Source organism: Amycolatopsis sp. NPDC051045, from assembly GCF_040682955.1.
Lineage (GTDB): Bacteria > Actinomycetota > Actinomycetes > Mycobacteriales > Pseudonocardiaceae > Amycolatopsis.
In genome coordinates this window covers 56,871-502,773 of the sequence record NZ_JBFBCC010000002.1, presented here as the reverse complement: position 1 = coordinate 502,773, position 445,903 = coordinate 56,871, and the positions used below count along the sequence as shown (strand labels likewise).

Annotated in this window: 440 protein-coding genes, 2 tRNA genes, 3 pseudogenes and 1 riboswitch (2 of these 446 only partly in view); of the genes and pseudogenes, 189 read left to right on the top strand and 256 right to left on the bottom strand. The window is 71.2% G+C overall.

Going from position 1 to position 445,903, the window contains the following annotated elements:
• From AB0M80_RS06600 to AB0M80_RS06590, 3 genes are all read right to left on the bottom strand, one after another.
• A protein-coding gene (locus tag AB0M80_RS06600) for a CHAT domain-containing protein (protein WP_364560367.1) crosses the window boundary here: on the bottom strand, positions 1-2,119 show its 5' portion. 491 nt of this gene lie to the left of the window's left edge; the window shows 2,119 of its 2,610 coding nt (coding positions 1-2,119); its start codon is at positions 2,117-2,119; its stop codon lies beyond the left edge, outside the window.
• Between the two features lie 93 nt (positions 2,120-2,212).
• Positions 2,213-2,374 (bottom strand): hypothetical protein, encoded by a 162-nt coding sequence (locus AB0M80_RS06595; RefSeq protein WP_364559812.1) that lies wholly within the window; start codon positions 2,372-2,374, stop codon positions 2,213-2,215.
• A 339-nt stretch (positions 2,375-2,713) separates the two neighbouring features.
• The gene (locus AB0M80_RS06590) at positions 2,714-2,869 is read right to left on the bottom strand and encodes a hypothetical protein (RefSeq protein WP_364559810.1); all 156 of its coding nucleotides are present in this window, start codon (positions 2,867-2,869) and stop codon (positions 2,714-2,716) included.
• Between the two features lie 207 nt (positions 2,870-3,076).
• Between AB0M80_RS06590 and AB0M80_RS06585 the strand changes: the two genes are divergently transcribed.
• The 4 genes from AB0M80_RS06585 (at position 3,077) to AB0M80_RS06570 (ending at position 6,052) form a co-directional block, all read left to right on the top strand.
• Positions 3,077-3,493, top strand: coding sequence for a hypothetical protein (locus tag AB0M80_RS06585; protein ID WP_364559808.1), 417 nt, complete (start codon positions 3,077-3,079; stop codon positions 3,491-3,493).
• A 29-nt stretch (positions 3,494-3,522) separates the two neighbouring features.
• On the top strand, positions 3,523-3,888 hold the full coding sequence (locus AB0M80_RS06580; RefSeq protein ID WP_364559805.1) for a VOC family protein: 366 nt from the start codon (positions 3,523-3,525) through the stop codon (positions 3,886-3,888).
• 76 nt (positions 3,889-3,964) lie between these two features.
• The gene (locus AB0M80_RS06575; protein ID WP_364559802.1) at positions 3,965-5,635 is read left to right on the top strand and encodes a hypothetical protein; all 1,671 of its coding nucleotides are present in this window, start codon (positions 3,965-3,967) and stop codon (positions 5,633-5,635) included.
• A gap of 15 nt (positions 5,636-5,650) precedes the next feature.
• Complete coding sequence (locus tag AB0M80_RS06570) at positions 5,651-6,052, top strand: NUDIX hydrolase (protein ID WP_364559799.1); 402 nt, start codon at positions 5,651-5,653, stop codon at positions 6,050-6,052.
• A 210-nt stretch (positions 6,053-6,262) separates the two neighbouring features.
• On the opposite strand, the gene AB0M80_RS06565 is transcribed toward AB0M80_RS06570, so the two are convergent.
• Entirely contained in the window at positions 6,263-7,000 is a 738-nt protein-coding gene (locus AB0M80_RS06565) for a dihydrofolate reductase family protein (protein ID WP_364560364.1), read from the bottom strand.
• Positions 6,997-7,602, bottom strand: coding sequence for a dihydropteroate synthase (locus tag AB0M80_RS06560; RefSeq protein WP_364559797.1), 606 nt, complete (start codon positions 7,600-7,602; stop codon positions 6,997-6,999). The genes AB0M80_RS06565 and AB0M80_RS06560 overlap by 4 nt, the downstream gene beginning before the upstream one ends.
• 194 nt (positions 7,603-7,796) lie before the next feature.
• Between AB0M80_RS06560 and AB0M80_RS06555 the strand changes: the two genes are divergently transcribed.
• The 5 genes from AB0M80_RS06555 to AB0M80_RS06535 are packed head-to-tail and all read left to right on the top strand — an operon-like array spanning position 7,797 to position 12,472.
• Entirely contained in the window at positions 7,797-8,705 is a 909-nt protein-coding gene (locus tag AB0M80_RS06555; RefSeq protein ID WP_364559794.1) for a hypothetical protein, read from the top strand.
• 21 nt (positions 8,706-8,726) lie between these two features.
• A complete protein-coding gene (locus AB0M80_RS06550) occupies positions 8,727-9,920 on the top strand; it encodes a histidinol-phosphate transaminase (RefSeq protein WP_364559792.1) in 1,194 nt (397 codons plus the stop codon).
• 11 nt (positions 9,921-9,931) lie between these two features.
• Positions 9,932-10,858 carry a phosphotransferase gene (locus tag AB0M80_RS06545; RefSeq protein ID WP_364559789.1) on the top strand — a complete coding sequence of 309 codons (927 nt, stop codon included), beginning with the start codon at positions 9,932-9,934 and terminating at the stop codon, positions 10,856-10,858.
• A 43-nt stretch (positions 10,859-10,901) separates the two neighbouring features.
• Positions 10,902-11,591: a TetR/AcrR family transcriptional regulator gene (locus tag AB0M80_RS06540; protein WP_364559786.1), complete on the top strand. Its 690-nt coding sequence runs from the start codon at positions 10,902-10,904 to the stop codon at positions 11,589-11,591.
• Between the two features lie 32 nt (positions 11,592-11,623).
• On the top strand, positions 11,624-12,472 hold the full coding sequence (locus AB0M80_RS06535; RefSeq protein WP_364559783.1) for an LLM class F420-dependent oxidoreductase: 849 nt from the start codon (positions 11,624-11,626) through the stop codon (positions 12,470-12,472).
• Here AB0M80_RS06535 and AB0M80_RS06530 read toward each other — a convergent pair whose 3' ends face one another.
• Both AB0M80_RS06530 and AB0M80_RS06525 read right to left on the bottom strand, forming a co-directional pair.
• On the bottom strand, positions 12,473-13,201 hold the full coding sequence (locus tag AB0M80_RS06530) for a nitroreductase/quinone reductase family protein (protein WP_364559780.1): 729 nt from the start codon (positions 13,199-13,201) through the stop codon (positions 12,473-12,475).
• 212 nt (positions 13,202-13,413) lie between these two features.
• The gene (locus tag AB0M80_RS06525) at positions 13,414-14,241 is read right to left on the bottom strand and encodes a hypothetical protein (RefSeq protein ID WP_364560361.1); all 828 of its coding nucleotides are present in this window, start codon (positions 14,239-14,241) and stop codon (positions 13,414-13,416) included.
• Positions 14,242-14,301: 60 nt separating this feature from the next.
• Between AB0M80_RS06525 and AB0M80_RS06520 the strand changes: the two genes are divergently transcribed.
• Positions 14,302-15,825 carry an AMP-binding protein gene (locus AB0M80_RS06520; protein ID WP_364559777.1) on the top strand — a complete coding sequence of 508 codons (1,524 nt, stop codon included), beginning with the start codon at positions 14,302-14,304 and terminating at the stop codon, positions 15,823-15,825.
• On the opposite strand, the gene AB0M80_RS06515 is transcribed toward AB0M80_RS06520, so the two are convergent.
• From AB0M80_RS06515 to AB0M80_RS06480, 8 genes are all read right to left on the bottom strand, one after another.
• A complete protein-coding gene (locus AB0M80_RS06515) occupies positions 15,822-16,928 on the bottom strand; it encodes an epoxide hydrolase family protein (protein WP_364559774.1) in 1,107 nt (368 codons plus the stop codon). The genes AB0M80_RS06520 and AB0M80_RS06515 overlap by 4 nt on opposite strands.
• Positions 16,925-17,470 (bottom strand): dihydrofolate reductase family protein, encoded by a 546-nt coding sequence (locus AB0M80_RS06510; RefSeq protein ID WP_364559771.1) that lies wholly within the window; start codon positions 17,468-17,470, stop codon positions 16,925-16,927. The genes AB0M80_RS06515 and AB0M80_RS06510 overlap by 4 nt, the downstream gene beginning before the upstream one ends.
• A 43-nt stretch (positions 17,471-17,513) precedes the next feature.
• Positions 17,514-19,826, bottom strand: coding sequence for a molybdopterin-dependent oxidoreductase (locus AB0M80_RS06505; RefSeq protein WP_364559768.1), 2,313 nt, complete (start codon positions 19,824-19,826; stop codon positions 17,514-17,516).
• Positions 19,827-19,836: 10 nt separating this feature from the next.
• Positions 19,837-20,862: an LLM class flavin-dependent oxidoreductase gene (locus AB0M80_RS06500; protein WP_364559765.1), complete on the bottom strand. Its 1,026-nt coding sequence runs from the start codon at positions 20,860-20,862 to the stop codon at positions 19,837-19,839.
• Positions 20,859-21,350: an SRPBCC family protein gene (locus AB0M80_RS06495; RefSeq protein ID WP_364559763.1), complete on the bottom strand. Its 492-nt coding sequence runs from the start codon at positions 21,348-21,350 to the stop codon at positions 20,859-20,861. The genes AB0M80_RS06500 and AB0M80_RS06495 overlap by 4 nt, the downstream gene beginning before the upstream one ends.
• Before the next feature lie 69 nt (positions 21,351-21,419).
• Positions 21,420-21,923, bottom strand: a complete 504-nt coding sequence (locus AB0M80_RS06490; RefSeq protein WP_364559760.1) for a helix-turn-helix domain-containing protein — start codon at positions 21,921-21,923, stop codon at positions 21,420-21,422.
• A 32-nt stretch (positions 21,924-21,955) separates the two neighbouring features.
• Positions 21,956-22,531, bottom strand: a complete 576-nt coding sequence (locus AB0M80_RS06485) for a GNAT family N-acetyltransferase (RefSeq protein ID WP_364559758.1) — start codon at positions 22,529-22,531, stop codon at positions 21,956-21,958.
• 10 nt (positions 22,532-22,541) lie between these two features.
• Positions 22,542-22,931 (bottom strand): cupin domain-containing protein, encoded by a 390-nt coding sequence (locus AB0M80_RS06480; protein WP_364559756.1) that lies wholly within the window; start codon positions 22,929-22,931, stop codon positions 22,542-22,544.
• A gap of 43 nt (positions 22,932-22,974) precedes the next feature.
• Between AB0M80_RS06480 and AB0M80_RS06475 the strand changes: the two genes are divergently transcribed.
• Positions 22,975-23,940, top strand: a complete 966-nt coding sequence (locus AB0M80_RS06475; RefSeq protein WP_364559753.1) for a helix-turn-helix domain-containing protein — start codon at positions 22,975-22,977, stop codon at positions 23,938-23,940.
• On the opposite strand, the gene AB0M80_RS06470 is transcribed toward AB0M80_RS06475, so the two are convergent.
• Together AB0M80_RS06470 and AB0M80_RS06465 are read right to left on the bottom strand one after the other, a co-directional pair.
• On the bottom strand, positions 23,897-29,137 hold the full coding sequence (locus tag AB0M80_RS06470; protein ID WP_364559751.1) for a hypothetical protein: 5,241 nt from the start codon (positions 29,135-29,137) through the stop codon (positions 23,897-23,899). The genes AB0M80_RS06475 and AB0M80_RS06470 overlap by 44 nt on opposite strands.
• A 35-nt stretch (positions 29,138-29,172) precedes the next feature.
• Positions 29,173-29,784: a TetR/AcrR family transcriptional regulator gene (locus AB0M80_RS06465; RefSeq protein WP_364559748.1), complete on the bottom strand. Its 612-nt coding sequence runs from the start codon at positions 29,782-29,784 to the stop codon at positions 29,173-29,175.
• Positions 29,785-29,854: 70 nt separating this feature from the next.
• Here AB0M80_RS06465 and AB0M80_RS06460 point away from each other — a divergent pair, with 70 nt between their 5' ends.
• A complete protein-coding gene (locus tag AB0M80_RS06460; RefSeq protein WP_364559746.1) occupies positions 29,855-30,319 on the top strand; it encodes a GNAT family N-acetyltransferase in 465 nt (154 codons plus the stop codon).
• 7 nt (positions 30,320-30,326) lie between these two features.
• On the opposite strand, the gene AB0M80_RS06455 is transcribed toward AB0M80_RS06460, so the two are convergent.
• Positions 30,327-31,421 carry a hypothetical protein gene (locus AB0M80_RS06455; RefSeq protein WP_364559743.1) on the bottom strand — a complete coding sequence of 365 codons (1,095 nt, stop codon included), beginning with the start codon at positions 31,419-31,421 and terminating at the stop codon, positions 30,327-30,329.
• Positions 31,422-31,645: 224 nt separating this feature from the next.
• Between AB0M80_RS06455 and AB0M80_RS06450 the strand changes: the two genes are divergently transcribed.
• Entirely contained in the window at positions 31,646-32,542 is an 897-nt protein-coding gene (locus tag AB0M80_RS06450) for a hypothetical protein (RefSeq protein WP_364559741.1), read from the top strand.
• Positions 32,543-32,775: 233 nt separating this feature from the next.
• Positions 32,776-33,105: a hypothetical protein gene (locus AB0M80_RS06445; RefSeq protein ID WP_364559738.1), complete on the top strand. Its 330-nt coding sequence runs from the start codon at positions 32,776-32,778 to the stop codon at positions 33,103-33,105.
• Here AB0M80_RS06445 and AB0M80_RS06440 read toward each other — a convergent pair.
• Positions 33,094-33,930, bottom strand: coding sequence for a DMT family transporter (locus tag AB0M80_RS06440; RefSeq protein ID WP_364559736.1), 837 nt, complete (start codon positions 33,928-33,930; stop codon positions 33,094-33,096). The two genes, AB0M80_RS06445 and AB0M80_RS06440, sit on opposite strands and share 12 nt — an antisense overlap.
• Positions 33,930-34,448 (bottom strand): MarR family transcriptional regulator, encoded by a 519-nt coding sequence (locus AB0M80_RS06435; RefSeq protein ID WP_364559733.1) that lies wholly within the window; start codon positions 34,446-34,448, stop codon positions 33,930-33,932. The genes AB0M80_RS06440 and AB0M80_RS06435 overlap by 1 nt, the downstream gene beginning before the upstream one ends.
• Positions 34,449-34,523: 75 nt before the next feature.
• Here AB0M80_RS06435 and AB0M80_RS06430 point away from each other — a divergent pair, with 75 nt between their 5' ends.
• The 3 genes from AB0M80_RS06430 to AB0M80_RS06420 all read left to right on the top strand — a co-directional run bounded on the left by AB0M80_RS06430 (position 34,524) and on the right by AB0M80_RS06420 (position 38,427).
• A complete protein-coding gene (locus AB0M80_RS06430; RefSeq protein WP_364559730.1) occupies positions 34,524-35,918 on the top strand; it encodes a DHA2 family efflux MFS transporter permease subunit in 1,395 nt (464 codons plus the stop codon).
• A gap of 122 nt (positions 35,919-36,040) precedes the next feature.
• Positions 36,041-37,498 (top strand): alpha/beta hydrolase, encoded by a 1,458-nt coding sequence (locus AB0M80_RS06425; RefSeq protein ID WP_364559727.1) that lies wholly within the window; start codon positions 36,041-36,043, stop codon positions 37,496-37,498.
• 71 nt (positions 37,499-37,569) lie between these two features.
• Positions 37,570-38,427 carry an SGNH/GDSL hydrolase family protein gene (locus AB0M80_RS06420; protein ID WP_364559724.1) on the top strand — a complete coding sequence of 286 codons (858 nt, stop codon included), beginning with the start codon at positions 37,570-37,572 and terminating at the stop codon, positions 38,425-38,427.
• 1 nt (position 38,428) lies between these two features.
• On the opposite strand, the gene AB0M80_RS06415 is transcribed toward AB0M80_RS06420, so the two are convergent.
• Entirely contained in the window at positions 38,429-38,611 is a 183-nt protein-coding gene (locus AB0M80_RS06415) for a hypothetical protein (RefSeq protein ID WP_364559721.1), read from the bottom strand.
• Positions 38,612-38,770: 159 nt separating this feature from the next.
• On the opposite strand from AB0M80_RS06415, the gene AB0M80_RS06410 reads away from it, so the two are divergent.
• Positions 38,771-39,211, top strand: a complete 441-nt coding sequence (locus tag AB0M80_RS06410) for a GNAT family N-acetyltransferase (protein WP_364559718.1) — start codon at positions 38,771-38,773, stop codon at positions 39,209-39,211.
• Positions 39,212-39,213: 2 nt separating this feature from the next.
• Here the strand turns inward: AB0M80_RS06410 and AB0M80_RS06405 are convergent, their stop codons facing one another.
• A complete protein-coding gene (locus AB0M80_RS06405; RefSeq protein ID WP_364559716.1) occupies positions 39,214-39,900 on the bottom strand; it encodes a hypothetical protein in 687 nt (228 codons plus the stop codon).
• A 403-nt stretch (positions 39,901-40,303) separates the two neighbouring features.
• Here AB0M80_RS06405 and AB0M80_RS06400 point away from each other — a divergent pair, with 403 nt between their 5' ends.
• Both AB0M80_RS06400 and AB0M80_RS06395 read left to right on the top strand, forming a co-directional pair.
• Complete coding sequence (locus AB0M80_RS06400; protein ID WP_364559713.1) at positions 40,304-41,467, top strand: lytic murein transglycosylase; 1,164 nt, start codon at positions 40,304-40,306, stop codon at positions 41,465-41,467.
• Complete coding sequence (locus AB0M80_RS06395) at positions 41,464-41,724, top strand: hypothetical protein (protein ID WP_364559710.1); 261 nt, start codon at positions 41,464-41,466, stop codon at positions 41,722-41,724. Before AB0M80_RS06400 ends, AB0M80_RS06395 begins: the two co-directional genes overlap by 4 nt.
• On the opposite strand, the gene AB0M80_RS06390 is transcribed toward AB0M80_RS06395, so the two are convergent.
• Positions 41,721-42,491, bottom strand: coding sequence for a TetR/AcrR family transcriptional regulator (locus AB0M80_RS06390; RefSeq protein ID WP_364559708.1), 771 nt, complete (start codon positions 42,489-42,491; stop codon positions 41,721-41,723). The genes AB0M80_RS06395 and AB0M80_RS06390 overlap by 4 nt on opposite strands.
• 60 nt (positions 42,492-42,551) lie before the next feature.
• Between AB0M80_RS06390 and AB0M80_RS06385 the strand changes: the two genes are divergently transcribed.
• Positions 42,552-42,965, top strand: coding sequence for a DUF1992 domain-containing protein (locus tag AB0M80_RS06385; RefSeq protein ID WP_364559705.1), 414 nt, complete (start codon positions 42,552-42,554; stop codon positions 42,963-42,965).
• Here the strand turns inward: AB0M80_RS06385 and yidC are convergent.
• Together yidC and AB0M80_RS06375 are read right to left on the bottom strand one after the other, a co-directional pair.
• Positions 42,948-43,601, bottom strand: coding sequence for a membrane protein insertase YidC (gene yidC, locus AB0M80_RS06380; RefSeq protein ID WP_364559703.1), 654 nt, complete (start codon positions 43,599-43,601; stop codon positions 42,948-42,950). The genes AB0M80_RS06385 and yidC overlap by 18 nt on opposite strands.
• Positions 43,602-43,655: 54 nt before the next feature.
• The gene (locus AB0M80_RS06375) at positions 43,656-43,928 is read right to left on the bottom strand and encodes a DUF6412 domain-containing protein (RefSeq protein WP_364559700.1); all 273 of its coding nucleotides are present in this window, start codon (positions 43,926-43,928) and stop codon (positions 43,656-43,658) included.
• A gap of 94 nt (positions 43,929-44,022) precedes the next feature.
• Between AB0M80_RS06375 and AB0M80_RS06370 the strand changes: the two genes are divergently transcribed.
• The 3 genes from AB0M80_RS06370 (at position 44,023) to AB0M80_RS06360 (ending at position 46,789) form a co-directional block, all read left to right on the top strand.
• Positions 44,023-45,144: a metallophosphoesterase gene (locus tag AB0M80_RS06370; RefSeq protein ID WP_364559697.1), complete on the top strand. Its 1,122-nt coding sequence runs from the start codon at positions 44,023-44,025 to the stop codon at positions 45,142-45,144.
• Between the two features lie 112 nt (positions 45,145-45,256).
• Positions 45,257-46,051, top strand: coding sequence for an alpha/beta hydrolase (locus AB0M80_RS06365; protein WP_364559695.1), 795 nt, complete (start codon positions 45,257-45,259; stop codon positions 46,049-46,051).
• Positions 46,052-46,141: 90 nt separating this feature from the next.
• Positions 46,142-46,789 (top strand): HAD family hydrolase, encoded by a 648-nt coding sequence (locus tag AB0M80_RS06360; RefSeq protein ID WP_364559693.1) that lies wholly within the window; start codon positions 46,142-46,144, stop codon positions 46,787-46,789.
• On the opposite strand, the gene AB0M80_RS06355 is transcribed toward AB0M80_RS06360, so the two are convergent.
• Positions 46,779-47,246, bottom strand: a complete 468-nt coding sequence (locus AB0M80_RS06355; RefSeq protein ID WP_364559690.1) for an NUDIX domain-containing protein — start codon at positions 47,244-47,246, stop codon at positions 46,779-46,781. The genes AB0M80_RS06360 and AB0M80_RS06355 overlap by 11 nt on opposite strands.
• 113 nt (positions 47,247-47,359) lie before the next feature.
• Here AB0M80_RS06355 and AB0M80_RS06350 point away from each other — a divergent pair, with 113 nt between their 5' ends.
• Positions 47,360-47,797, top strand: a complete 438-nt coding sequence (locus AB0M80_RS06350; RefSeq protein ID WP_364559688.1) for a DoxX family protein — start codon at positions 47,360-47,362, stop codon at positions 47,795-47,797.
• 24 nt (positions 47,798-47,821) lie between these two features.
• Here AB0M80_RS06350 and AB0M80_RS06345 read toward each other — a convergent pair whose 3' ends face one another.
• From AB0M80_RS06345 to AB0M80_RS06325, 5 genes are all read right to left on the bottom strand, one after another.
• Entirely contained in the window at positions 47,822-48,424 is a 603-nt protein-coding gene (locus AB0M80_RS06345; RefSeq protein ID WP_004561734.1) for an ATP/GTP-binding protein, read from the bottom strand.
• Entirely contained in the window at positions 48,405-48,776 is a 372-nt protein-coding gene (locus tag AB0M80_RS06340) for a DUF742 domain-containing protein (RefSeq protein ID WP_020640886.1), read from the bottom strand. Before AB0M80_RS06340 ends, AB0M80_RS06345 begins: the two co-directional genes overlap by 20 nt.
• Positions 48,773-49,192: a roadblock/LC7 domain-containing protein gene (locus tag AB0M80_RS06335; RefSeq protein WP_013229428.1), complete on the bottom strand. Its 420-nt coding sequence runs from the start codon at positions 49,190-49,192 to the stop codon at positions 48,773-48,775. The genes AB0M80_RS06340 and AB0M80_RS06335 overlap by 4 nt, the downstream gene beginning before the upstream one ends.
• A complete protein-coding gene (locus AB0M80_RS06330; RefSeq protein WP_364559685.1) occupies positions 49,192-51,762 on the bottom strand; it encodes a nitrate- and nitrite sensing domain-containing protein in 2,571 nt (856 codons plus the stop codon). Before AB0M80_RS06330 ends, AB0M80_RS06335 begins: the two co-directional genes overlap by 1 nt.
• A 545-nt stretch (positions 51,763-52,307) precedes the next feature.
• A complete protein-coding gene (locus tag AB0M80_RS06325; RefSeq protein ID WP_364559682.1) occupies positions 52,308-52,964 on the bottom strand; it encodes a transcriptional regulator in 657 nt (218 codons plus the stop codon).
• 204 nt (positions 52,965-53,168) lie between these two features.
• On the opposite strand from AB0M80_RS06325, the gene AB0M80_RS06320 reads away from it, so the two are divergent.
• Positions 53,169-55,034: an AMP-dependent synthetase/ligase gene (locus tag AB0M80_RS06320; protein WP_364559680.1), complete on the top strand. Its 1,866-nt coding sequence runs from the start codon at positions 53,169-53,171 to the stop codon at positions 55,032-55,034.
• 49 nt (positions 55,035-55,083) lie between these two features.
• Here AB0M80_RS06320 and AB0M80_RS06315 read toward each other — a convergent pair whose 3' ends face one another.
• On the bottom strand, positions 55,084-55,983 hold the full coding sequence (locus tag AB0M80_RS06315; RefSeq protein ID WP_364559677.1) for an SDR family oxidoreductase: 900 nt from the start codon (positions 55,981-55,983) through the stop codon (positions 55,084-55,086).
• Positions 55,984-56,287: 304 nt separating this feature from the next.
• On the opposite strand from AB0M80_RS06315, the gene AB0M80_RS06310 reads away from it, so the two are divergent.
• The 5 genes from AB0M80_RS06310 to AB0M80_RS06290 all read left to right on the top strand — a co-directional run bounded on the left by AB0M80_RS06310 (position 56,288) and on the right by AB0M80_RS06290 (position 64,025).
• Complete coding sequence (locus AB0M80_RS06310; RefSeq protein ID WP_364559675.1) at positions 56,288-57,535, top strand: MFS transporter; 1,248 nt, start codon at positions 56,288-56,290, stop codon at positions 57,533-57,535.
• A gap of 284 nt (positions 57,536-57,819) precedes the next feature.
• Positions 57,820-59,247 carry a GGDEF domain-containing protein gene (locus AB0M80_RS06305; RefSeq protein WP_364559673.1) on the top strand — a complete coding sequence of 476 codons (1,428 nt, stop codon included), beginning with the start codon at positions 57,820-57,822 and terminating at the stop codon, positions 59,245-59,247.
• 151 nt (positions 59,248-59,398) lie between these two features.
• On the top strand, positions 59,399-61,552 hold the full coding sequence (locus tag AB0M80_RS06300; RefSeq protein WP_364559670.1) for a phospholipase A2: 2,154 nt from the start codon (positions 59,399-59,401) through the stop codon (positions 61,550-61,552).
• Between the two features lie 145 nt (positions 61,553-61,697).
• On the top strand, positions 61,698-63,374 hold the full coding sequence (locus AB0M80_RS06295; RefSeq protein ID WP_364559667.1) for an LCP family protein: 1,677 nt from the start codon (positions 61,698-61,700) through the stop codon (positions 63,372-63,374).
• 180 nt (positions 63,375-63,554) lie between these two features.
• Entirely contained in the window at positions 63,555-64,025 is a 471-nt protein-coding gene (locus AB0M80_RS06290) for a helix-turn-helix domain-containing protein (protein ID WP_364559665.1), read from the top strand.
• Positions 64,026-64,075: 50 nt separating this feature from the next.
• On the opposite strand, the gene AB0M80_RS06285 is transcribed toward AB0M80_RS06290, so the two are convergent.
• On the bottom strand, positions 64,076-65,533 hold the full coding sequence (locus tag AB0M80_RS06285) for an NAD(P)/FAD-dependent oxidoreductase (RefSeq protein WP_364559662.1): 1,458 nt from the start codon (positions 65,531-65,533) through the stop codon (positions 64,076-64,078).
• A gap of 114 nt (positions 65,534-65,647) precedes the next feature.
• On the opposite strand from AB0M80_RS06285, the gene AB0M80_RS06280 reads away from it, so the two are divergent.
• Positions 65,648-66,205 carry a helix-turn-helix domain-containing protein gene (locus AB0M80_RS06280; RefSeq protein ID WP_364560359.1) on the top strand — a complete coding sequence of 186 codons (558 nt, stop codon included), beginning with the start codon at positions 65,648-65,650 and terminating at the stop codon, positions 66,203-66,205.
• A gap of 205 nt (positions 66,206-66,410) precedes the next feature.
• Positions 66,411-66,830, top strand: coding sequence for a hypothetical protein (locus AB0M80_RS06275; protein WP_364560356.1), 420 nt, complete (start codon positions 66,411-66,413; stop codon positions 66,828-66,830).
• A gap of 3 nt (positions 66,831-66,833) precedes the next feature.
• Here AB0M80_RS06275 and AB0M80_RS06270 read toward each other — a convergent pair whose 3' ends face one another.
• Positions 66,834-67,055, bottom strand: coding sequence for a DUF3618 domain-containing protein (locus AB0M80_RS06270; RefSeq protein ID WP_004559246.1), 222 nt, complete (start codon positions 67,053-67,055; stop codon positions 66,834-66,836).
• A gap of 98 nt (positions 67,056-67,153) precedes the next feature.
• Here AB0M80_RS06270 and AB0M80_RS06265 point away from each other — a divergent pair.
• Positions 67,154-67,227: transfer RNA gene (locus AB0M80_RS06265), tRNA-Leu, on the top strand.
• 92 nt (positions 67,228-67,319) lie between these two features.
• Here AB0M80_RS06265 and AB0M80_RS06260 read toward each other — a convergent pair.
• Positions 67,320-68,270, bottom strand: a complete 951-nt coding sequence (locus AB0M80_RS06260; RefSeq protein ID WP_364559660.1) for a saccharopine dehydrogenase NADP-binding domain-containing protein — start codon at positions 68,268-68,270, stop codon at positions 67,320-67,322.
• Positions 68,271-68,340: 70 nt separating this feature from the next.
• On the opposite strand from AB0M80_RS06260, the gene AB0M80_RS06255 reads away from it, so the two are divergent.
• On the top strand, positions 68,341-69,261 hold the full coding sequence (locus tag AB0M80_RS06255; protein WP_364559657.1) for a helix-turn-helix domain-containing protein: 921 nt from the start codon (positions 68,341-68,343) through the stop codon (positions 69,259-69,261).
• Here the strand turns inward: AB0M80_RS06255 and AB0M80_RS06250 are convergent.
• Positions 69,255-70,337: an aldo/keto reductase gene (locus tag AB0M80_RS06250; protein ID WP_364559654.1), complete on the bottom strand. Its 1,083-nt coding sequence runs from the start codon at positions 70,335-70,337 to the stop codon at positions 69,255-69,257. The two genes, AB0M80_RS06255 and AB0M80_RS06250, sit on opposite strands and share 7 nt — an antisense overlap.
• A gap of 117 nt (positions 70,338-70,454) precedes the next feature.
• Here AB0M80_RS06250 and AB0M80_RS06245 point away from each other — a divergent pair, with 117 nt between their 5' ends.
• The 5 genes from AB0M80_RS06245 to bcp all read left to right on the top strand — a co-directional run bounded on the left by AB0M80_RS06245 (position 70,455) and on the right by bcp (position 73,835).
• Positions 70,455-71,348 carry an AraC family transcriptional regulator gene (locus tag AB0M80_RS06245; protein WP_364559651.1) on the top strand — a complete coding sequence of 298 codons (894 nt, stop codon included), beginning with the start codon at positions 70,455-70,457 and terminating at the stop codon, positions 71,346-71,348.
• Between the two features lie 50 nt (positions 71,349-71,398).
• A complete protein-coding gene (locus tag AB0M80_RS06240; protein ID WP_364559648.1) occupies positions 71,399-72,286 on the top strand; it encodes a hypothetical protein in 888 nt (295 codons plus the stop codon).
• Positions 72,287-72,415: 129 nt separating this feature from the next.
• A complete protein-coding gene (locus AB0M80_RS06235; protein WP_364278317.1) occupies positions 72,416-72,598 on the top strand; it encodes a hypothetical protein in 183 nt (60 codons plus the stop codon).
• Between the two features lie 193 nt (positions 72,599-72,791).
• Positions 72,792-73,337: a hypothetical protein gene (locus AB0M80_RS06230; RefSeq protein WP_364559645.1), complete on the top strand. Its 546-nt coding sequence runs from the start codon at positions 72,792-72,794 to the stop codon at positions 73,335-73,337.
• Between the two features lie 24 nt (positions 73,338-73,361).
• The gene (gene bcp / locus AB0M80_RS06225) at positions 73,362-73,835 is read left to right on the top strand and encodes a thioredoxin-dependent thiol peroxidase (protein ID WP_364559642.1); all 474 of its coding nucleotides are present in this window, start codon (positions 73,362-73,364) and stop codon (positions 73,833-73,835) included.
• Positions 73,836-73,913: 78 nt separating this feature from the next.
• On the opposite strand, the gene rdgB is transcribed toward bcp, so the two are convergent.
• From rdgB to AB0M80_RS06200, 5 genes are read right to left on the bottom strand one after another with little or no spacing between them, the layout of a single operon-like run.
• A complete protein-coding gene (gene rdgB, locus AB0M80_RS06220; RefSeq protein ID WP_364559640.1) occupies positions 73,914-74,516 on the bottom strand; it encodes an RdgB/HAM1 family non-canonical purine NTP pyrophosphatase in 603 nt (200 codons plus the stop codon).
• Positions 74,513-75,289, bottom strand: a complete 777-nt coding sequence (gene rph, locus AB0M80_RS06215; RefSeq protein WP_093948149.1) for a ribonuclease PH — start codon at positions 75,287-75,289, stop codon at positions 74,513-74,515. The genes rdgB and rph overlap by 4 nt, the downstream gene beginning before the upstream one ends.
• A gap of 23 nt (positions 75,290-75,312) precedes the next feature.
• Positions 75,313-76,080, bottom strand: a complete 768-nt coding sequence (locus AB0M80_RS06210; RefSeq protein WP_364559638.1) for an MBL fold metallo-hydrolase — start codon at positions 76,078-76,080, stop codon at positions 75,313-75,315.
• Positions 76,081-76,109: 29 nt separating this feature from the next.
• Entirely contained in the window at positions 76,110-76,916 is an 807-nt protein-coding gene (gene murI, locus AB0M80_RS06205; protein WP_364559636.1) for a glutamate racemase, read from the bottom strand.
• Positions 76,913-77,551: a rhomboid family intramembrane serine protease gene (locus AB0M80_RS06200; protein ID WP_364559633.1), complete on the bottom strand. Its 639-nt coding sequence runs from the start codon at positions 77,549-77,551 to the stop codon at positions 76,913-76,915. The genes murI and AB0M80_RS06200 overlap by 4 nt, the downstream gene beginning before the upstream one ends.
• A gap of 93 nt (positions 77,552-77,644) precedes the next feature.
• Here AB0M80_RS06200 and AB0M80_RS06195 point away from each other — a divergent pair, with 93 nt between their 5' ends.
• Positions 77,645-78,496 (top strand): arylamine N-acetyltransferase, encoded by an 852-nt coding sequence (locus AB0M80_RS06195; protein ID WP_364559630.1) that lies wholly within the window; start codon positions 77,645-77,647, stop codon positions 78,494-78,496.
• 1 nt (position 78,497) lies between these two features.
• On the opposite strand, the gene AB0M80_RS06190 is transcribed toward AB0M80_RS06195, so the two are convergent.
• The 4 genes from AB0M80_RS06190 to AB0M80_RS06175 form a co-directional block, all read right to left on the bottom strand.
• Positions 78,498-79,214: an aspartate/glutamate racemase family protein gene (locus tag AB0M80_RS06190; protein ID WP_364559627.1), complete on the bottom strand. Its 717-nt coding sequence runs from the start codon at positions 79,212-79,214 to the stop codon at positions 78,498-78,500.
• A gap of 65 nt (positions 79,215-79,279) precedes the next feature.
• Positions 79,280-80,230 carry a cysteine synthase gene (locus AB0M80_RS06185; protein WP_364559624.1) on the bottom strand — a complete coding sequence of 317 codons (951 nt, stop codon included), beginning with the start codon at positions 80,228-80,230 and terminating at the stop codon, positions 79,280-79,282.
• A 3-nt stretch (positions 80,231-80,233) separates the two neighbouring features.
• Positions 80,234-80,506 (bottom strand): MoaD/ThiS family protein, encoded by a 273-nt coding sequence (locus AB0M80_RS06180; protein WP_364559622.1) that lies wholly within the window; start codon positions 80,504-80,506, stop codon positions 80,234-80,236.
• 65 nt (positions 80,507-80,571) lie between these two features.
• A complete protein-coding gene (locus AB0M80_RS06175; protein ID WP_176175259.1) occupies positions 80,572-80,979 on the bottom strand; it encodes a M67 family metallopeptidase in 408 nt (135 codons plus the stop codon).
• Between the two features lie 81 nt (positions 80,980-81,060).
• Between AB0M80_RS06175 and AB0M80_RS06170 the strand changes: the two genes are divergently transcribed.
• Positions 81,061-81,441 (top strand): hypothetical protein, encoded by a 381-nt coding sequence (locus AB0M80_RS06170; RefSeq protein WP_364559620.1) that lies wholly within the window; start codon positions 81,061-81,063, stop codon positions 81,439-81,441.
• 3 nt (positions 81,442-81,444) lie between these two features.
• Here AB0M80_RS06170 and AB0M80_RS06165 read toward each other — a convergent pair whose 3' ends face one another.
• From AB0M80_RS06165 to clpS, 5 genes are read right to left on the bottom strand one after another with little or no spacing between them, the layout of a single operon-like run.
• Positions 81,445-81,939 carry a hypothetical protein gene (locus AB0M80_RS06165; RefSeq protein WP_364559618.1) on the bottom strand — a complete coding sequence of 165 codons (495 nt, stop codon included), beginning with the start codon at positions 81,937-81,939 and terminating at the stop codon, positions 81,445-81,447.
• The gene (locus tag AB0M80_RS06160; protein ID WP_364559615.1) at positions 81,936-82,178 is read right to left on the bottom strand and encodes an ATP-dependent Clp protease adaptor ClpS; all 243 of its coding nucleotides are present in this window, start codon (positions 82,176-82,178) and stop codon (positions 81,936-81,938) included. Before AB0M80_RS06160 ends, AB0M80_RS06165 begins: the two co-directional genes overlap by 4 nt.
• A 31-nt stretch (positions 82,179-82,209) precedes the next feature.
• Positions 82,210-83,193 carry a P1 family peptidase gene (locus tag AB0M80_RS06155; protein ID WP_364559613.1) on the bottom strand — a complete coding sequence of 328 codons (984 nt, stop codon included), beginning with the start codon at positions 83,191-83,193 and terminating at the stop codon, positions 82,210-82,212.
• Positions 83,190-83,747, bottom strand: coding sequence for a DUF2017 domain-containing protein (locus AB0M80_RS06150; RefSeq protein ID WP_364559610.1), 558 nt, complete (start codon positions 83,745-83,747; stop codon positions 83,190-83,192). Before AB0M80_RS06150 ends, AB0M80_RS06155 begins: the two co-directional genes overlap by 4 nt.
• A complete protein-coding gene (gene clpS, locus AB0M80_RS06145; RefSeq protein ID WP_013229464.1) occupies positions 83,744-84,043 on the bottom strand; it encodes an ATP-dependent Clp protease adapter ClpS in 300 nt (99 codons plus the stop codon). The genes AB0M80_RS06150 and clpS overlap by 4 nt, the downstream gene beginning before the upstream one ends.
• 74 nt (positions 84,044-84,117) lie before the next feature.
• On the opposite strand from clpS, the gene AB0M80_RS06140 reads away from it, so the two are divergent.
• The 3 genes from AB0M80_RS06140 to AB0M80_RS06130 are packed head-to-tail and all read left to right on the top strand — an operon-like array spanning position 84,118 to position 86,684.
• Entirely contained in the window at positions 84,118-85,419 is a 1,302-nt protein-coding gene (locus tag AB0M80_RS06140; RefSeq protein ID WP_364559608.1) for a nicotinate phosphoribosyltransferase, read from the top strand.
• A gap of 45 nt (positions 85,420-85,464) precedes the next feature.
• Positions 85,465-86,043, top strand: coding sequence for an isochorismatase family protein (locus AB0M80_RS06135; protein WP_364559606.1), 579 nt, complete (start codon positions 85,465-85,467; stop codon positions 86,041-86,043).
• Positions 86,040-86,684 carry a bifunctional 4-hydroxy-2-oxoglutarate aldolase/2-dehydro-3-deoxy-phosphogluconate aldolase gene (locus AB0M80_RS06130; protein ID WP_364559603.1) on the top strand — a complete coding sequence of 215 codons (645 nt, stop codon included), beginning with the start codon at positions 86,040-86,042 and terminating at the stop codon, positions 86,682-86,684. Before AB0M80_RS06135 ends, AB0M80_RS06130 begins: the two co-directional genes overlap by 4 nt.
• Here the strand turns inward: AB0M80_RS06130 and AB0M80_RS06125 are convergent, their stop codons facing one another.
• Positions 86,685-87,302, bottom strand: a complete 618-nt coding sequence (locus AB0M80_RS06125; RefSeq protein ID WP_364560353.1) for a choice-of-anchor P family protein — start codon at positions 87,300-87,302, stop codon at positions 86,685-86,687.
• A gap of 212 nt (positions 87,303-87,514) precedes the next feature.
• On the opposite strand from AB0M80_RS06125, the gene AB0M80_RS06120 reads away from it, so the two are divergent.
• From AB0M80_RS06120 to AB0M80_RS06110, 3 genes are all read left to right on the top strand, one after another.
• The gene (locus AB0M80_RS06120) at positions 87,515-88,102 is read left to right on the top strand and encodes a biotin transporter BioY (RefSeq protein WP_364559600.1); all 588 of its coding nucleotides are present in this window, start codon (positions 87,515-87,517) and stop codon (positions 88,100-88,102) included.
• Positions 88,103-88,207: 105 nt separating this feature from the next.
• Positions 88,208-90,256, top strand: a complete 2,049-nt coding sequence (locus AB0M80_RS06115) for an ATP-dependent DNA helicase (protein ID WP_364559597.1) — start codon at positions 88,208-88,210, stop codon at positions 90,254-90,256.
• A 58-nt stretch (positions 90,257-90,314) separates the two neighbouring features.
• Positions 90,315-90,656: a hypothetical protein gene (locus AB0M80_RS06110; protein WP_364559595.1), complete on the top strand. Its 342-nt coding sequence runs from the start codon at positions 90,315-90,317 to the stop codon at positions 90,654-90,656.
• On the opposite strand, the gene AB0M80_RS06105 is transcribed toward AB0M80_RS06110, so the two are convergent.
• The 4 genes from AB0M80_RS06105 to ctaD form a co-directional block, all read right to left on the bottom strand.
• Positions 90,647-91,054 (bottom strand): OsmC family protein, encoded by a 408-nt coding sequence (locus tag AB0M80_RS06105; protein ID WP_364559592.1) that lies wholly within the window; start codon positions 91,052-91,054, stop codon positions 90,647-90,649. The genes AB0M80_RS06110 and AB0M80_RS06105 overlap by 10 nt on opposite strands.
• A 16-nt stretch (positions 91,055-91,070) precedes the next feature.
• The gene (locus AB0M80_RS06100; protein WP_364559589.1) at positions 91,071-91,850 is read right to left on the bottom strand and encodes a peptidyl-tRNA hydrolase; all 780 of its coding nucleotides are present in this window, start codon (positions 91,848-91,850) and stop codon (positions 91,071-91,073) included.
• Positions 91,847-93,076, bottom strand: a complete 1,230-nt coding sequence (gene serB / locus AB0M80_RS06095; protein WP_364559586.1) for a phosphoserine phosphatase SerB — start codon at positions 93,074-93,076, stop codon at positions 91,847-91,849. Before serB ends, AB0M80_RS06100 begins: the two co-directional genes overlap by 4 nt.
• 116 nt (positions 93,077-93,192) lie before the next feature.
• Positions 93,193-94,980, bottom strand: a complete 1,788-nt coding sequence (ctaD, locus tag AB0M80_RS06090; protein WP_364559583.1) for a cytochrome c oxidase subunit I — start codon at positions 94,978-94,980, stop codon at positions 93,193-93,195.
• Positions 94,981-95,115: 135 nt separating this feature from the next.
• Between ctaD and AB0M80_RS06085 the strand changes: the two genes are divergently transcribed.
• Positions 95,116-95,940 (top strand): aminoglycoside phosphotransferase family protein, encoded by an 825-nt coding sequence (locus AB0M80_RS06085; RefSeq protein WP_364559580.1) that lies wholly within the window; start codon positions 95,116-95,118, stop codon positions 95,938-95,940.
• Here AB0M80_RS06085 and AB0M80_RS06080 read toward each other — a convergent pair.
• Positions 95,928-96,701, bottom strand: a complete 774-nt coding sequence (locus AB0M80_RS06080; protein WP_364559577.1) for an alpha/beta hydrolase — start codon at positions 96,699-96,701, stop codon at positions 95,928-95,930. The two genes, AB0M80_RS06085 and AB0M80_RS06080, sit on opposite strands and share 13 nt — an antisense overlap.
• Between AB0M80_RS06080 and AB0M80_RS06075 the strand changes: the two genes are divergently transcribed.
• Positions 96,700-97,239 (top strand): GNAT family N-acetyltransferase, encoded by a 540-nt coding sequence (locus tag AB0M80_RS06075; RefSeq protein WP_364559574.1) that lies wholly within the window; start codon positions 96,700-96,702, stop codon positions 97,237-97,239. The two genes, AB0M80_RS06080 and AB0M80_RS06075, sit on opposite strands and share 2 nt — an antisense overlap.
• A gap of 31 nt (positions 97,240-97,270) precedes the next feature.
• Here the strand turns inward: AB0M80_RS06075 and AB0M80_RS06070 are convergent, their stop codons facing one another.
• The 3 genes from AB0M80_RS06070 to AB0M80_RS06060 form a co-directional block, all read right to left on the bottom strand.
• Positions 97,271-97,576: a hypothetical protein gene (locus tag AB0M80_RS06070; protein WP_364559572.1), complete on the bottom strand. Its 306-nt coding sequence runs from the start codon at positions 97,574-97,576 to the stop codon at positions 97,271-97,273.
• 176 nt (positions 97,577-97,752) lie between these two features.
• On the bottom strand, positions 97,753-98,853 hold the full coding sequence (locus tag AB0M80_RS06065; RefSeq protein WP_364559569.1) for an NAD/NADP octopine/nopaline dehydrogenase family protein: 1,101 nt from the start codon (positions 98,851-98,853) through the stop codon (positions 97,753-97,755).
• A 119-nt stretch (positions 98,854-98,972) separates the two neighbouring features.
• Positions 98,973-100,097, bottom strand: a complete 1,125-nt coding sequence (locus AB0M80_RS06060; protein ID WP_364559567.1) for a nucleotide pyrophosphatase/phosphodiesterase family protein — start codon at positions 100,095-100,097, stop codon at positions 98,973-98,975.
• Between the two features lie 87 nt (positions 100,098-100,184).
• On the opposite strand from AB0M80_RS06060, the gene AB0M80_RS06055 reads away from it, so the two are divergent.
• Positions 100,185-100,394 (top strand): zinc ribbon domain-containing protein, encoded by a 210-nt coding sequence (locus AB0M80_RS06055; RefSeq protein WP_364559565.1) that lies wholly within the window; start codon positions 100,185-100,187, stop codon positions 100,392-100,394.
• Here the strand turns inward: AB0M80_RS06055 and AB0M80_RS06050 are convergent.
• Positions 100,391-101,509, bottom strand: a complete 1,119-nt coding sequence (locus AB0M80_RS06050; RefSeq protein WP_364559562.1) for a PLP-dependent transferase — start codon at positions 101,507-101,509, stop codon at positions 100,391-100,393. The genes AB0M80_RS06055 and AB0M80_RS06050 overlap by 4 nt on opposite strands.
• Positions 101,510-101,567: 58 nt before the next feature.
• Here AB0M80_RS06050 and AB0M80_RS06045 point away from each other — a divergent pair, with 58 nt between their 5' ends.
• Positions 101,568-102,044, top strand: a complete 477-nt coding sequence (locus AB0M80_RS06045) for an Lrp/AsnC family transcriptional regulator (protein WP_364559560.1) — start codon at positions 101,568-101,570, stop codon at positions 102,042-102,044.
• 2 nt (positions 102,045-102,046) lie between these two features.
• Here AB0M80_RS06045 and AB0M80_RS06040 read toward each other — a convergent pair whose 3' ends face one another.
• Together AB0M80_RS06040 and AB0M80_RS06035 are read right to left on the bottom strand one after the other, a co-directional pair.
• Positions 102,047-102,571 (bottom strand): adenylate kinase, encoded by a 525-nt coding sequence (locus AB0M80_RS06040; protein WP_364559557.1) that lies wholly within the window; start codon positions 102,569-102,571, stop codon positions 102,047-102,049.
• Positions 102,555-103,019, bottom strand: a complete 465-nt coding sequence (locus tag AB0M80_RS06035; RefSeq protein ID WP_364559555.1) for an Lrp/AsnC family transcriptional regulator — start codon at positions 103,017-103,019, stop codon at positions 102,555-102,557. The genes AB0M80_RS06040 and AB0M80_RS06035 overlap by 17 nt, the downstream gene beginning before the upstream one ends.
• A gap of 93 nt (positions 103,020-103,112) precedes the next feature.
• On the opposite strand from AB0M80_RS06035, the gene AB0M80_RS06030 reads away from it, so the two are divergent.
• The 3 genes from AB0M80_RS06030 to tsaA are packed head-to-tail and all read left to right on the top strand — an operon-like array spanning position 103,113 to position 104,784.
• Positions 103,113-103,952, top strand: a complete 840-nt coding sequence (locus AB0M80_RS06030) for an LLM class flavin-dependent oxidoreductase (protein ID WP_364559552.1) — start codon at positions 103,113-103,115, stop codon at positions 103,950-103,952.
• The gene (locus tag AB0M80_RS06025; RefSeq protein WP_364559550.1) at positions 103,949-104,377 is read left to right on the top strand and encodes a nucleoside deaminase; all 429 of its coding nucleotides are present in this window, start codon (positions 103,949-103,951) and stop codon (positions 104,375-104,377) included. Before AB0M80_RS06030 ends, AB0M80_RS06025 begins: the two co-directional genes overlap by 4 nt.
• A complete protein-coding gene (gene tsaA / locus AB0M80_RS06020; protein ID WP_364559547.1) occupies positions 104,374-104,784 on the top strand; it encodes a tRNA (N6-threonylcarbamoyladenosine(37)-N6)-methyltransferase TrmO in 411 nt (136 codons plus the stop codon). The genes AB0M80_RS06025 and tsaA overlap by 4 nt, the downstream gene beginning before the upstream one ends.
• Here tsaA and AB0M80_RS06015 read toward each other — a convergent pair whose 3' ends face one another.
• The 10 genes from AB0M80_RS06015 to nucS all read right to left on the bottom strand — a co-directional run bounded on the left by AB0M80_RS06015 (position 104,785) and on the right by nucS (position 114,303).
• Positions 104,785-106,554: a 3-hydroxybutyryl-CoA dehydrogenase gene (locus AB0M80_RS06015; RefSeq protein ID WP_364559544.1), complete on the bottom strand. Its 1,770-nt coding sequence runs from the start codon at positions 106,552-106,554 to the stop codon at positions 104,785-104,787.
• Between the two features lie 117 nt (positions 106,555-106,671).
• A complete protein-coding gene (gene dhaM, locus AB0M80_RS06010) occupies positions 106,672-107,343 on the bottom strand; it encodes a dihydroxyacetone kinase phosphoryl donor subunit DhaM (protein ID WP_364559541.1) in 672 nt (223 codons plus the stop codon).
• A complete protein-coding gene (dhaL, locus tag AB0M80_RS06005; RefSeq protein ID WP_364559538.1) occupies positions 107,340-107,969 on the bottom strand; it encodes a dihydroxyacetone kinase subunit DhaL in 630 nt (209 codons plus the stop codon). The genes dhaM and dhaL overlap by 4 nt, the downstream gene beginning before the upstream one ends.
• The gene (dhaK, locus tag AB0M80_RS06000) at positions 107,969-108,970 is read right to left on the bottom strand and encodes a dihydroxyacetone kinase subunit DhaK (protein WP_364559536.1); all 1,002 of its coding nucleotides are present in this window, start codon (positions 108,968-108,970) and stop codon (positions 107,969-107,971) included. Before dhaK ends, dhaL begins: the two co-directional genes overlap by 1 nt.
• Positions 108,971-109,034: 64 nt before the next feature.
• On the bottom strand, positions 109,035-110,030 hold the full coding sequence (locus tag AB0M80_RS05995) for a DUF3558 domain-containing protein (RefSeq protein ID WP_364559533.1): 996 nt from the start codon (positions 110,028-110,030) through the stop codon (positions 109,035-109,037).
• A 47-nt stretch (positions 110,031-110,077) separates the two neighbouring features.
• Positions 110,078-110,368, bottom strand: coding sequence for a hypothetical protein (locus tag AB0M80_RS05990; protein ID WP_364559531.1), 291 nt, complete (start codon positions 110,366-110,368; stop codon positions 110,078-110,080).
• A gap of 9 nt (positions 110,369-110,377) precedes the next feature.
• Positions 110,378-112,075 carry a sodium:solute symporter family protein gene (locus AB0M80_RS05985; protein ID WP_364559529.1) on the bottom strand — a complete coding sequence of 566 codons (1,698 nt, stop codon included), beginning with the start codon at positions 112,073-112,075 and terminating at the stop codon, positions 110,378-110,380.
• Between the two features lie 197 nt (positions 112,076-112,272).
• Positions 112,273-113,049, bottom strand: coding sequence for a hypothetical protein (locus AB0M80_RS05980; protein WP_364559526.1), 777 nt, complete (start codon positions 113,047-113,049; stop codon positions 112,273-112,275).
• Positions 113,050-113,435: 386 nt separating this feature from the next.
• Positions 113,436-113,642: a DUF1653 domain-containing protein gene (locus AB0M80_RS05975; protein WP_364559524.1), complete on the bottom strand. Its 207-nt coding sequence runs from the start codon at positions 113,640-113,642 to the stop codon at positions 113,436-113,438.
• Between the two features lies 1 nt (position 113,643).
• Positions 113,644-114,303 carry an endonuclease NucS gene (gene nucS, locus AB0M80_RS05970; protein ID WP_364559521.1) on the bottom strand — a complete coding sequence of 220 codons (660 nt, stop codon included), beginning with the start codon at positions 114,301-114,303 and terminating at the stop codon, positions 113,644-113,646.
• 37 nt (positions 114,304-114,340) lie between these two features.
• Here nucS and AB0M80_RS05965 point away from each other — a divergent pair, with 37 nt between their 5' ends.
• A complete protein-coding gene (locus AB0M80_RS05965) occupies positions 114,341-114,886 on the top strand; it encodes an NUDIX hydrolase (protein ID WP_364559518.1) in 546 nt (181 codons plus the stop codon).
• Here the strand turns inward: AB0M80_RS05965 and AB0M80_RS05960 are convergent.
• From AB0M80_RS05960 to AB0M80_RS05945, 4 genes are all read right to left on the bottom strand, one after another.
• On the bottom strand, positions 114,858-115,322 hold the full coding sequence (locus AB0M80_RS05960) for a DUF2867 domain-containing protein (RefSeq protein WP_364559515.1): 465 nt from the start codon (positions 115,320-115,322) through the stop codon (positions 114,858-114,860). The two genes, AB0M80_RS05965 and AB0M80_RS05960, sit on opposite strands and share 29 nt — an antisense overlap.
• Positions 115,319-115,819, bottom strand: coding sequence for a helix-turn-helix domain-containing protein (locus AB0M80_RS05955; protein WP_364559513.1), 501 nt, complete (start codon positions 115,817-115,819; stop codon positions 115,319-115,321). Before AB0M80_RS05955 ends, AB0M80_RS05960 begins: the two co-directional genes overlap by 4 nt.
• 67 nt (positions 115,820-115,886) lie before the next feature.
• A complete protein-coding gene (locus AB0M80_RS05950; RefSeq protein WP_364559510.1) occupies positions 115,887-116,654 on the bottom strand; it encodes an enoyl-CoA hydratase-related protein in 768 nt (255 codons plus the stop codon).
• Positions 116,633-117,619, bottom strand: a complete 987-nt coding sequence (locus AB0M80_RS05945; RefSeq protein ID WP_364559508.1) for a helix-turn-helix domain-containing protein — start codon at positions 117,617-117,619, stop codon at positions 116,633-116,635. Before AB0M80_RS05945 ends, AB0M80_RS05950 begins: the two co-directional genes overlap by 22 nt.
• A gap of 71 nt (positions 117,620-117,690) precedes the next feature.
• On the opposite strand from AB0M80_RS05945, the gene AB0M80_RS05940 reads away from it, so the two are divergent.
• Positions 117,691-118,248, top strand: coding sequence for a cysteine hydrolase family protein (locus tag AB0M80_RS05940; protein ID WP_364559505.1), 558 nt, complete (start codon positions 117,691-117,693; stop codon positions 118,246-118,248).
• Here the strand turns inward: AB0M80_RS05940 and AB0M80_RS05935 are convergent.
• Positions 118,241-120,259 (bottom strand): protein meaA, encoded by a 2,019-nt coding sequence (locus tag AB0M80_RS05935; protein ID WP_364559502.1) that lies wholly within the window; start codon positions 120,257-120,259, stop codon positions 118,241-118,243. The genes AB0M80_RS05940 and AB0M80_RS05935 overlap by 8 nt on opposite strands.
• Positions 120,260-120,369: 110 nt before the next feature.
• The gene (locus AB0M80_RS05930) at positions 120,370-120,891 is read right to left on the bottom strand and encodes a PH domain-containing protein (RefSeq protein WP_364559499.1); all 522 of its coding nucleotides are present in this window, start codon (positions 120,889-120,891) and stop codon (positions 120,370-120,372) included.
• A gap of 117 nt (positions 120,892-121,008) precedes the next feature.
• Between AB0M80_RS05930 and AB0M80_RS05925 the strand changes: the two genes are divergently transcribed.
• Both AB0M80_RS05925 and AB0M80_RS05920 read left to right on the top strand, forming a co-directional pair.
• On the top strand, positions 121,009-121,635 hold the full coding sequence (locus AB0M80_RS05925; RefSeq protein WP_364559496.1) for a LysE family translocator: 627 nt from the start codon (positions 121,009-121,011) through the stop codon (positions 121,633-121,635).
• Positions 121,635-122,261 carry a LysE family translocator gene (locus AB0M80_RS05920; protein ID WP_364559493.1) on the top strand — a complete coding sequence of 209 codons (627 nt, stop codon included), beginning with the start codon at positions 121,635-121,637 and terminating at the stop codon, positions 122,259-122,261. Before AB0M80_RS05925 ends, AB0M80_RS05920 begins: the two co-directional genes overlap by 1 nt.
• Before the next feature lie 6 nt (positions 122,262-122,267).
• Here the strand turns inward: AB0M80_RS05920 and AB0M80_RS05915 are convergent, their stop codons facing one another.
• Positions 122,268-123,092 carry an NAD(P)H-binding protein gene (locus AB0M80_RS05915; RefSeq protein WP_364559491.1) on the bottom strand — a complete coding sequence of 275 codons (825 nt, stop codon included), beginning with the start codon at positions 123,090-123,092 and terminating at the stop codon, positions 122,268-122,270.
• Positions 123,085-123,522 (bottom strand): nuclear transport factor 2 family protein, encoded by a 438-nt coding sequence (locus tag AB0M80_RS05910; protein ID WP_364559488.1) that lies wholly within the window; start codon positions 123,520-123,522, stop codon positions 123,085-123,087. The genes AB0M80_RS05915 and AB0M80_RS05910 overlap by 8 nt, the downstream gene beginning before the upstream one ends.
• 93 nt (positions 123,523-123,615) lie before the next feature.
• On the opposite strand from AB0M80_RS05910, the gene AB0M80_RS05905 reads away from it, so the two are divergent.
• A complete protein-coding gene (locus AB0M80_RS05905) occupies positions 123,616-124,197 on the top strand; it encodes a TetR/AcrR family transcriptional regulator (protein WP_364559484.1) in 582 nt (193 codons plus the stop codon).
• A 64-nt stretch (positions 124,198-124,261) separates the two neighbouring features.
• Here AB0M80_RS05905 and murA read toward each other — a convergent pair whose 3' ends face one another.
• On the bottom strand, positions 124,262-125,536 hold the full coding sequence (gene murA, locus AB0M80_RS05900) for a UDP-N-acetylglucosamine 1-carboxyvinyltransferase (RefSeq protein ID WP_364559481.1): 1,275 nt from the start codon (positions 125,534-125,536) through the stop codon (positions 124,262-124,264).
• A gap of 61 nt (positions 125,537-125,597) precedes the next feature.
• Here murA and AB0M80_RS05895 point away from each other — a divergent pair, with 61 nt between their 5' ends.
• A complete protein-coding gene (locus tag AB0M80_RS05895) occupies positions 125,598-126,170 on the top strand; it encodes a cob(I)yrinic acid a,c-diamide adenosyltransferase (protein WP_364559478.1) in 573 nt (190 codons plus the stop codon).
• Here AB0M80_RS05895 and aroA read toward each other — a convergent pair.
• The 13 genes from aroA to AB0M80_RS05830 all read right to left on the bottom strand — a co-directional run bounded on the left by aroA (position 126,167) and on the right by AB0M80_RS05830 (position 137,965).
• On the bottom strand, positions 126,167-127,405 hold the full coding sequence (gene aroA / locus AB0M80_RS05890; RefSeq protein ID WP_364559475.1) for a 3-phosphoshikimate 1-carboxyvinyltransferase: 1,239 nt from the start codon (positions 127,403-127,405) through the stop codon (positions 126,167-126,169). The genes AB0M80_RS05895 and aroA overlap by 4 nt on opposite strands.
• A 105-nt stretch (positions 127,406-127,510) precedes the next feature.
• Positions 127,511-127,945: a DUF2550 domain-containing protein gene (locus tag AB0M80_RS05885; protein WP_364559473.1), complete on the bottom strand. Its 435-nt coding sequence runs from the start codon at positions 127,943-127,945 to the stop codon at positions 127,511-127,513.
• Positions 127,946-127,970: 25 nt separating this feature from the next.
• Complete coding sequence (locus AB0M80_RS05880; protein WP_364559471.1) at positions 127,971-128,336, bottom strand: F0F1 ATP synthase subunit epsilon; 366 nt, start codon at positions 128,334-128,336, stop codon at positions 127,971-127,973.
• Between the two features lie 113 nt (positions 128,337-128,449).
• A complete protein-coding gene (gene atpD / locus AB0M80_RS05875; RefSeq protein ID WP_308672702.1) occupies positions 128,450-129,877 on the bottom strand; it encodes a F0F1 ATP synthase subunit beta in 1,428 nt (475 codons plus the stop codon).
• Positions 129,877-130,821 carry a F0F1 ATP synthase subunit gamma gene (locus tag AB0M80_RS05870; RefSeq protein WP_364559468.1) on the bottom strand — a complete coding sequence of 315 codons (945 nt, stop codon included), beginning with the start codon at positions 130,819-130,821 and terminating at the stop codon, positions 129,877-129,879. The genes atpD and AB0M80_RS05870 overlap by 1 nt, the downstream gene beginning before the upstream one ends.
• Before the next feature lie 11 nt (positions 130,822-130,832).
• Entirely contained in the window at positions 130,833-132,473 is a 1,641-nt protein-coding gene (gene atpA / locus AB0M80_RS05865) for a F0F1 ATP synthase subunit alpha (RefSeq protein WP_364559465.1), read from the bottom strand.
• A gap of 57 nt (positions 132,474-132,530) precedes the next feature.
• Positions 132,531-133,358: a F0F1 ATP synthase subunit delta gene (locus tag AB0M80_RS05860; protein WP_364559462.1), complete on the bottom strand. Its 828-nt coding sequence runs from the start codon at positions 133,356-133,358 to the stop codon at positions 132,531-132,533.
• A gap of 6 nt (positions 133,359-133,364) precedes the next feature.
• Positions 133,365-133,934, bottom strand: coding sequence for a F0F1 ATP synthase subunit B (locus AB0M80_RS05855; protein ID WP_364559459.1), 570 nt, complete (start codon positions 133,932-133,934; stop codon positions 133,365-133,367).
• Between the two features lie 28 nt (positions 133,935-133,962).
• Entirely contained in the window at positions 133,963-134,220 is a 258-nt protein-coding gene (locus AB0M80_RS05850) for an ATP F0F1 synthase subunit C (protein ID WP_364559456.1), read from the bottom strand.
• A gap of 55 nt (positions 134,221-134,275) precedes the next feature.
• A complete protein-coding gene (atpB, locus tag AB0M80_RS05845) occupies positions 134,276-135,061 on the bottom strand; it encodes a F0F1 ATP synthase subunit A (RefSeq protein ID WP_364559454.1) in 786 nt (261 codons plus the stop codon).
• A gap of 531 nt (positions 135,062-135,592) precedes the next feature.
• Positions 135,593-136,036: a hypothetical protein gene (locus tag AB0M80_RS05840; RefSeq protein ID WP_364559451.1), complete on the bottom strand. Its 444-nt coding sequence runs from the start codon at positions 136,034-136,036 to the stop codon at positions 135,593-135,595.
• 46 nt (positions 136,037-136,082) lie between these two features.
• Entirely contained in the window at positions 136,083-137,240 is a 1,158-nt protein-coding gene (locus tag AB0M80_RS05835) for an MraY family glycosyltransferase (protein WP_364559448.1), read from the bottom strand.
• A gap of 74 nt (positions 137,241-137,314) precedes the next feature.
• A complete protein-coding gene (locus tag AB0M80_RS05830) occupies positions 137,315-137,965 on the bottom strand; it encodes an L-threonylcarbamoyladenylate synthase (protein ID WP_364559446.1) in 651 nt (216 codons plus the stop codon).
• A 202-nt stretch (positions 137,966-138,167) separates the two neighbouring features.
• On the opposite strand from AB0M80_RS05830, the gene AB0M80_RS05825 reads away from it, so the two are divergent.
• Positions 138,168-140,141, top strand: coding sequence for a M6 family metalloprotease domain-containing protein (locus tag AB0M80_RS05825; RefSeq protein ID WP_364559443.1), 1,974 nt, complete (start codon positions 138,168-138,170; stop codon positions 140,139-140,141).
• A 157-nt stretch (positions 140,142-140,298) separates the two neighbouring features.
• Here the strand turns inward: AB0M80_RS05825 and prmC are convergent, their stop codons facing one another.
• Entirely contained in the window at positions 140,299-141,165 is an 867-nt protein-coding gene (gene prmC / locus AB0M80_RS05820) for a peptide chain release factor N(5)-glutamine methyltransferase (protein ID WP_191316922.1), read from the bottom strand.
• Between the two features lie 253 nt (positions 141,166-141,418).
• On the opposite strand from prmC, the gene AB0M80_RS05815 reads away from it, so the two are divergent.
• The 4 genes from AB0M80_RS05815 to AB0M80_RS05800 are packed head-to-tail and all read left to right on the top strand — an operon-like array spanning position 141,419 to position 144,522.
• Positions 141,419-142,423, top strand: a complete 1,005-nt coding sequence (locus AB0M80_RS05815; protein ID WP_364559440.1) for a glycosyltransferase family 2 protein — start codon at positions 141,419-141,421, stop codon at positions 142,421-142,423.
• Complete coding sequence (locus AB0M80_RS05810) at positions 142,420-142,851, top strand: GtrA family protein (protein ID WP_364559438.1); 432 nt, start codon at positions 142,420-142,422, stop codon at positions 142,849-142,851. Before AB0M80_RS05815 ends, AB0M80_RS05810 begins: the two co-directional genes overlap by 4 nt.
• Positions 142,844-144,112 (top strand): hypothetical protein, encoded by a 1,269-nt coding sequence (locus tag AB0M80_RS05805; protein ID WP_364559435.1) that lies wholly within the window; start codon positions 142,844-142,846, stop codon positions 144,110-144,112. The genes AB0M80_RS05810 and AB0M80_RS05805 overlap by 8 nt, the downstream gene beginning before the upstream one ends.
• A gap of 11 nt (positions 144,113-144,123) precedes the next feature.
• Positions 144,124-144,522 carry a VOC family protein gene (locus AB0M80_RS05800; RefSeq protein ID WP_364559432.1) on the top strand — a complete coding sequence of 133 codons (399 nt, stop codon included), beginning with the start codon at positions 144,124-144,126 and terminating at the stop codon, positions 144,520-144,522.
• A 55-nt stretch (positions 144,523-144,577) separates the two neighbouring features.
• Here the strand turns inward: AB0M80_RS05800 and prfA are convergent, their stop codons facing one another.
• The 8 genes from prfA to argS form a co-directional block, all read right to left on the bottom strand.
• Entirely contained in the window at positions 144,578-145,645 is a 1,068-nt protein-coding gene (prfA, locus tag AB0M80_RS05795; RefSeq protein ID WP_364559429.1) for a peptide chain release factor 1, read from the bottom strand.
• 98 nt (positions 145,646-145,743) lie between these two features.
• The gene (rpmE, locus tag AB0M80_RS05790; RefSeq protein ID WP_364559427.1) at positions 145,744-145,974 is read right to left on the bottom strand and encodes a 50S ribosomal protein L31; all 231 of its coding nucleotides are present in this window, start codon (positions 145,972-145,974) and stop codon (positions 145,744-145,746) included.
• A 181-nt stretch (positions 145,975-146,155) separates the two neighbouring features.
• On the bottom strand, positions 146,156-148,213 hold the full coding sequence (rho, locus tag AB0M80_RS05785) for a transcription termination factor Rho (protein ID WP_364559424.1): 2,058 nt from the start codon (positions 148,211-148,213) through the stop codon (positions 146,156-146,158).
• Between the two features lie 410 nt (positions 148,214-148,623).
• Positions 148,624-149,508, bottom strand: coding sequence for a homoserine kinase (thrB, locus tag AB0M80_RS05780; protein ID WP_364559421.1), 885 nt, complete (start codon positions 149,506-149,508; stop codon positions 148,624-148,626).
• Positions 149,505-150,566 carry a threonine synthase gene (thrC, locus tag AB0M80_RS05775; protein ID WP_364559418.1) on the bottom strand — a complete coding sequence of 354 codons (1,062 nt, stop codon included), beginning with the start codon at positions 150,564-150,566 and terminating at the stop codon, positions 149,505-149,507. The genes thrB and thrC overlap by 4 nt, the downstream gene beginning before the upstream one ends.
• A 76-nt stretch (positions 150,567-150,642) precedes the next feature.
• Positions 150,643-151,944: a homoserine dehydrogenase gene (locus AB0M80_RS05770; RefSeq protein ID WP_364559416.1), complete on the bottom strand. Its 1,302-nt coding sequence runs from the start codon at positions 151,942-151,944 to the stop codon at positions 150,643-150,645.
• A 29-nt stretch (positions 151,945-151,973) separates the two neighbouring features.
• The gene (lysA, locus tag AB0M80_RS05765; protein ID WP_364559413.1) at positions 151,974-153,404 is read right to left on the bottom strand and encodes a diaminopimelate decarboxylase; all 1,431 of its coding nucleotides are present in this window, start codon (positions 153,402-153,404) and stop codon (positions 151,974-151,976) included.
• 3 nt (positions 153,405-153,407) lie between these two features.
• On the bottom strand, positions 153,408-155,072 hold the full coding sequence (gene argS / locus AB0M80_RS05760) for an arginine--tRNA ligase (protein WP_364559410.1): 1,665 nt from the start codon (positions 155,070-155,072) through the stop codon (positions 153,408-153,410).
• A gap of 196 nt (positions 155,073-155,268) precedes the next feature.
• Between argS and AB0M80_RS05755 the strand changes: the two genes are divergently transcribed.
• The gene (locus AB0M80_RS05755; protein ID WP_364559407.1) at positions 155,269-156,096 is read left to right on the top strand and encodes a DUF3105 domain-containing protein; all 828 of its coding nucleotides are present in this window, start codon (positions 155,269-155,271) and stop codon (positions 156,094-156,096) included.
• A complete protein-coding gene (locus AB0M80_RS05750; RefSeq protein WP_364559405.1) occupies positions 156,093-156,809 on the top strand; it encodes a DUF305 domain-containing protein in 717 nt (238 codons plus the stop codon). The genes AB0M80_RS05755 and AB0M80_RS05750 overlap by 4 nt, the downstream gene beginning before the upstream one ends.
• Positions 156,810-156,854: 45 nt before the next feature.
• Here the strand turns inward: AB0M80_RS05750 and AB0M80_RS05745 are convergent, their stop codons facing one another.
• The 3 genes from AB0M80_RS05745 to AB0M80_RS05735 all read right to left on the bottom strand — a co-directional run bounded on the left by AB0M80_RS05745 (position 156,855) and on the right by AB0M80_RS05735 (position 160,130).
• Positions 156,855-157,658, bottom strand: coding sequence for an NYN domain-containing protein (locus AB0M80_RS05745; RefSeq protein WP_364559402.1), 804 nt, complete (start codon positions 157,656-157,658; stop codon positions 156,855-156,857).
• A gap of 127 nt (positions 157,659-157,785) precedes the next feature.
• Positions 157,786-158,706 (bottom strand): cation diffusion facilitator family transporter, encoded by a 921-nt coding sequence (locus AB0M80_RS05740; protein WP_364559399.1) that lies wholly within the window; start codon positions 158,704-158,706, stop codon positions 157,786-157,788.
• Between the two features lie 323 nt (positions 158,707-159,029).
• Positions 159,030-160,130 carry an epoxide hydrolase family protein gene (locus AB0M80_RS05735; protein ID WP_364559397.1) on the bottom strand — a complete coding sequence of 367 codons (1,101 nt, stop codon included), beginning with the start codon at positions 160,128-160,130 and terminating at the stop codon, positions 159,030-159,032.
• Between the two features lie 150 nt (positions 160,131-160,280).
• On the opposite strand from AB0M80_RS05735, the gene AB0M80_RS05730 reads away from it, so the two are divergent.
• A tRNA-Arg gene (locus tag AB0M80_RS05730) sits at positions 160,281-160,353 on the top strand.
• Positions 160,354-160,504: 151 nt separating this feature from the next.
• Here AB0M80_RS05730 and AB0M80_RS05725 read toward each other — a convergent pair.
• The 17 genes from AB0M80_RS05725 to AB0M80_RS05645 all read right to left on the bottom strand — a co-directional run bounded on the left by AB0M80_RS05725 (position 160,505) and on the right by AB0M80_RS05645 (position 175,262).
• A complete protein-coding gene (locus AB0M80_RS05725) occupies positions 160,505-161,938 on the bottom strand; it encodes a hypothetical protein (RefSeq protein WP_364559394.1) in 1,434 nt (477 codons plus the stop codon).
• On the bottom strand, positions 161,935-162,141 hold the full coding sequence (locus AB0M80_RS05720) for a helix-turn-helix domain-containing protein (protein WP_364559392.1): 207 nt from the start codon (positions 162,139-162,141) through the stop codon (positions 161,935-161,937). The genes AB0M80_RS05725 and AB0M80_RS05720 overlap by 4 nt, the downstream gene beginning before the upstream one ends.
• A gap of 392 nt (positions 162,142-162,533) precedes the next feature.
• A complete protein-coding gene (locus AB0M80_RS05715; RefSeq protein WP_364559389.1) occupies positions 162,534-164,123 on the bottom strand; it encodes a hypothetical protein in 1,590 nt (529 codons plus the stop codon).
• A 37-nt stretch (positions 164,124-164,160) separates the two neighbouring features.
• Positions 164,161-165,753: a DNA cytosine methyltransferase gene (locus AB0M80_RS05710; RefSeq protein WP_364559387.1), complete on the bottom strand. Its 1,593-nt coding sequence runs from the start codon at positions 165,751-165,753 to the stop codon at positions 164,161-164,163.
• 18 nt (positions 165,754-165,771) lie between these two features.
• Entirely contained in the window at positions 165,772-167,016 is a 1,245-nt protein-coding gene (locus tag AB0M80_RS05705; protein WP_364559384.1) for a hypothetical protein, read from the bottom strand.
• A gap of 193 nt (positions 167,017-167,209) precedes the next feature.
• Positions 167,210-167,503, bottom strand: coding sequence for a hypothetical protein (locus tag AB0M80_RS05700; protein WP_364559381.1), 294 nt, complete (start codon positions 167,501-167,503; stop codon positions 167,210-167,212).
• 19 nt (positions 167,504-167,522) lie between these two features.
• Positions 167,523-168,413 (bottom strand): bifunctional DNA primase/polymerase, encoded by an 891-nt coding sequence (locus AB0M80_RS05695; protein ID WP_364559378.1) that lies wholly within the window; start codon positions 168,411-168,413, stop codon positions 167,523-167,525.
• Positions 168,414-168,457: 44 nt separating this feature from the next.
• Complete coding sequence (locus AB0M80_RS05690) at positions 168,458-168,757, bottom strand: hypothetical protein (RefSeq protein WP_364559377.1); 300 nt, start codon at positions 168,755-168,757, stop codon at positions 168,458-168,460.
• Positions 168,758-168,764: 7 nt separating this feature from the next.
• The gene (locus AB0M80_RS05685) at positions 168,765-168,914 is read right to left on the bottom strand and encodes a hypothetical protein (RefSeq protein ID WP_364559374.1); all 150 of its coding nucleotides are present in this window, start codon (positions 168,912-168,914) and stop codon (positions 168,765-168,767) included.
• Positions 168,911-169,315 carry a hypothetical protein gene (locus AB0M80_RS05680; protein ID WP_364559372.1) on the bottom strand — a complete coding sequence of 135 codons (405 nt, stop codon included), beginning with the start codon at positions 169,313-169,315 and terminating at the stop codon, positions 168,911-168,913. Before AB0M80_RS05680 ends, AB0M80_RS05685 begins: the two co-directional genes overlap by 4 nt.
• A gap of 141 nt (positions 169,316-169,456) precedes the next feature.
• Complete coding sequence (locus AB0M80_RS05675) at positions 169,457-169,945, bottom strand: hypothetical protein (RefSeq protein ID WP_364559370.1); 489 nt, start codon at positions 169,943-169,945, stop codon at positions 169,457-169,459.
• 249 nt (positions 169,946-170,194) lie between these two features.
• On the bottom strand, positions 170,195-172,531 hold the full coding sequence (locus AB0M80_RS05670) for an ATP-binding protein (protein ID WP_364559367.1): 2,337 nt from the start codon (positions 172,529-172,531) through the stop codon (positions 170,195-170,197).
• Positions 172,532-172,648: 117 nt separating this feature from the next.
• Complete coding sequence (locus AB0M80_RS05665; protein WP_364559365.1) at positions 172,649-173,950, bottom strand: hypothetical protein; 1,302 nt, start codon at positions 173,948-173,950, stop codon at positions 172,649-172,651.
• A complete protein-coding gene (locus AB0M80_RS05660) occupies positions 173,947-174,321 on the bottom strand; it encodes a conjugal transfer protein TraH (RefSeq protein ID WP_364559363.1) in 375 nt (124 codons plus the stop codon). The genes AB0M80_RS05665 and AB0M80_RS05660 overlap by 4 nt, the downstream gene beginning before the upstream one ends.
• A 2-nt stretch (positions 174,322-174,323) precedes the next feature.
• The gene (locus AB0M80_RS05655; RefSeq protein WP_364559360.1) at positions 174,324-174,683 is read right to left on the bottom strand and encodes a hypothetical protein; all 360 of its coding nucleotides are present in this window, start codon (positions 174,681-174,683) and stop codon (positions 174,324-174,326) included.
• Positions 174,676-175,050, bottom strand: a complete 375-nt coding sequence (locus tag AB0M80_RS05650; protein ID WP_364559357.1) for a hypothetical protein — start codon at positions 175,048-175,050, stop codon at positions 174,676-174,678. Before AB0M80_RS05650 ends, AB0M80_RS05655 begins: the two co-directional genes overlap by 8 nt.
• Positions 175,050-175,262, bottom strand: coding sequence for a hypothetical protein (locus AB0M80_RS05645; protein WP_364559354.1), 213 nt, complete (start codon positions 175,260-175,262; stop codon positions 175,050-175,052). The genes AB0M80_RS05650 and AB0M80_RS05645 overlap by 1 nt, the downstream gene beginning before the upstream one ends.
• Positions 175,263-175,307: 45 nt before the next feature.
• Here AB0M80_RS05645 and AB0M80_RS05640 point away from each other — a divergent pair, with 45 nt between their 5' ends.
• On the top strand, positions 175,308-175,445 hold the full coding sequence (locus tag AB0M80_RS05640) for a hypothetical protein (protein ID WP_364559352.1): 138 nt from the start codon (positions 175,308-175,310) through the stop codon (positions 175,443-175,445).
• Positions 175,446-175,762: 317 nt separating this feature from the next.
• Here the strand turns inward: AB0M80_RS05640 and AB0M80_RS05635 are convergent, their stop codons facing one another.
• From AB0M80_RS05635 to AB0M80_RS05600, 8 genes are all read right to left on the bottom strand, one after another.
• Positions 175,763-176,761: a hypothetical protein gene (locus AB0M80_RS05635; RefSeq protein ID WP_364559349.1), complete on the bottom strand. Its 999-nt coding sequence runs from the start codon at positions 176,759-176,761 to the stop codon at positions 175,763-175,765.
• A 16-nt stretch (positions 176,762-176,777) separates the two neighbouring features.
• Complete coding sequence (locus AB0M80_RS05630; protein WP_364559346.1) at positions 176,778-177,416, bottom strand: hypothetical protein; 639 nt, start codon at positions 177,414-177,416, stop codon at positions 176,778-176,780.
• A gap of 137 nt (positions 177,417-177,553) precedes the next feature.
• A complete protein-coding gene (locus tag AB0M80_RS05625; protein ID WP_364559343.1) occupies positions 177,554-177,934 on the bottom strand; it encodes an SsgA family sporulation/cell division regulator in 381 nt (126 codons plus the stop codon).
• Positions 177,925-178,446 carry an NUDIX hydrolase gene (locus tag AB0M80_RS05620; protein WP_364559340.1) on the bottom strand — a complete coding sequence of 174 codons (522 nt, stop codon included), beginning with the start codon at positions 178,444-178,446 and terminating at the stop codon, positions 177,925-177,927. The genes AB0M80_RS05625 and AB0M80_RS05620 overlap by 10 nt, the downstream gene beginning before the upstream one ends.
• 41 nt (positions 178,447-178,487) lie before the next feature.
• Complete coding sequence (locus AB0M80_RS05615; RefSeq protein WP_364559337.1) at positions 178,488-179,171, bottom strand: hypothetical protein; 684 nt, start codon at positions 179,169-179,171, stop codon at positions 178,488-178,490.
• A gap of 107 nt (positions 179,172-179,278) precedes the next feature.
• Positions 179,279-179,515: a hypothetical protein gene (locus AB0M80_RS05610; protein ID WP_364559335.1), complete on the bottom strand. Its 237-nt coding sequence runs from the start codon at positions 179,513-179,515 to the stop codon at positions 179,279-179,281.
• A complete protein-coding gene (locus tag AB0M80_RS05605; protein WP_364559332.1) occupies positions 179,512-180,009 on the bottom strand; it encodes a hypothetical protein in 498 nt (165 codons plus the stop codon). Before AB0M80_RS05605 ends, AB0M80_RS05610 begins: the two co-directional genes overlap by 4 nt.
• A 1-nt stretch (position 180,010) precedes the next feature.
• The gene (locus tag AB0M80_RS05600) at positions 180,011-180,265 is read right to left on the bottom strand and encodes a hypothetical protein (RefSeq protein ID WP_364559330.1); all 255 of its coding nucleotides are present in this window, start codon (positions 180,263-180,265) and stop codon (positions 180,011-180,013) included.
• A gap of 116 nt (positions 180,266-180,381) precedes the next feature.
• On the opposite strand from AB0M80_RS05600, the gene AB0M80_RS05595 reads away from it, so the two are divergent.
• On the top strand, positions 180,382-180,729 hold the full coding sequence (locus AB0M80_RS05595; RefSeq protein WP_364559327.1) for a GntR family transcriptional regulator: 348 nt from the start codon (positions 180,382-180,384) through the stop codon (positions 180,727-180,729).
• Here the strand turns inward: AB0M80_RS05595 and AB0M80_RS05590 are convergent.
• Positions 180,726-180,926: a hypothetical protein gene (locus AB0M80_RS05590; protein ID WP_364559324.1), complete on the bottom strand. Its 201-nt coding sequence runs from the start codon at positions 180,924-180,926 to the stop codon at positions 180,726-180,728. The genes AB0M80_RS05595 and AB0M80_RS05590 overlap by 4 nt on opposite strands.
• A 137-nt stretch (positions 180,927-181,063) precedes the next feature.
• Between AB0M80_RS05590 and AB0M80_RS05585 the strand changes: the two genes are divergently transcribed.
• Positions 181,064-182,479, top strand: a complete 1,416-nt coding sequence (locus AB0M80_RS05585) for an XRE family transcriptional regulator (protein WP_364559320.1) — start codon at positions 181,064-181,066, stop codon at positions 182,477-182,479.
• Here the strand turns inward: AB0M80_RS05585 and AB0M80_RS05580 are convergent.
• On the bottom strand, positions 182,439-183,329 hold the full coding sequence (locus AB0M80_RS05580) for an aminoglycoside phosphotransferase family protein (RefSeq protein ID WP_364559318.1): 891 nt from the start codon (positions 183,327-183,329) through the stop codon (positions 182,439-182,441). The genes AB0M80_RS05585 and AB0M80_RS05580 overlap by 41 nt on opposite strands.
• Positions 183,330-183,418: 89 nt before the next feature.
• A complete protein-coding gene (locus AB0M80_RS05575) occupies positions 183,419-184,051 on the bottom strand; it encodes a GNAT family N-acetyltransferase (RefSeq protein ID WP_364559316.1) in 633 nt (210 codons plus the stop codon).
• Between the two features lie 1,130 nt (positions 184,052-185,181).
• On the opposite strand from AB0M80_RS05575, the gene AB0M80_RS05570 reads away from it, so the two are divergent.
• Entirely contained in the window at positions 185,182-186,348 is a 1,167-nt protein-coding gene (locus AB0M80_RS05570; protein WP_364559313.1) for a right-handed parallel beta-helix repeat-containing protein, read from the top strand.
• Between the two features lie 182 nt (positions 186,349-186,530).
• On the top strand, positions 186,531-186,806 hold the full coding sequence (locus AB0M80_RS05565; RefSeq protein WP_364559310.1) for a YggT family protein: 276 nt from the start codon (positions 186,531-186,533) through the stop codon (positions 186,804-186,806).
• Here the strand turns inward: AB0M80_RS05565 and AB0M80_RS05560 are convergent.
• Positions 186,803-187,462, bottom strand: a complete 660-nt coding sequence (locus tag AB0M80_RS05560; protein ID WP_364559307.1) for a TetR/AcrR family transcriptional regulator — start codon at positions 187,460-187,462, stop codon at positions 186,803-186,805. The two genes, AB0M80_RS05565 and AB0M80_RS05560, sit on opposite strands and share 4 nt — an antisense overlap.
• Before the next feature lie 217 nt (positions 187,463-187,679).
• On the opposite strand from AB0M80_RS05560, the gene AB0M80_RS05555 reads away from it, so the two are divergent.
• Positions 187,680-188,870, top strand: a complete 1,191-nt coding sequence (locus tag AB0M80_RS05555; protein ID WP_364559304.1) for an FAD-dependent monooxygenase — start codon at positions 187,680-187,682, stop codon at positions 188,868-188,870.
• Positions 188,871-188,940: 70 nt separating this feature from the next.
• Positions 188,941-189,927 (top strand): MCE family protein, encoded by a 987-nt coding sequence (locus AB0M80_RS05550; RefSeq protein ID WP_364559302.1) that lies wholly within the window; start codon positions 188,941-188,943, stop codon positions 189,925-189,927.
• Positions 189,928-190,075: 148 nt separating this feature from the next.
• On the opposite strand, the gene AB0M80_RS05545 is transcribed toward AB0M80_RS05550, so the two are convergent.
• Together AB0M80_RS05545 and AB0M80_RS05540 are read right to left on the bottom strand one after the other, a co-directional pair.
• Complete coding sequence (locus tag AB0M80_RS05545; RefSeq protein WP_364559299.1) at positions 190,076-190,807, bottom strand: class I SAM-dependent methyltransferase; 732 nt, start codon at positions 190,805-190,807, stop codon at positions 190,076-190,078.
• Positions 190,807-191,724, bottom strand: a complete 918-nt coding sequence (locus AB0M80_RS05540) for a PAC2 family protein (RefSeq protein ID WP_364559296.1) — start codon at positions 191,722-191,724, stop codon at positions 190,807-190,809. The genes AB0M80_RS05545 and AB0M80_RS05540 overlap by 1 nt, the downstream gene beginning before the upstream one ends.
• Positions 191,725-191,897: 173 nt before the next feature.
• Between AB0M80_RS05540 and AB0M80_RS05535 the strand changes: the two genes are divergently transcribed.
• The 7 genes from AB0M80_RS05535 (at position 191,898) to AB0M80_RS05505 (ending at position 196,947) form a co-directional block, all read left to right on the top strand.
• On the top strand, positions 191,898-192,407 hold the full coding sequence (locus tag AB0M80_RS05535) for a PH domain-containing protein (RefSeq protein WP_364559293.1): 510 nt from the start codon (positions 191,898-191,900) through the stop codon (positions 192,405-192,407).
• A gap of 101 nt (positions 192,408-192,508) precedes the next feature.
• Positions 192,509-193,969 carry a PH domain-containing protein gene (locus AB0M80_RS05530; protein WP_364560351.1) on the top strand — a complete coding sequence of 487 codons (1,461 nt, stop codon included), beginning with the start codon at positions 192,509-192,511 and terminating at the stop codon, positions 193,967-193,969.
• A gap of 82 nt (positions 193,970-194,051) precedes the next feature.
• A complete protein-coding gene (locus AB0M80_RS05525) occupies positions 194,052-194,747 on the top strand; it encodes a family 16 glycoside hydrolase (protein ID WP_364559291.1) in 696 nt (231 codons plus the stop codon).
• A 132-nt stretch (positions 194,748-194,879) separates the two neighbouring features.
• Entirely contained in the window at positions 194,880-195,665 is a 786-nt protein-coding gene (locus tag AB0M80_RS05520) for an IclR family transcriptional regulator C-terminal domain-containing protein (RefSeq protein ID WP_364560349.1), read from the top strand.
• 31 nt (positions 195,666-195,696) lie between these two features.
• Positions 195,697-196,200, top strand: a complete 504-nt coding sequence (locus AB0M80_RS05515) for a GNAT family N-acetyltransferase (protein WP_364559288.1) — start codon at positions 195,697-195,699, stop codon at positions 196,198-196,200.
• Positions 196,201-196,333: 133 nt separating this feature from the next.
• Positions 196,334-196,531, top strand: coding sequence for a hypothetical protein (locus AB0M80_RS05510; protein ID WP_004561810.1), 198 nt, complete (start codon positions 196,334-196,336; stop codon positions 196,529-196,531).
• Entirely contained in the window at positions 196,531-196,947 is a 417-nt protein-coding gene (locus AB0M80_RS05505) for a VOC family protein (protein WP_364560347.1), read from the top strand. Before AB0M80_RS05510 ends, AB0M80_RS05505 begins: the two co-directional genes overlap by 1 nt.
• 320 nt (positions 196,948-197,267) lie before the next feature.
• On the opposite strand, the gene AB0M80_RS05500 is transcribed toward AB0M80_RS05505, so the two are convergent.
• From AB0M80_RS05500 to AB0M80_RS05490, 3 genes are all read right to left on the bottom strand, one after another.
• Entirely contained in the window at positions 197,268-198,536 is a 1,269-nt protein-coding gene (locus AB0M80_RS05500) for an aspartate aminotransferase family protein (RefSeq protein ID WP_364559286.1), read from the bottom strand.
• A gap of 93 nt (positions 198,537-198,629) precedes the next feature.
• Entirely contained in the window at positions 198,630-199,826 is a 1,197-nt protein-coding gene (locus AB0M80_RS05495; protein WP_364559283.1) for a CoA transferase, read from the bottom strand.
• Between the two features lie 39 nt (positions 199,827-199,865).
• A complete protein-coding gene (locus AB0M80_RS05490) occupies positions 199,866-200,852 on the bottom strand; it encodes a helix-turn-helix domain-containing protein (RefSeq protein WP_364559280.1) in 987 nt (328 codons plus the stop codon).
• An 85-nt stretch (positions 200,853-200,937) separates the two neighbouring features.
• On the opposite strand from AB0M80_RS05490, the gene AB0M80_RS05485 reads away from it, so the two are divergent.
• A complete protein-coding gene (locus AB0M80_RS05485) occupies positions 200,938-201,189 on the top strand; it encodes a hypothetical protein (protein ID WP_364559277.1) in 252 nt (83 codons plus the stop codon).
• On the opposite strand, the gene AB0M80_RS05480 is transcribed toward AB0M80_RS05485, so the two are convergent.
• Genes AB0M80_RS05480 through AB0M80_RS05460 form a run of 5 tightly spaced genes read right to left on the bottom strand, consistent with a single transcriptional unit; the run spans position 201,144 to position 207,950 of the window.
• The gene (locus AB0M80_RS05480) at positions 201,144-201,821 is read right to left on the bottom strand and encodes a GntR family transcriptional regulator (RefSeq protein WP_364559274.1); all 678 of its coding nucleotides are present in this window, start codon (positions 201,819-201,821) and stop codon (positions 201,144-201,146) included. The genes AB0M80_RS05485 and AB0M80_RS05480 overlap by 46 nt on opposite strands.
• A 4-nt stretch (positions 201,822-201,825) precedes the next feature.
• The gene (locus tag AB0M80_RS05475; protein ID WP_364559271.1) at positions 201,826-202,611 is read right to left on the bottom strand and encodes an SDR family oxidoreductase; all 786 of its coding nucleotides are present in this window, start codon (positions 202,609-202,611) and stop codon (positions 201,826-201,828) included.
• A 1-nt stretch (position 202,612) separates the two neighbouring features.
• On the bottom strand, positions 202,613-204,313 hold the full coding sequence (locus AB0M80_RS05470; protein ID WP_364559268.1) for a hydantoinase B/oxoprolinase family protein: 1,701 nt from the start codon (positions 204,311-204,313) through the stop codon (positions 202,613-202,615).
• Positions 204,310-206,331, bottom strand: coding sequence for a hydantoinase/oxoprolinase family protein (locus AB0M80_RS05465; RefSeq protein WP_364559265.1), 2,022 nt, complete (start codon positions 206,329-206,331; stop codon positions 204,310-204,312). The genes AB0M80_RS05470 and AB0M80_RS05465 overlap by 4 nt, the downstream gene beginning before the upstream one ends.
• Positions 206,328-207,950, bottom strand: coding sequence for a thiamine pyrophosphate-binding protein (locus AB0M80_RS05460; protein WP_364559262.1), 1,623 nt, complete (start codon positions 207,948-207,950; stop codon positions 206,328-206,330). Before AB0M80_RS05460 ends, AB0M80_RS05465 begins: the two co-directional genes overlap by 4 nt.
• A 241-nt stretch (positions 207,951-208,191) precedes the next feature.
• Between AB0M80_RS05460 and AB0M80_RS05455 the strand changes: the two genes are divergently transcribed.
• From AB0M80_RS05455 to pqqB, 6 genes are all read left to right on the top strand, one after another.
• Positions 208,192-209,556: a wax ester/triacylglycerol synthase family O-acyltransferase gene (locus tag AB0M80_RS05455; RefSeq protein WP_364559259.1), complete on the top strand. Its 1,365-nt coding sequence runs from the start codon at positions 208,192-208,194 to the stop codon at positions 209,554-209,556.
• A 118-nt stretch (positions 209,557-209,674) separates the two neighbouring features.
• Positions 209,675-209,761 carry a pyrroloquinoline quinone precursor peptide PqqA gene (gene pqqA / locus AB0M80_RS05450; protein WP_043776987.1) on the top strand — a complete coding sequence of 29 codons (87 nt, stop codon included), beginning with the start codon at positions 209,675-209,677 and terminating at the stop codon, positions 209,759-209,761.
• A 3-nt stretch (positions 209,762-209,764) separates the two neighbouring features.
• Complete coding sequence (gene pqqC / locus AB0M80_RS05445; protein WP_364559256.1) at positions 209,765-210,454, top strand: pyrroloquinoline-quinone synthase PqqC; 690 nt, start codon at positions 209,765-209,767, stop codon at positions 210,452-210,454.
• Positions 210,451-210,717: a pyrroloquinoline quinone biosynthesis peptide chaperone PqqD gene (gene pqqD, locus AB0M80_RS05440; protein WP_364559253.1), complete on the top strand. Its 267-nt coding sequence runs from the start codon at positions 210,451-210,453 to the stop codon at positions 210,715-210,717. Before pqqC ends, pqqD begins: the two co-directional genes overlap by 4 nt.
• Positions 210,708-211,772 (top strand): pyrroloquinoline quinone biosynthesis protein PqqE, encoded by a 1,065-nt coding sequence (gene pqqE / locus AB0M80_RS05435; protein WP_364559250.1) that lies wholly within the window; start codon positions 210,708-210,710, stop codon positions 211,770-211,772. Before pqqD ends, pqqE begins: the two co-directional genes overlap by 10 nt.
• Entirely contained in the window at positions 211,769-212,596 is an 828-nt protein-coding gene (gene pqqB, locus AB0M80_RS05430; protein ID WP_364559247.1) for a pyrroloquinoline quinone biosynthesis protein PqqB, read from the top strand. The genes pqqE and pqqB overlap by 4 nt, the downstream gene beginning before the upstream one ends.
• Before the next feature lie 181 nt (positions 212,597-212,777).
• On the opposite strand, the gene AB0M80_RS05425 is transcribed toward pqqB, so the two are convergent.
• Complete coding sequence (locus tag AB0M80_RS05425; protein ID WP_364559244.1) at positions 212,778-214,160, bottom strand: amidase; 1,383 nt, start codon at positions 214,158-214,160, stop codon at positions 212,778-212,780.
• Entirely contained in the window at positions 214,157-215,155 is a 999-nt protein-coding gene (locus AB0M80_RS05420) for a D-2-hydroxyacid dehydrogenase (protein ID WP_364559241.1), read from the bottom strand. The genes AB0M80_RS05425 and AB0M80_RS05420 overlap by 4 nt, the downstream gene beginning before the upstream one ends.
• Positions 215,156-215,256: 101 nt before the next feature.
• Here AB0M80_RS05420 and AB0M80_RS05415 point away from each other — a divergent pair, with 101 nt between their 5' ends.
• The 3 genes from AB0M80_RS05415 to AB0M80_RS05405 are packed head-to-tail and all read left to right on the top strand — an operon-like array spanning position 215,257 to position 217,525.
• Positions 215,257-215,997: an Asp/Glu/hydantoin racemase gene (locus AB0M80_RS05415; protein ID WP_364559239.1), complete on the top strand. Its 741-nt coding sequence runs from the start codon at positions 215,257-215,259 to the stop codon at positions 215,995-215,997.
• Positions 215,998-216,057: 60 nt separating this feature from the next.
• A complete protein-coding gene (locus tag AB0M80_RS05410; RefSeq protein WP_364559237.1) occupies positions 216,058-216,804 on the top strand; it encodes a maleate cis-trans isomerase in 747 nt (248 codons plus the stop codon).
• A 1-nt stretch (position 216,805) separates the two neighbouring features.
• The gene (locus AB0M80_RS05405) at positions 216,806-217,525 is read left to right on the top strand and encodes a GntR family transcriptional regulator (protein ID WP_364559234.1); all 720 of its coding nucleotides are present in this window, start codon (positions 216,806-216,808) and stop codon (positions 217,523-217,525) included.
• A 136-nt stretch (positions 217,526-217,661) separates the two neighbouring features.
• Here the strand turns inward: AB0M80_RS05405 and AB0M80_RS05400 are convergent, their stop codons facing one another.
• Genes AB0M80_RS05400 through AB0M80_RS05390 form a run of 3 tightly spaced genes read right to left on the bottom strand, consistent with a single transcriptional unit; the run spans position 217,662 to position 220,705 of the window.
• Positions 217,662-218,126, bottom strand: a complete 465-nt coding sequence (locus AB0M80_RS05400) for a DUF4262 domain-containing protein (protein ID WP_364559232.1) — start codon at positions 218,124-218,126, stop codon at positions 217,662-217,664.
• A 60-nt stretch (positions 218,127-218,186) separates the two neighbouring features.
• Positions 218,187-219,245: a tartrate dehydrogenase gene (locus AB0M80_RS05395; protein ID WP_364559229.1), complete on the bottom strand. Its 1,059-nt coding sequence runs from the start codon at positions 219,243-219,245 to the stop codon at positions 218,187-218,189.
• The gene (locus AB0M80_RS05390) at positions 219,242-220,705 is read right to left on the bottom strand and encodes an NAD-dependent succinate-semialdehyde dehydrogenase (RefSeq protein ID WP_364559227.1); all 1,464 of its coding nucleotides are present in this window, start codon (positions 220,703-220,705) and stop codon (positions 219,242-219,244) included. Before AB0M80_RS05390 ends, AB0M80_RS05395 begins: the two co-directional genes overlap by 4 nt.
• A gap of 90 nt (positions 220,706-220,795) precedes the next feature.
• On the opposite strand from AB0M80_RS05390, the gene AB0M80_RS05385 reads away from it, so the two are divergent.
• On the top strand, positions 220,796-222,052 hold the full coding sequence (locus tag AB0M80_RS05385) for an aminotransferase class III-fold pyridoxal phosphate-dependent enzyme (RefSeq protein ID WP_364559225.1): 1,257 nt from the start codon (positions 220,796-220,798) through the stop codon (positions 222,050-222,052).
• 2 nt (positions 222,053-222,054) lie between these two features.
• Positions 222,055-222,552, top strand: a complete 498-nt coding sequence (locus AB0M80_RS05380) for a DUF3830 family protein (protein WP_364559222.1) — start codon at positions 222,055-222,057, stop codon at positions 222,550-222,552.
• Positions 222,553-222,592: 40 nt separating this feature from the next.
• Here the strand turns inward: AB0M80_RS05380 and AB0M80_RS05375 are convergent, their stop codons facing one another.
• Positions 222,593-223,414: an aldo/keto reductase gene (locus AB0M80_RS05375; RefSeq protein ID WP_364559219.1), complete on the bottom strand. Its 822-nt coding sequence runs from the start codon at positions 223,412-223,414 to the stop codon at positions 222,593-222,595.
• A gap of 222 nt (positions 223,415-223,636) precedes the next feature.
• Between AB0M80_RS05375 and AB0M80_RS05370 the strand changes: the two genes are divergently transcribed.
• From AB0M80_RS05370 to AB0M80_RS05345, 6 genes are all read left to right on the top strand, one after another.
• Complete coding sequence (locus AB0M80_RS05370; RefSeq protein ID WP_364559217.1) at positions 223,637-224,008, top strand: hypothetical protein; 372 nt, start codon at positions 223,637-223,639, stop codon at positions 224,006-224,008.
• A 122-nt stretch (positions 224,009-224,130) separates the two neighbouring features.
• The gene (locus tag AB0M80_RS05365) at positions 224,131-224,499 is read left to right on the top strand and encodes a roadblock/LC7 domain-containing protein (protein WP_364559214.1); all 369 of its coding nucleotides are present in this window, start codon (positions 224,131-224,133) and stop codon (positions 224,497-224,499) included.
• Between the two features lie 107 nt (positions 224,500-224,606).
• A complete protein-coding gene (locus AB0M80_RS05360; protein WP_364559211.1) occupies positions 224,607-225,992 on the top strand; it encodes an FAD-binding oxidoreductase in 1,386 nt (461 codons plus the stop codon).
• A gap of 73 nt (positions 225,993-226,065) precedes the next feature.
• Positions 226,066-227,628, top strand: coding sequence for an acetolactate synthase large subunit (locus AB0M80_RS05355; RefSeq protein ID WP_364559208.1), 1,563 nt, complete (start codon positions 226,066-226,068; stop codon positions 227,626-227,628).
• 19 nt (positions 227,629-227,647) lie between these two features.
• Positions 227,648-228,451, top strand: coding sequence for an SAM-dependent methyltransferase (locus AB0M80_RS05350; protein WP_364559205.1), 804 nt, complete (start codon positions 227,648-227,650; stop codon positions 228,449-228,451).
• A 52-nt stretch (positions 228,452-228,503) separates the two neighbouring features.
• Positions 228,504-229,310, top strand: coding sequence for an SAM-dependent methyltransferase (locus AB0M80_RS05345; RefSeq protein ID WP_364559202.1), 807 nt, complete (start codon positions 228,504-228,506; stop codon positions 229,308-229,310).
• On the opposite strand, the gene AB0M80_RS05340 is transcribed toward AB0M80_RS05345, so the two are convergent.
• Positions 229,307-230,719, bottom strand: coding sequence for an MFS transporter (locus AB0M80_RS05340; protein ID WP_364559199.1), 1,413 nt, complete (start codon positions 230,717-230,719; stop codon positions 229,307-229,309). The genes AB0M80_RS05345 and AB0M80_RS05340 overlap by 4 nt on opposite strands.
• A 169-nt stretch (positions 230,720-230,888) precedes the next feature.
• Between AB0M80_RS05340 and AB0M80_RS05335 the strand changes: the two genes are divergently transcribed.
• The 4 genes from AB0M80_RS05335 (at position 230,889) to AB0M80_RS05320 (ending at position 235,485) form a co-directional block, all read left to right on the top strand.
• The gene (locus tag AB0M80_RS05335; RefSeq protein WP_364559196.1) at positions 230,889-231,578 is read left to right on the top strand and encodes an MBL fold metallo-hydrolase; all 690 of its coding nucleotides are present in this window, start codon (positions 230,889-230,891) and stop codon (positions 231,576-231,578) included.
• A gap of 9 nt (positions 231,579-231,587) precedes the next feature.
• Positions 231,588-232,646, top strand: coding sequence for a sensor histidine kinase (locus AB0M80_RS05330; RefSeq protein WP_364559193.1), 1,059 nt, complete (start codon positions 231,588-231,590; stop codon positions 232,644-232,646).
• A gap of 7 nt (positions 232,647-232,653) precedes the next feature.
• Complete coding sequence (locus AB0M80_RS05325) at positions 232,654-233,319, top strand: response regulator transcription factor (protein ID WP_364559190.1); 666 nt, start codon at positions 232,654-232,656, stop codon at positions 233,317-233,319.
• A 114-nt stretch (positions 233,320-233,433) separates the two neighbouring features.
• On the top strand, positions 233,434-235,485 hold the full coding sequence (locus AB0M80_RS05320; RefSeq protein WP_364559187.1) for an MMPL family transporter: 2,052 nt from the start codon (positions 233,434-233,436) through the stop codon (positions 235,483-235,485).
• A gap of 89 nt (positions 235,486-235,574) precedes the next feature.
• Here the strand turns inward: AB0M80_RS05320 and AB0M80_RS05315 are convergent, their stop codons facing one another.
• Both AB0M80_RS05315 and AB0M80_RS05310 read right to left on the bottom strand, forming a co-directional pair.
• On the bottom strand, positions 235,575-237,746 hold the full coding sequence (locus AB0M80_RS05315) for a 3-hydroxyacyl-CoA dehydrogenase NAD-binding domain-containing protein (protein ID WP_364559184.1): 2,172 nt from the start codon (positions 237,744-237,746) through the stop codon (positions 235,575-235,577).
• Positions 237,747-237,754: 8 nt separating this feature from the next.
• Positions 237,755-238,966, bottom strand: coding sequence for an acetyl-CoA C-acetyltransferase (locus AB0M80_RS05310; RefSeq protein WP_364559181.1), 1,212 nt, complete (start codon positions 238,964-238,966; stop codon positions 237,755-237,757).
• 150 nt (positions 238,967-239,116) lie between these two features.
• On the opposite strand from AB0M80_RS05310, the gene AB0M80_RS05305 reads away from it, so the two are divergent.
• The 3 genes from AB0M80_RS05305 (at position 239,117) to AB0M80_RS05295 (ending at position 242,458) form a co-directional block, all read left to right on the top strand.
• Entirely contained in the window at positions 239,117-240,328 is a 1,212-nt protein-coding gene (locus tag AB0M80_RS05305; RefSeq protein WP_364559179.1) for a TetR/AcrR family transcriptional regulator, read from the top strand.
• 92 nt (positions 240,329-240,420) lie between these two features.
• On the top strand, positions 240,421-240,609 hold the full coding sequence (locus AB0M80_RS05300) for a hypothetical protein (protein ID WP_364559176.1): 189 nt from the start codon (positions 240,421-240,423) through the stop codon (positions 240,607-240,609).
• Positions 240,610-240,775: 166 nt separating this feature from the next.
• Complete coding sequence (locus AB0M80_RS05295; protein ID WP_364559174.1) at positions 240,776-242,458, top strand: HEXXH motif-containing putative peptide modification protein; 1,683 nt, start codon at positions 240,776-240,778, stop codon at positions 242,456-242,458.
• Between the two features lie 3 nt (positions 242,459-242,461).
• On the opposite strand, the gene fxsT is transcribed toward AB0M80_RS05295, so the two are convergent.
• From fxsT to AB0M80_RS05275, 4 genes are all read right to left on the bottom strand, one after another.
• Positions 242,462-246,661 (bottom strand): FxSxx-COOH system tetratricopeptide repeat protein, encoded by a 4,200-nt coding sequence (fxsT, locus tag AB0M80_RS05290; protein ID WP_364559172.1) that lies wholly within the window; start codon positions 246,659-246,661, stop codon positions 242,462-242,464.
• A 99-nt stretch (positions 246,662-246,760) separates the two neighbouring features.
• Positions 246,761-247,861: a MoxR family ATPase gene (locus tag AB0M80_RS05285; RefSeq protein ID WP_364559169.1), complete on the bottom strand. Its 1,101-nt coding sequence runs from the start codon at positions 247,859-247,861 to the stop codon at positions 246,761-246,763.
• A complete protein-coding gene (locus AB0M80_RS05280) occupies positions 247,845-249,338 on the bottom strand; it encodes a hypothetical protein (RefSeq protein WP_364559166.1) in 1,494 nt (497 codons plus the stop codon). Before AB0M80_RS05280 ends, AB0M80_RS05285 begins: the two co-directional genes overlap by 17 nt.
• A gap of 77 nt (positions 249,339-249,415) precedes the next feature.
• Positions 249,416-250,342: a hypothetical protein gene (locus tag AB0M80_RS05275; protein ID WP_364559163.1), complete on the bottom strand. Its 927-nt coding sequence runs from the start codon at positions 250,340-250,342 to the stop codon at positions 249,416-249,418.
• A 160-nt stretch (positions 250,343-250,502) separates the two neighbouring features.
• Here AB0M80_RS05275 and AB0M80_RS05270 point away from each other — a divergent pair, with 160 nt between their 5' ends.
• From AB0M80_RS05270 to AB0M80_RS05260, 3 genes are all read left to right on the top strand, one after another.
• Complete coding sequence (locus AB0M80_RS05270; protein WP_364559160.1) at positions 250,503-251,723, top strand: low temperature requirement protein A; 1,221 nt, start codon at positions 250,503-250,505, stop codon at positions 251,721-251,723.
• A 100-nt stretch (positions 251,724-251,823) separates the two neighbouring features.
• Positions 251,824-253,119, top strand: coding sequence for an acyl-CoA dehydrogenase family protein (locus AB0M80_RS05265; protein WP_364560344.1), 1,296 nt, complete (start codon positions 251,824-251,826; stop codon positions 253,117-253,119).
• Between the two features lie 21 nt (positions 253,120-253,140).
• Positions 253,141-254,346 (top strand): acyl-CoA dehydrogenase family protein, encoded by a 1,206-nt coding sequence (locus tag AB0M80_RS05260; RefSeq protein WP_364559157.1) that lies wholly within the window; start codon positions 253,141-253,143, stop codon positions 254,344-254,346.
• A gap of 34 nt (positions 254,347-254,380) precedes the next feature.
• On the opposite strand, the gene AB0M80_RS05255 is transcribed toward AB0M80_RS05260, so the two are convergent.
• From AB0M80_RS05255 to AB0M80_RS05220, 8 genes are all read right to left on the bottom strand, one after another.
• Complete coding sequence (locus AB0M80_RS05255) at positions 254,381-255,445, bottom strand: alpha/beta fold hydrolase (protein WP_364559154.1); 1,065 nt, start codon at positions 255,443-255,445, stop codon at positions 254,381-254,383.
• A gap of 112 nt (positions 255,446-255,557) precedes the next feature.
• Positions 255,558-256,406 (bottom strand): SDR family oxidoreductase, encoded by an 849-nt coding sequence (locus AB0M80_RS05250; protein WP_364559151.1) that lies wholly within the window; start codon positions 256,404-256,406, stop codon positions 255,558-255,560.
• A gap of 59 nt (positions 256,407-256,465) precedes the next feature.
• A complete protein-coding gene (locus tag AB0M80_RS05245) occupies positions 256,466-256,978 on the bottom strand; it encodes a GNAT family N-acetyltransferase (protein WP_364559148.1) in 513 nt (170 codons plus the stop codon).
• A gap of 9 nt (positions 256,979-256,987) precedes the next feature.
• Positions 256,988-257,752 carry a type I methionyl aminopeptidase gene (map, locus tag AB0M80_RS05240; RefSeq protein ID WP_364559146.1) on the bottom strand — a complete coding sequence of 255 codons (765 nt, stop codon included), beginning with the start codon at positions 257,750-257,752 and terminating at the stop codon, positions 256,988-256,990.
• 53 nt (positions 257,753-257,805) lie between these two features.
• Positions 257,806-258,960, bottom strand: coding sequence for an acyl-CoA dehydrogenase family protein (locus AB0M80_RS05235; RefSeq protein ID WP_364559143.1), 1,155 nt, complete (start codon positions 258,958-258,960; stop codon positions 257,806-257,808).
• A complete protein-coding gene (locus AB0M80_RS05230) occupies positions 258,957-260,942 on the bottom strand; it encodes a biotin carboxylase N-terminal domain-containing protein (protein ID WP_364559140.1) in 1,986 nt (661 codons plus the stop codon). Before AB0M80_RS05230 ends, AB0M80_RS05235 begins: the two co-directional genes overlap by 4 nt.
• Before the next feature lie 5 nt (positions 260,943-260,947).
• A complete protein-coding gene (locus AB0M80_RS05225) occupies positions 260,948-262,561 on the bottom strand; it encodes a carboxyl transferase domain-containing protein (protein ID WP_364559138.1) in 1,614 nt (537 codons plus the stop codon).
• Between the two features lie 126 nt (positions 262,562-262,687).
• Positions 262,688-263,458 (bottom strand): SGNH/GDSL hydrolase family protein, encoded by a 771-nt coding sequence (locus AB0M80_RS05220; protein WP_364559136.1) that lies wholly within the window; start codon positions 263,456-263,458, stop codon positions 262,688-262,690.
• Between the two features lie 250 nt (positions 263,459-263,708).
• Here AB0M80_RS05220 and AB0M80_RS05215 point away from each other — a divergent pair, with 250 nt between their 5' ends.
• Positions 263,709-264,299, top strand: coding sequence for a TetR/AcrR family transcriptional regulator (locus AB0M80_RS05215; RefSeq protein WP_364559134.1), 591 nt, complete (start codon positions 263,709-263,711; stop codon positions 264,297-264,299).
• Between the two features lie 47 nt (positions 264,300-264,346).
• The gene (locus tag AB0M80_RS05210) at positions 264,347-264,853 is read left to right on the top strand and encodes a hypothetical protein (protein ID WP_364559131.1); all 507 of its coding nucleotides are present in this window, start codon (positions 264,347-264,349) and stop codon (positions 264,851-264,853) included.
• A gap of 4 nt (positions 264,854-264,857) precedes the next feature.
• On the opposite strand, the gene AB0M80_RS05205 is transcribed toward AB0M80_RS05210, so the two are convergent.
• Together AB0M80_RS05205 and AB0M80_RS05200 are read right to left on the bottom strand one after the other, a co-directional pair.
• On the bottom strand, positions 264,858-265,976 hold the full coding sequence (locus AB0M80_RS05205; protein WP_364559128.1) for a homoserine O-acetyltransferase: 1,119 nt from the start codon (positions 265,974-265,976) through the stop codon (positions 264,858-264,860).
• Positions 265,973-267,283 (bottom strand): bifunctional o-acetylhomoserine/o-acetylserine sulfhydrylase, encoded by a 1,311-nt coding sequence (locus AB0M80_RS05200; RefSeq protein WP_364559126.1) that lies wholly within the window; start codon positions 267,281-267,283, stop codon positions 265,973-265,975. The genes AB0M80_RS05205 and AB0M80_RS05200 overlap by 4 nt, the downstream gene beginning before the upstream one ends.
• A gap of 172 nt (positions 267,284-267,455) precedes the next feature.
• Between AB0M80_RS05200 and rdmE the strand changes: the two genes are divergently transcribed.
• Positions 267,456-269,006 carry an aklavinone 12-hydroxylase RdmE gene (rdmE, locus tag AB0M80_RS05195; protein ID WP_364559123.1) on the top strand — a complete coding sequence of 517 codons (1,551 nt, stop codon included), beginning with the start codon at positions 267,456-267,458 and terminating at the stop codon, positions 269,004-269,006.
• Positions 269,007-269,032: 26 nt separating this feature from the next.
• Here rdmE and AB0M80_RS05190 read toward each other — a convergent pair whose 3' ends face one another.
• Positions 269,033-269,311, bottom strand: a complete 279-nt coding sequence (locus tag AB0M80_RS05190) for a hypothetical protein (protein ID WP_364559120.1) — start codon at positions 269,309-269,311, stop codon at positions 269,033-269,035.
• A gap of 97 nt (positions 269,312-269,408) precedes the next feature.
• A pseudogene (locus AB0M80_RS05185) lies at positions 269,409-269,468 on the bottom strand (hypothetical protein); the annotation flags it as partial.
• A gap of 233 nt (positions 269,469-269,701) precedes the next feature.
• On the opposite strand from AB0M80_RS05185, the gene AB0M80_RS05180 reads away from it, so the two are divergent.
• A complete protein-coding gene (locus AB0M80_RS05180; RefSeq protein WP_364559119.1) occupies positions 269,702-271,258 on the top strand; it encodes a helix-turn-helix domain-containing protein in 1,557 nt (518 codons plus the stop codon).
• A 164-nt stretch (positions 271,259-271,422) separates the two neighbouring features.
• A complete protein-coding gene (locus AB0M80_RS05175) occupies positions 271,423-272,340 on the top strand; it encodes a zinc metalloprotease (RefSeq protein ID WP_364559116.1) in 918 nt (305 codons plus the stop codon).
• Positions 272,341-272,413: 73 nt separating this feature from the next.
• Here AB0M80_RS05175 and AB0M80_RS05170 read toward each other — a convergent pair whose 3' ends face one another.
• Positions 272,414-272,833, bottom strand: coding sequence for a pyridoxamine 5'-phosphate oxidase family protein (locus AB0M80_RS05170; protein WP_364559113.1), 420 nt, complete (start codon positions 272,831-272,833; stop codon positions 272,414-272,416).
• A gap of 232 nt (positions 272,834-273,065) precedes the next feature.
• Here AB0M80_RS05170 and ald point away from each other — a divergent pair, with 232 nt between their 5' ends.
• A complete protein-coding gene (gene ald, locus AB0M80_RS05165; RefSeq protein ID WP_364559110.1) occupies positions 273,066-274,181 on the top strand; it encodes an alanine dehydrogenase in 1,116 nt (371 codons plus the stop codon).
• A 2-nt stretch (positions 274,182-274,183) separates the two neighbouring features.
• Here ald and AB0M80_RS05160 read toward each other — a convergent pair whose 3' ends face one another.
• From AB0M80_RS05160 to AB0M80_RS05150, 3 genes are read right to left on the bottom strand one after another with little or no spacing between them, the layout of a single operon-like run.
• Entirely contained in the window at positions 274,184-275,299 is a 1,116-nt protein-coding gene (locus AB0M80_RS05160; RefSeq protein ID WP_364559108.1) for an acyltransferase, read from the bottom strand.
• Between the two features lie 45 nt (positions 275,300-275,344).
• Positions 275,345-276,703: an ATP-binding protein gene (locus AB0M80_RS05155; RefSeq protein WP_364559105.1), complete on the bottom strand. Its 1,359-nt coding sequence runs from the start codon at positions 276,701-276,703 to the stop codon at positions 275,345-275,347.
• Entirely contained in the window at positions 276,696-277,373 is a 678-nt protein-coding gene (locus tag AB0M80_RS05150; RefSeq protein ID WP_364559103.1) for a response regulator transcription factor, read from the bottom strand. The genes AB0M80_RS05155 and AB0M80_RS05150 overlap by 8 nt, the downstream gene beginning before the upstream one ends.
• A gap of 479 nt (positions 277,374-277,852) precedes the next feature.
• On the opposite strand from AB0M80_RS05150, the gene AB0M80_RS05145 reads away from it, so the two are divergent.
• The 5 genes from AB0M80_RS05145 to AB0M80_RS05125 all read left to right on the top strand — a co-directional run bounded on the left by AB0M80_RS05145 (position 277,853) and on the right by AB0M80_RS05125 (position 288,294).
• A complete protein-coding gene (locus tag AB0M80_RS05145; protein ID WP_364559100.1) occupies positions 277,853-278,905 on the top strand; it encodes an ABC transporter ATP-binding protein in 1,053 nt (350 codons plus the stop codon).
• Complete coding sequence (locus AB0M80_RS05140) at positions 278,905-279,792, top strand: ABC transporter permease subunit (protein WP_364559097.1); 888 nt, start codon at positions 278,905-278,907, stop codon at positions 279,790-279,792. Before AB0M80_RS05145 ends, AB0M80_RS05140 begins: the two co-directional genes overlap by 1 nt.
• Before the next feature lie 68 nt (positions 279,793-279,860).
• On the top strand, positions 279,861-283,607 hold the full coding sequence (locus AB0M80_RS05135; RefSeq protein WP_364559094.1) for an ABC transporter ATP-binding protein: 3,747 nt from the start codon (positions 279,861-279,863) through the stop codon (positions 283,605-283,607).
• 184 nt (positions 283,608-283,791) lie between these two features.
• Positions 283,792-284,337 (top strand): DUF4291 family protein, encoded by a 546-nt coding sequence (locus AB0M80_RS05130; RefSeq protein ID WP_364559091.1) that lies wholly within the window; start codon positions 283,792-283,794, stop codon positions 284,335-284,337.
• A gap of 222 nt (positions 284,338-284,559) precedes the next feature.
• Positions 284,560-288,294 (top strand): multifunctional oxoglutarate decarboxylase/oxoglutarate dehydrogenase thiamine pyrophosphate-binding subunit/dihydrolipoyllysine-residue succinyltransferase subunit, encoded by a 3,735-nt coding sequence (locus tag AB0M80_RS05125; protein ID WP_364559089.1) that lies wholly within the window; start codon positions 284,560-284,562, stop codon positions 288,292-288,294.
• A gap of 61 nt (positions 288,295-288,355) precedes the next feature.
• Here the strand turns inward: AB0M80_RS05125 and AB0M80_RS05120 are convergent, their stop codons facing one another.
• Positions 288,356-289,051: a hypothetical protein gene (locus AB0M80_RS05120; protein ID WP_364559086.1), complete on the bottom strand. Its 696-nt coding sequence runs from the start codon at positions 289,049-289,051 to the stop codon at positions 288,356-288,358.
• Positions 289,052-289,143: 92 nt separating this feature from the next.
• Here AB0M80_RS05120 and AB0M80_RS05115 point away from each other — a divergent pair, with 92 nt between their 5' ends.
• From AB0M80_RS05115 to AB0M80_RS05105, 3 genes are read left to right on the top strand one after another with little or no spacing between them, the layout of a single operon-like run.
• Positions 289,144-289,662, top strand: a complete 519-nt coding sequence (locus AB0M80_RS05115) for an N-acetyltransferase (protein ID WP_364559083.1) — start codon at positions 289,144-289,146, stop codon at positions 289,660-289,662.
• A gap of 15 nt (positions 289,663-289,677) precedes the next feature.
• Positions 289,678-290,658, top strand: a complete 981-nt coding sequence (locus AB0M80_RS05110) for an LLM class flavin-dependent oxidoreductase (protein WP_364559081.1) — start codon at positions 289,678-289,680, stop codon at positions 290,656-290,658.
• A 58-nt stretch (positions 290,659-290,716) separates the two neighbouring features.
• Positions 290,717-291,343, top strand: a complete 627-nt coding sequence (locus AB0M80_RS05105) for a LysE family translocator (protein ID WP_364559078.1) — start codon at positions 290,717-290,719, stop codon at positions 291,341-291,343.
• Here the strand turns inward: AB0M80_RS05105 and AB0M80_RS05100 are convergent.
• The 4 genes and pseudogenes from AB0M80_RS05100 to AB0M80_RS05085 form a co-directional block, all read right to left on the bottom strand.
• A complete protein-coding gene (locus tag AB0M80_RS05100) occupies positions 291,340-292,212 on the bottom strand; it encodes an ABC transporter substrate-binding protein (RefSeq protein ID WP_364559076.1) in 873 nt (290 codons plus the stop codon). The genes AB0M80_RS05105 and AB0M80_RS05100 overlap by 4 nt on opposite strands.
• Positions 292,209-292,640 (bottom strand): annotated as a pseudogene (locus AB0M80_RS05095) (ABC transporter permease subunit); the annotation flags it as partial. The gene AB0M80_RS05100 and the pseudogene AB0M80_RS05095, both read right to left, overlap by 4 nt.
• Positions 292,641-292,718: 78 nt before the next feature.
• Positions 292,719-293,377, bottom strand: a pseudogene (locus tag AB0M80_RS05090) (ABC transporter permease subunit).
• Between the two features lie 73 nt (positions 293,378-293,450).
• Positions 293,451-294,536 carry an ATP-binding cassette domain-containing protein gene (locus AB0M80_RS05085; protein WP_364559073.1) on the bottom strand — a complete coding sequence of 362 codons (1,086 nt, stop codon included), beginning with the start codon at positions 294,534-294,536 and terminating at the stop codon, positions 293,451-293,453.
• A gap of 91 nt (positions 294,537-294,627) precedes the next feature.
• Between AB0M80_RS05085 and AB0M80_RS05080 the strand changes: the two genes are divergently transcribed.
• A complete protein-coding gene (locus AB0M80_RS05080; RefSeq protein WP_364559071.1) occupies positions 294,628-296,034 on the top strand; it encodes a bis-aminopropyl spermidine synthase family protein in 1,407 nt (468 codons plus the stop codon).
• 53 nt (positions 296,035-296,087) lie between these two features.
• On the opposite strand, the gene AB0M80_RS05075 is transcribed toward AB0M80_RS05080, so the two are convergent.
• Entirely contained in the window at positions 296,088-297,269 is a 1,182-nt protein-coding gene (locus AB0M80_RS05075) for an NADP-dependent malic enzyme (protein WP_364559068.1), read from the bottom strand.
• Positions 297,270-297,628: 359 nt separating this feature from the next.
• Here AB0M80_RS05075 and rfbC point away from each other — a divergent pair, with 359 nt between their 5' ends.
• The 4 genes from rfbC (at position 297,629) to AB0M80_RS05055 (ending at position 299,943) form a co-directional block, all read left to right on the top strand.
• The gene (gene rfbC, locus AB0M80_RS05070) at positions 297,629-298,234 is read left to right on the top strand and encodes a dTDP-4-dehydrorhamnose 3,5-epimerase (protein WP_364559066.1); all 606 of its coding nucleotides are present in this window, start codon (positions 297,629-297,631) and stop codon (positions 298,232-298,234) included.
• Between the two features lie 59 nt (positions 298,235-298,293).
• Positions 298,294-298,767 (top strand): SRPBCC family protein, encoded by a 474-nt coding sequence (locus tag AB0M80_RS05065; protein ID WP_364559063.1) that lies wholly within the window; start codon positions 298,294-298,296, stop codon positions 298,765-298,767.
• Positions 298,764-299,198 carry a MarR family transcriptional regulator gene (locus AB0M80_RS05060; RefSeq protein ID WP_364559060.1) on the top strand — a complete coding sequence of 145 codons (435 nt, stop codon included), beginning with the start codon at positions 298,764-298,766 and terminating at the stop codon, positions 299,196-299,198. Before AB0M80_RS05065 ends, AB0M80_RS05060 begins: the two co-directional genes overlap by 4 nt.
• Before the next feature lie 70 nt (positions 299,199-299,268).
• Positions 299,269-299,943, top strand: coding sequence for a hypothetical protein (locus AB0M80_RS05055; RefSeq protein WP_364559057.1), 675 nt, complete (start codon positions 299,269-299,271; stop codon positions 299,941-299,943).
• On the opposite strand, the gene AB0M80_RS05050 is transcribed toward AB0M80_RS05055, so the two are convergent.
• The gene (locus tag AB0M80_RS05050; protein WP_364559054.1) at positions 299,940-300,413 is read right to left on the bottom strand and encodes a hotdog fold domain-containing protein; all 474 of its coding nucleotides are present in this window, start codon (positions 300,411-300,413) and stop codon (positions 299,940-299,942) included. The two genes, AB0M80_RS05055 and AB0M80_RS05050, sit on opposite strands and share 4 nt — an antisense overlap.
• 82 nt (positions 300,414-300,495) lie before the next feature.
• Between AB0M80_RS05050 and AB0M80_RS05045 the strand changes: the two genes are divergently transcribed.
• Together AB0M80_RS05045 and AB0M80_RS05040 are read left to right on the top strand one after the other, a co-directional pair.
• Positions 300,496-301,083 carry an acid phosphatase gene (locus AB0M80_RS05045; protein WP_364559052.1) on the top strand — a complete coding sequence of 196 codons (588 nt, stop codon included), beginning with the start codon at positions 300,496-300,498 and terminating at the stop codon, positions 301,081-301,083.
• 1 nt (position 301,084) lies between these two features.
• Complete coding sequence (locus tag AB0M80_RS05040) at positions 301,085-301,567, top strand: GNAT family N-acetyltransferase (protein WP_364559049.1); 483 nt, start codon at positions 301,085-301,087, stop codon at positions 301,565-301,567.
• Between the two features lies 1 nt (position 301,568).
• On the opposite strand, the gene AB0M80_RS05035 is transcribed toward AB0M80_RS05040, so the two are convergent.
• On the bottom strand, positions 301,569-302,039 hold the full coding sequence (locus AB0M80_RS05035) for a hypothetical protein (protein ID WP_364559046.1): 471 nt from the start codon (positions 302,037-302,039) through the stop codon (positions 301,569-301,571).
• Between the two features lie 364 nt (positions 302,040-302,403).
• Here AB0M80_RS05035 and AB0M80_RS05030 point away from each other — a divergent pair, with 364 nt between their 5' ends.
• Entirely contained in the window at positions 302,404-303,330 is a 927-nt protein-coding gene (locus AB0M80_RS05030; protein WP_364559044.1) for a diacylglycerol kinase family protein, read from the top strand.
• 274 nt (positions 303,331-303,604) lie between these two features.
• Positions 303,605-303,859 (top strand): WhiB family transcriptional regulator, encoded by a 255-nt coding sequence (locus AB0M80_RS05025; protein WP_003059797.1) that lies wholly within the window; start codon positions 303,605-303,607, stop codon positions 303,857-303,859.
• A gap of 283 nt (positions 303,860-304,142) precedes the next feature.
• On the opposite strand, the gene AB0M80_RS05020 is transcribed toward AB0M80_RS05025, so the two are convergent.
• From AB0M80_RS05020 to AB0M80_RS05010, 3 genes are all read right to left on the bottom strand, one after another.
• On the bottom strand, positions 304,143-305,663 hold the full coding sequence (locus AB0M80_RS05020) for a histidine kinase N-terminal domain-containing protein (RefSeq protein WP_364559042.1): 1,521 nt from the start codon (positions 305,661-305,663) through the stop codon (positions 304,143-304,145).
• A gap of 322 nt (positions 305,664-305,985) precedes the next feature.
• Positions 305,986-306,306, bottom strand: a complete 321-nt coding sequence (rsrA, locus tag AB0M80_RS05015) for a mycothiol system anti-sigma-R factor (protein WP_364559039.1) — start codon at positions 306,304-306,306, stop codon at positions 305,986-305,988.
• Positions 306,303-306,926, bottom strand: coding sequence for a sigma-70 family RNA polymerase sigma factor (locus tag AB0M80_RS05010; protein WP_364559037.1), 624 nt, complete (start codon positions 306,924-306,926; stop codon positions 306,303-306,305). The genes rsrA and AB0M80_RS05010 overlap by 4 nt, the downstream gene beginning before the upstream one ends.
• 195 nt (positions 306,927-307,121) lie before the next feature.
• Between AB0M80_RS05010 and ybaK the strand changes: the two genes are divergently transcribed.
• Entirely contained in the window at positions 307,122-307,598 is a 477-nt protein-coding gene (gene ybaK, locus AB0M80_RS05005; protein WP_364559034.1) for a Cys-tRNA(Pro) deacylase, read from the top strand.
• 139 nt (positions 307,599-307,737) lie between these two features.
• On the opposite strand, the gene AB0M80_RS05000 is transcribed toward ybaK, so the two are convergent.
• Positions 307,738-308,346, bottom strand: a complete 609-nt coding sequence (locus AB0M80_RS05000) for an alpha/beta family hydrolase (protein ID WP_364559031.1) — start codon at positions 308,344-308,346, stop codon at positions 307,738-307,740.
• Positions 308,343-309,101: an SOS response-associated peptidase gene (locus tag AB0M80_RS04995; RefSeq protein ID WP_364559028.1), complete on the bottom strand. Its 759-nt coding sequence runs from the start codon at positions 309,099-309,101 to the stop codon at positions 308,343-308,345. The genes AB0M80_RS05000 and AB0M80_RS04995 overlap by 4 nt, the downstream gene beginning before the upstream one ends.
• A gap of 116 nt (positions 309,102-309,217) precedes the next feature.
• On the opposite strand from AB0M80_RS04995, the gene rsgA reads away from it, so the two are divergent.
• The 3 genes from rsgA to AB0M80_RS04980 all read left to right on the top strand — a co-directional run bounded on the left by rsgA (position 309,218) and on the right by AB0M80_RS04980 (position 312,053).
• Positions 309,218-310,240, top strand: a complete 1,023-nt coding sequence (rsgA, locus tag AB0M80_RS04990) for a ribosome small subunit-dependent GTPase A (RefSeq protein ID WP_364560341.1) — start codon at positions 309,218-309,220, stop codon at positions 310,238-310,240.
• Between the two features lie 102 nt (positions 310,241-310,342).
• Entirely contained in the window at positions 310,343-311,233 is an 891-nt protein-coding gene (locus AB0M80_RS04985) for a hypothetical protein (protein ID WP_364559025.1), read from the top strand.
• Positions 311,234-311,303: 70 nt separating this feature from the next.
• Positions 311,304-312,053 (top strand): hypothetical protein, encoded by a 750-nt coding sequence (locus AB0M80_RS04980; RefSeq protein WP_364559022.1) that lies wholly within the window; start codon positions 311,304-311,306, stop codon positions 312,051-312,053.
• Between the two features lie 158 nt (positions 312,054-312,211).
• Here the strand turns inward: AB0M80_RS04980 and AB0M80_RS04975 are convergent, their stop codons facing one another.
• Entirely contained in the window at positions 312,212-312,703 is a 492-nt protein-coding gene (locus AB0M80_RS04975) for a hypothetical protein (RefSeq protein ID WP_364559019.1), read from the bottom strand.
• A complete protein-coding gene (locus AB0M80_RS04970) occupies positions 312,700-314,106 on the bottom strand; it encodes a wax ester/triacylglycerol synthase family O-acyltransferase (RefSeq protein ID WP_364559016.1) in 1,407 nt (468 codons plus the stop codon). The genes AB0M80_RS04975 and AB0M80_RS04970 overlap by 4 nt, the downstream gene beginning before the upstream one ends.
• A 124-nt stretch (positions 314,107-314,230) precedes the next feature.
• Here AB0M80_RS04970 and AB0M80_RS04965 point away from each other — a divergent pair, with 124 nt between their 5' ends.
• Positions 314,231-314,992, top strand: a complete 762-nt coding sequence (locus AB0M80_RS04965; RefSeq protein WP_364559013.1) for an RNA methyltransferase — start codon at positions 314,231-314,233, stop codon at positions 314,990-314,992.
• Positions 314,993-314,995: 3 nt separating this feature from the next.
• Here AB0M80_RS04965 and AB0M80_RS04960 read toward each other — a convergent pair whose 3' ends face one another.
• Positions 314,996-315,370: an HAD-IA family hydrolase gene (locus tag AB0M80_RS04960; RefSeq protein ID WP_364560338.1), complete on the bottom strand. Its 375-nt coding sequence runs from the start codon at positions 315,368-315,370 to the stop codon at positions 314,996-314,998.
• A gap of 218 nt (positions 315,371-315,588) precedes the next feature.
• Between AB0M80_RS04960 and AB0M80_RS04955 the strand changes: the two genes are divergently transcribed.
• The gene (locus tag AB0M80_RS04955) at positions 315,589-316,047 is read left to right on the top strand and encodes an Rv3235 family protein (RefSeq protein WP_364559010.1); all 459 of its coding nucleotides are present in this window, start codon (positions 315,589-315,591) and stop codon (positions 316,045-316,047) included.
• Between the two features lie 175 nt (positions 316,048-316,222).
• Here AB0M80_RS04955 and AB0M80_RS04950 read toward each other — a convergent pair whose 3' ends face one another.
• The 8 genes from AB0M80_RS04950 to AB0M80_RS04915 all read right to left on the bottom strand — a co-directional run bounded on the left by AB0M80_RS04950 (position 316,223) and on the right by AB0M80_RS04915 (position 327,367).
• The gene (locus AB0M80_RS04950) at positions 316,223-317,431 is read right to left on the bottom strand and encodes a cytochrome P450 (RefSeq protein WP_364559007.1); all 1,209 of its coding nucleotides are present in this window, start codon (positions 317,429-317,431) and stop codon (positions 316,223-316,225) included.
• A 63-nt stretch (positions 317,432-317,494) separates the two neighbouring features.
• On the bottom strand, positions 317,495-320,383 hold the full coding sequence (gene secA / locus AB0M80_RS04945) for a preprotein translocase subunit SecA (RefSeq protein WP_364559004.1): 2,889 nt from the start codon (positions 320,381-320,383) through the stop codon (positions 317,495-317,497).
• A 204-nt stretch (positions 320,384-320,587) separates the two neighbouring features.
• Positions 320,588-321,274 (bottom strand): ribosome-associated translation inhibitor RaiA, encoded by a 687-nt coding sequence (gene raiA, locus AB0M80_RS04940; protein WP_364559001.1) that lies wholly within the window; start codon positions 321,272-321,274, stop codon positions 320,588-320,590.
• 728 nt (positions 321,275-322,002) lie between these two features.
• Positions 322,003-322,719, bottom strand: a complete 717-nt coding sequence (locus AB0M80_RS04935) for a ComF family protein (RefSeq protein WP_364558999.1) — start codon at positions 322,717-322,719, stop codon at positions 322,003-322,005.
• Between the two features lie 12 nt (positions 322,720-322,731).
• Positions 322,732-324,468: an LpqB family beta-propeller domain-containing protein gene (locus AB0M80_RS04930; protein ID WP_364558996.1), complete on the bottom strand. Its 1,737-nt coding sequence runs from the start codon at positions 324,466-324,468 to the stop codon at positions 322,732-322,734.
• Positions 324,465-326,189, bottom strand: a complete 1,725-nt coding sequence (gene mtrB, locus AB0M80_RS04925) for an MtrAB system histidine kinase MtrB (RefSeq protein ID WP_364558993.1) — start codon at positions 326,187-326,189, stop codon at positions 324,465-324,467. The genes AB0M80_RS04930 and mtrB overlap by 4 nt, the downstream gene beginning before the upstream one ends.
• A gap of 7 nt (positions 326,190-326,196) precedes the next feature.
• Positions 326,197-326,874, bottom strand: coding sequence for an MtrAB system response regulator MtrA (gene mtrA / locus AB0M80_RS04920; protein ID WP_005150760.1), 678 nt, complete (start codon positions 326,872-326,874; stop codon positions 326,197-326,199).
• A 178-nt stretch (positions 326,875-327,052) separates the two neighbouring features.
• The gene (locus AB0M80_RS04915; RefSeq protein ID WP_364558990.1) at positions 327,053-327,367 is read right to left on the bottom strand and encodes a bifunctional 3-phenylpropionate/cinnamic acid dioxygenase ferredoxin subunit; all 315 of its coding nucleotides are present in this window, start codon (positions 327,365-327,367) and stop codon (positions 327,053-327,055) included.
• Positions 327,368-327,531: 164 nt separating this feature from the next.
• Here AB0M80_RS04915 and AB0M80_RS04910 point away from each other — a divergent pair, with 164 nt between their 5' ends.
• Positions 327,532-328,317 (top strand): IclR family transcriptional regulator, encoded by a 786-nt coding sequence (locus AB0M80_RS04910; protein ID WP_364558987.1) that lies wholly within the window; start codon positions 327,532-327,534, stop codon positions 328,315-328,317.
• Here AB0M80_RS04910 and AB0M80_RS04905 read toward each other — a convergent pair.
• Positions 328,314-329,282: a WYL domain-containing protein gene (locus AB0M80_RS04905; RefSeq protein ID WP_364558984.1), complete on the bottom strand. Its 969-nt coding sequence runs from the start codon at positions 329,280-329,282 to the stop codon at positions 328,314-328,316. The two genes, AB0M80_RS04910 and AB0M80_RS04905, sit on opposite strands and share 4 nt — an antisense overlap.
• A 64-nt stretch (positions 329,283-329,346) precedes the next feature.
• On the opposite strand from AB0M80_RS04905, the gene AB0M80_RS04900 reads away from it, so the two are divergent.
• The 3 genes from AB0M80_RS04900 (at position 329,347) to solA (ending at position 333,071) form a co-directional block, all read left to right on the top strand.
• Positions 329,347-329,796 (top strand): hypothetical protein, encoded by a 450-nt coding sequence (locus tag AB0M80_RS04900; protein ID WP_364558981.1) that lies wholly within the window; start codon positions 329,347-329,349, stop codon positions 329,794-329,796.
• A gap of 87 nt (positions 329,797-329,883) precedes the next feature.
• A complete protein-coding gene (locus AB0M80_RS04895) occupies positions 329,884-331,944 on the top strand; it encodes an FAD-dependent oxidoreductase (protein WP_364558978.1) in 2,061 nt (686 codons plus the stop codon).
• Positions 331,941-333,071, top strand: coding sequence for an N-methyl-L-tryptophan oxidase (solA, locus tag AB0M80_RS04890; RefSeq protein WP_364558975.1), 1,131 nt, complete (start codon positions 331,941-331,943; stop codon positions 333,069-333,071). Before AB0M80_RS04895 ends, solA begins: the two co-directional genes overlap by 4 nt.
• On the opposite strand, the gene AB0M80_RS04885 is transcribed toward solA, so the two are convergent.
• From AB0M80_RS04885 to AB0M80_RS04875, 3 genes are all read right to left on the bottom strand, one after another.
• Complete coding sequence (locus AB0M80_RS04885) at positions 333,060-333,692, bottom strand: dTMP kinase (RefSeq protein WP_364560335.1); 633 nt, start codon at positions 333,690-333,692, stop codon at positions 333,060-333,062. The genes solA and AB0M80_RS04885 overlap by 12 nt on opposite strands.
• Before the next feature lie 184 nt (positions 333,693-333,876).
• On the bottom strand, positions 333,877-334,632 hold the full coding sequence (locus AB0M80_RS04880) for a hypothetical protein (protein ID WP_364558973.1): 756 nt from the start codon (positions 334,630-334,632) through the stop codon (positions 333,877-333,879).
• Complete coding sequence (locus AB0M80_RS04875; RefSeq protein WP_364558970.1) at positions 334,629-335,207, bottom strand: papain-like cysteine protease family protein; 579 nt, start codon at positions 335,205-335,207, stop codon at positions 334,629-334,631. Before AB0M80_RS04875 ends, AB0M80_RS04880 begins: the two co-directional genes overlap by 4 nt.
• A gap of 247 nt (positions 335,208-335,454) precedes the next feature.
• Here AB0M80_RS04875 and AB0M80_RS04870 point away from each other — a divergent pair, with 247 nt between their 5' ends.
• Positions 335,455-336,453 carry a hypothetical protein gene (locus AB0M80_RS04870; protein WP_003085563.1) on the top strand — a complete coding sequence of 333 codons (999 nt, stop codon included), beginning with the start codon at positions 335,455-335,457 and terminating at the stop codon, positions 336,451-336,453.
• Between the two features lie 66 nt (positions 336,454-336,519).
• Here the strand turns inward: AB0M80_RS04870 and AB0M80_RS04865 are convergent, their stop codons facing one another.
• From AB0M80_RS04865 to ahcY, 4 genes are all read right to left on the bottom strand, one after another.
• The gene (locus AB0M80_RS04865) at positions 336,520-336,918 is read right to left on the bottom strand and encodes a YjdF family protein (RefSeq protein ID WP_364558968.1); all 399 of its coding nucleotides are present in this window, start codon (positions 336,916-336,918) and stop codon (positions 336,520-336,522) included.
• Between the two features lie 176 nt (positions 336,919-337,094).
• Positions 337,095-337,538, bottom strand: coding sequence for a type II toxin-antitoxin system VapC family toxin (locus AB0M80_RS04860; RefSeq protein WP_364558965.1), 444 nt, complete (start codon positions 337,536-337,538; stop codon positions 337,095-337,097).
• Positions 337,532-337,819 carry a toxin-antitoxin system HicB family antitoxin gene (locus AB0M80_RS04855; RefSeq protein WP_364558962.1) on the bottom strand — a complete coding sequence of 96 codons (288 nt, stop codon included), beginning with the start codon at positions 337,817-337,819 and terminating at the stop codon, positions 337,532-337,534. Before AB0M80_RS04855 ends, AB0M80_RS04860 begins: the two co-directional genes overlap by 7 nt.
• A gap of 110 nt (positions 337,820-337,929) precedes the next feature.
• Complete coding sequence (ahcY, locus tag AB0M80_RS04850) at positions 337,930-339,411, bottom strand: adenosylhomocysteinase (protein ID WP_364558959.1); 1,482 nt, start codon at positions 339,409-339,411, stop codon at positions 337,930-337,932.
• 92 nt (positions 339,412-339,503) lie between these two features.
• Here ahcY and AB0M80_RS04845 point away from each other — a divergent pair, with 92 nt between their 5' ends.
• Positions 339,504-341,762, top strand: a complete 2,259-nt coding sequence (locus AB0M80_RS04845) for a hypothetical protein (protein ID WP_364558956.1) — start codon at positions 339,504-339,506, stop codon at positions 341,760-341,762.
• A 54-nt stretch (positions 341,763-341,816) separates the two neighbouring features.
• Here the strand turns inward: AB0M80_RS04845 and AB0M80_RS04840 are convergent, their stop codons facing one another.
• From AB0M80_RS04840 to AB0M80_RS04830, 3 genes are all read right to left on the bottom strand, one after another.
• Positions 341,817-342,518 carry an LPXTG cell wall anchor domain-containing protein gene (locus AB0M80_RS04840; RefSeq protein ID WP_364558953.1) on the bottom strand — a complete coding sequence of 234 codons (702 nt, stop codon included), beginning with the start codon at positions 342,516-342,518 and terminating at the stop codon, positions 341,817-341,819.
• A 270-nt stretch (positions 342,519-342,788) separates the two neighbouring features.
• Positions 342,789-344,306: an amino acid permease gene (locus tag AB0M80_RS04835; RefSeq protein ID WP_364558951.1), complete on the bottom strand. Its 1,518-nt coding sequence runs from the start codon at positions 344,304-344,306 to the stop codon at positions 342,789-342,791.
• Positions 344,307-344,404: 98 nt separating this feature from the next.
• Positions 344,405-345,322 carry a cation diffusion facilitator family transporter gene (locus tag AB0M80_RS04830; protein ID WP_364558948.1) on the bottom strand — a complete coding sequence of 306 codons (918 nt, stop codon included), beginning with the start codon at positions 345,320-345,322 and terminating at the stop codon, positions 344,405-344,407.
• A 152-nt stretch (positions 345,323-345,474) separates the two neighbouring features.
• Here AB0M80_RS04830 and AB0M80_RS04825 point away from each other — a divergent pair, with 152 nt between their 5' ends.
• Complete coding sequence (locus AB0M80_RS04825) at positions 345,475-348,426, top strand: BTAD domain-containing putative transcriptional regulator (RefSeq protein ID WP_364558945.1); 2,952 nt, start codon at positions 345,475-345,477, stop codon at positions 348,424-348,426.
• A 332-nt stretch (positions 348,427-348,758) separates the two neighbouring features.
• Here the strand turns inward: AB0M80_RS04825 and manA are convergent, their stop codons facing one another.
• The 5 genes from manA to AB0M80_RS04800 form a co-directional block, all read right to left on the bottom strand.
• The gene (manA, locus tag AB0M80_RS04820) at positions 348,759-349,988 is read right to left on the bottom strand and encodes a mannose-6-phosphate isomerase, class I (protein WP_364560332.1); all 1,230 of its coding nucleotides are present in this window, start codon (positions 349,986-349,988) and stop codon (positions 348,759-348,761) included.
• A 54-nt stretch (positions 349,989-350,042) separates the two neighbouring features.
• Entirely contained in the window at positions 350,043-351,137 is a 1,095-nt protein-coding gene (locus AB0M80_RS04815) for a hypothetical protein (RefSeq protein WP_364558943.1), read from the bottom strand.
• Positions 351,121-351,342: a Trm112 family protein gene (locus tag AB0M80_RS04810; protein WP_364558940.1), complete on the bottom strand. Its 222-nt coding sequence runs from the start codon at positions 351,340-351,342 to the stop codon at positions 351,121-351,123. The genes AB0M80_RS04815 and AB0M80_RS04810 overlap by 17 nt, the downstream gene beginning before the upstream one ends.
• Before the next feature lie 87 nt (positions 351,343-351,429).
• Positions 351,430-352,785: a phosphomannomutase/phosphoglucomutase gene (locus AB0M80_RS04805; RefSeq protein ID WP_364558938.1), complete on the bottom strand. Its 1,356-nt coding sequence runs from the start codon at positions 352,783-352,785 to the stop codon at positions 351,430-351,432.
• Positions 352,786-352,865: 80 nt separating this feature from the next.
• Positions 352,866-353,222, bottom strand: coding sequence for a DUF3499 domain-containing protein (locus tag AB0M80_RS04800; protein WP_285986112.1), 357 nt, complete (start codon positions 353,220-353,222; stop codon positions 352,866-352,868).
• An 81-nt stretch (positions 353,223-353,303) separates the two neighbouring features.
• Between AB0M80_RS04800 and AB0M80_RS04795 the strand changes: the two genes are divergently transcribed.
• Positions 353,304-353,768 (top strand): metallopeptidase family protein, encoded by a 465-nt coding sequence (locus AB0M80_RS04795; protein WP_364558935.1) that lies wholly within the window; start codon positions 353,304-353,306, stop codon positions 353,766-353,768.
• A gap of 15 nt (positions 353,769-353,783) precedes the next feature.
• Here the strand turns inward: AB0M80_RS04795 and AB0M80_RS04790 are convergent, their stop codons facing one another.
• From AB0M80_RS04790 to AB0M80_RS04780, 3 genes are all read right to left on the bottom strand, one after another.
• Positions 353,784-354,251, bottom strand: a complete 468-nt coding sequence (locus AB0M80_RS04790) for a hypothetical protein (RefSeq protein WP_364558933.1) — start codon at positions 354,249-354,251, stop codon at positions 353,784-353,786.
• On the bottom strand, positions 354,248-357,517 hold the full coding sequence (locus AB0M80_RS04785) for a glycosyltransferase family 2 protein (protein ID WP_364558930.1): 3,270 nt from the start codon (positions 357,515-357,517) through the stop codon (positions 354,248-354,250). The genes AB0M80_RS04790 and AB0M80_RS04785 overlap by 4 nt, the downstream gene beginning before the upstream one ends.
• A gap of 273 nt (positions 357,518-357,790) precedes the next feature.
• A complete protein-coding gene (locus AB0M80_RS04780) occupies positions 357,791-358,078 on the bottom strand; it encodes a WhiB family transcriptional regulator (RefSeq protein ID WP_364560329.1) in 288 nt (95 codons plus the stop codon).
• A gap of 264 nt (positions 358,079-358,342) precedes the next feature.
• Between AB0M80_RS04780 and AB0M80_RS04775 the strand changes: the two genes are divergently transcribed.
• Positions 358,343-359,104 carry a site-2 protease family protein gene (locus AB0M80_RS04775; RefSeq protein ID WP_364560326.1) on the top strand — a complete coding sequence of 254 codons (762 nt, stop codon included), beginning with the start codon at positions 358,343-358,345 and terminating at the stop codon, positions 359,102-359,104.
• Positions 359,105-359,245: 141 nt separating this feature from the next.
• Here the strand turns inward: AB0M80_RS04775 and AB0M80_RS04770 are convergent, their stop codons facing one another.
• From AB0M80_RS04770 to mshB, 3 genes are read right to left on the bottom strand one after another with little or no spacing between them, the layout of a single operon-like run.
• Positions 359,246-360,025, bottom strand: coding sequence for a hypothetical protein (locus AB0M80_RS04770; RefSeq protein WP_364558928.1), 780 nt, complete (start codon positions 360,023-360,025; stop codon positions 359,246-359,248).
• Positions 360,018-360,410, bottom strand: a complete 393-nt coding sequence (locus tag AB0M80_RS04765) for a hypothetical protein (protein WP_364558925.1) — start codon at positions 360,408-360,410, stop codon at positions 360,018-360,020. Before AB0M80_RS04765 ends, AB0M80_RS04770 begins: the two co-directional genes overlap by 8 nt.
• Entirely contained in the window at positions 360,407-361,252 is an 846-nt protein-coding gene (mshB, locus tag AB0M80_RS04760) for an N-acetyl-1-D-myo-inositol-2-amino-2-deoxy-alpha-D-glucopyranoside deacetylase (RefSeq protein WP_364558922.1), read from the bottom strand. The genes AB0M80_RS04765 and mshB overlap by 4 nt, the downstream gene beginning before the upstream one ends.
• Positions 361,253-361,365: 113 nt before the next feature.
• Between mshB and AB0M80_RS04755 the strand changes: the two genes are divergently transcribed.
• Entirely contained in the window at positions 361,366-363,147 is a 1,782-nt protein-coding gene (locus tag AB0M80_RS04755; protein WP_364558919.1) for an ABC transporter ATP-binding protein, read from the top strand.
• A 79-nt stretch (positions 363,148-363,226) separates the two neighbouring features.
• Here the strand turns inward: AB0M80_RS04755 and AB0M80_RS04750 are convergent, their stop codons facing one another.
• The 6 genes from AB0M80_RS04750 to typA all read right to left on the bottom strand — a co-directional run bounded on the left by AB0M80_RS04750 (position 363,227) and on the right by typA (position 372,598).
• On the bottom strand, positions 363,227-364,243 hold the full coding sequence (locus tag AB0M80_RS04750; RefSeq protein ID WP_364558916.1) for an ABC transporter permease: 1,017 nt from the start codon (positions 364,241-364,243) through the stop codon (positions 363,227-363,229).
• 80 nt (positions 364,244-364,323) lie between these two features.
• A complete protein-coding gene (locus tag AB0M80_RS04745) occupies positions 364,324-365,253 on the bottom strand; it encodes an ABC transporter permease (RefSeq protein ID WP_364558913.1) in 930 nt (309 codons plus the stop codon).
• Positions 365,246-366,262 (bottom strand): ABC transporter permease, encoded by a 1,017-nt coding sequence (locus tag AB0M80_RS04740; RefSeq protein WP_364558910.1) that lies wholly within the window; start codon positions 366,260-366,262, stop codon positions 365,246-365,248. The genes AB0M80_RS04745 and AB0M80_RS04740 overlap by 8 nt, the downstream gene beginning before the upstream one ends.
• Before the next feature lie 187 nt (positions 366,263-366,449).
• Positions 366,450-368,261, bottom strand: a complete 1,812-nt coding sequence (locus AB0M80_RS04735) for an ABC transporter family substrate-binding protein (RefSeq protein ID WP_364558908.1) — start codon at positions 368,259-368,261, stop codon at positions 366,450-366,452.
• A 290-nt stretch (positions 368,262-368,551) separates the two neighbouring features.
• The gene (locus AB0M80_RS04730) at positions 368,552-370,288 is read right to left on the bottom strand and encodes an ABC transporter family substrate-binding protein (RefSeq protein WP_364560323.1); all 1,737 of its coding nucleotides are present in this window, start codon (positions 370,286-370,288) and stop codon (positions 368,552-368,554) included.
• A 384-nt stretch (positions 370,289-370,672) separates the two neighbouring features.
• Positions 370,673-372,598: a translational GTPase TypA gene (gene typA, locus AB0M80_RS04725; protein WP_364558905.1), complete on the bottom strand. Its 1,926-nt coding sequence runs from the start codon at positions 372,596-372,598 to the stop codon at positions 370,673-370,675.
• A 193-nt stretch (positions 372,599-372,791) separates the two neighbouring features.
• Between typA and AB0M80_RS04720 the strand changes: the two genes are divergently transcribed.
• Positions 372,792-372,941, top strand: coding sequence for a hypothetical protein (locus AB0M80_RS04720; protein WP_364558902.1), 150 nt, complete (start codon positions 372,792-372,794; stop codon positions 372,939-372,941).
• Here AB0M80_RS04720 and AB0M80_RS04715 read toward each other — a convergent pair.
• A complete protein-coding gene (locus AB0M80_RS04715) occupies positions 372,938-373,237 on the bottom strand; it encodes a YciI family protein (RefSeq protein WP_364558900.1) in 300 nt (99 codons plus the stop codon). The two genes, AB0M80_RS04720 and AB0M80_RS04715, sit on opposite strands and share 4 nt — an antisense overlap.
• Positions 373,238-373,423: 186 nt before the next feature.
• On the opposite strand from AB0M80_RS04715, the gene trpS reads away from it, so the two are divergent.
• Positions 373,424-374,389 carry a tryptophan--tRNA ligase gene (trpS, locus tag AB0M80_RS04710; RefSeq protein ID WP_364558897.1) on the top strand — a complete coding sequence of 322 codons (966 nt, stop codon included), beginning with the start codon at positions 373,424-373,426 and terminating at the stop codon, positions 374,387-374,389.
• On the opposite strand, the gene AB0M80_RS04705 is transcribed toward trpS, so the two are convergent.
• From AB0M80_RS04705 to AB0M80_RS04695, 3 genes are read right to left on the bottom strand one after another with little or no spacing between them, the layout of a single operon-like run.
• Positions 374,382-374,771, bottom strand: a complete 390-nt coding sequence (locus AB0M80_RS04705) for an NUDIX domain-containing protein (RefSeq protein WP_364558895.1) — start codon at positions 374,769-374,771, stop codon at positions 374,382-374,384. The two genes, trpS and AB0M80_RS04705, sit on opposite strands and share 8 nt — an antisense overlap.
• Positions 374,772-374,782: 11 nt before the next feature.
• Positions 374,783-376,105, bottom strand: a complete 1,323-nt coding sequence (locus tag AB0M80_RS04700; RefSeq protein WP_364558892.1) for a HAMP domain-containing sensor histidine kinase — start codon at positions 376,103-376,105, stop codon at positions 374,783-374,785.
• Positions 376,102-376,818: a response regulator transcription factor gene (locus AB0M80_RS04695; RefSeq protein ID WP_364558889.1), complete on the bottom strand. Its 717-nt coding sequence runs from the start codon at positions 376,816-376,818 to the stop codon at positions 376,102-376,104. Before AB0M80_RS04695 ends, AB0M80_RS04700 begins: the two co-directional genes overlap by 4 nt.
• A 148-nt stretch (positions 376,819-376,966) precedes the next feature.
• Between AB0M80_RS04695 and AB0M80_RS04690 the strand changes: the two genes are divergently transcribed.
• The 3 genes from AB0M80_RS04690 to AB0M80_RS04680 are packed head-to-tail and all read left to right on the top strand — an operon-like array spanning position 376,967 to position 379,907.
• Entirely contained in the window at positions 376,967-378,061 is a 1,095-nt protein-coding gene (locus AB0M80_RS04690) for a sigma-E factor regulatory protein RseB domain-containing protein (RefSeq protein ID WP_364558886.1), read from the top strand.
• Complete coding sequence (locus AB0M80_RS04685) at positions 378,058-379,032, top strand: ABC transporter ATP-binding protein (protein WP_364558883.1); 975 nt, start codon at positions 378,058-378,060, stop codon at positions 379,030-379,032. The genes AB0M80_RS04690 and AB0M80_RS04685 overlap by 4 nt, the downstream gene beginning before the upstream one ends.
• Complete coding sequence (locus tag AB0M80_RS04680) at positions 379,029-379,907, top strand: ABC transporter permease subunit (protein ID WP_364558880.1); 879 nt, start codon at positions 379,029-379,031, stop codon at positions 379,905-379,907. Before AB0M80_RS04685 ends, AB0M80_RS04680 begins: the two co-directional genes overlap by 4 nt.
• Positions 379,908-379,925: 18 nt before the next feature.
• Here AB0M80_RS04680 and AB0M80_RS04675 read toward each other — a convergent pair whose 3' ends face one another.
• The 3 genes from AB0M80_RS04675 to AB0M80_RS04665 form a co-directional block, all read right to left on the bottom strand.
• Entirely contained in the window at positions 379,926-380,933 is a 1,008-nt protein-coding gene (locus tag AB0M80_RS04675; RefSeq protein WP_364558878.1) for an ABC transporter ATP-binding protein, read from the bottom strand.
• Entirely contained in the window at positions 380,933-382,495 is a 1,563-nt protein-coding gene (locus AB0M80_RS04670) for an iron ABC transporter permease (protein WP_364560320.1), read from the bottom strand. The genes AB0M80_RS04675 and AB0M80_RS04670 overlap by 1 nt, the downstream gene beginning before the upstream one ends.
• A 161-nt stretch (positions 382,496-382,656) precedes the next feature.
• On the bottom strand, positions 382,657-383,706 hold the full coding sequence (locus tag AB0M80_RS04665; protein ID WP_364558876.1) for a thiamine ABC transporter substrate-binding protein: 1,050 nt from the start codon (positions 383,704-383,706) through the stop codon (positions 382,657-382,659).
• Positions 383,707-383,727: 21 nt separating this feature from the next.
• A riboswitch (TPP riboswitch) is annotated at positions 383,728-383,834 on the bottom strand.
• Between the two features lie 32 nt (positions 383,835-383,866).
• Here AB0M80_RS04665 and AB0M80_RS04660 point away from each other — a divergent pair.
• Positions 383,867-384,151, top strand: a complete 285-nt coding sequence (locus tag AB0M80_RS04660; protein ID WP_364558873.1) for a 4a-hydroxytetrahydrobiopterin dehydratase — start codon at positions 383,867-383,869, stop codon at positions 384,149-384,151.
• A gap of 444 nt (positions 384,152-384,595) precedes the next feature.
• On the opposite strand, the gene ychF is transcribed toward AB0M80_RS04660, so the two are convergent.
• On the bottom strand, positions 384,596-385,678 hold the full coding sequence (gene ychF, locus AB0M80_RS04655; protein ID WP_364558870.1) for a redox-regulated ATPase YchF: 1,083 nt from the start codon (positions 385,676-385,678) through the stop codon (positions 384,596-384,598).
• A 102-nt stretch (positions 385,679-385,780) separates the two neighbouring features.
• Here ychF and AB0M80_RS04650 point away from each other — a divergent pair, with 102 nt between their 5' ends.
• On the top strand, positions 385,781-387,178 hold the full coding sequence (locus AB0M80_RS04650) for an AlkA N-terminal domain-containing protein (protein WP_364558867.1): 1,398 nt from the start codon (positions 385,781-385,783) through the stop codon (positions 387,176-387,178).
• Here the strand turns inward: AB0M80_RS04650 and AB0M80_RS04645 are convergent.
• From AB0M80_RS04645 to AB0M80_RS04635, 3 genes are read right to left on the bottom strand one after another with little or no spacing between them, the layout of a single operon-like run.
• Positions 387,175-387,366, bottom strand: coding sequence for a DUF1737 domain-containing protein (locus AB0M80_RS04645; RefSeq protein ID WP_364558864.1), 192 nt, complete (start codon positions 387,364-387,366; stop codon positions 387,175-387,177). The genes AB0M80_RS04650 and AB0M80_RS04645 overlap by 4 nt on opposite strands.
• Before the next feature lie 21 nt (positions 387,367-387,387).
• Entirely contained in the window at positions 387,388-390,339 is a 2,952-nt protein-coding gene (locus tag AB0M80_RS04640; RefSeq protein ID WP_364558862.1) for an SMC family ATPase, read from the bottom strand.
• Positions 390,336-391,487, bottom strand: coding sequence for an exonuclease SbcCD subunit D (locus tag AB0M80_RS04635; RefSeq protein ID WP_364558859.1), 1,152 nt, complete (start codon positions 391,485-391,487; stop codon positions 390,336-390,338). Before AB0M80_RS04635 ends, AB0M80_RS04640 begins: the two co-directional genes overlap by 4 nt.
• A gap of 222 nt (positions 391,488-391,709) precedes the next feature.
• Here AB0M80_RS04635 and rmuC point away from each other — a divergent pair, with 222 nt between their 5' ends.
• The gene (gene rmuC, locus AB0M80_RS04630; RefSeq protein WP_364558856.1) at positions 391,710-392,624 is read left to right on the top strand and encodes a DNA recombination protein RmuC; all 915 of its coding nucleotides are present in this window, start codon (positions 391,710-391,712) and stop codon (positions 392,622-392,624) included.
• A gap of 857 nt (positions 392,625-393,481) precedes the next feature.
• Positions 393,482-394,411, top strand: coding sequence for a DUF6542 domain-containing protein (locus AB0M80_RS04625; RefSeq protein WP_364558854.1), 930 nt, complete (start codon positions 393,482-393,484; stop codon positions 394,409-394,411).
• 127 nt (positions 394,412-394,538) lie between these two features.
• Here AB0M80_RS04625 and AB0M80_RS04620 read toward each other — a convergent pair whose 3' ends face one another.
• The gene (locus AB0M80_RS04620; RefSeq protein WP_364558851.1) at positions 394,539-395,534 is read right to left on the bottom strand and encodes a 4-hydroxy-3-methylbut-2-enyl diphosphate reductase; all 996 of its coding nucleotides are present in this window, start codon (positions 395,532-395,534) and stop codon (positions 394,539-394,541) included.
• A 151-nt stretch (positions 395,535-395,685) separates the two neighbouring features.
• Between AB0M80_RS04620 and AB0M80_RS04615 the strand changes: the two genes are divergently transcribed.
• The 6 genes from AB0M80_RS04615 to AB0M80_RS04590 all read left to right on the top strand — a co-directional run bounded on the left by AB0M80_RS04615 (position 395,686) and on the right by AB0M80_RS04590 (position 400,183).
• On the top strand, positions 395,686-396,420 hold the full coding sequence (locus AB0M80_RS04615; RefSeq protein ID WP_364558848.1) for a lipid droplet-associated protein: 735 nt from the start codon (positions 395,686-395,688) through the stop codon (positions 396,418-396,420).
• Complete coding sequence (gene xseA, locus AB0M80_RS04610) at positions 396,417-397,664, top strand: exodeoxyribonuclease VII large subunit (RefSeq protein WP_364558845.1); 1,248 nt, start codon at positions 396,417-396,419, stop codon at positions 397,662-397,664. Before AB0M80_RS04615 ends, xseA begins: the two co-directional genes overlap by 4 nt.
• On the top strand, positions 397,661-398,065 hold the full coding sequence (locus tag AB0M80_RS04605; RefSeq protein ID WP_364558842.1) for a hypothetical protein: 405 nt from the start codon (positions 397,661-397,663) through the stop codon (positions 398,063-398,065). The genes xseA and AB0M80_RS04605 overlap by 4 nt, the downstream gene beginning before the upstream one ends.
• Complete coding sequence (locus AB0M80_RS04600) at positions 398,062-398,292, top strand: exodeoxyribonuclease VII small subunit (protein WP_364558839.1); 231 nt, start codon at positions 398,062-398,064, stop codon at positions 398,290-398,292. Before AB0M80_RS04605 ends, AB0M80_RS04600 begins: the two co-directional genes overlap by 4 nt.
• 83 nt (positions 398,293-398,375) lie before the next feature.
• On the top strand, positions 398,376-399,425 hold the full coding sequence (gene glpX / locus AB0M80_RS04595; RefSeq protein WP_364558834.1) for a class II fructose-bisphosphatase: 1,050 nt from the start codon (positions 398,376-398,378) through the stop codon (positions 399,423-399,425).
• A gap of 8 nt (positions 399,426-399,433) precedes the next feature.
• Positions 399,434-400,183, top strand: a complete 750-nt coding sequence (locus tag AB0M80_RS04590) for a serine protease (protein ID WP_364558831.1) — start codon at positions 399,434-399,436, stop codon at positions 400,181-400,183.
• 1 nt (position 400,184) lies between these two features.
• Here AB0M80_RS04590 and AB0M80_RS04585 read toward each other — a convergent pair whose 3' ends face one another.
• Entirely contained in the window at positions 400,185-401,174 is a 990-nt protein-coding gene (locus tag AB0M80_RS04585; RefSeq protein ID WP_364558829.1) for an NAD(P)/FAD-dependent oxidoreductase, read from the bottom strand.
• 122 nt (positions 401,175-401,296) lie between these two features.
• Here AB0M80_RS04585 and AB0M80_RS04580 point away from each other — a divergent pair, with 122 nt between their 5' ends.
• From AB0M80_RS04580 to AB0M80_RS04555, 6 genes are all read left to right on the top strand, one after another.
• Complete coding sequence (locus AB0M80_RS04580) at positions 401,297-402,694, top strand: class II fumarate hydratase (protein ID WP_364558826.1); 1,398 nt, start codon at positions 401,297-401,299, stop codon at positions 402,692-402,694.
• Between the two features lie 10 nt (positions 402,695-402,704).
• Positions 402,705-403,571 (top strand): helix-turn-helix transcriptional regulator, encoded by an 867-nt coding sequence (locus tag AB0M80_RS04575; protein WP_364558823.1) that lies wholly within the window; start codon positions 402,705-402,707, stop codon positions 403,569-403,571.
• A 58-nt stretch (positions 403,572-403,629) separates the two neighbouring features.
• A complete protein-coding gene (locus tag AB0M80_RS04570; protein WP_364558820.1) occupies positions 403,630-405,162 on the top strand; it encodes an ATP-dependent DNA ligase in 1,533 nt (510 codons plus the stop codon).
• 182 nt (positions 405,163-405,344) lie between these two features.
• Positions 405,345-405,785, top strand: a complete 441-nt coding sequence (locus AB0M80_RS04565; protein WP_364558817.1) for a hypothetical protein — start codon at positions 405,345-405,347, stop codon at positions 405,783-405,785.
• A gap of 99 nt (positions 405,786-405,884) precedes the next feature.
• Complete coding sequence (locus AB0M80_RS04560) at positions 405,885-406,523, top strand: Pr6Pr family membrane protein (protein ID WP_364558814.1); 639 nt, start codon at positions 405,885-405,887, stop codon at positions 406,521-406,523.
• Positions 406,520-407,143 carry an MBL fold metallo-hydrolase gene (locus tag AB0M80_RS04555; RefSeq protein ID WP_364558811.1) on the top strand — a complete coding sequence of 208 codons (624 nt, stop codon included), beginning with the start codon at positions 406,520-406,522 and terminating at the stop codon, positions 407,141-407,143. Before AB0M80_RS04560 ends, AB0M80_RS04555 begins: the two co-directional genes overlap by 4 nt.
• Here the strand turns inward: AB0M80_RS04555 and AB0M80_RS04550 are convergent.
• A complete protein-coding gene (locus AB0M80_RS04550; RefSeq protein ID WP_364558809.1) occupies positions 407,140-407,655 on the bottom strand; it encodes a hypothetical protein in 516 nt (171 codons plus the stop codon). The genes AB0M80_RS04555 and AB0M80_RS04550 overlap by 4 nt on opposite strands.
• On the bottom strand, positions 407,649-408,116 hold the full coding sequence (locus AB0M80_RS04545) for a DUF309 domain-containing protein (RefSeq protein ID WP_364558807.1): 468 nt from the start codon (positions 408,114-408,116) through the stop codon (positions 407,649-407,651). Before AB0M80_RS04545 ends, AB0M80_RS04550 begins: the two co-directional genes overlap by 7 nt.
• A 43-nt stretch (positions 408,117-408,159) precedes the next feature.
• Here AB0M80_RS04545 and AB0M80_RS04540 point away from each other — a divergent pair, with 43 nt between their 5' ends.
• Positions 408,160-409,599 (top strand): GuaB1 family IMP dehydrogenase-related protein, encoded by a 1,440-nt coding sequence (locus tag AB0M80_RS04540; RefSeq protein WP_364558804.1) that lies wholly within the window; start codon positions 408,160-408,162, stop codon positions 409,597-409,599.
• Positions 409,600-409,661: 62 nt separating this feature from the next.
• Here the strand turns inward: AB0M80_RS04540 and AB0M80_RS04535 are convergent, their stop codons facing one another.
• Both AB0M80_RS04535 and AB0M80_RS04530 read right to left on the bottom strand, forming a co-directional pair.
• Positions 409,662-411,056 (bottom strand): PhoH family protein, encoded by a 1,395-nt coding sequence (locus tag AB0M80_RS04535; protein WP_364558802.1) that lies wholly within the window; start codon positions 411,054-411,056, stop codon positions 409,662-409,664.
• Positions 411,057-411,399: 343 nt separating this feature from the next.
• Positions 411,400-412,176 (bottom strand): isoprenyl transferase, encoded by a 777-nt coding sequence (locus AB0M80_RS04530; protein WP_364558799.1) that lies wholly within the window; start codon positions 412,174-412,176, stop codon positions 411,400-411,402.
• A gap of 111 nt (positions 412,177-412,287) precedes the next feature.
• On the opposite strand from AB0M80_RS04530, the gene AB0M80_RS04525 reads away from it, so the two are divergent.
• Positions 412,288-412,929: a hemolysin III family protein gene (locus tag AB0M80_RS04525; protein WP_364560317.1), complete on the top strand. Its 642-nt coding sequence runs from the start codon at positions 412,288-412,290 to the stop codon at positions 412,927-412,929.
• 153 nt (positions 412,930-413,082) lie between these two features.
• On the opposite strand, the gene AB0M80_RS04520 is transcribed toward AB0M80_RS04525, so the two are convergent.
• Positions 413,083-413,556, bottom strand: a complete 474-nt coding sequence (locus tag AB0M80_RS04520; RefSeq protein ID WP_364558796.1) for a carboxymuconolactone decarboxylase family protein — start codon at positions 413,554-413,556, stop codon at positions 413,083-413,085.
• 306 nt (positions 413,557-413,862) lie between these two features.
• Here AB0M80_RS04520 and AB0M80_RS04515 point away from each other — a divergent pair, with 306 nt between their 5' ends.
• Positions 413,863-414,609 (top strand): PRC and DUF2382 domain-containing protein, encoded by a 747-nt coding sequence (locus AB0M80_RS04515; protein ID WP_364558793.1) that lies wholly within the window; start codon positions 413,863-413,865, stop codon positions 414,607-414,609.
• Between the two features lie 67 nt (positions 414,610-414,676).
• Here AB0M80_RS04515 and AB0M80_RS04510 read toward each other — a convergent pair whose 3' ends face one another.
• Positions 414,677-416,566, bottom strand: a complete 1,890-nt coding sequence (locus AB0M80_RS04510) for an acyl-CoA dehydrogenase (RefSeq protein WP_364558791.1) — start codon at positions 416,564-416,566, stop codon at positions 414,677-414,679.
• 80 nt (positions 416,567-416,646) lie between these two features.
• A complete protein-coding gene (locus tag AB0M80_RS04505) occupies positions 416,647-418,020 on the bottom strand; it encodes a glycosyl hydrolase family 28 protein (RefSeq protein WP_364558788.1) in 1,374 nt (457 codons plus the stop codon).
• A gap of 171 nt (positions 418,021-418,191) precedes the next feature.
• Between AB0M80_RS04505 and AB0M80_RS04500 the strand changes: the two genes are divergently transcribed.
• Entirely contained in the window at positions 418,192-419,166 is a 975-nt protein-coding gene (locus tag AB0M80_RS04500) for a DUF6745 domain-containing protein (RefSeq protein ID WP_364558785.1), read from the top strand.
• A gap of 19 nt (positions 419,167-419,185) precedes the next feature.
• On the top strand, positions 419,186-419,614 hold the full coding sequence (locus AB0M80_RS04495; protein ID WP_364558782.1) for a hypothetical protein: 429 nt from the start codon (positions 419,186-419,188) through the stop codon (positions 419,612-419,614).
• Between the two features lie 102 nt (positions 419,615-419,716).
• On the opposite strand, the gene AB0M80_RS04490 is transcribed toward AB0M80_RS04495, so the two are convergent.
• Together AB0M80_RS04490 and AB0M80_RS04485 are read right to left on the bottom strand one after the other, a co-directional pair.
• Positions 419,717-420,274: a hypothetical protein gene (locus AB0M80_RS04490; RefSeq protein WP_364558779.1), complete on the bottom strand. Its 558-nt coding sequence runs from the start codon at positions 420,272-420,274 to the stop codon at positions 419,717-419,719.
• Between the two features lie 85 nt (positions 420,275-420,359).
• Positions 420,360-422,336 carry a thioredoxin domain-containing protein gene (locus tag AB0M80_RS04485; protein WP_364558778.1) on the bottom strand — a complete coding sequence of 659 codons (1,977 nt, stop codon included), beginning with the start codon at positions 422,334-422,336 and terminating at the stop codon, positions 420,360-420,362.
• Positions 422,337-422,401: 65 nt separating this feature from the next.
• Here AB0M80_RS04485 and AB0M80_RS04480 point away from each other — a divergent pair, with 65 nt between their 5' ends.
• Together AB0M80_RS04480 and AB0M80_RS04475 are read left to right on the top strand one after the other, a co-directional pair.
• On the top strand, positions 422,402-423,769 hold the full coding sequence (locus AB0M80_RS04480; protein ID WP_364558775.1) for a 3' terminal RNA ribose 2'-O-methyltransferase Hen1: 1,368 nt from the start codon (positions 422,402-422,404) through the stop codon (positions 423,767-423,769).
• The gene (locus AB0M80_RS04475; protein WP_364558772.1) at positions 423,766-426,258 is read left to right on the top strand and encodes a polynucleotide kinase-phosphatase; all 2,493 of its coding nucleotides are present in this window, start codon (positions 423,766-423,768) and stop codon (positions 426,256-426,258) included. The genes AB0M80_RS04480 and AB0M80_RS04475 overlap by 4 nt, the downstream gene beginning before the upstream one ends.
• Here the strand turns inward: AB0M80_RS04475 and AB0M80_RS04470 are convergent, their stop codons facing one another.
• Together AB0M80_RS04470 and mca are read right to left on the bottom strand one after the other, a co-directional pair.
• Positions 426,259-426,582: a hypothetical protein gene (locus tag AB0M80_RS04470; protein ID WP_364558769.1), complete on the bottom strand. Its 324-nt coding sequence runs from the start codon at positions 426,580-426,582 to the stop codon at positions 426,259-426,261.
• Positions 426,579-427,490 carry a mycothiol conjugate amidase Mca gene (gene mca, locus AB0M80_RS04465; protein ID WP_364558766.1) on the bottom strand — a complete coding sequence of 304 codons (912 nt, stop codon included), beginning with the start codon at positions 427,488-427,490 and terminating at the stop codon, positions 426,579-426,581. Before mca ends, AB0M80_RS04470 begins: the two co-directional genes overlap by 4 nt.
• Before the next feature lie 135 nt (positions 427,491-427,625).
• Between mca and AB0M80_RS04460 the strand changes: the two genes are divergently transcribed.
• From AB0M80_RS04460 to AB0M80_RS04450, 3 genes are all read left to right on the top strand, one after another.
• Positions 427,626-428,081: a DUF4307 domain-containing protein gene (locus AB0M80_RS04460; protein ID WP_364558763.1), complete on the top strand. Its 456-nt coding sequence runs from the start codon at positions 427,626-427,628 to the stop codon at positions 428,079-428,081.
• 195 nt (positions 428,082-428,276) lie between these two features.
• The gene (gene greA, locus AB0M80_RS04455) at positions 428,277-428,780 is read left to right on the top strand and encodes a transcription elongation factor GreA (protein WP_364558760.1); all 504 of its coding nucleotides are present in this window, start codon (positions 428,277-428,279) and stop codon (positions 428,778-428,780) included.
• A gap of 48 nt (positions 428,781-428,828) precedes the next feature.
• A complete protein-coding gene (locus tag AB0M80_RS04450; protein WP_364558757.1) occupies positions 428,829-429,641 on the top strand; it encodes an MBL fold metallo-hydrolase in 813 nt (270 codons plus the stop codon).
• 3 nt (positions 429,642-429,644) lie between these two features.
• Here the strand turns inward: AB0M80_RS04450 and AB0M80_RS04445 are convergent, their stop codons facing one another.
• The gene (locus AB0M80_RS04445) at positions 429,645-430,118 is read right to left on the bottom strand and encodes an Lrp/AsnC family transcriptional regulator (RefSeq protein WP_285993949.1); all 474 of its coding nucleotides are present in this window, start codon (positions 430,116-430,118) and stop codon (positions 429,645-429,647) included.
• A 121-nt stretch (positions 430,119-430,239) separates the two neighbouring features.
• On the opposite strand from AB0M80_RS04445, the gene hppD reads away from it, so the two are divergent.
• The 6 genes from hppD to AB0M80_RS04415 all read left to right on the top strand — a co-directional run bounded on the left by hppD (position 430,240) and on the right by AB0M80_RS04415 (position 439,533).
• The gene (gene hppD / locus AB0M80_RS04440; RefSeq protein ID WP_364558755.1) at positions 430,240-431,439 is read left to right on the top strand and encodes a 4-hydroxyphenylpyruvate dioxygenase; all 1,200 of its coding nucleotides are present in this window, start codon (positions 430,240-430,242) and stop codon (positions 431,437-431,439) included.
• A 163-nt stretch (positions 431,440-431,602) separates the two neighbouring features.
• Positions 431,603-432,154 (top strand): YbaB/EbfC family nucleoid-associated protein, encoded by a 552-nt coding sequence (locus tag AB0M80_RS04435; RefSeq protein ID WP_364558752.1) that lies wholly within the window; start codon positions 431,603-431,605, stop codon positions 432,152-432,154.
• A gap of 10 nt (positions 432,155-432,164) precedes the next feature.
• Entirely contained in the window at positions 432,165-432,473 is a 309-nt protein-coding gene (locus AB0M80_RS04430) for a type VII secretion target (protein WP_364558750.1), read from the top strand.
• The gene (locus AB0M80_RS04425) at positions 432,473-437,065 is read left to right on the top strand and encodes a DNA/RNA non-specific endonuclease (protein WP_364558747.1); all 4,593 of its coding nucleotides are present in this window, start codon (positions 432,473-432,475) and stop codon (positions 437,063-437,065) included. The genes AB0M80_RS04430 and AB0M80_RS04425 overlap by 1 nt, the downstream gene beginning before the upstream one ends.
• A 36-nt stretch (positions 437,066-437,101) precedes the next feature.
• Positions 437,102-438,682 (top strand): TNT domain-containing protein, encoded by a 1,581-nt coding sequence (locus AB0M80_RS04420; protein ID WP_364558744.1) that lies wholly within the window; start codon positions 437,102-437,104, stop codon positions 438,680-438,682.
• A complete protein-coding gene (locus tag AB0M80_RS04415; protein WP_364558742.1) occupies positions 438,679-439,533 on the top strand; it encodes a ferredoxin in 855 nt (284 codons plus the stop codon). The genes AB0M80_RS04420 and AB0M80_RS04415 overlap by 4 nt, the downstream gene beginning before the upstream one ends.
• Positions 439,534-439,589: 56 nt before the next feature.
• Here the strand turns inward: AB0M80_RS04415 and ilvA are convergent, their stop codons facing one another.
• Positions 439,590-440,792 carry a threonine ammonia-lyase gene (ilvA, locus tag AB0M80_RS04410; protein ID WP_364558740.1) on the bottom strand — a complete coding sequence of 401 codons (1,203 nt, stop codon included), beginning with the start codon at positions 440,790-440,792 and terminating at the stop codon, positions 439,590-439,592.
• Between the two features lie 95 nt (positions 440,793-440,887).
• On the opposite strand from ilvA, the gene AB0M80_RS04405 reads away from it, so the two are divergent.
• Together AB0M80_RS04405 and AB0M80_RS04400 are read left to right on the top strand one after the other, a co-directional pair.
• A complete protein-coding gene (locus AB0M80_RS04405; protein ID WP_364558738.1) occupies positions 440,888-441,160 on the top strand; it encodes a hypothetical protein in 273 nt (90 codons plus the stop codon).
• A gap of 81 nt (positions 441,161-441,241) precedes the next feature.
• Positions 441,242-441,718 (top strand): TIGR03618 family F420-dependent PPOX class oxidoreductase, encoded by a 477-nt coding sequence (locus AB0M80_RS04400; protein ID WP_364558735.1) that lies wholly within the window; start codon positions 441,242-441,244, stop codon positions 441,716-441,718.
• A gap of 3 nt (positions 441,719-441,721) precedes the next feature.
• On the opposite strand, the gene AB0M80_RS04395 is transcribed toward AB0M80_RS04400, so the two are convergent.
• The 4 genes from AB0M80_RS04395 to AB0M80_RS04380 form a co-directional block, all read right to left on the bottom strand.
• Positions 441,722-442,879: a cystathionine gamma-synthase gene (locus AB0M80_RS04395; protein ID WP_364558732.1), complete on the bottom strand. Its 1,158-nt coding sequence runs from the start codon at positions 442,877-442,879 to the stop codon at positions 441,722-441,724.
• Between the two features lie 126 nt (positions 442,880-443,005).
• The gene (locus tag AB0M80_RS04390; protein WP_364558730.1) at positions 443,006-443,458 is read right to left on the bottom strand and encodes a hypothetical protein; all 453 of its coding nucleotides are present in this window, start codon (positions 443,456-443,458) and stop codon (positions 443,006-443,008) included.
• 346 nt (positions 443,459-443,804) lie between these two features.
• The gene (locus AB0M80_RS04385; RefSeq protein WP_364558728.1) at positions 443,805-445,364 is read right to left on the bottom strand and encodes a hypothetical protein; all 1,560 of its coding nucleotides are present in this window, start codon (positions 445,362-445,364) and stop codon (positions 443,805-443,807) included.
• Between the two features lie 127 nt (positions 445,365-445,491).
• A protein-coding gene (locus AB0M80_RS04380; protein WP_364558725.1) for a cystathionine beta-synthase crosses the window boundary here: on the bottom strand, positions 445,492-445,903 show its 3' portion. It continues 959 nt past the right edge of the window; the window shows 412 of its 1,371 coding nt (coding positions 960-1,371); its start codon lies off the right edge, out of view; its stop codon occupies positions 445,492-445,494.

The following is a 445,903-nucleotide window of genomic DNA, read 5'->3' as shown; positions in this document are numbered from 1 at the left end:
CGCCGGCCAGCCCGGGCCCGCGGACCAGCAAGATCCTGCGTCCGCGCGACGACTTCGTCAGCTCGGCGGCGAGCCAGGCGGTCGCCGACGGCGCGACGACGGTCGGCCGGCCCCGCAGACCCGGCAGCACGCCCCACGGCACGGCGTAGAGCGGGCCCGTCGGGACGACGACCAGCTCGCGGTCGCCGAGCAGCTCGGCCAGCGGGCGGATCAGCTGGGTGTCGAGTTTGTCGGCCTGCTTGCGCGCCGAAGTCATGACGACCTCGACGAGCCGCTCGGGCAGGTTGTCCGGCGCCAGGGCGTCGAGGTCGACGTTCAGCACGCGCGCCGACTCGGCCGCGGCGCCGGCGGACCCGAGCCGCACGAGCCGGCACTCACCCCCGGCGACGACGACGGCGACGAGCTCGTCCCCGGAAGCGGCGAAGCTGACCATGGCGCGCTCACCGAGCCGCGCAACGACCTCGCTGAGCCCGGCGACGGGCCGCGGCCGGCCCCACCGCCCGGTGTGCCAGCCGAGCCGCTGGGCTTCACGGAGGCGTTCGTTGTACTTCGCCCGCAGGCCGGCGATGGGGTGCCCGTCGTGCTGGGCCTCCTTGATGGCCTGGCCGAGACCCCGCACCTCGGCCACGCGCGCGGCGAGTTCCGGATCGGTCCCGGCGGAGAGGGGTTCGTAGCGGTAGGTCTGGGCGCGGGTCCGTTCGAGCCAGACGAAGAGGCGCCGCGCGTCGTTGCGGTCGAGCACGAGCTTGACGGCGAGGTCGGCGAGCTCCTGACCGTGCAGAGCGGTCCCGGACACGAGATCGAGCCCACCCATCCGGTCCCGGACGGCGTCCAGTTCGGTGAGCCCGGACCGGATCTCGGCGAGCGCCTTGGCCCGGTCCCCTTGGGCCACGGCCAGTTCGGCCCGGCAGAGCCGGCGGAGCATCCGGTAGTCGATGGGGGTGAGCTGGCCGGGGCGGGGAACCTGGTCGAGGGTCTCGACGGCCCGCTTGAGGTTCCCCCGCCGGATGTCCAGCCGCACGGCGAGCATCCGCGCGGTGGCGGCCTGCTCGGTCAGGCGGGGAAGCTGCATCTTCTCGGCCGCTCGCAAGGCCCGCACGGGCAGTGCCGAGGGCGGCGTCCCGCCCGCCACCGCCTCGCGCACGTCGGCCTGCAGACCCAGGACGGTCGCATTGGCCACGCAGGTCCGGCAGCCCACCCGCAGCAGGAGCCGCCGGGCGGAGGCGGCCGTCTGCCGGGCGAATTCGATGTCGTCGTTCAGCAGGGCCGCCGAAGCGCGCAGCAGTTCCGCGGCGCCGAGGTGACTGGCGATGCTGGGTTCAGCGGTCATCCGGGCGATCAGGTCGTCGAGGTGACTCCCCGCCTCGTCGGCCAGCCCGGCGGTCAGCAGGGCCTGCGCCTGTTCCATCGACAGCAGGGCCGGTGCCTCGAGATCGAGCGCGCGATACGCCCGCTCGCTCTCCTGGTACAGCCGCAGGGCCTCCGGCACGTCCCCGGTCCGCAGCGACAACGTCCCCAGAATGCGCCGGACATCGGCGGCTTCGCCCCGCAGTTCGTACTTTTCGGAGAGCTCCAAAGCCCGGTTCAGGTCCGCGCGGGCCTGGCCCACGTTGCCGAGCTTGGTGTGCACCCAGCCGCGCGAGTAGAGCGTGATGACGAACGCGCGCATCTGCGGTGTGGGATCGCTGCTCTGGGCGAGCAGGAACTCCTTGTGCTCGAGAGAGGCGTCGAAGGAGACGAGGCTTTCCTCGTTGCGCCCGACCGTCATGAGGCGCATCGCGTAGTTGTGGTTCAGGCTGCCGTTGAGCTCGGCCCGCAGAGCCGGGTCGGCAACGGCGCTGATGAGCAGCCGCACGTCGTCCAGGCCGGCCAGCCCGGCGGCGACGTCTCCGGTGATCTCCGACGACATCCCGGCCAGGGTGCTGGCCACCTTGATCCGCGTGACCAGCCAGTCGGTGCGGTGCTCGTCGGCCACCGGGTGGATCGAATCCAGCAGGCTCATGCCCCGCCGCAGGTGCTTGACCCCCTGGTGGAAACGCCCCAGACACGACGCATCAGCGGCGGCTTGCTGCAGGGCGCGGACCGACTCGATGACTTCCGGGGGGTCCAGGTTCGTCACAGGCACCCTCTAATGACAACACAGCCGATGACAGAAAGAAGCCCGCCTACCGGTCAAAGATCAGCAGGCGGGCGCCGTACACGCGGGTTGCTCTCAGGCCGTGACCTTCTGGTAGCAGCCCCCCACGCACTCGGTCTGCACCGGGTGCTCGGTGTGGAGCTTGCCGTCCGAGTCGATCCACTGGACCGTCGTCTGACCCGGCTCCTCGATCGGCTCCGGAGCTTCCTCGGGCTTGGTGTCCGTAGGCGTCGACATGGTCGATCTCCTCTCCCCTGGGGATCTTCATGGGAACGCAGCCGTGACGGTGAGTCCCCCCGTCGCGAGGCCCTCTCCCCGCGAACGGCCCAATAGTTTCACATCGGAGCAGTGATCGGGAGAGTTTTAGCTACGGAAAGTCAGTCCGCACCGCGTGAGCAGGCTTGATGTCCTCGCCGGAACGTCCTAACGAGTGAAGTCTGTAACGACGTCCACTCCGGACGTGCATTCACGCAGCGGGGGAACGTTCGCCGGACCACCTGCGGGCACGTGTCGCTCCGGGCACGGAACGTGACCGCGAGGCCCGGCGGTCCGGACCAGTGGGTCCCTTGTGGACGGTCAAGCGGTCGCCACCGCATGGACCGCGCGGACGTTCGCCGGGGCGACTCCGCCCGGGAAGGCGAACCGGCGGCGGTTGTAGCCGTCAGCGAGGCCGCTGCGCGGGTCGGCGAAGGCCTGGGGCCCTGCCGCGCCGCTGATCACCGCCGCGTACATGCCGGCCAGCCCCCGCGCCGACGCGACGCCACCCCACCGAAGCCGGGTTCTCCCGGACGGACTCCCACCCGTCGGCAACGGTCCCCTGGACGTGCTCGGACGACGTGGCAGCTCGCTCGGTGATCGCGACGCCTGCGCCAGGGTGCAACCTCCGCACTGCCGAGGCGTTCCGGTAACGCGCGGCCGCTCGGAGGGGATGTTCCCGGCTTGGGGGAACCGGCATCCGAAGGAAGGGAAACCACCCGGCCCGGTCGCGGCCTGGCGATCGCGTCGCTCGCGATCGGCGCGTCCGGCCTCACGCTGGCGCTCGCGACCTGGGCGGCCTGGCTGATCATCCGGCCGGCGCTCTTGTCCGCATGGGTTTTCTCCTGGGTCGTGCAGGCGTTCGTGCTGGTGCTCGGTGCGCTGTGGTTCGCGTTGCTGCCGATCAGCGTGCTGGCACTGGTCTTCGGCGTCTGCGCGGGCGCGCGCACCCAGCCGGGTTTCGGCCGGATCGGCACGACGCTGGCCGTCATCACCGCACTGCTCGCGTTGTCGGGTGCCGCGGTGTTCGCGACGACGTCGTGGCGGCAGGTCGGCCCACCGGGCGCCTATTTCGACACGAAAACCCGCGCACCCCGGTAGGAATCCCGCCGCCGGGGTACCAGTCGATCATGAAGCTGACCTCCACCGTGCTCGGCACGCCCGAACCCCGTGCGCTCGCCGAGTTCTACTCGAAACTGCTCGGCTGGCCCATCCGCACCGACGAACCGGAGTGGGTGACGCTGCGCCCGGACGACGGCAGCGCGGGACTGTCGTTCCAGCTGGAGACCGGGCACGTCCCGCCGGTGTGGCCGCCGGCCGATGGTGCCCAGCAGATGCAGCTGCACCTCGACATCGAGGTCGACGACCTCCAGGAAGCGACGGCGGTGGCGACCGCGGCGGGCGCGGTGGTGGCCGACTTCCAGCCTCAGGACGACGTCCGCGTCTGCCTCGACCCGGCCGGGCACCCGTTCTGCCTCTGGACCCGGACGGGGTGACGCCCCGCGTTCGAACGGTCACAGGATCCGCTATGTTCGGCGGAAGTCCTGTTCCCGGCGAACGGAGTTGAGTCCTGTGGGGGTGCACCGGATCTGGCACCACGGACTGGTCCCCACCGAGGGAAAACGCCCCCTGGACGCGTTGCGCAGCAGGCTGATCAGCCGTCAGCGGCAGCACGACGACTACACGGTCGCCGATCTCGGCTCGTCCGACGACGGCGGTTCGCGCCGGTGCGACCTGAAGTTCGCGTACGCGGACGGCGAGGGCCGCTACTCCGTTCAGGTATTGCTTTCGCTGTGCTACCGCGCCGGCGAAGACCGGGTGACGTGGCTGCTGGCCGCGGCGTGCACGCGGCCGTGGCGCAGCTGCCACGAAGCGCCGGCCCAGCGGATCGGGCTGGAGGAGCTGGGCGCCAGCGGCAGCGACGAAATCCCGATCGAAACGCCGGTGCTGGCGATGCGCGGCTGGTCGCGCAAGGAGTGCGACCACCTCGCCGACCTGCTGGGCGAGGCGCTGGTGGCGCCGTGGCGGTCTTCGGCCGTGCTGGTGCTCACCGAGCCGCCGACGGTGCCGGTCGAGGGCTGGCCCGGGCTGGTCAACGTCTTCGACGTCGACGACCGCTTCCGCCACACCCTCAACCGGCACCTCCCGCTCGGCTGCGCGGTGCCGCAGGGCGCGCGGCTGTACGTGCCGCCGTGCGACCAGCTCCCGGATTTCGTCGAAACCGCCAGCCCGGTGTCCGGCGAGGCGCTCCAGGGCGCGATCACGCGGCTCATCCAGGCGCGCAGCCGGACGCCCCTGCCCGAGGAGTGGGCGGACGTGCCGAGCGTGCGGGCCTGGTACGAGGCCGACCCGTTCGCTTCGCCCGAACACGAACCCGACGCCGGGCTGATCGACAAACTCGACCGCGCCGAGCGGGAGCTGGCCGAGGCGCGGGGCGTGATCACGATCCTGCGGAAGAAGGCCAAGGCCCACGCCGAGGAACGGGACCGGCACGCCTGTGAGGTGAAGACGCTCCGCCGCCGCCTCGAGGACGCGTGCGCGACCGACGTCGCTTGCCTGCGCGAGCAGCTCGCGCAACTGCAGGCGGAGGTGGACGACTACGCGCGGGCCTTCGAGGAGACGGAGGCCGAGCGCGACGAGCTCAGGCGCGTCAACGGGCTGCTGGCGGGCAGGCTCGCCCGCCACCACGACGCCGACGACGAGGTCGCCGCCGCCGAGCGCCCGCCGGAGGAGTTCCCCAGTTTCGCCGAGTTGATCGGCGCCGCAGCGGCCTCGCTCAAGCACCTCGCGATCACGGCCGAACCGGCCCCGGCCGCGATCCTCGACCACCACCCCAAAGCCGCCGCCTGGCGCCGCAAGGCGTGGGACGCGCTCCGCACCCTCGACGCCTACGCCGGCGCCCGGATGTCGTTGCTCGCAGCCGGCCAGGACCCGGGCCCGGAGCTGTCGGACGTGCTCGCGTTCGCCCGCACCGGCCAGCCCGGTTCGCTGATCAGCGCCAACATCATCGCCCTGGCCGAGTCGGACACCGTGACCACGAACGAGCGGCTCCGCCAAGCCCGCACGTTCCGCGTCGATCCCGAGACGAACCCGGCGGGCCGCGACTACTTCGGCGCCCACATCGCCCTGGAACGCTTCAAGTCGCCGGCACCGCGCCTGCACTTCCTCGACGACACCGACGGCACGGGCACGGTGTACGTCGGGTACCTCGGCGCCCACCTGCCGACGTCGAAGACCAACTGAGCGAGAATCGCGCGCATGACGGAGATCGCGCACAAGCACCTGGCCTACTGCTGGATCGCTCGCGGCGACCGGGTGCTGTTCCTCCGCCGCGGGCCCGGGGTGTTCCTCGCGGGCCGGTGGGAACTGCCCGGCGGGACGGTCGAGCCGGGCGAACCCTTCGAGGACACCGCGGTCCGCGAAGCGGCGGAGGAGACGGGCTTGACGGTCCGCGTGGCGGGTGAACTGGCGCGCGACGCGTGGCCGGACGTCGCGGGACGCGCCATGCGCATCCACGCTTTCGTTTACACGGTGGAAGAAGAGGGAGCCGGCGAGGTCGTGCTCAACCCTGAGGAGCACGACGACTTCGCCTGGCTGACGCGGGCTCAGGCCCGGGAACTGCCACTGCCGGACCACTTCCGGCGGCTGCTCGATCGGTAGGCGTTTTCCTTGGCGCAGCACCAGTTCGCGGCGCTGCGGAGGTCTTCGGGTCGTGGTCATGTCTCCGACGGTACCCGAACAAACGTGCGAACAGCATCGCTGGACCGGGTGAACTCCGGGTCCGATCCGAGCAGCGATTTCCCTTGCCCTGCAACGCAAGTCGCGCGAGGGAGCCCCCGATTTCCACACTACCGGAAGGGACCGACAAAACTAGCGGAGCGCCAGGTACCGCAGCAGGACACTGGCGCCATCGGTGAGCACGGAAGCCAGTTCCAGTCCAGCCGGATCGACCGCCGGCCCCACGGCCGCACGGCTCGACGTTCCGGCCACCAGGAACGGGGCCACCGTCAACCGGAACTCGTCGACCACTCCCGCCTCGATCAGCGAGCCGAACAGCCTCGGCCCGCCTTCGCAATCGATGCGGCCCAGCCCTTCCGCCACCAACGTCGACACCACCCGCTCGGCCGGCACCTCCGCCTCGCCCACGACGAACACCCGGGCGCCGTTCGACGCCCACGCCTCGCGCAGCGCCGAGGGGGCCGCCGCGCTCGTGAAGACCATCGTCGGGACCGCCGCCTTGGTGATCACCGGCGCGTCCGGGGGCAGCGAACGGCCCGTCGTCACCACCGCGACCGGGGCGATCGGGGCCAGGCCGAACCGGCGGCGGCGGTCGGCCGTGCGCTCGTCGGGGCGCAGGCCTTCGAACCCCTCCGCCATCGCCGTTCCCGCACCGACCAGCACGACGTCGGCCAGGTCGTTGCCGAGCCGGTAGACGATCCGGTCGGCCGGGGTCGACAGGCCTCCCGACCGGCCCGCCACCGTGATCGCGCCGTCCGTGCTCGACACGAAGTTCACCGCCAGCCACCGCGGCTCGGCCGGGTACCGGTACAGCTGCTCGAGGTCGCGGTCGGCGAGGTCGCGCCCGACCGGCCAGACCTGCCGGATCACTCCCATCGGATCGCCTTCGCCGGCGGGCGGGTGCCCGCGATGCTCGCCGCCATCTCCGCCACGTGCCGCACCGGGCGCACGTGCCTCGTGCGGATGATCGCGACCCCGGCCGACGCCGCGAGCGCCGCCCGCGCCAACCCGCCGGGCGTCCCGTCCCCGGCCACCTCGGCCAGCACGGGGAAGTCTCCGAACGGCGCCACCGTCCGCAGCACCCCGACGTCCCGGACGACGCCGCCGGCGGGCAGCCCGGCCGCGTCGGGCACCGAAGAAGCGGCATAACCGGCGCCGAAGCGGGCCGCGATGCCGGCCAGGTCGGCGCGCGCGACGATCAAGTCGGCGCCCGCTTCGCAGCAGGCAGCAGCGACCGATGGGTCCGCGGTGTCGGCCCCGATGACGAGGTCCGGAAAAGTCTCGCGCGCCCATTCGACCAGTGACTCGGCGCCGGTTCCGGCGAGACTCACGAGATCGGCGCCGTCGGCGACGGCGGCACGAACGGCGTCCCGAGCCGCCGGGGGCTCCGGGAGCACCTCGACCGCGGCCAGCACCAGCGCGCGGTCACTGCTCAACCGGCGGCCCCGGAAAACGAGGTCGGGGGTCTTCATCGCACTCTCCCTGCTGGACGTCCGTGCGTCACGTCCGTGCGTCGCGATCATAAGCGAGCGCGACGCGGACCAGCGGGCGAGCGGGCGCGTCAGTATCGACATGCTCGACGATTGCCGTACGCCCGTCGTCGTACGTCGTGGTGCCGCCGCCGGGCCGACGCGGCGACCCCGGCCGCGGGGCGAAACTTCGGGGCATGAACGCACTGACCCGGATCTGGTCTGACGGCAGGCGAGCCGAGCGGATCGCCTACGCCGTCGCCGCGGCGCTGTTCCTGAGCGGCACCGCGCACGCGCTCGTGCTCATCGTCACCGGCGGCTCGTGGCTGGGCCCGCTGTCGATGCGCAAGGCCGTCACGTTCGGCCTGTCCTTCGGGCTGACGCTGGCGTCGGTCGCCTGGGCGACGTCGTTCCTCACCATGCGCCCCCGGCTGCGGACGGCACTGCTCGGCGCGTTCGCCGCGGCGAGCGTCATCGAAGTCGTGCTGGTCAGCATGCAGACGTGGCGCGGTGTGCCGTCGCACTTCAACTTCGAGACGCCGTTCGACAACGTCGTCTCGATGACGCTCGCCGCGGGCGGCGGGGTGATCATCCTGACCGTCGTCGGCTTCACGGCCACCGCGCTCGTCGAACCGGGCCCGGACGCGCCGAGCCTGCGCCTGGCCGTCCGCGCCGGCCTGGTCGTGCTGCTGGTCGCGCTGGCCACGGGCGCGGTGATGATCGGGCGCGGGGTCGTCGCGGCCCGCGGCGGCGACCCGCAGCCGGCCTACACGACCGCCGGCTCGCTCAAGCCGCTGCACGCGGTCGCCATGCACGCGATCCTCGTGCTGCCCGCGCTCGCGTGGCTGCTGCGCTTCACCCCCCACCCCGAAACCCACCGGATGCGCATCGTGAAAACAGCCGTCGCCGCCGACGCGGTGCTCACCGCCGTGATCGGCGTCGAGTCCTTCACCGGCATCGACCCGACGGCCGCGCCGCTGCCGCTCCTGGCGCTGTCCGCGCTGGCCGCCGCCGTGCTGGCGGGCACCGGGATCCACGCCCTGTCCGGCATTGAACCGGCCGTCCGATTCGTACGTGTCCTCAGCGGGAAGGCAAGGGGCCGGTAAAGCGGCGGACGGAGAACACGCGTGCGGCACGGTATGACCACCCACGGCCTTTTCCAGCAGAACAAGGCCCACAGCCCGTCGTTCTTCTCCGTGGCCAGGGCGATGGGGCAGCACGCGGACGACCTCGCGGACTTCTGCATCCCCTGCAACCCGTACTTCCCGACCGACGAGATGTTCGGCGAGCTCGAACGGAACCTCCGCACGATCCTCAAGTTCTACCCGAGCGACTCCGCCGCGATCACCGCGCAGCTGGCGAGCGTGCTGCGGCTCAACCCGTCGACGATCTCGCTGGCCAACGGCTCGACCGAGCTGATCACCTGGATCGACCACCTGCTGGTCGATTCCAGCGTCGCCGTGCCGATCCCGACGTTCGGCCGCTGGACCGACCAGCCGATGGAGACCGGCAAGCGCGTCGACATGTTCCTCCTCAAGGAGGCCGACAACTTCGAGCTGCGGGTGGACGAGTACATCGAGTTCATCAAGCGGCGCGGCTCCCGGGTCGCGGTGCTGTGCAACCCGAACAACCCCGACGGCGGGTACCTGCCGCGCCGCGAGGTGATCCGGTTCATGGACGCCCTCGAGGACCTCGACCTGGTGGTGATCGACGAGTCGTTCATCGACTTCGTCGAGGTCGAGCGGAACCCGTCGGTGGCCGCCGAAGCCGTCGTCCGGCCGAACGTGATCGTGCTGAAGAGCCTCGGCAAGAACTTCGGGCTGCACGGGATCCGGTTCGGCTACCAGGTCTCGAACCCCGCGCTGACCCGCAAGCTGTCGGCCGCGCTGCCGAAGTGGAACCTGAACTCGCTCGCCGAGACCGTCATCTTCATGCTCGCCGAGCGCCGCGCGGAGTACGAGGACAGCCTGAAGAAGCTCGCGCTCGACCGGTTCATGATGCAGTCGCAGCTCGGGCAGTTCCAGGAGCTGACGGTCTTCCCCTCGCAGGCGAACTTCCTGCTCGTCAAGCTGCCCGCGTCGGTCGACGGCGCCGAGCTGTGCGACTACCTGCTCGCCGAGCACCACCTGCTGGTGCGCCAGTGCGGCAACAAGATCGGCATGACCAGCCAGTTCATGCGCTTCGGGGTGCGGCCGGACACCGAGGTCGAGCGGCTGGTCGAGGGACTGCGCGGCGTGGAGCGGCTCGGCGGCGGGCGGCACACGACGCCGACCATCGAGCTGGTCTCGCACTCCCGCGAGCCGGAACGGTCGATCAGCTGAGCACCTGGGCGATGGCCGACTTCCAGGCGAACACCCGGCCGTTCGCCGAACTCGACCGCGCCGGCCGCACGCGACGCCTGCGCCGGCTCGCCGAAGCGGCCTTGACCGCCTACGCCGTGCCGGTGGCCCGCCTGACCCCGCTGGCCCACGGGCTCAACACGATGTTCCGCGTCGACGGCGCGGACGGCCACCGGTACGTGCTGCGGGTGCAGCGGCCCGACGGCCCGGGCGCCGCGCAAGTCCGGGCCGAGATGGCCTGGCTCGCCACGCTGCGCCGCGAAACCGACCTGGTCGTCCCGCAGCCGGTGCCGACGCGCGCGCGGGACCTGATCACCGTGGTCGCCGACCCCGCGGTGCCCGAACCGCGCACCTGCGTGCTCTGCCACTGGGTCGACGGCCGGTTCGCCGACGAGCGGCTCACCGCGCCGCAGCTGTACGAGGTGGGCCGGTTCACCGCGCGGCTGCACCTGCACGGCGGCCGGATGAACGGCCTCGACCGCGGCCGCGTCGACGACCTGACCGAGTTCGGCCGCACCCAGGTGGACGGCTTCTCCGCGGCGGTCGTCGACCGGGCCGTCACGGCGGCCGGGGGCGACCAGCGGATCCGCGAAGCGGTGGCACGCGTCCGCGCGGTGCGGGCCGAACTCGGGTACGGCGCCGACGCCTTCGGCCTGGTGCACGGCGACCTGCACCAGGAGAACTACCTGTTCCACCGCGGCCGGGTGCGGGCGATCGACTTCGACGACTGCGGGTACGGGCACTACGCCTACGACCTCGCCGTCGCCGTCACCGCGCTCGCGCACCTGCCTCAGCGCGAAGAGCTGCGCGAGGCGCTGCTGGACGGCTACCGGTCGGTGCGCCCGGACGCGGCCACGACCGACCACGCGGTGCTGGCCGCCTTCGCCGGGCTCCGGCGGGTCCAGCTGCGGCTGCACTGAGACATCACAAGCCGGCGTTACAGGTCGGCGTTACAATTGCTACATGGTCGGACGATCGAGCAACGCCACCAGTACCCGCGACCGTCTGCTGCTGGCCGCCGGCCAGCTCCTGCACGAAGCCGGCGACGGCCCGGTGTCGACGCGGGCGATCTGCGAGCGCGCCGGCGTCCAGGCCCCCACGCTGTACCACCACTTCGGCAGCAAGCAGGGGCTGCTCGACGCCGTCGTCAACTACGGCTTCACCCAGTACGTCCAGGCCCCGGCGCCGGACGGCGACCCGGTGGACCGGATCCGGACGGGCTGGGACCGGCACGTCGAATACGGCCTGGCGCACCCCGCGTTCTACGTGCTGCTCTACGGCCAGATCGAGCCGGGTGTGCCGTGCAACCTCACGTCGAGCGCCGAGGCGATGCTGCTGGACCTGTTCACGCCTTTGGCGCGCGACGGCCGCCTGCGCGTCGAGGCGGCCGAGGCCGCCCGGCAGTTCGCGGCGGCCAACAGCGGCGTGACGCTCAGCCTGATCGCCCAGCCCGAAGACCGGCGGGACCTGGCCATGTCCACGCAGGTCAGGGAGTCGGTCCTGGCCGGGCTGCTGGCCGACCGTCCGGCTGAAGGTTCGTCCGTGAGCGCGCTCGCTGTCGCTTTGTCGACCGCACTGGAGGACGACACCCGCGTGCTGACCACCACCGAGCGCCAGCTGCTGCGGGAGTGGCTGCACCGCCTCGCCACCTGACAGCCGTCGCTACATTTGCTACATTGATCGCTATGACAAATGTAGTGAAGCAGTTCGGCCTGTTCCTCGCCCCGCACCGCGACGACGTGACGCGCAAAGCGCACGCCGTCGCGGCGGACCGGCTCGGCTACGGCGCGGTGTGGCTGGGCACCGGCCGCAACTCGGTCGGCGACCTCGCGTTCGTCGAGGACGTCCTCGCCGCCACCGAGCGGATCACCGTGGCGACGGCGATCGTCAACATGTGGGTCGACGAGCCGGAAACCCTCGCCGGGTCGTACCACCGGCTCGCGCAGCGGTACGGAAAGCGCTTGCTGCTCGGCATCGGCGTCGGGCACCCGGAGTCGGTCACCGAATACCGCAGCCCGTACGCCAAGATCGTCGACTACCTCGACCGGCTCGACGCGGCCGGCGTCCCGGCCGAAGCCCGGGTCCTCGCCGCGCTCGGCGACCGCGTGCTGAAGCTGGCCGCCGAGCGCACGGCCGGCGCGCACCCGTACCTCGTGCCGGCCACGCACACGCGGCACGCGCGCTCGATCCTGGGCGCGGGCAAGCTGCTGGCTCCGGAGCAGAAGGTGGTCCTGGACGACGATCCGGCGGCCGCACGTGCCATCGGGCGGCCGTACGTCCAGACCCCGTACCTCGGGCTGAGCAACTACGTCAACAACCTGCTGCGCCACGGGTACACCGAGGCCGACGTCGCCGGCGGCGGCAGCGACCGCCTGATCGACGACCTCGTCCTGCACGGCACGCCCGAAACCGTCGCCAAGGGGTTGCGGTCCCATGTGGACGCCGGCGCCGACCACGTCGCCGTCCAGGTGCTCGGCCCGTCACCCGAAGCGGAACTGGAGAACCAGCGGCGGCTGGCCGAGGTGCTGCTCTGATCAGCCGGGCGCGGGCAGCAGGACGTTCAGCGCGGTGACCAGCGTTTCTTCCTCGTAGGCGAAGTGCTTGTCCAATGCGGACCGAAGCCGGTCGAACTCCGCGCGGAGCCGGACCGGATCGGCTTCCTGCTCGACGAGCTGCTCGATCTCCTCCTGCAGCCGGGCCACGACGACGTGCTCTTCGTCGAGCTTCGCCAACGTGGGCTTGAGGGCGGGGAACCGCTCGGCCAGCAGCGGGAAGATGTTCCTGGCTTCGCCGGTGTGGTGCCGCGAGAGGGCCGTGCAGAAGCCGGCGCACCGCGTGCGCAGCTGCCGCGGGACGCCGCAGTCCAGCTCGGCGCGCATTTCCTTCAGCTCGCCGCGCAGCCAGTCGTGCATCTCGACGAGCCAGTCGCCCATGCGGCGCGCGGTGTCGAACCGGTGCAGCTCGACGACGGGCAGGATCCGGGTCGTTCGCTTTTGGTAGTCCGCGAACCCCGGCTCCCGCTCGATCACCTCGGCGAACAGCCGGTCGCGGTCCGGCGGGAGGGCCGCCATCGCCTCGTACGTTTCGGTGTCCGTTTCCACCATGACGAGCGGGTTGCGCCGGATGTTGTGGTACCAGGCCGGGTGCTTCGGTGAGCCCATCGCCGAGGCGACGACGACCAGCCGGCCGCCGATGTCCAAGGCGCTCAAGGTAACCCGGTGCTTCCGGCCCGTCCGGGCACCGGTCGTGGTGAGCATGATCAAGCTGGGTGGTCCTTTCCGATGACGAAATTCACCGGAGGCCGAGAGGCCGACACGAAGGGCACAGCTCCGCCAGGGAAAGGCGGAACGTGTCGATCTCAAGGGGGCTTGGTAGCCACTACCTCCGTGTGTCGGCCCATCCGGGGCACAAGCGCACGTTACCAACCGGGCCGGCCGTCGGCCATCCTTAATCCGCGTAGCGCGGTAAGCACGGCTCAGCGGGTGGCGTCAGCGGCTTTCTGCGCGGCGGCGGCCGCCGCGTCGGCTTCGTCGAAAGCCGCTTTCGCCGTCTCGAACTCCGCTGTCGCGCGCCCGGCGCGTTCCTCGGCTTCCGCCAGGCGCTCGCGCAGGTCGTCGACGCGGGCCGTGGCCTGCTCGGCCGCGCGCTCGGTGCGGACCAGGTCACGCTCGGCCACCGCGCGTTCCTTGGCCCGCTCGGCGGCCTCCTTGCGCAGGCGCTCGCGTTCCGCGCGGGCCCGCGCCCGCTCTTCTTCCTCGCGCTGGTGATCCCGCTTCGGCTTGGCCGGTTCGGCCTTGTCCACCAGCTTCTTCGGGCGTTTCCCGGTGGCGGGCGGAACGCTCGCGGCGAGGCTGAACCACTGGTCGGTGTCCTGGTGTGCCACCGAAGTCAGCCGCCCGGCGAGCGCGAGCGCGGCCGTGTCCGGGTCGGCCGCGACCGCCTCCAGGGTCGCCTCGACCTCGCGGGACACCGGGTCGCTCATCGACGGCAGCTCGTGCATGATCCGCCGCACCAGCTCGCCCCGGCGCCGGGTCAGCGCCCGCAGCTCGTCGCCGGCCAGGCGGGTGTGCGCGTCCCGCAGTTCGTCGCCGATCTCGGCCAGTTCGCGCAGGTGAGCGGAGTCGTCCCGGGCCAGGCCGTTGACGATCGCCGCGGCCGTGGTCGGCTTCCGCAGCTCCTGGATCCGCTTCGCGAGCTCGGCGTCCCCTTCGGCCTTCGCCGCCTTCGCGGCCGCGTTGCGCGCGCTGACGAACTCCGCGAGGTCACCCCCGTAGAGCTCGCCGGCCACCGTGTCGAAGTCCATCGTGGTCCAGCGAACCACATCGGACTGGTGCGAGCACCTGGGAAGAGTCATCATCGGGGGATGTTCTTCGATCTGGGTGTCCGGGACTTCCTCGACCGCGCGGAAACGGTGTACCCGGACCGCGTCGCGGTGGTCGACGAGCCGAACCAGCCCGCGCCGAGCTGGGGTTCGCTCACCTACCGCGAGGTGGCGCGCCGGGCCCGCGCGCAGGCCGCCAACCTCGACGCGCTGGGCGTGCCGGCCGGCGGGCGCGTCGCGCTGGTGTCGCACAACGCCGCCCGCCTGCTCGTGTCGTTCTTCGGCGTGTCCGGCTGGGGCCGGATCCTGGTGCCGGTGAACTTCCGGCTGGCCGCCGCCGAGGTCAAGTACATAGTGGAGCACTCCGGGGCGGAGGTGCTGATCGTCGACCCGGAGCTGGCGCACCTGCTGGACACGGTGACGGCGAAGCACGTGTTCGTCCTCGGCCGCGACGACGAGGCCATCTGGGGCGGTGGCGGAACGCCCCGGCCGTGGGACGGCGACGAGTCGGCCACCGCCACCATCAACTACACGTCGGGGACGACCGCCCGGCCCAAGGGTGTGCAGCTCACCCACCGCAACATCTGGCTGAACGCCGTCGTCTTCGGCCTGCACACGACGTTGAGCGACCACGACGTCCTGCTGCACACCCTGCCGATGTTCCACTGCAACGGCTGGGGGATGCCGTACGCGGTGACCGGCCTCGGCGGGCAGCACATCGTGCTGCGGAAGGTCGACGGCACGGAGATCCTGCGACGCATCGACGAACACGGCGTCACCATCCTGTGCGCGGCGCCCGCGGTGGTCACGGCGGCGCTGGACGGCGCCGCCACCTGGGAGGGCGAGATCCCCGGCCGCGACCGCGTCCGGATCGTGGTGGCCGGCGCGCCGCCGCCGACGCGCACGATCGAGCGGGTCCGGGCGGAGCTGGGCTGGGAGTTCATCCAGATCTACGGGCTCACCGAGACCGCGCCGCTGCTGACGGTCAACCGGATGCGCAGCGAGTGGGCCGACCTGGACCCCCACGAGCAGGCGCGCCTGCTGGGCCGCGCGGGGACGCCGGCGCTGGGCGTCCGGATCGCGGTCGACGCCGACGGTGAGGTGCTCGCGCAGTCCAACCACAACCTCGACGGTTACTGGGAGAACCCCGCCGAGACGGCCCGGGTCCAGGAGGGCGGCTGGTTCCACACCGGCGACGGCGGGTCCTTCTCGGAGGGCTACCTGACGATCGCGGACCGCAAGAAGGACGTGATCATTTCGGGCGGCGAGAACGTGTCGTCGATCGAGGTGGAGGACGCGCTGAGCTCGCACCCGTCGGTCCGCGAGGCCGCGGTGATCGGCATCCCGGACGAGAAGTGGGGCGAGCTGGTCACGGCGCTGGTCGTGGTGGACGGCGACGTCACGGCCGACGAGCTGATCCGGCACTGCCGGGAGTACCTGGCGGGGTACAAGTGCCCGAAGCGGGTGGAGTTCCTTTCCGAACTGCCGCGGACGGCGACCGGGAAGATCCAGAAGTTCAAGCTCCGGGAGCCGTTCTGGCAGGGCCGGTCGAGGCAGGTCAACTAGCGGACCAGCCGGAAGAACGTCCGCACCTCCTCGGCGAACAGCTCCGGCTGCTCGTAAGCCGCGAAGTGCCCACCTCGCTCCAGCTCGTTCCAATGCCGGATGTCGGTGTACCTCCGGGCCGCCCACCGGCGCGACGGCCGGGGCATCTCCGCGGGGAAGATCGAACAACCCGCCGGGACGTCGACCGTGTCGTCCGTCGCCTCCGAAAACCACTTCTGGACCTTGCGGATGCTTTCCCAGTACAGCCGGGCCGAGGACGCCGCCGTGCCCGTGAGCCAGTACAGCGTGATGTCGTCCAGCAGCTCGTCGCGCGTGAACGGGAAGCCGTCGGACCAGGCGTGGAACTTCTCGACCAGCCAGCCGCACAGCCCCGCCGGGGAGTCGAGCAGGCCGTAACCCAGCGTCTGCGGACGCGTCGACTGCAGCACCGAATAGCCGTCTTCCCAGCGCTGCGCGTGCTCCAGCGCCGCCAGTGCGGCCTGCTCGGACGCCGTCAGGTCGTCGAACGTCGACGGGTCCGGTGCCGCGATCGGCGGGTTCAGGTGGATGCCCGCCAGGTGCGCCGCGTCCTGCTGGGCCAGCGACGTCGTGATCGACGTCCCCCAGTCGCCGCCCTGCGCGCCGTACCGCGAGTAGCCCAGGCGGGCCATCAGCTCCGCCCACGCCGCCGCGATCCGCTCGATGCCCCAGCCCGCCGCAGCGGGCTTGTCGCTGAAGCCGTAGCCCGGCAGCGACGGGATCACCAGGTGGAACTCGTCCGACAGCGGCTCGATCACCTTCGTGAACTCGACGAACGAGCCGGGCCAGCCGTGGGTGAGGATCAGCGGCAACGCGGCGGGGTCAGGCGAGCGCACGTGCAGGAAGTGGATACCCAGCCCGTCGATTTCGGTGCGGTACTGCGGAAACCGGTTCAGCCGCGCTTCCGTGCGCCGCCAGTCGTACTCCGAAGCCCAGTACTCGCACAGCGGACGCAGGTACCCCAGCGGCGTGCCCTGGCTCCAGTCGTCCACGGACTCACCCTCGGGCCAGCGCGTCCGGCGCAGCCGCGCGCGCAGGTCGTCGAGGTCGGCGTCCGGGACCTCGATCCGGAACGGCGTGATCACGCTGGCGCGTAGGTCAGCTGGACGACGCCGTTGCCGAACGTCGCCGACTTCCCGAGCACCAGCGGGAACGACGATCCCTCTTCGGGGAACAGCCGTTTTCCGTGGCCCACGACGATCGGGTACAGCAGCAGGTTCAGCTCGTCGACCAGGCCTTCGGCCAGCAGCCACCGCACCGCCGTGGTGCTGCCGCTGGTCATGATGTCCCCGCCGGGCCCGGCCTTCAGCGCCCGGACCGCCTCGGCCGGGTCGCCGATCAGCAACGTCGAATTGTTCCAGCCGACTTCGGACAACGTCGACGAAAGCACGTATTTGCGGACGTTGTTCATGAACTCGGCGCCTTCGTCTTCCTCGACGGTCCGGCCGGGCCACGCCTCGGCGAACCCCTGGTAGGTGACGCGCCCGAGCAGCATCGCGTCGGCGGCGGCCATCCCGCGGCCGACGGCCTGGCCGATTTCGTCGCTCCAGTACCGCAACGACCACTTGTCCGGCGCCTCGACCACACCGTCGAGCGAGATGAACAGGTTCGAAACGATCTTGCGCATGGGCCCCTCCGGTTCGGGGTCCCACTATAAACCCGGCGAAACGCTAGGACCGTCCACTCGCGACGGTCTCGCGCACGCGCGCGCTGTCCGCCTCCGCCCGCGCCCGTTCTTCGTCCATCGCGGGTTCCAGGCGCGCCGGAACGTCCTTGTGGTGCGGCGTGCCCGCGATCGGGTCGCGATCCAGCGCATCCGTCAGGAGGTTGATCCGCGGGCCGCTGACCACCCGGCGGCCGTGGGCGTCCGGGTGGGCCATGCCGTAGCCGTGCGGCAGCGAGAGCTGGCCCGGCCGCAGCGCGGGATCGGCCTCGGCGCGGACGACCACCCGCCCCGCCGACGTCACGACGGCGACCCAGTCGCCCGGGGCCGCACCGATCGAGGCCAGTTCTTCGGGACGCGCGCGCAGGGCGCCGTCCGGGTCGGTGCGGCGCCAGCGCGGGTCACGCAGGATCTGGTTCGCGTTGTGCGCCCGCCGCTGCCCGTTGAGCAGCGAAAACGGGTACGCCGGGTCAGGCTGTTCGGCGGCCGGGTCCAACGCGGCCAGCCAGTCCAGCAGTTCGGGCACGGCCAGCCGAACACGCTCGCGGCGCATCAGGCTCCACACCTCGTCCTGCTCGTGGGCCGAGAACGGCGTCGGTCCGGCCAGCACGCGCGAGAAGAGCTCCTCACCCAGCTGGGAGCCGGTGGCGGAACTGCCCAGCGCGCGCTGCACCGGCACGGTCATCGCCTTCGCCGCGCGGTGGCAGCCCGCCCACAGGGGTGCGATCGACGCCGCGCCTTCGGGCAGCGACGCGCCCAAGGTGCGGTAGAGCAGCACCGGCAGGATCGCCGCGCGCTCCGGCATCGCCCGGACCAGGGCGCCGAGGCTCGCCTGCAGCTCCGGACGCGGCCCGGCGGCCAGTTCGGCGAGGACGTCGGACGGTGGCAGCACGCCGAGCGCGTCGAACAGCCGCGCGTAGATCTCGGCTTCGACCAGCGTGCCCGGCAGCGGGTCCAGCAACGGCCGCCGCAGCTGGAAGTAGTTCGTCGGCCACTCGAAGGTGAAGAGCGTGAACTCCCACTTCTCGTGCTGGGACGCCGCAGGCAGCACGTAGTCCGCCAGCGCGGCCGTCTCGGTGTAGGCGACGTCGACGACCACGGACAGCTCGGCCGCCCGGATCGCGCGTTCGACGTCGCGTGTCCCCGCGAAGGTGTTCGCCGGGTTCGACGACTCCACCCACACCGCGCGGACGCGGTTCGGGTGGTCGGCGAGGATCTCCTCGGCCAACGTGTTCGCCGGGAGCAGCCCGCCGATGTACTCGAACCCGGTGATCTCGGAGCGCTGCCCGGTCGTCGCTCCCCACAGCGGCAGCAGCCACGAGTGCAGGTTGTTGGTGCCGCGACGGCCGAAGTGCCCGGTGAGCAGGTACAGCAGCTTTTCGAGGTAGCTGTTGAGCGTCGAGTGCCGGCCCTGCTGGATGCCCAGTTCGACGCGCACGGTCATCGCCGTCGCCGCCGAGATCAGGTCGACCGCGCGCTCGACGTCCACACGGGACACTCCGGTGTGCGCGATCCACGCGTCCACCGGTACTTTCGCCAGCACGGCGGCGACCTCGTCGAAGCCTTCGGTGCGCGCGGCCAGGAACTCCGCGTCCTCCCCGCCGCGCTCCAGGAGCAGCGCCAGGATCGCGCCCAGCAGGTAGGCGTCGGTACCCGGGCGCAGCGGGAGGTGCAGATCCGCCAGCTCCGCGGTCTCGGTGCGCCGCGGATCGATCACGATCATCCGGCGCGCGGGATCGTTCTTGAGCGTGTTGAGCGCGTGCCGGGCGTTGGTGAACCCGTGGGCCTGCCAAGGGTTGCAGCCGAGCACGACCAGCAGGTCACAGTGCTCGACGTCCTCGGCGGTGTGCACGGTCGTGGAGCCGAACAGCTGCCCGTTGACCCAGAAGTCGCCGGTCTTCTCCTGCGACAGCGCGTTGAAGTGGCGCGTCGAGTTCATCCACTTCAGCAGCGAGGCGCCGTACGCGCCGCCGGAGTGGTTGCCCTGGCCACCGCCACCGACGTAGGCGAACGAGCCGGGCCGCCCGGCCGCGGTGTCGCCGTCGCGGATCGCGTGCAGCCCGGCCGCGATTTCGGTCAGCGCGGTGTCCCAGCCGATCGGCTCGTGCGTGCCGTCGGGACGCCGGCGCAGCGGCGTCGTCAGGCGGTCTTCGTGGTCGCCGTACCAGGTCAGGCGCTGCGCCTTCTGGCAGAGGTACCCGCCCGAGCGCGGGTGCGCTTTGTCGCCGCGGACGCGGGTGATCTTCCGGCCGTCGAGCTGCACCTCCAGCCCGCAGTTGAGGTAGCAGAGGCTGCACGCGGTGCGCTGCCACTCGCCCATGGCGTTCCCTTCACAGCAGGTCCAGTGCGCGACCCAGAGTCGTCAGACGCGCTTCGAGCGTTTCGCCGGCCGGGTAGAGCCGGACCGTGTCGATCCCGGCGTCGCGCCAGACGCCCAACCTCGTCCGCACCATCTCTTCGGTGCCGATCAGCGTCGTGCCCAGCACCATCTCGTCGGTGACGAGCGCGGCGGCGCCGTCGCGGTCACCGGCCTGCCAGCGCTCGCGGACCTCGGCCGCGACGTCGGCCCAGCCTTGCCGGCTGTAGGCGTTGTTGTAGAAGTTCGTGCCGGCCGAACCCATCCCGCCGAGGCTGAACGCGAGCTCCTTCTTGCGGCTGCCGACCAGGACGCGCAGCTCGTCCTCGTTGTCCGCGAACGCGACTTCGGCGCCTTGGCAGACGTCGATGTCCGTACGCTGCCTTCCGGCCTTCGCGAGGCCGGCGTCGAGGTGGGTGAAGTACGCGTCGGCACCCTCGGGCACGAAGCTGGTGCCGAGCCAGCCGTCCGCGACTTCGCCGGTCAGCTCCAGGAGCTTCGGCGACAGCGTCGCGAGGTAGATCGGGATGTCCGGGTTCGGCGCGGTGGACAGCCGCATCGGGCGGGCCTCGCCGGGCAGCGGGATCTCGAAGGCCCGGCCCGAGAACGCGATCTTCTCCCCCGCGAAGGCCTGGCGGATGATCTCGACCGTCTCCCGCATCCGCGTCAGCGGCTTGGCGAACGGGACGCCGTGCAGCCCTTCGATCACCTGCGGCCCGGACGGGCCGAGCCCGAGCGCGAACCGCCCGCCGGACAGGTCGGCGAGGGTGAGCGCGGCCTGCGCGATCGCGACCGGCGTGCGCGTGCCCAGCTGGATGATGCCGGAGCCGAGCCGGATCCGGTCGGTGCGGGCGGCGAGGTAGCCGAGTGCGGACGGCGCGTCCGAGCCCCAGGCTTCGGCCACCCAGCAGACGTCGAGGCCCAGCTTCTCCGCCTCGACCACGAAGTCCAGCGTCGTGCGGGTGTCCTTCGAGAACTCGACGGTGGTCGCGGTTTTCACCGCTTTTCGATCCGCACCTTGATCGCGGCGACCGTGCCGGCCATCGCCGACTCGAACTCCCGCATGCGAACGAAGACGATCTTCTGTTCCTTTTCCGGCATCCGGTCGATGGCGAACGACAACCCGGACCGGCCGGGGCCCATCCGCATCCACTGGCTCAGCCGGGTGCCGCCGTTGTCGGGCTCGAGGGTGAACTTCCAGACGGCGCTGGGCTCGCCGGGGTCCTGCACGGCCCACGCGAAGACCCGCGGCGCTTCGCATTCCACGACGTAGGAGGTGGTTTCCCACTCACCGAACGCGTCGTGCTTGTTGCGGCCGACGAACTTGCGGCCTTCTTCGCACCACTCGACGGACTGGAGTTCCGCGCTCATCTGGGGCATCAGCGAGATGTCCGAGACGACCGGCCAGACGTCCTCGGGCGCGGCGTCGATCCACGTCGAAACCTCGGCCGTCGGCAGGTCGGCGTACCGCGCACCTGTCCACTCCATCGTGGTCCCACTCCCCTCGGAGAACCTTCTGACCACGATAGTTGCGTAGATAGACCTAGACTGTCAACGTCACTCCTGACGCGCGAACCGCTCCTCGACGTCCGGGCGCTGCGCCAGCCGGGCCGGAAAGCCGGGCCCGCGGCGCATCCGGGTGTCGTCCGGCGTCATCGGTTCGGCGCACTCCGCGCAGACGATTTCGGCGTGCGTGTCGTGCCCGCAGGGAAGGTGGTGCACGGTGATCGGCGGCCCGGCCTCGCTCGCGAGCCACTTGTCACCCCACCGGGTCATGGCGAGCAGCACCGGGTAGAAGTCGCGGCCCTTCTCGGTGAGCACGTAGTCGTGGCGCACCGGCTCGGTCTGGTAGGGCACCTTCTCCAGCAGCCCCTCGTCGACCAGCCGCTTCAGCCGGTCGGCGAGGGTGTTGCGCGCGATGCCGAGCGCCTGCTGGAACTCGTCGAAGCGGCGCACGCCGTAGAAGGCGTCCCGCAGCACCAGCGGGGTCCACCAGTCCCCCAGCAGATCCATGGTGCGCGCGATCGAGCACGGCCACTGCGCGAACGATGTCCGTTTCATGCGGCCGAGCGTACGCCGTTCCCGAGAAAGACTCAGCAGGTCAGGCGCATGACCACCCGCCGCGCGGTCGGCCGGCTGACCTCGGCGAACCCCGCGTCGGCGAAGATCTTGCGGCTGCCGACGAACAGCTCCGCGGGCCAGGCGAGCTTCTGCCCCGCCTCGACGACCATCGGGTAGCCCTCGACCGCTCGGGCGCCCCGCTCGCGGGCGAACCCGACGGCGGCTTTCGCCAGGGCCGCGCTCACCCCTTGGCGCCGGAAGCCCTTCCGCGTGACGAAGCAGGTGATGGCCCAGACGCCGTCGTCCGCCGGGTCCTCGTCGCGACCGGCCCAGACCAGGCGGCTGCCCAGAAGCCGCCGGTAGGCGGGGCGGGGTTCGACCGCGCACCAGCCGGCGGGCTCGCCGTCGAGGTAGGCGACGAGCCCGGTCGCCTGCTCGGCGGTCTGCGCGCGGAACCGCTCGGCCCGTTCCTCCGCGGTGCCCGCCCGCCACTGCGCGGGCGTGTCCTTGAAGTACTGGCACCGGCAGCGGGCCGGATCACCGCGGTCACCGAAGATGGCCTCCAGGTCCGCCCAGGACGCCTGATCGACCGGTACGACAGTCAGCATGTTTTCGACGTTAGACCAGGTGGCCGGTGGTCACGTCGACGTGGTCCGGCACTTCGTCGTGCACGTCGCCGACCGTGAGCGTGCCCGCGGGTTCCACCAGGAGCACGCTCGCGCCCGCCTTCGACGACGGCTTGTGGAACGTGCCCTTCGGCACCACGAACACCTGCCCGCGGCCGAGCGTGACCACCCGCTCCGCCGGATCGCGCAGGCCGATCTCGATCTCGCCGTCCAAGACGAGGAAGAACTCGTCCGTGTGCTCGTGGACGTGCCAGACGTGCTCGCCGTCGAACCGGGCGAGGCGGATGTCGTAGTCGTTGACGCGGGTGACGATGCGCGGGCTCCAGGCGGCGTCGAAGCTCGCCAGGACTTCGTTGAGGTCGATCGGGTTCATACCGGCCATCCTCGACCTGGCTTCCGCCGCGGACGAGTGTTAGGAATCGCACATGCCGCAAGAATTCTCGCACCGGGTCGTCGCGATCGTCACTGAGCAGTCGAACCCCTTCGAGATGGGCGTGGCGACCGAGCTGTTCGGGCTCCGGCGCCCCGAACTCGACCGGCCCTGGTACGACTTCACGCTCTGCGCCGCGACGCCGGAGGTGCGGATGAACCTCGGCATGTTCACGCTGTCCGGCGTCGCCGGGCTCGAGGCCGCCGACACGGCGGACACCCTGATCGTGCCCGCTCGCCCGGACACCCACGTCCCGACGGCCCCGGCGATCATCGCGGCGATCCGCCGGGCGGCCGGCCGCGGAGCCCGCCTGGTCAGCTTCTGCACGGGAGCGTTCGCCCTCGCCGAGGCGGGCGTGCTCGACGGCAAGCGGGCGACCACCCACTGGCAGTGGGCCGCGTCGCTGGCCTCGCGGTTCCCCCGCGTGCACTGGGAACCCGACGTGCTGTTCATCGACGAGGGCAACGTCCTGACGGCGGCGGGCAGCGCGGCGTCACTCGACCTGGGCCTGCACATCATCCACCGCGACCACGGCGCCGAGGTCGTCAACGCGGTCAGCCGCCGCCTGGTGTTCACGGCCCACCGCGACGGCGGCCAGCAGCAGTTCATCGCCCGCCCGGTGCCGGCAGTACCGGAGACATCGCTGGCCCCGGTCCTGGCGTGGGCCCTCGAGCGGCTGGACACGCCCCTGACGGTCGCGGACCTGGCGAGCCGCGCGGCCACGAGCCCGGCGACGCTGCACCGGAAGTTCCGGGCGGAGCTCGGAACGACACCGTTGGCGTGGCTGACGACGGAGCGGGTGACGCTGGCGTGCCGCTTGATCGAGCGGGGTGAGCTGCGGTTGGACCGGGTGGCTTCGGCGAGCGGTTTCGGGACCGCGGCAAACCTGCGGCTGCAACTGCGGCGTCACACCGGGCTCAGCCCGAGCGCTTACCGCCGCCGCTTCGGCCCGGCGGCTTGAGGCGCGTGAGCAGCTCGCGGGCTTCCGGGCGGCAGAGGTCGCTCGTCATCGCCAGCAACCGGGCGGCGGAAACGCGGATGTGGGGCGGAACTTGGTCGTCGTGCGCGATCTCGCGCGCGACGATGGCCGCGGCTTCGCGGTGGTCACGGTGCAGGCGCGCGGCGGCCCAGGCACTGCGGCACCGGACGACCGGGCCGAGGGTTCGATCCTGGGCCATGTCGAGCAGGCCAAGCGCCCCTTCGTCCGGCCGGAAGTCGCCGATCGTCGTCCAGACCTGCACGTTCCCTTCGCCTCGGAAGCCGCGCAACACGTGGAGCACCTCGCCACGCAAGTCAGGTCGGTGCATCCCCAGCCGACCGGCGGCGTCCCTGCGCGCGGAGCTGGGGAGCGTTTCGTCCTTCATCAGCGACTCCAGCGCCGCCGTCCCGAGTTCGTGTCCCCGGGTTCCCAGCCCGGCGAGGTCGTCGGCCGCCGACCAGCGCAGTCTCGGATGACAGTCCGGGTCGGCGGCGATCGCCTGGAAGAGCTCGGCAGCCGCAACGCGGTCTTCGCGGTCGTAGTCGGACAGCTTGCCGGCTGCGTCCCGCCGCAGCGCGAGCGGAAGGCGCTGGTCGTCGCGGATCGCCCGGACGTCGTCCAACCGCCGCAGGTCGAACAGGAGGCGAAGCCGGACGCGAGCGGCGATCCGGCCGTCGTCCAGCAGGTCTGCCAGGTGCTGCCGGCATGACGCGGGGAGTTCGGAGGTGACGTCGAGCAGGACGAGCCCTGCTCCGGCGCGGTCGCGCCCGGACCGCTCGGCGTCCGCCAGCACGGCTCGCGCGTCGGCGATGACACGCGCCCGCCAGCGCGGATCCAGCAACGCGAGCTCCCGTCGCGCGTGACGGACGGCGGTGTTGCCGCGGCTCAGTTTCTCGAGTTCTTCGACGGCTTTCGGTTCGAGCGCGGGGGCGATCTTGCTCAACGCCACGACGGCCTTGATCCGCGCGGCCGGCGCCGATTCGGGGCCCGCCAGCCGATCGAGGAGGACTCGCTCGGCTTCCCACGCGAAAGAACCGTCGTTCCACCTGGTCACGCACCCCGACCACGTCTCCGGCGAGACGAGCCGGTCCGTCACCAGCGCGCGTCCGACGGACCGGCGTTCGTGGCCGGTGAGGTCGCGCAGCACGGCCGCACGGACCTCGCCGGAGGTGACCGCCGGGTCGTGGGCCAAGGCCGGCCGGCACCGGTTCGCCGGGCCATCGGGGCGGAAGAATGCGAGGAACCGCAGCGCTTCACGCCGTTCTGCCGGCGTCAGCTCCGGCGCCCCGGCGAAGCCGAGCAACGTCCGGCGGGCCTGCTCCGCCGCCGATCGATCGATGGCCGCGAGTTCGTAGGCGGCATCGCAGCGGTGCCTGATCGGCTTCCGCTCGTCCCCCACCGCCGCCTGGAGCGCGGCAGTGGTCGCCGCGGTGGTGCCGGGGTTCAGCGCGGCCAGCCTCGTCATGGCCGCGGTCCGGCAGCCGACGTCGATGAACGGGTCCTCGGCCTGCGACCTCAGTTCGGCGATCTCCTCCGCCGCCGGAACCGGCACCATTTCCGTGACGAGAACGGCTGATTCCTGCCGCTGGTCGCAGTCCGCATCGCGATCGAGCGCTACCGCGCGTACCTCGTCCACCACATCGGCACCGAACTCGACCGCGTTGCGCACATAGCGCCGCCAGGTGAAGTTCTCCATTTTCGTGCGAAGTCCGAGCAGGACGCCGACCGCATCCACAGGCGACAGAATGTTGTTTCTCAGCAGGAGAAGCGCGGCATCGCACCGCGATGTGGCGTCGGCTGTGAAGTCGGCGGCCACCTCGCTCAGCACGGAAAGTACGCGATCGTCGTCCAGCGCGGCCAGGGCATCCATCGCGGCCGCGGCATTGCACACCCTGCCTGGCCGGCTGGCCGGCGAAAGCACCATGCCCCGCAACACGGCGGCCAGGGGCCGGCGCGTTTCGGCGGCGGCCCGGCTCATCTGGCGGCCCATGGAGGCGATCTCACCGTCCCCGATGACATCCTCATGGAGCAGCTTGACGATTCCCCGTGCGGCGGCAGCGTGGTAGCGGCGGTGCAACAACACCAGGTTGACCGCGGCGTCGAATCGCTGACGACCACTGCGTTCCCGGTCGTCGATCACCCGTTCCAGGATCCGGCCCAGCTCGTCCGGGTCAGGCACGTCCCAGCGGTAGTGCGGGAGGCCCTCGCCCCAGGTTTCGCTGCCGCCCTGCCCGAGCTGCACTCCGATCATCCCGGCGGAAGACCGCTGGTCCAGCTCCGGCGCGAGCCGCATGAGCTGCCGCCAGATCTGCAATCGGAGCTTCAGCGGAAGCGGCGCAGCCGTGAGGCGAACCAGCTGGTCGATCGCTTCGGGGTGGAATTCCGGACCGAGCAAGGAAAGTTCCGACGCCGCCTGGTACCGCGTCTCGACCGTCGATTCCGGCCGGTTCATCGCGTTGCGGAGCCCGGCCAGTGCCTGCGCTTTGTGCGGTGCACCCAGCGCGGCGAGGTGCCCGAGAGCGTTCATGGTCAGCTCGTCGTAGCCCAGCGGGTGCTCAGCGGCACGAGTGAGCGCCCGGGCGGCATCCGGCCAGTGGTCGGGCCCCAGATCGGCCAGTTTGGTCCCGGCCGTGAGCAGAAAGCCCGCCGCCGCGGTGGGGTCGTCCAGCACCGAACGGATGAGAGCGACCGCCGGCTGGTGGAATTCGGGCCCGGAGTCGGCGAGCACGGACGCGATGTACGCCCGGTCGAATGTTCTGCCGGCCGGGCCGGTCGCCAGATCGAGGAGCAGCTCACCCGCCCGGACGCGGTACTGGGGGCCTAGCCGCGCCAGAACCCGACCGCTGCTGAGCCGGTCGATGTAGTGCAGCCGGCGGTCCGTGGCCCGGTGTTCGAGCGCGTCGGCCGCCTCCACCAAGTACTCCGGCCCCAGCGACGCCAGGCCGACCGCAGCGTCCTCGACGCCGATAGTCGACCACGAACGTCGGTGGAGCACCGCCCGGAACACCGTCGCACAGCGTTCGTGGAACTCGATGTCGATTTCCAGCAGACTGACCGCGGCGGCGACGAGGTCCTGGTCGGTCGCGCTGGGGTCGTCCAGTACCGCGGTCAGCGCGCCGATCGCCCGCGTCCGCGGCTCGGGCCCCAGTCCGGCGAGAACGACCGCGGCGTCGCCGTGCTGCGTCGCCGTGACGGCCGGGCTTTCCAGCACGGACGCCAGGCCGAGCACCGCCGCCTCGCGTTCGTCGGCACCGCACTGGGAAAGCGCCTCAGCGGCGTCGAGACGGGCCTGCACGTCGATGCCCGTGCTCTTGACGACCGCCCGGAGCGTTTCCACCGCCTCCGCGCGGGCATCGTTGCCGAGCCGCGTCCCCAGCGCCACGCCGGCTTCGACCCGTGAGGGCCACGGCACGCCACCGTCCCGCATGAGTTCCCGCAGCCAGCCCACCAGACCGGGGTGGTGCGCGGCCCGGCTGACTTCGGCGAGAATCTTCCCGCCCGGGTACTGAGTGGTAGCCGCCCACGCGCGTGCCGTCTCCAGGAACGCGTCGACGATCTCCACCCCCGCCGGCACGTGCCAGGCCAGCAGGCGCGCAGCGAGCAGGTGCTGCTGTGGCCCGCCGTGATGGAGGTGCCGGATCAACCGGTCCGCCTCCGCGGGGCACAACCGCGTGTAGTGCACCAAGACGCGCCGGGCGTAGCGGCCGCGCTCTTCGGGCTCGGCCGCGTGCAGCAGCTCGGCAAAGCCGTGGTGCAACGGGTCGAAGGACTCCGGAAGCAGCCGGGCCTTCGCCGTGGCCGCGAGGTGCTCGGCGAAACTGTGGTGGAGGAAGCCGAGATCATCGGCGCGGAAGAGGAACGGCCCCACCGCGGCCAGGTGACCGATGAGCTGCTCGCGCCAGCCGGTCCCGGCGGCCGGCTCTGGCAGCCGCTCGCCGACCCAGCGGCAAGCCGCGGTGCTCAGTGACGTGTCTTCCTCGAGCCGGACCCGGCCGAGGTATTCCAGCAGCGTCCCGCAGCACTCGTCGAACGGCCCCGGCGCCACGGAATGGGCCGATCGCAGGTACCCCAGGTACGTCTCGTAGAGCTCGTACTGGTTGTCCGGCAACGGCCGGTCGGCGTACTTCTCGAAGACGATCGCCGCGATCGTGGCCAGCAACGGGACCCGGACCAGCTCGTCCAGGTGCGCGTCCCGGATCTGGCGCACGAACCTCCGCGCGGCACCGGGACTGTCCGTGAACCAGTGCTCGGCGAACAGGCGAAACGCTTCCTCGTCGAACGGCAGCAGTTCGTAGCGCGCCGCACCGATGCGCTGGAACGGCGCCAGCGTCGCCCCCTCGATCGGCCGGGTGGTGAGGACGACGCGGTAGGCCGCGTCCGACGCCCACGCCGCGAGCACCGTGACCAACCGGTCCCGGAGAGCGGTGTCGGCGACCTCGTCGAGCCCGTCCACGAGCAGCAACCACCGGCAGCCGGCGACGCGCCCGGTCAGGTCGTCCGGCCGCAGCGGCTGGGCGAGCATCGCGCCGTACTCACCGCGGACGGTTTCGGCCAGCGCTTCGTAGAAGGGCAGCTCGAGCCGCGTCGCGAGCTCGCGCGCGGTCAGCCGCAGCGGGAGGACGGGCTCGCTCAACGGCGGGCAATCGCCTGCTCCCTGCCAGCAGCGGGCGGCCTCGGCGGCCAACCGCAGCGACAGGGTCGACTTCCCCTGCCCCGGGCCGCCGGTCACCAGCATGTGCTCACCGGCGTCCAGCGCTTCCCGCATGCTTCGCGACGGCGGACGCACCGTGAGCCGCGCGGGCGGCGGGCCCGGGACGTCGATGAGCCGGCCCTTGCTGTCGAGCACCGGGAGCGGCCGTGCCTGGTCGGACGGCTGCAGCTCGGTCCCGGTCGTCACGTCCTGGCGGACGTAGACGGTCGCCAGCGACGGGCGGCGAGCCCCCGGCAGCCGGTAAGGCAGCTTCTCCGCGTTCTGGATCTGCGCCCGCAGCAGGGAACCGATCCTCGGCGGCAGCTCGGGAAGGTCAGCCCAGTCCGTCGGTGGCTCGACGGGAACCGGCTCGGCCGCTTGCACGAAGCCGACGTACATGTCGCCGTGGATCGCGCCGACCTGCACCGCCGATCCCACCACGTCCCCGGCGATGCGGTTGGCCGCTCCCGGCGGTGGTTCCTCCGTCACGAACGCTCCTCCCGCCGGACCGGCATCCTAGCGGTTCACCGCGCGGCCGAACCACATTCGGTGATGACGGACAGCGAGGCCAGCGCCTCGGCCAGCGCGTCCTGCTGCAACCGCGGCGGGTAGGTCTTCGGGTCGGCCGCGGCCAGGACGTTCAGGCCCTCCACCAGCGCCACCAGGCTCTTCGTCGTGCGCTCGAGCCGCTCGTCCGTCCACTTCGGACGGCAGGCCGCCACCAACCGACGGATCCGGGCCAGGAACGAACGGTTCGCCGCGCGGTGGCGTTCGGCCAGGTCGTCGTCGGCCAGGGCCGCCGCCAGGAAGCCCACCCACACCCGGGACTCGTCGTGGTGGCCGTGTGGGAGGTCGACCGCTTGGCCGAGCACCGCCGCGAGCGCGCCGAACGCGTCGGTGCACGCCGCTTCGGCCGCGTCCGCGCGGACCGCCGTGCGTTCGTACAGCAGGTCGCGTGCGTGCAGCAGCAACGCCTTCTTCGTCGGGAACGCGTGCATCACCAAGCCGGTCGTGCACCCGGCGCGCTCGGCGACCGCGCGCAGCGTCAACCCCGGCAGGCCGTCTTCGGCGAGCACCTGCCAGGTCGCGTTCGACAGCAGGTCCCGCTGCGCTTGCACGTCACGCTGCTTCGGCATCGAGCCTCCTTCCCGGGAAGCGTAACAGCTGCTACGGTAACAACTGTTACGGAAAGGGGGCTGCGCCCTGATGATCGACTGCACGCTGACGATCACCCCGGTGACCTGGGACGATCCCGACGCCGTCCGCCTACGCGAGGCCCAGCGGACCGAGCTCGACGCCCGCTACGGCACCGATGACCACGAACCCGGCGCGGTCCCGACCGCCGAAACCGTCGCCGTGTTCCTCGTCGCGCGCGACGACGGCGGCACCGCCGTGGGGTGCGGCGGGCTGCGGCTGCTCGAACCCGGTTCGGGCGAGGTCAAACGCATGTACGTCGAGCCGGCGGCCCGCGGCACCGGCGTGGCGGCCGCCCTGCTGCGCGCGCTCGAAAACCACGCGCGGCACCTCGGCATCACCCGGCTGTTGCTGGAGACCGGCACCGGCCAGCCGGACGCGATCCGCTTCTACCAGCGCGAAGGCTACGAACCGATCGAGGCGTACGGGCCCTACCGCAGCGAACCCCTCTCGCGTTGCTTCGCCCGCAATCTTTGAACCGGCGTCACAAGAGCCGGTAACGACTGCCTCGACACGGCGCATCCTGCCGGTTCTTGTGCGCCCGGAGCTTGCCGGTCTTGTTGACCGTCACCTTCTTGCCGCAGTCCAGGCACGTCGCCTCGGACTTCGGCGCCTTCTTGATGTGCGGCGCGGGGCCACCACCCTTGAGGACCGGTGCCGCCGGCTTCTTCGCGAGTACCGCGGGTGAGCTGGTCCCGGCGAGCCACTGGTCCAGCGTGCCCGCTCGGACCGGTGCCGCGGGGAGGACCGGGTGCGGAGCCGGGCCGGCGAGGACCGGCGGGACGTGCACCGGCACCGGCCGGTGCACGGCATTCCGCGCGGCGGCGACCTCACCCTTCCAGCCGGCATCGATGTGCTCCGCGGCCGCGACGGCCTCCCGCTCCGAGGGGTGGCTGCGCTCCCACTCGACGGGTGTCAGCACAACGCTCACGATCACGTTGCGCGCACGCTCCAGGGCGGCCAGTGCCTCCGGTGAAGTCGCCTGGTCTCGCAACCCGTGGAGCTCGGTGAGCAAGGCGACCCTGGTGCGCCACAGCGCGTTGGGCACTTGCGCCTGCCATCGGGCCGGGTTCTGCGGAGGAGCGGTCCACTGCACGACGGCGTCGGGGTGCAGCTGTTCGGCCAGCCACCTGGAGCAGGGGTCGCACGGCGCCAGTTCGGTGTAGACCCGGACGACGCGCTTCGCCCCGGTTTCCCGGGGGTGGTAATCCAGCCGGGCACCGCCGGTCCGCGCCTGCCGGACGGCGGTGCGCTCGGCGTGGACGTCCGGGTCCTGGGTTCCGCTGCTCCACACCGGCGTCTCCGGTTTGGCCTCCTCCGACCCCTGCTCCGCCACGTAGGCGACGGCCAGGTTCTTCTCCGACAACGGTTCGGCACCGCCATGCCGCGCCCCTTCGGCCACGTCGTCGGCGGGCACGTTCTGCGAGCGGTAGCGCTGGATCGGGAGGGCGGCGGTGACCGCCCGGTTGCCCGCGGCGCGCTGCAACCGCAGCACGGCGGCAGGCATCGCGGCGATCGGCGTACACGGTGCAGGCACCGCCTCGGGTTCCAGCCGGCTCGGGCGCTTCCACTTTCGCATGCACTCAGCGTGACAGGCTCGTCGCACTCAGGTCGAGATGTGGGGCGGGCACATTCGACGGCACCCATCGCTGCCCCTTCGGGCAGCAGGTCACCGCTGCCATCGGATTTCCGATGCCGCCACCAAGCCGGTCTATTGGCGGCGGCACGCGCACCGGGCCTACCGTCGAAGGCACGGCGATCCCGGGGTTCTTTTCGCCGCTCCCTCACGAACCGGAGTTTCCTTTGCGCATCAAGCAGATCGGCGTCGCACTGGCCGCGGCCGCCGTGTTCGCCGTGCCGGCCACACCCGCGCAGGCGACGTCGAGGATCGTCCCGCTCGACCTCGCCGCCGGACAGCAGCCGGAGAACATCGCCCTGGAGCCCGACGGCTCGGCCGACCTCACCTTCGCCTACACCGGCGAAATCGGCCGGGTCACACCCGGCGGGCGGGTCACCGTCATCGCCCGGATCCCGGTGCCCGCCGACGGCGATGTCCCGGTGGTCCACCGGAAACTGTTCCTCGGCGGGATCGTCCGGGCCCCCGGCGGCGACCTGTACGTGGCCGTTTCGACCGGCACCACGGCGACCGGCCTCTACCGCGTGCGGCCCGGAACCGCCCCGGTGCAGGTGGCCGCCCTGCCGCCGTCCGGCTTCCAGAACGGCGTCGCGCGCGATCCGGTCGGCGGCGACCTCTTCGTCGCCGACTCGTTCGGCTCGGTCGTCCGCCGCGTCTCGCCGCGCACCGGGCAGGTCACCGACTGGGCCACCGGCGACCTGCTCGCCCCGGTGAGCGGGTTCGGCGCGAACGGCGTCAAGGTCCACGACGGCGCGGTGTGGGTGTCCAACCTGGACCGGGGCACCCTGGTCCGGTTCCCGCTCACCGGCGCACCCGGCCGGGTCGTCGCCGCGGGGCTCGGGCCGGTCGACGACTTCGCCTTCCACGGCGGGACCGTCGTCGCGGCCGTCAACCAGGAGAACCGGGTGATCACCCTCAGCCGGGGCGGTATCCGGACCATCATGTCCACTTCGGACGGGCTCGCCAATCCGACTTCGGTGGCCGTTCGCGGTGACACGCTGTACGTCGCCGACAGCGCGTACTTCGGCGGGTCACCCAACCTGCTGCGCACCCGGCTGGGATGAACGTGCATCCGCACGGCGATTGTGCACGCGCTTTTCGGTGATCTTCAGGAAATGGTTGCTGTCAACCAATTCCAGCGGTAAGTTGGCGAACCCCGGTGCTCATCCATCGGTCACCGGGGTTCGCGCTGCTCGGCGGAAGCGGGGAGGCCACCGCCCAGAGAGCGCTTTCCGGCGGTAGGGGTCACCGCCGGGTGCAGGAGGGAAGCAGTGCCTTGGTGTTCCGTGGAACGGTCATGGCCGACCGGGTGACCGAGCCGTACCTGGTCGGCCTGGAAGCCATCGCGGGTGAGCTGTTGCGCGGCAAGTGGTGCGTCTACCTGCACGAATGGCTCGGCGACGACCTCGACCTCCCCGGCTGGCAGGTCGAGGTGGCCACCCACGCCGAGCGGGCCGGCGTCGAGGTGTGCTTCGTCGAGATCCCGCGCAAGGACATGACGCTGGTGGCGAACGTGCGCGCGCTGCCCAGCTTCGAGCAGGTCACCGAGTCCGTGGCGGCGCTCGAGCACTACCGGGACCTGACCGCGGACGACCCGGCGGCCGTCGCGCGCTGGTCAGCCCAGTGACACGAGCGCGATCGCCGCGCCCGCGCCGAGCAGCCCGGCGATCTGCGCCCGGCTCAGCCGTTCGCGCAGGAAGACCAGCGCCAGCAGCACCGGCACCGCGGGGTAGAGCGCGGCGAGCACGGTCGCGACGGCGAGCAGTTGCTGCTGGGCCGCAAGCAGGTAGAACACGATCGCCGCACTGCCGCACGCGCCGGCGAACGCTGCGGGCGCGAAGAGCCGAAGCGGCAGCCGCCACGGCACGCGGGTCGCCGTGACCAGGCCGGCGATGGCCACCACCGACACCGCGCGGCTGAGCACCACCGGCCAGAACCCCGCCTCGGCCGGGATCCTCGAGAGCGCGACGAACTGCACGGCGAAGCCGAGCCCGGCGACGAAGGCGTCCGGGATCCCCGCCGCCGTCCGGCCGGCGCGCTCGCCACGTGACCGGGAGACCAGCCACAGCGCCGGAACCGCGCAACAGACCCCGGCGAGCGCGGCGAACGAAAGCCGCTGGCCCAGCAGGAGCAGGCCGAAGAGGACCGGCAGGACCACGGCGGCGACGTCGCTCGCGGGCACGACGAGGCTCATCGCCCCCTTGCCCATCGCGCGGTAGAGGAAGGCGACGCCGACCCCGGTGCCCACGCCGGAGAGCGCGCCCCAGCCGAGCGCTGCCGCGGTGGGCGTGCCCGGACCGGCGAACGCGGCGAAGGGAACGGTCACCACCGTGCCTGCCACCTGCGCATACAGCGACACGGTCATCCCCGGCGCGCGGCGCGACACCAACCCGCTGACGAAGTGCGTGACCCCGAAGCACAAGGCCGAGACGAGCGCGAGGACGTTTCCCATCACGGCCTCCCGAGTTCGCGCTGCGCCTCGCCGACCGGGCAGATCCGGTCCTGCGCAACGCAGCCGGGACGGTCGCAGAGCCGGCACATCAGGTCACCCGAGCGGACTTCGGCGTGCAGCCCCCGCAGGAGCTGCTCCAGCAGGGGCTCCAGAGCGTCCCGGCCCGGCACCGCACGCAAGGCGCTGACCAGTACCTCCTGCCGGGCTTCGAGCGCGCGGTTCGCGGCGGTCCGGCCCGCACGGGTGAGCACGACCCCGACCGCGCGGCCGGTCTTCGCCTGCCGCCGCACGAGCCCACGGGCCTCCAGCTGGTCGAGCATCCGGGCGCAAGCGGGCTGGCTGAGCCCGATCCGCTGCCCCAGCTCGGTACCGCCGAGCCCGGGGAACTCGGCGAGGACGACCAGCGCGGCCGTCCCGCTCAGGCTGACCCCGGCGGCGGCCGCGGCGGCGCCCGTCATCCGGTCGGACAGGTTCAGCACCGCCGCGCCGAGCAGGTTCGCCAGCCGCATTTCATGCATTACTCATGCATAACACAGCCGCCGGTCGCGAACAAGATTGACTTCAACCTTGCTCGAGCTTTTACCGTCGGCGGCATGACTGATCTCCGCACTGCACCGCCCCCGATTCCGCGCACCGTCTGGATCGCCTCCGGCGTGATGGCGCTCGGCGGCTTCCTCGGCAACATGGACGCTTCGATCGTCGCCATCGGGCTCGAGTCGATGCGGGACAGCCTCGGTGCCGCCCTCGTCGAAATCCAGTGGGTCGCGACGGCGTACCTGCTGGGCCTGTCGGCCGCGCTGCCGCTCACGCCGTGGCTCGGGCGCAAGTACGGCGCCGGACGGCTGTGGCTCGCCGCATTGGCCGCCTTCCTGCTCACGTCGGTGGCGTGCGCGCTCGCCCCGGACGCCGGCACGCTGATCGGCGTCCGGGCCGTGCAGGGCATGGCCGCCGGGGTCATGGTCGCCGCCGGGCAGACCGTGATCGGGCTGGCCGTCGGCCCGGAACGGCTGGGCCGCACCATGGGCACGCTGGCGCTCGTGGTCGGGCTCGCGCCGGTCGTCGGGCCGAGCGTCGGCGGGTTCCTGCTCGCGCACTTTTCGTGGCCGGTGCTGTTCTGGCTGAACGTCCCGATCGGACTGCTCGCGTTCGGCCTGGCGCTGCGGTACGTGCCGCGCGGCGACCGGCAGCAGCCGCCGCCGATGGACTGGCGCGGCCTGGCGATGGTGTCGCTCGGCCTGCCCCTGCTGGTGTACGCGCTCACCGAACTCGGCACGCCAGGCCCGATCGACATCGTGCTCGCGACCGCCGGCGCCGCCGCCATGGGGCTGTTCACGTGGTGGTCGCTGCGCGCGCCGCACCCGGTGCTGCAACTGCGGCTGGCCGCGCGGCCGGTGATGGGCTCCGCGCTCGCGTCCGTGCTGCTCGGTGGGGCCGGGATGTTCGGGGCCGTCCTGCTGCTGCCGCTGTGGTTCCAGGGCCGGCTCGGCGCCGGGCCCGCCGAAGCCGGGGTCCTGCTCGCACCGATGGGGCTGGCCACGACGGTGTTCGTGTTCGTGGCCGGGCGGTTGACCGACCGCTACGGCGGCGGCACCGTCTCGCTCACCGGGTCACTGGTGGTGCTGGCGAGCACGGTGCCGCTGCCGTGGCTCGGCCCGGACTCACCGATGTGGCTGATCCAGGCCCTGCTCCTGGTCCGCGGCGCCGGACTCGGGCTCTCGATCATGCCCGCGTCGACGGCGGCGTACGCGTCGGTCGACGCCGCCGAACTCGGCCACGCCACCGCGCTGGTGAACATCGTGATGCGCGTGGGCGGCGCACTCGGCGGCGCGTTGTGCGTGATCGTGTTGTCCCAGGGCTTGACCGTCGATCCGGCGACCGGGTTCGGCTGGGCTTTCGGCGTGCTGACGGCCCTGTGCACCCTGGGCGCGGTGGCCACGGCCTGGCTCCGGCGGGCCGAACGTGCGTCCACAGTGGACAGCAAGGCGTGATTCACCTGGGAAGGTGGCGCGATCACCGGATCGGTGATTTATTGGAACCGGTCATGCACTGTCGGTGAGGGGAAGGGCTGGCAATGTCGGGGGTAACCAAGCGGCTTCTGACGGCCGCGGCCGTGACAGCGGTAGCGGGAAGCCTGCTGGCGGCGGCACCGGCTTCGGCCGCGGAATCCGTCGACTGGCAGCCCTGCGCCGACGCGCCCGGCGTCGACTGCGGCACGGTGACCGTGCCGATCGACTGGGCCCACCCGGACCGGGGCACCACGACCATCGCGCTCGCCCGGCGCAAGGCCACCCATCCCCAGGCCCGGATCGGCTCGATCCTGATGGACCCGGGCGGCCCCGGCGGGGCGGGCGCCGGTGAGGTCAAAGCCGGCTGGACGCTCTCGGCCGGGATCACCGAACGCTTCGACACCGTGGGGTTCGACCCGCGCGGCGTCGGCGACAGCACCCGGATCAATTGCGGGCTCGACGAGCTGATCGCCGACCACCCGCAGGTGCCGCGCAACCAGGCCGAGTTCGAACAGCTCGCGCAGTACAACCGGAAGCTCGGCGAGAGCTGCAACCGGATCACCGGCCCGCTGGCGCAGTTCGGCGACACGAAGAGCGTCGCGCGGGACATGGACGCCATCCGCGCCGCGCTCGGCGAGGCGAAGCTGACCTACTACGGCGTTTCCTACGGCACGTTGATGGGCCAGCAGTACGCGGAGCAGTTCCCGGACAAGGTCCGCGCGCTGGTGCTGGACAGCAACATGGACCACTCGCAGGTCACCGCGTGGGAATTCCTCCACAGTGAAACGCAGTCGGTGCAGGCGGAGTTCGGCGAGTTCGCCGCCTGGTGCGACCGGACCCCGAGCTGCGCACTGCACGGCCGGAACGTCTCCGAACTGACGCGCGACCTCCAGGACAAGGCCGCGCGCGGCGCGCTGAAGGACCCGCAGAGCGGCGACGCGATCACGCCCCTGAACCTCGCGTCGATCTTCCACGGCAACTTCTACGGTCCCAGCTGGGACCGGCTCGCGACCGTACTCGCATCCCTCGCGGACGGCACCGCGCCGGCCGCGTCGGTGCGGCTGCGCGAAGACATCCCGATCAGCTACGTCTTCCAGAGCGTGTTCTGCGACGACTGGCGCATGCCCGTGCACACCTTCGCCGAACTCGAGACCTACCGCCGGGCAGCCGCGGCTTTCGCGCCGGACGTCAAGGTCAACGCACTGGGCTGGACGGCGGTCACCGGCTGCATCGGCTGGCCGAACCGGACGAGCAACCCGCAGCACCCGTTGCGGGTGCACGGCGCGCCGCCGCTGCTGATGCTGAGCAGCCGCCACGACCCCGCGACGCCGTACGCGTGGTCGCAGGCCGCGGCCCGGCAGAGCGGCAGCACGCTGCTCACCTACGACGGCTGGGGCCACGGCGCGTACTTCAAGAACAGCCAGTGCGTGACCAAGGCGACCGACGACTACCTGATCACCGGCAAGCTCCCGGCCGGGGGCACGCACTGCGCCGCGGTCGAGCCGGGCACGGCGCAGGCCCGGGTCGCCGGACCGAAACCGCCGTCGACGATCGGCTTCTGACGCTCCCGTTGCGTGGCAGAATCAGTTCTGCCACGCAACGGTGCGGGGAAGGAGCGGGGAAGGAGCCGGTCATGGGGTTCAGGAGCAGGACTTTCCGCCGGATCCCCGCCGCAGCGGCGGTCGTCCTCGCGTTGACGTCGCTGACGACGGCGCCCGCCGAAGCGGCCGGCCAGCACGGCCGGTACCTCGCCCTCGGTGATTCCGTGGCGTTCGGTTACCGGCCCGGCGCCGTCACGCCGCGCTCCGACTACCTGAACGCGGCCAATTTCCGCGGCTACGCCGAGAAGTACGCCTCCCTGCGCGGGCTCCGGCTCGCGAACGCGTCCTGTCCCGGCGAGACGACGGCCAGCATGCTCACGGCCGGCGCACAGAGCAACGGCTGCGAGAATTCACTCGGCTCTCCGGTCGGCTATCGGACGTCGTTCCCACTGCACGTCCGCTACTCCGGCACTCAGCTCGACTACGCCGTGGCGTACCTGCGTGCCCATCCGGATACCCGGCTCGTATCGCTGACCGTCGGCGCCAATGACCTGTTCCTCTGTCAGAACACCACTCCGGACCACTGCACCAGTTCGTTCCCGGCCGCCCTTCAGCAGCTGGAGCGGAACCTCGCCGGTGTGCTCGGCGCCTTGCGTGCGCAGTACCGGGGTCCGCTGGTCCTCGTTTCCTACTACTCGCTCGACTATCGGGATCCCGTGCAGGTTTCGCAGGTGAAGGCGCTTGATTCCGTGTTGGGTCGAGTTGCGCGGCGCTACCACGGCGCGATCGCCGACGGCTTCACCGCGTTCCGGTGGGCCTCACTGCGGTCCGGTGGTGATCCGTGCGCCGCCGGGCTGTTGATCGCGCTGCCCGGCGGGGGTTGTGACGTCCATCCGACCGCGGCCGGGCACCGGGTACTGGCCACGGCGCTCGCCGTGGCTGCGCACTGAGCTATCGCGACCTGCGCCGCCAAAGCCCGGTCACGACGGCCAGTGCGCGGGCGCCCGGCGACGGGACCTGCACCGCGACCTCCTGACCGGTCCGGCGGCGCATCCGGTACGCGAGTTCGAGCACTTCGAGGTCTTCGGGGCGGCGCCGGCCACGGACGTCCGGCCGCAGCATCAGCTCCCCCACCGTGACGGGTCTGCCACTGGCACGGTGCGCCGTGCGCGCCATCAGGAACCTCCGCTGCTTTTCGCCAACCGGGCCCCGATTCTATGAATTCGTTTCGGGTTCGTCACCTTACTCACGAGTTGTGTCCGGTGCTTGTCCCCCGCGCGTTAGCCTCGGTCCATGATCACCATCGGCGGCCTCACCGAAGAAGACCGCGTGGCCTGGGAGAACCTGTTCGCCGGCTACAACACGTTCTACGGCAGGACCCTAGCGCCGGACTTGGTGGACCGGGCTTGGCGCGAGTTCGCGAGCGGCGAGCGGATGCACGCCCTCGGTGCGCGCGTCGACGGTGAACTCGTCGGCATCGTCCACTTCTTCACGCACGTCAGCACCACTTCCGCCGACGTCTGCTACCTGCAGGACCTCTTCACCGACAGCAAAGCCCGCGGGCGCGGGGTCGGCCGGGCCCTCATCGAGGCCGTGGCCGCCTGGGCGCGGGCGCATGGGTGCGTTCGCGTCTACTGGCACACCCAGACGTCGAACACGACCGCCCGGCGGCTCTACGAACAGGTCGCGCTCGACAAGGGGTTCATGCAGTACCAGATCCCGCTCGACGGCTGACGTCAGCGGCGGTGACGGCCGCCGCCGCACCCGTGGTGGCCGCCGTCGGGAAAGCCCGCGGGGCGGCGGCCGGTCCACATCGACGGCCAGTCCGGGGTCCCGGGGCGGCCGCGCGACCAGAGCGGGACGTCCGGGATCTCGTGCCGCACCGGAGCCACCTGCTGCGGTTTCCCCTTCAGCGGCGCCTTGACCGGCGCCTTCACCTTGTCGACGATCTTCACCGCCCGCGCGAGCGTTCCGCGACGACCGGCCGCCCGACGTCCGGAATCCGGTTCCGGCTCGACGACCGCCGGAGGAATCCCGCCCGATTCCGCGGGCGGCGTCACGGATTTCGGAGCCGGTTCCGCTGCTTTCGCCGGTTTCGCCGGGGGCACGACGACGTCCGCCGGCAGCGGGATCAACGCCACCGCCGGGGGTTCCAGGCCGGCCGGCGGCCAGGCCGCGCCCGCGCGCTGCTCGCCCGGCATCGACACCGCCGCGCTCACCCCGCCCGTCAGCGCCAGCGCCCCGGCGACCACGGACACCATCCGCAACCGCGTCAGCGAACTCCAGACCTGCGGTTTCTCCCGGTGGCGCGCCCGCGGGAGCACGAGGGTGTCCTCGTCGCGGTAGCGGTCGCGCGGTGCGTCGGACCGGACCAGCAACTCGGCGACGGTGACCTGCGCTCGGCGCGGCGCCCTACGTGCCATCAAACCCTCCACCTGGGCCGTCCGGACGGGCGGCAACGCGTCCGGACGGCCGATCATAGGAACGGTTCAAGGCCGTGTAAAGGCTCGCTCACCCAGGGTTTCCGGCGAGCCGGCCGCAGCGCCCCGGGGGCTGGGCGGGGCACTGGCCCCGGCCACCGCACCGGGCCCGGTGTCCTGCCGGACGAAACTCTCCGCAGCACCCCGTCAAGTCCTGGTGAATCTGACAGATTTCCTACGAAAGTTTTGTGCTATCCGGACGAACTTTTCCGCCACGGCCGGATTTCGCTGTGCCATTCGCCAAAGTTCGGTTCCATCGGATAGCTTGCTCCTACCGGTCAGTACCGGTGGGTGAGGCCGATCGGGTGAGGCGATCAGCGTCGGATCGAGGGAAGCGGGGACGACCATGCCCAAACACCGGCCACGTCGCAGGAACGCGCGTTCGGTCCGCCGGACCGCGGCCGCGCTCGCGGGTGGGGCGCTCGTCGTGCTGCCCACGCTGACCACGGGCCTGCCCGCGCCGGTCGTGCTCGCCAACACCGGCGATGCCCGATCCGACCAGGCCTCCGCCGGTCCGCTGCAGCAGCCGAACATCGTCATGCCGCCGATCGCGGTCGACGGCAGCCTGCCCCAGCCGCCGCTGCCGGAGCCGCTGGTCGTGCCGGGCGGACGCGCCGGCTCCGCGGGCATCTCCGGGCCGCTCGGCATCCCGGCGAGCATGCTCAGGGCGTACAAGAACGCCGCCGAGATCCTCGCCAAGGAACAGCCGAACTGCCACCTCGACTGGGCGCTGATCGCCAGCATCGGCCGGATCGAGTCGAACCACGCGCGCGGCGGGTACGTCAACGCGGCCGGCGACACGCTCGAGCCGATCCTCGGCCCGGTGCTCAACGGCGCCGGCGCGTTCGCCGCGATCCCGGACACCGACGGCGGCAAGTACGACGGCAACACCCAGTGGGACCGAGCGGTCGGCCCGACGCAGTTCATCCCGTCGACGTGGCGCGGCTACGCCTCCGACGGCAACGGCGACGGCGTGTCGAACCCGAACAACATCTACGACGAGGCACTGGCCACCGCGCGCTACCTGTGCTCGGGCGGCCTCGACCTGTCGACGGACGCGGGTCAGCGCATCGCCGTGCGCCGCTACAACAACTCTCAGTCCTATGTGGACACCGTGCTGGCGTGGGCCTCGGCCTACCGCGGCGGGGTGGCCCAGCTGCCCGACAGCGAGGTGCCGATCGGCGCGCCCGACGCCCCGGACGCCGCCGCGGCCGGTGCCCCGGTCGGCGTCCCGGCCCCGCCCGCCCCGCCGGCACCGTCGGCGCCGCCGGTGGTCGCCCAGCCGCCGGGCTCGCTGCCGGTGACCTCGACGCCACCCACCACGCCGCCCTCGCCCACGCCGCCGTCGACGAAGCCGACCCCGACCACGGACCCGAGCACGCCGCCGTCGACGCCCACCACGCCGCCGACGACCAGCACCACCCCGCCCCCGTCGTCGACGGCGGCCGCGACCCCGGCCGACTCGACCGACGCCCCCACCGAAACCACCTCGACCAGCGCGGCCGGATGAGCCCGTCGGAGCCGTTCCTGGTGCACATCCGCTGCGACACCGACGGCTACACCCATGCCGTCACCGAGGACGAATTCGCGACGGGACGGCACGACGGGCGGTTCCGGGCGGTGTGCGGGCACGTGGTGCTGGCGGCGCCGATGATCGAGGAGCCCGGCCGGTTCGACCCGGCGTGCCGCGAAGTCCTGCGCGGGGACGCAACGCCCTCGGTGCCCCGGCAGGAGCGGCGCCGGTCGCGGTGGCGGAGCAGGCGCTAGTCCACCAGGGCTTGGATGCCGTCGAGCATCCGGTCGAGGCCGAACTCGTACGCCGTGTCGCCCTGCGCCTTGGCGCTCCGGTCGAACCCGCCGCCGAGCCAGATCCGGTTCATCGCCGGGTGCGCGTCGACGACGAAGTAGTTCTCCCAGAACGAAGACCGCTGGTGCCACCACGCCTCGGTCGACTGGCCGGTGCTGCGCTCCAGCCGGGTGTTCTCCGCGTCGAGCGCGGCGTTCGCGTCGACGTACGTCCCGATGCCGTTGGCCGCCGCGACCGCCTGCCGCGGTGGCAGCCCGAGCGCGTCCATGATCGACAGCAGGTACTCCTGGCCCGCCAGCTGGCCGGGTCCCAGCGGCGGCCGGACGCGCGAAACCTCGCACAGCCACGGGTGATCGCGGTAGGCCTGCCGGGTCCGCTCGGCGTAGAGCGCCACCTGCTCGCGCCAGTCCCCGCGGCGCGGCTCGCCCGGCCCGGGCAGCCGCCGTTCGACGAGCACGTCGTCGACCATCAGGTCCACCAGCTCGGCCTTGCCGGGCACGTACGTGTAAAGCGTCATCGTGCCGGCCCCGAGCTCCTTGGCGACGCGGTGCATCGACGCCGCGGCGAGCCCGTCGGCGTCCGCGACCCCGATCGCCGCGGCGACGATCCGCTCGATCGTCAGCGTCGGGCGGCGGCCCCTGGTCGGTTCGGCGGCGCCACCGCGGGCGCGCCAGAGCAGCGCGAGCGTCCGGTCGACGTCCCCGGCGCCACTGCGTTCGGCGGTCATGCGGTCCCCTCGCTCCTCGCTCGGAGATTACCCTGGGAAGTGGACGAAGGGGGTGAGGAGATGACCCGGCGCAAGCCGCCCAAGGTGTCCTTCCGCTGGTGGGTCGACCGGCAGATCGAGCAGGCCCGGGAACGCGGCGAGTTCGACGGCCTGCCCGGCACCGGCAAGCCGCTGCCGAAACCCACCGGCCACGACGCGGCGACCGACTGGGTGCTTCGCGAAGTCAGGAGAGGCGGGCACGACACGAAGGCGTTGCTGCCGCCGTCGCTCGCGCTCAAGCGCGAAGTCCAGGACCTGCCGGGGCAGCTCGCCGCCGAGCGGACCGAACGGCGGGTGCGGGAGATCGTCGAGGACCTCAACGAGCGGATCCGCCAGGCCTACCTCAACCACCTCTCCGGCCCGCCGCTCACGGTGGCGCCGGTGGACGTCGAAGAGGCGGTCGAAGGCTGGCGGCGCTCACGAGCCGCGTCGTAGCAACGCCCGCTCCGCCGCGCTCCACGCGGTGGTGGTGAGCAGGTAGATCCCGGCGGCCTGCGGCACGACGAGCATCGCGAGCACGGTGCCGAAAGGCAACAGCCGCAGCAGCTTCCCGCCTGCTACCTCGGCGGTGGCGGGCTGCTGGCGCACCGAAAACCACGCGACGACGGCGAGCCCGGCCGCGATGACGAACACGAGCGGGCTGCCGGCCAGGCCGTGCGCGCCCAGCGGCGTCCCGAGCAGGGTCGCGCCGAGCAGCGAGTTGGGTTCGCCGCCGATCGTGGCCGTGGTGAACAGCCGGTACATGACCGTGAAGAACGGCAGCTGCAACAGCATCGGCAGGCAGCCGACGAACAGCGAGGTCCCGGACTCCTGCTGCAGCTTCGTCATTTCCGCGGCCAGCCGCTCGCGGTCGCGGCCGTGCTTCTCCTGCAGCGCGCGGATCTCCGGCAGCAGAGCGGCCCGGGCTCGCTCGCTGCGGGCCGCCGACCGGGCGAGCGGGTGCAGCAGCAGCCGCACAAAGAGGGTGAAGACGACGATGGCCGGCGCCGTCGAGAGCGGGCCGGTGAGGGCGTGGATCAGGTGGTACGCGCCTTCGACGGGCACGTCGAGGAAACCGAACACGGGCAGCACTCCGCACGAGTGGAAGGGATGGGGGTGAGCGGAATGGCTGCGTCGAAGAGGTTCCTACGCAGCCGTGCTGCGGGAACCGGGTGCTCGTGGGCGGCTCCGGCCCGGTCGGCCCGGGTCGCGGAGCCGGATCGACTCGGCGCGCCGGGCCCGGCGGCGCAGGGCCGTGGCGCGGCTGCGCACCGGCGCCGACCACAGCGCGAGCTCGGCGCGGTGCGTGCTGCTGACCAGCAGGACGACCAAGAGGCTCGCGGCGGCGAGGGAGGCGAAGGCGACCAGCGCGGCCGGGCTGGCCAGCACGGGGAACGCCAGCTCGAGCAGCGTGTTCACGGCGGCCGTCCCCCTTCCTCCGAGATCTCAGGGTAGCGGAATCGGGACCCGCGGTGCTCCGAGGTAACAGCCCGATGGGCTGTAACCTGGTTCGATGAGAGGCCAACTACTCGTCGTGCCGCTCCTGGCGCTGCTCCTGCTGTTCGCCGTCCCGTGGTGGACGCTGGTGCTCGCGCCGGACTGGGGCACCGCGGGCACGATCGCCGGCACCGCGCTGTTCACGCTCGGCCTGGTGGCCATGCCGGTCGCCATGGTCCGCGGCCACGGGCGGCGCCAGCGCGACGGCGCCGCCCGCCTCGGCGACTCGCTGCTCGCCGTGATCTGGGTGCTGTTCAGCTGGTCGGTGCTGAGCCTGGTGCTGCGGGTCGCGCTGCTCGGCGTCGACGACCCGGCGCGGTCACGGATCGTCGCGGGTGCGACCGCGCTGATCGCTGCCGGGCTGCTGGTGCACGGCCACCGCGTGGCCATGCGCGTACCGCCGGTCAAGGCGGTCGACGTGCTCATCCCGCGGCTCGGGCCGGGGCTCGACGGCCTGCGCGTCGCCGTGCTGACCGACACCCACTTCGGGCCGATCGACCGGACGAGGTGGTCGGAGCGGGTCGTCGCGGCGGTCAACGCGCTCGAGGCGGACGTCGTCTGCCACGCCGGCGACCTCGCCGACGGCGCGGTGGCCAAGCGCCGCAAGCAGGTCGACCCGCTCGGCGGCGTCCAGGCCGGGCTCGGGCGGTTCTACATCACCGGCAACCACGAGTACTTCGGCGAGGCCCAGGCCTGGCTCGACCACATGGCGGGCCTCGGCTGGGACACCCTGCACAACCGCTCGACGCTCCTCGAGCGCGGCGGCGACCGGATCCTGTTCGCCGGCATCGACGACCCGACCGGCGCCGCGTCCGGCCTGCCCGGCCACGGCCCCGACTTGGAGCTCGCGCTGGCCGGCGCCCCCGCCGACGTCCCGGTGGTGCTGCTGGCGCACCAGCCGAAGCAGGTGAAGCAGGCCCGCGAGGCCGGCGTCGACCTGCAGATTTCCGGGCACACGCACGGCGGGCAGATCTGGCCGTTCCACCTCCTGGTGCGGTTCGACCAGCCGACGGTGTCCGGCCTGACCCGGCACGGGAAGACCCAGCTGTACAACAGCCGGGGCACGGGGTTCTGGGGCCCGCCGTTCCGGATCTTCGCGCCCAGCGAGATCACGCTCCTCACCCTGCGGTCGGCCTGACCCGAACGCCCAAGGTGGCCTTGGGTGCGTCAGACGCATCGAAGGCCACCTTGGCACCACCGACAATTTTTTTTGTCTTGACAGACCGATGTGTCGGGTTCAGGCTGTCCCCATGACGACTACCACCTCCGCCGACGGCACGAAGATCGCCTACACCCGCGCCGGGTCCGGTCCCGCGCTCGTCCTCGTCGACGGCGCGATGTGCTACCGCGGCTCGTCCCCCAACGACGCGCTGGCGAAGGAGCTGGCCCCGCACTTCACCGTGTACACCTACGACCGCCGTGGCCGGGGCGAAAGCGCCGACACCGGGCCGTACGCGGTCGGGCGTGAGGTCGAGGACCTCGCCGCGCTCGTCAAGGAGGCGGGCGGCGAAGCGTTCCTGTTCGGCATTTCCTCCGGTGCCGCGCTGGCGCTCGAAGCGGTGAACCAGGGCCTGCCCGTGCCGAAGCTGGCGGTGTACGAGCCGCCGTTCGTCGTCGACGACACCCGCCCCCGCGTCCCGGCCGATTACGCGGCCCGGCTCGACGAGGCGTTGGAAGAAGGAAAGCGCGGCAAGGCCGTCAAGATGTTCATGACCGAAGGCGTCGGCCTGAGCGGCGCTACGGTGGCGATGATGCGGATCATGCCGTTCTGGGCGAAGCTCAAGAGGGTCGCCCACACGATCCCGTACGACACGGCGATGGTGATCGAGCACCAGTCGGGCCGGCCCCTGCCGGCGGCCTGGCCGGAGGTCAAGGTCCCGGCGCTGACGATCGACGGAGGCCGCAGCCCGGACTGGATGCGCAACGGCGTGGCGTCGCTGGCGAAGGTGCTGCCGTCGGCGGAGTACCGGACGCTGCCGGACCAGACGCACATCGTGAAGGCACCGGCGCTGGCTCCGGTGCTGACGGAGTTCTTCCTCGCCTGAGCGACGCTTTCCGCCGCGCTGGCCATGGGGCCTTCCGGTCTCGTCACAACTCCCTTGCCTGAACGATCACCGACCGGGCAAGGTGCAGGCGTGCCCACCCGCGCCCTGGTCTTCGACTTCGACGGCACGCTCGCCGACACCGAGTCCGCCGTTCTGCAGTCGTGGCAGGAGGTGTTCCGCGAACACGGTGCCGAGCTGCCCTTGGCCGCCTGGTACGCCGTCATCGGCACCCAGCACACCACGCCCGCGATGTTCGCTCTGCTCGCCGAGCACGCACCGGACATCGACCCGGAGGCACTGCGGCCGGTCACCAAGGCCCGCGTGTACGAGCTCCTCGAGAGCCTGGGCCCGCGCGAAGGCGTCCGCGAGTACCTCGACGCCGCCCGCGATCGCCACCTCAAGCTGGCCGTCGCCTCCAGCTCGTCCGGGGGCTGGGTGCTCCCGCACCTCGAGCGGCTCGGCATCGCCGGCTACTTCGACGCCGTCCTCACCGGGGACCGGCACCGGGCCAAGCCCGATCCCGACCTCTACCTCGCCGCCCTGGACGCACTGGGGGCCGACGCCGGCGAGACCATCGCCTTCGAGGACACCCCGCACGGCGTCACCTCCGCCAAGGCCGCCGGGCTGACCTGCGTCGCCGTGCCGAACGCGATCACCGAGAGCCTCGACTTCGGGCAGGCGGACATCGTGCTGCCGTCGTTCACCGCCAAGCCGCTGGAAGCCCTGCTCAGCCGCTGACCAGCGCCAGCAGCCGGTCCAGGAACGGCAGCTGGCCCTTCACCAGCTTCTCCCGGGCGACCGCCACCGGGAACCACTCGACCCGGTCCACCTCCGGGAACTCCTGCTGCTTGCCCGATCGCGGCGGCCACTCCAGCGTGAAGGTGCCGGGCACCACCGCGGTCGGGTCGAGGTCGGCCTCGACGGCCCACGCCGTGACGACCTTGCCGCCCGACTGCTTCACCTCGCCCAGCGGGACGTACTCACCGGCCGGCGCGGGCAGGCCCAGTTCCTCCTCGAACTCGCGCCGCGCCGCGTGCTCCGGTGGCTCGTCCGGGTCCAGCTCGCCCTTGGGCAGCGACCACGCCGCCGCGTCCTTCTTCGCCCAGAACGGCCCGCCCATGTGCCCGAGCAGCACTTCGACGTCCCCGCCCCGCCCGCGGTGGAGCAGGAGCCCGGCACTGCGTTTGCCCGCCATCGGTTCAGTCTGCCGAAAGACTTCCAAGATTTTCCGCGAGGGTGTCGAATCCGGCGGGGGCCCGATCGACGCAGGGGCAGAAGCAAGCGAAACCCCAGGGAAGGAACCCCGAGATGACCACCACGATCGCCCCCAAGACCCAGACCGCCACCACCAAGACCACGCCGGTCACCGGCCTGGTCGTCGGCGCCTCACGGATCGCGATCTCGTTCCTGTTCGGCTTCCACGGCCTGCAGGGATTCGGCTTCTTCGGCGGGATCGACGGCCAGGGCGGCGGCGTGCCGTTCGGCTCGTTCCCCGGCTGGTGGGGCAGCGTCCTCGAGCTCGCCGGCGCCGTGCTGCTGCTGATCGGGCTCGCCAGCCGGCCCGCCGCGATCCTGCTGTCGGGCGTGATGGCCTACGCCTACTTCACCGTGCACGCCCCGATGGGCCTGCTGCCGCTGCAGAACATGGGCGAGCCCGCCGCGGTCTACTCGTGGATCTTCCTGCTGTTCGCGGCGGTCGGCCCGGGCCGCTTCGCCGTCGACGCGCTGATCAAGCGCCGTCGCTGAAAGAAGAGACCGAGCGCGGTCCGATCAGTAGCCACCCTGGGCGGCTGCGAGGTCGGACCGCGCCATCACGTGTTCCATCAGGCTGGTCAGCACCTGCTTCGTCGACTCGCGCTCGCGGGCGTCGCACAACAGCAGCGGGACGTCCATGCCGACGTCGAGCGCCTGCCGGACCTCCTCGGTGCCGTAGCGGTACGCGCCGTCGAAGCAGTTCACGCCGACGACGAACGGCAGGTTGCGGCGCTCGAAGAAGTCCACCGCGGCGAAGCAGCTGTCGAGCCGCCGCGTGTCGGCCAGCACGACGGCGCCGAGCGCGCCCTCCGCCAGCTCGTCCCACATGAACCAGAACCGGTCCTGCCCCGGCGTGCCGAAGAGGTACAGGATCAGGTCGGGGTTGATCGTGATGCGGCCGAAGTCGAGCGCGACCGTCGTGGTGGTCTTCTGCTCGACGCCGGACAGGTCGTCGACTCCCTCGGACGCGGTCGTGATGACCTCTTCGGTCCGCAGCGGCGGCACTTCGCTCACCGAGCCGACCATCGTGGTCTTGCCGACCCCGAACCCGCCGGCGATGAGTACCTTGACCGCGGTCGCGGTCAGGTTCCGCCGGGGGTCAGAGTTTCCGGATGCCATCAAGGACCGCCTGCAATACGTGTCGGTTGGGGGATTCCTGGGCCGGTGCCGCGGTACGGAACAGCACCAGGTTCTGCTCGATGAGGTCGCTCAGCATCACCTTCACCACGGGCAGCGGGAGATCGACCCGCGCGGCCACCTCGGCCACCGAGACCGGCCGCTGGCACAAGGCGATGATGCGCGCGTACTCCGGTTCGAGCATGCCTGCTTCGTGTGCGGTGCGCAGCGCAACGACGAGCGTGATGAGGTCGAGCCCGAGCGTGTCCGACCGGGTGCGGCCGCCCGTGACCGCGTAGGACCGGACCAGCGGGCCGGCCTCGTCGTCGAACCAGGCTTCGTGCCGTGCGCTCATGGCGAAGTGGGCAGGACGCCGGCGCCGGTCCGCGGGGCCGAGGTGAGCACTTGGCCGACCCGCTTCACCATCAGGTTCATCTCGTACGCGACCAGCCCCATGTCCGCGTCTTCGCGGGCCAGCAGGGCGAGGCAGGCGCCTCGCCCGGCCGCCGTCACGAACAGGAACGCGTGATCCATCTCGACCATCGTCTGGCGGACATTGCCGCCGCCGAAGTGCCGCCCGGTGCCGCGGGCCAGGCTCTGGAACGCCGAAGCCACCGCGGACAGGTGTTCGGCGTCCTCCTCGGAAAGGTTGCCCGACCTGCCGATGAGCAGGCCGTCCGAGGACAGCACCACCGCCCGGTCCGCCCCGGCGACCCGCTTGACGAGGTCGTCCAGCAGCCAGTCGAGCTCGTGGGCGCCTGAGTTGACCATTACTCGCGCTCTCCGTACCTGTCGTCGTTCTCGGAAAACTCTTCGTCACGGGCCCGGCGGGTGCCCTGCTGGAAGGCGGACAGCCTGCTGCGGGCGACCTCCGGCGATTCCAGCTGGACCTCTTCCCGTTCCTGTGCGGGCTTATCTTCCCGCAACTGGGGAACGAGGCTCTGCTGACGTCGCCGTTGCGGCAGCGGCGGGCGTCCGGGTGCCTCCGGGCGGCGGGGCTGCTGCGGACGGCCTTCGGGCGTCGTCGCGGCCCGCGGCTCCTGCGGCGGCCACACCGGCTGCTGCGCGGCCGGGCGCGCCGGGCGCGAGGTCCGGGCGGGCGGTGCGGGCGGCCGGACCGGGGCCACCGGCTGGGCCTGGGTCGGCTGGCTCACCGGCTCCGACACGGACCCGACGGGGACCGGCGTCGGCACGGACGGCGGCTGCGCCGGGGCCGGCGGCGGGACGGCCACCGGGGGCGGCGGTGTCACAACGGCGGGAGCCGTCGCGGGCGCCGGCGGGGCGGGCGGCTCGGTGCGGTGCCGGGCCGGGCGGCGCTGCGGCCGCTTGAGCGGCGCGACCTCGTCGTTGCCCGCTTCCGGCTCGGCCAGGTTCGGGACGAGCTCCGGCTTCGGCGGGGTGATCGGCTGCTCCGGCTCGGTTTCGGCGAGCGGGGCGAGCAGGTCGGTGCGCACCAGCACGATGGCCCGGGTGCCGCCGTAGGCCGACTCCCGCAGGTGCACCTGGATGCCGTGCCGCGCGGCCAGCCGCGCGACCACGAACAGGCCGAGGCGCGGCTCGTCCGACAGCGCCATGATCCCGAAGTCCGGCGGGCCGGCCAGCATCGTGTTGATCTCTTCGGTCTGGTCCGGCTCGAGCCCGAGGCCCTGGTCCTCGACCTCGATCACGACGCCCTTGCCGACCACGTTGCCGCGGATCTCGACCCGCGACTGCGGCGGCGAGAACGCCGTCGCGTTGTCGATCAGCTCGGCGAGCAGGTGCACGAGGTCGCCGACGACCGGGCCGCGGACGGCGATTTGCGGCAGCACGGCCGTCTTGACCCTGGCGAAGTCCTCGGTCTCGGCCGACGCGCCGCGGACCAGCTCGGCCAGCCCGACCGGGTTGCGCCACTGGCGGCCCGGCTGCCCGCCGCCGAGGATGATCAGGTTCTCCGCGTTCCGGCGGGCGCGGGTGGAGAGGTGGTCGAGCTGGAACAGCGTGTCCAGCTGCTCCGGGTCCTCCTGCTTGCGCTCGGCCTGGTCGAGCACCTTGAGCTGGCGGTGCACGATGACCTGGCTGCGGTGGGCGATGTTGAGGAACACCGTCTTGGTGCCCTCCTTGATCTTCGCCTCTTCGATGGCGGCCGCGATGGCCGTCTGCTGCGCCTTGTTGAACGCGTCGGCGACCTGGCCGATCTCGTCGGTGCCGTGGTCGAGGAAGTGACCGCCCTCTTCGAGGTCGACGGGCTCACCCGCCTGGACGCGCGCGACCAGCTCGGGCAGCCGGACCTCGGCCGCGTCGAGGGTGTCCTCGCGCAGCCGGTGCAGGCGGCCGATGAGCCGGTTCGACAGCCGGACGGCGACGAACACCACGAAGACCGCGAACAGGACGGCGATCACACCGGCGATCAGCGACTCGGTGAACGTCGAGTCGGCGTCGTTGATCGCGGCCTGGCTCGCGTTCGAGCTCTGCAGGATGAAGATGCCCATCAGCGCGGAACCGACCTGGCGGGCGGCGGTGCGCCACTGGTCCTGCGGTACCGGCAGCTTCGACAGGTCGCCGCGCAGGAACGCGGTCTCGACCTGGGTCACCACCTGCCACGGCTGGCTGGCGAGCAACTCGTCGTACTTGGCCTTGACCTCGGGGATCAGCTTCGGCGCCGACGCGTCGAGCTGGGCGTGGTAGGCGCCGACCTGGCCCACGTAGGCGCGGAAGTCGTCGTTGGTCAGCCCGCCCGCGGCCAGCCCGGCGGCGGCGAGCGCGTCACTGCGCTGCATCGCGTCGGCCGCGGTGAACAGCGGGATGGCGGTCAGCCGGTCGAACGCGTTCTGGGCGCCGCGCGCGTTCTGCGCGAGCCCGGCCACGCCGTCGGTGAACTGGTCGATCATCTTGTTGTAGTAGGCGAAGGCCTGGTTGATCTGCATCTGGCCGCCGTCGATCGCCTGACGGTTCGGGGCCAGCTGCTGGTACAGACCGAAGAACGTGGTGATGTTCTTCAGAACGCTCGGCGGGGTGTCGTCGTAGTCCGCGAAGTTGTCCCTGAGGTACTGGATCGTCTTCGCGGCGTTCTCGTCGGTCTTCGGCCGGACGGCCGCGAGCGCGGCGCGCTGGCTGCTCTGGCCCGCGAGCAAGCTCAGGGTCGCCTGGCGCTCCTGCTGCAGCGAGGCGAGGAACGGGATCGACGGTGCCTCCGAGCCGCGGATGCGGTTCGTGTAGTCCCGCCCCGTGACGGCGTCGTAGATGAGGTAGCCCGCGAGAGCCACGCCGACGAGCAACAGCGCGACACTGGGGACGAGCGCGATCGTGAGGACGCGCTTCCGAATCGAGGATCCCCGGTTGCGTCGAAGAGAAATCTGCTTCACCTGGGTCCGTTTTCCTTCCGGCAGTACATGGTTTCGGGTCGCCCGAGGTGGTCTGCACCCGGATTCCGACCAGCCGGATCAACATCACCGTGGTCTGCTTCGCCCGCGACGACGTTAGGCAGCGCTCCAGGGCGCGTCAAGTCCGTGGCGATAACGTGATCTTGGAACGGTGACCCGTCCACACTCGCTGCCTGCGCTTGGAAAGTCCACCACCGAAAGTCGTGACGTTCGTCCCAGCACGACTTCCGTTCCACCACAGCAAGTGCAGGCTGGAACCGGTGACGGTCCGGCCGCACCCCCGGGCCGGCCCCGCTACGTACGACAGCACCGAACAGTTCGGTGAGAAACATCACGGACGTGCCCCCGCGTCTCCGCGCACCCCCTTCATCCGGGCCGGATGGCGTTCCGAAAGCGGAATACGCGGGATTCGCCGACGTGGCCACGGAATCACCGGAGAGCGCGCCGGAATTCCCGCCAATCCGCAACCGCGCTCGTCCGAGCAGGCCGGGGGCGCCGGTACCGGTTCCGGCGACGGGCGGGTTCCGTCAGCCCGGGAACTCGTCGGCCAGGGTGTTCCAGAACAGCAGCTCGTAGCTCTGGAACAGCCGCGCGCAGCGGTGCGCCTCGCGCTCGTCCAGCCGGCGCGCGTCGAGGCCGGCCTGGACCGCGGCCAGCGCTTGTTCTTCAATTTCCGGGACGTCCGCAGCGAAGAAGTCGAAGAACGCGCACTGCACGTCGGTGAACCCGTAGTGCTCGCGCATGCCGGCGGCAACCTCCCGGCAGTACCGGCCGAAGGCGGCGAAGTTCGCGAAGATCCCCGCCGCGGTCGCCGCCTGCTCGCCGTTCAGCGCGAGCCAGGCGACGTAGGCCGGGTAGGCCTGGCAGCCCGCGCGCGGGCGTTCCTTCCCGTGGTCCGGACCAGTCGCCGCGAGCAACGCGTCCAGCATCCCGTTCGCCTGCTGCTCGCCTGGCGCGAGCCCGCCGAAGAAGGTGCGCGCGTTCGGCTCGTCGGCCCGGGCCGCCAGCGTGTGGAAGCTCCGCCAGTCGCTCAGCGTGATCAGCTTTTCTTCCGCGGCGAGCGCGGCGAACACTGCGCGCGGTGCCCGGCCCGCGGCGATCAGCGGCACGAGCCGGTTGTCGCCGTCCCGTGGCGCGAGTCCGGCTTGGATCTCTTCCAGCAGCTTGCGTGCCGACCGGGTCATCGGTTCCCCCTGTGGTCCACCGGACGTGACCCCTCCATTCAAGCGCGGTTCGCGCGACCGCGCCCGGGTACACAGTGGACAGTGGTGGGGACCTGACCGCGTCCGGCCGCGGAACGGGGACGGCTGACCTGGCCGCGATTCTCTATCCACCCGCGCCGGGAGCCCCTACAGTGTGGCCAACCGGACCTTTCGAGGAGGCCAGCGTTGACCACCCCGTCCGTCGCCGAGCAAACCGAAGGCCAGACGATCCCGCGGCTGCTGCACCGCAACGCGGTCGAATACCCGGACCGGCCGGCGATCACCTCGCTCGACATCGAAGGACAGCCGACGCTGACCTGGCTGGAGTTCCGTACCGCGATCGCCGAGGTCTCCCGCGGGCTGGCCGCGCTCGGGCTCACCCCGCGCGACCGCATGCTGATCATGGCGCCCGGCTGCCCGGACCACATCGTCGCCGACCTCGCCGCGACGCACCTGTCCGCGATCCCCTGCACCGCGTACGCCACCCTCAGCCCGGACCAGATCCGGTACGTCGCGCGGCACAGCGCGGCGCCGGTCGTGGTGCTCGGCGGGGAGAACGAGCTGGCGCGCTGGCGGCCGGTGCTCGACGACCTCCCGGCGCTGCGGCACATCGTCGTGCTGGACGAGACCGCGATCCCCGCCGGTGACGACCGCTTCCTCTCCTTCGCCGACCTGCGCGCCCGGGGCCGGGAAGCGCTTGCGGCTGATCCCGGGGAGTTCGAACGGTCCTGGCAGGAGATCAAGCCGGACGACCCGCTGTCCATGATCTACACCTCCGGCACCACGGGCGACCCGAAGGGCGTCGTGCTGTCGCACCGCAACGCGATCCACCAGGCGTACGCGGTCACCGAGCTGCACCACCCGCCGATGCACGCGACGAACATCGCCTACCTGCCGCTGGCGCACATCGCCGAGCGGGAGCTGTCGATCTACCTGCCGATCGTCTGGGCGGGACACGTGCACACCCTCGCCGACCCTTCCGGTGTCGTCGGCGCGCTCGGCAAGGTGCACCCGCAGAGCTTCTTCGGCGTCCCGCGTGTGTGGGAGAAGATGGTGGCCGGGCTCAAGAACATGCTCGGCGGCGTGCCGGAGGACCGGCGCACCGCGCTGCTGGCGGCCAACGAGCTGCTGCAGCAGGGGTACAAGCTGCGCAGCGCCGGAAAGCCGGTGCCCGAGGAGCTGGCCGAGAGGATCCGGCAGACCGACGAAGCCGCGCTCGCCCCGATCCGCGCGCTGCTCGGGCTCGACCAGGTGCTCGTCGCCTCCAGCGGCGCGGCTGCCCTCCCGGTGGAGATCATCTACTTCCTGGCCGGGCTCGGCATCGAGATCTGCGAGGTCTGGGGCCTGTCGGAGACGACCGGCGCGGCGACGTCCAACTCCGGCTCGGACTTCCGCGCGGGCACCGTCGGCAAGCCGCTCGACGGCGTCGAGGTGAAGGTCGCCGAGGACGGTGAGCTGCTGGTCCGCGGCCCGATCGTGTTCCTCGGCTACCTGCAGGAGGACGGCACCATCGCCGACGCCACCGACGCCGACGGCTGGTACGCCACCGGCGACATCGGCACGATCGACGAAGACGGCTTCGTGACGATCACCGACCGCAAGAAGGAACTGATCATCACCTCGAGCGGCAAGAACATCGCGCCGACCCGGATCGAGGGCCTGCTCAAGGAGCACCCGCTGATCGGCCAGGCCGTCGCGATCGGCGACGACCGGCCGTACGTGACGGCGCTGATCGTGCTCGACGACGAGATCGCGCCCGGCTGGGCCGCGGCGAACGGCGTCGAGGCCGCCCCCGATGACCCCGAAGCCCTCGCCGGTCACCCGGCGGTGCGGGCCGAGCTGGAGCGCGCGGTCGAGTCGGCCAACAGCAGGCTCGCGCGGATCGAGCAGATCAAGCGCTACCACGTGCTGCCGAAGGCGTGGACGCCCGAATCCGGCGAGCTGACCCCGACGCTCAAGCTCAAGCGCCGGATCATCAACGACCGGTATTCGGCCGACATCGAGGCGCTGTACGCCGCGGTCCGCGACCCGGAGCCCGCGGCCGGCGCTTGACCCCTGCGCCGAGGGGGCACTTTCCCGTGGAAGTGCCCCCTTGCGGCAGTCAGGCGGTCCGGGGTGAGGTCGTTTCCGTCCACTTGCGCAGCCGCGGCGGGACGCGCTTCTCCAGGCCGTAGTTCTCCAGGTGGGCCGAAAAGACCTCGTCGAACGCCTTCTGCACGGTCTCGGTGTCCCACACCGGGCGCTCGAGGATCGGCTGCTTGAGGAACGGCTGGCCCATGACGTGCAGCTGCGGGCCGTTGCACCGGATCATCTGGCCGGTGATGCCGTCCGAGCCGTCGCCGAGCAGGAACAGCACGACCGGCGCGATCCGCGACGGCGTGCGGTCCGGCGGGCAGGCGCGCAGGGAGCGTTCGGACTTCCACACCATCCGCGTGTGCGCGAGCGGGCAGACCGCGTTGACGCGGATCCCGACGTCCTCGAGGTCGAGGGCCCAGGAGTAGGTCAGGGACGCGACCGCGCCCTTGCTCGCCGCGTACACGCCGAGCTTGCGCTGCCCGAGCGAGGCGCCGGAGGAGATGTTGACGATGGAGCCGCCGGTGCCCGCGTCGACCATCGCCTTGATCGCGGCCAGCCCGGTGTTCACCACGCCCAGAACGTTGACCGCGACGAGCTCACGCGCCTGCTCGGCGTCGTCCTCCCAGGGCAGCGCCTCGTAGTTCAGCCCGGCGTTGTTGACCAGCCCGTCGATCCCGCCGAACTCCTTGACGCACAGGTCGACGATCTCCTGCGCCTCGCCCGCCTCGGCCACGCTGTGCCCGCTGGCGACGGCGCGGCCGCCGTGCGCCCGGATGTTTTCCGCCGTCCGCTCCGCCAGCTCGACGTCGACGTCGTTGACCACCACCGCGCCGCCCGCTCGCGCGATGTGCACCGCGAACGCCTCGCCCAGGCCCCGGCCGGCGCCGGTGACCACGACCGCCTTGCCCTGCATCAACCCGTCCATCGTCTTCTCCCCGCTCTGCGGCGCCGGCGGCGCGCGCTCCGTCCACCCCGGCCGGCTCTGGGTCCAGTCTTGGCCCATTCGGTCCAATCCGGCATCGGCGCGACGACGAGCGGCCGCCGCCCTGCGCCGAGCGAGTCCGGATTGATCAGCGCGGACTATCCGCGCGCCGGTCACGAGGGGGTGACTGGCTCGCATTCAGGGGACATCGGGGCGTGACCGGAGCCATACTGTGTGTGCTTTCCGGTGGTCGACCGTGACACCCCCGGTCGGGGTAGTCACCGGAGAGGCACAATGCGGTCGGTCCATGTTCACTCGATCGGGGGTCGGTGGTTACGAGGTGGCGACGCGCGCGACCCCCCGGTTCCGGGCCGTCCTGGCCAACCGCGAGTTCCGCGCGCTCTGGTTCGCCGAGACGCAGTCGATGCTCGGCGACCAGCTGACCATCGTCGCGCTGGCCATCCTGACCTTCGACCGGACCGGGTCGCCGCTGCTCTCGGCGCTCGTCTACTCCCTGTCGTTCCTGCCCGCGCTCGCCGGCGGGCTCGGCCTGTCCCAGCTCGCCGACCGGTTCCCCCGGCGCGCGGTGCTGGTGACCTGCTCGTTCGCCCAGGCCGTGCTGATCGGGCTGATGGCCCTGCCCGGGACGCCGATGGGCTGGCTGTTCGCCCTGTTCGTCCTCGCGCGGCTGGCGAACGCGCCCGCCAATGCGGCCCAGAACGCGCTCGGCCGCGAGGTCTTCGCCGACGACGACGTCTACCTGCAGAGCCAGGACCTGCGCGGGATCACGAACAACACGGCGATGCTGGCGGGCCTCGCCGCCGGCGGCCTGCTGGTGACCACCATCGGGACGTCGTGGGCGCTGGCGATCGACGCGCTGACGTTCCTGGTCTCCACCGTCGCCGTGCGGCTGCTGGTGCTGCGGCGGCCAGCCGCGGGCGACGGCGGCGCCCCGTGGTTCGGCGCCGTCCGGCAGGTTTTCGGCGACGAACGGCTACGGGTGCTGCTCTACCTGTCCTGGCTCGTCGGCCTGGCGGTGATCCCGGAGGGCCTCGCCGCGCCGCTCGCCGCACAGCTGGGCGCGGGCGACCAGGCGGTCGGCTGGCTGCTGGCCGCCGACCCGCTGGGCTTCGTGCTGGGGACGTTCCTGCTGTCGCGGTTCGTTTCGACCGAGCACCGCCGCAAGCTGCTCGGCGTGCTGGCCGCGCTGCCGCTGGCCGCGCTGGCGGCGTTCGCGCTGCGGCCGAACCTGGCGTTCGCGCTGATCCTGCTCGCGCTGGCCGGTGCGACGGGCGCGTACGTCATCACGGTGTCGGCCACGTTCATCACGTGGGTGCCCAACGACATCCGGGGCAGCGCGGGCGGCCTGTACCGGACCGGGCTGCGGGTCGCCCAGGGGGTGGGCGTCGGCGTCGGCGGGCTGGCCGCGCAGGCGCTCGGTTCCGCGAACGCGACCATCGCGCTCGCCGGCGCGGCCGGGCTGCTGCTGGCCGTGCCGGTGGCGCTGGCCTGGCGCCGGGTGGGTGGCGCGGAACCGCGACCGTGGCCGTCATGAGCGCCAGGAGCCACCTCCCGGTGCGGCCAAGATCATGAATGGCATTCACGGACGACACGGGCGACAATTCGAGGGTGGTTCAGAAGTCGCGGTTGCTCATGGGGGCCACCTCCATGCGGGGACAGTCTCGCAGAACCTTTTGCGCCGCGTTCCCGGCAGTTCCGCCGGGGCCTTGGCCGATCCGTTGCTGTGGGATGGTACCCGGTTACGGAATGCGTGAACACTCTGCCAGGTACCGATGAGATTACTCAAGACCGCGACTAGGCTGGAAAGGAGGTGACCAATTGCATCCAGGACCGGACGGAGACCCGGGCGCGCCGGGCGAACCGGGCGGCCCGCCACCGGCGCGGCCGGAAAGCACCGCGGAACCGGGCGTGACCGAAGGTGCGCCCGCGACCACGACCAGTGGTCCAGTCGCGACCGCCCGGGTCCGGCACGCGTACTGGCCGCGCAACTGGGCGCTCTGGCGCCGCCGACCGGTGCAGGTCGCGTTCATGCTGGCAGCCGAAGCCGTCGCCGTCGCGATTCTCGCCGTCTCGTTCGCGCGCTCGCCGATTCCGTCCGGAAACGACTGGATCAATTTCGGGATTCTGGCCGCGGGCGCCACCGTCCACATTCAACTGACCCAGCGCCAGGAAGAACGGCGGCGCAACCGGACCAAAACGGTGCTGATCGACCTCACCGCCGTCTGGACGTTTTCCGCCGCGATGATATTGCCGGTACCGCTGATCCTTTTCGTCATCGCCGTCATCCGGCTGCAGCACTGGTTCATCGCGCGGCGGCCCGCACACAACTTCATTTTCTCGTCCATCACGCACGGCCTCGCCGGCGCGCTCGCCCACCTCACCTACACGACGCTCGGGCCGCACCTGCTCGGCCGCCCGGGCTGGGGTGACTTCCTCCGCGAGTCCGGCACCATCGTCCTCACCGGGGCCATCTACGAAGCGATCCAAATCGCGTACGTGGGCGGGGTCCTGCTGCTCGGAACACCCGCCGGCCGCACGGTCCGCAACGTGCTGGGCAGTCCGGCCGACAACATGCTCGAAGCGATCACCATCGGCCTCGGCGCGGTGACCGCGATCCTGCTCGCCGCCGTCCCGCCGATGGTGGCGGTGATGGCCGTGGTCACCGTGGTCTTCAATCGCCTCGCGGAACTCGACCAGCTCCAGAACGACGTCCGGACGGACCCGAAAACGGGCATTTTCAACATGCGTGGCTGGTCGGAGTCGGCCGAGCGGGCTCTCGAACGGACCGCTCGATCGGGTGATCAACTGGCGTTGCTGATGGTCGATCTCGACCACTTCAAGTGGATTAACGACACCTATGGACATCCGGCGGGCGACGACGTGCTCCGCACCGTTGCGCAAACCCTCGACGAAGTGACCAGGCCGAGTGACTTGGTCGGCCGTTTCGGCGGTGAGGAATTCCTCGTTCTGCTGCCGGACATCGACGAAGACGCGACGTGGGACGCCGCCGAACGCATCCGGATCGCCATCGCGAAGCTCCACATCGTGACGACGGACAAGCGCGGCGACCCGGCGACCATCGCCGACCGGACGACGTCGATCGGCGTGGCCCGCCACCCGCGCCACGGCGACACCCTCGAGCGCCTGCTCCAGTCCGCCGACGCGGCCGTCTACCTGGCGAAGGAGAACGGCCGTGACCAGGTCTGCTTCGCCCCGGACACGGTTACGCCACCGGCCGGACGGTGAGTACGGGCACTCCGCGGAGATCCCGGCCGAGCCGGCATCGAGCCAGTCCCACGGGGACGGTCCGGCCGGAACGAGCCTTGCGGACAGCCGGAAGGAAACTCTGCGGTTATCCCCATGTCGGCCCCGCAGCGAGGCTGGCACCCTGGAACCCATGCCAGCCCTGACCGATCCGCCGCGCGTCCGCCGACCCTGGTCGACGTCGGGGTGGCTGCTGCTGGTCCTGCTGATCGTCTTCGCGTTCGGGTTGATCGCCTCGCGCCCGCCGTCCCCGCCGGACCAGGGCCCGCCCACCGGTGACGTGCTGGCCGCGCAGAACGCCGTCGAGGCGCTGGTCCACCCCGGGCCGCGCCCCGACGCCCTCGCGCGGCTGCCGAAGGACTTCACCGCGCTCAGCGGCGTCACCCCGGGGGCGATGCCGGCCCGCGACGGCACGGTCCGCGCCGTGCACGCGGACGGCGGCTGCTCGACGCCGTGGGGCGACGACAACACGAAGTGGGACTACGCCGTGCCGTGCAAGGCCCACGACCTCGGCTACGACCTGCTCCGGTACGCCGACCGCAAGGGCCACCCGCTCGGCCCGGAAGCCCGGGAAGCCCTGGACGACCGGCTGTCCTACGACATGCACCACGCCTGCGACCTGAACCCGGTGAACTCGGCGGTCACCTGCCGGGTCGTCGCTTCCTTCTACTCGGCCGGGCTGGTCGTCAACTCGTGGCACCAGCGCTGGGGCCCGCCGGTCGGCGACCCGATCGGCCCGATGGTCGCCGGGGTGCTGGTGATCGGCTGCCTGCTGGTCTTCCGGCTGCGTGGCTGGCTGCACGCCCGCCGCGTCACGCCGGTGCCGGTGCCCGTCACCCCGCCGGCGGCGATCAGCCGGTGGGCCCTGCTCGGAGCCGGCGGAGTGGTCCTCCTGCTGCTCGGCGAGTCGGTGACGGCGCTCGCGCACTGGGCCGGGGCCCCCGAGCCGGCGCTGTGGCCGCTGACCTGGCTCGCCCAGCTCGCCCCGCTGATCTACTTCGCCGGCGGGCATGCCAACGCGGCCGGTTGGCGTGCCGAGCAGGAGGCGGGCGGCGGCTACCGCCACTACCTGGCCGAGCGGGCGAGCCCGCTGCTGCGGCCGGCGCTGATCTTCGCCGTCGTCGCGCTGCTGACCCCGCTCGCGCTCGAACTGCTCGGCATCCCGGCGGGGACGATGGCGACGGTGATGCGGATCGCGCTGCACCCGCTCTGGCTGCTCGGGGTCTACCTGCTGACGATCGTGTGCGCGCCCCCGCTGCTGGCCTTGCACCGCCGGGCGCCGGTGAGCGCCGCGGCCGGGCTGCTCGCCCTGGTCGCCGCCGGGGAGCTGGCCGCGAGCTGGTCGGGTTCGCCGTTGCCCCGCTACGCGGCGACGTTCGCCCTCGCCCTGCTCGCGCAGCAGCTCGCCTTCGCGCACGCGGACGGCGTCCGCCCGGCACGACGGCTGCTCGCCGCGGCCGCGGCGACCGGTGTCGCGGGCCTCGCCGGGATGAGCGTTCTGCGGGACGGGCCGCCCGTCCTGCTCGGCAGCCCGGGCGCTCCCGCCGCGTTCTCCGCCCCGCCGTGGGGCGTGCTGCTGCTCGGCCTGGTCCAGCTGGGCGTGCTCGGGCTGCTGGCCGGCCCGCTCGGCCGGCTCGGCGAGCGGGCCGCCGTCACCCGCGCCTGCCGGGTCGTCCTGCGCGCGCCGATGAGCCTCTACCTGGGGTTCCTCGCCGCCATGCTGCTGCTGGTCGCCGTCGTGTACCTGCCCGGCCGGATCGCCGACGGGCTCAGCTGGCTGATCCGCCCCCGCACCCTGGTCGCCGTCGGGCTGCTCGCGGTGCCCGCGACGCTGGTCTTCTGGTGGTTCGAACGGCACACCCACGGCGCCCGGGGGCCGCGCGTGGCCGACCACCCGGGCCGCCGGACGGCGGTGCTCACCCGGGCCGCGGCCGGGCTCGGGATCGGCTACGCGACGCTCGGCGTGTTCGGCTTCGCGCTGACCCGCTTCGGCGGGGTCGCCGCCGACGCCGACCTGCTGGGCCTGCGGCTCGACCCGATCCAGAGCCTGGTGCACCTGCTGCTCGGGGTCTTCCTGCTGCACACGATCCGGATCGGGGCCGGCGCGGCGACCGGCACGTGGCTGGCCACGGCGCTCGCGTGCGCGCCTTCGCTGCTGTTCGCCGCCGACGGCGGCCCGCCCGGCCTCCTGGGCGTCACGCTCCACGCCGTGACGGCCGGGTTTGCCCTGCTGGCCGCCGCGGGAACCCTCCTACCGGCTCGGTCACCGGCGAATGCGACGTCCTGACCAGGCGAAACCGTCGAACGTACGGGAAACTGGGTGGTGCATGACACATTCGTGGGGGGATGTGTAACGCTACGGCAACCAGGGGAAGGCACCATGCGTCCCATTCCCTAGCACCACCCGATCGATGGAGTGAGGAGGCGCCCGCGTGGATCACCCGCCTCGAAACGGGCAAGGCGGCCGCCGCCCCGCCCGGCCCTGGCCGGAAGAGCCCGGCCGGGACGACGCCGGGCGCGGCACTCCGCCGTCGCGCCGGCCCGCACCCCGCCGCGAGCCGGTGGACGCCCGCCGCGCGGCCCCGTCGCCGTCGCCCCGTCCGCAGCCGCGTCCGGCGCCCAGGGCCCGGCGCAACTCCTTCCGCAGTGCGAAGATCTCGCTGGGCGTCGTTTCACTGCTGGTGATGGGCCTGACCGGGTACGCCTGGGCCGCCATGCAGGGCCTGGTCAACGGGCTCAACTACACGAACGTGCTCAGCGACGGCGGCGGTGGCGAGAAGCCCGCCGACGGCGCCCGCGACATCCTGCTGGTCGGCTTGGACAGCCGCACCGACGCCCAGGGCAACCCCCTGCCGCGCGAGGTGCTCGACGAACTGCGCGCCGGCGAGGCCGACGGCGAGCTCAACACCGACTCGCTGATCTTCGTGCACATCCCCAACGACGGCAGCAAGGCCGTCGCGATCTCGCTGCCCCGCGACACCTACGTCGACATCCCCGGCGGCTACGGCAAGCACAAGATCAACTCGGCCTATGCGCGGGCGATGCTGGCGGCCCGCAAGGACCTGCAGAAGCAGGGCGTCACCGACCCGAAGGAGCTCGACGTCAAGGCCAACCAGGCCGGGGCGAAGGAGCTGATCGAGACCGTCGAGAAGCTCACCGGGTCGACCATCGACAACTACGCCGCGGTGAACCTCCTCGGCTTCAGCGAGATCACCAAGGCCATCGGCGGCGTCGACGTCTGCCTGAACAACACCGTCAAGGACCAGTACTCCGGCGCGAACTTCACCAAGGGCCGGCACACGATCTCCGGCGTCGAGGCCCTCGAGTTCGTCCGGCAGCGCCACGGCCTGCCCAACGGCGACCTCGACCGCGTCGTACGCCAGCAGGTGTTCATGGCCGGCATGGCGCGCAAGGTGCTCTCGGCCGGCACGCTGACCAACCCGGGCAAGCTCAACGACCTGATCGAGGCGATCAAGAAGTCGGTCGTGCTCAACCAGAACTGGGACATCTTCGGGTTCGCCCAGCAGATGAAGGGCCTGACCGGCGGCAAGCTCGAGTTCCGCACGATCCCGGTGAAGAACATCGAGTACAAGACGCCGGAGGACGGCGTCGCCATCCAGGTGGACGCGGCCGCGGTGAAGCAGTTCGTGCAGGGGCTCGCCGGACCGCAGCCGGGTGAGTCGGCACCGCCGGCCCAGCAGGCCGACCCCGCCAACAAGGCGACCACGGTCGACGTCCGCAACGCCTCCGGCCGCACCGGCCTCGCGGCGAGCGTCGCCAAGACCCTCGAAGGCAGGGGCTTCACCTCCGGCGACACGGCCAACGCGACCGCGCGCAAGACCACGGTGATCTGGGTGCCGAAGGGCGGCAAGGACGCCGGCCAGGCCGTCGCCGACGCGCTCGGCGGCTCGCCGACCATCCAAGAGGACAAGAGCGTCCGGACCGGGCACGTGATGGTGTTCCTCGGCGCCGACTACGAGGGCACGAACTCCGACGCGAGTTCCGGCGCCGGTGCCGCGGGGGCGACCTCGCAGGCCACGGCGCCGCCGCCGGCCGCCGCCGACGAGGACAAGCCGATCACCGCCGAGGGCGTTCCCTGCGTCAACTGAGCCGGTCGGAGCGGTGCCGTTAACCCGTTCGGCCTAACTCACGCAATCGGTATCAAAGACATGCCCGAAATCGCGTAAGGGCCGGGCCTCCGCGCACTTACATAAAGGTGAGGGTGCACCTGCACGGGAATCGTCACGCCCGCGCAGGTGCCGTGGGAGCGCACGGCAAGGGACATTGATGTGCTGATCGACGCTGAGGAGTACCAGCGGATCCTCGGAGACGAGCTCCGCAAGCTCCGGCGCAGCCGAGGCTGGACGCGCAAGGAGCTGAACCAGCACTTGCAGAGCGAGATTTCGCTGCAGACGCTGGCCACCTACGAGCTGGGCACCAGACAGTGCTCCGTCGTGCGCCTGGTCGAACTGTGCGTCGCGATGGACGAACTGCCCCAGGACCTGCTGGCCAAGGTGCACCGCCGGGTGTTCCTGGACGAGCCCGGGCGGGTCCGCGTCGACCTGCGCAAGGTCGTCGCCGACGCCTCGGCCGACCTCCTGCCGCTGCGCCGCTGGGCCGAGGACCGCCTGCGGCAGGCCGGCGAGCAGGGCGGCGGCGAGGTCGCCCTCGACCTGCCCGCGCTCGAGCGCATGGCCGAGCTGTGCGGGCTGCCGACCGTGGACCTGATCGCCCGCCTTCGCCGCTACACCTCCCGCTGATCCCGGCGGTTCCTCACCGGCCCCGCGGCGCCGGTGAGGAACCGGCCCGGTCAGCCGACCAGGAAGTCCTCGCGCCGCACCTTCCGCGTGTCCAGCCAGTACCGCCAGGTGAAGCCGGGCCAGATCGTCCGGTTGACGCCCTTCGCGTCCAGGTACCAGCTCTTGCAGCCCCCGCGGGTCCAAATGCCCTTCGCGAGCTTGCGCTGGATCTGCGCGTTGAACCGCTCCTGCACCTCGGGCTTCGGCTCGATCGCCTGGCCGCCGGCCAGGCGCAGCGCTTCGGCGACGTAGGAGATCTGGGCCTCGATCATGAACACGACGGAGTTGTGCCCGAGACCGGTGTTGGGGCCGAGCAGGAAGAACAGGTTCGGGAATCCCGCGACGGTGATCCCGAGGTGCGTCCGCATCCCCTCGGTCGCCCACTCCTTGCCGAGGTTGCGCCCGTCGCGCCCGACGATCTCCAGGTCGTCGAAGGCGTCGGTGACGTGGAAGCCGGTGCCGTAGATGATGACGTCGGCCTCGTGCTCGACGCCCGCGGCGTCGACGACGCTGTGCTCGCGCACCTCTCGCACACCCGCGGTCACGACGTCGACGTTGTCGCGCGCCAGCGCCGGGTAGTAGTCGTTGGAGACGAGCACGCGCTTGCAGCCCATCGTGTAGTCCGGGGTGACCTTGCGCCGCAGCTGCGGGTCCTTGATCGCCCGGTCGATGTTGCGCTGGGCGATCCGCTGCCCCAGCTTCATCACCCACGACTGGCCGTTGAAGCCGATGGCGCGCGCTTCGAGCAGCCAGTAGAGCAGGGTGCGATAGGCGCGCTGGGCCGGCGGAAATGCCCTGAACAGCGCGCGGGTGCGCCCGGACATCTCGCGGTCGGCTTTCGGCATGATCCACGGCGGCGTCCGCTGGAACAGCGTCAGCTCCTCGACGTCCGGCGCGATCCGCGGCACGAACTGCACGGCGCTGGCGCCGGTGCCGATCACGGCGACCTTCTTGCCCTTCAGGTCGACGTCGTGGCGCCACCGCGCCGAGTGGTAGGCCGGGCCCTCGAACTTCTCGATCCCCGGCAGCTCCGGGATCATCGGCAGGTGGAGCGCGCCGACCCCGGCGACCAGCGCGGTTCCGACGAACTCGTCGCCGCCCCTCGTGGCGACGTGCCACCGGTGGCCTTCGGCGTCCCAGCGGGCGCCGGTCATCTCCTGGCCGAACCGGACGAACCGGCGCAGGTCGTACTTGTCGGCGACCTCGCGCATGTAGCGCCAGATCTCCGGCTGCGGCGAGTAGGCGCGCGACCAGCCCGGGTTCTGTTCGAAGGAGAACGAGTACATGTGGGACGGAATGTCGCAGGCGCAGCCCGGGTAGCTGTTGTCGCGCCAGGTGCCGCCGACGTCGTGGGCCTTTTCGAGGATGACGAAGTCGTCGCGGCCCTCCTTGCGCAGCTGGATCGCCATGCCGAGACCGGAGAACCCGGTCCCGACGATGACGACGCCGGTCTCCGTGCGGTTGCCCATGACGCCCTCCAGGTTCCTGTTACTCGTCGTCCATCTTACTGGGAGTAGGTTACCAGCGGTAGAGTGTGGCTCGTGACCACCGCGAAGCGCAAGCGCATGCCCCGGGCCGACCGGATGCGACAGATGATCGAGGTCGCCGAGCAGGTCTTTTCGACACGCGGCTACGCGGCGGCGTCCATGGACGAGATCGCCGAACTGGTGGGCGTCTCCAAGCCGATGCTCTACGAGTACTTCAACTCGAAGGAGGGCCTGCTGCTGGCCTGCATCCGGGAGTCGCGGGCGGTGCTGCGCGAGGTCACCGAGCAGGCGACGGTCGGCGCGGTGGACGCCGAGGACGCGCTGCGCCGCGGCCTGCTGGCCTTCTTCGTCTTCATCCGGGAGCGGCGCCAGGCGTGGTCGCTGCTGCGGCACGAGATGGCGCTGATCGGCACGTCGGCCGCCGACGAGGTCGAGGAGACCCGCCGCCAGCAGACCGACCTCATCGCCGCCCTCATGAGCGGCTACTTCGACAGCGGCGACGACCTCCGGGCCGAAGCGGCCGCGGAATTCGTGGTCGGGGCGTGCGAACGGCTCGCGATCTGGTGCGAGCGGCACGACGAAGTGAGCCCCGCAACGGCCACCGAATACGCCATGGACGTGCTGTGGGCCGGCCTCCGGCAGCGTGCACGTTAGCCTGCGCGTGCACTAGGCCATTTGGTCGTTACGCAGCGCTGTCGTGTCTTGTGACACAGAGTTGCTCTACGGTATCGAGGACACGGTAGAAAGTGTGCTGGAGTCTCACGACCGGAGGAGGGGCGCCCCACCCGCGTCATGGAATTGCGGTGGCCGCGTCGCGGTTGTGTAAAGCATGCTGGTGGAGGAGAGGGGCGTGAGGCAGATGGTGGAAGCGATCACGGCGACGTACGTGCAGGAAGACGCCGATTGGGCCATCACGGTCAGCGGCCGCGGCAAGGAGCTGACCGCACGGGCGCCCGGCATCATCGCCGCGCGGGACCGGGCCGATCAGCTGGTCGAGGAGCTGGCCGGCGAGGCCAAGACGACGGTGGTGCACCTGCTCAACGGCAGTGCGCTGGACTTCACCAGCGCCTACATGACAGCCCGGCTGACGCTCCCGAAGCTGCCGCCGCTCGAGGTCCCACCGCCCGGCAGCGTGCCGAAGCAGCAGACTCCCGCTTCGACGGAGAAGAAGCCGCAGCTGCCGCCGAGCAAGCAGCTCCCGAAGGCCGTGGAGGACCGCAAGAGCCCGGCGACGCCGGCGCCCGCCGTCGAGAGCAAGGCGCCGGCCAAACAGGCCTGAGCGCTACTTGAGGAGCTTGCGCACCAGCAGGACCAGCACGAGGACGCCCGCGCCGATCAGCGGGAACTTGACCTTGGGGTTGTCCAGCTTGGCGCGCACGCCGTCCTTGGCCGCGTCCGCGAGCTTCTTCGGGTCGGCCTTGACGGTCAGCTGGTCGAGCGTGGCCGCCAGTGCGGTCCTCGCCTGCTCGATCTCACGCTCGATCGTCTCGGGATCGCGGGCCACTTGTCCTCCTCGCCGCAGGGACTTCCGGGCCCCAACTTAGTCGACCGCCCCGCCGCCTCCGCACGGGCCACGCCGCACGCTACGCTTCCGAGTGCGAGGGGCCCGTAGCCCAATTGGCAGAGGCACATGGTTTAGGTCCATGCCAGTGAGAGTTCGAGTCTCTCCGGGCCCACGAGCGAGTGGGCGAGGTCCGCGCGCGGAAAGCGCGCGCCAGCCTCGCTCGTCGTGTCTCCTGGGAGGGCAACCCCCGGACCCCCACCGCGGTCACCCCCCGTCGGAAACCGTGATGTGCGGCGCCAGCGCCCGCAGGAAGTCGGGCGCGTCGAACATCTCCCCCGCCGGCGCGACGCCCTTCACCTTCGTTCGCCCGGTCAGGATGCGGTCCACCGCCTCCACCGCGAGCGGCGCGCTGACCGCGTAGATGTCCTCACCGCGGGCGACGATCCGGCGTTCGCGGCCCCCGGCCCGCACGACGACGTCCACCACGAACGTCTCCGCCGCGTCGCGCTCACCGGCGGCCGCGAGGCCCTCCGCCGCGTCGACCGTCATGTACGACGTCACCGAAGGGACGTTCAGGTGCCGCGGGATGGTGACGATGTCGGCCATCGAGAACTCGCCGAAGACGGGCCGGGCGCCGAGCGGCTCGGGGAACACCCACTCCCGCGTCGGCAGGGCGTCGTCGCGGTGCTCCAGCCGGCCTCCCGCGAACCGGACGCGCTTGCCGGCCCGGCGTTCCCGGGACACCTGGCCCGCGGCGAGGGTCCCGGCCGTCGGGCGCCAGCCGCTGAGCCCGTAGGCGACGTGCACCTCGTCGGCCGCCGTCCAGTCGCCCATGGCCGCCGTGGCCAGCAGGTCGCCCAGGCCGCCGAAGAACGCCATCGCGGGCACCACCGCGGTGTCGGCGGCCAGCTCGAAGGTGTCGAGGTTCGCCTCGATCTCGGCGGCGACGTCCACGTACGGGACGCCGGCGCGGATGGCCGCCTCGGCCACCGGGAGCGCCGTCACGGCGAACGGGCCCGCGCAGTTGATCACGGCCGCCACGCCGTCGAGCGCGCGGTCGAGGGACGCCGGGTCGTCGACCGGCGCCGGCCGCCCGCCCGGCAGCTTCGCCGCGTCCCGTCCGGAAAGGATCGGGTCGAAGCCGCGCTTCCGCAGCTCGGCGACCACGAAGCGGCCGGTGTGTCCGTAAGCGCCGTAAACCAGTACCGGAGTCATGAGGCAATCCTGGCGACCACCTCTCGTCGTCACCAGTGTCCGGAACGACGTGATGCGTACACTTCCGGACATGCACGCTGTCGCCCTCGCCGCCACCGACGGGATGCTCTCCTTCGAGCTGACCATCGCCACCGAGGTCTTCGGCGAGCACCCGCAGTACGACTTCGCCGTCTGCGGCGACCAGGCGGTGCGGGTCGGCCGGTTCCTGCTGGAGCCGGACCACGGGCTCGACCGGCTGGCGCGCGCCGGCACCGTGATCGTGCCGGGGTGGGCCGACGTCGACGCGGCCCCGCCCGCCGAACTGGTCGACGCCGTGCGCGCGGCCCACTCACGCGGCGCACGGGTGGCGTCGCTCTGCACGGGCGCGTTCGTGCTGGCCGCCGCCGGCCTGCTGGACGGCCTGCACGCGACCACGCACTGGGCGCACACCGGCGTCCTCGCCGCCCGCTACCCGCGGGTGACGGTGGACCCGGACGTGCTCTACGTCGACAACGGCACCGTGCTGACCTCCGCCGGCAAGGCCGCCGCGATGGACCTCTGCCTGCACCTGGTCCGCGCCGACCACGGCCCGGCGGCCGCCAACGCGATCGCCCGCCGCCTGGTCGTGCCGCCGCACCGCGCCGGCGGCCAAGCCCAGTTCGTCACCACCCCGGTGCCCGCCCACGACGACCACCCGCTGGCTTCGCTGCTCCCGTGGATCACGGCCCGGCTCGACCGGCCGCTGACGGTGGCGGACCTGGCCCGCCGGGCGAACATGAGCTCCCGCCACCTGGGCCGCCACTTCCGCTCGGCGACCGGCACGACGCCGCTGCAGTGGCTGCTCAACCAGCGCATCCGCCGGGCCCAGGAACTGCTGGAGAACACCGACGCGGGCATCGACGCCGTCGCGGAGGCGGTCGGCATGGGCACGGCGACGACGTTGCGGCGGCACTTCAACCGAACGGTCGGCGTGCCCCCGGACACCTACCGCCGGACGTTCCGCAGTCAGTAGCGGACAGCACTCGCCAGCAGCGGCGGGTACACAGTGGACGGTTCGCCGTCGACCGTCGCGCCCGCGAACTGGAGCATCGCGCGCTGGGCGCCGTGCATCGGGGCCGGGTAATCGAGCGCCGGCGCCGAAACTTCGTCCAGCCGGGCCAGCTGCGCGGGTGTCAGCGTCACGTCCAGCCCGGCGAGGTTGCCGGTCAGGTGCTCCAGCCGCCGCGCGCCGACGATCGGGACCACCGTTCCGCGGCGCGCCAGCAGCCAGGCCAGTGCCACCGCGGCGGACGTCGACCCGGTCTCCTCGGCGACCGAAGCGACCACCTCGATCACCGCGAACTCCGCTTCGGACGGACCACCGACGAACGCCGCGCGGGCCGAATCCGTGACGTCGGTGCCGCGCCGGTACTTGCCGGACAGGAAACCGTTCTTCAGCGGGCTCCACGGCACCAGCGCCAGGCCCTGGTCGAGCGCGAGCGGTGCCAGCTCGCCCTCGACCGTCCGCGCCAGCAGCGAGTACTCGACCTGCAGCGCGATCAACGGCGTCCAGCCCCGCAGCAACGCCGTCGTCTGGGCCTGCGCGGTGACCCACGCCGGGGTGTTGGAGAAGCCGACGTACCGGATCTTGCCCGCGCGCACCAGATCGTCGAGGGTCCGCAGGGTTTCCTCGATCGGCGTACTGCGGTCCCAGTTGTGCTGCCAGTACAGGTCCAGGTGATCGGTCCGCAGCCGCCGGAGCGTCTCGTCGAGCTGGGCGGTGATCGACGCCCGGCCGGCACCGCCGCCGTTGGGGTCGCCGGGGAACATGTTGCCGAAGAACTTCGACGCGAGCACCACGCGCTCGCGCCGGCCGGGGTGGGCGGCAAAGAAGTCGCCGAGGATCTTCTCCGAATGACCGTTGGTGTAGAAGTTGGCCGTGTCGACGAAGTTCCCGCCGAGGTCGAGGTAGGTCGCGAGGATCTTTTCGGACTCCTCGACGCCGCAGCCGGCGCCACCGGGGTCCTCCCCGAAGGTCATCGCGCCGAGGGCGAAGGGGCTGACGCGGAGGCCGGAGCGGCCGAGGGTGACGTAGTGATCGAGTGGCACGAAGCTCTCCTTGCGTGTCGGATTGGCTGATATCAGGAAACGCTGATTCGCTGCTCGGCGGTAGACTGATCGCCGCCATCCCTTGCACAATCCTCTCGATATCGGTTATCTGGACAAGTGCTCGAAGAACTCCGCGACCTCGTCGCCCGGCACGCGCCCACCGGCCTGCGCACCCCGGTGCCCGGCCTGCTGCTGTCCAAAGTGGAAACGAGCGAGCCCCACCACTCGCTCGCCGAGCCGCTGCTGGTCGTCATGGCCCAGGGCGGCAAGCGCCTGCTGCTCGGCGAGCAGGTGCACGAGTACCGCGCCGGCCAGTACCTGCTGGTCGGCACCGACCTGCCGGTGACCGGCCACTTCGTCGGCGCCACGCCGCGGACGCCGGCGCTGGGCATGGGCCTGGCCTTGCGGCCCGCGGCGATCGCCCCGCTGCTGCTCGAGGCACCGCCCGGCCGCTTGCCTCGCACGCCGCCGTCGTCGCCCATCGCCATCGGGGACACCGGCCCGGAGCTGCTCGACGCCGCGCTGCGGCTGGTGCGGCTGCTCGACCACCCGTCCGACGCGGCCGTGCTCGCGCCGCTGGTCGAACGGGAGATCCTCTGGCGGCTGCTGACCGGCCCGCACGGCGGCCTGGTCCGCCAGATCGGCGTGGCCGACAGCGGACTGGCCCACGTCGGCCGCGCGATCCGGTGGATCAGGGACAACTACGCCGAGCCGATGCGGATCGGGGAACTCGCCCGGTCGAGCGGGCTGAGCGCGTCGGCGTTCCACCGTCACTTCCGCGCGGTCACGGCGATGAGCCCGCTGCAGTTCCAGAAGCGCATCCGCCTGCAGGAGGCGCGGTCGCTCCTGCTGGCCGACGCGGGCGACGTCGCGGGGGTCGGGCACCTCGTCGGCTACGACAGCCCGTCGCAGTTCAACCGCGAGTACCGCCGCCTGTTCGGCGCCCCGCCCGGCCAGGACGCGGCCCGCCTGCGCGAGGCCGCCGCCTCCGCCGGACCGCAGCTGCCCTGAGGTCCGATCCGTTCAAGACCGCCGGCCGCGCCGGGTGCGACGCTGGCGGCATGTCCGTGAACCTTCCCGCGGCGGCGTCCTTCATGGCGACGCACGCCCGCCTCCTCGACCGCCGCCGCTTCGAGCTGCTCGGTGACAACACGAACGCCGCCGCGGTGCTGGCGGCCGTCGACGGCTACCGCAACCCCGACGGCGGCTACGGCTGGGGCCTCGAGCCGGACCTGCGGGCCCCGGAAAGCCAGCCCGGCGGCGCGCTCCACGCCTTCGAGGTGTTCGAAGAGATCGCCCCGGACACGACATCGCACGCGGCGAACCTGTGCGACTGGCTGGCGTCGGTCTCCACCCCGGACGGCGGCCTGCCGTTCGCCCTCCCCGTGGCGGACCCGGCCGGCTGCGCGCCGTTCTGGGTCCAGGCCGATCCGGCGGCGGCCACGCTGCAGAGCACCGCGTTCACCGCCGGCGTGGCCCTGCGCGTCGCCCGCCACGACCGAGCCGTGCGCGAACACCCGTGGCTGGCCGCGGCGACGCGGTACTGCTTCCACGCCATCCGCGAGCTCTCCGCGCCGCCGCACGCGATCGCGTTGTCGTTCGCGGTGCAGTTCGTGGACGCCGCGCACGAATTCCACGAGGAGGCGGCCGCGCTGCTGGACCACCTCGCCGCGTTCGTCCCGGCCGACGGCCTGGCCCCGGTGGACGGCGGCGCCGAAGGCGAAACCCTCCGCGCCCTGGACTTCGCACCGCTGCCGGACCGCCCGGCGCGGGCGTTGTTCGCCGGCGACGTCATCGACGCCGAACTGCGGCGGCTCGCGAGCGCGCAGCAGGACGACGGCGGCTGGCGGGTGGATTTCGCGAGTTTCTCACCCGCCGCGGCCCTCGAGTGGCGCGGTTACGCGACCGTCCGTGCGGTCTCGATCCTGCGGCGTCACGGCCTCGCCTGAGCTTCTACACGAGGGGCGCCGAAGATCACCCGACCGTGGCGTGTCGGGAGTGGACGGCCGCCCGCGCCTTCCCGTGTGCGTGGCCGAACGCGTACTGTGACTGAGGAAACCGGTTACCGGAGGTGCCGCATGTCGTCGCGCAATCCGTTGCACTGGTTCGCCCGCTGGGCCGACTGGTTCGAGGAACGCGGCGTGTACGTGCCCGGCGAAGAGAGCCGCGCGGTCGATCCGGTCCGGGACTTCGGCTGGCTGATGGCGGCGTGGGTGGCCGGCGTCGCGATCTTCATCCTCTTGTTCGCGCTCGCGGTTTAAGTGGCATGTGGCCAGTGATTGTCACCAGCCGTGCCTTTCCGGTCACGGATTGGCCACGGGGCGGCACCAGGTGCGCGACAACCCCACGTTGCGCCTCGTAACCGCGCGCGATCACGGCCAGAGTGGAGCGGGTTCGCCCGGCAATCCCCCGTTGCCGACGGCGCCCCGACCCGCCCCGACTGGAGTACCCGCAATGGCGCTCGCGCGCACCGGCAAGATCATGTTCACCGCAGGACTGCTCGGCCTGGCGGTGGCGTGCGGGGTCCCCAAGGCACACGACGGCACCGCGGCCCTCGGCGTGGCCGGCTCCCCCGCGGGCGCCGGGGTCTCCGCCTCGCAGGCGGGCAACGACCTCAAGTTCGGCGCCGACCACCGGTTCACCAGCGGCCTCACCATCTCGGTCGGCTCCCCGAAGTCGTTCCGGCCCAGCCCGTCGGCGTACCCGCAGAGCCCGCGCGGCGCGGCCTTCGACGTCCAGCTGACCAACGACGGCTCGACGACGTACAAGCTTTCGGGGTTCACGGTCACCGCCGCCGTGGAAGGCACCCCGGTCAAGCAGGTCGTGGACACCACCCAGGGCTTCACCGGCATCACCGACGCGGGCAAGGACGTGCAGCCGGGCCGCTCGGTGCACGTGACGCTGGCGTTCGCGGTACCGCGGGAGCAGACGCGCCTGCGGCTGCAGATCCGGCCGAGCGCGACCGAAGCCCTCGTGGTCACCTACTGTGGCCCCGCCTGAGCGATCGCCGTTAGGCTCTGGGGCATGACCGAGCGCCTTTCCACCGGTGACGAAGCCCCGGACTTCACCCTGCCCGACAGCGAGGGCAAGGAGGTGTCGCTGCGCGACTTCCGCGGCCGGTCCGTCGTCGTGTACTTCTACCCGGCGGCGAGCACCCCGGGCTGCACCAAGCAGGCCTGCGACTTCCGCGACAACCTCGCCGAGCTGAACGACGCCGGCTACCAGGTCATCGGCATCTCGCCGGACAAGCAGGCCAAGCTCGCGAAGTTCGCGGAGAACGAGAAGCTGACGTTCCCGCTGCTGGGCGACCCGGAGAAGACGGTCATCGAAGCGTGGGGCGCGTACGGCGAGAAGCGGAACTACGGCAAGACGTACCTGGGCGTGATCCGCTCGACGTTCGTCGTCGACCCGGAGGGCAAGATCGCCAACGCCTGGTACAACGTCCGAGCGACCGGCCACGTGGCGAAGCTGATCCGGGACCTCGGCCTGGCTTCCTGACACCTTCGCGAGCCTCAGCGGAGCTGATCGACACCCGTCATCCCGGCACGGCAAAGCCCGCCCCGGTGTGACTCTGGTCTAGGCCAGTTCCCGCAACGCCGGCAGCAGCGCCCGCAACGCCACACCCCGGTGCGAAGCGGCGTCCTTCTCCGCCGGCTCCATCTCCGCCGACGTCCGGCTTTCGCCGTCCGGCCGGAAGATCGGGTCGTACCCGAACCCGTTCACGCCCCGGCGCTCCCGGACCAGCGTCCCGCGCCACTCACCCCGGACGACCGTCTCCTCGCCCGACGGCAGCACCAGCGCCGCCGCGCAGACGAACTGCGCCCCGCGCCGCTCGTCCGGCACGTCCCGCAACTGCCCCAGCACCAGATCCAGGTTGGCCTCGTCGTCGCCATGACGCCCCGACCAGCGCGCCGACAGCACCCCCGGCATGCCGTTCAACGCGTCGACCGCAATACCCGAGTCGTCCGCGATCGCGGGCAACCCCGTCGCCGCCACCGCGTCGCGGGCCTTCGCCACCGCGTTGCCTTCGAAGTCGGGCGCGGTCTCCGGTGCCTCCGGGAACGAGGGCACATCAGCGAGGCCGATGACCTCGATGCCCGAAATCCCTTCCGCGGCAACGATCCGCCGCAGCTCGGCCAGCTTCTTCGCGTTGCGGGTGGCCAGAAGCAGCTTCGTCACTTCGAGCCCTTCTTCTTGTCCGGACGCGGCTCCGGCAGCTCGCCGGGGTACGGCAGCGCCAGCGCCTCGTTCTGCAGCCGGGTCAGTTCCGCGCAGCCCGCCAGTGCCATGTCGAGCATGGTGTCCAAAGTGGACCGCGCGAAGGTCGCGCCCTCGCCGGTGCCCTGGACCTCGATCAGCGTGCCCGCGTCGGTGGCGACCACGTTCATGTCGACCTCGGCGCGCGAGTCCTCTTCGTACGGCAGGTCGAGCCGGACCCGGCCGTCGACGACGCCGACGCTCACCGCGGCCACCGACGACGACAGCGGCTGCGGGTCGTTGAGGCGGTTCGCCGCGCCCAGCCACGTGATCGCGTCCGCCAGCGCCACGTACCCGCCGGTCACCGCCGCCGTGCGGGTGCCGCCGTCGGCCTGGATGACGTCACAGTCGATGACGATCGTGTTCTCGCCCAGCGCCGCCAGGTCGATGCAGGCCCGCAGCGACCGGCCGATCAACCGCGAGATCTCGTGCGTGCGGCCGCCGATCCGGCCCTTCACCGACTCGCGGTCACCGCGCGTGTTGGTCGCGGACGGCAGCATCGCGTACTCGGCCGTCACCCAGCCGAGGCCCGAGCCGGCCCGCCAGCGCGGCACCCCTTCGGTGACGCTCGCCGCGCACAACACCCGCGTGTTGCCGAATTCGATCAGCACCGACCCCGCCGGCCACTGCTGGAATCCCCGGGTGATCTTGATGTCGCGGAGCTGGTCGTCGTTCCTGCCATCTTTTCGAGCCACAGGTGCACTCTATGACCGCCCGCTCAGACGTCGTAGACGGCACCCTGCTTGACGACCTCGGCCCCGGGGAACCCGGCCGAGGCCTCGGCCAGCACCGCGCCGGCGTCGGTCCACGGCGCGATGTGCGTGAGCAGCAGCCGCCCGACACCCGCGTCGCGGGCCAGCTCACCGGCCTGCTTTCCGGACAGGTGCACGCCCGCCGGCCGCTCGGCCGAGTCCGTCCAAGACGCTTCGGCGAGCAGCAGGTCGACCCCGTCGGCGAGCTCGTTCAGCGCCACGCACGGCCCGGTGTCGCCGGTGAACGCGAGGATCCGGCCGCCGTAGGAGATCCGCAGGCCGTACGCCGGGGTCGGGTGGTCGACCTCGACCGCGACGACCTCGAACGGCCCGATGCGGAACGGCTCGGGGCGCAGCGGGTGGAAGGCGTAGACGTCGGAGAGGTCCGTGGTGGCCCGCTCGGTCTCGTTGGGCGCGTACGCGTTCGCCAAGCGCGTCGGGGCGTCCGGCGGGGCGTACAGCGGCAGCAACCGCGGGCGCGCCGGGTACGGCGGCGCCGGGTGGTAGCGCCGCAGGACGGTGAGCGCGCTGACGTCGGCGCAGTGGTCGGGGTGCAGATGCGTGAGCACGAGCGCGTCCAGGTCGAACGGATCGGCCACGGCCTGCAGCTGCGCGAGCGTGCCGTTGCCGAGTTCGAGGCCGAGCAGGAAGCCCTCGGCCTCGATCAGGTAACCGGACGCGGCGGCGTTCGGCCCGGGAATGCTGCCGGAGCACCCGAGGATGGTCAGTCGCACGAGGACACCCTAAGCGCCCGAACCACCGATTACGCGGTGGTGGGAGCGAGGACACCCGGGGCGAAGCCCATGAACCGCTGGGCGAGCCGGGTGAACGGCTCCGCCGAACCGGTGGCGAGGAACTCGTGCCGCGGCGGAGTGTCCCTCGTGGTCAGCAGGTCCTGCTCGGTGAGCACGCGGACGAGGTCCTTGGCGGTCTCGTCGGCACTCGAAACGAGCGTGACCTCCTGGCCCATCACGATTTGCAGCACCCCCTGCAGCAGCGGGTAGTGCGTGCAGCCGAGCACGAGCGTGTCGACCTGGGCGTCGAGCAGCGGCTGGAGGTAGCCCTGCGCGAGCCCCAGCACCTGGCGCCCGGTCGTGATGCCGCGCTCGACGAAGTCCACGAACCGCGGGCAGGCGACGCTGGTGAGCGTGATGCCGGGTGCGGCGGCGAAGGCGTCTTCGTAGGCCCGCGACCGCACGGTGCCCTCGGTGCCGATCACGCCGACGCGGCCGGTGTGCGTCGCCACGACGGCGCGGCGCGCGGCGGGCAGGACCACCTCGATCACCGGGACGTCGTAGCGCTCGCGCGCGTCGCGCAGGCAGGCCGCGGACGCCGTGTTGCAGGCGATCACCAAGGCCTTCACGCCGCTTTCCACCAGCTCGTCGAGCGCCGCGAGCGCGTAGCTGCGTGCGGTGGCGATCGGGAGCGGGCCGTACGGGTTGTGCGCCGTGTCGCCGACGTAGCGGAGCTGCTCGGCGGGGAGCTGTTCGAGGATCGCTCTCGCGACCGTCAGTCCGCCGACGCCGGAATCGAACACGCCGATCGGGGCATCAGCGGGCGGTGACGTCACCCTTCGAGGCTACCCGCAGGCACCGGGACGGCTTTGCGGGACCGGCGGGTGGTCAGCCAGGCCGCGAGGACGCCGGCCAGCGCGCCGAAGAGGTGTCCCTGCCAGGAGACGCCGGGGTTGCCCGGCAGCAGCCCGGCCAGCATGCCGCTCCACACGCCGAGCAGCACGACGGCGACCAGGATCTGCCCGGCCGCGCGGTTGAAGAGGCCGCGGACCAGCAGGTAGGCGAGCCAGCCGAAGGCCAGCCCGGACGCGCCGACGGTGACGCCGCCCGACGGCCCGAGCAGCCACACGCCGAGCCCGGAGACCACCCAGATGATGGTCGTGACCAGCGCGAACCGGCCGAACCCGGCGGCCATCGCGAGGAAGGAGAACAGCAGCACGGGCACGGTGTTCGCGAACAGGTGCGACCAGCCGGCGTGCAGCACCGGCGCGAACAGCACGCCGTCCAGCCCGGACAGCGCCCGCGAATGGATGCCGCCCTGGTCCAGGTCGCCGGGCAGGATCACGTCCACCAGCTCGACCAGGTAGAGCAGCAGGGTGAACGACATCGCGACGAGCGCCGCCGCCACCGGTTTCGGCGGCAGCACGCGCTGGGCGGCGTCGGTTTCCGGGGCGGGGTTCAGTGTGCTCACCTCTTCGAGGCTACGTCGGGCCGCGGGAGCTCCACCTCGGGTGAAATCCCTGATCCGGCGGTTTTGTCGGTGCCCCCCGCTAGCGTGGCGGGCATGGGGAACTTCGAAATCACCGGTTACCTGGAGCGGCTCGGCCTCGGCGCGGAACCGCCGGGGCTGGCCGCCCTGCGGCGGCTGCACGCGGCCCACGTGGAGCGCGTGCCGTACGAGGCACTGGAGATCCAGCTCGGGCGGACGACCCCGCTCGAGCCGTCGGCGTCGCTGGCGCGGATCCTGCGGGGCCGCGGCGGGTACTGCTACCAGCTGAACGGGGCTTTCTCGGCCTTGCTGCGCGCGCTCGGCTACCGGGTCACGCGCCACCTCGGCGGGGTGCAGGGCAGCCCGGCGGACGCGCCGAACGTCGACCGCAACCACCTGGCGCTCACCGTCACCGGCCTGCCCGAGGACCCGTCGGCGACCTGGCTGGTGGACACCGGGCTGGGGGACGGCATCCACGAGCCGCTCCCCCTACGGGAAGGCACCTACGTCCAGGGTCCGCACACCTACCGGCTGCGGCCGTCGGAGGTGGCGCCGGGCGGCTGGCGGTTCGACCACGACCCATCGGGCAGCTTCGCGGGCTTCGACTTCGCCCCCGGCCCCGCGGAAATGACCGATTTCGCCGCGAAGCACGCGTGGCTGTCGACGTCGCCGGAGTCCGGGTTCGTGCGGGTCTGCGTGCTGCAGCGGCGGGACGCGACCGGCGTCGACACCCTGCGGGCGCTGACCCTGAACCGCCACGGCGCCAAGGAGCTGCTCGAGTCACCGCAAGACTGGTGGACGGCGGCGGGTGACGTGTTCGGCATCACGCCGGCGCAGTTCACGGCCGAGGAGCGCGAGCGGCTGTGGCGGCAGGTCGTCACCCAGCACGAGGCGCACGCGAGCGGTGGGCAGGTGGTCGCCGTGTGACTCAGGCGGGCGGAGCCGGGAGGGGGGCCCGGCCGAGCGCGTGGTCGACGGCGGCGTCGGCGTGCAGGCGGGTCGTGGGGAACGTCGGCACCGGGCTGTCCTCCGGGCCGACGAGCAGCTCGATCTCGGTGCAGCCGTAGATGATGCCCTCGGCGCCCGCGTCGGCGAGCCGCGCGATCACGCCGCGGTAGGCCTCGCGGGATTCGGGCTTCACGACGCCGAGCACCAGCTCGTCGTAGATCACCCGGTGCACCAGGTCGCGGTCTTCTGCCTCCGGCACGAGCACGTCCAGGCCGTGCGCGGCGAGGCGGTCGCGGTAGAACGGCTGCCCCATGGTGAAGCCGGTGCCGAGCAGCCCGACGCGGCGGATCCCGGCGGCCTTGACGGCCGCGGCGGTGGCGTCGCCGAGGTGCAGCAGCGGGATGCCGAGGCCGTCTTCCAGCTGGTCGGCGACCTTGTGCATGGTGTTGGTGCAGAGCACGACGAAGCCGGCACCGGCTGCCTCGAGAGCCTTGGCGGCGCGGTTCAGCTCGGCACCGGCGTCATCCCAGCGGCCGTCGGCCTGCATGGCCTCGATCGCGGCGAAGTCGACGGAGTAGAGCACGGTGTGCGCCGAGTGGAACCCGCCGAGGACGGCCTTCACCCGTTCGTTCACGAGCCGGTAGTACTCGGCCGACGACTCCCAGCTCATGCCGCCGAGCAGCCCGATGACCATCATGGGAGCCATGATGCCCGAACTGCGCCGGCCGGCGGGCTCGCCGGCGACGCGGAAGGCCGAGTGACTCAGGCCCAGAGCTGTCCGTCGAGCCGCTCGGCCGCCTCGTCGAGCGATCCCGCGTAGGCGCCGGTGGACAGGTACTTCCACCCGGCGTCCGCGACGACGAACGCGACGTCCGCCTGCTCGCCCCGGGCCGCGACCTTCTCGGCCACCGCCAACGCCGCGTGCAGCACCGCGCCCGTCGAAATGCCCGCGAAAATGCCTTCGTGCTCGAGCAGCTCGCGCGTCCGGCGCAGTGCGTCGTACGCCCCGACGGAGTACCGCCCGTTCAGCACGCTGGGGTCGTACAGCTCCGGCACGAAGCCCTCGTCGAGGTTGCGCAGGCCGTACACCAGCTCGCCGTAGCGCGGCTCGGCCGCGATGACCTGGACGTCCGGCTTCGCCTCGTGCAGGTACCGGCCGACCCCCACCAGCGTTCCGGTCGTGCCCAGGCCGCCGACGAAGTGCGTCAACGTCGGCAGGTCCTTGAGCAGCTCGGGCCCGGTGCCGCGGTAGTGCGCGTCGGCGTTGGCCGGGTTGCCGTACTGGTAGAGCATCACCCAGTCCGGGTTCGCCGCGGACAGCTCCTTCGCCCGCCGGACGGCCTCGTTCGAGCCGCCCGCGGCCGGGGAGAAGACGATCCGCGCGCCGTACGCCTGCAGCAGCTGCTTGCGCTCGGTGGAGGTGTTCTCCGGCATCACGCAGACCAGCCCGTAGCCCTTGAGCTTGGCCGCCATGGCCAGCGAGATCCCGGTGTTGCCCGACGTCGGCTCCAGGATCGTGGAGCCGCGCCGCAGCTTGCCTTCACGCTCGGCGGCTTCGATCATGGCCAGCGCGGGCCGGTCCTTGATCGAGCCGGTCGGGTTGCGGTCCTCCAGCTTCGCCCACAGGCGCACGTCGTGCGTCGGGGAGAGCCGGGGCAGCCCGACCAGCGGGGTGCCGCCGAGCGCGTCGAGCAGCGACTCGAAGCGAGCCATCGATCAGCCACCGGCCACGGCGGGGAGGATGGTCAGGGTGTCGCCGTCCTTGACCTCGGCCTCGAGCCCGCCGGCGAAGCGCACGTCCTCGTCGTTGACGTAGACGTTGATGAAGCGGTGCAGCTTCTCCTCCTTGACCAGGCGCGCCTTGATGCCGGCGTGCCGGGCCTCGACGTCTTCGATGACCTCGAGGACGGTCGCGCCCTTCGCCTCGACGGACTTCTCGCCGCCGGTGTGGGTGCGCAGGATCGTCGGGATGGAGACGGTCACGGCCATGGGTTCTTACCTCCGGTGGGTTCTTACACGCAGACGCCGGTGGCGCGGCGGTTTATTCCGGGGGCTCAGTCGATGATCTCGACCGGCTCCTCGGTGATCTCGGCGTCCACGATCCGGTACGAGCGGAACTCGTGCACTTCGGGGTCGCGGGTGGAGACGAGCACGTAGTGCGCGTCCGGCTCGGCCGCGATGTTCGCGTCGGTCCGCGACGGGTAGGCCTCGGTCGCGGTGTGCGAGTGGTAGATGACCACCGGCACCTCGTCGTTCGCGGCCATCTCGCGGTAGAGCTTCAGCAGGTCGCCGGAGTCGAACTCGTAGAACGTCGGCGACCGGGCCGCGTTGAGCATGGGGATGAACCGCTCGGGGGAATCCGAGCCTTCGGGCCCGGCGATCACCCCGCACGCCTCGTCGGGGTGGTCACGACGGGCGTGGGCGACGATCTCGTCGACGAGGTCACGGCGGATCCGGAGCACACCGACATCTTAGTTGGTGGACAAAGCCGGTCCAGATGATGAGACGTACCGCTCACCAGCCGTTATCGGGATACTGGGCCGGTGCCGCTGTCGTCGAAAGTCCGCGATCGGTGCCGGATGTACCTCGGCACGGACGAGCGGATCCAGTACGTGATCCCGGGGATGTCGCTCTACGTCAACCGCTCGCACATGCGCGTCGGGTTCCTGGTCATGGTCACCGACCGGCACGTGACACTGCTGGCCTGCAGCCGCTGGAGCCTGAACCGGCCGAAGCAGATCTGGGAACGCCTGCCGCGCGGCACCGAACTCGGGCCGGTGGAAATCCACCCCTCGCTCGGCCCGATCCTGTCCGTCGGCGGGATCGACCTGGAGATCGACGAGGAGTACGTGAGCGCCGTGCGCGCCGCCGACCTGGAGATCAGCGGCGACGCCCTGCCCGAGGACCCCTATCCGGGCGCCTGAGGGTCAGAGCTCCAGGAACACCGGCACGTCGTCCCGGGCCAGCGCTGCCGTGGCGACGTGGCCTTCCAGTTCCCGGAGCCACGCGACCGTCCGCTCGGCACCCCAGCGCGTCGCGAACAGATCGTCGACCGGTACCTCCCAGCGCGGCTGCCGCAGGTACGCCGACTGGGCGTGGGCGAGCACGAGCCGCAGGTCGCGGGCGCCCGCCAGGTCGAGCTCCAGCTCCGTCCCGCCGGACCACGCCCCGAGCACCCGGGAGAACGCGGCCACCACTTCGGCGCGCATCGCGGCGCCGTGCCGGTCCCGGAAGGCCGCACTCGGCTTGCGGCGCCGGTAGGCGTCGGGGAACAGCGCGGTGTCGGCGATCCCGCCCCGCCCGGAGCCGGCCAGCCGGGCCGCGACGTCGGTGAGGGTGTGGTGCAGCACCGACGCGGTGTTGGGCGCCAACGCCATCCGGATGCGCCCGCACCACGCGGTGACGTGCGCGAAGTCGGTCACGCGGCCGGCCTGAGCGTCGCGTGCAAGCCGCGGACCTGCAGGGCCGCGACGAAGTCCTCCGCGGGTCCGACCGGCAGCGGGTCGAGTTCGGCCGAACCGGTGGTGTGGATCCGCTCCGCGGCGGCCCGGCCCTCGCCGGGCGAGCTGCCGAGCAGCTCCTCCAGCACGAGCGCCACCCCGGCGAAACTGTTCACGTTGTCATCGTGGATCCGGACGACCCACTTCTCCTCGGCCCGCACGCCCGGATGATCCGCGCGAAGGGCGCGGGCGTTACGCGAACGCTTCCGGCCAGACGTCCCGGTAGGCCGGTACCCCACCCGCGGTGGTCGCCGCCAGCAGGCCGTGCACCATCGCCCGCGCGAACACCCGCGCCGCCGCCGAGCACAGCGCGTCCAGCGCCGCCGGCCGCGCCGCCGCGCCGAACGGGCCGCTCGCGTCCGGCAGCTCGCGCGCCCCCGTGGCCAGCGCGAACACCGTGTCGCCGTCGAACATCGAGTGCGCCGGGCGCACCGCACGCGCCAGCCCGTCCTGCGCCGCGACCGCGAGCCGCCGGGCTTCGGCTTTCGACAGCGCCGCGTCGACCGCGACCACGCCGATCGTCGTGTTGAGGTCGGTCCGCCGAGAGGGCAGGTTTGCGGCCCGCGAAGGCCACGACACGCCGAAGTCGCCGTGGTCGGCCGCGTACGCCCGGCCCGTCGTCAGGTCCACGGCCTCGCCGGCCGCGTTGACCGCCGCCAGCGCCCCGACCGTGTACTCGCCGACGACCTCGCTGGCCGTGCCGATCCCGCCCTTCAGCGAGCCGACCGCCGCGCCCGCGCCCGCGCCGACCGTCCCCTGCGCCACCGGACCGGCCGCGGCAGCCGCACAGGCCGCGTAGCCGAAGGACGCGTCGGGCCGGTTGCCCCACTCGCTGCGCGGCAGGTCGAACAGCACGGCCGCGGGCACGATCGGCACGACCTCGTGCGGTTGCGGGCCCACCGGGAAGCCCAGGTTCCGCTCCGCCAGCCACCGCATCACGCCGTCGGCCGCGGCGAGGCCGTACGCCGACCCGCCCGAGAGGCAGACGGCGTTGACCCGCTGCACGAGGTTCTCCGGCTCCAGCAGGTTCGTCTCCCGCGTGCCGGGCGCGCCGCCGCGCTGGTCGACCGCGCCGACCGCGCCCTCGGGCACCAGGACCACCGTCGTCCCGGTGGCCCAGCCGTCGCCGACCCGCTCGTGGTGCCCGACCAGGACACCGGGCACGTCGGTGATCATCCGGCCAGTGCCTGGATCAGCGTCTCCTGCACCCACGTCAACCAGTGGTAGACGCCCAGGTGCGGGGCCCGCGGGTCGTCCTCGGGCAGCTCGTCGGGCATGTCCTCGGTGACGTCGAGCGCGGTGCCGAGCGCCAGCCGGACGTCGTTGAGCGCGCCGAGCCACGCGTCGGCCTGCTCCTCGGTCAGCCGGACGTGGCCGCCGTCGCGGGGCAGGGTGTCGAGCACGATCTTCGCCACGCCGACCTTGATGTCGAGCAGCTCCGGCTCGTGCAGCGACCGCATCGCCGCGACCGAGTCGATGTCTTCCCGGGACGGGTTGTCCGGGTCGAGCTTCTGGAAGTCCGGGAGCAGCCGCGACAGCACCGGGTCGTCCGGGGACTCGCTGGGCCCGGTCCGGATGCCGGTGAGCTCGGCGAGCTCGTCCTGCGGCGCCTCCTCGGCGCGCGCGGTGAGCATGTCCTCGAGCTGGCTGACGAGTCCGCGCAGCACGGCCGCTTCCTGCTGCTCGAACCCCGCGTGGATCACCGCGCCCTTGCGCCGCCAACCGTTCACGAGGGCTGCTCCATAGTGGCCCAGAGGCCGGCCGCGTGGAGTTTCGCCACGTCCGTCTCCACCTTCTCCTTGCTGCCGGACGACACGATCGCCTTGCCCTTCTGGTGCACGTCCAGCATCAGCTTGGTGGCGTGGTCGCGGCTGTAGCCGAACAGCTTCTGGAAGACGTACGTCACGTACGACATCAGGTTGACCGGGTCGTTCCACACCACGGTCCGCCACGGTGTGTCCGACTCGGCGACTTCGGCACCGGCCGGTTCGACCTGCGTCTGTTCGGATGCGACAGGCGTGGACATGCACCCCATGGTGTCACGGGGGTCACGGGGTACGCCGCGCCAGGTCCGGCCATGTGGGTGAATAGGCTTACCCCATGGGTTCACCGGAGCCGGTCACGGCCAGCACTGCGCTGCTCACCGACCACTACGAGCTGACCATGCTGGGCAGCGCACTGGCCGACGGGACGGCGGCGCGGCCCTGCGTATTCGAAGTTTTCGCCAGAAGGCTGCCCGACGGGCGGCGCTACGGCGTGGTCGCGGGCACCGCCCGGGTCCTCGACGCGATCGCGGACTTCCGCTTCACCGACGCCGAACTGGCGCAGCTGGAAGCGACCGCGGTCGTCGACGACGCGACGCTCGCCTGGCTCGCGGACTACGAGTTTTCGGGGGACATCGACGGTTACCCCGAGGGCGAGCTGTACTTCCCCGGCTCGCCGATCCTCACCGTCACCGGCTCGTTCGGCGAGTGCGTGCTGCTGGAGACGCTGGTGCTGTCGATCCTCAACCACGACAGCGCCATCGCGTCGGCGGCGGCCCGGATGTCCGGCGCCGCGCACGGCCGCCCGATCATCGAGATGGGCGGCCGCCGCACGCACGAATACGCCGCGGTCGCGGCCGCGCGCGCCGCCTACCTGGCCGGTTTCGCGACGACGTCCAACCTCGAAGCCGGGCGCCGCTACGGCATCCCGACCCGCGGCACCGTCGCGCACGCCTTCATGCTGCTGCACGACAGCGAGGAGGCGGCCTTCCGTGCGCAGGTCGAGAAGATGGGCGCGGACACGACTCTGCTGGTCGACACCTACGACATCACCGCGGGCATCGAGACCGCCGTCCGCGTCGCCGGGCCCGAGCTCGGCGCGATCCGGATCGACTCCGGCGACGTCGGCCCGCTCGCCCGCCGCGCCCGCGAACAGCTCGACTCCCTCGGCGCCAAGGACACCCGGATCGTGGTCTCCGGCGACCTCGACGAGCACGCCATCGCGGCGCTGCGCGCGGAGCCGGTGGACGCGTACGGCGTCGGCACCTCGGTGGTCACCGGGTCCGGCGCGCCGACCGCCGGGATGGTCTACAAGCTGGTCGAGGTGGACGGCAGGCCGGTCGCCAAGCGCAGCGCGCACAAGGAGTCCCGCGGCGGCCGCAAGTCCGCGCTGCGGCGCCACCGCGGCACCGGCACGGCGGTCGAGGAGGTCGTCTGGACGACGGCGGGGGCCGCACCCGAACCGGAGGCCAACGACCGCCCGCTGCAAATTCCGCTGATCCGCGCTGGCCGCCCGGAGCCGGACCTGCCTACGCTCGACGACGCGAGGCAGCGGCTGCGCCGCGGCCTGGTCAGCCTGCCGTGGGAGGGCCTCAAGCTGTCGCACGGCGAGCCCGCTATCCCGACGCAGTTCTTGTAAACGACGCTGTGTAAACGAACCTGTCTCTGAGAGGGAGGTCCACCGATGGGGACCGCGCTGATCGTGGTGGACGTGCAGAACGACTTCTGCGAAGGGGGCTCGCTCGGCCTGCCGGGCGGGGCCGCCGCGGCCGCCGCCATCTCGAAGCAGGCCGCCGAAGGCGGGTACAGCCACGTCGTGGCCACCCGGGACAACCACGTCGACCCGGGCGACCACTTCAGCGAGACGCCGGACTTCAAGGACAGCTGGCCGGTGCACTGCGTCGCCGGCACGCCGGGCGCGTCGTTCCACCCGGCGCTCGACGTCGTCCCGATCGGCGAGGTGTTCTCCAAGGGCGAGTACAGCGCCGCCTACTCCGGCTTCGAGGGCGCGGCCCGCGACGGGAAGCCGCTCCAGGTCTGGCTGCGCGAGCACGACGTGACCGACGTCGACGTCGTCGGCATCGCGACGGACTTCTGCGTCCGTGCGACGGCGCTCGACGCGGCGAAGGCGGGCTTCGGCGTGCGGGTGCTGCTGGACCTGACCGTCGGCGGCTCGCAGCCGACGGTCGACGCGACGCTGGAGGACTTCGACGAGGCGGGCGTCGCCTACACCGGCACCGCCGTCGTCGGACCGGCCGCGTGAAGGACCTGCGAGCCGCGCTGGCGGAACACCGGCTCGTCGCGATCCTGCGGGCCGCCGACGCGTCGCGGTTCGCCGATGCCGCGATGGTGCTGCACGCGGCGGGCGTCCGCCTGCTCGAAGCGACGCTGACGACGCCGGGCGCACCCGCGGCCATCACCGCGCTGCGCCTGGCTCTCGGCGAAGACGCGCTGATCGGCGCGGGCAGCGTCCGCGAGCCGTCCGACGTGGACGTCGCGGTCGACGCGGGTGCCGCGTACCTGATCACGCCGACGGTCAACCCGGCGGTTCTCGAGCGCGCCGCGGCCCTGGACACCCCGGTGGTCTGCGGCGCGCTGACGCCGACGGAGATCGACCAGGCCTGGCGGCTCGGCGCGGCCGCGGTGAAGGTGTTCCCGATCGCGGCGGCCGGCGGGGTCGCGTACCTGCGCGCGGTCCGGGCGCCGCTGCCGGACGTCCCGCTGGTGCCGACCGGCGGCGTCCACCTGGCCGACGTCGAGGGCTACCTGCGCTCGGGCGCGATCGCGGTCGCCGCGGCGACGCCGTTGCTGGGCGACGCCCTGTCCTCCGGCGGCAGCCTGCCGGACCTGGCCGCGCGAGCGGGCGAGTTCGTCGCGGCCGCGAGCCGCTTCACGACGACCTGATCACTTCTTGCCGAAGGGGTCGCAGGACGCCGTGCCGAGGTAGATGTCCCCGCTCGCCGGGCCACCCTGCGGGAACAGCTTGAGGTGCACCGCGTGCGTCACCAGGCTGCCGTCCGGAGGCTGGGGCGTCACGGTCTCGTTGAGGACCACCGTCGCCAGCGCGGTGCCCGCGGCGCCGCCGGGGATGACGATCCGATGGTTGGGCGGGATCTCCTCCGGCACGGTGACCCCCTCGACGGCGCCGATCGCCACCTCGCCGACGCTGCCGGTGGCGGTGGTCGCGCACTTCGCCGAGTAGGTGCGCACGGTGAGCACCGGACCGCCGTAGCGCTGCAGCACGGTCGCCTTGAAGCGGCGCCCGGTCGCCTGGGCGATCGACGCCTCACCCGAGCGCCCGCAGCCGGTTTCCCCGACCCCGAACACGGCGATGTCGCCCGTGGCGCCCCCCTGCGACCAGCCCTTGTGCGGGCCGTCGACGGTGCATTTCGCCATCTCCCCGGTGACGATGTGCTCGTTGTCGATCAGCACGTCCACCGAGCCGGAAGCCGCCCATCCGGTGGACGTCACCGGGGCCGCCGCGCCGAGGAGCGGAACGGCCAGCATTGTCACGGCCAGCAACCGATATGTCCGCTTCCTGGCGTTTCGCATGCACCGGCCTCCACAGTTGGCGTGACAGTTCGCAGTCGCCCCCTTTCGTCATCGGCCGGTCCGGCGCCGGCCCTGATCGGGTCCACCCGGACGAGTGGCCGGTGAGGAACGCAACTCGGCGGGTCCACGGGACGGTAACGAGCGTTAACCTCGATCGTCGCCTGATCCCCCTGGGAGGTTTCGTGTCTTCGCTGTCCTTTGCCGGCAAGCGGCCCGTGCTGGCCGACCTCGTTCCCGGCTCGCTCGTGCGGGACATCGCGCTGGTCGCCGGCGGTGCCGTGCTCACCGGCGCCGCCGCGCAGCTGACCATCCCGGTCCCGGGCAGCCCGGTGCCGATGACCGGCCAGACGTTCGCCGCGCTCCTCGTCGGCGCGTCGCTCGGCATGTCGCGCGGGGCCGCCTCGATGCTGGTGTACCTGCTGGTCGGCGCCGTGGGTGTGCCGTGGTTCCAGCACGGCACCTCGGGCCTGTCCGGCGCCAGCGCCGGCTACATCGTCGGGTTCGTCTTCGCCGGCGCACTGGTCGGCGCGCTCGCCGGCCGCGGCGGCGACCGGACGCCGGTGCGCACCGCGGGCACCATGGTGCTCGGCAACGTGGTGATCTACGCGTTCGGCGTGCCGTGGCTGATGGCCTCGACCGGGTTCGACCTGTCCACCGCGTTCGCCAAGGGCGTGGTCCCGTTCCTGGCCGGGGACGCGATCAAGATCGTCGTGGCCGCCGGTCTGCTGCCGCTGACCTGGAAGCTGGTCTCCGGCCGCACCGAGGACTGATCGCTCGCCGTGGGGACCTCCGCGCCGGAGGTCCCCACGGCGCGAGTGGCCCTTTCGCGACGGAGCACCGATCTTTGTCGGAGGCGGCGGCTAATGTGTGTCGCTGTGCCCGCCCGAACCGATTTCCCCGGCGTCCTCGAACTCCTCACCCACGCGGTGGAGTCCGTCGGCGGCGCCGAACGCCCGGGGCAGGTCCAGATGGCCGACGCCGTCGGCCGCGCCATCCGCACCGGCGAGCACCTGGCGGTGCAGGCCGGCACCGGCACCGGCAAGTCACTGGCCTACCTGGTGCCCGCGATCCGCCACGCCGTCGAGAAGGAGGCCACGGTCGTGGTCTCCACGGCCACGATCGCGCTGCAGCGCCAGCTCGTCGACCGCGACCTCCCGCGCCTGGCGAAGGCGCTGAAGAAGCCGCTCGGCCGCGAACCGACCTTCGCGATCCTCAAGGGCCGGCGGAACTACATGTGCTTGCACCGGCTGGATTCCGGCGCGCCGGACGAGCCGGAGGACGCCCAGCTCTTCGACCCGTTCGCGGTGTCGCGGCTGGGCAAGGAGGTCACGCGGCTGCGGGAATGGGCCTCGGACACCGAAACCGGCGACCGCGACGAGCTCGTCCCCGGCGTCACCGACCAGGCGTGGCGGCAGGTTTCCGTGACGGCGAGGGAATGTCTCGGCGCTTCGCGCTGCCCGATCGGCACGGACTGCTTCGCCGAGAAGGCCCGCGCCGAAGCCGGCCGCGCCGACGTCATCGTCACCAACCACGCGCTGCTGGCGATCGACGCGCTGCAGGGCTACCAGGTGCTGCCGGACCACGACGTGGTGATCATCGACGAGGCCCACGACCTGGTCGACCGAGTCACCTCGGTCGCCACCGGCGAGCTGACCAGCGCGATGTGCGCGTCGGCCGCGCGCCGCTGCGGCAAGCTGATCGACGCCGACGTCGCCGACCGCCTGCTGGAGGCGGGTGACGGACTGGCGCTGATCATCGACGACCTGCCCGCGGGCCGGCTGGACGAGCTGCCCCGGCCGCTGCAGGGCGCGATCCCGGCGGTCCGCGACGCCGCGCACGCGTGCATCACGGCGCTGGGCTCCGATCGCAAGGAAGACGTCGAGGGCGCCACCGCGCGCAAGCTGGCGCGGTCGCTGCTCGACGAGGTGCACGACACCGCGGTCCGGCTGCTGGAGGCGTTCGACGAGGACCAGGCGCACCAGCGCGACGTCGTCTGGCTCTCCGGCGACAAGTACGCGTCGAACCCGCGGCCGCCGGCGCTGAAGGTGGCACCGCTGGGCGTCGCCGGCCTGCTGCGGGAGCGCGTGTTCAACCAGCACACGACGATCCTCACGTCGGCGACGCTGACCCTGGGCGGCACGTTCGACACCATGGCGCGGCAATGGGGTCTCCCCCCGGGCGCCGCGCAGGTCGAGAAGGCGCCCGGCGCGGCGACGGACAAGGAAGCGCCGTCGGACGACTCGGGCCCGAAGTGGACCGGCCTGGACGTCGGCTCGCCGTTCGACCACGGGCGCAACGGCATCCTCTACCTGGCCAAGCACCTGCCGCCACCGGGACGTGACGGGCTGGCGTCGTCCACAATGGACGAACTGGCCGAGCTGATCGAGGCCGCGGGCGGGCGCACGCTGGGGCTGTTCTCCTCGATGCGGGCGGCCAAGCAGGCCGCCGAAGAGATGCGGGAACGGCTGGACTTCCCGATCCTCTGCCAGGGCGACGACGCGACATCCCTGCTGGTGCAGAAGTTCGCCGGAGACGTCCGCACGTGCCTGTTCGGCACACTGAGCCTGTGGCAGGGCGTGGATGTCCCCGGGCCGTCACTGCAGCTCGTGGTGGTGGACCGGATCCCGTTCCCGCGCCCGGACGACCCGGTGTCCTCGGCGCGGCAGCGCGCGGTGGAAGCCCGCGGCGGCAACGGGTTCCTCACCGTGGCGGCCACGCACGCGGCGCTGCTGCTGGCGCAGGGCACCGGGCGGCTGCACCGGTCGGTCACCGACCGCGGGGTGGTGGCGGTGCTGGATTCGCGGCTGGCGAACGCCCGCTACGGCGGCTTCCTGCGCGCGTCACTGCCGCCGTTCTGGCCGACGATGGACCCGAAGGTGGTGCGGGATGCGCTGCGCCGGCTGGACGCAGCCGCGCCCGCATGACGCCGTCCACAGCCACGCCCGGTACGGTGAAGCCACCGAAGCAACAAGGGAGCACCGGTTGACCCAGGATTCGTCCAGCGCCCAGTCCCGGACCGTCAGCGTCGACGACACCGGAGTGCGGCGGCGGCTCGCGGACGGCAGCGAAGAGGCCGTCACGTGGTCCGAGCTGTCCTCGGTGATGGTGCGAGTCATCCCTGACGGCCCGTGGAACGAAGACGTGTTCTTCATGCTCGTGGGCACCGACGGCAAGGGCACCGCCGTCCCCAGCGGCGACCCGGCGGCCGACGCCCTCATCGAGCGGCTGCAGTCCCTGCCCGGCTTCGACAACGAGAAGTTCATCGAAGCCATGACGACCGACGCCGACCAGGCCTACGTCGTCTGGGAATCTGCTCAGAACTGACCCGGGAATTCCTCCGTCACCGGGATCCCCTTCTTGAGCGTGCGGCTCACCGTGCACAGCCGGTCGATCGCCCGCTCCACGGCGCCGGCCAGCGCTTCCCGCTGATCCGCGGTCAAAGTCGACACGTCGACATCGAAAGCGACGTGGACGGCGTCCAGCTCCGAAGCACCCTCGCGCCGGTCGGCCGTGACGCCGACCCGGAACTTCGCGTCTTCGCCGATCCGCCGCGTGATCAGCTCCTCCGCGGTCACCGCGCTGCAGCCCGCGGCCGCGATCTGCAGCAGTTCCGCGGGCGAGAAGGCCCCTTCGGCGCCTTTCCGGCCTATCCGAACCTCCGCACCCCGCTCGTTGCGGCCGACGAACGCGTGCTCGCCCGTGCGTTCCACTTCCAGTGTCATGCCCGCTCCAACCGGGTCAGGGAGCCGCTTGTTCCGGCGCCCACTGGGCAAGAACCGTGATCGTGCCCGGGTCGACCTCGGTGAACCCGGCGTCCCGGACGGCGATCACCCGGTCGCGCCGCCACGCGCCCTCGGGGTCGTCGCCGGGGTGCAGTTCCTTCCACCGCGCGACGCTCGCCGTGCGCACTGCGGTCCGGTAGCCCTGCGCGGCCCAGCCGGCCAGCTCGGCGTCGCCCAGCAGCGCGGCGAGGATCATCGTCGCGTGGCCGACCTGCGCGGCGGCCTTGCCGACGGTCATCGGCACGTGCGGGTTGAGCAGCAGCAGCGGCACGCCGTCCGGAATCGGGCCGGGCTCGTCGGGCGGCAGTTCGCTGCCCGAAATCTGCAGCCGCGCGACCTCCTTGGGCGTCTCGGTGACCAGGCCCGGCACGAGGGCCCGCGCCTCGGCGCCGTCGACCTCGACGGTGATGCCCGGCAGGTCCTGGACGGCCGCCCAGTGCGTGCCCCGCGCCCGCCGCGCGACCTTCCGGATCCGGTTGTCGAGCCACGCGTGCATCGGCTCGGCCCACTCGCCTTCGGGCCGGGCGCGCTCGTCGAGGCACACCGCCAGCGCGGCCGTCGCCGCGGCCTCCAGCAGCGGGGTACGGCCCGGGGGCTCGGCGCGTTCGATGCGGAGGATCACCGGCATCGCGCGGACTTGCTCGGGGAGCTCGTCGGAGGTGTCCGAAGTCTCTTCGGCCGGAAGCCCCAGCCAGAAGGCGTAGCGGGCGCCCAGGGGGTCGAGAACGCTGCTCACGGACGCATCAGCTCGAGCCCGTCGGCGGCGTCGGCCGCTTCGACCTCGCCGCGGGTGAGGCCGAGCACGAACAACACGGCGTCGAGGTACGGGTGCGAGAGCGCGGTGTCGGCCACCTCACGCAGCGCGGGCTTGGCGTTGAACGCGACACCCATGCCCGCCGCCGACAGCATGTCGATGTCGTTGGCGCCGTCCCCGACCGCGACGCACTGCTCCAGCGGAATGCCGTACTCACCGGCGAAGCGGCGAAGCACCTTCGCCTTGCCCGCGCGGTCGACAATGTCGCCCATGACCTTCCCGGTGAGCTTGCCGTCGACGATCTCGAGCTCGTTCGCGGCCGCGAAGTCGAGCCCGAGTTCTTCCACCAGACCGTCGATGACCTGCGTGAACCCGCCCGACACCACGCCGGTGCGGAAACCCATCCGCTTGAGCGTGCGGATCGTCGTGCGGGCACCCGGGGTCAGCTCGATCGACGCGGCGACCTCGTCGATCGCCGTCGCCGGGAGACCGGCCAGCAGCGCGACGCGCCGTTCAAGCGACTCGGTGAAGTTCAGCTCGCCGCGCATGGCCGCCTCGGTGATCTCACGGATCTCCGGCTCCACCCCGGCGTGCGCACCCAGCATCTCGATGACCTCGCCCTGGATCAGGGTCGAGTCCACGTCGAACACGACGAGCCGCTTCGCCCGGCGCGTGATGCCCGCCCGCTCCACGGCGATGTCGACCCCGGCCTCGACGGCCGCGTCGGCGAGTTGCGAGCGCAGCGCGGCGTCGGCCTCGCGGGTGTCCTCGTCGACCGAGACGTACAGCTCGAGCCCGGTCACGGGGTAGTCGGCGACGCTGCGGATCGCGTCGATGTTGGCGCCCAGCGAGGCCAGCCGGCGGGCGACCTCCGAGAAGCCCCGGGCGGTCACCGGGCGGCCCAGCACCACCAGCACGTGGGAGGAGTCCCGGCGGCCGAGCGCGAACGGGTCCTCCCCGATCGCCGCCCCGATCTTGACCTCGACCTCCATGCCCACGGACGCCATCGCCTGCTCGACCGTCTCCTGCAACCCCTCCGGGTCGCGGTAGACCCCGGCGAGCACCCCGAGCACGAGCTGCCCGCGGATGACGACCTGCTCGACGTCGAGCACGTCGACGTCGTGCCGGGTCAGCACGGCGAACAGCACGGACGAGACGCCCGGCTTGTCGGGGCCGGTCGTCGTGATCAGGACGGGAGTCTGGGTCACTGGTCATCCCTCGTTCGGCAACGCTGCACGGCCAGTCTGCCGGTCCCGGGTCGGGCATAAGTAGAGCGCGTGCCCGGCTTCACAAAAGCCGGGCACGCGCTCACTCGATCAGGGGATTACTTGTCGCCTTGCTCGCTCGCGTTGTCCTTGGAGTGGTCTCCCGGGATCACCGCTTCGGTGAGCAGCTGCGACGGCGCCGCGTGGCTGTTGACCTTCTGCTTCCCGAAGAAGCCGATCTCACCCTCGTTGTGGATGCGCTCGATCATGTGCGGGTAGTGCAGCTCGAACGCGGGCCGCTCGGAACGGATCCGGGGCAGCTCGGTGAAGTTGTGCCGCGGCGGCGGGCAGGACGTCGCCCACTCGAGCGAGTTGCCGTAGCCCCACGGGTCGTCCACCGTGACGATCTCGCCGTACCGGTAGCTCTTGAAGACGTTCCAGATGAACGGCAGCGTCGAGGCACCGAGGATGTACGCACCGATCGTGGAGATCGTGTTCAGCGTGGTGAACCCGTCGCCGGACAGGTAGTCCGCGTACCGGCGCGGCATGCCCTCGGCACCCAGCCAGTGCTGGACGAGGAACGTGCCGTGGAAGCCGATGAACGTGGTCCAGAAGTGCCACTTGCCGAGCTTCTCGTCCATCATCCGGCCGGTGATCTTCGGGAACCAGAAGTAGATGCCGGCGAAGGTGGCGAACACGATCGTGCCGTAGAGCACGTAGTGGAAGTGCGCAACGACGAAGTAGCTGTCCGACACGTGGAAGTCGATCGCCGGCGCGGCCAGCAGGATGCCGGTCAGGCCACCGAAGAGGAACGTGACGATGAAGCCCATCGAGAAGATCATCGGCGTCTCGAAGGACAGCTGGCCCTTCCACATCGTGCCGATCCAGTTGAAGAACTTGATGCCGGTCGGGACGGCGATCAGGAACGTCATGAAGGAGAAGAACGGCAGCAGCACGGCGCCGGTGGCGTACATGTGGTGCGCCCACACCGCGACCGACAGCGCCGCGATGGCCAGCGTCGCCCAGACCAGGCTCTTGTAGCCGAACAGCGGCTTGCGGCTGAACACCGGGAAGATCTCCGACACGATCCCGAAGAACGGTAGCGCGACGATGTAGACCTCGGGATGGCCGAAGAACCAGAACAGGTGCTGCCAGAGGATCACGCCGCCGTTTTCGGGGTCGAACACGTGCGCCCCGAGGTGCCGGTCCGCCAGCAGGCCCATCAGGGCCGCGGTCAGGATCGGGAAGGCGAGCAGGATCAGGATGCTCGTGACCAGGATGTTCCAGGTGAAGATCGGCATCCGGTACATCGTCATGCCCGGCGCGCGCAGGCAGACCACGGTGGTGATCATGTTGACCGCGCCGAGGATGGTGCCGAGACCACCGATCACCAGGCCGGAGATCCACAGGTCCGCGCCGACGCCCGGCGAGTGGATGGCGTCCGACAGCGGGGTGTAGGCGAACCAGCCGAAGTCGGCGGCGCCACCCGGGGTCAGGAAGCCGGACATCACGATCAGGCCGCCGAAGAGGTACAGCCAGTACGAGAACGCGTTCAGCCGCGGGAAGGCGACGTCCGGCGAGCCGATCTGCAGCGGCAGGATGAAGTTCGCGAAGCCGAAGAGGATCGGGGTCGCGTACAGCAGCAGCATCACCGTGCCGTGCATGGTGAACAGCTGGTTGTACTGCTCCTGGGACAGGAACTGCTGCCCGGGCCGCGCCAGCTCGGTGCGGATCAGCATGGCCATCGCGCCGCCCGCCATGAAGAAGGCGAACGACGTGACCAGGTACATGATCCCGATCTGCTTGTGGTCCGTCGTGCGGAACAACCGCAGCAGGTACGAACCCTTAACCGACTCGCGCGCGGGGTACGGGCGCGTGGCGATCGGCTTGGGGGCTACGGCCGTCACTCCTGCCTCCAACACTGAAACCTTGTGGTGGTCATCGTCGCGCCACCGGGGCTCGGGAAGGCCCGATCCGGTGGCTTAGGGGGATCGTAGCCCTCGCTACCGACAGTCGCGCGCACCGGCTGGCAAGATCGGGGTGTGGCCGACGACTACACCCTCGCGGCGGTGCGTGCGGCCCTCTCCGTCACCGCCCGGCTCGGCCTGCCGCACCACGATCCCGAGGTGCTCCACGAGCGGTCGAACGTGCTGGTGAGGCTGGGTCCGCTGGTGGCCAGGGTGCCCGCGACGACCCGGCTGCTCCGCCCGCGCCCGGCGCCCTGGCTGGCGCGGGACGTCGAGCTGTCGAGGTTCCTCACGCAGCGTGGTGTGCTCGTCGTCTCACCCGTCACGGATCTCCCGGCCGGACCGCATTTCGCGGACGGCTTGCCGGTCACGCTCTGGCACCACACCCCGCACGATCCGGACCACCGGTACGCACCGGACGTCGTCGCGCGCTCCCTCGCCGAGGTGCACTCCGCGCTGCGGGAGTACCCGGGCGAGCTGCCTCGCCGCGGGCCGCTGGACGACCTGGAACGGGTCCTCGCCCGGCACGACCTGGACGGCGCGGCGCCCCGCTTGCGCGCCGAGGCCGCGCGGGTCGAAGCCACGCTGCCGGACGGCCCCGTCCGGCCTCTGCACGGCGACGCGCACCCCGGCAACCTGATCGCGACGGCGGCCGGGCCCTGCTGGCTGGACTTCGAAGACGCCTGGCTCGGGCCACTCGCCTGGGACCTCGGCGTCCTGGCGCGGCAGGGCGGCCCGGAGTACCTCGACGCGTACCCGGGCGACGTCGACGAAGAGGCCCTTCGCGCGTACTCGCGGCTACGGGAACTCTTCGCCGTCGCCTGGCGCTTCGTCGTCGCTGAGCGGTTCCCGCACCGCCTTCCCGAAGCCCGCTCCGGGTTCGCCGCCTACTTCTCGTGAGTCTTCTCGTGAGTCGCGGGGTACCAGGACAGGATCGCTTCGACCACGCCCGCGGGGTCTTCGAGCGGCGTCAGGTGACCGGCGTCCGGCAGCACCACGAGCGTCGCGCCGTCCATGACCTCGACCATCGCGCTCGCCGCCGCCACCGGCGTGATCGGGTCCTCTTCCCCGACGACGACCAGCGCCGGGACGCCGGCATCCCGCAGCAGGTCGAGGGAATCCGGCCGGGTGCGCAGCGCCAGCGCCGTCCAGGAGATCCCGGCGGGCGGCTGGGATTCGATGATCTTGCGGACGGTTTCGACGAGTTCGGGGCGCTGTTCCCGCGTCGACGCGGCCAGCAGGTTCGGCAGGTTGGCTTCGAACAGCCAGCCCGCGGTGCCTTCCTCCTCGACGCGGACCGCGACGTCCAGCCTGGTCTGCGCGGCCTCGGGCGTGTCGGGCGTGGCCTTGGTGTCGATCAGCACGAGCCCGCCGACCCGCTCCGGCGCGAGCCGGAGGACGGCCATGGCGAGGTAGCCGCCCATCGAGCAGCCGCCGAGCACGACGCGGTCGAGTTCCAGCCGGTCGAGCAGGGCGACGACGTCACGCGCGGCGTCTTCGAGACTCGGCTCGCGGTCGGACTCCGGCAGCGGCGAGCGGCCGAGCCCGCGCTGGTCCGGCGTGATCACCCGAAGGTGTGAAGCGAGGGGCTCGCGCACCGCGTCCCACATGCGGGCGTCCAGGGGAAAGGCGTGGAGGAGGACCAGCGGCAGTTCGGTCATGCGCGTCATTTTGTCGGACCCCCGCGTTAGCTTCGCCGATGTGTTCACCGACATCGAAACCGGCCGGCTCCTGCTGCGTCCGCTCCACGAGGCGGACCGGCAGGCGATGGTCGACATCCACACCGACCCGCGCACCAACCGCTTCAACCCCGCACCACCCGGCGTCCCGGAGGCGTCGGAGATGTTCTCGGCCTGGCTGGTGCACTGGGCCGAGCACGGCTTCGGCTACCCCGCGGTGCTCGAACGCGGCGGCACCGAGGTGATCGGCCTGTGCGGCGTGCGGTTGCGGGAGTTCCACGGCGAAAAGGTGCTGAACCTCGGCTACCGGTTCCGGCCGTCCGCGTGGGGCAAGGGCTATGCGGTCGAGGCCGGGCAGGCGGTCCTGGAGTGGTGTGCGCGCGAGCTGCCGTCCCTGCCGGTGCTGGCGAGCGTGAGCATCGCGAACAAGGCGTCGCTGCGGGTGGCCGAGCGGCTCGGTTTCACCGAGTACACGGAGGAGATGTACGACGGCGCGATGTCGCGGCACTACCGGCGCTGAGCCGGGTGGTGTTTGACAACTCCAGAGCGAATCACCAGCGGCGGTGCGGCCGTCGCCGGGCCCGGGCTTCCCAGCAGGGGCGGTGCCAGTGCCGCCGGTCGGCGACCCCGCCGGTCTCGTCGGCGGGCCACACGACGAGGTGCGGGGTGCCCGGCCGGATCTCGTGGTCGCAGCCGGGGCAGCGGTAGAACTTGGTGGCCTGGGCCCCCGGCACGGTCCGGACCAGCCAGTCGCCGTCCGACCCGGCTTCGGCGCGCGCCCAGCCGGTGGCGGCGCCGAGGTCACGCTCGGGCGGCCCGCCGTCCGAGCGGCGGCCGGGACGGTTGCGTCGAGGCACCCGCAAAACGGTAGCTGCCGAGCACCACCCCCTCGACGCCCCCACCAGCCACCCCGCCAATCACGCGAGTTACGCCTCCAATCACACGAGTTACGCCTCCAGTCACGCCAGATACGCCTCCAATCACGTGCCATGCGCTTCCAGTCACGTGCGATGCGCCTCCTGCCCGGCGGAGCTCAGGCTGCCCGGTCGGCCACCCGGTCGCCGGCCCCCAGCCGGCCCAGGATGGCGTCGTGGCCGAGGCCGTCCCAGCCGAGCCGGTGCAGTGTCCGGCCGGTTCGGCGGAAGTCCTCGCCACCGAGCACGGACATGATCGTGATCGCGGCGTCGACCATCGGAGTGGCGACGCCGGCGCACCGGGCGAGTGCTTGCAGCGGCACGAGCGTCGAGCGGATGTCCTCGGTGAGGAAGCGGTGGTCGAGGCTGGTCGGCGCGGCGATCGTCCGGTACGGCTCCACGGTGCGCAGCGCGTCGAGCAGCGTCGTGGCCGGGCAGCCGTAGTAGCGGTCGAGGACCTCGGTCATGGGCAGCAACCGGGCGCCGTAGGCGTGCGCGACGGCGGCGAACTCGGCTTCGGTGCGTTCGAGGAGGGCGATCGTGCGCGCGGAAACGCCTTCGACGTAGAAGAGCAGCTCCTCCGCGCGGTCGATGGTGCCGAGGTTGGCGAGCGCGATCGGCACGTGCGCGACCGCGCCGAAGTCGTGCAGGCCGCGCTCCACCGGGTTGCGCGCGATCTCCAGCATCGGGAACCACTCCCGCAGCAGGCCGGCGCGCCGGGCGACGGCGGCCGCGGTGCAGCCGGAGATCAGGTTCCAGCTCTTGGCGCCGAGCACGGTGACGCCGTCGGTCCCGGACGGCCGCGCGGCGAACAGCGCGTCGGTCTCCACGACGTCGACGTCCGGCGCCCCGGCGGCGGCGAGCGCGTGGGCGAACTCGACGCTCCCGCAGAGCTTGCTGGAGAACAGCACCACCACCTGCCCCGGCCGCAGGTGCGGCGCAAGCCGGGCGGCGACCTCCGGGTAGGCGGTGGTCACGGTGGCGACCAGGACGACGGCACGCGCGGCCAGCCCGGCCGGGTCCGCGGTCACCTCCCGGAGTGGGAACCGCCCGTCGAGCACCCCGCGCGCGACGATCTCCCGGCGGCGCGCGATCTCCCCCACGGCCTGGAGATCCCGCGTGTAAAGGTGCACGGGCAGCTCCCGCGCGGCTAAGTGGGCGGCCACGGCCCGTCCCTCGCCGCCCGCCCCGACGACCCCGATCCCGTCCAGCACGCTCATCCCGCCCACTCCCGTCAGTCCGGTACGCAGTGGACAGGTCGGCACCGGGCCGGGGAAAGTTCCCGCCGGAGCACGTTCCCGGAAACCGGACCCGCCCGTGTCGTCCGGCCGGGTGCGGCTTACCCCTGTGCGAGCGCCAGCGGAACCAGCTGCTCGGCGGTGGTGAGCGAACCGTGCTGACCGATCAGCGACGTCTCCACGGCTTCCGCGAGCCCCCGCACCATCCCGAACCGGTCCCGGGCCGCGGCGACGACGTCGCCGATGCGCGGCAGCACCCGGTCGCTGACCGTGTGCCCGAACCAGCCCTCGGCGACGGCCTCCTCGCGGGAGCGCACCCACGCCCGGTCGCCCAGCACCTCCCGCCAGGCCGCGAGGACGTCCGCGGCCGCACCCGGCTCGGTGTAGACGTGCCGGGCCCGGATCTCGCCCCCGAACGTCCGGACGCCTTCCAGCAGCTCCGGGGCGTCTTCGAGGTCGAGCTTGTCGTCGACGGCCACCATCCCGTGGTCGGCCACGACCGCGAGCAGCGCGCCGGGCGGCAGACCGTCCACAAGGGACTCGACGAGCCGGTCGATCTGCCGCAGCTGCATCCGCCACGCGGCCGAACCGGGGCCGTAGACGTGGCCGAGCAGGTCGAGTTCGCTGTGGTAGGCGTAGCAGAACGCCCGCCCGTCGAGCACCGACAACGTCCGCGCGGCGAGGTCGCCCAGCGCGTGGACCCCGGCGTAGCGCGCCCCGCTCTGGGTGGCCCGGGTCAAGGCCGTGTCGGCGAACTTGGCGGACGACACCACCGCCGCGTCGATTCCCGCCTCGGCCGCCCGCTCGAACGTCGTCGGCAACGGCTGCACCTCGCGGGGCGGGAGGGCCCCGCGGAGATCGCCGCCGTCCTCGTGCCTGCACCAGCGCAACGCGTTGAGCACGCCCGTGCCGGGCATTTCGAAGGTGTAGCCGACCATGCCGTGCTCGCCCGACGCGAGCCCGGTGCCGATGGCGGCGACCCCGGCGGCCGTCGTCGACGGGAAGCCGACGCGCAGTGACTCCCGGGCGAGCTCGGTCAGCACCGGGGCGTCCGCGGCGTGCTCGGCGAGGAGCTCCCAGCCGAGCCCGTCGACGAGCAGCACGCCGGCACTGCGCGCCTCCGGCAACGCCAGCGTGTTCGCGCAGCCGGGCACCCCGAGCGCGGCGAGCAGGGACGGGACGACCTGGCCGAGGTGCGAGACGTCGGCGAGCGAAGGCGGCTGCACACGCCCAGCTTCCCACCGATCGGCTTCGGCGGGAGCCCAGGACGGCCGGGGATGGTCACGGCGGGCAGCTCCGGCGATAATCGCGGCATGCCGACTTACGCCTACCGCTGCCGCGAGTGCACCGAGACGTTCGAGCTCCTGCGCCCGATGAGCGACTCCGGTGCGCCGGCGGCCTGCCCGGAGGGCCACACCGACACCGTCAAGCTGCTCACCACCGTCGCTCTCACCGGGGCCGCGAGTGGCCCCGCGGCCCCGGCCGGTGGCGGTGGCTGCTGTGGTGGCGGCTGCTGCGGCTAACGCGCCTTCAGCGCCTGCTCGAGGTCGGCCCACAGGTCTTCGACGTCCTCGAGCCCGGCGGAGAGCCGGATCAGCTGGTCGGAGACGCCGGCGTCGTGCCGGTCACCGGCGTCGACGATCCGGTGGCTGATCGAGCCGGGGTGCTGGATCAGCGTGTCGACGCTGCCCAGGCTGACGGCCGGCGTGATCAGCCGGACCGCGCCGATCAGGGCGTGCGGGTCGCCGTCGACCTCGAACGCCACCAGCGGCCCGCCGATCCGCGGGTAGTGGACGGCCGTCACCGCGGGGTGGTCGCCGAGCCGCGTGGCCAGTTCCGCAGCGGTCGCGGACGCGGCGTTGACGCGCAGCGGCAGCGTGGAAAGCCCGCGCAGCAACAGGTATCCGGCGAGCGGGTGCAATACACCGCCGGTGGCGAAGCGGATCTGCCGCAGCCGCGCGGCCTCCTCGGCGTCGCAGGCGACGATCCCGCCCATCACGTCGCCGTGGCCGCCGAGGAACTTCGTCGCGCTGTGCAGCACCATCCGGGCGCCGTGGTGGCCGGGTCGCTGCAGGACCGGAGTGGCGAACGTGTTGTCCACCGCCAACGGCACGTCCCCGCAGGCGGCTGCCAGCTCGGCGATGTCGGTTTCGGCCAGCGTCGGGTTCGCCGGGGTCTCGACGAACACCAGCCCGGTGTCCGGGCGGAGCGCGGCGGCGACGGCGTCGGGCGCGGCCCAGGTGACCTCGGTGCCGAGCAGGCCGGACTCGAGCAGGTGGTCGCTGCAGCCGTACAGCGGGCGCACCGCGACGACGTGCCGTTTCCCTTGCGCCACGGCGGAAAGCAGGCACGCTGAGACGGCGGCCATGCCGCTGGCGAACGCGACGCCGTGGTCGAAGCCTTCGAGCTCGGCGAGCGCCCGCTCGAACCGCTCGACGGTCGGGTTGCCCACCCGGCCGTAGATCGGCGGGCCGTCGAGCGCGGCGCCGGCGGCGAAGGCATCGATCCGGGCGGCTTCGGCGGCACTGTCGCGGGACGGGTAGGTCGTGGACAGGTCGAGCGGAGCCGCGTGCACGCCGAGGTCCGTGAGATCGTCACGGCCGGCGTGGACGGCTCGCGTGCGCAGCGAGGAAGTCATGGCAGCATGGTCGAGCTTTCTCCGGGCCCGGAGCAATGCTCTCGGATATCATTCGGCAATGTCCGCTTCCGTCGAACTGAGTCCGATCGATCTCGAGATTCTGCGCCTGCTGCAGAACGATGCCCGGATCACCAACAAGGACCTGGCGGCCGCGGTCGGCATCGCCCCGTCGACGTGCCTGGACCGCGTCGCCCGGCTGCGGGACACCGGCGTCATCACCGGCCAGCACGCGCAGGTCGACGCGGCCAAGCTGGGCCGACCGCTGGAGGCGTTCCTGTTCGTCCAGGTCCGCCCGCACCGGCGGCCGCTGGTCGACCCGTTCGTGGCGCACCTGCTTTCCCTGCCGGAGGTGCGCGCGGTCTACCACCTGACCGGGCCGGACGACTTCCTCGCGCACGTCGCGACCAGCTCCGGCGGGGAGCTGCAGCGGCTGGTCCTCGACGAGCTGACCGCGCGCGACGAGGTCGCCCGCGTCCACACGAACCTGGTGTTCCAGCACTGGAGCGGCGGCCCGCTGCTGCCACCGGAGGGCTGACGTCAGAGCGTCTCGAGCCAGCGGCGGGTCTCGCGGGGCGACGTCAGCCGGACGACGGCGGGACCGGACGGGTCGGCGGCCCACGCCCGGATGCGGGCCCGTTTGGTCGCGAACGACGTGAAGTGCCAGCGGATGATCGAGTCCGCGGAGAACACCTGGCGGACGGACTCGACGTTGCCGTTGCAGATCCGCTCGCGGGTCACCGCCCGCAGGAACGTCCGGCGGACCAGGCGGCTCAACGAAAGCCGGCGCGGGTAGTCGAGGCCCACGACGAGCTGCGTGCGGGCCAGCACGATGTCCCTCCACTTGCCGTAGGCGGCGTCGAGGACCCAGCGCTCCCCCGCGCACACCTCGCTGATGCGGCGGCGCTGCTCCTCGTCGGGGACCGGCACCCAGCCCGGCTCCCAGCTGAGGTCGTCCGCCGAGTGGTAGGGCAGGCCGGTCCGCTCGGCGATCCGGGCCGCGAGCGTCGACTTGCCCGAGCCGGTCACGCCGTAGACGACGACGCGGTCAGGAATCGAGGCCACGGGCGGGCTCCCCCGGGCCGCGGTAGGGCAGGGTCTGGCTGTAGACGAGGTTCGTGGTCGTGCTGCCGAACTGGGCCAGCTCGTCCACCATCTGCTCGAGGTGCGCCATGGAGGCCGCGGCGATCTTGAGCGTGTAGCAGTCGTCGCCGGTGGTGCGCAGGCATTCGAGGATCTCGGAGCGCTCGCCGAGCAGCTTGTGCAACGGTTCGTGCCTGCTGCCGGGGTACTTGAGCCGGACCACGGCGAGCACCGGGTAGCCGACCTTGCCGAGGTCGATTTCCGCGCGGTAGCCGGTGATCACGCCGGCCGCCTCGAGCCGCCGGAGCCGTTCGGTCGCCGCGGACGCGCTGAGGTTCACCCGGCGGCCCAGCTCGGTGAGCGGGAGCCGGGCGTCGCGCTGGAGCTCGGCCAGGATGGCCCAGTCCGTCGGATCGAGGCTCTCGGTCATTCCCCGAAGATACCGTGGGATCCACGGTCGGAGGGCGCAAACGCCGTGATCGTTCCCTTCCGGTCCGGCCTGGTGCATCGATAGCCTTCTCCGGTGAAGATCGGCGTGAACGTCCCCAATTTCGGGCCCGGCACGGACCCGGGCGTCCTGCGGGCCTGGGCGCAGACGGTGGAAGGTCTCGGCTACGACCTCCTGATGGTGTCCGACCACGTCGCCATCACGCCGGACGTCGCCGGGGAGTACCCGGCGCCGTTCTACGAACCGTTCACGACGCTGTCCTGGCTGGCCGGGATCACCCAGCGGGTGCGGCTCGGCACCACCGTGCTGGTGGTGCCGTACCGGCATCCCCTGCTGGTGGCGCGGATGGCGGCGAACCTCGACGCGCTCAGCGGCGGCCGGCTCGTGCTCGGTGCCGGCATCGGCTGGGCGAAGCAGGAGTTCGACGCGCTGGGCGTGCCGTTCGAGCGGCGCGGCAAGCTCACCACCGAGTACCTGCGGACGATCCGCGCCGCGTGGGCCGAACACGACGACTACCGCGCGGGCCCGATCCCGCTGTGGCTCGGCGGGCACAGCGACGCCGGGTTGCGCCGCGCGGTGGAGCTCGGCGACGCGTGGCACCCGCTGCGGCTCACGATGACCGGGTTCCGGGAAACGCTGGCGCGCCTGGAAAAGCTGGCCGGCGAGCGCCCGGTGCCCGCCTTCGCACCGCGAATCCTCCTGCGGGTGACCGAAACGCCGGTGACCGGGCCGGACCGGCGCGCCGGGGAAGGCACGCTGGACCAGGTCCTCGACGACCTGACCCAGCTGCGGGCGCTGGGGGCGGACACCGTCGTGCTCGATCCGTTCGACTCGGACCCGGCCGAAACGCTGCGCCCGGAAGTGGCGTGGCGAGACCTCGCGGCGGTGGCCGCGTCCTGGAAGGAGAACCGGTGAAAGACACCGAAGAAGCCCTGCTGCGACGGGCGATCGAGCTCGCCCGCGAGGCGCGCGAGGAACACGGCAACCCGCCGTTCGGCTCCCTGCTGGCCGACGCCGACGGGAAGATCCTGGCCGAGGACCGCAACACCTCGCTGACCGACGACGACATCACGGCGCACCCGGAACTGAAGCTCGCCCGCTGGGCGGCGCAGCACCTGGACCCGGAAACCGCGGCGGCCACGACGATGTTCACCAGCACGCAGCCGTGCGGGATGTGCACCGGGGCGATCGAGCGGTCCGGACTGGGGCGGGTCGTGTTCGCGCTGTCGACCGAGCAGTTCCTCACCCTGCGCCCGCCCGTCACCTGGGGTGGCTACAAGCTCGAAGGTCCCGCCCTGTTCGAGGAGGCTCGCGTGCCCGTCGAGGGGTACTACACGTGACGAGCTACGAGGTGCGCCCGGTGGCGCGCATCGAGTCGTCCCTGACGGACCGCGCGACGGCCCCGAAGCAGGGCGACGAGGGTGCGCCGCCGGCCCGGGTGGTGTTCGACCCGGAGTTCCGCCCGGCCGCGGCCGATCTCCGCCCGGGCGACCGCTTGGTGCTCCTGACGTGGTTGCACGGAGCCGACCGCGGCGTCCAGGCGGTGCGCCCACGCAGCGACCCGGACAGGCCTCGCACGGGGGTGTTCTCGACGCGCTCGCCGGACCGTCCGAACCCGATCGGCCTCCACACGGTCACGGTGACGGCCGTCGAGGACGGCACGCTGACGGTGACCGGCCTGGAAGCGATCGACGGCACCCCGGTGCTCGACGTCAAACCGGTCCTCGGCGAGCCGGCCGAGCGCTGATCAGTAGTCCTTGAAGCCCTTGCCGGTCTTCCGGCCCAGCCGGCCGGCCGTCACGAGGTGCTCCAGCAGCGTCGCCGGTGCGAAGCCTTCTTCGCGGAACTCGTTGTACAGCGTCCGCTGGATGGCCAGGGAAACGTCGAGGCCGACGACGTCCAGCAGCTCGAACGGGCCCATCGGCAGGCCGCAGCCGACCTTCATGGCCGTGTCGATGTCGTCCGCGCCCGCGTAGTGGGCTTCCAGCATCTTCACCGCGTCGTTGAGGTACGGGAACAGCAACGCGTTGACGATGAAGCCCGCGCGGTCACCGCAGTGCACCGCGTGCTTGCCCACCGCGGCGCAGACCGCGCTCGCCGTGGCCACCACGTCCGGTGCGGTCGCGATCGTCGACACCACCTCGACCAGCTTCATCACCGGCGCCGGGTTGAAGAAGTGGAGACCGACCACGTCGGACGGCCGGGACGTCGACGCCGCGCACTCGATCACCGGCAGCGAAGACGTCGTCGTCGCCAGGACCGCGCCGGGGCGGACCACCTCGTCCAGCGCCGCGAACACCGCCTGCTTCACCGGCAGTTCCTCGGCCACCGCCTCGACGACCAGGTCGACGTCGGCCAGCGCCTCGAAATCGGTGACCGGGGTGATCCGGGCCAGCGCGGCCGAAGCGTCCTCTTCGGACAGTTTGCCCTTGACCACGGCCTTGTCGAGCGACTTCTTCACCTTCGCGACCGACGCCTGCGCCTTTTCCAGGCTCCGGGCTCGCAGCACGACGTCGAGGCCGCGCTTGGCGAACACCTCCGCGATGCCGGTGGCCATCGTCCCGGTACCGACCACGCCGACCCGCGCGACGGGCCGCGGCGACACCGAGTCCACAGTGGACGTCAGCGCGGCGTCCGAGACCACGTTGGGCGAGTCCGGGGCGTCGTAGGTGTAGAAACCGCGGCCGGTCTTGCGGCCCAGCAGACCCGCCGTGATCATCTGCTTGAGCAGCGGCGCGGGCGCGTGCAGCCGGTTGCGGGACTGGTGGTACATCGTGTCCAGGATCTCGTTCGCGGTGTCCAGCCCGATCAGGTCGAGCAGTGCGAGCGGGCCCATCGGGTAACCGCAGCCGAAGCGCATCGCGGCGTCGAGGTCCTCGCGCGTGGCGTAACGCTGCTCGTACATCCGCACCGCGTGGTTGAGGTAACCGAACAGCAGGGCGTTGGCGATGAACCCGGCCCGGTCGCCGATCACCACCGGCACCTTGCCGAGCCGCTCGGCGAACTCGACCACTTCGGCGACCACGTCCGGCTCGGTCACCACGGTCTTGACGATCTCGACGAGCTTCTGCACCGGCGCCGGGTTGAAGAAGTGCATGCCGACGACCTTGCCGGGACGCGCTGTGTGCACGCCGATCTCGGTGATGGACAGCGACGACGTGTTGGACGCGAAGACGACCTCGGGCCGGGTGATCTTGTCCAGCTCGGCGAAGACGTCGGCCTTCAGTTCGAGGCTCTCCGGGATCGCCTCGACCACCAGGTCCACATCGGACAGATCCGACAGTGACGTGCTGTACCGGATCCGGCCCAGCAGCGCGTCACGCCCGGGAGAATCGAGCTTGCCACCGGAGAGCGCCCGTTCGGTGGAGTGCTCGAGGTGCCCGCGGCCGCGCGCGACCCCCGCCTCGTCGAGCTCGACCGTGACGACGTCGAGCCCGCTGCGCGCGAGCACTTCGGCGATTCCGGCCCCCATGGTGCCCAGGCCGATCACACCGACCGTCGAGATGTCCCGCGCCATCGAGGCCTCCAGAGATGTTACTCGCCGGTAATTGGCCTCGATACTGCCACGCGGAACGGCCGGAAGCCCAGACGGAATCGAGTCAGTACCGCTCAAGTCACCCGGTCGCGCCCGGCTTCACTCGCCGAAATCGCCGTCCACCAGCTCCCTGACCTTGGCCAACGCGGCTTCCGCCTGCGGCCCGCGCGCCTGCACGCGGATCCGGTCGCCCTGGCGGGCGCCGAGCGACATCAGGGCGAGCACGCTGCGGGCGTCGGCCTCCTGGTCGCCGAGCCGCACGGTGACCTCGGCGTCGAACTCGCTCAGCGTGCGCACCAGCAACCCGGCCGGCCGGGCGTGCAACCCGACCTCGTTGCGCAGCTCCAGCTCGATTCCGGCGCCGCCGGCCGTGGCCTCGGCGGGTGCCAGGTCCTCGGGGATCCCGGCGGACGCGGCGGCCTCCGCCACCGCCTTGCGGTCCCGGCCGGCCTGCGCGGCGACCGCCGCCGCGATCGCGCCCTCGACCAGCGGGCCGTCCGCGACGATCGCCGCCGAGGGGTCGGCCAGCGATTCGACGGCGAGCTCGGCGGTCATCTGCGCGCTGCCCAGGTCGTAGAGCAGCACGACGCCGTCACCGGAGTCGGCGCGCTGGGTGGCGGCGACGACCTCGTCGTAGTCCGTGCCGATCGAGCCGTCGGAGAGGCCCCCAGCCGGACGGATGGTGACGTCCGGCGCCATCTGGGCGGCCAGCTCGGCCAGGCCTTCGGCGAGCTTCGCACTGTGCGACACGAGCACGATTCCCACGCTCACCGGGCCGCCTCCGCGAACGCCCGCAGCAGCAGGGCCGACGACCGGGCGCCGGGGTCGGTGTGCCCGACCGCGCGCTCGCCGAGGTAGGACGCCCGGCCCTTCCGGGGCACGAGCTCCACTGTGGACTCCGCACCGCGGTCGGCCGCGTCGGCCGCCGCGGTGAGCACCGCGGCGACGTCCCCGCCGTCCTCGGCCGCCTTCTCCGCGGCCGCCACCGCGGGGATCAGGGCGTCGACCATGGTCGCGTCACCGCCCACGGCCTTGCCGCGGGCCTGGACGCCTTCGAGACCGGCGCGCAGCGCGTCCAGCAGCGCCGGCACGTCGAGGTCGGCGGCCGTGCCCAGCTTGGCCGAGGCACGCAGGAAAGCCGTGCCGTACAACGGGCCCGCGGCCCCGCCGACCTTGGAGATCAACGTCGTCGCGACGAGCTTCAGCACCCCGCCCGGCGTGTCCGGCGCACTCGCGTCGAGGGCCGCCACGACGGCCGCGAAGCCGCGGTTCAGGTTCTCGCCGTGGTCGCCGTCGCCGATCGCGCGGTCGAGGTCGATCAGCTCCACGCGGTGCTCGGCGACCACCGCCGCCGCGGCGCGGACGGCCGCCGCGACCCCCTCGGCCTTGCAGGTCATCAGAGCCCCCACCGCAGCGCCGCGGTGTTGACCGGGGCGTCCCACAGCTCGGTCAGCTCGTCGTCCAGTTTGAGCAACGTCAGACTCATCCCCTGCATCTCGAGGCTGGTGATGTACGGGCCGACCAGCCGGCGCTCGACCACGATCCCACGGTCGGCCAGAAGCCGCTCGGCGATGCCGTGGGCCAGGTAGAGCTCGACGAGCGGGGTGCCGCCCATGGAGTTGGTGAACAGCAGCACGCGGTCGCCCGAGGCGAACGGCAGGTCCTCGACGACGGCCTCGACCATCCGCGCCACCAGCGCGTCGGCCGGTTCGAGCGGGATCCGCTCGCGGCCGGGCTCGCCGTGGATGCCGATGCCGAACTCGATCTCGCTCTCCTCGAGGTCGAAGCTCGGGGTGCCGGCGTGCGGCACGGTCGGCGCGGTGAGGGCGACGCCGATCGACCGCACCTGGCCGATCACCTTCTGCGCCAGCGCGGTGACGGCGTCGAGCGAGTCACCGCGCTCGGCGGCGGCGCCCGTGAGCTTCTCCAGCAGCACCGTGCCGCCGACCCCGCGGCGGCCCGCGGTGTACGTCGAGTCCTTGACCGCGACGTCGTCGTCGATCACCACGCTGCGCACCTCGAGGCCCTCGGCGGCGGCCAGCTCGGCGGCCGTCTCGAAGTTCAGCACGTCGCCGGTGTAGTTCTTGACGATGAGCAGCGCGCCCGCCTCGCCGGTGGTCGCGGTGACCGCGGCCTGCACCGCGTCCGGCGTCGGCGAGGTGAACACCGCGCCGGGCACCGCGGCGGCGAGCATGCCGTGACCGACGAAGCCGCCGTGCAGCGGCTCGTGCCCGGACCCGCCGCCGGAGATGACGGCGACCTTGCCCGCGACCGGCGCGCCGGCGCGCACCACGACGTCCGGGTCGTACTGGACGCGGAGGATGTCGGCGTGCGCGGCGGCGAGCCCCCGCAGCGACTCGGCGACCACGTTCGCCGGGTCGTTGATGATCTTCTTCACGGCAGCCTCCGGCACATCGGCGGTGGGGTGTCCTTCCTACCTCCCCGCGCGGCCCGCCGCCAGGTCAGGCCTTGGGGAGCTTGGTGACCACGTTCTTCGCCACGGTCACCGCCTTGCCGCACGGGTCGCTGTCCGCCGCGCCGGCCCGGTAGTCCACCTGGGCCAGTTCGACGTCGTCGCCCTGCCACGGCCGGTGCTGCCACTGGACCTTGCACCGCGGCGAACCCGTGGTCTCCTGCTTCTGGAAGCCGGTGATCCCGCTGCCGAGGTCCACCTGGGAATAACCGTCGCCGGCGAGCGGGGGCAGGCCCGGCAGGAACCCGACCGCCACCGCCGGGCCCGTGGCCTTGCCCTTCCACTCGCAGGAGTGCAGGCCCGAGGGCGCGGACTTCGCCGACGGCACGGCGGAGGCCACCACCGCGGTGTCGGCCGTCGCGCACGGATCGGCGGTCAGCACGGTGCCCGAGGGCGTCGGGTACTTCTCCGGCGAGTTGTGCACCTTCTGGACGACGGCCTCCACGAGGGTCTGCCCGGGACGGCAGGGGTCGCCGACGTAGGTGACCGACACCGCAAGCGCCATCTCCGGGTTCAGCGCCGTCATCGCCGCGACCGTGCAGTCGGTGTCGCCGGTCTTGTTCACGCGCAGCGGCAGCCCGCCGACCTGCCCGGTCGTCTTGTCCGCCCGCGGCAGCAGCGTGCCGCCGATCTCGAGCTCGAACCGGATCTCCTTGCCGCCGGGGTCCTTCACCTTGTTCCGGCAGGTGTCGAAGGCGATCGACGACGGCGACGGGTCGTCTTCGACCGTGCCGAGGCCCAGCGCGCCGAGGGCGTCCTTGGTCAGGAACTGGCACGGCTGGATCGTGCGGAGCACGTCCGCCGCCACGGCGGCGTCGGTGATCGGGCCGTCGGCGACCTGGCCGGTGCCGGCGGCCGCGGGCACCGTCGTCCGGGCGAAGTTGGACTTGCCGAGGTCCTGCCCGCACGCCGTCAGCGGCAACGCAAGGGCGGTGACCAGCAGGAACAGCTTCGGGAGACGGCGGTGCCGAACGTCTGGGAACACGCGAAGCACGGTAGCGGCACCCTCGCGCCGCTGTCCGGACAACCCGGCTATTCGCCCGCCACCGTCGGTGTGTCGCCGGTCTCGGTCTCGGTCTCGGCCAGCACGACGAGCGGGCGGACCACGGCCCAGATGACGAACAGCGCGGCGACCACCAGCATGCCGAGCCCGGCCCACAGGTTGATGTTCACGCCGGCCGCCTTGGCGATCTCCTCCTCGGAGGAGAAGCCGATGCCCATGACGGTGAGGATGACGCCGTAGACGCCGACCAGCAGGGCGATGATCAGCCGGATGTCGAAGGCGCCTGCCTTGCGCGCTCGCGGCTGCGACTCGGTAGCCATTCCGGCCTCCTAGAAGATGGCGTTCAGGGCGATGGTCAGGACGAGCACGATGCCCGCGAGCAGGCCCGGCTTGCGGTACCAGCCCGCGTTCTCGCCGGTCGCGTCGTGCTGGCGCGTCTCCTTCGGCGTCAGCGAGTAGACGAGGCCGACCAGCTCCTCGTCCGGCTTCGGCTTGGTCGCCAGCGAGACGACGACGCTCACCACGATGTCGACCACGAACGCGACGCCGGCGGCCACGAAGCTGGTGCCCTGGCCCTCCAGGCCGATCACCCCGGTCTGCGACAGGGCCCAGATCGTGATGGCCGACGCCGTGCCGAGCACCAGGCCGCTCCAGCCGGCGTGCGGGGTCATCCGCTTCCAGAACATGCCCAGGATGAAGGTCGCGAACAGCGGCGCGTTGAAGAAGGAGAACAGGTCCTGCAGGTAGTTCAGGATGTTGCCGGAGTTCGACGCGATGAAGGCGGTGCCGATCGCGAGGATCGTGCCGCCCGAGGTCACCACGCGGCCCAGGTTCAGGTAGTAGTGGTCCGGCTTGTCCTTCTTCACGTACGTCTGCCAGATGTCGTACGTGAAGACGGTGTTGAACGAGCTGAGGTTCGCCGCCATACCCGCCATGAACGAGGCCAGCAGACCGGCGATGGCGATGCCGAGCATGCCGTTCGGCAGCAGGTCGCGCATCAGCAGCAGGAGCGCGTTGTTGAAGGTGACTCCGCTTTCGGCCTTGCCGCCGTCCAGCAGCACCTGCTTGTCCTTGACGTACTCGGACACGGTGACCGCGGCGATCATGCCGGGGATGATCACGATGAACGGGACCAGCATCTTCGGGAACGCGCCGATGATCGGGGTCCGCCGCGCGGCGGACATGCTCTTCGACGCCATCGCGCGCTGGACCTCGACGAAGTTCGTCGTCCAGTAACCGAAGGAAAGCACGAAGCCGAGGCCGAAGACGATGCCCAGCACCGAAAGCACGCTGTTGCCGAAGCCGGTCAGGTTGTCACCGGGCCACGAGTGCAGCTGCGCGGTGCCGCCCGGGCTGTTCGTCACCTTGTCGACCAGGCCCTGCCAGCCGCCGACCTTGACCAGGCCGATGATCGTCAGCGGCACCAGCGCGATGACGATCACGAAGAACTGCAGCACCTCGTTGTAGATCGCGGCGGAGAGGCCGCCGAGCGCGGTGTAGGAGAGCACGATCGCGGCGGCGATGATGATCGACACCCAGAGCGGCCAGCCCAGCAGCAGGTTCACCACGCTGGCCAGCAGGAAGAGGTTCGCACCGGCGATGAGGATCTGGGCCGCGGCGAAGCTGACGCCGTTGACCAGGTGGGCCGGCTTGCCGAAGCGGCGCCGCATGAACTCGGGGACGCTGCGGACCTTGGAGCCGTAGTAGAAGGGCATCATCACGATGCCGAGGAACAGCATCGCCGGAATGGCGCCGATCCAGAAGTAGTGCACGGTCGGCAGGCCGTACTGGGCGCCGTTGGCCGACATGCCCATGACCTCGACCGCGCCGAGGTTCGCCGAGATGAACGCCAGGCCGGTGACCCAGGCCGGCAGCGAGCGGCCGGACAGGAAGAAGTCGAGACTGCTCGACACCTGCCGTCGCGCCAGGTACCCGATGCCGAGCACGAGTACGAAGTAGAACGCCAACTCGATGTAGTCGATCGCGTTCGCGTCGAGTCGCAGGTTCGCATCGGCTAGGACGAGCACCCGACCCACCTCCGGCAGTACCTTTTCCAGCGGGACATTATCCGACAGGAATCAACACCGTCCCGTCGGATCCGCACAGTACTGCATGGATTCAGGGTCGGCACGCTGACGTGTCCACAATGGCCGGAGGGCGCGTCTCCCCCGGTCACCACCAGGGGAAACGCGCCCTCGTCACGCGCCGCGGGAGCGGCTGGGCATCACCGGTCGGTCGGCACCGCGATCTCGCCGTCCTCCTCGATCAGCTTGGCGAGCACCGCGTCGGGCAGGTAGGTCCGGTGCGGGTAGCCCGGGCCCCAGGAGTTGAGCAACGGCACGGCGCCGAGCTCGTCGGCGCGCGGGTTGGCGAGCACGGAGTGCACGTCGTCGACCGACTTCGCCCAGCGGAACGCTTTGATGCCCTGCTTGGCCTCGGCGGTGTACTTCTCCCGGGCGTGCCAGTCGTCGGTGGCGTAGGAGTCGTCCCACAGGACGTGCCCGGCCTCCTTGAGCACCTCGGCCGCGGCCCGGACCGACGTGCCGTTGTCGTCACCGGGGTTGGTCTCGGGCCACTCGTCGCGCTTCTTGGCCGAGTCCCAGAGCCAGCGGGCCGCGTACTCGCTGTCGTTGAAGATCGACATGCAGCGCGACCAGCCGAAGCCGACGCAGGCGCCTTCACGGCCCTGGTCGTAGAACGCGTACCAGGCGTCGGAGTCCGGGGTGCCGCCCGGCTCGAGGCACACGCAGTGGCCGCCGCGGATCCGGCCGAGCTTCGCGACACCGCCCTTCGCGATGAAGAACTCACCGGAGGTCTCGTCCTGTTCCGGCTCGTCGAACGCCGAGTACCAGTTGACCCCGATCACGACCGGCGAGCGGGTGGGCCGGTCCTCGTCGGCCAGCGCGCCGAGCGGATACCTTTCCACGTGCCGCCAGTCGTCCGGAATGAACCGGCCCAGGCGTGGGTCGACCGGATCGGAACCGAGTGGGCGATAACGCATGACTTCCTCCTCCGTGCAGCCGAAAAGGCGCGCACGCCGGCCGGACGGGCATGCACACACCGAGCTCGAAGGCGGACTGAAACGTTGGCACGACGAAGAAAGACGGCCGAGCGCACCACCCTCCGGCCACGCCGGACGCACCGGCGGAACCCCTCGAATCGAGTGTCGCACGCCGGCGGCGAATAAGATCCCGAGCTCACCCGAACAGCGCAAGAATCGCGTTGAAAAAGTAACCACTCACTGCGCGGACGGCTATCGGGTTAACGATTTCCTGGCGGAGCAACAATCACCGAATCAGATACGCCGATTTCGGCATCGATTCGGCATCGGCACCGGGACCGCCCGTTCGGGCAGCCGGCGGGGCGATTTTTTCACCGGCGCCGGAGTCAGTCCGCCACGCGCCGGAACCGCGGAACCCGGCCGGCGGGCGTCTCGACCGTCTCGGCGAACATCGGTTCCGGACGGACCCACAGCCCCCGCTCGCCGTAGAGGGCCCGGTACACCACCAGCTCCTCTTCGGTCTCGCTGTGCCGGGCCACGCCGAGCACCTCGTACTCGCCGCCCTTGTAGTGGACGTACCGACCCGGCTCCACGTCAGAACAGCCGGAATTCGTCGGACTCGATGCCGCGGAGCTCGTCGTAGTCCAGGGTGAGGCAGCGGATACCGCGGTCCTCGGCCAGCGTGCGGGCCTGCGGCTTGATGATCTGGGCCGCGAACACGCCCTGCACCGGCGCCAGGAGCGGATCGCGGTTGAGCAGTTCCAGGTAACGCGTGAGCTGCTCGACGCCGTCGATTTCGCCGCGGCGCTTGATCTCGACCGCCACCGAACGGCCGTCGGCGTCGCGGGCCATGATGTCGACCGGGCCGATCGCCGTGGGGAATTCGCGGCGGACCAGCGTGTAGCCGTCGCCGAGGGTCTTGATGTGCTCGGCCAGCAGTTCCTGCAGGTGCGCTTCGACGCCGTCCTTCTGCAGGCCCGGTTCCTTGCCCAGTTCCTGGGCGTGGTCGTGGAAGATCTCTTCGATCGAGATCACCAGTTTCTCGCCCTGTTTGTTTTCGACGATCCAGAGCTTGCCGTCCTCGATCAGCCAGCAGGGCGGGCTCATCCAGTTCAACGGCTTGTACGCACGGTCGTCGGAGTGCACCGACACCGAGCCGTCGGACTTGACGAGCAACAGGCGGGTGGCCATCGGTAGGTGGGCGGTCAGCCGGCCGGCGTAGTCGACCTGGCACCGCGCGATCACGAGACGCACCCGAGGAGGGTAGGACAGGGTCGGTGATACTGGGCGCGTGGACCCCATTCAGCGTGTCGCGTCCCGCGAGGTGTACCGGAACAACTGGATGACGGTGCGGGAGGACGCGATCCGCCGCTCCGACGGCTCGGCCGGCATCTACGGCGTGATCGACAAACCGTCGTACGCGCTGGTCATCGCCCAGGACGGCGACCGGTTCCGGCTGGTCGAACAGTTCCGCTACCCGCTCGGCGAGCGGCGCTGGGAGTTCCCGCAGGGCACCGCGCCCGACCGCGCCGACGTGCCGCCCGCGGAGCTGGCCGTCCGCGAACTGCGCGAGGAGACCGGGTTGCGCGCCGGCTCCATGGTCCCGCTCGGCAGGCTCGACGTCGCCGCCGGCATGAGCAGCCAGCGCGGCTGGGTGTTCCTCGCCACGGACATCACCGAAGGCGAGCCGGAGCGCGAGCACGAGGAGCAGGACATGCGCAGCGCGTGGTTCGCGCGCGCGGACGTCGAGAAGATGATCCTCACGGGCGACATCACCGACGCGCAGTCGATCGCCGCGTGGGCGCAGCTCATGCTGGCCGAGCGGCACCGGCCTTGAGCATGCCGCGGATCACCAGGTGGTGGAACGGCTTGATCAGGGCGAAGTAGGCCGGCCCGACGCGGTTGTGGAAGTGCACGACCGTGCCGAGCCGGAAGCCGCGCGGCACCGCTTCGACCGTCAGGTACCCGGTCAGGTGACTGTCGTCCGCACCCACGATCAGATAACGCTCGGGATCGCCCGCGCGGACGGTGAAGAACGCGACCTGGTCTCCCGGCTCGAACCCGATGTCCTCGGGCCGGAGGCGGCCGGTGCGCGGCACCGAGGCGGTGTCCAGCCGCAGGGCCTTGGCGAGCAGGTACCGGACGCCGAACAAGGCTTTCAGCCAGGCCGGCGACCAGCCGAACACGCCCGCGACGAACTCGCGCAGGCTGTTCTCGCTCTTGATCTCCTTGAACTCGACGTAGTCGGCACCATCGAGGTAGGGCTCGGTCATTTTCGGCTCCCCAGTACGAGTTCCAACGCGCTCTTCAGCCGCCGCCCGGACAGCGGCGGCACGACCTGGCCGGCGCCGACGACGACGAGGTACAGCGCCCGGCCGAGCTCCGCGTCGCCGCAGATTTCGGTCAGGTAGTCCACCCGGGTGCGGTCGATGCGCTCCTGGACCGTCCGCGCCTCGGCGTCCTGGAGAGCCCAGGCCCGGACGGCGATTTCGAGCCCCGGAGCGGGCCCCGGCGCGACCACCAGGTCCACCAGCGTGCGCAGCCGGTCGCCGCCCGCCTGCTCGGCCTGCTCGACGAACCGCGTGGTGCGCTCGGTCTCGAAGTGCTCCAGCAGCGCGGTGCGGTAGCCGCTCATGCCCTTGAAGTGGTGGTAGAAGGAGCCTTTCGACAGCTCGAGCCGCTCGGCCAGCCGCTCGATCGTCACCGCCGGCGCGCCCTGCTCCGCCAGCAGCACCAACCCCGCGTCCAGCCAATCCCGCTTGCTCGCCATGGCCATACCATACCGTATGGTACGGCGAGCGGTCAGCGCGAGGCGCCACTTCGCGCGGGAGTGGCGCTCAGTCGGGCCAGGAGGGCTTGCGCTTCTCCAGGAAGGCGGCCATCCCTTCGCGGGCGCCGGGCAGCTGCGACGCCGCGGCCATGACCTCCAGTGCGATCGCGTACGCGTCGGCCTCGGGCCGGTCGAGCTGGGCGTAGAGCGTCGCCTTCCCCATTGCCTTACTGGCCCGGCTGCCGCGCGTCGCCCGGGCCAGCAGGTCCGCGACGGCATCGTCGAGCTGCTCGTCGGGCACCACCCGGTTGACCAGGCCCCAGTCGAGCGCCGTCGCCGCGTCGACGACGTCGCCGGTCAGGGCCAGCTCCATCAGGCGCTTGCGGCCGATCGAGCGCGCCACCGGGACCGCCGGGGTGTGGCAGAACCAGCCGCCCTTGCCGCCCGGCAGCGCGAAGCCCGCCGACTCGGCGGCCACGGCCAGGTCGCACGACGCCACGAGCTGGCAGCCCGCCGCCGTCGCCAGGCCGTGCACCCGCGCGATGACGACCTGCGGCACCGACTGCACGGTCTTCATCAGGTCGGTGCACAGCGTGAGCAGCTCGCGGACCCCCATCAGGTCACGCGCGGCCACGTCGCCGAAGTCGTGCCCCGCGGAGAACACCGGCCCGGCGCCGGCCAGCACGATGCCGGTCGCGTCGGACGTGCCCGCCTCGCGGAACGCGGCGAGCAGCTCGGCGAGGTGGTCCGCGGACAGCGAGTTGCGCCGCGCCGCGCGGTTCATGGTGATCGTGACGGTGTCGCCGTCCCGCTTCACGAGGAGATGCTGGTACATGCCTCGACGTTAACCCCTGCGGACCGGAATGTGCGCCGGTAACCGTCCGGGCCGACGCCGACCTCGGCGTGCATCCGCCGTCGCAGGTTCGCCGCCGTCCCCAGCCCGGACCGCTGCGCGACCCGCTCGACCGGCAGCTCGGTCGTCTCCAGCAGCCGCTGCGCGTACCGGACGCGCTGCACGCGCAGCCAGCGCCCCGGCGTCACGCCGGTGGCCGCGGCGAACTCCCGGTGGAACGTCCGCTCGCTCATCCGCGCGTGCCCGACCAGATCCTCGACGCCGATCCCGGAGCCGAGGCGGGCCAGCGCCCAGTCCATTGTGGATGCCATGCCGGGCTGGCCGGTCGGCGGCGGCAGCGGGTGGTCGACGTACTGCCGCTGCCCGCCTTCGCGCGCCGGCGGCATCACCAGCCGGCGCGCCAGCGCGGCGGCGACGTCGGCGCCGTGGTCGCGCCGGACCAGGTACAGGCAGAGGTCGAGGCCGCCGACGACGCCCGCGGACGTCAGGACACCGCCGTCGTCGGTGTAGAGCACGTCGCGCTGCAGGTCCGCCCGCGGCGCGGCGCGGGCGAGCGCGTCGAGGTCGCGCCAGTGCGTGGTCGCCGGGCGGCCGTCGAGCAGGCCGGCGGCCGCCAGCGTGAACGCGCCGGAGCACAACCCGGCGACGGTGCGCCCGTCCCGGTGTGCCCGCCGCAACGCGGTGACCGCCGACGCGGGCACCGGCGCGAGCGGGTCGTCGCGGCCCGGGGCCAGCACGAGGTCGCAGCCGTCGAGGCCGGCGAGCCCGTGCGTGGCCGCGACGTCACCGAACGGCGACACGGGCGTGCGCACCCGGCCGGGGCTGCACAGCCGCACCGTGAACGGGCCGATCCCGCTGTCGGTCCGGTCCTGGCCCCAAACCTCGCCGATCACCGCGAGGTCGAACATCCGGGTGCCCGGCAGCAGCAGAACGCCGATCGTGCGCATGGCAGAAAAGTACCGCATCGCGCGTCTTCTGCCACTCCCGGCGGCGGTGCGGAATGGCGAGACTCGACGGCATGACCGAAACGGCACTCATCCTGATCGACGTCCAGCGCGGGTTCGACGAAGCGGAGTTCTGGGGTCCGCGGAACAATCCCGGCGCCGAAGCGAACATGAAGGCCCTGCTCGACGCGTGGCAGGAGCGCAGGCTCCCGGTGGTGCTCGTGCACCACGACTCGCCGAAGCCCGGCTCGCCGCTGCGGCCGGGTCAGCCGGGCAACGACTTCATGTCCGAACTCGACGGCGCGCGGCCGGACCTGGTGTTCGGCAAGAAGGTCAACTCGGCGTTCATCGGCGACGTCGACCTCGACGCGTGGCTGCGCAAGCGCGGCATCACGAGCTTCGTGCTGGCCGGCATCCAGACGAACTTCTGCTGCGAGACCACCGCGCGGATGGGCGGGAACCTCGGCTACGCCGTGACTTTCGCCCTCGACGCGACGTTCACGTTCGACCTGCCGGGCGTGGACGGCGACGTCGTGACCGCGGACGAGCTGTCCCGCGTCACGGCGGCGAACCTGGCGAACCAGTTCGCCACCGTGAAGTCCACGAAGGAGATCCTGGCCGAGCTCAGCTGAGGCCGTGCCGCTCCCGGATCAGGCTGACGATGCCGTCCATGATCCCGGTGAGCTCGTAGTCCTTGGGCGTGAACACCCGGGCGATGCCGCGTTCGGCGAGCAGCGCGGCATCGTCCGGCGGGATGATGCCGCCGACGATCACCGGGACGTCGCCCGCACCCGCGGCGCGCAGCCCGTCGACGACGTGCGGGACGACCTCGAGGTGCGAGCCGGACAGCACGGAAAGCCCGACGACGTGCACGCCTTCCTGCACCGCGGCCGCGACGATCTGCTCGGGCGTCAGCCGGATGCCCTGGTAGATGACCTCGAAGCCGACGTCGCGCGCCCGGACGGCGACCTGCTCGGCGCCGTTGGAGTGCCCGTCGAGGCCCGGCTTGCCGACGAGGATCCGCAGCCGCTCGCCCAGCTCCGCCTCGGTTTCCCGGACCCGGGTGCGCACCCGCTCCAGTTCGGGGTCGCCCACGCCGGCCACCGCGGAGGCGGAAACGCCGGTGGGCGCCCGGTATTCGCCGAACACCTCGCGGAGCGCGCCGGCCCATTCGCCGGTGGTCACGCCGGCCCGCGCACAGTCCACAGTGGCCTCGAAGAGGTTTTCCGTGGTCTGGGCGCGTTCCTTCAGCGTGGCCAGCGACCGCTCGACGGCGTCGTTGTCGCGCCGGGAGCGCCATTCCTCGATGGCGGTGACGGCGGCCTTCTCGACGGCGGGGTCGATCGTCTCGATCGCCTTCGCCCCCTCGGCCTGCAGCGGCGACGGCTCGGTCGTCCCGAACTTGTTGACCCCGACCAGGACCCGTTCGCCGTTCTCCATCTCGCGGCGGTACTCGGCCAGCGAGGTGACCAGCTGCGACTTCATGTAGCCGCTTTCGACCGCGGCGACCGCGCCGCCGAGGTCCTGCACCCGGGCGATCTCCTCGCGGGCGCCGGCCATGATCTCGTCGACCTTGGCCTGGATGACGTGGGAGCCGTCGAAGATGTCCTCGTACTCCAGTAGGTCCGTCTCGAACGCGAGCACCTGCTGCATCCGCAGCGCCCACTGCTGGTCCCACGGCCGGGGCAGACCGAGGGCTTCGTTCCACGCCGGCAGCTGGATCGCGCGGGCACGGGCGCCGCGGGAGAGCGACACCGCGAGCATTTCCAGCACGATCCGCTGGACGTTGTTCTCCGGCTGGGCCTCGGTCAGCCCGAGCGAGTTGACCTGGACGCCGTAGCGCAGCCGGCGGGCCTTGGGATCCGTTACGCCGTAACGGTCGCGCGTGAGTTCGTCCCAGAGCGCGGTGAACGCGCGCATCTTGGACATCTCCTCGACGAACCGGACGCCGGCGTTGACGAAGAACGAAATCCGCGCGACGACCTTCGCCATGTCGGCCTCGTCCACCTGCCCCGAATCGCGGACGGCGTCGAGCACGGCAATGGCGGTGCACAGTGCGTACGCGACCTCCTGCGTCGGCGTCGCGCCGGCTTCCTGCAGGTGGTAGCTGCAGATGTTGATCGGGTTCCACTTCGGCACGTGGTGCACGGTCCACGCGATCACGTCGGTGATCAGCCGCAGGCTCGGCCCCGGCGGGAAGATGTAGGTCCCGCGGGACAGGTATTCCTTGATGATGTCGTTCTGCGTGGTGCCGGCGAGCTTCGCGAGGACTTCATCGACGTCCCGCCCCTCGGCTTCGGCCTGCTCGCGGGCCACGGAGACGTACAGCGCGAGCAGCCACATGGCCGGCGCGTTGATGGTCATCGACGTGTTCGCCTCGGCGAGCGGGATGCCGTCGAAGAGCCGCCGCATGTCGCCGATGTGCGACACCGGCACGCCGACCTTGCCGACTTCACCGCGGGCGAGCTGGTGGTCCGGGTCGTAGCCGGTCTGGGTGGGCAGGTCGAACGCCACCGAGAGGCCGGTCTGCCCCTTCGCGAGGTTGCGCCGGTAGAGCTCGTTCGACGCGGCCGCGGAGGAGTGTCCCGCGTAGGTCCGCATCACCCACGGTCGGTCTCGCTCGCGGTCCGTTGGGTACGGCACTGGACACCTCCGGCGGTGGATGTTTCGTCGAGTGTACCGACCGGTAACTTATGGTGGCAGTGGAATCGGACACGTCAGGGTGACTCGGTCCTCGGCCTGCTCCGCCAGGCTCAAGCGGCCGAACTGCCCTGCTCCGGCGGGGCCTGGCGGGCCTTGGCCTCGTCGATGGCCTTGGTGAGCACGTCACGCACGCGCTTGGGCTCGCCGACGCCCATCAGCGTCACGGTCCCCGGCCCGGCGAACGAGATGGTGCCGGTGCGGGACGGGCCCGGCTTGAGGACCGGCGCCGACAGGGTGGCCAGCTCGCTCGAGCGTTCCTTCTGCCGGAACAGGCCCGAGCGCGCGATGATCCGGCTGTCCGTCACGGCGTAGGTCGTGCGCCCGAGTGCGAGGTACCGGACGACCGAGCGCCCGACCGCGCCGTACAACCCGATCACCAGGACCACGACGGCGCTGAGCATGGCCGCACCGCTCGGCTGCTGCGCGAGCAGGAACCAGAGCGCGGCCGCGGTGAGGACGAGCCCGGCAGGGACGATCACCCCGTCCGCGGCGACGTAGAGCGGGCGCTGGACCGGCTCTCCCGCCCAGAGCACGCGTTCACCGGGCGAAAGCTCGATTTCCCCTGCTGACATGGCCGAACACTACTCTGCCGGAGCCCGTTCCGCCGAGTTCCGCGTGCGCGTCGGAGAAGAACGCTGTGACGGAAATCCGCGAGACGGGCCGGTACTCGTGGATTAGCGTGGGCAGCCGTGACGTGGAGTGTGTACGGAAGCTACCTGGTCATCGTGGTCCTGATCGTCCTCGCGCCGGGCCCCGACACGATGGTGATGCTGAAGAACGCGCTGTCCGGCGGGTTCCGGGGCGGGCTGCTCGCCTCGCTCGGCATCTTCACCGGCAACGCCGTGCAGGGCAGCGCCGCGGCGCTCGGCCTCGGCGTCCTCATCGCCCGGTCGCAGCCGGTGTTCGTCGCCCTCAAGTGGACCGGCGCGGCCTACCTGGTCTTCCTCGGCGTCCAGGCGCTGCGCGGCGCGTTCCGTGGCGATTACCCCGCCGTCGAAGAGGCCCAGCGCCGCCGGGGCGGCGGCTTCCGGCGGTTCCGCGAAGGGTTCCTCTCCAACATCACCAACCCGAAGGTGCTGGTGCTGTACCTGTCCGTGCTGCCGCAGTTCCTCGACCCGGTGCGCACCACGACGTGGGACGCGCTCGCGCTGGCCTACACCGTCGCCGTGCTCGGCGTGCTGTGGCTGCTGGTGCTGCTGGTGTTCGTGCGCCGCGTGCGGGCGTGGCTGGAGCGCCGCCGGGTGCGCCGGGCCCTGGACGGCGTCACCGGCACCGCGCTGCTCGGCTTCGGCGCCGCCCTCGCCCTGGAGTCCTGATGACCTGGAGCACGTACGCCGGTTTCGCCGGGGTGATGGCCTTCCTGGCGATGATGCCGGGCCCGGACACGATGGTCGTGCTGAAGAACGCCCTGACCGGCGGCGCCCGCGGCGGCGGCTGGGCGTGCGCCGGGATCGCCGTCGCGAACTTCCTGCAGGGCACGGCGGCAGCGCTCGGGCTGGGGGCGGTGATCACGCGCTACCGGCCGCTGTTCGAGACGGTGAAGTGGCTCGGCGCGGCCTACCTCGTCTTCCTGGGCGTCCAGGCCCTTCGCGGCGCCTGGCGCGGGAACTACGAAGCCCTCGACGACGTCCGGAAGGCCCGCGCTTCCCGCGGACGGCGGTTCCGCGAAGGGTTCCTGTCCAACATCACCAACCCCAAGGTGATCGTGCTGTACCTGTCGGTGCTGCCGCAGTTCCTCGCGCCGGGCGTCACGGACCAGGCCGACGCGCTCCTGCTCGCGTACACGGTCGCGGCCCTGGGCCTGGTGTGGCAGGTGTTGCTGCTGCTCTTCGTGCACCGCGTGCGGGGCTGGCTGCAGCAGCGAAAGGTCCGCCGGGTGCTGGACGGTGCGACGGGCACCGCCCTTCTGGGCTTCGGCGCGGCCTTGGCCCTGGAGGGCTGACGTCCTTCACCGAGAAGCGATCTCGTCCCGCACGAAGGCTTCGAACGAGCGGGCGGGCCGCCCGGTGACCTGCTCGACGGCCGGGGTGACGCGGTCTTCGGCGCCGCGCCGGATGTCCTCGTCGAGGGCGGCGAGGACGGCGGCGAACTCCTCGGGCATGCCGGAAGCCGTGAGCCGGGCGGCGAATTCGGCGGTGCCGACCGCGCGGTGCCGGATCGGACGTCCGAGGTGCGCGGCCACGATCGCGGCCGCTTCGGCGTAGCTCAAGGCGGCCGGCCCGGTCAGGACGTGTTCGGTGTTGTGCGGTCCGGGGTCGGTCAGCGCGCGGACGGCGACCGCCGCGATGTCGCCGGCGTCCACGAACGCGACCCGGGCGTCGCCGGTGGCGGTGACGATCTCGCCGTCCCGCACGCCCTGGGCGACCAGGTGCGCGCCGGTGAAGTTCTGCATGAACCAGGACGGCTTCAGCACCGCCCACTCCGGCGCCGCGCGCACCAGCCGCTGCAGTTCGCCGATTCCCGGGGTGTCCTCGGTGACGGCCGACGAGCTCAGCAGGACGACCCGGCGGACCCCGGCGTCCAAGGCGTCCGCCAGGAACGGCGCCACCAGTGCGGCGGGCTCGGCCTCGCCGATCGGCGCCACCAGGTACACAGCGGAGGCGCCGCGCAGGGCGTCGGCGTGGGTGGCCCGGTCGGTCCACTCGAACCGGACCTGGCCGGGCTCGCGCGGCCGGCGGGTGGCGGCCCGGGGCGTGACGCCGGCGGCGCGCAGGCCCGCGACGACCCGGCGGCCGGTGGTGCCGGTGCCGCCGAGGACCAGGACGTCAGCCACGGTCGCCACCGGCGAAGGCCGCGGTCAACTCGTCGACACCGCCGAGGACCTCGGCGGCGGCGAGCGGGCTCCAGTAGTCGCGGTAGCGGCGGATCTCGCCGTCCTCGACGGTGATCACGGCGATGTACGACAGTTCGTACGGCTTCTGCGACGCCACGGCGACGCCGGCGGCGGTGAACTCGACGACGACCACGGCCGGGTCGGTGGTCTCGTGCACGGTCTTGGCGGTGATTTCTCGGACGTCCAGCAGGTTGGGGTAGTCCCGCAGGTATTCGCGAACGGCGTCGCGGCCGTCGAGCCGCGCCGGGTAGCCGGGGCCGGCGAACGGGAACTCGGCGACGCCGTCTTCGGCCCACAGCCCGGCGAACCCGGCCATGTCGTGCTCGAGCAGCAGGTCGAGGGCGTGCTCGACGAGGTCTCGTGGCCGCATGGTGGTCTCCTTCGACAGTTGGACGGGACGGTACCGTCCCGTCGACAGGTTAGCCGGGACGGTACCGTCTCGTCCACCCGCTAGACTGCGCCCATGGCACGCATCCCGACCGGCGCCGCGGTCCTCCAGCCCGAAGTCACCCGGGCCATCACCGACGCCGCGCTGCGAGAGCTCGCCGAACAAGGCTACGGGCGGTTGTCGATGGAAGCGGTGGCCAAACGGGCCGGCGTCGGCAAGAGCGCGCTGTACCGGCGGTGGCGGTCGAAACACGAGATGATCACCGCGGTCGTCGCGGAGTTCAGCGTGCCGCGCGCGGACGTCGAAGACACCGGTTCACTGCGCGGCGACGTCCGCGCGATGCTCCAGGCGGTGCTGGACTGGCTCACGCACCCGCTGTTCTCGCGGATCCTGCCGGACCTGGTCGCGGAAGGCGCGCGGAACCCGGAGCTGGCCGAAAGCGTGCGCACGAGCATCGGCGGACCCCGACGTGACCGCGCGGAGGTCATGGTGCGCCGCGCGATCACGCGCGGCGAACTGCCGGAAGACCTCGACGTCGAGATGGCGCTCGACGTCCTGGCGGCGCCGATCTACTGGCGCCTGGTGGTCCGGCAGGCCCCCGCCGGCCCGGACTACCTGGACCGGCTGGTGGAGTACGCCCTGCGCGCGCTGGGCTGAGACAACCGGGGCTCCGCCCCGGGCCGGGGGCTCCGCCACCCGGAACCCCCTGACCGCAGCTGAGTCACTTCCGCTCGGGATCGCCGTTGACGCGCTTGATGTTCGCGCCCAGGCGGTTCAGGTTTTCGACGAAGTGCGGGTAGCCGCGGTCGATGTGGAAGACGTCCCAGACCTCGGTGACGCCGTCCGCGCACAGGCCCGCCAGCACCAGCCCCGCGCCCGCGCGGATGTCCGACGCCCAGACCGGCGCGCTCGACAGCCTTTCGACGCCGCGGACCACGGCGTGGTGGCCGTCCGTGCGCGCGTCGCCGGACAGGCGCACCATTTCCTCGATGAAGCGGAACCGCGCCTCGTAGACGTTCTCCGTGATCATCGACGTGCCTTCCGACACCGCCGACAGCGCCACCGCGAACGGCTGCAGGTCGGTCGCGAAGCCGGGGTACGGCAGCGTCACCCAGTCGACCGCCTTCGGGCGCTCCGGCTGGACCACGCGGAAACCCTTGTCCCCGAACGTTTCGACGTCCGCGCCGGCCAGCTGCAGCTTGTTCAGCACCAGGTCGAGGTGGTGCGGGTTGACCCCGCGCACGGTGATGTCGCCCCGGGTCATCGCGGCGGCGAACGCCCAGGTCGCGCCCACGATCCGGTCGCCGATCACGCGGTGCTCGGTCGGGTGCAGCTGCTCCACGCCGTGCACGGTCAGCGTCGACGTCCCGGCGCCTTCGATCTTCGCGCCCATCTCGGTGAGCATCGTGCAGATGTCGACGATCTCGGGCTCGCGCGCGCAGTTGTCGATGACCGTGGTGCCCTCGGCCAGCACGGCCGCCATCAGGATGTTCTCGGTCGCCCCGACGCTCGGGAAGTCGAGCCAGATCTGGGCGCCGACCAGCGTCTCGGCCTTCGCGACGACGCAGCCGTGCTCGATGGTGCTCGTCGCGCCCAGCTTGCGCAGGCCGTTCTGGTGCATGTCCAGCGGGCGCGAGCCGATCGCGTCGCCGCCCGGCAACGCCACGACGGCCTGCTTCAGCCGGCCGACCAGCGGCCCCAGCACGCAGACGGACGCGCGCAGCTTGCCCATCGCCGCCGAGTCCGCGCGGTGCGACAGCTCGGCCGGTGTCGTGATGGTGGCGGTGTCGCCCTCGATGACGACCTCGCAGCCGACGCTCCGCAGCACGTCGCCCATCAGCGGGACGTCGAGGATCTGCGGGCAGTTCGTGATGGTCGTGGTCCCCTCCGCGAGGAGGGCGGCGGCCATCAGCTTCAGCACGCTGTTCTTCGCGCCGACCACGTCGACCTCGCCGACCAGCCGGGCTCCGCCATGCACGTCGAAGTGCTCGCTCATGGCCGCCAATCATGCCCTCTCGCCCGGATTCGGCCCGGGCGGGGGCCGCTATGGTGGCTTCATGGTCGTTCGCATCAACCGCGTGTACACGAAGGTCGGCGACAACGGCACGACCGCGCTCGGCGACGGGTCCCGCGTGCCCAAGACGTCCCCGCGGCTGGGGGCGTACGCGGACACGGACGAGACGAACTCGGTGCTCGGCCTGGCGATCGCGGTCGGCGGGCTGCCGGACGAGGTGACCGACGTGCTGCGCGCGGTGCAGAACGATCTCTTCGACGTCGGGGCCGACCTCTGCCTGCCGATCTCCGACGACCCGCCGTACCCGCCGCTGCGGATCACGGAGAAGTACGTCGAGCGGCTCGAAGGCTGGTGCGACGAGTTCAACGAGCGCCTGCCGAAGCTGTCGTCGTTCATCTTGCCGGGCGGCACCCCCGGTGCGGCGTTCCTGCACCAGGCCCGGACGGTGTCCCGCCGAGCCGAGCGGTCCGCTTGGGCGCTGTACGAGGCGGAGCCGGAGACGACGAACCCGGTGGCGTTGAAGTACCTGAACCGGCTGTCGGACCTGCTGTTCATCCTGGCAAGGCTGGCCAATCCCGAGGGTGACGTCCTGTGGCAGCCGGGCGGGCAGCCCTAGATCCCCCAGCTCGCCCGCAGGGACCCCAGCGCCTGGTGGAAGCCGGGGAACGTCTTCTTCACGCACTCCGGATCGTCCAGGGTGATCCCGGGGGTGCGCAGGCCCGTGATGCTGAACGCCATCGCGATCCGGTGGTCGCGGCGGCACTTGACCAGGGCACCCGAGGGTGTCCCCGGCTGGATTTCGATCCAGTCGCGCCCCGTCTGAACCGCCACGCCGAGAGCGCGCAGGTTCTCCTCGCACGCGTCGAGCCGGTCGCACTCCTTGATGCGCGTGTTGTAGACGTCCTCGATGCGCACCGGACCGGAGGCGAACGGCGCGATCGCCGCCAGGGTCGGGACCGTGTCCGAGATGTCGCGCATGTTCACCGTGATCCCGCGCAGGCCGTCCGACGGGCCGGCCACCGTCACCGAGTCCGGCGTCAGCTCCACGTGCGCGCCCATCTGCTCCAGCACCGACGCGAACCGCACGTCGCCCTGCAGAGCGTCGGAGCCCAGGCCCGGGACGGTCACCGTGCGGCCGGTGACCGCCGCCGCGGCCAGGAAGTAGCTCGCCGTCGACGCGTCCGGCTCCACCGGGTACTCGCACGCGCGGTACGGCTGCGCGGGGACCACGAACGTCCGGCCTTCGCGGCGGACGTCGACGCCGAAGCGGCGCATCATCTCCAGCGTGATCTCGACGTACGGCACCGACACGAGGTCGGTGACCGTGATCCGCAGGCCCTCGGCGGTCAGCGGACCGACCAGCAGCAACGCCGTCAGGAACTGCGACGACAGGCCCGCGTCCAGGGTCAGCTCGCCGCCCTTGATGCCGTTCGCGCGGACAGTCAGGGGGTGGTGGCCCGGCTCGCCGTCGAAGGTCAGGTCGACGCCCAGCTCCTGCAGGGCGTCGGTCAGCGGTCCGAGCGGGCGGCGGCGCATCTGACCGGAGGCGTCGAAGCGGAACGTCCCGGTGCCGGCCGCGGCCAGCGCGGGCAGGAACCGGGCCGTCGTGGCCCCGTCCCGGCAGAAGACGTCCGCTTCGGCCACGCCCGGGCCCGACGGCCTGCCTTCGATGGTCCACGCACCCGGCTGCCGGTCGACGCGGTAGCCCAGCTTCGCGAGCCCCTCGGCGAAGCCTTCGGTGTCGTCCGAGTGCAGCGGACGACCGAGCACGGTGGTGCCGTGCGCGGCGGCCGCCAGGAACAGGCCTCGGGCAGTGACGGACTTGGAGCCGGGGATGTCGACGAGAGTCACGATCCCGAGTCTACGGAGTGCTCGGAAACCGGAACTCACGTGATCCGACGCGTCACTCGCGTGATTGGAGCCGGAACTCGCGTGATTGGGGGCGTAACTCGCCGGTCAGGAGGCGCGCGGGAGGCGGCGGCCGGGTGGGGCCGACTCAAGCCAGGAAAGGAAGCCGGTCAGCGCGCCTGGGCCCATGGCGATTTCGATGGCTTCCTGGGTCTCCGACTCGCAGCGCAGCACCGTCGAGCCCTCGGGAACGGCGTAGGCCTCGCCGCCGGACGGGTCTCGGCGGTCGGCGATCTGCATGCTTTCGCGCTGGAAGACGCGGTCCGGGCCGGTCCGCAGGCTCCACACCCGGTACCAGACGAACTCGTCGCCCTCGTAGCGGCCCAGCCCCAGGTGCCAGCTGGCGCGCGGGTCGTCCGGACGCCACCGCAGCGCGACGCTCACGCCGCCACCGCGGCGCATCCGGATCCACCGCTGGCCGTACCAGGCGGCCAGCACGACGAGCACAGCCAGGAGCCCCTCTGCCACCAAGGTGATCTCCACGGCCCGGCTCCTGCCCGTCTCGCGCTCAGGCCGACTGACCCGCCGCGCGCAGCTGGGCCGAGGCCCTCGCCCGCTCGGTCTCGTCGTCGCCGGTCAATGCGGCCTTCGCCGCTTCGACGTCGATCTCGTCGGAGAGCTCGGCGCTCTCGGCGAGGATGCTCACCCCGGAGCCGGTCACGGAGAGGAACCCGCCGTGTACGGCCGCGCAGACCGTCTCACCGTCGGTGGTCGCCACCTTGACCACGCCACCTTCGACGAGCTGCCCGAGCACGGGTTCGTGGCCGGGCATGATGCCGATCTCACCCTCGGTGGTCTGCGCCACCACGAAAGTGGCAGTACCCGACCAGAGACGGCGCTCGACGGCCACCAGCTCCACGGACATCTCAGCCACGTGCACTCCTTAGCTCGGGGTGTTACTCCCGAGTGTAATAGGTCTGACTCAGACTATGAGAACGGCGGGGGTGCAAGTCCACAAAGGACATCACCCCCGCCGCACCCCGAAGATCACTTCTTGGTGATTTCCTTGTACTTCTTCTCGAGGTCCTCGAGGCCACCGATGCCCAGGAACGCCTGCTCCGGGTAGTGGTCGAAGTCACCCTTGGTGATGCGGTCGAACGACTCGATGGTCTCCGACAGCGGCACCGTCGAGCCCGGGATGTTCGTGAACGCCTCGGCGACCAGCATGTTCTGCGACAGGAACCGCTCGATGCGGCGCGCGCGCTGAACGGTCAGCTTGTCCTCTTCCGAGAGCTCGTCCATACCGAGGATCGCGATGATGTCCTGCAGCTCCTTGTACTTCTGCAGGATCCGGATGACCTCGGAGGCCACGCGGTAGTGGTCCTCACCGACGATGGCCGGGTCGAGGATCGTCGACGTCGACGCCAGCGGGTCCACCGCCGGGAAGATGCCCTTCTGGAACACCGACCGGGAAAGCTCGGTGGTGGCGTCCAGGTGGGCGAACGTCGCGGCCGGGGCCGGGTCGGTGTAGTCGTCCGCGGGGACGTAGATCGCCTGCATCGAGGTGATCGACCGGCCTCGGGTCGAGGTGATCCGCTCCTGCAGCTGGCCCATCTCGTCGGCCAGCGTGGGCTGGTAACCCACGGCCGACGGCATGCGGCCCAGCAGGGTCGACACCTCGGAGCCGGCCTGGGTGAACCGGAAGATGTTGTCGATGAACAGCAGCACGTCCTGGTTCTGGACGTCGCGGAAGTACTCCGCCATGGTCAGCGCGGACAGCGCGACGCGCATACGCGTGCCCGGCGGCTCGTCCATCTGGCCGAACACGAGGGCGGTGTCGTTGATGACGCCGTCCTCGGACATCTCCAGGAAGAGGTCGTTGCCCTCACGGGTGCGCTCGCCGACCCCGGCGAACACCGACGTACCACCGAAGTTCCGGGCGACGCGGGTGATCATCTCCTTGATGAGCACCGTCTTGCCGACGCCGGCGCCGCCGAACAGGCCGATCTTGCCGCCCTGGACGTACGGGGTCAGCAGGTCGACGACCTTGAGGCCGGTCTCCAGCATCTCCGTCTTGCCCTCGAGCTGGTCGAAGGACGGCGCGTTGCGGTGGATGCCCCAGCGCTCGAGGTCCTCGCCGTAGCCGGGCTCGTCGAGGCACTCGCCGAGGGCGTTGTAGACGTGGCCCTTGACCTTGTCGCCGACCGGGACGGTGATCGGGCCTCCGGTGTCGGTGACCTCCGCGCCGCGCACCAGGCCGTCCTGCGGCTGCAGGGAGATGGTGCGGACGAGGTTGTCGCCCAGGTGGCTGGCGACCTCGAGGGTCACGGTCTTGCGCAGCTGCTCGAACTCGATCTCGACCTTGAGCGCGTTGAACTGGTCGGGCACGGAACCGCGCGGGAACTCGACGTCGACGACCGGACCGGTCACCGACACGATGCGCCCCTTGGCGCGCGGGGCTTCAGTACTGGTCATCAATCATCACTTCCTGCTGCGGTGAGCGCGTTCGCGCCACCGACGATTTCGGAGATCTCCTGGGTGATCTGCGCCTGGCGGGCCTGGTTCATCTCCCGCGTCAGGTTCCCCACCAGGTCGTTCGCGTTGTCCGACGCGGCCTTCATCGCCGTCCGGCGGGCGGCCAGCTCGGACGCCGCGGACTCGAGGAAGGCGGCGTAGAGCCGCGTGTTGATGTACTTCGGCAGGAGCGCGTCCAGCAGCTTGTCGGCACTCGGCTCGAACTCGTAGCTGGGGAGGAGTTCACCGGCGGGCTTCTCCTCTTCCGACCCTTCCGTGTACTCGACCTCGAGCGGCGCGACGCGCTTGGCGGTCGGGCGCTGCGTCAGCATCGACACGAACTCGGTGTAGACGATGTGGATCTCGTCGACACCCGCGATGCCGTCGGCGTTGCCGTGCTCGTCGTCGACACCGGCCATGAACGACTGGACGAGGGCCTCGCCGACCGCCACCGCGGCGGCGTAGTTCGGCTGGTCGGAGAAGCCCGTCCAGCCGTCCTCGACCGGGCGGTTGCGGAACCGGTAGTAGTTCAGGCCCTTGTTGCCGGTGACGTAGACCTGAGCTTCCTTGCCCTCGGAACGCAGCAGGGAAAGCAGCTCTTCGGTCGCGCGCAGCACGTTGGAGTTGTAACCACCGCACTGGCCCTTGTCACTGGTCACGACCAGGACGGCGGCCCGCTTCGGGTTCGGGCGCTCGACCAGCATGGGGTGGTCGAGGTTGGCCGCCGCACCGGCCAGCGCCGAGAGCACCTTGGTGATCTCGTCGGCGTACGGCCGGGAAGCGGCGACCTTCGCCCGCGCCTTCGTGATGCGCGCGGTGGCGATGAGCTCCATCGCCTTGGTGATCTTGCCGATCGACTTGGTCGCCTTGATGCGCGACCGGAGTTCCCGGAGTTGTGCGGCCATGAGCTATCAGCTCACTTCTTCGGGGCGGGCTTGTTGACCTTGACGGTCTCGTGCCCGACCTTGTCGGCGTCCATCGCGTCGGCGTCCGCCTCGACCAGGGACTTGCCCTCGGAGGTGGTGAACTCCTTCTTGAACTCGTTCACCGCGGCGACCAGCCCTTCGGCAGTCTCCTTCGAGAACTTGCCCGTGTCCCGGATCGCGCCGAGGACCGCGTCGTGCTTGCGGCGGGCCGAGTCGAGGAACTCGTGGTTGAACCGGCGGACGTCCTCGACCGGGACCGAGTCGTAGTGCCCGTTGGTGCCCAGGTAGACCGTGGCGACCTGCTCCTCGACCGGGATCGGCGAGTACTGCGGCTGCTTGAGCACCTCGTACAGCCGGGCACCGCGCTCGAGCTGCGCCTTCGACGCGTCGTCGAGGTCCGAGGCGAAGGCGGCGAACGCCTCCAGCTCACGGTACTGCGACAGGTCGATCCGGAGCGAACCCGAAACGTCCTTCATCGCCTTGACCTGGGCGGCACCACCCACGCGGGACACCGAGATACCCACGTCGATGGCCGGGCGCTGGCCGGCGTTGAACAGGTCCGACTGGAAGAAGCACTGGCCGTCGGTGATCGAGATGACGTTGGTCGGGATGTAGGCCGACACGTCGTTCGCCTTGGTCTCGATGATCGGGAGACCGGTCAGCGAGCCGGCGCCCAGCTCGTCCGAGAGCTTCGCGCACCGCTCGAGGAGACGGGAGTGCAAGTAGAAGACGTCGCCGGGGAACGCCTCGCGGCCCGGCGGGCGGCGCAGCAGCAGCGAGATCGCGCGGTACGCGTCGGCCTGCTTGGTCAGGTCGTCGAACACGATGAGGACGTGCTTGCCCTCGTACATCCAGTGCTGGCCGATGGCCGAGCCGGTGTACGGCGCGATCCACTTGAAGCCCGCGGAGTCCGAAGCCGGGGCGGCGACGATGGTGGTGTACTCCATCGCGCCCGAGTCCTCGAGGGACTTCTTGACCGCGGCGATCGTGGAGCCCTTCTGGCCGACCGCGACGTAGATGCAGCGGACCTGCTTCTTCGGGTCGCCGGTCTCCCAGTTGGCCTTCTGGTTGATGATCGTGTCCACGGCGACGGCGGTCTTGCCCGTCTTGCGGTCACCGATGATCAGCTGGCGCTGGCCGCGCCCGATCGGGGTCATCGCGTCGATGGCGGTGATGCCGGTCTGCAGCGGCTCCGACACCGGCTGGCGCTCGACCACCGAGGCGGCCTTCAGCTCCAGGGCGCGACGGCCGGTGGTCTCGATCTCGCCGAGGCCGTCGATCGCCTGGCCCAGCGGGTTGACGACGCGGCCGAGGTAGCCGTCGCCGACCGGCACCGACAGGACCTGGCCGGTGCGCTTGACCTGCTGGCCCTCTTCGATGCTTTCGAAGTCACCGAGGATCGCGACACCGATGGAGCGCGCGTCCAGGTTCAGGGCGACGCCCAGGACGCCGCCGGGGAACTCGAGCAGCTCGTTGGCCATGGCCGAGGGGAGGCCCTCGACGTGGGCGATACCGTCACCCGCGTCGATCACGACGCCAACTTCTTCCCGGCTCACGTCCGGGGCGTAACTCGAGACGTAGTTCTCGATCGCGCTACGGATCTCATCCGAGGAGATCGTCAGCTCGGCCATGTCTTTCCCGCTCTCGCTTCGTTCTTGCCAGTATGCAAAGTCTTGTGTGACCTGGGGCTATGCCCGGGCCAGCCGCCGCCGCAACGCCGCCAGCCGGCCCGCCGCGCTCCCGTCGATGACCTCGTCGCCGACGCGGACGACGAGCCCGCCACCGAGACTGGGGTCGACCTCGACGTGCAGCGCGATCGACCGCCCGTAGATGTCGTTCAGCTTCGCGCCCAGCTGGGCGGCCTGCTCGTCGGTCAGGGCACTCGCGCTGGTCACGTAGGCGACCGAGCGCTGACGGCGGTCCGCGGCCAGCTTGACCAGCGCGTCGAGCCCGACGCCGACACCGCGCCCCTTGGCCCGGCGAACGACCTGCTCGACAAGGGTCTCGGTGACCACGTCGACCTTGTCGGCGAACAGCCCGCGCACCAGGTTCCGCTTGGCATCCGTGGGACCGGCCAGGTCCGACAGTGCGGTCTCGAGCTCCGGGTGGCGGGCCACCACGCGCGAGACCTGGAACAGCTGGGTTTCGACGGCGTCGATGTTGCCGGTCTTCTCGGCCGCGGTGAGCAGCGCGGAGTGCCCGAGCGACTCGAGTCCGTCGACCAGCTGACGAGGGCTGGACCAGCGGTTGCCGGCCACGGCGTCGAGCACCTTCAGGGCCGGTTCGGACAGCTTGCCGTCGAACAGCCGGCGCACCAGCGCGGTGCGCGCCTCCGGCGTCGCCGAGGCGTCGCTCACCGCCCGGCGCAGGCCGATCTCCCGGTCCAGGAGGTCGACGACCGAGAGCAGCTCGTCGCCGACCGTGGCCGCGTCGGCTCCCGCGTCGGCCAGGACCTCGCCGAGGCGTTCCTCGGCGAGGCCGAGCGCTTCACGGCTCGCAGCATGCAGCGTTCCCATGTCTGGCTACTTCCCCGCCCCGAATGGAGCGCCGTTGGCACCGGCGGTTTCGAGCTCCGCGAGGAACCGGTCGACGGTGCCGCGGCGGCGCGCCTCGTCCTCGAGCGACTCGCCGACGATGCGGCTGGCCAGCTCGACGGCGTTGCGGCCCATGTCGGCCCGCAGCTCGGCGATGATCTGCGCCTTCTGGGCCTGCAGCTGGGCCTGGCCCTGGGCGACGATGCGCTGGGACTCGGCCTCCGCCTGAGCCCGCAGCTCCGCCTTGATCTGCTCGGCTTCGAGCCGGGCGTCGTCGCGGATCTTCGCGGCTTCGGTGCGGGCTTCGGCCAGCTGCGCCTTGTACTTGGCCAGCGCGTCCTCGGCCTCGGCCTGCGCCTTCTCGGCCTTCTCGATGCCTCCCTCGATCTTCTGCGCACGCTCTTCGTACGCGGCCTCGAAGCGAGGGACGACGTACTTCTTGAGGATGAACAGCAGGATCAGGAAGGCGACGATGCCGAGGATCAGCTCCGAGATGTCGGGGATGATCGGGTTGTGCGGTTCGCCCTCTGCGGCGAGGACCAAGGCACTGTTCAGCACGGCGTCTCCTTAAGCGAGATGAGCTGACTCAGCCTGCGGAGGCGATGAAGTAGATGACGATGCCGATCAGGGCGAGCACCTCGGTCAGCACGAAGGTCGAGAAGCCGATGCCCTGCAGCTTGCCCTGCGCCTCCGGCTGGCGAGCGGTGCCGTTGATGACGGCGGCGAAGATCAGACCCACACCGATGCCCGGGCCGATCGCGCCCAGGCCGTAGCCGATGGCAGCGAGACCGGGGTTGATGTTGGCGGCCTGCTCCGCGGCCTGGGCCAGAACGATGTTGCTCACGTGCATTTCCCTTCACTTCGGTCCGCGCGCTCGCGCGGATCGGGGGCTTGTGTTCTCAGTGCTCCGACGCCAGCGCGGCGCCGATGTACCCGGCCGACAGCAGGGCGAAGATGTAGGCCTGCAGCACCTGGATGAAGGCCTCGAGGAACGTCATCCCGATGGCGAAGATCCACGCCACCAGGGAAACCGGCTTCAGCGCCCAGCCCGAGGTCTCGGTCAGCAGGAAGGTGCCGCCGAGGGTGAACACCGCCAGGATCAGGTGTCCCGCGAACATGGCGGCGAAAACACGGATGGCGAGCGTCAGCGGGTTGAGGAAGAACTTCTCCGCGAACTCGATGAGCGCGAAGAGCGGCAGGACCGCCTTGGGCACGCCCGGCGGGGCCAGTTCCTTCTTGAAGTACCCCTTGAAACCGTGCCGCTTGAACCCGACGAAGTGGTACACCGGGTAGACGACGAGGACCGACAGGGCGAGCGGGAAACCGAACCGCGCCATGGTCGGGAACTGCAGGAGGGGGATGATCCCGTAGAGGTTGTTCACCAGAATGAAGGTGAACAACGCGAAAACGAGCGGCACGAACGGCTTGAAGTCCTTCGAACCGATCTGCTCGCGCGCGATGTTGTTGCGGCTGAAGTCGTAGATCGACTCCGCGACGAACTGTCCCTTGCCCGGCACGACCTGCAGCTTGCGGGTGGCCAGCAGGAAGTACGTCGCGATGATGACGACCGAAAGCACGACGAGCAGCATCGGCTTGGTGACTCCACCGACCAACGCGGGCAACTCGAAGCTTTCGGCACCGGGGGGCGTGAAAATGCCACCCTCGGTCAGTACCAGCGCGCCCACTGGGCTCCTTCCGGTTCTCCCGGCCGGCGTTCACTCCGCCGGGGGAATCGTCACGATCTGGACTTAACGTACCCGATACGTATCGGGACGCCGGAGGCGGCTGCCCCACTGTGCGATGAACACGACTTCACGTTCTGCACACGGGGTTGTCTCGCGTGAACACTGCCCTGCGGTCTACTTCGGACCAGCGGCGGGAAGGCGGAACTACACGGTCGCCACACTGCTGATCGCGGTTCGTCTCAGGAAGCGCGCGGCCGAGGCCGCCACCCTTGACGCGGACCATACCAGCAGGTCAATCAGTGCCGGACAGGCGTACTCCTAACCAACCGATCAGCCCAGGACTTAGGTCCCGGGTCGTCCCGGGACCGAGGTCCGGTGCGGGCCGGGACCGGCTCTGCAACTCCGCAGGCACCAGCTTCGGCGGGGTCCCGGCGCGCGCGTGGAGAACCTGAGTATGGCGCCGGTCACACTCGGGCGGCCGCCGTGCGGCTCACCGTCCGTAGTGGAAGTTCCGGGCCGCGCGGACCGGCGTCAGGACGGGATGATCGTCGGGATCTTGGTCTTGCGGAAGGCGGCGAACTCGGCCGCGGCGGCGAGCATGATGGCGACGATCATCGTGATGCCGAGCGACATCGGGTGCAGCGCGGTGACGCCCTTCAGCAGCGTCAGCGCGCCGAAGAGCAGGACGACCTTCACGACGTACCCGCCGAGCGCGATGACCATGACGAACATCGGGTCCTGGCCCGCGCTGAACTTCATCAGCCCCAGCGTCGAGAGCGAAGCCAGCAACGCCAGCACCCCGCCGACCAGCGAGCCGAGGAAACCCGGCAGGCCGTTCAGGATGCTGAACAACGCGATGCACACCAGCACCGCGGGCGGGGTCACCAGCAGCGAGGCCTTCGTCATCGCGCGGGCCGCCTGCAGCACCACCTTGGCGTGCGGGTTCTCCTGCTCGTGCGTTTCGGTTTCGCTCACACTGGCTCCCTGCTCGGTTCACCCCGAGTGTAGAGACCCCGGCGGGTCAGGTGCCCGGCTGGTTGCGCGAGCGCAGCCGCGGGACGATCGAGACCACCACCGCGAACGCCAGCCCGATCACGATGATCCACAGCGCCGCGGCGTCGTCGAAGAGCGTCACCGACACCGCGCCGAACGCCAGGATCCCGGCCCACAAGTAGATGAGCAGCACCGCGCGGCGCTGCGAGTGGCCGATCTCCAGCAGCCGGTGGTGCAGGTGCATCTTGTCGGCCGCGAACGGGCTTTCGCCCCGGCGGGTGCGCCGGACGACCGCCATGATCAGGTCCAGCATCGGCACGAACAGCACCGCCGCCACGACGACCAGCGGCGAGAGCAGCGCGATCGCGTCCTTGCCGCTGAACTGCGGGTACGGCACGCGCCCGGAGGCCGACGTCGTGGCGCCGGCCAGCACCAGGCCGATCATCATCGAGCCGGAGTCGCCCATGAAGATCTTCGCGGGCTGGAAGTTGTACGGCAGGAAGCCCAGACAGGCGCCGGCGAGCGTGGCCGCGATCAGCGCGGGCGGGTAGGTGCCGACGTCGCCGCCGGAGCTGTCGAGCAGGCCGAGCGAGAACGCGCACGTGGCGGCCGCCGCGATGAAACCGAGACCGCCGGCCAGCCCGTCGAGGCCGTCGACGAAGTTCATCGCGTTGACCATCACCACGACCATCACGACGGTGAGCAGCGCGCCCTGGTTCTTGTCGAGCACCAGCACCGAGCCGAACGAGGCGCCGGTGCCGCCCCACGGCACCCAGAACGACACCCACTGCACGCCGAAGATGACCAGGATCCCGGCGCACATGACCTGGCCGGCGAGCTTCGTCCAGGCGTCCAGCTCGAACCGGTCGTCGAGCGCGCCGATCAGGGAAATAACACCGGCCGCCAACAGCACGCCGACCGAGTCGAAGGAGGCGTCGAAGCCGTGCGACAGCGCGGGCAGCTGGTGGGCGAGGCCCATCGCGCCGGCGACGCCGAGGTAGATGCCGACCCCGCCCATCCGCGGGATCGGGGCCACGTGGACGTCGCGGGCGCGGGGGTTGGCGATCGCGCCGACCCGGATCGCGATCCGGCGGACGACGCCGGTGAGCAGGTAGGTCACGGCCGTCGCGGTCAGCGCGACGAGGATGTACTCCCGGATGGGGAGGAGACCGGATGTGGGCGGCACGGGTGCGTCACGCTCGCGGGGTCGGAGTCACCCGCGACACGCTATCGTGCCGCGGAATTCCCCGTGATCCGGCTTCAGGCCAACGATTCCGCGGGTACACCGAGCACCTCCGCGATGGCCGCCTTGGTCACCGCGCCCTCGCGCAGCACCACCGGTTCGCTGCCGGTGAGGTCCACGATGCTCGAGGCGACGGGCTCGCCGCTCGACCCGCCGTCGAGGTACACCGCGACCGAGTCGCCGAGCTGTTCCTGCGCCTCCTGCGCGGTGCTCGCCGGCGGGCGGCCGGAGACGTTCGCGCTCGACACGGCCATCGGCCCGACGTCGCGCAGCAGCTCCAGCGCCACCGGGTGCAGCGGCATCCGGAGCATCACGGTGCCGCGGGCGTCGCCGAGGTTCCACTGCAGGCTCGGCGCGTGCGGCAGCACGATGGACAGGTCGCCGGGCCAGAAGGCTTCGATGAGGGCGCGGGCCTGCGGCGGCACGCCGAGCACCAGGCCGTCCACAGTGGACCAGGAGCCGACGAGCACGCCGACCGGCATGTCCGGGCCGCGGTTCTTCGCGCGCAGCAGGGCCTGGACGGCACCCGCGTCGAACGCGTCGGCACCGATCCCGTAAACCGTGTCGGTCGGCAGGACGACCAGCCTGCTCGACCGCACCGCACCGGCCGCCGCGGCCAGCCCGTCGGCCCGGGTCTCCCGCTTGCTGCAGTCGTAGACCACGCTCATGGCGCCCAAGGGTAGTCGGCGGCCCCGGGCGGGCGTTCGCCGCGTCACACCTGGCCCGGGCCGCCGGGGTGACCACCGGCCAGACTTTCGTCGTGGGGCAAGCGGGTGGACCTCCCGCCGGGGCCGAACTCCGGCAGCGGGGCTCAATACGGTCGATCACCGGGAACCACCACCCCGTGGGTTCCCAGTGAAGGAGCCGCAGATGCGCCCCAGCACCCCGAAAGCGCTCGCCCTGCTCGCCGCGGTCGCCGTCCTGACCGGGCTCGGCACCGGCACGGCCGCGGCGGAGCCGCTCACCCGTGGCTGGCCCGCCCCGATCGACGCCGCGCACTGGGAGAACCAGGACCACATGACCTGGTCCGACTACCGCAAGGTCCCCGGCACGAACTGGGCCGATCCGACCCTGAAGCCGACCCAGCGCACCTTCAAGGGCGCCGTCGTCCTCGCCGACTACCCGGACCAGGACTTCGTCGTCACCCGGCCGGCCCGCTCGACCGTGTTCGGCAACCCCGCGCCGACCGCGGCGGACCTCCCGCGAGCGCAGGTCGCGCAGTACTACCAGGACTTCCTCAACAAGCCCGAGGCCCTCAACAACGGCCACACCATCAACGAGTACTGGATGGAGGACTCCGGCGGCCGGTTCGGCGTGCAGCTGACCGCGTTCGGGCCGTACCGGATGCCCGGCAAGTCCTACGAATACGGCATGGAGTTCCAGCCGGGTGCCTGCCCGCCCGGCGCGAACTGCACCCGCGACATCCGCAAGGACGCCGGGGACGCCTGGCGCGCCGACGTCGGCGACACCGCGAAGCAGTTCGACTTCGTCTTCTACCTCTCCGCCGGCCAGGACGAGAGCTCGACCTGGCAGGAGTTCGGCGAGATGAAGTTCGGGACGAAGGAGAACGTGCCCGACAGTTTCGGGCCGCCGAACCACGACCTGCCCAACTACGCCGCCACCCGGTACGTCCCGTGGACGTCGTGGGCGTCGGCCGCCAGCATCTGGCCGAACGCCCAGAACGGCAGCTCGGTGCAGGCCGAGAGCTCCGGGCAGTCGACCTACGCCCACGAGTTCAGCCACATCCTGGGCATCGGCGACAACTACAACAACCCGTTCGGCAACCCGCCGTCCCGCGCCTACAGCGGCCCGTGGGACATGCTTTCGCGCGGCACGTTCAACGGACCCGGCGGGCCGCACACCCGGTGGCAGATCCCGGCGACGCAGGGCAGCTCGATGGGTGCCCAGCACCAGCTGCGCAACAAGCTGAAGCTCGGCATCGTCGACCCGGCGGACGTGCTGCAGCTCGACCGCAACGAGCTGGCCGCGAGCGGCCCGGTGTCCGCGCGGCTCACCGCGCGGGAGACCGAAGCGCAGCCCGGCTCGTTCACCGGTCTGAACATCAAGCTCACCGGCGGGGACAAGGCGCCGAAGTGCGACCGCGCCAAGGACCCGTTCTGCGACGGCGGCGGCTACGACAACTACACGGTCGAGGTCGTCGACCGGATGGGCGCGGACTCGTTCGCCCCCGACTCGGGCGTGCTGATCACGAAGACGAAGAACAAGGACGACGCCCCGTTCGACTGGGTGATCGACGCCAACCCCGCCGACATCGGCATCACCGACTACACGAAGCCGGACGGGACGCCGGTGAAGATCACCATCGGTGACTACCGGCAGCTCAACGACGCCCTGTTCAAGGCGGGCACCGAAGCGGCGAGCCCGTACGAGTACACCGACGAGGCGAACCGGCTCCGGTTCCTGATCACGGACCTGGCGCGGGACCGGCACGGGATCCTGTCGTACACGGTGACGGTGGCCTCGCTGGACGGCTCGGGCAGCCAGGCGCGCGGCGCGGCGCTGACCCCGGCCCTCCCCGCGATCGCCCGCGGCGGCCTCGCGACCTGCGACTTCGGCCTGCTCAACACGGGCTCGGCGCAGGGCGCGAAGGCACCGTACGACACGGACACGTACCGGCTGAGCGCGTCGACGGACGCCCGTGGCTGGGAGGTCCGCCTGCCGAACGAGCTGGCGACGGCGAAGTTCGGCGGGCACGTGAAGGTGCCGGCGCTCGCGAAGCGGAGTACCGGCGGTGACCTCGCGGCGCGGGTGAAGCTGACGGCGACCTCGGTGAGCGACCCGTCGAAGACGGCGACGGCGAGCTGCACGGCGTTCGGCTTCTGAGCGTGACGGCCTCGTTGTCCACAGCGGCACCGTGATGTGGACAACGAGGCCGGCACCGCGGCTTTTCGGGCCTTTCGTCGGCGGGGGCCGATACGCTGGACCTGGGGACGCCCCCCTGGGAGCGGCGGGTTCTGCTTGAGGCCTCCTGGGCGGCTGCTCAGCCCAGCCGGCGGGCCGTGACGAACCGGGCCCGGCCCGTCAGATCCGCGTGGTCCTCGACCCCCGTCAGCACCCGGCGGGCGCGGACCAGGGCCGGGACCGCCGAACCGTGCGTGTCGTCGTGCTCGATCGCCAGGCCCCCGCCCGGCCGCAGCAGCCGGGCGCCCGCGGCGATCGCGTGGCGGATCACCGCCAGGCCGCTCTCCTCGGCGAACACCGCGCGCGGTGGGTCGTGCTCGGCGACCTCGGGCGGCACCGGCGTGCCCTCCGGGACGTACGGCGGGTTGCACAGCACCAGGTCGACCAGGCCGTCGAGCTCGGCGAACATCGTCGGGTCGCCGATGTCGCCGGAGTACAGGCGGATCGGGGTGTTGCCCGCGTCGGCGTGCACGTCGGCGTTGTGGCGGGCCCACGCCAGCGCCTGCGGGTCGATGTCCACGGCGTAGACGACCGCGTCCGGGCGCGCGTGGGCCACCGCCAGCGCCAGCGCCCCGGAGCCGGTGCACAGGTCCACCACCACCGGGAACTCCCGGCCCTGCAGGAACTTGACGCCCCACTCGAGCAGCAGCTCGGTCTCCGGCCGCGGGACGAACACGCCGGCCCCGACCGCGACGGTGATGTCCCCGAGTGCGGCCCAGCCGGTCAGGTACTGCAGCGGGATGCGCTTCGCGCGCTGCTGGACGAGCTGGCCGATGGCCTCGATCACCGGCGGATCGACCAGCGGCACCATCGGCAGCCGCCCGCGTTCGACCCCGAGCACGTGCGCGGCGATCACCTCGGCGTCGAACCGCGGCGAGGCGACGCCCGCGCGCTCGAGGATCCGGGTGGCCTCGATGATGGCCAAGCGCAGCGGCTGCCGATTCACTCGTCGTCCTTCACCTCGTCGAGCCTGGCACACCAGGCGGAACTCCCCCGTGAGGACACGCGCCGGTCCTACGCCGTCCAGGGTATCGAGGCACCCCCGGCGGGCGGCCGAGAACTACCCGGCCGGGGTGCCGCTCCGGGCCGCGGCATCGCGGCCCGTCCGATCTTCTAGGATGCAGGGCACCGGGTCGGGGATTCGCCTGCTCGACGGCGCCGCCCGACCCGTTCCGCACCGAAACTCGGGGAGTCCCGCAGTGCCCACAGAGCCGATCACCCACCGGGTGGCGTTCATCTTCCCGATCTACAACGAGGAAGAGAACATCGATCTGCTGCACCGGACGGTGGACGAGGTGACCGCGCCCCTCGCCGGGAAGTACGACTTCAGCTTCCTCTACGTCGACGACGGCAGCCGGGACGGCTCGCTGGCGAAGCTCACCGAGCTCAGCGCCCGCGACGAGCGGGTCACGGTGGTCGAGCTGTCCCGCAACTTCGGCCACCAGATGGCGGTCACCGCCGGGCTGGACCTGGTCGACGCGGACGCCGTGGTCATCATGGACAGCGACATGCAGGACCCGCCGCGGGTGGCGCTCGAGCTGATCGAGAAGTGGGAAGAGGGCTTCGACGTCGTCTACGCGCAGCGCCGCTCGCGTCAGGACTCGACGTTCAAGAAGCTCACCGCCGGGGCGTTCTACTGGTTCCTGCGGAAGATGGCCGCGGTCGACATCCCGAAGAACACCGGCGACTTCCGGCTGATCGACCGCAAGGTGGTCGACGAGCTGCGCAAGTACCGCGAGCGCGACCGCTTCCTGCGCGGGCTGGTCAGCTACATCGGCTTCAAGCAGACGGCCGTGCTGTTCGACCGCGACAAGCGGCACGCCGGCGTCACCGGCTACCCGCTGCGCAAGATGCTGCGCTTCGCCGCCGACGGCATCCTCGGCTTCTCGGTGACGCCGCTGCGGATGATCACGCGGATGGGTTACCTGATCTCGTTCCTGAGCTTCGTCGGGATCCTCTACGTCGGCGGCGTCAAGCTGTTCGCCCCGGAGACCGCGGTGCCCGGCTGGGCCTTCCTCGGGATCGCGATGTTCTTCCTCGGCGGGATCCAGATCATCATGCTCGGCGTGCTCGGCAGCTACATCGGCCGCACGTACTCCCAGGTGCAGAACCGGCCGCTGTACGGCGTCGCGTCGGTGCGCACGGGCCCCGGGGTGCCGGTCGAGGCCCGTGAAGGCGCCGACGCGGGAAGAGGCACCCGGTGAAGCTGATCACGGCGACCCAGCTGCGCTTCGGGCTGGTCGGGGTGGCGAACACGCTCGTCGACGCCCTCGGCTACGCGCTGCTGGTGACCCTGGGCATCCCGCTGTTCGTGGCGAACTTCATCTCGACGACCGCGGGCATGCTGCTGAGCTTCACCCTGAACCGCAATTTCACGTTCCGCGCGAAGGACGGCAACGTCCGCCGCCAGGCGCTGCTGTTCTTCGGCGTCACCGCGTTCGGGCTGTGGGTGGTGCAGGCGGCCATCATCTTCGCGGTCACCAGCGCATTCCCGGGGGTGAACGTGCTGGTCCCGAAGTTCGCCGGGATCGCGGTCGGCCTGGTCTGGAACTACGTGCTCTACCACAAGGTCGTCTTCCGGCAGCGGCCCGCGGTGGCCGAGACGCCGGTCCCGGAGGTTTCGCATGACTAGCACGGCCGTCTCGTCCCGGACGACCGGCCAGGTCGAACCGGAGCACCCGGAGACGGCCCCCGCCGGTCGTTGGGCCACCTGGGTGAACGGGGACTACGCCCGCGTCTTCGCCGTGGTGCTGGCCTGGCACGTGGTGCTGATCGCCGTGGCGTACCTGTTCGCGCCGTCCAGCCCGGTCAGCGAAGGCATCCCGAAGACCGGCATCGGCTCGACGATGAGCCTCCTGGCGCACACCTACCGCTGGGACGCCGGCAACTACGGCGAAATTGCCATGCACGCCTACACCGGCAGCTACGCCCCGACGCGGGCGTTCTACCCGGTGTTCCCGATCCTGGTCTGGCTGGTGCAGACAGTCAGCTTCGGCACGCTCGGCCTGCTCGCCGCCGGGTTCCTGGTGAACCTGGCCGCCACCTGGCTGGCGGCGGTCGCGCTGCTGAAGATCGGGCGCCACTTCTTCGCCGGCGAGCGGGCCCCGTGGCTGGTCGTCGCGGCGTTCCTCACCGCGCCCGCCGCGTTCTTCCTGCACTCGTTCTACAGCGAGGCGGTGTTCTGCGCGCTGGGCTTCTGGGCGTACCTGTTCGCGCTGCGCCGCCAGTGGCTCTGGATGGGCCTGACGCTCATCCCGCTGACGGCCTCCCGCGTCACCGCGGCGGTGTTCGTCGGCCTGTGCTTCCTGGAGTTCTGGCGGTCGAAGGACTGGAAGCTGCGCGGTCTGCTGTCGTGGCACCTGCTGTGGTTCCCCGCGGCTTTCCTCGGCCTCGGCGCCGTGCTGGTCTACATGAAGATCCAGACCGGGGACGCGTTCGCCAGCTTCAACGCGCTCAAGGGCGTGAAGACCTGGTCGTACCACCACTTCGACCCGAACATCCTCGGCACGCTCTGGGGCGAAGCCAAGATCACCGGCCACGCGCTGCTCGGGGACACCCGGCTGGACGCGTGGACGTTGATGAGCCACGTGCTGCCGATGATCGGCCTGGCGCTGCTGTTCGTGTCCTCGGTGTACGTCCTGGTGGCCCTGCGGTCGAAGGGCGTCCCCCTGGCGTTGTTCGGGTTCGCGTCCATCGTGATGCTGACGATGAACAGCAACGTGGTGTCGGTGCACCGCTACCTGCTGCCGTGCCTGGTGATGTACGTGGCGCTGGTCCTGTTCGGCGAGCGCCGCCCGCAGCTGCGCGGCGCGGTGCACGTGGTCCTGTACGCCAACGCGCTGGTCTGCGGAGCGATCTACATCCGGTTCATCACGGGCTTCTGGGCCGGCTGAGCGGTCCGATGATGCGGATCGTGCACCAGGTCGTCACCTTCGACGCAGCCGATCTCGCGGCCGAAAGCCGCTTCTGGGCGGGCGTGCTCGGCGGCGAGGTCGACGACGACGGCGACTGGCACATGGTGCTGGTGGACGGGGCGCCGCGGATCGGCGTGCAGCTCGCTCCCGACCACCGGCCGCCGGAGTGGCCGGACGGCCCGACGAAGCAGCAGGTGCACCTCGACCTGTGGGTCGAGGACTTCGCCGAAGCCCACGAGCAGGTCATGGCCCTCGGCGCCACCGTGCTGAAACCAGCGGCGGGGAACACGTCCGGGGACGACTTCCAGGTGTACGCCGACCCGGCCGGGCACCCGTTCTGCCTGTGCTGGCTGGTCCCCCGGACGCCAGGAACCCAGCCCGCCGGGTAAACCGCGGCGGCCTCTCGGGCGTGGTGGTGGCGGTGGTTCCGGGGACAGCTCGCGGTCAGCCCGACTGAGCCGCCAGGCGCTCTTCGCGGTCCGCCGTCGCCAGTGCGTTCAAGACGCTGTCCAGGTCGCCGTCCAGGACCTGGTCGAGGTTGTACGCCTTGTAGTTCACCCGGTGGTCCGAAATCCGGTTCTCCGGGTAGTTGTACGTGCGGATCCGCTCCGAGCGGTCGACCGTCCGGACCTGCGAACGGCGGGCGTCGGACGCCTTGGCCGCCGCCTCCTCCTCCGCAACCGCCTGCAGCCGCGCCTGGAGCACCTGCAACGCCCGCGCGCGGTTCTGGATCTGGGACTTCTCGTTCTGGCAGGACACCACGATGCCGGTCGGCAGGTGGGTGATCCGCACCGCCGAGTCGGTCGTGTTGACGCTCTGGCCGCCCGGGCCCGAGGAGCGGAACACGTCGATGCGCAGGTCGTTCGGGTCGATCTCGACCTCGACCTCTTCCGGCTCCGGGTAGATGAGCACGCCGGCGGCCGAGGTGTGGATGCGGCCCTGTGACTCGGTCGCCGGCACGCGCTGGACGCGGTGCACGCCGCCCTCGAACTTCAGGCGGGACCACACCCCGTCGACGGTGGCCGTCTTGCTCTTGATCGAAAGGGTGACGTCCTTGTAGCCGCCCAGGTCGGAGTCCACCGAGTCGAGGACCTCCGCCTTCCAGCCGTGGCGCTCGGCGTAGCGCAGGTACATGCGCAGCAGGTCGCCGGCGAACAGAGCCGACTCCTCGCCGCCCTCGCCGGACTTGATCTCCATCACGACGTCGGAGCCGTCGTACGGGTCGCGCGGCAGCAGCAGCTCGGTGAGCTTCGACTCCAGCTTGGGGATCCGTGTGCTCAGCTCCTCGGCCTCGGCGGCGAACTCGGCGTCCTCCGCCAGCTCCGTCGCCGTCGCGAGGTCGTCGCGAGCGGTGTCCAGCTCGTGGACGGCCCGCACCACCGGCGACAGCTCGGCGTAGCGGCGGCCGAGCTTGCGGGCGCGCGCCTGGTCGGCGTGCACCGCCGGGTCCGCCAGCTGGGTCTCCAGCTCCGCGTGTTCGGCGAGCAGCCCCTTGAGCGAGCTCGAATCCACCTCAGCCACCTCTCAGCCCGGAAAAGAAAAGACCACAGCCGGGTCAATTCAAGAAAAGGCGCCCACCCGGGAGTACCGGATGGGCGCCGTTGATCAAGCTACTTGGCGTCTGCGTCCTTCTTCTGGCGCTTGCCGTAGCGAGCCTCGAAGCGCGCGACCCGGCCACCGGTGTCCATGATCTTCTGCTTGCCCGTGTAGAACGGGTGGCAGTTCGAGCAGATCTCGACGTGGATGTCGCCGCTGGTCTTGGTGCTGCGCGTGGTGAAGCTGTTGCCGCAGTCGCAGTTCACGCTCGTGACCACGTACTCGGGGTGAATACCGCTCTTCATGGTGTCCTCTCTCGTTGGCTCCGGGTCCCCAGTCGTTCCCACGGGGTGAACCGGCGCCGGACTTCAGCGGATGATTCTGCCAGATGGGCAGACGTGTACTGGAACGCACCCCGCTGACCAGCTATTCCCGCTGCGGAAGGGGCCTCCCCGGGAGCCCGGCGAGGCCCTTCCGCAACGAGGCTCAGTCGTCTTCGCCGCCGCCGAGGGCGGTCTTCGAGACCTGCATCAGGAACTCGGTGTTCGTCTTCGTCTTGCGCAGCCGCGAGATCAGCAGGTCGATGGCCTGCTGCGAGTCGAGCGCGTGCAGCACCCGGCTCAGCTTCACGGTGACGGCCAGCTCGTCCGGGTTGAGCAGCAGCTCATCCTTGCGGGTACCGGACGGGTTGACGTCCACAGCCGGGAACACGCGGCGCTCGGCGATCTTGCGGTCGAGCTTGAGCTCCGCGTTACCGGTGCCCTTGAACTCCTCGAAGATGACCGTGTCCATCGTCGACCCGGTCTCCACCATCGCCGTGGCGAAGATGGTCAGCGAGCCGCCGTTCTCGATGTTGCGCGCCGCGCCCAGGAACCGCTTCGGCGGGTACAGCGCGGTCGAGTCGACACCACCGGACAGGATCCGGCCGGACGCCGGGGCCGCCAGGTTGTAGGCCCGGCCCAAACGCGTGATCGAGTCGAGCAGCACGACGACGTCGTGGCCCATCTCGACCAGGCGCTTGGCCCGCTCGATGGACAGCTCCGCGACCGAGGTGTGGTCCGCCGGCGGCCGGTCGAAGGTGGAGGCGATGACCTCACCCTTCACCGAGCGCTGCATGTCCGTGACCTCTTCCGGACGCTCGTCCACGAGGACGACCATCAGGTGGCACTCGGGGTTGTTCGTCGAGATCGCGTTCGCGATGTCCTGCATGATCGTGGTCTTACCGGCCTTCGGCGGTGACACGATCAGGGCACGCTGCCCCTTGCCGACCGGCATGATCAGGTCGATCACGCGGGTCGTGAGCTTGTGCGACTCGGTCTCGAGGCGCAGCCGCTCGTTCGGGTACAGCGGGGTCAGCTTGGTGAAGTCGGGGCGGCGCTTGGCCTCGTCCGGCTCCAGGCCGTTGATCGAGTCGACGCGCACCAGCGGGTTGAACTTCTGCCGCTGCTGCTCGCCTTCGCGCGGCTGGCGCACGCTGCCGGTGATGGCGTCACCGCGGCGCAGGCCGTACTTGCGGACCAGCGACAGCGAGACGTACACGTCGTTCGGGCCGGCGAGGTAGCCGGAGGTCCGCACGAACGCGTAGTTGTCCAGCACGTCCAGGATGCCCGCGACGGGCAGCAGGACGTCGTCGTCGCGGATCTCGGTGTCCGGCGAACCGCCTTCGACCCGGCCGCCACCGCTGCCCCGGCGACGGCGGTCGCGGAAGCGACGGCCACGACGGCCGCCTTCCTCGTCGTCGTCCTGCTGGGCCCGGTTGTCACGGTTGTCGCGGGTGTCCTGGCCGCGGCCGCTGTCCTGCTGGTTGCGCTGCCGGTCGCCGCCCTGCTGGCGGTTTTCGCCGCGATCACCGCGGTCACCGCGCTCGTTGCGGTCACTGCGCTCGTTGCGGTCACTGCGCTCGTTGCGGTTGCCACCGCCCTGGCGCTGCTGGTCGCGGTTGCCACCCTGGCGGTCGCCGCCCTGCTGGCGGTCACCACCCTGCTGACGGTCGCTCCCGGCCTGCCCCTGCTGGCGGTCGCCGCCCTGCTGCTGGCGGTCGCCCCCCTGCTGGCCGTCGGGCGACCCGGCGGCGCGGTTGGAACCGCGGCGACGCCGGCTGCGGCCGCCCTCCTCGGGCTGGCCGTCCTGGCCCTGCTGGCCGTCCTGCTGCGGGCGCTCGGCCTGCGGCTGGGTGTCCGACGGCGCGGAGGCGGGTGCCTCGGCCTTCGGCTCCGGCTTGGTTTCGACCGCGGCGACGGGCGCCTCGGTCTTCGGCTCGGCCTTGGGGGCCGCCTTCGGCGGCTCGCCGACGCCCTCCAGTGGCAGCGTCTCGGCCGCCGCACGCGGCTTGCGCGACTTGCCCTGGCGCTCACGGATAGCAGCGATCAGATCGCCCTTGCGCATGCCCGTCGTCTCACCGACGCCGAGCTCCCCAGCCAGCGAACGCAGTTCCGCCACGGTCTTGCCGGTCAACCCGCCGACCGTTTTCTTGGGAGCGGGGGCGGTGCCGTTCGACTCCGCGGCGGTGTTACCCACGTCGCTCAAAAGATCGGTGTTGCTCACACATGTCCTTCCTGACCGATCCACGCCTCCAGGCGGATCAGCGGACTGCCGCTCGCTTCTGATCGCGAACCGGCGTATCTGCCCCCCGATACGGGAGATGAGCTCTTCGGCCGTGCGAAACACAGCTGGAGCGCCTCCACCACAGGGGTTTGCGTCCTCCATTCGGAGGACACGGAATTCGGCACCGCCGAGACCGGAAACCCGCCTGCGTCCCTCCGCGTTACCCCGCGTGCCAGGCGGTGCGGATTCGGCGGATCGACGAAGGATGCGATCCGGGAGATTCCCCGGGACCGGCATCGGGTGCGGAAACGCACGGTGATCGAACGCCCCCGAGGGTAGACCGCAGCGGTGCCGGGTGCAACAACCACCCCCCGCGTGGCGGGCCTGGCGGCAGGCACGTGACCCAGCCTTTACTGAGCCGCAACCTGCACGCCCGTGAGATCCACGGGCAGCTCGAAGACGTCGAACCCTGCAACGCCGGCCTCGGGCGGGAGTATTCCCCCGGTGGTCAGCGCGAGCACCGTCGGACCGGCGCCGGAGACCGCGGCGGGCACTCCCTGTGCACGCAGCGTCGCCACCAGCTCCGTGCTCGCCGGGTACGCGGGAGCGCGGTAGTCCTGGTGCAGCCGGTCTTCGGTGGCCGCGAGCAGGAGCTCCGGCTTCGCCGTCAGCGCGTGGACGGCGAGCGCGGCACGGCCGGCGTTGTGCGCGGCGTCGGCGTGCGGCACGGTCGCCGGCAGCAGGCCGCGGGTGGTCGCGGTGGCCGAGCGCACCGACGGCACGGCGACGACCGGCCGGATCGACGGGTGCGGCGTGAGCCGTTCGGCGTGGAACCGCCCGCCGTCGCACCAGGCCAGGACCAAGCCGCCGAGCAGGCTCGCGGCGGCGTTGTCGGCGTGGCCTTCGAAGCCGGCGGCGAGCTGCAGCGCGTCGGACGCGTCGATTTCCCGCCCCGCCAGTGCGTACCCGGCGGCCACCCCGGACACCACCGCGGCCGCGGACGAGCCGAGGCCGCGCGCGTGCGGGATCGCGTTGAAGCAGCGCAGGCGCAGGCCGGGCGGCTCGACGCCGAGGTGCGCGCAGGTCTTGCGGATCGCCCGCACGACCAGGTGGGTTTCGTCGGTGGGGACGTCCGCCACCCCGCCCGCACCGGCGTCCTCGACCTCGACCTTCAGCCCGGAATCGGCGACCCGCACCTCGACGACGTCGTACAGGCTCAGTGCCATGCCGAAGGCGTCGAAGCCCGGCCCGAGGTTCGCCGTCGACGCCGGAACGGTGATCCGGAAGCCGCTCACCGCAGGTCCAGGGCCGCCGCGACCGCCGAGGGGTCCACGGCGAGGGGTTCGACCTCGACGTTGCCCGCCAGGGCCGTCTGCGGGTCCTTCAGGCCGTGGCCGGTGACCGTGCACACGACCTTCGACCCACGCGGCAGCCGGCCGTCGGCGGCCGTCGCGAGCAGGCCCGCCACGCTGGTGGCCGACGCCGGCTCGACGAACACGCCTTCGCGGCCGGCCAGCAGCCGGTACGCATCGAGGATCTTCTCGTCGGTGACGGCTTCGAAGAGCCCGTTCGACTCGTCCTTCGCCTTCACCGCGGCGGTCCACGACGCCGGGCTGCCGATCCGGATCGCGGTGGCGACGGTGTCCGGGTCGCGCACCGGCTCACCCAGCACCAGCGGCGCCGCACCGGCCGCCTGGAAGCCGAACATCCGGGGCGTGTTCTTCACCACACCGTCGGCCGCGTACTCCGAATACCCCGCCCAGTAGGCGGTGATGTTCCCGGCGTTGCCGACCGGCAGGCAGTGGATGTCCGGTGCCACGCCGAGCACGTCGCAGATCTCGAACGCCGCGGTCTTCTGGCCGGCGATGCGCACCGGGTTGACCGAGTTGACCAGCGTGACCGGGTAATCGGCCGCGGTCTTGCGGGCCAGCTCCAGGCAGTCGTCGAAGTTGCCGTCGACCTGCAGGATCCGCGCGCCGTGCAGCACGGCCTGGGCGAGCTTGCCCAGCGCGATCTTGCCCTCCGGCACCAGCACCGCGCAGGTGAGCCCGGCGCGGGCGGCGTAGGCGGCGGCCGAGGCGGAGGTGTTGCCGGTCGACGCGCAGATCACCGCCTTGAGGCCGCTGGCGAGCGCGTGCGTGATGGCCACGGTCATCCCGCGGTCCTTGAACGAGCCGGTCGGGTTGGCCCCCTCGACCTTGAGGTACACCTCGCAGCCGGTCAGCTCGGACAGGTGCCACGCGGGCAGCAGCGGCGTGTTGCCCTCCCCGAGCGTGACGACCCGCGCCCCGTCCGGGACCGGGACCCGGTCCCGGTACGCCTCGATGATTCCCGGCCAGGGCTGCCTGATCATGCGATCGCCTCGCTCCGCGAGACAGCGTCTGATCCTTTTCGGCGCATGATATCCATGGTTCGCTCGCAAGCGTCGCTCACTGGTCTTCGCCTTCCACCCGCATCACGCTGACAACTTCGTGCACGACGTCGAGCCGGCCGATCTCGTCCACAGTGGACTGCAACGCCGCATCGGGTGCCTGGTGCGTCACCACGACCAGGCTCGCGCGGTCGCCGACGTCGCTCTGCCGCACCGCCGCGATGCTGACGCCGTGGTCGGCGAACGCCTGCGCCACCTGGGCGAGCACACCGGCGCGGTCGGCCACGGAAAGGCTGACGTGGTACCGGGTCGGGGTCTGGCCCATCGGCCGCACCGGCAGGGCCGCGTGCGCGGATTCGCGCGGGCCGCGGCCGCCGACGACCCGGTTGCGGGCCACCGCGACGAGGTCGCCGAGCACCGCGCTCGCGGTGGGCGCGCCGCCCGCGCCCTGCCCGTAGAACATCAGCTCGCCCGCGGCGTCGGCCTCGACGTAGACGGCGTTGAACGCGCCGCCGACGCCGGCCAGCTGGTGGCTGCGCGGGATCATCACCGGGTGCACGCGGGCGGAAACCGACTCGACGCCGTCGTCGTCGGTGACCCGTTCGCAGATGGCCAGCAGCTTCACCGTGCGGCCGAGCATCCGGGCCGCGGCGAGATCCGCGGCCGTGACGTCGGCGATGCCCTCGCGGTGCACGTCCGACGCGGTCACCCGGGTGTGGAAGGCGAGCGACGCGAGGATCGCGGCCTTCGACGCGGCGTCGTAGCCGTCGACGTCGGCGGTCGGGTCGGCCTCGGCGTACCCGAGCCGGCTGGCCTCGTCGAGCGTCTCGGCGTAGCCGGCGCCGGTGGAGTCCATCGCCGACAGGATGTAGTTCGTGGTGCCGTTGACGATGCCCATCACGCGCGTGATCCGGTCGCCGGCCAGCGATTCCCGCAGCGGGCGCAGCAGCGGGATGGCACCGGCCACCGCGGCCTCGAAGTACAGGTCGGCGCCCGCCGCGTCGGCCGCCTCGAACAGGTCCGCGGAGTGCTCGGCGAGCAGCGCCTTGTTCGCGGTGACGACGGACTTCCCGGCCTTCAGCGCGGCGAGCAGCCAGCCGCGCACCGGTTCGATCCCGCCGATCAGTTCGACCACGACGTCGACGTCGTCGGACGTGACGAGCTTCTCCGCGTCGGCGGTCAGCAGCTCCGGCGGCAGCTCGGGGTGCTTGTCCGGGCGGCGGACGGCGATGCCGGCCAGCTCGACCGGCACACCCGCCCGCGCGGCCAGTTCCCCGGCCTGCTCGGAGAGCAGCCGGGCGACTTCACCGCCGACGGTCCCGCAGCCGAGCAGGGCGACCCTGAGGGCACGCTTTTGCATGTCACTGTGTTCCGGGGCGGACACTGTGTTCAGACCTCCAGGCGCAGCATGTCGTCGGTCGTCTCCCGCCGCAGCAGCAGCCGCGAGCTGCCGTTGCGCACGGCGACCACGGCCGGGCGCGGCTGCCGGTTGTAAGTGCTCGCCATCGAGTAGCAGTAGGCACCGGTCGCCGCGACCGCCAGCAGGTCGCCGGGAGCCAGCGTGTCGGGCAGCCAGCAGTCTCGTACGACGATGTCGCCGGATTCACAGTGTTTTCCCACGACCCGGGACAACACGGCCGGTACCGGCTCCTCGTTGTCGCCCGCGGAGCGGGAAACCAGCCGGACGTCGTACACCGCGTCGTAGAGCGCGGTCCGGATGTTGTCGCTCATCCCGCCGTCGACGCTCACGTACCGGCGCACGGCGTCGTCACCCAGCGAGACGTCCTTGATGGTGCCGACCTCGTAGAGGGTGATCGTGCCGGGACCGGCGATCGCGCGGCCCGGCTCGCCGGCGATGCGCGGCACCGGCAGGCCCGCGTACGCGCACTCCTTGCGGACGATCTCGCGGATCTGCGTGATCATCTGCGCCGGCGGCGGCGGGTTGTCCTTCTCGGTGTAGGCGATGCCGAACCCGCCGCCGAGGTCGACCAGGCTCAGCTGGTCGAGCAGTTCCGGGCCGTGCTCCTTGGCCAGGTCCGCGAGCAGCCCGACGACGCGGCGGGCGGCGACCTCGAAGCCGTCGGCGTCGAAGATCTGCGAGCCGATGTGGCTGTGCAGGCCCGTGAGCTTGAGCGAACGGGCGTTGAGCACCCGGCGGACCGCCTCGGCGGCATCGCCGCCGGCCAGCGAGAACCCGAACTTCTGGTCCTCGTGGGCGGTCGCGATGAACTCGTGGGTGTGCGCCTCGACGCCGACGGTCACCCGGATCAGCACCGCCTGCACGACGTCGTGGCGCGCGGCGATGTCGGCCAGCCGCGCGATCTCGTAGTACGAGTCGAGCACCACCGTGCCGACGCCCGCGACGACCGCCGCTTCCAGCTCGGCGGGCGACTTGTTGTTGCCGTGGAAGGTGATCCGCTCGGCCGGGAAGTCCGCCCGCTGCGCCACCGCGAGCTCGCCGCCGCTGCAGACGTCCAGGCTCAGCCCCTGCTCGGCCACCCAGCGGGCGATCTCGATGGACAGGAACGCCTTGGACGCGTAGTGCACGAGCGACGGGTCGTCGAACGCCTCGGCGTAGTCCGCGCACCGGGACTTGAAGTCGGCCTCGTCGACGACGAACAGCGGTGTGCCGTGCTTCTCGGCCAGCTCGCGGAGGTCGACGCCGGCGATCCGGACGACGCCGTCGGCGGCCCGGAAGGTGTTGCGCGGCCACACCTTCGCGGGCAGCTTGTCGAGCTCTTCGACCCCGGACGGCTGGTGCCCGGAGGTGTCGGCGTGGGGGTAGACGTCGGCGTGCCGTGGGCCCGCGGGGTGCGCCATCTCTTACATCCGTTCCGGAGCGGAGACACCGAGGAGCGCGAGGCCGTTCGCCAGCACCTGGCGGGCGGCCTCGCACAGCGCGAGCCGGGCGTACGTCAGAGGGGTCGCCTCTTCGTCGCCCATGGGCAGCACGCGGCCCACGGTGTAGAACTTGTGGTAAGCGCCCGCGAGTTCTTCGAGGTAGCGCGCGATCCGGTGCGGCTCCCGCATGTCGGCGGCACGGCGCACCATTTCCGGGAACTCGCCGATGGTGCGGATCAGGTCGCCCTCGGCGGGCAGCGTCAGCAGTCCGAAATCGACGTCCGAAAGGGACTCCGCGGACTTCAGGCCGAGATCGGCCGCGTTGCGCTGCAGGGACGCCAGCCGCGCGTGGGCGTACTGGACGTAGTAGACGGGGTTGTCGTTGGAGTGCTTGCGCAGCAGGTCCAGGTCGACGTCCAAAGTGGAGTCGACCGAGTACCGGATCAGCTCGTAGCGGGCCGGGTCGACGCCGACTGCCTCGACGAGGTCCTCCATGGTGATCACGGTGCCCGCGCGCTTGGACATCCGGACCGGCTTGCCGTCGCTGACCAGGTTGACCATCTGGCCGATCAGCACCTCGACCGACCCGGGGTCGTCGCCGAATGCTGCAGCCGCCGCCTTCAGGCGGGCGATGTAGCCGTGGTGGTCCGCGCCCAGCATGTAGATGCACAGGTCGAAGCCGCGGTTGCGCTTGTCCTTGAAGTAGGCCAGGTCACCGGCGATGTAGGCCGGGTTGCCGTCCTGCTTGATGACGACGCGGTCCTTGTCGTCGCCGTACTCCGACGACTTCAGCCACCAGGCGCCGTCGCCGAAGTAGAGGTTCCCGGAGTCCTTCAGCTGCTGGACGGCGGCGTCGACCGCGCCCGACTCGTGCAGCGAGTTCTCGTGGAAGTAGACGTCGAAGTCGGTGCCGAACTCGTGCAGGCTCTGCCTGATCTCGGTGAACATCAGCTCGATGCCGATGCGGCGGAACGTCTCGTGGCGCTGCTCCTCCGGCAGCGAGAGCGCGCTCGGCTCGGCCTTGATGACCTCGGCGGCGATGTCGTTGATGTAGCCGCCCGCGTAGCCGTCCTTCGGCGCGGGGTCGCCCTTCGCGGCGGCGACCAAGGACCGGACAAACCGGTCGATCTGGGCACCGGCGTCGTTGAAGTAGTACTCGCGGGTGACGTCGGCGCCCTGCGCGGCCAGCACCCGGCCCAGCGCGTCGCCGACCGCGGCCCAGCGGGTGCCGCCGAGGTGGATCGGGCCGGTCGGGTTCGCCGAGACGAACTCGAGGTTGATCCGCGTGCCGGCCAGCGCGTCACCGCGCCCGTAGGCGGCGCCGCCCGCGAGCACCTGGCGCACGATGTCGCCCTGCGCGGCCGCGGCGAGGCGGAAGTTGAGGAAGCCGGGGCCGGCGACCTCGGCCGAGGCGACGCCGTCGTCCGCCGAGACCGCCTCGGCGAGCGCTTCGGCGAAGTCGCGCGGCTTCAGCCCGGCCTTCTTGGCCACCTGCAGGGCCAGGTTCGTCGCGTAGTCGCCGTGGTCGGGGTTGCGCGGGCGTTCGATGGTCACCTGCTCCGGCAGCACGGCGTCGTCGATGCCGCGTGCGGCGAGCACCTGCACGGCGGAGCTGCGGACCAGGTCGGCGAGAGCGGCGGGAGTCACCCGCCGAATTCTAGGTGTGCCCAGGTCCGGCGCTCGCAGCGGTCTCGGCCACGTTACGGCAAGCATCCGTGTGAGGCGTTAACCGTGATCAGACGGGCGGTCTCTACACTGGCCCGGGCGGGAATCCGTCCGCAGCCACCAGAGGGAGAACGCGGGAGCCATGGCGAACGGGACAACTCGGAAAAAGGGGTCGGCGGTGAAGGCGGCCCGCGGTTCCGTCGTGAGCAAGAAGGGCACGCCGTGGGGGACGATCGTCGCCGTCGTCGCCATCGTGGCACTGGCCGCCTCGGTGATCGTCTACTACATGGTGCAGTCGGCGCCCAAGCGTGAGCAGGCCGACCGCGAGGCGTCGGCCGCGTCGTACGCGCCGACCGCGTCGGAGCCGGACCCGTCCAAGCGCATCCCCGGCGTGGTGACCGGCACCTACACCGGCAGCGTGCACGTGCTGCCGACCGAGCGCGTCGCCTACGACAAGACCCCGCCGTTCGGCGGCCCGCACGACCAGACGTGGGCGACCTGCACCGGCACGGTCTACCCGACCGCCGTCCGCACCGAGAACATGGTGCACGCGCTCGAGCACGGCGCCGTCTGGATCGCGTACAACCCGCAGCAGGTCTCGGGGGACGCGCTGAACCTGCTCAGCGTCCGCGTCAAGGACAAGCCGTACACGATGATGTCGCCCTACCCGGGCCTCGACAAGCCGATCTCCCTGCAGTCGTGGGGCCACCAGCTGAAGGTGGACGACGCCAACGACGCCCGGATCGACGAGTTCATCGCGGCGCTGCGGAGCAACCCGAACGGCGTCTACCCCGAGGTCGGCGCGTCCTGCGACGCGGTCCCGGGCGCGTTCGACCCGAGCAGCCCGCCGCCGTTCGACCCGTCGAAGCCGGGCCCGGACGCGAAGCCGATGGACTACAAGGGCAGCGCCAACGCGCAGAACGAGCAGGGCCAGCCGCAGCAGCCGTCCTCGGCTCCGTCGACGGTGCCCGCGCCCCCGACCGCGTCGACCACGCCGAGCCAGTGAGTTCCGAAGCCGATCTCGAGCCCGCCGAGGTCACCGAGCAGCCGTCCTGGTCGCGCTGGGTGATCATCGGCGGGACCCTGCTGGCCGTCCTGCTGATCGGCGCGACGGCCGGCATGTTCCTCACCCGGGCGGTCGACGACCCGGGTGCGGCCGCCGTGCCAGGACGCGGTTCGGTCGAGGTCGGCTTCGCCCAGGACATGTCGACGCACCACCTGCAGGCGGTCACGATGGCGGGCATCGCCCGTGACCGCACGACCGACCTGGAGATCAAGCAGCTGGCGTTCGACATCGAGCGCACGCAGCTCGAGCAGGTCGGCCGCATGAAGGGCTGGCTCATGCTGTGGGACCAGCCGGAGCAGCCGATCGGCGCCCCGATGCAGTGGATGACCGAGCCGATGACCGGCCACGACGGCATGTCGATGGCCCCGTCCTCGGTCAACCCCGCCGGCGGCGCGCTGATGCCCGGCATGGCGACCGACACCGAGCTGACCAAGCTGCGGTCCCTGTCGGGCCGCCCGTTCGACGTGTACTTCCTGCAGCTGATGCTCCGCCACCACCAGGGCGGCACGGCCATGGCCCAGTACGCGGCGGCCCGTTCGAGCGTGCCCGCGTTGAAGGCCCTGGTGAACAGCATCCTGACGTCCCAGGGCGCCGAGATGGACCAGATCAAGCTGATGCTCTCGGTCCGCAACGCTCAGCCGCTGCCGGCTTAGCGGTCGTAAGTCCGAACCGGCCGCTACCGCGATCCGCGGTGGCGTTCACGGGCCTGCCGGAGCGGCTTTGGCGTCTCGATCCGACCTGCGGCGCCGGTCGCGCACGTAGACCGTGGACGGTTTGCCCTCGCCGGGGATGCGGCGGTCGACCTCGAACAGCGTGGTCGCGGTGATCAGGTCACTGAGCTTGGTGTAGCCGTACGTGCGGGAGTCGAACTCGGGGCGTTGCTTGGTGATGATGCTGCCGACCGCGGAAAGCGGGGCCCAACCGTCGTCGTCGGATGCTGCTTCGACGGCGTTGCGCAGCAGGTTGACCAGGGTTCTGTCGCCCTTGAGCTGGGCCAGGGAGGTCGCCGATTTCGGCGGCAGGGCCGTCTCGGCCGGCGCCGCGGCGCTCTCGGCGTAGGCGAGGTTCTCGATGTAGATGAACTTGTCGCAGGCCGCGACGAAGGGCTTGGGCGTCTTGCGTTCGCCGAAGCCGTACACCGTGAGGCCGGACTCGCGCAGCCGGGCGGCCAGCCGCGTGAAGTCCGAGTCGCTGGAGACGATGCAGAACCCGTCGAAGCGGTCGGAGTACAGCAGGTCCATCGCGTCGATGACCATCGCGGCGTCGGTGGCGTTCTTGCCGGTCGTGTACGCGAACTGCTGGATCGGCTGGATCGATTGGGCCAGCAGCTGATCCTTCCAGCCCTTCAGGTTGGTGCCGGTCCAGTCGCCGTAGGCGCGCTTGACGTGCGCGGTGCCGTACTTGGCGATCTCGGCCAGCAGCGCCTGGGTGATCGCGGGCTGCGCGTTGTCCGCGTCGATCAGAACCGCGAGCTTGGCGGCGTTCTCACTGGCAGCGGCCATGGTGTTCCGCTTTCGTCATCGGGTGCCGCCGACCAGGGGCGCCAGGCCGACGCCCGGCGCGTCCACCGAGTGGATCCTGCCCGAACTACGAGGGCGGCGCACGGGGAACGTCCGGCAGGACCGCGTGTCACCAGGAGAGTTCCTGGCAGCGGCGGGCGCAGTGCGGCGCCTCCACCTGCAGGGTCGCGTGCTCGATCGCGTACCGCGACGACAGCAGGTTCTGCGCCTCCGTCAACACGTCCGACTGCTTCGCCGGCGGCGCCAGCGTGAGGTGCGCCGAAGCCACCTCCATGCCCGAAGTCAGCGTCCAGACGTGCAGGTCGTGGACGTCCGCCACGCCCGGGAGCGCGGACAGCTCGGCGTTGATCGCGCCGACGTCGACGCCCTGGGGCGCGTGCTGGAAGAGGATGCGCAGGGCGCGGCGGGCCAGCGTCCACGTGCGGGGCAGCACGAACAGCCCGATCGCGACACCGATGATCGGGTCGGCGTAGCGCCAGCCCGTCAGCAGCGTCACCGCGCCGCTGATCAGCACACCGACCGAGCCGATCAGGTCGGCCAGCACCTCGAGGTACGCGCCGCGGACGTTGAGGCTCTCCTTCGCCCCCGCGCGCAGCACCGCGAACGACACCAGGTTGGCCACCAAACCGGCCGCCGCGACCAGCAGCACGGGCAGGCCCGGCACCGCCGGCGGGTCGCCGATGCGGCCGATCGCTTCGATCAGGACGTACCCCGCGACGCCGAACAGCAGGAGCGCGTTGGCGAGCGCGGCCAGCACCTCCGCCCGGTAGAGCCCGAAGGTGCGGCTGACCGTGGGGCCGCTGCGCCGCGCCAGGATGATCGCGGTCAGGGCCATCCCCACGCCGAGGACGTCGGTGAACATGTGCGCCGCGTCCGAGATCAGGGCCAGCGAGCCGGTCGTCACGCTGACGACGAACTCGAGCACCATGAACCCGGCGCCGATGCCCAGGGCGATGGCCAGCTTCCGCACGTGACGCCCCGACGCGCTCGCCGGCGCGATCGCGTGCCCGTGGCCGTGTCCCTGACCCATTCCGCCTCCGTTCCCGGTTCGCCGTCGGGCCAAACATATAGTCGGATGCGCATATGTGCAACAGAGGGCAGCCTAAGTTCACTCATTCGAAAACTACCGCGCCCGGGAGGGTCGCCCAAGCCACCAGGCGGGGTTTCCCGCCAGGCGGACTCGTCACGCTTCGAGGTCGACCATCCGCTTCAGCAGCTCCCGCAGCCGGACGCGATCCTCCGGCGCGAGCGAGGCCCGGAAGTTGCGCGCCAGCTCGGCTCCCTCGGCAGGGCGATCAAGTTCGCCGACCGCGACGGCTCGGCCGTGCAGCGGATGACCGCCGGCCGGCTCGCCTAGCGCACGAGCCGGAAGAAGCCGCGGACCTGCTCGACGAACAACTCGGGCTGTTCGAGCGCGGCGAAGTGCCCGCCGACGGGCAGCTCCTCGAACCAGCGCAGATCCGAGTAGCGCTGCTCAGCCTGCCGCCGCGACGGCCGGACGATCTCCTTGGGAAACACCGAAATCCCGGCCGGAACGTCCACGATGGACTGATCACGGTCGTGGTTCTCCCAGTACATCCGCGCGGATGAGGCCGCCGTCGCGGTGAACCAGTAGACGGAGATCGCGTCCAGGATGCGCTGCCGGTCGACGGCGTCCTCCGGGTGACCCTTGTGGTCGGTCCAGGCCCAGAACTTCTCGACGATCCAGGCGGCCTGCCCGGCGGGCGAGTCGGTGAGGCCGTAACCGAGCGTCTGCGGGCGGGTGCCCTGCTGAGCGGCGTAACCGCTCCCGGTCCGCCGGAACTCCTCGAGATCGGCGAGGGCCTGGCGCTCCTCGGGCGTCGGGTCGTCGAGGTCCATCCGCACGGGCGCGAAGTTGACGTGCACGCCGGCGACCCGCCCGGACCGCGCCAGCGCATTCGTGACAGCGGCCCCCCAGTCGCCACCCTGGGCGCCGTAGCGGTCGTAGCCGAGCGACACCATCAGCTCGTCCCACAACTCGGCGACCCGCCGGATCTTCAGCGCGGGCTTGTCGCTCCACCCGAACCCGGGCAGCGACGGCGCAACCACGTGGAAGGCATCGGCGGGATCTCCCCCGTACTTCGCGGGATCGGTGAGCGGCCCCAGAACGTCCAGGAACTCCACCACGGACCCGGGCCACCCGTGGGTGAGCACCAGCGGCAGCGCGTCCGCCACCGGCGACCGGACGTGCAGGAAGTGCAGGCCCACCCCGCCGACGGTGGCCCGGAACTGCGGAAAGGCATTCAGCCGGCCGGCGAACCCGAAGTTGTACTCCTCACCCCAGTCGCGGCAGAGCTCGCGCAGGTAGGCGAGCGGAACACCCTGCGACCAATCGTCGACGGTCTCGGCCTCGGGCCACCGGGTACGCCGCAACCGCTCCCGCAGATCTGCGACGTCAACCTCGTCGAGGGACACCTGGAACGGCTCGGCCATCTCGGCTCCTTCAAGTGGGACCCCCACGCTAGCGACGTCCCACCGAACCGATCAACTTCGTGGCGCTGACCAGCCCGATTACCGGTCGGGCCACCTGCGGGACAGGGTCCCCAGGGCATGCGCTAAGCTTTCGAAGTCGCCCAGCGATGGGCCCTCGTAGCTCAGGGGATAGAGCACTGCCCTCCGGAGGCAGGTGTCGCAGGTTCGAATCCTGCCGAGGGCACCCCTATAGGAGCGGGAAAAACCGCTCCTCACCAGCGCTTTCACGCTCGAAGCGGTTCTTCTCGAACTCCGGCTGACTCCGGCCATTCACGGCCAAACACGGGTGTCTCTTCCCAATGCGTTCCCACGGGAGCGCGCCGGGCTGCCGTCGCTCAGCCCTCCGGGTCGCTTCGCGGCTTGTGGCCGAGGATCTTCTCGATCTTCGCTCGGTTTGCCTCCTCTCCCCCGTCCAGGAACGCGGCGTAGACGTCGAACAGCACGCCGACAGAGTGGCCGGCCCACTCGGCCACGGTCGCCGGGTCGACGCCCGCCACCAGCTGCGTGCTCACCGCGGCGTGCCGCAGGTCGTACGGCCGGGCGGCCAGCGGCGTTTGCTGCTGCTCCTCGGTCAGCACCACCTTGCGCACCGCGCGCCAGGCGCGGGTGTAGGTGATCATCGGAATCTCCCCGCCCTGCTCCGCCTGGAACAGTCGGCCGTCAGACCCGTAGCCGTACCGCAGGATGTGCCGGTGCAGCAGCCGGGTCAGGTCCGGCGGGAATGACACGGTGCGCTCAGCGTCGTCGTCTCGGGACTTCAGCGGCCGGTCGTCGCGAGGCTTCCCGCTGTCGGTCCACCGCCCGCCCGCGTGCGGCTCGGCCTTGTCGAGGCGGAACGCGCCCCAGCCGTAGACGTACTCGCCGTCGTCGTCGCTCCACATAGGATCGGGCAAGGACACGACGTTCCGCTTGTTCAGCGAAACCGCCTCTTCCGGACGCAGGCCGGCGTAGTACATCGTGCCGAAGAACGCCTCAAGCCGCGGTCCGCTACGCGGCAGCGCACCGACGCCGGACAGCAGCACCCGCGCCTGCGTCGGGTTCGGCACCGCCCGCTTGTCAACCTTCCTCTTGCCTTTCGGCATCGCCGACCATTTGACCGACGTCAGCGGGTTCGCGTCGATCAGCTTCTTTTCGACCGCGTAGTCCAGCGCGTTGAACAAGACTCCTCGGGTCTTCCGTGCCACGCTCGGGGCGAACTTCTTCCCGTCCAACCGCCTGGTGACCGCGCGCTGGAGCGTTCGCAGAACATCCGGATCGACGGCGGCCCGCACGGGCATCGTGTTGCGCTCCAACCACTTCAGCACCTTCCGGACGTCCTCTGGCATCTCCCGGTTGGTGCGGTACTCGGTGTTGTAGCCCCACTGCCGCAGCGCCGAGCGGACCACCTTCGCGTCTGGTCCGTTCTTGTCCCGCTTCACGAACACCGGCATTACACGGATCAGCGCCTCGGCCATCGTCTGACGCGCCGTCGCCGCAGCGTCCGGCCACTTCATGTCGATGTAGGCCACCGTGAGCACATACCAGCTCATGTCCCCCGCTGGCCGGGTGAGCGACGGCGGGAGCCCGGACACGATGTCGAACGCCTCACCAGCTCGTTGCGCGGCCAGCAGCGAAGAACGGAATCCGTCCGCTTGCGTGTAGAGCTTGAACGACTCCTTGCAGTCCTTCTTGTCGACCCGCCACAGCACGCGGTAGCTGGTGGGCTTGCCGGCCGCGTTGCTGCGGGTCTCGATCGCCCACACGCGGACGTTGTACGAAGAGCTGATCACGCGGCCTCCTCTCGGGTTTCGAGCCAGGTTTCAAAGTCGGCGCGGCGAATTCGCACGCCACCGTTCGGCAACTTGATGCATCGCGGGCCGCGGTTCTTGGCACGCCAGTCGTAGAAAGTGGACTCCGCCACAGCCAGTTCCTCACATACATCGCTGATCTTGAGAAGCTGCCGTGAGCCCGGCAAAGTGCGCTGCTGCGCCATGACCAACACCTCCAGGACGCCCGTCGAGCGGGCATGGGGAAGTGCCGCCGGGCACAGGCCGGGCGACGGGATTCGGTTACGTTGAGTGGTTGCCGGGTTGGGCAGGCTGGCAGAGATGGGGGTCGGTCAAGGTGGGGAGGCCGGAACCAAACACCGCAATACCGCAAACACCGCAAAAGTGCCTCTGACCTGCGGATCTGTCTGCGGTGTTTAGGGTTGACGACCCGAGGTCTAAACACCGCAAACACCGCAACTTGCGGTGTTTGCGGTGTTTGACGACTCCCGGTCCGAGGTCAAACACCGCAACTTCTGCGATGGTGTTTTCCCTGATCAGAGCTACTTTTCGAAGCCGGTTGCGGTGTTTGCGGTGTTTGCGGTGTTTGTTTCCGGGGTCAGCCCGAACCGGGGTCCCGCTCGACTGTGTAGAGCTTCATCTTGGTGTGCGAGTCGACTTCGCTGCGTAACACCAGATCGCCACGCCAGCGGTCCTTCTGCCCTGCCAGCCTCTTTCCCAGCGACTTCGGGGTCAGGGGCTTACCAGCGGCGGTGGTCGGGAACGTCCCCTTCCACCGGTCAGGTGCGCCGTACTCCGGTTCAGCGTCGACGCGCAACTGCTGCGCGGTCACCGGCTCACCGCCGTAGAGGTCGTGCCATGTGGCCAGGAACGCGTACCACTCCGCGTGGTCCTCATCCAGCCCGCGGCCGGTATCGGCGTTGCCGAGGAAATCGCCCACGCCGTGGTGGGCGAGAAACCCGCCCAGGTACTGGGCCCAGCGGGTGAACTGCCGCATCTGCGGGACGTTGCTGGCGATGGGCGCACCGTTGGCCGTCCAGTCCAGCACCAGGGTCAGGACGTGACGGAGCACTGTGGCCCGGTTGACCGGGTCGAGAATCCAGGAGTCGAGATTCGGGATCGTGAACCCGGTCCGGGCTTCCGGGCGCGGGCAGTTCGGGTCGAGCCGCACCCACACCGTGCGCGAGGCCATATCACCGCCGGTGCGCAGGTTGTTGCCGGTGGCCAGCCACAACCGGTCGTTGGCGAAGTTGCTCGACACGTTCGTGCCCAGCCGACGATCCGACCAGGTCCGTTCGGTCACCAGCCGCGCCAGCACCGCGGAGTTGACCGTTTCGCCTTCGGTGAGGTTGTCGAACACCACCACTCCCACCGAATCCGAGAGCACCGTGGTGATCGACTTGCGGAGTTCCTCGTCCGAGTCGGTCCAGGTGAGCACCCGCTGCCCGACCAGCAACCCGACACACCCGGCGAGGATTGTCTTGCCGGAGCCGGGCATGGACGCCTCGATCATCCCGAACGGGGACAGCGCGTTGGTGAACGGCCGGATCAGCGGTGTCACCAGCAACGCCAGGTAGTTCGCGCGGTCGGCCGGCGAGCGCCACGGGAAGTCGTGCAGGAACCGTTCCAGCAGGAACTCCCGCGCGTTGGCGACCTGCTGGGCGGTCGGCCGGTCCGGGATCGGGTCGAGGTGACCGTTGGCGGTCAGGTAGAAGCCGGTGGCCGGGTCGTAGCCGGGGGTTTGCAGCAGCGTCCCGTCCGGGCGCAGCACCGGGGTGGAGATGATCCGGCGCAGCACCGGCAGGCCGGGCCAGGACCGTCCCGCGAGGACGGCTCCGAGAACGTTGGTGGGCGGTGAGACTTCCATGTCGTAGGTGTCGCCTTTCTCGTTGACCTTGCTCTGGATCACGTCGGTGTGGGTGGCCAGCAGGTTGGCCAGCAGCGCGGGTTTGAGCACCGACGCCGCGACCGGCAGCGCGACGTCGTCGTCTCCGGCGGTGGGGTCGGCGGCGCCGGAGACCTGTTCGACAACGACGGGTGCGCCGTCGGCGACGTAGGTGTCGGGGATGATGCGGCCGTCCACCGCGGCGGTCAGGACCCGGATGGTTTCCGGCGCGGCCCCGGTTCGCAGCCGTGGCCGGCCACCAGGCCCGACCGACCACAGACGCTGCGAATTCGTACTGGCCATGGCGTTCCCTCCGTCGTGCGGGTAGTGCATGCCGCGCCTACGCGGCAGGTTCCAGCGGTTCGCCGGTCAACGTCTCGACCAGGGCCGAGCCGATGACCTCGGCCATCCCGGGCGGGACGGCGTTGCCCCAGCCACGGACCTGCTTGCGCTTGGACTTCGCGACCTTGGGCGGGACCTTGTAGCCGGGCGGGAATCCCATCCCGGCGGCGATCTCGTGCGGTTCGAGCATCCGGAACGTGCACGACTCGACCGGCGGGGTACCGCCGATGAGCGCGTACCGGTCCCGGGTGGTCAAAGTGCCGATCGGGTCGTCGGTGCGGTGGGTGCCGCCGTTGCCGTAGTAGGCCAACAGCAACGCCACCTCCCCGGGCTCGTTCGGCGGGCCGACCAGGCCGTGGTGGTTGCCCCCGGCCGACACGGTCGGGATCGGCCCGTCCACCGGGTACGCAGCGGTGGCGGAGCCGCCGTTGCGCTGGATCGAGATGAACGGCGGCACCACCACCGCGGTCTCCCGACGGCAGGTCTGCGTCCGCATCGGCATCTCCACCGTGGTGGCGGTGTCGACCCCGGCCCGCGCCGCACACGAGACCAGCAGCGGCGGGCACACCAGCCCGTCGGTCTCCCGCGTGGTGCGCGTCGGCAGCGGCTCACCGAGGCTGCTGGCGTGCTGACGCCACGTCCCGCCCGCGGGCGTGAGCAGCGCGCCGACGTGGCGGGCCAGCCCGGCTTCGATCCGGTCCATGGTGTTCTCGGTGAGCGGGTCCGGCTGGCCGCGGTCGTCGACCCGTTCCCCGATCCGCTGCCCCGGGTCCAGCGACCAGTCGATGATCGTGCTGGCCGGGAGCACCGCGGGTTCGACGATCCGGTGTCGGCAGGCGCGGTGCGGGCACCGGTAGACGTACTGGCCGTGGCGGATGCCGTAGACGCCCATCGTGTTGCGCGGGTCCTTGAACACCTGCACCGCCGACACGATCTCCTCGCAGGACGGGCAGTAGGCCTGGGGGCGCAGCCACTTGTCCCAGTCCGGGTCCCGGCCCAAGGCGGCCAGCCAGTAGCCGAGGAAGAACCGGTTGCGCGACTGCGCGATCTTGCCGAGGGTGGGGCCGGTGACGTGCATGGCGTTGAGCGCGATCAGCTTGGTGCGGTAGCCCTCGGTTTCGATCTCGCGGCGCCAGCGGCGGAACTCGGCCCACTTCACGACCTGGACCACGTTCTCCGCCACGCCCCCGAGCACGGGTTTGCCGCGCCGGTTCATCGCTTGCAGGTAGCGCGGGACCTCCTCCATCAGCGCGCGTGCCCGCGCGGTCTCCGGGTTGAGCGCCCGCGGCCCGGTCACCGGGTCGAACAGCACCCCCTGCGTGCTCTGGTCGAAGTCCCGCTTCTGGCCCCGGGCGTCGGTCCACGGCGGACACGACGGGCTGGCCCAGAAGAAGTCGACCCGGGGGAACTTGCCGATGTCGGCCTTGGCGATGTCACCTTCGTAGTGGTCCATCCCGGGGTGGTTGAGGGCGTGGGTGGCGATGGCGTCGGGGTTGTGGTTGGCGGCCAGGACCCCTTCGGTGCCGGGCACGGCCAGCACGCCGGTGGTGTCCCCGCCGAACCCGGCGAACTCGTGGTAGGTGGTGATCATCGTTGGTGCTCCTTTCGGTCAGGCGGCGGCCGGGCCGCCGTCCTCGTCCCACAGCGCGGTCTGCTCCGGCAGGCGGTGGCGGAGCTTTTCCGCCATCGCGGCGCGCCAGGAGAGCAGGTAGTGCAGGTGGTTGGCGCAGTTCTTCACGTGTGGGCGGGGGCAGTCGCGGGTGGGGTGGCCGAGCCGGCGAGCGTCGTCGGACCAGGCCAGCGAGTCGGCGGAGTCGATGTAGGCGTGGTGCTTGATCAGGCCGAGGGTTTTGAACCCGAACCCGTGGATGCGGGGTACGCCGTAGCGGCGGACAGCGCGCAGGATCTGGCCGGCGAGGGCGGTGCTTTGCAGGCGGCAGACGCTCCCGACGCACACCAGCGGCTCGGCGGTGACGTCGATGCCGAAGCGGGCGTAGAGGTCGGCGTGGCGGCAGTAGTCGTCCGGAGTGCGGCCCTGCAACACCAGCCGCCACGGCAACTCGGGTGCGAGGCTGCGTAGCTCGATCGCGTTGACCACGGTGAGGAACTGGTGGCGCGCCACGGAGAGCTTGGTGCCGTGGAACCACTTCCCGCCGTGCCAGCCGCCGCGGATGATCGCGTCCTCGCACATCCAGTCCTGCGGGGACGCCCACAGCATGTGCCCGATCTCGTCGCGGTAGCGCCGCACCCGCGCCACGTACGCCCGCGCCGGGACGCTGTCCCAGTCGCCGTGCTTTTGCAGCTGGGTGAACCCGCCGGAGTCGTAGGCCACCGGGGCGATCGCCCGCGGCAGCGTCTTGCGGTGGCGCAGCCGGGTGTCGGAGACGAACAGCGGAACCCCGGCCTGTTCCAGGTGGATGACCTCGTGCGTGCCGGTGAGGAAGTCCAGCCCGCCGAACTCATCGTCGGGCCAGACGTCCACCGGTTCACCCCACGTCGGCAGTGGCGGTGCGGCGGTCGATGGCCTCGATCCAGACCACGCGGTGGCGGCGACGTCGAGCAGTTCGTCTCGCAGGTCGGTCGGTACGGCTTCGGCGAGTGCTTCGTAGACCTCTTCACGCAGGATGTGCAGCCACGTCAGGCGGTCCTCGGCCCGGGCCATCTCGGTGGTGAACCGCGCGGTGTGCGCGGCGTCGGCGGCGAGGCGGCTCAACCCGGTCAGTGTCACCTCGGGGCCGGTGCCGTCGGGGTGGTTCTGCTCGCCGAACGTGTCGTCCTGCCGGACACGCCGTCCGGCGACCTCCGCCAGGACGGCGAACGTGGAATGTGGGGCGATCGGCTGGGTGGTGGTCATGACGGAAGCTCGCTTTCGGGATGCGGGCACGAGAAAGGGCCGGGCGCTCGTGGTGCCCGGCCCTTTCCTGTGTCCTATGTGGTCACTTCTTCTTCGTCTTGTTGGCGCAGTTGTCCTAGTCGTCGTCATCGCAGATGATGCAGTTCACGGCGGTCACCTCGTCCCGTCCGCGGTGGGGCCGCGCGGCGCCGGATCAGGCGGGCTGCGCGGCGTTGTCGGTGTTGAACAGCGCCCAGCAGTCCTCGCAGTCGCACAGCCGTCCCATGCCGGGGCCGTCAACCGTGCCGGGCTGGATCAGGACCGGGTCGGGCATCGCCTGCGCGGTCGGGTTGGCTGCGCGCCAGGTCGGGATGACCTCCGGCGCGCCCGGGTCGACGTCGGCGCAGCCGCAGCCGGCCATGCGGCAGGGCTCGGTGTCGCCCTTGGCGGTCTTGGTGTGGAAGCTGTCCAGGTGCCCGCAGGCACAACGGTGGACGATGGCTGCCATCGGGTGTCCTCCTTGGTGTTCAGGCGGCGCGGCGGGTGCCGTGTCGCGGCTTGATCCGGCGCGGGTTGCCCATCCCAGCCCGCAGACTGGTCTCGATCACGCCGTCGTCCTTGATGGCGGACTCGGGGCTGTTCCAGGTCGCGACCGCGGCGCGCAGCTGGGCGCGGGCGTAGGCCTCGTCCAGCACTCCGGCCCCGACCAGCTGGCCGAGGGCGTAGGCGGCGGTCGAGAGGACCTTGTTGCGGCCCTGCTTGTACGGGGTCCGCACGATCCGGTCGCACTCCTCCCGCACCGCCTTCGCCGCGAACGCGTCCGGCATCGCCACGGCCGTCTCAGCCCGCCCGGAGACGGCCGTGAAGCCGCGTTCGACGTTGGCCTGCACCAGCCACCCCGGCAGCGGCACCGGGTCGGTGTCGTCGAACAGCTCGTACGCCCCGTCCGCGCGCACCGACCCGGGGGCCATGGCGTAGCCGCCCCAGCCGCGGGTGTCGACGTGCGCCGCGATGTGCTTGACCGTGCCCGCCAGCCGACACCCGGGCGGGACGGTGAACCACAGCTGGCGCCCGCCGCTGGGGGTGGTGGTCGTCCAGGTGTCGGGCAGTGGGCCACCGCGGCGGCCGGCCAGCTCGACCAGCTCGGCCCACCCGTCGGGGCCGTCGGGCTCGCCGGGCTTGGGCACGTCGCAGTCGATGACGTGCAGCCCGGACTTGCCCGCGTAGACGGCGACGTTGTACGGCGCCCTCGCCCAGACCCGGGAGATCACCTCGGGGTCGGTGGTGGCCAGGTGCTCCGGGAAGACGTGCCCGGCCGAGCATGGCCCGCGGCCGGGGCAGGTGGCCTTGCGGTGCCAGGCGGGCGGGAACTTGCGCCCGGGCTGGATCGGGAACACCGTCCATCCTCTGCCAGCCATCTCTAACGCCACCTGTTCCAGTGCGGCACGGTGGGCAGCACTCGTCATGCGCCGATCTCCTTTCGCCAGTCGGGCCGGGGGTCCCAGGCCGCGACGTCGTGCAGATGCACCCCGAACGCCCGCGCCAGCGCCTCGGCCAGCCGGTCGGCATCGGTCACCGGTTCCCCGGCCGCGCGCAGCAGCGTCACCAGCGTGGGCACGGTGGCCGAGGCGTAGAACTCGCCGCGGTTCCACGCCCCGGCCACCGCCCGTCCGGCGCGGCGCCCTGTTGCCGTGTCGGCGTTGGCGTGCTCGGCCAGCCACGCGGTGACCTCGGCAGCGTGGTACTTCTCTTTGCCTGCCACGGCCCGGTCACCCTGGGCCTACGCGCCGGTCGGCGCGGCGGTGCGGATGGTCGTCACTTGGTCCCGCTTTTCTGCGCGCTTCGCGCTGCTTGCGCTGGATTTCTTCCTGCTGGCGCTGTAGCTCGCGGTGCCAGGCGCCGGAGTCGTTGGCGCTCATGCCGCGGCCTCCATCACGGTGAGGGAGCGGGAAATGCCGACCTGCCGGAGACCGGCACCGCGGGTGCGAGGAAGCCGGTAGCGGGCGGCGGCCTGGTCGGCCGCGCGCCAGATCACGACCGGGAACGCACCGTCCTCGCCCGGGGCGGCTAGGCGTGCGGGTGCGCCGTCCCGTCCGGGGTGGGTGTAGGCGAACCAGCGCAGCCGGAACACCGCGGCGTCGGCGCGGTCGGGGACCAGCCCGCCGGGCACGGCGGCCCGGATCATGTCGAGTGCGGCGGCCGGGCGGGTGACCCCGACAGCGAGCACCGCCCCGTCGGGGGCGGTGAGCACGGCCGGGGCGCGCACCCCGAGGCAGGCGTAGGCGTCGGTGCCCGACAACTCGGGCGGAGGCAGGAACATGGCGAAGCTCCTTTGTGGTCGGTACGGGTTGGGTGGCGCCGGACCGGCAGGGCATGACAAACGCCGGCCACCGGTCCGGCGGCCGTTCAAAGGGGAGGCAGGCCCGAACTCGCCGGACGAACTCCGGGCGAGCGGGCGGGGTCAGTTGAAGTGGGTGCCCGGCAGGCGCCCGGTGCGCACCAGCTCGCGGGTGTAGCGCTCGATCCGGGACCAGTTGGCGCGCACCAGCTTCTGGGCCTGGCGCTCGTACCACCCCGCCCCGCGGGAGCCGTGGCGTTTCATGCGGCGGAACTCGGCCCAGTCCGAGCGGGAGCCGCCCCGCGCCCACGACAACGCGGCGGAACGCGAGAAGCCGTGGTGGCGGTGCACCCACTCCGCCCCGGCCGCCCACCCGGCGAGAGTCATCACCAGGGCGCCGTCCACCTGCGCCTGGTTGGTCATGTCGATGTCGGCGTGGGAGACCTGCCCGCGGTCGTTGCTCAGCCGCACGTGCTGCACGGTGATCCCGGCGGCGGCGCAGCCGATCGCGTGACCGACCTCGTGCGCGGCGACCGCGACCAGTGCCGCGGCCTCCTGGCGTGCGCGTTCGGCCTTCTGCTCGCGGGTGGTGGTCGAGCTGAACAAGCCCATGACAACCTCCAAAACGGTGACTATGTGTGATGACGGGTGAGCGTGACGGGGCCGCGGAGAGCCGCGAAACCGGGATTACGGAGCGGATTACGCTCCCGAGGGCGGATTACATCGGTAATTCGGGCCGATCCGGGGCCGTAATCCGGGCTGATCAGCGGAAATGACGGAAATTACGGGCCAGCCGGTGACCGTGTCCGGGTCGCCGGACCCCGCGAATCCGGGGTCCGGCGACCCGGCGGCGGCCGTAATTCAGGCCTGGTCGTCGCCCTGCTCCAGCAGGGCGGTGCGGCCCACGTGGAGCTGACGCACAGTGACTGGGTCGACGGGGTACAGGTTGTCCGTCGACGGGATCTTCAGGCCGTACTCCTCCCGCAGCAGCGCCACCAGCTTCGTCTTGGTGAGCGCCTTGTACGGCTTGTAACCCGGGGCGAGGTTGCGCAGCGCCCCGACCAGGTCCCCGGCGTTGACCGCGTCCTCACCGGTCATGACCGTGGTCAGGTCGGCGATGATGTCGCGTTCGACCGGCCCGGCCGGGGTGGCCGGCGTGGTGGCTCCACCGCGCATTTCGGCCCCACGCGCGGCGATCGCCGCGAGCTGGTCACCGTTGAGATAGAACGACCGCACCACCCCGGGGCTGTCCATGAACCCCACGGTGACCAGCGTGCCCGCGTCGTTGAGGGCGTCCTTCGTCTTGGGCTTCAACCCGAGGGCGGAGATGCCGTTCTCGTGGGCCTTGTCCCCGAGCACGACGTTGTTGCGGGTCTTGTCGCCGATCGCGCCGCAGGCTTTGTTGCTGGTCACCGACACCAGATCCCGCGGCAGCGACTTGTCCGACGGGACCGGGGTGGCGAACACCAGCACCACCCCGTACTTGCGGGCCGCGGAGTAGAACCGGACCACCCAGTCGATCAGCTCGGCTCGCTCCTTGGGCTCGCCCTGGCGGAAGAAGCTCTGGCACTCGTCGATGACCACGATCCGCGGGCGCAACCCCGGTTCCTTCGCCGCGACCTCCCGGTTGACCTCCTTCACACCGTGCTTGACCAGCAGCTCACCGCGTTTGGCCAGGTCAGCGTGCAGATTCTTGATGTGGCTCAGGCACGCGTCGACGTTCTCGGGGGTGTCGCCCTTGACGTAGGTGGACAGCACCGGCTCCAGCGGGGTGAAGTCGTTGTTGTCGGCGAAGACGAACACGTCGATGTCCACCAGCGGGTCCAGCGCCGCGCCCGCGAGCAGGGCGAGGATCATCGTGGTCTTGCCCGATCCCATGGTTCCGGAGAACACGAAGTTCCGTTCGTTCACCGTGGTCTCCACCACCGACCCGCGCGGGGACATCCCGACCGGGAACCCGGCGAAGAAGTCCGTCGAACCGTCGGTGAGCAGCGGATACGCCTCCACCGGCTCACGCAGGACCCCCGGTTCCAGCCGGAACAGGTCCATCACCGTCGGGTCGTCCGGGTCAGCGTCGATGAACAGCTCCTGAGGCAGGCACCCGAGGTTGTGGGCCAGCAGCTCGTTCGCCCGGCGGATGTCGGCCACCGATGCGCCCATCGGCAGGCGCAGTTTGGCCGAGTAGCCCCGCCCGCCCTCGGCCAGCATCGGCGGGCGCACCCACGGGTGGTCGGTGTCCCGGTTGGGCCAGCCGGCCTTGATGTGGCCGTTGAGCTTGGCGTTGCCCAGGTTGGCCAGGGCCGTGATCAGCGCGTTCTCCGTCAGCTCCAGGTAGGCGACCCGGGCGGAGGTGCTGGTGCGCAGGTTCTCCGGCAGCACGTGCTCCCCGAGGGCTTTGCCGTCCTTCCAGCGGCGAAACGCCCACACCCCCGCGGTGGCCAGGCCGAACAGCCAGATGTGCAGCACGCTCCAGGTCATGACCGCGGCGCCGGTGGTGAAGATGGTGCCGATGGTGCGCAGCACGTCGGTGAGGTTCCAGTTCCCGAACCAGCCCCCGAAGCCGTTGACGATCCCGGCCAGCATGCTGATGCCGAGCAGGATCACCAGCACCAGCGCGGTCTTCTTCGTGATCTCCCAGCCGAGTTCGAACCGCAGCTTGGCCGCCTCGGCCTTCAGGCGGCGCTGTTCGATGATCTGGGAGTTCAGCTCCGCGACCCGGTCCAGTTCGTTCTTCTCCAGGGCGGCCCGCCGGGCGGCGCGGGCGTCGGTCTGGCCCTTCTCGGCCTTGCGGCGCTGCCGCTCGGCCTCCGCGCCCTTGGCGATGATCGCCACGTGCCGGTGGGCGAACCGCACCGCGGGTCCGCCCTTGGACTTGGCCAGTCCGGTGCCGCCCTTGGCGACGGTCACCGTCTTGCGCGCCGCGGCGGTCAGGTCCGCCTTGTACCCGGCGTAGCGGGCGTCCCGGCGGGCCTTCTGGTCGGTCAGCAGCGCCCATTCCTCATCGGTGACGATCTCCCCCTCGATCACGTCGGGGGCGGACTCGACCGCGCCGCCGGGGCTGGACTGGTGCTGGTCGGAGCGGCCGGGCAGCTGGTGGACGGTGGCCAGTTCCCCTGCCGACCCGGCGGACTCGGAGACGGGTCCGGGCGTGGACTCGGTGGTGGACTTGGGGTGGTCGTTGTGGTCGGTGGGGTTCATGCCTGGCGGACCTCTCGTGCGTGGACTGGTGCACCACGCGGGCAGGACCGAACCCACGCCGAACCCGGGTCTCCGGGGCAGGGGTGGGTCCGACCCTGCCCGCGAGTGCGGGTGGGTCTAGTCGCTCCCGCCCGTCGGGCGGTCGGCGATGAACTGGTTGCGCAACTTCGTGGCCGGGGCCTTGCCGCACTTGAGCGTCCGGCGGATGGACTCCGCGTTCGTCGGGTCGAACCCCGCGGGCGGGTTCGCGACCGCCGCGTCGAACTCGGCAGTCAGCTCCTCGAAGGTCCGCCGCTTCGGCTCGGGAATCGTGGCGCGCGCCGACCGGCGGCCGGCGGGCTTGCGTCGCGCCGGAACCGCCCGTCCCGTCCCGGGCTCGCCGGACCCGTCGGTGTCACCCTCATCGGCGATGGCCGCCGTCCCGCCTGCCTGCGTAGGGTCGAGGGTGGCGACCCCGCCCGGTCCCTCCCCCTCGCCGGACGGGGTCGTCTGCTGCCCGCCGGGGTCAGCCAGCCGCCGGAACCGCAACCCAGCAAGGTAGGCGGCGGCCTCATCCGCAACCGTTCCGCCGATCTCGCCATCCGCGGCGGGGTCGACCGGCAGGCCGGCCACCGCGGCCGGGTGCAGCTTCCCGCGCCGCAACCGGTAGCGGCCCGGTGCGAACACCAGCCGGGCGGTGCCGTCGGTGTCGATCTCGGCCACCGCGTGCGCGATCGCCGCGCGGCGGGCCTTCTCGACGCGGGCGGCGGCGACCTTGCGGGTGGCCAGCTCGGCCTTCTGCTCGGCCAGTTCCTGCCGCGCCAACTTCTGCATTGCTTGCTCGGCAGGGCTCCGCCGGGGCGCCGCGGACACCAGCTGGTGCGCGGCAACACCGGCGATCGAGACCAGGCCCATCACGAACCCGAGGTCCCAGCCGCCGCCCTCGGGCGTGGTGGCGCCGCGGAGGACGGCGATGACGAACCCGATCGCGGCGAACACCCACGTCCCGGTCTGCAGCGCCCACACCGGACGGTCCGGGGTGCGGACCCGGGAGACGTGCACCGCGATCGAGAAGGCGACCATGCCCCACTCGGACAGGATCGGCAGCAACGCGCCGGTCTCCCCGAGATGCGCCGCGCCCCAGTGCGCCGCCGACGGAACCGCGATCGCGGCGGAGAACACCATCAGCGGGTAGATCAGCAGATCCACGATGTGCGCGCCCGCCCACGTCCGCACGGCCGTGAACCGGGCGCCCCAGCGCTCCTGCGTTTCCTTCCTGTCCGCCTTGGCCTCGGCCTTGTCCTGGCGGGTGCTCGCCAGCTGGAGCCGGGCCAGCTCCAGTCGCTGTTCGAACCGCTGCTCCCGGTCCTCCCGCGCCCGGCGGGCCTCGCTTTCCTTGTCCAGCCGGGCGATCTCGGCTTTCTCGCTGCGGTAGCTCATCGGGTCACCTCCCGTCGGTTGCGCGCCGCCGCGTCATCGGCGGGGGCGGGTTCGGTCCCGGCCGCGGTGGCCGGGGTCGTGTCGTCGTGCTCGGGTGCGCCGTCGGTGAGGCGGGCGGCCGGGATGGTGCCCAGCACCGTGGCACGGGCCTTGCGGGCGGCGGCGGTACGGCGGTGCACCAGCAGTTCGTGCCGCGCCCACAGCGCCGCCACGACGGCGGAGAGCAGGTCCAGCCAGGGGGTGAACACCACCCCGCCGATCAGCGGCACGCCGACCCCGGCCAGCTCGATCACATGCGCGCCGCACCACGCCACCGCCGCCTCCTGCCGGGTCCGGCAGGCCCGGTCGCGCTGGGGCGTGTCTCGGGTCATCCTCACCACCCCTCCCCGAAGTCGCTGTTGCTGTCGCGCAGGAAGCGGGCCAGCGCGGCGGCTTCCTCGGCCTGCTCGACCGCCAGGGCGAGTTCGTCGCGGAACCGCAGCGCCGCCCGGACCAGGAACACCACGTGCCACAACCCCCGCAGGCCCAGCACAATCGCCACCACCACCGCGATCGTGTTCAGCCACGCGACGGTGCCGGTGAACCAGGCCAGCACCGTGAACGCACCGGTGCCCAGCAGAATCCCGGGCAGCACGCTGGCGCTGTCGTCGATCAGCGCGGCCAGCTCGGCCGGGTGCACGAAGTTCTCCGGCGCCCCGGCGGTGTCGGTGTTGTTGTCGTTGAGTTCACGCATGTGCTGCCTCCCAATGCATCCGCGCTCCCGGCGGGCCGTGGCCGGCCGCGGGGGCGGCGTGCTCGAAGTAGTGCGGGTCGTAGTCGGTGGCGTTGTGGCCGTCGAAGTAGTGGTTCACCCGCCCCGTCGGCGGGGTCAGCACCTGGGCACTGGCGTAGCGGTCGGCGCGGGCCATCACCCCGGTCAGCAGCCGCACGAGCAACACCAGCACGGCGCGGGCCAGGTGCAGCCCCAGCCACACCGTGACCGCGGCGAAGACCTTGCACAGCACCCACGTGCCGTTGCGCTCCACCAACCGGCGCAGCAGCAGCACCATGGCCGCCGCGTCGTCGCCCGGAACCGGGCCGGGCCTGTCCGGTGCGGGCATCACTGTTCGACCCCCGCGACGATGTCCCACGCCTGGCCGTCCGGGGGCGGCATGGTCTCGCCGTAGGCGGCCATCGCGGTAGCCGCCGCCAGCGCCAGCGTGGCGTGCACCTGCGCCGCGGCGAGCTTGCCCGCGGTCTCGGGAAGAACGTAGCCGTTGCCGTACTTCGCCAGCAGGCGCTCAGCTTCCATGTAGTGCTCGGGTCCAGTCATCGGCCGACCGCCTCCCGGGCGCACGGCGTGCACGACGATCCGCCGTTGGGCAGACCGGTCCCGCAGAAGATGCAGTTGCTCGGCCCGTTGGGCACGATCACAACCGACTGGCTACCGCTGCTGCGGCTCGCGTTGCTGCTGGTGGTGTGGTTCCTGCGACTCATGGTCAGCACTCCTCGGTGATCAGGTCGATGTCGTTGTGGTCGGGATAGATGTGGGCGGTGATGCCGACCGGCCGGCCGAGCTGGTGTAGGTCTCGGCCACGTTCTCGGCTGTGCCGCGACGAGGGCCCGGCATGGTGCCGAGGCCCCTCTGGCTCAGTTCAGCCCGCCGCGGGCATCGCGGAGGTTCTCCTCGCGCGCCTCCTGGTCCTCGGTGTCGAGGCCGTACGCCCGCCGCTCGATCGTCTGCTGCTCCACTTCGTCGAGCTCGCGGTCGAGCTGCCGCGCCGGCTTCCCGATCTCCGGGTTCCGGACGAACGGGAACAGCGGACCGGCTCTTCAACCGCCGTGCCGACTCGCAACGTCCCCGACCGTGGTCCGGAACGCACCCTCCCGCTCAACCGCATTGTCGATTTCCTGAAGGGCGTTCTGCACGGCGCCGATGGCGGTTTCGACGGCGTTGCGGGCGTTCTCGCCGGCCGCCTGGATCACCTGCGCCTCCTCTCCGCCAGCCTCGGCCGCCGCGGCCGCCGCGTCGGTGGATTGGCCATTGACGACGCTGGAGAGCGTCTGCAGCACGGTGTCGCTGAGGGCAGATCGGGCGGCCTGAATCGCCTTCATCGCGCCCTGGTCACCGGAGATAAGGCGAAGTCGTGCGGCTTTTTCGGAGATGGTCACGGTTCCTCCTGTTGTCGGTGCCTGCGGGCAGTTCGCCGCGGGCGGTTGCGTGCGGGGTGCGCGGGCCGCGGGTCTCGGCCGGGCAGCAGCAGGCCGCGGTGGTGCAGCGGCGGGACGGGGCTGCGCGTGAGAGCGGATGAAGTCGCCGTAGCGGTGGCGGGTCAGCAGCAAGCGGGCGAAGTGCAACAGCACGCTCTGCACCTCTGGGGTGCGGTAGTCCTCGGCCCACCACGTCCAGGAACCGCGCATGATGTCCGCGGTCTCCTGCAAGGCCGCGGGCATGTCCAGGCTGTCGAGCGGATAAACCTGCGTCTGGGTGTAGCCGTTGCCGAGGTAGCGGCGGCCGAGCTCCTCGATGCTGGTCTCGCCGAAGATGTCGAGCGCGTTCCCGTAGGGAGTCCGCACCGCGGTGTGCGCGTGCACCCACGCTCCGCCGGGTTGACGGATGCCGACCAGCAGGGGCACAAACCCGGTCGCGGTACTGATCGCTCCGGCCAGCCAATGACAGAACCCGCGGCCGAAGTACGACTCCGCTTGCTTGTCGATCTTCCCGGCGGTGAGGGTGAACGAGCGGTGGCCTTCCCCGTTCGGTTCACCCACCTGCATGGTGCAGTGACCGGTGAAGTCGGCGCGCAAGTCCAGCGCCACTGCGGTGTCCACGCCCCCGCTCACGCGATCATCGGCGACGTCGGAACACCGCCCCGGCGAGGATGGTGCTCACCGCGGGGGCGCGGTCGCCGCTGATGGCGGTGACCCGCAGCCCGGCCGCGACGTCGGTCACCAGCTCCACCGCGCGGCGCGGGTACTGCCGCGCGGCCAGGTGCCGGGCCAGCTGGTCGAGCAAGCCACCGCGGGCGACCGGTTCGGTGACGGTCACGTAGTAGGCCATCAGGTCGGCGACCGGACCGGTTTCGGTCTCGTATCCGGTCCGGCGGTAGGGCGCCCCGGTGGCGATGGCCTCTTCGGCGGTGGCGATCATCCAGGCCAGTTCCCCGGCCAGTTGATGCGCCGACATTCCGGCCTGCCACTGCTCGGGGTGGGCGGGGTTGGCCGCGGGGAACACCGAGGCGAGGTAGCTTTCCTCGGCCGCGTACAGGAACAGCAGCCGCATCCGGTCATCCGGGCAGGCGGCCTGAGGCAGCAACTGCCGCGCCAGCCGCTGTACCCGTTGCCCCGCCTGGTGATACGCGGTGGCGGCCATCTGCCCGGCCAGCCGCACCGTCACCGACACCGCCGGTTCCAGAATCCAGGGCTCGGTGTCCTCGGGCAGCGGGGCGGGGGTCAGCGGGGCGGAGGTCGTGGTGGCGATGGACATGACGGATCAACCCGTCCTTTCCGGACAGACAGGAAACGGAAGTGGTGGGAAGCGGGACCGATCAGCGGCGGCGGTTGGGCCCCGCTTCCCCGGCGACGGCACGGGCGGTCAGTTACCGCCGGTGAAGACGCCCGGGGTCAGGCGGCGTTGCCGCCGGCCAGGCGCGCCCACTCGGCCGACCAGTCGATGCGCTCGCACCCCGGCGGGACCAGGGCCTCAGCGGCGTCGAGGAGGCTTTCCACGGTGCCGCGGGGCAACGCCACATCGGCGGTGCCGGTGGGGGCGGACAGGGTGAGCAGCACGTGGTCGAAGTGGCCGCCGGTGTCCGGGCGCACCATCACATCGCCGTCTCCGGCCGGTTCGTACAGGCCGGTGGCCAGCAGCTCCCGGGCGAACAGCCACGCCTGGCCGGCGACCAGCAGCGTGACCGCCCACGGGTCGCCGGTGTCGTAGACCAGCACCACCGGTGCGGGGCCGCGCCCGTTGACCACCGCGTCAGCGGGGTAGATCAGCTCCACAGCTGTCCCACCCCCGGCGAGTCCGGGCCGATGCCGTAGAGGCGGGCCGCGTCGGTGAGCATGTCGGCGTGGTCGAACGCGAACCCGCCACGCCGGGCCACCCGTGCCGCGGTCCGCAGCGGCATCCAGGCCGCCGATGCCGCGTCGTCCCCGGCGACCGGGGCGGGCATGGTGGAGAGCACCGCGCCGTAGGCCACCGACACATACCGGCCGCGGGCGTCCCGGCCCGGCGCGTCGTAGACCCCGATCCGGTCGAGCACCACCCCGGACAGATCCAGGCCGGTTTCCTCGGCCGCTTCCCGGCGGGCGGCCTGCTCAGAGGTTTCGTCGTCGACGTGTCCGCCGGGAAAGGCACGTTTGCCCTTGTGTGGAGCCCAGCGGCGTTCGATCAGCAGCACGTGCCACACGCTCTCGTGCAGGGCGAACAGGATCACGTCGGCGGCGTAGAAAACGGGGGCCCGGTCGTCCAGCTTCGCGGCGAGCTTGGCCGCGAGCGAACCAATCAGCGACATCGTGAAGTCCTTTCCAGAACAGAGCTGGCAGAGAGGGCGGATCAGGCGACGGCCCGGGTCGGCGCGGCCAGCAGCGTGGTGACGTAGGAGACGAACGACCGCTGCGCGCACGGGTGGACGGTGTCGGTCTGCGGGTCCCGCAGCGTGGTGCGCAGCCACAGCGTCAGCCGCGCCACCGACCAGCCCGCAGCGCGACGCTTGGCGATCGCAGCCACCAACACCTCCAGAAACTCCGGCCGCACCCGGCCCGCCCGCTTCGCCGCCTGCGCCGCGACCGGGCTGATCGGCGCGGTGTTGGACAGCGGCGGCCGGCTGACCCGCGGCGCCGCCGCCACCGCGGCCTCCCGCTCGGCAGCGGCCAGCAACCGGACCTGCGCCGCGACGTCGCGGTAGACCCCGGCCCGGCGGTGCATCACCGCATCGCGGGTGCCGCGGGTCAGCACCCGGGCGTTCGCGGCCAGCAGCCCGGCCAGCAGCTCGAACCGCCGCACCACGCTGGTCGCGGCGTCCTCGGTCACCAGCACCAGCGGGTTGCCCGCGGCGTGGGTCAGCTCGTCCTCGGCCAGCAGGCGCAGCTGGGCCGCGACGTCGCCGTAGACCGTCACCCGGACATCGGTCACGGCCTCCGGCAGCCCGGCCGTGGCCAGCAGCTCGGCGTTGCGGGTCAGGGTGTCGGCCAGAGCGGTGAACCGGGCCGCGACCGGGGTGATCAGCGTGCGAGACATCAGGTGGTCCTTTCGGTGCGGGCCGGGCGCAGGCATGGCGCTGCCCCGAGACGAATGCGGGAATGCGAGCTGGGGCGCGGAAACTGCGCCGGAAAGGGTGGTGCGGGTCAGGCCGCGAGGGCCAGGTACGCGTTCTCGATCTCGACGCGGGTGGCGTCCAGTGCCGCCAGGAACACCCGCGCCAGGCGCATCGCCTCCATGTCGTGCGGGCCGCAGAACTCGCTGCGCACCGTGCTGTAGGCGATGTCCAGCCAGTGCTCCCGATCCCACGGCGTTGCCGACGCGGGCGGCATCGTGGCCAGCAGGTGCACGAACGCGGCCGGGACGAACAGGCGGTCGGTCATGACTGCCTCCCGTAGCGCAGCGCGATCCAGGTGGTGACCAGCGAAGCGACCACGCCGATCGCGCGGTGCGCGGCCTGGTCCAGCTCGGTCAGCGCGGTCCCCGGCCCGGACTCGTCGACCACGCCGTCGCGGCGCTGCACCGTCGCGTGCTCGATGTAGCTCTGCTTCCCGGCCAGCCGCGCCAGCGTCTTCAGCGGCTCCCGGCGGTCGATCACGTAGTGCGTGACCGCGTTGACCGCCGCACCCGCGGCCAGCGCCCGCAGCGGCACCCGGAACCCGAGCACCCGCGTCACCGCGACCGCGGCACCGACCTGCCCGGCGGTGTAGCTGGCCACGTGGCGAGCGCAGTGCTTCGCACCCTCCCGGCCCGGCTTGCCCTTGCCTGCGGCGTCTTCGCTGGACTGCAACCACTGGTCACACAGCGGGTGGATGTCGGCGAACGTCGCCTGCAAGGCGGCGAACAACGCCAGCCCGCGAACCGTGCTGCTGCCCATCTCAGGCCACCTCTCCCAGCTCGCGCGGGGCCGCGACCGGCAGGAGGATCACCGGGGACACCGGGGCGTCCAGCTCAGCCAGCGCGTTCTCGATCTCCGCGATCTCCGCGTACAGGTCGACCAGGTCGGCCACGTCGTCGAAGTCGCCGTTCAGGACGTTGTCACCGGCCAGGCCGGTGGTGTCGGCGAAGTAGTCGAAGTCCAGGTCAACCGCGTCCATCTCGATCTGGCGGCGGCTCGGGCGGGTGGTGCTCATCGGGTGGATCCTTTCGTCTTGGCGCTGTCTCCAAACTAGTCTGGATCAGTTCGGAGTTGGAATCGGCCGATCGGGTGAACTAGTTCGGAACGTTCTCGTTCGGTAGGATTTGGAGCATGGACAGCCACGCGGAACGCGCAGGTCAGGCCACGTTCGAGTGGATCGCGCAGCAGCTTCGAGAAGAGATCAAGTCAGGAACGTTGACGCCCGGGTCCCAGCTGCCGAATCAGCGAGACGTGGCTGCACGGTTCGGGGTCGCAGTGGCCACCGCCCAACGTGCGTTGGGGTTCTTGCAAGAAGAGGGTTGGATCATGTCTCGGCCTGGCGTTGGACGGGTTGTCGCCGCCAACCCCGGACGCGAGCCGGCCACCCTGGAGCAACTGTCATCGCAGCTCAGCGACCTGCAAGCCGAGGTGAAGTCGCTACGGGAGTCCGTGGAGCAGCTCCGCGGCGACCAGGTCTAGCCATTGCCCAAATCGCGGAAGAATTGCGCCACACTGTCGACGATTCCGCCTCCCTGGTCCTTGGCCGTATGGACCATGCCGGCTGCGTCATGCGGATGCTTGATCACCAGGGCTAGTAGGGCTAGCACTGCCAGTGCGACGATCAGCTTCTTGAGTGCGCCTCCGCCGGTCTTGACGCTGAATGGGTTCTTGGACATCTTCGCCTCCTGGTGCCGGGGCACTTCGGCCCGGTGATGTTGATGGCTCCATGAAACATGCCCCTGAGCTGCACGAACAGGGCACACTAGGGGGCACACTCGTACAGTGGGGGCACAGTCGGAGGGGAGGAGAGCGGGTGGGCAACGATCAACTCGAAGCCCTGATGATGGAGGCGGGGTACCTCCGCGAGGACGGGAGCGTCGGCCTCAAGGTCTTCGCGCGAGCCGTCGGAGGACAGGCTGGCAAGACATTTAGCCACACGTACGTCCGTCGATGGCTCGACGGGATGGTGCCGCGCGACGCCAAGACTCGCACGGCAATAGCAGGCGCACTCGGACAGCGTCTCGGCCGACGGATCAGTCTGACAGAGATTGGCTTCGGCAAGGCGCAGAAGGTGCGAGCCGACCTCGGGCTCGACTACCCAGATCAAATCACGGACAGCGTTAACTCTGTCGCGCGGCTATGGCAGGCAGATATCGATAGCATGTCGACGTTGCTTGACGCTCCCGCGAATGCTGCTGCCTGGAACGAAGCGGCGTTGTCCTGGCTTGTAACGACACGTGATGACGTCCTGAGCGACACAGGTAAGCGCAAAGTGGGCGAAGCAGACGTCCGGGGAATCCAAAAGACAACCGAAATGTTCGACGCGCTCGACGGTGAACACGGAGGCGGTCACGCACGAAGGGCCTTGATTGAATTCCTGCGGACAGACCTGACCGGTCTGCTCGCGGGACAAACGACCAACAATGCAGTCAGAACCAAACTATTCAAGTCAGCAACGCAAGCGACTCTACTGGGCGCCTGGATGTCATACGACGCCGGGCTACACGGACTGGCGCAGCGATATTTCATTCAAGCACTTAGGATCTCGGAAAGCGTCGACGACCGCCTGTTAGGCGCGAGCGTCCTCGACGCGATGAGTCACCAGGCGACATTTCTGGGCCGCTACAAAGAGGCTGCCAACCTTGCGAGGACGGCACGAATGGGCACAACCCTTTCGGGATCGGCAAGCGCTGCCGCTCATTTTCATGCAATGGAAGCCCGAGCCCTTGCTCGACTGGGCGACTCAGCCGGATGCGACAAGGCAATGGCGGCAGCAGTTAAAGAGTTCGAGAGGCGCGATCCTGAGAACGACCCGGCCGACTGGTTCTCGTACTTCAACGAGGCTGAATTGGCCGCCGAACTTGGCCACTGCAACCGGGACCTCGGCCGCCCAGATGATGGAGTCACGTACGCAACGCAGTCGCTTGGCCCAACGGCTAGCGGCTACGTGCGGAGCGACTTCTTTGTAACCATGGTTCTTGCCGACTCTCATCTCGACAATGGAGACGTAGGTCAAGCCTGCGAAGTCGCTCTTAGGGCGATCGACATTGGCGAGTCCCTGAAATCCGCCCGATGTGGCGCGTACGTGGATGAATTTCGCACGCGCCTCACCGGGATCGGCCAGACCGCAGAATCCAAGGACTTCTTCGACAGGGTGTCCACGGCACGACTGTGGACACCACAAGACGCTAAAAAGGCGCCCAGTCGCGGCGGTCTCCACCCGTCTTGATCGCAGAGACACGCTTACGCACCTCCTGAGCCGCGTCCTCGGAGTCCTTTCCCGCGAGCCAGAGAGTCATGGCGATCTCGCGATAGCCAGCCAATGTCTCGTAGCCGGACCACTTCATGATGTCGAATCCATACACATCGACGAAGGTCCGGTACTCTTCGGCAGTGTGCCACCCGAACCGTTCGTAAAACAATGCAGTCTGCACCAAGTCCCACTCTCTCGGGCCTATGCAGAAGCTATCCAAGTCAATAAGACAAGGGGCACCTTCTCGCGAGAGCATGACGTTTCCAACGTTCGCATCACCGTGGATAACACCTTGCGGCAATGGAAATTCAAGGCGCTCATAGCTGGCCTTCAATTCACTAGTCCGCCTACGCAAATAAGCTTCATCATCCCGAGTAAGACTGCGCGCCTCATTAAGGCGACCTTCAATCTCCGCGAAGGGCTTCTTTGTCGTCAGGTCAAGGCTGGCGGGCGCGCGCAACTCATGTAGATCGCGAATAATTCTGGCCACATCCGCGATAGGCGCGTACTTCTCCTCTTCCGAAACGGATTCCCAAAAAGTCGCGGGATGACCTGACGCGTCGACCGGCTGTGAAATATTCAGGGCGCGGTTGGCAGGGAATTCTTCGGATGCAAGCCAACGCGCTACGTCGACTTGTCGTCGAGCTTCGTCGAACCCGTCCCGCTCTCGTCCGACGCGAAGGATGACATGGTCCGAGAGTCGGAATACCGCGTTCGAGCCAATCCTGATGAGCTCGGCATTTGCGCCGTCGATGCCCGCCCTCCTGCAGGCAGCGTCAGCCAGTTCGCGCGCTGACGCCTCGGTCAAACCCTCGGCCTGACTCACGTTGTCGCCTCCCTTTGCAGTTCGACTCAACCGCAACCCTAGTGATGGGTCGCGGGGGCTGTTCAAGCGAGCCGCCAGCCTGCGTTGGGTTACCCCATTTCGCCGTCGGCCTCTCGCATGTGGGTGCAGTAGTGCGGTTCTCCGAGATGCAGGGGTTCGGCGGGGTCCTGGTAGGCCCAGAAGTCCCGTGCGTCTTCGGACTGGTCAAGCTGGACGGTCGACCAGTGGTAGCCGGGCCCGCGGGCCTGTGCGGCGTCCAGCAGCAGTGTGCCGAACCCACGCTGGCGGTGCGCGGGGTCTACCTGGATATGACGGACGATTCCGCGGCGATCGACCCCGCACAGCTGCACGTCGGCGACGGCGATCACCGCGTCTCGGAGACGGATCTCCAGCTGGCCGACCCCGACCTGCACAGCTGGCCGGCGGGCGACCACCACGATCTGCGAACGGCGGTCGTCCAGCTGGTCGGCCTGCTCCACCGGCATCGGCGCGCGGTGGTCGACCACCAGCCAAGTGCACCGCGGCTGCCGCCGTGACCAGCACCGATTACACGACCTCGTGGACAGATGCATCGCGTGGTGGTAGCCGTCGTTGCTGCCAGCGAGGTCCAGCCGGTGCTTGCGGTTGAGGCACCAGACGTGTTCGCGCCGCGACCGGACCGGCAGGTCGTCGGGCTCGCTCATGTCTGGCGCCTTGCTCAGCCAGCTAGGGCTCTCGCTCATACGTTCGATCGTAACTCGCATCATCGCAGCTCACGAGGCATCCTGGCCTCATGGGAGAGGGAACGATCTTCGACAAGCGGGAAGCGGTCGGCCGTCGAGCGATGCAGCGAGACGAGGCACGGCGGGCACGGCGGGCGGCGATCGAGCGGGCGGCCCGGGGGCCTGTGCTGGCCGGGACCGCAGTGGCCGGGCTGGCGCTGAGCTGGCTGGCCGGCTGGCCCTGGTGGCCGGTGGGCGATCGGCGTGGGCGTTCTGGTGCTGCTCGCACTGGTGGGGGTCCGTCGGCGACTGGGGGTGACCTACACGGCCGAGAGTTGGTCATCGGAAGCACTCAGCGAGCTCAACGAGGTCACCGACGTCGCGTTCTACGGCGAGGGGCGAGATTTCCAGCAGCAGCTGGGTCGCCGGCTAGCTCTGCTGAGCAGGCCGACGGCCCGTAAGCGATCACGTTCGTAACGCATGACTCTGCAGCTTTGACGCAATGTTCAAGCGCTGCTGCGAAGGTTCGGAGGCAATCGCGCACGGTGTCGCTGTCGTCGCTAACTGTGTTCATCGACGAGCGCACGCCACACCGGGTTCCCAATGCCTTCCCAATAGCCTCCACCGTTCCACGGCAAGCACAGCATCCACGCAGGTCAGAGGGTTCGCCAAGGCGTGGTGGCGCGCCGCCCTCCGGAGGCAGGTGTCGCAGGTTCGAATCCTGCCGAGGGCACCCGAGATGCCCGAGGTGTGTTCGCGGAGTGCGCGAACGTCATCTCGGGTTTCGTGTTCTCTGGGGGCCGAGCCCCCAGGCCCCCCGCCGGGGGCGAGCCCCCGGACCCCTGTGTGGTTCCGTTCCGTAGTTCGGCGGGCGTCGGGACCCCATCGGTGAACCAGGTGATGGCGTGTGGCGGGTGCGTGCCGCTTGCGTGGGTCGTCGCCGTAGCCTGGCATCTTTCGTTTCGTGGTGGTGGGGCGATCGGGTGTCTTGGGCGATTGCTGAAAGCGTTTTCAGTGCAGACGACCCGCTTGGCCCACTCGGGGTGCGGCTACCCGGTGCTACCGTCGCCTCACCGAAGATCCCGTTCCCCGCAAGGACTGGGAGCGCTCTCGGGCTCGGTTCGGCAATTCTTGCCCGCAAGGAGGCGTGCATGAGTTCGTACGGAAAGATTCCCGGCAAGAAAGCGCTTGCAGTGAGCGCGGCACTGGTCACCATGGCCGCATTGGCACCGCCGTCGGCGGCCGCGGCCACCACCTTGTACGTGGCGCCCAACGGCAAGGACTCCGCCGCCGGCACCCAGGCGGATCCGACGACCCTGCCGTCGGCGCTCACCCGCGTCACCTCGGGCGGCACCATCTCGCTGCGGGGCGGCACCTACTCCTACGCCCAGACGGTCACCATCGCGCCGGGCAACAGCGGCACGTCCAGCGCGCGCAAGACGCTGTCGGCCTACCCCGGCGAGACACCCGTGCTGAACTTCTCGGCCATGGCGGAAGACCCGGCCAACCGCGGTCTCGCCCTCAACGGCTCGTACTGGCGCGTCGCCGGCATCGTCGTGGAGCGCGCCGGGGACAACGGGATCTTCGTCGGCGGAAGCAACAACGTCGTCGAGCGCGTGGTGACCCGCTTCAACCGCGATTCCGGGCTGCAGATTTCGCGGATGGCGTCGAGCACCCCGAAGGACCAGTGGCCGTCGAACAACCTCGTCGTGAGCTCCGAATCCCACGACAACGCCGACTCCGACGGCGAGGACGCCGACGGCTTCGCCGCGAAACTCACCTCCGGCCCCGGCAACGTCTTCCGCTACGACGTCTCCCACAACAACATCGACGACGGCTGGGACCTCTACACCAAGACCGACACCGGCCCGATCGGACCGGTGACCATCGAGGACTCCCTCGCCTACGCCAACGGCACCCTCAGCAACGGCACGGTCAACAAGAACGGCGACCGCAACGGCTACAAGCTCGGCGGCGACAAGATCGCCGTCAACCACATCGTCCGGCGCGACATCGCCTACCGCAACGGCCACCACGGGTTCACCTACAACAGCAACCCCGGCTCGATGACCGTTTCGGACAACGTCGGCATCGACAACGCCGAACGCAACTTCTCCTTCGACACCGGAACCTCGGTGTTCCGCAACGACACTTCGTGCCGCTTCGCCAGCGGCGGGTCGAACGACAAGACCGTCGGCAACGTCGACGCCTCGGACCAGTTCTGGACCGGCAAGAACGGGTCCCGGTGCTCGTCCTACGCCGGCACGATGAAGTGGTCGTTCGCCGCGGACGGACGGCTCGTGGTCACCTTCGGCTGAACCGCGGTGACGCACTGACCCGACTTCGTGCGTGGGCCGGTCCGGCGACCGGTCCACGCACGACGGCGTCCGGGGTCCGGAGAGCCACCAGCGTGGCAACCTGTTGAAATGCTGTGAACCGGACACAACCGGCACTCCCCGTGCCCCCCTCGCGTTCTCCGGGTAGGGAGAACGGAGGGACCATGGGTGCACTAGGGACACTGCTCGGGTTCGTGCTCAGCCTGTACCTGCTCGTGCTGGTCGCGCGGATGGTGCTGGACTGGGTCGCGATGCTGGCCGACAGCCCGCCGTGGGCGCGGCGCGCCCACGGCCTGGCCTACGCCGCCACCGAGCCGGTGATCGGGCCGGTGCGGCGGGTCGTGCGGCCGGTGCGGATCGGCGGGCTGTCGCTCGATCTCGCCTTCACGCTGGTCTTCGTCGGCGTGCTCGTGCTGCGGGCGATCGTCTACGCCCTTTAGCGCGAGCCGCGGAAGCTCGCGGACAGCCGGTCGACGCTGCGTTCCAGCTCGGCGCGGACTCCTCCCAGGTCGACGCCGTCGGGGTCGATCAGGGCCTGCATCGAAATCCCGCGCAACTGGGCGAGCAGGGCCGAGGCGTACGAATCGGGGTCGCGGACACCGGTGATGGACCCGTCCGCGACTCCGCTGGCCACGGTCTGCGCGATGGCGAACCGGAACCGGCGGTCGGCCTCCGTCAGCGCGCCGCGCAGGGCCGAGTACTCCGCCGCCGCGTCGCCCCAGAGGGCCAGGAACGCCTGGTTGAGCGTCGGCATCGTGCGGATCAGCTCGAAGATGATGTCCAGCAGCGCGCGCAGCATGTCCATCGGCGTCGCGGTGGCCGCCCCGGTCCGGGCCGCGACCGCCTCGCTGTAGACGTTGGTGAATTCTTCGACGGCGTGCTCGACGAGCCGCTGCCCCAGCCCGTCCTTGTCGCCGAAGTGCTGGAAGATCACCGACCGCGCGTAGCCGGAGCGGGCGCAGACGCCGCCGATCTTCAGCCGGCCGAAGCCCTCTTCGGCGATCAGGTGAGCGGCGGCATCCAGGATGCGTGCCTCGACGACTCCTTCGCCGTCCTCCTGGATCCGGCCTTCGGCGGCGCGGTCCACGCGGGCCATGTTACTAATCCGGCCCAAAGCAGGCCGCCCCCCACGCGGTGCGTAACCGTTGCGGCGAAGTCTTCGGCCATGGCTGTGATCGGATTAGTGACGATCGGCACAGTAGCGACTGCAACCGCGCTCCACTGGCCGAGCCGTCAGCGGACCGTGCGGGGATCGTCAGCGCCCGCCCGCAGTCTCGGTGCCGGTACCCCACCGACCCGAGAGGAACCTCCCGATGACCACCAGGACCGTGCTCGTTTCCGGAGCAGGCATCGCCGGCCCGGCCGCTGCCCACTGGCTGCACCGCGGCGGCTACCGCGTGACCGTCGTCGAGTCCGCGCCCGGCCTGCGGCCCGGCGGCCAGGCCGTCGACTTCCGCGGGGAGCAGGTGAAGCTGCTGGCCGCGATGGGCGTCCTCGACGAGGTCCGCCGGTACGAGACGGCGATGGGCGACCAGACCGTGCTCGGCTTCGACGGCCGTCCCCTGCTGACCGTGCCCGGCGCCGCCTGGAGCGGGGAGGTCGAGATCCTGCGGGGCGACCTCGCGCGGATCCTGTACGAACACACCGCGGACCACACCGAATACGTCTTCGGCGACCGCGTCACGAGCCTCACCGAGACGGCGGACGGCGTCGAGGTCACCTTTTCCCACGGAGCGCCGCGGCGGTTCGACCTGGTCGTCGGGGCCGACGGCGTGCACTCCGGGGTGCGGGCCGCCGCGTTCGGGCCGGAGCGCGGCTTCCGGCGTGACCTCGGCTTCGGCATCGCCGGCTACACCGCCCCCAACCACCTGGGGCTCGACCACACCAGCGTCATGTACAACGAGCCCGGCCGCGGCCTGACCGTGGGCAGCCACCGGCTGCCGGACCGGCTGCACGTCGGCCTGGTCTTCGCGGCCGACGGCGTCGAGTTCCACCGCCGCACGCCCGGCGAACAACGCGCCCTGGTCGCGCAGTTGTTCGCCGGCACCGGCTGGGAGACGCCGAAGCTGCTCGAAGCGCTGGCCGCGGCCGACGACCTGTACGTCGACTCGATCAGCCAGATCCACCTCGACCGCTGGTCGAAGGGGCGGGTCGTGCTGCTCGGCGACGCCGCCTGGTGCGCCGGGCCCGGCGGGTCCGGCACCGGGCTCGCGATGATGGGCGCCCAGGTGCTGGCCGGGGAGCTCGCGGCGGCCGGCGGCGACCACGTGACGGCGTTCGCGAAGTACGAGCAGCGGCTGCGCAAGCCGGCCACGGTCGGGCTGAAGAACGGCAAGGGCTCCGGCAACTTCCTCGCGCCGCGCACGGCCGCGAAGATCCGCAACCGCAACCGCGCCTACCGGATGCTGAGCACGCGGGTGTTCGGCGGCCTCTTCCTCAAGATGACCGACCGGGCGGCCAACGCGCTCGAGTACCGCGAGTACCCCGCGCTCACCGCCGCGTGAGTGGCCTGATCTTCCTCTCATCGGGGGATCCCGCTGGCGGCCCGGCACGAGGTCGGTCACGCTGGCCGCCATGTCACCACGCCGGGCCGCGGAAGCCCCGATCAGGACGGCGCTCGCCGGGCTGGCCGGACTGGCCTTGGGCGTGGTCATCGCGCTCGACGCACGGTCCCTGCCGGTGATCGGTGACGGGACGACGTACTCGGCCGAGTTCACCGAAGCGGCCGGGCTGGCCGAGGGCAACGACGTCCGCGTCGCCGGCGTCGAGGTCGGCCGGGTGTCGGAAGTGCGGCTGCGTGGCGACCACGTGCTGGTTTCGTTCAAGGCCAAGGGCGCGTGGCTGGGCGAGGAGACGGGCGCGGCGATCCGGCTGAAGACCGTGCTGGGCCAGAAGTACCTCGCCCTCGACCCGCAGGGCGAGGGCACGCTCGACCCGGGCAAGCCCATCCCCCGGTCCCGCACCACCGTGCCCTACGACATCCTCACGGCGTTCGGCGAACTCGCGTCCACAGTGGACCGCATCGACACCACGCGGCTGGCGAAGAGCTTCGACACGCTGTCGGCCACGCTGGCGAACACGCCACCGAGCGTCCGCGCCGCGCTCACCGGACTGTCCCGGCTGTCGGACTCGCTCGCCTCGCGTGACAGCCGGCTGGCCACCCTGCTGCGCAACACGCGCGTCGTTTCGCAGACGCTCGTCGACCGCGACGCGGCCGTGCGGCGGCTCCTCGACGACGGGAACCAGCTGCTCGCCGAGGTGAGCAACCGCGAGGCCGCGATCAGCACGCTGCTCGACGGCTCGCGGCGGCTCGCGACCGAGCTGTCCGGGCTGATCGGCGACACCGAGGCGCGGCTCGGGCCGCTGCTCACCCAGCTCGACCAGCTGACGTCGATGCTGCAGCGCAACCAGGAGGCGCTCGCCGCCGGGATCAGGGGGCTGGCGCCGCTGGTCCGGCTCGGCACCAACATCGCCGGCACCGGCCGGTTCATCGACGGCTACCTGTGCGGACTCGTCCTGCCGTCGCTCGGACCGCTGAACGCAGAAGGCTGCCACGGCTAGGGTTTCGTGATCTTCGCCGTCACCTGTCGTCGCGGGCGAAGGCACCGGCGGGCATTTTCGAGGCAGTCCGGCGCAGGAGGCTGCTCAGAGTTTTCCTTACCGGAGAACGGTTTTTCGTCGGGTTCATCCGCGGACGGTACCTGACGGCTCAGGCCACGATGAGCCGGAACCCCGCGTCCCACTCCGGGAGGCCCAGCAGATCCGCGTGCTCCGCCTGCCACCGGCCGGATTCCAGGTCCGCCCGCAACCGGGCGATTCCGCGGTCCACCGCGGCCGGTGCCGTCTGCGCGAGTGCCGAGCACGACCGGCGCACCGCCGGGTCGAGGTAGGCCTCCGGTCGCCGCCAGTACGCCGGGAAGACGCCGTCGGTGAAGTCCCACGGCACCGGCAGCACGGTCACCGACGACGCCCCCAGCTCGGCCGCGATCTCCGGTGCCGAAGGACGGCGGAGCTCGAGCGAAGCGACCTCCGGCACGTACTCGCGCACCAGCCAGAAGTCGTTGTGCAGCCGGGTGTCGTAAGCCAGCACCACCTGACGGCGCGCGACGCGGCACAGCTCCGCCAGCCCGCGGCGCCAGTCACCCCAGTGGTGCACGGTCAGCACCGCGAGTGCGGCGTCGAACGTGCCCGCCGCGAACGGCAGCGCCTCCGCGACCGCCCGCACGACCGGCGCGGCCGCGGCCGGGCGTTGCCGGATCATCTCCGCCGACGGCTCGACCGCGACGACGTGCCGGGACGGCGGCTCGTACGATCCCGTCCCGGATCCGACGTCGACCACCGTGCCCGCGTCACCCAGCGCGTCGAGCACCGGCGCGAGCCAGCGCGGGTCGGTCCGCCGCCCCCGCGCGTAACCGACGCCGATCCGGTCGTAGCGCGCCATCAGCGCTCGGGGCCGTCGCCGCCGTTCTGCTCGGCGAGGAACCGCTCGAACTGCGAGCCGAGCTCCTCCGCCGTCGGCATGTGCTCGACCGACTCCGCGAGCAGGCTGCCCCGCTCGGAGGCCTCGACGAACGTGTCGTACTGCCGCTCCAGGGCGCGGACGACGTCGGCGATCTCGTCGGACTCCGCGACCCGCCGGTTGATCTCGGCGTCGGCGAGCTCCGCGGCCACGCGCAGCTCACCCTCGGCCAGGCTCAGCCCGGTCGTCCGGCTCAGCGCGTCGAGCGCGATCAGCGACGCGGCCGGGTACGTCGACTGCGCGAGGTAGTGCGGCACGTGCACGGCGAAGCCGATGGCGTCGTGGCCCCACTCGCCGAGCCGGTACTCCAGCAGCGCGGCGAGGCTGCCCGGCACCTGCAGCCGGTTCGGCAGCGGCTGGTTGTCGCCGACGAGGTCCTTGCGGGTGGCGTGTGCGGTGACACCGAGCGGGCGGGTGTGCGGCGCACCCATCGGGATGCCGTGGAACCCGGCGGTCAGCCGGACGCCCCAGCGCTCGATCAGGTTCCGGACCGCCGCGCAGAACCGCTCCCAGTCGTGGTCCGGCTCCGGGCCGGTGAGCAGCAGGAACGGCGTGTCGTCGGTGTCGTGCAGCAGGTGCACCACCAGCTCCGGCGCGTCGTAGTCCTCCCAGTGGTCGACCGCGAAGGTCATCGTCGGCCGGCGCGAGCGGTAGTCGATGAGCCGGTCGACGTCGAAGCGGGCGACCACCCGGTGCGCACCGCTCAGCAGGTGCCCGGCCAGCAGGTTGCCCGCCGAGCCGGCGTCCATGAACCCTTCGAAGTGGTGCAGGAGCACCACCCCCGTCAGGTCGGGGACGTCCGAGTCCACCTCGTACAGGTCGTCGGGATCGAGTCCCACTGGATCCTCCAGCTCGCTGACGCTTCAGTCCCTCAAGCACAACACACCCCGACGGCGATTCCATTCCTCCGACGGTGTCGCTGATCGTAACGCCACGCGATCGAAGCCGGGGCGGATCGGCATCGTGACAAGTGTCGTGGGCACGCAAGTCTCCGATCGGGCACGCTTGAGCGGTGAGCGAACACAGCACGAACACGGCGTTGCGGCTGCGGCCGCCGGCGCACCGGGTCAGCCGCCGGGCCATCGGCTACTGGACGGTGACCGCCTCGATCGTCTGGGTCATCCTGCTCGGCCTGCAGACGGTCATCGTGGTGACCAGCGACGATCCGCCGTCGTTCCTGACCGTGACGCTGGTGCTCTCCTGCGTGCTCGGCCCGCTCCACCTGATCGTCATGCCCCAGTGGCGCTACCGCGTGCACCGCTGGGAGGTCACCGATGAGGCCGTCTACACGCAGTCCGGCTGGCTGAAGCAGGAGTGGCGGATCGCGCCGGTCTCGCGGATCCAGACCGTCGACATCGAGCGCGACCCGTTCGAGCAGCTGTTCGGGCTGGCGAAGATCACCGTGACGACGGCGTCCGCAGCGGGGCCGCTGCGCATCGCGGGCCTGACGCACGACCGCGCGCTCGCGCTGGCCGACGAGCTGACGAAGACGACGCAGGCCGTCCGCGGGGACGCAACGTGAGCCCCGCGGACGCCCTTTCTTCCCCGGCGGCGGCCGAAGCCGTCGTGACCCCGCCCGCCGAAGGCACGCAGGACGCGCCGTGGCACCACCTCGACCGGCGCATGCTGCTCATCCGGCCGGTGCTGGACCTGGTGAAGTCGCTGCCGGTGCTGCTGGGCGCGCTGCTGTTCGGCCGCGGCGAGCCGTGGCAGTGGATCGGCCTCGTCTTCACCGCGATCGCCGTGTGCACCGGTGTCTCGCACGTGCTGACCTCGCGTTACCGGATCACCGGGTCCCAGGTCGAGTGGCACACCGGGCTGCTGCTGCGCAAGCAGCGGGCCATCCCGCGCGACCGGATCCGCACGGTCGACGTCACCTCCGAGCCGAAGCACCGGCTGTTCTCCCTGGCCGCCGCGCGGATCGGGACCGGACGGCACTCGCACGGCAAGGGGCCGGGCAAGGACGAGCTCGTCCTCGACGCCGTCACCACCGCCGAGGCCCAGCGGCTGCGGACGCTCCTGCTGCACCGCAAGACCGACGCCGTGGCGACGGAGGCCGCCGTGCCGCCGGAGCAGCTGATCGCCGCGGTCGACAAGCGCTGGCTGCGGTACGCGCCGTTCACGCTGTCCGGGCTGGCGGTGGTCGGCGCGGCCGTCGGCACCGTCTACCACTTCGCGCACGAACTGCACTTCGACCCGATCCAGTTCTCCTTGGTCCAGACGGTCGTCGGGCACTTCGCCGACACGCCGACGTGGCTGAGCCTGGTGCTGGCCGCCGTCGGGCTGCTGGTGCTCGTCTCGCTGCTGTCGATCGGCGGGTACGTGCTGTCGTTCTGGAACTTCCGGCTCACCCGCGAGCCCGCCGGCACGCTGCACATCCGGCGCGGGCTGATCACGACGCGGTCGGTGTCGATCGAGGAGGACCGCCTGCGCGGCGCCGAAATCCGCGAGCCGCTGCCGCTGCGGCTGGCCGGGGGCGCCCGCTGCGTCGCCATCGCCGGCGGCCTGCGCGAAGGCAAGGGCGCGGACAAGGGCGGCGGCCTGCTGCTGCCGCCCGCGCCCCTGGCACGCGCGCACGAGGTCGTCGCGGAGGTGCTCGGCGAGGACCCGGCCGCGACGCCGCTGGTGCGGCACCCGCGCCGGGCGCTGTACCGGCGGCTCTCGCGGGCCGTCCTCGGCGTGCTGCTGCTCGCCGCGGCGCTCTACGGCCTGGCGTGGCTCGGCGCGCTGCCGGACTGGCCGTGGCAGGTCGCGCTCGTGCTGCTGCCGGTCGCCGCGCTCGTCGGCTGGGACCGCTACCGCGGCCTCGGCCACGCGCTCCTCGACCGCTACCTGGTGACGCGATCGGGTTCGCTGGACCGCGGCACGGCGGCGGTCCGCTGCGACGGGATGACCGGGATCGTCGTCGAGCGCTCGTACTTCCAGCGCCGGGCCGGGCTGATCACGCTGATCGCGCCGGTCGCCGCGGGCAAGGGCCGGTACCGGGTGCTCGACGTCGGGGAGGCCGACGGGCTGGCGCTCGCCGACCGGGCCCTCCCCGGCCTGCTGACGCCGTTCCTGACCGCTGACCGGGACCGCGGTTGACGCTTCACCGGCGCGGCTCGTAGCGTTGAATCCGCCGTCCGAACCCTCGACCGCAGTTTCGCGTTCACGAGAGGACGGCAAGATGTTCCGGAAACTCTTCGGCGTGCTGGCCACGGGGATCGTCGTGGCTTCGGCCGTGGCGCCGGCCGCGGCAGCCGCGGAAAACCCCTACGGTGACCCGAATCTGGTCTCGCTGTTCGACGGCACGGACCTGAGCGCGTGGACCTCGTCGAAAGCCGGGCTGTGGTCGGCGAAAAACGGCGTCGTCCACGGCAATGGCACCGCGCGCGGCTGGTTGTACTACAACAAACAGCAGGTCGGCACGTTTCGGTGGATATTCAATGTCCGGCAGGTCAAGGGCAACCACAAACCGACCGTGCTGATCTGGGGCACCACCGAGCCGATCCGCGACGCGCTGAGCGCCATCCAGTTCCAGCCGCCCAACGGCGGGCACTGGGACTACCGGCCGGGGCACGACAACGGCGGTGGAAAACTGTTCCAGCAGCTGCCGCACCCGGCGATCGACAGCAAGAAGTGGGCGCAGTGCGAGCTGATCGGCGACGCCGCCACCGGCGTCGCGCGGATGGCGTGCTGCCCGCTCACCGGCTCGGCCGTCACCTGCACGAGCGTCGAAGTGCTGCGGTTCACCGACAAAACCGCCGGGCGCGTCGGCCCGCTGGCGCTGCAGGTGCACAACTCCGGCATCCAGGACGAATACCGCGGGCTCTACGTGGAGTCACCCGTGGTGACCAAACCGGGCGAGTTCCTCACGATGTGACCCGCGATCGCCGCCGTCGGTCCCCCGAAAGCCGCGAACCGCCGGGATTGCTGGCCTTTCTTTCACACTACGTGCTAATTTATTCACCCCGTGTGATAGCGAAGGTCGTTTTTGTCTCACCGAGAGGTCATGATGACGCCTGCCGTCAGCAGTGTCGACGGTTCCGCCACGACTTCGCCGCGCCGCACCCCCGGTGCCAGCAGTTCCCGCAAGGTCCTCCAGCTCCTGCTCGCGTTTTCGGAGCGCCGGTGGGAGGCCAGCGTCGCCGAGCTCGCCGCGACGATCGGCAGCCCGGTGGCGACGACCTACCGCTACGTGGCCCTGCTCAAGGAGCTCCAGCTGCTCGAGGAGGGCCGGGCCGGGCACTACCACCTGACCAGCCAGGTGATGCCGCTGGCGCGGGCCGCGCAGCTGGCGAACGACCTCGTGCGGCTGGCGAAACCGGCCATGGAAGCGGCGGCCCTCGAACTCGGCGAGACGGTGATGCTGTTCCAGCAGTTCGGCGACGCCGCCGTGTGCGCGGACCGCGTCGAGTGCGATCGCGCCATGCGGTTCACCTTCGAACCCGGGCATTCGATGCCGCTCGGCGTCGGGGCGTCCGGCAAGATGCTGCTCGCCCTGGTGCCCGAGATGGAACGCGAGCGGCGGCTGCCGTCGATCATCGAGCAGCGCGGCACCATCGTGCGCGACGAGCTGAAGCGCGCGCTCGAGAACCGGTATTCGGTCAGCTCCGGCGAACTCGACGAAGGGGTCTGGGCCTGTTCGGTGCCGGTGCAGACGATCGGCAGGCGGCCCACCGTGCTGAGCATGGCCGGCCCGGCCGCCCGGATCACCGAAGAGGCCCGGCACACCGCGATCACCGCCCTGCAGGAGTACGCGATCCGCATCCAGCGGACGATTTCGTCTTATTCGCTGTGAGAACTCCGCGCGAGCGCGTAGAACTGCCCCGGTGATCCGGCTCGCGCGCCCCGACGACCTGCCCGCGTTGATCGACGTCGAACGCGAGGCCGGCACCCTCTTCCGCGAGATCGACATGGCCGCGATCGCCGACGACGATCCGGGCTCGGTGGCCGAGCTGGCGGTGTACCAGGAGGACGGCCGCGCCTGGGTCAGTGTCGACGAGGCCGACCGGCCGGTGGCGTACCTGGTCGCCGGGATCGTCGATGGGTGCGCGCACATCGAGCAGGTCTCGGTCCACCCCGGGCACGCGCGGCGCGGGCTGGGCAGCGCGCTGATCGAGACGCTCGCCGGGTGGGCCGCTTCCCGCGGTTTGAAGGCGCTGACGCTGACGACGTTCGGGGCCGTGCCGTGGAACGCGCCCTACTACGAGCGGCTGCGGTTCCGGATCGTTCCGGACGCGGAAATCGGCGCCGGACTGTGGGCGATCCGCCGCGCCGAGGCGGCTCGCGGCCTGGACGCCTGGCCGCGCGTCGCCATGCTCAGACCGCTCTGACCTGGGGTTTCCTTGCCCGCTCCCCTACTTGGGGGAGAGAGTGGCGCGTGCGGTCGAACATGTGTTCTACTGTGCCTGCCGGTCCCGGAGGGGGAAGCTCCGCGGGCCGGCCCACAAACTTCGGGAGGTTGTCGTGGCGGTCAAAATCACCCACCTGACGAACGGCCAGCAGGTGCGGTTCGCCAACGCCGACGGTGCACGCCGGTACGCCGAAATCATGGGCGGCGGCGTGGACAAGTGGCGCTTCACGGTCGTGCCCGAGGACCCGATGCTGCGGAAAATGTCGGACTCGGTCGTTAACGTGCCGGTATGGCGCATGACTTCCAGGTAGTGGTGGATTCGGCCGACCCGCACGTGCTCGCCGACTGGTGGGCCGAGACGCTCGGCTGGTCCGTGGAACCGACGGACGAGGACTTCATCCGCGAGATGATCGCGAAGGGGTACGCGAAGGAAGAGGAGACCAGGACTTATCGCGGAGCCCTGGTCTGGCGGACGGGAGCGGGAATCCGCCACCCGGACTCACCGCCCGAGGGACCACCGCGGCGGATTCTCTTTCAGGAGGTCCCGGAGCCGAAGACGGTGAAGAACCGCCTCCACCTGGACGTGTGGGTGGGCGCGGACAACGTCGAGGCGACGCTGGAGAAGCTGAAATCGCGCGGGGCGACGTACCTGCACCGCGGGCGGCAGGGGCCGCACAGCTGGGTCACGATGACGGACCCGGAGGGCAACGAGTTCTGCATCTCTTGAGAAGCGAGCGGGGGCCGGGGCCGAGGGCCGGGGGCCGGGGCCGAGGGCCGGGGGCCGGGGGTGGCCTGGCGGGGTCGGCGGCAGGCTGGGGGCCGCCGCCGACCCGGCGCAGTGAGATTGGGCCCCAATCACGCGACTTCCGCCCCAATCACGCGACTTCCGGCCCAATCACGCGAGACCCGGTCCCCATCACGCCAGTTCCGGCCCCCATCACGCCAGTTCCGGCCCCCATCACGCGAGACCCACCCCCATCACGCCAGTTCCGGCGCCAACCACGGGAGACCCGGCCCCATCACGCGAGACCCGGCGCGCTCACCACCTCAGCTCTGCGCCGCCAGGCGGTCCAAAGCCTTCGGCAGCGCTGCGGCCAGCAGGTCCAGCTCCGGCTCCGCCGCCACCAGCGGTGGCGACACCGCCACCCCGCGTCCCAGGTTCCGGACGATCACGCCTTCGTCCCGGCAAGCTCGCTGCAGCTTCACCGGTGCTCCCGGGTCGGCGTCCAGCACCTCCGGCGCCAGCTCCACCGCTGCCAGGAAGCCCAACCCCGCTCGGACCTCCGTCACCAGTGCGTGTCCAGCGAGCCCCGAAACCGCGTCGGCCAGGGGTTTCTCCAGCTCGCGGCCTCGGGGGATCAAGCCGTCGCGCTCGTAGATGTCCAACGTGGCCAAGCCCGCCGCGCACGCCACCGGGTGTCCCGCGTACGTCGGGCCGTGGCGGAAAATCGGGGCTCCTGGCGCCCCCGTGAAGAACGGCTCCGCCAGCCGTGGGGCCACGATCAGCGCGCCCAGCGGGATCGTGCCGCCCGTGATGCCCTTCGCCGTCGTGATCAGGTCCGGCCGCACCGGCCAGCGGTCGATGCCGAACCACGTGCCGAGGCGGCCCCAGGCCGCGATCACGCAGTCCGCCACGAACAGCACGTCGTGACGGCGGCAGATCGCCGCCACCTCTTCGAGGTACCCCGCCGGCGGCAGCAGGACCCCGCCCGCGCCGATCACCGGCTCGCAGAAGAACGCCGCGACGCGAGCAGCGCCGACACGCTGGATCTCCGCCTCCAGCGCCGCGGCGCTGTCGTACGGGACGTGCGAGAAGTCCGGCGGCTGCGGACCGACGCCGGCCGCGTTCGCCGGGATGCCGCCGACGGCCGTGCCGAAACCGTGCGTGCCGTGGTAGCCCTGCGCCCGGCCGATCACGTGCACCTTCTCCGGGCGCCCGGTCTGCGCGAAGTACGCACGGGCCAGCTTCACCGCGGTGTCGATGACGTCGCCGCCGCCCGAGCCGAAGAACACCTTCGACCCCGGCTCCGGGGCCAGCTCGGCGACGCGGTCCGCCAGCTCGATCGCCGGCTGGTTCGCGTTGTAGCCGAACAGGTTCCACGAGTCGAGCGTCCGCAGCTGCCGAGCGACGGCTTCGGTGATCTCCGGGCGCCCGTGGCCGAAGTTCGCGTACCAGAGCGACGCCGTCGCGTCGAAGTACCGGCGGCCCGCGTCGTCCCAGACGTACGAGCCTTCGCCGCGCGTGATGACCATCCGGTCGCCGTCGACCGCGCCCATGTCGGCGAACGGGTGCCACAGGGCGTGCTGTGCTGACATCGGTCCTCCTCACTCCTGTCCCCATCCCTACCAGGGCGCAGCGGCGGGCGCGAACACTCCATCGTGCACAGTTCGCGGATCCGGACTGGCCGGTCAGTCCAGGAACCCGGCGATTTCCTCCGGCGAGTACCCCAGCTCGGCCAGCACTTCCCCGGTGTGCTGCCCCAAGGTCGGCGGGGCGGACGTCGGCCGGGCCGGGGTGTCCGACGCCTTCACCGGGAAGCCCGTGCCCACGTACGTCCCCACCGTCGGGTGCGGCAGCCGCACCACCTGCTCGCGCGCGGCCGCCCACGGGTCCGCGTAGACGTCGTCGATCTCGTTGATCGGGGCCGCCGGGATGCCCGCCGCGTCGAAGGCCTCCATCCACTCCGCCGCCGTGCGGGTCAGCAGCACCGGCTCCAGCAGCGCGTTCAGCTCATCGCGGTGCGCGGCGCGAAGAGCGTTCGACGAAAACCGCGGGTCGGCGGCGATGTCCAAGGCGAGCACCCCGCAGAACGCCTGCCACAGCTTTTCGCTGCCGACCGCGATGACCAGCCAGCCGTCGGCGACGTGGTAGCCCTGGTACGGGACGATGCTCGGGTGCGCCGAGCCCATCCGGCGCGGCCGCGGTGCGTCGTAGAAGTGCGCGCCCGCGGCGTAGACGTGCCAGGCCAGCTGACTGTCCAAAAGGGACACGTCGAGGTACTGGCCGCGGCCGGTGGTGTGCCGGGCCTGCAGCGCCATCAGTACCCCGATGATCGCCCACGTCCCGGCGTTGAGGTCCGCCACCGGCAGCCCGACCTTCGCCGGCGCGCCGTCCGGCTCACCGGTCAGCGACATCACGCCGCCGAGGGCTTGGGCCACCAGGTCGTACCCCGCGCGGTCGCGGTACGGGCCGGTCTGCCCGAACCCGGTGATCGACACGTGGATCAGCCGCGGGTTCAGCTCCGCCAACGACGCATACCCGATCCCCCACTTCTCGAGCGTCCCCGGGCGGAAGTTCTCGACCAGCACGTCGGCGTCCGCGACCAGCCGCCGCAGGGCAGCACGGCCGCGATCGCTCTTGAGGTCGAGCACGATCCCGCGCTTGTTCCGGTTGGCGGCCAGGTAGTAGACGGCCTCGTCGCTTTCGCCGACGAACGGCGGTCCCCAGCCGCGGGTGTCGTCGCCGTGGCCCGGCGGCTCGACCTTCACCACGTCCGCGCCCATTTCGCCGAGGTACTGGGTGCAGTAGGGCCCGGCGAGGATGCGGGAGAGGTCGACGACCTTGATCCCGTCGAGCGGGCGGAATCCATCGGGAACAGGGGGCATCAACGGCTCCTCGGCAGGCTCGGCGTCCGGCCCCCTTTTCTACCCGGACACGTCACCTTCCAGCAGCACGACGGCTCGGGCGGTCCGCTGGTACAGCACGTAACGCCCGTCGCGGACCTTGCTGACCAGGCCCGCGCGGTGCAGCGCGCTCAGGTGGTAGGAGACGGTGCCCGGGGCGTACCCGGTCCGGACGGCCAGCTCCGCGGTCGAGCGCGCGGGTTCGAGGTCGGCCAGGAGCGCCGCCCGGGCGGCGCCGACCACGGACGCGATCCGGCCCGGCCGCCGGTCGGCGCCCGTGCCGATGCCGAGGGCGGGGTAGCCCAGGACGACCTGGCCGGGGACGTCGATCTGGATGCTGGTGCCGGGCCAGCTGAGCACGCCGGGGGCGAGGACCAGCTCCCGGCCGCCGATGTCGACCTCGCCGTCCCACGGCTTGTCCAGGGTGATCGCGTCCCCGGCCCAGCCGATGCTCGGGTGGAGTTCGCCGAGCACCGCGCCGACACCGCGGGCGGCGATGGTCTTCGCGCGGTGGGTGACGTCCCGGTCGACGACCGACTGCAGAACGGTCCAGTCCTCGGCCAGCGCGTCCCGCCAGAACCGGGCGAGCCCGTTCGCCAGGCGCCGGGGCATCGCGCCCGACTCCACGACCCGGCGGGCCGTGACCGGCAGCGGCCGGCGCCAGTGGACCTGCGTGTACGAGAGCACCTGCTCCTCGACGGCGTCCTGCGTGGTCGCCTCGATCAGCGCGATCTGCTCGTCGAGCAGGTCGCCGGGCCGCGACGACGTGCCGGGCTGCGGGGTGAGCAGGTCGGGGGTGTAGACCTCGCCGGTCTGCGGCAGCAGGTCCAGCAGCAGCGCGACGTCCGGGTGGGCGAGCGACGCGCGGGCGAGCGGGCCCGGGTCGCCGAACACCGGGTGCCGCCCGGAGCCGGCCGCGAGCTTCAGCCAGGCCAGGGACTCCGCTGCGAGGGACGGCGAAAACCGCGTCCTGGCCACCGTCTCGGCGTCGACCCGCAGCGTGAACACCCACCGACGCTAACAGCCGGAACGCCGGATTTGAACCGGCTCGAATCCTTTCCGGTGGGACCCCGCCCCGAGGTTGAGTGGTGGCGTGTTCCCAGGACGTGCGACCACCATCGCCGCCGTGGCCGCCGTGTTCCTCGCCTCGGCGGCGCCGGCCGATGCCCGGCCCGCGGGCGGCTACGGGGTGTGCTCGGTCTTCCGCACCGTGACCTGGCACAGCTGGTCGCCCGGCCCCGGCGGGACGTACCGGCCCACCCCTTACCGCAAGCCGTACGCGTTCACGGTGACGTTCTCCTACGAGCTGAGCTCCAGCAGCCGGGCCGCGGCGTCGCGCAGGTAGCGGTCCAGAGCGGCCTCCGCGGCGGCGAACCGGCCGCGGCGCAGGTCGCGCAGGATCTTTTCGTGGCAGTCCAGGAACGGCTCGTAGAACGCGCGCGTGTTCTCGTTGAGCACGAAGAACAGCCGCGTTTCGGCGAGCACCTGGCGCATCGTCGCCGACAGGCGCTCGCTGCCGGCCAGGTCCGCGAGGGCCTGGTGGAAGTGGATGCTGGCGGTGCCGACCGACGGCCAGTCCTCCGCTTCCGCCGCCGCCCGGCCGTCGCGCAACGCCTGCTCGACCACCGAAAGATCCACTGTGGACAGCTCCGCCGCGCGGCGCAGGGCACCGCATTCGGTGGCGCGGCGCACGACGTAGAGGTCTTCGATGTCCTCCGTGGTCAGTTCCCGCACGAACACGCCGCGGTTCAGCTCGTGCACGGCCAGCCGCTCGTGGGCGAGCAGCTGGAACGATTCGCGCAGCGTGTTGCGCGAAACGCCGAGCGCCGAGCTGATCACCGGCTCGGACAGCCGTTCACCCGGGGCGAAGACGCCGTCGGTGATGTACTGGCGCAGGATCGCCGCGACCCGCTCGGCCGTGCCGCTGCGCTCGAGCAGGTGCCGCGCGCTCTCCAGCCTCGAGGCATCGACGGTCACGGCGCTACCTGACGCCGAGCTCGAAATCGAGGCTGTACCGGTGGCCCGGCAGCGCGCCCGCGGCCTTCGCGCCGTCGATCGGCAGGACGGCGCCGTTGACGAACCGCGATTCGTCGCTCGCCAGGAACACGACCGCCTTCGCGACCTCCCACGCCTCGCCGACGCGCGCCGCGGGCGTGCTCGCGACCAGCTGGTGCTGCTTGGCCTCGAAGTCCTCCGGCGACGCGAGGGTGCTGCGCAGCATGTCGGTGTCGATCGCGCCCGGGTTCACCGTGTTGGCCCGGATGCCCTGGTGCGCGTGGGCGACGGCGATGGACTTCGTCAGCCCGACCAGCGCGTGCTTGGTGGCGTTGTACACCGGGTCGCCGGGGCGGCCCATCACGCCGCCGTTCGACGACGTCGTGATGATGCTCCCGGCCTTCCGCTCGATCATGTGCGGCAGCACGGCGCGGGTGCCGAGGAAGGCGGCCCGCACGTTGAGCGCGAAGATGTGGTCGAACTCGGCCAGCGTGGTATCCACAAGAGACTTGCCGAGGTGGATGCCGACGTTGTTGAACAGCACGTCGACGCGGCCGGCTCCGGCGATGACCCCGTCGACGAACGCCGCCACGGCGTCCTCGTCGGTGGCGTCCACTATGGAATGACGGTAGCCGTCGAGGGGTTCCGCGGGCTCGCGGATGTCGGAAGCGAAGACCGTCGCGCCCTCGGCGAGGAACTCCTTCACCGTAGCGAGGCCGATGCCCCGCGCGCCGCCGAAGACGACCGCCACCTTGCCGGCCAACCGACCCATGTCACTGCCCCGCTCTCAGTCGTGCTGTCTGCTCTTCGTCCACCACGTAGTCCGCGGGCAACCGGACGAGCGCGTCCGGCTCCCCGAGGTAACGCACTTCGACGCCGTACACTTCGCGGGCCGCGGCCACCGAGGCGTAGCCGTCGACGACGTCGGCGAGCACCGCCGCCACCGGCCGCCGATGCGGTGGCCCGTACCCGCCACCGCCGGGCAGCGTGACGTCCACAACGGACTCCGCGGCCAGCGTCACCCGGCTCTTCGCGGGCAGGTCCGCCCCGCCGCGCAGGCCGAAGCGACCGGCCGCGCCGGATCGTCCACCGTCCACACCGGACGCGGCGGCCCGCACCCGGTCGACGTTCCCGTTGACGCTCCAGGTGAACTCGCCGCGTGCGGCCATCGTCGTCACCTGACCGAGGCCGCCACGCCACCGGCCGGCCCCGCCGGAGTCCACCCGCAGTTCTCGTGCGTGCTGGACCAGCGGCGCCATGGTTTCGATCACCTCGGTCGGCGTCGACCGCAGGCCGCTCGGGAAGCCCGTGGTGCTGAGGCCGTCCTTGTCGTAACGCGCGCCCGTGCCACCGGTCTGGAAGACGGTGAGCATGAACCCGGGACCGCGCCAGATGGTCATCCACAGCGCGTCCGCGCTCGGCGCGATCGCCGTGCCGGGCAGCGCACCGATCAGCAGCGACGGCAGGAAGTGCCCGATCAGGTGCCGGGACGCGACCGGCGCCGGCGGCAGGCAGTTCAGCACCGAGCCCTCGGGCGCGGTGACGTGCACCGGCCGGAACGACCCGGCGTTGTGCGGCACCTGCGGCGAGATCGCCGCCTTGACCGCGAACGACGCGTACGCCCGCGTGTAGTTCAGCACGACGTTGATCCCGCGACGGCTTTGCGGCGAGGAGCCCGCGAAGTCGAGGTGGATCTCGTCACCGTCCACGGTCGCCGCCACCCGCAGCACGATCTCTTCGTCGTCGAACCCGTCGGTGACGATTTCGTTCGTGTAGGTGCCGTCGGGAAGCTCCCGCAGCGCGTCGCGCAACGCCCGCTCCGAGCGGTCCATGATTTCGGCGGCGACTTCGTCCAGGGTTTCGAGGCCGAGTTCGTCCAGGAGCCGCAGCAGGCTCGCCGCGCCGACCTCGTTGCCGGTGACCTGCGCGTACAAGTCGCCGATGGTCTCCTCCGGCGTCCGGACGTTCGCCCGGATCAGCCGTTCGAGGTCGGCGTCGACCTCGCCCGCGCGCAGGAACTTGAGGATCGGCAGCCGCAGGCCTTCCTCGAAGACCTCGTGGGCCTCGGCGGACACCAGCCGCCCGCCGATGTCCGGCGCGTGGCAGCACGACGCGAACCAGGCGACCAGCCGGCCGTCCCGGAACACCGGCGTCGCCACCGTGATGTCGTTGAGCTGCCCCGCGGTCTGCCACGGGTCATTGGTGAGCAGCACGTCCCCGGGTTCGAGGGTTTCCGGCGGGTAGTGCGCGACGAAGTGGTGCATGCCGGTCGCCATCGCGTTGATGTGCCCCGGCGTGCCGCCGACGGACTGGCCGATCATCTCGCCGCGCGAGTCGAACACCGCGCACGCCAGGTCGAGCGATTCGCGCACCACCGCCGAAAAGGCCGTGTTGACCAGCGCGTTCTGCTGCTCGGCGAGGATCGAGTGCAGCCGGTTGCCGAACACGCCGACGACGATGGGGGCGACGCTCACACCGTCACCTCCAGCGCAGCGTCTTCCCGGACGACGCAGTGCGCGCCGGGCGGGACGACCACAGTGGACTCGCGTTCCTCCACGATGGCCGGTCCGGCCACCCGGGTCCCCGCGGCCAGCCGGTACCGGTCGAACACCGCCGTGTCGACAAATCCACCAGTCGACGGGAAGAAGGCCTTACGAATGCCCTTGCGCGCGTCACCCGAGGCGTCCGACGAGGTCAGCCGCAAGGAGACGGCCGGTTTCGGTCCGCTCGAGACGACCCGCCAGTTCAGCACCTCGACGCCGACCGCGGGCCCGGTGCGCCGGTAGAGCGCGCGGTAGGTCTGCGTGAACTCGTCGATCAGGGCGTCCGGCCAGCTGCCGCCGTGGACCGGGACGCGGATTTCGTAGCCCTGTCCGGCGTACCGCATCTCGGCGATCCGGCGGTGCGTCACGTCGGAGACCCCGGACTTCGCCAGCAGCGCTTCGCCCTCCGCCTCCATCTCGGCGAACAGCGCGTCGACCTGCTCCCACGACAGGTCGTGGACGGCCGCGCGCGCTGACCGCACGAAGTCGAACGCCAGCGGCGCGGTGAGGAACCCCGCCGCGCTCAGCACCCCGGCGGCGGGCGGCGCGACGACCGAGGGCGCCCCGAGCGCTCGCGCGACGCCGACGCCGTGCACCGGGCCTGCGCCGCCGAAGGTGTACATCGGCAGCTTCGCCGGGTCGTGGCCGCGCTCGACGGCGTGCACCCGGGCCGCGTTGGCCATGTCCTCGTTGACGCTCGTGTGGATGCCCCAGGCGGCCTCTTCGACGCTCACCCCGAGCGGATCGGCAATCTTTTCGCGGAGCACTGCTCTCGCAGCCTCGGCGTCCAGGCACATGCCGCCGCCGAGGAAGTAGCCGGGGTCGAGGTAGCCGAGCACGAGGTCGGCGTCGGTGACCGTGGGCTCGGCACCGCCGCGGCTGTAGCAGACCGGGCCGGGCTCGGAGCCCGCCGAGCCGGGTCCGACGGTGAGCAGGCCCAGCGCGTCGATGCGGGCGATCGAGCCTCCGCCGACGCCGATCTCGATCATGTCCGTGACCGGCACCCGCACCGGCAGCCCGGAGCCGGGCAGCAGCCGGTACTTGCGGTCCACTTCGAACTGGTGCGACACCAGCGGTGCACCGCCCGCGATCAGGCACAGCTTGGCCGTGGTGCCGCCCATGTCGAAGGCCAGCAGGTCGTCCGGTCCGATCGCCGCGGCCGCCAGCGCTCCGCCCGCCGGGCCGGACTCCAGGATGCGGATCGGGTGCCTGGCCGCGGTGTCCACAGTGGCCAGCCCGCCGTTGGACAGCATGATGTGCGGCGCGCGGCTGATCCCCAGCCGGTGCAGCCGCTGTTCGAGGTCGCGCAGGTACCTCTCGGTGAGGTCCTGGACGTAGACGTTCGCGACCGTCGTCGAGGCCCGCTCGAACTCGCGGATCTCGGGGACGACTTCGGAAGACAGCGCCACCCTGAGCGAAGGCGCGACCTCGGCGAGGATTTCCGCGGTCCGGCGTTCGTGCGCGGGATTCGTGAACGCGTGCAGGAAGCAGACCGCGACGGCTTCGATCCCGCGGGCGGCCAGTTCACGGCCGAGCCGGGCGACGTACCCCTCGTCCAGTCCGGTGTGGACGGACCCGTCGGCCAGGATCCGTTCGGGGACGTCGAACCGCAGGTGCCGTGGCACGAGCGGCGCGGGCAGTTCCAGGTGCAGGTCGTACAGCTCGTACCGGTGCTCGCGGCGCATCTCCAGGACGTCCCGGAACCCGGCGGTGGCCAGTAGTGCGGTGCGCGAGCCGGTGCGCTCGATCAGGGCGTTCGTGACCAGCGTCGTCCCGTGCACCACCTGCTCGACGACGCCGAGGTCGGGGAGCAGTGCGGCCAAGCCCTCCTCGACCGCCCGGGCCGGCTCGTCGTGCGTGGTCAGGACCTTGCCGACGGCCACGATGCCGGTCTCGTCCACCGCACAGAGGTCGGTGAACGTCCCGCCGATGTCGACGCCGATCCTCATGTCCGGTACCACCGCGGCGAGGTGTTCAGCGGCGGCTTCAGCTTGGCCTTCACGACCAGGACGTTCGGCTCTTCCGACTCGACAAACTCGCCGAGCAGCCGCCGGAACGCCCGCCCGAAGCCGGAGACGCGGTCGGCGTGCACCCCGAACGACCGGGCCAGGCCGACGAAGTCCGGGCTGTCCCAGTCGACCCCGCGGTGCGGCAGGCCCTCGCGGTCCTGGTCGTAGCGGAGCATCCCGTACCCGCCGTCGTCGACCAGGACGACCGTGACCGGCAGCTGCTCCTGCGCGAGCGTCGCCAGGTCTCCGCAGGCGTAGAGGAAACCGCCGTCACCGGTGATGCAGATCGCGCGCCCGACGCCGGCCGCGGCCGCGCCGAGCGACGCCGGGAAGCCGTAGCCGAGGGTGCCCCAGCCCATCGGGTAGGCGAGCTTGCGCGGCGCCCGCACCCGGTGGAAGCCGCCGACCCAGTACCCGGCGACGCACATGTCGGAGACCAGCACCGCGTCCGTCGGCAGCACCTCGTCCAAAGTGGACAGGAAGTCGTAGGCCTGCGGCTCCTCGTCCCGGATCCGCTGGCGCACGCGCCTGCCGATACCGGCCAGCCGCAGGGTGATGTCGTCGAGCCCGGCCCGCTGCTTCGGCAGCAGCCGCTCGACGATCGAGCGCGCGTCACCGACCAGCGTGAGGTCGGGCGGGTAGTTCTTGGCGGCGTCGTCGGCGTCGACGTTGACCGCGATGAGCTGCGGCGGCTTCGGCATCCGCCAGTTCTGCGTCATGAGGCCGTCGAAGTCGGTGCCGATGGCGAGCACGACGTCGGCTTCGTCCCACAGTTCGCCGACCTCCGGCGTGTGCACCGGGTTCGGCGCCAGGCACGGGTGGTCGAGCGGCAGCAGCCCGCGGGCGGCGAACGTGGTGATCACCGGCGCGGCGAGCTTCTCCGCGAGCGCACCGATCGCGTCGCCCGCCCCCGACCGCAGCGCGCCGCCACCGGCCCAGATGAGCGGGTGCCGCGCGTCGGACAGCATCGCCTCGGCCCGCGCGAGGTCCGGGACGTCGACGTCGGGCTTGCGGTGCGGCGCGGGCGGGCGGCGGTGCGGCACCTGTTCGCGCAGGTAGTCGGTGGGCACGCCGAGGTAGACCGGGCCGCTCTGCGGCTGCAGCGCGAGCCGGGCGGCGCGGTGCACGGTGGTGCCGACCTGGTCGGCGGCCCGCACGGTGAAGCCGCCCTTGGTCACCGGTGCGAACATCGCCTGCTGGTCGGAAGTCTCGTGCAGCACGCCGCGGACGACGCCGGGCCGCCGCAGCGTCGAGGGGATGTCGGTGGCGATGACCAGCACCGGGGCCGCGGACGCCATGGCCTCGCCGACCGCGCCGAGGGTGTTCGCCGCACCCGGGCCGGTGGTGACCAGCGCGACGCCGAGCTTGCCGGTGGCGCGGGCGTAACCGTCGGCGGCGTACCCGGCCGTCTGTTCGTGGCGGACCCCGACGAGCTTGATGCCGGATTCGCCGAGCGCCTCCCACAACGGCAGGTTGTGCACCCCGGGGAGGCCGAAGACGATCTCCGTTCCGAGCGCTTCCAGCGCGTCCACCAGCTCCCGAGCACCACTCACAGCCACGGCCCGGATACTGCCAGATCGTTGAACGATCTGGCAATCGACCCCGGTTCGCCGCCGCCGGCCGGCTGCCCGACTGTCCGGACGCTTCCCCGGCGCTCCGGTTGCGCGCCCGCGTTCGGCCATCGGTGGCAACGACGTTTCCCCGGCACCGGGCTCGGTCATCCTCGTCTTGGGAGAACGTGATCCACCGGCGGCCGCCGAGCGCGTAGAGTCGGCGTGCCGAGTGCGGAAGGTGATGTCCATGGCGATGATGCCCGTGACCGACTCGATGTTCCTCCTCGTCGAAACGCGCGAGCATCCGATGCACGTGGGCGGCCTGCAGCTGTTCAAGAAACCCGACGGCGCCGGCCCGGACTACCTCCGCGACATCCGCAAGAACCTGCTCGAATCGGACAACATGCGCTCGGTGTTCCGGCGCCGCCCGGCCCGGCCGGTGAACACGATGGGGCACGTGGCCTGGGCGACCGACGCCGAACTCGAGCTCGACTACCACTTCCGGCACTCGGCGCTGCCGCAGCCGGGCCGCGTCCGCGAGCTGCTGGAGCTGACGTCACGCTGGCACAGCACGCTGCTCGACCGGCACCGGCCGCTCTGGGAGACCCACCTCGTCGAGGGGCTCGCCGACGGCCGGTTCGCCGTCTACACCAAGGTCCACCACGCGTTGATGGACGGCGTCTCGGCGCTGCGCCAGCTGCAGGGCAGCCTCTCGGACGACGCGGCAGATCTGCAGTGCCCGCCGTGGTGGGGCAGCCGGCGCAAGCCCGGCGAAGAACGCGCGAAGCGCCCCCGGTCGTTCCTGCAGACCGCGAGCAAGACGGCCAACCAGCTCGCGAGCCTGGCTCCCGCCGCGATGAAGGTGGCGCGGGAAGCGTTCAGCGAACACACCCTGACGCTGCCGGGCCAGGCGCCGAAGACGATGCTCAACGTGCCGATCGGCGGCGCGCGGCGGTTCGCGGCGCAGTCGTGGTCGCTGGACCGCGTCCGGCAGGTGGCGACGGCGGCCGGGGTGTCGCGCAACGACGTCGTCCTCGCGATGTGCTCGGGCGCGCTGCGGGACTACCTCATCGAGCAGCGCGCGCTGCCGGACGCGCCGCTCATCGCGATGGTGCCGGTGTCGCTGCGCCGCCAGAACGACCCCGGCGAGGCGGCGGGCAACAACATCGGCGCGCTGCTGTGCAACCTGGCCACCGACCTCCCTGACGCCGGCAAGCGGCTCGTCGCGATCCACCAGTCGATGCGCAACGGCAAGCGGCTGTTCTCGGAGCTGACGCCGGTGCAGACGCTGCTGCTCTCGGCGGTGAACGTCGCGCAGCTCGGCGTCTCACCGATCCCGGGCGTCGTCAAGAACACGCGGCCGCCGTTCAACCTGGTGATCTCGAACGTGCCCGGCCCGCGCAAGCAGATGTACTGGAACGGCGCCCAGCTCGACGGCATCTACCCGGCTTCGGTGCTGCTCGACGGCCAGGCGGTGAACATCACGCTGACCAGCAACGGCGACCACCTCGACTTCGGCGTCACCGGCTGCCGCCGCAGCGTCCCGCACCTGCAGCGGATCCTGACACACCTCGACACAGCCTTGGTGGAACTCGAAGCTGCGGTAAAGTAGCCCGCTCACCGACACCTCGGCTCCCCCATCGGAAGGAATCTTTCCGAACTGGCTGGTCAGCCTGCTCCGCGCGCTCCTAGGGTGGCGACGATCAGCCCCCGGAGAGAAGGAGCAGGACATGACCGAAGAGTGGACGACCCCCGACTTCGTCGAGTACGAAACCCCGATGGAGGTCACCGCTTACGCGGCCCGCATGGCGGACTGACGGATGCCGGTCGAGCCACTTTCGGAAAGCGCATTCATCGCCGAGCTGCGCGGTCTTTCCGGCCGGTACTGGGGCACGCACCCGTTCCACCACCGGCTCCACGCGGGCGAACTCGACGAGCGTGCCCTGCGGATCTGGGCGGCGAACCGCTGGTACTACCAGCGCGTGCTGCCGCAGAAGGACGCGGCGATCATCAGCAACTGCCCGCTGCCGGAGATCCGCCGCCAGTGGCTCGACCGGATCGTCTACCACGACGGGGTGAGCGCCGGCACCGGCGGGGCCGAACGCTGGCTGCGGCTGTGCACGGCCGTCGGGCTGGACCGGGACGAAGTTCTCGACGAGCGGCACGTCGCTCCCGGCGTCCGGTTCGCCGTGGACGCCTACGTGACCTTCGCGCGGACGAAGCCGTGGTGGGAGGCCGTCGCGTCGGGACTGACCGAGATGTTCTCCGGGCACCTGATGCAGCAACGCGTAGCGGACATGCTGGCCGGCTACTCGTGGATCGCCCGCGAAGACCTCGCCTACTTCACCAACCGGATCGACAAGGTCGCCGGCGAAGGCAAGGACACCCTCGACATCGTCGTCCGCCACTGCGTCACGCGCGAACAGCAGGACCGCGCGATCGCCGCGCTGGCGTTCAAGTGCGACGTGCTGTGGTCGATGCTCGACACGATCGAGCGGGCGGCCGCGTGATCACCGCCGAATCCGTTCCGCAGCTGCGCCGCGGCGTGCGGCTGACCTTCGACCACGTCCGGGAGACGCCCGTGCTGCTGTTCCCCGAAGGCGTCCTGGTGCCGAACGCCACCGCGGCCGCGGTGCTCGAACTCTGCGACGGCGCCCGGTCCGTCACCGAAATCACGACGGCGCTCGCGCAGCGCTACTCCGGCGTGGTCGCCCAGGACGTCCTGTCCGTGCTGGCCCGGCTGGGCGAACGGCGGGTCGTCGCATGGACGTGAGCCCGCCGCTCGGCCTGCTGGCCGAGCTGACCCACCGCTGCCCGCTCCACTGTCCTTATTGCTCCAACCCGGTCGAACTGACCACCCGGGACGCCGAACTGTCCACTGCGGACTGGGTCTCGGTGCTTTCGCAGGCCCGCGAACTGGGCGTGCTGCAGGTGCACCTGTCCGGCGGCGAGCCGCTGGCCAGGCCGGACCTGCCCGAGCTGGTCGCGCACGCGAGCGCGCTCGGCTGCTACGTCAACCTGGTGACCTCCGGGCTCGGCCTGACCGCGGACCGGCTGGCCGGCCTCGTCGAGCTTGGGCTGGCGCACGTGCAGCTGTCGGCGCAGGGCGCGACCCGGGAGCGGGCCGACCTGCTGGCCGGCGCGAAGGCACACGACCGGAAGCTCGCCGCGGCTGCCGCGGTGAAGGCGTCGGGGCTGCCGCTGTCGCTGAACGTGGTGCTGCACCGCCGCAACCACGACCAGCTGGCCGGGATCATCGAACTCGCCGAACGGATGGGCGCGGACCGGCTGGAGCTGGCGAACACCCAGTACTACGGCTGGGCGCTGCGCAACCGGGATGCCCTGATGCCGACGCCGGCGCAGCTCGCCGCCGCCGAGCCGGTGGTGCGCGCGGCTGTTGCTCGCTTGCGAGGCACGATGGAGATCGTCTACGTCGTCGCCGACTACCACGAGCCGTACCCGAAGCCGTGCATGTACGGCTGGGGTGCGCGGCAGCTGACCGTGGCGCCGGACGGGACCGTGCTGCCGTGCCCGGCGGCGTCGGCGATTTCGACGCTGCAGCTTTCCTCTGTGCGCGACACGCCCCTGGCCGAGATCTGGTACCGCTCCTCGTCCTTCAACGCCTACCGCGGTGAAGACTGGATGGCCGAGCCGTGCCGCACGTGCGACCGCCGCGGGCTCGACTTCGGCGGCTGCCGCTGCCAGGCGTTCCTGCTGACCGGCGACGCCGCGGCCACCGACCCGGTGTGCTCGCGGTCGCCGCAACGTCCGGTGGTCGACCTGGTGCTCGCCCGTCCTCCGGTCGCCGGCTTGGTCATGCGCCGGTGAGGGTGATCCTGCTCGGCACCGCCGCGGGCGGCGGCTGTCCACAGTGGAATTGCGCGTGCCGCCTGTGCACGGCGGGGTTGCCACCGCGCAGCCAGGACTGCGTCGCGGTCAGTGCGGACGGCGCCGGTTGGTACCTGCTCAACTGCTCGCCGGACATCCGGTCGCAGATCCTCGGGACGCCGGCGTTGCGGGCCGGGCCGGGGCCGCGTGAAATCCCGCTGCGCGGAGTGCTGCTCACCGACGGCGAGCTCGATCATTCGCTGGGTTTGCTGATGTTGCGCGAGGCGGGCGGGCTCCCGGTGTGGGCTCCGGAGGCGGTACTGGACGGGCTGTCTCCCTTCCGGGCCATCGTCGACGGCTACGGCGGCTGGAGCTGGTCGTCCGATGTGGACATCCCCGCGTTGCGGGTCGACGTGCTGCCGGTGAGCGACAAGCGACCGAAGTACGTCCCGGCCGGTTCCGGCGGACCTCGGGTGGTCGCCTACCGGATTTCGGACCCCGCAACCGGCGGCGTGCTGGTGTACGCGCCGTGCCTGAAGAGCTGGCCACCGGGCTTCGACGCGTTCGTGGCCGGCGCGGACCTCGTGCTGCTGGACGGAACGTTCTACGCGGCGGACGAGATGAGCGGCGTCGGCGGACCGGACCAGCTCGCGATGGGGCACCTGCCGATCACCGCGAGCCTGGCCCGCATCGCGGGGCGCCGCTGGGCGTTCACGCACCTCAACAACACGAACCCGGTGCTCGACCCGGCATCGGCCGAGCACGCCGCCGTGCTGGCCGCCGGTGCTTCACTGCCGGAGGATGGCACGACCTACGTGCTTTAGGTCAGCGTGTCCTCTGGGGCTTCGCCTCCGCTGCTCAGCGGAGGCGACGGTCGCGGGGATCGCCCCGTCCACGGCGAGTTCCCACCTGCGCCGCCTGGCCGAGGGAGCCTGATCCAGGTGACCGCCGCGGGCCGGCGGCGCCTCCACCGGCTCGCCGGCCCGGGGTTTCGTCCTCAGGTGGTCAGGCGGACGCCCAGGGCCGCACCTCCTCCAGCAGCTTCGCCACGGCCAGCACGAGGTCGTCCGAGTGCCGTGGTCCGACGATCTGCAGGCCGACCGGAAGCCCCGTCGTGGTGCGGCCGGCCGGCACGCTGATCGCCGGCTGCTGGGTCATGTTGAACGGGTACGTGAACGGCGTCCACTCCGGCCACTCGCTCAGCCCGCTGCCCGGCGGCACGTCGTGCCCGGCCTCGAACGCCGCGATCGGGACGGTCGGGGTGATCAGCACGTCGTAGCGCGTGTGGAACTCGCCCATCCGGATGCCCAGCGCGGCGCGCTCGGCGGTCGCGTCGAGGTAGTCGCTCGCCGTCCGCTTCCGGCCGAGTTCCCAGACCTTGCGCAGGCCCGGGTCGGTCCGCGCCTCGGAACCCGGCGGGAACGTGTCCAGCAGCTTCGCCGCCCCCGAGGACCACAGGATGTCGAACGCCGGCTTCGGGTCGGCGAACCCGGGGTCGGTCTCCTCGATGTGCAGGCCGGCGTCGCCGAGCGCGCGCACCGCCGCCGCGACGATCGCCGCCACCTCCGGGTCCACGTCGACGTAGCCGAGCGTCGGCGAGAACGCGGCGATCAGGCCGCGCACGTCCCGCCGGACCGCCTCGCGGAACGACGCCACCGGCGGCGCCAGCGCAGCCGGATCGCGGTGATCCGGCAGCGACAGGACGTCCAGCAGCAGCGCGGTGTCGTCCACCGACCGCGCCATCGGGCCGGCGTGCGAGAGCGGGCCGAACGGGCTCGCCGGGTACAGCGGGATCCGGCCGTGGGTCGGTTTCAGCCCGACGACGCCGCAGAACGACGCCGGGATCCGCACCGAGCCACCGCCGTCGGTGCCGACCGACAGCTCGCCCATGCCGGCCGCGACGGCCGCGGCGCTGCCGCCGCTCGACCCGCCCGCCGTCTTCGACGGGTCCGCCGGGTTGCGCGTGATGCCGCACAACGGGCTGTCGGTGACGCCCTTCCACGCGATCTCCGGCGTCGTCGTCTTGCCCAGCAGCACCAGGCCGGCCTCGCGCATCCGCGCGGCGACCGGGCTGTCGACGTCCCACGGCTGATCCGGGTCGATGCTCTTCGAGCCCCGCACGGTCGGCCAGCCCTGGGTGAGGAACATGTCCTTGATCGACGCGGGCACGCCGTCGAGCCAGCCGATCGGGTTCCCGTCCCGCCAGCGGATCTCGGACGCCTTGGCCTGCTCCAGCGCCCGATCGGCGTCGACGAGGCAGTAGGCGTTGCACTCGCCGTCCCGCGCTTCGATGGCTTGCAGCGCGTTCTGCGTCGCCTCGATCGGTGAAAGCTCACCGGTCGCGTAGGCGGCGACGAGTTCGCTGGCGGTCAGCATCCTGTCGTTCATCCGGCTCCCTGGTTCCCCGACGGCACGTAGCCGAGCGTCTTGTCGACGACATTGCGCAGCGGCTCCCCAGCGCGCCAGCGGCGGAAGTTTTCGGTGAACACCTCGACCAGCGTGTTCCGCCAGCCGACGAAGTCCCCCGACATGTGCGGCGAGATCAGCACGTCCGGCAGCGTCCACAGCGGGCTTTCAGCCGGCAGCGGCTCGGTGTCGAAGACGTCGAGCGCGGCCCCGGCGATGGACCGGTTCTGCAGCGCGGCGACCAGGTCCGACGTCACCACCAGCTCGCCCCGGCCCACGTTGACGAACCGCGCCGACGGCTTCATCGCGGCGAACGCGCGCGCGTCGAACATGCCCTTGGTGTGTTCGGTCAGCGGCGCGACGGCGACCACGTAGTCGGCGTGCGGCAGGAACTCCGTCAGCCGCGCGGACTCGTGCACGACGCCGAAGTCCGGGTCCCCGATGCGCTCCCGGCGGCCGGCGCCGCTCACCCGCATCCCGGCCGCGCGCAGCAGCCGCGCGATGGCCCGGCCGATCGGCCCGGTACCGACGACCACCACTTCGCGCCCGGCGATCCGCTCGGTCTCGCGGTGCAGCCAGCGGCCCTCGCGCTGCAGGTCGTGCGAGTGCGCGAAGTCCTTCGCGAAGGCGAGCACAACGCCCAGCACGTACTCCGCGATGGCGTCGTCGAAGACGCCCCGCGAGTTCGTCAATACCACGTCGCTCTCGCGCAGCCCGGGGAACAGCACCGGGTCGACCCCCGCGCTGGCGATGTGCAGCCAGCGCAGCCGGTCGGCCGCGTGCCACGCGCCCGGCACCGCCGTGGAGAGGAAGTCGTAGACGAAGAGGGCGTCCGCTCCGGACAACGCTTCGGCGAGGCCCGCCGCGTCCGTGTAACGCACGACCGCCCCGGATTCGACAGCACGCATGTCCGGTGGGCGGGACTCGCCGCAGAGCACGGCCAGGACGGGAGCTTCCCGGGGTTCCGAGGCGATCACGTTGACACGGTAAAAGTGACTCGTATGATTGTCAACAATCCGAGGAACGACCCCCGGAGCACCGGACGTGTCAAGCACGGACGTATTCCGGAGGCTGAACCTTGGATTTCGACTTCCTGACGTTCGACGGCCCGCTGGCGCAACGCGGCATCGGCGTCATCGCCCCGTTCGACCTCGCGCTGGAACGCGAGCTCTGGCGCTGGGTGCCGATGGAGGTGTCCCTCCACCTCGCCCGCACGCCGTACGAGCCGGTGCCGGTCAGCATGGAGATGGCCCGCCTGGTCAGCGACAGCCACCACCTGGCCGGTGCCACCCGCGACGTGCTGCACGTCGAGCCCGAGGTCGTCGCCTACCTCTGCACGTCGGGCAGCTTCGTCAACGGCGTCGACTACGAGCGCTCGCTGACCAAGGCGATCTGCGACGCCGGCGCGCCGGACGCCGTCACCACCTCGGGCGCGCTGGCCGAAGTGCTGCACCAGCTCGACCTCCACCGCGTCTCGGTGCTCACGCCGTACGACGCCGACCTGACCCGCGCCTTGCACGACTTCCTCGCCGAACTGGACGTCGAGACCGTGGCCAGCGACCACCTCGGGCTGGGCGGCGGCATCTGGAAGGTCAGCTACCGGACCATCGCCGAGCGCATCCTCGCCGCCGACCACGGCGACGCCGAAGCGATCTTCGTCAGCTGCACCAACCTCCCCACCTACGACCTGATCGAACCCCTGGAAGCCGCGCTCGGCAAGCCGGTGCTCACCGCCAACCAGCTGACCATGTGGGCGTGCCTGCGCCGGATGAACCTCCCCATCGTCGGACCCGGAAGGTGGCTTCGTGACGTGTCGTGACGGTTTTCCTTGACCTCCCCTCTAGGATTGTCGACAATTTGCGTCCCCTCCGGAGGTTCCGTGACCACCATCGGTTTCATCTACCCCGACCACGCGGCCGAAGACGACTACCCGCTGGCCGAGCAGCTGCTCGGCGGCGCGGCCGTCGACGAGGGCGACATCCGGCTGGCGGTCGAGCACATCTACGGCACCGACAAGCACGCGGTCGCCGAACTGCTGGACCTCGGTAGCGAGGCCCGGCTCGCCGACGGTGCCGCCCTCCTCGGGAAGCACGAGCCCGCCGCGGTCGTCTGGGCGTGCACCAGCGGCAGCTTCGTCTACGGCTGGGACGGTGCCCGCGACCAGGCCGACCGCCTCGCCGCCGTCGCCGGGGTCCCGGCCTCCAGCACCTCCTTCGCGTTCGTGCACGCCGCGCGGGCGCTGGACGTCCGGCGGGTCGCCGTCGCCGCCAGCTACCCGGACGACATCGCCCGGCTGTTCGTGGACTTCCTCAAAGCCGGCGGCATCGAGGTCGTCTCGATGACCAGCGCCGACATCGTCACCGCCGCCGAGGTCGGCGCGATGAGCCCGGAGGCCGTCGTCGAGCTCGCCGTGAGCCACGACCACCCGGACGCCGAAGCGGTGCTCGTGCCGGACACCGCCATGCGCACCCTCGCCGAGATCAACGCCGTCGAGGCCGCGCTGGGCAAGCCCGTGCTGACCGCCAACCAGGTCACGGTCTGGGAGGGCCTGCGCCTGACCGGGGAGCACCGGCTCGTCCGCTCGCTCGGCGCGCTCTTCCGGCATCTGCCCAGTGGGAGCGCCTGACATGGCCCTGCCACCGGGCATGCTGCCCGAGATCGAACCGGTCAGCCGCGAGTCGACGGCCGCCGTCATCGCGCGCCAGCTGCGTGACGCGATCATGACCGGCGCCCTCCCGCCAGGGACCCAGCTCGGCGAGACCGAACTGGCCGCGCGGTTCCAGGTGTCACGGGGGCCGCTCCGGGAAGCCATGCAGCACCTGGTGTCCGAAGGGCTGCTGCGCAGCGAACGGCACCGCGGCCTGTTCGTGATCGACCTCGAGCCGGGCGACGTCTACGACATCTACGCCGCCCGCTCCGCGATCGAGCGCGCCGCCATGCTGCGCGCCTTGCGCGGCGGGGACCGCGACCGGATCGCGGACCTGCTCGAACGGACCGTCGCCGAGATGGCCACCGCGGCGAGCGAAGACGACCCGAGCGCACTCTCCACGGCGGACCTGAAGTTCCACGAGGCGCTCATCAACGCCTCCGGCAGCAAGCGGCTCGTGCGGATGGCCCGGACCTTGCTCATCGAGACGCGGATGTGCCTGACCGCGCTGCAAAGCACGTACCAGCGGGTCGAAGAGCGCGTGGACGAACACACGAAGCTCATCCAGGCGCTGCGCGAAGGCGACGAAGAGACGGCGCTGACGCTGCTCGAGGCCCACATGGAGGACGCCGTGCAGCGGCTCGCGCCGGGCACCAGCCTGAAGGACGGGCACGCCCCGCCGGTGCCGGGAAACGTGTGACCGGACCGCCGACACGCGTGATTGAAGGCGAGACCCGCGTGACTGGAGGCGGAACTCGCGTGATTCACGGCGGAACTCGCGTGATTCGAGGCGGAACTCGCGTGGTGGCCTGGGGGACGGGAGGTGGGGGCGGGGGTTAGGGGGCATGGCGGGCTCCTAGGACCGGCTGGCCGGCTTGGCCGTCGCGAAAGTCGGGGGACCACGGGAAGCGGCCGCGGGAGTCCGCGTGGACCAGTTGCAGCGCACGGATTTCCGGGCCGTACAGCGCGGTCGCGAACAGCAGGTGCGCCGACGGCTCCGTGAGCGCGACGACCTCGATCAGCAGGCCGTCCCGCAGCGGGATGCGTTCACCCGCCGAAGGCGGGGAGCCGTGCAGGGAGTGGGCCGCCAGGTCGTTGAGCAAGCCGGCCGCCGCGAACACCGGCAGGCCGGTCACCACCAGCTCCGGCAGGCCGTACCCGGTCAGGCCGATCGTGTAGGCCCACGGCGGGTACGGCCCGGCTCCGCCCACTCCCTGCACGAGCCAGCCCCGGTCGGCCACGCCTTCGCGCAACCGCTCCAGGTATCCGGGTCTGTCCGGGTCTTCGCACTGCCGGCACATCGGTTTCTCCTCCCCCTCGGTGGGCTCGGGACCACCGTGCCGGAGGGCACCGACAAAAACTCAGCCCAGCGCTTCGGCCACCGCCGTGCCGAGCCGTTCTGTGGTATCCGCGCCGCCGAGGTCGGGCGTGCGCACGCGGCCCTCGTCGAGCACCCGGTCCACCGCGGTGCGGATCGCTTGCGCGGCAACGGTTTCGCCCAGGTGTTCGACCAGCATCGCGGCCGCCAGGATCTGCGCCACGGGGTTGGCGATCCCTTGTCCGGCGATGTCCGGAGCGCTCCCGTGGACCGCCTCGAACATCGACGGATGTTCACCCGATGGGTTGATGTTGCCGGACGGCGCCATGCCGAGGCCACCGGTGATCGCGGCCGCGAGGTCGCTGAGGATGTCGCCGAAGAGGTTCGACCCCACGATGACGTCGAGCCGGTCCGGCGCCTGGACCATGCGCGCCGCCAGGGCGTCCACGTGCATCTGTTCACTGTGGACGTCGGGGTACTCCGCCGCGACCTCGGCGAAGATCTCGTCCCAGAAGGGCATCGAGTGGATGAGCCCGTTGGACTTCGTGGCCGAGCACACGCGCGAAGACCGCGTCCGCGCCAGTTCGAACGCGTACCGGATGATCCGCGTGACGCCGACGCGCGTGAAAACCGACTCCTGCAGCACGAACTCGTCGGGCCGGCCGGCGTTGTGCCGCCCGCCGATCGCCGAGTACTCCCCTTCGGAGTTCTCCCGGACGATGACCAGCTCGAGCTCTTCGGCCTTCCGCCCGGCCAGCACGGACGTCGTGCCCGGCAGCAGCCGCACCGGGCGCAGGTTGACGTACTGCTGGAACGCCCGCCGCAGCGGGATCAGCAGGCCCCACAGGGAAACGTGGTCCGGGACGCCGGGGAAGCCGACCGCGCCGAGCAGGATCCCGTCGAACGCCGAGAGCTGCTCGACGCCGTCGTCCGGCATCATCGAGCCGAGCCGGGCGTACCGCTCGCAGCTCCAGTCGAACTCCGTCCACTCCAACGAAAAGCCGAAAAGGGCGGAAGCCCGGTCGAGGACCTTGCGGGCCTCGACCGTGACGTCCACGCCGATCCCGTCGCCGGGGATGCTCGCCAGGCGGTAGGCCGTCACAGGGCCACCGCGATGTACTTGGTCTCGAGGAACTCGTCGATGCCGACCGAGCCGCCCTCGCGGCCGAGCCCGGACTGCTTGATCCCGCCGAACGGCGCCGCCGGGTTCGACACGATGCCCTGGTTGAGCCCGATCATGCCGGCCTCCAGGGCCTCGGAGACGCGCAGCGCGCGCTTGAGGTCGCTGGTGAAGACGTAGGAAACGAGCCCGAACTCGGTGTCGTTCGCCTTCGCCACCGCCTCTTCCTCGGTGTCGAACGGCGTGATCGGGGCGACCGGCCCGAAGATCTCCTCGTGCGTCAGCCGCGCCTCCTGGGGGACGTCGGTGAGCACGGTGGCCTGGTAGAAGTGCCCGGGCCCGTCGACGCCGGACCCGCCGGTGAGCACCTTCGCGCCGCGGTCGGTGGCGTCCTTGACCAGCTCCGTCACCTTCTCGACGGCCTTCTCGTCGATCAGCGGGCCGACCACGACGTCCTTCTCGGTGCCGCGGCCCATCGGCAGCGCCCGCATCCGCTCGGTCAGCCGCCGCGCGAACTCTTCGACCACGCCGCGCTGCACGTAGAACCGGTTGGCCGCGGTGCACGCCTCGCCGATGTTGCGCATCTTCGCCTGCATCGCGCCCTCGACGGCCGCGTCCATGTCGGCGTCGTCGAAGACCAGGAACGGCGCGTTGCCGCCCAGTTCCATCGACGTGCGGAGGATCTTGTCGGCGCACTGTTCGAGCAGCTTGCGGCCGACCCCGGTCGAGCCGGTGAAGGAGAGCTTGCGGGCGCGGCCGTCGCGGATCAGCGGCTCCATCACGCCACCGGAGTCGCTGGTCGTGACGACGTTGAGCACGCCTTCCGGCAGTCCCGCCTCGGCGAGGATGCCGGCCAGCGCGAGCATCGACAACGGTGTCTGGGCGGCGGGCTTGAGCACCGACGTGCAGCCCGCGGCGATCGCCGGGCCGATCTTGCGCGTGCCCATCGCCATCGGGAAGTTCCACGGCGTGATCAGCAGCGTCGGCCCGACCGGCTGCTTCGTGATCAGGAACCGGCCCGAGCCGTTCGGGGCGGTGGCGTAGCCGCCGTCGATGCGGACCGCCTCCTCGGCGAACCAGCGGAAGAACTCGGCGGCGTAGGCGATCTCGCCCTTCGACTCGGCGAGCGGCTTGCCCATTTCCAGGGTCATGAGCAGCGCCAGCTCGTCCTGACGCTTCATCAGCAGCTCGTACGCCCGGCGCAGGATTTCGCCGCGCTCACGGGGCGCCATCTTCGCGAAATCGGCCTGAGCAGCGACGGCTGCGTCCAGCGCCGCGACGCCGTCCGCCGGCGACGCGTCGGCGACGTGGCACAGCTCCTTGCCGGTGGCCGGGTCGACCACCGGGAACGTCTTCCCGGACTCGGCGGCCACCCACTTGCCGCCGATGAACAGTTCCTTGCCGACCGCCTCGACGACGCCGGACTCGGTGCTCGCGCTCATCCCGACTGCTCCTCACGTGTTGTCCCGAGGGCCATGCTATGGATATTGTCAACAATCGACAACCAGACCGGACCGACCGAGGAGCACGCTGTGGCCCAGCTCTCTCCGCTGCTCAAGCAGGCAACGCCCGTCGTGGTCGACCACGGTGAAGGGGTTTACCTCTACGACGTCGAGGGCAAACGCCACCTCGACTTCACCGCCGGCATCGGCGTCACGAGCACCGGGCACTGCCACCCCCACGTGGTGCGGGCCGCGCAGGAGCAGATCGGCAAGCTCGTCCACGGGCAGTACACGACGGTGTTGCACCAGCCCCTGATCGAGCTGACGGAACGGCTGGGCGACGTCCTGCCGAGCGGGCTCGACTCGATCTTCTACGCGAACTCGGGCAGCGAAGCCGTCGAAGCGGCGTTGCGGCTCTCGCGGCAGGCGACCAAGCGGCCGAACGTCATCGTCTTCCAGGGTGGCTTCCACGGCCGGACGCTGGCGGCCGCGAGCATGACGACGTCCGGGACGCGGTTCAGCGCCGGCATCGGCCCCCTGATGGCCGGCGTGCACGTCGCGCCGTTCCCCTACGCCTACCACTACGGCTGGGACGAGCAGACGGCCACGAAGTTCGCGCTGCGCGAGCTGGACTACCTGTTCCAGACGGTCTGCGCGCCGAACGAGACCGCCGCGTTCTTCGTCGAACCCGTGCTCGGCGAAGGCGGGTACGTCCCGGCGAACACCGAATTCATGGCCGGGCTGCGCGAGCGCGCCGACCGGCACGGCATCCTGCTCGTCGTCGACGAGATCCAGACCGGCTTCGGCCGCACCGGGAAGTTCTGGGGCCACGACCACTTCGACGTCTCGCCGGACATCGTCCTCATCGCGAAGGGCCTGGCGAGCGGCTTCCCGCTGTCCGGCATCGCCGCTTCGCAGGAACTGATGGCGAAGGCGTTCCCGGGTTCGCAGGGCGGCACTTACGGCGGCAACGCCGTTTCGTGCGCGGCCGCGATCGCGACGCTCGAGGTCATCCAGCAGGAGAACCTGGTGGAGAACGCCGCCGAGCGCGGCCGCCAGCTGCTCGAAGGCGCGCGGGTGATCGCGGACAAGACGCCGTCGATCGGCGAGGTGCGCGGGCTCGGGCTGCTGGTCGGTTCGGAGTTCACCACCGCCGGCGGCGAACCGGACACGGCCACCGCGCAGGCCGCGCAGCAGGCGGCGGCGAAGAGCGGCCTGCTGCTGCTCACCTGCGGGCCGTACATGAACGTCGTCCGCATGGTGCCGCCGCCGGTCGTCACCGCCGAGCAGGTCGACGACGCGCTGCGCACCTGGGGAGACGTCGTCGCTTCGGTCACGGGGAGCTGAGCATGGCCCGGTACATCACGATCACCCTCGACAAGCGCGGGGTCTCCTGCCGGGCCCGGCTGCTGGACGACGAGGCTCCCCGCACCTGCAAGGCGGTCTGGGACGCGTTGCCGCAGAGCGGTTCCGCCTACCACGCGAAGTACGCGCGCAACGAGGTCTACACGCTGGTGCCGCCGTTCGCGGAGCCCAAGCCGGGGCGGGAGAACCCGACCATCACGCCGATCCCGGGCGACGTCGTCTACTTCGGGTTCGAGGCCTGGGAGATCGGCAACCCGGCGTACGGCTACGACGAGGACAGCGAGGCCCACAGCGACCAGGGCGCGACCGACCTGGCGATCTTCTACGGGCGCAACAACCTGCTGATCAACGGCGACGCGGGCTGGGTACCCGGCAACGTGTTCGCCACGATCGAGGAGGGCCTGGCGGACATGGCGGCGGCCGCGCAGGACCTGTGGCTGCGGGGCGTCGAGGGCGAGACGCTTTCGTTCGCGCGAGCCTGATCTCTGCGCCCGGCCGCGCTTCCCGCGCGGCCGGGCCGGTTCACCGCAGTGCGGTCAGCCGCTCGAATTCGTCGTCGGACAACGCGATCCGCGCGGCGGCGCAGTTTTCCTCCAGGTGCGCGATCGACGACGTCCCCGGAATCGGGATCACGACCGGCGAGCGGCGCAACAGCCAGGCGAGGGACACCTGAGCGGGTGTCGCGCCGAGCCCGGCCGCGACCTTGCCGAGCACCCCGCCCGCCGTCGCGTGGTCACCCCGGGCGATCGGCAGCCACGGGACGAACGCGATTCCCTCGCGTTCGCAATGGGCGAGCACGTCGTCGGACGCGCGATCGGTCAGGTTGAAGCGGTTCTGCACGCTCGCGATCGGGGCGATGGCCCGTGCCTCGGCCAGCTGCGCGACGCCGACCTCGGACAACCCGATCCGGGCGACCTTGCCCTCGTCCCGCAGCCGGGCGAGCGCGCCGATCTGGTCGGCGAGCGGCACCTGCGGGTCGATCCGGTGCAGTTGCAGCAGGTCGAGGCGGTCGACGCGCAGGCGCCGCAACGAGAGTTCCGCCTGCTGCCGGAGGTATTCGGGCCGGCCGAGCGGCACCCACTCGCCGCGGCTCGGGCGCGCGTGCCCGCACTTCGTCGCGACGAGCAGCCCCGGGTACGGGTGGAGTGCGTCGGCGAGCAGTTCTTCGTTCAGGCCCAGGTCGTAGGCGTCGGCGGTGTCGAAGAACGTCACGCCGAGTTCGGCCGCGCGGCGCGCGACCGCCTTGGCGCCGTCTTTCACGTGGTCCCATTCCGTGAGCCGCATGGCGCCGAAACCCAGGCGGTGCACGGAAAGGCCGTCTTCGAAGGAGTACGTCGAGGTCATGCCGGAAGCTTCGCCGCCGTCGCCGTCACCCACCAGGGATTTAGCCTGAGCTAAATCCGTGAGCGACCACTCTCGGTGACCCACTCGTCTTTGGTAGCGCGAACAGACCAGTTCGATTACGCCGTTCGGGGATATGCGGGCGTATCCGTCAACCCTAAGGTGATCAATCTGACGACTGGGGTCCGTGCGTCGACCGTGGGCGACGAGGAGAAGGCGAGCCACATGAACATCGAAACGGCGTTGAAGGAAGCCCTTTCCATCTCCGGCGCGGTAGGCGCCGCTCTCGTCGATTACGAAAGCGGGATGGCGCTCGGGACGCTGGGCGGTGGCGATTGGCTGGACCTGGACACCGCGGCCGCCGGCAACACCGAAGTCGTCCGGTCCAAGCTCCGGGTGATCTCCGCGCTCCGGCTCGACGACGAGATCGAGGACATCCTCATCACCCTGGGCCGCCAGTACCACCTGATCCGCCTGCTGAAGCCGGCCAAGAGCCACTCGGCGCTGTTCCTGTACCTCGTCCTGGACCGGGAACGGGCCAACCTCGCGCTGGCGCGGCACTACCTCAAGAACATCGAAGCCGAACTGGTGGTGTGACCGGGATGCCGGCCGAAGTACCCGGAAGCCCGGCACCGCTGCCCACGCGCCAGCAGGGTGCGGCCCACAGTTTCCCGCCTCCGCAAGGGATCCGGGGAGCCGGACCGTCCCACCCCGACGCCGTGGCCGCGGCCAAGGCGCTGCAGGAGATCCGCGACGAGGTCGACCGGGTCAACATCACCGGGCTCCTGCTGGCCAGCCGGGACGGCCTGCTCCTGTGCAGCGACACCCAGGAGATCGAAGACGACAGCGTCGCGGCCATGGCCGCCGCCTCCGTCGGTCTCGCCACGAGGTTCGTCGGGCAAGCCGGCCTCGGCGAGACCCGGGGAGCGATGTTCCAGGGCTCTCTCGGCCACGTCTGCGTCTTCCCCGTGCAGGGGTCCATCCTGCTGGTCGTGTTCGCCCGACCGGACACGACCATGGGCCTGTTCAACGTCGTCGCCCGGCACGCACTGACGCTGCTCCAGGAGGCCCTGACCTCGGCGGACTGACGCCGAACCTCCTCCGCCGAAAAACGTGAAAAACCTTCATGGCGACGTACCGGCGGTACGTACTACGCTGCGGTAACCACAGCGACGGCGCGGAGGAGAGACTGCCGATGGGTGACGTGGCAGCACGGCTGGCCGAGATCGTCGGGGACAAGAACCTGCTCACGGGCGAGGCGATCCCGGAGGACTACGCGCACGACGAAGCACTGACGGCGGAACCGCAGAAGCCTGCGTACGTCGTGAAGCCGGCAACGGCCGAAGAAGTCGCGGAGCTGCTGAAAGCCGCTTCGGAGTACCACGTCCCCGTGACCGCCCGCGGATCCGGCAGCGGGCTTTCCGGGGCGGCCCGGCCGCAGGAAGACGGGCTGCTGATCTCCTTCGAGCGGATGAACGCCGTCCTGGAAGTCGACACCGGCAACCACGTCGCCGTCGTCCAGCCCGGCGTGACCCTCGCCGAGCTCGACGCCAAGACCGCCGAAGCCGGGCTCGGCTACACCGTCTACCCCGGTGAACTCAGCGCGAGCGTCGGCGGGAACGTCGGGACCAACGCCGGCGGGATGCGTGCCGTCAAGTACGGCGTCACCCGCAACAACGTGCTCGGCCTGCAGGCCGTGCTGCCGACCGGCGAGATCATCCGGACCGGCGGCAAGACCTCGAAGATCTCCACCGGCTACGACCTCACCCAGCTGATCGTCGGCTCCGAGGGCACCCTCGCGCTGGCCACCGAAATCACCGTCAAGCTGCACCCGCGGCTGGCCCACGGCGCCACCGTGCTCGCCCCCTTCGGCGACTTCGGCCAGGTGATGGCCGCCGTGCCGGCGATCCTCTCCAGCGGGCTCGGGCCGCACATCCTCGAGTACATCGACAACCTGACGATGGCGGCGATCGTCTACAACGAGAAGCTCGAGCTGGGCGTCCCGGACAAGATCCGCGAGACCAGCGAGGCGTACCTCGTGGTGGCGCTGGAGAACCGCGAGACCGGACGCCTCGAGGAGGACGTCGAAACCATCGGCGAGCTGCTCGGCGAGCTGGGCGCCACCGACGTCTACGTCCTCGAAGGCAACGCCGCCCGCAAGCTCATCGAAGCCCGCGAGAAGGCCTTCTGGACCGCGAAGGCGGCCGGCGCCGACGACGTGATCGACGTCGTCGTGCCGCGGACCGCGATGCCGCAGTTCATCGCCAAGGCACGGGAGCTGGCGATGGCCGCGGGCGGTGGCGCGCTCGGCTGCGGGCACGCCGGTGACGGCAACGTCCACCTCGCGATCTTCTGCAAGGACGCGGCCAAGCGGAAGCAGCTGCTCACCGGCATCTTCGCCTACGCCATGGAACTCGGCGGCGCGATCTCCGGCGAGCACGGCCTCGGCCGCACCAAGGCCACCTACCACCAGGAACTCGAAGACCCGGCGAAGATCGAGCTGATGCGCCGGATCAAGCAGAGCTTCGACCCCGCCGGGATCCTCAACCCCGGCGTTCTCTTCCCCGAAGGAACCGCATGAGTGAGCTTGCGAACGAATCATTCAACACAGCGTTTGCCGCTCAGGCCGCGCCGAGCGTCAGCGAGGTGGGCGCATGAGTGAGCTGAACGGCGCCCAGTCCCTGATCCGCACGCTGGTCGACGCCGGCGTCGAGGTGTGTTTCGCCAACCCCGGCACGTCGGAGATGCACTTCGTCGCCGCGCTGGACACCGTGCCCGAGATGCGGGGCGTGCTCGCGCTGTTCGAAGGCGTGGTCACCGGCGCGGCCGACGGGTACGCGCGGATCGCGGACAAGCCCGCCGCGACGCTGCTGCACCTCGGCCCCGGCCTGGGCAACGGCCTGGCGAACCTGCACAACGCGCGCCGCGCGCACACGCCGATCGTCAACGTCGTCGGCGACCACGCGACCTACCACAAGCAGTACGACGCGCCGCTGGAGTCGGACATCGAGGCCGTCGCGGGCTCGCTGGAAGGCTGGGTGCGCCGCTCGGAGCACACCAAGGACGTCGGTGCGGACGCCGCCGCCGCGGTCGCCGCCGCGCAGGACGCGCCCGGCCGCGTCGCCACGCTGATCCTGCCCGCCGACGCTTCGTGGGGCGAAGGCGGCGAGCCCTGCGCGCCGATCCCGCCGCGCGTCCCGCAGGCCGTGGACGCCACGACCGTCAAGGACGTCGCCGACGTGCTCGGCGCCGGGGAACCGGTGGCGCTGCTCGTCGGCGGGAGCGCGTGCCGCGAAGAAGGCCTGCGCGCTGCGAGCCGGATCGCCGCCGCGACCGGCGCGAAGGTGTTCGTCGAGACCTTCCCGGCGCGGCTGGAGCGCGGTGCGGGGCTGCCGGGCATCGAGCGGCTCGGCTACCTCGCCGAGCAGGTCGCCTACCAGCTCGACGGCATCAAGCACGTCGTCATCGCGGGGACGAAGGCGCCAGTGTCGTTCTTCGCCTATCCGGGCAAGCCGAGCGACCTGGTGCCCGAAGGCGCCCAGGTGCACACGCTCGCGGCGGTCGGGCAGGACGTCACGCGGGCGCTGAACGAGGTCGCCGACCTGGTCGCCGCGGACACCGAACCCGTGCTGGCGCAGGCGTCCCGGCCGGCGCTGCCCAGCGGGCCGCTGACGCCGCAGAACTGGGTCGACGTCATCGGCGCGCTGCTGCCGGAGAACGCGATCATCGCCGACGAGGCCAACACGTCCGGCCTGCTGCTGCCGGCGGCGACGGCCGGCGCCCCGCGCCACGACGTGCTGACGCTGACCGGCGGCGCGATCGGCTACGGCATGCCGGTGGCGACCGGGGCGGCCGTCGCGGCGCCGGACCGGCCGGTGCTGAACCTGCAGTCCGACGGCAGCGCGCTGTACACGATCTCGGCGCTGTGGACGCAGGCGCGGGAAAACCTGAACGTCACGACGGTGCTGCTCAACAACCGCGCGTACGCGATCCTGCGCCTGGAGCTGCAGCGCGTCGGCGCGGCCTCGGGCGGCCCGAAGGCGAACGACCTGCTCGACCTTTCGCGGCCGGACATGGACTTCGTGAAGATCGCGGAGGGCATGGGCGTGCCCGCGACCCGCGCGACCACCGCCGAGGAACTCGCCGAGCAGCTGCAGCGGGCCTTCGCCGAACCCGGCCCGCACCTCATCGACGCGGCGGTGCCGCCGCTGCTGTAAACCGGACTATCCTCGCCGGATGACCGAGGAGCACGCGAAGCGCGGAATCGACTTCGACAAGCCCAACGCGGCGCGCGTGTACGACTACCTGATCGGCGGCAAGCTCAACTACGCCATCGACCGGGAGTTCGCCGAGCGGATCCTCGAGGTGCGGCCGGAGGCGAAGGACCTGGCCCTGCTGAACCGGCGGTGGCTGCGGCGCGCCGTCCGGTTCGGCGCCGAGCAGGGCATCCGCCAGTTCCTCGACATCGGCTCGGGCATGCCGACCGTGGGGCACGTGCACGAAGTCGTCCAGGCGATCGACCCGGCGGCCCGGGTGGTCTATGTCGACAACGAGCCGGTCGCCGTCGCGCACAGCGAGATCGTGCTGAAGGACAACGACAACGCGGAAATGGTGCAGGCCGACGCCGAGTTCCCGGACGACGTCCTGGAGCACCCCACGACCGAGCGGCTGCTGGACTTCGGCCGGCCGGTGATGGTGGTGATGGCGGCGTTCGTGCACTTCGTCCCGGACGAGCGCAACCCCGCCGGGCTGATCGCCGCCTACCTCGACGCGCTGGTCCCGGGCAGTTACCTGGCCCTGTCATCCGGGACGTTCGAGGGACAGGGCGACGAGGTCCGGCGCGCGGCGGAGCTGTACCGGAAGAGCGGAACCGACGTCATCGCGCGGTCGCGTGCGGAGCTGCGCGCGCTGGTGGACGGCTTCGAACTCGTACCGCCGGGGATCGTGTTCACGCCGGAATGGCGGCCGGACGACCCCGCCGAGGTCGGGGCGCACCCCGAGCTGGCGAGCCAGCTGGCTCTGGTGGTCCGCAAGAACTAGCCGCCCGCGGCTCCGGCTATTCTCGCGGCACACCTGACTCCGGGAGCGGCGGATGAGCGAAGACGAGTACGCGCGGCGGGGCATCGACCTCGACAAGCCCAACCCCGCGCGGGTGTACGACTACATCCTCGGCGGGCAGCTCAACTACGCCGTCGACCGCATGTTCGCCGAACAGGTGCTGGCCGCGCAGCCGAACGCGCGCGAGCGGGCCCGGCTCAACCGGCAGTGGCTGCGCCGGGCCATCCGGTTCGGGATGGACCAGGGCATCCGGCAGTTCCTCGACATCGGCTCGGGCATGCCGACCGTCGGGCACGTGCACGAGGTGGCCCAGGACATCGACCCCACCGCGCGGGTCGTCTACGTCGACAACGAGCCCGTCGCCGTGGCGCACAGCGAGATCGTGCTGGAGGACAACGAGAACGCGGCGATGGTGTACGCCGACGCCGAGTTCCCCGACGACGTCCTCGACCACGACATCACCGAGATGATGCTGGACCTGGACCAGCCGGTGATGGTGGTGATGGCGCTGTTCGTGCACTTCATCCCGGACGAGCGCGATCCCGCCCGGCTGATCGCCGCTTACCGCGACGCGCTCGCGCCCGGCAGCTACCTCGCCCTGTCGTCCGCCACCTACGAGCAGCAGAGCGACGGCACGGCCCGCGCCGTCGCGATGTACCAGAAGAGCGCGAACCCCGTCACGCCACGCTCGGCCGACGAGCTCCGGGCGCTGGTCGAGGGCTTCGAGATCGTCGACCCGGGTGTCGTGTTCATCCCCGAGTGGCGGCCGGACGACCCCGCGGAAATGCCCGCCAACCCGGCGGAGTGCGGCGGGCTGGCGCTGGTGGCACGCAAGAACTAGGCGGCGACCAGCTCCGGCGCGGTCCGCCTCTTCGGGACCAGCGCCGCCAGCAGCACGCCCGCCAGCGCGGCGGACGCCGCCACCGCGAACGTCGCGCGGAAGCCGGCCAGCGAGGGCACCGGCAGCCCACCGACGCTGATCGTCAGCTGGGCCAGCATCGCCGCCATCACGGCGCTGGAGATCGCCGTGCCGACCGAGCGCATCAGGGAGTTCAGGCCGTTCGCCGACGCCGTTTCGGTGACCGGCACCGAACCCATGATCAGCGCGGGCATCGCCGCGTACGCGATGCCGACGCCGGCACCGATGATCACCGACGCCGTGATCAGCTCCAGGGCGTTGTCCATCAGCACGATCGCGAACCCGTACCCGGCGGCGATCACCAGCGCGCCGCTCATCAGCGTCGGGCGCGGGCCGAACCGGACGATGAGCCGCGCGGAAACCGGCGAGAGCAGCATCATCACCAGGCCGTTCGGGGCCAGGGTGAGGCCGGACTCGACCATCGTCTGGCCCAGCCCGTAGCCGGTCGACGCCGGAGCCTGCAGCAGCTGCGGGAACGACAACGCCATGGCGTACAAGGCGAAGCCGACCATGATCGACGCGAGGTTCGTGAACAGCACCGGGCGCCGGGCGGAGACCCGCAGGTCGACCAGGGGGTCACGGCGGCGCAGCTGGTAGGCGCCCCAGGCGAGCAGGACGACGACGGCGGCCGCGGCCAGCCCCAGCGTCGGCGCGCTGGTCCAGCCCCACGTGCCGCCCTTGACCACCGGCAGCAGCAGGCAGAGCAACCCGGCGGCCAGCCCGAACGCGCCGAAGTAGTCGAACGGCGCGGGCGTGCGCAGCGGCGACTCCGGCACCACGGTGAAGATCAGCAGCGCGCAGGCCAGCCCGAGCCCGGCGGCGGTCCAGAAGAGCACGTGCCAGTCGGCGTTCTCGGCCACCACGGCCGCGACCGGCAGTCCGATGGCGCCGCCGACCCCGAGCGTCGCGCTCATCAGCGAGATCGCCCCGCCGACGCGTTCGGGCGGCAGTTCGTCGCGCATGATGCTGATGCCGAGCGGGATCACGCCCATCGCGCAGCCCTGCAGCCCCCGGCCGACGATCTGGAACGCGAGCGCGCTGGTCGTCGCCGAAACGATCGAGCCGGCGATGAGCAGCGCGAGGCTGACGAGGATCATCCGCCGCTTGCCGTAGAGGTCGCCGAGCCGCCCGCTGACCGGGGTGATGACGGACGCGGCCAGCAGCGTCACGGTGACCACCCAGGACGCGTCGGCCGCCGAAGCGTGCAGCAGCCGCGGGAAGACCGGGATCAGCGGCACGACCAGCGTCTGCATGAACGACGCGACGAGCCCGCACGAGGCGAGCACCACGACGATCGCGCGGCCGGACGGCGCGGAACGGGACACCACCACACCCCCAGTGTGTACTTAGTACGCATCATGCAACTTCATGCACTGTACCTACGCACTGGGTATTTTCCGCCTGGCCGGTGGCGGAGGCGGCCTTCGTCACAGCCGGCTGCGGTTTCGCTGTCGGCGGATCGGGCAGCGAACCTCCACCGCCCCTCCCTACCCTCGCGGCATGGAGCTCGTCGAGATCACCCCGCGTCTGCACCTCGTCCGGTACGCGTTCGGCCAGGCCTACCTCTGGCAGGACGACGACGGCCTGACGATGGTCGACGCCGGGATCGCCGGGTCGGCGGCCGACACCGCCGCCGCGATCCGGGCCGCCGGGCGTGCTCCCGAAGAGCTGTGCCGGGTCGTCCTCACCCACTCCCACGCCGACCACGCCGGCGCCGCCGCCGAGTTGCGCGCCTGGGGTGGGGTCGAGGTCCTCGCGCACCGGGCCGACGCTCCGGTGATCCGCGGTGACCGGCCCGCCGCGGAGCCCGTGCTGCTCGACTGGGAACGGCCGTTGTTCGAGCAGAACAGCCCCCAGGCCGGCGGGCTCACCGGGCCGCCGTGCGCCGTCGACCGGGAACTGCGGGACGGCGAAGAGATCGCCTTCGGCGGTGGCGCGCGCGTACTCGAAGTGCCCGGGCACACCGACGGCAGCATCGCCCTCCACCTCCCCCACCACGGCGTGCTGTTCACCGGCGACTCGATCGCCCAGCTGGACGGCAAGGCCGTCCCCGGCGTCTTCAACACCGACCGGGAGAAGCTCCTCGAGTCCTTCGGCCGGCTCGCCGCGCTCGACGTCGAGATCGCGTGCTTCGGCCACACCGACCCCTTCACCCGCGACGCCGGGAAGAAGCTGCGCGAAGCGGCCTAAGCTCGGCGCATGCGGCGCTACGTACCCGAACTGGCGGTCACCGTCGCGGTGCTCGCCGGCTCAGTCTTCGCGGTGCTGGGCGACCGTCCCGAGCCCGCGCACCACGCCGCGATCGGCTGGGTGCTCACCGTCCTCTGCTGTGCCGCCCTTTTCTTCCGGCGCCGGTACCCGCTGAGCGTCGCCGGGTTCGCGCTCGTCTGCTGCGCGCTCTACTACCCCCTGACCGACCCCGACGGCCTCGTCCTGCTCGCCTTCGCCTACGCCCTCTACAACGCCGCCGCGGCCGGGCGGATCCGCGGCGCCGCGCTGCTCGTCGTCGCGGCGATGGCCGGTGTCACGGCCGGGGAGATCGGCTCGCGGACCGGGCGGCACGTCGACAACTTCGCGTTCTTCCTGATGACCGGCTGGTTCGTCGCCCTGGTCGCCGGCGGCGCCGTCGCGCACTACCGCGCGGAGGCCGAGCGCACCAAGGAGGCCGCGGCCCGGGCGCGGGCGACCGACGAACGCCTGCGTATCGCCCGCGAGCTGCACGACGTCCTCGGCCACCACCTCGCGCTGATCAACGTCCAGGCCGGCGCCGCGCTGCACCGCCGTGACCCCGGTCAGGCCGAGGAAGCGCTCGGGGCGATCAAAGACGCCAGCAAGACCGCACTCCAGGAGTTGCGCGCGACGCTCGGCATGCTCCGCCGGCCCGAGCCGCCCTCACTGTCACGCGTCGCGGAGCTGGCCGAGTCGGTCGGTGCCTCCGGGCTGACCGTGCGCACCGAGATCGACGGCGTCGCCAGGGACCTGCCGCCGGATGTCGAACACGCGGCGTTCCGGGTGGTGCAGGAGGCACTGACGAACGTCGCCAAGCACGCCGGCGCGAAGACCGTCGTCGTCCGGCTCGGCTACGGCGCCGACGAGCTGACCGTGGTTGTCGACGACGACGGCCGCGGCGGGACGGCCCCGGCGGGCAACGGCATCCACGGCATGGCCGAACGCGCGCGGGCCCTCGGCGGCGAGGTGACCGCGGCGCCGCGCGAAGGCGGCGGCTACCGGGTGCGCGCCCGGCTGCCGGTGCGATGATGGGCCGATGATCCGGATCCTGCTCGTCGACGACCAGCGGCTCGTCCGGGCCGGCTTCCGATCCATTTTGGACGGCGAGGACGACTTCGCCGTGGTGGCCGAGGCCGCGGACGGGCGCGAAGCGCTGCAAGCCGCGCACGACCACCGCCCGGACGTCGTGCTGATGGACATCCGGATGCCGGTCCTCGACGGCCTCGCCGCGACGAGGCACCTCCTGGAAGACCCCGGGGTGACCGCCAAGGTCATCATCCTCACGACGTTCGACCTCGACGAAGACGTCTACAGCGCGCTGCGGGCGGGCGCGAGCGGGTTCCTGGTCAAGGACACCGAACCCGAGGAGCTGATCCACGCCGTCCGCGTGGTGGCCCGCGGCGACGCGCTGCTGGCGCCGTCGATCACCCGGCGGCTGATCGCGGAGTTCGCCGCGCGCGTCACCCGCCCGGCGGCGTCCCCGGCGCTCGACCGGCTCACCGACCGCGAACGCGAAGTGCTGGCCCTGGTCGCGGCCGGGCTGTCGAACGACGAGATCGCGCGCGAGCTGACCCTGAGCCCGGCGACGGCGAAGACGCACGTCAGCCGCATCATGACCAAGACCGGCACGCACGACCGGGCGCAGCTCGTCGTCCTCGCCTACGAGTCCGGTGCGGTGACGCCGCGGTGGCTGGCTCTCTGAGCCGTACTCCCGTGGGAGTACGGGAAACGCCTTAAGGGACACCGCCGGGAGCACGTCAAGTGTCCTCCCGTGCGCGACGCGCGGTAGGGCCGGTTTCGCGAATCCTTGTCCACCATGGACACCATCACTCGCTCCACCGGGGGAAACCTGGCGCGGCTGGCCGGCTGGGCCCAGCGCCACCGGTGGCTCGCCGTCGCGCTCTGGGCGCTGGTCCTCATCGGCGTCACGTTCACCTCCCGGCTCGCCGGCAGCGCGTTCCACGACGACAACTCGTTGCCCGGCACGGAGTCCCAACAGGTCGTGGACCTGCTGAAGACCACCGCGCAGTCCGGCGCGAGCGCGCAGATCGTGCTGAAGGCCGACAGCGGGCTGGCCGCGAACCGCGCGCCGATCGCGGCCATGCTGGACGAGGTGCGGGCCCTGCCGCACGTGCGGTCGGTGACCGAGCCGTTCGAGACGCTGTCGGCCGACGGCCGGATCGGTTACGCCGGCGTCACCTTCGACGCGGCCTCGACCGACCTCCCCTACGACGACATCGTGAAGTTCGCCGACACCGCGAAGCTGTCCGGGCCCGTCGAGGTCGGGCTCGCCGGGGACCCGATCGAGCGGATCTCCGGGGGTGGTGGCCCCGCGGAAGGCGTCGGCCTGCTCGCCGCGCTGGTCATCCTCGTGTTCCTGTTCCGCTCGCTGCTCGCGGCCGAGCTGCCGGTCATCACGGCGGTGTTCGCCGTCGGCAGCACGCTGGGCGTGATCACGGTCGTCTCCCACTACGTCGACATCGCGAGCTACACCTCGCCGCTGATGATGCTGGTCGGGTTCGGCGTCGGCGTCGACTACGCGCTGCTGATCTTTTCCCGCTACCGCACCGAGATCCTCGCCGGCCACGACCGCGACACGGCCGCGCGGCGGGCGCTCGACACCGCCGGCCGCTCGGTGCTGTTCGCCGGGACGACCGTGATCATCGCGCTGCTCGGCCTCCTCGCGCTCGGGCTCGGCGGGCTGCGCGGGGTGGCGCTGTCCGTCGCGCTCACCGTCCTGATGACGATGCTCGCCTCCGTCACGCTCCTGCCCGCGCTGCTGTCGCTGTTCGGAAAGCGGTTGGAACGCGGGATCCGCCGGCACGCCGCGAAACGCGATCACGGCAAGGCGTGGCGACGGCTCGCCGACGGCGTCCAGAAGCGCCCGCTGGCCCCGCTCGCACTCGGCTTGATCGTCCTCATCGGACTGTCGATTCCGGCCGCGGGGATGCGTCTCGGGTTCGCCGACGCGAGCACCGACCCCGCCGGCTCCACCACGCGCAAGGCCTACGACCTGCTGGCCGAGGGGTTCGGCCCGGGCTTCACCGGACCACTCGCGATCGTGACCGAGGACGGCGACGCCGTCGCGCTGCAGCGAAAACTCGCGGCGACCCCGGGGATCGCCCGGGTGCTGCCGCCGATGGACCGGACCGTCCTGGTCTTCCCCACGACGTCACCGCAGGACGAAGCAACGGCCGAGCTGGTGACGCGGCTGCGTACCGAGGTGCTGCCGGCGCTGCCGGGCCACTACCTGGTCGGCGGCTCGGTGGCGGCCGCGACGGACTTCGCCGACGCCGTCGCGGATCGGCTGCCGCTGTTCGTGCTGGTCGTCGTCGGGCTGTCCGCGCTGCTGCTGATGGTCGTGTTCCGGTCGATCCTCATCCCGCTGAAGGCCGCGCTGCTGAACCTGCTGAGCATCGGCGCCTCGCTCGGCGTGATGACGCTGGTGTTCGGCGACGGCTGGTTCGGCGCGCAGCCCGGCCCGATCGAGGCGTTCGTGCCGGTGATGATCTTCGCGATCGTCTTCGGGCTGTCGATGGACTACGAGGTGTTCCTCGTGTCACGGATGCACGAGGAGTGGCGGCGCACCGGCGACGCGCGGCTGGCGGTGCGCGAAGGGCTCGCCGCGACCGGCGGCGTGATCACCGCGGCCGGCGCGATCATGGTGCTGGTGTTCGGTGCGTTCCTGCTCGACCCGTCGCGGATGCTGGCGCAGTTCGGCCTCGGCCTGGCGGTCGCGGTCCTGCTGGACGCACTCGTGATCCGCTGCCTGGTCGTCCCGGCCGTCATGCGCCTGCTCGGCGAACGCGCGTGGTGGCTGCCGCGGTGGCTGGACCGCCGGCTGCCGCACCTCGCGCTGGAGCCCTGAATCCCCGCCGTCCGGACACCGGCAAAAGCCGTGAATGCCACCTTGAGGGACGCTGTGTCCCTCAAGGTGGCATTCACGGACTTGGGAGGCTATTCGTAGATCTCGCCCTTGGCGGCCTTCTCGACCAGGGACTGCGGCGGCTCGAAGTGGTCGCCGTAGCGGGCGGCCAGCTCGCGGGCCCGGTCGACGAAGCCCTGCAGGCCACCCTCGTACTGGTTGATGTACTGGATGACACCACCGGTCCAGGCCGGGAAGCCGATGCCGAAGATCGAGCCGATGTTGGCGTCGGCCACCGACGTCAGCACGCCCTCGTCGAAGCACTTGACCGTTTCCAGGGCCTCGGCGAACAGCATCCGCTCCTTGAGGTCCTCGAACGGCACCTGCGCCGAGCCGGACTTGAACGCGTCACGCAGGCCCGGCCACAGGCCGGTGCGCTTCCCGTTCTCGTCGTACTCGTAGAAACCGGCACCCGAAGAGCGGCCCTTGCGGTCGAACTCCTCGACCATCCGGTCGATCACGCCCTCGGACGCGTGCGACTTCCACGTGCCACCCGCGGCCTCGACCGCCTCGCGGGACTCCTGGCGGATCTTGCGCGGCAGGGTCAGCGTCAGCTCGTCCATCAGCTGCAGCGGCGGCGCCGGGTAACCCGCCTGGGCACCCGCCTGCTCGATCGACGCCGGCTCGACGCCCTCGCCCAGCGCGGCGACGGCCTCGTTGATGAACGTGCCGATCACCCGCGAGGTGAAGAAGCCGCGGCTGTCGTTGACGACGATCGGGGTCTTCTTGATCTGCAGCGTGTAGTCGAAGACCTTGGCCAGCGTGGCCGGCGAGGTCTTCTCGCCGCAGATGATCTCGACCAGCGGCATCTTGTCCACCGGCGAGAAGAAGTGGATCCCGATGAAGTCTTCGGTCCGCTGCACGCCCTCGGCGAGCGTGGTGATCGGCAGGGTCGAAGTGTTGGAACCCAGGACCGCGTCGGCGTTGACGATGTTCTCGATCTCGCCGAACACCTTGTGCTTCAGCTCGACGCTCTCGAAGACGGCCTCGATGACGAAGTCGACGCCCGCGAAGTCGGCCGGGTCGGCGGTCGGCTTGATCTTGGCCAGCAGCGCGTCCGACTTCTCCTGCGTGGTCTTGCCGCGCGAGAGGGCCTTCTGCTCAATCTTGGCCGCGTAGCCCTTGCCCTTCTCGGCCGCCTCGAGCGAGACGTCCTTGAGCACGACGTCGATGCCGGCCTTCGCCGAGACGTACGCGATCGCGGCACCCATCATCCCGGCGCCGAGGACACCGACCTTCTTGGCCGTGTACTTCTCGAAGCCGTCCGGCCGCGAGCCGCCGGAGTTGATGGTCTGCAGGTCGAAGAAGAACGCCTTCGTCATGTTCTTCGAGACCTGGCCGGTCGCGAGGTGGATGAAGTAGCGCGTCTCGATCTGGATGGCGGTGTCGAAGTCGACCTGCGCGCCCTCGATCGCGGCGGCCAGGATCGCCCGCGGCGCCGGCATGTTCGCGCCCTTGATCTGCTTGCGCAGGTTCGCCGGGAACGCCGGCAGGTTGGCCGCGAAGCTCGGGTTCGACGGCGTGCCGCCGGGGATCTTGTAGCCCTTGACGTCCCAGGGCTGGACGCCGCCTTCGGGGTTGGCCTTGATCCACGCCTTCGCGGCGGGGACGAGCTCCTCGACGGTTCCGACGAGCTCGTGCACGAGGCCGAGCTCGAGCGCCTTGGCCGGGCGGTGCCGCTGGCCCTGCAGCAGGACGTTCAGCAGCGCGCTCTGGATGCCCAGCAGGCGCACGGTGCGGACCACGCCACCGCCGCCGGGCAGCAGGCCCAGCGTCACCTCGGGCAGGCCGATCTGGCTGCCCTTGACGTCGGCGGCGATGCGGTGGTGCGTCGCCAGCGCGATCTCCAGGCCACCGCCGAGCGCGGCGCCGTTGATCGCCGCGACGACCGGCTTGCCGAGCTGCTCGATGCGGCGCATCTGCCCCTTCATCAGGGTGCTGCCCTCGGTCAGCTCGGTCGCGTGCTCGGGCTTGGCCTGGATCAGGTCGTTCAGGTCGCCACCGGCGAAGAACGTCTTCTTGGCGGACGTGATGACGACGCCGGTGATGGAGTCCTTCTCGGCCTCCAGCCGGTCCACGGTGACGCCGAGCGACTCGCGGAAGTCGGCGTTCATGGTGTTCGCCGACTGCTTCGGGTCGTCCAGGGTCAGGGTGACGATGCCGTCGGAGTCCTGGTCCCAGCGGATGGTCTTGCTTTCAGCCATTTGAGTCCTCACACCCGCTCGATGATGGTCGCGACACCCATGCCGCCGCCGATGCACAGGGTCACCAGCGCGCGGCGCGCCTGGCGGCGTTCCAGCTCGTCGACGACCGTGCCGACCAGCATCGCGCCGGTGGCGCCGAGCGGGTGGCCCATGGCGATCGCGCCGCCGTTGACGTTGACCTTGTCCTCGTCGAGGTGCAGGTCCTTGATCCACTTGAGCACGACGGACGCGAACGCCTCGTTGAGTTCCCACAGGTCGATGTCCTCGGGCGTGAGGCCCGCGGTCTTCAGCACCTTTTCGGTGGCCGGCGTGGGGCCGGTGAGCATGATCGTCGGCTCCGAGCCGACGGTCGCGGTCGCCACGATCCGGGCGCGCGGGGTCAGCCCGAAGGTCTGGCCGATCTGCTCGGACCCGACCAGCACCAGCGCGGCGCCGTCGACGATGCCGGAGGAGTTGCCACCGGTGTGGACGTGGTCGATCTTCTCCACCGAGTGGTACTTCTGCAGCGCGACGGCGTCGAAGCCGCCCATGTCGCCGATCGTCGTGAAGGCCGGCTTGAGCTTGCCGAGGCCCTCGACCGTGGAGCCGGGACGGCGGTGCTCGTCGTGGTCCAGGATGGTGACGCCGTTGATGTCCTTGACCGGCACGACGGACTTCGCGAAGTAGCCACCGGACCACGCCGCCTCGGCGCGCTCCTGCGAGCGGACGGCCCACGCGTCGACGTCCTCGCGCGAGAAGCCCTCGATCGTCGCGATCAGGTCGGCACCGATGCCCTGCGGGACGATGTAGTTGTCGTACGCGGTGGCCGGGTCCATGAACAGCGCGCCGCCGTCGGAGCCCATCGGCACCCGCGACATCGACTCGACGCCGCCGGCGATGATCAGGTTGTCCCAGCCGGAGCGGACCTTCTGCGCGGCGGTGTTCGTGGCCTCGAGGCCGGAGGCGCAGAAGCGGTTGAGCTGCACGCCCGCGACGGTGTCCGGCAGGCCCGCGTTCAGGGCGGCGGTGCGCGCGATGACCGCGCCCTGCTCGCCGACCGGGGAGACGACACCGAGCACGATGTCGTCGATCACGGCGGGGTCGAGGTTCGGGTGGCGGACCTTGAGTTCTTCGATCAGGCCGACCACCAGGTCGACCGGCTTGGTGCCGTGCAGGGCACCGCCCTTGTTCTTGCCGCGAGGCGTGCGGATCGCCTCGTAGATGTAGGCCTCGCTACTCACAGAACAAACTCCTCGCGAGCGGGTGGGACGTCTTCGTACCGCGGCCGACTATACCGGCCAGTAGGGCTAATGGCCATTAACATATCCCCGGATAACCCCATGGTGTCAATGGGTTGTCTGTGTGCCATGAGCCGCTATCGTTCTTTCACCATGACCGACGTCGAACGCAGCTCCCGCCCCCGCGACCGCAAGGCCCAGCTGGCCGCGGTGGCGGCGGAGCTGTTCCGCGCCCGGGGCTTCCCCGGAGTCGGCATCAAGGACATCGCGGACGCGGCGGGCGTCACCGGGCCGGCGTTGTACCGCCACTTCGCGGACAAGCAGGCGATCCTGGCGTACGTCGTGCTCAGCGGCTTCGAGGACATGGAGGCGGCGACGACGGAGGCGCTGTCGGACACCGTTCCGCCCGCTGACCAGCTGGAAGTCCTGCTCACACGCTTGGCGGCGCAGGCCGTCGAACGCCGTGAGATCGCGGCCCTGTGGCGCTGGGAGGGCCGCCACCTGCCGAAGGAGGACCAGCGCGAGATCGCCCGGCGTTCGGCGCTGGCGCTGACGGCGTGGTCGAAGGCGCTGCTGGCCCGGCGCCCCGACCTGCCGGGCGAGGACGCGGAGTTGCTCTGCTGGGCGGCGCTGTCGGTGTTCGGCAGCGTGTCCGTGCACCACACGTCGGTGGCCCGCCGCCGCTTCGCTCAGCTGCTCGTCGAGCTGGCCCTGGGTGTGTTGGACGCCACACTGCCCACGCCCGTCCCGGCCGCGCATCCGCCGTCGTTGCGGCTCGGCACCCCGTCCCGCCGCGAGCAGGTCCTGGCGGAAGCGACGGCACTGTTCGCCCAGCGCGGCTTCCACGACGTGAGCATGGAGGACATCGGAGCGGCGGCGGGCATCGCGGGCCCGAGCGTCTACCGCCACTTCCCGAGCAAGGCGGCCCTGATGGTGGCGATCGGCCACCGAGCGGCGGACCGGCTGGCCCTGGCGGCCGAGCAGGCCCTCCGGACGTCCGACGAACGCTCGGCCCTGCGCCGCTTGGCGGAGTCGTACGTGCACACGATCCTGCACACGCCGGAGCTGCTGGTGTCGTTCTCGGCGGACCGCGTCACGATGCCGGATCGCGACAAGGCGGATCTGCTGCGCGTACAACGCGATTACGTGGCCCAGTGGGTGACGCTGCTGTCGGCGGTGCGGCCTGCACTGCCCCCGCGCGAGGCGAAGATAACGGTCCACGCGGCCCTGACCATCGCGAACGACCTCGCCCGCACCCGCCGGGTGGCCTCCCGCCCGCACTTCGAAGCCGAGCTGACCACGCTGTTGCACACCGTTCTGGGAGTCGAGGGCCGGCCCGGCATTCACTCGAAAATGTGCACATGACACGAGCAAATGCATGGGAAGACCGGGGCTGAAGCTGGCATCATGGAGGCCCATGGCCGGTCGGCCATTCGCCGATCGGGAGGGGACGCAGCGTGACGACGCTACTCGACAACTTGGCTCCGAACCTCGAATCCGAGGTGGTGGACCTCGGGAGCGTCCCGCTGGCCGTCCTCCGCACCTTGGACACCCCCGAATTCCGCCGTGCGGTCCAGTACGTGGTCGAGGACGCCGGATACGTCCGCGTCTGCGATCAAAAACTCGAAAACGGCTGGTCACGCTGACTTCTCAGCGCCCATGACACCACCCGGAACAGGCCCCGAAGAAATCACGGTCCACCGGCTCAGCAGGGTGGATTTCACCGACTTGGCCCGCGGCGCCGGCGGGGCGCGAGTAGTGCACCGGCTGCAGAAAGCCGAACGTAGCCGCAGGCTGCTGCTCCTCCGCGCGGTGACTGACATCGCCGCGAAGAAGAGCGACCTGCCGGGGCCACTGCCCGATGCCGAACAAGCCTGGGAGCTGCTGGCCCGGGTCCAGGCCGTGGCGCCGGCCGTCCTCGACCTCGTTCTCGCCCACCCCTACACCGGAAGCTGGCTGGGCTACACCTCCCGGTTGCTCCACCGGCAGATCACCGGGGTGTGCCCGCTGTGGGTGCACGTCGGCCACATCCACGCGCTCGCGGCGGCCGCCGCGATCCGGGCCGACCTGCCCTTCGTCGCCGAGATCCCGGTCTGGTCCGGAAATGCCGCACTCCCGGGGCTGGGTGTCGCACGGCTGAACGGCGACAGGCCCTACTCGATCGCCGAAGTGAGGTGCGACCACCGCCGGGAGATCCGCGACGGGACGTCGACGGTGGTACTCCCCGCCGACCTGTCGAGCGACGCCCCGGGCTGGTGGGGCGTACGGCAGCTGACGCTGGGGGCTCCCGCGAAAACACTGTCGCTCCGGCTGGATGACGTCGACCCCTATCGCGGTTCGTACGATCCGGTTCTTCCCCAGCGGCTGCCCGCCGCCGAGGTCCGGGAATGGGAAGTCCTGCTCGGCGAGGCTTGGCAGCTGATCAGCCGCTGCCTGCCTCAGGAGGCCGAAGCCCTGCAGGCGGGCTTCGATTCGGTGGTCCCGCGGGCATTGATGCCGTTCCGCACGTCCAGTGCCTCGAGCAGCGAAGCGTTCGGGAGTGCGATCGTCGCGAGACCCACCGACGCGGCCACGCTGGGCGCGATGGTGATCCACGAATTCCACCACAACCGCCTGAGCGGCCTGTTGCACCTCGTGTGCCTGCACACCGATGATCCCGCCGAACGGTTCTACACCCCGTGGCGCGACGATCCACGACCTCTCGGCGGCGTGTTCCAAGGGGTCTATGCCTTTTTCGGGGTGGCTGCTTTCTGGCGGGCACTCACCCACGACGACAGCTACCGGCCCCGCCGGCTCGCGGAGTTCGAATTCGCCTACTGGCGTGCCGCGACCTGGCGTGTCCTTCGCGTGCTTCGGAACGATGGGGAACTCACCGACGACGGGCGGCTCTTCCTGGACGGCGTCGCCGACCTGATCGGGCCGTGGCAGCAGGAAGAAGTGTCCGCGGCCGCCGCCACAGCCGCAGCCGCGGCCGCCGCCGATCACTACGCCGGATGGCGGCTACGTCACCTGCGCCCGGACCCGGCCGTGGTCGGCGCGCTCGCGGACGCCTGGTGCGCGGGCGAGGCTCGGCCGTCATTCGGCCACCTCGAGGACGGCCTGCCCACCCCGGTACCGGACGGCCGCTGGCGGCATGCCCGCCTCGACCTCGCCCGGCTGGCCATCGGCGACCCCCGGGGGCTGCCGCACTCCTGGTCGACGGTGCCCGACGCCACTTCCGCGGACTTCGCCTACGCCGAGGGCCGCTTTCCCGCCGCTGTGGCCGGCTACCTCGCCGAACTGGCCGAGGATCCCGACCGGCCCGCGGCTTGGGCGGGCTTGGGGCTCGCACTGGCCAAGACGGACGCTGCCCCGGCCGCGCACGCACTCCTCCGTTGCCCTGAGCTGGTCCGCGCGGTGCACCGGGCGGTACGGGCACGGGATTCCTCGTGCCCGCCCGAAGCACTGGCGACGTGGATCGGCTGGCTCGACATCGGCGTGCAACCAGGGGGTTAGCCGTCACAAGGGCAGCGGGTCGATATCGCAATCCGCGCGGAAGCCCCTCCAAGCGGCGACCACACCGGGGTGGTCCTCACCGAGGACGAGCCGATATCGGGCGAGTACCTCGGCGTAGGCCGCCTCCACCCCCGCGAGCTGCCCTGCCGCCCGGAGGTCGAGCACGCGGTTGAAGCGCGCGGCGAGGGTGATCGGGTGATCGACGCCGAGTACGCGCTCGGCCCGGGCCAGAATGTCCGCGCCGAGCTCCAGAGCAGCCTCGGTTTCCTGGAGTGCGGCAAGGTCGCTGGCGAGGTTGACACCACAGACGAGCGCGCTGGGGTGGTCCGGGCCGAGCGTCTCCCGGAACTGGGTCAGCGAACGCTCGTCAAGGCTCTTCGCCGCCGGGTCACCGGCCAGCCGGAGGGTGACGGCGAGATCGACCGCGGCGGCTGTGGTGTGCGGGTGGTTCTCCCCCAGGTTCAGCCGGTACCGCTCGAAGATCTCCTCGCCCAGCTCACGCGCGCCCGAAAGATCGCCCGCGTACCTGAGGTCGATCGAATACCCGAGCGCGCAGGCCATCACGTTGAAGTTGTCCTTGCCGTACCGCTGCTCGAACCGTTCCAGCACTTCCGCGGCCAGCTCCTTGGCGGCTTGGTAGACGCCGGCCTTGCGCCGGGACACCGCGAGGTAGGCGAGTCTCCTCAGCGTCTCGGCGTTGTTGTCGCCGAACATCTTCCGGACGCGGTCGGCGATCACCTCGTGCTCCCGGCGGGCCCACTGGTACCGTCCGGCTTCGCGCTGGCCGATGATGAGGCCCATCAGCGAACTGAGCGTCTCGGCGTGGTCGTAGCCGAGCACTTCGATCTGCCGCCGGTAGTTGGCTTCGTCGAGTGCGACGCTCTCCCGGAAATTCCCGCAGAGCCGCAGGCTGGTGCCGTGGATTCGCGCGGCACGCAGGGTCGCCGGGTCATCCTCCCCGAACAGTGCCTTGGACTTGCGGTAGACGTCCTCGGTCAAGTCACGGGCCGCCATGAAGTCGCCCTGCGCGCTGAGGTCGCCGGCGACGGCGATCTGCGCGGCCAAGGTCTCTTCACTGTCATCACCCGAGATCCGCCGCCGCGTCTCGAGCGTCGTCCGGTTGATCTGCGCGGCGTCGGCGTAGCGACCGGTCACCCAGTAGTAATAGCCGAGACGCTCTGCCGCCTGCACGGTCTGCGGGTCGTCCTCGCCCAGCCGGTCCCGCCATTCGCGCAGCGCCAATTCGGCCAGTCGAATAGCTTCGTCGTGGTCACCCCACAGGTAGAGGAAACTCATGAGATTGAGCACCAGCTGACGCGCCCATGGGTCGTCGCACTCCACGATTTCAGCGGCGTAGGCGTGCGGGAGTACCTCTTGGTAACGCGGCCACTGCTTCGATGAAGCCGGGTCGTTCGGATCCAAGTTGCTGAGCAGGAGGTGAGCGCCGTGCCGCATTTCGGCCCGCCGCTCGGGCGTCATCCTGTTGCGCAACACGAGCTGGACCAGCCGATGGACGATCAGGGTGTCACTGCGGTGGTCGATCTTGGCCAAACCGTAACGGTTGATGTCCCGGATGGCCTTGGACAGCTGAACCGGGTCACGCAGGGCCGAGTCGAGCTCAGGTGAGACCGTGACTCCGCGGACGCCGGAAAAGATCCAGCGCGAAATGGGTTCGGGAGCGAAGAACGCACACACCTGCAGCAGCTGGTGCGCGGCCGGGTTGCGGTTCCTCAGATCGTCGAACGCGACGTTCCAAGCCGCCGCGACCGGCAGCTCGTAGTCGGCCGACGCGGACGTGTCCAGGATCTCCGCGACCTTCTCGTCGAACAACCGCAGGTACTCGTGGACCGGCATCCCGGTTTCCGCACGCCAGGCCGCCGCCTGCTCGATCGCCAGCGGCAGGTCGCCCAGCTTCTCCGCGAGCCGGTCGGCGTCGGCCTCGTCGATCTCCGGGCCACGCCGGTGCAGCAGGTCGAGGCTTTCGGCCCGCGAGAACACCTCGACCTCGATCGGCCGGGCGACGCTGGTCCAGTCCGGGTTCCTCGTGGTGACCAGGATTTCCCCGGACCCGTTGGTGGGAAAGAACGAGCGGACCATTCTGGGGTCCTCGGCCGAGTCGAACACCAGCAGCCACCGCCGGTAGGGCAGTCCGGTGCGCAACGCCTCACGCACGGCCGGGACCGCGGTATCGGCCTCACCTGACCCGGGTAGGCCGAGCTGACGGGCGAGTTCGGTGAACGCGGCCCGGATCTGCGTCGGGTGCGTGGCCTGGATCCACCAGACGATGTCGTAGTCGGCCAGGTGGCTGTAGATGTACTCGACGGCCATCTGGGTTTTCCCGATACCACCCATTCCGTGCAGTACCGAGGGCAGCACCACGTGCGCATCGGCGGGCGCACGTTCCGCGAGCCGCTCGAGGAGTTCGCGGCGGCCGGTGAATTTGGGATTGCGCGGCGGGATGTTACCCCAGATAGCGGGCACTTCGCGCCTCTTCTGGTATTCCAAAGGCGGCTCGGGCCTCATCGCAGTCACGAGCTCACCATAGCTCTCCGCGGAATCACGATTTTCCGGGTCCGACAGTTTTGCTGCTTCCGGGAATTGCCGGGAAGAATCTCGCTCGATCGAGCTAATTCTCAGCGCACGGGACGCATAGGGGCCGCTCAAAGCCCGCATGACCACTCGCTCGAGCGCGACGTCGCCGCCGACGTCCGTGCCCGGCGCGGGAACGGGCGTGCTGTCCGGCGCGTCGACGGCGGCCGAGATCCGGCTGAACGCGCCGAGGGAATCGCCGAACCGCACCGAGGTGGCCCGCATGACTTCGACGGTGTCCGACCTGCGCGCCCCGCTCAACAGGACCTGGCGCACCGAAACGGGAAAGTCGAAGGTCAAGGTGTCCGTGATCCGGTCGTCGTCGACGTCTCCGATCGGCGGCAGCAGACCGCTGTAGAGCACCTCCGCGAGGTGCTCCGATCCCGCTTCCGGCAGGAGCTCCGCCTGCACGAACTGCGCCACCGGGAGCGTGGCCGGTACCGCCGCGAGCATCTTGGCGAGCCGATGTGCGGGTGGCGAAGCCGTGCTGAGGAAGTACCGGACCCGTTCCTGCGCGGACACCTCCTCCCAGTCGTCGACGTCCGGTGCGGCATCGTCCGCGCCCGTACCGCCGAGCAGCACCCTGGCCATCACCGGCCCGGTGTGCTCGCCGCACACCAGCCGGGCCCACCAATCAAGCCAGCGCGGCCCCATCTCCAGCACCGGAACGGGCACCACGCCGTGCCGCGCGGAGGGCACCGGCCCGCCGTCGGCCCAGGCGTCCGGCAGCTCCAGGCCCCACCGGCGGTTCGGCGCCAACGGGCCGGGCACGCTCAACCTGGCTCTGCGAACCTCCAGTCCGCGCGTCCACAGCCGCTGCGGCAGCAGGTGCACCACCGCCGTCGGCATCACGGCCCCCCACTCGGCAAGCACCGCCGGGACCGCCCCGGTCCGCCAGAGTTCGCCCGCCCCGTCGGTCAGCACGAGGACCAGCCGGCGGCCGGCGGGGTCGATCAGCTCGGCCGGATCGCGGGGCTGCGACGTCGGCGCGTCGCCGTGCAGGACCGGCCTGGTGCGGGCGCCGTCGTCGGCCCGGGTGTCGAGCCGGCGGAACTGGACGGTCCGGAAGGCACCCAGCTCCTCGAGACCGGTCCGGAACGCCGAGACCGTGGCTTGCCACAGCCGCATGGACGGCGCCGTGTCGATCACGACGGTCAGATCCAGCCAGCGTTCGATGCCGGGCGCGGTGACCGGCAGCCAGAGCCCGTCCTGAGCCACCCGCTCCGCCGTGGCGACTTCGTCGAGAACGACCTCGCCCGCATCCCGGGACTCGACCTTGCGCTTGAGGGTGCGGAGGGCCCGGACGACGGCGGAGGGCTTGATCAACGCCGAACCCCTGATCGGAAGCGGTACCGCGGAGAGTGTGGCCACACCGGCCTGCCTGGCCTCCGGTCCCGGTTTCCGCGTCGCAGGCTGCACAGGTGCCGGGGCAGGAACCCGGGGAGTAGCCGTGTGCGAAGGCCCATCCGGTTTTTCGGCACCGGCCGAGAGGAACGAACTGTCCCGCGGCAGGACGTCCGCGGTCCGTTGTGGCTGCTCTTCCGGTACCCGGCCCCCGGTGACCATGGTCAGCCAAACGGCATCGGCCAGGTCCCGCCAGTCAATGCCGGACATCCTCGGCACCCCCGTCCGGTTCCCTCGTGTGCCGCGGCCGGCCGGATTCACCCTTCCAGCGCGTGCTCCGGCAGCGGCGGAACAGCCCGGCCCGCCGCGTCATCGCACTGCTGAATTCAACTGCCGCCACAGCGCGTCCATCAAGCGCGGCCACGCGACACCGTCCCTGGAGTAGGCACCGGACGTGGCCAGGTAAACGGCGTCGAGCAGTTTGTCGGCCGGCAGGCCGTCACCGCCTTCCGCGCTGCGGCGGACGAACTCCTCGATCAGTTCCCGGCGGGCGTCGCCGTCTGCTTCGAGCAGGTGCGCGACCACCATCGCGGCGAGCTGCTCGGCGTCGGGTTCCGGCATCTCCAGCCGGAGGCAGCGGCGGAGAAAGGCCGGCGGGAACTCCCGTTCGCCGTTGCTGGTGATGATGACGACGGGGAACGCCCGGCAGCGCACCCGGCCACCGATCACGATGGCCGAGCCGTCCGGGTCGTCGGTGAACACAGCGAGTTCGGGCGACCGATTCCGAATCCGCTCCAGTTCGGGAATGGGGAATTCCGCGTCCTCGAATATGCCGAGCAGGTCGTTGGGCAGATCGACCTCGCTCTTGTCCAGCTCGTCGATCAGCAGCACCCTGGGCAGCCGGCGGGGCAGCAAAGCGGTGCCGAGGACGCCCAGCCGCAGGAATTCCCCGATCGGTGGTTCTTCCACGGAGGCACCGGGCTCCCCCGCCACCGCGAACCGGGCGCCGGCCGCCTGCACGCGGCCGATCGCGTCGTACTCGTAGAGACCGGACTTCAACGTGGTGCGGCTCGTGATCGACCACCGCAGCACGCGGCCCAGGCCGAGTTCTCGCGCGATCCGGTAGGCCAGGGTGGATTTCCCGGTACCGGGCCGGCCGGTCACCAGCAGAGGACGCCGCAGGAACAAGGCGGCGTTGACCATGTCGAGCTCCGCCGCGCTGACTCGTTGCCCGGAACGGTGGTGTGCCTGGCCGAGCCGCCGGACCGCTTCGCCGTCATCCGGCGGAGGCTCGTCGAGTTCGGGCAGCGGGCCGCCGTCGAAATCACGCCAAGGCGGAGGTGGTGGCAGGACTTCCGCCAGATCGATGTCCTCGATCAGGCGGCCGGTTCCGCGGTAGATCCACCATTCGGGATCGACCAGCCGGGGGACGTCCGCGACGGATGCCGGCTCTTCAGGAGGCTTGCTCACGTTCATCGACGATTTCCTCCCGCCGTCGCGAATGGCCTGCCTGCCGGTCGAAATGCACCAAGCGACTCGGGTCGTCCCACAATACCACCAAATCTCGCATCACATTTTCGAACGAGGGGCCTGAATCTTGCCGCGTCGGGCGTCGCGCGTCTTTGACACGCATCGCCAAGTCCCCGATTCCTTCACCGGCGGTGAACTCCGCCACCAATTCCCTGAGCGTTTCCGATGCCACACGAGGATGCCAGAGTACCGCCGGAACTCCCGAGCGCAAGGCCGCCGTCAGGCTGTCCGCGCCCGTGCGCGGCTCCGGTGACGGCGCCGCATCGAGGACGACCAGCGCCCATTCCGGTTCACTCAGAACGAGATCGAGATCGGAGCTGTCGTCACCGTTCTCGAAGAACACCCGGGCGCCGGCCGGGTCGGCCATCAACGCGTCCCAGTGCATGTGCCACAGGCGGTGCCAATGACGTGAATTCATCCGCTCGAGGGAACGGACCACGATCACGTAGTCGACCGACAGCGGCCGCGGTGCTCCCGAGTCGTACTCCCGGTGCCAGCGGTGCACCGGGAGGTTCAACAACGCTCGCGGCAGCACGAATTCGAGGGCGACAGTGCCGCGATGTTCGGACCAAAGCCGCTCCGCGCCGACCACGAGGCGATCCACGTGCCGTTCGAGATCGGCGGCGAAGACGAGTTCGGAACCGCCACACGGCGGCGGCCACTCCCCCGGATCCTCCTGGCACCAATGGGACACGAGGTAGCGGCCGGCGTCGATGGCGTCGTGCTCGACCACGATCATCAGGTGCAACCGGGCATTCTCCGGTTGCTCCTGAGCAGCGGCCGCCCGGCGGGCGAGCAGCGCGGACTCGATGCGGAGCCGCCGGGCCTGGAAGTCGTTCCACTCGGTCAACCTGCCGCTCAGCCGCCCCCCGATCCGGTGGGCGACGAGTTCGAGGAAGGCGAACGCCGGCGGCACCCCGTCGGATCCGGCGTTGAAGTCCGCGAGGTAGAAGAACGCCTCCCACGCATTGGGCACCTCGGGTGGTCGCGGCATTCCCGGGCCGCCCGCGCGGCGCATCAGCGCACTCAGCCCCGGGAACACGACCCCGGCGAGCCACTCCCGCAGCCGGTCCTGCTCGGCCGGCGGAAGCAGGTCGAGCACCCGGGGCCGTTGCACCAATTGGTGGATCCGCTCGCATTCCGGCGACCCAGGGCGCATGAAGCCGACGACGTAGGCGAGCGCGAGCATGCCCCCCTCGTACCGCGAGCAGGCGCTGACCACTTCGATCAGCTGGCTCCGGCCGGTGGCGTGCTGCGGGATGGCGAGTTCGACGTCGAGGGTCTGGCTGATCAGCCGAATCATCAGGGAGCGGCCGGTCACGTCGTCCGCGAGCCCGGCCTCGGCCAGCACATCGACCACCGCCTCGCGGATCACGTGGGCCGGCACCGGGCGCAACAGCTCCTCTGCATGGCGCACCTCCCATTCCGGCCGGCCTCACGCGAGCAGCACGATTTTACCCGGCGGACGGGAAGTCCTCCGCTGCCGAAAAGCGGTCATTTGCGGTCGATCGCGCGCCAGCGGGCCACTTGATCGCTCAATCGGCGCACCGGTTCCGACCCGGGCTCGAGCATCTGGATGGCGATCACCAGCTCAGTCAGTCCTCCCGGGTAACGCGCGCAGGTGCGCACGAGTTCGACAACGTGCAACCGGGTCTGCGAATGGTGCGGCACCATCGCCCGGATCTCCGGCCGGAGCCAGCTCAGCAGCACACGCCGGGTGCCTTCCTCCGCAACCGACGGGATGGTCAGCAACAACTCCGTCAGCTCCCAGATCCGGTCGAGGGAAAGCTCTGTCCCCCCGGCCTCCCTGCGCACGCCGTTGACGGGAGGCGTGGACACCGCCGCCCCGGGAAGCGGCGCGAGTCCGTTCGGCGCCACCGCGCCGAGCAGCCGAAGCCAGGCATCCGCGGCGGTTTCCTTCACCCGCACCGGAATCCGCTGGTAAGAATAGGGAACCGCGGCAGGATCGTGGACGACCACGTCGTGGTAGAAGCCGTCCGACACGATCAGCGCGAGCATGGCGCCCGACTCCTTCAACGCCCTCTTCGCTTCCGGCGCATCGAGGATCCGGAAGGCGAAGCTCGTCGCCTGGCTCACGGTGCCGTGGCTCGCTTGAAAGACTTCGCCCGCGTGCAGCGCGACACGGAGCTGAACGTTGGCTTCGTCGACGTGGACGGAGTTGTAGCGACGGAGCTCGGCGAGCAGGGAATCCGGGAACCGGGCCACGAGGCCGGCCTTGGCCACCGACACGGGCAGCTGGATCATCGCGCCGTCACCGGTGTTCTCCTTGAAGCAGTCGTCCCAGGGAATGCCGACCGCGGCGAACGACGCGCGCAACAGGTCCCAGAATCCCTCGTGCACCGCCAACTGGTGGGTCGTCGTGCGCTTCGGGTCGTTGTACCCGGCGATGTCGACGGCCATGATCGTCTTGTGCTGTGCGGCTGGGTCCCCGGTCAACGGACCTCCCCATTACTCGGCGGATCCATTGTCACAGGTTCAGCGCTGCCCGGCCAAGCTCGCGCGGTGAGGACCGCCATGGTGTCCACTTTGTGCGAAAAGCTGTCCAGGGACTGTCCTTGACATGCGAAGATTCGGCGTGCCCACGAGACGCCTGCACCTGGTGAGCGCGGATGAGGACCACCGCGTCTCGACCATCGAACTGTTCTTCGACCTGGTCTTCGTCTACGCCATCACCCAGACCACCCAGCTGATGGCCGACCACCTCAGCCCCGTCGGCGTCGGGCAGGGGCTGGCCATGCTCGCCGTTCTGTGGTGGTGCTGGTGCAGCTACGCCTGGCTCGGCAACACCATCCACGTCGACCACGGGATCGCCCGGCTGGCGATGTTCGGGGCGATGGCGGTGATGTTCCTGGTGTCGCTGACCATTCCCGAAGCCTTCGCCGACCACCCCGGCGGGTTGTTCGCGCCCGCGCTGTTCGTCGTCTGCTACGCGCTCGTGCGGCTGCTGCACCTTTTGGCCTACTTCGGTGCCGCGCAGCACGATGCCGGGTTGCGCCGGGTGCTGCTCAAGATGTTCGTCGGGCTGCTGCCGAGTGTCGGGCTGCTGGCCGTGGCCGCGTTCCTGACCGGGCCGTGGCAGCTGGGGCTGTGGGTCGTCGCGCTGCTCGTCGACTACCTGAACGTCTACTTCGCCGGGCCGGAGGGCTGGCGGCTCAACGCGCCCGCGCACTTCGCCGAGCGGTTCGGGCTGATCACGATCATCGCGCTCGGCGAGTCGATCGTGGCGATCGGCATCGGGATCGGCGCGCTGCCGATGTCGTGGCTGATCGCGGGTGCGGCGGTGTGCGGGCTGGCGCTGGCCGCGGGAATGTGGTGGACGTACTTCGACGTCGTCGCGCGCGTGTCCGAGCACCGGCTGACCCAGGCGACCGGGATCGAACGCGCGAAGCTCGCCACCGACTCCTACACGTTCCTGCACCTGCCGCTGATCGCCGGCATCGTGCTGGTCGCCCTCGGCCTGAAGAAGGCCTTCCTCTACATCGCCGACACCGAGCACCACACGCCCGGCGAAGCACTGCACGGCGTGCCGATCTGGACGCTGTCCGGCGGCCTCGCGCTCTACCTGATCGCGCTGAGCGCCCTGCGCAGGCGCAACCTCGGCAGCTGGAACCACCAGCGGCTGATCCTCGGCGTGCTGCTGGTCGCCGCGACGCCGTTGCTGGAACACGTGCCCGCCGCGGTGCTGCTGCTGATCTTCGCCGCCCTGGTGCTCGGGCTCATCACCTTCGAGCGGCTGCGCTTCGGGGAGTGGCGCAAGCAAGTGCACACCGCTCACTCGTGATTGAACCCGCACTGGCGCGATCCCGGCCGCCAGGTTAACCTACTCGCGAGTAGGTAATGGGATGGAGGGCCACATGGCTGCGCCAAGGAAACGGGACGCGATGGGCTGGGGTCTGTCCGCGCTGACCCGGCTGGCCGGGAGCAAGGTCGTCGATCGGGCCGGGCTGCGCAAGCCCATCGAGGGCCTGGTCACCGCGGGGACCCGCAACGGCTTCCGCGTCGCCGGCGCGGCGACCCGGTCGTTCAAGTCGGTGCAGAAGCTGGGCAAGCCCGCCCGGCTCGCTCCGGCGGCCGATACCGGGCTGTTCGACCTCACGCCGACCGAGGACCAGCAGCTCATCGTCGAAACGGTGACGGAGTTCGCCGCCGAGCAGCTGCGCCCGGCCGCCGCGGACGCCGACGCCAAGCTCGAGGCGCCCGAGGGCCTGCTGAGCCGGGCCGCCGAACTGGGCATCAGCCTGGTCGGCATCCCCGAGGAGCTCGGCGGCGTCGGCACGGAACGCTCGGTGGTGACCAACGCGCTCGTCGCGGAAGCGCTTGCGCACGGCGACCTCGGCCTGGCCGTGGCCGTGCTCGCGCCGTCCGCGGTGAGCACCGCGCTGGTCAGCTGGGGCGACGAGCAGCAGCAGGCCGACTACCTGCCCGCGTTCACCGGCGAGCACGTCCCGGCCGCGGCGCTGGCGCTACAAGAACAAAAGGCGCTGTACGACCCGTTCAAGCCGGCGGCGAAGGCGCGTCGCACCCCGAAGGGCTACCAGCTCGACGGCGTGAAGGCGCTGGTCCCGCGCGCGGCGCAGGCGGAACTGTTCATCGTTTCGGCCGACCTCGAAGGCCGCGGCCCGGCGTTGTTCCTCGTCGAGTCGTCGAGCGCCGGCGTGTCCATCGAGGCCGAGCCGGCGATGGGCCTGCGCGGCGCCGGGACCGGCAAGCTGCACCTGGAGAACGTGGCGCTGCCCGCGGGCGCGCTGCTCGGTGGCGGGAAAGCGGACGTCTTCGCCGAGGTCGTGCGGCTGTCGCGGCTCGGCTGGGCGGCACTGGCCGCCGGGACCGCGAAGGCCGTCCTCGACTACGTCGTGCCGTACGTCAACGAGCGGACCGCGTTCGGCGAGCCGATCAGCCACCGGCAGGCGGTGGCGTTCTCCGTCGCCGACATCGCGATCGAGCTGGAGGGCCTGCGGCTGGTGACGCTGCGCGCCGCGGCGCGGGCCGAGCAGGGCAAGTCCTACGCCCGCGAGGTCGCACTCGCGCGGAAGCTGGCCGTGGACAAGGGCATGCAGATCGGCAGCGCGGGCGTGCAGCTGCTCGGCGGGCACGGCTTCGTCAAGGAGCACCCGGTCGAGCGCTGGTACCGGGACCTGCGGGCCATCGGCGTCATGGAAGGCGCCGTCCTTCTCTAGGTTTCGGAAAGGCTTTGCACCATGATCAACCTGGAAGTCCCCAAGAAGGCCGGCGCGCTGATCAACCAGGCGTACCAGGCCGCGGCCGAGGTGTTCCGGCCGATCTCGCGCAAGTACGACCGCGCGGAGCACACCTACCCGGCCGAGCTGGACATGTTCGCGGCGCTGCTGGACGGGCTCAACTCCTCCGGCGAGGGCGGCGCGGGCGCGGCGGGCGTGCGGCGGTCCGGTTCCGACAAGAACGAGAAGGGCAACCGCAACGGCGCCAACCTGAACGTCGTCCTCGGCACGATCGAGATGTGCTGGGGCGACGTCGGCCTGCTGCTGTCGATGCCGCGCCAGGGCCTCGGCAACGCGGCTATCGGCTCGGTGGCCACGGACGAGCAGCTGGAGCGCTTTTCCGGCATGTGGGCGGCGATGGCGATCACCGAGCCGAGCTTCGGCTCGGACTCGGCGGCGGTCAGCACGACCGCCCGCCTCGACGGCGACCACTACGTCCTCAACGGCGAGAAGATCTTCGTGACGTCGGGTGAGCGCGCGGACGCGGTGGTCGTCTGGGCGACGCTGGACAAGTCCAAGGGCCGCGCGGCGATCAAGTCGTTCGTGGTCGAGAAGGGCACGCCGGGCTTCGAGGTGGTGCGCACCGAGCACAAGCTCGGCATCCGCGCGTCCGACACGGCGGTGCTGCGCTTCGAGAACTGCCGCGTGCCCAAGGAGAACCTGCTGGGCACGCCGGAGATCGACACGAAGAAGGGGTTCGCGGGCGTCATGCAGACGTTCGACAACACCCGTCCCCTCGTGGCGGCGATGGCGATCGGCGTGGCCCGCGCCGCTCTCGACGAGACGCGCCGGATCCTCACGGAAGCCGGGGTCACGATCGACTACGACCGCCCGGCGAACAGCCAGCACGCGGCCGCGGCGGAGTTCCTCCGCCTGGAAGCGGACTACGAGTCGGCGTACCTGCTGACGCTGGAATCGGCGTGGATGGCCGACAACCGCAAGCCGAACTCGCTGCAGGCGTCGATGGCGAAGGCCAAGGCCGGGCGTTCGGTGGTGGAGATCGCCCTGAAGTGCGTCGAACTGACCGGGGCGTACAGCGAAGAGTCGCTGCTGGAGAAGTGGGCGCGGGACGCGAAGATCCTCGACATCTTCGAGGGTACGCAGCAGATCCAGCAGCTCATCGTTGCTCGCCGGATCCTGGGGAAGACGAGCGCCGAACTGAAGTGAGGGCCGCTGAAGGCCACCCCGGCCGGGGTGGCCTTCAGCGCGTTCCGGAGATCTGGTCGTCCAGGAACTCGTCCAGGTACCGCCAAGTGGTGGCCCGCGCCTTGCGACCGGTCAGAACGCCCAGGTGCCCGCCCGGGGCCGTCTTGAAGCGGACCTCCGGGGCCTTGTCCAGCAGCTCCACCACGCGCTCCACCGACGGTCGAGGCGCGATCGTGTCGTTCTCGCCCGCCACCACCAGTGTCGGCACTCGGACCGATGACAGCGAAATGATGCGGCCGTTCAGGTCCACCTTGCCCTCCGCCAGGTCGTTCGTGCGGAACAGGCGGTGGTACAGCTGGCCGAACGTGCGGCCCGGGTAGGCGTACATGTTGCTCATGAAGTGGTCGACCGCTTCGATCTGGGCCAGGTAGTCGCGGTCGTCGAGGTGGGACAGGATCGCCAGTGGCTTGGTGATCTCCTTGCTGATGCCCGTCGCGCGGAACACGCGGCTGACCAAATAGGACGGTGCGCCGCCGAACACGCGATAAATGGGCGTCAGCAGGTGGCCGTTCGTCAGGTCGACCAGGGGGCGGAACGGCGCCACGATCGGGATCGCCGTGAAGTCCACCGGTGAGCCGATCGCGGTGATCGACGCGATCGGGAGGTCCGGGCGGTCGGCGTTCACCAGCAGCGAGAAGATCCCGCCGAGCGACCACGACACCAGGTGGACCGCCTGGCCGCCCGAATCGAGGCTCACCTTGCGGATCGCGCGCGGCAGCACCTCGTCGATCCAGTGCTCGATGCCCAGGCGCCGGTCGGAGAACGCCACCATGCCGTAGTCGACGAGGTAGGTGTTGCGGCCGCCCTCGATCAGGTGCTCGATGAGGCTGCAGCCGCGGCGCAGGTCGAAGCAGATCGCCGGCGCGGCGAGCGGCGGCACCAGCAGGATCGGCGGTCCGGACACCGTCCCGCCGCTGTGCGTCATCCGGTACAGCGAACGGTTGGGCCCCTGGTCGACCAGCACCCGCGGCATCGGGCGCAGGTCGGCGACGCCGCCGTGCAGCACCTTGCCGACCACGTTCGATGCCGCGGCGGCCAGCCGTGCGGGTGGTGAAGCCATTGCTCGTGCCTCCTGAACGCGGACTCGGAGGCAATCTTGCCGGGCGGAGCGGGCGGACTCAACATCGCCACACCAGCAAGCACCCGGCAAGCACGTCCAATTCGGACAGTCGCTAGTCCGTCCGAGTTACCCCGGGCCCGCTCTCCGCGGCCCGCGCTTCGTAGGCCGCCCGGACCGGGGAATCTGCCGCTGAAGCCAAAAGCCGGTCCGCCTTCAACGCCCGCGCGAGCGTCTCGCCCGCCCGCCGGGGCAGCAGCCGCGTGAGCTTGCCCATAGTGCCCAGCGACCGGGGCACGAAAACGTCGAAACGAGGCTTGCGCAGCGTGGATACGATGGCGTCGGCCACCTCTTCCGGCCGCACCGACTTGAACATCTTCGCCTCGCCGAGGCCGCTCGCGAGCTCCGTCCGCACGATGCCCGGCATCACGCAGGAGACGTGGACGCCGCTGCCGTGCAGCTCCAGGTGCACCGCCTCGGACAACCCGACGACGGCGTGCTTGGTGGCGCAGTAGGTCGCCGCGCCGGGGAAGCCGGCCTTGCCCGCGAACGAGGCGACGTTGACGATGTGCCCGCTGCGCCGCGGCCGCATCCGCTTCACCGCCTCGCGCGTGCCGTGGATGACGGCGTGCACGTTGATCTCCAGCTGACGCCGGGTCGTCGCGTCGCTCTCGGCCTCGAGCTCACCGAGCGGCATGATCCCGGCGTTGTTGATCAGCACGTCGATCCGGCCGTGGCGGCGTTCGACCTCGTCGAGGAATTCCGTGAAGCCGCGGATGTCGGTGACGTCCAGGGGCAGCGCCTCGGCGCCCAGCTCGCCGGCGGTCTTCTCGGCCCGGACCTGGTCGAGGTCGCCGATCACCACCTTCGCGCCCAGGCGGGACAGCGCCGACGCGGTCGCCGCGCCGATCCCCTGCCCGCCGCCGGTGATGACGACGACCTTGCCCGCGAGCTCCTCGGCCATGGCGACTCCTTGGTCTGTTGACACCGCGCCAACAGTGTCACCCCAGCCGCCGGATCGCGCTACCCCACGCGCTGCTCCAGCACCTGCCCGACCCACTCGTCGACGGCGAACTGAACCGTCGGCTTGAAGCCCTGGCTCTCGTAGTACCGCTGCAGCCCGCCGTCACCGCCGGCCCAGCAGTCGACGCGCACGAGATCGATGCCGCGCCGCCGCGCCTCGTCGAGGGCGTACTCGACGAGGCGCCCGCCGACGCGCCGCCCGGTGAACCGCCGCGACGTGATCAGCAGGCGGATGTACAGCTCGCGCTCGTCGACCGCCGGCACGTGCGGGTCGTGTTCCTCCGAGACGATCAGCGCGCCGGCGGGCTCGCCGTCGACCACCGCGATGCGCAGACCCGGGTCCGCGGCCATGCCCTTGACCCCCTCGACGCGCTTCGGGACGCGGCTCCACGGCTCGGTCCCCCACTGCTTCGAGCTACCGCGGGCGACCAGCCATTCGACGGCTTCGTCGAAGAAGCGCAGCAGCGTGTCAACATCCCCGGAATCACCCGAGCGGATGACGGTGTTGTCCATCCCCCCTGTTTACCGCACGGTGAGCACGCGCGGGCCGTCTTCGGTGATCGCGACGGTGTGCTCGACGTGCGCGGCCCGGCTGCCGTCGGCGGTGAGGATCGACCAGCCGTCCTCGGCGTACCGGTAGGCGTCGCCACCCCGGGTGAGCATCGGCTCGATCGCCAGCACGAGCCCCGGCTTGAGGCGCATCCCCCGGCCCGGGCGGCCCTCGTTCGGCAGGTGCGGGTCCTCGTGCATCGCGCGGCCGATGCCGTGCCCGCCGTGGTCGTCGAGCATGCCGTGCCCCTGCGCGCGCCCGGCGACGCCGACGGCGTGGGAGATGTCGCCGAGCTTCGCACCCGGCTGCGCGGCGGCGATCCCGGCTTGCAGGGCCCGCTCGGTGGCCGCGATGAGCGCGAGGTCGGCGGGGTCGGCGTCGCCGACGACGAAGCTGATCGCCGCGTCGCCGTTCCAGCCGTCGAGAACGGCACCGCAGTCGATGCTGACCAGGTCGCCGTCCTGGAGGCGGTACGCCGTCGGGATCCCGTGCACGACGACGTCGTTGACGCTGGCGCACAGGACGTTGGGGTAGGGCATCGGCGCCGACCGGGGCTGGTAGTGCAGGAACGACGGTTTCGCCCCGGCTTCGCCGATGACCTGCGCGGCGACCTCGTCCAGCTCACGCAGGGAGACGCCGATGGCGGCGGCCTCCTTGACCGCCTGCAGCGTGTTCGCCACCACTCGCCCGGCTTCGCGCATCATCGCCAGCTCGGACTCCGTTTTGATCTCAACCATGACGATAACTATACCGGTATAGTTATCGCTGTCGAGTGGGGGACGCCCGCGGCTCAGCCGACCCCGAGGTGCCGCGAGATCAGCATCTTCTGGACCTCGCTGGTCCCCTCGCCGATCTCCAGGATCTTCGCGTCGCGGTAGAAGCGGCTCACCGGGAACTCGTTCATGAACCCGTAGCCGCCGAAGATCTGCGTCGCGTCGCGGGCGTTGTCCATCGCCGCGTTCGAGGCCACCAGCTTCGCGATCGACGCCTCCTTCTTGAACGACTCGCCGCGCAGCATCTTCGACGCCGCCTGGTAGTACGCCAGGCGGGCCGTGTGCGTGCGGACCTCCATGTCCGCGATCTTGAACTGGATCGCCTGGTACTCGCCGATCCGCTTGCCGAACGCGACGCGGTCCTGCACGTAACGCAGGGACTCGTCCACGCACCCCTGTGCCAGGCCCACCGAGAGAGCGGCGATCGCCACCCGACCTTCGTCCAAAATGGACAGGAACTGGGCGTACCCGCGGCCCCGGGCGCCGATCAGGTTTTCCGCCGGAATGCGGACATCCGAAAAGGACAGCTCGTGCGTGTCCGAGCAGTTCCAGCCGACCTTGGAGTACTTCGGTGCCACCGCGAAACCCGGCGTGCCGGACGGGATGAGGATCGCCGAGATCTCCTTGCGGCCGTTCTCCATCACGTCGGTGACGGCGGTGGCCGTGACGAACCGGGTGATGTCCGTGCCCGAGTTCGTGATGAACGCCTTGCTGCCGTTGACCACCCACTCGTCACCGTCCAGCGAGGCGCGCGTGCGCGTCGCGCCCGCGTCCGAGCCGCCGCCCGGTTCGGTCAGGCCGAAGCCGCCCAGCGCCGTGCCCGCGCACAGGTCGGGGAGCCACTTCTCCTTCTGCTCCTGGGTCCCGAAGCGGTAGATCGGCATCGCGCCGAGAGAAACGCCGGCTTCGAGCGTGATCGCCACCGACGAGTCGACCCTGGCCAGTTCCTCCAGCGCCAGGCACAGGGCGAAGTAGTCGCCGCCCATGCCGCCGAACTCCTCGGGGAACGGCAGGCCGAACAGGCCCATTTCGCCCATTTTCGCGACGATGGCGTACGGGAACTCTTCCTTCTCGTACAGCTCGCCGATGACCGGCGCGACTTCGGCGTGCGCGAAGTCCTCGACGGTCTTGCGGAGGGCCTCGTACTCCTCGTCCAGGCGGAAGTCGATCACTGCTGCTCCTCTTGGGGCGTGACTACGGCAAGGGTTTCGTCCAGCGCGACCTGTTGGCCGGCCCGGACGGGGAGTTCGCTGACCACGCCGTCGATCGGCGCGGTGACCGTGTGCTCCATCTTCATCGCTTCGACCACCAGCAACGGTGTCCCGGCGCGCACCACGTCCCCGGCCGCCACCTTCACCACGAGCACCGTGCCCGGCATCGGGCTGGTGACCGGGCCCGCCCCGGCGGCCTCGCCGCGCGACGCCAGCACGAACTCCTGTTCCCCGAAGGGGAAGCTGAGCCCGTCGCGCGCCAGCCAAACCGTCCGGTCCGGACTGCAGGCCTGGCGGTAGCGGTGGAATCCGCCGGCGTGCCGGATTTCGAGCACGTCGCCGTCGCGCCGCGCCGACACCTGAACCGGCTCGGCGTCGTCCACCAACACCGTCGCGGCCGAAGGCGTGCCCTGCACCCGAACCACGGCCTTGCCGGCGCCGGACTTCAGCCGGAACGTCACCCCGCCGGAGCCACCTATCCGCCAGCCGTCCGGCACGTCCCACGGGTCCACCACGGGCCCGGACGGCTGCAGCTCCAGGAACCGGTCCAGCGCGGCCGCGACGAAGAACTCCGCGGGCACGTCCGACGAGACCAAGGCGGACAGCTGCCGGTCGACCAGTTCGGTGTCGAGCCGGCCGGCGCGGACGTCGGCGTCGGCCAGCAGCCCGCGCAGGAACGCGGTGTTCGTGCCGATGCCCAGCACCGCCGTGTCGGCCAGGGCCAGGTCGAGCCGGTGCAGCGCCGCCGCGCGGTCCGGCCCCCAGGCGATCACCTTGGCCAGCATCGGGTCGTAGTTCGAGCCGACCACCGCACCCGGCGTCATCCACGAGTCGACGCGGACGCCGTCGCCGGACGGCTCGTGCACCGCCAGCACCGTGCCGCCGGTCGGGATGAAGCCGCGCGCCGGGTCCTCGGCGTACACCCGGGCTTCGACGGCGTGGCCGTTCAACACCACATCGTCCTGGACAAGGGAAAGCCGCTCGCCCGCCGCCACCCGAACCTGCCACTCGACCAAGTCGAGGCCGGTGACGAGCTCGGTCACCGGGTGCTCGACCTGCAGCCGGGTGTTCATCTCCATGAAGAAGAACTCGTCCGGGGTCTTCGCCGACATGATGAACTCGACGGTGCCCGCGCCGACGTACCCCACCGAGCGCGCGGCCTCGACCGCCGCCGAGCCCATCTTCTCGCGGGTGACCTCGTCGAGCAGCACCGACGGCGCTTCCTCGATGATCTTCTGGTGCCGCCGCTGCAGGCTGCACTCGCGTTCGCCGAGGTGGATGACGTTGCCGTGCGTGTCGGCCAGCACCTGGATCTCGATGTGCCGCGGCGTCGTGACGAACCGCTCCACCAGCAGCGTGTCGTCGCCGAACGAGCCCTTGGCCTCGCGCCGCGCGGACTCGATCGCCGCCTCCAACTCTTCGGGGGCGTGCACCAGCCGCATCCCCTTGCCGCCACCACCGGCGGACGGCTTGAGCAGCAGCGGATAGCCCACCTTCGCGGCGGCTTCCGCGAAGCCACCTTCTGGAATGTCCACATCGGACGTGCCGGGCACGACCGGGACGCCGGCCTTCGACACCGTCGCCTTGGCGCGGATCTTGTCGCCCATGGCGTCGATCGCCGCGACCGGCGGGCCGATGAACACCAGCCCGGCGGCCTCGCAGGCCCGCGCGAACTCGGCGTTCTCCGCCAGGAAGCCGTAGCCGGGGTGCACGGCCTGCGCACCCGACGACACGGCAGCGTCCACGATGGCCGGAATCGACAGGTAACTGCGGGCGGCCTCCGCCGGGCCGATGCGCACCGCCGTATGCGCCTCGCGGACGTGCCGCGCGTCGGCGTCCGCGTCGCTGTACACGGCGACCGCGCGGATGCCGAGGGCGCGCAGCGTGCGGATGACCCGGACCGCGATTTCGCCCCGGTTCGCGACCAAAACTGAGTCGAACATGCCCCTCACATCCGGAAGACGCCGTAGTTGACCTCGGACAGCGGTGCGTTGGCCGCGACCGAGAGGGCCAGACCGAGCACCGTGCGGGTGTCCGCCGGGTCGATCACGCCGTCGTCCCACAACCGCGCGGTGGAGTAGTACGGGCTGCCCTGCGCCTCGTACTGCTCGCGGATCGGGTCCTTGAACGCCTCTTCTTCCTCGGCCGACCACTCGCCGCCGCGGGCTTCGATCGAGTCGCGGCGGACCGTCGACAGCACCGACGCCGCCTGCTCGCCGCCCATCACCGAGATCCGCGCGTTCGGCCACATCCACAGGAACCGCGGCGAGTAGGCCCGGCCGCACATCGAGTAGTTGCCCGCTCCGAAGGACCCGCCGATCACGACGGTCAGCTTCGGCACCCGCGCGCAGGCCACCGCGGTGACCATCTTCGCGCCGTGCTTGGCGATGCCGCCCGCCTCGTACGCGCGCCCGACCATGAAGCCGGTGATGTTCTGCAGGAACAGCAGCGGGATCGAGCGCTTGTCGCACAGCTCGATGAAGTGCGCGCCCTTCATCGCCGACTCGGCGAACAGCACGCCGTTGTTCGCGACGATGCCGACCGGGTGGCCGTGGATCCGGGCGAACCCGGTGACCAGGGTGGCGCCGTACTCCTTCTTGAACTCGCCGAACCGGCTGCCGTCGACGATCCGCGCGATCACTTCGCGCACGTCGTAGGGCGTGCGCGGGTCGGTCGGCACGACGCCGTACAGCTCGGCCGGATCGACGGCGGGCGCTTCGGTCGCCACGACGTCCCACGGGCGCGGCGCCCGCGGACCGAGCGTCGAGACGATCGACCGGACGATCCGCAGCGCGTGCGCGTCGTCGTCGGCCAGGTGGTCGGTGACGCCGGACTGGCGGGCGTGCACGTCGCCGCCGCCCAGTTCTTCCGCCGTCACGACCTCGCCGGTCGCGGCCTTCACCAGTGGCGGACCGCCGAGGAAGATCGTGCCCTGGTTCCGGACGATCACGGCCTCGTCGCTCATCGCCGGGACGTACGCGCCGCCGGCGGTGCAGGAGCCGAGCACCGCGGCGATCTGCGGGATGCCCCGTGCGGACATCGTCGCCTGGTTGTAGAAGATCCGGCCGAAGTGTTCACGATCCGGGAAGACCTCGTCCTGCCGGGGCAGGAACGCGCCGCCGGAGTCCACCAGGTAGACGCACGGCAGGTTGTTGTGCAGCGCGACCTCCTGGGCGCGCAGGTGCTTCTTCACCGTCATCGGGTAGTACGTGCCGCCCTTGACGGTGGCGTCGTTGGCGACGACCACGCATTCCCGGCCCGACACCCGCCCGACGCCGGTGATGATGCCCGCGGACGGCGCTTCGTCGTCGTAAAGGCCGTTGGCCGCCAGCGGCGACAGCTCCAGGAACGGCGAACCCGGGTCCAGCAGCGTGTCGACGCGGTCCCGCGGCAGCAGCTTACCGCGCTCGACGTGCCGGGTGCGCGCCTTCTCCGGCCCGCCGAGCCGGGCGCTCGCCAGCCGTTTGCGGAGGTCTTCGACCAGCTCCGCGTGGGATGTGGCGTTGCGGGCGTAGGCCTCGCTGTCCGGGGCAGCCGAAGTCCCCAGTGCCGGCGTGTCCATGGGCTCCCTCGAAGTTAGCAGTCGTTAACCTCCGGTGCGATGTTAGCGACCGCTAACGTGGGTGTCCAGTCGCCGGAACGCGGAAAGGCCACCCCGGCGGACCGGGGTGGCCTCCGGGGCCGCACCTCAGCCGATCGCCGCCCGCAGCGGGGCGTAGTAGCCGCCCGACTGGCCGGCCACGGTCGGGTGATACGACTCGATCACCGGCCAGGTCAGGCTGTGCAGGTAGTCGTCGGCCGACGAGCAGATGTTGTGCCCGACGAACGCCGACCGGACGTCGACGAACGTCGCGCCCGCCGATGCCGCCCGCGACTGGATCACCGACGCGAGCGCGTCGGCGCCCGAGTTGATCGCGGTGCGCTTGGTGTCGCTCAGCCCCACCCAGCAGGAGCCGGGCACGGTGTAGAAGCGCGGGTAGGACAGGACGACGAGCTTGGCGCCCGGCGCCTTGGCCTTGATCGCGTTGTAGGTGTTGGTCAGCAGCGGCGGCAGCGTGTTGTTGACGTACGTCTTGGCCGTGTTGACCCGGTTCACGCAGTCGGAATCACTGCCCAGGGTGCAGGTCTGGATCACGTCGCTGAACCCGGCGTCGTTCCCGCCGACGGTCACCGTGACGAGCGTGGCCGACGAGGGGATCGAGTTCGCCTGGTTGATCACGTCGCCGGTGCGGGCCCCGGAGCAGGCCAGGAACGTGAACGAGGTTCCGCTGTGGGCGTTGGCCCACAGCTGCGGATAGGCCTTGGAGCTGCGGTAACAGCTCCCGGAACTGCCGTAGCTGCCGGCTCCGACCCCCGAGGAGTAGGAGTCACCGACCGCCGCGTAGACGGTCCCGGCGGCTTGGGCGAGGCCCGTGACGCCGAGTGTGGCAAGGACAACGGCCCCCAGGGCCGTACTCAACCGTAGGAGGGTTCGCCGGAAATTACGGGTGGGAACAGCCATGGGTCACTCCTTTGTGACAGGGCCGACCCAAATAGGACAGCAGGTGGGAGGCTCACAAGGAACCCCTAGATACCGGTGGATACCCACTCGGCCCACACCGGAAGGATGAATTGTCAGCGATCGGTCAGCCGCGGCCGGCCGGCGGCGCCCCGGCCGTTCCCCGAACCGGACGTTAGCGCTCGCTAACCTGCCGCTCTAATATGGCCGGATGCCGGCCAACCCCACCCCTCTCGTGAACGGCGAGAAGGCGAACAGGCGCGAACAGATCCTGTCCGCGGCCGCCGAGCTGTTCGCCCACCACGGCTTCCACGGCGTCGGCATCGACGACATCGGCGCCGCGGTCGGCATCTCCGGTCCGGCGCTCTACCGGCACTTCCGCAGCAAGGACGCGATCCTCGGCGAGATGCTGAACTCGATCAGCCGCTACCTGCTCGACGGCGGCACCGCCCGGGCAAGCCGTCCGGGTGATGCCGACGACACGCTGATCGGGCTCGTGCGGTTCCACGTCGACTTCGCCCTCGCGCACCCGGCCCTGATCACCGTCCAGGAACGCAACCTCGCCAACCTCACCGACGCCGACCGCAAGCAGGTGCGCGCGCTCCAGCGCCAGTACGTCGAGGTGTGGGTGCGCGTGATCCGCGAAGCGGTCCCCGAGCTGGGAGAACGGCAGGCGCGGTCGGCAGCACACGCCGTGTTCGGATTGATCAACTCGACCCCGTACAACCGCCATCTCGGTGACGACGAACTCGCCGAGCTGCTCTGCCGGCTCGCACTGGGTGCCCTCCGCGCCGCCGGATGACCACCGGCGGATCAAGGTATCCCCACGAGGGCCGTCGCTGGTGTTTGATGGGGCACGTGGACCCGGATTGGAGCGAGCAGGAGCGCCGGCTCGTCGAGAAGGCTCAGCGCGCGTTGACCGCGCTGAGCCTCGGCGACGACGCCGAAGCACTGGGCGAGGTCGCCCCGTCGGCCGCCGAGCCGGCGGGCCGCGCGGACGAGACGAAGGCCCTGATGCTGCTGCTCTTCGGCGAGTGCAGCGCGATGGTCTCCACCCTCGGAGACGGGGGCAGCGCCCCGGTGAAGGTCCAGGTGTTCGACGAGGACGGCGAAGAGGTCTCGATCGACCAGGCCGACCCGCCGGTGCGGACCGCGGTCCGCACCCTGCTCGCGGAGGTGCACGGCAACACCGAAGCCGCGCAGGAGCAGGTCGAGATCGCCCTGGCCAACGCGGCGCCGGACGAGGTCGACAGCCTCGTCCTGCAGGCGCTGCGCTGGACGATCCGGCTGTCGGCGGAGTGCCTGGACCGCGACCTGCCGGTGGCGCCCTGGATCTCCGAAGCCGTCTCGGACTAGGGCGCTAGCCCAGCAGCTGCTTCACCAAGGCCGCGATCTGGCCGGTCTCGATGAGGAACGAATCGTGGCCGTACGGCGACGACACCACCGACGGTTCCGGCGCGCCCGGGATCCCGGCCGCGATCTCCGCCGACTGGTACAGCGGGTAGAGCCGGTCGCTGTCGACGCCGCCGATCACCGCCCGCGCCGTCACCCGGCCCAGCGCCGCCGCCACGCCGCCGCGGCCGCGGCCGACGTCGTGGGTGTTCATCGACTCCGTCAGCACCAGGTAGCTGTTCGCGTCGAAGCGGCGCGCCAGCTTGCCCGCGTGGTGGTCCAAATAGGACTCGACGGCGAACCGGCCGCGCCGCAAGGGGTCCTCGTCACCTTGGTACGCCCGGCCGAACCGCTGGGCCAGCTCGGGTTCGCTGCGGTAGGTGACGTGCGCGATCCGCCGGGCGATGCCGAGTCCCCGAAACGGCCCTTCCGGCGCCGAGTAGTAGTCGCCGCCGTGGAAGGACGGGTCGCTGCGGATCGCGTGCAGCTGCGGCGAGGCCCAGGCGATCTGCTCGGCGGACGCCCGCGCGGTCGACGCCAGCACCAGCACCGAAGCCACTCGCGAGGGCAGCGACACCGCCCACTCCAGCGCGCGCATCCCGCCCATCGAGCCACCGACGACGGCCGCCCAGCGGTCGATTCCGAGGTGCTCCGCCAGCACCGCCTCGGCGGCGACCTGATCGCGGACCGTCACGACCGGGAACCGGCTGCCCCACGGTCGGCCGTCAGGCGAAGGCGACGACGGTCCGGTCGAGCCTTGGCAGCCGCCCAGCACGTTCGGGACCACGACGAAGAACTCGTTCGTGTCCACGGCCTTCCCGGGCCCGATCAGCCCGTCCCACCAGCCCGCGCTCGGGTGCCCCGGCTCGGCGGGCCCGGCCGCGTGGCTGTCCCCGGTCAGCGCGTGTTCGACGAGGACCGCGTTGGACGCGTCCGTGTTGAGCGTCCCCCACGTTTCGTACGCGAGGGAAAAAGCGGGCAGCACGCCACCGGCCTCCAGCGCGAGCGCGCCGGGGCCGGTGACGAACTCCCGGCGGCCCGGCGGATCACCGATCCGCCAGGCGCCGGTGACGGGCTCAGCCGTCACAGTTCCGCCTTGGCCGCCCGGAATCCGGCCTCGAGGTCGGCCTTGAGGTCCTCGATGCCCTCCAGCCCGACGGCGAGCCGGACCAGCCCGGGCGTGACGCCGCTGGAGAGCTGCTCCTCGGGCGTCAGCTGGCTGTGCGTGGTCGAGGCCGGGTGCACGATCAGGCTGCGGACGTCACCGATGTTCACCAGCTGGCTGTGCAGCTCGGTGCCGTCGACGAACTTCCGGCCCGCCTCGACGCCGCCGCGCAGGTCGAACGACAGGACCGCGCCCGCACCGCGCGGGAGGTACTTCTGCGCGTTGGCGTGGTGCGGGCTCGACGGCAGGCCGGCGTAGTAGACCTTTTCGACCTCGTCGCGCTGCTCCAGCCACTCGGCCAGCGCCTGCGCGTTCGCCACGTGCCGCTCGAGGCGCAGCGACAGCGTCTCGATGCCCTGCAGGATCAGGAAGCTGTTCCACGGCGCGATCGCCGCGCCGGTGTCGCGAAGGATCTGTACGCGCGCCTTCGCCGCGTACGCGCCCGGGCCGAGCGCCTCCCAGTACTTCAGGCCGTGGTAGCTCGGGTCCGGCTCGTTGAAGCCGGGGAACTTCGCCGGGTCCTGGCCGAAGTCGAACGTGCCGCCGTCGACCAGCACGCCGGCCACCGTCGTCCCGTGGCCGCCGAGGTACTTCGTCGCGGAGTGCACGACGACGTCCGCGCCGTGCTCGATCGGGCGCAGCAGGTACGGCGTGGGCACGGTGTTGTCGACGACGAGCGGGACACCCGCCTCGTGCGCGACGTCGGCGACGCCGCGGATGTCCAGGACGTTGCTGCCCGGGTTGGCCAGCGTCTCGGCGAAGAACAGCTTCGTGTTCGGCCGGACGGCGGCACGCCACTGCTCCAGGTCGTCCTGGTCGTCGATGAACGTGACCTCGATGCCGAGCTTCGGCAGCGTGTAGTGGAAGAGGTTGTAGGTGCCGCCGTAGAGCGACGGGCTCGAGACGAAGTGGTCGCCCGCACCCGCGAGGTTGAGGATCGCCGCCGTGGTCGCGGCCGAGCCGGACGCGAACGCCAGCGCCGCGACGCCGCCTTCGAGCGCGGCGAGCCGCTGCTCCAGCACGTCCTGGGTCGGGTTCATGATCCGCGTGTAGATGTTGCCGGGCTCGGCGAGGCTGAACAGGTCGGCGCCGTGCTGGCTGTCCCGGAAGACGTACGACGTCGTCTGGTAGATCGGCGTCGCCCGCGCCCCCGTGGCCGGGTCCGGCGCGGCGCCCGCGTGGATCTGCTTGGTCTCGAAGGACCACGCCGAGGTGTCGTCCGCGCTCATCGGTTCTCCTTGCGGCTCAAGGGATTCATGAAGGGGCTACCAGGACGAAGCTACGTGCGCCGAACGGCCTACCCAACCCTTCCCACCTCCTGGGAGCTGCGTTCTCTTGCCTAATTAATCTCTTTGTGTCTAAGATACTTATCAGAAGAGATTCACGGGCATGGAGGTAGTGATGACAGAGCGAGTACAGGTGCTGGTCGTCGGGGCCGGACTGGGTGGGTTGTCGGCGTCGCTGTTCCTGGCACAGGCGGGAGTGGACGTGCTGACCGTCGAACGGCACGCGGGGACGTCGGTCCACTCGCGCGCCGCCGGGCAGAATTGGCGCACGATGGAGTTGTTCCACTGGGCGGGAATCGACCGCGAGGTGCTGGCGGCGAGCCCGCGGGCGTCGCAGGGGCTGCGGATCACCGTCGCGACCAGCCTGGCCGGCCGGGTGCTGCACCGACTCGTCCAGGACGGCAGCGAGTTCGACGTCTCGGCCGCGACGACGCTGCCCGCCGCGATGGCCGGCCAGGACGTCGTGGAGCCGATCCTGCTGGCCCACGCGGAAAAAGCCGGCGCGCGGGTGGAGTTCCGGACCGAACTGACCGACCTGGCCCAAGACGGCGACGGCGTCACCGCCACCCTGCGCCACCGCGATTCCGGCGCGGAAACCCTGGTGCGCGCGGACTACGTCGTCGCCGCCGACGGCGGCCGCAGCGGGATCCGGCAGCGGCTCGGCATCGGGACCACGGGGATGGACGCGCTGAGCCACTGCCTCGGCGTGGTGTTCGACGCCGACCTCGGCGACCGCGTCCAGGCCGGGGTGTCCGACCTGTTCTACCTGCAGCACCCGGATTTCACCGCCGGGTTCGTCACCACCGACGTGCCGAACCGGTACGTTTTCGCGCCGGACTACTTCCCCGACCGCGGCGAAAGCCCGGCCGACTTCACCCACGACCGGCTCGTCGCGATGATCCGCGCCGCCACGGACCTGCCGGAGCTGGCCCCGGAGATCATCTGGACCGGCTCGTGGGAGATCGCCGCGCGGCTCGCCGACCGGTTCCGCTCCGGCCGCGTCTTCCTGATCGGCGACGCGGCGAAGGTGACGCCGCCGACCGGCGGGATGGGCGGCAACACGGCGGTCGGCGACGCCGCGGACATCGCGTGGAAGCTCGCCGCGGTGCTGCGCGGCGAGGCGGGTTCACCGCTGCTCGACACCTACGAAGCCGAGCGGAAGCCGATCGCGCGGATGGTGATCGACACGTCGCTGCACAACATGAAGCAGCGCATGCACCCCGGCCTGGACGTCTCCGGGCTGACGAAGGCCGAGGACCAGCTGGCGATCCTCCTGGGGTTCCGCTACCGCTCGACGGCGGTGCTCTCGGAGGAGCCGGACGACGGCGAGCGCGTCGAGGACGTGCACGCCCCGACCGGGCGCCCCGGCTTCCGGGCGCCGGGCCTGGAGTCCACTGTGGACCTTCTGGGTCACTCGTGGGTGCTGCTGTGCGCCGCCGACGGAACGCGGTGGCAACCGGCCGCGTCGGACATCGCGGCGGAGCTGGGCGTCCGCCTCGACTGCCACGTGCTCGACGGCGAGACTTTCGCCGCTCGCTACGGGCTCTCGACGGGTGGCGCATCGCTGGTGCGCCCGGACGGCATCGTCGCGTGGCGTTCCCCGGGGCCGGTCGAGGACCCGGCGGCCGAGCTGTGGCGGGTCCTGACGGCGGTCCTGTCCCGCTAGCCGGAGGTGCCCGGGCGGGCCCGGGCTCAGCGCCGGCCGAGCACCCAGTGGAAGGTCGCCGGTCCCTCCGGCTCCTGCATCGTCACCGGCTCGTCCACTTCGAGCGTGAACCCGGCCGCTTCGAGCAGCTGCCGGTTCACCGCCGGTGCGTGGCTGCTGAAGAACATCGGCGTGCCCAGCCAGTCGGCTTCGACGCCGTTCATTTCGCTGCAGCCGAGTGCGGCGAGGAACCAGCCGCCGGGCCGCAGCCAGGCGGCGATCCGCGAGAAGAGCGCCCCCTGCTCCTCGCGCGGCACGTGCAGCACCGAGTAGAACGCCGTGACCGCGGCGAAGCTGCCGTCCGGAAGGCAGTCCGGTCATGTCGCCCTTCTCGAACCGCGCGGCCGGGACGTTGCGGCGCGCGAGGCCGAGCTGGGCCGCGGAGACGTCGACGCCGAGGACGTCGTGCCGCTCGGCGAGCACCGCCGTGCTCGGCACCCCGGCGCCGCAGCCGAGGTCGAGGACCCGGGCGCCCTCGGCCAGCCGGTCGGTGAGCTCCGCGGTGAACCGCGTCCGCGGGTCGTCCGGGATCCGCGCGCTCCATTCGAGGTACCGCTTCGCCGAGCTGTCGTAGCCGGATTCGACGATCCGCCGGGCATCGCTCACCCCGACGACCCTACCGAGCCGTCCACCGGCTTCTCGGCGAGAATGCTCCCGTGGTTTCGGTGCGCAGCGTGGTCGACCGGGTGGGGCCGACACTGCTCCACGCGCTCCAGCTGCCCGAAGACTCGCCCGCGGTCGCCGACGTCGTCATCGCCGAACCCGGCGGGGCCCTCACCCTCGCCGCCGGTGACCTCGTGCTCGGCGTCGCCATTACCGGACCCGAAGATGCCGCCGAGCTGGTGGTGCAGAGCGCCGGGCAGGGCGCCGCCGCCGTGCTGCTCAAGCCGCCGCTGGCCGCGAAACCGGCGGTGAAACGGGCCGCGAAAGCCAGCGGGATCGCGCTGATCCAGGTGCACGCCGCGACGTCGTGGGCGCAGCTCGTCTGGTTGCTGCGGACCGTCCTCGACGCCCTCGCCGACGAGTCGGACAACCTCGACCCCGGTTCCGGCGACCTGTTCCGGCTCGCCGATGCCGTCGCGAGCGTCGTCGACGCGCCGGTGACCATCGAGGACACCAACTCGCGCGTGCTCGCCTACTCCGCGCGCCAGGACCTGACCGATCCCGCCCGCGTCGCCACGATCATGGGCCGCCGCATCCCCGACGACGTGCTCGCGCGGTTCCGGTCGCGCGGGGTGTTCCGGGAGCTGTCCCGCGGGCGGCAGACGATCTTCGTCCCCGCCCAGCGCGACGGCACGCTGCCGCGGCTGATCGTGCCGATCCGGATGGGTGGCGAGCTGCTCGGGTCGATGTGGGCGGTGGTCGCCGGGCCGGTGTCCGACGAGCGCGCGGCCGCGTTCGCCGACGCCGCCCCCGTCGTCGCGCTGCACCTGCTGCGGCGGCGGGCGCACACCGACGCGCAGCGCCGCGCGTCGGCCGAGCTGCTGCGCGCGGTGCTCGAAGGCCGGGCGAACCCGCGCAAGGCGATGGCGGAGCTGGACCTGTCCGACGAGCCGCACCGCGTGGTCGTCATCGAGGTCACCGGCGGCGACGGGCGGGACGCCGAGGGCCTGCGGCTCGCCCTGCTCGAGCGGATCTCCCAGGGCATCGGCAGCCGTCCGGTGGCGACCGAGCTCGCCGGGCTGCTCTACGCCGTGGTGCCGGACCGGCCGGGTCCGGGTGGCTGGGCGGAGCTGCGGCAGGCACTGGCCGCCCAGCCGGCGTCGCGGCGCGGCGGAGCTCCGCGGGCCGCGGCGGGCGCCCCCGGCGGGATCGGCGACCTCTCGGTGTCGCGCGCCCAGGCCGACGAAGCCCTCGGCCTGCTGCGCGCCGAACTCCTCGGCGAGCGCGTGATCGCCTTCGACGAAGCCTGGACGGCGTTGACGCTGCACCGCGGCGCGACGGCGGCGGCCGCGGCGAAGGTCTCCGACCTCGGCCCGCTGGGCACCCTGCGCGCGCACGACGAAGCGGGCAAAGCCGGTTACGTCGAGACGCTCTACGAGTGGCTGCGGCACCCCGGCGACCCGCGAGCGGCGGCGCGGGAGCTGCGGATCCACCCCAACACCCTGCGGTACCGGATGCGGAAGCTCCTCGAGCTGGTGCCGCTGGACCTCGACGACCCGGACGTCCGGTTGGCGCTGCTCACCCAGCTGGTCGCCATCCGCTGGAGCTGATGGGCCATTCGGCCCAACCCACCACCCATTCGTTACTCCGCATGGATCGCGCCGATCGTTCGGATTGTCTTTTCCAGCCGAAAGATGGTGGATTCCGAAGATCGCGTGCCGCATTTTCTCTTCACCACCCCGGGTAGCCGGGTCGTTGCAAGAGGAGTTCCTCCATGAGCAGTTCGGAGCGGTTCGCACACGCCGTCAAGCTGGGTGCGGTGTCCGCGCTCTCGCTGGTCGCCCTGGTCGTGCCGGCCGCAGGAGCCGGGAGCGCCGTCGCGGCGCCCAGCGGCGACTGCTTCACCCCCGCCCACGCCGCGGACCGCAGCAAGGACGGCCACGCCGACACGGTGTCCCCGGCGGAGGCGGCCCGCATCGAGGCGGACCTGCAGAGCAAGCTCGCCGGCAAGCGCACCGCGCGTTCGGCGGAGGCGGCGGCCGTGTCCATCCCGGTGTACTTCCACGTGATCACCAGCGGCTCGACCGGCAACCTGCCCGCGTCGGCGATCAGCAAGCAGATCTCGGTCCTGAACAGCGCCTACGCGTCGAGCGGCTTCAGCTTCTCGCTCGTGAGCACCGACTACACCAACAACTCCACCTGGTACAACGGCATCACCGACGGCACCTCGGCCGAGCGCAACATGAAGAACTCGCTGCGCAAGGGCGGCAAGAACGCGCTGAACATCTACACCGCCAGCCTCGGCGACGACCTGCTCGGCTGGGCGACGTTCCCGTCGAGCTACAACTCGCAGCCGAAGATGGACGGCGTGGTCCTGCTGGACGAGTCGCTGCCGGGCCGGTCGGCCACGAACTACAACGAGGGCGACACCGCCACCCACGAGGTCGGCCACTGGATGGGGCTGTACCACACGTTCCAGGGCGGCTGCTCGGGTTCGGGCGACTACGTGTCGGACACCCCGGCCGAAGCGACGGCGACGTCCGGCTGCCCGGCGAGCAAGGACACCTGCACCTCGACCGGCCAGGACCCGGTGCACAACTTCATGGACTACAGCTACGACAGCTGCATGTACGAGTTCACCGCGGGCCAGAGCACGCGGATGAAGAACTCCTGGTCGGCGTACCGCGCCTGACCCTCCGCTCCCGCTCCCGCGGCGGAGTTCGTGAAGGCCTCTTCGAGGGACTCCGTGTCCTTCGAGGAGGCCTTCACGGCGTTTCGTAGCTGAGGTCCGCCGCGACCAGCCGGGACGGCCGCAGGTGCACCCAGACCGTGTCCGGGTCGCCGCGCAGGTAGGCGCGGAACCGCGGGTCCCAGCGTTCCTCGTCGGCGCCCAGGTAGCGCACGAGCTTCCGGCGGCCGCGTGCGACGTCGAACGGACGGAGGTCCGCGTCGCCGCTCGCCACGACCTGCCGGACCACTCCGGTGTCGAGTTCGCAGACGTCCACGGTGAGCGCGATCCGCGGTCGCACGCGGATCCGCGCCGGCAGGCGGGACCACGGACCGCTGAGGATCCAGAACGCACCGCCTTCCCAGAGGTACCACGTGGGCCGCACGGTCGGCCCGTCCGTGGCCACCCGCGCGGTGAGCGGCCGGGCGAGGAACTCGTCGACGTCGAACCCGCTCATCCGACCGGCACCGCTTCGACCACGACTCGATCGCGCGGGCGCACCCTGACCGCATGCATGCGGGCCACGCTGCCACCTCGAGTGAAGGCGAAGTCAAGGATCTTGTCCGGCCAGCACTACGAACCCGGCGAAGAACTGTCCGCACAGCACGATGACACCGCCGTCCGGGTGGTTCACCGTGAGTGGCACCACCGCACCGATTCCGGACGCAGACCGACCCAGGAGGCCGACCGTGCGTATCGCCGTTCCCCGTGAAGTCAAGAAGCACGAATACCGGGTCGCGCTGACCCCGGCGGGGGTGCACGAGCTGGTCGGCCGCGGGCACGACGTCTTCGTCGAGACCGGCGCCGGGGTGGGTTCGTCGATCACCGACGAGGAGTACGTCGCCGCGGGCGCGAAGGTCCTCGCCACCGCCGATGAGACGTGGGCCGAGGGCGAGCTCGTCCTGAAGGTCAAGGAGCCGATCGCCGAGGAGTACCCCCGGCTGCGCGCCGACCAGGTGCTGTTCACCTACCTGCACATCGCCGCCGACCGGCCGCTGACCGACGCGCTGCTGGCCGCCGGCACCACCGCGATCGCCTACGAGACCGTGCAGACCGCCTCCGGCGCGCTCCCGCTGCTCGCCCCGATGTCCGAGGTCGCGGGCCGGCTGGCGCCGCAGGTCGGCGCGTTCTCGCTGATGAAGCCGAGCGGCGGGCGCGGTGTCCTGCCCGGCGGCATCCCCGGCGTGCACCCGGCGCGCGTCGTCGTCATCGGCGGCGGTGTCGCGGGCCTGAACGCCGCCCGCGTCGCGCTGGGCCTCGGCTCGGACGTCGAAATCCTGGACACCAACGTCGACCGCCTCCGCCAGATCGACCACGACTTCGGCGGCCGCATCCGCACGGTGACGTCGACCCGGTTCTCGGTCGAGGAGTCCGTGCTGCAGGCCGACCTGGTCATCGGCGCGGTGCTCGTCCCGGGCGCGAAGGCGCCGAAGCTGGTCTCGAACGAACTCGTCGCCCGCATGAAGGCGGGCAGCGTGCTCGTCGACATCGCGATCGACCAGGGCGGCTGCTTCGCCGACTCGCGCCCGACCACGCACGACGACCCGACCTACACCGTGCACGAGTCGCTCTTCTACTGCGTCGCGAACATGCCGGGCGCGGTGCCCCGGACCTCGACCTACGGCCTCACGAACGTCACGCTGCCCTACGCGGTCCAGCTCGCCGAGCACGGCTGGAAGGCCGCGCTGCAGGCCGACGCCGCGCTGGCGAAGGGCCTCAACACGCACGCCGGCGCCCTGACGAACGGCCCGGTCGCGGTGGCCCACGACCTGCCGCACACGCCGCTGGACACCGTCCTCGCCTGACCTCATTTCACCCGAGCGGGTTCCTGTCGCACCGCGGCAGGAGCCCGCTCCCCTTTGTCCAGGAGACGCCGCCCGAAGGCGATCGCGGGCAGTTCGACCCACCGCCGCAGCCCGCACGCGAAGAGCAGCGCGACGGCGCACGTCGCGACGGCCTTGCCCAGCCCCGTCGGGAACACTAGGCCGGTCACGCCCGCGGCGCCGGTCTGGCAGAGGTAGAGCGCGTACGACCGGTCGCCGAGGTAGGTCAGGGGACGGCTCGAGAGCAGCCTCCGGACCGGGCCCGCCGAGACCACCGCCACGAGCAGCAGCGCCGAGCCCGCCGCGTAGATCGGGACGACGAACTGCCAGTGCCCGCCGAGCTGCTGTCCGAGCGGCTTGACCGACAGCTGCAGCACGCAGAACCCGGCCGCGCCGAGCACCGCCGCGGCCGGGCTGGTCAGCGGCCGGAACACGGCGAACCCGCGCGGGTGGTGCAGCGCCAGCGCGAGCAGGCAGCCGATGACCAGCGAGCAGTAGTGCACGCTGAGGCTCGCCCCCTGGTGCGAAGGCGCGAGCGGCAACGCTCCGAAGAGGACGGCAGCCACCACGCTCCCGCCGATCAGCAGGCGCAGCGCCGTCTTTCCCGTCTTCGCGAACGACGTCAGCACGAGCAGCGCGGGCCAGACGAGGTAGAACTTCTCCTCGACGCCCAGCGACCACGAGGTCGGGTAGGGCGTGTTGTAGTCGACGAGCTCGTTGCCGAAGACCAGGTAGAACGGCATCGCGTCGGCGAGCCTGCTGCTCCGGTACGTCCCGGCGAGCGTGACGGCCAGCGCCGTCAGGCCGAGCAGCAGGAAGTACACCGGCATGATCCGGAACACGCGGCGGACGTAGAAGCCGCGTAGGGAAACGAGGCCCGTGCGGTCCTCTTCGCGCAGCGCCAGCGTCGTGATCAGGAAGCCGGACAGCACGAAGAACAACTGGACGGCGATCCAGCCCTGCAGCCGGTCGACGGCCGGGCCGCCGTAGTGGAAGAACACGACGGCCAGCGCGGCGAGCGCGCGCAGGCCGGTGAGGCCCGGGAACCACGACGACGCCCGGTATTCGGCGTGGTCGAGGGGTTGCCAAGAGAGGATCATGGCCGCAGCGTCGATCTTGGCCGCTGAACCCCGCCTGAAGCGGGCTTAAGACGTCTTCAGCTCCGGCAGCCGGACGACGAACCGGCTCCCGTCCTCGACCGCGGCCGTACCGCCGTGGGCGCGGGCGATGTCGGCGACGATCGCCAGGCCGAGGCCCGAACCGCCCTCGTCGCGGTCGCGGGCGTCGTCGAGGCGGACGAAGCGGTCGAAGACGCGCTCGCGATCCGCTTCGGGGATGCCCGGCCCGTCGTCGTCGACGGTCAGCACGGCCTGCCCGGCCTCCGAGGACACGGTGACGGTGACGTGGGAGACGGCGTGCCGCTGCGCGTTGTCGACGAGGTTGCGGACCAGCCGTTCCAGCCGCGACCGGTGGCCGCCCACCACGGGCGTCCCGGTGATCTCGACGTCGATCCCGCTCCGGCCGGCCGTGACCGCACCGACCACTTCGGACAGTGCGACGGGTGCCGGCCGGCCCGGGCCGGCGTGGTCGAGCTTGCCGAGCAGCACCAGGTCGGCGACGAGGTCCTGCAGCCGGGTGACGTCGAGCAGCGCGTTCTCGCAGGACTGCCGCCAGTCGAGCCGGTCGGGGTGGGCCAGGAGCACTTCGAGCTGGGTCCGCAGCGACGCGAGCGGGGTGCGCAGCTCGTGCGACGCGTCGGAGGTGAACCGGCTCTGCCGGGTGACGGCTTCGTCGAGCCGGGCGAGCATGGTGTTCATGGTTCCGGCGAGCCGGGCGATTTCGTCGCCGGTGCGCGGGTCCGGGACGCGGCGGCCGAGGTCGTGCGCACCGATCTCGGCGACCTCGCCGCGGATGGCCTCGACCGGGCGCAGCGACCGGCGGACGGCGAGCCACGCGATGACGCCGATGAGCAGCGCGACCGCGGGCACGCCGAAGGTGAGCACCACCCGGGCGGAATCGACGGCCGCTTGGCCTTCGGGGTCGATCTGCGCGCCGGCGAAGACGTCGTACCTGCTGTGCCCGCTGGTGTCGTGGACGACGTGCACGGTGAGGTCGTCGTCGAGGCCGCGCAGCTTGGGCGCGCAGCCGACGGAGGCCAGGTCGGTCCGGTCGAACTCGTACGGCCGCAAGGTCACCTCGGCGTCGTAGGCGGCCAGGGTCGCGTCGCGCAGCACCGGGCAGGACACGAGCCGGCGGCCGGAGCGGTCGGTGACCTCGAAGATCGAATCGCGGACGAGCAGGGTCAGGTCGGCGGGCCGGGCGCCGGTGTTCAGCAGCTGGACGACGGCGTCGGCGTCGGCGTCGGCGAGCTGGGTGGCGGCGTTCTCGAGGCGGCTCTGCGCCTGGAGGACGAACCAGACCGACACCGCCCCGAGCGCCACGGCGGACGCGGCGAAGGCCGTCACCGCGACGCGGAACCGGGTGGAGCGCCAGAAGCTAGGCATCCGCAGTCACCACGTGGTAGCCGGCGCCACGCACCGTCCGGATGGTCTCGGCCCCGAACGGAACATCGATCTTGCGCCGCAGCGCGCTGACGTGCACCTCGACCAGATTGGCGGTCGCACCGGCGGCGAAGTCCCACAGGTTGTCAACCAGTTCGGCCTTGGTGACGAGCTGGCCCGGCCGTTGCATGAAATAGGCGAGAAGGGCGAATTCCTTGCCGGTGAGCACGATATCGGCGCTCCCACGCCGGCAGGTCCGAAGAGCCTGGTCGAGCTCGAGTTCCCCCAGCTTGAGAACACCGGCCCGGGTAGCGCCCCCACGCCGGATGAGCGCGCGAAGCCGCGAAAGCAGCACGCCGTAGGAGAAGGGCTTGGGCAGGAAATCATCGGCCCCGGTATCAAGAGCCTCGATCTCGTCGTCCTCCCCGTCCTTGGCGGTGAGCATCAGGATGGGAGTGCTGTCCCCCTGTTCCCGCAGCCGCCGGCAGACGCGATAGCCGTTGAGCCCAGGAAGCATGATGTCCAGAACAATGGCGGAGTAGGGATGCTCCCCGGCAAGCCAAAGAGCATCCCGCCCGTTGTGAGCAACATCAACGGCATACCCCTCAGCCGACAACCCAGCCCGCAGGGCCTCAGCAAGCCGCCGTTCATCCTCAACGACCAAGATCCGCATCGCGCAACGGTGCCACAAGCCGACCCCAGCCACAGAAGCCAAAACCCACCGCAGGGAGGATCCAAGATCCCGAGGCTCGGCTCGGCTCGGCTCGCTCGGCCCCCGGGACCACGCTGGAAGCCGCACACAAGGCACCGTGGGGGGTCCGGGGGGCTCGGCCCCCCGGGCAATACGACGAAGTCAGAGCGAAGCGAAGACGAAGGGCGACCCGCTCAACCAGCCTGGGGGTCACTGGGAGCGGGCCGCCGATTCCTAGCTTAGAGGGCTCCGGCGGACTTCGCTGCACCGGGTCGGCAAGTCGCACGAATTCTTTACCAAGTTGATCTGGCGGTCGATCAAGAACCCTCTGGTCAGGGCCCCGGGACCGGCGCCGGCCGGTAGCGGAAAGTGACGAAGGTCGCTCTCCGGCGTTCCGTGCGCGCGAGCGCGGCCGGTAGGGCAGGATGACGCCGCATCAGCGGGGAACGTTAGGGGACGGTATGCACGACGGCAGTGGCCGGATTGTGGTGCAGAACCTGAGCAAGCAGTTCGGCGCGGTGAACGCCGTGCAGAACCTCAGCTTCACGGTCGAACCGGGTTCGGTGACGGGGTTCCTCGGCCCGAACGGCGCCGGCAAGACGACGACGTTGCGCATGTTGCTCGGGTTGGTGACGCCCACGTCGGGGTCGGCGACGATCAACGGGCGGCCGCACTCGCAGCTGGGGAACCCGGCGCGGGTGGTGGGCTCGGTCCTGGAGAACGAGGGGTTCCACCCGGGCCGGACGGCGCGCAACCACCTCCGGGTGTACGCGGCAGCCGTCGGTGTGCCGGACCAGCGCGCGGACGAGGTGCTCGGCCTGGTGGGCCTGGGCAGCGCCGCGGACCGGAAGGCGGGCGGGTTCTCGCTGGGCATGCGGCAGCGCCTGGCGCTGGCGACGGCGCTGCTGGGTGACCCGCAGGTGCTGGTGCTCGACGAGCCGACGAACGGCCTCGATCCCGAAGGCATCCTGTGGCTGCGCAACTTCCTGCGCTCGTACGCGCGGGAGCAGCGGCGGACGGTGCTGGTGTCGAGCCACCTGCTGAACGAGGTGGAGCAGCTGATCGACCAGGTCGTGATCATCAGCCAGGGTGTCACGCGGTACTACGGCCCGCTGGAGCAGTTGCGCAAGGGCCAGCAGTCGCGGGTGCTGGTGCAGCCGGCGGATCCGTCGGCGCTCGTCAAGGCGTTGCAGGAGAACGGCATCCAGCAGGTGTCGCCGACGCCGGACGGCCGGGTCGCGGTCGCCGGGTCGAGTGTCCAGCAGATCGGCGATCTGGCCGCGAAGGCCGGGATCGCGGTCTACGGGATGCAGGAGGAGCACGCCGATCTGGAGCGGATGTTCTTCCAGCTGACGCAGGGTCAGTACACCGGCGCGCCGGGCTACCCGCCGCCGGGTTATCCGCCGCAGCCGCAGTACCAGGGCCCGCCGCCCGGTTATCCGCAGCAGCAGTACCAGCAGGGCCCGCCGTCGGGTCCGCAGCAGCAGCAGCACTGGGGAGGACCGCAGCGGTGATGGGCAACCTGATCAAGGCGGAGTTCCGCAAGACGCTCTCGCTGAACACGTGGTGGGTGCTGCTGATCCCGCTGGCGCTGGTGGCGTTCTGGCTGACCTTCGCGTGGGGCAGCCTCACGAACGACTTCGCGGACTTCCTCGGGTCGAAGGACGCCCGTCAGGTCAGCGAAATGGTCGGCCTCGACCCGAACAAGATCCCGGTGGGGCTGCTGGCGCTGGCGCACGGCGTGAACATCGCGCAGCTCGTCCCGGCGCTGTTCGGCGTCTTCGCGCTGGCCGGCGAGTACCGCAGCAAGACGATCACGACGACGTTCCTCACCGCGCCGAACCGGATTTCGGCGCTGACCGCGAAGATGCTCACGTACGCCACCTGGGGCGCCATCTACGGCGTCGTCAGTTTCGGCGTCTCGGCGGTCGCGGTGATGGCGTCGGTCGACTCGGGCCGCTGGCCGTCCGCGGGCCAGTGGCTGGCCGCGCTCGGCGGAACGGTGCTGGCCGCGGTGCTGGTGACGTTGTTCGGCATCGGGTTCGGCGCGGTGCTGCGCAGCGTGCCGCTGGCCGTCGTGCTGCTGGTGGTGTGGTTCCTGATCCTGGAGAACGTCCTGGTGATCGCGTTCTGGGCCTGGGGCGACGTCCGCATCCTGGGCGGGATCCTGCCGAACGGCACCGCGAACGGGATCGTGGGCGGCATCGCGGCGGACGCCTTCGGGTTCAACTCGCTCGACCTGCCGAGCAGCGTGGACTCCGGGTCGCAGCTGCTGCTGCAGCTGACGGCGAGCGCGCCCGGCGTGCTCTCGTGGTGGGCTTCGGCGCTGATCTTCTTCGCGTGGACGATGATCTTCTTCGGCCTCGGCTGGGCGGGCAACCAGAAGCGCGACATCACGTAACTTCCCGGAGCGACGCCGATCCGGATCGGCGGAAATATTTTGTCGGTGGTGGCGCTTAGTGTGACAACGTGACTGTCGCTCCGCCCCGCTCCCGTCAAGAGCTCCCACCCACCGAGACCGCCGGCTGGATCCGCCGGCTGTCCGCGGCGGCGTGGGAGCACCGCGTGCTCGTCGTGCTGTCGCTGCTCGCCGCCGCGTTGGGCGTCGGCGTGCAGGCCGCGAGTCCGCTGCTGGTGCGCACGGCGGTGGACGACGCGGTGGCCGGGCAGACCGGCGGGCTGCCCGGGATCGCCGTCTTCCTGGTCGCGCTGCAGCTGGTCGCCTTCGGCACCGCGTTCGCGCGCCGCTACCTCGGCGGGAAGCTCGCCCTCGACGTCCAGCACGACCTGCGCCAGCGGGTCTTCAACGCGGTTTCGCGGCTGGACGGCGGCAAGCAGGACGCCCTGCGCACCGGCCAGGTCGCCTCGCGCGCGATCTCCGACCTGCAGCTGGTGACCGGGATCCTGATGCAGGTCCCGCTGTCGTTCGGGTCGGTGGTCTTCGCGCTGCTGTCGTTCGTCGCGATGCTGTGGCTGTCGCCGGTGCTGACGTTGATCGCGCTGGTCGTCACGCCCGCGGTCGGCATCGTCGTGACGCGCAGCCGCAAGCGCCTCTTCCCGGCGACGTGGTCGGCGCAGCAGCGCGCGGCGGACGTCGCGCAGCAGGTCGAGGAGACCGTCACCGGCGTCCGGGTGGTCAAGGGCTTCGGCCAGGAAACGCGGGAAGTCTCGAAGCTGGAAGCGACCGCGCGCAAGTTGTTCGGGGAGCGGCTTCGCGCGGCGAAGCTCTCGGCGATCCCGACGGCGACCACCGCCGCCCTGCCCGCCGCCGGCCAGGTCGCCGTGCTCGGCGTCGGTGGCGTCCTCGCGCTGAACGACTCCATCACCCTCGGCACGTTCCTGGCCTTCGCGACCTACCTCGCGACGCTGATCGGTCCGGCCCGCATGCTCTCCGGCCTGGTCGTGCAGGCCCAGCTGACCCGCGCCGGCGCGGAGCGGGTGTACGAGCTGATCGACGCGCAGTCGGAGGTCGTCGACGCGCCGGACGCGCGGCCGCTGCCGGACGGGCCGCTCGGCGTGCAGCTCGACGGCGTCCGGTTCGGCTACACCCGCAGCGAACCGGTGCTGGACGGCCTTTCGGTCACGGCGAACCCGGGCGAAACCCTGGCCCTGGTCGGCACCGCGGGCTCCGGGAAGTCGACGATCTCGCTGCTGCTGCCCCGGTTCTACGACGTGCACGAGGGCGCGGTGCAGGTCGGCGGCCTCGACGTCCGGGACGTGCCGCTGCGGCAGCTGCGGCAGGCGATCGGCGTGGTGTTCGAGGAGGCGTTCCTGTTCTCCTCGTCGATCCGGGACAACATCGCCTACGGCCGCCCGGACGCGAGCGAGGAGGAGATCGTCGCGGCGGCCAGGGCCGCGGAGGCGGACGGCTTCATCCGCGCCCTGCCGGAGGGCTACGACACGCTGGTCGGCGAGCGCGGCCTCACGCTCTCGGGCGGGCAGCGGCAACGGCTCGGGCTGGCCAGGGCGCTGATCACCGACCCGCGGATCCTCGTCCTCGACGACGCGACGTCGGCCATCGACACCGTCACCGAGGCGGCGATCCACGACACCCTGCGGTCGGTCACGGCGAGCCGGACCACCCTGCTGATCGCGCACCGGCGGTCCACCCTGGCCCTGGCCGACCGGATCGCGGTGCTGGACGAAGGCCGCGTCGTCGACGTCGGCACCGAAGCCGAGCTGATGGCGCGCTGCCCGCTGTTCCGCGAGCTGGTGGCGGGCCCGGGCGACGACGTCGAAGAGAAGCACCGCTGCGAGGGCCTCGACCGCGGCCCGGGCGGGGTCACGCCGGCGCTGTGGCCGCGTGACGACAGCCGCGACGAGGTCGACGCCCTGGCCGAAGCCGCTCGCCTGCGCCGTGGGGATCCGAACAGCAGCGGGTTCGTCGGCGGGGGTGGCGGCCTGGACGTGCCGCCGACGCCGGAGCTGATCGAGGGCGTGCGGAAGCTCCCGCCCGCGGTCGACGAGCCGCGGCTGCCGGGCGTGGACGTCACCGCCCCCGACCCGAGGTTCCGGCTGGCCGGGCTGCTCCGGCCGGTCCGCTGGCCGCTGGCCATGGTGATCGGGCTGGTGGCGGCGGACGCGCTGGCGTCGATCGCGCTGCCGGGGCTGTACCAGTTCGGCGTCGACCACGGCGTCCGCACGGGCGTGGAGAGCATGATCTGGCTCGCCGCCGGGATCGGCGCCGTGGTGATCGCCGCCGACTGGCTGGTGGTGTTCGCGCAGACGCGGCTGACGTCGCGGGTGGGCGAGTCGGTGCTGTACGCGCTGCGCGTCCGCAGCTACGCGCACCTGCAGCGGCTCGGGCTCGACTACTACGAGCGGGAACTGTCCGGGAAGATCATGACCCGGATGACGACGGACGTCGACGCGCTCTCGACGTTCCTGCAGACCGGGCTCGCCACCGCGGTGGTGAGCACGCTGACGCTGGCCGGGATCACGGCCGCGCTGCTGGTCACCGACGCCGGGCTGGCGCTGTACGCGCTGGCGATGGTGCCGGTGCTGGCGGTGGCCACGGTGATCTTCCGCCGGTCGGCGTCGAAGGCGTACAACGAGGCCCGCGAGCGGGTCAGCGTCGTGAACGCGGACATGCAGGAGAACGTCAGCGGGCTGCGCGTCGCGCAGGCGTACACGCGCGAAGACCGCACCGCGGAGGCGTTCGCCTCCCGCAGCGACGAATACCGGCGCTCGCGGCTGCGGGCCCAGCGGTACGTCGCGACGTACTTCCCGCTGGTGGCCCTGCTGTCCGACCTGGCGACGACGGCGGTGCTGGTGGCGGGCGCGACCCGCGTCTCGGCGGGCACGCTGTCGGCCGGCGTGCTGCTCGCGTTCCTGCTCTACCTGCAGCAGTTCTTCTCGCCGATCCAGCAGCTGTCGGCGGTGTTCGACGGCTACCAGCAGGCGAGCGTCGGCCTGAACCGGATCGGCGACCTGCTGCGGACACCGACGTCGGTGCCGGCGGCCGAGCACCCGGTGGCGGTGCCGCCACGGCTGCGCGGCGAGGTGTCGTTCAAGGAAGTCGACTTCGCCTACACCGGCAGCGAGAGCAAGGCGCTGGAGCAGTTCTCGCTGGACGTCGCGGCGGGCGAGACGGTCGCGCTGGTCGGCGCGACCGGTGCCGGGAAGTCGACGGCGGTGAAGCTGGTCGCGCGCTACTACGACGTCACCGGCGGGGAGGTCCGGATCGACGGCACGGACGTCCGGGAGTACGACCTGGCCGGGATGCGGCGCCGGATGGGCGTGGTGCCGCAGGAGGCGCACCTGTTCTCGGGCACGGTGGCCGACAACGTCCGCTACGGGCGCCCGGCGGCAACGGACGCGGAGGTGGAGGCCGCGGTCCGGGCGGTGGGCGCGCTCGACGGCGTCGCGGCCCTGCCGTCGGGCTTCCTGCAGCCGGTGGGCGAACGCGGCCGGTCGCTGTCGGCGGGCCAGCGTCAGCTGGTGGCACTGGCCCGGGCGGAGCTGGTCGACCCGGACGTCCTGCTGCTCGACGAGGCGACGGCGGCCCTGGACCCGTCGACGGAGGCGGCGGTGCTCCGCGCGACGGACCACGTGGCCCGCCGCCGCACGACGTTCGTGGTCGCCCACCGCCTCGCGACGGCGGCCCGCGCGGACCGCATCGTGGTCCTGGACCACGGTCGCATCGTGGAAACCGGAACCCACGAAGAGCTCCTGGCCGCCGACGGCCACTACGCCCGCCTCTGGTCCCTCGGCTGACCCCGTAACCCGCGTGATCCCAGCCGTAACTCGCGTGATCCAAGCCGGAACTCGCGAGTTCCGGCCCCCATCACGCGAGTTACGTTCCCCATCACGCGAGTTCCGGGCCCCATCACGTGGGATGGCTTCTCTTGAGCACGAAAGTTCGTGGCCCGGTGGCCGGGGCGCTGGGAACATGGCGGGCATGTTCGAAGAGAAGCGGGTCCCCGACCGGCAGGTCCGTGCGGCACAGACCGAGACGACCGTCCGGGTTTACCAGACCTGCTCGCCCTCGGTCGCCGACGCCGCGAAGGAGAGGTTCAAGCCGCCGTTCGAGCGGGACGGGGCGACGTGGATCGTGCCGTCGTTCCGCCTGGCGGCCTACGAGAGCGGCAACGGGAGCAAGCTCGGCCAGGAGCGCGTCCTGGCGATCGACCTCACCCGTGACGGCTTCGAGCAGGCCCTCTCCCCTTCGACCGGCGGCCCGGCGCGGATCGAGTGGGAGGCGGAGCGAGACCTCGACCACACGCCGCTGAACTTCGCCGCGATCCGCATCGGGCTGAGCAGCGAAGCCGCCGGCCACTACGTCGACGAGTGGATCACCGCGATCACCGACGTCACGCCGGTCGTGCGGGACATCGCCGGGCTGCTCGCGACGGACCAGCTGCACAAGGCCGTGAAGCTGGTCCCCCACGAGCCGCCGTACCCGCTCGGCGCGGACCTCGCCAAGGTCATCGGAGCGACGCCGTAGGGCAGCGCGAGGGGCGAGCCGGAAGAGGCCGGGAACTCTGTACCGGGTCCAGCGCTTAAGGTTCCCTTAGCACATCTTGATCGAGTCAGTGACCGATACCCTAGTGCGCCTCGCCTCACACAGGCCGGTTCCATCACATCGCGGTCACCGAGGGGGTTAGCCTGGTAGGCGCATCAGCGGATTCAAGATCGAGATCGAGACGGATAGAGGCGAGCCCCAGCCGTGTCCAGCAGCAGCCCTGCGTCACAATTCGGCCCCAACGAGTGGCTGGTCGAAGAGATGTACGACCAGTTCCTCGCCGACCCTTCCTCAGTCGATGCCGCATGGCACGACTTCTTCGCGGACTTCAAGCCGACGCAGAGCGCGCAGGCCAAGGCGGACAACGCCCGGCAGCAGCAGGCCGACGTCAAGTCCACCACCAACGGCCAGGCCGCGCAGCCGTCGGCCAAGGCGGTGCAGAACGCGGAGTCGGCGGCCAAGCAGTCCTCGACGGCGTCGGCCGAGAAGCCGGCCCCCGCGAAGGCGGCGCCGAAGCAGGCAGCCCCGAAGCAGGCGGCGCCGAAGCCGGCCGCGAAGGCCGAGCCGAAGGCCGACGCCAAGCCGCAGGCGAAGGAAGAGCCAGAGTCGAAGCAGCTGCGCGGTGCCGCGGCGGCCATCGCCAAGAACATGGACGCCTCGCTGAGCGTCCCCACCGCGACCAGCGTGCGCGCGGTCCCGGCGAAGCTGATGGCCGACAACCGCATCGTCATCAACAACCACCTGAAGCGCACCCGTGGTGGCAAGATCTCCTTCACGCACCTCATCGGCTACGCCATGGTGCGGGCGCTGAAGAACTACCCGAACATGAACCGGCACTACCAGGTGATCGACGGGAAGCCGTTCGCGATCACGCCGGAGCACGTCAACTTCGGGCTCGCGATCGACATGAAGGGCAAGGACAACTCCCGCACGCTCGTCGTGGCCTCGGTCAAGGGCTGCGAGGACATGTCGTTCCTGCAGTTCTGGCAGGCCTACGAGGACATCGTCAAGAAGGCCCGCAACAACAAGCTCACCGCGGACGACTTCTCCGGCACCACGATCTCGCTGACCAACCCGGGTGGCATCGGCACCAACCACTCGGTGCCGCGCCTGCAGGCCGGCCAGGGCGCCATCATCGGCGTCGGCGCCATGCAGTACCCGGCGGCCTTCGAGGGCACCAGCGAAAAGACGCTGGTCGACCTCGGCATCAGCAAGATCATGACGCTGACCTCGACCTACGACCACCGCATCATCCAGGGCGCGGAGTCGGGCGAGTTCCTCAAGCGCATCCACCAGCTGCTGCTCGGCGAGGACGGCTTCTACGACGACGTCTTCACCAGCCTGCGCCTGCCGTACGAGCCGATCCGCTGGGTCGCCGACATCCCGGACGGCCCGGTCGACAAGACCGCCCGCGTGATCGAGCTGATCGACGCGTTCCGGATGCGCGGCCACCTGATGGCCGACACCGACCCGCTGAACTACCGCCAGCGCAGCCACGCCGACCTGGACGTCCTGTCCCACGGCCTGACCCTCTGGGACCTCGACCGCGAGTTCCCGGTCGGCGGTTTCGCCGGCCAGGAGCGGATGAAGCTGCGCGACATCCTGGGCGTGCTGCGCAACTCGTACTGCCGCACGGTCGGCATCGAGTACACCCACATCCTCGACCCCGAGGAGCGCCGCTGGATCCAGGAGCGCGTCGAGGTCCCGCACGAGAAGCCGGACCCCGCGGTCCAGAAGTACGTGCTCTCGAAGCTGAACGCCGCCGAGGCGTTCGAGACGTTCCTGCAGACCAAGTACGTCGGCCAGAAGCGCTTCTCGCTCGAAGGCGGTGAGACGGCGATCCCGCTGCTCGACACGCTGCTGGACAAGGCCGCCGAGCACGAACTCGACGAGGTCGTCATCGGCATGCCCCACCGCGGCCGCCTGAACGTGCTGGCCAACATCGTCGGCAAGCCGATCAGCCAGATCTTCCAGGAGTTCGAGGGCAACCTCGACCCCGGCCAGGCGCACGGCTCCGGTGACGTGAAGTACCACCTCGGCGCCGAGGGCAAGTACTTCCGCATGTTCGGCGACGGCGAGACGAAGGTGTCGCTGACGGCGAACCCGTCGCACCTGGAGACCGTGGACCCGGTCCTCGAGGGCATCGTCCGTGCGAAGCAGGACCTCCTGGACAAGGGCGGCGAGGGCTACACCGTGCTGCCGGTCCTGATGCACGGCGACGCGGCCTTCGCGGGCCAGGGCGTCGTCGCCGAGACGCTGAACCTGTCGCTGCTGCGCGGGTACCGCACCGGCGGCACCGTGCACGTCATCGTCAACAACCAGGTCGGCTTCACGACCGCGCCGGAGCACTCGCGCTCCAGCCAGTACGCCACCGACGTCGCGAAGATGATCGGCTCGCCGATCTTCCACGTGAACGGTGACGACCCGGAGGCCGCGCACTGGGTGGCCAAGCTGGCCGTCGAGTACCGGCAGGCGTTCCACAAGGACGTCGTCATCGACCTGATCTGCTACCGCCGCCGCGGCCACAACGAGGGCGACGACCCCTCGATGACGCAGCCGGCGATGTACGACATCATCGACACGAAGCGTTCGGTGCGGAAGACCTACACCGAGTCGCTGATCGGCCGCGGTGACATCTCCGTCGAAGAGGCCGAGGCCGCACTGCGCGACTTCTCGAGCCAGCTGGAGCACGTCTTCAACGAGGTCCGCGAGCTGGAGAAGCACCCGGCGAAGGCCAGCCCGTCGGTCGAGGAAGAGCAGCAGGTCCCGGCCAAGGTGAAGACGTCGGTCGACCGCGCGGTCATCGAGCACATCGGCGACGCGTTCGTCGAGGTCCCGGAGGGCTTCACGCCGCACCCGCGCGTCAAGCCGGTCATGGAGCGGCGCCACAAGATGTCCCGCGAGGGCGACATCGACTGGGCGTTCGGCGAGCTGCTGGCGTTCGGGTCGCTGGCGATGGAGGGCCGTCTCGTCCGGCTGTCCGGCCAGGACTCGCGGCGCGGCACGTTCACCCAGCGGCACTCGGTGTTCATCGACCGCAAGACCGGCCAGGAGTACTCGCCGCTGCAGAACCTGGCCGACGGCCAGGGCCGCGTGATGATCTACGACTCGGCGCTGTCGGAGTACGCGGCCGTCGGCTTCGAGTACGGCTACTCGGTGGCCAACCCGGAGTCGCTGGTCATGTGGGAAGCGCAGTTCGGTGACTTCGTCAACGGCGCGCAGACCGTCATCGACGAGTACATCTCCTCGGGCGAGGCCAAGTGGGGCCAGCGCTCGGACGTCGTGCTGCTGCTGCCGCACGGCCACGAAGGCCAGGGCCCGGACCACACCTCCGGCCGCATCGAGCGGTTCCTTTCGCTGTGCGCAGAGGGCTCGATGACGGTGGCGGTGCCGTCCACCCCGGCGAACTACTTCCACCTGCTGCGCCGCCACGCCCTCGACGGCATCCAGCGCCCGCTGGTCGTCTTCACGCCGAAGTCGATGCTCCGCAACAAGGCCGCGACGTCGGGCGTCGAGGACTTCACCGGCGAGAGCCGGTTCATGTCCGTCATCGACGACACCACGCCGGACCCGTCGAAGATCCGCAAGGTGCTGCTGACCTCCGGGAAGCTGTACTGGGAGCTCGTGGCGGAGCGGACGAAGCGCGAGGCCGACGACGTCGCGATCGTGCGGATCGAGCAGTACTACCCGCTGCCGAAGAAGAAGCTGCTGGCGGCGCTGGAGCGGTACACGAACGCGACGCAGGTCGCGTGGGTCCAGGAGGAGCCGGAGAACCAGGGTGCGTGGCCGTTCTTCGGCCTGAACCTGCCCCGGAAGTTCCCGGAGGTGCTCTCGGGCCTGCAGGTCGTCTCGCGCCGCCCGATGGCGGCCCCGTCGGCCGGTTCGTCGAAGGTGCACGAGGTCGAGCAGAAGGCGCTGATCTCGAAGGCGTTCGACTGATCGCTTGACCACGGCGAAGGCCTCCTCCCGGTTCGCCGGTGAGGAGGCCTTCTTCGTGTGTTCAGCTGAGAGACTCCGAAGCCGCCTTCGCGAGGCTGTGCGCGTTGCGGCGGCACCGCTCGATGTTCCGGTCCGACGGTTCCGCCGCCGTGACGATCACCGTCACGTCGACGTTGCCCTGGTAGAACCGCACGCCGCACTGCAGGGTGCCGCTCTGGTCGTAGCCGACGTCCGCCGCCTTCGTCGCCTTCCCGATCGCCTCGGTGATCGGCTTGGCCCCGCGGTCCACTTCGATCTCGTAGCCCGCCTTCGCGTACCCCGGTCCCGCTCCCGAGCCCGGCTGCAGCGACTTCGCCAGCATCATCGACACCGTGCCGGACGACGAGCCCGCCTTAGTCCACGAGCAGCTCAGCTGGGAAAGCTGGATCTTGTCGTCCGAGGTGCTCGCCGGTTCCGGCGGGGCGTCGCCGGACAGGGGCGGCAGGTTGTTCATCCGGCTGCCGACCTCGCTGCAGCGCGGCAGCGAGGTGGACTTGTCGGGCTCGCCCGCGGCCGACGTCGAGGCCGGCGCGGCCGTGGACCGCTTGTGGTCCGCCGTCAACAGGAAGAACGCGCCGACGCCCACCCCGGCCAGCACGAGCACGCCGGCCACCACGAGCACGACGATCAGCACGGTCTTCCCCCCGGACTTCGGCGGCGGGTAACCGGGGTACTGCTGGTACGGCTGCTGATACGGATACTGCGGTCCTTGCTGCACGAAACGGACACTAGGTCATTCGCGCGGCCGGAGCAGGCGGTTCACCCGAAATCGATTGCCGGGCACCACCGGTTCACGGCAAGGTGACGATCATGCTGATCCACCGCGAGACAGCCGCCGACCAAGCGGCCATCCACACCGTCCACAGTGCGGCGTTCCGGCGTGAAGAGGGCCTGACGCCGATCGAAGGGCCGCTCGTGGACGAACTGCGCGCCGAAGGCGACCTGATCAACGCGCTGTCGCTGGTGGCGGTCCACGACGGCGAGGTGGTCGGGCACGTGTGCTGCAGCCGGGCCCGCCTCGGCGACGACACGACGGCCGCGGTCGGCCTCGGCCCGCTCGGCGTGCTGCCCGGGCACCAGGCCCGCGGCGTCGGCTCGGCGCTGGTGCACGCCGTGGTCGGCGCGGCGGACGCCCTGGGCTACGGCCTGGTCGTCCTGCTCGGCGAGCCCGCCTACTACTCGCGGTTCGGGTTCGTCACGGCGTCGGACCTGGCGATCACTTCCCCGGACCCGCAGTGGGGCCGGTACTTCCAGGCGCGGACGCTGGCCGCGTACGAACCCACCCAGTCGGGCGCGTTCGAGTACGCGCCGGCGTTCTCACGGATCTGAACAGGGAGACTGCGCATGTACGAGCCTCTGGCGTCCGTCGGTGTCCGGATCAACCGCGAGCAGCCGCCGGCCAAGCTGCGCGACCTCGCGCGCCAGGCCGAAGACGCGGGTCTCGACGAGGTCTGGCTGGTCGAGGACTGTTTCTGGGCGGCCGGCATCGCCACGGCCGCGACGGCGCTGGCGGTGACGTCGACGATCAAGGTGGGCATCGGGGTGCTGCCGGCGGTGGCGCGCAACCCGGCGGTCGCGGCGATGGAGGTCGCGGCGCTGGCCGAGCTGCACCCGGATCGGCTGATCGCCGGGTTCGGGCACGGTGTCGCGTCGTGGATGCGGCAGATCGGGGCGTACCCGGCGTCACCGCTGGCGGCGCTGGAGGAGACGCTGGTGGCGATCCGGCGGCTGCTGGCGGGCGAGCGGGTCTCGGTGGACGGCCGGCACGTCCACCTGGACGAGGTCGAGCTGGTGTTCCCGCCGTCGTCGCCGCCCCCGCTGGTGGCGGGCGTCCGGCGCCCGAAGTCCCTGGCGGTGGCGGGCGCGGCGGCGGACGGGACGATCCTGGCCGAGCCGTCCCCGCCGGAGTTCGTCCGGACGGCGTTGGCGGGCATCGCGCCGGGCCGTTCGTCGGCGGGCGCGCCGCCCCACCACGCGGTGGTGACGTACAACTGGCTGGCCCTCGGCGACCGCGAGCGGGCGCGCCGGACCGTCGCGGAGTCCCTGAACCCGGGGTCGCGGGTGCAGGTGGAGGGCCTGCCCTTCGCCGCGGAGCTGCTGGCCCTGATGGATTCGGCGGCCACGGTGGACGAGCTGGCGGCCGGCCTGCGCCCGGAGTGGATCGACCGGCTGGCCATCTGCGGCGACCTGGACGAGTGCGTGGCGGCGGTTCGTGCCCTCCACGAAGCGGGGAGCGGCTCGGTGGTGCTGCTGCCGCTGCCGGAGGAGCCACCGGAGCGGGGCATCGAGGACGCGGGCCGCGTCGCGGCGGCCCTGCGCGCCTGAGGCTCAGGAGGCCGGAAAAGGAGTTCGTGCGGGACGGCCGGCGTGCCAGGATCGGGGCATGCCGGTCGACCAGCACCTCCTTCTGGCCTTCCTCGTCACCACGGCGATCGCGATGGTGACGCCGGGCCCGGACATGCTCTTCATCCTCGGCTGTGGCATGCGCGGCGGCCCGAAGGCCGGCCTGCTCGCCACCGCCGGGGTCGCCACGAGCGAGGCCATCCACGTCGCCGTCGCCGCGGCCGGGCTGGCCGCGCTCTTCGCCGCCGTGCCCGTCGCCTTCACCGTCGTGCGGATCGTCGGCGCCGCGTACCTGATCATCCTGGGCGTGCAGGCCATCCGGAACCGCGGAACCATCCCGGACGACGACGTGAAGACCGGTGTCCCGGGCCGCCGCGCCTACCTGAGCGGCCTGCTGACCAACCTGCTCAACCCCAAGATGGTCACCTTCACCATCGCGTTCCTCCCGCAGTTCATCGACCCCGCGCACGGCCGGGTCTGGCTGCAGTTCGCCGTCCTCGGCGCGATCATGATCGTGTTCGAGTTCCTCGTCGACGGCGCCGTCGGCGTCCTGGCCGGGCGCATCGGCGGCTGGCTGCGCCGCAAGCGGAAGGCCCGGCGCCGGATCGAGGTCACCACCGGTGGCATCTTCATCGGCCTCGGCGTCCGCCTGGCCGTCGACCGCTAAGCCCGCGCCAGGAAGTCCTCGGCGATGTCGAGGGGATTGCGCTTCTCCTCGGTGAACTCGACGTTGAACCGGGTGAGCTGCTCGGTCGTCAGCGCCGCCGACACCCGGTTCAACGCCGCCACCTCCGACGGGGACAGCGTCCCCCGCGCCACCAAGGGCACTATGTGCTGCGCCGGGAACATGTTCTTGTCGTCGGCCAGCGGCACGAACCCGTTCGCGGCGATCGTCGACGACGTGCTGAACAGGTCCGCCACCTGCACGTCACCGGACTTCAGCGCCGCCACGGTCACCGGCCCGCCGGTGTCGGTGGTGCGGATCTCCTTGAACTCGCAGCCGTACAACGCCTTGATCTTGTCCTTCCAGCGGCTGCTCCACTGCCCCGGCCCGCCGAACACGAGCTCGCGGCAGCGTGGCCCGAGGTCCGAGAACGTCTTCACCCCCGTGGACGCCAGCTGCGGCCCGACGACGAGGAGGTCCTTGTCCTCCGCCGGCGCCTGGTCCAGCACCTCGAATCCGGGCGGGACCTTCCGGCGGAGCTGCGCGTAGACCTCCTGCGACGTCGTCGCGGTGGTGTCCTTGTCGAAGTAGCGCAACAGGTTCCCGCTGTAATCCGGCACCACCGACAGCGACTTGTCCTGCAGCGCCTTGACGACGACCTCGCGGCTGCCCACCGGCGGCCGCACGGTCACGTTCGTCGCACCCGCATCCCGAAGCGCCCCGGCGTAGATCTGGGCCAGCAGCAGGCTTTCCCCGACGTCGGAGGCGCCGATGATGATGTCACCGGTCGCGCCGCCTTCACCGCCGCCCGCGAGCGGGTTGCCGCAGCCGACGGCCAAGAACACGACAGCGAGAACAGCCAGCCGTTTCACGCGCTCACCTTCCTGCCGGTCGCCGCCTCGGTCGCGAGCCGGACGCCCCGGGGTACCAGTGCGCGGTTCAGCACCGCGAAGAGCAGATCGAGGACGATGGCCAGCAGCGTCGTCAGCAGCGCACCCGCGATGACCTCGGGGTAGTCCAAAATGGCCAGTCCGTCGAGCAGGAACCGGCCCAGGCCACCGAGTCCGACGTACGCGGCCACCGCGGCGGTCGCCACGAGCTGGAGCACGGCGTTGCGGACGCCGCCGAGCACGAGCGGCAGCGAGATCGGCACCTCCACCTTCCACAGCCGCTGCCAGCCGGTCATCCCGATCCCCGCGGCGGCGTCGACCACGCCGTGGTCGGTCGCCTGCAGCCCGGCGTACGTGCCGGCCAGGACCGGCGGCACGGCCAGCACCACGAGCCCGGTGATCGTCGAGGTGTTCCAGCAGCCCCTGCGGGATGCCGCCGGGCCCGGACCAGTGCGCCGGATCGCCGAACCAGCGGACGACATCGGTGATCACGAGGCAGCCACCCGGGTCCACGGCGTCAGCAGGTTTCGCGAGCCCACCAGGACCAGGTCGACGACCAGCGCCAGCAGCAGCGTCAGCACGATGCCGACCACGATCGGCGAGAAGTACTCGCGCTGGAAGCCGTCGGTGAACAGCACGCCGAGGCCGCCGGTGCCGATCAGCGCGCCCACGCTGACCAGGCTGATGTTGCTGACCGCCGCGACCCGCACGCCGGCCGCGAGGACCGGCACGGACAGCGGCAGTTCGACGGCGAAGAAGCGTCGCAGCGGCTTGTACCCGACGGCGGTGGCGGCGGCGATCACCGGCGGCGGCACCGCGTCGAGGGCGTCCAGCACCGGGCGGACCAGCAGCGCCGTGGTGTAGATGGTCAGCGCGACGACGACGTCGACGCTGTCGAGGATCCTCGACCCGATCAGGCCGGGGATGACGACGAACAGCGCGAGCGACGGGATCGTGTAGAGCAGTTGGCCAGCACCGTGAGCACCTGCCGGGCGGCTCGCCGGCGGTGGCCGAGCCGGCCCGCCGCGATCGCCAGGACGATGCCCAGCACCAGCGGGAGCAGCGCGAGGTAGACGTGGTCCCCCAGGTCACCGACGATCTGGGCGCGGCTGTTGGCGCTGCTCAGGTACCGCCCGAGCTCGTCCACGAAGGTTTGGGGGGTCCAGGGGGGCTTGCCCCCTGGCTGGGGTCTGGGGTTCGACCTTAGATGACACAGCAGCTCATGACGCCTGGGGCGCCGCCTCGATCACGTCCAGCACCTGCCGCGCGACCACGGCGCCGAGCACCCGGTGGTCTTCGTCGACGACCACGCCGAGGCTGGCGGGCGACGACAGCGCGGCATCGAGCGCACCCCGGATCGGCGTGCCCCGCACCCACAGCGAACCGCCGGCCACGAGGTCGTCTTCGCCAAGCGAACCGTCCACTGTGGAGCCGGGCGGCAGCCAGCCGCGGGGCTGCTTCTCGGTGTTGACCGCGAGCCGCCAGCCGTCGCTCGCGGTCACGGCGGAGCCGATCTCGACCAGCTCCAGCTCCTTGACCTCGACGCCGTCGGCGGAGAGGAACGACAGGCCGCGGTAGCCGCGGTCCCGGCCGACGAACGACGCGACGAAGTCGTCCACCGGGTGCCGCAGGACGTCGGCGGGGGTGCCGTACTGGGCGAGCTTCCCGCCGACCCGCATCACGGCGACCTTGTCGCCGAGCCGGACGGCTTCGTCGATGTCGTGGGTGACGAACACGATCGTCTTGCCCAGCTGCGACTGCAGCCGCAGCAGCTCGTTCTGCAGGTCCTCGCGCACGATCGGGTCGACGGCGGAGAACGGCTCGTCCATCAGCAGGACCGGCGAGTCCGCGGCGAGCGCGCGGGCGACGCCGACGCGCTGCTGCTGCCCGCCCGAGAGCTGGGCCGGGTACCGCTTGCCGAGCTCGACCGGCAGGCCGATGATCTCCAGCAGCTCGGCGGCCCGCTTGCGCGCCTTCCCCTTGTCCCAGCCCGAGAGCAGCGGCACGGTGGCGATGTTGTCCAGCACCGTCCTGTGTGGAAAGAGACCGGCGTGCTGGATGACGTAGCCGATGCCGCGGCGCAGCAGCGCCGGGTCGCCCTCGGCGACGTCCTTGCCGTCCAGCAGCACCTGCCCGGCGGTCGGCTCGACCATCCGGTTGATCATCCGCAGCGACGTCGTCTTGCCGCAGCCGGACGGGCCGACGAACACGGTGATCGTGCCGTCTTCGACCGTGAGGTTCAGCTGATCGACGGCGACCGTCCCATCCGGATACTGCTTGGTCACGTCGCGGAATTCGATGGTCACTGCCACTCCCATGTCCCGGTCCGTCCGACCGTAGCCGAGTTGACGGCGGTTGGCACGGCGTTCCGGGATGCGGTGACTAGGCTCGGAGCCCGTGAAGGCACTCGACGACGTCCTCGCCGCGCACGGCGTCGGCGTCCGCCCGCTGTACCGCGTCCTCGACCTGCTGCGCACCGGTGACCACGACCTCGGCGAGCTGGTGCGGCTGAGCACGGCGCCGCGGCGCAGCGTGGAGGCCGTCCTCGCGGCACTGGGCGACGACCTCGACCGCAGCGGCGACCGCCTGCGGATCGCTCCCGGCGTCGCGGCGTCGTACCTGCAGTACCGCGCGCCCCGCTACGCCGACCCGCTCGACGAAGCCGTGGCCACGCACGAACTGCTGCCGAAGGTCGCCGAGTGGGTGGCCGAGGTGCCCTCGCCGCTGGCCGCGCTCGACCACGTGCAGGCCACGCCGGAGACCGTGCTGCGCCGCGCGCTCTGGCTGGACGCGCAGTACGACCTCGCCTCGACGCGGCTGCTGTTCCTCGGCGACCACGACCTGACGTCGCTGGCGGTGCGGGCGATCTGCCCGTCGGCGTCGCTCACGGTCGTCGACCTGGACGAGCGCGTGCTCGCCTACCTCGACGAGCGCGGCGGCCGCGAGATCCGGACGGTGCACGCGGACCTGCGCGTCGGCCTGCCACCGGCGTTGAGCGGCGACGCCGGCCTGGTGTTCAGCGATCCGCCGTACACCCCCGAAGGCATGGGGTTGTTCGCCGCTCGCGGGGTGCAGGCGCTGCGAGAGCCGAGCGAGGGACGGCTGCTGCTGGCCTACGGCTACAGCCCGCGCCACCCGGCGCTGGGCGCGCAGGTGCAGCGGTCGCTGGCCACGCTCGGGCTGACGTTCGAGGCGATCCTGCCGGGCTTCAACCGGTACTTCGGGGCACAGGCGATCGGCAGCGCGGCGGACCTGTACGTCTGCCAGCCGACGGCGAAGGCCAAGAAGATTCGCGGCGGCAAGGCGATCTACACGCACGGGCCGCAGTCGGTGGAGGCCGCCGGGACGAAGCCGGGCCTGCTGGAGAAGCTGAAGGAGATCGCCACGGCGGGTGGGCTTTCGCTGGAATCGCGCCCGGTGGACTGGTCGATTTCCGGGCCGGAGGGCGACGCGGTCGCGATGGACCTTTCGGCCGACCCCGGCCCGTGGCTGCTGCGGACGTTGCTGGGCACGAACGCCCGGCGCTTGGCTTTGCTGGTGCCCAACGCCCACCCGGACCTGGCGGACGAGCGTTCCCAGACGGCGCTCGCGTCACTCGTCCGGGGGAAGTACGCCCTGCGGTACCTGCGGAGCACGCCGGACAACCGGCACGCGGTGGTGGTCGCGGACGCGGTGGAGCACCAGGACGAGATCCTGACCCGCGCACACGCCCGCCTGGCGAACGTCTCCCTCGACGTCCCCACGGACCTCACGGACCTGCGCCTGGTCGACGTCCCCCGCCACCGGCTCGTCGAACTGCTTTGAACACGCCGAAGGCGGCCCTCCCACCCGTGGGGAAGGGCCGCCTTCGGGAACGCTTAGTCCGTGACGCCGTCGGCTTCCGCCGCCTTCGCCACCGCGGCCGCGACCTCGGGGGCCACGCGCGGGTCGAGCGGGCTCGGGACGATCCGGTCCGCGCCGAGGTCGTCCATCGCCACCGACACGATCGCCTCGGCGGCCGCCAGCTTCATGTTCTCCGTGATCGCCCGCGCGCCGGAGTCCAGCGCACCGCGGAAGACGCCGGGGAACGCCAGCACGTTGTTGATCTGGTTCGGGAAGTCGCTGCGCCCGGTGGCCACGATCGACGCGTAGCGCGCCGCCACGTCCGGGTGAACCTCCGGGTCCGGGTTGGACAGTGCGAACACGATGCCGCCGCCCGCCATCCGGGCCAGCAGCGACTCGTCGATCGTCGCGCCCGACAGGCCGAGGAACACGTCCGCGCCTTCCAGCGCCTCCGCCAGCCCGCCCCGCAGGCCCGCCTTGTTCGTCGTCGACGCCAGCCGCGCCTTGACCGGGTTCAGGCCGTCGCGGCCCTCGTGGATGATGCCGCGCGAGTCGAGCACCGTGACGTCGCCGATGCCGGCCTCCTGGAGGATCTTCGCGCACGCCACGCCCGCCGCACCGGCGCCGGAGACGACGACGCGCTGGTCGGCGATCGCCCGGTCGAGCACCAGGTTGGCCCCGCGCAGCGCCGCCAGCGTGACGATCGCCGTGCCGTGCTGGTCGTCGTGCATGACCGGGCAGTCCAGGGCCTCCTTGAGCTTGTCCTCCAGCTCGAAGCACCGCGGCGCGGAGACGTCCTCCAGGTTGACGGCCCCGAACGACGGCCGCAGCCGCACCAGCGTCTCGACGATCTCGTCCACGTCGGTCGTGTCCAGCACCAGCGGGATCGAGTCGAGCCCGCCGAAGGTCTTGAAGAGCACCGACTTGCCCTCCATGACCGGCAGCGACGCGCTGGCGCCGATGTCGCCGAGGCCGAGCACCGCCGTCCCGTCGCTGACCACGACGACCAGCCGGTCCGCCCACGTGTAGCGCTTGGCCTTGGCCGCGTCCTCGGCGATCGCAAGGCTCACCTTCGCCACACCCGGGGTGTACGCGATCGAAAGGTCACGCGGGCTGGAAATCGGGCGGGTGGCCGCCACCGAGAGCTTGCCGCCCTCGTGCCCGGTGAAGATCTCTTCGTCGGTGACCGGCGCGACGGCGCCGGTGGGGTCGCTCATGGGGTTTCCTGTCGTCGTTTCCGTCATTCCTCCAGTGGGAATGACGGAACTCGCGGTTCGAACGTGGGTCACTGGAATTTCTCCTGGGCCTGCGAGCGGGGGACCACGGCTGCAGGGGGACACCGTGGTGATTCCCGGCACGGCAGCCCAGCGCGGTAGCGCCGGCCTGTCGGCGAGGCGTCACGTCGGCCATCGGTGCCGTGGGTCTGGCGATGGCCGCGGACGCGGCGGTCCGGCCATTGTGACAGGTCCTCCGCCGCGAGGGACCCCTCGGTGCGGTTGATGTCACACCCGCGCCGATTTCCCCGCAATTCCCAAGACGTCCGTCCGGTTTTGTTGGCGCCCGATAAGGTGACGCCATGCAATTCCGCCGGCTGAGCGTCCCGGACGCCTACGAGTTCTCCCCCCGGGCGTTCCCCGACGACCGGGGCCTGTTCGTCGCCCCCTTCCAGGAAGACACCTTCCGCGCGGCGGTCGGCCACCCGCTGCGGCTCGGCCAGTCGAACCACAGCGTGTCCCGGCGCGGCACGATCCGCGGCATCCACTTCGCCGACACCCCGCCCGGCCAGGCCAAGTACATCTACTGCCCGCGCGGCTCGCTGCTCGACGTCGTCGTCGACCTCCGCGCCGGGTCGCCGACCTTCGGCCAGTGGGACACGGCCGTGCTCGACTCGCGGGAGTTCCGCGCGATGTACCTCGCCGAGGGCCTCGGCCACGGCTTCGTCGCCCTGGAAGACGACACCGTGATGACGTACTTCTGCTCGGAGCCGTACAACCCCTCGGGCGAGCACGGCATCACCCCCCTCGACCCCGCGCTCGACCTGCCCTGGCCCGCGGACATCGAGCCGATCCTGTCCGCCAAGGACCGCGACGCGCCGACCCTGGCCGAAGCCCTGGAGCAGGGCCTTCTCCCGGCGTACGCGGACTGCGTGGCCTACTACGACAAGCTGCGCTCGGCGAACTGACGATCCCACGGCCGCAAGGCCGCTTGCGCATTTAGTAAGCGTGCATATAGTCTGCTCGCATGACACTTTACGAGTACGAGCACAGCGAGACCTCCACCGCCCCCGCCGCCGCGATCTGGCCTCTCTGGGCCGACACCGGCCGCTGGCCGGAGTGGGACGCGGGCCTCCGCTCGGTGGTCCTCGACGGTCCGTTCGCCGTCGGGACCAGCGGCACGATGACGATGGACGGCATGCCGCCGATCCCGTTCACCCTCACGGAGGTCACCGAGGGCCGCAGCTTCACCGACGAGACCCGGCTGCCGGACGCGTACCTGCGCTTCGAGCACACGCTGACCGACGTCGACGGCGGCACGCGGATCACCTACCGCGTCACCATCGACGGCCCGGACGGGTTCGGTCCGCAAGTCACCGAGGACACCCCCGATGCCATGCGCGCGCTGGCACGGCTCGCCGAGGCTGCGACATCCGGGGCTTCACCCCAGGCCGGGGGCTCCGCCACCCGGACCCCCCGGAGGGCAGGATCGCGGGTATGACCGCTCCGGAGTCCCGCCTGCCCGGTCCCGAGCGCAGCCCCGGCTTCCTGCTGTGGCGCGTGACACTGGCCTGGCAGCGGGCGATGCGGGCCGCGCTGGCCCCGCACGACCTCACGCACGTCCAGTTCGTGCTGCTGACGACGACGTGGTGGCTCACCCGCTCGGGCGAGCCACCGACCCAGCGGCAGCTCGCCGACCAGGCCGGCACCGACACGATGATGACCAGCCAGGTCGTCCGCAAGCTGGCCGGCCGCGGCCTGCTGGCCCGCACCGACGACCCCGCCGACGCCCGCGCGAAGCGCCTGGAAGTCACCCCGGCCGGCCTGGAACTGGTCGCGAAGGCGCTCGAGGACGTCGAGGCCGCCGACGCCGAGTTCTTCTCCGCCACAGACGACGGCTTCGTCGACGCGCTGGCCCGGCTCGCCCCTTGACGAATCTCGGGTTTCCCCTTGGGGGCGATCCCGGATGTCCCGGCCGCGCGGCGCGGGCAGGCTCACCGGCATGAAACTCCGCACACTCGCCGCGGCCGGGGTCGCCGCGGCTGCACTGGCGCTGGCACTGGTCCCCGGAACCGCGTCCGCCGACGAACTGCCGGCGTTCGACTTCACCGACTGCCCGGCGCCGCCGCCGAACGCCGACCCGGGCACGTGGCGCTGTGAAGCCTTTGTCTCGCAAGGAAAACTGACGATCAGCGGGCAGGAGATCCCGCTGGAAGAGATGCGGCTGACCTTCAGCGAAGGCCGGGTCGACGGCCAGTACGCGCAGGTGTTCGGGGCGCTGGAGCACGCACCGGTGCGCGTGCCCGGCCTGGCCGGCACGACGCTCCAGCTGCGCTACGGCGGCTATTCGGACTTCCAGAGCAACGACGCTCGCCGCGGCGAGCTGGACGTTTACGCGGTGCTGCAGCATCCGTTGCTGCGCGAGGAATGCAGCATCGGCACGGCGTCCGCGCCGCTGCACACCGTCGTCCACGACGACCCCGCACTGCCGCCGACGGTGCTCTCCAAGAACCCGCCGACCTTCCACTTCGGCGTCGTGGACCCGGACCTCGCCCTCCCGGCCACGCACGGCTGCGGCCCGCTCGGCAAGCTCGTCGACCGGAAGCTGGACCTGCCGTCGCCGTCCGGGGAGAACACGTTCCAGCTGGCGACGTACGTGCAGTACAAGCAGCTCTAACGCTTCTTCGGCGTCACCCAGATCGTGATCGTCCCGGTGACCACGGGCTTGCCGTCCGTGTCCGAAATGGTCACCGGGACTTCGAGGTCGAAGCCGTCGTCGCCGAACTCCGGCAGCTCGGGCAGCGCCGCCACCGCGCGCAGGCCCGTTTCCGCCTTGGCGACGTACTGGACCTTCATGCCCTTCGGCAGCCAGCGGTGCGTGGTGGGGACCGTCGCCTCGGCGAGCATGCCCATCGCGATTTCGGCGAGGTTGCAGGCGGCGATCGCGTGGAACGTGCGGATGTGGTTGTAAACACCCCACCACTTCGGCGCGGTCACTTCGCAGTGGCCCGGACGCAGTTCGCGCACCGCGGGCAGCACGGTGCGGAAGTAGGGCACCCGGAGGCACATCGCGGCGCTGAACAGCTGTTTCCCGCCCGGCTTCCCGGCCAGGTGGCGCCACAACGCGAACGTCGGCGTCTCGGACATGGGCTCTCCTCGAGCTAAGCTACCGTTCAGTAGCTAAGCAGACGGCCAGCCGCCGCGCAAACCGCCGGATATATTCGGGCACGTGACCAACCGTCTCTTCCTCCTCCGGCACGGGCAAACCGAATGGTCGATGAACGGGCGGCACACCGGCCGCACGGACATTCCGCTGACGCCGGCGGGCGAAGGCCAGGCACGCGCCGCAGGCGGCACGCTCCGGAGTCTGGTGGGCGGCCCGTCGCTGGTGCTGTCCAGCCCGCGGGCACGGGCGCTGCGCACGGCCGCGCTGGCCGGGCTGCGCGTCGACGAAGTCACCGAGGACCTCGCCGAGTGGGACTACGGCGACTACGAAGGCGTCACCACCCCGCAGATCCGGGAAACCGTGCCGGGCTGGACCGTCTGGACCCACCCGAGCCCCGGCGGCGAAAGCGCTTCGGACGTTTCCGCCCGCGCGGATCGTGTGCTGGAGCGCGCCCGGCGTGCCTGCGAAGCAGGCGACGTGATCCTGGTGGGACACGGGCACTTCAGCCGCGTGCTGGTGGCCCGCTGGCTCGACCTCCCCGCCACCGCCGGCGTCCACTTCGGACTGGACGCGGCCGGCATCGCGGTGCTCGGCGACGAGCGCGGCGAACCCCAGATCGAACACCTCAACCTGCTGCCCGCGGAGGACTGACGTGCCCGACGACCGCATCCGCCGGATCCGCCCCGACGACGTGGAGGCGGCCGTCCGCCTGGTGTACGACCTGGCGGAGTACGAGCGCGCGCCCGGCGAGTGCCACCTGACGCCTTCGCAGCTGCACGACGCATTGTTCGGCGAAGCGCCGAAGCTGTTCGGGCACGTGGCCGAAGTGGACGGCGAGGTCGTCGGCTTCGCGGTCTGGTTCCTCAACTTCTCGACCTGGCGCGGCGTGCACGGGATCTACCTGGAGGACCTGCACGTCCGGTCGTCCCACCGCGGTTCCGGGCTGGGCAAGGCCCTGCTGGCGGCCCTGGCGGCCGAGTGCGTCGCCAATGGCTACGCGCGGCTCGAGTGGTCGGTGCTGGACTGGAACCCGGCGACGGAGTTCTACAAGGCCCTCGGCGCGGTCCCGATGGACGAGTGGACGGTCAACCGGCTCACCGACGCGCCCCTGCGCGCACTGGCCGCCCAGGCGTAACTCAGTCCTCTTCGTGGCCTTCGCGCTCGGCGCGGCGGCCGGCCAGCCCGCCGCGTTCGGCGGCCTCCGTCTCGGTCTCGCCTTCGCGCAGGCCCAGCGCCCAGGCCCGCGACGGCCGCCGGAACAGCAGGACCAGCGTCGCGATGCCCAGCAGCGCGATCGGCACGCCCCACAGCGGCTCACCGGACGGGCCCAGCAGGTACCAGCCCAGCCCGATCACGATCAGCGCGATCACCACGCCGGGCGAGCGCGCCCAGGTCTGACCGAGGACGAGCCCGGCCGACGCGGCCAGGAACGCCAGCGCCACCACGATGAACGTGCCCGACTCGACGAAGACGTTGTTGCCCGGCTGAGCCGGCGACCGCAGGCCGTTCACCAGCACGATCACCCCGAACACCAGCAGGGCGAGCGACGGCACCGCGGTGACGGCGCCGGCCAGCCGAACCTCGCGGGGAGCGGGTGAGAGCTTCACTGCGGCGGCCTTCCGGAAGAACTTGGCGAGGTGCTCTGCGCGAGCACAGTTTTGCGCAGCTTCGCGCAGCACAGTTTGGGCCAGCACAGTGGACTCGACCAGGGCGAGTAACCGTGCGTGAGCTCTTTCGATCGTATGCCACCCGGTCGGCCGTTTTCCCGGGACCGCCCGTGCGTCGAAAATTCAGGTGTCGTCGATGAGCGGGCGGTCGGCCCGGGTGCACTTGTCACGACGAGCGGACACTCGCCCGTGAAGGAGGACCGCCCGGCACAGGGTCGCGAAGGTGCTGTTCCCCGGGGTTGCGCCCGTCACCATGCGGCGCCGGAAGGTTCTCGGGCCGCCGGAAGTCACTTACCCTGCGGTGGTGCGCGCAATCCTCGTCGTGAATCCCCAGGCCACCTCGACCACCGCCGGTGGCCGGGACGTGCTGGCGCACGCGCTCGCCAGCCAGGTCAAGCTCGACGTGGTCGAGACGGACTACCGCGGCCACGCGATGGCCGTCGCGCGCTCGGCCGCGCGGGACGGGATCGACCTGGTCGTGGCGCACGGCGGCGACGGCACGGTGAACGAGGTCGTCAACGGCCTGCTGGCCGACGCCGACGGCGACCCGTCCGAGATCGGCCCGGGGCCGGCACTGGGCGTCGTGCCCGGTGGCTCGGCCAACGTGTTCGCGCGCGCCCTCGGCATCTCCGCGGACCCGGTCGAGGCCACCCACCAGCTGCTCAACGCGCTGGAGAACAACCGCTCGCGCCGGGTCGGCCTGGGCTTGGCCGACGGGCACTGGTTCACCTTCAACGCCGGCCTCGGCTGGGACGCCGACGTCGTCGGCCGGGTCGCCAAGCGCCGCGGCAAGCAGACCACCGCCGGGCTGTACCTCCGGGCCGCCGTCCGCTCCTACTTCCGGCCACCGCTGGGCCGGCCGGCCCTCACCATCCGCATTCCGGGTGCGGAACCCACCGAGGCGTTGACCGCTTTCGTGTCGAACACCGATCCGTGGAGCTACCTGGGCGAGCGCGCCATCCACCTCAACCCGGGTTGCTCGTTCGAGACGGGATTGGGTTTGTTCGCGCTGAACGGTCTGCGGTTGCCCACCGTGTTCAAGCATGTACGCCAAGCTTTGGCTACGAAGAGCAACCAGCGCGGCCGACGTCTCGTGCGTCACGACGACGTGCCGATGATCCGCATAGACGCAGCTGAACCGGTAAACTTCCAGGTGGACGGCGACCTCGTCGGCCAGCGGACCAGAGTGGAATTCTTCAGCGTCCCGGATGCACTCACAGTGATCGTGTGACGACGAGACTGCTGATCGCCTGCGGCAAAGTGCCAGGTGCCGTTCGTCGACGGAGAAGCTCCACTCAGCGCATCAGCCTTCCCTTCGGTCGCCTGTCTCGGAGAGAAACCGCAGGTCAGAGGGGTCGCTCGGCCGGGTGACCTGACTCACCGATCTCCAAGAAACCCTTGTCGAAAGCGGTGCTTCGTGAAAGCATTCACAAGCACCCAAGAACACGACCGCCATTGACGACTGTGGCGCGGCTCTTCCGCGCCATATAAAGGAGCTCACGAACATGGACTGGCGCCACGACGCGGCCTGCCGAGACGAGGACCCCGAGCTGTTCTTCCCGGTGGGAACCAGCGGTCCGGCTCTGTCGCAGGTTACGCAGGCGAAGGCCGTGTGCCACCGCTGCACCGTCGCTTCCGACTGCCTGGCCTGGGCTCTGGCCAGCGGCCAGGACGCGGGCGTGTGGGGCGGTATGAGCGAGGACGAGCGACGCGCGCTCAAGCGCCGCCGTACGCACATCGGCACGCGTACCAACGCCTGACGCTTCACCGGTTTCACCCGAGCCGCGAAGGAAATTCGCCCGGCTGGCACTGCTGTGCCTACGCCGTCTGGGGCGATACCTACCCGGCTCAAGTTTAACAACTGGGGCAAAACCACCCGGCAACGGGTGCGGTGAACCCCAACGAGGACTTCGAGTCCTCCGCAAAGCGTTGAACGGCCCGGCACCACGCACCTGGTGCCGGGCCTTCATCGTGTCGTCCCGCCAGGTACGCGGGTCGTCCACCTGAGTACGCGTGTCGTCCAGCCAGGTACGGCTGAGCGGGTCAGAGGCGGCGCGAAAGCGGGATGCGCAGGGCGGCTTCCGTCCCCGTCGCCCGGGGTGACGACGCTTCCGTCCGGACCTTCCGCAGCGACAGCGAGCCCCGCAGCTCGGACTCCACCAGCGTCCGGACGATCTGCAGGCCCAGCCCGTCCGAACGTTCCAGCGAGAAACCCGACGGCAGACCGCGGCCGTTGTCGCGGATCACGACGTCCAGCCAGCGGGCCGAACGCTCCACGACCAGCTCGACCTTGCCCGAGCGGCCGGCCGGGAAGGCGTGCTCGATCGCGTTCTGCACCAACTCGGCCAGCACCATCACCAGCGGCGTCGCGATCTCCGCGACCACCACCCCGAACGAGCCCTTCCGCGACAGCCCGACCTGCGACTCCGCCGTGGCGACCTCGCCGACCATCGGCAGCACGTTGTCGAGCAGCTTGTCGAGGTCGACGCGCTCGTCCACCGAGATCGACAGCGCCTCGTGCACCAGCGCGATCGACGTCACCCGGCGCACCGACTCGGCCAGCGCGAGCCGCGCCTCCTCCGACGACGTCCGGCGGGACTGCAGGCGCAACAGCGCCGCCACAGTCTGCAGGTTGTTCTTCACCCGGTGGTGGATCTCGCGGATCGTCGCGTCCTTGGACAGCAGCGCCCGGTCCCGGCGCTTCACCTCGGTGACGTCGCGGACCAGCACCAGCGCGCCCGCCGCCTGCCCGGCCGGCCGCAGCGGCAGCGCGCGGAACAGCACCACGGCGCCGCGCCGCGAATCGGCCTCCGTCCGGCTCGACGGCTTCCCGTCGAGGGCCTCGATGATCCGGTGGGACACCTCGGTCGCGTCGAACGGGTCGCGGATCAGGGAGCGCGTCAGCGGGGCCAGCCGGGTGCCGACCAGGTCGGACTCGTGCCCCATCCGGTGGTAGGCGGACAGGCCGTTCGGGCTGGCGAACACGACCGTGCCGCTCGAGTCGAGCCGGATCAGACCGTCGCCCACCCGCGGCGACGTGTGCGTGTCGGTGGCGTTGGTGCCGTTCGGCGGGAACGTGCCGTCGACGATCATCTGGCACAGGTCGCCGGCGCTGCCCAGGTACGCGATCTCCAACGGCGAAGGCACGCGCGGCGCGGCGAGGTTCGTCTCGCGGCTCATCACGGCGACGACCTCGTCGTGGAACCGGACCGGAATCGCCTCGCGGCGCATCGGCAGGTCGCGGTACCAGTGCGGATCCTCCTCGCGGCAGATCCGCACCTCACGCATGGCCTTCGCCAGCTGCGGGTGCTCGTCCACCGTGAACCGCGTGCCGACGACGTCCTCGGGGTGCGCGGTGGGCGCCGTCGTCGGCCGCGCGTGCGCGACGCAGACGAAGTCGCCGCCGTCCGGCTGCAGTTCCTCGGTCACCGGGACCCAGAGCAGGAAGTCCGCGAAGGACAGGTCGGCCAGCAGCTGCCACTCGGCGACGACGGTCTGGAGGTGGTCCGCCGCCTCCCCGGGGAGGCCGGTGTTGTCGGCGAGCAGTTCGGCGAGCGTGGACACGGCGTTACTCGACCGCCCCGGCCACGTCGGCCCCGATCTCGGCCATGGACACCCTCCTCGCGCTCCGCCCCCGGCAACCCCATCCAACCAGAACAGGACGTCATGACACACTTGAGAGGTTGACCCGAGCCCGGCAGGCGCCAGCGCCGCGGCCGTGGCCACTTTTGACGACGAGGAGTGAACATGTCGAAGCGCGCCCGCAAGCGTCGCGACCGGAAGAAGAACGGCGCGAACCACGGCAAGAAGCCCAACGCCTGATCCGGCGTCCGGCATGCCGAAGGCCCCCGCACCACGGTGCGGGGGCCTTCGTCGTGCTCGGGCGCTACTCGGAGCGCTGCTCGAGGGTGATCTCGGTGCGTTCCACGGTGACGCCGCCGCGCGTGGCGACGGTCTGGCGGATCGACGCGCGCAGCCGGCTCTTCAGCTCGGCCGGGGCGTGGTCGCCGCCGCACTTGCGGGCCAGCAGCTGCTTGATGTGCTCGTCGATGCCGTACTCCTCGAGGCACGGCGGGCAGTCCTCGATGTGCTGACGCAGTGCGGCGTCGCGCTCGGGGCTGCACTCGCGGTCGAGCAGCAGGTAGATGTCGGCGAGCGCCTCTTCGCAGCGCACCTTGTCGGACGCGCCCTCGCACATGTCGTTCATCGGCCGGCCACCTCCTCCTGGGCACCCCGGATGAAGCCGCGCTCGCGCGCCACGTCGGCGAGCAGGTCGCGCAGCTGGGCGCGCCCGCGGTGCAGACGGGACATCACGGTGCCGATGGGGGTGTCCATGATCTCGGCGATCTCCTTGTACGCGAAGCCCTCGACGTCGGCCAGGTAGACGGCCAGCCGGAACTCCTCGGGCAGCCTCTGCAGGGCGGCCTTGACGTCGGTGTCGGGCAGGTTGTCCATCGCCTCGACCTCGGCCGACCGCAGCCCGGTGGAGGTGTGGTTCTCCGCCTTGGCGATCTGCCAGTCGGTGATCTCCTCGGTGGGTGCCTGCACCGGCTGCCGCTGTCGCTTGCGGTAGCCGTTGATGTAGGTGTTGGTCAGGATGCGGTACATCCAGGCCTTGAGGTTGGTCCCCGCCTTGAAGGAGGCGAAGGCGGCGTACGCCTTCAGGTAGGTCTCCTGGACCAGGTCCTCGGCATCGGCGGGGTTGCGGGTCATCCGCATCGCGGCCGAGTACAGCTGGTCGAGCAGCGGCATCGCGTCCTGCTCGAAGCGCTCGGCGCGCTCGGCTTCGGTCGCTTCCTCCGGCGCTGAGTTCTGCGTGCTCGGCAAACCGTTCCCTTCCCGCTCGGCGTCGATGCGCGTGCGCGCATACGGCGGACCCGAGTTTACGCGGGGACCGGGCACGCCGCGGTTCGCCGGTGCCTGCGGACGGCGGCGGCTGCTGCGTGAGCGTGTGGTGGCGAGCGTTGTGGTCACGCCCCGTACAACCGATCGGGGGGATCGGGCATTCCCTAGACTTCCGCCATGGCTGGCAAGGGCACCCCGGCGACCGCGGCGTTGACGAAGCAGAAGGTGGCGCACACGCTGCACGCCTACGACCACGACCCGCGGGCCGAATCGTACGGGCTCGAGGCCGTGGAAGCGCTGGGCCTGGACCGGGCGCGCGTGTTCAAGACGCTGGTGGCGGAGGTGGACGGCCGGTTGGTGGTCGGCGTGGTCCCGGTCACGGGACAGCTGGACCTGAAGGCGTTGGCGGCCGCGGCGGGCGGCAAGAAGGCGAAGATGGCCGACCCGGCGGCGGCCCAGCGGGCGACGGGGTACGTGCTGGGCGGGATCTCCCCGCTGGGCCACCGGAGCCGGCTGCCGGTGGTGATCGACGCGTCCGCGGAGGGGTTCGATACGGTGTTCTGCTCGGCCGGGCGACGGGGGCTGGAAGTGGAGCTGGCCCCGGCGGACCTCATCCGGCTCACCGGCGCGGTGGTGACTTCGATCGCGGCCTGACCTGCGGAAATGTGCCCCTTGGGACGGCCGGGCAGCCCCCACCCGTCCCGGGGGGCGTCCCCTGTCCAGTGTATCGGGAGTGGGGTGCAAAAACGGGCCTGCCGCAAATCTGTGGACAGCCGGCCCCGTTGTGGACAACTCAGCCGAGCGGCCTCAACACCCGTGACAGCCACTCGGTGGCCGCCCGCGAAACGCCCTCCAGGTCCGCCGACAGGTTGTGGTCGCCGTCCACCACCACGATCTCGTGGTGCGGCCCGGCAGCAGGCCGCCCGAACGGGTCCCGCTCCCCCTGCACCACCAGCACCGGCACCTCGACCGCGTCCAGCTCCGGCTGGCGCGTCTTCTCCGGCTTGCCCGGCGGGTGCTCCGGGAACGCCAAGCACAGCACCGCCACCGCCTGGCCGGCCGCCGCCGTCCGGCAGGCCACCCGCGCTCCCGAAGAGCGGCCGCCGAACACGAACGGCAGGCCGTCGAAGCGCTCCGACAGGTCGTCCGCCACCGTCAGCCACGCCGTGTCCAGCTGGTTCGCCGGGGCCGGCGCCCGGCGGCCCGCCACCCGATACGGCTGCTCGACCAGCGCCACGTGCACGCCCGCCGCCTGCGCCGCCCGCGTCACCGCCACCAGGTCCTTCGCCTCGAGGCCGCCGCCCGCGCCGTGGCCGAGCATGAGCACCGCCACGCCCTCCTCGGCGCAGTGCAGGTAGACCCGCGCCGGGCCGTAGGCGGTGTCGATCGGAATGGCCGTCATGACTTCGGCGCGTCGAACAGGGCGCCCTCTTGCGCCGGATCGACTCGCTCCAGCAGTTCGGGCCCGTTGTTGCGGACGTTGTTGACCCGGCTCGAAATCGGCCGCAATTCCAGCGACGCCACGATGTCGTCCGGCGTGGGCACCAGCAGGTCGGTGACGTCCTCGCGGTCCGGGTCCAGCCAGCCGTCCCAGTGCGCGCGGGGCACGATCAGCGGCATCCGGTGGTGGATGTCGGTGAGCTGCCCGGCCGCGTCGGTCGTGATGATCGAGAACGTGATCAGCGGCGACGCGTTGTCGTCGTCCTTCGGCCGCCAGCTCTCCCAGATCCCGCCGAACGCGATCGAGGAGCCGTCCGGCTCCGTCATGTAGAACGGCTCTTTCTCCTTGCCGGTGCGGCGCCACTCGAACCAGCCGTCGGCCGGCACCAGGCAGCGGCGGGACACCAGCGCGCGGCGGAAGGCGGGCTTCTCGGCGGCCGTCTCGGCGCGCGTGTTGATCATCCGCGAGCCGACCGACGGGTCCTTGGCCCAGAACGGCACCAGGCCCCACTTCATCATCCGCAGCGAGCGCTCGGCGGGCTCGTCTTCGATGACCTGTCCGTCTTCGTCGCGCGGGTGCCGCTGCACGACGGTGACCACGTTCTTCGTCGGCGCCACGTTGTGGTCGACCCGCGCCCGGCCTTCGGTGAGATCGATCGCGTCGAACTCCTCGATCAGCTTCGCCGGGTCCTTGGTGGCGGCATAGCGGCCACACATGACCGACCTCCTCGCAGGGGGAAACGTCCGGAACGCCATCGTTACACGCACGCCAGGGCCGTGGCGAGCGACGTGGGATCATTCGGGTGGACACCGGTGCACGAGAGGACGACGGGTTGGCGCGCAACGACTGGAGCAAGCTGGACGAGTCCGATGTCCGCGTGCGTCCGGGCAAGGGCACCCGGCCCCGCAGCAAGCGCCGCCCCGAGCACGCCGACGCCGTCACCGCCATGGTCATCGGCAAGGACCGCGGCCGCTGGACCTGCGCGATCGACGCCGATCCCACCCGGGTGATCACCGCGATGCGGGCCCGCGAGATGGGCCGGACGCCGGTGGTCGTCGGCGACCGGGTCGGCATCGTCGGCGACGTCTCCGGCAAGCCGGACACCCTCGCCCGGATCATCCGCGTCGACGAGCGCACCAGCTCCCTGCTGCGCACGGCCGACGACACCGACCCCTACGAGCGGCTGGTCGTCGCCAACGCCGAACGCCTGCTCATCGTCACCGCGCTGGCCGATCCGCCGCCGCGCACCGGCTTCATCGACCGCTGCATCGTCGCCTGCTACGCGGGCGGCGTCGAGCCGGTCCTGTGCCTGACGAAGGCCGACCTGGCCAGCCCGGACGAGCTCCTGGCGGGCTACGCGGGCCTCGACGTCCCGGCGATCGTCACCCGCTTCGACGAGGAGCCCGAAGGCCTCGCCGAGATGCTGAAGGACCGCGTGACGGCGCTGGTCGGGCACTCCGGCGTGGGCAAGTCCACGCTGGTCAACCGCCTCGTGCCGAACGCCGAGCTGGCCGTCGGCGTGGTGAGCGCGGTCGGCAAGGGGCGGCACACGTCCGTCGCCGCGGTGGCGCTGCCGCTGCCGGACGGCGGCTGGGTGATCGACACCCCGGGCGTGCGGTCCTTCGGGCTGGCCCACGTGACCGCGGACCACATCGTCGACGCCTTCGAGGAGTTCGCCGAAGCCGCCGAAGAGTGCCCGTCGGGCTGCGGGCACCTGGGTGCGCCCGAGGACCCGGGCTGCGCGCTCGACGACGTCGTCACCGACGGCAAGGCGAGCCCCGAGCGGCTCGCGTCGCTGCGGCGCTTGCTGGCGTCCCGCGGCGGTCACGACATGACCCGCGTCCCCGAATCCTGAGGCAACGGGGAACCGGCGACCTCCCCTAAGCGTCCCATCGGTAACGAATCACCCGATCAGGCGAAATGCCGAGTGGAAGATCAGACTCCCGAGGGGAACTCAATGCGCAAGACCACCCTGGTCGCCGCGGGCGCCGCGCTGGTGCTCACGCTGACCGCGTGCAGCGGCAACTCCGCCACCGGCACCGCCGAACCGGCCGCGGGCGGCCAGACCCAGGCCAACGGCGGCAGCGTCCTCGCTTCGCCGTTCACCGACGCGATCCAGCTGGCGTCGGCGTCCAAGCAGGGCACCGAGAAGTCCAAGTCGGCGAAGTTCAGCATGGAGGGTTCGGCCGGCGGCCAGACCATCACCGCCACCGGCGCGATGGCCCTCGACGAGACCGACACCAAGCTCTCGATGACGAGCACCTCGGCCGGTCAGACCACCGAGATGCGCCTGGTCGACAAGGTCATGTACCTCAAGCTGCCCGCCGACCAGCAGCAGCAGATGGGCACGGACAAGTCGTGGGCCAAGATCTCGGCTGACGGCACCGACCCGGTCTCGCAGGCGCTGGGCGGCGCGCTGTCGCAGTCGGCGGAGCAGAGCGACCCGAGCAAGATGCTCGACCAGATCTCCAAGGCGGGCCGGATCATCTCGTCCGACCAGACCGAGCTGAACGGCGAGCAGGTCAACCACTACAAGGTGGAACTCGACGTCGCCAAGGCCGTCGACCAGTTCACCGGCCAGGTCCCGGAGGCGGCGCGCGCGCAGCTCACCGAGAAGCTCAAGGGCAAGGACGTCAAGATCCCGGCCGAGCTGTGGCTGAACAAGGACAACCTGCCGGTGCAGGTCACCATGGACCAGGGCCCGATGATGCAGGCGCTGGGCGCGCCGGCCGGTGACGCGAAGTTCACCATGAAGTACAGCGACTGGGGCACCCAGGTCGAGGTGACGGCCCCGCCCGCCGACCAGGTCGTCGACCTCGGCGAGCTGATGAAGAAGGCCGGTCGCTGACCGGACGACGCTGAGTAGCGGCGGCTACCCCGAACGAGTTCGGGGTAGCCGCTGTGTTTTTGTTGGCGCCATGCGCAAAGCCGCCGTGGTGCTGCTGCTGGCCCTGTTCGCCGGCGCGTGCTCCGATCCGTCGCCGCGCCCGGCGTTCGAGGACGCGCAGGCGCTGGCCGACGCCGCCACGGCGGCCACCACGAGCGGCGGCTCGGCGAAGTTCGCCACGGACGTCGCCGTCGGCTCGGTCCGCTCGAAGGGCCAGGGCCAGGCGCGGTTCGGCGCGGGTGGGACGGCCCAGGTGATGACGACGGACTTCATCGGCGAGCCGATGGAGCTGCGGCTGGTGGCCGGGAAGCTGTACGCGAAGGTGCCGGAAGGTTCGCGCGACGAGGTCGGCACCGGGAAGCCGTGGGTCGTGGTCGCGGCGGACGGCACGGACCCGTTTTCCCAGGTGCTCGGCGGCAGCCTGACGCAATTGGCCGCGCAGAACGACCCGGCGCACACGCTGGGCGAAATCCGGAGCGCCGGAACGATCGTGGCGGCCGAGCGCACGAACCTGGGCGGGGTGGCGGCGGAGCACTACCGCGTCGACCTCGACCTGGCTCGCCTGGGCACCGACCTGCCGGCGGGCCTGCCATCGGACGCGGCGGGCCGCGTGGGCGGCAAGTTCCCGGTGGAACTTTGGCTCGACGACGCGCACCGGCCGTTGCAGATCGTGCTGGATCTTTCGCCGATCCTGCAGGGCGAGGCCCGCATCACGACCCGGTACACGGAGTGGGGTGCACCGGTCGACGTGCAGCCGCCGCCCGCGGGTGAGGTCGGATAGTCACAGCCCCCGCCAGCACAGCCCCCGCCAGCACAGCCCCCGCCAGCACAGCCCCCGCCAGCCCCGGGGGGCGTCCCCAAGTCCAGTCTACCCGCCACCCCCGACGGAACACCCTGCCCAGACCGAGTTGTCCACAGGCGATTCCCACCTGTGGACAACTAGAGCAGTTCCAGCAGGAACGGCAGCTCCTGCGGCGCGTACCAGGCCAGCTCGTGGTCCTCGGCGTCCCCCAACGTGAACTCCGCGTCCGGGTCCCCCAAGTCCGCCGCGTCGATCACCGCCGCCGCGGCTGCCACCGCGTCCGCCGCCTCCGGGGCGTCCACGTGGATCGCCGCCACCGCCGACAGCGGGATCGGACCGCCGATGCGCACCACCGGCGCGTCCAGGTCCGGGCGCAAAGTCACGCCCTCGACGTCCGCCGACACCACCACCCGGCGCGGCTCGCCCTTCTCCTCCGCCGCGATCAGGCGCAGCGAAGCCCGGGCCGCGTCGAGCAGCGCCGCGTACTCCAGCTCCTCGTCCGAACCGCTCACGTACGCCTCGCGCAACGCGGGCGTCAGCGCGAACGCCGTCCCGCTGCGGGCGCGGAACTCCCCCGAAGACTCGAGGTCGCGAAGCATCGCGATGGTCGCAGGCAGATAAACCCTCACCAGTGCGCACCCTTCAGCTCTTCCAGGGACTCTTCGATCATCCCGGCGACGAGGTCGACGTCGAAAGCGGCCTTGCGGTCGCCGTTCAGTCCGAAGTAGACGCCGCCGTGGTACGACGTCACCCCGATCGCCAGCGCCTGGGTGCGCATCAGCGGCATCACCGGGAACATCTCGACCAGTCTGGCCTCTCCCGCGTACATCGGCACCTGCGGGCCCGGCGAATTGGTCACCATGACGTTGAAGATGCGCCCGGACAGCGACCCCGCCGCTCGTGCGCCGAGGGAGTGCAGGGTCGCCGGGGCGAACCCGCCGACCTTGAGCAGCCCGCGCGCGGCGACCGAGCGGCCCGAATCGAGGTGCTCGGCCATCGCGTGCCCGATGTGCTGCAGCCGCAGGACCGGGTTCGGCTCGCCGACCGGCAGGTCCACCAGGTACGCGGCCACCTGGTTGCCGACCAGGGCCGGGGTCGAGTACTCCGCCGTCTCGGCGTCGCGCACCGCCAGCGGGACCAGCGCGCGGATCGTCGTGTTCGGCGTCAGCTGCTCCTCGCGCGAAAGCAGCCATTCGCGCAGCGCGCCCGTGATGGCGGCGAGGACGACGTCGTTGACCGTGCCGCCGTGCGCCGCGCGGATCTTCCGGAAGTCCTCCAGCCGGGTGCGCACCACGGCGAACACGCGGCCGCCGGACACCCGGACGTTCAGCGGCCCGGGCGGCGCCGGGTTCACCAGCGTGCGCAGCGTGGACGCCACCCCGCCGACGGTCTCGGCGAACTTGCCCGCCGCGGCGAACGCGTCGTTCGCCGCGGACCGGACGTTCTCGACCACTTCGCCCGGGCGCTGGACGCCCTCGCTGATCGCGTCGAGGACCAGCTGGGTGCGGCTCGGCTCGCGGCGCGGCGTCCAGGTGTCCTCGAACGGCTCCGGCTCGGCCGGCGTCGGGTCGAGGATGAGCTGGCCGAGGTCGATCGTGCCGAGACCGTCCACAACGGACTGGTGGGTCTTCGTCACCAGCGCCACCCGGTCGCCGGTCAGCCCCTCGATGAAGTACGCCTCCCAGAGCGGCCGCTCCGGCGCCAGCCGCCGCGACATCAGCCGCGCGACCAGGTCGAACAGCTGCTCGTCGCTGCCCGGCTGGGGCAGCGCCGAGCGCCGGACGTGGTAGTTCAGGTCGAAGTCGGCGTCGTCCACCCACACCGGCCGCGCCAGGTGGCCCGGCACCTCCAGCACGCGCTGCCGGTACCGCGGCAGGTACGCCAGCCGCCCGCCGATGAGGTCGACCAGCTGCGCGTAGCCGAAGCCGGAGCGCGGCCGTTCGAAGATCGCCACGCCGCCGACGTGCATCGGGGTCGCGTGGTCCTCGACGTAGAGGAACGAGGCGTCCAGCGCGGAAAGGCGGTCGTGCATAAGCCGATCCTTACACACGAACCTTATTCTGGTTAGGTCGGCGCTACGGGCCGCGACCTGCGCATCCGTGGCAACTGTCGCGCCGGCCGACGGCTGGATGAGGTTCGATGCGAGACTGCCCGGTGTGGGTGATGACTCGACGGTTTCGCCGAAGGACCGCTTCCTGACCGTGTACGGCCGGAAGCCGGTGCTCGAAGCACTGGCGGACGACGACCTGCGGGTGGACAAGGTCATCCTCGCCGACACGGCGAGCGGCCCCGGCGCGGCGGAGATCCAGCGCGCGGCGAAGGCCGCCGGCGTGCCGGTGCAGCGCGCCAGCGCCCACCGGGTCAAGGTGCTCGCCGGCAACGGCAAGCAGGACCAGGGCGTGCTCGCCGACGTCGTCGCGCCCCGGATGCGAGCGCTTTCCGCGGCGCTGGCCGACCGGCGGCCGCCGTCGCGGGTGCTGCTGCTGGACGGCATCACCACGCCCGCGAACGTCGGCATGATCCTGCGGACGGCGACCGCGGCCGGGCTGGGCGGCGTGATCGTGCCCCGGCGCGGGGTCGCGGCGTTGGACCCGCTGGTGGTCAAGGCGTCGGCCGGGGTGGCGTTCCGCGCGCCGGTGCTGCGCTGCGGGTCGGCGCGCGACGCCGCGGAGATGCTCGCGGAAGCCGGCTACGGGCTGTACGCGCTGGGCGCGTCGGCGAAGGCGACGGTGTTCGACGTCGACCTGCCGCAGCGCGCGGCGTTCGTCCTCGGCGGCGAGACGGCCGGGGTCGGGCCGGAGGTCGGCGAACTCGTCACGGAGTGGCTGTCGATCCCGATGCCGGGCGACGTCGAATCGCTGAACGTCTCGGCCGCCGCCGCGGTGCTGTCGTTCGAACTGGTCCGCCGCGCGCGCTGACCCTCACCTGTCCGGGAACAGCACGGCGAGTTCGTCCAGCGTCTCGCTGACCGACCGGTGCTGCACCCCGACCATGCCCGCCTGGACGGCCCCGCGGATGTTCGTCGCGGAGTCGTCGACGAACGCGCAGCGCGCCGCGGGCAGCCCGAGCCGCTCGGCCGCGATCAGGTAGACCGCCGGGTCCGGTTTGGCCACGCCGACCTCGCCGGAAAACACCAGGGCGTCGAAATAGCCGGACATCGTGTTCTTGACCTCGTCCGACGCCCCGGGGGCGTTGGACAGCAGCGCGGTGCGGACGCCGCGCTCGCGTGCGGCCGCCAGGTAGTCGTAGAACCGGCCGGCGTCGGGATCGGTGAGAACTCCGGCGAAATCGACCAATAGCCCTTTCAGCACCCGGCACACCATAGCCGTGGCGGCGACGCGGTGTCTCGCACAGCGCAACAACGCGGGGCAGAGTTCCGCGTAGCGCATCGGCGGCCGGGAATCCACGGCTTCGGCGGTTCTCGCCCGGATTGTGCGATTCCCGTCTCCTTTTCGGCCGTTGCCCACCTCTAAGCGGCGCAGACGGCGAAATGCCGAGTCAGGGAGGGAGGAAAATGATCGAGGAACATCGGTTGCGGACGTTGATCCACTACGAGACGCCTCGCCGGGCGGACCGTCCGGAAGAGGTGACACCACAGGAGCACCGCCGCGGCGGCTCGCGGTGCCCGGTGCCGAGGCAGCTCGAAGCGAGCGAGGTGGGCCACCTGCTGAACATGCTGCTGGAGGCGTACGACGGCCGCCGCCCGGCGGCGCAGGTCCGCGCTCTGGTGGCACCGGAGGTCTACGCCGGCCTCAGCGGGCCGCGGCCACGGCCACGGCACCGGACGCAGACGGTCCACACGTGCACCCCGGTGCCGGACGTGGTCGAGGCGTGCGCCCGCGTGGAGGCGGACGGCCGGTCGTTCGCACTGGCGGCCCGCTTCACCCGCACGCCGACGGGCTGGCGGTGCGTGCGGTTCGCCCTGCTGAAACCGCAACAGCCGGGCACCCCGAGCCGGCGCGCGGCGGCGTGAAGCGGGCACGTGGGGCGCGCGCACCACCGACGGCCAAAGAGTGCGGGGCGTTTCGCGCCGCCGAACCCACCGAGCCGGCGCGCGGCGGCGCGAGACGGGCCGCGCACCACCGAGGGCCGACGAGCGGCTCCGTCCAAGGCCACCTTCAGAGCATCCAGTGCCCTGAAGGTGGCCTTCAGGGCCCCACCGGCAGAGCCGCCAAGCCACGCAGCGTCGTGGTCGGGTTCCACTCCGGGGTGCCCGCCGGCGCCAGCCCCGGGCGGCGCCGGGCCAGTTCGCGGAGGGCGATCCGGGTCTCCAGTCTCGCCAGGGGTGCACCCAGGCAGAAGTGGATGCCCTGGCCGAACGCCAGGTGGCGGGCCGGCTCCCGGGCCGGGTCGAACGACTCCGGTGCCGGGCCCGTGGCCGGGTCGCGGTTGGCCGCGCCGATCAGGAGGATCACCTGGCTGTCCGCCGGCACCTCCAGCTTGCCCAGAGCCGTGTCATGCAGGGCCGTGCGGGCCGTCAGCTGGACCGGTGAGTCGTAGCGCAGCACCTCTTCCACCACGCGCGCCGCGTTCTCGCCGTCCGCGCCCAGCGGCTTCAAGCCGTCCGGGTGGCGCAGCAGCGCCAGGACGCCGTTGCCGATCAGGTTCGTCGTCGTCTCGTGGCCGGCGATGAGCAGCAGCGTGAGCGTCACCAGCAGCTCGCCCTCGCTGAGCACGTCGCCCGCGTCGGACACCGCGACCAGCGCCGACAACAGGTCGTCCCCCGGTTCGCGGCGCCGCTGCTCCGCCAGCTCGCGGAAGTAGCCCACGAACGACTGCCGCGCCCGGACCGCCGGTTCCACCGTCTCCGGCCTCTGCAGGAACGGCGGGTCCAGCGCCCGCGCCATCGCGCGCGACCACGCCGCGAACCGCTCGCGGTCGTCCAGCGGCACGCCGAGCAGCTCCGCGATCACCTCGACCGGCAGCGGCTTCGCGAGCGCCGTCATCACGTCGAACTCGGGCCCCGCGCGCTCGATCAGCTCCGCGGTGATTTCTTCGATCCGCGGCGCGAGCTGCTCGACCATCCGCGGCGTGAACGCCTTCGCCACCAGCCGCCGCAGCCGCGTGTGGTCCGGCGGGTTGAGCGCGAGGAACGCCCGGACCACGCGTCCCGACTCGTCGACCGGCTGGTCCGGAAGCCGGTCCGCCGGATCCAGGTACTCGGGTTCGGGGTGCCCGAAAGCCGGGTCGCGCAGCACCTGCGTGGCCTCGGCGAGTCCGCTGACCACGAACATCCGCTCCGCGAGGGCCGCCACCGGCCGGCTTTCCCGCCACCGCCGGTAATACGGGTACGGGTCCGGCCGCCGCTCGGCGGCGAACAACGCGAAGAACTCCTGCGGATCCGCCGACGGCGTCACGACCATCCCCCGTTCACGACACCGGGGCGCGCGGACGAGCCGCGCGCCCCGGTCACACCCGTGTCAGCGACGCGGGCCCTTCTTGCCCTTCTTGGCGGCGTCGCGCTGCGCGGCGCGGCGCTCCCGGCGGGAAGCAGCTGAGCCACCGCCCGACGCCTGCTCCGCGCTGTCGGCGTGGGACTCGACCTCGCCGTCCTCGCCCGGACCGGACAGCGTCATGCCCGCCGGCTGGCCACTGCCGCCGAGCCCCTTGCCGCGCAGCGCGGCCGGGACGGACTCGGTGTCGGTCGTCGGCGGCTGCGGCGGCGCCGGACGCGCGTGCCGGCCTTCCGCCGCCGCCTGGCCGTTGCCGGACACGACACCCGAGGGCAGCGCTGTGGCGTCCTCGGCCGGCGGTGCCTCGGCGCGCTCGACCTGCAGGTTGAACAGGAAGCCGACGGCCTCCTCCTTCAGCGAGTCGAGCATCGCGCGGAACATGTCGAAGCCCTCGCGCTGGTACTCGATCAGCGGGTCGCGCTGCGCCAGCGCCCGCATGCCGATGCCCTGCTTGAGGTAGTCCATCTCGTAGAGGTGCTCGCGCCACTTGCGGTCGAGGACCGTCAGCATCACCTGGTGCTCCAGGGTCCGCATGCCCTCCGGGCCGACGAGCGCGTTGATCTCCGCTTCGCGCTTGTCGTAGGCGTTGCGGGCGTCCTGCAGCAGCGCCTCGCGCAGGGTCTGCGCGTCGAGGTCGCCGTCCTCCACCAGGTCGTCCCACTCGATGCTCACCGGGTACAGCGTCCTCAGCGCCGACCACAGCTTCTCGTGGTCCCAGTCCTCGGCGTAGCCGCTGGCCGTCGCACCGTCCACATAGGCGTTGACGACGTCCTCGAGCATGCCCTCGATCTGGTCGCGCAGGTTCTCGCCGGCCAGGACGCGGTGGCGCTCGGCGTAGATCACCTTGCGCTGCTCGTTCATGACCTCGTCGTACTTGAGGACGTCCTTGCGCTGCTCCATGTTGATCTGCTCGACCTGGGTCTGCGCGCTCTTGATGGCCTTGGAGACCATCTTGTGCTCGATCGGCACGTCGTCGGGCAGCCGCATGGTCGTCATGACGCGCTCGACCATCGTCGCGTTGAAGCGGCGCATGAGCTCGTCACCGAGCGACAGGTAGAAGCGGGACTCGCCCGGGTCACCCTGACGGCCCGACCGGCCGCGGAGCTGGTTGTCGATGCGGCGCGACTCGTGCCGCTCGGTGCCCAGGACGTACAGGCCGCCGGCCTCGCGGACCTCCTCGGCCTCGGCCTTGGACTCCGCCTTGACCTGCTCCAGGACCTCGGGCCACGCGGCCTCGTACTCCTCGGAGTGCTCGACCGGGTCCAGGCCGCGCTCTCGCAGCACCTGGTCGGCGATGAGGTCGGGGTTGCCGCCCAGCACGATGTCCGTACCGCGGCCTGCCATGTTCGTGGCGACCGTGACGGCGCCCTTCTGGCCGGCGCGCGCGACGATCAGCGCCTCACGGTCGTGGTGCTTCGCGTTCAGGACCTCGTGCGGCACGCTGAGCTTGACCAGCAGCTTCGACAGCCGCTCGGACTTCTCGACGCTCGTCGTGCCGACCAGCACCGGCTGGCCCTTCTCGAACCGCTCGGCGATGTCCTCGGCGACCGCCTCGTACTTCGCTTCCTCGGTCTTGTAGATCAGGTCCGGCTGGTCCTGGCGGACCATCGGGCGGTTCGTCGGGATCGGCACCACACCCAGCTTGTAGGTCTGGTGGAACTCGGCGGCCTCGGTCTCGGCCGTACCGGTCATTCCGGCGAGCTTGCCGTAGAGGCGGAAGTAGTTCTGCAGCGTGATCGTGGCGAGGGTCTGGTTCTCGGCCTTGATCTCGACCTTTTCCTTGGCCTCGATCGCCTGGTGCATGCCCTCGTTGTAGCGGCGGCCGTGCAGCACGCGCCCGGTGAACTCGTCGACGATCATGACTTCGCCGTTGCGGACGATGTAGTCCTTGTCGCGGTGGAAGAGCTCCTGGACCTTCAGCGCGTTGTTCAGGTACCCGACCAGCGGCGTGTTGGCGGCCTCGTACAGGTTGTCGATGCCGAGCTGGTCCTCGACGAACCGGACGCCCTTCTCGGTGACCGCGACGGTCCGCTTCCGCTGGTCGACCTCGTAGTGGTACTTCGAGTTGATCAGGTTCGCCTTCTCGGTGCGCTCCCGCGACCCCATCGTGGTGGTGTCGATGCCCTGCATCAGCGGGGCGAGGCGCGCGAACTCGACGTACCAGCGCGACGACTGGTCCGCCGGGCCGGAGATGATCAGCGGCGTCCGGGCCTCGTCGATGAGGATCGAGTCCACCTCGTCGACGATGGCGTAGTGGTGCCCGCGCTGCACGCAGTCGTCGAGGCTCCACGCCATGTTGTCGCGCAGGTAGTCGAAGCCGAACTCGTTGTTCGTGCCGTAGGTGATGTCGGCGTTGTACTGGGTGCGCCGGACGTCCGGCTGCTGCTCCGAAAGGATGACACCGACCTCGAGCCCGAGGAAGCGGTGGATGCGGCCCATCCACTCCGCGTCGCGCTTGGCCAGGTAGTCGTTCGTCGTGACGACGTGGACGCCCTTGCCGGGGATGGCGTTGAGGTAGGCGGGGAGGACGCAGGTGAGCGTCTTGCCCTCACCGGTCTTCATCTCGGCGACCTGGCCGAGGTGCAGCGCCGCGCCGCCCATCAGCTGGACGTCGAAGTGGCGTTGACCGAGCACCCGCTTGGCCGCTTCCCGGACGACCGCGAAGGCCTCCGGCAGCAGCTCGTCGAGGGTTTCGCCGTCGCCGTTCCGCTTGCGGAACTCCTCGGTCTTGGCCCGCAGCTCGGCGTCGGTCAGGTCCTTGACGTCGTCTTCGAGGGTGTTGATGTGATCGGCGATGTTGCGCAGCCGCTTCACCATCTTGCCCTCACCCGCGCGGAGCAGGCGGTTCAGCACCATCCGGTCGACCTCACTAGCTGATCATGAGCACGCCCAGGCCGGTCCCGGGCAGGTTTTCCCGCGGTGGCGGCCGTGTTCGACGCCACCTTCCCACCCCCATCGTAGGGAACGGTGGCCGTCGTGTGCACACGCCGTACGTCCTGACATGCGGAGGGCCCGCACGCGAGCGCGTGCGGGCCCTCCGGAAACCTCCTTGACGCCGGCTCAGCCGAGCCGGATCACGCCGTAGTCGAAGCCTTTCCGCCGGTAGACCACGCTGGGCCGGCCCGCGTCGGAGTCGTTGAAGAGGTAGAAGTCGTGGCCGACCAGTTCCATCTCGTAGAGAGCCTGGTCCACCGTCATGGGATCGGCGGTGTGCTGCTTCTCGCGAACGATGCGGCCCGGCTGGTGACCCAGGTCGTCATCGGCCCAGCCCTGCTGCTGGGGCAGGTGGATCTCTCCGGCACTCGCGAAGCCGTTCGTCTGCGGTTCGGCTTCGGGTGCGTCCAACACCGCGGTACGCGCGGCGGGACTGGCTGCGGCCGGGGATCCACCACCCGGCAGCGCCGAGGTCGCCTCGGCGACCGATTCCGGGCGGCTGCGGCCGTAGTGCACGCGCCTCCGGTCGTGTGTCCTCCGCAGCCGGTTTTCGAGCTTGGTGACTGCGGAATCGAGCGCCGCGTAGAAGTCGGCGGCACACGCTTCAGCGCGTACGGCCGGGCCTCGCCCCTTTCCGGTGATTTCGACGCGCTGGCAACTCTTGGCCTGGCGCCGGTTGGGTTCGTGGAACAGTTCCACGTCGTACCGGATGACTTTCCTGTCGTAGCGCTCGAGGCGGGCCAGCTTTTCGCTGACAAGCGCCCGATAGTGGTCGGGCACCTCCACGTTGCGGCCCTTAACGACGATGTCCATACACGACCTCCCTCGCTGAGATGACTGCGAGCTGATGTGTTCACACACGGCGCCGGTATTGCGGGGACGGAAGCCCTGATTGCGGGCCGAGAAGGAACTCGGGAACGGTTCACGACGTCTCGTGCCGGTGACCGAGCGCGGACTCAGCGCACCTCCGGCGCCAGGGACATGGGCTCGTCACCTCCCTGCCTGCGGGGATTGCTGATTGCGGAGCACGTTAGCTTCCTCACGCCCGTTGCAACAGCCCCCGAGCCGGGGGATGTCAGGGGATGAGACTCCGTCACCCCGCGCAGTGATCGCGGAGTGGGCACCAGAAAACACCCGCTGGTCGGACGCGGTCCGCGCAGCTCGGTTTCACACGGACGGCGCATCGCTGCTTGGTGGTGGACGCCGAGGGTGACAGCCCTGTCCGGCACAGCCGCCACTCCGGTGGAGTGGTGTGGCGGCCGAGTGATCGTGATCGGCACCCTCATGCCCGGACAACGGGCGCCGGTCCGTTCGCGTTCCCGCCGGACGTCACTCGTGTAGGTGACATCGGGTTCACCCGGGCGCGCGGGGCGGTAAGGCAGCCGCGCAGCCGCCCGCAGGCCAGCCGCGCGCCGCGCCGAGCGGACCGAGGCAAACCAGGGTCGCCGCCGCGTGATCGGCCGGTCTGCGCTTCTCCCGCTGAAGTGCCACAGTGGTTCACATGGAGCGTTCTTTCGCGCGCCGCCGAGGGCCAGGTTGGTTCAGCCGGTTGCGAGCAGGGTCAGGACGGCGGAGACCGTAACCCCCTCCGCCGCCAGGGCTCTGGTGCACGCCGCCGCCGTGGCTCCGGTTGTGATCACGTCGTCCAGCACCACGATGCGGAATTCCGGGGGTGGGCGCCCGGCCTCGCGGAACCGCAGCCGGCCGGCGAGGTTGGCCGTGCGCTGCTCGCGGCTCAAGCCGACCGCGTCGCGGGCGCTTCCGGCCAGCTCCAATGCCGGCGCGACCACGACCTCGATGCCCCGCGCCGCCAGGACGCTCGCCGCCGCGTTGGCCAAGCGCTCGACGTGCGGGCCGCCGCGGACCCGCGCCGCCGACGGGCGGCTGGGTGCCGGAACGAGGCAGAGCGCCTTCCCCGGGCCGGCGGCGCCGAGTGGCAGCACGGCGAGCGCCTCCGCCAACACCCGCCCCAGCGATGGCGCCAGGTCGCGACGGCCTCGCTCCTTGTACGCGATCAGCAACCGACGGCCCACACCGCGATAGCGCGCCAGCGCGAACACCCGCACCAACCCCGCCGTGGGCGCGCGCACCACTTCTCTCGCCGCGCCCCACACACCTTCACACCGAGCACAACACGGCTCACCCCGGGCTCCGCACGCAGCGCAGCGGCTGGGGATCAACAGATCGAGCAGTCTCTTCAGCACACGGACAGTGTCGCGACCGGCACCGACAGTTTCGAACGCGCGGGCGTCACCCACGCGAGTGAAAGATCAGCCGGGATAGAAGGGGTCCGCGTCCTTCATCGTGTGGCTCTGCGGGCGCCACACCTCCCCCAGCTCCGAGGCCGTCCACAGCCCGTTGGCGTCCGCCACCACGATCGAACGGCTGGGGGCCGCCGTCACGCCGTGGACCGTCGGGGTCAGGTTGCTGCTGTTGAACGCGTCCATGCGCTGGCCGTCCACCGTCACCCTCACCACCGGCTGGGACGACGACTTCGTCACCGCCACCAGGCTGTCCTGGGCGACCCAGTCGACGTCGACGACGTCCTCGAGGTCGTGCGGCTGGAGGTGGCGCGGCTCGCGCAGGGACACCGAGTCGCCGTTGACGACCACCGAGGCCACCCACAGCTCGCCCTTGATCACCGCCGCGACGCGCGCGCCGTCGCGGGAGAACCGGAGCTCCGTGATGCCGCCCTGCTGGGTCAGGTCGGCGGCGTTGACCTGCAGCGCCGTCCAGTGGCCGTTCGGGTCGAGCACCATCCGGCCCACCGACAGCTCGTCGACCGCCGTCCACACTTCGCCGGTGCCGGGGCGCCACGTCGGGCGGCTCAGGGTGCCGCCGCCGAGGGTCGTCAGGGCCAGGTCGTGGCCGAGGTCGCCGATCCGCAGCCGCAGCGCGCCGCCACTGCGCTCCACCACCGCGAGGCGCTTGCCGTCGATCGACTGGGCGGCGCTCACGACGTCGTACTCGCCGTTGCCCGCCGGGCCGGGGACCGGTGCACCGTCGCCGAGGGACCGGACCCGGCCGCCGACCGTCATCAGGCCCAGGAGCTCCAGCCTGAGTGACAGCGAAGCGCCGTACGCGGGCAGTTCGTTCAGCCGCCAGTCCGAGTGGTTCGGCACGAGCGGGGCACCGTCGGCGAGGATGCGGATCCGGGCCGACGTCACGTACTGCAGGGACAGGACGATCTGCGCGGCGATCAGGTTCCGGATGTCGTCGGGCACCCCCGACAGCCCGGTCAGCGGCACCACCAGCGTCCCGTCGTCGAGGCTCTTGACGTTGGTGTCGATCTCGATGGGCTCGCCGAGCAGGTTCTTCACCGCACCGGCCAGGCCGGCCGACGGCCCGCTGACCAGCAGGTCCATCACCCGGCCCGGCAGCCCGGACTGCGGCTTCGCGACGACGTAGCGCCGGTCGGGGACGAAGGTGTTCGACGTCTCCGAGTAGAAGCTCACCGGCACCGGCGTGTAGTTCTCGCTGAAGTCGGATTCGGTGGCGTACAGGTCGGCGGGCGGGTCGACGATCCGCCACTGGCCGCTCGCCTGCTTGCGCACCTTCACCTGGAGCAGCGCCGAGCTGTGGTCCGGCACGAACGCGCTGTTCTGGTCCAGCGTGCCGATGTCGATCCCGCGCACGGTGACGACCTGCGTGTTCGGGTCCGGCGGCGGGCTGGTGTCGTAGACCGTGCCGAAGGTGTCCTGGATGATCGTCAGGCTGCGGCTCGGCCGCCAGCTCGCCCGGCCCGGCTCGTCCAGGTACGCGCGGGCGGCCGCGTTGTTCTGCCCCGGCTTGAGCGTCGCCCCGACGAAGGCGCGGACCAGCGACAGCGGGTCGATGCCCGGCGACGGCTCCGGCACCACGTCACCGGAGCTCTGGCCCTGGCGTTGGCCCGGGACCACCATCGGCTGCGATTCCAGCGGCACGTTCGCACAGCCGGCGAGCAGCACCGAGCACAAGACCGCGAGCAGGAGCTTCGCCCCGGGTCGCCGGAGAACCTGTGGTTTCACTGACCGATTCCCTCACGTTCGGCGAAGATCGCCTCCGGCGCCGGCGTGACGTCGATGATCCCGAGCGGCACCTCGGTGGCGAAGCGGTCGGGCGGCGGCAGGACCAGGGGCGGGTCGCCGACGGGCACGTCCTGGTGGCGCGGCAGCAAGAGCCGGAAGCAGGCGCCGTGGCCGGGCTCGCCCCACGCGTCGAGTTCGCCGCCGTGCAGGCGCGCGTCCTCCTGGCTGATCGCCAGGCCGAGCCCGGTGCCGCCGGTGCGCCGGTTGCGCGACGGGTCGGCGCGCCAGAACCGGTTGAACACCAGGTCCGCCTCGCCGGGCCGCAGGCCGACGCCGTGGTCGCGGACCGTGATGGCGACGGCGGTTTCGTTCGCCCCGACGGTCAGCACCACCGGCTTGCCCTCGCTGTGGTCGACGGCGTTGGCGAGCAGGTTGCGCAGGATCCGCTCGACGCGCCGGGCGTCGACCTCGGCGATCACCTCTTCGCCGGGCAGCACGAGTTCGACCGAGCTGCCCGCGTTGCCGGCGATCACCCGGACCTGCTCGACCGCGCGGGTGGCGATCGGGCGGACGTCGATGTACTCGGCGGCCAGCTCCTCGACCCCGGCGTCGAGCCTGCTGATCTCCAGCAGGTCACCGAGCAGCGCTTCGAACCGGTCGAGCTCGTCGACCAGCAGCTCGGTCGAGCGCGCGAGCCCGGCCGGGAACTGCTCGCGGGACGCGTGCAGCACGTCCGCGGCCATCCGGACGGTGGTCAGCGGGGTGCGCAGCTCGTGCGAGACGTCGGAGGTGAACCGGCGCTGCAGCCCGCCGAACTCCTCGAGCTGGCGGATCTGGCGCTGGATGCTGGCGGCCATCTCGTTGTAGGACACCGCGAGCTTCGCCAGGTCGTCCTCGCCGAGCACGGCGAGCCGCTGGTCGAGGTCGCCGCCGGCGAACTGCTCGGCCGCCGCCGCGGCCTGGCGGACCGGCCGCACCACCTGCCGCGTCACCAGGTTCGTGATGCCCGCCAGCAGGAGCAGCAGGACGAGCCCGCCGACCAGCAGCGTGTTCTGCACGGTCGAGACCGTGTTCTGCTCGGTCGTCAGCGGGAACAGCAGGTACAGCTGCAGCGGGCTGGCCACGGTGCTCAGCGGCGTGCCGACGATCAGGTACGTCGTGCGCCCGCCCGCGGTGTCGGGGACGGTGTGCTCGAGGAAGCTCATCTGGTCGGCTTCGACGAACTGGCGCAGCCGCGGCGGCACGTTTTCGAACGGGCCCGCGAACTCCGGGTCGCCGCCGGCCTGGTCGCGGCCGCCGCTGGCGAGGACCGGGACGAACGTGCCGGCGGCCGACCCGGCCGCGTCCTGGCTGGTCGGCGTGATCGCGATCTTCTTCAGCGCGTTCTCGAGCCGGTTCTTCAGCGCATCGGACGCCTCGGCGCCGAGGCCGACGAGCTCACCGGCGGCCGTCTCCGCCGCCGCGCGGGTCTGCGCGATCGCCGCCTCGCGCTTGGTGTCCAGCAGCCGTTCGGTGATCTGGTTCTGCAGCACCATGCCCAGCACGAAGACCACCGCCGAGGACAGCGCGAGCGTCGACACGGTGACGCGGAACTGCAGCGAGTGCTTCCACAGTTCGTTGAACGCGACCGCGCGACGGCGCGCGAAAACGACGACACGCCGCACCAGGCGTGCCGTCGAGCGCGCGAACGCGGGGAGCCGTCTGCCGGTCTCCGTGGTCATGGGGTGATCACGGCGGGCCGGCCTTGTACCCGACGCCGCGAACGGTCAACACCACCTCGGGGTGTTCCGGGTCCTTCTCCACCTTCGAACGCAGCCGCTGGACGTGCACGTTCACCAGCCGGGTGTCGGCCGCGTGCCGGTAGCCCCACACCTGCTCGAGCAGCACCTCGCGGGTGAACACCTGGCGCGGCTTGCGGGCCAGCGCCACCAGCAGGTCGAACTCCAGCGGGGTCAGCGGGATGGCCTTGCCCTCGCGCGTGACCTCGTGGCCCGGCACGTCGATCGCCAGGTCGCCGATGGTGAGCGATTCCGCGGGCTCGGCCTCGGTGCGGCGCATGCGGGCCCGGACCCGCGCGACCAGCTCCTTCGGCTTGAACGGCTTGACGACGTAGTCGTCGGCGCCGGACTCCAGGCCGAGGACGATGTCGACGGTGTCGCTCTTGGCGGTGAGCATGACGATCGGCACCCCGGACTCGGCGCGGATCGCCTTACAAACGTCGATCCCGTTCATCCCGGGCAGCATCAGGTCGAGCAGGACGAGGTCGGGCTTCAGCTCACGCAGCGCGGGCAGCGCGCGTGAACCGTCGGCGACCACCGCCGTGTCGAACCCCTCCCCACGGAGCACGATGGTGAGCATCTCCGCGAGGGCGGGGTCGTCGTCGACCACGAGAACACGTGCCTTCATGACCACATATTCGCACTAGTTCGGACGCCCGTACGCACGACCCGCGTGTTTGACCACCAGAAAGATCAAGATCGCGAAGGGTCCCTGCTCCATCCGGGTGCCGGTACCGGCGGCTTTGGACGGTCCGTGGAGGCCGCGCCGGAACCCCGGGCGGCCTCCACGGACCTGTGAGGAGGGCTCAAGGAAGGGCCGGCACGGGCGCGTCGACGTACACGACGCCGTCGGTGACGACCACGCGGTGCCTCCGCACGGGGTCCTTCGCCGGCAAGCCGGTGGGCGCGCCGGTGCGCAGGTCGAACCGGGCGGCGTGCAGCGGGCATTCGACGAAGCAGCCTTCGAGCCAGCCGTCGGCCAGCGAAGCGTCCTGGTGCGTGCAGGTGTCGTCGACGGCGAAGAAGCCGTCCTCGGTGTGGAACACCGCGATCGGCGCGGGACCGTCGAGGCGGAGGGCTTCTCCTTCGGGCAGGTCGGCGGCGGCGCAGGCACGGATCATCGGGGCCTCCGGTAACGACTGGCGAGATGCCGGAACGGTACGTGAAAGTTGCGCATTGCGAGACTCTGCGCTTCTTGCGCAACACTCCGACGTCGAGGGCGTCCCCGTCAAGGGATTCGCCCACTCAGCCGATAGGAACCCCGCAAAACGGATAGTGTTGCGCTATGCGGAACCAGGACTCGGGCAACGCAACTCAGAGCCAGGTGCAATCGGTCGACCGGGCCATCAGCGTGCTGGAACTGCTCGCGCGCAACGGCGAAACCGGCATCACCGAGATCGCGGGCGAACTGGGCGTCCACAAGTCGACGGCGTCGCGCCTGCTCAGCGTCCTGGAGATGAGAGGCCTGGTCGAGCAGCTCGGCGAACGCGGGAAGTACGCGATCGGGTTCGGCATCGTCCGGCTGGCCGGCGCCGCCACCGGCCGCATGGACCTGGCGAAACTGGGGCGCGCCAGCTGCCTGTCGCTGGCCGGGGAACTGGGCGAGACGGTGAACATCGCCATCGCCGACGACGGCGTCGCGATCAACATCAGCCAGGCCCGCGGCTCGGCCGCGATCACCACGCAGAACTGGACGGGCCAGCGGACCCCGCTGCACGCGACCTCGAGCGGCAAGATCCTCCTCGCGCACATGGCCGAACCCGAGCGCAAGCGGGTGCTGAAGCGGAAGCTGGAGCAGTACACCCCGCGCACGACGATCGAGCCGGAAGAGCTGATGGCCGAGCTGGAACGGGTGCTCGAAGACGGCTACGCGGCCTGCTACGAGGAGCTCGAACTCGGCATGCACGCCGTCGCCGTGCCGATCCACGGCCCGGGCGGCGACGTCGTGGCGGCGATGAGCGCTTCCGGGCCCTCGTACCGGCTTTCGAAGCAGCGCGTGAAGCAGATCGTGAAGCCGATGACCGAAGCGGCCGACGAACTTTCCGCGCAGCTGGGGTACTTCCGGGACTAGGGGTACAGCCGGGCCATCGCGCGGATCGTGGTTCCCATGTGCGCCACCAGTTCCGCGGGTGCCAGCACCTGCGCGTCCGCGCCGAGCCGCAGCAGCCCGGCGGCGGCGTGGGGCACGCTTTCCAGCGGAATTTCCGCGCGCTGCCAGCCGTCGGGGTCTTCGGGTCCGAGCGTGCGCGCGACGAGCCGCGCGGCTCGCGGGCCGAGGATGTCGGGCAGGGCGGCGATCCCGGCGGCCGACAGGCGCACGACGGCCGTCTCGCCGTCTTCGCTCTCCTCGTAGCGTTCGACGTGCGCGCGCCAGAATTCCGCCAGGTCGAAGCCGGCCGGCCGGGTGAAGTGCTCGTCGAGCGCCCGCAGCTCCTCGATGTTGCCGACGCGGTACGTCCGCGGCTCCGGCCCGGCCACCAGGTACCAGACGCCGGCCTTGAGGACCAGGCCGAGCGGGTGCAGCCGCCGCGTCACGACACCGGGCGTCGGCGACCAGCGGCGGTAGCGGACTTCGACGACCTGGTCCTGCCACAGCGCTTCCGCGGCCGCGAGCAGCTGCGGCACCGGGTCCGCTTCGCGGTACCAGCCGGGCGCGTCGAGGTGGAACCGCTGCCGGATCCGCACCGACGCGTCGCGGTACGGCGTCGGCAGCGCGGCCATCAGCTTCAGCTCGGCGGCGGCCACCTGGGCGCCCAGCCCCAGCTCGGCGGCCGGTTGCGGCAGCCCGGTGAGGAACAGCGAGCCGGCTTCGCCCTCGGTCAGCCCGGTGAGCCGGGTGCGGTAGCCGTCCATCAGCTGGTAGCCGCCGTTCGGGCCGCCCTCGGCGTAGATCGGGACGCCGGACGCCGCGAGCGCTTCGACGTCCCGGTACACCGTCCGCGCGGTCACGCCGAGCTCCGCTGCCAGCCGGGCGGCGCTCATCCTCCCCCGGTTCTGCAGCAACAGCAGCAGGGACACCAGCCGGCTCGCGCGCACCCGGCGAAGTCTGCCAGCAGCCACTGACAGAAGATGTCAGTGGTAGCCCCTCAGGATCGCCGTCATGAACGACTTCGACTTCTTCACCGGCTCCTGGACCGTCACGAACCGGCGGCTGGCCAAGCCCCTCACCGGCAGCGACGACTGGACCGTCTTCCCGGGCACGAGCACCTGCTGGTCCCTCTTCGAGGGCGGCGGCAACATGGATGAGATCGTCTTCCCGACCCTCGGCTTCCGCGGCTGCACCCTCCGGCTCTTCGACGTCGAGCGCGCGGAATGGTCGCTGCACTGGGCCAGCACCCGGACCGGGGTGCTCCAGCCGCCGGTCGTCGGCCGGTTCGACGGCGACCGCGGCGACTTCTACGGCGACGACACCCACGAAGGCACCCCGATCAAGGTCCACTACGCCTGGACGCGCACGACCACCGCCTCCCCGCAGTGGGAGCAGGAGTTCTCCGCCGACGGCGGCAAGACCTGGGAGAGCAACTGGGTCATGGAGTTCACCCGCGCCTGAGCGGGCACCGTTTCGGGTGCTTGACAGTGCGTCGCGCATGACGCACGTTGTTGCCGAAGACGCAACCTCGCCCGGAGGGATCCGCGAATGGCAGCACGGCCCCGGGTGGTCGTCCTCGGCGCCGGCCTCGTCGGCTGGGCGCTCGCCGACGAGCTGACCGAGCGCGGCTGGACCGCCGTCACCGTCCTGGGCGGCGGCGAGGCGGACGACCACCCGGGCCTGGTGTTCCGGACCGATGCCGACCGGACGCTGACCGAGTTCGCGAAGTACACCGTCGAGAAGTGCAGCGGACTCGACGGCCAGTGGTGCTTCAACCCGGTGGGCAGCCTTGAAGTCGCGACGACGCCGGAGCGGCTCGAGGACTTGAAGCAGCACCACGGCTGGGCGACCTCGTGGGGCGTGCGCGGCTTCCTGCGCACGCCCCGCGAGTGCGCCGACCTGCACCCGCTGCTCGACGAAGCCCGGGTCCTCGGCGGCTTCCACGTCCCCGGCGACGGTCTGCTGCACGCGCCGCGCGCGGCCGAAGCCCAGGCCCGGCGGGCCAAAGCCCGGGGCGCCCGGTTCGCCGCCGAGGAGGTCACGGCGATCGAGCGCAGCGGCGGCCGCGTCACCGGCGTCGTCACGACGGCCGGGCGGTTCCGCGCCGACATCGTCGTGTCGTGCGCCGGTGCGGGGAAGCTCGTCGGCCTCCACGTGCCGCAGGTGCCGCTGACCCACGAGTACGCGATGACGGCACCGGTGCCGGAACTGGCCGGGCACAACGACGACCACGTGCAGGCGGGCAAGCCCGTGCTGCGCCACCTCGACACCGGGATGTACCTCCGCGAGCACGTCGACCGGCTCGGCATCGGGGTGGCCGTGGCCGCCGGCCTCCTGCCCGCGCTCCGCGACGCCGCGATCGAGTCCACCAGGACGGTGGTGCTCCCCGGCACCCCGGACGGGCGGCCGCTGCTGGGCGAGCACCCGGACATCGACGGCTTCTGGGTGGCCGAGGCCGTCCGCGTCGAGCACTCCGCCGGCGTCGCCCGGGAACTGGCGCGCTGGCTCGTCGACGGCCAGCCGTCGCTGGCCCTGCACGGCTGCGACCTCGCCCGGTTCGCGCCGTCGATCCGGTTTCCCGCGGAGCCGGTCCGGACCAGTCCCTTTCACGAACGGCAGATAGCGCTGGGCGCGCAGTTCAGGTCCGCGGCCGGCTGGGCGCGGCCGGAACGGTACCTGGCCGAGGCCGGCACCGAAGCGGTCGTCACCAGGGAGCGGGTCTCGATGTTCGATCTGACGTCCGTGCCGCGCCTGGCGGTCACCGGTCCGGGCGCGCTGCCGTTCCTGCAGGCCATGACGACGGGCGACCTCGCGAAGGCGCCGGGCACGGTGACGGAAACGCTGCTGCTCGGCGAGGACGGCGGGGTGCGCGGGTGCCTGGTCGTGGCGCGCCTCGGCGACGAACGGTTCCACGCCGGCGCGGGCGGGCGCCTCGACTTCGACTGGCTGCGACGGCACCTGCCGCGCGACGGCACCGTGCAGGTCCACGAGACCACCCCCGGCACGTGCTGCATCGGCCTGTGGGGTCCGTCGAGCGGCGAAGTGCTACCGGAACTGTCCACAGCGGACTTCTCCGCCGAGCAGACCCACGTCGGCGACGTGCCGGTCGTCGCCCTGCGACTGTCCACTGTGGGCGAACCGGGCTGGGAACTGCACACGACGGCGGACTTCGGCCGCCGCCTGTGGGACACGCTGCGGGCACACGGCGTCGCCGTCGCCGGCCACCGGGCGTTCACCAGCCTGCGGCTGGAGGCCGGCGTGCCCGTACCCGGCGTCGACTTCACCACCGAGCACGACCCCTACGAGGCCGGGCTCGGTCCCGCCGTCCGGATGGACAAGGGCTACTTCCTCGGCCGCGACGCGCTGGCGGGCCGCTCCGCAGCGACTGTGAGCCGGCGGCTGACCCGCCTGAGCACCGGCACCGTCGTCGAGGGCAACGAACCCGTTTACGCCGATGGCCGCCCGGCCGGGTACGTCACCAGCGCCGGATACGGCCACACCACGGGCGAAGCCATCGCGTACGCCTGGCTTCCCGTGGAGTACAGCGGTTCCGGGACACCGGTGGAGATCGAGCACTTCGGCACGCGCGTCCCGGGGAGGGTGGCATGACGCACTACGACGTGATCGTCGTCGGCCTCGGCGGGATGGGCAGCGCCGCGGCCTACCGGCTGGCGCAGCGCGGGCAACGCGTGCTCGGCGTCGACCAGTTCGCGCCGGTGCACAACCGCGGGTCGAGCCACGGCGGTTCGCGGATCACCCGGCAGGCCTACCTCGAAGGCCCCGAGTACGTACCCCTGCTGCTGCGAGCCCACGAGCTCTGGGACGGCCTCGAGCGCGACAGCGGGCGGCGGCTGTTCACCCGCTGCGGCGGGATCATGGTCGGCACGGCGGATTCGCGGACGATCACCGGCAGCGTGGCTTCGGCCCGCGCCTTCGGCATCCCGCACGAGGTGCTCGACGCCGGCGAGATCCGCCGCCGGTTCCCGACCATGACGCCGTCGTCCGGCGAAGTCGCGTTGTACGAGCCGGGCGCCGGGCTGGTGTCGCCCGAGGGCAGCGTGGCCGCGCACCTGCAGCTCGCCGCGCGGTGCGGCGCCGAACTGCACCACGAAGAGAAGGTGTTCACCTGGAGCACCACGGCGGGCGGGGTGCGCATCGGCACGTCGCACAGCTACTACACGGCCGATCGCCTGGTGCTGTGCCCGGGCGCGTGGGCCGCCGAGCTGCTGCGCGGCTTCGGTGTCGCGTTCACGGTCCGGCGGCAGGTGCAGTACTGGTTCGCGCCGTCGGGCGGGATCGCGCCGTTCCGGCAGCACCCCGTCTACATCTGGGAAGGCGACGGCTACACGTTCTACGGCTTCCCGGCGCACAACGCGCCCGCGGACGGTGTGAAGGTCGCGTTCCACAGCGGCGGCCGGACGTGCACCCCCGACGGCATCGACCGGGCGGTGTCCGGCGGCGAGGTCCACGAGATCGCGTCCGTGGTGAAGCGGCACCTCCCGACGCTGCCCGGCGCGTTCCTCCGGGCCGCGACGTGCATGTACACCGACACGGCCGACGAAAGCTTCGTGCTGGCCCCGCACCCGGCCGAGGAGCGGGTGGTGCTCGCGTGCGGCTTCTCCGGCCACGGCTTCAAGTTCGCGCCGGTGATCGGCGAAATCCTCGCCGACCTGGTGGTGGACGGCGCCACGGCCCACCCGATCGCGCAGTTCGACCCGGCCCGGCTACTGCCCTAGCAACGTCTTCGCCAGCTTTTCGAGGTCCACGCCCGCGACGCCGTCCAGGACGTGCCACGGCGCGAGCCAGCCCGACGCGGCCAGCTCGTCGTAGACGGCCGCGCACCGCCGCTGCAGGCCGTCGTCGGTTTCGAAGGCGTCGCGCTCCCGGCCGGTCTCGTTCTCCGCGCGGCGTTCGGCGCGCTCGGCCGCCACCGACGGCGCCACCCGCAGCAGGAGGTGCGCGTCCGGGCGGGGCAGGCCGAAGCGGTCGACCTCCAGCTCCCACACCCACTTCACGACTTCGCCGGCCGCGTCCTGCCGCAACCGCGCGGCGGCGTACGCGGCGTTGGACGCGACGTACCGGTCGAGCAGGACGACGTCGTGCGCGTCTCGCAGCGCGCGGATCTCGTCGGCGGCGCCGCTGCGATCCAGCGCGTAGAGCATGGCCATGCCGTAGACGGAGTCGGCGAGGTCGCCGTGCCCGCGGTGCAGCGCCTCGCGGACGAGGTCCGCGTGCACGCTTTCGCCGTAGCGCGGGAACGCCAGCGACGCCACGGTCGCGCCCTTGGCGCGCAGCGCCGCCGTCAGCCCGTCGGCCAGCGTGCGCTTGCCCGCGCCGTCGAGTCCTTCGATGACCACCAGTCGACCCACGGGTTCACAGTACTGATCCGGCCAAAAGCAGGCCGATCCCCACGCGGCACATGGCTGTGGCCAGGAAGTCATTCGGCCGTGACCGTGGTCGGATCGGTACCGATCAGCACTGTAACGGTGGTGGACCGGCGGGCTCGGTGGAAGGGGATCGACGCCGAGCCCGCCGGTTCGTCTAGGCGGGGTGCCGCCGCAGGTGGAGCACGTAGCCGGCGCCGCTGACCGCGAGCACGCCGACGAGGATCAGCAGCGGCAGCCAGCCGGTGTCGTGGCCGGTCGGCGCCGGGCCGCCGTCGCCGCGGGGCATCACCTGGGACGTGGCGTCGTAGCCGCCGGCCTCGCCGTCGCGGGCGTAGTCCGAGCCGGGGAGCTTGTCGCCGTACCGCTGCGAAACGGTCCGCTGGTAGTCGACGAGGGTGACCGCTTTGTTCTCCGACAGCGCCGTGACGTGGCCGTCACGCACCGCGTACCAGACGTCGACCTGCGGTTCGTGCAGCAGCTGGGCCCCCGCGGGCAGCTGCCGGGCGTACTCGCCCTCGACGTCACCCGAGGCGATGTTGCCGACCTGCCAGCCGCCGTCCGCGCCGCGGACCGACCAGAGCGTCGCGGTCCGGCCGTCGGAGGCTCGCGCGGGTATCGCGAAGTAGGCGAACTCGCCGGGCGCCGCGCCGGGCTGGCCTGCGACGAAGTCCGGCGAAAGCTCGTACACGGGGTAGGCGTCGGGTGCGATCCGCGCGGAGACGGGCTTCCGGGCCCCCGGCGCCTGGGCGAAGAACCCGACCAGGACGTCCTCGAACCCCGCGGCCGCGCTGTGCGCCGCGACGGCGTCGGCGCTGCTGATGCCCGTGGCCTGGGCCGCGCCTGACACCGGGGCCGTCATCAGCAGCGCCGCGCCGGTCAGCACGGCGAGCACCAGCACCCGCCTGCTCATCGGGCGATCCCGGTGAGCGTGTGCGTCCAGGTGAAGGACGAGTTCTGCGTGTAGTACCCGTAGGTCGACCAGTTGTAGCGCTTGGCCGGACCGGGGTCACCCCAGAACACCCACTCGCCGCTGGTGTCGTAGCCGTAGAGGACGTGGACGTGACCGCCGCCGGAGCGCCAGCCGACCCGGGTTTCGACCGGCCGGTCCGCCGCGGTCTGCGTCCGGACGTCGGCGTAGGAAAGGGGCCGGTCGAGGTAGCGGCCCGGCGACGTGAAGCCGAGCCGTGCGAAGGCGCGCTGCGGGTCGGCGAGCGTGCCGGGGAGGTTGGCGCAGTCCGCGCCGGTCTCACCGTGGGCGAGCTGGCAGAACCGCGTCTGGCTGACGACCGCGCCGTGGTAGGCGGCGATGGTGTTGCCCGCACCGGCCCAGCACCACTGGTTCTTCTGCTGGAGCTGCAGCACGATCCGGTTCCGGTAGGTCGACGGCACTCCGGGCGCGGCTGCACCGGCCTGAGCCGGGGCGACCAGGCACAACATCAGGCACACAGCCAGGGTGGCGTGGACCCGGCTCGACTTCACCTGCACAGACGGCCTCCTGCGGAGGAGTGGGCGAACCAGCGGTGGTCACAACGGTGAACATTGCGGTCACAAGGAGCAAGAACGCCATCCGGAGGAACGGACCGTTCCGGGGCACAGCCGGAACGCGGAACACTCACCACAACGAGGCCAACCTCCCTGAACGGGGGTCGGCACGGCCAACCTACGCTGCTACCGTGAACGTTCCGCGGTGTTCACGCCCAGCGCACACACTGGTCGGGTGAAGGGACGAGCGGTGGCACAAGACGGGAACCTCCCACTGATCATCGATGGCGCCCGCACGACCCGGGCATCGGTCGCCGAACTGCCGAAAGAGCTGACCGAGGCGCTCCGGACGGGTGAGTTCCACCACGCCCTGCGGCTGGCGATCGCCTACCGCGGGCTGTCGCTGGCCCGGCTGCGCGCCCACCTCGCGCTGCGCGGGGTCCAAATCGGACAGTCGACGCTGAGTTACTGGCAACGCGGGCTGCGTCAACCCGAGGTGCCGAAGGCGCTGCCGGCGGTCCGGGCCCTGGAATCGGTCCTCCAGCTGCCCGCGGACGCCCTGGTGGTGCTGATCGGCCCGCGGCTGGTCCGGCGCGGCCACCAGCCGGCGGCGTCGTTCCACGACCTGCGCTCCGGCGACATGGGGTCGATCGTGGAGGACCTGCTGGCCGAGCTGGGTGCGTACCCCTCGTCGAACCACTACAACGCCGACCTCGAGCTGCTGTCGGTCCACGACACGATCACGTTCGACGCCGAACACCGCCAGGTCAGCCTGCGCACGCGGCTGGTGACGCGCGCCCGGCGGCACGGCCCGGACCGGTACTTGACGGTGTACAACGGCGACCCGGGCTGCCGCATCGACGACGTGGAGCTGATCACCGACGAGGGCTGCCGGGTGGGGCGGATGCGCCGCAACCCGGACGCGGACACGATGGCGACCGAGCTGCTGTTCGACCGCAAGCTCGCCGAGGGCGACATCCACGTGTTCTGCTTCGAGGTCCGCGACGATTCCGGGTCGGCGTCGCCGGGTTACTACCGGATGCTGCGGGACCGGTGCGCGAGTTACCTGGTCCAGCTCCGTTTCGACCGCAACGCCCTGCCGGCCCGCTGCACCCGCCAGGTCCGAGCCCGCGACGACGCCCTGCCGGTGGTGGCGGAGGAACTGGCGTGCGACATGGGCGGCGTGAGCAGCGCGTTCTTCAGCGACGCCGGGCCCGGGCTGGCCGGGGTCGCCGTCGAGTGGAACTAGCCCCGCGATGCCCCGCCAGACACGCGTGATTGGCGGGGCATCTCGGGTGATCAAGCGGGTGTCTCGCTAGTGGCCGCGGTGTTTGGCGCGGGATTTCGCCCGGGCCAGGGCTCGGCGGCGGGTGGCCTCCGCCGCCGCGCGGCGTTTGCGGGCCGCCTTGTTCTCTGCCGCGCGCTCGGTGGCCGCGTCTCGCAGCGCGCGCTGTGCCGCCGTGCCGATGCCCACCTCGTCGTGAGTCTTCTTCGCGAGCCGCTTGGGGTGTTCCGACTGCGGAACCGGCGGGGCTTTGCGAGCGTCGTCGGCCAGCCGGACGAAGTCGCGGCCGGCCGCGAAGGCCGCCAGCTCGGCGTTGTTGGGCTCGCTGCCGAAGATGTGGCGCGCGGCCCGGACCAGGCCGTCTTCGTGGATTTCGTAGACGCCGACCCAGAACCGGCCGTCGTGGTACAGCGTGAACACTCCATGCATCGGGAAACCTCCAGGCGTGACGGATCAGCCTGGCGTCACCGGTTTCCCGCCAATGTGACAGGACAACGGGCCTGGAGGGCCGCCCGGACTACCTACCGGGCCGTGAGGTTCGTGAAGCCAAGAACGACCTCGAGACTACGCGGGGGAGACCGCCGATGCCCCCATCGGATCGACCATCACAGCACCTTGAATCCGTTGGCCTTCGCGGCTTCGGCCTGACGCTCGTCGCGGGTGACGAAGGTGACCGGTTCACCTCCGGTCAGCTCGGCCGTGTCGTGCATCGCGACGGCGATGTGGATCGCGTCGAGGGTGCGCACCGGATAGTTGTCGGTGACCAGCCGCCGAGCGGCCGGGAAGATCCGTGACGGCTCCAGCGGGATCACGCCCAGCACCGTCCGGGTGTCCTCGTCGAACTGCGCCAGGAACTCACGGGCATCCGGAATCCGCCCGTCCCGCTTGGCGGCGGTCATCGCGCTGGCGAACTCCAGCCGGGTCAGCTCGCTGGTGAGCACGAGGTGCCCGCTGTCGATCAGCAGTTCCCGCAGCTCGGCGTGGTCCGCCTCGTCGCTGAGGTAGGCCCCGACCACAGCGCTCGTGTCGGCGTAGAAGACAGTCACCATTCACCCCGGGTCCAGTCGAGTGCCTCACTGACGGCCGTGCCCCAGCCCCGCGAGCGTTCTTCCAGCTTGTCGTGCCCGGGCGCTTCCCCTTCCGGCTCGAAGTCGATCAGTTTGCCTTCCGCCACCAGGCGGTTCCGCCTCTCGAGCGGGGTTTCGGTCTTCGCCACTACGCCCCTCAACGCTTCCGTGACCAGGTCGTTCATGCTGCGCCCCTCGGCTTCGGCTCTCGCCTTCAGCCGGGCGTGCAGCTCATCGTCGATCCGGGTGATCAACTGTTTCACCCCACCATGATATCACTTCACCCATTCGAGCTATCACTGTCGCCAACGCAATACAAAAGGCCGCCCCGAACACGTTCGGGGCGGCCTTGACCTGCTAAAACGCAGAGAACTCAGTATCGGTAGTGGTCCGCCTTGAACGGCCCTTCGACGTCGACGTCGATGTACTCGGCCTGGTCCTTGGTGAGCTTCGTCAGCTCGCCACCCAGTGCGTCGAGGTGGATCTTCGCGACCTTCTCGTCGAGCTTCTTCGGCAGCCGGAAGACCTCGTTGTCGTACTCCTCGTGCTTGGTGAACAGCTCGACCTGCGCGATCACCTGGTTGGAGAAGCTGTTCGACATCACGAAGGACGGGTGCCCGGTCGCGTTGCCCAGGTTCAGCAGCCGGCCCTCCGACAGCACGATGATCGTGTTGCCGTTCGGGAAGATCCACTCGTCGACCTGCGGCTTGATGTTGATCCGCCGGATGCCCGGGTACCGCGCCAGGCCGGCCATGTCCAGCTCGTTGTCGAAGTGGCCGATGTTGCCCAGGATCGCCTGGTGCTTCATCTTCGCCATGTGCTCCACCAGCACGACGTCCTTGTTGCCGGTGGTGGTGATGATGATGTCGGCCTCGGGCAGCACGCTCTCGAGCTTGCGGACCGCGTAGCCGTCCATCACCGCCTGCAGCGCGCAGATCGGGTCGATCTCGGTGACGATGACGCGCGCGCCCTGGCCGCGCAGCGACTCCGCCGCGCCCTTGCCGACGTCGCCGTAGCCGCAGACGACCGCGACCTTGCCGCCGATCAGCACGTCGGTGCCGCGGTTGATGCCGTCGATCAGCGAGTGGCGGATGCCGTAGCGGTTGTCGAACTTCGACTTCGTCACCGCGTCGTTGACGTTGATCGCCGGGAACAGCAGCTCACCGGCCGCCGCCAGCTGGTAGAGCCGCAGGACGCCGGTGGTGGTCTCCTCGGTCACCCCGCGGATGCCTTCGCCGATCTTCGTCCACTTGCCGGTGTCGGCCGCGACCGAGGTGCGCAGCAGCTCGAGGAACACGCGGAACTCGTCCGAGGTGTTCTCGTCCGGGCTCGGCACCACGCCGGACTTCTCGTACTCGGTGCCCTTGTGCACCAGCATGGTGGCGTCACCGCCGTCGTCGAGGATCATGTTGGGCCCGAGATCACCGCTGTCGTCCCAGGTGAGCATCCGCTCGGTGCACCACCAGTACTCCTCGAGCGACTCGCCCTTCCAGGCGAAGACCGGCACACCCTGGGGTGCTTCCGTCGTGCCGTGCGGGCCGACGACGACCGCGGCGGCCGCGTGGTCCTGCGTCGAGAAGATGTTGCAGGACGCCCAGCGCACCTCCGCGCCCAGCGCCACCAGGGTCTCGATCAGCACGGCGGTCTGCACCGTCATGTGCAGCGAGCCGGAGACGCGCGCCCCGCGCAGCGGGTAGACCTCCGCGTATTCGCGGCGCAGCGCCATCAGTCCGGGCATCTCGTGCTCGGCGAGGCGGATCTCCTTGCGGCCGAATTCGGCGGCTTCGAGATCGGCGACGGCGAACTCGATGCCGTTGCGGGTCTCGTGCCGCTTGGCAACGCTTTCGGGGGTCATAGTGGCGATTCCTCCAAGACTCGATTACCTCCGAACACTACCGTTGTCCGCTCGACTGTCCCTAGAATGGTTAGGAGGCCCTTACTGTGCCCATGCCCGGCCAGGACACCCGCGTCGTGGAAATCCGCGTCGCGGGGCTCGTGGGCACCAGCGGGGAAACGCTGCTCGACGCGGTTTCGACCGTCGACGTCGCCGGCGACGGGCTGGGCCGGGTGGTCCGCCCGGCGGACCGGCTGCGCCGGCCGGCTCCCGGACCGGTGCTGCCGGCGTTGGGCCGGTCGATCCCGAGGACCCTCGAGGGCTACCTCTGGCACGGCATGACCTCGGGTGGCGCCGCCAAGGCCACCTGGGCGCTGCTGTTCCCGTTCTCCCTGGCCAACGTCGCGTTCTGGATGCTGCCCCCGGTCCCGCCGGACCGCCGCCTCGCGCGGGTCCTCGGCGCCGTGTGCCGCGGGCTGCTGCGCGTCGGCGCCCTGCTGCTGACCATGCTGCTGATGGGCCAGCTCGCGGCGATCGCGCTCGACCTGTTCGCCACGCAGTGCCTCGCGCCCGGGTCGGGCTGCCTGCCCGTGATCCCCGACGTGCTCCGCTCGGTTCCCGCGCGGATCTCCGTCGGCGTGCTGCCGCTGCTGGCCGTGATCTTCGTGCTGCACCGGATCTCCTCGGCGACGTGGGCGGTGCACGCCGACGGCGACCTGACCGGCGGGCCGCTGCGGATGCGCGCCGACCCGGAGACCCCGGCGCTGCGCTGCCTGCACACCGTCGCCGCGCTGGCCTCGGTCGCGCTGCTGCTGCTCGGCGGCCCGTTCCGCGCGCCCGGCGGCAGTTTCGACCTGGCCGTGTGGATCATCACGCTGGGGGTCGTGGTCGCCACCGTCGTCGCCGCCGCGATCGGCGTCGACACCGGCCGGTTCGCCCGGCCCGGCGTGCTCGCCTTCGCGACCCTGCTGGTCGTCGTGGCCGCGGTGCGGCTGCGGCCGGGCACCGGCCCGCTGCCGGGGACCAACGGCGTCGTCGAAGGCCTCGGGGCGGCCCTGGTCGCCGTCACGGTGCTGTTCGCGCTGTTCCTGGCCCCGCCCGCGCTGCTGGCCCGGCCCGGCTGGAAGCACAAGCCGCAGCGGCTGCGGCCGTGGATGGGCGGCTGGGCGGCCGCACCGGTGCTCGCACTGGCCGGCCTGCTCGGCGGCGGGTTCGGCGCCGGTCTCGCCGAAGCCCTCCGCCGCCTTTCCGGTGCCGAGCACCTGCAGGTGCCCGACACGTACTTGCTGGTCACGGTGCTGTGGGGAGCCGGGCTGGCGCTCGCCGCGGTGCTCGGCGTGCTGGGCTTCGCGGTCGCCGTCCCGCTGCGCCGGCTGCGGCGCGGCGTCCCGGAGATCGTCGGGCTGATGGAGCACGACGAGGAGCAGGAGGCCAAGGCCGCGGCGGCGTGGGCGCGGTCGGCGTGGGAACGGCGGCACCTGCACCACCTGGCGCTGACGGTGGCGTCGGCGATGTCCGCGGGCGGTGCGGCGCTGCTGGTGCTGCGCTTCGGGTTCGGGCTGGTCCCCGGCTGGTTCGGCCCGCTGTCCGCGATCGGCGTGTTCGCGCTCGGCGCGCTGGCCGCGGGCCTGCTGCGGGTGGTCTACACGGCCGCGCGCACCCCCCAGCGCAGCCGGCACCTCGGGGCGCTGGCCGACCTGGTCTGCTTCTGGCCGCGGGCGGCCCACCCGACGGTGCCGCCGTGCTACGCGCTGAAGGTCGTCCCCGAGCTGGCCGCGCGGGCGCGCGAGCACCTCGCCGAACCCGGCACGCGCGTGGTGCTCTCCGGCTACAACCTCGGCAGCCTGCTCACGATCATGGCCGCCGCCCGGCTGGCGGCCGAACTGCCGGAGGCCGACCTCGAACGCGTCGGCGTGCTCACGGCCGGCTCCCCGCTGCAGTGGGGCTACCAGCGCGCCTTCCCGGCGTTGCTGCCGCAGGAAGCGCTGGAACGGCTCTTCGCCGACCTCGACGGCCGCTGGCGGGCCCTGTGCCGCGGCACCGACATCTTCGGCGGCGGCGTGACGACCTGGCGGCACTCGGTCGCCGACCGGCGCTTGCACGGCGTCGGGTTCCTCCCGGACGGCGGCTGCGGCCCGGTGTCGGCGACGGCCGACGGCAACGGCGTCCTGATCCTCGGCGGTGACCACTGGCTGCCGGACCCGCTGCGCGGCCCGACCGGGCGGCACCGCTGGGCGCCGGGGGTGCTCAAGCACCAGGACTACGTGGTGGACGCCGAATGGGACCACGCCGTCGCGATGGCCGCCGGCCTCGGCAAGCCGTCCTGGGGCGAGCAGGGATCGCTCTTCGGGGACTTCCCCCCGAAACAGTGAAGGCCCCTCGCGCGCGGAGCGAGGGGCCTTCACGGAACTTCGGCTAGCTCAGCTTCACTCGGAAGCCTTGCGGCGGAACTTCAGCAGCGCGAGCAGACCGCCACCGGCGGCCAGCAACAGGGCGCCGACCCAGATCAGCCAGCTGTTGTCGAACCCGGTGTTGGCCAGGCCGCCGCCGGTGCCCGACTCGTTGCCCGCCGGGACGACGGCCGGAGCCGTGGTGCTGGTCGGCGAGACGGAGGTGTCCGAGGTCGCCGGGGCGCTCGGCTTCGTGCTCGTGGCCGGCGTCGACGTCTTGGTCGGCGGCGTGACCGTCTGAGTCGGCTTCTCGGTCTTCTTGCCGCACAGGAACCACTTGTCGATGTTCGGCTGACGGCCCTTGAAGGTCTTCGTCGCCTTCAGGTCCGTCCAGGGCGCGTTTTCCGCAAGCTTCTTGCCGCCCTTGCCGACCTTGCCCGGGATGTACTCGTTGAAGCCGTCGTCACCGCCGATGATCACGATGCGGGTAACGGTCACGCCGTCGTGCACCTTGGTGATGGTCAGGCTGCTCTTGCCTTCGCCAGTGGCGGCGTCGATGTCGACGTCGCTCTGCTGGAGCTTCTGCCCGTCCGCGCACGGCGCGTGGTTGCGGTCGGGGATCGGGTTGGACCGGCCGTCGTCGCTGTAGCAGGCCAGCGCGGAGCCGGCGGTGCCGATGAGGGCAGCGGTGGTGAGCGCCATGACCGCCACGGCGCCGCGGAAGGAACGTCTGCGCATGAGTTCTCCTGTACCGAACGGGGAGGAACGGCAAATCTGAGGGACGTGTCGCCACCGCACGTGGTTAATCACGCGGCTGTAATTCACCCGTCAGTGGCGCACGAAGGATCGAAAGGTATCGCACGTCACCCGACCGCTTACGGGGGGTCCCCCTTTGCGTACGAATCGCAAGATCCTCTTGATCGCGCCGTAACCTCCCGTTTCGGGAACCGGCCGCAAAAAGCCCCACCGACCTGGGCGTCCAGGCCGATGGGGCTTTTCTCGCGCAAGTCAGGCTTCGGGGGCCTTCACGGGTTCTTCGGCCTGCCGCCTGCCGAGCAGCGAATGCCGGCGGCTGTACCCGAAGTACAGCACCACGCCCACCACCATCCAGGCGAAGAACCGCAGCCAGGTCAGCACGGTCAGGTTCAGCATCAGCCACAGGCAGGCCAGGATGGCCAGGATCGGGATCAGCGGCACCAGCGGCACCTTGAACGCGCGAGGCAGGTCGGGCCGCGTCCGCCGCAGGATCAGCACGCCCGCCGACACCAGCACGAAGGCGAACAGCGTGCCGACGTTGACCATCTCCTCGAGCTTGTCCGCCGGGAAGAAGCCGGCCGCGAGCGCGACCAGGCCGCCGACGATCAGCGTCGCGCGCTTCGGCGTGCCGTTCTCGCCGGTCTTGGCCAGCCCGCGCGGCATCAAGCCGTCGCGCGACATCGCGTAGATGATCCGGACCTGGCCCAGCATCAGCACCATGACCACGGTGGTCAGGCCGGCCAGCGCGCCGAAGGAGATGATGTTGGCCGCCCAGTCGACGCCGTTCGCGGAGAACGCCGTGGCGAGGGTCTTGTGGCTGCCGTCGCCCGCCTTGGTGGCCAGGTCCTTGTACGACGTCATGCCGACGACCACCAGCGACACCGCGACGTACAGCACGGTGACGATCGCCAGCGAGCCCATGATCCCGCGCGGCACGGCCTTCTGCGGGTTCTTGGTCTCCTCCGCGGTGGTCGCGACGATGTCGAAGCCGATGAACGCGAAGAACACCAGCGAGGCGCCGGCCAGCAGCCCGAAGACGCCGAACGAGCTGCTCGCACCCCCCGCGATCAGGGAGAACAGCGACTGGTCGACGCCGGTCTGGCCGGCCCCGCCCGTCTCGCCCGGCGGGATGTACGGCGTGTAGTTGGCGCCCTTGATGTAGAAGAAGCCGAGGATGATCACGAACAGCACGACGGCGACCTTGATGCCGGTGATCACCATGGACACCCGCGAGGACAGCTTCGTGCCGACGGCCAGCAGCGTCGTCAGGACCGCCACGACGAGCAGCGCACCCCAGTCGACCGTCACGCTCCCGACGTCGAACGTCGTCTTGGTGCCCTTGCCGAACAGGTAGCCGAGCACCGTCTCCAGGTACACCGACCAGCCCTTGGACACCGCGGCGGCGCCGACGGCGAGCTCGAGGATCAGGTCCCAGCCGATGATCCACGCCATGAACTCGCCGAAGGTGGCGTAGGAGAACGTGTACGCGCTGCCCGCGACCGGCACGGTCGAGGCGAACTCCGCGTAGCACAGCGCCGCCAGCGCACAGGCGATCGCCGCGAACACGAAGGCCAGCGAGACCGACGGGCCTGCGTAGTCACCGGCGGTGCGCGCGGTCAGCGTGAAGATGCCGGCACCGATGACGACGGCGACGCCGAAGACCGTGAGGTCCCACGCACTGAGGTTCCGCCGGAGCTTGGTATCCGGCTCATCGGTGTCCGCAATGGACTGTTCGATCGATTTAGTGCGCCACAATCCCGTTCCGGGCACCGTTGACCTCCTGCGGCCGGCCTGCGTGTATCGCGGTAAGTCACCCTATCGGGTCAGGTCCGTGACGGCTCGCCGAACGACCCGAAGTGGATCATGGACTACTTCGCGAGGCTGCGGTCCAGGTCCGGCTCGAGGTAGATGAGCTTCGCGACCGGCACCTTGGCGCGGACGCGGGCCTCGGCGTCGTCGATGGCCATGGCCAGTTCGGCGGTGTCGAGCCCCGGCACCATCGCCAGCTTCGCCGCGACCAGCAGCTCGTCCGGGCCCAGGTACTGGGTGCGGATGTGGATGACGCGCTCGACCTTGCCCGCGGCGAGCTCGTCGACGATCGTCGCGAGGACGCCCTCGTTGGCCCCTTCGCCGATGAGCAGGCTCTTCATCTCGATGATGAGGATGATCGCGATGACGCCGAGCAGGACGCCGATCGCGAGGGTGCCGATGCCGTCCCAGACGGGGTCGTCGGTGGCGATCGACAGCCCGACGCCGAGCAGCGCGAAGACGAGGCCGAGCAGCGCGCCGGCGTCCTCGAGCAGCACGACGGGGAGCTCGGGCTCCTTGGCCTGGCGGATGAAGCCCCACCAGCTCGCGTCGCCCTTGATCTTCTTCGACTCGCCGACCGCGGTGTAGAAGCTGTAGCTCTCCAGGCCGACCGCGACCAGCAGGATGATCACGGCGACGATCGGCGATTCGAGCGGCTCCGGGTGGCCGATCTTGTGGATGCCTTCGTAGAACGCGAAGGCGGAGCCGAGGGTGAAGAGCATCAGCGCGACGATGAAGGAGTAGAAGTACCGGTCACGGCCGTAGCCGAAGGGGTGCTCCTTGTCCGCCGCCCGCTTCGACGTCTTCTGGCCGAGCAGCAGCAGACCCTGGTTCGTGGTGTCGGCCAGCGAGTGCACGGACTCGGCCAGCATCGACGACGACCCGGTGACGAGGAAGCCGGCGAACTTCGCCGCCGCGATCCCGGCGTTGGCGCCGAGTGCCGCGATGATCGCCTTGGTTCCGCCTCCAGCTGACACGACCGCTCCCCTGGTAGGTCCTTAATGTCCGGGTGGAGCCTAATGGGAACGCGCGCCCGGGACCGTCTCGACCGGGCTAACCGCGCCCGCCGGTTCTGTCGTACCCCTTCGCTACCGTGGTTTTTCCTGCCGACCACTCCGGAGAAGGTGACATGGCGCACTTCGCCGTGCTCGGTCCGCTCGCCGTCGAAAGCCCGCCGGGCCGGTGGGCGGTCCTGCGCGGTGCGCGGCAGCGCACGCTGCTGGCCGTGCTGCTGCTCAACGCCAACCAGCACGTCCCGGTCGACGTGCTGGTCGAGGCCCTGTGGCCGGACGGGCCGCCCAAGTCCCACACCTCCAACCTGCACACCTACCTTTCCCGGCTGCGCGAGCGCATCGACGGCCTGCGCGTCGAGCACGGCCCGCCCGGCTACCGGCTGCGGGCCGGCCCGGACGAGCTGGACCTGCTCGTGTTCCGGTCCGCAGCCGCCGAGGGGCAGGCCGCCGCGCGGGCCGGGGACGCCGTGGCCGCGTCGCGGCACTACCGGCGGGCCCTCGCGCAGTGGCGGGGGCCGGTGCTGGCCGGGCTGCACGTGCCGAGGCTCGCCGCCGAGGTCGCCCGGCTGGAGTCCGAACGGCTCGCGGTGTTCGAGGACTGCGTCGACGCCGAGCTCACCGCCGGGCGGCACGGGGAGCTGACCGGCGAGCTGCAGGCCATGATCGCCGAGCAACCGCTGCGCGAACGGCCGGCCGCGCAGCTGATGATCGCGCTGCACCGGGCCGGGCAGCAGGGCAAAGCGCTGGAGGTCTACCGGCGGCTGCGGACCACGCTGGTCGAGGAACTCGGCGTCGAGCCCGGCGCGGAGGCCCGCCGGGTGCACGCGGCCGTCCTGCGCGGCGAAGACCCCGTGCCGCAGTTGCCGCCGCCGGTGTGGCCGGTGTGCCAGCTCCCGCCGGACATCGGGGACTTCACCGGCCGCGACGCCGAACTCGCGGAACTGACCGGCGTGCTCGGCGCCGGTACCGGCGTTCCGGTCGCGGTGCTCAGCGGCGAGCCGGGTGCGGGCAAGAGCACCCTCGCCGTGCGCGCCGCGCACCGGCTGCGCGCGCGGTTCCCGGACGGCCAGCTGTACGTGCCGCTGGCGGGTCGCGACATCGGGGCGGTGCTGGCCGACCTGCTGCGGGCGCTGGGCGTCCCCGGCCCGGCCGTGCCGGACGACGTGCGGGCCCGCGCGGCGGTGTTCCGCGGCCGGCTCACCGACCGGCGGGTGCTGGTGGTGCTCGACGACGCCGTCGACCCCGAGCACGTCCGGACCCTGTTGCCGGGCACGCCGGGCTGCGCGGTGCTCGTGACGAGCCGTCGCCGGCTGAGCGGCCTCGCCGGCGCGCACCGGCTGGCCCTCGGCCCCCTGTCCGGCGCCGACGCCGCCGAGCTGCTGAACCGGCTCGCCGGGGCGCGGGTGGCCCGGGAGCGCGCCGACGCCGAGCGGATCATCACCGCGTGCGCGCGGCTGCCGCTGGCCCTGCGGATCGCGGGCAGCAGGCTGGCCATCCGCCCGCACCTGCGGCTCGGCGAGCTCGCCGACCGGCTCGAGGACGAGGTCCGCCGCCTCGACGAGCTGACCGTCAGCGACCTGGCCGTCCGGAGCAGTATCGCGCTGAGCTACGAAGGCCTGCGGCCGCCCGCGCGGCGCGCGTTCCGGCTGCTCGGCCGGTGCCGCCTCGCCGACCTGCCGGCCTGGGCGGTCACGACGCTGGTCGACGACCCGGACGCCGACGAGGCGGTCGAAGAGCTCGTCGAGGCGAGCCTGCTGGAGGCCCGCGGAGCGGATGCGACCGGCGAAGGCCGGTACCGGATGCACGACCTCGTCCGGCTGTACGCCGCGGAGCTCGGCGACCCGGCGCCCACCGAGGGCCTCCGGACGGTGCTGGCGGCGACGCTCGCGCTCGCCGACGCGGCGGCGGCCCGGCTGCCGCGCACGGTGCCGATGCCGTCCCCGGCCCACGAGCCGCCCGCACAGCCGCTGCCGCGCGAGCTGGTGGAGCGGCTGATCGCGCGTCCGGACGACTGGTTTTCCGCCGAGCGCACGAACCTCCTGCTGCTCATCGGCGCGCTCGGCGCGCGGGACGCGCTGCTGCTGCTCGACCGGCTCGGCGTCTACCTGTACCTGCACGGGCAGTACGCCGACATGCGCGCGGCGTACGAGACGGTGCTGGTGGCCGCGGCCGAAGACCCGCCGCTGGCAGCCGTCGCCGAGGCCACCCTGACGCTGCTGCGCCACGCCCGCGGGCAGTACGAAGAGGCCGCCGACCGCTACCGCACGTGCGCCAAGGAACTGGAAGCCCACGGCGACCGCCGCGCCCACGCGTGGGTTTCGGCGAACCTGGCGCACTGCCTGATCGGGCTCGGCCGCGCCGAAGAGGCCCTGCAGACGGCGGCCCACGCGCGCGAACTGTTCACCGTGGACGGTTCGGCCGCGGAGCTCGGGTGGGTACGGGCGGCGGAGTCGGCCGCCCTGCTGCGGCTGGGCCGGATCGCCGCCGCCCGGGAGGTCGACCGGGCCGCGCTGGCGGCCGCCCGTGAAACCGGCGACGGCCGCGTGATCGGCGAGGCCCTGCACGGGTTCGCGTGGTCGTCGCTGCTGACCGGCGACGATCCCGGCGCGGCGGCGGCGATCGCGGAGTCGGTGGACCTGCTGCGCGGCACGAAGGTGCGGTCGGCGCTGGCGAAGTCGTTGCGCACGCTGGGCGCGATCTCGGCGGCGACGGGGGCCCGTGACGCCGCGACGGCGGCGTTCGGCGAAGCCCGCGAGCTGGCGCGGGAGCTGGACGAGCGGCCGCGCGAGCTGTCGTGCACCCGGGCACTGGCGGCGAGCTGGATCGGCGAAGGCCGGGCGGCCCAGGCGATCCCCGTGCTCCGCGCGTGCCTCGACGAGTTCCGCGAAATGGGCGGCCGACCGGCGACCGGGCTGACGTGGCTGGTGCTCCGCCGGGCGTACGAAGCAACGGGAGACGAGGGATCAGCCGCGGAAGCGGCGGCCGAAGCCGCCGCCCTGGTCGATCCGCGTGACGCCAGCGCGGCTGCCCTCCGGCGGGCTTTGCTCGCCCTGACCGAACCGGCCTGACGCACCGGCATCCCCGGCGAGACGGGGGTGGTGCTGTCCCCTCACCGCACCTCGCCCCTCCGGCGAGGGTGGCCACCGAGGTGGTGCCGCCCCCTCGCGGCACCACCCCAAGCCCGGACGCCGGGCGAACCCGACCGGCGCCACCCCCCGCGGACCGGTGGCGCGCACCAGCGCACCAGGGTCCCCCCTTGGTGTCGATCGTGGCGGACGCCGCCACACGGAACGCACACAGAAACTCCGGACGACACGCGTACCTGGACGGAGGACACGCGTACACCGACAGACGACACGCGTACCTGGACGGACGACACGCGTGCCGGGCCTCCGGGGCGTCAGTCCTCGCAGGTGCCGGCCGTGGCCCGGAAGAGCTGGGACCGGTTGCCGCCCACGGGGCGGATCTTCACCGGGGGGTCGGCCGCCGGCAGCCACACCGACTGGCCGCGGCGCAGCTCGACCTTCTCGCCGTCGTCCGCCGTCACCAGCAGGTCGCCCGCCGTGCACAGGAGGATCTGCGGGCCGACGCTGTCGACCGAGATCTCGTCGTCCTCACCGGCCGCCCACTCGACGCGCGACAGCTCGAACTCCGGCGCGTCCGTGCGGTACACCGCCATCCGGCTGCCCACGTCACCGCACTGCACCGGCATCTCGCCGCACGCGAAGTCGACCACCCGCAGCAGCTCCGCGACGTCCACGTGCTTCGGCGTCAGACCGCACCGCAGGATGTTGTCCGAGTTGGCCAGGATCTCCACGGCCGTGCCGTGCAGGTACAGGTGCAGGTTGCCGGCCGGCAGGTAGATCGCCTCGCCCGCGCGCAGCGTCAGGCGGTTCAGCAGCAACGCCGCCAGCACGCCCGCGTCCCGCGGGTGCGCTTCGCCCAGCTCCAGGATCGTCCGGCACTCCACCGCGAACTCGCCGTGCTCCTGGACGTGCCGGATGCACGCGTCCAGCACTTCCGGCAGCAGGGAATCGAGTGACGACTGCGGCAGCGTGATCCACGTCGTGAACAGCGCCCGCAGCCCGGACGGGTCCGGCTGCGCCTCCAGGAGGCCGGTGTACTTCGCCAGCCCGGGCGTCTCGATGGCCTTCAGCAGCTTCATCGTGCGGTCCGGGGCGCGGAACCCGGCGAGCGCGTGGAACTCCGTCAGCGCGCACACCAGCTCCGGTTTGGCCGTCGGATCCGGGTAGTTGCGGTTCGGCGCGTCCCGCGGGATGCGCAGGCGCTCCTCGCGGGCGTGGCCCTCCGCGGCCTGCGCCGCCGACGGGTGGGCCTGCATCGACAGCGGCTCCTCGGCCGCGAGGATCTTCAACAGGAACGGGAGCCGCCCGCCCCACCGCTTCGCGCAGCGCTCGCCGAGCTGGGTCACCGGGTCGGCGTCCACGAGCTCCAGCAGGCTCCGCTCGGTCCCGTCGGGGCCGATGACGTGCGACGGGTCACCCGGGTGGGCACCCATCCACAACTCGGCCTCGGGGTGCGGCGCGGGTACCGGACGGCCCAGCAGCTCGGGGATCGCCGTCCGCGATCCCCAGGCGTAGGGCCGCACCGCGTTGCGCAGCAGCTCCACTGTCACCTCAACTCCACTCCTTGGGCACCGGCCGCGGCCGGTGCCAGGCGGGTCTCACGCCGTCGCGGGCGCGAAGCGGCCCGCGCCGCCGATGCTGCCCGCCGCCAGCCCGAGATAGACCGCCGCCAGTTCGAACCGCAGTGCCAGCACCGCGGCCCGCACGATTTCGTCGGCCTCGATCTCCTCGGCCGGCGCGATGACGTCCGCACCGGGCAGCAGATCCTCGGCCTGGAAGCGCGCCGCGTCCGTGGCCGGACCGGTGCGCACCGAGAGCAGCAGCAGCCGGGTGGGGATGTCACCAGAGGAATCGTCCGGATCGGCGAAGATGTCACGCTCCGCGCCACCCGATAGCGCCGCCCGCCGCAATGCGGGGCGCGCCAGGGCCTGACGATAGTCCTCGACGTCGCACACCGTGGCCGCGTGGGCCGCGAAAGCGTGCGCAGCGTGTTCGCCGACGGCGACCGCGACCGGGTCCAGCCCCCACAGCAGCGGCACGCGGTCGGCGACCCGCAGGGCGAGCGCCTTGGCCGGGTTCTCGAACGAATCCCGGGCCAGGTAGTCCTTCCCGGCTTCGAGGTCCAGCTGGTCGGCGAGCGCCTGGACGTCGGACATCAGCAGACCCAGCGCGTTCGCGGTGAGCAGCCCGGCGGCCAGGCCGCGCGGGAAGGCCAGCTCCGCCGGTACCGGGATGCGCGGCGCCAGCAGCAGGCCCTTGCCCGCCACGGCGGCCGCCACCGGACCTTCCGACGGCGCCGAAAGCACCACCGAAGCGCCGTAGCGGGCCGCGCGGTCCAGCGACGCGGCGAGTTCGCGGTCATCGGGGTCGTCGGTGTGCGCGAACACGACGTCGAGCGCACCGATCCAGCTCGGCACCACCTCGGCGACGACCACGGGCACCGGGCACGACGGGGCCAGCAGAGCGGCCAGCAGCCGCGTGAGCGTGCGGCTCACCCCCGGCCGGTCGATCAGCACGACGGCGCGCGGGCGGCCCATGTCGAGCCGATCGGACAGCTCGAGCTCCGCGGCCAGCTCGGCGGCCGCCCGCACCTGGGCGCCGGCCATCGCGGCGGCCCGGAGCAGCCCCGAGCTGTCGGCCTCGGCCAGCCGCGCGGGGTCGTCGAGCAGCGTGTCGTCAAGCACTGTCGGCATCGGAATTTCTGTGGTCCCCCGGCGCGGTCGCCTCGTCGAGGAGCAGCACCGGGATGCCGTCACGGACCGGGTACACCCGGCCGCACTCCGTGCAGGTCAGCGCGTCGGCCTCGGGATCTTCCGGCGCCCCGGGACGCAACGGGGCGTGATCCGGCGACGGGCACGCCAGGATCTCGAGGAGCTGGGCGTCGAGCGTGATGGCCATGGTTCCTCCATACCACGCGAGAAGGTGTGATGAAGGGCACCTGCAGGACACAGTTCGGCCCTGCGGCCCGCCTTCATCGTGGACGGGTCAGCTGCGGATGATCGCGAGTACTTCGTCCACCAGCCCTTGCACGGCCTCGGCGTTCGCGGCCTCGACGTTCAGCCGGAGCAGCGGTTCGGTGTTCGAGGGGCGCAGGTTGAACCAGGCACCACCCGGCAGTTGCACGGTCAGGCCGTCCAGCTCGTCGAGCTCGACGCCGGGGCGGGTGCCGAAGCTGTCCTTGACGGCCATCATCTTCGCGACCTGGTCGTCGACCGTGGAGTTGATCTCCCCCGAGGCCGCGTAGCGCGAGTAGGCGCTGGTCAGGTCGGACAGCGGGCCGTCCTGCTCGCCCAGCGCGGCGAGCACGTGCAGCGCCGCCAGCATGCCGGTGTCGGCGCGCCAGAAGTCGCGGAAGTAGTAGTGCGCGGAATGCTCGCCGCCGAAGATGGCGCCGGTGCGGGCCATCTCGGCCTTGATGAACGAGTGCCCGACGCGGGTGCGGACCGGCTTGCCGCCGTGCTCGGCGACGATCTCCGGCACGCCCTTGGACGTGATCAGGTTGTGGATGACGGTGCCACCCGGGTCCTTCGCCAGCTCGCGCACAGCCACCAGCGCGGTGATCGCGCTCGGCGAAACCGGCTCGCCGCGCTCGTCGACGATGAAGCAGCGGTCGGCGTCGCCGTCGAAGGCGATGCCGGCGTCCGCGCCGACCTCGCGCACCTTCGCCTGCAGGTCGACGATGTTCGCCGGGTCGAGCGGGTTGGCCTCGTGGTTCGGGAAGGTGCCGTCGAGCTCGAAGTACATCGGCACGATGTCGATCGGAAGCCCGTCGAAAACCGTCGGGACGGTGTGGCCGCCCATGCCGTTCCCGGCGTCGACCACGATCTTCAGGGGCCGGCTGCCGGACAGGTCGACGAGGTTGCGCAGGTAAGCGGCGTAGTCGGCGAGGACGTCCCGCTCGCTCACCGTGCCGCGCTGGCCCTCGAACTCCGGCACGCCCTGCTCGACGGTGTCGCGGATCTCGGCCAGCCCGGTGTCCTGGCCGACCGGCGACGCGCCCGCGCGGCACAGCTTGATGCCGTTGTACTTGGCCGGGTTGTGGCTCGCGGTGAACATCGCGCCCGGCAGGTTCAGCGAACCCGAGGCGAAGTACAGCTGGTCGGTGCTGGCCAGCCCGATGCTCACGACGTCCAGGCCCTGAGAGGTGACGCCCTCGGCGAAGGCGGCCGCCAGCCCCGGCGAGGAGTCCCGCATGTCGTGGCCGATCACCACCGACGGCGCCTCCGGCTTGATGAGCAGGGCGAACGCGGCGCCGAAGCCGCGGACGAGGTCCGCGTCGAGCTGCTCGCCGACCACGCCGCGAATGTCGTAGGCCTTCACGATGCCCGAAAGGTCTGGCACGCCGTCTCCCCGCGAATAGTCGTCCCGGCGCCCGCTGCGCCGCGCGGAAAGCCTACCGGCGAGGTGAGTGGGTTACGCGTTCAGGCGCGACCGGGCAGGACCCGCAGGTGGCCGCGGCGCCCGGACGGGCCCTCCGGCTCCGGGGCGGGCGGCGCGGGCTTGCCGGGGCGGCCGGCCTCGCGCACGGCTTCGGCCAGCGCCGTCAGCTCGTCGGCCGACGGGTCCGGGGCGGCGAACGCGCCTTCGTGGCGGACGACCTCCCAGCCCTTCGGGACGGTCAGCCGCAGCGCGTGGGCTTCGCAGAGGTCGTACGAATGCGGCTCGGAGGCGGTGGCCAGCGGGCCGACGACGGCGGTGGAGTCACTGTAGGCATACGTCAGCGTGGCCACAGCTGGCTCGAGACAGCCAGTACGCGAACACTTCCGTACGCTCCGCACGATCCGAAACGATAGCGCGTCGCCGCAAGCTCTCCAGGAGCGACACGCGCTGGGACGCGCCGACCGCATAGACTTCCGGACGTGGCGACGGCTCGTGATTACCGACAGCGGCGGCGCTCGCGACGGGACCGGCACGGCCGGGGCCTGCGCGGGGCGCTGTATCCGGCGACCCTGCCCGCCGCCGCGAGCCGTGCGGAACGCTTCGACGCGCTGGTGCTGGACGCACTGGAGCCGATCGAAGCCCGCTGGCGTCACGAGCTGACGAAGCTCGACGTGGCGGTCGACGACGTGCCGGAGGTCCGTGAGAACGGCCACGCCCCGGCGGACGGCGTCCTCCACGACGGCGCGGTCCCGCTGTCGCGGCTGGTCCCGGCGGGCGTCGACCGCACCGGCCTGCCGACGCGGGCGCGGATCGTGCTGTACCGGCGGCCGCTCGAGGCACGGGCGAAGGACCCCTCGGAGCTGGCCGAGCTGGTCCACGACGTGCTGGTGGAGCAGGTGGCCGGGTACCTCGGCGTGGAACCGGACGTCATCGAAGGCGAGTAGCCCCGGAAGCGGCACCTAGCGGACCGGGCCCTGTTCGTCGACGAAGTGCCTGGGCTCGCCGAGGAACACCTCGCGCGGAACCTCGCCGTACGCGATGTTGAACGTGTCCAGCCAGTACGACCAGCCCCGGATCCCCGAAGCGCTGCTGTAGCGGTGGTTGAGCCGCCAACGCACCCATTCGCCGGGGGCGAGGCGCACCGCGGGCGGACGCCTGGTCCGGGGAGGCAGCCCGGGCCCGGCGTGGGACAGCACCCGCAGGCGGCCGTCCACCTCGCGCAGGGCCACGGCCATGCCTCGCAGGCTTTCCTCCGACGACTCCGGCGCGAAGCCGGTGTCCTCACGCATCCGCACCACGTGCGCGGTCCCGGGCGGCAGCGCCGGCAGCACGAAGCCGGCCGGCGTGCCGTTCCGGATCGCTGCCGCCGTCCCGCCGCGCGAACGCTTCGTCCAGGAGGTGTGGACCCACTGCGCGGTGATCGTCACGGCCGCCGGCGGGCCGGGACCGCCGTCAGGAGCGTGAACAGCACCGCCGCCAGCTGGGCCAGCAGCAGCAGGTTCCGTTCCGTGCCCGGGTACTCCACCGTGACCTCGGACGACGTCGGCGGCACCGAGACCGCCACCTGGTGACCCCACGCCGGCACGATCGGCACCGCCTTGCCGCCCACCGCGGCCTTCCAGCCCGCTTCCTGCTCCGCGGCCAGCACGAGCAGCCGTCCGGTGGGACCGTCCGAGACGCGCACCCGCACGTCCGGCAGGTCCGCTCGCACCGGTGCGACGCCCGGCGCGTTCCCGGGTGCGCCGCCGCCCGTGACCGCCGCCTTCGCCTGCTCCGGCGAGATCAAGATCACCTGCCCCGCGGGCGGAAGCAGGCGAAGCACGCCCCGGCCGTCGGACGTCGGCGCGGCCACCGAGAGCAGGTCCTTCGCCAGCGGCGGGTACGCCTGCGGGTCGACGCCGGGGGGCAGCACCAGGTACTGCACGCCCGCGGCCGCGGCGGCCGCCACGACGGCCTGCACCGACGCGGCGTCGCCCTGGCCGAGTTCGCGGCGCCACGCCGCCAGCCGGGCCGGGGTGCCGGGGGTCGGGGCCAGCTCGTCGTCGCCGTAGCGGGGTAGCCGGCCGCCGATCTGCCGCGTCGCGTCCGGCGCCAGGTCGAGCACCGACCGGCCGGACGCGGCCAGCTCGGCCGCGACCTCCGGCGCGAGCGACGGCCGCGCACCGGCCCGGAGCGGTCCCTGCGCGCCGACGACCACCGCTCCGGCCGCCAGCGTCAGGAACACCGCCACGCCGGCCACCGCCATCACCTTCGGCAGCCACGTCGCAGGGACGCCGGCCGAGCCGCCGCGCTGCCACGACCCGAGCACGACCCACAGCAGCCCGGCGCCGACGATCAGCAGCGGCACGCCCGCGTAGCCGTGCGCCGGAGCCCCGCCCTGCACCGGTGTCACGGCGACCAGCCGCACCAGCACCAGCCCGCCCGCGCCCAGCGCCGCGAGCGCGAGGCCGCCGGCGGCGAGCTTCGTCGGCCGGACGACCACGGCCACCAGTGCCGCGGCGATCACCGCGACGCCGATGGGCCAGGCGCCCGGCCCGCCCGGGTCGAGCCCGGCCAGGTCGGTGCCGGACACCGCCGAAGCCGCCCCGCCGAGCCCCTGCACGAGCAGTTCCGGGTGCTTCAGCAGCACGGTCGGCCACGGCAGCAGCAGCGCGAGCGGCAGCAGCACCACGATGCCGACCGAGGCGATCCGGCGCGCCAGCCCGGTCGGCGCCGGCAGCACGACGAACCCGATCAGCAGCCCGGCGAGCGCGAGCCCGTGCGCCAGCGGCGAAAACGCGCCGAGCAGCGCCACCCCGAACGCCGACAGGGCGGACACGTGCAGCCAGCGCGTGTCCGCCCGGATCAGCAGCCCGGCGATGCCCGCCGCGACCGGCGGCAGCACCAGGTGCACCACGACGACGTCGAGCCGGCCCTGCGCCACCCCGGCGGTCGCGGCCGGCAGCAGCGCGTAGGTCGCAGCGATGACGGCACGGACCCAGCGGCGCACGCGAAGCCGCCGCGTCGCCGCGTACGCGCTCAGCGCGGCCAGCGGGATGTCGCCGAGGAACAGGATCGCCACCAGCGCGGCCGGGCCGCCGATCGGCGCGAACACCGCGCCGAGCGTGCCGAGCACCGGCAGGGTGGCCGACGCGGGCGCGCCGGTGCCGCCCGCGATCGCGTGCCACGGCGTCAGGTACGACGACCAGAGCTCCCCCAGCCCGGCGACGGGGAGCAGCTTGCCGCCGAAGAGGTCGAGGCCGAGCCGGGCGCGGTTGACGACCAGGCCGAGCGCGGTCAGCACGACGAGCAGGACCACGGGCGGCGCGAAGACCGTGGCCGCGAGCACCCGGCGGCGGTTCACCTCGACGAAGACCAGCTCCGGTTCCGGCTCCGCGGCTTCGGGCGCGTCTTCGGCGGCCGGTTCGGGCGCCGGGGTTTCCGGCAGCGCGACGGCGACGAGCGTGCCCGGCCGGCGCAGCCCGGACCCGCGTGAGCTGACCCCGCGCAGCGCGCCGGCGGGCAGCGCGTCGGGGCCGACCGGCCGGTTCTCGCGGGCGTCGAGCGCCTCCGGCGTCACCCACGCCGACTCGGTTTCGACGGTCTCGGGCACCCGGCCGAGCGCGACGTCGTTCTCGACGCCCCGGCGCACCAAGCCGACGACGCCCGCGCGGACGGCGTTGCGCAGCCGCGTCCCGCGGCCGGTGAAGAGCCCGCGAACGGTGCCCGGCCGCGGATTCCGCCGCCGGCGGGCCCGCGCGGCACGCAATCCGCCGCGTCCACTGAGGAGGTACGCGGCCGCGGCGAACTCGGCCCGCGCTTCCCCGGTGCGGCGCAGCACGACGAAGGCGAGCGCGCGCAGCACCGAGAGCAGCGGAAGCCGGATCATCCCGAGCAGGAAGGAAAACGGCGAGCAGTTCACCAGGAACACCCGCAGCCCGTGGGCGCGGTTCGCGGTGGCCAGCGGGCCGGGGAGCGCGTCCGCCGCGCGCTGCCCGGTGGTGACGGCGCGCGCGTGCCGCACGCGTGCGGCGGGCACGGCGAGGACGAGCCCGCCGGCGGCGTTCGCGCGCCAGCCGAAGTCGAGATCCTCGCGCAGCAACGGGAATTCCGGGTCGAAGCCGCCGAGGTCGTCCCAGGCGTCACGGCGCACGAGTGAGCCGGCGCTGGGCACGGCGAGCACCTCGGCGGGTTCTCCGCCGAGCGCGGCGACCTGCTGGCGGTGCCCGGACGCGTCGGTGGACAGGCCGGCTTCGACGATCAGCCGCGGGTCTGTCCAGTCGAGCCCCAGCGAGCCGAGCACGGTCGCGGACGGGGTTTTCGTAGCGGCGTCCAGGAGTTGCTCGAGGCAGTCCGGGTCGGGGGCGCAGTCGTCGTGCAGCAGCCACAGCCACGCACCGGGGTCGCCCCACCGCTCGACGGCGTGCTCGACGGCCCCGGCGACCGCGGCGGCGAAGCCGGTGTCACCCGGCAGCGTGATGACGCCGGACAGGACCGGGGCCGCGTCCGGGCCGGGGTCTTCGGCCGCTTCGGCGAGCAGCCGCGGGGTCGCGTCGGTGGAGCCGGTGTCGACGGCGAGCACGTGCCGGGGCCGGACGGTGCTGCGGCGCAACGAAGAAAGCGCCAGCGGCAGCCAGTTTTCCCCGTTGTGACAGACCACAATGGCCAGAACGGGGGCGGTGCGCGGGACGGGCGGCGCGGCGGTGCGGGGCAACGAACGCTCCTGATCAGGCGGCAGTCGGTGCGGCCACCCTACGGCCCCGGCCCGTCACCCGATGGTGAACCCACGCCGTGGCCCCACCGACGAGAAATCGCCGGTGACGCAAGCATCACCGGCGATTCATCACGAGTTCGACTGCGCGGACGCGACCTGAACGCGAAGCCGACCCAGCGCGGGGGTCCGGGGGCGTGCCCCGGGCGGGGTCTGGGGATGGCACCCCCGGAAAACACCGGGCGAACACACCCCTCCCCTCGCGAGGCCCTCCGCTCACACGACGCGTTTCTTCAGCTTCCGGCGCTCCCGTTCGGACAGACCGCCCCAGATGCCGAAGCGCTCGTCGTGGGCCAGCGCGTACTCAAGGCACTCGTCCTTGACCTCGCAGCCCAGGCAGATCCGCTTGGCTTCGCGGGTGGAACCGCCCTTCTCGGGGAAGAACGCCTCCGGGTCCGTCTGCGCGCACAGGGCGCGTTCCTGCCAATCTTGCTCATCTTCGGTGGCATCGATGAGCTCGGTGAGATCTCCCAGAGCCTGCTCCGGGATCTCGCCCCAACTCATGACGCGCCCCCATTCCTTCCCATCGGCTTCCAACCGCACGTCCGCCTCCTCGCTCCCTAGCACTCCCCAGGCTGGCGGTGGTGAAACGACACTCGCCGTCCCCTCTCGGCGGCGAATGACATCACTGTGATTACACCCGTGTAGTGCGGTCAGGTCAAGCGGAGTAGCGAGTTCGGGGGACGTCGGAGCCCGATCGCGCAAGGGGACACGCCGGTAACTTCACACCGGGCATACGGAAGACTGGGACTCGTGCAGAAGTCAGCAGTGCGCCCCAGCCCGGTCTTCCTCGGCATCCTCGCGCTCACCGTCGCCGGTGGCGCCATGGCCGCGTTCGGTGACATCAACACCGTTTTCGTCCGCGACCGCGATCCGCTGCTCATCGCGGGCGTGGTGATCTTCGTCGCCGCCGGTTGGGTGGCGTCCCTGTCGCTGCACGAATTCGGGCACGCGATGGTCGCCTACCGCGGCGGTGACTACAGCGTCGCCCACAAGGGTTACCTGACCTTGGACGTGCGGAAGTACACCGATCCCGTCCTGTCGATCATCCTTCCGTTGATCTTCCTGATCATCGGCGGCATCCCGCTGCCGGGCGGCGCGGTCTGGATCAACCGCGGGGCGCTGCGCTCGCGCGGGACGTCGTCGTGGGTCTCGCTGGCCGGGCCGCTGAGCAACCTCGCGGTCGGGGCGGCGCTGGCGCTGGTCGTGGCGCTGGTCCCGATGGCGGGCGGCCTGGTGATCGCGATGTCCTACCTGGCCTTGCTCCAGGTGGTGACGTTCATCCTCAACATCCTCCCGATCCCGGGCCTCGACGGCTGGGGCGCGATCGAGCCGTACCTGCCCCCGCAGGCGCGCGAGTTCGGCGCGCGCGTCCGCCCGTGGGCGCCGATGATCCTGTTCGCGATCCTGTGGTTCTTCCGCCCGGCGAACACCGCGCTGTGGGAAGGCGCCTACACGATCTTCGACGCGTTCGGCGGCTACGTGGACGGCGCGAAGATCGGCTTCAGCGTCTTCCAGTTCTGGAACTGAGGTTTGCCGCGGGCACCGCGCGGGAATAACCAGCGCGGTGCCGTGGCCGGCGGCGCTTGCTCGGTCAGGCAGTTCCCCGCTACGCCGACGACCGGCACCTTGCCGATCGCACGCCTGGTTACGGCTCATTGGGCGGAAAGATCACGTGCGGCGCTCGGTCAGCCAGACGTGCGCGCGCTTCCAGACCACGCGCAGCCCCGACCGCTCCCCGAAGTAGTCCCCCGCCGCGCCCACGACCGGCAACATGCCGAGCGCCCGGTGGAACAGGTTGCCGCGCGGGCGCTTCTCCAGTTCTCCCGTGATCCCGAGCAGGCCCCGCCCGAGGCGCCACAACGTCCGGCCGGCGGCCTTCACCGTCGCCTTGCCGTGCTTCTTCTCCGACGCCGTCAGTTCTTCGGTCAGCTTCGCGGCTTCGTCCGCCTCCGCGGCCTCGTCGTGGTCCGCGTGCTTGCCCGCCGCCAGGTCGGCGTCGATCTCCCGCTCGAAGAGCACCCAGGCGATGAGCCGCACCCGCGTGCCGACGTCCGTGACGCCGTACTCGCCGGCGATCGCGCACAGCAGCAGCCCCTGCGACGCCGCCCCCAGCGCGTCCTGGACCGGCAGGCGGTCGGCCAGTGCGCCGCCCAGGCCCGGGATCGACGTCAGCAACGCCGTGAAGCGGCCGACGCGGTTCATCCACCAGCTCGAGCGGTCGTAACCCGTCATGCGCGCCCACGCGGCCGTGCCGGGGACCTTCACCGACGTGATCCCGTGGATCAGCTTCGCCTTGAGGCCGGACTCGACCTCGGCGAGGTCGTCGGACGCCCGCGCCTGCAGGCCGAACGGGTCGGACTCGCGCAGCGCGTCGAGCATCGGCCCGCACGCGCGCACGAACGGCCGCAGCACCGCCACGACCTGCCGGTCGGAGATCGTCTCAGCCACGTCCCGGTCTCCTTCCCATCGCCCGGCCCGGCCCGCCGCCGAGCACCATGGCGCCCGGCAGCGCGCTCGCGCCGAGCAGCAGCAACGCCCGCCAGTCCTGGATCAGCACCAGGTCACCACCCGGCCCCAGCATGCCGACCCCGAACACGACGAGCACCCACACCGCCAGGGGTACCCACGAAAGCGCCGGCCGCACCAGCTTCGCCGTGGTCCACACCAGCCACGGAGTCGTGACGGCGCCGACGAGGACCGTCACCGGCACCGGGACCACTCCGGCCCGCAGCGGCAGGAAGAACAGTTCCAGCAGGGCGAACAGCACCGTGTCGACGGCGAGCAGGGCGAGCAGCAACCCCTGCTCGAGCGTCAGCCGCTCGTCCACGGTCACAGCCCGCCGAACAGGTCGTGCCCGGCACCGTCGCCGGAGCCGTGGGCCAGCACGAAGCAGTCCTTCGCCGGGATCGGCTGGGCGATCCCGTTGGTCAGCGCGAAGTACGGCACGTCGCCGTCGACCACGGCCAGCTGCGTCGCGTGCGCGCGCAGTGCCGCCACCTTCGCGGGCAGGTACGCGGCGACGTCGAGCACCGTCGTGATCTCTTCGTCCGGCGTCGTGGGCAGCTCGTCGTCCTCCGGGACGTCGAACACCGCGTCATCGGCGGCACGCAGGGCGGCCAGCCCGGCGCGCACCGCGTTCCTCGACGTCACCGTGTGGAACACCCGCTCCACCGAGCCGGCCCGCGTCGCCGCCGCCATCGTGATGTCGTGGGCCCGGATGTGGTCGGGGTGGCCGTAGCCGCCGAAGGCGTCGTAGGTGACGACGACCTGGGGCTCCACCTGGTCGAGAATCTCGGCCAGCTGCGCGGTCTGTTCGTCGGCGCTGCCGCCGGTGAACGCCCTCGGGTGCGACGCCGACGGCGTGCCCGCCATGCCCGAATCGCGCCACCGCCCGAGCCCGCCCAGGAAGTGGTGCCGCGACACCCCCAGCGCGGCGCACGCGGCCATCAGCTCGGTGACGCGGTAGCCGCCCAGCTGGTCGGCGGCGTGGGCCCGCAACCCCTCCAGCTCGCAGAGGTCGGGCATGACCTCGCCCTCTTCCCCCAACGTGCAGGTCACCACCGTCACCTCGGCCCCCTCGGCCGCGTATCGTGCGATCGTGGCGCCGGTGGTGATGCTCTCGTCGTCGGGATGGGCGTGGACGAGCAGCAGCCTGCGCGATACCGGGGAGATCACGGGTTGAGCGTAATTCCCGTGCTCCGACCTTCGTCGGGGACACCCTCGGTTATCCTCGCGCGAGTCGCGACCGCCGCGTCGTGACCGTCTGTACCCCCACGAAGGGCATCTTGGTGAGCACTGAAGCAACTTCGGCGGACGTCGCCGGCGTGTCCGGGTCGGTCCTGTCGATCTCCGACCTCAGCGTGTCGTTCCAGACCGAGGACGGCGTCGTGGACGCCGTCAAGGGCATCGGGTTCGACGTGCGGCCCGGCGAGATCGTCGCCGTCGTCGGGGAGTCCGGGTCCGGCAAGTCCGTCACGTCGATGTCGGTGCTGGGCCTGCTGCCCAAGACCAGCCGGATCGCCGGCGAGCTCCGCCTGGGTGAGCGCAACCTGGCGGACCTCAAGGAAAAGGACATGCAGAAGATCCGCGGCAACCAGGTCGCGATGATCTTCCAGGAGCCGATGACGGCGCTGAACCCCGTCTACACGGTCGGCTGGCAGCTGCGCGAGGCCCTGCGCTCGCACCTCGACATCGCCAAGGACGCCGCCGACAAGCGCGCCGTCGAGCTGCTCGACATGGTGGGCATCCCGAACCCCGAGCAGCGGTTCAAGCAGTACCCGCACCAGCTGTCGGGCGGCCTGCGCCAGCGCGTCGTCATCGCCATGGCGATCGCCTGCGACCCGAAGGTCATCATCGCCGACGAGCCGACCACCGCGCTCGACGTCACCGTCCAGGCGGAGATCCTGGGCCTGCTCCGCAAGCTGCGGGACACCCTCGACACGGCGATCGTGCTGATCACCCACGACATGGGCGTCGTCGCCGACATGGCCGACCGCGTCATCGTGATGTACCAGGGCGAGATCGTCGAAGAGGCGCCGGTGCGCGAGCTGTTCGCGTCGCCGAAGGAGGACTACACCCGGCGGCTGCTGGCCGCGGTGCCGGTGCTCGGCCAGCGCCCCGAGGGACGCCGCCTGCTCGACGACGCGGGCATCGACGCCGACAGCACCGAGGCGGCGCGGATCGCCGAGGAGATCCGGCTGGCCGACGCCGAGCTGGAAGCGGTGATCGAGGAGAGCGCCCCGGCCCTGGAGATCAAGAACCTGGTGCTCGAATTCCCCGGCCGCCGCGGTCAGGCCAAGAACCGCGCCGTGGACGACGTCTCGCTGACGATCGCCAAGGGCGAGATCGTCGGCCTGGTCGGTGAGTCCGGCTCCGGCAAGACCACGGTCGGCCGCTGCGCCGTCGGCCTGCTCCGGCCGACCCAGGGCACGGTCGCGATCGCGGGCAAGGACATCACGACGATGTCGGCGAAGGAGATTCGCCCGCTTCGCCGGTACTTCTCGATCGTGTTCCAGGACCCGGCGTCGACGCTGGACCCGAAGATGACGATCGGCGAGTCGATCGCCGAGCCGATGGTGCTGCACAAGGTGCTGTCGGGCAAGGCGCTGTCGGCGCGCGTGCGCTCGCTGCTCGACAAGGTCGAGCTGGGCGGGCACTACATGAACCGCTACCCGCACGAACTGTCGGGTGGCCAGCGCCAGCGCGTGGCGATCGCCCGCGCGCTGTCGCTCGACCCGGCGCTGCTCATCGCCGACGAGCCGACCTCGGCGCTGGACGTGTCGGTGCAGGCCCGCGTGCTGGACCTGTTCCTCGACCTGCAGCAGTCGCTGCAGTTCGCCTGCCTGTTCATCAGCCACGACCTCGCGGTGGTCGACCTGCTCGCCGACCGCGTCGCGGTGATGCAGCACGGCAAGCTGGTCGAGGTCGGCACCCGCGACCAGGTGCTGCACTCGCCGCAGCAGGACTACACGCGCCGTCTGCTGTCGGCGGCCCCGGTCGCGGACCCGGTGCTGCAGGCGGAGCGCCGCGCGGCCTGGGAGGCCGGCAAGCTGGCCCCCGTGGCCGACTGACCCGATCAACGCCGAAGGCCCCACCTGGCTGCCAGGTGGGGCCTTCGCTGTTCCCTGGGCCCCGTACGGGAGCCGGGCGTCAGCCGACGCGGATGCGGGGGTCGAGGATGCCGTACAGCAGGTCCGCGAACAGGTTCGCCACGATGACGCTCGCCGCGATCAGCACCAGCCAGCCCATCAGCACCTGCGGGTCGTTCTTGTTGACCGCCTCCACCAGCAGCGTGCCCATGCCGTGCCAGTTGAACACCGTCTCGGTGATGATCGCGCCCGTCACCGTGGCACCGAAGTTGACCGAGAACAGCGTCATCACCGGGATCAGCGCGTTGCGGAACGCGTGCCGCCAGATCACGCGGCTGTTCGAGACGCCCTTGGCGCGCGCTGTGCGGACGTAGTCCGCGTTCAGGACCTCCAGCATCGACGCCCGCTGGAACCGGCTGTAGGTGGCGAACGTGATCGCCATGATCGACAGCGTGGGCAGCAGGAACGCGCCGACGTACTTCGCGAGCGCGTCGCCGACGCCGGTGGCCGAGAGGCTCTCCGGGCTCGTCGTCCGCAGCCACGGGTCGCCGAGGACGTCGGCCAGGCCCAGGTCGCGCACCCAGATGTTGGCGCGGATCGCGTAGCCCTTGAGGACGATGGCGACGCAGAAGATGGGCATCGAGAACATCAGGAACGCCAGCGTCGTCGCGAAGTAGTCCCAGATCGTGTACTGCTTGACGGCGGCGAGCACGCCCACCAGCACGCCGAAGATCAGCGCCAGCACCGACGCCGTCAGCACCAGTTCCAGCGTCACCTTGAACGCGGCCAGCACCTTCGGCTGGACCGGGGTGAACGCGTTGCCCTGCGCGATCGAGATGCCCCAGTCGCCGGTCAGGAAGTGCCCCAGCCAGCTGAAGTAGCGGGCGATGACGCCCTGGTCGAGGCCGAGCTTGCGCTCCGTCTCCGCGATGGCCGAAGCGCTGATGCCGGGTTTGCTCTTCAGCTCCCCGAGCGGGTCGCCGGTGTTGGCCACCATGACGAAGCACAGGAACGTGCCGATCAGCAGGACCGGAATGGAGATGACCAGCCGTCTGAGCACGAAGAGGACAAGGTTCACCCGAAACCCCCAGGTCCGGCGATCCCGCGGTCGGAACGAACGCGGGGGTGACCGGAACCGGTCACCCCCGCGTCGTGCGTTCAGGCCTTCATTCTCCGCTGGCGCGGGTCGAAGGCGTCGCGAAGACCGTCACCGATGAAGTTGATCGTCAGTGAAATCAGCACGAGCACGACGAACGGCCCGAAGAACAGCGCCGGCCGCGTCTGCAGCTGGGCGTAGTTCTCCAGGATGACGCGGCCGAGCGAGGTGTCCGGCAGCTGGACACCGAGGCCGATGAACGACAGCGCGGCTTCCGCCAGCACGGCCTGCGCGACCGCGAGGGTCGCGTTGACCGTGATGCTGCCGACCATGTTGGGCACCAGGTGCTTGAAGATGATCCGGAACGTCCCGGCGCCCGACGCGCGAGCCGCGTCGACGAACTCGCGCTGGGACAGCGACATCGCCTCGGCGCGGGTGATCCGGGCGATCTGCATCCAGCCGAACGCCGCCAGCACCAGCGCGACGATGTACCAGGAGCCACCGCCGAACACCTTGGCGAGGATGGCCGCCGCGGCGATCTGCGGGATGATCAGGAACAGGTCCGTCACCCGCGAGATCGCCGAGTCGGAGAAGCCGCGCAGGTAGCCGGCGATCGCGCCGAACACGACACCGATCACGGTCGAGAGGACCGACACCGTGAGCGCGATCAGCAGCGAGTACTGCGTGCCGCGCAGCACCTGCGACACCATGTCCTTGCCGACCTGCGTCGTCCCGAGCGGGAACTCGCCGTTGGGCTTGGCGAACGACGGGAACGAGCTGTCCTGGTAGCCGTGCTTCCAGAAGATCGGCAGCAGGATGCTGATCAGCACGATCAGCAGCAGCACCGCCGTCGACACCATCGCCAGCTTGTGGTGCAGGAACTTCCGCAGGACCAGCTTGCCCTGGCTCCGCGGTTCCGGCAGCGCGTCCGGCGGCAGCGTGCCTTCGGCCGCGGCGGTCTCGGTCGCGAGAAGAGAGTTCAAGTCAGCCAACGCGAATCCTCGGGTCCAGGATGCCGTACATCATGTCGGCGATCAGGTTGGCGACGATCACGCTGGTGGCGATGACCACGAGCCAGCCCATCATCACCTGAGTGTCGTTCTTCACGACGGCTTCCACCAGCAATGTGCCCATACCGTGCCAGTTGAACACCGTTTCGGTGATGATCGCGCCGGCGAGCACCGAGCCGAAGTTCACCGAGAACAGCGTCGTCACGGGGATCAGGGCGTTGCGGAACGCGTGCCGGAAGATGACCCGGCCGTTCGCGAGGCCCTTGGCGCGGGCGGTGCGCACGTAGTCCGAGTTCATCACCTCGAGCATCGAGGCGCGCTGGAACCGGCTGTACGCGGCGAAGCTGATCGCCATGATCGACAGCGTCGGCAGCAGGTACGCGCCGATCGTGCTGGTGATGAAGTCCCCGACGCCGTCGGTCTTCAGCTGCTCCGGGCTGGTCGTGCGCAGCCACGGGTTGCCGAGGACGTCCTGCAGGCCGAGGTCGCGGACCCAGCCGTTGATCTCGATCGCGTAGTTCTTCAGCACGATCGCGACGCAGAAGATCGGCATCGAGAACAGCAGGAAGGCGAGGGTGGTCGCCAGGTAGTCGATGGCCGAGTACTGCTTCACCGCGGCCAGCACGCCGACGATGATGCCGATGATCAGCGCGAGGATCTCGGCGCCGACGACCAGCTTGAGGGTGACACCGAACGCGGCCAACACCTTCGGCGCGACCGGCGCGAGGGCGTTGCCCTGGGCGATGGAGGTGCCCCAGTCCCCGGTAAGGAAGTGCCCGAGCCACGTGAAGTAGCGCGGCACGATGCCTTGGTCGAGACCCAGCTTGGCGGCCGTGGCGGCCAGCGCTTCCTTGCTGATGGTCGGGTTCTGCCGCAGCTCGCCCAGCGGGTCACCGGTGGCGGCGACCATGACGAAACACAAGAAAGTCCCGACCAGCAGGACGGGAATCGATATCGCCAGACGGCGAAGGATGTAGATCACCAGGTTCAACGAACTGCTCCTCATCCGGGCCTGGTCGTCAGAAGTGCGCTGGACCGGCTACCCGGTTGCCTACCGTAGTGGCGGTAACCCTACGGTCAACAGCTACTTCCGGTGGGTACCGGGGCCCGGCTTTTGGCCGGGCCCCGGTACCTCCCAGGTCATCTGGAACGAGGGGAAAGAAGACGCGGGGCGAGCCCTACTTCTTCTGCTCCCACTCGCCGGCGTTCCACAGGACACCGTCGTACGACTGCATGTAGACGCGGTCGATGCCCTTGAACGCCCACATGGACGGCGTCTGGAACAGCGGCAGGGTCGCGTAGTCGTCGGCGATGGCCTTGTCGGCCTCCTGGTACTTCTGCAGCTTGACCTGCTCGTCGGTCGCCTTCACCGCAGCGGTGTACGCGTCGTCGATCTTCTTGTCGCACAGAGACTGGTAGTTCTGCTCACCACCGTTGTCCGGGCAGACGTAGATCGACTTCGACTCCGCCTTGAACGGCTGGGCCGACCAGCCGAACAGCGCGACGTCGTAGTCACCGGTCGAGACGCGGCCACCCTTGAGGAAGTTGGCGTCGGTCTCGTCCTTGACCTCGATGCCGGCCGCCTTGGCCTGCGAGATGATGATCTCGACGGTCTGGCTGCGGCGCGCGTTCTGGTTGTGCGTGATCTTGAACGAGGCGCGCTGGCCGTTCTTGGCGAAGATGCCGTCGCCGCCCTTGGCCCAGCCGGCGTCGGTCAGCGTCTTGGCCGCCGCTTCGGCGCCCAGGCCCGCCTTGCTGCTGTACAGGTCGGTGTAACCCTCTTCACCCTGGAAGAAGACGACGCTGTTCAGCGGCTCCGCGTCCGCCTGGACCTCCTTGAGCAGCTTGTCCGTGATCTCCTTGCGGTTGACCGACTCGAGGAACGCCTTGCGGAGGTCCTTGTCGGCGAACATGCGCTTGAAGTTCAGGTCGAGGTGCTCGTAGGTCAGCTGCGGGGCCGAACCGTAGACCACACCCTGCGCCGCGAGGCCCTTCATCGTCTGGGCCGCGGTGGCGTCCGGCTGGGTCGACGCCGCAACGTCGATCTCACCGTTCTGCAGCGCGGTCGCCATGGCCTTGGTGTCTTCCATGGCCTTGATGACGATCTTCGACGGGCCACCCTTGCCACCGACCCAGGTCGGGTTCTTCTCGAGGGTGACGGCCTTCTGGTTGGCGTCGAACGCGGTGATCTTGTACGGGCCCGAAGACGGCATGATGTCCGGCTTGAAGCCCTTCCACTCGTTCGACCAGAAGTCACCGGCGGCCTTGATCTGGGCCGGGTCGCCGGTCGGGGCGAGCTTCGTGATGTCGGCGATGCCGGTCTTGGCCTCGAGGATGTGCGCGGGCATGATCGCCGGCGCGTTGAACAGGCCCTTGTAGTCGAGGTAGGGCTCGCTGTAGTCGGTGACGAAGGTCAGCGCGTCCTTGCAGGTGGCCTGCTTGATCAGCGAGTAACCGGTGGTCGAAGCCGAGTTGAACGGGTTCTTGCCGTCCGGGCCCTTGGCCAGGCCGCTCTGCGACAGCCACGCAAGGTACAGGTCCTTGCAGTCGTACGCCTGGCCGTCCGACCACTTGACGTTCGGCTTGATCTTGTAGGTGACCTGCTGCGGGTCCTTCTGCGTGATGTCCCACGACTCGAAGACGTCGTTGTTCAGCAGGATCTTGTTGTTCCCGTCGAGCTTCAACGTACCGGAGAGCACCGCGGTCAACACGTAGTTGTTGTACGAGCTGTTGGTGTCCGGGGTCTGGTTGTTGTACCCGGAGTACCCGTCGTCGATACCGACCGTGACCGTGCCGTCGTACCCCGGGGTGTCCGCGAGCTTGAACAGGTCGCCGGTCTCGGCCTTGCCGGCAGCCATCGCCTTGACGTCGGTCGACGATCCGTTCTGGTCGGTGTTGCCCGAACCCGAATCGCCGCCGCTGCAGGCGCTCAGCAACAGCGAAGCGCCGGCGACGAGCGACAAAGCGGAGACAGCTTTGGATCTCCTCATGAAGTGTGCCCTCCTAGCACTGAGCCCTTGAATATCGGGACAAGGGCCCACACCGCTCCGGTTTGGATGGGCCGGAGCCTACGACACGCCAAGCGACACTCAACTGGCGCACTGCGGGTGCACGCTAGAAAGGAAAAGTACCGACAGTCACCAGTTCACGGTCGATCGTGACCAAAGGGTGACTTCCAGTCGACATCCAGAAATACGACGGTTACCTCATGGATTCACAGCGACCCACCCGAAGGCGTTGGTAAAGATCACCCGGTAGTACTGAATGCGTAGCCAACTGATTACTTCGGGCCGCGAGTCCAGTTCACCGCCGACCCGAACGGGCCCACCATCGGGGGGCCGGGGGTGACGCCCGAGATGCCGGAACCGATCGCCAGGGTGTCAGCCAATTGGAACAGCGGAATCACCACGTTCTGGCGCCAAAGTTCAGGCTCAAGAGTGGTGAGCGCCTCGGTGATCGGGGTCGATCCGGACAGCGCCGCGTCGATCGACGGCTGCAGCGCGGGGTCGCAGAACCCGGCCGCGTTGCCCGGGACGACGGGCTTGGTCTTGTCCACCCCCGCGGCCGTCTGCTCCGGACGGCAGCCGAAGGTCGACGCCAGCACCGACGCCGTGTCGCCGCCGACCGCCTGCGGGACGACGGCGATGTCGACCCCGACGTTGCCGGCCGAGTCGCCGGTCGGCTGCTGGACCCCGCCGGCGACCGGCATCGCGAGCAGGCCGCTGAACAGGTCGCGCGGCTGCGGCGTGATCGCGTTGACCTCGATGCCCTGCGCGGCGAGCTGGGCGGTGAGCTCCTTGGCGATCGTCGCGTACGGCTCCTGCGTGCCCGGCGAGGCGATGACCAGCGAGAGGGCCTTGCCGTTCTTCCGCCAGGTGCCCGCGGTCTTGGTGTAGCCGGCCGCCTTCAGCGACTCCTCGGCCTTGGCGACGTCGGGCGCGGTGGGCGGACCGGGCGGGATGGTCGCCACGTACCCCTTCACCGACGGCGCCGTCACCTGGGCGTCGGCGTGGAGCGCCGACGACGGCCCGCCGTCGACGCCCTCGGTGATCAGCTTGGTCCGGTCGATCAGCGCGGCGATGCCGGCGCGGACCTGGGCGTCCTGCAGCGTCGCGCTGACCGGGCGCAGCAGCACGTCGGCCACCAGCGGGCGGGCCACGGTGTGCAGCCGCACCGACGAACCGAGCTCCCCGAGCAGCTTGAGCTCGTCGCCGGTCGTCCTCGCCAGCGCGAACTGGTCGTTGCCGCTGCGGAGCGCGGCCAGCAGCGTGTTCTGGTCCGATCGGCGGAGCACGATCCGGTCGATCGCGGCGGGCTTCTCCCAGTAGCGCTCGTTGCGCTCGAGGATCACCTCGCCGCGGGCGGTGTCGAGGCTCTTGATCGAAAACGGCCCGGCGACGGCCGGGAAGTTCGACGCCAGCGCGCCGCGCCACCCGTCGGGTGCGTCCTTGAGCAGGTGGGCGGGCAGCAGGTCGGAGAACAGCGTCTGCCAGCCCGGGTACGGCTTGGCGAAGGTGACCTCGACCCGCTTGCCGCCTTCGCGGGACTGCAGGTCGGTGATCTGCCGGTAGCCGGCGGGCTCGAGCACGCCGGGCTGGTCGCGCATCTGGGTGCGCAGGTAGTCGAAGTCCTCGGCGGCGATGGGCGCGCCGTCGGACCAGGACGCGTCGGGCCGGATCTCGTAGGCCACCACGAACGGCTGCTGCGAGAGCACCTGCGCGGACTTCATCAGGTTCTTGTCGAGCTGGGTGGTGCCGTCGTCCTTCTGGCGGAACACCGAGGGCAGCAGCAGCTGGGAGAGCGCGGAGGTCGCCTGGGACGAGTCGGCGAGGTTGTGCGGGTTGTACCCGCCGAGCACGTCGTCGACGCCGACGACGATCTGCGAGGGCGTCTTGCCGGTGGTGGACACGGGCGCGACCGACGACGACACGACCGGGGGCGGCGGGGTGTTGGAGCACGCGGTGAACAGCACGGCCGCGAGTGCCAGTACCGGCACCGCCTTGCGAGTCAACCGCACGCCCCGTTCCTCCCAGTTCCCGCCGATCGGGTCAGCCATGCTCCCACGACCCCCTCCGCCGCCGGAACCGAGATTCCCATACCCGGATCGGGCGCCCCCGCCGCCCCAAGGTGGGCGCTATGGGGAAGGACGCGCGGCGGACCGTCCGGGTTCCCGGACCGTTCCGGAACGGCGGAACGAACACGGGCGGGACACGAAAAAGGTTCACACCGGTGGTCGGCACCAGGCGCCGTAGCCGTCGGAGCCCCTATAAAGATATAAGGAGAAGAACGCCGGAATTCGTGACGATGTGTTCGTCACCGGCCGACCCAGCGTAAGGGATCATCGGGCACGAAAAAACCTCCCGGCACCGGGTGCCGGGAGGTTTTTTCAGGGGGTGCGGGCTCAGCCGTTGTCGCGGCTCTTCGCGCGCGAACGCTCCTTCGCGCGGGCGTTGACGTCCAGGGTGACCTTGCGGACCCGGACGACCGCGGGCGCGACCTCGACGCACTCGTCGACCGAGCAGAACTCCAGCGCCTCTTCCAGGCCCATCTTGCGCGGGCGGGCCAGCGTCTCCATCACGTCGGCGGAGGACTGACGCATGTTGGTCAGCTTCTTCTCCTTGGTGATGTTGATGTCGAGGTCCTCGAAGCGCGGGTTCTCGCCCACGACCATGCCCGCGTACACCTCGGCGCCCGGCTCGACGAAGAACGTGCCGCGATCGGCCAGCTGGATCATCGCGTACGCGGTGACCGGACCGGTGCGGTCGGCGACCAAGGAACCGCTGTGCCGGGTGCGGATCTCCCCCGCCCACGGGAAGTAGCCCTCGAACACGTGGTTCGCGATGCCGGTGCCGCGGGTCTCGGTGAGGAAGTCGGTGCGGAAGCTGATCAGGCCGCGCGACGGGAGCACGTACTCCAGCTTGATCCGGCCGCTGCCGTTGCCGCTCATGTCCTCCATGCGGCCCTTGCGCGCCGCCAGGAGCTGGGTGATCGCGCCGAGGTGCTCTTCCGGCGAGTCGATGTAGAGGCGCTCGAACGGCTCGTGCAGCTTGCCGTCGATCGTGCGCAGGACCACCTGCGGCTTGCCGACGGTCAGCTCGAAGCCCTCGCGCCGCATCTGCTCGACGAGGATGGCCAGCGCGAGCTCGCCACGGCCCTGGACCTCCCAGGTGTCGGGGCGCTCGGTCGGCAGGACGCGGATCGAGACGTTGCCGATCAGCTCCTGGTCCAGCCGGGCCTTGACCAGCCGCGCGGTGACCTTGTCGCCGCCGTTGCGCCCCGCCAGCGGCGAGGTGTTGACACCGATGGTCATCGAGATCGCGGGCTCGTCGACGGTGATCCGGGGCAGCGCGACCGGGTTCTCGGAGTCGGCGAGGGTGTCGCCGATGGTGATCTCCGGGATCCCCGCGATGGCGACGAGCTCGCCGGCGCTCGCCTCGGTCGCCGGGACGCGGGTGAGCGCCTCGGTGACCAGCAGCTCGGAGATGCGCACGTTCTGCACCGTGCCGTCTTCGCGCATCCAGGCCACGGTCTGGCCCTTGCGCAGCCGGCCGGCGTGGATGCGGATCAGCGCGATGCGGCCCAGGAAGTTGGACGCGTCGAGGTTGGTGACCAGCGCCTGCAGCGGGGCGTCGAGGTCGGCGGCGGGCGGCGGCACGTGCCGGAGCAGGGTGTCGAACAGCGGGTCGAGGTTCTCGCTCTCGGGGATCTCCCCGTCGGCGGGCCGCTCCAGGCTCGCCTTGCCGGCGCGCGCGGAGGCGTAGACGACCGGGAGGTCGAGGATCGCGTCGTGGTCGGCGTCCTCGATGTCACTGGCCAGCTCGAGCAGCAGGTCGTGGGTCTCCTCGACGACCTCGGCGATCCGGGCGTCGGGGCGGTCGGTCTTGTTGACCAGCAGGATCACCGGCAGGCCGGCCTCGAGGGTCTTGCGCAGCACGAACCGGGTCTGCGGGAGCGGGCCCTCGCTCGCGTCGACCAGCAACACGACGCCGTCGACCATGGCCAGGCCGCGCTCGACCTCGCCGCCGAAGTCGGCGTGGCCGGGGGTGTCGATGACGTTGATGGTCACGGAGCCCTCGGGCGTCTGGCGGTGGATCGAGGTGTTCTTCGCCAGGATCGTGATGCCCTTTTCGCGCTCGAGCTCCCCCGAGTCCATCACGCGGTCGACGAGCTCGGCGCGCTCGGCGAAGGCACCGGACTGGCGGAGCATCGCGTCCACCAGTGTGGTCTTGCCGTGGTCGACGTGGGCTACGATCGCGACATTGCGCAGGTCGGGCCGGGTCTTACCGGTCGGCCGGCCGGTTTCGACGGTAGCGCTGGCTGCGGGCACGCGAGAACTCCTGAACTTCAAGGGTTGGATGGCCGCGTAAGCCCATCAGGCATCCCGTGACCGGCTCTGGTCACACGCGGACCTCACCAAGGATACCTCCCGGCCCATTGTGAGCAGCCCCACGCCCCCCAATCGGTTAGGCTCACCTAACGTGGGTAAGCGGTGAACTTGGCCGATCCGAGGGAGCGTGCGCGTGGGCAAGAAGCCGGATGACCCGCGGAAAGTCGTGCGCAAGCTGATGAAGGCCGGCAAGGTCAAGAAGAAGTGCTGCCGGTCGAAGCCGCGCTGCAAGAAGTGCCCGGTATTGGCTCTGAAGAAGGCGAAGCTGGAGCTGGCTGCCTAGTGCGTCACCGCTTCGTTGAGCAGGCGCAGCTCCGGAGCGGTCTTGGTCGGCGAGAACTCGATCACCTCGTACCGCGCGAGGTGCCGCACGCAGAACGGGTCGGACGCCAGGATGGCGTCGAGCTTCCCGCGGTTCAGCGGGCGCGTGATGATGACGCCGCCGATGCGGGGGTTCCGCCGCCCGGACGCCAGGAAGTGGCCGTGCTCGTACTGCTTGTTCAGCCACTCGACGTGATCCGGGAGCGCCAGGTCGATGTCCTCGATGGGAGCCGTGTAGTTCAGCAGGACGACATACATGGTTAAGACGGTAAACCCGCTCGCGGACTTCGGCTATGCTCGATCCATGCGCGCGCAGACCGCCAGCTGGTGGCCGCCCTCGGCGGCCCGTTGACCCTGCGCTGAAACACCCAGCGGCCGCCCCGGGACGGGCGGCCTTTTTCGTGCCTTCTCCGGGGTGGCCCCTCCCCTCGGAAGGAAGGCACCATGAGCAAGCTGTCCGGGATCACGCCGTCCGGTCACGTCCACCTCGGCAACCACCTCGGGGCCGTCCGCCGCTGGGCGCTCGAAGGCGGCGCGGACGACCTGTACTTCGTCGCCGACCTGCACGGCATGACGACGCCGCACAACCCGGCGAAACTCCGATCACTGGCGAGGGAGCAGCTCGCCGTGCTGATCGCCGCCGGCATCGATCCCGAGCGGGTGTTCGTCCAGTCCGACCTGGCGCGCGAGCTCGGCGCGCTGACCTGGGTCCTGGAGTGCACCTGCAACTACGGCGAGGCGGCGCGGATGATCCAGTTCAAGGAGAAGTCCAAAGGTCAGGCCGGGGTACGGCTGTCGCTGCTGACCTACCCGGCGCTGATGGCCGCGGACATCCTCCTGCAGGGCGCCGGCGAGGTGCCGGTCGGCGAGGACCAGCGGCAGCACGTCGAGCTGACGCGGACCCTCGCGAAGCGGTTCAACGGCACCTACGGCGACGTGTTCACCATCCCGGAGGCGGTGCTCCCGCCCGCGGGCGCCCGGGTCAGGGACCTCGCCGACCCGACGCGCAAGATGTCGAAGACGACGCGGGACGCGGCGGGCGTGGTGTTCGTGCTGGACGAGCCCGACCAGATCCGCCGCAAGATCCGCCGCGCGGTCACCGACGGCGGTTCGGTGCCGGTCCACGCCCCGGAGACCCGGCCGGGGATGGCGAACCTGCTGGAGATCCTCGCCGCGTGCCGGGGTGGGTCGCCGGCAGACCTGGCCGAGGAGTTCTCGTCGTACGGAGCGGTGAAGGACGCCGTCGCCGACGCCGTGATCGAGGAGCTGCGTCCCCTCCGGGAACGCGCGTCGTCGCTGCTCGACGACGTCGCGGAGCTGGACCGGGTGCGCAAAGCGGGTGCGGAGCGCGCCCGGGAACGCGGCTCGCACCGGCTCGACGCGGCGCTGCGGATGATCGGCGCTAACTGAGCAGCGCGCGGAAGGCCGGGAGCAGGATCCGGTCGGCGGGCAGCCAGTCGACGTCGTCGAGGTCGTCGGGCCCGAGCCAGCGCACGGCTCGGTGCTCGACGGCCCGCGGCTCTTCCCCGGGCGAAACGAGCTTCGCGGCATAGATGCGGAGGACCCTGCCGCCGGGCAGCGGGATGTCCTCCCCGACCCGGCCGCCGACCTCGACGACGACGTCGAGCTCCTCACTGCACTCGCGGGCGAGCGCGAAGGCCTCGGACTCCCCCTCCTCGACCCGGCCGCCGGGCAGCTCCCACTGCCCCGCGTGCTTCGGCGGCCAGGCCCGCTGCTGAGCCAGCAACTTGCCGTCACGCACCAGTGCGGCTCCCACGATCACAGCGTTCACAGTCCCGGAACTTACCCGGAAGCCCCGCCGCCGGCCGCGCGCCAGACGACCACGAACCGCGCGCCGCCGTCCGGGGACTCGCCCACCTGGACGCGGCCGCCGCGGCGGCGGACCGTCTCCGCCACCATCGCCAGGCCCAGGCCCGTGCCGCCCGACGAACGGGCCCGGTCGTCGGCGATCCGGTAGAACCGGTCGAACACCTTCTCCCGGTGCTCCGCGGCGATCCCCGGGCCGTCGTCGTCGACGACCACCCGCACCGAAGACCGCGTCGCCAGCACCGAAACCACGATCTGCCCGCGCGCGTAGCGGCAGGCGTTGCGCAGCAGGTTGTCCAGCACCAGCTCCACCTCCGCGTGCGCGGCCGACGCCCACGCCTGGGCGACCGCGGTGCTCACCCGGGTCTCCGGCGCCCCCGCCGGGAGGCGGGCCACCGCCGCGCGGACCTCGCTCACCAGCTCGACCGGTGAAGCGGGCGGCACCTCCCCCGCGTCCGAGCGGGCCAGCGACAGCAGCCCGTCCAGCAGCGCCGACAACCGCTCGGCCTCGGTGAGGATGTCCGACAGCGTCTCCTGCGCCAGCTCCGGATCCGGGTTGGTGACGGCCACCTCGGCCTGCACCCGGATCGACGCGACCGGCGACCGCAGCTCGTGCGCGGCGTCGCCGGTGAAGCGCCGGAGCCGCTCGCTGGCCTGTTCCTGCCGCTCCAGCAGCGCGTTGAACTCCTCCGCCAGTGCCCGCAGCTCGTCGTGCGAGTCGGGCAGCGCCAGCCGCGCCCCCGGCGGCAGCGACCGCACCGAGCCGCGCATGCGCGCGACCGGCCGCAGCGACAGGCGCACCACCAGCCACGTCGCGAAGCCCGCCACCAGCGCGCCCACCGAGGCGACGACCACCAGCCACACCCCGCCGTAGTGGACCGCGGCGGAGAACCCGACCAGGCCGGCGCCGGCCACGACCAGCCGTTGGGCCCCGTCCGGTGCGCTGACGACCGTGCCCAGGTACCGCGCGCCGTCGCGCTGCACCGGCTGACCGGCCTTGAGCGTGGAGACGTCCGCGGGCGTCAGGCCGGCCGGGGTGCCGCCGTCCACCGGCGTGCCCGCGATGTCCAGCACCCGCAGCGTCACCGGGGCGGAGCCCGACAGCGCACGGCCCGCGCTCACCTCGGCACCGGCCGGGCCGAGCGCGCTCGTCAGCTCGCGGTCGACCGAGCCGATGAGCAGCGGCGAGAGGTTCGAGGCGGCCAATGCCGCCAGGCCGAGCAGGCAGGCGAGGGTGATCGTCGCGGCCAGCACGGTGATCCGGGCCTGCAGGGACCGGCTCTGCCACCACGAGCTCACGGGGTGATGACCTCGTCGAGCTGCGCGTCGGAGGCCAGGTAGCCGTGCCCCCGCACGGTCCGCAGCAGTGCGCCGGCCCCGACCGCGTCGAGCTTGCGGCGCACGTACCCGACGTAGACCTCGACGAGGTTGCGGGTCACCGCCTGCTCCTCGCCCCAGACCGCGCGCAGCAGCTCGTCCTTCGTGACGACCGTGCCCGCCCGGCCGACGAGCACCTCCAGCAGCGCGAACTCGCGCGGGCTCAGCCCGACTTCCTCGCCGTTCCAGTGCACCTGCCGCAGCCCGCGGTCGACCTCCAGCGCGCCGAGCCGCAGCGTGCCGCGGCTCGCGTCCGGGCCCGCCCGGCGCAGCGTCGCCCGGAGCTGCGCGACCAGCACCACGAAGGAGAACGGCTTGACGAGGTAGCCGTCGGCACCGAGGTCGAGGCCGTCGGCCTGGTCGACCTCGCCGTCCTTGGCCGAGACGAGCAGCACCGGCGTGGTGACGCCGTCCTTGCGCAGCCGCTCCAGGACGCGGTAGCCGGACAGGCCCGGCAGCATGATGTCGAGCAGGATGACGTCGAACGAGCCCGTGCTCGCCAGCTGCAGCCCGGTGGGCCCGTCCGCGGCGGTGACCACGTCCATGTCCTCCGCGCGCAGTCCGCGTTGCAGGGCCTTCCGCACGCCCGGTTCGTCGTCGACCACCAATACCCGAGGTTTCACGAGACTCATCATGGCCGGTTTGCGCAGGTCGTGCGCCGGTTCTCAGCGCGATCTCAGCGGGGGAGGGAGAACCTTCAGGGGTATCTCAGTCTCGAGAGGGAAGCGTCGGTGTCAGGGAGCCGGGCACACTCGAGTCCGGGAACACCACAGGGAGAGACGCATGAAACCGAAGACGAAGGGCATCACCGCCGCGGTCCTCGGCACCGCGCTCGGTGCCGGCGGGCTCGCGTTCGTCGCGATGCCGGCCAGCGCCGACGACAAGCCGGCGTTGCCGCAGGTGAGCGCCGAGGACCTGGTGCAGTCGGTGGTCAAGGCGAAGCCGGGTGCGTTCGACGGCACGCTGAAGGTGAGCAACGACCTGGGCCTGCCCGCGATCGGGAACGCGGTGCCGGGCGCGTCGGCGCTGAACATGGATTCGGCGCACATCTTCACCGACGGCGCGGGCAAGAGCCGGCTGGCCGTCACGCAGGGTGCGAGCCAGGAGACCGTGGTCCACGACGGCACGACCGTCTGGGACTACAGCTCCAAGACGAACACCGCGACCAAGGTGACCATCCCGGCCGACGTGGCCCAGCAGAAGGGCGCGGGCAGCGAAAAGACGCCCGACCCCGTCACGGCTTCGACCGAACTGCTCGCGAAGGTCCGCGAGAGCAGCACGGTGTCGGTCGACGGCACCGCGACCGTCGCCGGCCGCCCGGCCTACGAGCTGGTCCTGACGCCGAAGCCGACCGAGCGGACGCTGCTGCGCGAAATCCGCGTCGCGGTCGACTCGCAGACGCGGCTGCCGCTGCGGGTCGCGGTGCTGAGCAACGGCACGGCGACGCCGGCGCTCGAGGTGGCGTTCACCGAAATCGAGTTCACCCAGCAGCCGGCCGACCTCTTCACCTTCACCCCGCCGAAGGGCGCCAAGGTGCAGGAGAAGACGCCGACGGTCGACCAGGAGCACAAGGACCTGGCCGAGCAGGCCAAGCAGGACGTCAAGGTCGTCGGCGACGGCTGGGACACCGTCGTCACCGGCAAGGTCCCGGCGGACGCGCTGAACGCGGCGCCGAAGCAGCAGCAGTCCGGCCGCGAGGGCCGCAACGCCGACCCGAAGGCGCTGCTCGAGCGGTTCGCCAAGAAGGTCAACGGTGCCTGGGGCAGCGGCTACCTCGTCACCACGAAGGTGGGCAGCGCGGTGCTGACCGACGACGGCCGGTTCGCCGCCGGTGCGGTGCCGGAGCAGGTCCTCTACGAAGCGCTGGGTCAGAAGTGACCAGCACGGCCCTTCAGTCCGGGACGGACGTCTCTTCGGAGACGTCCGCCCCGGCGGTCCCGCTCGCCGCGCGCACCCGGGGTCTGCGCAAGGTCTACGGCAGCACGGTCGCGGTGGACCACGTCGACCTCGACATCCCCGCAGGCTCCGTGGTCGGGATGCTCGGGCCGAACGGCTCGGGCAAGACGACCACCATCCGGATGCTGCTCGGGCTGGTCCGGCCGACCGAGGGCGAGGTCGAGCTGCTCGGCAGGCCGATGCCGGACGCCGCCGCGCACGCGCTGCCGGACGTCGGCGCGCTGGTCGAGGGGCCGGGCTTCCACCCGTTCCTGTCCGGGCGCGACAACCTGCTGCGCTTCGCCGCGGCGGAACCGCGGCTGGCCTCGGCGGGGATTCCGGTCGCGGTGGACACGGCGCTGGAGCGCGTCGGGCTGACCGGGGCGGCGAGGCGGCGGTACAAGGGCTATTCGCTCGGCATGAAGCAGCGGCTGGGGCTCGCTTCGGCGTTGCTCGTGCCGCGGAAGATGGTCGTGCTCGACGAGCCGACCAATGGCCTCGACCCTGCTGGTACCAGGGAGATCCGCAGGATCGTCGCCGAGTTGCACGCCGAGGGCGTCACCGTGCTGGTGTCGTCGCACCTGCTGGCCGAGGTCGAGGCGACGTGCACGCACGTGGCCGTGCTGCAGGCGGGCAACGTCGTCGCGCAGGGCGAGCTGGCGGAGCTGCTGGAGTCCGGGAACGCGGCCCTGCTGGTCCGCACGCCGGACGCCGAACAGGCGATGGAAGTGCTGCGGGAGAACCGGATCGGCGCGCGGCTCACGCCGGACGGCGTCCGGGCGGACCTGACGGCGGCGGAGGCCCCGCGGGTGCTGCAGGTCCTGGTGGGCGCGGGGGTCGCGGTCCACGAGGCGACGCGGGCCCGCACCGGGCTGGAAGACCTGTTCGCGCGGCTGACGGAGGGGGCGGAATGACGGCGGTCCTCGAAGCACCGGCGGCCCGCACGGGCCACGACACGGTGCCCTTGACCCGGCTGCTGGCCGCGGAGCTGCGCTGGATCTTCCGGCGGCCGCGGACGTTGGCCGTGCTCGGGCTCCTGGCGCTGATCCCGGTGGTGATCGGCATCGGGCTCACGTTGGTGGACGACAACCCGTCGGGGGGCGGCGGCCCGGACGACGGCGGCGGAGCGCTGCTGGCGTCCGCGGTCAACAACGCGTTCGTGCTGCCGATCGCGGCGATCGTGATGTCGCTGGCGCTGCTGCTGCCACTGGCCTCGGCCATGGCCGGCGCGGACGCGATCGCGGGCGAGACGGCCCACGGCACGCTGCGCGGCTGGCTGATCGCCCCGGTGGGGCGGGGCCGGCTGCTGGCGGTGAAGGCGTTCGGCGTCGCGACGGTGTCGGTGGTTTCGGTGCTGGCCATGTGCGTGACGGGCGTGGTGACCGGGCTGATCATCAACGGCACGGATTCGCTGTTCACGTTGTCGGGCACCACGCTGTCCTTGGGCGGCGCACTGGCCCGGCTCCTGCTGGTGGCGGGCTGGGTGGTCCTCCAGCTGTGGGCGGTCGGCGCGGTGGCGCTGGCGATCTCCAGCTGGACCGAGCACCCGATGCTGGTGGTGGCCTCGGTCCTGGCGGCCGACATCGTGTTCACCATCCTCGGGTTCCTGACCTCGCTGGACTGGCTGCACCCGTTCCTGCTGACGCAGAACTGGTCGATGGCGCCGGCCGAGGTGCTGCAGGACCCGATGGGCACGCAGATGCTCGGCGAAGGCGCGTTGCGGGCGGCCTGCTACATCGTGATCGGGCTGTCACTGGCCTACGCGCGGCTGTCCACTCGCGACGGCTGAGGTTCTTTCCGGACGGCGTCAGCCCACCAGCGCGACGCCGTCCGGGTCGAGCTCCAGCTGCACGGCGTCCCCGGCCCGCAGATCCGACGCCGCCGGGGCGACCGCGTCCACAGTGGACTCCGCGAGCTTTACCACCAGCCGCACGTGCTCCCGCCGGTGGACCGCCGCGACGACCTCGCCCGAGACGCCTTCGGCCGACACCTTCAGCGCATGCGGCCGCAGCCCGAGCCGCACCGGGCCGTCGTCGACATCCGGCATCGACACGTCGCCGAGGGACGTGCGCACCACTCCGCCCGCCGCGACTCCCTCGGCGAACGTCGTCACGCCGAGGAACTTCGCCACGTCATCGTCCGCCGGGTTGCGCCACACCCGCCGGACCGCGCCCTCCTGGCGGACCTCGCCGGCGTCGAGCACCGCCACCCGGTCGGCGAGCGTGAACGCCTCCTCTTGGTCGTGCGTCACCAGCAAAGCCGTGATCTTGCTGCGCCGCAACAGGTCCGCCAGGTCGATCGCCAGCTGCTCGCGCAACCCGGCGTCCAAACCGGACAGTGGCTCGTCGAGCAGCAGCAACCGCGGCTTCGGGGCCAGTGCCCGGGCCAGCGCCACCCGCTGCGCCTGACCGCCGGAAAGCTCCGTCACCCGCCGTCGTTCGAACCCGGAGAGCCCGACCAGCGCCAGCAGCTCGGCGACCCGCGGCGCCCACTCCGCCCGCGGGACCCCGTGCATCCGCAGGCCGAACGCGATGTTCGCGGCGACGTCGCGGTGGCCGAACAGCTGGCCGTCCTGGAACACCAGGCCGAAGCCGCGCCGGTGCACCGGGACCGCGCCGAGGTCCTCGCCGTCCCAGCTCACCGAGCCGCGCGCCGACGGCTCCAGCCCGGTGATCGCGCGCAGCAGCGTCGACTTGCCCGAGCCCGACGGGCCGAGCAGCGCCAGCACCTCGCCGTCGGCGATGTCCAGCCGGGCGTCGCGCACCGCCGCGAACGATCCGTAGTGGACCGTCAGGTCCCGTACCGAGAGCGCCATCAGAACTCTCCCACCCGGCCGCGCGCGGCCCCGAGCCGGTCGATCAGTGTGACCGCCAGCACCGTCACGAGCATCAGCAGCGCGCACGCCGCGTACGCCATCTGGTTGTTCAGCTCCCCCGGGCGTCCCATCAGCGTCGCGACCGCGACCGGCAGCGTCGGCGCCGCCGGGCGGGCCAGGAAGCTCGTCGCGCCGAATTCGCCGAGCGCCACGACGAAGCCGAACCCCGCCGCCGCGACCAGCGGCCGCAGCGTCAGCGGCAGGTCGATCTCCCGCCAGACCCGCAGCGGGCTCGCGCCGAGCGTCGCCGCGGCCTGCCGCAGCCGGACGTCGACCGAGCGCAGCACCGGCAGCACCATCCGCACGATCAGCGGGATGATCACCAGGGCCTGGGCCAGCGGCACGAGGTAGGGCGACGTCCGCAGGTCGCCGGGCAATGCGTCGAGCGTCACCAGGTAGCCGAAGCCGACGGTCACCGCGGACACCCCGAGCGGGAGCATCAGGACGGCGTCCATCGTTTCGCCCAGTCCCCGCGCGGCTCTTGCGGGCGACCGGCGCAGCACCACCAGCACCACGGACGCGAGCACGCCGACGACCATGGCGAGCAGTGTCGCGTCGATGGCCACCTTCAGCGAGTTCAGCGCGGCGTCCCAGCCGGACACCTGGAGCGCGCCCTTTTCCCCGGTGCTCGCGAGGGCCCGGTACCCGGCGAGGCTCCAGCCGTCCTCAGTGGACACCGACTCGGCGAGCAGGGCGAGGATCGGCGTCAGCAGCAGCGCGAGGACCACGCCCGCGGCGCCGACGGCCCACCACTCGCCGCCCCTCGGCCGCCGCGCTCCGCCGGAACCGGTCCTGGCGCCCTCCTTGCGCCGTCGCGCCAGCCCGCCGAGGACCAGCGCGGCGACCACTGCGGTGAACTGGATCAGCGAAAGCGCCGCCGCCCCCGAGAGGTCCAGGAGGTCGACCGTCCGCAGGTAGATCTCGGTCTCCAGGGTCCGGTAGCGGGCGCCGCCGAGGATCAGGACGACGCCGAAACTGGTGGCGCAGAACAGGAACACCACGGCCGCGGCGGACGCGATCGCGGGCGCCAGCGCGGGCAGCGTCACCGACCGGAAGGCCCGCCACGGCGACGCACCCAGCGCGCGGGCGGCGTCGGTCGTCCGCGAATCCAGCCGCGCCCACAGCCCCGCGACGGTCCGCGCGACGACGGCGACGTTGAAGAAGGCGTTGGCCAGCACGATCGGCAGCACGCCGCCGTCCGGCCACAGCGCCCGGAACGCGAGCCCGACCACCACCGTCGGCAGCACGAACGGCACGAGCACCAGCGTCCGCGCCAGGCCGACGCCGGGCAGGCGCACCCGCGCCAGCAGGAACGCCACCGGCAGCCCGGCCAGCACCGCGACCACCGTCGAGGCGGCCGCGCTCGCGACGGTGAACCCGGCCAGCTGCCAGGTCCGCGCGTCGCCGAGCACGACGTCGAGCCCGCCCGCGGCGAACCCGCGGCCGACGATGGCCAGCACCGGCCAGGCGAAGAACACCACCAGGAACCCGATCGGCGCCAGGCCGAGCAGCGCCAGCCCGACCCCGCGGGCGGTCCGCGGCGGGGCCAGGACTGGTGCTTTCCGGGGGCTCCGGGTGGCCGAGCCCCCGGCCCGAGGCGAAGCCTCGGATGTCACAGCTGCTTTCCGGGGGCTCCGGGTGGCGGAGCCCCCGGCCCCGGGCGTCACTGCACGAGCGTGCGCCATTCGCCGATCCACTTCTCACGCCCGGCCTGCACCTGGTCCGCGGGCAGCGTCTGCGGCTTCTGCGGCAGCGGCGCGACCTGCGCCCAGCCCGCGGGCAGGTCGACGCCCTGGCGCGCCGGGTAGACGTACATGTTGGCGGCGACCGTCGCCTGGAACTGCTGGGAGAGCAGGAAGTCGACGACCTTGCGCGCGTTCTCGACCTGCTTGCCGTTCGCCAGCACGCCGGCGTACTCGACCTGCCGGTAGCAGGTGTCGAGCAGCGCCTTGGTGCGCGGCTTCCCGTCGTCGCCGACCTCGGCGGCCGGCGACGACGCGTACGAGACGACGATCGGCCGCGGCCCCTTGCCGGACGAGCCGGAGAACTGCTTGGTGTAGGCCTCTTCCCAGCCGCTGACCACCTTGACGCCGTTGGCCTTGAGCTTCGTCCAGTAGTCCTTCCAGCCGGCCTCGCCGAACTTCGCGACGGTGCCGAGGAGGAACGCCAGGCCGGGCGAAGCCGTCGCCGGGTCCTCGGCGACCAGCAGGTCCTTGTACTTCGGGTCGGCCAGGTCGTCGTAGGTCGACGGCGCCGGGATCCCCTGGCTGGTGAAGTAGTTCGTGTCGACGTTGACGCAGACGTCGCCGACGTCGACCGCGGACAGCCGGTGCTCGGGGTCGACGGCGTAGCGCTGGGGCCCGCGGTCGGCCTCGGGGCTGGTGTACGGCTCGAAGACGCCCTCGCCGAGTGCCCGCGAGGCGAAGGTGGAATCGACGCCGTACGCGACGTCGCCGATCGGGTTGGCCTTCGTCAGCACGAGCTTGTTGGTCAGCGATCCGGCGTCGCCCTGCTTGAGCACGGAGATCTTGATGCCCGACTGCTTCTGGAAGGCGTCGAGCACCTCCTGCGGCGCCAGGAAGGAGTCGTGCGTCACGAGGGTGACGGTGGGCGTCTGCTGCGTGTCACCGGACCCGTCCGACAGCGAGCACGCCGTGGCGACGGCACTGACGGCGGCGATGGCCGTCGCGGCGCGAACAGCCCTGCGTTTCATCTACCCTCCTGCACTTCTCCGGACGAGGAGGGAAAGCCCTCCCATCGCCGGCATGATCCGGTCAGGTGCGAACGGTCGCGGGTGACCCGCCTCTCAGCCCGGCTGACCGGACTCCCGTGGCAACCGTGCAGCGTAGTCCAGGACGGACGACCATGGAGAGATGACGGAAATCTTGAGCGACTCCGAAGCTGATCAACGGCTGACCGCCGGCTGGACCCGCACCGGCGCGGTGATCTCGCGCGAGGTGGAGCTGGCGAGCTTCCCCCAGGCGATCGAGGTGGTGAACCGGGTAGCGGAGCTCGCCGAAGCGGCCGACCACCACCCCGACATCGACATCCGCTGGCGCACGCTGACCTTCCGGCTGAGCACGCATTCGGCGGGCGGCCTGACGGCGAAGGACTTCTCACTGGCCGCACAGATCGACGCGGTGCTCGCTGATCTGTGACCTCGGTAACGCTGAGTGCACCTTTGCCGCGGTTTGACGTCTTTCGGTTACCGGACTTTCGGGAGGGAGACGAGATGACTCAGGCAATCGTGGTCGGTACGGCGGCGTTCGCAACGATGGTGGCAGCGGCCGGAGGCGTGCTCTGGTTCACCGCCCGAAACCGCCATCACCTGGACGGCTGAGATTTCGATCACAGCTGTTAACGCGGGGCATGATCAGCGCGCTGATCCTGCGGAAGCATCGGTTCGCCCGTAGGGAACGCCCCATGAACAGCACTCTGTCCGCCGCCCAGCGCGCCTGGATCAACGCCCTCGCCCCCGCGGTGGTGTTGCTCGCCGTTCTGCTGCTGGGCGTGCTCGGCTAGGTCACGAGGCTTTCATCGGGTGCAGGACTTCCTGCGCCCGATGAAAGTGACAACCAGCGATGCACCATCACGGCGCCTGGTCAGACGTTGAAGCGGAACTCGACCACGTCGCCGTCGGCCATGGTGTAGTCCTTGCCCTCCATGCGGACCTTGCCCGCCGCGCGGGCGGCCGCCATTGAGCCCGCCTCCATCAGGTCGTTGTACGAGACGATCTCTGCCTTGATGAAGCCGCGCTCGAAGTCCGTGTGGATGACGCCCGCCGCTTGGGGGGCCGTTGCGCCCTGGGGGATCGTCCACGCGCGGGACTCCTTCGGGCCCGCCGTCAGGTACGTCTGCAGGCCGAGGGTGTGGAAGCCGGCGCGGGCCAGGGAGTACAGGCCCGGCTCCGGCTGGCCCACCGACTCGAGCAGCTCGCGCACCGACTCCTCGTCGTCCAGCTCCAGCAGCTCCGCCTCGACCTTCGCGTCGAGGAACACCGCGTCCGCGGGCGCGACCAGCTTGGTCAGCTCCTCGCGGCGGGCTTCGTCGGTGAGCACCGACTCGTCGGCGTTGAAGACGTACAGGAACGGCTTCGTCGTGAGGAGGCTCAACTCCCGCAGCGCGTCGAAGTCGACTTCCTTCTGCGCCTGGAAGAGCGTGCGCCCGGCGTCGAGGATCTCCTTCGCCTTCTGGGCGTTGTCCAGCGCGGGCTTGTTCTCCTTCTTCGTCCGCGCTTCCTTCTCCAGCCGCGGCAGCGCCTTGTCGAGGGTCTGCAGGTCGGCGAGGATCAGCTCGGTGTTGATCGTCTCGATGTCGCTCGACGGGTCGATGCGGCCGTCGACGTGCACCACGTCGGGGTCGTCGAACACACGGATGACCTGGCAGATCGCGTTGGCCTCACGGATGTTCGCCAGGAACTTGTTGCCCAGCCCGGCCCCCTCGGAGGCGCCCTTCACGATGCCCGCGATGTCCACAAAGGACACTACGGCGGGGACCGTCTTCTCCGACTTGAACAGCTCGGCCAGCTTGTCCAGCCGGGGGTCCGGCAGCGGCACGACACCGACGTTCGGCTCGATCGTCGCGAACGGGTAGTTCGCGGCGAGCACGTCGTTGCGGGTCAGCGCGTTGAACAGGGTGGACTTGCCGACGTTGGGCAGGCCGACGATACCGAGGGTAAGGCTCACGACCTCGCAGTCTACGGGTCTCCCCCGCCCCGGCCCCACGCACCCAACGCCGTGGCGGATTTCCGCCAGCGATGGCGCTGACCTGCTGGCATGCTCGGATCCATGGTCACCACCACCGAAGCGCCCGCGCTCTGGCGCGACGCCGAACGCTGCTACCGCGTGGTCACCGCCCGCGACTCGCGCTTCGACGGCCAGTTCATCATGGCGGTCCGCACCACCGGGATCTACTGCCGCCCGTCGTGCCCGGCGTCGACGCCGAAGGTGCAGAACGTCCGCTTCTACCCGACGTCGGCGGCCGCGCAGGCCAACGGCTTCCGCGCCTGCCGCCGCTGCCTGCCGGACGCCGTACCCGGCTCGCCGGACTGGAACGTGCGCGCCGACCTCGCCGCGCGGGCGATGCGCCTGATCTCCGACGGGACCGTCGAGCGCGAAGGCGTCCCGGGGCTCGCCCGGCGGCTCGGTTACTCGGAACGCCAGCTCGGCCGGGTGCTCACCGCCGAGCTCGGCGCGGGCCCGCTGGCGCTGGCCCGGGCCCACCGCGCGCATTCGGCGCGGCTGCTCATCGAGATGTCCGAGCTGCCGCTGACGGACGTCGCGTTCGCGGCCGGCTTCTCCAGCGTCCGGCAGTTCAACGAGACGATCCGCGAAGTCTTCGCGACAACGCCTTCGCAGCTTCGCGCCTTCGCGGCCTCCCGACGTGGACGGCAGAGCGATGTGACCGGAACCCGGCTCAGCCTGCGGTTGCCGTTCAGGCCGCCGTTCGACGCTGTGGGATTGCTTCGCTTTCTCGCAGCCCACGCGGTACCGGGAGTCGAGGACGTCACCGACGCCTCGTACGCCCGGACGCTGCGGCTCGCCCACGGCACCGGTGTCGTGCGGCTGACGCCGCAACCCGACCACGTGCGCTGCGAGCTGCGGCTCACCGACCTGCGCGACCTCGGCAGCGCGGTCAGCCGCGTGCGCCGGCTGCTCGACCTCGACGCCGACCCCGCGGCGGTCACCCGCGTCCTGGGCGCCGACCCGGCGCTCGCACCGGTGGTCACGGCCGCGCCGGGGATCCGGGTGCCGGGCGCCGTCGACGGCGAGGAACTGCTGCTCCGCGCCCTGCTCGAAGCGGTGCCGCCCGGCGAGGAGGTGCCGGGCGAATGGGGCGTGACGAACCTGTTCCCGGCCGCGGCCCGGATCGCGGGCGCGGGCCTCGGCGACGTCGTCACCGGGGTCGCGACGGCACTGGCCGAAGGCCGCCTCGACGTGCACGTCGGCCGGGACGCGGCCGAACTGCGGGCGGAGCTGCTGGCGTGCCCGGGCGTCGACCCGTCGACGGCGGACTACGTGCTGATGCGCGTCCTCGGCGCCCCGGACGTCCTGCTCAGCGGCGACCCCGCGGTCCGGCGCGGGGCCGAGGCGCTGGGCATCGCGCCGGACTCACTCGGCGAGCGGGCCCGGGCGTGGACGCCGTGGTGCTCCTACGCCGCGATGTACCTGCAGCGCGCGGCTTAGGCCTGTTCGCCCTGCCACAGCACGGCCTGGGCGACGATGACCTGGTTGCCGTCGAAGGTCGCCGCCGGCGAGCCGTACAGGCGGTAGCCGAGTTCCAGCGCTTCGCTGACCCGGTGGCAGAACTTCGCGTCGTCCGGGCCGGTGAGCACGCGGTAGCGGGGCAGGCCGTTCGGCGGCTGGTCGGTCATGGCTTCATCTTGCCCGGGTGATCAACCGGCGCGCACCTCCAATGTCGAGCCCGTGCGGGACTTGCGGACCCGCAGCCGGGTCGGGATGCGCTGCCGCAGCTCCTCGACGTGGGACACCAGCCCGACCACCCGCCCGCCGGCGCGGAGCTCGTCGAGGATGTTCATCACGACGTCGAGGGTTTCGGCGTCCAGCGTGCCGAAGCCCTCGTCGACGAACAGCGTGTCCAGGAGCGCGCCACCGGTCTCCCCCGCGACGACGTCGGCCAGCCCCAGCGCGAGGGCCAGCGACGCGAGGAACGACTCGCCGCCGGAGAGCGTCTTCGCCGGGCGGATGGTGCCCGAGTAGTCGTCCAGCACGTCGATGCCGAGCCCGCCGCGGGTGCCGCGTGCCCCGGCCGCGTCCGAATGCACGAAGGCGTACCGGCCCTGGCTCATCGTGCGCAGCCGGTGCGTGGCGGCGACCGCCACTTCTTCCAGCCGCGCCGCCAGCACGTACGACCGCAACGACATCTTGCGGCTGTTCTGCCCACGCCCGTTGACGACGTCCGCGAGCGCCCGCAGCTCGGCGTACTCCGCTTCGGCCGGCGCGAGCCCGGCCAGCGCCTTGCGCACCAGGCCGGCCAGCCGGGTCAGCTCCTCGTGCTGGGCGGTGGCCACCCGCAGCGCCGCGTACGCGGAATCGGCGCGCGCCCGGGCCAGCTGGGCCGCGTCGGCCGCGCGGCCGACGTCCACGACGTCGTCCGGCGAGATCCCGAACAGGTCCGGCTCGGCCAGCAACGCCCGCGCTCCCGCCGCGGCCGCCTCAGCCTCGGCGATGCCCTGCTCCAGCTTCTCGATCTGCTCGTCCGGCAGCATCGCGGCCCGCGCCTTCTTCAGCGACATGAACCCCTTCGCCGTGACCGCGGCCTCGACCAGCGCACGCTGCTCGGCCACCCGTTCCCGGGCGCCCACGACCGCCGTACGCGCCTCCGCGACCGCCTCCAGTGCCTCGGCCAGGCCGAGGAGGTGGCGCCGCCGCGCGCCGACGTCCGGGAACTCCCCCCGCCCGGCGACCAGGCGGCGTTCGCGCTCGGCCAGCCGTTCCTCCAGGGCGCGGACGTCGGTCGTGGCTTCGGTCGCCGCCTGTTCGACGTGGCGAAGACGCTCGGTGCGCGCCTCGAAGTCGCGTTCCAGCAGGACGACCTGCTGGCTCAGCTTCGCCTTCGCGGCGGCTTTTTCGTTGAGGGCCGTGACGGTGGACCGGGCTTCGGCCAGTTCGGCGGCGACCGACTCGGCCGTGCGCCCCGCCAGCCGCTCGAGCAACCCGGCCAGCCGGGCCTTCGCCTCTTCCAGCGCGACGACGACCCGCTGCCGCATCGCGTCCGCCGCCTGTTCGGCTTCTTCGGCCTGGCGCTCCTCGGCCGGGTCGACCAGCTCGACGTCCCGGGTGGCCGGCGAGGGGTGCTCGGCCGACCCGCACACCGGGCACGGTGCACCGCCGCGCAACGCGGCGGCCAGCTCGGCCGCCATCCCGTCGAGCCGCCGCTCGCGCAGGTCGAGCCGGCGCTGCCGGGCCGCCTGGTGGGCGTCGACGACCTCGCGCAGTTTCGCCTCGCCCCGCCCGACCTTCGCCTGGGCCTCGGGCAGTTCGGCGGCGTCGCGGGCGACGGCTCGCAGCTCATCCACCTTCGCCTTGGCGCCCTCGAGCTTCGCCTCGGCTTCGGCCGCTTCCAGGGCGTCCGCCCGGAATTTGGCCAGCTGGCCGGGGATCGCGGCCAGCTCGGCGGTCAGTTCCTCGGCTTGCTGCCGGGCCGTGACGGCGGCGAGCTTCCGGTCGTCCCGCCGCATGACGTCGAGCTCTTGCTGCTCGGCCTCGGCCACCAGTTCCGCGACCGCGCCCGCCTCTTCGCGCGCGGTGGCCGCCCGCGCCTTGAGATCGCCGGACGCCCGGGTGCCGAACTCGCGCAGCCGGACGCCGCGGGCCTTCTCCGCCTGTTCGGCTTCGGTCAGCTCGGCGGTCCGCCGGTCCAGCAGGTCGGCCTCCACGGCGACGCCGGCGGCCCGCCGCGCGGCCGCGACCTCCTGCGCCCACTCGGCGCGCTGCGGTGCCTGCTCGGTGATCTCGAGGAGGCGCAGGTGCGCGGTGCGGACCCGGCGGATCTTCTCCGCGCCCGCGCGTTCTTCCTGCAGGTGGACGTCCGCCCGCTGCGCGGCCGAGCGCGCCCGCTCCTCCTCGGCCGTCACCTGCCCGACCCGCTCGGCCGCGGCGGCCAGCACGGTGTCGACCCACTCGGCCACGTCCGTCTCGGGCGGGTCCTGCTGCGCCTCCTGCGCGTACCTGGCCAGCAGCTCCCGCACGTCCCGCTGCCGCGCCTCCAGCTCACGGCCGCGCTCGGCGCGCAGGTCGGCGAACCAGCGTTCGACGTCGGCGAAGCGCTCAGTGCCGAACAGCCGTTCCAGGAGCTTCTCCCGCTCGGCGGTGTCCGAACGCAGGAAGCGGGCGAACTCGCCTTGCGGCAGCAGCACCACCTGGAAGAACTGGGCCGCGGTCATCCCGAGCAGCCGCTCGACCGTGCGCGCGACCTCCTCGATCCGGATCAGGCCCTCCGGCGGCAGCCCGGCGGGCGCGGTGCCGATCCAGCTCAGCGACACCCTCGCCTGCTGGGTGGTCGTGCCCTCGCCGCGCCGCTTCGGCCGCTGGTACTCCGGGTTGCGCACGATCTTCAGCCGGTGCCGCTGCACGGTGAGCTCCAGCGCGACCTCGGTGACCTGGTCGGGCTCGGCGAGGTCGCAACGCAGCCGCTTGGCCTCGTTGCGGGCGCCGGGGACCACGCCGAACAGCGCGAACGCGATCGCGTCGAGCAGCGTCGTCTTGCCCGCGCCGGTTTCGCCGTGCAGGAGGAAGAGGCCGTCGGCGCCGAGCACGTCGAAGTCGACCACTTCGCGTGCGCAGTACGGCCCGAAGGCTTCGACCTCCAGCCTGTGCAGCCTCATTTCGCGAGGGCCCCCCGGTCGGCCGCTTCCAGGGCCTGGAACAGCAGTTGCTCTTCGCTCTCGGTCGGCGGGGCGCCGCGGCAGTCGTCGAGGAAGCTGCGCGAGACCTCGATGTCGGACCGGCCGCGGACGGCGTCGGAGTAGCGCAGCGGGGTGCCGGCGTGGCCGCCCGCGGGCTCCCACTCCAGGTGCACCGCGTACGGGAACCGCTCACGCAGCCGCCGCATCGCGTCGACCGGGCGCACCCGGTCGGTGACCGTGACCGAGAGGAAGTGGCCGAGGTAGGTGTCGTGCTCCGGGTTCTCCAGGAGGTCTTCGATCTCGCCGGTGAGCGTGGCGAGCGCTCTGGGCACGGGCAGCTCGTGGCGCCGGACCTCGGCGAGGCCGCCGGCGTCCAGGTCGACCAGCCAGACGGATTTGCGTTGGCGGGCCTCGGAAAAGGAGTACGCCAGCGGGCTGCCGGAATACCGCAGGTGCTCGGCGAGGGTCTGCGGGCCGTGCAGGTGGCCGAGCGCCACGTAGTCGACGCCGTCGAACACCGAGCCGGGCACCTGCTCGACGCCGCCGACCGCGATCGTCCGCTCGGAGTCGGTGGGTTCGCCGCCGGTGACGAACGCGTGCGCGAGCACGACCGACCGGACGCCGGGCCGGGTGCCGAGGTCCGCGCGGATCCGGCGCATGGCCTCGGTGAGCACGCCGGTGTGGCCGCGCGCCTCCGGCACGCCCAGCGCGTGGCGCGCCGGTTCCGGCTCCAGGTAAGGGATGCCGTAGACGGCGACCGGGCCGTGGCCGTCTTCCAGGAGCACCGGATCGGCCAGCCCACCGACGGTGGTGCGCAGGTGCAGGCCGCCCGCGGCGGCGAACTCCGCGAAGGCGCCGAGGCGGGGCGCCGAGTCGTGGTTGCCGGGCGTGACGATCAGCTGCGCGCCGGCCGCGCGGATCCGGGCGACGGCCGCGGTGGCCACCCGCACGGCCTCCGCCGACGGCACCGCGCGGTCGTAGATGTCGCCTGACACCAGGACGGCGTCGATCGCCTCGCCGGCCACGAGGTCGGCGAGGTGCCCGAGCACCGCTTCCTGTTCCGCGAGCAGATCGGCGCCGTGGAACGTGCGGCCGACGTGCCAGTCGGAGGTGTGCAGGAATCTCACGGTGGCCAAGGTACGACCCGGCTCCGACGAAATCGCGCAGGCACGCCGCCGTCTCACTCGAACGTGTGTACTAACACGAGCGTGCAGGGTCGGACACGCCCTGTGCGGAATCGATGTGTTCGCAGGTCAGCTACCCAGAGCGACGAATCGGGTGCGGTTTTTGTCGGTGCGGTCCGCCATGATGTCTGCGCGGTCCGATCCAGGCCGGAGGGAGGAGACGAAGTGGCGACAGTACTGACCACCGCGGCGATCGTGCTCGCCGTCCTGCTGCTGTTCGCCGTCGCGCTGCTGTGGCGGCTGTACCAGGACGGGATGCGCCGGGCGGACGCGGCGGCCCGGCTGGTGGCGGCCGAGCGGGCCAAGGCCGACCAGCAGCAGCTGGCGCTGCGGCGCTACGAGGTCGCGTTCGCCTCGATCAGCGGGCGCGGCGAGCTGGGCGAGCAGGTGCTGCTCGAGACGGCACGGGCGCTGGGGCTCCGCGAGGAACTGCACTTCACCCTGCAGACGGACCTGGGCGGCGGCGGCTCGGCGAAACCGGACATGGTGCTGCGGGTGGGCGGCGACCGGACGGTGCCGGTCGACGCGAAGGCGAGCATGGCCACCTGGTCCGAGGCGGTGGAGACCGACGATCCGGACGAGCGGCTCGACGCGTTGCGCGCGCACGTCCGGCAGATCCGTTCGCGCGCCGCGGACCTGGCCGGCAAGGGCTACCAGCGCTGGGCGGACGCGATCTACGGCACGATCATGTTCGTCCCGTCCGACGCGGCGGTGGTCGCGGCGCTGGACACCGACCCGGAACTGCTGCGCTGGCTCATCGACCGCCGGGTGTTCCTGTGCGGCCCGACGGGCTTCGGAGTACTGGCCTCGGCGGCGCTGTTCGCGGCGAGCGACCGCACGCTGGAGGCCGACGTCGAGCAGGTACGCGCCGGCGCGGCGGCCGCCCACCGCGCGGCGGGCGGCGCGGTGGAGGCGCTCAACCTGTCGAGCACGCACCTCCAGCGCTTCCTCTCGGCCCGGCGGCGGGAACTGGAGGCGCTGGAGACGTTCCGGGCCACGGTGGCCCCGCTGACCGACGCGGCGGGCAGCCCGGCGGCCGTGCCGACGGTGCGGAAGGGGGACGAACTGGCGGCAAGCTGAGCACCCACGCGGCCTGACTCCCGGGCGGCGACCCGGCGCCCTCGCACCGATGGCGACGGGCCGACGGGCCGATGGGGCGAACCAGCGGCGAGCCGAACCGCCCACGCGGCCTGGCTCCCGGGCGGCGACCCGACACCCCGGCGCCCCCGCACCGGTGGGGCCGAACCTGCAGCGAGCCGAGCCGCCCACGCGGTCTGGCTCTCGGCCGGCGACCCGGCACCCCAGCGCCCCGCACCGATGGGGCCGAACCTGCAGCGAGCCGAGCCGCCCACGCGGTCTGGCTCTCGGCCGGCGACCCGGCACCCCAGCGCCCCGCACCGATGGGGCCGAACCTGCAGCGAGCCGAGCCGCCCACGCGGTCTGGCTCTCGGCCGGCGACCCGGCACCCCAGCGCCCCGCACCGATGGGGCCGTACCTGCAGCGAGCCGAGCCCACGCGGTCTGGCTCTCGGGCGGCTCCCCGGCGCCCCCCCCCCCGCACCGATGGGGCCGATGGGGGCCGAACCTTGCAGCAAGCCGAGCCGCCCCACGATCCGACCCCCGGCGGCGGAGCGGTCCCAAGCTGAATGGACCTGTCGACAGCGGCAACTCCCCGACATTCATCAGCTGACCACGGCCTGACCAGCGGCTTCGGACCGGGCGAGCCGGCTCGAGCAGCACGGCGGCAGTCGGCGGCACTCCCGGGACTGGCCGCGCGCCGCACCGGCGCGAGCCCGTGCGAGCCGACGCCGGCAAGGCTCGGGATGGACGGTCACCGACCGCTACCCGGCGCCACCGGATCATGCCGCCGGGTGGCTGTCGGCCCACGTCGGCGGCGGTGCTGGCAAGATCTTCACAACCACGAGATACGGTTGCCCCGTGACCGCGATTCGCGATCGCCAGAGCGATCCAGATGCCGACGACGTCCCCGTGCCGTGGGATGAGCGTCCTGTCGTCGGTTCGAGGCGCGGACTGCCCTGGTGGGCGGCGGTCCTGATCGGCCTCGGCCTGGCGGTCGTGGGCGCCCTCCTGGGCAAACCCAGCCAGAGCAGCATTCCGGTGGTCTTCACCGTCTGCTACATCGCCGGGGCCGTGATCGCGGTCTGCGCAGTGCGGCGCCGCGGGCTGTTCGGGCCCATGGTGATGCCGCCGCTGGTGCTGGCCGTGACCGTGCCCGGCGTGATCCTGCTGACCTCGGGGTCGCAGGGCGACGACATGCTGTCGAAGGCGCTGAACATCGGCACCCCCCTGATCAACGGCTTCCCCACGATGGCGATCACCACCGGCATCACCCTGCTGATCGGCTTCGTCCGCATCTTCCGCGAGCGCGATCCGGACGCCCCGAAGAAGATCAAGAACGCCTCCAAGGCCGACCGCCGGGTGGACGAGGACGACGAGAAGCCGTCGTCCCGCGCCGCGGCCACGTCGGCCGGTGGCCGGCCGCGGCCCGCCGGTTCGAACCGCACCGGCCAGACGCCGCTGCCCCCGGGCTCCCGCCGCGGCCGGGAGGGCGAACCGCCGCGACGCCCGCGCCCGCCTGCGGAGGGCGAACGCCGTGCACCGCGCGCCGGCGCGCCCGCCGAGCGCGATCCGGGAACCCGCGGCACGCGCAAGCCGCCGCCGGCGACCCGCCGGACCCCCCGTCCGGAAGAAGGCGAGCCGCGCCGGCGCGAGCCGCGCGGCGACGCTCCTCGGCGTCCGCGCCCGCCCGCCGAGGACGGCCGTGACACCCCGCCGGCCCGCCGCCCGTCCGGCGGGCGGAGTGCCCCGCCGCGCCGGAACCGTCCCTGGGACGACGAAGAGCGCTGACGAACGCGCGCCCACCGGCATCACGTGTGATCAGAGGGTCATCACGTGTGATTAAGAGGACATCACGCGTGATTGAAGGGACGACACGGCGGCGAGCCGCGCGGAGCGACCCGCCGCCGGAGCGAACTCAGACCTTGCGCAGTTCCTTCGGCGGGGCGAAGGAGATCTTCTCGTTGGCCGTCGTGACCTCGTCGACGTCGGCGTAGCCGCGCTTCGCCAGCCAGTCCAGCAGCTCCATGACCAGCACGTCCGGCACCGACGCACCGCTGGTCACGCCGACCGTCGTCACGCCGTCGAGCCACGCTTCGTCGACCTCGTGCGCGAAGTCGACCAGGTAGGACGTGCGGGCCCCGGCCTTCAGCGCCACCTCGACCAGGCGCTTCGAGTTGGACGAGTTCGTCGACCCGACCACCAGGACCAGGTCGCACTCGGCGGCCATCGCCTTGACCGCGACTTGGCGGTTCGTCGTCGCGTAACAGATGTCGTCGCTCGGCGGGTCCGCCAGCCCCGGGAACCGCTCGCGGAGCTGGTCGACGCGCTCCATCGTCTCGTCGACCGACAGCGTCGTCTGGGACAGCCAGATCACCTTCGACGGGTCGCGCACCTCGACCTTGTCGACGTCCTCGGCCTTGTCGACCAGCTGCACCTTGTCCGGTGCCTCGCCGGCGGTGCCCTCGACCTCTTCGTGGCCTTCGTGGCCGATCAGCAGGATGTCGTAGTCGTCCTTCGCGAAGCGGTTGACCTCCTTGTGCACCTTCGTCACCAGGGGGCAGGTCGCGTCGATCGTGCGCAGGTTCCGCTCGGCGGCCTCCGCGTGCACCATCGGCGAGACGCCGTGGGCGGAGAACACCACCAGCGCGCCCTCGGGCACCTCGGACGTCTCGTCGACGAAGATCGCGCCGCGCTCGCGCAACGTGTCGACCACGTGCCGGTTGTGGACGATCTCCTTGCGGACGTACACCGGGGCGCCGTAGACGTCGAGGGCCTTCTCGACGGCGATCACCGCGCGGTCGACGCCCGCGCAGTAACCACGGGGCTTGGCGAGCAGCACTCGCTTGCCGGAAGCGGATCCGGTGATCGTGGGGGTACCCGCGGGCTCGATTCCGGGACTCGCTTCACTCATGCCACCCAGGGTACGGGCAGCCCTCGGACGAACTCGAAGTCCCTTTCGGGTGAGCTTCGTCCCCCTCTGGCGCTGTGCCGGAGGTCACGCACCGCGGCCGTCCCACCCGTTCGGTTGGGCAAGAGGGGCGGACATGCGGCAGGCTGGACCCATGAAGCCATTCCCGCTCCCCCTCCGGGTCGCCGCGGGCCTCGCCGTCTCCACCGCCGAGCGGGTTCGCGAACTTCCCCGGCAGCTGGCCGGGCTCCCGGTGACCGTGGTCAGCCAGGTGCTGCAGGCATCCATGCGGGTGCAGCAGCACGTCACCGAGCTGGCGATCAAGGGCGACAACGCCCTGTCGAGCCTGCGCCCGGTCGAAGACACGCCGAGCTGGGCGACGTTCGACGAGGACGTCGAGCCCGACGTGCCACCCGCGCGGCCGGACTTGGCCCGCGTCGCCGAGGTGCCGGAACCGCGCTCGGAAATCAACGGTCACGTTCCGTCAGCAGCCGAACTCGAAGCGGAGCTGGGCGATCCGTGGGCCGAAGAGGAACGCGCGCTCGCCGAGGACCACGCCGACGGCGAGCACGACAGCGAGGACGAACCGCCTCGCAAGCCCAAGCCCGGCACGCCCAAGGTCGACAAGAAGACCAAGAGCGAGACGCCCAGGACCAGCGCCGCGGGGTACGAAGGTCCGGCCGGGCTGACCGGCTACGACCAGCTCACCCTCCCGCAGCTGCGGGCCCGGCTGCGGCAGTTCTCGGTCTCCCAGCTCGAGACCATCCTCGAGTACGAACGCGCCCACGCCGACCGCTCGTCCTTCACCGGCATGCTGTCCCGCCGGATCGCCAACGCCCGCAAGGCCGAACGGACCGGAGAAGACGGCGACGGCACGGAAGGCTCGTGAGCACCGAATCCGCACAAGCCTCCGCGAGCACCGCGGAACAGCCGTGGCCGGTCCGGACCGTCGCGCGCAAGATCGGCGACTGGATCCACCGGCTCGGCACCGTCTGGGTCGAGGGCCAGGTCACCCAGGTCAGTGTCCGGCCCAACACCCAGACCGCGTTCCTGACCCTGCGTGACCCCTCGGCGGACGTTTCGATGTCCGTCACCTGCCCGAACTGGCTGATCCGCGAGATGGAGCCGCCGCTGCGCGAGGGCGCGAGCGTGGTCGTGCACGCCAAGCCGTCGTACTTCTTCGGCCGCGGCACGATCAGCCTGCGGGCCGACCAGATCCGCGCCATCGGCGTCGGTGAGCTGCTGGCGCGGATCGAACGCCTGCGGAAGCTGCTGGCCGCCGAAGGCCTCTTCTCGCCGCAGCGTAAGCGGCCGGTCCCGTTCCTGCCGAAGGGCGTCGGGCTGATCACCGGCCGCGCGTCGGCGGCCGAGCGGGACGTGCTGGTCAACGCCCAGACGCGGTGGCCGCACGTCCGGTTCAAGGTGCTCAACACCGCCGTCCAGGGCTCGCAGGCGGTGCCGCAGGTCATGCGGGCGCTGCGGATCCTCGACGCCGACCCCGAGATCGACGTCATCGTCATCGCCCGCGGCGGCGGCAGCGTCGAGGACCTCCTGCCGTTCTCCGACGAGGCGCTCTGCCGCGCGGTGTCGGCCGCCGGCACGCCGGTGGTCAGCGCGATCGGGCACGAGCCCGACACCCCGCTGCTCGACCACGTCGCCGACCTGCGCTGTTCGACGCCGACCGACGCCGGCAAGCGCATCGTGCCGGATCTGCGGGAGGAGACCCAGCGGGTCCGGCAGATGCGCGACCGCGGGCGCCGCGCCCTGCACGGCTGGGTCGACACCCAGGCGCGGCTGCTCAACCAGATCCGCAGCCGCCCGTCACTGGCCGATCCGCTGGGCCCGGTCCAGCGCCGGCGCGACGACGTCGACGTCCACCGCGAACGCGCCCGCCGCGCCATGCTGAGCCTGCTCGCCAAGGACCAGGCCGAGGTCGCGAACGCGCGGGCCCGGCTCACCGCGCTCGGGCCGGCGGCCACGCTGGCCCGCGGGTACGCGGTCGTGCAGTTCATCGACGCCGAAGGCAACCTCCAGGTACTCCGCTCCGTCTCCGAAGTCGAGGCCGGTGCCCAGCTGCGCGTGCGCGTGGGCGACGGCGCGATCAAGGCGGTGGCGGAAGGAGAGCAGGAGTGAAGGTGACGTTCCTCCCGCTCACCGTGGACGCGGCCAGGAAACTCGGCGCGCGCCCGCTGCTGGACCAGGCGGTGCGCACCGACCGGGCCGCCGCCGAGTGCTGGACGGCCCTGCTCGCCGGCTGCGGCACCGCTGCCCGCCGTGACCTGGGGCCGCAGCTGCGGCGGCTGTCCGAAGCGACGTCGATGCAGGTCGGCTCGCTCTGGTGGTTCGCCGAAGGCGCCGGGCACCGGCGGCGGGTGGCCGGCGCGCAGGAGAACCTCGAAGAGGCGATCGCGGAGGGTGACGGGCAGGAGTTCGCACTGGCGTTCGTCGGGTACGACCACGCGATGGCCAGCGCGGTAGTGTGCGCGAACAGCGCCCACCCGTCAGCCCGGAAGGTCGGAGAACACCGAGCGTGAGTGAAACACCCAGCGAGGAACTCGGCTACGAGCAGGCGCGGGACCGTCTCGTCGAGGTCGTCCGCGAACTCGAAGCCGGCGGCCTGTCCCTCGAGCAGTCGCTCGCGCTGTGGGAAAAGGGCGAGAAGCTCGCGAAGGTCTGCGAACGGCACCTCGAAGGCGCACGCGAGCGCATCGAGGCCGCGCTCGCGTCCGTCGAAGACGGCGAAGGCGACTCCGCGCAGTGAGGTAGGCCATGCCGACGGTATCTGGAAACACGGCGGGTATCTGACAGACTGTTGACCCGCAGTTCCACGATCCGGGAGGCCTGATGTCCGCCGCAGAGAGTCGTCGTGAAGCGCCCGACCGCAACCTCGCGATGGAGCTGGTCCGGGTCACCGAGGCCGCCGCGATGGCGGCCGGCCGCTGGGTCGGCCGCGGCGACAAGATCGGCGGGGACGGCGCCGCCGTCGACGCGATGCGCCAGCTGGTGTCGACGGTGTCGATGCGCGGGGTCGTGGTGATCGGCGAGGGCGAGAAGGACGAAGCCCCGATGCTGTTCAACGGCGAAGAGGTCGGCAACGGCGACGGGCCGGACTGCGACGTCGCGGTCGACCCGGTCGACGGCACGACGCTGATGGCCAAGGGCATGCCGAACGCGCTGGCGGTGCTCGCGGTCGCCGAGCGCGGCGCGATGTTCGACCCGTCCGCGGTGTTCTACATGGAGAAGCTGGCCGTCGGCCCGGACGCGGCGGGCAAGGTCGAGCTCGGCGCGCCGATCGCGGAGAACATCCGCCGCGTCGCCAAGGCGAAGCACAGCAGCGTCAGCGACGTCACCGTGTGCGTCCTGGACCGCCCGCGGCACGAGCAGATCATCAAGGAGATCCGCGACGCCGGCGCGCGGATCCGTTTCATCTCCGACGGCGACGTCGCGGGCGCGATCGCCGCGGCCCGCCCGACCACCGGCGTCGACATGCTGATCGGCATCGGCGGCACTCCCGAGGGCATCATCGCGGCCTGCGCGATGAAGTGCCTCGGCGGCGAGCTGCAGGGCCGGCTGTGGCCGAAGGACGACGCCGAGCGCGAGAAAGCCCTCGCCGCCGGCCACGACCTCGACCGCGTGCTGCTCAACGACGACCTCGTGCGCGGCGACAACGTCTTCTTCTGCGCCACCGGCGTCACCGACGGCGACCTGCTGCGCGGCGTCCACTACCGCGAGGGCGGGGCGACGACGCAGTCCATCGTGATGCGGTCCAAGTCCGGGACCGTCAGAATGATCGACGGCTACCACCGGCTGAACAAGCTGCGGGCGTACTCCTCGGTCAACTTCGACGGCCACCTGGACGCGCCCGACGACGACGTCGTGCCCCCGCTGCCGTAAGGAGATCCGTGACCAGGCGACTGCTGGTTCTGCTGGCCTTGCTGTCCGTCCTGGTCCCGGGCACCGCCGCGGCCGCCCCCGCCATCGTCGGGGGCGCGCCCGCGGACCAGCCGTACCCGTTCGCCGTTTCGCTGCACTCCGCGTCCGGGAAGCTGTTCTGCGCCGGCGCGCTGATCGCGCCCACGTGGGTGGTCACGGCCGCGCACTGCGCGTTCGGCAAGGCCCCGGCCGCGGTCTCGGTGCGGGCGGGCACGAACGAAGCGGATCAAGGCGGCGAAGTCGCCCAGGTCGCCGGAATCGTCGTGAACCCGGCGTTCAACACGCAGAGCCCGGCGGGCGACATCGCGCTGCTGCGGCTGACAGCGCCGGCCGCGGCAGCGCCGGTCGGGCTCGCGACGGCCGCTTCGCCGGGCACCGCGACCCGGATCGTCGGCTGGGGCCAGACCTGCCCGAAGGTGAACTGCGGCGAACTGCCCGCGAAGCTGCAGCAGCTCGACACGCGGATCGTCGAAGGCACGAAGTGCACCTCGGTGTTCGACGGCACGTCCGAGCTGTGCACCGACAACCCGGGTGGCAAGTCCGGAGCCTGCTTCGGCGACTCCGGCGGCCCCCAGATCGTGCGCGACGGCGATCACTGGCAGCTCGTCGGCGTCACCAGCAGGCCGGGCAACAACGATCCGGAATGCGCGACGGCGCCGTCGATCTACACGTCCGTCGTCGCGTACGCGCCGTGGATCGCGGAGAAGACGAAGGCCTGACCTACTCGGCGTTGCTGGAGTGGCCCGGGAACAGGTGGGCGTCCGGGTCGAGCGCCACGGCGATGTTGTTGACGGCCGTCGCGGCTTCGCCGAACCCGGTCGCGATCAGCTTCACCTTCCCCGGGTACGCGGCGACATCGCCCGCGGCGTAGACGCGCTCGCGCGCGGTCGCCATCGTCGAGTCGACCGCGACGGCGCGGTGGTCGATTTCCAGGCCCCAGCTCTCGATCGGGCCGAGGTCGGCGGTGAACCCCAGCGCCGCGACGACGGCGTTGGCCGGGAGACGTTCTTCCCCGGCACCTTTGATCGAGACGTCGACGGCTTCGAGCGTGCCGTCCGGTGCTTCGACGAACCGGGTGACCTCGGCGTCGGTGATGATCCGGGTGCCGAGCTCGCGCGCCTGCCGGACGATCGACTCGGCGGCGCGGAACTTCGCGCGCCGGTGCACGAGCGTCACGCTCGCCGCCACCGGGTGCAGCGCGAGGATCCAGTCGAACGCCGAGTCGCCACCGCCGACGACCACGACGTGCTGCCCCGCGTGCGCCTGCAGCGAAGGGACGAAGTGGACCATGCCACGGCCGAGCCAGCCGTCGCCGGCCGGCAGCGGGCGCGGGGTGAACTCGCCGATGCCCGCGGTGATCAGCACGGCGCGGGCCCGCAGCGTCTCGCCGCCGTCGAGGGTCAGCTCGACGCCGTTTCCGAGGGTTTCGAGCTTTTCGGCCTTGCGCCCCAGCAGGTACTTCGGCTTCCACGGCGCGGCCTGCTGCACCAGGCCATCGACGAGATCGCGGCCGCGGATCTCGGCGAACCCGCCGACGTCGTAGATCATCTTCTCCGGGTACATCGCGGTCACCTGGCCGCCGGGCTCGGGCAGCGAGTCGACCACCGCCATCGAGAGGCCGCGGAACCCGGCGTAGTAGGCGGCGAACAGGCCCGTCGGGCCCGCGCCGATGATCACGAGGTCGTAGGGGTCCCCGGCAACGTCAGTCATGCTCGCTCCAGCCAGTGGTGGATGGCGGTGATCGAGAACACACCCGATCCTAGCGTCGCGGGCGGGCGAGGGTGGGCGACGCCACCACGCGGCGCGGCCCGAACAGGGCCAGAATCGGTGTCATGGCTGACCAGGAATACCGGATCGAACACGACACGATGGGCGAGGTCCGCGTGCCTGCCGACGCGCTCTACCGCGCGCAGACCCAGCGGGCCGTGGAGAACTTCCCCATCTCCGGCCGGGGTCTGGAGCGCGCCCAGATCCGCGCGCTCGGCCTGCTCAAGGCCGCCGCCGCGCGCGTGAACCTCAAGCTGGGCGTGCTCGACGCCGACGTCGCGAACGCCATCGCGGCCGCCGCCGACGAGGTCGCGGAAGGCGCCCACGACGCGCACTTCCCGATCGACGTCTTCCAGACCGGCTCCGGGACGTCGTCGAACATGAACGCCAACGAGGTCATCGCGACGCTGGCTTCGCGCGCGCTCGGCCGGGACGTGCACCCGAACGACCACGTCAACGCGTCGCAGTCGTCGAACGACACCTTCCCGACGACCATCCACGTCGCCGCGACCGAAGCCGTGCTCAAGGACGTCATCCCGGCGCTCGAGTACCTCGCCGGCGCGATCGAGGTCCGCGCCGCGGAGTGGGCCGACGTCGTGAAGTCCGGCCGCACGCACCTGATGGACGCGGTACCGATCACGCTGGGCCAGGAGGCGGGCGCGTGGGCGTCGCAGGTCCGGTACGGCGTCGAACGGCTGAAGTCCGGTCTGCCGCGGCTGGGCGAGCTGCCGATCGGCGGCACGGCCGTCGGATCGGGCCTCAACGCGCCGGACGGCTTCGGTGAGGCCGTCGCGACCGAGCTCGCCACCGTGACCGGGCTGCCGCTGACCGAGGCCCGCGACCACTTCGAGGCGCAGGCGACCCAGGACAGCGTCGTCGAGACGTCCGGGCACCTGCGCACGATCGCCGTCTCGCTCAACAAGATCGCCAACGACCTGCGCTGGCTGGGGTCCGGGCCGCGCACCGGCCTGGCCGAGCTGGCGCTGCCGGACCTGCAGCCGGGCTCGTCGATCATGCCGGGCAAGGTGAACCCGGTGATCCCGGAGGCGACGCTGCAGGTGGTCGCGCAGGTGATCGGCAACGACGCGGCGGTGGCCTTCGCCGGCGCGGCGGGCAACTTCCAGCTGAACGTCAACCTGCCGGTGATCGCCCGGAACGTCCTCGAGTCGGCGCGCCTGCTCGCGGCGGTGTCGCGGCTGCTGGCGGACAAGGTGTTCGCGGGCATCAGCGTGAACACCGAACGCACGCGCACCTACGCCGAGGGTTCGCCGTCGATCGTGACGCCGCTGAACAAGTACATCGGCTACGAAGAGGCAGCCGCGGTCGCGAAGCAGGCCTTGAAGGAACTGAAGACGATCCGCGAGGTCGTGATCGAGCGCGGGTACGTGAAGGACGGCAAGCTCACCGAAGAGCAGCTCGACGAGGCGCTCGACGTGCTGCGCATGGCCCGCGGCGGCAAGTGATGCTCGAAGTATGAGTGACGCAGCCGAGCTGGGCGCATTCCTGAAGGCGCGCCGCGCCGCGCTGGACCCCACCGACCTGGGTCTGCCGCGCGGAGTCACGCAACGGCGCGTCGCGGGACTGCGGCGGGAGGAACTGGCGCAGCTGGCCGGGATCAGCGTCGACTACTACACGCGGCTGGAGCAGGGCCGCGCGAAGAACGTCTCGGACGCCGTCCTCGGCGCACTGGCCCGTGCGCTGCGCCTCACCGGCGGCGAGGAGGCCTACTTGCGCAACCTCGCCGCGCCGCCGCGCCGTGGCCTGCCCCGGCCCCAGCGGGTCCGGCCCGAGCTGCAGCTGCTGCTGGACGCCATCCAGGCGCCGGCGTTCGTCTTCGGCCGCTACCTGGACGTGCTGGCGTGGAACGCTCTCGGCGGCGCGGTCGCCTTCGACTTCGCCCAGCTCGAGGAGCGCAACATCGCCAAGCTGTTCTTCACCGGCGAGCAGGCGAAGGAACTGCACCCGGAATGGGACGCGGTGGCCCGCGAGGTCGTCGCGAACCTGCGCGCCGAGAGCGGCAGGCACCCCGGCGACCCGGAGTTCGCCCGGCTCGTCGATGAGCTTTCGCCGGCCAGTGCCGAATTCCGCACGCTGTGGGCCGAGCACGCGGTGCGGGAAAAGGCGCAGGGGTGGAAGGTGCTGCTCAACCCGGTGGTCGGCGAGCTGCGGCTGCGCTACGAGACGCTGCGTCTGCCCGACGACCCGGACCAGGGCCTGGTCATCTACCACGCCGAACCCGGGTCGGAGAGCGCACGCGCGCTCGACCTGCTGGCCAGCTGGATCGCCGGCTCACCGACCGGCGAACGGCCGCTGACCAGGACGAACGTCCGGCCGGCCTGACAGCGCCGACTGAGACTGCCGACTAGAAACTGTCGGTGGTCCGGGTCATGATGTCCGGGTGTTGCTGAGCGAGTTGGTCCGCGCGTCCGCCGAACTGGCGGCGACCAGGTCCAGGAAGGCGAAGATCGCCGTCCTGGCCGCAGTGCTGCGCGCGGCGGAGATCGCCGAGCTGCCCGCGGTGATCGCGTACCTGACGGGGCAGACGGCGCAGGACAGGCTGGGTGCGGGCTGGCGCACCCTGGCCGGGCTGGGCGCCGATCCCGCTCCGGAGCCGGTGGTTTCGGTGCTCGAGGTGGACGCGTCGCTGACCGCGGCCGCGGGCGTGGCGGCGGGCACGGGCTCGTCGGCGCGGCGGCAGGACGTGCTGCGCGCGTTGTTCACCCGGCTGACGGAGGACGAGCAGCAGTTCCTGTTCCGGCTGGTCACCGGCGAACTGCGGCAGGGCGCGCTGGAGGGCGTGATGGTCGACGCCATCGCGGCCGCGGCCGAGGTGCCGGCCGAGGACGTGCGGCGGGCCGTCATGCTGTCCGGGAAGCTCGGCGTCACCGGGGTCGCGGCGCTGACCGGCGGACAGGCCGCGCTGGCGGAGTTCCGGCTGACGCTCGGCACGCCGATCCGGCCGATGCTGGCGTCGCCGGCGGAGTCACTCGACGATGCCGTCGCCGAGCACGCCGAAGCGATCGTCGAGTACAAAATGGACGGTGCCAGGATCCAGGTGCACCGCCAGGGCGACGAGGTGCACGTCTGGACGCGGACGCTGCGCGAGATCACCGGGAGCGTGCAGGAGCTGGTCGAGCTCGTGCGGGCGATGCCGTGCGAGTCGGTGGTGCTCGACGGCGAGACCCTGGCCCTGACCGACGCCGGGCGGCCGCGGCCGTTCCAGGACACGTTGAGCCGGTTCGGCAGCACCCGCGAGGAACAGGTCAAGGCGCTGCTGCTGCGGCCGTACTTCTTCGACTGCCTGCACCTCGACGGCGTCGACCTGCTGGACGCGCCGCTGTCGGAGCGCAACGCGGCGCTGCGCAAGGTCGCCGGGGTCCACGTGATCCCCGGCGAGGTGGGCACCGCGCACGCGGCCGCCGTGCTGGAGGCGGCGATGGAAGCGGGCCACGAAGGCGTGATGGTCAAGGATCTCGCGTCGCCGTACGCGGCGGGGCGGCGCGGGCGGGCGTGGCTGAAGGTCAAGCCGGTGCACACGATCGACCTGGTGGTGCTCGCGGCGGAGTGGGGCCACGGCCGGCGCACGGGCACGCTGTCGAACCTCCACCTGGGCGCCCGCGACCCGGACGGCGGCCCACCGATCATGGTGGGCAAGACGTTCAAGGGCATGACCGACGAGCTGCTGGCCTGGCAGACCAGGACGTTCCAGGAGATCGAGACCCACCGCGACGACTGGACGGTGTACGTGCGGCCGGAGATCGTGGTCGAGATCGAGCTGGACAGCGCCCAGGTGAGCACGCGCTACCCGGGCGGCCTGGCCCTGCGGTTCGCCCGGGTGGTCCGCTACCGCCCGGACAAGGATCCGGCCGAGGCGGACACGATCGACACGGTCCGCGGCCTGCTCCACGGCGACCGCTCGGAAGGGAGCTGACGACGGCCTGCCGCCGGCGAACGTCGTGAAGGCGCTTCGCTGAGGCGTCCGGCCCGGGCAGGTTCGCCTCCCCGGGCGAAATCGACGGCAATTCTGCCGCCACGGCCAGCCGGTGGGAATCTCTAGAGTGCGCTCCTTCACAACGATCCGCTCACATCCGAGCGGTCATGGAGGAGCGAACAGTGGTCAGCAAGGAACAGATGAAGGCGGCCATCCACGCCGCTTTCGATTCGGCCGTCGCCGACGGGGCCGGCTTCACGAAGGTGTACGCCGCGGAAATCAGACAGAAGAACTACCTGGTCTTCCGCACCACCACCGTCAGCAATTTCGCGCTGGGGTTCAAGCCGGGGCAGACCGATCTCGTCCTCGTCCCGCTCGACGAGAAGAACGGCACCGTCACGGCCGGCACGCCGCTGACGATCAACGACGCCAACCGGGCCTCGGTCAAGAAACGTGACCTGCAGGGCCGGTTCGTGATCAAGACGACCGACGGCCGGACGTTCCGGCTCAGCGTCATCCCGTCCGTGACGAAGCTGCTGGCCGCCGCCTACCAGCTGCCGGTCGAGCAGAAGGCGGAGTACGAGGCGTTCACCGCACTCCGGGACACGCTCACCGCGGCGTAGCACCACGCTCGGGGCTGTCCACGCATTGGGTGGCCCCCGGCTGCCGGACTCGACTCGATCGAGGGTCCACTGTGGATTACCGACCGGTACCCTCCGGGGATGCACGGTTCGAAGCTCACCCGCGCCTGGTTCGCGGTCACCGCACTGGTCGCACTGACCGGCCTCGTCGTCCAGGTGATCGTCACCGCGGGCGACCCGGGCGGCCGCTTCACGACGGCGGCCGGCCGGGTGGCGAACCTGTTCTGCTTCTTCACGATCGACTCGAACCTGCTGGTCATCGCGTCGTCGGCGGTGGTGGTCCTCGGGGCGGCGCGGGGCACGCTGTTCCGCGTGCTCTGGCTCGACGCGCTGGCCGGCATCATCGTGACGGGCATCGTCTACCAGGTCGCCCTCGCCGGCCGGCACGAACTGCACGGCCTCGCCTTCTTCGCCGACACGATGCTGCACAAGGTGACGCCGATCCTGTTCGTGCTCGGCTGGCTCCTGGCCGGTCCGCGCGGGGCCGTCACGTGGCGCACTGTCCGGTGGTCGCTGGTCTACCCGCTGGTCTGGCTCGCGTTCACGCTCCCCCGCGGCGCGCTCACCGGCTTCTACCCGTACCCGTTCGTCGACGCGGGCGTCCTCGGCTACGGCCGGGTGACGCTGAACTGCGTCTTCATCGGGCTCTTCTTCACCGCGCTCGCCGCGGGCGCGTTCCTGTACGACCGCCGGTTCACCCGGCTAGGGTCGGGCGCATGACGGCGATCGTGCAGAACCTGGTGACTTCCGGCGTCTTCCGGCTCGACGGGGGCAGCTGGGACGTCGACAACAACGTGTGGATCGTGGGCGACGACGCGGAAGTGATCGTGATCGACGCGGCGCACGACGCGAAGGCGATCGAAAACGTCGTGGGCGACCGGAAGCTGACCGCGATCGTCTGCACCCACGCGCACAACGACCACGTCAACGCCGCCCCGGAGCTCGCCGCCGCGACCGGCGCGCCGATCCTGCTGCACCCGGACGACCGGGTCGTCTGGGACCTCACGCACCCGGATCGCGCCCCGGACGGCGAGCTGGCCGACGGCCAGGCGCTCACTGTGGCGGGCACCGAACTCCGCGTCATCCACACACCGGGGCACGCGCCCGGCGCGGTCTGTCTGTACGCCGCGAAACCGGGCGTGCTGTTCACCGGCGACACGCTGTTCCACGGCGGCCCCGGCGCCACCGGGCGGTCCTATTCGGACTACCCGACGATCGTGCGGTCCATCCGGGAGAAGCTGTTCACCCTCCCGGACGCAACGAAGGTCCACACCGGACACGGCGAAGGCACGACGATCGGCGCCGAGAAGGCGGCTTCGGACGGCTGGGACCAGCCTTAGGAGGTGTGCTTCCGGGCGACGAGGGCGAAGTCCTCGATCGCCCGGTCGAAGGCGGCACTGGCTTCCCGGACCGGCGTGGGCAGGAACTTCCGGTCGAACTTCCTGGAGTCGTCGAGCTCCCACCGGGTGTGGTGGAGTTCCATCTCCTTCCTGCGGAGCAGGTTCGCCTGCTCGACCAGCTCGTCCGGTCCGCTCATCACGAGCAGCCCGTAGAACGCGCGCATGTCGGTGCGTGCCGTGTAGTACCCGTCTTCGAACTCGATCTCCCGCTGCGCGTCGGTCTCGAGCTCTTTGCCCAGCTCCCGGCGGCGGTGGATCACGTTGATGTCGATGATGTGCTTGCGAGCCCGCGTTGCGGCCTCGATCAGCCCGGCACAGCGGTCGGCCCGGTCCTGCCGCAGCTTCGCGCGCCGGGCGGCGTTGAGCTTCACCGGCTCGACCAGCGCGCCCAGCGTCACGCCGACCAGCGACGCCACCGCCGCGATGGCCGCGGCACCGACCGCCGTCAGCACGTCAGCCGCGGCACGCTCGGCGACACCCGTACGCGCTGCTTCGCCTCGTCGGCCAGGCTCCGGGCCCACTCCTGGAGTCCGGCGACGTCGATGCCGTGCGGCGGCTCGCTCCGGAACGGCTCGATGTTCGCCGCGCCCCGCTCCAGGAGCGACACCGCACCGACGTTGTTGCCGCGCGCCGCGTGCGTCAGCCCGACCGCGAGCTGCGCGAGACCCCGCCAGAGTTCGCGGTCGGGTCCGTCTGTGGTCTTCCACGCGTCCTCGAAGACCTCGTGCGCGTGGAACGGCTTGCCGTCGTCAAGCAGCCGCTGGGCTTCCGCAAGCGTTTGCGCGGGGGCGCGCTCGACGCCTTCCGGCTGGCGCTCGACCCCGTCCACGCCGTACGGCAGCGGCCGGCCGAGGCCGTCGCGCGGCCGTGCGTTGCGTGCCCGTCCCTCGGTGTCCCGGTCGCGGCGGCTCATGCCCCCGATCTTGCCACGGGCCCGGCAGGTAGTCTGGTGAGTCGTGCGTTTCCTCGACGGCCACCGGCCCGCCCACGACCTGACCTACGACGACGTGTTCCTCCTGCCGAACCGTTCGGACGTGGAGTCCCGCTTCGACGTCGACCTCTCCACCGCAGACGGCACCGGCGCGACCATCCCGATCGTGGTCGCGAACATGACCGCGGTCGCCGGCCGCCGGATGGCCGAGACCGTCGCCCGCCGCGGCGGGCTGGTGGTGCTGCCGCAGGACGTCGACAGCGCCGCCGTCGCCGAAATCGTCGGCTGGGTGAAGAGCCGCCACCCGGTGTGGGACACGCCGCTGGTGCTCACCGGCGGCGACGCGGTCGCCGACGCGCTCAACCTGGTCCACAAGCGGGCTCATGGCGCTGTCGTCATCGTGGACGGCGAAGGCCGCCCGGTCGGCATCGTCGACGAAGCGGCCTGCGCGGGCGTCGACCGCTTCGCGCGCCTCGCCGACGTCACCCAGCCCGCGACCGTCGCGGTTCCGCTGGCCACGCCGCCGCGGGAGGTTTTCGAGCGGCTCCACAGCAGCGGCGCACCCCTGGCCCTCGGCCTCGACGCCGACGGGCGCCTCGCGGGCGTCCTGACCGCCGTCGGGGCGCTGCGCGCGGAGATCTACACCCCGGCCGTCGACGACGCGGGCAAGCTGCGCGTCGCGGCCGCGGTGGGGGTCAACGGCGACGTCGCGGCGAAGGCCGAAGCCGTGCTCGGGTCCGGCGTCGACGTGCTGGTCGTCGACACCGCGCACGGGCACCAGGAGAAGATGATCGCCGCGCTGAAGGCCGTCCGGTCGGTGTCGCCGCAGGTCCCGGTGGTCGCCGGGAACGTGGTCACGGCCGAGGGCACGCGTGACCTGATCCAGGCCGGCGCCGACGTCGTCAAGGTCGGCGTCGGGCCGGGCGCGATGTGCACGACCCGGATGATGACCGGCGTGGGCCGGCCGCAGTTCTCCGCGGTCGCCGAGTGCGCGGCCGCCGCGCGCGAGCTGGGCAAGCACGTCTGGGCCGACGGCGGGGTCCGCCACCCACGCGACGTCGCGCTGGCGCTGGCGGCGGGCGCGTCCGCGGCCATGGTCGGCTCGTGGTTCGCCGGCACCTACGAATCGCCCGGCGACCTGCGGTTCGACGAGCAGGGCCGGCCCTACAAGGAGTCGTTCGGCATGGCGTCGAAGCGCGCGGTCGGCGCGCGGACGCGCACGGACAACTCGTTCGACCGCGCGCGCAAGGCGCTGTTCGAGGAGGGCATCTCGTCGTCGCGGATGGCCCTCGACCCGGCCCGGCCGGGCGTGGAGGACCTGCTGGACTCGATCGGCTCCGGCGTGCGCTCTTCCTGCACGTACGCGGGCGCGCGGACCCTCGAAGAGTTCCACGAGCGCGCGCTGCTGGGCGTCCAGTCGGCGGCGGGCTTCGCCGAGGGCCGCCCGCTCCCCGCAGGCTGGTGAAAGCCGTGAATGCCACCTTGACGGACGCTTGGTCCCTCGAGGTGGCATTCACGGACTTGGGTCTAGCCGTGGTCCTCCAGCATCTCGGTGACCAGGGCGGCGATCGGTGAGCGTTCGGAGCGGGTGAGGGTCACGTGCGCGAACAGCGGGTGGCCCTTGAGCTTCTCGATCACCGCCGAGACGCCGTCGTGCCGCCCGACGCGCAGGTTGTCGCGCTGGGCGACGTCGTGCGTGAGCACCACCCGTGACGCCGTGCCGAGCCGCGAAAGCACCGTGAGCAGGACGTTGCGCTCCAGCGACTGGGCCTCGTCGACGATGACGAACGTGTCGTGCAGCGAGCGGCCGCGGATGTGGGTCAGCGGGAGCACCTCGAGCATGCCGCGGTCGAAGACCTCGTCGAGGACGTCCTGGCTGACCAGCGCGCCGAGGGTGTCGAACACCGCCTGCGCCCACGGCTGCATCTTCTCGCTCTCGGACCCGGGCAGGTAGCCGAGGTCCTGGCCGCCGACCGCGTAGACCGGCCGGAACACCACGACCTTGCGGTGCTGACGGCGTTCCATCACGGCTTCCAGGCCGGCGCACAGCGCGAGCGCCGACTTGCCGGTGCCCGCCCGGCCGCCCAGCGACACGATGCCGACGTCGGAATCGAGCAGCAGGTCGAGCGCGACGCGCTGCTCGGCGCTGCGGCCGTGCAGGCCGAACGCCTCGCGGTCGCCGCGGACCAGCCGGATGCGCTTGTCCGCGGTGATCCGGCCCAGCGCGCTCGAGGTGCCGGCGAGCAGCCGCAGGCCGGTGTGGCAGGGCAACTCGGCGAGCTCGTCCATGCCGTACTCGACCGGGTCGACGGTGCTGCCGCCGAACAGCGTGTCGAGCACGTCCTGTTCGACGTCGACGTCCGCCATGCCGGTCCAGCCCGACGGCGTCACTTCCTGCGCGCGGTACTCGTCCGCCTCGAGACCGACGGCCCCGGCCTTGACCCGCAGCGGGATGTCCTTCGTCACCAGCGTGACCGCCGCGTTCTCCGCCGCCAGGTTGAGCGCGCAGGCGAGGATGCGGTGGTCGTTGGAGTCGGTGCGGAACCCGACCGGGAGCACCGTCGGGTCCGAGTGGTTCAGCTCCACCTGCAGCGTGCCGCCGTGGTCCCCGATGGGGAGCGGCGCGTCGAGCCTGCCGTACTGCCGGCGCAGGTCGTCGAGCATGCGCAGGGATTCCCGGGCGAACCAGCCGAGCTCCGGGTGGTGGCGCTTCGCCTCCAGTTCACTGATGACGACCAGCGGAAGCACGACGGCGTGCTCGGCGAACCGAGTGACCGCCCACGGGTCCGAAAGCAGGACCGACGTGTCCAAGACGAAAGTGGACCGCTGAGTTCCGGGCGAGGTCGAGGCTTTCTCCGGGCCAGGAACGGCACCGGTCGAAGAACGGCCAGAGGCCTTACGGGGCAAACGCTGCGCAGTCACGACGGCATCTCCCTCGAGGGCGTGTGCACCTCACGCCCGCACTCGCTGGGCCGGGCACCTCCCTGGCTGGACCGTTCTCCTGACCTGGGTCAGGTGACGCGGCCACGAGGGCCGGGTGCCGGCCCCCTCGAGCGTCTAGTGGGCGGCTGAGCCGCCCCCTCGATCACCGCCACGACCAGGGCCTCCCGCGAGGACCCGCACGGAACGCGCGCCCTCACCTCGGAAGGTACCCACGAATGCCGGATCGCGCAGGGAGCCAACACGGTGATTCGCCAGATCGTCACCTCACCGTCGGTCGTCCGAAACAGACACCGGGTGACGGTCACCTGGAGTGACCGGGTCGTTAAGAGCCGAACCGGCGGTGCCGCCAGGCGTAGTCGCGGATGGCGCGCAGGAAGTCGACGCGGCGGAACGCGGGCCAATACGCTTCGGTGAACCAGAACTCCGAATGCGCCGACTGCCACAGCAGGAACCCGGAAAGCCGCTGTTCGCCCGAGGTGCGGATGATGAGGTCCGGGTCCGGCTGCCCCGAGGTGTAGAGGTGCTCGGAGATGTGGTCGACGTCGAGGATCTTCGCCAGCTCGTGGATGGACGTGCCCTCGTCGGCGTGCTGGCGCAGCAGCTTGCGCACGGCGTCCGCGATTTCCTGGCGCCCGCCGTAACCGACCGCGATGTTGACCTCCATCCCGGTCCGCCCTTCGGTCCGGGCGGCGGCTTCGCTGAGTCGCTTCGCGACTTCGGCGGGCAGCAGGTCGAGGGCGCCGACGATCCGCAGCCGCCACGGCGTCCCGGGCGCGGCGAGCTCGTCGGTGACGTCGGTGATGATCTTCAGCAGCGGCGTGAGCTCGTCCGGGTCCCGGTTGAGGTTGTCGGTCGACAGCAGCCACATGGTGACCACCTCGACGTCGGCCTCCTGGCACCAGCTCAGGAAGTCCGCGATCTTCTTCGCCCCGGCGCGGTGACCGTCCGAAACGTCCGCGAAGCCCGCTTCACGGGCCCAGCGGCGATTGCCATCGAGCATGATGGCGATGTGCCGGGGATGCCGGCCGGCGGCCTGCTGGATGAGGCGCCTGCCGTAGGCGCTGTACACGACGTCGGACAAGAACGAGCGAACACTCACGTCGAGGTAGCGTACGCACCCCCGTGTGAGGCGTGTGACTTGAGCACTGCTGGAGAACCTACGCTGTCGTAGCCTGGTGGGGTGAGCTTTACGACGGATCCCCCACCGGTGGTGGACGCCCGTCCGCGCCTGCGGGGGCACATCCACTTCTGGACGTTCTTCGGCGCCGTCGCCGCGGCGGCGACGCTGGTCGCCCTGGCGGCGTCCACAGTGTCCCCGATCGCGACCCTGGCGACGTCGGTCTACGGGCTGACGGTGCTGGGCCTGTTCGGCGTGAGCGCGCTGTACCACCGTCGTTTTTGGAGCCCGCGCGCGTACAAGTGGATGAAGCGCGCGGACCACTCGATGATCTTCCTGTTCATCGCGGGCACGTACACACCGTTCACCCTGCTGGCGATGTCGAAGCCGACGGGTTACGTGATCCTGTCGATCGTGTGGGGCGGAGCCATCGCGGGTGTCGCTCTGAAGATGCTGTGGCCGAACGCGCCGCGGTGGCTCGGGGTGCCGATCTACATCGCGCTCGGCTGGGTGGCGGTGTTCGTGTTCCCCGAGCTGGCGACGCACGCCGGGGCCGGGGCGCTGGTGTTGCTGTGCGTGGGCGGGTTGTTCTACACGCTGGGTGCGGTGTTCTACGCCGTCAAGTGGCCGAATCACTGGCCTGAGACGTTCGGGTACCACGAGTACTTCCACGCGTGCACGGTGCTGGCGGCGGTGTCGCACTACATCGCGATCTGGCTGGCCATGTACGCCTAGCTGCGGTTTTACCGGGCAACGCGGCGCATCAAGGCCTCCAGCGCGCGCTCACGATCTGTGACTCCCAGGCGCGCACCGTGCTGCCGACCACAACGCGGACCACGGCTCAGGGTGAAGGGCCGAAGGGGACCGAGCGCGGTCCCCTTCGGACAGTCAGCCGAACATTCCCGGCTGGTACTCGCCCGCCGGGTTGCGGGCGATCACGTTCAGCCGGTTCCACGCGTTGATCATGGCCACCAGGGCGATCAACGCCCCGATCTGCTCCTCGTCGAAGTGCTTGCGCACCGCGGCCCACGTCTCGTCGCTGACGCCGGAGTGCGTGTCCGCCAGGCGGGTGCCCTCCTCCGTCAGCGCCAGGGCCGCGCGCTCGGCCTCGGTGAACACCACCGCTTCGCGCCACGCCGCCACCATCGCCAGGCGGACCGCCGTCTCGCCGGCCGCCGCCGCGTCCTTCGTGTGCATGTCCAGGCACATTCCGCAGCCGTTGATCTGGCTCGCGCGGATCTTCACCAGCTCCTGGGTCGCCTTCGGGAGGGACGACTCCTCGACCGGGTGGGACGCCGCGATCAGGCGCTTGACGAACTTGGCGGTGACCTCGTTCTCGAACATGTTGAGCCGCGCTTCCATGGTCGCTCCCTTTCCTCGTCTGCTTCACCCCATTGACGACGCAGGCGACGACGTTGTGACAGCGCGGCGAGTGACGCCCGTCACGGGGAATCCAGGTCCACCCCTTGCGCTCCCCGCACGGCGCCGGTCACGCCCGGGACACCGCGTTCCACCAGCGGGACCACCCGCACCTGGCCAGCGGCGGACCCTTCCAAACTGCCACGTTCAGGGGTCACCCACGGGAACACCACGACGGTTGCCGTGCTCATCCAGGCGGCCGACGGTAGGCCTCATCCAAACCCGACGCGCAGAAGGAGCACGACCACGATGGCCATGACCATGCAGCCTCAGGAACTCATCGACAGTGCCGTGGTCGACCCGGACGGCAACAAGCTCGGAAAGGTCGGCAACGTCTACCTCGCCGACGCGACGCACCAGCCCGAGTGGATCACCGTCAAGACCGGCCTGTTCGGCACGAAGGAAAGCTTCGTCCCGCTCTCCGGCGCGCACACGGACCGGGACGGCATCCACGTCCAGGTCGACAAGGACAGCGTCTCCGACGCGCCCCGCATCGACGCCGACGGGCACCTCTCGCCCGAAGAGAGCGAGCAGCTCTACCAGCACTACGGCTTGCCCGTGCCGCGCACCTCGCCGGACGGGCGGATGGACCGCGGCAAGCCCGCCAGGAGCGGGCGCGAGAAGCGCGACGACCGCGCCATGACGCGCTCCGAGGAGCGGCTGAACGTCGGAACCGAGCAGGTCGAAACCGGACGTGTGCGGCTGCGCAAGTACGTCGTCACCGAAGAGCAGCAGGTCACCGTGCCGGTGCGGCACGAGGAGGTGCGCGTCGAACGGGAACCGATCACCCGTGGGGACGGCAAGGCGGAGATCGGCGAGGCCGAGCAGGACGTCGTCCTGCACGCCGAGAAACCCGTGGTGCGCAAGGAAACCGTGCCGGTCGAACGAGCGCGCCTGCGGACCGAGACGGTCAGTGACGAGCAGACCGTCTCCGGCAAGGTCCGCAAGGAGCAGTTCGAGGTCACCGACGACGACCGCAAGCACCGGCGGTCCTGAAGGCTCCCGGACGGGTGGCCGGTCCCCGATACCGGCCACCCGTCCGGGCACCACCGCGGCCGAGCGGTCAGGACGTGAGCATCGGCGCCGCGAGGAACTGCTCCGGGATCGCGAACGCGTCCACCAGCGTGCGCGCGTGCGGGCGCAGCTCCGAGCACAGCCGGTTCACCGCCGACGTGACGGCCTTCGCGCGCGACGCCGTCAGGCGGCCGTGGCCCAGGAACCACGCCAGATCCTCTTCGATCGCCGACAACGCGTACAGGTCGCAGACGCGCTCGAGCAGCGTGCGGGCGTCCGGGTCTTCGCAGCGCTCGACGGCCGCCGTGAACGCTTCGAGCATCAGGCGCTCGACGTGGACGCGGCCCGCGCGCAGCACGTGGTCCTGCGCCGAGTTGAACACGCCGAACGGGTCGGCAGCCGCCTTGCGCAGGCGCTTCGCCACGCCTTCGACGACGTGGTCCTCGCGGTCCTCGAACAGCCGCAGCTGCCACTCGCGGCGGAAGAAGACCTCCGCGTCGGACCCCACCGTGAGCGATTCGACCGCCTTCCGCGCCGACGTCCGCTCCAGCACCGCGCTGACCACCTGCTCGGCGATGAAGCGGGCCGTCGCCAGCGGCGACAGGTCCTCGAAGTCCTGCTTGTAGCTGGTGAGCAGGCCCTTCGCGACCAGCTGCAGCAGCACCGTGTTGTCACCTTCGAACGTCGTGAAGACGTCGGTGTCGGCCTTCAGCCCCGGCAGCAGGTTCTCCGCCAGGTAACCCGCCCCGCCGCACGCCTCGCGCGCGGTCTGGATCGCCGAGGTCGCGTGCCACGTCGTGAGCGCCTTCAACCCGGCGGCGCGCGACTCCAGCTCGCGCTGCTCCTCCTCGGGCGCCGACGAATCGATGTCGTGCAGCTTCGAGACCAGCTCTTCCTGGGCGAAGTGCAGCGCGTACGTCTTCGCCAGCGCCGGCAGGAGCTTCCGCTGGTGGGCCAGGTAGTCGAGGACGACGACCTCGTCGCCGTCCGGCTTCGCGAACTGGCGGCGGACCTCGCCGTAGCGGATCGCCAGCGTCAGCGCGCGTTTCGTGGCGTTGCCCGCGCTGCCCGCGACGCTCACCCGGCCGCGGATCAGCGTGCCCAGCATCGTGAAGAACCGGCGGCTGTCGCTTTCGATCGGGCTCGAGTACGTCCCGTCTTCGGCGACGTCACCGAAGCGGTTCAGCAGGGCTTCGCGCGGAATCCGGACGTTGTCGAAGCCCAGCCGTCCATTGTCGACACCGTTGAGGCCCGCCTTCGGACCGCAGTCCTCGATGGACACCCCGGGCATCGGCGCGCCGTCGTCGTCCCGGATCGGCACGAGGAACGCGTGCACGCCCCGCGATTCCGATCCGGTGATCAGCTGCGCGAAGACCACCGCCATCCGGCCGTCACGGGCCGCGTTGCCGATGTATTCCTTCCGCGCCACGGCGTCCGGCGTGTGCACCACGAAACCACCGTCCACGAAGGTCGCCGTGGTGCGCAGGTGCTGGACGTCGGAACCGTGGCCGTGCTCGGTCATCGCGAAGCAGCCCAGCAGGTCGAGGTCCATGATCGCGCGCAGGTACCGCTCGTGGTGACGCGCGGTGCCGAGCAACTGGACGGCGCCGCCGAACAAGCCCCACTGGACGCCGGCCTTGACCATCAACGACAGGTCGCCGAAGCCGAGCATCTCGAACGACGTCACCGAGCCGCCGACGTCGCCACCGCCGCCGTACGCCGGGTCGAACCCCAGGCCCGGCCGGTCGGTCTCGGCGAGGGCGCGCAGCTGGTCGAGCACTTGGGCGCGGTGCGCCTCGATGCCGAGGTCCACCGGGTCCCGGAACTCCGCGTCAGCCATCTGCGCCCGCACCCCGCGGCGCAGCTCGGCCCAGCGGCCGTCGAGGACGGCGGTCAGTGCGTCCGGATCCACCTTCGAGGGCACTTCGGGGACGTCCACGGCTACCTCCGGAAAGGACGAACGGCAGGCTTCCTACTCGTTGGTAGTAAGCCTGCCGCAGCGTGGGCGATCCCGCAGGTTCAGATCGGCTTCCCGTTGATCGTCACACTCGTGAACCGGGCGTTGTCCACGTACTTCAGCGTGTTCGAGGTGTCGGCCACACCCGCGAACTTCGAGTTCGCCACGGCCAGCCCGTGCACGTGGGCCTTCGAGAGCCCGCTGACGTCGAACGTCTTGCCCGCGATCTTCGTGCTCGAGCAATTGCCGATTGTGAACGGCCCGAACGACGGGACGGAACCGCCGGTCTGGCTGTTGTAGGTCGACGTGACGTACACGAAGTTTCGCGCGAAGGTGCCGGAAACACTGTCGAGGTTGACGTTCTCCGTGAAGCCGCCACGCAGCGTGTTGGACTTCACGTACAGCGCGAACTTCGTGTCACCCTTGACGGTCAGCCGGTAGGCGTACACGTTCCGGATCCCGCCGGTCTGCTCGCTGCCGCAGGTGATCGCGCCCCAGTTGCCGTTCATCACGCAGTTCACCACGACCAGGTTCTGGCACGGGACGTTCACCCGGCGCCCGTCGGCGTCGCGGCCGGACTTGATGGCGATGTTGTCGTCGTGCGCGCCCAAGGTGCAGTTCGCGATGACGACGTGGTCGCACGACTCCGGGTCGCAGCCGTCGGTGTTGCTGTGCGCGGTGCTGGAGTCGGTGCTGACGCCTTCGACCGTGACGTTGCGGCACAGCGTCGGGTGCAGCTGCCAGAACATGGAGTTCTTCAGGGTGATGCCCTGGATCACCACGTTTTCGCAGGCGTACGGCTCGACGAACGCCGACCGCATTATGTGCCCCGAACCGGGAACGACCCGCTTCTCCGGCGCCACTCCCTTCGCCACCAACGATTCCAGGTACGCCCGGTCGCTGCCCTTGTTCCACGACGAGGTGGCCGCCGCGTCGAGCGTGCCGCTGCCGGTGAGGCCGATGTTCTTTTCCCCGTAGGCGTAGATCATCGGCGAGCGGTTGACGCACTCGATGCCTTCGTAGCGCGTCAGGACGTTCGGGAACTTCTCCGCGTCACCGCTGAACTTCAGCACCGAGCCGGGTTCGAGGTGCAGGTCGACGTGGCTCTTGAGGTGGATGGCGCCGGTCAGGAAGCTGCCACCGCCCGGCACGATGACATGCCCGCCGCCGGCCGCGGCGCACGCCTCGATCGCCTTCGCGATCGCCGCGGTGTTGTCGGTCTTGCCGTCGTTCTTCGCGCCGTAGCCGGTGATCGGGAAAGTGCGGTCCGGGAACGCGGGGATCGTCGTGTTCGCGACGATGTCGTTCGCCGCCGGCCACGGGAGCGGGGGAACGTCGATGCGGGGGGCCGCCGAGGCGACGGCCGGGAGCAGCGGCACCGCCGCCACCGCGAGCCCGCCCTTGATCAGCTGCCGCCGGGTGAACCTGCCGTCCATGGACACTTCCTTCACGGGAAGACCTGGTGCGACGGCGGAACCACGGCACGGACCGTGGGCACGGAGAACTTTAAGCCCAGGATCGGCTCCAGTTCCAGGCTTGCGCGATCGGCGAAAAGGCTGTCATCATCGCAGCATGTCGATTCGAAAGGGCGTGCGCGCCCTCGCGCGTTGAGCGCCTCGCGGCGGCCGGACCGCCGGATTCCCGATATTTCCGCGTGGCTGGACCACGCCTTCTGTACGGACCCCGCTGATCGCGTCGCGGCCGAGGACGCCATCAGCCGGCTCTACGCCCTGCTGGGCGAACCACCGCCGCAGTTCGTCTGGGTGCTTTCCCCGAACGCCGCCGTGCCACGGCTGCGGCCGTCGCCCGCCCTTTCGCTGGAGCCGGTGGAAGCCCGCCTGGCGACGCGGGTGGCCGCCCTGCGGGAACGACGGCGCGACCTCTCGCCCGAGGCGCGGCAGACCGTCAAGGAAGCCGTCGCCGGGCTGGTCCGGGCGGCCATCCCGCAGACACTCGGCCTGCACTGGTACGGCCAGCAGGACGCCTACTGGGTGCCGCCGGGTTCGGGTGATCCGGAGCTGGAACTGTGGGCCACGCTGGTCCGCTCCTGCGGCTGGTGGTGGCCGCGCGAGGGCGTCTGCGTCGTCGCCGAACGGCCGCTGGCGATCCGCACCGAGCCGTCGGGAAGCGCTTACCGGCTGCACAGCGCGACCGGGCCCGCGGTGGTGTATCCCGACGGCTGGGGCGTGCACGCGTGGCACGGCACGCGGGTGCCGTCCTGGGTAATCGAAGACCCCACGGCGGACCGGATCAACCGGGAGTTCAACGTCGAGGTGCGGCGCTGCGCCGTCGAGCACCTCGGCTGGGCGGCCTACATCGAGCAGGCCGGGCTGCGGCTGCTGAGCCGGGCGCCCGATCCCGGCAATCCCGGCTGCGAACTCCAGCTCTACAACCTGCCACCGCAGAAGTGGCACGCGCCTTCGCGGCTGCTCCTGGCGGTGAACGGCTCGGTGGAGCGCGACGGCACCCGCCGCCGCTACGGGCTGCGCGTGCCCGCCGAATTCGACCATCCCCTCGACGCGGCCGGCTGGTCGTACGGGCTCACGGGGGCCCAGTACGCCCGCCTGCAGCGCCGGACCTGAGTCTTCCCAAGGTGATCACATGTTTCTTGCCGAACTGCTCGACCGGACCGGACTCGACGTCCTCGACCACCTGGACCGCCAGGTCACCGTCCCGGTGATCGACGGGCTCCAGGCCCAAGGCGACCTGATCGTCCTGCCACTGGCGTTGCTGGGCACGGTGCCCGAGCGCCGCGACGGGTGGGAACTGCCTGCCGAAGGCCGCGAACTGGTTCGTGGCGAGGCGGGCAACAACCCGCACACGCTCGTCGCGGACCCGGGCACCTGCCGCCTGATGACGTGGTGGGGCGACCCCGAACGACTGGCGGTCGTGGCCTTCGAGAACACCGCGCCGGCGTACCTCATCCATCCCGAGCACGGCGCCACCGGGATCGCGCCCGGGGCCTGGTTCGTCCGCCGCCAACGGGAAATGGGAGCCGGCTTCCGCAAGCCGGTGCTCGTCGCCGACTGACTGCGGTGGGGTGCTGCCGAGGGGGCAGCACCCCACCGCTCTCGGAAGTCCGTGAATGCCCCTTTGACGGACGTAAAGTCCGTCAAAGGGCCATTCACGGATTCAGGTGAGGTCGGGGCCCTTCGAGCGCAGGTCGTCGACCTTGCTCATCGCCTCCCGCAGCTCACCCAGCCAGCTGTCGGCGTGCTGGCCGACCAAGCGCACCGCCCACGCCAGCGCGTCCGACCGGGACCGGGCCACACCCGCGTCGACCAGCGTGTCCAGCACCAGGCGCTCCGGCTGGCGCAGGCGGGTCATCACCGGGGCCGAGTGCGTCGTGAACAGCGCCGTCGTCCCACCCAGCCGCGCGCCCCACGCCACTTTGCGCTGGTAGCGGTGCTCGGCCTGGCGGGCGATCTCGATGCGCTCGTCGCGCGTCTCCTCGCGGAACCGGCTGATGCGGCCCTCCTCGGCCGCCGCGCGGGCCGCGTCGTCCGCGTACTCCTCCGTCAGCGCCGGCAGCTCGCCGACCACGATGATCTCCTCGCGGTCGGCCGTGACCTCCGGTGCGCCGGTGAACCAGCCGTCGGGCAGGCGGCCGCCGAACCAGGCCGCCGCGTCGTCCGCCGGCGGGACCTCGGCCTGCTGCCAGCCGCGGCCTCCTCGCCATCCTCGTCCCATGTCGCACCTCCGCGATTACATGATTACATCGCTACCGAAGCTACGCCTGATACACGGCAAACGGGATGGCGTTCACCCAGGGCGATCAGAGCTGGGCGGTCAGCTCCTCGGCGGACGTGACCGGACGGTCGCAGACGTAACCCCGGCACACGTACGCCGCCGGGGCGCCGTCGACCAGCGGCCGGTCCGCCAGCAGCGGGACGCCCGGCGCGTCCGGCTCGCCGGCGAGCACGATGCCGCCGCCGTGCACGCCCCGGGCCGCGGCCAGCCGCAGTGAAGCGTCCGCGCCCACCACCGCGACCTGCACCGGGCCGGCCTGCAGGGCCTCGGCGACCGACAGCCAGTGCCCGGCGAACCGCGGCACCCGCCCGGCCAGCACCCCGGCGCGGCGCAGCGCCTGCTCGGCCGCCTCCCGGTACCGGGACGAATCGGCGTTCCCCGCGAGCGCGGACGCCGTCAGTAGCGCCCCGGCCAGCGCGGACGCCCCCGACGGGCTCGCGTTGTCGCCCGGGTCGGCCGGGCGCTGGACCAGCGTCTCGGCGTCGTCGGCCGTGTCGAAGTACGCACCGGGAACGTCCGGGGACGCGAAGTGGGCCAGCGCCAGGTCGAGCAGCCGGGTCGCTTCGGTGAGCCACTTCGCCTCGCCCGTGGCCTGGTGCAGGGCCAGGAACCCGTCGGCGACGCAGGCGTAGTCCTCGAGCACACCGGCGGATTCGCCGACGACGCCGTCGCGCGAGCTGCGCCGCAACCGGCCGTCGACGACGTGCACCCGCAGCAACAGCCCGGCCGCCTCCCGGGCCCACTGAATCCACTGTGGACGATCCAGGGCGACGCCCGCTTCGGCCAGCGCCGTGATCGCCAGGCCGTTCCAGGACGCGATCACCTTGTCGTCCCGGCCCGGCTGCGGCCGCTTCGCGCGGGCCTCCAGAAGCTTGACGCGGATCGGTTCGGGCAGGTCGCCGAACAGGCGCAACGTGGAGGCACCCTCCTCGAAGGTGCCCTCGTCGGTGACGCCGAACAGCTCCGCCGCACGCGAGCCGTCTTCGTCGCCGAGCACCTCGCGCAGCTGCGCCGGCGTCCAGACGTACGTCAGGCCCTCGACGCCTTCGGTGTCCGCGTCCAGTGAAGACGCGAAGCCACCTTCGGGCGTCCGCAAGCCCGAAGCGAGGAACTCCGCGGTGCCCGTGGCGACGCGCAACGCCGTCGCCGAACCGGTTCGCCGCCAGAGGTGCGCGTAAAAGCGCAGGAGCAACGCGTTGTCGTACAGCATCTTCTCGAAGTGCGGCACGATCCACTCGGCGTCCACGGAGTAGCGCGCGAAGCCGCCGGCCAGCTGGTCGTACAGGCCGCCACGGGCCATCGCTTCCGCCGTCGAGTCCACAAGGGACAAAGCGACCTGCGACCCGGTGCGTTCGTGGTGGCGCAGCAGGAACTCCAGGACCATCGACGGCGGGAACTTCGGCGCGCGGCCGAACCCGCCGTTGACCGGGTCCGCCTCCTGCTGGAGCTGCCCGACCGCGCCGGCGAGCACCGCTTCGTCCACAACGGACTCCTTGAGCGGCCCGGTCTGCTCGGCGAGGTGCGCGACGATCTGCTTGGCGCCGTCGAGCAGCTCGTCCGGTCGCTCCTGCCACGCTTCGATGACGGCGGCCAGGAGCTGCCGGAACGACGGCATGCCCGGCCGTGGCGACGGCGGGGAGTAGGTGCCGCAGTGGAACGGCTCGCCGTCCGGGGTGAGGAAGCAGGTCATCGGCCAGCCGCCCTGGCCGGTCATCGCCTGGGTGGCGGCCATGTACACGGCGTCGATGTCCGGCCGCTCCTCGCGGTCGACCTTGATGTTGACGAAGTTCGCGTTCATCATGGCCGCGGTTCCGGCGTCCTCGAACGACTCGTGCGCCATGACGTGGCACCAGTGACAGGCGGCGTAGCCCACGGACAGCAGGATCGGCACGTTCCGCCGCCGTGCCTCGGCGAGTGCGTCCGGCCCCCAGGGCCACCAGTCGACCGGGTTGTCCGCGTGCTGGAGCAGGTACGGGCTGGTCGCGCTGGCGAGGCGGTTCATGCCTCCAGGGTCGCACCCGGGAAAACCGGGCGCGCGGTCACCGGCCCGTCGGCCACACTGAGCCGGTGCTGCTGACCATCACGACGACCCGGAACCCCGCCACCGACCTGGGCTTTCTCCTGCACAAGCACCCGGAGAAGGCGCAGTCGGTCGCGCTGTCCGCCGGCACCGCGCACGTCTTCTACCCGGCGGCGTCGCCGGAGCGGTGCACCGCCGCGTTGTTCGTCGAGATCGACCCGATCGAGCTCGTCCGCGGCGGTGCGACGTCGCTCACCCAGTACGTCAACGACCGGCCGTACGCCGGCGGCTCGTACCTCGCGGTGGCGCTGCGAGCCGCGTTCACCACGGCGCTCGCCGGGCGCTGCACCGCCCGTCCCGAGCTGGTCGACGAGCCGTTCGACCTGGAGATCCACGTGCCGTCGCTGTCCGCTCGCGGCGGGGCGGAGGTCGTGCACAAGCTGTTCGAGCCGCTCGGCTGGCGCGTCTCGGCCACGCCGATCCCGCTCGACCCGCAGTTCCCGCAGTGGGGCGAGAGTCACTATGTCGACTTGCGGCTCGCCGGCACCCAGCGCGTCGCCGACGCACTGCGCCACCTGTACGTGCTGCTGCCCGCGCTCGACGGCGACAAGCACTACTGGGTCGGCCAGGACGAGGCCGACAAGCTGCTGCGCGCCGGCGACGGCTGGCTCGCCGCGCACCCCGAGCGCACGCTCATCACGAACCGCTACCTCGAGCGGCGCCGCCCGGTCGTCTCGTACGCGCTTTCGCGGCTGGCCGAGGCGGACGACGTCCCGGCGGAGGCCGAAGCGCTGGTCACGGAGGTGCCGGACAAGCCGGAGAGCCTCGCGTCGCAGCGCCACGGCAGCGTGCTGGCCGCGTTGCGGGCCGCGGGCGCCCGGCGCGTCCTCGACCTCGGCTGCGGGTCCGGCGCGCTGCTGCGCGTGCTCGAGAAGGACCGCTCGTTCACCGAGATCGTCGGCGTCGACGTCTCCGCGCGTGCCCTGGACATCGCGGAGAAGCGGCTGAAGGACACCACCCGCGTCACGCTGCGGCAGTCCGCGCTGACCTACGCCGATCCGGCGCTGGCCGGGTTCGACGCCGCCGTGCTCATGGAGGTCGTCGAACACGTCGACCAGGAGCGGCTCCCGGCCCTGGAACACGCGGTGTTCGGGGTCGCGGCGCCGCGCACGGTGCTCGTCACGACGCCCAACGCGGAGTACAACCGGCTGTTCGAGTTCCTGCCGATGGGGCATTTCCGGCACGCCGACCACCGGTTCGAATGGACCCGAGCCGAGTTCCGCGCCTGGGCGGACGGCGTCGCGACCCGGCGTGGCTACGACGTCCGATACGTGCCGATCGGACCGGAGGACCAGGAATCGGGACCGCCGACCCAGCTGGCGGTCTTCACCACCCACGAGGAGGTGACCGCGTGAAGCTGACCGTCCCCGACATGGCGCTCGTCGTGCTCGTCGGCGCTTCCGGCTCCGGCAAGTCGACGTTCGCGCGCACGCACTTCGCCCCGACGCAGGTGCTCTCCAGCGACTTCTTCCGCGGGCTCGTCGCCGACGACGAGAACGACCAGTCCGCGTCGGCCGACGCCTTCGACGCGCTGCACTACATCGCGGCGAAGCGGCTCGCGGCCGGGCGGACGACCGTCATCGACGCGACGAACGTCCAGCGTGCTTCGCGGGCGAGCCTGGTGAAGCTCGCGAAGGAGCACGACGTGCTGCCGACGGCGATCGTGCTGGACCTGCCGGTGGCCGTCTGCGCCGCCCGCAACGCGTCGCGGACCGACCGCGACTTCGGCGACCACGTGATCCGGCGGCAGCGCGGCGAGCTGCAGCGGTCGCTGAAGTCGCTGGAGCGCGAGGGTTTCCGGCGGGTGCACGTGCTGCGGTCCGAAGCCGAGGTGGCCGCGGCGGAGATCGTCGTCGAGCCGCTGCGCAACGACAAGCGCGAGCTGACCGGCCCCTTCGACGTGATCGGCGACGTCCACGGCTGCGCCGCCGAGCTCGAGGAACTGCTGGCCGAGCTGGGGTACGTCGACGGCGTGCACCCGGCGGGGCGGACGGCGGTGTTCGTCGGCGACCTCGTCGACCGCGGCCCGGACACCCCAGGCGTCTTGCGGCGCGTGATGGCCATGGCCTCGTCCGGCAACGCACTGGTCGTCTGCGGCAACCACGAGCAGAAGCTGGTGCGCGCCCTGCACGGGCGGAAGGTCAACGTCGCGCACGGCCTCGCCGAGTCACTCGAGCAACTCGCCGCGGAAACCGAGGAGTTCCGCAAGAAGGTGCACGAATTCTGTGACGGGCTGATCGCGCACTACGTCCTCGACGGCGGAAAGCTCGTCGTCGCGCACGCCGGGCTGCCCGAGCGGTACCACGGGCGCGCGTCCGGGCGGGTGCGGAGCATGGCGCTCTACGGCGACACGACCGGCGAGACCGACGAGTACGGCCTGCCGGTGCGGCTGCCCTGGGCCCACGACTACCGCGGATCCGCGATGGTCCTCTACGGGCACACGCCGACGCTGGAGCCGGAGTGGGTCAACAACACCATGTGCCTCGACACCGGGGCGGTGTTCGGCGGGAAGCTGACCGCGCTGCGCTACCCGGAGCGTGAAGTCGTCTCGGTGAAGGCGCACCGGGTCTGGTACGAGCCGACCCGTCCGCTCGACGCGGCGCGGCCGCTCGGCGGGCGGGAGCCGGCGGTGCTGGAGCTGACCGACGTCACCGGGAAGCGGATCGTGCAGACCGCGCACCACGGCCGGATCGGCGTCTCGGCGGAGCAGTCGGCGGCGGCGCTGGAGGTGATGAGCCGGTTCGCGGTCGACCCGCGCTGGCTGACGTACCTGCCGCCGACGATGGCGCCGTGCTCGACGTCGGCGCGCTCCGATCACCTCGAGCACCCCGAGGAGGCGTTCGCCGAGTACCGGGCCGCGGGCGTGCAGTCGGTGCTGTGCGAGGAGAAGCACATGGGCTCGCGGGCCGTCGTGCTGGTCTGCCGGGACGACGACGTGGCCTACCGGCGCTTCGGGATCCGAGGCGGCGGCGCGGTGTACACGCGGACCGGGAGGCCGTTCTTCTCGGCGGAGCAGAACGCTTCGCTGCTCGACGACGTACGCGCGGCGGCGGCCGGGCTGTTCGAAGAGCTGGGCTCGGGCTGGTTGCTGCTCGACGCCGAGCTGCTGCCGTGGAGCGCCAAGGCGGACTCGCTGATTTCGTCTCAGTACGCCTCGGTGGGTGCGGCCGCCGAGGCCGTGCTGCCGGCGGCGGTTTCAGCCTTGACGACGGCGGCCGCGCGGGGCATCGACGTCGGCGATCTCCTGGCGCGGACGGCATCCCGGGAGTCCGCAGCGGGCTCCTACCGGACGGCGTACCGGCGCTACTGCTGGCCCACCTCCGGGCTGGACGGCGTCCGGCTCGCGCCGTTCCAGCTGCTGGCGTCCGAAGGGAAGGCCTACCACGACCGGCCGCATTCGTGGCACCTGTCGCTGCTCGACGGCCTCGCGGGCCCGCGTTTCCAGCGGACCCGGACGCTCGAGGTGGACCTGCTGGACGAGGCGTCGGTGGCTCGCGGCATCTCGTGGTGGGAGGAACTGACGGCCGGCGGCGGCGAGGGCATGGTCGTCAAGCCGGCGGCGAACCTGACGCGGGGTGCGCGCGGGCTGGTCCAGCCCGGGGTCAAGGTGCGCGGACGTGAGTACCTGCGGATCATCTACGGGCCCGACTACACGCTGCCGGCGAACCTGGAGCGGCTGCGCAAGCGCGGGTTGAACCGGAAGCGGATGCTGGCGCTGCGGGAGTACGCGCTCGGGCTGGAGGCGCTGGAGCGCGTGGCGCGGGGTGAGCCGCTGTGGCGGGTGCACGAGTGCGTGTTCGCGGTGCTCGCGCTGGAGTCGGACCCGGTGGACCCGCGGCTCTAGCTAACTGTCGGCTTTGGTGGTCGAGGGGCCCTTCGCGGGCTTCTCGGCCACCTCCGGCTCCGCGGCGGCCTCGGGCCGCTCCGGCTTCTCCTCCGCGGGCGGGTCGTCGAAGCTGGCCGGGACGCGCTTGAGGTGCTTCGTCATCGAGCGGACCAGGAAGGCGACCGCGATGAGGAACAGGATCAGCACCAGGAAGCCGACCGGGGAGGACTTGCCGAAGTCCTCCCCCTGCCCGCCGTTGTCGCCGTTGCCCGGCTGCTGCGTCAGGACCAGGGCCGACGCGGTCACCGGAAGCGCCACGCCGGCCGGCAGCGTCAGACTCATGTGTTCACCTTCTCCTTGATGCCGGCGAACAGGTCGTCCTCCGGCAAGGTGCTGTCCACCAGCGACTTGACCAGCTCGTACTCCTCGGTCGGCCAGACCTCGCGCTGCATCTCCCGCGGCACCGCGAACCAGCGGCTGGTGGGGTCGATCTGCGTGGCGTGCGCCTTCAGCGCCTCGTCCCGCACCTCGAAGTATTCACCGCACTCGACGCGGGTCGTCACCCGCTCCATCACATCGGCCTTGTCCGCGTCCCACTTCGCCAGCCACTCGGTGTACGGGGACTCGAGCCCGGCCTCCTTCAGCGCCGAGTCGAAGGCCAGCATCCGGGCTCGCGAGAAGCCGTGCATGTAGTACAGCTTCAGGGGCTGCCACGGCTCGCCGGCGTCGGGGAAGCGGTCCGGGTCCGGCGCCGCGTCCCACGCCGCCATCGACACCTCGTGGGTGCGGATGTGGTCGGGGTGCGGGTAGCCGCCGTTCTCGTCGTAGGTCGTGATCACGTGCGGGCGGAACTCGCGGATCACGCGCACCAGCGCCTCCGTGGACTCCTCCAGCGGGACGACGGCGAACGACCCCTCGGGCAGTGGCGGCAGCGGGTCGCCCTCCGGCAGGCCGGAGTCCACGAAGCCGAGCCAGTGCTGGCTCACGCCGAGGATCTTGGCCGCGCGGGCCATCTCCTCACGGCGGACCTCGGTCATGTTGGCCAGCACCTCGGGCCGGTCCATGGCCGGGTTCAGGATGCTGCCGGCTTCGCCCCCGGTGCACGTGACGACCAGCACCTCGTGCCCCTCGGCGGCGTAGCGCGCCATCGTGGCGGCACCCTTGCTCGACTCGTCGTCCGGGTGCGCGTGCACGGCCATCATGCGCAGGCTCGGGTTGGCGGTGTTCCTCAGCTCGTCGGCGTCCACCATGCTCCGAACGACTCCCCTTCTGCCCTTATTCCGCGACCCACCTGCGGGCCGCCCACCCAGCGGGCGGATACTCGAGACGTACCCGCAGCCCCCATTGTCCCCACGGGTACGACAGGAACGAGCAGGAGGCCCGGGTTGGCAGGCGGACCGGCGGAAACGGCCGTCGGCGGCGGCGCGCCCGCGCTGCCCGCGGACCGGTACGGCACCGGGCGCGCGGCGACGTCCCGGCGCTGGCGGCGCTGGCTCTTCCTGGCCATCGCCCTGCTGGTCAGCGGCCTGATCGCGTGGATCGCGTACGTCAACCTCGGCGCCGCGCCGATCGACGCCGAGCGCGTCGCGTTCAGCGCGAAACCGGGCAACGCGATGGAAATCACCATCAACGTCACCCGGGACGACAACAGCAGGCCGGGCGTGTGCGTCGTCCGCGTCCGCGACAAGACCGGGGCCGAGAGCGGCCGCAAGGAGCTCCTGATCCCCGCCGGCGCGAAGTACAGCAGGATGAGCACGACGATCAAGAGCATCGGGGAACCGGTGACCGCCGACGTGTTCGGCTGCTCCTACGACGTACCACGCTATCTGTCAACCCCATAGCGGCCAACGGGGTGAACCGCGCGCTCAACGCCCAGGGCGCGAGGAAATAATGGGCGTCGACCTCTCGCGCCGTGATACTCTGACCCCTCAGCACGGTCCGCGACGGGCCGTGTTTTTCCTTTATCTCAGCCACGCGGGCACCTAGGCCCGCGTGGGCCGGCTTGAACACGCAAGCCTGGCAGGCCCGACGAGGAGATGGTGACCGTGAGCGACACCAAGGTGACCTGGCTCACCCAGGATGCCTACGACCGGCTCAAGAGCGAACTCGACGAGATGATCGAGAATCGCCCGGTTATCGCCGCGCGCATCAACGACAGCCGCGAAGAAGGCGACCTCAAGGAGAACGGCGGCTACCACGCCGCCCGTGAAGAACAGGGCCAGGCCGAGGCGCGCATCCGGCACCTGCAGGAACTGCTGCGTTCGGCCAAGGTCGGCGAGGCGCCGGCGAACGACGGCACGGCCGGCCCCGGCAAGGTGCTCACCGTCCGGTACGAGGGTGACGACGAGGACGAGAAGTTCCTGCTCGCCACCCGCGAAGAGGGCGCCGAGGGCGAACTCGACGTGTACTCCCCGGAGTCGCCGCTGGGCAAGGCCCTGCTCGGCGCCAAGGAGGGTGAGTCCCGCGAGTACGAACTACCCAACGGCAAGGTGCAGAAGGTGACCCTCGTGAAGGCGGTTCCCTACACCGACACCAAATAACGGCCGCTAGCGTGTCTCCCGGGATCCACATTCCGGGAGGAAACAGCCGTGAGCACCGAACCGATCTGCCAGGCCTGCGGCATGCAGTACGCCGCGGCCCGCGACGACTGCCCGGTCTGCGAGGACGAACGCCAATACGTCCCGCAGTCCGGGCAGCGGTGGACGAACCTCGAGACCCTGCGCGCGAGCGGTGACTACACCCCGCGCATCGAAGAGCAGGGCCCGGGCATCATCGGCGTCGGCTCGAACCCCGGCTTCGCGATCGGCGAACGTGCGCTGCTCGTGCGAGCGCGCTCGGGGAACTTCCTGTGGGACTGCGCGGCCTACCTCGACGACGCCCTGGTGGCGCGGGTGCGCGATCTGGGCGGCATCACCGGCATCGCGATCAGCCACCCGCACTACTACACGACGATGGTCGAGTGGGCGCACGCGTTCGACGTGCCGATCTACCTGCACGAAGGCGACGAGCAGTGGATCGGCCGCCCCGACCCGGCGGTCGAGCTGTGGTCCGGCACAACCCTCGACGTCGCTCCGGACCTCCGGCTGATCAACCTCGGCGTGCACTTCGCGGGCGGCACGGTCCTGCACTGGCCCGACGGTGAGGAAGGCCGGGGCGCACTGCTGTCCGGCGACATCGTGCAGGTCATCCCCGACCGGACGCACGTGGGCTTCATGTACAGCTACCCGAACCTCGTCCCGGAGCGCCCCCACATCGTGCGCCGCGCGGCGGAACTGCTGGCGGGGTACCGGTTCGACGCGATCTACGGTGCTTGGTGGGACGCGATCGTCCGCACCGACGGCTTCGAGGTCGTCCAGCGCTCGGCGAAGCGGTACCTGGCCCAGGTGCTCGACGAAGGCTGACCGTCAGCCCCGCGCGGTCCGCTCCAGCAGGGGGCGGACCCGCGGCGGCACCGGCGTCGACAACGCGATCGACGTCGACGTCCGCAGCACGTCCGGGACGCCGACCACCTTGTCGATCACCCGCTGCAGATCGTCGTTGCCGCGCGCCACCATGCGGACGAACAGGTCGCCCTGGCCGGTGGTCGCGTGGACCTCGCACACCTCGTCGATCGCCGCGAGGGCCTCGGCGACCTCCGCGCGCCGGCCCTGCGCGATTTCGAGCACCGCGAACGCCGTCAGGCCGTAACCCATCGCCGCCAGGTCCAGCTCGGGCGGGAAGCCGCCGAGGATGCCGCGCTCGGTCAGGCGGTCGAGCCGGGCCTGGACGGTGCCGCGGGCGACGCCGAGCCGGCGCGCGCACTCCAGCACCCCCAGCCGCGGCGAGTCGGTGAGCAACAGCAGCAGCCGCGCGTCCAGCGCGTCGAGGTTCTCCGGCATTGCTCTCTTCCCTGCACAAGTTGTCCATCGTGACCGCCGGTGCCCGGCCCTCGCCCAGCACATTGTCCAGTAAAAACCGAGACCATTGCTCATCTTGCCGCACAGGCTGATCCTTCGGGGTATGACCCAGACTGCCGAACCCCAGGGTGCCCTCGACGACGTCAGCTACGACCAGCTGCGTCAGCTGGTCGGGCTCGTCGACCACGACGCCTCGACCGACCCGTTCCCGGTCAAGGCCATGGACGCGGTGGTGTTCATCGCCGGCAACGCCACCCAGACCGCCTGGTACTACCAGATCGCGTTCGGGATGCAGCTCGTCGCGTACTCCGGTCCCGAGACCGGCGACTACGAGCGCAAGTCCTACGTGCTGAAGTCCGGCTCGGCCCGGTTCGTCATCACCGGCGGCGTGAAGCCGGACTCGCCGCTGCTCGACCACCACCGCAAGCACGGCGACGGCGTCATCGACCTGGCGCTGGAGACCACCGACGTCGACAAGTGCGTCGAGCACGCCCGCGCGCAGGGCGCGACCGTCCTCGAGGAGCCGCACGACGTCTCCGACGCCCACGGCACCGTGCGCGTCGCCGCGATCGCGACCTACGGCGAGACCCGCCACTCGCTGGTCGACCGGTCGCGCTACCACGGCGTCTACCTGCCCGGCTACGAGCCGCGCGAGAGCACGGTCAAGCGGCCCGAAGGCGCGCCGAAGCGACTGTTCCAGGCCGTCGACCACTGCGTCGGCAACGTCGAGCTCGGCAAGATGGACTACTGGGTCGACTGGTACCACCGCGTCATGGGCTTCGTGAACATGGCGGAGTTCGTCGGCGACGACATCGCGACCGAGTACTCGGCGCTGATGAGCAAGGTCGTCTCGAACGGCAACCACCGGGTCAAGTTCCCGCTGAACGAGCCCGCCGTGGCGAAGAAGAAGTCGCAGATCGACGAGTACCTCGAGTTCTACGGCGGCGCCGGCTGCCAGCACATCGCGCTGGCCACCAACGACATCATCGCCACGGTCACCGCGATGCGCGCCGCCGGCGTGGAGTTCCTCGACACCCCGGACTCCTACTACGACGACCCCGAGCTGCGCGCCCGGATCGGCAACGTCCGCGTGCCGATCGAGGTGCTCAAGCAGCACAGCATCCTGGTCGACCGCGACGAGGACGGCTACCTGCTGCAGATCTTCACCAAGCCGATCGGCGACCGCCCGACCGTGTTCTACGAGCTGATCGAGCGGCACGGCTCGCTGGGCTTCGGCAAGGGCAACTTCAAGGCGTTGTTCGAGGCGATCGAGCGGGAACAGGAACGCCGAGGCAATCTTTAACGCCGAGGCGCCATCAGCACAGCGCCGCGGCAACCTCTGACCCATCTCGGCGAAGGCCACCGTGGGAGACTTCCGGGTCCCCTATGGTGGCCTTTGGCGTGAACCGGGAACCGCGGGCGGCCCCGATCCGTCAGTGTGGAGAAGCTCAAGAGAAGGGGCCGTGATGCCGGACAGCATCGACGCCAGCGACGCGATGATCGACAACTGGACCAAGCGGCTCGAGGAGAACGCCGCCCGGTACCAGGCGCTGGCCGATCGCATGCAGGGTCAGACGGTCACCGAGCGGTCGAAGGACGGCACGGTCCAGGTGACCGTCGATTCGCGCGGGCTGCTGAAGAACCTGGTGATCGCGGAGAGCGCGGCCGGCAAACGGATGGCCGAGGTGTCGGCGCAGGTGATGCAGCTGGTGCAGCGGGCGCAGGCGCGGATCCCGGAGCTGCTGCAGCAGGCCATGACCGAGACCACCGGCACCGGCGACCAGGCCGCGGCCGAGATCGTCCGCGAGGCGCAGAGCACGTTCCCGGAGCCGCCGCCCGAGGCCGAGCCGGCGTTCCCGGAACCCGACCGCGTCCGCCGGTTCCTGCCGGAGGACACCGAGGAACCGCCGCCCGCACCGCCGCGGACCCCGCCGCCGCCACCGCAGCAGCAACCGCGTCGCCGCCGCCCGGCGGACGACTCCGACGACGACGACTTCGGCGGACCGATCCTGTCCTGAGGGGGAAACTGTGGCCGACGTGGAACTCAGCACCGACCTCACGGCGCACGCGAAACAGCTCGACGCGATCGGTGACGGGCTGCAGCAGGCCGTCGACGCGGCGAACCAGGTGAGCATGCCGACCGACGCGTACGGCATCCTCTGCCAGCCGTTCCGGATGATGCTCGACCCGGTGGAGCAGTACGGGATCGACGCGCTCAAGGACGCCGTGCAGGCCATGACCGCCGTGTCCGGGAAGGTCCGCGAGGCCGCGGCCGCCTACCGCAGGTACGAGACCGGGGTCGCCGACGACCTGAACCAGTCGGCGGGCGGTGCGTGATGCCCGAGGGGAACCCGCTCGTCGCGGACGCCAAGACGGACCCGGACGGGCCGGGCGCGTTCACGGCGGGCAACGGCGACTACGGCTGGGCCGGCGGCATCGGCATCGCCGAGTCGTCGATGGACGCGTTCAACGGCATCAAGGACGGCGACTGGGTTTCCGGCGGGCTGGGCGTGCTCAGCCTGGCCGGGGAGGTCGCGGGCGCCGCGATCGACCCGTTCGGGTACCTGATGTCGTCGGTGGCGTCGTTCCTCATGGAGCACGTCCAGCCGTTGAAGGACATGCTCGACTCCGTCGCGGGCAACCCGCCGGTGATCCAGTCCTATGCGGACACCTGGGGCAACGTCTCGAAGGCGCTCGGCGAGCGCAAGACCGACTTCGACAACGCGGTCAAGACCGGCACGACGGGCTGGACCGGCGCGGGCGCCGACGCCTACCGCAAGTTCGCGGCCGAGCACAGCGACGCGCTTTCGGGCGCGGCCACGGTGGCCGGCGCGATCAGCACGGTCACGATGATCATGGGCCAAGTCGTCTCGTTCGTCCGGGAGACGGTGCGGCAGCTGATCGCCGACCTGGTCGGCAAGCTCATCGCGTGGGTGATGGAGGAGGTCTTCTCCCTCGGCTTCGGCACCCCGGTCGTCGTGGCGCAGGCGGCGGCCGCGATCGCCAAGTGGGGCAAGAAGATCGGGGAGCTGCTCAAGAAGCTGACCGACACGATCCGCAGGGTCTCGCCGCTGCTGTCGAAGCTGGTGGACCTCTTCGAGAAGATCGCGAAGGTCTTCGGGAAGGTGCTGGGCAAGGTCAGCGGGCTGGACGGGCTGAAGGTCAAGGAAGGCGGCTTCGTCCGGAAGATCCCCAAGGAGGGCGGCGGGGTCCACCCCCGCGCCCACGGCGACGGCCCGGACGGCGACTCGGGCCACGCGGACGGGGATTCGCCGGGTTCCGACCCGATGAACACGGATTCCGCACCCGACGCGGGCTCTCGCCGGAGTCCGGGCCGGGACGGGTCCGATTCGTCGTCTCACCCGGGCGGCGAGGAGAACGCGCCGTCGCACGCGGGTGATGGGGATGCCTCGCCGTCGGCGCGCAATGGTGACGGATCGCCGGACGGGTCACGGGATGGATCGCCGGACGGATCGCCGGACGGCAGCCCGTCGGCCGTTCGCTCGGGCGGCGACACCCGCGCTGGGGAGAGCACGCCGTCGCACACCGGTGACAGGAGCCCATCGCCCACCCGCGCAGGCGACAACGCACCGCCGCACACCGGCGACACCAGCCCCTCGCCCACCCGCTCGCCCTCGCACACAGGCGACAGCAATCCTTCGCCCACCCGCGCGGGCGACAACGCACCGCCGCACGCCGCGGACCCGAGCCCGTCACGCGCCGGGGACAACACGCCGTCGCACACCGGCGACACCAGCCCCTCGCCCACGCGCTCGCCCTCACACGCAGGCGACAACACTCCCTCGCACACCGCGGACTCGAACCCGTCACCCACACGCGCCGGGAACGACACGCCGTCGCACACCAGCGACACCAGCCCCTCGCCGGTCAGGGCCGGTGACAGCAGTCCGGCACCCACGCATTCCGGCTCGCCCGATGGCGGCGGTGCCCCGCACTCCGGCTCGTCGCCTGCCGCGCGGGCCGATGCGCCCGGGTCGCACGCCGGGACCGACACTCCGAGCAGTGCCGCGCCGCCGCGGGCCGATGGGGCCACCTCCGCCAGCGGGACCGCGCCGGCCGTTCCGCGGACCGGTGAGCCCGGCTCGCCGGTGCCGTCGCCTCGCGGCGGTGGCGACGGGATCCCGCCGCAGGGCGGTCAGCCCGCGATGGGCGGCACGCCACCCGGCGGCGGCGCGCCCGGCGGTGGTGCCCCCGGTGGCGGTCCCGGCGGCAGCGGTTCGCCGCGGCCCGGTGGGGGCGGCGGCTGGACCGGCACTCCGGGCACTCCCGGGGCCCACGTCGACGCACCCGGACGGCCCCGCACCGGCGGTGACCTCCCCCAAGGACGGCCGCGGACGCCTGACGCGCCCGCACCCGCGGCCCGCGGGTTCGGCCCCGGCACGCACGGCCCCGACACCCGGCCAAGCGGCCCGCACACCGGCACCCCCAGCCACGGTCCGGACACCCGGCCGGGCAGCCGCCCAGGCACGCACGGCCCCGACACGCGGCCGGGCGCCGCCGCACCCAGCCGCCCAGGCACGCACGGCCCCGACACCCGGCCAGGCGGCCCGCACACCGGCACCCCCAGCCACAGCCCCGACACCCGGCCGGGCAGTTCCGGCCCCGGCGGACCGCACAGCCCGGACGGCGGCACCCCCGGACCCGGCCCGCACGAGCACGGCCCCCACGACGGCCCCCACGACCCCGATGCCCCGCACCACGGCGACCCCGGCCCGCTCACCCCGGACGAGGTCAACGCGCGCCACTCCGAAAGCACGCCGTCGGGCAGCTCGTACCACGCCGGCGATCCCGACATGGGGGACCTGCCCCACCGCGTGCAGCCCGACCCCGATGGCCGCTACACCGTCGACGTGCACGTCACTCCCGATGGCCACGCCCGGATCGGTGACCGGCTCTACACCCCCGAAGAATTCGCCGACATCCTGCGCCGCAACGGCGACTACGACGGCCGCCCGATCCGGCTGATCGGCTGCGACGCGAGCTCGAACGACTTCGCCCACCGGCTCTCGCGCGAGCTCGACACCGAGGTGCTCGCACCCAGCAAACCCGCCTGGACCGACTCGCACGGCCGCGTCTTCTCCTCCGACTACGAAATCGGCCCGGACGGGAAGATGCGCCCGCGCATTCCCCCGGACGGCGAATGGAGCGTCCACCACCCCGACGGCTCGACGCACGCCGCCGGTGACAGCGGCTTCGCACCGGACACCCGGCACCACGACCCGCACGACGTCGACGCCGACAGCGCGCGCCACCGCGGGGACGACGACACGCGCCGGCGTCAGGAACCCGGACCGGAGCACGACCCCGACGGCGCGCCGCGGCCGCGGGTGCCGGAGGACCGCAATCCCCTGTCGCAGCAACAGGAACGCGACCTCACCGACCCGCAGCGGCAGGCCGAGGTCCGGCGCAACCCCCAGCACGGCACGGACTTCACGCCGGCCGGCGGGGAGCACGTGCCGGTCGGGCCGGGCAGCCCGCACCCGGACGCGCCCCGGCCGCCGCACGCGGGCGAGCGCTTCCCCGGCGACCAGCAGCTGCAGCCCAACCGGTCGTACCAGGTGACCGACAGCAACGGCACCCCGCGCGGGACCTACCACACCGACGGCACGGGCCGGGTCACGCACATCGACACGGCGCACCCGAACGTGCCGCCGCGGCTGCCCGACGGCAGCCCGAACCCGGCCTACCACCCGAACCCGGACGTCACCCACCCGCACCCGAACACCGCCTACCGGGTGGAGATCGACGGGCACCACCAGACGTTCCACACGGACGCCGACGGGGTGCCGCACCCCTCGGTCCAGTTCCACCGGCCCGACTTCGAAGGCGACCCGGTCCGGATCGGCGCCGACGACCCGCGCGCCCCCGGTGCGCGGCAGTCGTTCGCGCAGGGCGGCCCCTACGAGCCGCACACCAGGTACGAAGTCACCGACAGGAAAGGCGTCCCGCGCGGCACGTTCTACACGGATGCCGACGGCCACGTCCGCTGGGCCGAGGTCGACTCCGGCCGGATCGCGCGGACCAACCCGGACTGGAAGGGCATCAGCAACCCGAAGCTCGTCCCCGAGGGCGCCGAGGTCCACCTCCGGCAGGGCATGGACCCGAACGCCGCCGTCCCGGAGGGGGTCGCGGACCCGGAGCGGTTCCGCGGCGCGCGGCAGCACGACGTCGAGCTGCCCAGCAACAAGTCCTTCCTGGACCAGCAGCCGAAGAACCCGGACGGGTCGCCGAAGCTGGAGCCGAACTCCAAGTACGTCGTGCACAGCGAGTACAAGGAGGGCAACAAGACCGTCGAGCAGGCCCGGTCGGTGTACTGGACCGACGAGCACGGCCGGGTCGCGGTGGTCGAGACCTTCCGGCCGCACCACCCCGACCTCAACCACCCCGGCCCGAACATGGTCTACAACGTCGACGACGGCCGGTTCACCTACCAGACCGGCCCGGACGTCGGCGGTGGCAGGACCGACACGACGCACGGCCGTTCGGACAACCCCAAGCTGGCCGGCGAGGAGGACTACCTGCGGCGGGACGGCACCGCGCAGGGCCAGTCCGGCCGGCAGGGCCCGGGTGGCGTGTACGACGGCGGGCACATCGCGGGCAACCAGTTCCGCGGCCCGGGCGAGCTGCTCAACATGATGTCCCAGTGGCGGCCCCAGAACCAGGGCTGGCCGCACCAGGCCGGACCCGACCACTGGTACGCGTTCGAAACCGACCTGGCCAACCACCTCAAGGCAGGTGGCAAGATCGACAGCATCGACGTGTTCCCGCTGCGGGCCGACGGCGACCGGGTGCCGCACACGATCCAGGTGCGGTGGGTCGAGGTGGGCCCGGACGGCAACCCGGTCGTCCACCTGCGCAGTTTCCCCAACACCCCGACGGCGACGGCCACCTCCCCGGGGGTGTCCTGATGCGGCTGACCACAGCACCAGAAAGGACCGGCACTCATGCCTCGTGACGCCTCGCAGTGGCGGGAGCAGTCGCACGAAGTGGGCAACGCCCTCGCCGACGCCGCTCCGCCGGGATGGCGGCGGATCGACCTGGTCAGCCGGATCAACGTCGACGTCCAGGACTTCGTCCTCACCGTGCTGATGGACGACGGCAGCCAGGCCGCGGTCACGGTGCCGGACCGGGTGGCGCCGGCCGTCCGCGGCATGCGTGACGCGTTCTACCAGCCGGACGACGGCACCTGGTTTTCGATGCGGTACCTGCTCGACGCACCGGGCCGCATCCAGACGCTGTTCAACCTCGACTGGGACCCGCGCTGGTCGCCCGCCATCGACCCGGCGGGCTGGGTGCGCGACCTCGACGCCTACCCGCGGGCCCCGGAGAACATCCAGCCGTGGTTGCGCGCGCGGCTCGCCGAGTCCGGCCGCCCGGTGCCCGAGGACGTGCCGGTCGCGCGGCCGTGGCCGCCGCTCGACCCGGAGGGCCAGAACTGGTACTGGCAGCAGATTTCGAACATCGTCGCGATGTCCGTGCCGCCGGACTGGTCGCAGGTGATGCTCACCTACCGGGCGATCGGCGAGCACGTCGAGCTGCCGGTGATGGTCCGCCGGGTCACCGACGGCGGGCTGTACCTGTGGGAGCCGCCGGAGGAGGTCGCTGAGCTGCTCGCCGCGCTGCGGGCCGGGATGTACCGCGAGGGCCGGGGAACCTGGTTCCAGGTCGTCGCGCACGTCGCGCTCAACTCGAGCGTCGAATACACGTACACGTGGGACGACGAACCCGCGTGGGACCGGCCGCGGCCGGTCGCCGAGTTCGCGCGTGAGCTCGCGCTCTTCCCGCGGGACACCGAACTGGTCCCCGGCTGGCTGGCCGAAGTGGTCGGCACCGCCGGCGCGGCCACGCTCGACGGCCCGGAGGACCCGGAGGCCGCGGCCAAGGAAGCCCTGCGCGCAGCCGAAGACGCCGCGGCCGAACTCGAAATCACGCCGGCCCGCTACCGCATCGGCGAGGTCGCCGACGGCGCCTGGTGCCTGGTACCGGAGGACGACGGCTGGGCGGTGTTCCAGGCCCAAGGCGGAGAACGGCTCGAGGCGGCGACCTTCCCCACCGCGGTGGCCGCCGTCCGCTACTTCACCGGGCACCTGTACCTGAACCGCGCCGCGTTCCGCGACGAACTGCCGCCGGACGCCAAGCGCCCCACGGCGGACTGGCCGATCCAGCCCGTCGGCGGCGACACGGGGCTGCAGATGTACGGCGGGAAACGCCTGGTCACCCTGCCGCCCGGCACCGAGATGGACCGTTACGGCGACCCGGACGGCAACACGCTCTACGCCGCGCGGACCGAGTGGCCCCACCGTTCGGAGCCGGCCGAGGTCCGGGACTGGGCCTACCACGTGTACCGCCTGCGCCGGCCGGTGCGAGCCATCACCGGCACCGTCATCTCCTGGTACGACCAGCCCGGAGGCGGGACGGCCTACGTGCTGGAGGGGTCCGTCGCCGACCTGCTGGCCGACGACACCATCGAGGAGATCCCGCAGGCGACCACGCGGCCACCGGCGCCGGGCGAGGGGCGCGGATGAACACGCCACCCGTGCCGGCCGGGCCGGGGCAGCACCAGCAGATCGTCGACCGGATCGGCCACGGGCTGGCGTCGATGGCGCCGCCCGGCACCTGGCGGCAGATCCGGGCCGAGTACCGGGCGGCCGGCAGGCACATCGAGGCCGACGTCGTCGTCACGGGGCAGGACGGCGTGCCCCGCGCCCTGCAGCCGCCCGTCGAGCTGGTGCAGCTCCTGGGCACGCTGCGCGCGGCCATGTACCGGCCGGGCCCCGGCACCTGGCTGAGCGCGGTGCTGACCGTGGACCCGGTCCAGGGGACCGCGGCGGACTTCGCGTTCGACCGGGAACCGCAGTGGCGGCGCACGCCACCGCCCATCGGGTTCCAGGACGAGCTGCGGACCTTCCCGCGCGCCGACGAGCACGTCCCGGGCTGGCTGCGGGAGCGGGCCGGCCTGCCGCCGCTGGCCCCGCCCGCGGGTGACGGCGAGGTGCGCACCCCGCGCATCCACGACGGCCTCGACGCCTCGGGCCGGCCGCTGATCCGCCGTCAGCCGCTCGTGCCGGCGGAGGCCGAGCGGGTGCTGGCGTACCTCGACGCGGCGCCGGTCGTCCTGGCGTCCCGCAGCAACGGGCCGGACGCGTTCGCCCCGGACCGCACCGACGCGGTGCCCATGAACTTCCGCACGGACGGCGTCTGGGCCTGGCCGGGCGCGGTGGCGTACTACCTGCGCGAACACGGCGTACCGCCGGACCCGGACCTGCTCGCCCACATCCGGGCCCGGCGCTTCACCGCCCCGCCCGAGGTGTCCGAGGCCGCCACGGACCTGGCCCTCGCCGCCATCACCGGCGAACCCCGAAGGACCGGGCTGTGACATCCGGGGCTTCGCCCCGATCCGGGGGCTCCGCCACCCGAACCCCGAAAGGCGAGTTACAGCACGGTGTAGCCCGCGTTCGTCAGCGCGACCTCGACCTCCTTGCAGTGCTCCGGGCCGCGGGTCTCCAGGGCGAGCACGACGTCGGCCTCACCGAGGTCGAGGCTGCCGGAGATGCGCGAATGCTCGACGTCGAGCACGTTCGCGCCCAGTTCGCTGACGCACGACAGCACGCCGACCAGCGAGCCGGGGCGGTCCGGGACCCGCAGCCGCAGGTGCAGGTAGCGGCCGCCGGCGGTCATGCCGTGCTGGATGATCTGCAGCAGCAGCACCGGGTCGACGTTGCCGCCGGACAGGATGGCCACGACCGGGGGCTCGAACGCGCCGGGGTGCTGCAGCAGCGCGGCGACCGTCGCCGCGCCGGCCGGCTCGACCACCAGTTTCCGCCGCTCCAGGCACAGCAGCACGGCCCGGGACAGGAACTGTTCGGTCACCGTCACGATGCCGTCGACCAGCGACTCGACGTGGGCGAAGCTGACCGGGCCCGGCTCGCCGACCGCGATGCCGTCCGCCATGGTGGACGTCTGGCTCAGCCGCACCGGCGCGCCCGCGGCCAGCGACGGTGGGTACGCGGCGGCGTCTTCGGCCTGGACGCCGACGACGCGGACGTCCGGACGCTGCGCCTTCACCGCCGACGCGACCCCGCCGACCAGCCCGCCACCGCCGGTCGCGACCAGGATCGTCTTGACGCCCGGCACCTGCTCGAGGATCTCCAGGCCGACCGTGCCCTGGCCGGCGATGACGTCGGGGTGGTCGAAGGGGTGGATGAACACCGCCCCGGTCCGCTCGCCGAACTCGATCGCCGCGGCGAGGGTCTCCTCCAGCAGCGCGCCGTGGAGGTGCACGTCGGCGCCGTAGCCGCGGGTCGCGGCGAGCTTCGGCAGCGGGGCCCGCAGCGGCATGAAGACGGTGGACTTGGCGCCGAGCAGCGACGACGCCAGCGCGACGCCCTGCGCGTGGTTGCCGGCACTGGCCGCGACGACGCCCCGCTCGCGTTCGGCCGCGGTGAGGCCGTGGATGCGGGTGTAGGCGCCGCGGATCTTGAACGACCCCGTCCGCTGCAGGTTTTCGCACTTCAGGTGCACCGGACCACCGTGGAGTTCGCGCAGGTCGCGCGCGTGCTCCATCGGCGTCACCCGGGTCACTCCGGTCAGGAGTTCCCGGGCGGCCTTGATCCGCTCGAGGGTGACGAGTTCCATGGCCCGGATGATGCCACTCAGGAACTCCACAGGTTGACCGGACCGCGAGCCGGGTACCCTGGGTCGCGTCAACATGCGGTGAACGAGGAGCAACCATGGCACCCGGGAACGACGCGAACACGGCCCGACGGGCTCGCGCCACCCGCTCCGCCGGCCTGCTCCCGCTCGTGATCGGGCTGGCCTCGGCCGCCGCGCTCACCGGCGCCGCGTACCTCACCGTGGACAACGCGAGCTGCGGCGCCCCGGCCCAGTACATCCGCCACGACAGCCACGTCGAACTGGTCGGCGGCTGCGTCGACGGCTCGAACCTGCCGGCCACCGGCACCCCGGCGACCGGCGGCGCCGGGCACGGCAACTACAACCCCTGATTTGGTGGGTTACCCCGATGTGCCCGGGGAACACGAAAGTGCCTTCTTCCGCGGGGTGCGCCCGTCCCCGATGATCATCGGGTGACCACTGTTTACGAGCCGGGCCGCGGTCCCGGCCCCGCCAAGCCCACCGAAGAAGCGTCCAGCCGGCTGCTGGGGACCCACAGCCTGGGCGCGCTGGCCACGGTCAACCGCGGCGGCTTCCCGCACCTGTCCACGGTCGCCTACGCCTGGGATCCGGACGAGCGCGTGGTGCGGATCGGGTCCACGGCGGGGCGCGCGAAGGTCCGCCAGCTCGCCCGTGACCCGCACGCGTCGCTCTACGTCAGCAGCGACGACCACCTGGCCTTCGCCGTCGCGGAGGGCGTGGCCGAGGTGTCGCCGGTGAGCGCGGTGCCGGGGGACGAGACCGGCCGGGAGCTGCTCGCCATGCAGGCGCCGTTCAGCGACCCCGAGGACGAGGCCGCGTTCCTGCGGAACATGGTCGAGGACCGCCGCGTGGTCATCCGGCTCCGGGTGGACCGTCTCTACGGCGGCGGCCTCGACGTGGGTGCTTGAGCCTCAGCCCAGTGCGGTCAGCAGGTCCGCGACCAGGTCGCGGCCGTCCTCGATGCCGACCGAAAGGCGGAGGAGGTCGGCCGGGACCTGGAGGGTCGAGCCCGCCGTGCTCGCGTGGGTCATCTTGCCCGGGTGCTCGATCAGCGACTCGATGCCACCGAGCGACTCAGCGAGGATGAACAGCTTCGTGCGCGAAGCCACCTCCAGCGCCGCCTGCTCGCCGTCCGCGTGGCTGAACGACACCATTCCGCCGAAGCGGCGCATCTGCTTCGCCGCGGTTTCGTGGCCCGGGTGCTCCGGCAGGCCCGGGTAGTAGACCTTCGCCACCTTCGGGTGCTTGACCAGCGCCTGCACGATGAGCTCGGCGTTGTCGCTGTGCCGCTCCATGCGCAGGGCGAGCGTCTTGATGCCACGCAGCGTCAGCCAGGCGTCGAACGGCCCCGGCACCGCGCCCGCCGCGTTGCGCAGGTAGAAGAACTGCTCGCGCAGCTCGTCCTCGTTGGTGATGATCGCGCCGCCGACGACGTCGGAGTGGCCGCCGAGGTACTTCGTCGTCGAGTGCAGGACGATGTCCGCGCCCAGGGCCAGCGGGTTCTGCAGGTACGGCGTCGCGAAGGTGTTGTCGACCACCAGGCGGGCGCCGGCGTCGTGCGCGACGCCGGCCAGCGCGGCGATGTCGGCGATGCCGAGCATCGGGTTGGTCGGCGACTCGCACCAGATCAGCTTGGTCTCGGGCCGGATGGCCGCGCGCACCTCGTCGAGGTCGGCGAGGTCGGCGACGGTGTGCTCGACGCCCCACAGGCTGAGCACCTTGTCGATCAGGCGGAACGTGCCGCCGTACGCGTCGTTGCCGAGCACGAGGTGGTCACCGGGGCGGAGGGTACTGCGCAACACCACGTCGGAGGCGGCCATGCCGGACGCGAAGGCCAGCGCGTGCCGGCCGCCTTCCAGCGAGGCCAGCGCCTCCTCCAGCGCCGAACGGGTCGGGTTCGCGGTGCGCGAGTACTCGTAGTCGCCCTCGCGGGTCCCGCCCACGCCGTCCTGCGCGTAGGTCGAGGTCTGGTAGATCGGCACGATGACCGAGCCGGTGCGGGGGTCGGGCTTCTGACCGGCATGGATCGCGCGCGTCTCGAAACCCAGTACGGAGTAGTCGTCCACCATTGGTTCAGCGTACGGGCCGGCCCTGACATTCCCGTCAGGTGGGACGGATCTCAGTAGCGTGTCCACCGGCGGGTGACCGGCAGCGCCCGCGAGCACCGGCAGCGCCACGACGCCTTCGACGGCCGCTCACCAGCTCCGCGGCGAATAGGCGCCCTGTCCCGAGAGGACGGGCAGGACGGAGGCGCGGTAGCGCAGGTACCGGAACGTCGGCGGCAGGAACGCCAGCACCAGCACGAGCACCGCCAGCGCGGCGAGGCCGACGCGGTCGGCCATGGCGAACCCGCCGTGGGTGAACATCGCGTCGGCGAACCGGGCCGGCGGCACGCCCACCGACAGCGGCTCGGTCAGCAGGGCGCCGATCGCCAGCAGCGCCCCGAGGCCGAGCAGGACCGCACCCGCCGTCGCGCGGAACAGCGTCGCCAGCGAGCCGAGCAGCAGCACGAGTCCCGCCACGAGGTAGCCGGCGAGGTCCACCAGGACCCAGCCCGGCAGCGCGCCGAGGCTGAATTCGGCGGGCATGTCGAGGAAGATCTTGACCGGCACATATCCCGCGGCGACCGCGGCCGGAAATCCGAGCACCCCGGCGAGGACCGCCGTTACGCCGGATGGCCGAGTCGATGAATACGAATGCGAATGCGACACCGGGTATCCGTGCGGACCGGTCACAACTCCCCCATCAGCCGAGCGCGGGACGACGGCGCTCACCTTAGTCCGAATTGGGGGATGCAGTCCGGAAAAAGAACGGAATTCGGCCGGACGGCGGAACCCAAGATCATTTTTGTGCGGTAACGGCATAAATACTGTCACGCGATCACAGCGCAAGCGCTACTCGGCTTTTGTCCTTTTCGGACAATTGCGTATTCGACTATAAATGCAGCGTGCCCCGGAGCCGAATTGGCTCCGGGGCACGAATGGGTGTACTAGTTCACCACTGCTGCTGCGGGGGCTGGCCGGGCTGGCCGAACCCACCGCTCGGCGGGCCCTGCTGCCCCGGCGGCTGGCCCCAGCCCTGCGGCGGCTGCCCCGGCTGCTGCGGGTAGCCGTGCGGCGGCTGCCCCGGCTGGCCGAACCCACCGGGCTGCTGCGGGGGCTGGCCCGGCTGCGGGAAGCCGCCGCTCGACGGCTGGGCGAACCCGCCACTGGACGGGTTGGGTCCGCCCGGCTGGCCGTAACCCGGGGGCGGGCCGTAACCCTGCGGCGGCTGCCCCGGCTGGCCGTAGCCGCCCGGCTGCTGCCCGAACCCGCCCGACTGCTGCTGTCCGAACCCGCCGGGCTGGCCGTGCTGGCCCGGCTGGCCCGGCTGGCCGTAGCCACCCGGCTGCTGCTGCGGACCACCGAAGCCCTGGGGCGGACCGCCGAAGCCCTGCGGCCCGCCCGGCGCGGCACCGCCGCCACCGAGACCGACGAACTGCCGGGTCGCCGGGATGAGTCCGAGGACACCGACGATGAGGATGAAGATGCCGAGGATCAGCGGCGGCAGCCCGAGGCCGAAGGTGTCCTTCTGGGACGCGGAGGACTGCGCGAGCGTCTCGGCGTTCGGCGTCATCCCGATCTTGAGCAGCAGGGCGAAGAGCGTGAGCAGCGCACCACCCGCGACGACCGCGATCGGGACGAACTTCCGGATGCCGCCCAGCTTGCCCACGAGCGCCAGCCCGACGCCGCCGGCCAGCGAGATCAGCGAAGCCAGCAGGATCATGATCACGTAGAACCAGACCGTGCCCGGACCGACGATCCCGGCCGCGTCGAGCGCCTTGTCGATCGCCGCCTGGTTCGGAGCGCGGTCGAAGATCGCCGAATAGTCGCTCGCGTCACCCATGTAGTTGAACGCAATGATCAGCGCGGCCAGGCTCAGCAGGGCGACCAGGCCGCCGGCGATGTAGCCGAACAAGCCGTTGCCGCCCGAGGAAGGCGCGCCGAACTGCTGCTGCGGACCGCCGAAGCCGGGCTGCTGCGGGCCACCGAAGCCCTGCGGCCCGCCGAAGCCCTGCGGCGGCTGGCCGTAACCGCCCGGCTGCTGACCGAACCCGCCCTGCTGACCCGGCTGCCCGAACCCGCCCGGCTGCTGGCCGTAACCGCCGGACTGCTGACCGAAGGCCGCGGCCGGGTTGTCGGCCGCGCTCGGCGGCGGGGTGTACGGGATCGCCGGCGGCTGGGAGCCCGGGGGCACCAGCTGCGTCGAATCCGCGACCGGGGCGTCGCCGCCGCCGACCGGGTTCACCATCTGGGTCGCGTTCGCGTCGACCGGCGACATCGCCTGGGTCGCGCCCGCCCCGCCGTCACCCGGGTGGCCCGGCTGGACGACCTGGGTCGGCTCCGGCGTCTCCCCGAACGGGGAACCGCCGGCCTGTGGTTGTGCGGGCTGCACCACCTGGGTCGGCTCCGGGCTGCCGAACGGGTTGTCCTGCTGCGGCTGGGGGCCACTCGGCGGGCCCTGAGGTGGCTGGCCGCCACCCCACGGCTGGTTCGGTGGCTGCGGTGCACTCATGTGGGTCTTGAACCCCCTTGACGAGGACGCGAAAGTGTTCTATTTGCGACCACGCTATCGGATCACCCGGCAGGACGCTCGTAACGCCCCTGCCGGGTCCGCCGATCAAGACTCTTCCGGGGCCCGGTCAGCGACCGGCCAGGAAGCCCAGGAGATCGTGCCGCGTGAGGACCCCGGCCGGCTTGCCGTCGACCAGCACGAGCGCACCGTCGGCTCCCTCGAGCGCGGTCATCGCGGCCCCCACCTGCTCGCTGCCGCCGATCGTCGGCAGCGGCGGGGACATGTGCTGCTCGAGCCGGTCGGCCAGCTGCGCCTTGCCGGTGAACAGCGCGTCGAGCAGGTCACGCTCGTTGACGGCGCCGACGACCTCGGCGGCCATCACCGGCGGCTCCGCGCTGACCACGGGCATCTGGCTCACGTCGAATTCGGAGAGGATCGCGATGGCCTCGGCGACGGTCTCGTTGGGGTGCGAGTGCACCAGGTCGGGCAGCGAACCGCTCTTCTTCATGAGCACGTCGGCGACCGTCGCGCCGGAGGAG

What these genes read in the sequence shown, in the direction of transcription:
- AB0M80_RS06595 (WP_364559812.1), bottom strand. Translation starts at nt 2,374, where the DNA reads ATGTCGACGCCTACGGACACCAAGCCCGAGGAAGCTCCGGAGCCGATC.
- AB0M80_RS06590 (WP_364559810.1), bottom strand. Translation starts at nt 2,869, where the DNA reads ATGTACGCGGCGGTGATCAGCGGCGCGGCAGGGCCCCAGGCCTTCGCC.
- AB0M80_RS06580 (WP_364559805.1), top strand. Translation starts at nt 3,523, where the DNA reads ATGAAGCTGACCTCCACCGTGCTCGGCACGCCCGAACCCCGTGCGCTC.
- AB0M80_RS06570 (WP_364559799.1), top strand. Translation starts at nt 5,651, where the DNA reads ATGACGGAGATCGCGCACAAGCACCTGGCCTACTGCTGGATCGCTCGC.
- AB0M80_RS06560 (WP_364559797.1), bottom strand. Translation starts at nt 7,602, where the DNA reads ATGAAGACCCCCGACCTCGTTTTCCGGGGCCGCCGGTTGAGCAGTGAC.
- AB0M80_RS06555 (WP_364559794.1), top strand. Translation starts at nt 7,797, where the DNA reads ATGAACGCACTGACCCGGATCTGGTCTGACGGCAGGCGAGCCGAGCGG.
- AB0M80_RS06545 (WP_364559789.1), top strand. Translation starts at nt 9,932, where the DNA reads ATGGCCGACTTCCAGGCGAACACCCGGCCGTTCGCCGAACTCGACCGC.
- AB0M80_RS06540 (WP_364559786.1), top strand. Translation starts at nt 10,902, where the DNA reads ATGGTCGGACGATCGAGCAACGCCACCAGTACCCGCGACCGTCTGCTG.
- AB0M80_RS06535 (WP_364559783.1), top strand. Translation starts at nt 11,624, where the DNA reads ATGACAAATGTAGTGAAGCAGTTCGGCCTGTTCCTCGCCCCGCACCGC.
- AB0M80_RS06525 (WP_364560361.1), bottom strand. Translation starts at nt 14,241, where the DNA reads ATGGACTTCGACACGGTGGCCGGCGAGCTCTACGGGGGTGACCTCGCG.
- AB0M80_RS06520 (WP_364559777.1), top strand. Translation starts at nt 14,302, where the DNA reads ATGTTCTTCGATCTGGGTGTCCGGGACTTCCTCGACCGCGCGGAAACG.
- AB0M80_RS06510 (WP_364559771.1), bottom strand. Translation starts at nt 17,470, where the DNA reads ATGCGCAAGATCGTTTCGAACCTGTTCATCTCGCTCGACGGTGTGGTC.
- AB0M80_RS06505 (WP_364559768.1), bottom strand. Translation starts at nt 19,826, where the DNA reads ATGGGCGAGTGGCAGCGCACCGCGTGCAGCCTCTGCTACCTCAACTGC.
- AB0M80_RS06495 (WP_364559763.1), bottom strand. Translation starts at nt 21,350, where the DNA reads ATGGAGTGGACAGGTGCGCGGTACGCCGACCTGCCGACGGCCGAGGTT.
- AB0M80_RS06490 (WP_364559760.1), bottom strand. Translation starts at nt 21,923, where the DNA reads ATGAAACGGACATCGTTCGCGCAGTGGCCGTGCTCGATCGCGCGCACC.
- AB0M80_RS06485 (WP_364559758.1), bottom strand. Translation starts at nt 22,531, where the DNA reads ATGCTGACTGTCGTACCGGTCGATCAGGCGTCCTGGGCGGACCTGGAG.
- AB0M80_RS06480 (WP_364559756.1), bottom strand. Translation starts at nt 22,931, where the DNA reads ATGGCCGGTATGAACCCGATCGACCTCAACGAAGTCCTGGCGAGCTTC.
- AB0M80_RS06475 (WP_364559753.1), top strand. Translation starts at nt 22,975, where the DNA reads ATGCCGCAAGAATTCTCGCACCGGGTCGTCGCGATCGTCACTGAGCAG.
- AB0M80_RS06465 (WP_364559748.1), bottom strand. Translation starts at nt 29,784, where the DNA reads ATGCCGAAGCAGCGTGACGTGCAAGCGCAGCGGGACCTGCTGTCGAAC.
- AB0M80_RS06460 (WP_364559746.1), top strand. Translation starts at nt 29,855, where the DNA reads ATGATCGACTGCACGCTGACGATCACCCCGGTGACCTGGGACGATCCC.
- AB0M80_RS06455 (WP_364559743.1), bottom strand. Translation starts at nt 31,421, where the DNA reads ATGCGAAAGTGGAAGCGCCCGAGCCGGCTGGAACCCGAGGCGGTGCCT.
- AB0M80_RS06445 (WP_364559738.1), top strand. Translation starts at nt 32,776, where the DNA reads ATGGCCGACCGGGTGACCGAGCCGTACCTGGTCGGCCTGGAAGCCATC.
- AB0M80_RS06440 (WP_364559736.1), bottom strand. Translation starts at nt 33,930, where the DNA reads ATGGGAAACGTCCTCGCGCTCGTCTCGGCCTTGTGCTTCGGGGTCACG.
- AB0M80_RS06435 (WP_364559733.1), bottom strand. Translation starts at nt 34,448, where the DNA reads ATGCATGAAATGCGGCTGGCGAACCTGCTCGGCGCGGCGGTGCTGAAC.
- AB0M80_RS06430 (WP_364559730.1), top strand. Translation starts at nt 34,524, where the DNA reads ATGACTGATCTCCGCACTGCACCGCCCCCGATTCCGCGCACCGTCTGG.
- AB0M80_RS06420 (WP_364559724.1), top strand. Translation starts at nt 37,570, where the DNA reads ATGGGGTTCAGGAGCAGGACTTTCCGCCGGATCCCCGCCGCAGCGGCG.
- AB0M80_RS06410 (WP_364559718.1), top strand. Translation starts at nt 38,771, where the DNA reads ATGATCACCATCGGCGGCCTCACCGAAGAAGACCGCGTGGCCTGGGAG.
- AB0M80_RS06405 (WP_364559716.1), bottom strand. Translation starts at nt 39,900, where the DNA reads ATGGCACGTAGGGCGCCGCGCCGAGCGCAGGTCACCGTCGCCGAGTTG.
- AB0M80_RS06400 (WP_364559713.1), top strand. Translation starts at nt 40,304, where the DNA reads ATGCCCAAACACCGGCCACGTCGCAGGAACGCGCGTTCGGTCCGCCGG.
- AB0M80_RS06395 (WP_364559710.1), top strand. Translation starts at nt 41,464, where the DNA reads ATGAGCCCGTCGGAGCCGTTCCTGGTGCACATCCGCTGCGACACCGAC.
- AB0M80_RS06390 (WP_364559708.1), bottom strand. Translation starts at nt 42,491, where the DNA reads ATGACCGCCGAACGCAGTGGCGCCGGGGACGTCGACCGGACGCTCGCG.
- AB0M80_RS06385 (WP_364559705.1), top strand. Translation starts at nt 42,552, where the DNA reads ATGACCCGGCGCAAGCCGCCCAAGGTGTCCTTCCGCTGGTGGGTCGAC.
- AB0M80_RS06370 (WP_364559697.1), top strand. Translation starts at nt 44,023, where the DNA reads ATGAGAGGCCAACTACTCGTCGTGCCGCTCCTGGCGCTGCTCCTGCTG.
- AB0M80_RS06365 (WP_364559695.1), top strand. Translation starts at nt 45,257, where the DNA reads ATGACGACTACCACCTCCGCCGACGGCACGAAGATCGCCTACACCCGC.
- AB0M80_RS06355 (WP_364559690.1), bottom strand. Translation starts at nt 47,246, where the DNA reads ATGGCGGGCAAACGCAGTGCCGGGCTCCTGCTCCACCGCGGGCGGGGC.
- AB0M80_RS06350 (WP_364559688.1), top strand. Translation starts at nt 47,360, where the DNA reads ATGACCACCACGATCGCCCCCAAGACCCAGACCGCCACCACCAAGACC.
- AB0M80_RS06345 (WP_004561734.1), bottom strand. Translation starts at nt 48,424, where the DNA reads ATGGCATCCGGAAACTCTGACCCCCGGCGGAACCTGACCGCGACCGCG.
- AB0M80_RS06340 (WP_020640886.1), bottom strand. Translation starts at nt 48,776, where the DNA reads ATGAGCGCACGGCACGAAGCCTGGTTCGACGACGAGGCCGGCCCGCTG.
- AB0M80_RS06335 (WP_013229428.1), bottom strand. Translation starts at nt 49,192, where the DNA reads ATGGTCAACTCAGGCGCCCACGAGCTCGACTGGCTGCTGGACGACCTC.
- AB0M80_RS06325 (WP_364559682.1), bottom strand. Translation starts at nt 52,964, where the DNA reads ATGACCCGGTCGGCACGCAAGCTGCTGGAAGAGATCCAAGCCGGACTC.
- AB0M80_RS06315 (WP_364559677.1), bottom strand. Translation starts at nt 55,983, where the DNA reads ATGGACGGGTTGATGCAGGGCAAGGCGGTCGTGGTCACCGGCGCCGGC.
- AB0M80_RS06310 (WP_364559675.1), top strand. Translation starts at nt 56,288, where the DNA reads ATGTTCACTCGATCGGGGGTCGGTGGTTACGAGGTGGCGACGCGCGCG.
- AB0M80_RS06300 (WP_364559670.1), top strand. Translation starts at nt 59,399, where the DNA reads ATGCCAGCCCTGACCGATCCGCCGCGCGTCCGCCGACCCTGGTCGACG.
- AB0M80_RS06285 (WP_364559662.1), bottom strand. Translation starts at nt 65,533, where the DNA reads ATGGGCAACCGCACGGAGACCGGCGTCGTCATCGTCGGGACCGGGTTC.
- AB0M80_RS06280 (WP_364560359.1), top strand. Translation starts at nt 65,648, where the DNA reads ATGCGACAGATGATCGAGGTCGCCGAGCAGGTCTTTTCGACACGCGGC.
- AB0M80_RS06275 (WP_364560356.1), top strand. Translation starts at nt 66,411, where the DNA reads ATGGTGGAAGCGATCACGGCGACGTACGTGCAGGAAGACGCCGATTGG.
- AB0M80_RS06260 (WP_364559660.1), bottom strand. Translation starts at nt 68,270, where the DNA reads ATGACTCCGGTACTGGTTTACGGCGCTTACGGACACACCGGCCGCTTC.
- AB0M80_RS06255 (WP_364559657.1), top strand. Translation starts at nt 68,341, where the DNA reads ATGCACGCTGTCGCCCTCGCCGCCACCGACGGGATGCTCTCCTTCGAG.
- AB0M80_RS06240 (WP_364559648.1), top strand. Translation starts at nt 71,399, where the DNA reads ATGTCCGTGAACCTTCCCGCGGCGGCGTCCTTCATGGCGACGCACGCC.
- AB0M80_RS06235 (WP_364278317.1), top strand. Translation starts at nt 72,416, where the DNA reads ATGTCGTCGCGCAATCCGTTGCACTGGTTCGCCCGCTGGGCCGACTGG.
- AB0M80_RS06230 (WP_364559645.1), top strand. Translation starts at nt 72,792, where the DNA reads ATGGCGCTCGCGCGCACCGGCAAGATCATGTTCACCGCAGGACTGCTC.
- bcp (WP_364559642.1), top strand. Translation starts at nt 73,362, where the DNA reads ATGACCGAGCGCCTTTCCACCGGTGACGAAGCCCCGGACTTCACCCTG.
- AB0M80_RS06195 (WP_364559630.1), top strand. Translation starts at nt 77,645, where the DNA reads ATGGGGAACTTCGAAATCACCGGTTACCTGGAGCGGCTCGGCCTCGGC.
- AB0M80_RS06190 (WP_364559627.1), bottom strand. Translation starts at nt 79,214, where the DNA reads ATGATGGTCATCGGGCTGCTCGGCGGCATGAGCTGGGAGTCGTCGGCC.
- AB0M80_RS06185 (WP_364559624.1), bottom strand. Translation starts at nt 80,230, where the DNA reads ATGGCTCGCTTCGAGTCGCTGCTCGACGCGCTCGGCGGCACCCCGCTG.
- AB0M80_RS06180 (WP_364559622.1), bottom strand. Translation starts at nt 80,506, where the DNA reads ATGGCCGTGACCGTCTCCATCCCGACGATCCTGCGCACCCACACCGGC.
- AB0M80_RS06155 (WP_364559613.1), bottom strand. Translation starts at nt 83,193, where the DNA reads ATGATCACCGACGTGCCCGGTGTCCTGGTCGGGCACCACGAGCGGGTC.
- clpS (WP_013229464.1), bottom strand. Translation starts at nt 84,043, where the DNA reads ATGTCCACGCCTGTCGCATCCGAACAGACGCAGGTCGAACCGGCCGGT.
- AB0M80_RS06140 (WP_364559608.1), top strand. Translation starts at nt 84,118, where the DNA reads ATGGGTTCACCGGAGCCGGTCACGGCCAGCACTGCGCTGCTCACCGAC.
- AB0M80_RS06135 (WP_364559606.1), top strand. Translation starts at nt 85,465, where the DNA reads ATGGGGACCGCGCTGATCGTGGTGGACGTGCAGAACGACTTCTGCGAA.
- AB0M80_RS06105 (WP_364559592.1), bottom strand. Translation starts at nt 91,054, where the DNA reads ATGACACTGGAAGTGGAACGCACGGGCGAGCACGCGTTCGTCGGCCGC.
- AB0M80_RS06075 (WP_364559574.1), top strand. Translation starts at nt 96,700, where the DNA reads ATGCGCGTCATTTTGTCGGACCCCCGCGTTAGCTTCGCCGATGTGTTC.
- AB0M80_RS06080 (WP_364559577.1), bottom strand. Translation starts at nt 96,701, where the DNA reads ATGACCGAACTGCCGCTGGTCCTCCTCCACGCCTTTCCCCTGGACGCC.
- AB0M80_RS06065 (WP_364559569.1), bottom strand. Translation starts at nt 98,853, where the DNA reads ATGAGCGTGCTGGACGGGATCGGGGTCGTCGGGGCGGGCGGCGAGGGA.
- AB0M80_RS06055 (WP_364559565.1), top strand. Translation starts at nt 100,185, where the DNA reads ATGCCGACTTACGCCTACCGCTGCCGCGAGTGCACCGAGACGTTCGAG.
- AB0M80_RS06050 (WP_364559562.1), bottom strand. Translation starts at nt 101,509, where the DNA reads ATGACTTCCTCGCTGCGCACGCGAGCCGTCCACGCCGGCCGTGACGAT.
- AB0M80_RS06045 (WP_364559560.1), top strand. Translation starts at nt 101,568, where the DNA reads ATGTCCGCTTCCGTCGAACTGAGTCCGATCGATCTCGAGATTCTGCGC.
- AB0M80_RS06035 (WP_364559555.1), bottom strand. Translation starts at nt 103,019, where the DNA reads ATGACCGAGAGCCTCGATCCGACGGACTGGGCCATCCTGGCCGAGCTC.
- AB0M80_RS06015 (WP_364559544.1), bottom strand. Translation starts at nt 106,554, where the DNA reads ATGGCGCGGGACATCTCGACGGTCGGTGTGATCGGCCTGGGCACCATG.
- dhaL (WP_364559538.1), bottom strand. Translation starts at nt 107,969, where the DNA reads ATGACCTGCAAGGCCGAGGGGGTCGCGGCGGCCGTCCGCGCCGCGGCG.
- AB0M80_RS05990 (WP_364559531.1), bottom strand. Translation starts at nt 110,368, where the DNA reads ATGGCTACCGAGTCGCAGCCGCGAGCGCGCAAGGCAGGCGCCTTCGAC.
- AB0M80_RS05980 (WP_364559526.1), bottom strand. Translation starts at nt 113,049, where the DNA reads ATGCGTTATCGCCCACTCGGTTCCGATCCGGTCGACCCACGCCTGGGC.
- AB0M80_RS05960 (WP_364559515.1), bottom strand. Translation starts at nt 115,322, where the DNA reads ATGACCGAGCCCTACCTCGATGGTGCCGACTACGTCGAGTTCAAGGAG.
- AB0M80_RS05955 (WP_364559513.1), bottom strand. Translation starts at nt 115,819, where the DNA reads ATGGCGAGCAAGCGGGATTGGCTGGACGCGGGGTTGGTGCTGCTGGCG.
- AB0M80_RS05950 (WP_364559510.1), bottom strand. Translation starts at nt 116,654, where the DNA reads ATGTACCAGCATCTCCTCGTGAAGCGGGACGGCGACACCGTCACGATC.
- AB0M80_RS05945 (WP_364559508.1), bottom strand. Translation starts at nt 117,619, where the DNA reads ATGCGCACGATCGGCGTTCTGCTGCTGCCGGGCACCCGGATGTTCGAC.
- AB0M80_RS05940 (WP_364559505.1), top strand. Translation starts at nt 117,691, where the DNA reads ATGACCGAAACGGCACTCATCCTGATCGACGTCCAGCGCGGGTTCGAC.
- AB0M80_RS05930 (WP_364559499.1), bottom strand. Translation starts at nt 120,891, where the DNA reads ATGTCAGCAGGGGAAATCGAGCTTTCGCCCGGTGAACGCGTGCTCTGG.
- AB0M80_RS05920 (WP_364559493.1), top strand. Translation starts at nt 121,635, where the DNA reads ATGACCTGGAGCACGTACGCCGGTTTCGCCGGGGTGATGGCCTTCCTG.
- AB0M80_RS05910 (WP_364559488.1), bottom strand. Translation starts at nt 123,522, where the DNA reads ATGCGGCCACGAGACCTCGTCGAGCACGCCCTCGACCTGCTGCTCGAG.
- AB0M80_RS05905 (WP_364559484.1), top strand. Translation starts at nt 123,616, where the DNA reads ATGGCACGCATCCCGACCGGCGCCGCGGTCCTCCAGCCCGAAGTCACC.
- murA (WP_364559481.1), bottom strand. Translation starts at nt 125,536, where the DNA reads ATGAGCGAGCACTTCGACGTGCATGGCGGAGCCCGGCTGGTCGGCGAG.
- AB0M80_RS05895 (WP_364559478.1), top strand. Translation starts at nt 125,598, where the DNA reads ATGGTCGTTCGCATCAACCGCGTGTACACGAAGGTCGGCGACAACGGC.
- atpD (WP_308672702.1), bottom strand. Translation starts at nt 129,877, where the DNA reads ATGACCAGTACTGAAGCCCCGCGCGCCAAGGGGCGCATCGTGTCGGTG.
- AB0M80_RS05870 (WP_364559468.1), bottom strand. Translation starts at nt 130,821, where the DNA reads ATGGCCGCACAACTCCGGGAACTCCGGTCGCGCATCAAGGCGACCAAG.
- atpA (WP_364559465.1), bottom strand. Translation starts at nt 132,473, where the DNA reads ATGGCCGAGCTGACGATCTCCTCGGATGAGATCCGTAGCGCGATCGAG.
- AB0M80_RS05860 (WP_364559462.1), bottom strand. Translation starts at nt 133,358, where the DNA reads ATGGGAACGCTGCATGCTGCGAGCCGTGAAGCGCTCGGCCTCGCCGAG.
- AB0M80_RS05830 (WP_364559446.1), bottom strand. Translation starts at nt 137,965, where the DNA reads ATGAGCGTGGTCTACGACTGCAGCAAGCGGGAGACCCGGGCCGACGGG.
- AB0M80_RS05825 (WP_364559443.1), top strand. Translation starts at nt 138,168, where the DNA reads ATGCGCCCCAGCACCCCGAAAGCGCTCGCCCTGCTCGCCGCGGTCGCC.
- AB0M80_RS05805 (WP_364559435.1), top strand. Translation starts at nt 142,844, where the DNA reads ATGACTAGCACGGCCGTCTCGTCCCGGACGACCGGCCAGGTCGAACCG.
- AB0M80_RS05800 (WP_364559432.1), top strand. Translation starts at nt 144,124, where the DNA reads ATGCGGATCGTGCACCAGGTCGTCACCTTCGACGCAGCCGATCTCGCG.
- rpmE (WP_364559427.1), bottom strand. Translation starts at nt 145,974, where the DNA reads ATGAAGAGCGGTATTCACCCCGAGTACGTGGTCACGAGCGTGAACTGC.
- thrC (WP_364559418.1), bottom strand. Translation starts at nt 150,566, where the DNA reads ATGATCAGGCAGCCCTGGCCGGGAATCATCGAGGCGTACCGGGACCGG.
- AB0M80_RS05770 (WP_364559416.1), bottom strand. Translation starts at nt 151,944, where the DNA reads ATGCAAAAGCGTGCCCTCAGGGTCGCCCTGCTCGGCTGCGGGACCGTC.
- lysA (WP_364559413.1), bottom strand. Translation starts at nt 153,404, where the DNA reads ATGGCGCACCCCGCGGGCCCACGGCACGCCGACGTCTACCCCCACGCC.
- AB0M80_RS05745 (WP_364559402.1), bottom strand. Translation starts at nt 157,658, where the DNA reads ATGGCCGCTGCCAGTGAGAACGCCGCCAAGCTCGCGGTTCTGATCGAC.
- AB0M80_RS05740 (WP_364559399.1), bottom strand. Translation starts at nt 158,706, where the DNA reads ATGGGTCAGGGACACGGCCACGGGCACGCGATCGCGCCGGCGAGCGCG.
- AB0M80_RS05735 (WP_364559397.1), bottom strand. Translation starts at nt 160,130, where the DNA reads ATGGCCGAGCCGTTCCAGGTGTCCCTCGACGAGGTTGACGTCGCAGAT.
- AB0M80_RS05720 (WP_364559392.1), bottom strand. Translation starts at nt 162,141, where the DNA reads ATGGCGCAGCAGCGCACTTTGCCGGGCTCACGGCAGCTTCTCAAGATC.
- AB0M80_RS05715 (WP_364559389.1), bottom strand. Translation starts at nt 164,123, where the DNA reads ATGGCCAGTACGAATTCGCAGCGTCTGTGGTCGGTCGGGCCTGGTGGC.
- AB0M80_RS05710 (WP_364559387.1), bottom strand. Translation starts at nt 165,753, where the DNA reads ATGATCACCACCTACCACGAGTTCGCCGGGTTCGGCGGGGACACCACC.
- AB0M80_RS05705 (WP_364559384.1), bottom strand. Translation starts at nt 167,016, where the DNA reads ATGACCACCACCCAGCCGATCGCCCCACATTCCACGTTCGCCGTCCTG.
- AB0M80_RS05700 (WP_364559381.1), bottom strand. Translation starts at nt 167,503, where the DNA reads ATGGCAGCCATCGTCCACCGTTGTGCCTGCGGGCACCTGGACAGCTTC.
- AB0M80_RS05695 (WP_364559378.1), bottom strand. Translation starts at nt 168,413, where the DNA reads ATGGCTGGCAGAGGATGGACGGTGTTCCCGATCCAGCCCGGGCGCAAG.
- AB0M80_RS05685 (WP_364559374.1), bottom strand. Translation starts at nt 168,914, where the DNA reads ATGAGCGCCAACGACTCCGGCGCCTGGCACCGCGAGCTACAGCGCCAG.
- AB0M80_RS05680 (WP_364559372.1), bottom strand. Translation starts at nt 169,315, where the DNA reads ATGTTCCTGCCTCCGCCCGAGTTGTCGGGCACCGACGCCTACGCCTGC.
- AB0M80_RS05675 (WP_364559370.1), bottom strand. Translation starts at nt 169,945, where the DNA reads ATGGGCTTGTTCAGCTCGACCACCACCCGCGAGCAGAAGGCCGAACGC.
- AB0M80_RS05670 (WP_364559367.1), bottom strand. Translation starts at nt 172,531, where the DNA reads ATGAACCCCACCGACCACAACGACCACCCCAAGTCCACCACCGAGTCC.
- AB0M80_RS05665 (WP_364559365.1), bottom strand. Translation starts at nt 173,950, where the DNA reads ATGAGCTACCGCAGCGAGAAAGCCGAGATCGCCCGGCTGGACAAGGAA.
- AB0M80_RS05660 (WP_364559363.1), bottom strand. Translation starts at nt 174,321, where the DNA reads ATGACCCGAGACACGCCCCAGCGCGACCGGGCCTGCCGGACCCGGCAG.
- AB0M80_RS05655 (WP_364559360.1), bottom strand. Translation starts at nt 174,683, where the DNA reads ATGCGTGAACTCAACGACAACAACACCGACACCGCCGGGGCGCCGGAG.
- AB0M80_RS05650 (WP_364559357.1), bottom strand. Translation starts at nt 175,050, where the DNA reads ATGCCCGCACCGGACAGGCCCGGCCCGGTTCCGGGCGACGACGCGGCG.
- AB0M80_RS05645 (WP_364559354.1), bottom strand. Translation starts at nt 175,262, where the DNA reads ATGACTGGACCCGAGCACTACATGGAAGCTGAGCGCCTGCTGGCGAAG.
- AB0M80_RS05630 (WP_364559346.1), bottom strand. Translation starts at nt 177,416, where the DNA reads ATGTCCATCGCCACCACGACCTCCGCCCCGCTGACCCCCGCCCCGCTG.
- AB0M80_RS05620 (WP_364559340.1), bottom strand. Translation starts at nt 178,446, where the DNA reads ATGTCGCTGATTGGTTCGCTCGCGGCCAAGCTCGCCGCGAAGCTGGAC.
- AB0M80_RS05615 (WP_364559337.1), bottom strand. Translation starts at nt 179,171, where the DNA reads ATGTCTCGCACGCTGATCACCCCGGTCGCGGCCCGGTTCACCGCTCTG.
- AB0M80_RS05610 (WP_364559335.1), bottom strand. Translation starts at nt 179,515, where the DNA reads ATGACCGACCGCCTGTTCGTCCCGGCCGCGTTCGTGCACCTGCTGGCC.
- AB0M80_RS05605 (WP_364559332.1), bottom strand. Translation starts at nt 180,009, where the DNA reads ATGGGCAGCAGCACGGTTCGCGGGCTGGCGTTGTTCGCCGCCTTGCAG.
- AB0M80_RS05600 (WP_364559330.1), bottom strand. Translation starts at nt 180,265, where the DNA reads ATGAGCACCACCCGCCCGAGCCGCCGCCAGATCGAGATGGACGCGGTT.
- AB0M80_RS05595 (WP_364559327.1), top strand. Translation starts at nt 180,382, where the DNA reads ATGGACAGCCACGCGGAACGCGCAGGTCAGGCCACGTTCGAGTGGATC.
- AB0M80_RS05590 (WP_364559324.1), bottom strand. Translation starts at nt 180,926, where the DNA reads ATGTCCAAGAACCCATTCAGCGTCAAGACCGGCGGAGGCGCACTCAAG.
- AB0M80_RS05575 (WP_364559316.1), bottom strand. Translation starts at nt 184,051, where the DNA reads ATGAGCGAGAGCCCTAGCTGGCTGAGCAAGGCGCCAGACATGAGCGAG.
- AB0M80_RS05570 (WP_364559313.1), top strand. Translation starts at nt 185,182, where the DNA reads ATGAGTTCGTACGGAAAGATTCCCGGCAAGAAAGCGCTTGCAGTGAGC.
- AB0M80_RS05565 (WP_364559310.1), top strand. Translation starts at nt 186,531, where the DNA reads ATGGGTGCACTAGGGACACTGCTCGGGTTCGTGCTCAGCCTGTACCTG.
- AB0M80_RS05560 (WP_364559307.1), bottom strand. Translation starts at nt 187,462, where the DNA reads ATGGCCCGCGTGGACCGCGCCGCCGAAGGCCGGATCCAGGAGGACGGC.
- AB0M80_RS05555 (WP_364559304.1), top strand. Translation starts at nt 187,680, where the DNA reads ATGACCACCAGGACCGTGCTCGTTTCCGGAGCAGGCATCGCCGGCCCG.
- AB0M80_RS05550 (WP_364559302.1), top strand. Translation starts at nt 188,941, where the DNA reads ATGTCACCACGCCGGGCCGCGGAAGCCCCGATCAGGACGGCGCTCGCC.
- AB0M80_RS05545 (WP_364559299.1), bottom strand. Translation starts at nt 190,807, where the DNA reads ATGGCGCGCTACGACCGGATCGGCGTCGGTTACGCGCGGGGGCGGCGG.
- AB0M80_RS05530 (WP_364560351.1), top strand. Translation starts at nt 192,509, where the DNA reads ATGCTGCTCATCCGGCCGGTGCTGGACCTGGTGAAGTCGCTGCCGGTG.
- AB0M80_RS05525 (WP_364559291.1), top strand. Translation starts at nt 194,052, where the DNA reads ATGTTCCGGAAACTCTTCGGCGTGCTGGCCACGGGGATCGTCGTGGCT.
- AB0M80_RS05520 (WP_364560349.1), top strand. Translation starts at nt 194,880, where the DNA reads ATGACGCCTGCCGTCAGCAGTGTCGACGGTTCCGCCACGACTTCGCCG.
- AB0M80_RS05500 (WP_364559286.1), bottom strand. Translation starts at nt 198,536, where the DNA reads ATGTCAGCACAGCACGCCCTGTGGCACCCGTTCGCCGACATGGGCGCG.
- AB0M80_RS05495 (WP_364559283.1), bottom strand. Translation starts at nt 199,826, where the DNA reads ATGCCCCCTGTTCCCGATGGATTCCGCCCGCTCGACGGGATCAAGGTC.
- AB0M80_RS05475 (WP_364559271.1), bottom strand. Translation starts at nt 202,611, where the DNA reads ATGGGTCGGTTGGCCGGCAAGGTGGCGGTCGTCTTCGGCGGCGCGCGG.
- AB0M80_RS05465 (WP_364559265.1), bottom strand. Translation starts at nt 206,331, where the DNA reads ATGAGGATCGGCGTCGACATCGGCGGGACGTTCACCGACCTCTGTGCG.
- AB0M80_RS05455 (WP_364559259.1), top strand. Translation starts at nt 208,192, where the DNA reads ATGGCGATGATGCCCGTGACCGACTCGATGTTCCTCCTCGTCGAAACG.
- pqqA (WP_043776987.1), top strand. Translation starts at nt 209,675, where the DNA reads ATGACCGAAGAGTGGACGACCCCCGACTTCGTCGAGTACGAAACCCCG.
- pqqC (WP_364559256.1), top strand. Translation starts at nt 209,765, where the DNA reads ATGCCGGTCGAGCCACTTTCGGAAAGCGCATTCATCGCCGAGCTGCGC.
- pqqE (WP_364559250.1), top strand. Translation starts at nt 210,708, where the DNA reads ATGGACGTGAGCCCGCCGCTCGGCCTGCTGGCCGAGCTGACCCACCGC.
- AB0M80_RS05425 (WP_364559244.1), bottom strand. Translation starts at nt 214,160, where the DNA reads ATGAACGACAGGATGCTGACCGCCAGCGAACTCGTCGCCGCCTACGCG.
- AB0M80_RS05405 (WP_364559234.1), top strand. Translation starts at nt 216,806, where the DNA reads ATGGCCCTGCCACCGGGCATGCTGCCCGAGATCGAACCGGTCAGCCGC.
- AB0M80_RS05400 (WP_364559232.1), bottom strand. Translation starts at nt 218,126, where the DNA reads ATGTGCCGGCAGTGCGAAGACCCGGACAGACCCGGATACCTGGAGCGG.
- AB0M80_RS05390 (WP_364559227.1), bottom strand. Translation starts at nt 220,705, where the DNA reads ATGAGCGCGAGCACCGAGTCCGGCGTCGTCGAGGCGGTCGGCAAGGAA.
- AB0M80_RS05380 (WP_364559222.1), top strand. Translation starts at nt 222,055, where the DNA reads ATGGCCCGGTACATCACGATCACCCTCGACAAGCGCGGGGTCTCCTGC.
- AB0M80_RS05375 (WP_364559219.1), bottom strand. Translation starts at nt 223,414, where the DNA reads ATGACCTCGACGTACTCCTTCGAAGACGGCCTTTCCGTGCACCGCCTG.
- AB0M80_RS05370 (WP_364559217.1), top strand. Translation starts at nt 223,637, where the DNA reads ATGAACATCGAAACGGCGTTGAAGGAAGCCCTTTCCATCTCCGGCGCG.
- AB0M80_RS05360 (WP_364559211.1), top strand. Translation starts at nt 224,607, where the DNA reads ATGGGTGACGTGGCAGCACGGCTGGCCGAGATCGTCGGGGACAAGAAC.
- AB0M80_RS05355 (WP_364559208.1), top strand. Translation starts at nt 226,066, where the DNA reads ATGAGTGAGCTGAACGGCGCCCAGTCCCTGATCCGCACGCTGGTCGAC.
- AB0M80_RS05350 (WP_364559205.1), top strand. Translation starts at nt 227,648, where the DNA reads ATGACCGAGGAGCACGCGAAGCGCGGAATCGACTTCGACAAGCCCAAC.
- AB0M80_RS05345 (WP_364559202.1), top strand. Translation starts at nt 228,504, where the DNA reads ATGAGCGAAGACGAGTACGCGCGGCGGGGCATCGACCTCGACAAGCCC.
- AB0M80_RS05335 (WP_364559196.1), top strand. Translation starts at nt 230,889, where the DNA reads ATGGAGCTCGTCGAGATCACCCCGCGTCTGCACCTCGTCCGGTACGCG.
- AB0M80_RS05330 (WP_364559193.1), top strand. Translation starts at nt 231,588, where the DNA reads ATGCGGCGCTACGTACCCGAACTGGCGGTCACCGTCGCGGTGCTCGCC.
- AB0M80_RS05325 (WP_364559190.1), top strand. Translation starts at nt 232,654, where the DNA reads ATGATCCGGATCCTGCTCGTCGACGACCAGCGGCTCGTCCGGGCCGGC.
- AB0M80_RS05320 (WP_364559187.1), top strand. Translation starts at nt 233,434, where the DNA reads ATGGACACCATCACTCGCTCCACCGGGGGAAACCTGGCGCGGCTGGCC.
- AB0M80_RS05315 (WP_364559184.1), bottom strand. Translation starts at nt 237,746, where the DNA reads ATGGCTGAAAGCAAGACCATCCGCTGGGACCAGGACTCCGACGGCATC.
- AB0M80_RS05305 (WP_364559179.1), top strand. Translation starts at nt 239,117, where the DNA reads ATGACCGACGTCGAACGCAGCTCCCGCCCCCGCGACCGCAAGGCCCAG.
- fxsT (WP_364559172.1), bottom strand. Translation starts at nt 246,661, where the DNA reads ATGTCCGGCATTGACTGGCGGGACCTGGCCGATGCCGTTTGGCTGACC.
- AB0M80_RS05275 (WP_364559163.1), bottom strand. Translation starts at nt 250,342, where the DNA reads ATGGCCGTCGACATCGCCGGGTACAACGACCCGAAGCGCACGACGACC.
- AB0M80_RS05270 (WP_364559160.1), top strand. Translation starts at nt 250,503, where the DNA reads ATGCGAAGATTCGGCGTGCCCACGAGACGCCTGCACCTGGTGAGCGCG.
- AB0M80_RS05265 (WP_364560344.1), top strand. Translation starts at nt 251,824, where the DNA reads ATGGGCTGGGGTCTGTCCGCGCTGACCCGGCTGGCCGGGAGCAAGGTC.
- AB0M80_RS05260 (WP_364559157.1), top strand. Translation starts at nt 253,141, where the DNA reads ATGATCAACCTGGAAGTCCCCAAGAAGGCCGGCGCGCTGATCAACCAG.
- AB0M80_RS05255 (WP_364559154.1), bottom strand. Translation starts at nt 255,445, where the DNA reads ATGGCTTCACCACCCGCACGGCTGGCCGCCGCGGCATCGAACGTGGTC.
- AB0M80_RS05250 (WP_364559151.1), bottom strand. Translation starts at nt 256,406, where the DNA reads ATGGCCGAGGAGCTCGCGGGCAAGGTCGTCGTCATCACCGGCGGCGGG.
- AB0M80_RS05245 (WP_364559148.1), bottom strand. Translation starts at nt 256,978, where the DNA reads ATGGACAACACCGTCATCCGCTCGGGTGATTCCGGGGATGTTGACACG.
- map (WP_364559146.1), bottom strand. Translation starts at nt 257,752, where the DNA reads ATGGTTGAGATCAAAACGGAGTCCGAGCTGGCGATGATGCGCGAAGCC.
- AB0M80_RS05230 (WP_364559140.1), bottom strand. Translation starts at nt 260,942, where the DNA reads ATGTTCGACTCAGTTTTGGTCGCGAACCGGGGCGAAATCGCGGTCCGG.
- AB0M80_RS05225 (WP_364559138.1), bottom strand. Translation starts at nt 262,561, where the DNA reads ATGGACACGCCGGCACTGGGGACTTCGGCTGCCCCGGACAGCGAGGCC.
- AB0M80_RS05215 (WP_364559134.1), top strand. Translation starts at nt 263,709, where the DNA reads ATGCCGGCCAACCCCACCCCTCTCGTGAACGGCGAGAAGGCGAACAGG.
- AB0M80_RS05210 (WP_364559131.1), top strand. Translation starts at nt 264,347, where the DNA reads ATGGGGCACGTGGACCCGGATTGGAGCGAGCAGGAGCGCCGGCTCGTC.
- AB0M80_RS05200 (WP_364559126.1), bottom strand. Translation starts at nt 267,283, where the DNA reads ATGAGCGCGGACGACACCTCGGCGTGGTCCTTCGAGACCAAGCAGATC.
- rdmE (WP_364559123.1), top strand. Translation starts at nt 267,456, where the DNA reads ATGACAGAGCGAGTACAGGTGCTGGTCGTCGGGGCCGGACTGGGTGGG.
- AB0M80_RS05175 (WP_364559116.1), top strand. Translation starts at nt 271,423, where the DNA reads ATGAGCAGTTCGGAGCGGTTCGCACACGCCGTCAAGCTGGGTGCGGTG.
- AB0M80_RS05170 (WP_364559113.1), bottom strand. Translation starts at nt 272,833, where the DNA reads ATGAGCGGGTTCGACGTCGACGAGTTCCTCGCCCGGCCGCTCACCGCG.
- AB0M80_RS05160 (WP_364559108.1), bottom strand. Translation starts at nt 275,299, where the DNA reads ATGATCCTCTCTTGGCAACCCCTCGACCACGCCGAATACCGGGCGTCG.
- AB0M80_RS05155 (WP_364559105.1), bottom strand. Translation starts at nt 276,703, where the DNA reads ATGCCTAGCTTCTGGCGCTCCACCCGGTTCCGCGTCGCGGTGACGGCC.
- AB0M80_RS05150 (WP_364559103.1), bottom strand. Translation starts at nt 277,373, where the DNA reads ATGCGGATCTTGGTCGTTGAGGATGAACGGCGGCTTGCTGAGGCCCTG.
- AB0M80_RS05145 (WP_364559100.1), top strand. Translation starts at nt 277,853, where the DNA reads ATGCACGACGGCAGTGGCCGGATTGTGGTGCAGAACCTGAGCAAGCAG.
- AB0M80_RS05140 (WP_364559097.1), top strand. Translation starts at nt 278,905, where the DNA reads ATGGGCAACCTGATCAAGGCGGAGTTCCGCAAGACGCTCTCGCTGAAC.
- AB0M80_RS05130 (WP_364559091.1), top strand. Translation starts at nt 283,792, where the DNA reads ATGTTCGAAGAGAAGCGGGTCCCCGACCGGCAGGTCCGTGCGGCACAG.
- AB0M80_RS05115 (WP_364559083.1), top strand. Translation starts at nt 289,144, where the DNA reads ATGCTGATCCACCGCGAGACAGCCGCCGACCAAGCGGCCATCCACACC.
- AB0M80_RS05110 (WP_364559081.1), top strand. Translation starts at nt 289,678, where the DNA reads ATGTACGAGCCTCTGGCGTCCGTCGGTGTCCGGATCAACCGCGAGCAG.
- AB0M80_RS05105 (WP_364559078.1), top strand. Translation starts at nt 290,717, where the DNA reads ATGCCGGTCGACCAGCACCTCCTTCTGGCCTTCCTCGTCACCACGGCG.
- AB0M80_RS05075 (WP_364559068.1), bottom strand. Translation starts at nt 297,269, where the DNA reads ATGAGCGACCCCACCGGCGCCGTCGCGCCGGTCACCGACGAAGAGATC.
- rfbC (WP_364559066.1), top strand. Translation starts at nt 297,629, where the DNA reads ATGCAATTCCGCCGGCTGAGCGTCCCGGACGCCTACGAGTTCTCCCCC.
- AB0M80_RS05065 (WP_364559063.1), top strand. Translation starts at nt 298,294, where the DNA reads ATGACACTTTACGAGTACGAGCACAGCGAGACCTCCACCGCCCCCGCC.
- AB0M80_RS05060 (WP_364559060.1), top strand. Translation starts at nt 298,764, where the DNA reads ATGACCGCTCCGGAGTCCCGCCTGCCCGGTCCCGAGCGCAGCCCCGGC.
- AB0M80_RS05055 (WP_364559057.1), top strand. Translation starts at nt 299,269, where the DNA reads ATGAAACTCCGCACACTCGCCGCGGCCGGGGTCGCCGCGGCTGCACTG.
- AB0M80_RS05050 (WP_364559054.1), bottom strand. Translation starts at nt 300,413, where the DNA reads ATGTCCGAGACGCCGACGTTCGCGTTGTGGCGCCACCTGGCCGGGAAG.
- AB0M80_RS05025 (WP_003059797.1), top strand. Translation starts at nt 303,605, where the DNA reads ATGGACTGGCGCCACGACGCGGCCTGCCGAGACGAGGACCCCGAGCTG.
- rsrA (WP_364559039.1), bottom strand. Translation starts at nt 306,306, where the DNA reads ATGAACGACATGTGCGAGGGCGCGTCCGACAAGGTGCGCTGCGAAGAG.
- ybaK (WP_364559034.1), top strand. Translation starts at nt 307,122, where the DNA reads ATGGCTGGCAAGGGCACCCCGGCGACCGCGGCGTTGACGAAGCAGAAG.
- AB0M80_RS05000 (WP_364559031.1), bottom strand. Translation starts at nt 308,346, where the DNA reads ATGACGGCCATTCCGATCGACACCGCCTACGGCCCGGCGCGGGTCTAC.
- AB0M80_RS04995 (WP_364559028.1), bottom strand. Translation starts at nt 309,101, where the DNA reads ATGTGTGGCCGCTATGCCGCCACCAAGGACCCGGCGAAGCTGATCGAG.
- AB0M80_RS04985 (WP_364559025.1), top strand. Translation starts at nt 310,343, where the DNA reads ATGCGCAAGACCACCCTGGTCGCCGCGGGCGCCGCGCTGGTGCTCACG.
- AB0M80_RS04980 (WP_364559022.1), top strand. Translation starts at nt 311,304, where the DNA reads ATGCGCAAAGCCGCCGTGGTGCTGCTGCTGGCCCTGTTCGCCGGCGCG.
- AB0M80_RS04970 (WP_364559016.1), bottom strand. Translation starts at nt 314,106, where the DNA reads ATGCACGACCGCCTTTCCGCGCTGGACGCCTCGTTCCTCTACGTCGAG.
- AB0M80_RS04955 (WP_364559010.1), top strand. Translation starts at nt 315,589, where the DNA reads ATGATCGAGGAACATCGGTTGCGGACGTTGATCCACTACGAGACGCCT.
- secA (WP_364559004.1), bottom strand. Translation starts at nt 320,383, where the DNA reads ATGGTGCTGAACCGCCTGCTCCGCGCGGGTGAGGGCAAGATGGTGAAG.
- raiA (WP_364559001.1), bottom strand. Translation starts at nt 321,274, where the DNA reads ATGGACATCGTCGTTAAGGGCCGCAACGTGGAGGTGCCCGACCACTAT.
- mtrB (WP_364558993.1), bottom strand. Translation starts at nt 326,189, where the DNA reads ATGACCACGGAGACCGGCAGACGGCTCCCCGCGTTCGCGCGCTCGACG.
- mtrA (WP_005150760.1), bottom strand. Translation starts at nt 326,874, where the DNA reads ATGAAGGCACGTGTTCTCGTGGTCGACGACGACCCCGCCCTCGCGGAG.
- AB0M80_RS04915 (WP_364558990.1), bottom strand. Translation starts at nt 327,367, where the DNA reads ATGATCCGTGCCTGCGCCGCCGCCGACCTGCCCGAAGGAGAAGCCCTC.
- AB0M80_RS04910 (WP_364558987.1), top strand. Translation starts at nt 327,532, where the DNA reads ATGCGGAACCAGGACTCGGGCAACGCAACTCAGAGCCAGGTGCAATCG.
- AB0M80_RS04900 (WP_364558981.1), top strand. Translation starts at nt 329,347, where the DNA reads ATGAACGACTTCGACTTCTTCACCGGCTCCTGGACCGTCACGAACCGG.
- AB0M80_RS04895 (WP_364558978.1), top strand. Translation starts at nt 329,884, where the DNA reads ATGGCAGCACGGCCCCGGGTGGTCGTCCTCGGCGCCGGCCTCGTCGGC.
- solA (WP_364558975.1), top strand. Translation starts at nt 331,941, where the DNA reads ATGACGCACTACGACGTGATCGTCGTCGGCCTCGGCGGGATGGGCAGC.
- AB0M80_RS04880 (WP_364558973.1), bottom strand. Translation starts at nt 334,632, where the DNA reads ATGAGCAGGCGGGTGCTGGTGCTCGCCGTGCTGACCGGCGCGGCGCTG.
- AB0M80_RS04865 (WP_364558968.1), bottom strand. Translation starts at nt 336,918, where the DNA reads ATGCATGGAGTGTTCACGCTGTACCACGACGGCCGGTTCTGGGTCGGC.
- AB0M80_RS04860 (WP_364558965.1), bottom strand. Translation starts at nt 337,538, where the DNA reads ATGGTGACTGTCTTCTACGCCGACACGAGCGCTGTGGTCGGGGCCTAC.
- ahcY (WP_364558959.1), bottom strand. Translation starts at nt 339,411, where the DNA reads ATGACCCCCGAAAGCGTTGCCAAGCGGCACGAGACCCGCAACGGCATC.
- AB0M80_RS04845 (WP_364558956.1), top strand. Translation starts at nt 339,504, where the DNA reads ATGCCCGGCCAGGACACCCGCGTCGTGGAAATCCGCGTCGCGGGGCTC.
- AB0M80_RS04840 (WP_364558953.1), bottom strand. Translation starts at nt 342,518, where the DNA reads ATGCGCAGACGTTCCTTCCGCGGCGCCGTGGCGGTCATGGCGCTCACC.
- AB0M80_RS04825 (WP_364558945.1), top strand. Translation starts at nt 345,475, where the DNA reads ATGGCGCACTTCGCCGTGCTCGGTCCGCTCGCCGTCGAAAGCCCGCCG.
- AB0M80_RS04815 (WP_364558943.1), bottom strand. Translation starts at nt 351,137, where the DNA reads ATGCCGACAGTGCTTGACGACACGCTGCTCGACGACCCCGCGCGGCTG.
- AB0M80_RS04810 (WP_364558940.1), bottom strand. Translation starts at nt 351,342, where the DNA reads ATGGCCATCACGCTCGACGCCCAGCTCCTCGAGATCCTGGCGTGCCCG.
- AB0M80_RS04780 (WP_364560329.1), bottom strand. Translation starts at nt 358,078, where the DNA reads ATGAGTTGGGGCGAGATCCCGGAGCAGGCTCTGGGAGATCTCACCGAG.
- AB0M80_RS04735 (WP_364558908.1), bottom strand. Translation starts at nt 368,261, where the DNA reads ATGAGGAGATCCAAAGCTGTCTCCGCTTTGTCGCTCGTCGCCGGCGCT.
- AB0M80_RS04715 (WP_364558900.1), bottom strand. Translation starts at nt 373,237, where the DNA reads ATGTATGTCGTCCTGCTGAACTACACGGCTCCCATCGAGGACATCGAC.
- trpS (WP_364558897.1), top strand. Translation starts at nt 373,424, where the DNA reads ATGAGCAAGCTGTCCGGGATCACGCCGTCCGGTCACGTCCACCTCGGC.
- AB0M80_RS04695 (WP_364558889.1), bottom strand. Translation starts at nt 376,818, where the DNA reads ATGATGAGTCTCGTGAAACCTCGGGTATTGGTGGTCGACGACGAACCG.
- AB0M80_RS04690 (WP_364558886.1), top strand. Translation starts at nt 376,967, where the DNA reads ATGAAACCGAAGACGAAGGGCATCACCGCCGCGGTCCTCGGCACCGCG.
- AB0M80_RS04680 (WP_364558880.1), top strand. Translation starts at nt 379,029, where the DNA reads ATGACGGCGGTCCTCGAAGCACCGGCGGCCCGCACGGGCCACGACACG.
- AB0M80_RS04675 (WP_364558878.1), bottom strand. Translation starts at nt 380,933, where the DNA reads ATGGCGCTCTCGGTACGGGACCTGACGGTCCACTACGGATCGTTCGCG.
- AB0M80_RS04665 (WP_364558876.1), bottom strand. Translation starts at nt 383,706, where the DNA reads ATGAAACGCAGGGCTGTTCGCGCCGCGACGGCCATCGCCGCCGTCAGT.
- AB0M80_RS04660 (WP_364558873.1), top strand. Translation starts at nt 383,867, where the DNA reads ATGACGGAAATCTTGAGCGACTCCGAAGCTGATCAACGGCTGACCGCC.
- AB0M80_RS04650 (WP_364558867.1), top strand. Translation starts at nt 385,781, where the DNA reads ATGGTCACCACCACCGAAGCGCCCGCGCTCTGGCGCGACGCCGAACGC.
- AB0M80_RS04645 (WP_364558864.1), bottom strand. Translation starts at nt 387,366, where the DNA reads ATGACCGACCAGCCGCCGAACGGCCTGCCCCGCTACCGCGTGCTCACC.
- AB0M80_RS04640 (WP_364558862.1), bottom strand. Translation starts at nt 390,339, where the DNA reads ATGAGGCTGCACAGGCTGGAGGTCGAAGCCTTCGGGCCGTACTGCGCA.
- AB0M80_RS04620 (WP_364558851.1), bottom strand. Translation starts at nt 395,534, where the DNA reads ATGAGTGAAGCGAGTCCCGGAATCGAGCCCGCGGGTACCCCCACGATC.
- AB0M80_RS04615 (WP_364558848.1), top strand. Translation starts at nt 395,686, where the DNA reads ATGAAGCCATTCCCGCTCCCCCTCCGGGTCGCCGCGGGCCTCGCCGTC.
- glpX (WP_364558834.1), top strand. Translation starts at nt 398,376, where the DNA reads ATGTCCGCCGCAGAGAGTCGTCGTGAAGCGCCCGACCGCAACCTCGCG.
- AB0M80_RS04585 (WP_364558829.1), bottom strand. Translation starts at nt 401,174, where the DNA reads ATGACTGACGTTGCCGGGGACCCCTACGACCTCGTGATCATCGGCGCG.
- AB0M80_RS04580 (WP_364558826.1), top strand. Translation starts at nt 401,297, where the DNA reads ATGGCTGACCAGGAATACCGGATCGAACACGACACGATGGGCGAGGTC.
- AB0M80_RS04575 (WP_364558823.1), top strand. Translation starts at nt 402,705, where the DNA reads ATGAGTGACGCAGCCGAGCTGGGCGCATTCCTGAAGGCGCGCCGCGCC.
- AB0M80_RS04560 (WP_364558814.1), top strand. Translation starts at nt 405,885, where the DNA reads ATGCACGGTTCGAAGCTCACCCGCGCCTGGTTCGCGGTCACCGCACTG.
- AB0M80_RS04555 (WP_364558811.1), top strand. Translation starts at nt 406,520, where the DNA reads ATGACGGCGATCGTGCAGAACCTGGTGACTTCCGGCGTCTTCCGGCTC.
- AB0M80_RS04545 (WP_364558807.1), bottom strand. Translation starts at nt 408,116, where the DNA reads ATGAGCCGCCGCGACCGGGACACCGAGGGACGGGCACGCAACGCACGG.
- AB0M80_RS04520 (WP_364558796.1), bottom strand. Translation starts at nt 413,556, where the DNA reads ATGGAAGCGCGGCTCAACATGTTCGAGAACGAGGTCACCGCCAAGTTC.
- AB0M80_RS04515 (WP_364558793.1), top strand. Translation starts at nt 413,863, where the DNA reads ATGGCCATGACCATGCAGCCTCAGGAACTCATCGACAGTGCCGTGGTC.
- AB0M80_RS04505 (WP_364558788.1), bottom strand. Translation starts at nt 418,020, where the DNA reads ATGGACGGCAGGTTCACCCGGCGGCAGCTGATCAAGGGCGGGCTCGCG.
- AB0M80_RS04495 (WP_364558782.1), top strand. Translation starts at nt 419,186, where the DNA reads ATGTTTCTTGCCGAACTGCTCGACCGGACCGGACTCGACGTCCTCGAC.
- AB0M80_RS04490 (WP_364558779.1), bottom strand. Translation starts at nt 420,274, where the DNA reads ATGGGACGAGGATGGCGAGGAGGCCGCGGCTGGCAGCAGGCCGAGGTC.
- AB0M80_RS04485 (WP_364558778.1), bottom strand. Translation starts at nt 422,336, where the DNA reads ATGAACCGCCTCGCCAGCGCGACCAGCCCGTACCTGCTCCAGCACGCG.
- AB0M80_RS04470 (WP_364558769.1), bottom strand. Translation starts at nt 426,582, where the DNA reads ATGAGTCTGACGCTGCCGGCCGGCGTGGCGCTTCCGGTGACCGCGTCG.
- mca (WP_364558766.1), bottom strand. Translation starts at nt 427,490, where the DNA reads ATGGTGGACGCCGACGAGCTGAGGAACACCGCCAACCCGAGCCTGCGC.
- greA (WP_364558760.1), top strand. Translation starts at nt 428,277, where the DNA reads ATGGTGACCGTGAGCGACACCAAGGTGACCTGGCTCACCCAGGATGCC.
- AB0M80_RS04445 (WP_285993949.1), bottom strand. Translation starts at nt 430,118, where the DNA reads ATGCCGGAGAACCTCGACGCGCTGGACGCGCGGCTGCTGCTGTTGCTC.
- hppD (WP_364558755.1), top strand. Translation starts at nt 430,240, where the DNA reads ATGACCCAGACTGCCGAACCCCAGGGTGCCCTCGACGACGTCAGCTAC.
- AB0M80_RS04435 (WP_364558752.1), top strand. Translation starts at nt 431,603, where the DNA reads ATGCCGGACAGCATCGACGCCAGCGACGCGATGATCGACAACTGGACC.
- AB0M80_RS04425 (WP_364558747.1), top strand. Translation starts at nt 432,473, where the DNA reads ATGCCCGAGGGGAACCCGCTCGTCGCGGACGCCAAGACGGACCCGGAC.
- AB0M80_RS04420 (WP_364558744.1), top strand. Translation starts at nt 437,102, where the DNA reads ATGCCTCGTGACGCCTCGCAGTGGCGGGAGCAGTCGCACGAAGTGGGC.
- AB0M80_RS04415 (WP_364558742.1), top strand. Translation starts at nt 438,679, where the DNA reads ATGAACACGCCACCCGTGCCGGCCGGGCCGGGGCAGCACCAGCAGATC.
- ilvA (WP_364558740.1), bottom strand. Translation starts at nt 440,792, where the DNA reads ATGGAACTCGTCACCCTCGAGCGGATCAAGGCCGCCCGGGAACTCCTG.
- AB0M80_RS04405 (WP_364558738.1), top strand. Translation starts at nt 440,888, where the DNA reads ATGGCACCCGGGAACGACGCGAACACGGCCCGACGGGCTCGCGCCACC.
- AB0M80_RS04395 (WP_364558732.1), bottom strand. Translation starts at nt 442,879, where the DNA reads ATGGTGGACGACTACTCCGTACTGGGTTTCGAGACGCGCGCGATCCAT.
- AB0M80_RS04385 (WP_364558728.1), bottom strand. Translation starts at nt 445,364, where the DNA reads ATGAGTGCACCGCAGCCACCGAACCAGCCGTGGGGTGGCGGCCAGCCA.